This window comes from Cohnella sp. SGD-V74 (genome assembly GCF_003001675.1).
Lineage (GTDB): Bacteria > Bacillota > Bacilli > Paenibacillales > Paenibacillaceae > Cohnella.
The window spans coordinates 114,153-575,525 of record NZ_PVYW01000001.1; the positions used below are offsets into that span (position 1 = coordinate 114,153).

The following is a 461,373-nucleotide window of genomic DNA, read 5'->3' on the forward strand; positions in this document are numbered from 1 at the left end:
GGACGTTAAGCTTCCCCGCCCCACTTGTACGACATACGTAGAGCTTTTACAAATTCATCTGATCGGTCCGGCATTCTTTTGGGGATAGCGCAATAATTTTCATGACTGTTCGCATAAGATCTAACAATCGCCATCACTCCCCTTCCAGGAGGGAAATGACAATGAACAACAATTCCGAGGACGAACAACTCGCCAAGTTGAGAGACATTCAGATTGCCCGGCTCGCCTTTATCGGGGCATCCATTGCGACTATAGGAGACGGAATTTCGACGTATGCAGCCGCTCTGGCCTTGGAAGTGCTCGAAGAGGCTAACAATCAACGATCGCAGCCCTCAAGCAGCCACTTCAAAAACCTGGATATCGCCCAAAAACAATTAGATTATTACATTCAGCAGCTGCAGCATATGAGACAGTGGATTAAATAGGTCGACGATTGTTGTTCGGCTGCCGTTTACTTTGGAGCGGATTCTACACTTGTCCATTTCGTGCCGTAATAACGAAACATATACTAAGCCAATCCTATCTCACTGGAGGTGTAATCGCGATGGCTTTTAAGTTGCATAATTTGGGGAGGTCCGGGGGCTTCTCGGGAGGCGCCGCGGAACGCAGCGGCGGATCGGCCGGACGTTCCGAAGGCGTTAGCGCGCGCAGCCTGGGGTCGGCCGGACGCTCCGGCGGCTCGGCTGGACGCAGCGCAGGCTCGGCTGGACGTTCCGAAGGCGTCAATGCACGCAGCTTGGGATCCGCAGGACGCTCCGGCGGCTCTGCAGGGCGCTCCGAAGGTTCGAGCGGACGAAGCGGCGGTAACCGCTCGTAATTGGACTGCGGCCGTTTGCCTGTGCATACGCGGAAAATGTCGCAATCTGTGCGATAGTACTGTCCCTATATTCATCCCGTCATAAGCTATAGGGGTGATGAGCGATCATCACAATAATCATACGGCGGTGATAGTATGAGTTACCCTATAGCTGGCGGCGGTTCCGGGGCTGCGATCGCTCTTGTTCTTTTTGTCCTCCTGGTCATCATCTTGAGAGCCGGATTCTAATAACGGCTTCACGCCCCACTTTCCCCGCAGCGCTCTCAACGAGCCTGCGGGATTTTATTTGTCGTTATGCCGCCATTTTGCGAACGTCCCCGAACAAGTGCAACCTTTTCCAACGCATCGGCGTCTACAATACCAACTAGAAGTCATTCCATTACCAAACGGAGGGGACGAAGATGAAACCAAGATTTCGCAAGTCGATTTTTTTGCTCGCACTGATTGCCGTACTCAGCTTTACCACCGCCGGATCGGCTTTTGCAGGACAAGGAAGTTCGAAGGAAGCCGACAAAAAGGGGATCACCGTCGCCAAAGCGGTCAGCGCGATCGTCAAAGGGCTGGATCTGAACATCGATCATATCCGCTTCATCAAGGAGCCTAAGGCAAGCGATTATTACTCGAAAGTTAAAGATGACGCTCCTTATGCCAACGATTTTATTATCGCTCAGTTTAACGGTCTGGATCTGCCGAAAGACGTCAATCCTTCCGCCAAAGTCACTCGCGAGCAATTCGCCAAATGGCTCTATGGCGCCCTTAGCCAAAAAGGGGAATATGCCTGGATTGAAATCTTCATTAATATCTCCGACGCGAAGCTTATTTCGGACGGTAACATGGAGAGCATCCAGAAGCTGCTGATCGCCAAAATCTTCACACGAGACAGCAAGCAGCGTTTCCACCCTAAGAACGGGGTTACCCAAGCGCAGGCCGATATCCTCATCGCCAGAACGGTCAAGTTTATCCGCGATGCATTGCCTATCGAAGAACCGGCGCCGTCCATTTTCAACAACGCCACGCTTTCGACCGAGAAGGTTACAGACGATGTGGTTAAAGTTACCGTTACCGCGACCGCTCCACATCCAGGGTACGGCATCGAAATTACGGGCATTTCTTTCGTGAAAGGCGAAGCGATCATTCAGTATAGAGCGATTCTTCCCGATCCCGATAAAATGTACCCTCAAGTGCTAAGAGACATTTCCGTCTCCACGTATGTCTCGTCAGATCTCTCGCCTGTTTTGGGCGCAGAACAGCCTGCGGTTCCGTTTCCGGGGTAACTGAGAGGAGAGTAAGGCCGTCGGCTTGCCGGCGGTCTTTTGCGTTCCTAGCCTATGAACCGATAGGACATGATTACATTATAAGTACAGTTCCATAGGATCGTTGCATAGCGTATACCCGTTCCTTGAATAGAACTCCCTGCCCTCTTCGCTCGGCCAGACGATAATGAATTCATACTTGCTTGCCGCCGCCCACTCGCGAATCGTTTGCAGGAGTTGGCTGCCGATTCCTCTCGACCGATACTCCGGGTCCGTGTAGACGTTCGTCATGTAGGCAAAGGGATAAGTAATGCGACCAGGGCGCGGCACTTTATCGATGAGTTGCATGTACATATGAGACGCAATAACCCCGTCAACCTCTGCAATCCAAATATGCCAACGTTCGCCGCGTATCGCCTCTTCCAGAAAAGCTCGGCATTCCGTGGCAAAGAACTCGAAATCATCGCTCACTCCCGGCTGGTGCTCCAACGTGAACTCCCAGCGCATGAGAATGAGTGCATCAATGTCTCCCTCAGTGGCTTTTCGAATGTTCATGACTAGCCCTCCTGCGTATCGTCTCTGAAATGAAAATGCTCATGATCCACTCCGTCCATTCCAACCAACTTGCCGCTCTTTTTATGATAATAGGGAAACATTCGATTGACAGGCAGCTTTAGCAATTGATAATTCCTATCTCGCGGCAATGCTTTCAACTCCTCTACGGCTCTTTCACGGCAAGTGTGGAGTCCTATCGGATAGAAGTTCGGAAACACGTCCGCCTGCTCTGCCACGAAAATTGCCCAAACGCACTCATCTTCCACGTTATGTACCGTGCCATTCCCCAGCACCCGTGAAGCGTGCTCTAGAATCGTAAGGTCCCGAAGAAGCATAAACTTCGTAGAATAATCCTCGCAACGATCGATCAAATTACGAAGTTGCGCGACGGCCTCTTCGAGACTCATCCACTTCACTCGCATCCCCAACTGAGTTTCCTCTTCGGTCAAAGCAGTGTTTCCCGGTTGCTTTGTCGCTTTGGCCATGTAACAATAAGAACGCTGCATGAACTGATTTCTATTTTTGTGCTCGTCGATATATCCAATCGCTTCAATGATAACAGCATCATAACCCGTTTCTTCCTTAATCTCGCGCAAGAACGCCGCTGCCCTTTCTTCGCCCTCCTCTACGCCGCCTCCAGGCAGCTTGTAAAGACTTGCGCCCGACATCTCCATCATCGCGACCTTTAGCTCATCGTTGATCAGAACGCCCCTCGAAGCGTACCGAGACACAACTTCCATGAACTCAGGTTCTCCACCCACAAAATCGCTGTCCGTTATGGTCTTTAGCCATTGTAAATCGTAATCCCTCCCCCACCGCAGGATTTTAAGTCCTGTGCGTCTGTCAAATCCGTTAATCCAATAATCGCTCTCTCATCGAAACATCAACGATCTCACCAGCGTATTACATATTAAGGAGCTGATGAATATGGCCGTCTTCATTATTCTTTTCATCATACTGGCGATATTGAACATCGTCTATCCTTCCTTCGGATGGTATCTCCGATATGGTTGGGTGGTGAAAGGCGAGTCTGAGCCAAGCGAGGCTTACCTGATTATGAGCAGAGTCGGTGGAATTGTCGCACTTGTACTTTTGATTTTTGTTTTATTTTCAGGCGCTTTCACATATTAAAATGACTCGATAAGACTGGTGGACCCGCTGCCAATTTCTTGGATTCGAAGTCTCGTCCCCAATTCGTCCCCAACAGGAAGACGACGCTCAGCTTTCAGGATTCTGTCAGTCCGAAAAACTAATTTAACAATAGAGGAGGCCCATGCTTTGGCATGGGCCTCTCACAGAACCGTAGGTGCGAGTCATCGTATACGGCTCTTCCAGCGCTATCCCCTCTGGGAGTGTAGTTCACATTGTACAGATCAACAAGATTGCATAGTCTCATTTCATGGAACCAAGCATTTGGCATGGCATAGCTAATATGTGGGCTACGGGAACTTCGCCATGCATTCATCCTCAATCGCGGGAGCATTATAGAAAGCATGCTTTAGTGCGAGTTTTCGGACTTCGGTCTGTTGTGTTGTTTCCTTGGATTTCCGTCAATAATCTAAGGTTCATGATCATGAATGTGATCACGGATGTTAACTAGCATGCTTGGACATAATATTCTGATATAATGAACTAATAAGAATCGATGATCTATATCTTTGTGAACTCAACATCATGAGCTGATGTAAATTCAACTTTAATCATATCGCCTGGTTGAGCGTTAACATGCCGATACCAGCGTCCGAATAATTTAAGATCGCCGCTTCCTTGGAATTGTTTTGCGTACTTTGTAGTAATCCCAGTACTATTATTGCGTTTTTTGGCTGATCCAGAAGCTCTAACCTTAACATTAAAGAATCCATCCGTTGAACTGCCGTTGAATATGGTTCCTGGAAGGATAGTACAAGCTTCCGCATCTGATACTGGAATCTGAACGTAGGCTTCAAGAGGACTTCTTTGATTTACTTGTCTTGATGCACCTAAAGTTCCCCACCTTAGATGTGCATGTTTAAGTCTCACATAAAAGACATCGCCTGCTGTTGGCATTCGCATCACCTATCTTTCTATTCAAATGGGAATAATTACCCAAGCCATATAGCTTTATTTCGACAAAGAAAGCTGTTTTCCTTCAAGGTTTTAGCGAATTTTATCTCGTGTTGATTTTGTTTGGAGGGAACCATGGCAGATAACTTAATGCCAGCAGATAGAAAGAAAAATATGCAAGCAATACGCTCAACTGGCACTAAGCTAGAGGATAGGGTCAGTAACGAACTGTGGAAAAGGGGATATAGATTTCGTAGAAATCTAAGCGGACTCTTTGGAAAACCCGACATAGCTATTAAGAAGTATAAGTTGGTTATTTTTATTGATTCATGCTATTGGCATGGTTGCGACATCCACGGTAACATGCCAAAAAGCAATCAGGAATACTGGCTTAGAAAGCTAAATCGCAACAAAGAAAGGGATCAAGAAGTAACAGAATACTATCAGAATATGGGATGGGCTATAATAAGAATCTGGGAACATCAACTAAAGAAGGATTCGTTTGACTACACAATCAAGGAGCTTTGCTCCTCTATAGATCAAGCAAAAAGGCGAGGATTGGCCCCGCCTAATTAATCACCTTACAACATATTCTTCTGCTTCTTCCCTTACTCTGTTTTTAACCAATGTAATCTCTTCTTCTGTATTATCGAATGTCCACTGGGCCTCGATAGAATTGTACGGTACACCAGCAAACGTCTTTAGGATAGCTTCGACTATTACTTTTGCACCCATTGGCGGAACTGCCATCCCAATTTGTTTCCTCACCGCTTCTTTCCCGCCTAAAAACTCATAGTTATCAGGGAAAGTTTGAAGTCTAGCCCGTTCACGGTTTGTCAACGCTCGGGGAATTGCATAATGATACATATGTGTCCCACCGCCCCCGCTGCCAGTAACAGTATAGGCAGGCTTATCAGGGTGGAGGCGCTTATAAATCTGGCTGATCTTGGTCTTCTTAACATTCAATCTAAGATGTTCAGGCAACCCTTCATACCAAGCGTTTTCTCCTGGTGGAATATGTGAAAGCATTTCAATAACTTTACCTTGATGATTTGTGTACTCCTGATTTGTGGCTCTTGCTGGAATTAAAGGTTCCTCCAGTGCTTGTCTTGCAGTTCTATAATTATTAGGGCCATGGGTAGGTTCAGGTACTCTAAATCGCAACCCCAAATCCTTCCGAATTCCCACAATAATTATCCTTTGCCTTGCTTGTGGAACACCATATTCATGAAACTTATATAAATGCGGTGTTAAGTTGTAACCTGCCTGCTCTAAGTCTGATAGTATCTTAACAAAGGCTTCACCGTCATTAGCACTCTCAAGCCCTCCAACATTCTCGGCAATGAACCAAAGCGGTCTATGGATATTTAATACCTTAACTCCGTAGGAGTACAACGGTCCAAAATCACCATTAAACCCCTTTTTCTCACCAACACTGCTGTAATCATTACAAGGAAACCCAAAAGAAAAAGCGTTGATTCTTGGAAGGGCTTCAATATCCAGTGTCCTTACGTCACCTTCTATAACAGATTCGGGATTCTCAGGACAAATATTATGTCTAAAGGTCTCGCATGCTGCAGGATCATAATCATTTGCCCATGAATGCTGAACTCTGAATACCTCACCTGTTGGACTTATCACTTCAGCTAGCTGAGCACCTAAAGATAGACCGCCTGGTCCGCTAAATAGCTCTCCTTTATTAAAAATCATTATAATCAACTCCGTTTCTAACAAAATACAATACGAACATTGGTTCTATTATAAACTAGACTTACAAAAAAAGCAGCCCAATCAAAGAAAAGGTTTCTGGAAGTTTCTCGATTGTATCGGTTACTGCTTTCTCTTCCTAGGAGTCCGTGAGCTCTTAGGTTTCGTCGGGAGATTATTGTTATTGCCGTCTTGCGTGCTCTTTCTTGCACCGATGCTAATTAGCAACTCAGACAAGTTGTTTGCATCTGCAACTGCTCCGGTAATTTTGCTGTCGCCTGTAAAACATGGCACAAACACTCTGGATATAAAGTGTCCAAACGTCATGTTGGAATAACTAGCTAGTATGTTCGTTTTTATTTTCTCAGCGCCACTTACTTCTATTGCGGGTATTACATCAAATCCGTGAATTGAAGAAACCATTACATAAGAACTCGGTGAAAAGCTTAGCATATCACTTACTTGCTTTTTTAATAGAGCCGTATCCACTCTAACATCCATCTTGTTCTTCGTGGTGATAGTTGAATCAAGTTTGTGTTGAATAAGGATACCTTTTTCCACCCTGATCTCTGGCAAATCCATCTTAAGACTCACTATAAGATCAGCACCTATTGTAGATTCTTCTGTGCGTGGACTTAACAGCCTATGATTGAATTCAAAATCAATTCTAGTTTCTCCATCTTCAACTGGACCAAGCAGATACAGATCATTGAATAGCCCAAACCAATCAGCAACTACACCTGAACCATGTTCCTCTTTTGTTGCAAACGACTTGAAGTTCTTCTTATATCTTTTTATTGCTTGGTCAATGTGTTTTTCGATTTTAGCGATTAATGGATTGTCAGGGTTTAAGTTCATTACCTACACCTCAATAGCGTTCTAAACCATCAGCCCTTTAGAGTACAGTAAACATGAAGAAATTCTTACCGTCAGGGAATCTTAAGTTAGGAACCCAAAATGGTTGTCCATCCCAGCCTTCTTCAACCCTGCCATTAAATCTGTACATGGTTAACGTTGGGCCTGAAGGATCGAATCGATCTGAACCTCCAGAAAGCAAAGCACGATATCCTTTGCTAATGTTGGTACTCCTTACTTCTATAAAGCCGCGATTTCGGAACATTTCCTTCATATTCCTCATACACGTTCTTATCGCTTCATCGTCCCATGATCCTCCCCCAGACTCATCAGCCGCTGTGAGATTCAAGATATCAACAAGCATATCAATTGGAACTTGCATCACTTGGCCTGTACCCATGAATGGCATCAAAATTCTATCAAGCGTTTCTACATTTTTTACAAGAGGGGAGTATGGGAAGTATCTTTTCCCAGGCATGTAGAACGCAAGAGCATCAACATATACTACGCTCGTACGTGTTGCCCTGAGTAACGAGTGAGTAGTTCTCGATAATACAATAGCCTGCATTTCAGTCGGATCAATTTGACGAGCCATTGTCCAAAGCTGCTTATGTGAGTCATGTACACCCTTGAAAATCTCTAATAATGAACTTGAAATATAAAACCTCATTACATCCATATCATTCTTGCGATACCCATACATCCTTGAATGTTGCAGAATCGTGTCAACTTGCGGCGACTTACTGGTCCTTCCATAATAAGTTACCAGCAACCTTTTAATAGTGACCCCGCGACCTAGCCTGTTACCGCCAATTAGTATATTAAATGGGGAGCTGTAGGTTGCCGATCTAGAGCCTGAAATAAGCAACTGAATACTAGTACTATTAATACACTCCGCAATCTCTTGTATGACGTCCTGGAAAGAGGGAGGATTTGAATGTGTCAGCCTCATATCGTCGTATGCTTCCCTTAAATACTCAACAACGACCGTGCTATCTTGGTTTGAAGGATTCGACATAGCACGGGTAAGCCTTGTCACAAAGCTGTTTATAATACGTTCAATCCTTCTATGGGGATCTTGACGTTGACTGACATGGCAGACGAAAGAGAAAGCAGTACCTTCACCGTTTACTAGCTTAGAAGCGGCAACAACGAAAAACGAACATAATGCCTTTCTAAGTCCTGTCGGCACAGCTTCCCAAGTCTCTTCTGTATCTAAGATGTCAGTTGAAAGAATGTTATCCACTTCATTGTCTGGAAACAACCTCATTGGAGAAAGGTGCTGCTCAGCCTCAAAGAAAGCTTCACCGCCGACATATCCTTCTCCAGGATCAAAAGTCACAGTAAATTGAGGAGCAAAATCGCTCTCTGAATGTTGCAAGAACAGGGACTGTGGAGTCGCAGTAACTTGCACATATACATGTTTTTCAAAATATCCCCTAATGTTGACAATTGCCTCATTGACTCCACTCAAGTCGTCCGTGTCATTATTTAATAACGTGTTTAGACTGGCTTGATCGGCTTCATCATCAAAAATGATCGGACGAATCTCCTCTGAGCAATGCATCTCCAGAAAATCGATTAATGATTGAAGGATATGAGTATTCTTGGTAGCCATTAACACCAGACCACCTGTTTGCAGTGCCGTCTGTATTCGTTCTGGATGTGCCATCATCCATTGATCCTTACCCAAGGCTTGCATACCTGGCAGGGATTGATTGATTCTATCAAGTGTCTGATCATATAGCCAAACATTATCGGATGTAAGGATTATGAATAGTCGAAATCCGTTATCAGATGCTAGGGCAGTAGACATCAGCATATTGTTTGTCTTGCCGCTTTGAATTTGCCCAAAAAGCAGTCCATGGCAAGCCGGGTCATCAAGAGCCCCAACCTTATCAATTAACCTTACTGCATTACTCTTGATATTATTTACTTCGGTTTGGCTTAATCCATCATGCCTTAAAATTCTTGATAACCGAGCAACCTTCGAACCATCTATGATCATAACTGTCTCCTTCTCTGACTAAAGTCCATATAATATGTATCATCATTCATTTTATATATAGTTATCGAATCTCTTCCATAATGATAAAGGTGCGTATTCTCAACCTTCTCACCAAGCCGTACCCCTAGCCGTCTTCGGAAGTATTTGCCTAAGATGCTGTTATCATGGTTTGTATGGATGGCTTTCCTGCCCTGTTGGGCTACGGCACATACAAAACTCTCTCCATCATCAGTAATCATTGTAAACTCTACGGCTAGGTCTGGGAAAAAGTCAGGGTTACCCCTATGTATTTCACTAGCTATAGGAATGTAAGCTTGGTTAGGTTCCCTTCCATCCCTCTGTCCCCAGTTCAGAGCACTTCTACCGTGAACCTGATCATCTTTCTTTTGAGTAAGTCTTAGCACAACACTTGGACATCCACTAACTGCAGCACCAATTGCTGAGGTATCGATATCCCCAATTTCAGGCTCCCTTTGATATAGCATCTGGAAGTGTTCAAATATATCTTCGTCAGTACAATCCTTTAGGAAGTGTTCCTTTGGAAAAGCTTGTAATACTTCGGCGGGGTCTGCCGACACCATTAATTCCTGAAAGTCTCTGAATCCATGCCATGTTAGATTTGAAGACCCCGCGAATGCCATATCAGGCTCACTGTTTTCCCCTTGCCATAACACAGCCTTTGCGTGTATTGGAGGGGTACCATTATAGTAACGAACACGCAATCTGCCAGTATTACGAACCAGATTCACATATTCATTGTGGTCCCATATTGTAATTGGTTGTTGCTTTACCATTCCTAATACTACGTCAATCGAGATTCTATCGTATGTATATAAAAGATGATGAACAAAAGCAGACGATCCATATCCAGTAAGTACACGCAGATTCATTCTGCCTTCCTCATACGGATTCTTTATAATTTGAGTGTAGATATGCGGCCATTGCGGCATTACATTTTCCTCCCTGTAGAGCGTCAGAACACTGATATAATAGGTGGTCCTGTAAGTAAATATCAATGTTTTAATATTCGACATGGGCGGACGAATCCCCTTCTTATATAAAAATAAAAGCGCCGCGTGGGCGCTGTGGGCGCTATTACTGCCTTTTCATGGTTGTAGTGTTGAAATCCGATTCGTACGTCATAGTCTGCTACGCTTAAGAAAGAGAAGCTCTACAAAATCAAAACCGAGCAATATACGATGGCGCATATCAAATCGATCAGCTTCAGATACGTCATGGTCTACTACAACAGGCGGCGGATCTACACCACGAATCCAGGGGCTGGCCCCAACGATTTATCGCGAACGAATGCTGGCTCGCGGGTGGAAATCTCCTTCATCCAGGCTAAATGCTTCCTTGGACCTTATCCCACAGTCAAGGAATAGAAGGAATAGGGTATAGTCCCTTAATCCCGCGAACGTCTCTCGGTTCGGAAGAGCTATCAGACGAGCAAGCGTATCCTCATCAACACTGACATGCCTTCCCTCATCCTTGCGCTTCTTAAACCCAATCAACGGGTTATCGGAAATCATACCGTGCTCGACACACCAAATAAAGAATGTGCGGAGGTAGACCGATCGATTGTTATAGGTTGCAGGTTTTATCTCCTCCTGACTAAGGTGGGAAACCATAGCCTTCTCAAGCTGTTCAAATGAACTCCCCGCATCGGGATACCTCTTGGACAACAAATTAACATGAGTCGTGTAATCCAAGATCGTCTGATCGCTAATCCCATTTGCTTTCTTCCATGTAATAAACCGATCCAGTGCCTCTTCCATCGTCTCTGGTGCTCTTCTTACCTTATTCATTCTTACCGCCATAACCAAAAAATCCTCCTTCGCCATCATCTGTATTTTGCGGATACAGATAGTACGAAAAAGGATCTCACGCTGTGAGTCCTGTGTGTCTAGCAGAAGTAACTTCTACTGCACAGGATTCATCATAATTTATGGTTTTTAGGATTGCTACAAAAAAGGGAAAACCCCTTATGTATGTAGTGGTGCCGAGAACCGGGGTCGAACCGGTACGGTAGTCACCTACCGCAGGATTTTAAGTCCTGTGCGTCTGCCAATTCCGCCATCCCGGCATGCGAGTCTCTGGCAACCGAGAACGATCGGTCAACGAGCGCTGCCCCACGAACTCCGTGGTGGGCCTTGAGGGACTCGAACCCCCGACCAATCGGTTATGAGCCGACCGCTCTAACCAACTGAGCTAAAGGCCCCCGTAAAGGTCCAGAGAAAGGTGTTGGTTGCGGGGGCAGGATTTGAACCTGCGGCCTTCGGGTTATGAGCCCGACGAGCTACCGGGCTGCTCCACCCCGCGTCGTTAAAGCATTATAGAATTTATTGGCGACAAGTAATAATATACTATAGAAAATAGCCTGCAGTCAACACTTTTATTCACTTTTCTTTTCTTCCGTTTCCAGATGCTGCTTGTCCTCGCCCGTTTGCGCCTTCGCCATCTCGCCCAGCTTCTGCAGCAAAATATGCTGTGGCATGTGCATCAAATGCTCCAACGGCACCTTCATGTATTCGGCCAATTTAACGGCTGTTTCCGCGGATAACGGCATTCTTCGCATCGCTGCTTCCTCCTTCGTCCGATCCTTCCGGACACCAGCTTAGCACAAAAACCGTCCCTTTGCCAATATGCAGCAGCTCAACCTCCTGTACAAGCCGCTCAGGGCATGTAGCGAACGCCATACTTCCCTTTTTTCGAACGGAATACTTCGATCTCCTGCGGCGCCTCAAGGCCGAATACCCAGCTGTCGTGCTCCATGCGCTGAACGAGACATCCCGCTTGAAATTTGCTGTCGTACAATCTCGACCAGTATACCCATTTCATGCGTCTTCCCCCGCTTTTGTAGAGATGTGGATGCTCCTAGCATGCTCGGCTTTGGCGGATTTGAATCCGTCTCCCGGGAAATTTAAAGCAAACGCCCCATCCATATGAATGGGGCGCCTGAGAACTTCCTCGTTTAATCGATAATGACCGCTTCGCCGGCCGCTTCCATAATCGCTCTCTTATCGAGAGGAATAACTCCACCGCCACCGCCGTTGTCCGTATTGATTCCATCAAACGGATTTTCGATGTTGCCTTTCGGGTTCGTCTTGATCTTCTGAAGCAGATCGTTCCCCTTCTCCTGCCACAACGCCAGCGCGTCCTTGGCGGACTTGCTTCCCTGCATCACTTGCGAGAAGAGCATCGAGCCCATCTCGTTGATCAAGTTCAGATTCGGCTTTTCGCGGTACAACTCCTGTTCCTTGATCGAAGAGCCTTGCAGCGGAGCCGGCTTCATCTTCGTGAACGCATCGATGTTGTAGCTCATGCCGTCGCGCACTTTGACGAATTCTTTGCGCGCGGACAGCTCGTAAGTGCTGCGGGACTTCAGCTTCGCCCACTCTTTGCCGTTCATGAACTTGACGAATTCCCAAGCGTCGTCGGTATTTCTCGCGTTGGCGTTAATACCGGCCAGTTGGTTCAAATAGATATTGCCTCCGAACCCTTCCTTGCCGATATGGTACGGCACCGTGACGACGTCCCACTCCAGCTTCTCCATCTTCAGCTTATCGCTGTTGTCATTCATTTGCTGGATCTGGTTGATCATACCGTAGTCCCCGATCGTCATGGCCACTTTACCGTTGAGGAACAATTGGCCTTGGAACGGATTATAGCGGTAATTCTCTCCCTGAGGCTGCTCGTAGTTCATATCCTCCTGGCTTGGCGTTACGCGGTCTTTCTTCATCTGGGCTATTGTCTCCCAGAGGTTTTGCCATTGCGGAGTGTTGACCGTCATCGTCTCGCCCTTCTCGTCGAACATCCTGAGCTGAAGAGGCGCAGCGAACGATTGGAAATCCCAGAAGTTATCTCCTGCCCCCCACTGATTAAAGGTGAATCCGAAAATAGCGTCCTTGCCGCTTCCCGACTTCATCCTTTTCGCCAGGTTGAATACGTCGTCCCAGCTCATGCCGTCTTGAGGGAACTCGACTCCCTGCTTCGTAAACAGCTTCTTATTATAGTAGAGAGCGGATGATTGGAACGTCGGCGAGAGTGCGTACAGGAAGCCGTCTCCCTGCTCCTTGATCCCGTCGATGACCGTCGGCACGAACTCGCTGACGTCGATTTTGTCTTCGTTGATCATCGGGTCGAGCTGCTTCAGAAGATTGTCGTTCACGAGCTGCCCGAGCATGCTCATGTCATTGATGATCATGACGTCTACCGGGTTGCTTCCGGTCATGATTTCCTTGAGCTTCGCCATTTGGTCGACCGGTTCCTGTTGCTTCGAGTAGTCCTCGAACTGCATTTCCGAATAATCGATCGCGGGCACGACCTCGATGTCGATGTTCGAATGAGTGAACTCGAACATGTCCGTGAATTGCTGGCGGAACCAGCTCTCATCGGATTTGCTGCCGTACATCGTGCCGATGCGCAGCGTACGGCGATTATCCGGATCGTTCGCGCTGTCCCCCGAATTACACGCCGCGAGCATCGGGACTAGTAAAGATAGGCTCATTCCGGTGAGCACCCATTTTCGGGTTTTTCCTGCTTGTTTGTTCATGCTGTTTCGTCCTCCTCCAAGGATTTGGGTTTTGTAATGACAATCTTGTCTCCGTCGAACTCCATCGTTGCTTTGTCGCCGATCGCAAGAGCGGACAAGTATTCTTTCGGAATTTGCAAGCGGCCAACCCGGTCGACAACGACGAAAGCTTCGTGCGCTTCTTCCGGCGTCCGCCCGCCCGAGAGCGGCAAGGAATGATCCAGGTTGGGGTTCCTCTTGATAAACTCGGTGCTCGTCAGCCCGTCGCGGATCGCCACGACCCGGTCCACTTTGCTTGCTAGCGACAAATCGTGAGTAACGATTACGATCGTCAAGCCAAGCTCCCGATTAAACTTGCGGAAAATATCCATGATAATATCGGACGTTCGCGAATCTACCGAACCCGTCGGTTCGTCGGCCAGCAGCAGCTGCGGACGGTTCGCCAGCGAGATGGCGATCGCCACCCGCTGCTGCTCGCCCCCGGACAGCTGCTGCAGCTTGTTATGCATGCGATCCTTCAAGCCGACCCATTCGAGCAGTTGCTTGGCATAAGCCCGGTCCAGCTTGCCGGAAAACATCATCGGCATCTCTACGTTCTCAAGAGCGCTCAGGAACGGCAGCAGGTTGCGGGCGTTGTTCTGCCAGATAAAGCCGACCGTATCTCGCTTGTACTTCACGAGATCGTCGTCGTTGACCTTCAGCAGATTCCACGGCCCTACTTGCACCTGGCCGGCGGAAGGGCGGTCGAGCCCGCCGAGAATGTTCAGCAAGGTCGACTTCCCGCTTCCGCTGTTCCCGATAATCGCCATCATTTCTCCGGCTTTGACGGATAAGTTCAAGCCTTGAAGGGCGACGACCTCCAGATCGTCGGCCTTGTAAATTTTCACGAGACCTTCGCATGTAATCATGCTTGCTTACCGCTCCTCTCCCAGCTTGACGGCCTGATGAACCTTCAAGCGTCTAATGTGCGTGATGAGAAGCGCCACGCCGATCGTCATCATGACGCCGACAACGATATACAGCCTGTTCGTGTCGGTCGCTTCGAAAATGACGCGGAACGGAGGAACCTGATTCGTCGAATTGTCCGTCGTCTGCAGGAAAGGCAGGAACAGCAAGCTCGCAAGCTTACCGATGCCTATGCCGAGACCGATCGACAAGCCGGCGGTAAAGATTTGCTCGAGCAGCAGCATGCCCGTCAGTTGCTTACGAGAAAGCCCCATGGCGCGCAAAATACCGATCTGCACGACCCTACGCGACAAGTTAAAGAACCAGAACAGAATGTAGCCTGACAACGAAACGATAATCGTCACCAGGAAGCCCAGGCTGAGAATTCCGAATACGCCTCCCCTGGCCGGGTGCTTGCTCTGTGTCGTCAATTCGGATCTCATGCTGTTGATCGCCGCCAGCTCGACGCCTTTCTCCTGAAGCACCGGGATAATCTCCTGCACTTTAGCGTCCGGATCCATCTTGAGCCACACGTCATAAGGAATCAGCGGCGCTTGATCGTAGATATAGCCCAGATTCGCGATCAGGAACGGCGTTTGGTCCGGGTACAAGCTAGGCCAGTAAGGCAAAACATCCAAAATGATAAACTCGATCGTCTGCTCCTGAATGACCGTCTGGACCGTATCTCCCCGCTTCAAGTCGAACTTCTTGGCTACGTTGGAGGAGATGAAAGCTCCCTCCGGCACTTGCCCCATCCATTCGAGATATTTGTACGGATTGATCTGGTACATGTCTTTGCGAAGCCATCCGACGCGGGCGAAATCGACGTTGTCGATGCCCATGATGGTCGCTTGCCCCGCCGTCTTGCCGGAGATCGTCAAGCTGCTCTTCGTCTGCAGCACGCGCGCCGCGTGCTCGACGCCCGGCAGCGTGCGGAAAATCTCGAACGGAGGCTCATTGTAGTTAAACTTCGTCGGCGCAGGGCGATCTCCCTGACCTCCGCCACCGCCTCCGCCGTTGCCGCCGCCTTGCTGAGTCGGAGGCTTGAATTCCGGCGTGCCTTCCCATACGGTCTGGACGACGACGTCCGTTCCGTATTTGTACATGATCCTCTCTTCCGAGTTCAGCCCGATCGTCCGCGCTGCGGAGGAATTGTACACCCCAAGGCCCAGCGTCAAGATGAGCAAAATCATGAGCGGATAATACGATTTGGACGACCGCGACAACTGCGTAAGCGTCAAATAAAACGACACCGGCAAAATCTTTTTCCACATCAGATTAAACAGCTTGAGCAGGAGCGGGAACAGCCTGAGAAACACAAGTCCCGCGGCAAAAATGCTGAGCGCCGGAACGAAGAACAGAAACGGCTGCACGTTGAGCTGGTCCGTCGTCATTCCCGTCTTGAAAGTAACCATCTGCCGCTCGTTGAACAAATACCAGCCGTAACCGGCAACGCCGAGCAGCAGCACGTCGATAAACCATTTCTGCCAGAACGGCTTGCTGTCTCCCCTCGCCATCTGCCTCTTGTAATCGACGATGGACGTCCTCGTGAAGACGAGAGCCGGAATGACGGTCGCCGCGATCGCCACAATGACGGCCGCAACGCCGGCCAGCACGCCGTCGATCGAGAATCCGACCGGGATCGCCTTGCGGTCTACGAAATGCAGAAACCCGCTGGCCGATCCGATGCTCTTGGCCATGAACCAGCCAAATAACGGACCTATTACCAGCGCAACGATGCCTAGCAGGGTCCCTTCCAGAAGGAACAGCATAAAGATCTGTCTCGTGCTCGCCCCCCGGCTTCGCAGTACCGCGATGTCGGAGCGCTGCTTCTCAAGCGCCTGCTGCGTGTTCATCGTAATGAAGTAGAACACCATGGCGATCATCGGAGCTGCGAGGGTGAAGAGCATCGTTTGCAGTTGAATGCTGTCCCGGCGAAAATCGCTCAGCATCTCGGCGAAACTGAGTTCCAGGCGCGTGTCCTTCAGCTTCTTATACACTTCGATGTCGATGCGGTTCAGCTTGCTCGACAGCGGAGAGAGCTGGCTCGTTTGAATCTCTCTCAGATCGAATGCGGAATACCAGCTTGCGATCTGAATCGGAATGCCTCGTTTGGCCGATAGATCGTCAAGAAAGACCGGATCTGCCACGTACAAATAATTCATGAGTCCTTCCAAACCTTGATACCAATAAGAGCTCGTGTCGTCGACAGGTTTGAACGCTCCGACGATCTGAACTCGCAGCGTCTCCCCAGCAGCCGAGTACAGCAGGACGTCGCCTACGTGCAGGTCGTTGCGGAACAGCGCTTCCTCCATCATAACGGCCTGGATCGTGCCGTCCGCATCGGAACTGTCCGCGAACCACTTGCCTCCTGCCATCTCGACTTGTTCCTTTAATCCTTCCAGGGAAGCGATCGTCAGCTTCCTCGTACGGCTCGCATCCACCTTCGTCGGATCTTCGGGAGACACTTCCGAGCTGCGAATCGTCAAGCTCCGCTGGGAGACCTCCACCGGAAAACCGATGTCGGACCTGACGTCCTCGCGAATATACTGATCGACGTTACGGAAGCTTTCCAAATCCGTCTTGCCGTCCGTCGACTGGTAACGAATCAACATCGAACCCGCGGGCAACCCTTCGCTGTTGTCCTGCAGAGATTGCGAGACGACCCGCTTGAGCGCGCCGTCCGCGTACATCGGAATACTCGTCGTGAAAGCGACCGCGACGAACAATCCGGCAAGCGTGCTGAGCGTCATCCAGCGCGTGTTCCACATTTTGCGGAAGAGAAACCGAATCAGCGCGTTCATCGATTACCGACCTACGACTTTCTGTCCCGGTGTCAAGCCGTTCAAGATTTCCGCGTCGGTCGAAGTTTGTTGTCCGACTTCCACGTCGACCTCGCGCTTGCTTCCGTCCGCTTCCGCCACTTGAACGTAAGAACGCGCTCCGATCGTCCGCAGGGCAGCCAGAGGAATGACAACCGCGTTCTCCTTGCGGTTGATAATGACGGAGATGGACAGCGGAGTTCCGCGAGTGACCTCCTCAGGCAGCTTACCGACGTCGACCAGCAAATATTTGTTGATGCTGTCCGTTTTGCCGCCGTTGTTGCCGCCGTTCTGATTGTCCGTCGAAGGAATCGGCATCTGCTTGATCTTGCCCGGAAGCTGTCCGACGTTGTTAATGTCGACCCGCACTTCCATGCCGACGGCAACCTTCTCCAGATCGTCCTTGGACAGCTCCGCGGCGACGACGAGACTGCTCGGATTGGCGATTACGGCGACCGTGTCGTACGCTTTGACCATGTCGCCTTCTTGCACCGGCACCGATACGACCGTTCCGGAGAATGGAGAGGTCAATACCGCTTTACCGATATCCTCGCGCATATCGGCGAGTTGCTGACGCGCTTCCTCGAATTGCAGGGATTTCATCTCGAATTCGATCGGGTCCATCTCGTCTTTCTTGCGCAGCGTTTCCTTCATCTCAAGCTCGCGCTGCTTGAAGGAAAGCTCCTGCGAGCGAAGGCTCTTCTTTAATTCGTCGACGTCCAGCTCGGCCAGCGTCTCTCCTTCTTTGACGCTGCGGCCGGATTCTATGTAAAGCTTCTTAAGACGTTTTCCGTCCAACGTAAAATAGACCTGCTTCTCCTGGGAGGACAGTATTTTGCCGGAACCCGACACTTTCGTTTCCAGCGTTTTCGTTACTACGTCGTACTGCGGTTTTTCGGAAATTTTCGGAAGTTGGATCGCGGACAGATCTTCCTCCTCCGGTTCGTCGGGCAGCAAGCTGCACCCCGAGAGCGCCAAAGACAATGCCAGCGCGGCGATCACTCCGGCCCTCTTGCGGCTGCGGCGTCCGTGCGCCTGACGGTCAATTGGCGACGAATACGCCGTCCACCATTTCATAGACATGGTCTGCTACCTCCATAATCGTAGGATCGTGCGTCGTCATGCAGAGCGAGATGTTCTCGGCTGCGACGACTTCTTTGAACACCTGCATAATTTGCGCGGTCATCTGGCTGTCCAGCTCCGCCGTCGGTTCGTCCGCCAGAATGAGGCTCGGCTTGTGGGCGATCGCCTTGGCGATGGCCACCCGCTGTTGTTCTCCCCCGGAAAGCTCGAACGGACGGTGATGCATTCTCTTGGTGAGGCCGACCAGATCCAGACAGGCTATAATTCTCTCCTTCCATTCCGAGCGCGGGGTGTTCGCCATGCGAAGAGACAATTCGACGTTCTCGTAAGCGGACAATAAGGGCATCAAGGCGAACGCCTGGAAAATAAAGCCGATATCCTTGCGGCGCACGACGGTGCGCTTGTCGTCATCCCACTTGTGGAACGGACGGTCCTTGAAAAATATTTCTCCCTTCGTCGGCGTGTCCAGTCCGCCCATCAGATTCATCAGCGTCGTCTTACCCGAGCCCGAGCGACCTCTCAACATAACGAGCTGGGACGGATAGAGATTGAGATTGATTCCTTTGAGCACCTTGATTTTCTGGCTTCCGACGTCGAAGGATCGTTCCACGTTGCGCACGGACAAGATCGGTTCGTTCGCGACCAGGCGTTCACTTTTGGACGCTTCAGCTGCAGCCTCCGTATCCTTGGCCTGCGCCTTCTCGGACGGTTTCGTCAAATCTTCTCTCTGTTCGCCTGACTTCTCAGCCGTGGACCCCCGACTTAGCCATGACAGCATTCATCTTCCTCCCTTGCCAATCTCTTCAATGATTATAACGAGGCGTCTATCTGAAAAGTTACTGAAAAAATTAAATCTTTATCATTTTTTTAGGAGAAATATACCCGATCGTGCGTCCGCCCAATCGACGAGACCCGACATTTTTCCGTTTTTTCGCTTAGCCCTTTATAAGAAGCCGCCTTTTTGTGTATTATTAGAGGATATAACGATTTATTGCGAGGAAGGTTGGTCACCTTGGAAACTAAGACGTCGTCATCGAACTTTATTCGGAACATCGTATCCGAAGATATCGCTTCGGGAAAAGTGAAAGAGATCGTCACCCGGTTCCCTCCCGAGCCGAACGGTTATTTGCACATCGGTCACGCCAAATCGATCTGCCTGAACTTCGAGCTCGCCGACGAGTTCAAAGGAAGAACGAATCTGCGGTTCGACGACACGAATCCCGTCAAGGAAGACGTGGAATACGTAGAGTCGATCAAAAAGGATGTCGAGTGGCTCGGCTTCAAGTGGGACGGGTTGTTCTTCGCGTCGGACTATTTCGGAGAAATGTACGAGCGCGCCGCTCTCCTTATCCGCAAAGGCTTGGCCTACGTCGACGACCAGTCCGCGGATCAAATCCGCGAAGCTCGCGGAACGCTCACTTCTCCCGGAACCGAGAGCCCTTATCGGAACCGCTCTGTCGAGGAGAACCTCGACTTGTTCCGCCGCATGAAGGAAGGCGAGTTCGCCGACGGGGAAAAGGTGCTGCGCGCCAAGATCGACATGGCTTCCCCGAACGTCAACCTGCGCGATCCCGTGCTGTACCGGGTCGTGCATGCTCATCATCACAATACCGGCGACGCTTGGTGCATCTATCCGATGTATGCTTTCGCTCACCCGCTTGAAGACGCCATCGAAGGCGTGACGCACTCGATCTGCACGCTGGAGTTCGAGGATCAGCGCCCGTTCTACGATTGGGTCGTCCGCGAATGCGAAATGCCTTGGGTACCGCACCAATACGAATTCGCTCGTCTGAACATCACCAATACCGTCATGAGCAAAAGAAAGCTCAAGCTCCTCGTCGACGAGAAAAAAGTGGACGGCTGGGACGATCCCCGCATGCCGACGATTTCCGGCTTGCGCCGCAAAGGCTATACGCCGGAAGCGATCCGCGCTTTCTGCCGCGAGATCGGCGTCGCGAAGAGCTACGGCGTCGTGGACGAGCGGATGCTGGAGCATTTTATCCGTGAGGATTTGAAGCTCAAAGCGCTGCGGACGATGGCCGTTCTGGCCCCGCTGAAAGTCGTCATCACGAACTATCCCGAAGGCGAGACGGAATGGCTGGACGCCGAGAATAATCCCGAGAACCCGGAGATGGGTCACCGCAAAATTCCGTTCTCCAGAGAGATCTACATTGAACGGGACGATTACATGGATAACCCGCCTCCGAAATATTTCCGGCTGTTCCCGGGCAACGAAGTACGCCTCAAGCACGCGTATTTCATCAAATGCGAGGAAGTCATCCATGATTCGGAAGGCAACGTCGTCGAGCTTCGCTGCACGTATGATCCCGAGACGAAGAGCGGCTCCGGCTTTACCGGACGCAAAGTAAAAGGAACGCTCCATTGGGTGGACGCTTCGCATGCGGTGCCTGCCGAGTTCCGTCTGTACGAGCCGCTCATCTCCGACGAGTCCGAGGAAGAGGGGCAATCGTTCCTCGACCATCTGAATCCGAACTCCCTTCAAGTGCTGAAGGGCTTCGTGGAGCCGGATATGAAGGAAGCTTCCGGAGGGGACAAATTCCAATTTTTCCGTCACGGGTACTTTAACGTAGACCCTAAGGATTCCGCCCCGGATAAGCCCGTCTTTAACCGCATCGTGTCTTTGAAAAGCTCGTTCGAAGTGTAAAAATAGCAGAACTCCCGGCTTCCTTGTTCAGGAACCCCGGGAGTCTTTTGTTAAGGAGGATTCGTATCGATGAAAATCGCCATCTCCAACCGCGGAGTGTTGCTGGGAATTTGTTGTCTGCTTGCGATTCTGGTCGTCGGATGTTCGCGCGGCTCGGGCAATCCTGACGCTTCCCCTGCTCCCTCTGCTCCGACGGAACAGCAACCGCCTGCAGCGTCGTCGCCTTCCGGCAGCGCATCCCCGGAAACAACGCCGCCGGCGGAAGAAAATCCGGTCGAACTGTTGTTGGAACACATGACATTAGAGGAGAAAATCGGCCAGGTGATCGTTGCCGGCATCGATGGAACGAAGATCGATGAGAAGATGAAGAAGCTCATTGATGAGCAGCACGTCGGAGGCTTGATTTGGTACAAGGACAACTTCTCCGACTTGAGCGGCTCGGTCCAGCTCGTCAACGCTCTTAAGCAGGCGAACGGGGGCAATCCGCTCCCCCTCTTCATGAGCGTCGATCAGGAAGGCGGGAAAGTCAGCCGGCTGCCCAAAGATTTCACGGCTATGCCGGACGCGGTCAAAGTCGGACGCACCGGAAAGCCTGAATTGGCTCAGGAGATGGGCGCCTTGCTGTCCGACGAACTGCGATTAATGGGCTTCAACATGAACTTTGCACCCGTTCTCGACGTGAACAGCAACCCCGCCAACCCGGTCATCGGCAGTCGGGCGTTCGGCAGCGACGCCGATCTCGTCGCCAGCATGGGCGTCGCCGTCATGCAAGGGCTTCAGCAAGGCGGAACGGTTGCCGTCGTCAAGCATTTTCCCGGCCATGGGGATACGTCCGTCGACTCTCACCTGGAGCTTCCTTCCGTACACAAAACGACCGCGGACCTGGAAAAGCTTGAGTGGATTCCGTTCCAAGCGGCCATCAAGGAGGGGGCAGACGCGGTGATGATCGCGCATATCCTATTCCCTTCGATCGATCCCGACTCTCCGTCGTCGCTGTCCAAAACCGTCATCACCGACCTGCTGCGCGACCGGCTCGGCTACGACGGCGTCGTCATTACGGACGACATGACAATGGGCGCCATCGCCCGCAACTACGGCATCGAGGACGCCTCGCTCCAGTCGTTTCTGGCCGGCAGCGATCTCATCCTCGTCGCCCACGGCTACGACACGGCCCGCAAAGTATACGACAAGCTGCTCTCCGCGGCCAAATCCGGAGAAATTTCCGAATCCCGCCTCAATGAAAGCTTGCGTCGAATCATCGCCTTAAAACTGAAGTACAAGCTATCCGACGAATCAATCCCGATCCCGTCCGCTAACGATCTCCCCAACGACGAAATCAGCCAGTGGCTCAAACGTCTGCAGTAGCACGCTGCCTCGAATTGGGTCTGACGCTTTACGGTCTGCCCCATACGGTCTATCTCTTCCGCCACTTAACGGACCGGCGCTTAGGTCCGACGCCATAGGGTCTGCCATCACTTGAATAGCACGCAAGGTCTGCCGCTGCTGAACGGTATTTTCCCTCTCCGGTCGGCAGACCTCCTTTTTTCGTACCTATGGCCATTATCCCGTTCACTCAGAATAACCGGTCCGACAACCTCTCTCTATTTTGACGCTTACGACCACTATCCCTTTCACTCAGAAACAGGAGGTAAATGACTTCCTTCCTCTGTGTCTTCTGCCCATTATCCCGTTCGCTCAGAACAGTCCGGCAGAGAACTTCCTTCTTTCTGTACCTTATATCCATTATCCCATTCACTCAGAAATGGTATCGTCCGAAGTAGTCGCTATCCGCAACTCCATGTTTCTCTTTCCAATTCCATAGGCGTTTCTGCTCAAGGCTGATTTCCATTTTCTTCAGAAGGTAGCATAAACAAAAGAGTAAACGATCTTTGAATCTCGGAGACATTTCCCATAGCTACGCTAGTCAGAAAGTCAGATATTCATCAACAAAAAAACGAGTTCTGAGACATGGGGATAATGGCCATAGGAGCGCTGAGCTACCTGCAACGTGGGCGAGAGCCTGAGGCATGGGGATAATGGCCATAGGTGGGGAAATGGGGACAAAACAAGAAGAAAGGCCTGCAAGGACCAGATCGAGAAGCGCTTAAGATGCGCCGGCGATCGGGTCCCGCAAGCCTTGGTGAATGCCTGTAAGACTAGCGAACCTCTATTTTGGTTTTGCGGTAGATCAGTACGCCGAGGGCGAAGGCGACGATGCCCCATGCGCCGAGAATGCCGATGCCTGCCCAGAAGTCGGCGGAAGCGATGCCGCTGCCGTACACCATGCCGTCGCGAATGCCGTTGACGAAGTAAGTCAGCGGAAGCACCTGCGATACGGGAACGAGCCATTCCGGGAAGCCGCTCGTCGGGAAGAAAATACCGCTCAGGAACATCATCAGGAAGCTGGCGATGTTGGCCATCCCCATGTAAGCTTCGATCGATTTGCTGAAGGAAGAGAACAGATAACCGAGCGCGTTAAAGGCAAGAGCTCCGACGAGGAAGCCTACGATAAGCGTCGGGAAGTCCAAGTGGAGCTTGGCCCCGAACCCGAATACGCCGATCAGGGACAGAATGACGATCTGCACGATGCCCAGTATGAAACGCACCATCATGCCGCCCACTCCGAACAGCCCCATTTTCACCGGAGTGAGTCTCAGCCTTTTCAGCAAGCCTTTCCTTCTCATTTCTACCATATCCACCATGCCGAACAGTCCGCCCTGCGCCACCGCAAGCGCGATCATCCCCGTCAGCAGGAAGTCGACGTAGCTCAGATCCTCGCTGCCGCTCGATACGGCGGTCGTTTCTACCGAGAATGTCGGCGTTACGCCGGCCACTTGGTAGTTCGTCTGCTGCACGAACTTGTCCAGAATGCCCGCGATGGCTTGAGTCGTCGCGCTTCTCTCATTCTCCTTGTTAACGATGATTCCGAGCGTAGTCTCGTTCTCTCCAGGCAAAACGATGACGGCGTCGACATCTTTGTCCTTAACCCATTCGTCCGCTTCTTCCGCCGTGATCGGCTGCTCCGACTTCCATTCGAGAACCGGCACCTGGCGCAAGTAACCCTCCAGCATATCCGATGCTTCGGTTGCGCTCGGCTTCACGACTGCGATTTTCGCTTTGAAGTCGCTGCCGCCGCCCCCGCCGAAAATCACCATAAAAATGACCATCAAAATAATCGGGAAGAAGAGATTCCAAAACCAGACCTGCTTTTCCCGAAACATCATTTTAAGCTGCGCTCCGAACAATTTGCCGAGCTGTTTGCCGTTGCTCACCTTAGTCCCTCCACTCTTTGCCCGTAAAGGCGATGAATACGTCCTCGAGGCTCATCTCGCGAATGGAGACTTGCTCGACCCGATACCCTTTTTCCTTCGTGAAACCGAACACTCCGTACAGCGTTTCCTCCGGCCTCACCGACCAAAGCTTCAGCGAAGAGCCGTCCAGCTCCGTGCGAACGACCGTCGAATCGCCCTTGGCGACTTGTTCCGTCTCGGCAGCGGCCGATTCTCCGTCTTGGAAGTACAGTCGGACTTCCCGTTCCTTCGTCAAACTGTCGATCAGATTGGCGGGCGAGTCGAGGGTGACGACTCTGCCTTGATCGACGATGCAGACGCGGTCGCTCAGCTTCTCCGCTTCCTCCATGTAGTGGGTCGTCAAAATCGTCGTCTTGCCCAGTTCCTTCAGCTTCAGAACGATGTCCCATATGTTGCGGCGGGCCTGCGGGTCCAGACCAGTCGTCGGTTCGTCGAGAAAAATGATTTGCGGATCGCTGATCATCGCCAGTCCGATCGCCAGACGCTGACGCTGTCCGCCGGAGAGCGACTTGACGTTTTTGCGACGGTGATCGGTCAGATTGATCATCTCCAGCACCTCGGACGACTGCTTCGAGTGCGGATAGAACGAGCCGAACAGGTCCAGGTTCTCTTCCACGGTGAGCAGATCGAACAGGGCGCTCGATTGCGGTTGAACGCCGATGATCGTTTTGATGCGGTCGGCATCCTTATCCCACGTCATCCCGCTGATCGAGATCGTTCCTCTGTCGGGCGCCTGCATGCCTTCGATCATCTCCAGAGTCGTCGTCTTGCCTGCTCCGTTCGGACCGATGATCGTGAACACTTCCCCGTTCTCGACGGAGAAGCTGATTTCCTCTACGGCTTGCACGGATCCGAAAGCTTTGCGCAAGCCCTTCACTTCCAGAATGGCCACAATTGCACTCTCCTTTTTTTGCCAAACCTCTTAAGATAATCCCATTGTAACCGAAGAGAAGGAGCCGTTCGACGGTCCCGGGCACGCTTTTGACCTCGGTCTCGAGACCGAGTAATCGACAAAAAGGCGACCCTCCCACGGGAGAGCCGCCAGTCGCCGATCGTTATATCGCTTACTTGCCGAACGCTTGGGGGTTTTCGCGCCAAGATTTCAGCAGGCTGACGTCGGATTCGCTAATCGTGCCGCGTCTAAGCGCTTCGTCGACGAGCGCCGAATAGTTCGACAGCGTCTTCAGCTCGACGCCTTCTTCGCTGAAAGCTTGCTCGGCCAGAGCGAACTGGTAAGTGAAAATCGCCAGCACTCCCTGTACGTCTCCGCCTGCTTCCATGACGGCCAGCGCCGCTTTAAGCGAGCTGCCGCCGGTGGAGATCAAGTCCTCGATGACGACGACCTTCTGTCCGTCTTTGATCAAGCCTTCGATCTGATTTTGCTTGCCGTGGCCCTTCGCCTTGTCGCGAATGTAGGCCATCGGAAGGTTCAGCTTCTGCGCGACCCACGCGGCATGCGGAATGCCCGCGGTCGCCGTGCCGGCGATCACTTCGGTGTCCGGGTAATGCGTGCGAATGAGCGTCGCGAAGCCTTCGGCGATCGCGTCGCGGATGTCCGGATAGCTCATCGTGAGCCGATTGTCGCAATAGATCGGGGATATGATCCCGGAAGTCCAAGTGAACGGGTCGTTCGGACGCAGGGCGACCGCCCCGATGTCCAGCAGATTGCCCGCGATAACGGCCGGCAGCTGCTCTACGGAATATTGGCTCATGATTCGGTCATCTCCTTCAAAATGTTGTCCAGCGCTTCAGACGACGATTCGGCGGCCGTAATCGGCCGTCCGATGACGAGATAATCGGTGCCGCCTGCCACCGCGTCGCGAGGCGTCGTAATACGCGATTGGTCTCCTGCATCCGCTCCGCGCGGACGAATTCCCGGCGTCACGGTAATAAAGCCGTCTCCGCAAGCTTGCTTGATCGCTCGAACTTCCAACGGGGAGGCGACGACGCCCTGCAGGCCTGCTGCTTGCGCCAGCTTGGCATAATGGACGACGGCGTCCTCCAGCCCGCCGGGAATGCCGATCTCGTCGTTTAACACGCGCTGGCTCGTGCTCGTGAGCTGCGTCACCGCGATGACGAGCGGAGCGCGCTCGGCGTCGCCCGCCTCCAATGCATCCCGCACGCCTTCGGCAGCGGCGCTCATCATCGCCAGCCCTCCGGCTCCATGGACGTTAAACAAATCCACGCCAAGTCTGGCGATGCTTCTCGCTCCACCGCGAACGGTGTTCGGGATGTCGTGCATTTTCAGATCGAGGAAGATGCGGAAGCCTCTGCTCTTCAGTTCCCGGACGATCTCCGGTCCTGCCGCGTAGAACAGCTCCATGCCCACCTTCATCCAACAGCCGGAGCCTTGCAGTTGATCGGCCAGCTCCACGGCGGCTTTCGCGTCGGGCTTGTCGAGCGCGACCATGATTTTGCCTGCCGCCTCATTGCGGGATAGCAATGTCACTGTTATTCCTCCCTCTGATTGAAGTATTCATATAGAAGCCCGATCCCCTTAAGGCTCGGGGACCGGGCGGCCTGCTCGTATTAAGCTTGGAACGCCGGCATCGGCTCGCTGGAGAAGCGGAGCGCCTGCAGCATGTTCAGCAGCGCACGGACCGTGTCCAGCGATGTCAAGCAGACGACGCCGTTCTCGACCGCCTCGCGGCGGATGCGGAAGCCGTCTCGCTCAGGCGTCTTGCCCTTCGTCAGCGTGTTGACGACGAATTGCGCTTCGCCCGTGCGGATCAGATCCAGAATGTTCGGCGATCCGTCGGACAGCTTGTTGACGCGGCGGACTTTCAGTCCCGCGGCTTCCAAAGCATCGGCAGTTCCTCCCGTGGCCAGCAGCTTGTAGCCAAGGTTGTAGAAGCCTTTCAAAATCTGGATCGCTTCTTCTTTATCCTTGTCGGCGACCGTCGCGATAATCGCGCCGGAGTTCGGAATTTTCATGCCCGATCCGACCAGGCCTTTGAACAACGCTTTCGCATAGAAGCGATCACGGCCCATGACTTCGCCGGTCGACTTCATCTCAGGCGTCAGCGTCGGGTCGACGCGGCGCAGCTTGGCGAAGCTGAATACCGGTACTTTGACCGATACGAACTCGTCTTCCGGCCACAGTCCTTCCTGGTAACCGAGCTCGGTCAACTTTTTGCCAAGAATCGCCTGAGTGGCCAGGTTGGCCATCGGGATTTTCGTCACTTTGCTCAGGAACGGCACAGTACGGGACGAACGAGGGTTAACCTCGATGACGTACACTTTGTCCTGCCAGACGACGAACTGGATGTTGACGAGACCGATCGTCTTCAATTCCTTGGCGATCTTGATCGTGATGTCTATCGCTTGCTGCTTAATATCTTCGGACAGCGACTGCGGCGGATAGACCGCGATGGAGTCGCCGGAGTGAACGCCCGCGCGCTCGACATGCTCCATGATGCCCGGGATGAGCACCGTCTCGCCGTCGCAGATCGCGTCGATCTCGATTTCTTTGCCCAGCATGTAACGGTCGATCAGAACCGGATGCTCCGGATTGATTTTCACCGCGACTTCCATATAGGATAGCAGTTCATCGTCGGAGTACACGATTTCCATCGCGCGGCCGCCGAGAACATAAGACGGGCGCACAAGCACAGGATAACCGAGCTCTTGCGCGGCTCCTACCGCTTCTTCCACGGAAGTGACCGTCTTGCCTTTCGGCTGCGGTACGTTCAGTCTGCTCAGCAGCGCCTCGAACCGCTTGCGGTCTTCCGCTTCGTCGATGCTGTCCAGCGATGTGCCGAGAATGCGGACGCCGGCTTTGGCCAGCGGCGCAGCCAGATTGATCGCCGTCTGTCCGCCGAATTGCACGATGACGCCGACCGGCTTCTCCTGTTCGATGACGTTCATGACGTCTTCGAAGAAGAGCGGCTCGAAGTAGAGGCGGTCCGACGTGCTGAAGTCGGTGGATACTGTCTCCGGGTTGTTATTGATGATGACCGCTTCGTAACCCGCGTCGCGGATCGCCCATACGGCGTGCACGGTCGAATAGTCGAACTCGATGCCTTGCCCGATCCGGATCGGACCGGAGCCGAGCACGATGATCTTTTCTTTGTCACTCGGAAGAACTTCGTTCTCCGTCTCGTAAGTCGAGTAGTAATACGGCGTCGTCGCTTCGAATTCCGCGGCGCACGTGTCGACCATCTTGTATACCGGCGCAAGGCCTTGCTCAAGACGGTAAGTGCGGACGTCCGCTTCTTTCGTGTAAGCGCCGGACGGATGCCCTTCGCTTCTCAGCTCCGCGATCGCGCGGTCGGTCAAGCCGTTCCTCTTCGCCTTGTACAGCAGCTCCGGCGTAAGCGCAGGCGCTCTGCGGATCTCGTCTTCGAGTTGGACGATCCGCTCGATTTTGTCGAGGAACCACCAATCGATGTTCGACAGATCCTGAATGTGCTGCAGCGCCCAACCGCGGCGGAACGCTTCCGCGACGAGGAACAGCCGCTCGTCGTCCGCTTTGATCAGCCGGTTCGTCAACACTTCGTCGGACAGCTCGTTGGCGCCCTTCAAGTAGATACGGTGCACGCCGATCTCGAGCGAGCGTACCGCTTTATGAATCGATTCCTCGAACGTGCGGCCGATCGCCATAACCTCGCCGGTCGCCTTCATCTGCGTACCCAGCTTACGGTTAGCGGAAGTAAACTTATCGAATGGCCAGCGCGGAATTTTCGATACGATGTAGTCCAGAGTCGGCTCGAAGCAAGCGTACGTCTGGCCCGTAACCGGGTTGACGATCTCGTCGAGCGTGTAGCCGATAGCGATCTTGGCCGCCATCTTCGCGATCGGGTAACCGGTCGCTTTGGACGCGAGCGCCGAAGAACGGCTGACGCGAGGGTTAACCTCAATGACGTAGTATTGGTAGCTTTGCGGATCGAGCGCGAACTGTACGTTACAGCCGCCTTCGATGTTCAGCGCGCGAATGATTTTGAGCGACGCCGAGCGAAGCATTTGGTATTCGCGGTCGGACAGCGTCTGGCTCGGCGCGACAACGATGCTGTCTCCGGTATGAACGCCGACAGGGTCGAAGTTTTCCATGTTGCAGACGACGATACAGTTGTCGTTGGCGTCGCGCATAACTTCGTACTCGACTTCCTTCATGCCGGCGATCGATTTCTCGATCAAACATTGGCTGATCGGGCTGTAGCGAATGCCGTTGGCTACGATCTCGCGCAGCTCTTCTTCGTTAGGCGCGATCCCGCCGCCCGTGCCGCCGAGCGTGTAAGCCGGACGCACGATAACCGGGTAGCCGAGGCCGTTCGCGAATTCCACCGCGTCCTCGACCGTCGTGACGATCGAGCTTTCCGGAACCGGCTGCTCCAGCTCGCGCATCAGCTCGCGGAACAGGTCGCGGTCTTCGGCGCGCTCGATCGCGTCAAGCTGCGTGCCGAGCAGCTTGACATTCTCCTGCTGCAGCACGCCGGCGCGAGCCAGCTCGACCGCCATATTGAGGCCGGTCTGTCCGCCGAGCGTCGGCAGCAAGCCGTCCGGACGCTCCTGGCGGATAATTTGCGAGACGAACTCCAGGTTGATCGGTTCGATATAAACTTTGTCGGCGATGTTCGTATCGGTCATGATCGTCGCCGGGTTGCTGTTGATCAGAACGACTTCGATGCCTTCTTCTTTCAGCGCTTGACACGCCTGCGTGCCGGCGTAGTCGAATTCCGCTGCTTGTCCGATGACGATTGGGCCGGAGCCGATTACGAGAATTTTTTTGAGGTCATTATTTTTGGGCATACAGCAGTTCTCCTCTCAGCGTCTCCGACAGTTGCGCTTGGCGCGGGCGTTCCGGGTTGGCTTGCTTGTTGTCGCGAATCATTTGCAGGAAACGGTCGAACAAGTAGCTGTTGTCGTAAGGCCCCGGAGCCGCTTCCGGATGGTATTGAACCGTAAAGGCAGGGTAACGTTTATGCTTCAAGCCTTCGATCGTTTTGTCATTGTTGTTGATGTGCGTCACTTCCAGTTCGGTGCCGGCGATCGATTCTTCGACGACCGTATAGCCATGGTTCTGGGAAGTGATGAAGCAGCGGCCGGATTCGAGCTCCTTGACCGGATGGTTGCCGCCGCGGTGACCGAACTTCAGCTTGCCCGTATCCGCTCCGCAAGCGAGCGCGAACAGCTGGTGTCCGAGGCAGATGCCGAAAATCGGGTATTCGCCGAGAAGCTGACGAATCGTCTCGACCGCATGAGGCACGTCCTTCGGATCCCCAGGGCCGTTGGACAGCTGAATGCCGTCGGGGTGAAGGCGGCGAATCTCGTCCGCAGTCGTGTCCTGAGGCACGACGATGACGTCGCAGCCGCGCTTCGTCAGATCGCGCAGAATGCCGCTCTTCGCGCCGTAGTCGATCAGCACGATGCGCTCTTTCTCGCCCGGGCTGGAGAACACGTTCTTGGTCGACGTGCGGGCGACTTGATCGCGCATCAGAGGGGCAGCGCCCAAGCGCTCCATCAGCTCTTCGACGCGCTCGTTGCCCGTCGTAATGATGCCCTTCATCGTGCCATGCACGCGAAGGATTCTCGTCAGCATGCGGGTATCGATGTCGCTGATGCCCGGAATGCCGTACTCCTTGAGCAGTTGGTCAACCGTATATTGCGCCCTCCAGTTGCTCGGCACGTCCTCATGGCGACGAACGACGAAGCCGTGAACGTAGGGGCGGATGCTTTCGAAATCATCGCGGTTAATGCCGTAGTTGCCGATGAGCGGATAAGTCATCGTTACGATTTGTCCGCAGTAAGAAGGGTCGGACAGCACTTCCTGATAGCCCGTAATCCCCGTATTAAACACCACTTCGCCGACGGATCCGGCTTCGGCTCCGAAGCTCTGTCCCGTAAACAGCGTACCGTCTTCCAACAACAATCTAGCTTGCATTCCAATCACTCCTTAGCGGTTAATGCCGTTCTCTTCGGTCCAGACCACTTTGCCGCCGACCATCGTCATCGTCGGCCAGCCGTATAGTTTCCAACCCGTAAACGGGGTATTGCGGCCTTTCGTCAGGAACTTCGCGGGATCGACTTCCCGCTCGTTCTCCAGATCGATCAGGATCAGATCCGCGGGCGCTCCGGCGTCCATCGTGCCGTAAGGCAGGCGGAACACCTTCGCCGGATCGCTCGTCATCCTGCGCAGCAGGAAGTCGAGACTCCATCGCCCGGTGCGGACGAATTTCGTGTACAGCAGCGGGAATGCCGTCTCGAATCCGACGATTCCGAACGGAGCCCGTTCCATGCCCCGCGCCTTCTCTTCCTCACTGTGTGGAGCGTGGTCGGTCACGATAATGTCGATCGTCCCGTCCTCCAGCGCCTGGATGCACGCCTCGACGTCGCGCGGCGTTCTGAGCGGCGGATTCATTTTCCAGTTCGCGTCCATGTTGTCCGGAATATCTTCGTCCGACAGCAGCAGATGGTGCGGACATACTTCAGCGGTGACGTTCACGCCGACCGACTTGCCGAGCCGGATCAAGCGAACCGACTGCTCCGTGCTGACGTGGCAGACGTGGTAGTGTACGCCCGTCGCCTCGGACAGCAGAATGTCCCGGCCGACATGGATCGCTTCCGACTCGTTCGGAATGCCCTTAAGCCCGTGCTTGCGGGCGAACGCCCCGTCCGTGACCGCCGCGCCCTCTACCAGCGAGTCGTCCTCGCAGTGGGCGATAATCGGCATGTCGAGCGATTTGGCGAGCGCCATCGCGTTCTTCATCATCTGCGCGTTCTGCACGCCGACGCCGTCGTCCGTGAAACCGATCGCTCCGGCTTCCTTCAGCGCCGGGAAGTCCGTCAGCTCGCGGCCCAGCTCGTTCTTCGTGATCGCGGCATAAGGCAGCACGCGCACGACGCCTTCCGTCTTCGCCTTGTCGAGCACGAGCGAGATCGTCTCCGGCGTGTCCATGACCGGCCGCGTATTCGGCATCGGCGCGATGACTGTGAAGCCGCCCTTCGCCGCCGACTCCGTTCCGCTGGCGATCGTCTCCTTATATTCGAAGCCCGGTTCGCGCAAGTGAACGTGCATATCGATCAACCCCGGCGAGATTAGCTTGCCCCGAGCGTCGATCACTTCCGCTCCCGATGTATCGGGAGTCGCTTCTCCGGCGCGCCATTCCGCGATAATCCCTTCCTCGATGCGCACGTGCGCGACTTCGAGACCTCCGGTTTCCGCGCTCCATCTGCTAGCGTTAATGATCCATGTCGTCATCTGTTCCCTGGCGCCTCCTCTGCTGTGGTTAACTGCCATTACGTTTAAGTAGATAGTGGGTACTGTCCATTGGCGTCCGTTTATCGTCCGTTTATCGTCCGATTATCGATTACCGTCCAACTTCCGCCTCGCGCGGATGCAGGATCGTGACGCAGTCCGTCTCGTCGATCTCGCTGAGCGAGACGTCGATCTTCTCGTGCCGCGACGTCGGCACGTTCTTGCCGACGTAATCGGGGCGGATCGGCAGCTCGCGATGCCCTCTATCGACGAGAACCGCCAGCTGAATCGATTGCGGCCTCCCGCAATCCATCAGCGCGTCCAGCGCCGCGCGTATCGTGCGACCGGTGTAGAGCACGTCGTCGACGAGGATGATCCGCTTGTCGGTGACGAGCCTCTTCAGCTCTTCGCCCGGCCCCGCGGCGCTCGCTCTGGCCGCCGAAGGTCGGTCGTCGCGATAGCGGGTAATGTCCAGTTCCCCGACCGGAATCGGCTGCCCTTCGATGTCCAGAATTTTATCGGCGACTCGGTAGGCCAGATGCACGCCCCGGGTTCGTATTCCGATCAGCACGCAATCTTGAATGCCTTTGTTCTTCTCGACCATTTCGTGAGCGATTCGGGTAAGCGCCCGCCGAATGGCGGATTCGTCCATAATGACGCGCGAGTCCGACAAACCGATCCCTCCTTCACCCGGGATTTGCACATTAAAAAACCTCCTTGCGAGTTCGCAAGGAGGATTCAGCCAGAACAAAATATCGGCAGGCACACAGCACCAGCACCTGTTCACACTTCAGCCTAAGCAGAAGATGAGCATGTACGGTCGCATGTCCCGGGATATGTGTCAATTCTGCGCCACCTTGCCAGTCTCTCTGGACTGAATTAAAGGTACCCGTTTCATTAACAATGATTATCCCATGTTCGACATGAAGTGTCAAGGAATTCCGATGCTTAAAATTCGAATTGAACGTCGGTCAAACGACGCTTGATCTCGTCGATGACGCGCGCTTCTTCCGCCTCGCCCTGAGCGATGAAAGTAACGGAGAAACGGACGAACTTGCCGGCGTCATCCCAAGGCACGGTAGAGATCAGCTTCTCGCGAATCAGGAACTGCGAGAAATCTTCCGCGGATTCGAACCGCTGTCCGCCGACGATGCCTTTAGGCGCTTCGACGTACAGGAAGAAGGAGCCTTTCGGTTTCTCCGCGCGGAAGCCGATTTCGTTCAGCGCCGCGACGAGCATGTTGTGGCGGCGGGAATATTTCGCCGAGATCGCCTCGGTAATTTGCGGATTGGCCAGACCGTAAGCGGCCGCCTTCTGGATCGCGATGAATTGTCCGGAATCGTTATTGTCCTTCACGTCGCCGAAAGCCTTCACAATCAGCGGGTTGCCGGCGATGAAGCCGATCCGCCAGCCGGTCATGTTGTAAGACTTGGACAGGGAGTGAAGCTCCACGCCGACGTCTTTCGCGCCCGGAACGGACAGGAAGCTGAACGGCTTGACTCCGTCATAGGTCAGCGCCGCGTACGGAGCGTCGTGAACGACGACCACGTTGAACTTCTTCGCCCAAGCGACGACCTTCTCGAAAAACGCCACAGTCGCCGCGGCGCCCGTCGGATTGTTCGGATAGTTCAAGTACAGCAGCTTGGCGCGGCTTGCGATTTCTTCCGGAATCGCATCCAGATCCGGCAGGAAGTTGTTTTCCTTCGTCAGTTGGACGTTGTACACTTCGCCGCCGAGATATTTCGTATGCGTGCCCATAACCGGGTAGCCCGGAACGGTCATGATCGTCACGTCGCCCGGGTTGATGAACACCGTAGGCAGCATAGCCAGAGCCGGCTTGGCCCCGATCGTGTGCAGCACTTCCGTCTCCGGATCAATGCCGTCCACGGAGAACACTTCCTTCAAATACTTCGCAGCGGCTTCCTTAAACTCGGCGATGCCGTTGTCCGCGTACCCGCGGTTTTCCGACTTGGCCGCTTCCTCCGCCAGCTTGGCGACGATGCCCGCGTCCGCCATCTCATCCGGCTCGCCGACGCCCATGTCGATCAATTCAACGTCCGGGTGGGCTTGCCGCGCCGCGGCTTTCGCCCGCTTGATTTTCTCGAATTTATAAATGTTCGTATCTTTGCCGTAATTGGAACCGCCGATGCGATTCGCGAACTGCTCCTGAATGTAAGTCGACTGGTATTGTTCCACGCTCATTCGAGACACTCCTTGTATCGTTACATGTTAACATGCTTCACATTCAAACTATGAACGATACGCGGAAAGTCCGCCATGGATTATTGCGCCGATCATTTGCAGTTATCGCAGCGCCTGTCCCGAACGGCCCATTTCGTGCCTTTTACCTCGTCCTTAAAATGCCGAGCGAATGCTCCATATCCTCCGGAAGAGGCGCGGAAAACTCCATATATTCTCCCGTTCTCGGATGCTTGAAGCCGAGCGTTTCCGCGTGCAGCGCCTGTCCCGTCATGCCGAGCGTCCGGCCGCTCTTGCCGCCGTATACCGGATCGCCGACGAGCGGATAGCCGATGTACTTCATGTGCACCCGAATCTGGTGCGTCCGCCCCGTCTCCAGCTTCAGATCGAGCAGCGTATACTCGTCGAACCGTTCGTTCACGGAGAAATGGGTCACCGCATGCTTGCTGTTCTTGTCCGTGACGACGTACAGCTTGCGATCGTGGTTGGCACGGCCGATCGGCGCGTCCACCGTCCCTTTGTCATGCTGCATGACGCCGTGGACCAGCGCGCGATATTTGCGCGTTACGCTATGCTCCTTGAGCTGTTCCGCGAGCGATGCGTGCGCCAAGTCGTTCTTGGCGACCATGAGCAGCCCGGACGTATCCTTGTCGATCCGGTGCACGATGCCCGGTCTCATGACGCCGTTAATGCCGGACAAGTCCTTGCAATGGTACAGCAGCGCGTTCACTACCGTCCCGTTCGGATGACCGGCCGCAGGATGAACGACCATGCCCCGCGGTTTGTTGATGACGATAACGTCGGAATCCTCGTACGCGACTTCGAGCGGAATATTTTCCGGGTACGCCTCGACCGGCTCCGGTTCTGGAAGCACGATGCGGATGACGTCTCCGACCGCCAGCTTGGCGTTCGCTTTAATCTCCGCGCCGTTAACGGTTACCGCGCCCGTGCGTATCCACTCCTGAATCTGCGATCGCGAGAAGGATTCCCCTTGCTCCGCCAGCGCTTGAGCGATATGCTTGTCCGCCCGCTCACCGGCCTGGCCTTCCTCGATCGTCCATTCGAAATCGTCTTCAGACGGAGGGTTGTTCAGGGGACTGATCTTGGGATTGCTCTCCATTGCCATTCGATTTATTCTCCTGTTTCATAGTCAGCAGCGCGTCCAAAATAACCATTCCGACGCCTACGAATATTGCGGTATCCGCGAAATTGAAGATCGGGAACGTGTACGATCCGAAGTTAAACTGCAAGAAATCGACGACTTCGCCGTACAGCGCGCGATCGAGGAAGTTGCCGACGGCGCCTCCCAATATTGTAGCCAATGCGGAAAGAAGCAGTACGGTGCCCGTGCGGTAGGAACGGTGCAAATACCAGATTATGCCGATTACGACGATCGTCGTAATCACGATAAAAAACAGCCGCTGCTCCTGCAGCATCCCGAAAGCCGCGCCTCTATTGCGGATATGGGTAATCATGAAGAAATCCCCGATCACGGAAATTCTCTCCGTATCCAGCTCGACCGTGCGGCTGATAATCTTCTTGCTCGCGTAATCGATCAGAAAAGCGATAACCGCAATTCCGTAATAAACCCATATCGGCCAAATCCGACGTTGCATTGCCTTTTTCCGCCCTTCGTCTCATTCTCCTGCCTGTTGATTTTATCATACCGCGACAGGGAGCGTCCACGAAGCGCAAGTAAAAATCGACAAATCCCCCAGACAAGTCCGGCGGCCGTCCGCACGTAAAACCGGGCGCATCCGTGAAAACTACAATCGACCGAACCATTCGAATGCACCTCGTTAAAGGGAGTGGATGACGTTGCCGAAGCATCTGGATCAGGAAACATTCCAATCGTTAAAGCGCAGGCTGGTACAGGAAAGATGCGAGCTCGAGCGGCGCGTGAACGATAACGGGCATTTCGGCCTCGCCGCCTCATACCGCGATTCGACCGGCGAGCTTACCGGCATCGACAATCACCCGGCCGATGCGGGTACGGAGATGTTCGAACGAAGCAAGGATTTGGCCCTGCTGGAAAAGGAAGCGTTCCGGCTGGAGCGGGTGGACGCCGCCCTGGAACGGATGGATACGGGAGAATACGGACATTGTGCCGCGTGCGGGAAGTTTATTCCGGTCGACAGGCTCGAAGCGCTGCCGACGGCCATCTATTGCATCGAGCATGAACCCCGTCAGGAGCCTTCCAACGACCGTCCGGTCGAGGAGCCGTTCCTCGCTCCTCCGTTCGGACGAACCAGCTTGGACGACAGAGACGACCAGAACGGCTTCGACGGAGAGGACGCCTGGCAGATCGTCGAGTTCTGGGGCACCTCCAACACGCCGGCGATGGCCGAGGACAACAATGTGGAAGATTATAACCATATGGAGATCGAAGCCGACGAGAACGACGGATTCGTCGAGTCTTACGAAAGCTTCGTCGCCACCGATATTACCGGCACTCACGTCTCCATCGTTCGCAACCACGCTTACCACCGGTACATGGACGACAACGAAGGCGATCATCTGCTCGAGCCAAGCGAGCTTTCCGATTCTTATTAAACGGCGTTCCAACCCCGTTCGGCGGCAGCGACCCGTAAGCTCAATACGGATTGATCTCCAGCTGCCGCTGAACGATTCTTACGATGTCCGCGATGTAATCCCCCACGATCGGCAAATTCAGCGCCCCGAGCAGCTGCAGCAAATAAACGATCGTCGCGGCGAAAAACGTAAATCCGAGCGCGATACCGACCCCGCGCGCCGTTCCCGCGATAAAATTTTTGAAGATCAGCTGCCACGGACGATGCATCAGGTTGACGTATTCCTTGAGCTGCGCCTTCTCCATGTCGATGGACAGCCTCTCCAGCTTGTCGGACAGGAAGAGCAGCGTCCCCTTCAAATCCTTCGTCTCCTCCGCCAATCTCTCCGCCGGTTCATTCGGCTCTATCGGTTCATTCGGCTCTATCGGTTCATTCGGCTCTGTCGGCCGCCTGGAAGCCAGCTTGACCTGGATCGAATTCGGCTTTCCTTTGTTTTTCGAATTGCCGGCCATAGCCGCACTCCCCCTTTCGGACATCCTTTAACCGGTCATTACCCGGGGCTGCCGAACGCAAAACGAGCCCGGCCCGAGGCGGATGCCATCCGCCTCGGAACTCTGGAGCTCGTCTTATCGGTTACCCTATTATGTTTAGCTTACAGCCGCACGAATTATGCTTTCGACGCGATCGCTACGCCGATCGTTTTCTCCCCGGCTTGCACCGCTTCCGTCGCATCCGTCTTGCCGAACGAGACTTCGTTCACCAGCACGTTTTCCCTCAGCACATGATCGAACGCGCGCAGCGCCGCTTCCAGCTCGGCGTCGACGTCGAGCACGAGATCGATACGCCGCTCGATCGGCAGGTCGAGCTTCTTGCGCGTATCCTGCACGGCGCGGATCACTTCGCGCACCCAGCCCTCCTGCTCCAGCTCCGGCGTGATCTCCGTGTTGAGCGCCACGGTCAGGCCGCCGCCGGATGCGGAGGCGAAGCCCGTCTTCGCTTCCTTCTCGACGAGAATTTCCTCGAGCTCGACGGTCAGCGCTTCGTCGTCCGGCGATACGAACTCGAACTTGCCCGCTTGGACGACGCCGCGCGTCTCGTCGCTCGACATCGCCTTGAACGCCGCCTGGATCGGTCCGACGTTTTTGCCGTATTTCTTGCCCGCGACTTTCAGGTTCAGCTTCAGATTAAAGTTGACGAAGCCTCCGTCGTCGCTGACGATCGTAATCCGCTTGACGTTGATCTCGTCCTGCACGATCTCCTCGTAGCCCGACAGATCGAAGCTTTCGCTCAGCGACACGAGCAGCTCGGACAGCGGCTGGCGCGTCTTCAAGCCGGTCTCGTTGCGGATGTTCCGCGCCAGCTCGACGATGCCGCGCACCGCGGCCATCTCGCGCTCCAGCTCCGCGTCGATCGCCGTCGGGTCCGCCTGCGGATAGTCGGCGAGATGCACGCTGCCTTCTCCGCCCAAGTTGCCGTAAATATCCTCGGCGACGAACGGCGTATACGGCGCGATCAGCTTGGACAGCGTCAGCAGCACTTCGCCCAGCGTCTGATAGGCTGCCACCTTCGTCTCCGTCAAGCCGCTGCCCCAGAACCGATCGCGCGAACGACGCACGTACCAGTTCGACAGCTCGTCGACGAACGTCTCGATCGCCTTCGCCGGATTGAGGAAGTCGTTGGTGTCCAGCCCTTTCACAACTTCCTGGATCAGCGTATTCAGCCGGGACACAATCCAGCGGTCCAGCTTGTTGTCCGATTGGACCCGCGCATGTTCCGACGGAACGTATCCGTCGATGGAGGCATACAGCGCGTAGAAGGCGTGCGTGTTAACGAGCGTATCCACCACTTTGGACTTCGCTTCGCCGACGATGCCCCTGGAAAATCTCTTGCTGTTCCACGGCGCGCTGTCCGCCAGCAGAGACCAACGGAACGCATCCGTACCGAACTCGTCGATGATTTCCCAAGGATCGATGACGTTGCCCTTCGATTTGCTCATCTTCTGGCCGTTCTCGTCGAGCACGTGCCCGGTCGAGATGACCGACTTGTACGGCACCTGGCCGTTGTACAGCGTCGATACCGCCAGCAAGCTGAAGAACCAGCCGCGCGTCTGATCGATCCCCTCGCAGATGAAGTCCGCCGGATACTGCTCCTGGAACTTCTCCTCGTCCCCGTAAGGGTGGAAATATTGCGCGAACGGCATCGAGCCGCTGTCGAACCAGACGTCGATTACTTCGGACGCCCGGTTCATCTTGCCGCCGCATTCACAGCGCAGATGGATGTCGTCCACATAAGGCTTGTGCAGCTCGATCGTCTCCGGCACGTCTTCGATCGCCAGCGACCGCAGCTCGGCAATGCTGTGCGGCGCTTTCTCCTTGCCGCAGCTTTCGCACGTCCACACGTTAAGCGGAGTGCCCCAATAGCGGTTCCGGCTGATGTTCCAGTCGACCAGGTCTTCGAGGAACTTGCCGAAACGGCCGTCTCTCAGATGCTCCGGATACCATTGGATCTGCTTGTTGTTCTCGATCAGTTGGTCCTTGACCGCGGTCGTCTTGATGAACCAGCTCTCCGTCGCGTAATAGAGCAGCGGCGTTTTGCAGCGCCAGCAGAACGGGTAGCTGTGCTCCATTCTTTCCTTGTGGAACAGCAGGCCGCGCTCCGACAGCATCTTGACGATGTCGACGTCGCAGTCTTTGACGAAGCGGCCGGCCATGTCCGTCACTTCCGCGATATACTTGCCCTCGCCGTTGACGACCATCAGCATCGGAATGCCGTGTTGACGCGCTACCCGGTAATCGTCCTCCCCGTGAGCGGGAGAAATATGAACGATCCCTGTACCGCTGGCATCGGTAACGTACTCCGCGTCGATGACGCGATAAGCGTTGTCCACCGTCACGTAAGGGAACAGCGGCTCATACGTCAATCCGACGAGCTCGCGTCCTTTTACCGTGCCAAGCGTTTCGTACTCGCCCTTCAGCACCTTGTCGGCGAGCGCTGCCGCTACGACATACACTTCGCCGTTCTGCTTCGCCCGCACATAGTCGAGCTCCGGATGAACGGCCAGCGCCACGTTCGCCGGGAGCGTCCAAGGCGTCGTCGTCCAGGCGAGCACGTAGTCGCCGTTCTCCTTCAGCTTGAACTTGGCCGTCGCCGTCAAATCCTTGACGTCCTCGTAGCCTTGAGCGACCTCGTGCGAGCTGAGCGTCGTCTGGCAGCAAGGACAGTATGGGCTGACGCGATGGCCGCGGTACAGCAACCCTTTCTCATGGATCGTGGCCAGGATGTGCCATACGCTTTGGATATAGTTGTTGTCGAGCGTGATGTACGGATCATCTAGATCGGTCCAATACGCGATCGCTTCGGTCAGCTCGCGCCACTGGCGCTCGTACTCGAACACGCTCTCCTTGCACTTGATGATGAACGGCTCCACGCCGTACTTCTCGATCTCCTGCTTGCCCGAGATGCCGAGCTGCTTCTCTACGCCCAGCTCGACCGGCAGGCCGTGCGTATCCCAGCCGGCTTTGCGGATGACGCGGTAGCCGGCCATCGTCTTGTAGCGGCTGACGAAATCCTTGATGACGCGTCCGAGCACGTGGCCGATGTGCGGCTTTCCGTTCGCCGTAGGCGGCCCTTCGTAAAAGACGAAGTTCGGCTTGCCCTCCCGATTGGCGATCGAGCGGCGGAACGTATCCTCCTTCCTCCACTGTTCCAGAACGCGCTGCTCCCGGGCTCGCGCTTTTTCCTTGACGTCGACTCTTTGCATGGGTTTCATCCTTTCGATTGCTTCATTGCTGCTGCGACAAAAACAAAAAGACCCGCCCCCAAAAAAGGGACGAGTCGAACTCGCGGTACCACCCTTGTTCCACCCGCTCGCAAAAGTAGCGAAGAGACGGCAACTCAGCATCCGGTAACGGCGGACTTCCGGCCTCGCTTACTGATCGCGGCTGCATAACAGCAACGCGTCGTTCGGCAGGCGTCTCGGGGAGGATATTCGGCGCATCCTTCGCATTGGCTCGCACCTTCCGCCAACTCTCTGAGCTTGGGTATCGCGCTTACTCGTTCCCGTCTTCAACGTTGCAGTTCATTCATAATACCCTATTATACTTCCCCGTTTCGTTCCCCGCAACCGCTCAGGCTTCAATTCCCCGCGGCTCGCGCCCTTCAAGCGATTCCCAGCCGTCCTGCGACAGCAGCTCCATCTGGGATTCGATCAACGCGCGGAAACGCGCCCGGTAGATCGTCGCTTGCTTCTTCAGCTCTTCGACCTCGAGCGCGATTTTGCGGGATTTCGCCAGCGCGTCGTTGATGATGCGGTCGGCGTTCTTCTCCGCTTCCTTCACGATCAGATGCGCTTCCTTCTTCGCGTTGTTCCTCAGCTCGTCCGCCGCTTCTTGCGCAACGATGATCGTTTTGCTCAACGTCTCTTCGATGTTCGAGAAATGGCCCAGCTTATCCTGGGAAGCGGCGACCATATTTTGCAATTCCTTGTTCTCGCGGATCATCGCTTCGTAATCCTTGATAATCTGATCGAGAAACTCGTTGACTTGATCTTCGTCGTAACCGCGAAGGCGGCGGGCGAATTCTTTGTTATGGATGTCTAGTGGTGTCAGTGGCATCGGTGCACCTCCTCGGTTCCTGATTTCCAAGTAGCCTATTCACAACATCAATTCGACGAAAGCTGAAAAATTCCTTCTGCAATTCTACACAAATTTCCCGATGCGCACCCGGGTTCTGCCGCTTTTCGACACGCCCTCCACGTCGATGATCTTAAATCGGCCGAAGCCTTTCATCGACACGACGTCGCCGACTCTGAGCGGATGCGACGGATCCTCCACCGGCTTCCAGCTCACGCGGCATCTGCCCGCCTTGATCGGATCCACGATCTTCGCCCGGCTGAGCCGGAAAACGTCGCTCGCAATCCCGTCAAGCCGCATCGAAGCGACGGACAGCACCTGCTCCTGCAGCTCGACTTTGGCTTCGCGCAGCTCGAAGAGCGGCCTTACGGAGACACTGACGTCTACGCGGTGCGCCTGCTTCATATGCCCGACGAGAAAATCCCCGATTTCCTCCGCGATCAGCGCATGGCAGCCCGCCTCGCTGACGTGGAGATCGCCGATTTTGTCCCGCTTGATGCCAAGACCGAGCAAAGCGCCCAAGTAATCTCCGTGATCCAGATCGGCAATTTTCCGATCGTCCGAAGCGATGTCGAGGACGACGATTCCCATATCCTCGTCGTCCAGCACACGGTAGTCGGGAGCGACCAACGCCCGCTTCCTCTCGGAGTGCGGGCTTCCGCCGTCCAGCCGCACCTGGGCGTCCGGCTCCCGGTTCGCCAGCGTAAACAAAATATGCGCCTGGCGCGGATCGAGAAAATCCGTCCGCTTCGTCTCGTGACGTTCGGCGGCTCTCTCGACCCACTCCAAGGCGCGATCCACGAATGCTTTTTCATCGGGATGAAAATGCTCGTAAAGACTTGTACGCGACATAGGCGCTTACCCGAACAGGAATCTCAGCACGGCGATCAACCCTTGCGCGACGAAACCGAGCGCGAAGTAGGCGATGATCGGGGAGATGTCCAGCATGCCGCCGATCGGAGGAATCAGCTTGCGGAAAGGTCTCAAATACGGTTCCACCAATTTGCCGAGCAGCTCGCCGACGAAGCTCTCCTTCACGGCAGGCAGCCAAGACATGAGCACGTAAATGATGATCATGTATGAGTAGATGCGGTACACAATGCCAATATAAGTTTCTAATTGCTCCAACCTGGTGTCACCTCATTTTGGGATAGTCGACGGATTCCTCGGACAACATTTCCGTGATCGTTCCCGACACTTCCACCGAATCCGGCGTACAGAGGAAAATGTCCGATCCCAGCTTGGAGATATGGCCGCCGAGGGCGTACACGGTGCCGCTCAGAAAATCGACGATCCGAATCGCCTGATCTCTTCTGACGCGCTGCAGATTAACGACGACCGAGCGTCGCGACTTCAAGTGATCCGCGATTTCCTGCGCTTCATCGTAAGAACGGGGCTCCGTGAGAACGACGCGGGCGGCCTTCTGGGAATGAATGCTCACGACGTTGTTCTTACTCGAATGTCTACGCGTTTCGAACGCGGGGGTTTCAATTTCCTGCTCCTCGTTCTCGGCGGCGAAACGTTCGCGCTCCGCCTCCTGCTGTTCCTGTTCTTCCTGCAACCCCAAGTAATTAAGAAACCGATTCATGACACCCATGCCTATCCCTCCTCTATTTCTTCTTTCCCTACGAGCACCGTTCCCAAACGCACCCAAGTCGCGCCTTCTTCCACGGCCACCTCGAAATCGTTGGACATTCCCATCGACAGCTCCGTCAACGGCTCGTCTAGAGCGGAAGATGCGTTCAATTCATCCTTTAGCTGTCTTAACGCTCGGAAAACCGGCCTGGTCTCCTCGGGTTCGCTTTCGTACGGCGCCATCGTCATCAGGCCGATCGGCTTGATGCGATCGAACCTTCGCAGCTCCTCCAGAAAAGATTTGACCGCTCCCGGCTCCAGTCCGTGCTTGGACTGCTCGCCCGAAACATTCACCTGCAGGAGGCAGGGGACCGACAAGCCGAGCGTCTGCGCCCGCTTGTGGATCGCTTCGGCCAGCGAAGCGCGGTCCAACGAATGGACGTAGTCGAATTTGCCGATAACGTCTTTGACTTTATTCGTCTGCAAGGAACCTATGTAGTGGAAAACGGCTTGTCCCTTCAGCGCTTCCCATTTCGCCTTCGCGTCGGGCCAGCGGTTTTCTCCGATATGAGTCACGCCTTCACGCACGACGGCTTCCGCCGTGGCGGTCGATACGTACTTGGTGACCGCGATAATGCGCACATCCTCGCGTCGCCTGCCGCTCCTCGAACATGCCTGCTCCAGCCGGTTTTCCACGTCTCGCAGACGGCCTTCCAATGCCACGAAACGATCACCTCGATTTTCTGCCCAACCAGCTCATCATCCGCCCCGTCGCTCCCTTTTCTTTCCGATGGGAAAACAACAGGTCCGTGCGACAGCTCGTACACCATGAAGATATTTCGATGCGGCTCGGCAATATTCCTGCTTTTATCATAAGTTGTCGGTTCAAATGTTTCAAGTTAAGCTGTGCCCGATCGCCAATTTCGTTCGGTCTGACGATTTCTTCCGTCGAAGTATCCAATAAAGGCCGCACGTGTTTCAACACCGATTCATCCACTTCGTAGCAGCAATCGCCGATCGACGGTCCGATGGCCGCTCTCATGTTTTCCGGCCGGACTCCGTATATCTCGCGCATCTTCTCGACCGTCTTGACTGCAATTTCGGACACGGTTCCCTTCCAGCCGGCATGGGCCAGTCCCATCGCTCCCGTTACGGGATCGTGAAAATAAAGCGGAACGCAATCGGCGTAAAACATCGCAAGCAGCACGTCCGGCTTGTTCGTAATCATCGCGTCTGTGTCGGCAATAGCCGTCTCCCGGCTCGTTCGTCCCCGTCCGATATCCTCCGTCTTAACCACGTAAACGTCGTTTCCGTGCACCTGCTCCGCGCAAGTGAAGGCCGCAAAATCCCAGCCCAGCGACTCGGCCATCGTCTCCCGGTTCGAGACGACCGCCAGCGGGTCGTCCCCGACGTGCAGAGCCACGTTCCCGGCGCGTCTCGTCGTAAAACCCGCGGTCAGCCCGTCGTCCGTCCCGCACCAAATCTGCAGCATAAACAAAGACGAAGGCTGTCCCTTCTCTTCGCGCAATACAAAAGGCTCCAACCTATCGCACCTCCGACCCCAAGTGTACCATAGCCGCGGCGCAAGCGGAAGAAAAGCGCGCCCGCCGGCACGCTATCTCCCCGAGTGCGCATCCCCGTCCTCCAGCCGGTACACCTTCGCATCGTCCAGCCGGACCAGCACGACGTCGGTTCCGATCTTGACGATGTTCCGCCATGGAATAACGACGTCATTGCCCCCGCCAAACATCCCGAACAGCCTCGTCGAAGTCGGCACCACAATCGAATCGATGCGCCCCTGCCGCAAATCAAGCTCCAGATCGCTCACCTGCCCGAGCTTCTTCCCGTCGACGATGTTGATTACGTCCTTCGTCTGAAAATCCGATATTTTCATCCGTTCACGCCCCCAGTCCGCCCCGGGCACTCGTACCCTGCTATTAAATATATGATCCTCCTGGGAAAAATGTACGATGCCCCTTCATTCTCTCGCATTTTCTTGCCTTACAGCCATTATCCCGTTCGCTCAGTTAGCCAGCCCTATCGGCGGCGCCTTATTTCACTCGCCTGGCTCCTATCGCCATTATCCCGTTCCTTCAGGACACCACACTGCGGCGCAACTCATGAGCTCTTTTTTTCTCCTTACGGCCATTATCCCCTTGACTCAGTGAGAGAGCTTCTTAAGACTTTTCAGAGAAGTGCAGATAGATCCAGGAAAGCCTGGATAAATTCAAGCACATCCAAACGCACGCTCCCATACCAGAAAAAGCTGCAAGCAATTAACCATAGCTGGAGAAGTCCAGATACAACTAAATTCAGCTAATTGAATTGATTTTACCAGATTCACCAGATTCACAACTTCAACTAAGCTCCGCTAGATGCCCACTATCCCATCGGCTCAGAATCCTTATAAATCTCGAATAAAAGTTAAAATGCACTTGAAAAACTAGAAAAAATAGTATATTCTAAAACAAGAACAAACGTTCGCGAAAGGGGAGGGTTAGGGAATGGAAAACGGCGTAACTTTCGAGCAATTTTGCGACAAATTTAAGGATGAACAATCTTGCATCCAAGCCTTGTTTGCTGCGCGTTGGCCGCATGGATTCCGTTGTCCGCAATGCTCTCACCCGCATTTCTATGAGATTCGGACACGACGCCTGCCCTTATACGAGTGCCGTTCCTGTCGAGTGCAAACCTCGCTAATTACCGGCACAATCATGGAAGGCAGCCGCACACCTCTCCGCTTATGGTTCCAGGCTATCTTCCTTCATGCCCGCCCGCGGGGCATCAGCGCGTTAAGACTCGCCGAAATCATCGGGACAACTTATAAAACAGCCTGGCTTATCTGCCAAAAAATACGACAAGCCATGTCTACGGCCGATTCCAAGGAGCTTCTGGGCGGATTCGTGCGAATCAATTGCGGCGTTTACGGCCGCCCTTACAATCCGACCGTATTTCGCCATCCGCAGGAACAGCCTTTGCTTGCAGCGGCAACACTAGACGACAACGGGCAATTTTCTTACGTGAAAATCAAGCAGGTCCCCGACAACTATTTGATTCACGACCGGATTACGAACGGGGGCAAGCACCATTTTGTGGACCACCATGTCTCCCCCGATGCGAAAGACGTTCGCGCCGTTATTTTGAGATTCAGCGGCGATCGTTACTGGCCGCTAATTGAGCTGTGCAAGCGTGCAAGCAACTGGATCAATTATACGTTTAGCGGAATCGGACCCAAGCATCTGCAATCCTATCTTGACCAGTTCTGTTTCGGCGTGAACAATCTCGACAGGCCCTCCAGCCTGTTCCTCCATCTGCTTCAATGCGCCGTCTCATCAACCGCCGTGACCTACCCTCAGTTGACCAGCCGTATCGACCACTCCGACAAACACAAACTCATCTACAACAAGTTGCTTAAAGAAGCCGTTTAAACCTTCCTTTCTCTCTTCGAATTCTAACCATCACTTGTTCCGAGGGTGACTGGGTTTATTTCCTGCATTTATAGGTATGAGTTACCTTTCTGCTCCGCCAACCCTTTTGAAGAAAATGCTGAGCTCCTGAGCCAAGGGGATAATGGCTATAAGGGCCGAGATGAGCTACATGAGCCTGAGCGGCTAGATGGCCTGAGAGCCTGTGGGGCTTGAGGACTTGAGGACTTGAGGACTTGAGGAGTCTTGGGGACTCGAAGAGAGCTTAAAGACTGGATAGGCGGCAGGCTAGACGGGTTGGAAGGTTGGCGGACTGAAAGGGCTGGAGAACTGAGGGGATTCTGCCGATGTCGAGCGGTGCAGAAAATGTGCAGAGTACATGTAAAGTTAACGCGTAGTGATTGTAGAGTCGCTGCAGAGTAGATGCACAGTGGATGGAGGCAGATAGGATGAATGAAGGTGGAGAATGCAGAGAAGCTGCCTCAGGCGTTTTGTTCTGAGTCGACGGGATAATGGCTATAAGAGAGAAAAAAGAAGATGGCGCCATCAGGCATCCATCCTCTTCTTCGTGTGCTGCTAATTAAATTTTGATGTGCTTGCTCTTGGTAATCAGGTTTTGACGTGCTTCTGCATTTGTTGTATGGCCGACTTCTCGAGGCGGGAAACCTGGGCTTGCGAGATGCCGATCTCGTCGGCGACTTCCATCTGGGTTTTGCCTTCGAAGAACCTCATGGACAAGATCATTTTTTCGCGGTCGTTAAGCTTTCTCATCGCTTCGCGCAGAGCGATCTCCTCGATCCACTGAATGTCCTTGTTGCGTTCGTCGCTGATCTGATCCATCACGAAGATCGGGTCTCCTCCGTCGTGATAGATCGGCTCGAACAAAGACACGGGATCTTGGATGGCGTCCAAAGCGAACACGATGTCTTCCTTCGGTACGTTCAGCACTTCCGATATTTCCAGGATGGTCGGTTCCCTGGAGTGCTGATTCGTCAGTTGATCCCGGACCTGCAGCGCTTTGTAGGCAATATCTCTGAGGCTTCGGGATACGCGGATCGGGTTGTTATCCCTGAGATAGCGGCGGATCTCTCCGATGATCATCGGGACGGCGTAAGTGGAAAACCGGACGTTCTGGCTCAGATCGAAATTGTCGATCGCCTTCATCAGTCCGATGCAGCCGACCTGGAAAAGGTCGTCCACGAATTCTCCGCGATTGTTAAATCGCTGAATTACGCTGAGTACGAGCCGCAAGTTGCCATTCACTAATTTTTCCCTGGCGGAAATCTCTCCACGGGTTTGCAGAGCGAGAAACAACTCCCTCATTTCGGCATTGGTGAGGACAGGCAGCTTTGAGGTGTCCACTCCACAAATCTCCACTTTGTTACGGGTCAAAGGCAATTCCTCCCGGGGAGCAGCATTAATGTAAAGTATCTCCGGGAAGGGGGTTTTTATTCCCATGGACAAGAACCCCGAATTTTCTTACAATTTCTAAACCATCTTGTTGAACTCCTTGCGAAGACGCTTGATAATGCGCTTCTCCAGACGGGAAATGTACGATTGCGAAATGCCGAGCAAGTCCGCTACGTCCTTCTGCGTCTTCTCCTCACCGTCGGCCAGACCGAAACGGAGCTCCATAATCGTCCGCTCTCTCTCGCTCAGCTTATCGAGCGCTTTGTGCAGCAGCTTTCGGTCTACCTGCTCTTCGATGTTGCGGTAGATCGTATCGTTCTCCGTACCGAGCACGTCGGATAGCAGAAGTTCGTTGCCGTCCCAGTCGATGTTGAGCGGCTCGTCGAAGGAAACTTCGGTTCTCGTCTTGCTGTTTCTCCTCAAGTACATCAAAATTTCGTTTTCGATGCATCTCGAGGCGTAGGTGGCCAGCTTGATTTTTTTGTCCGGATCGAATGTGTTGACTGCCTTAATAAGCCCGATCGCGCCGATCGATACCAGATCCTCGATATGGATGCCGGTGTTCTCGAATTTGCGGGCGATGTAGACGACCAAGCGCAAGTTCCGCTCGATCAGCATGGCGCGAATGGCGGCGTCTCCCGTAGAAAGCCGCTCCAGCAAATACTCTTCTTCCTCGCGGCTGAGCGGCGGCGGCAACGCTTCGCTTCCGCCGATGTAGTACACTTCCTCGCTCTTCCAACCGAACCGGAACAACAGGCGATAAATCGACAATTGCGTCCTCAACTTCAAGTTCACGAACATTTCTGCTACCTCCTGTCACGCAGGTTGAGATGGAGCCGACGATACGGGGTCGGCTTGAACCATGTCCGGATGGACGATGGCGCGATAAGTTCCTTCGGATGACAAAGTGCCTCCATCTAAACCAATGAGCACCCGGTTCACTTGAAGAGGGGGCTGACCGTCCCGATGCAGCATGACGTGATCCGGCTTGACGGCCAGCATAAGCCGGCTGGATCCGTTCACGGCACGGTACGGGACCAGACGGAGCCTGCTCCCCCATGCGTAGTTCTCCGAAACTTGCGCGTCCAGCTCGGATATGAGCCGATCCGGAGATTCCTGTTTTAGCCGCTCGCTCCAGCCTGCCGGCAGCCGTTCTTTCCACACGTCGGCGTCCATGATCATGACGGGAATACGCGTAAGCGGATCGTACAGCCGATTGCCTGTGTCAAGCAGCGCTTTGAGCGTCCAGCTCTCGTCGTCGATTCGGATTTCCGTGTCCCATACGAGTTGATCCAGCTCCTGTCGTTTGCGGCTCGTCTCGGAGGCGCTGCGGAACATCCAGACGGACAATAAAAACGTGACGGCGAACAGTCCGAGCTGCATTTGCCATTCCAGAATCAACCCGCCGTCTGCCGTAAACTCCATTCCGCCCCAGGGAGAATCCGCGCTCCGCAGCAAAAAAGACAGCCCGATCACTCCGCCCAAAGTAGCGAAATTGACGACGTAGAAAGCGGCGAAGTTGCGAAGGAAACGCAGCGGACCGCCATAGCCGAACGAGAGCAGCACCATCACGACAGAGACGAATACTTTGGCTCCGAAGGAATACATGTAAGGAATATGAGCCAGGAACATCAGCGCCGCGTACAAAGCTCCAAGGCATGCGGCCGCGAACAGACGAGGACGGGACGGCTTAATGCGGCGCGCTCTGGCGGTCGCCATCAGCACCGCGCCGTCAACGGCCAAGTTGGTCAGAAACACAAGATCTACATAGACGGTCATACTGAGCCCCCATCCTTCATCGCCCGGTAAAGTCGCCAGCAAGCAGGCCGGGATGGATGAACCCAGTATAATCGCTTTCAAATCCGGTGTCTGTCTAATCTTGCCAGCCCAGCTTACCTTTTTTTGTCGAGAACGGAAGTATAGTCAGGTCGTTGATCCAAGCAAAAACGCCTTCGACGTCCTCTGGACGATGAATGTGTTTGGTCGGAGACGATTCAGATAAGGATAGCGGATTTTATCCTTTCTGAATCGTACATAAAAAAAAGCTCCCGTTCTACATAACGTAGAATGGGAGCTTGGTTTGCCGTAGAATGACAGCTTGATTGTTGCAATTGCGTTGAGCCGGTTAACGGTCTCCGCGAGGACGGTTCCGCAAAAACGCCGGAATGTCCAACTGGTCGTTCGACAAAGTTTGATTGCCGAAAGGACGCAAATTGTTCGTCTGGCGAGTTTCGTTGCCGTGGCTGACCGGATCCGGCTGCGCTTGAGACATTGCCGAAGAGGTGAACGATGGACGCTGTGTTGGACTTTTGTGCTCGAATCCCGTCGCGATGACGGTAACTTTGATTTCTTCCTTCAAGCTGTCGTCGATACTTGCGCCGAAAATCATATTGACTTCCGGATCGGAGGCGGCCATGACAATTTCAGCAGCTTCGTTGACTTCGTACAAGCTCAGGTTGGAACCGCCGGTAATGTTCATGATCACGCCGCGCGCACCTTCGATGGACGTTTCCAGCAGCGGACTCATAATCGCCTTGCGGGCAGCCTCCATCGCGCGGTTCTCCCCGGACGCTTGTCCGATGCCCATCAGCGCGGAGCCGCGCTCGGACATGATCGTCTTCACGTCGGCAAAGTCCAAGTTGATCAGGCCGGGAACGGCGATCAAATCGGAAATACCCTGAACCGCCTGACGAAGGACGTTATCCGCTTCGCGGAAAGCTTCCACCATCGGCGTTTTCTTGTCCACGATTTCGAGCAGCCGGTCGTTAGGAATCACGATCAGCGTGTCGACTTTGTCTTTCAAGGCTTCGATGCCCGCCTCGGCTTGCCTCGACCGCTTGGGGCCTTCGAACGTGAACGGCCGAGTTACGACCCCTACCGTTAACGCTCCGCTTTCCTTTGCCAGTTCAGCAATGACGGGAGCCGCGCCGGTACCGGTGCCGCCGCCCATTCCTGCCGTTACGAATACCATATCCGCCGAACGCAGCGAGTTGGTAATGAATTCGCGGGATTCCTCGGCCGCCTTCTTGCCAACCTCAGGGTTCGCGCCCGCGCCGAGTCCGCGAGTCAGCTTGTCCCCGATCTGAAGCTTCTGCTCGGACTTCGTCAGGTGCAGCGCTTGAGCGTCCGTATTCACCGTTACGAACTCGACGCCTTTTACGCCGGTCTCGATCATTCGGTTTACAGCGTTGCTGCCGCCGCCGCCGACCCCAATGACCTTAATTTTTGCAAGTGGTTCCATCTCAAAATCAAACTCCAACATATTAGTTAACTCCTCCTTGCTCCCATGAATGGTTCCTCATACGCGGCGGCTTAAATAAATTCCTTGAACATGTTTTTGAACCATTCAACAATGCCGGGTTTCGGCGCCGGTCCCGTGCTGCCTGCCGCCGCTTTGGCTTTCGGAGCGCGCTTCGGTCCGGCCGCGCCGCGCGTCCGAACGTATTTGGTCACGTACTGAATCATCCCGACACCGCTGCTGAAGGAAGGATCCCGCACGCCGATGTAATCAGGCACCGCAATTCTGACGTTGGATTCCAGTTCGAACTGGGCCAACGGAAGAACGCTCGGCAAAGAAACCGAACCGCCCGTTAGAACATAACCATTGATTTTGTCGTGATACCCGAGACGCTTTACTTCCTGCCGGATCATCTGGAAAATCTCCTGCATCCGAGGTTCGATAATGTTCGCGAGGTCGAACTGGGAAAATTCCTTCTCCATGTTGCTTCCGACTCTCATGACTTTGAACTTCTGATCCTCAGCGGCATCGTCGATACGGGCGCACCCGTATTTCAGCTTGATTTTCTCCGCATGTTCCGTCTGGGTCTTAAGCCCGTAACAGATATCGCTTGTCACGTAGTCTCCGCCGATCGGCAGGGTAGACACGGCCGCAAGGCTTCCGCCTTCGAAAATCGCCAGCGTCGTCGAACCCGCGCCGATATCCGCGAGAACGGTGCCCATCTGCTTCTCGTCCTTCGTTAAAGCCATCATTCCCGAAGCCAGCGACATCAAGATTAAACCGGATATTTTCAGACCCGCCTTCTCGACGCATCTCATCAGGTTATGTACGGCCGCTTTCGTTCCCGTAATAATCGTGCATTCGACTTCGAGCCGGACGCCGATCATGCCTCTCGGATCTTGAATGCCCGAAAGTCCGTCGACTAAAAACTGCTTCGGAACGAGTCCGATGATTTCCCGTTCGGGCGGCAGGGCAACCACTTTAGCCGCTTGCAGCACACGCTCGATATCTTCTTCGCCGATTTCCCTGTCTTCGTTGGAGACGGCTACGACTCCGTGATTGCTCTGCAATGCGATATGATTGCCGGTAATCCCGACGTAAACCTCGCTGATTCCTATTCCGACCATGCGCTCGGCATGATCGACAGCGTTGCGGATGGATTGAACGGTTTGGTCAATATCGACAATGGCGCCTTTACGGATTCCGTCCGAATCGGCGGAACCGACGCCAATGATGTTAATGGCCCCGTTGCTGATCTCCCCGATAATCACCCGGATTTTCGAAGTTCCGATATCCAGGCTGACGATGAGGTCATTGTTGCTCAACCGGTGGCACCTCCCGTAGATCGATGAAAATGGCTGCGAACAAGGGATGCTTCCTCTACATATTCCACATCCGCGAGGTTTTCCCTCTTTTTTCAACAATTTTTTTAGTTAATCCGGCAAGGCAGAAAACCGACTCTCCAGGCGGCTCCCGCTTTTGCCCATAAATGAAATTCTAGCATTCTTTTCGAGGATTGAGTAGAGTCCTTTTCCTTAAGTTTATCGGCCTCCGCGGTCTATTCTGTAACAATTTCCGTCGAATACGGAGAATAATAGTCCACATCCAACATCGTTATCTTTCCCGGCTCGCGGTTTTGCACGATATCGCTCAAATAAGCGATTTTATCTTTTAATAGGTCGATCGATGTCGTCACTTCGAACCGCGAACGGGTGAACAGCTTGATCCTTTTCGGATAAGAGACGGACGGATCCGGTTGAATCTCGGACAAGTCCGACAGCAGGTAGCCGGGCAAATCGCTGAGCGCCCTGCACAGCTCCGCCAAATTCGCGTCGTCGGCGCTCCATCCCGACAGAATCGGCTTGTCCGGCAGCTTCCCTTCGGGCATGGGCAGCACCAGCCCGTTCGATAGAATCGCCGACATGCCTCCGTCCGAAGAAAGCCGAACGGCCACATGCGGATACTCCTTCACTTCGACGCGCAACACTCCGGGGAAATTCTTGATGATCAGTACGCTCTCTATCGGTTCCAACTCTTCCGCGCGCTGCTTCAGCTTGCCGATGCCGGGAAAGAAGAATGAGTCTCCGGGCACTACGCCCAGCGCCTCTACGATCTCCTCGCGGCCGACGAACTCGTTGCCCGTCACTTGGATTTCGTCTATTTTCGACAAAGGGGAACGGAAGAAGAGCACGACGAGCAGGATGGCCGCCAGTGCGATCAACAGCCGAATCAGCTTTTTGCCGCGCTTGGAGCGCGGCGGCGCCGTCTCTTTCTTCAGCGCGGGAATTCTTTCGCTCACAATTGTCCCCCCTTCGCCCAACATGTCCTATGTCATCCAGCAAGAAACCCCGCAGCGGAAGTGAGCTTCTGCAGCGGGGCCCCGTCACTGTTAGCCGATTAGCTGTACACTTTGCTCCTGTGAACTTCGCGCTTGATATTGCCGCCGATGCGCCGGAACATCTCCTCGATCCGATCGTAGCCCCGGTCGATATGATGAACCTGCTCGACGACCGTGGTGCCCTGCGCCACCAGTCCGGCGACGACGAGAGCTGCTCCCGCGCGAAGATCGGTCGCTTCGACCGTCGTGCCGTACAGCTGCGGCACTCCTCGGATGAAGGCGTTATTCAGATCCACCCGGATATCGGCTCCCATGCGGCACAATTCGTCCACGTGCTTAAAGCGGCCCTCGAACACCGTCTCCTTCAGCACGCTCACCCCGTCGGCGAGCGCCAGCAGCGTCATGACCTGGGCTTGCATGTCGGTCGGGAACGCCGGATACGGAGAGGTGACGATCCGGTCAACGGCCGTAGGCCGTTTGAAGGCGCCGACTCTCATTATATCATTGCCTACCTCGATTTGAACACCGGCGCGGCGGAGAACGTGAATAAGAGAAGTCAGATGGCCCGGGTTCGTGTTTTCAAGCGTGACTTCGCCCCGGGTAGCCGCGGTAGCGACCATGACGGTTCCGGTGACGATCCGGTCGGGAATGACCTCGAAGTCGCAGCCGTGCAGGCTCTCGACCCCGTCGATCGTGATCGTATCCGTTCCGGCTCCGCTCACTTGCGCGCCCATTCGGTTAAGAAACTGCTGCAAATCCTGGATTTCCGGCTCTCTGGCCGCGCCGATAATCGTCGTCCGGCCGCGAGCCAGAACGGCCGCCATCATAATGTTTTCCGTCGCTCCGACGCTGGGAAAATCCAGACTGATCTCCGCGCCCTGCAGCCTGCGGGCCGAGCATACGATTCTGCTGCCTTTCTCTTCGATTCTCGCTCCCAGCGCGGCCAAGCCGCGCAAATGCAAATCGATCTTTCTCTCGCCGATCGCGCATCCCCCTGGCTGATAGAGCTGGGCTTCTCCGAATCTCGCAAGAAGCGGCCCCATCAAAAACACCGAGGAACGCATTTTGCGCATCAGCGTCTCCGGAATGTGCGAGGATGTCGCGACTGCCGTTTCGACCGTCACCACCGTATCCTGATGCCGGGCTTTACACCCGAGATCCCGCAAAATGTCCAGCATGACCTCGATATCGAGCAGCCGGGGAACATTGCGGATCGTCACTTCTCCTTCCGCGAGCAAGCTGGCGGCCAAAATCGGCAAAGCGGCATTTTTGGCTCCATGGATACGGATGGTGCCCGAAAGCGGGTTCCCGCCTTCAATCACCAAATTGTCCAAGGGATTCACCTCCGGGTTACCGCTCACCCATCATGCGAACCTCTGTCACGAGCGTTATTCCGTAGGTTTGTTCGACGATTTGCTGCACTTTTCCGATGAGGGTGAGGACGTCCTCGGCCTTAGCGCCTCCGTGGTTAACGATAAAGTTGGCGTGCACTTGGGACACTTCCGCGGCTCCTTGACGAAGCCCCTTCAGCCCGGCCGCCTCGATCAGCCTTGCGGCGTGATCGTTCGGCGGATTGCGAAAGACGCTGCCCGCGCTTGCCATCTGCAGCGGCTGGGTGCGGCGCCGGCGATCCTTGTACGTCGCCATGGCCGCCGCGATCTCCTTGCGGTCTCCGCTCGCCAAACGGAACTCCGCCCGGGTGATGACGCCCCGGCGTTCCTGCAGAACGGAATGGCGGTAGGAGAACTTCATCTCCGCGTTCCCGAGTACTTCCCTGCTTCCGTCTTCCCACACGATGCTGGCCGACTGTAAGATGCGTGAAATGTCCGACCCGTGGGCTCCGGCGTTCATATAGACGGCGCCGCCTACCGACCCTGGAATGCCTCCCGCGTATTCCAGTCCGGTAAGCCCTTCTTTGCCGGCCATGACCGACAGCTTGATGAACGAATACGATGCGCCCGCGGTAACCGTCTCGCCATCGAATCGCACCTCGTCAAAGCCGTCTCCCAGCTTGATGACCGCCCCTCGGACTCCTTTGTCGGATACCAGCGTATTGGACCCGCGTCCCAGCACGGTCCACGGAACTTCGCGGGCCGCGCACAGACGCAGGGCTGCTTCGAGCTCTTCGTCGCTCGCGGGAACGATCAGCACGTCCGCGGGTCCGCCGATTTTCCAGGTCGTATGCGAGGATAACGGCTCATTCATCCGAACCTGGCCGATTCCCGCCCGCTCCAGCTCGACAACCAATTGCTGCATGGTCAATCCTCCTTCCAGGTCCTTCCGGGCTCGCGTCGCCGCCGCGGCCTCGCCTGCCGATCAGACATTCACGATCACGCTGTATCTTATGACGGCTGGGCGGGGGTGGTGACAAACGCCCAATTGCCTGCCCGTCGAAGGACGCTTCTTTTATCTTTTGCGCTGCAATCTCGCGATTTGTTCGTAAATGATAGACGCCGATTCCGGCATGCCGAGACTCCGGGACGCCGAAGCCATCGCCTGTCGGCGCGCCTGGTCGCCCAGAATGCCGGAGATGCCCGCGAACAGCGTCTCGCCGCTCAGCTCCCGCTCCAGAATCATGTCCGCCGCTCCGGCGTTCATCAAGCTTCTGGCGTTCGCTTCCTGGTGATTGTTCGTCACGTTGGGCGACGGAACGAGCAGCGAAGGCAGCCCGAGCGAAGTAACCTCCGCAAGGAAGGACGCTCCGGCGCGGCCAACGTAAAGCGACGCCGCGGCCAGCACGTCGGGCATGTTGGCGATGTACGGCAGCACTTTGACGCGGCCCGCGGCCGCATGCGAACTGCCGGCTACGGCGCTCTCCGTCTCCTTGTAAAACCTCTCGCCGGTCACGAACACGAAGCGCACGTCCGGCAGCTTCCCGATGAGCGGAAGCATGCGGACGAACGCTTCGTTCAGCGCCCGCGCCCCGCCGCTGCCGCCGACGATCAGCGCGAACGGCGTGCCCGGGGCGAAGCCCAGCGAAGCGAAGCCGGCGCGGCCGTCCGCCTTCAGCACGCGCGTCGCGCACGGGTTGCCCGCATAGACGACGTCCGGACACTTGGCGAATTGCTTCTCCGATTCCTTAAAGCTGACCGCGACGCCGTCGACATAGCGGCTCAGAAATTTGTTCGTCAGCCCCGGCAGCACGTTCTGCTCGTGAATAAGCGTCGGGATGCCGAGCCTGGACGCCGCGTAAACGACGGGGCCGCAGACGTAGCCGCCCGTGCCGACGACGACGTCCGGTTTGAACTTCCTCAGCAGCTCCTTCGACCGGGATACGCCCTTCAGAAACCGCATGACGGTTTTCACGTTCTCCAGCGACAGCGAGCGCCGAAAGCCGGTGATCGTTATATTTTCGAACGCGATGCCCTGCTCCGGCACGATTCGGCCTTCCAATCCGCGGCTTGTGCCGATGTACAGCAGCGACGTGCCCGGATGTCTCTCCGATATTTCGCGGCCGATGGCCAGCGCGGGGTAGATATGCCCCCCGGTACCTCCTCCGGTCAACACGACACGCATTGTATTCACCTCGAATAACGGGATAAATTAAGCAAAATTCCGAGCGCCGTCAACAGCAGCGTCAGCGAAGAGCCTCCGTAGCTGACAAGCGGCAGCGTGACCCCGGTAATCGGGAGCAGGCCGATGACGACGCCGATGTTGATGAGCACCTGCACGGCGAAAATGCCGACGATGCCCGTCGCCAGCAGGCTGCCGAACGGATCGGTCAGCGTGATGGCCGTTCTCATGCCCCGCCAGATGAGCAGCAGGAACAATAAAATAAGCAGGGAGCCGCCGATGAAGCCGAGCTCCTCGGCCAAAATGGAAAAAATAAAGTCCGTCTGCGGCTCGGGCAAATAGTTGTATTTCTGGCGGCTCATTCCGAGTCCGAGTCCGACCAGGCCGCCCGGTCCGATCGCGTACAGCGACTGGATCGACTGGTAGCCGGCGCCTTGCGGATCCTGCCACGGATCGAGGAATGCGGTAATCCGCTGCAGCCGGTAAGGAGCCGCCAGGATCAGCCCCACCAGGCCGGCCACGCCGATCATGGCTAGCCCCGCCAGATGGGACAATCTCGCTCCGGCGACGTAGATCGCCAGCAGCGCGGCGCCGATCATGACGGTGCCCGTTCCGAGATCGGGCTGCAGCATAATGAGCGCGAACGCCGCCCCCAGTATGCCGAGGGGCGGCAGCAGCCCTTTGGTGAAATCGGTAATCTGATTTTGCCGTTCGGACAGCAGCTTGGAGATAAACAGAATCATCGCCAGCTTCATGAACTCGGACGGCTGGATGCCGAACGAGCCGATGCCGAGCCAGCTTCGCGCGCCCCCGCGCACGACGCCGACTCCCGGCACGAGCACGATGACGAGCAGCCCGAAGCAGATCAGCAGCGCGGGCACCGCCCACTTGCGCCAGAACGTATACTCCACGTTCATCGTTACGAACATGGAGGCGATTCCCAGCACGGCGAAGAGCAGCTGCCTTTTTACGTAATAATACGAATCCCCATAGTCATGAAAAGCCGCTACGGCGCTGGCGCTGTACACCATGACGACGCCGATGGCCAGTATGCCTAGCGTTGCGGCGATCATCCATACGTCTGGAACGGAGCGGGATTTGGCCATGAATCGGACACCTCACGTAAAGCAAGAGTGGAGACAAGCCCCCTCTTACAACGTATGCGCCGATTGCTTAAAAATGCGGCCTCGAACCTCATAGGACGGGAACATGTCCCAGCTCGCGCATGCCGGCGACAGGAGCACGATGTCTCCCGGCCCGGCCATGGCGGCGGCTTCCTGTACGGCTCTTCGGAGCGTCAGCTCGGCGTCCTCTACAGGTTCGACGATTTTCACGTCCGTTAAACCGGCCAGACCCGCGACGCGCGCAAGCTTCTCCCTCGTCTCGCCAAGAGCCGCCAATCCTTTCACCCGGTCGCGGAAAATCGGCAGCAGCTCCATATAATCTGAGCCGCGGTCCAGCCCTCCGGCGATCAGAATGAGCGGCGAAGGCAGCGACAAAATCGACATCGTCGTCGCCATCGGATTCGTCGCCTTCGAATCGTTATAGAACTTCACGCCGCCGAACGAGCCGACGTACTCGAGCCGGTGCTCGACGCCGCGGAACGCGCGCAGCGGCTCCGCGAGCCGCTCCGGGTCGGCCCCGGCCGCCAGCGCGATGGCGATCGCCGCCAGCGCGTTCGCCGCGTTGTGGCGGCCCGGAATGCCGAGCTCGTCGACCCGCAGAATGCGCCGCTCCGCTCCGTTGCCGTCCCGGCTGACGATCCAGCGCTCGGCTTCATCGTCGGCGGCGTCGGAATCGTCATCCGACGGACGAACGGCCGAGTACGGCGGATCGATCATGACGCCGGCCTCCAGCGTTCTCGTGACCGAGAACGGGAAGGCGCGGCCCTTGAACGATGCCGAGAGTCGACGGCAAGTTTCGTCATCCTCGTTGTAGACGGCGACATCGTCCGCGGTCTGGTTCTCGAACAATTTCGCCTTCGAGCCGACATAATCCTCCATAGAGCCGTGATAATCGAGATGCGTCTCGGCCACGTTCAGCAGGCAGGCGATGCGGGGGCGAAAATCCGCCGTCCCTTTCAGCTGGAAGCTGCTCAGCTCGGCCACGAGCCAGCCGTCCGGCTCCACCTCCAGCGCCGCTTCGCTGAGCGGCCTCCCGATGTTGCCGGCGACGAGCGGCTTCAAGCCCGCCTCTTCGAGCAGCACGCCGGTCAGCGTCGTTGTCGTCGTCTTGCCGTTGGAGCCGGTAATGCCGACGATCGGCGCCGGGGACAGCTGTCCCGCCACCTCCACCTCGCTCACCACCTCGACTCCGAGCCTGAGCGCTTCGACGATCGGAGGCGCGGAGTACGGGATGCCCGGATTTTTGACGAGCAGCGCCGTCTTCTCGGTCACCAGCCCGTCCGGATGATGCCCGCACACAACAGAAATGCCCAAAGCCGCCAGTTCGTCGGCTTCGGGGCATTGGTCCCGCTCCTTCTTGTCGTTGACGACGACGTCCGCGCCGGCGTCGTGGAACAGTTTGGCGGCGGCCACGCCGCTTCTTGCCAGACCGAGGACGACGACGTGCCGTCCGCGGTAATTAGTCAGCTGCATCATTCGCGTTAAAACTCCTTTAAGTCGCTTTGAACAACAGCAGTCCGGCGCCGGCCAGCAGCAGCCCGACGAACCAGAAGGTCGTCACGACGCGCCATTCGGACCAGCCCGACAGCTCGAAATGGTGATGGATCGGGCTCATTTTGAACACCCGTTTGCCGCGCGTCTTGAACGAGGCGACCTGGATGATGACGGACAGCATCTCGAGCACGAACACGCCGCCGATGACGACGAGCAGCAGCTCGGTTTTCGTCAAAATCGCGACCGCGGCGATGCCTCCGCCCAAGCCGAGCGATCCTGTGTCTCCCATGAAAATTTTGGCGGGATGCGCGTTATAGACGAGGAAGCCGAGCACCGCGCCGACGACGGCCGCGCTGAACACCGCCGAATGAGGCTGCGTCGCCTCCACGGCGACGACGGCGAACGCGCCGAATGCCAGGGCGCTTGTCCCGGCCAGCAGGCCGTCGAGCCCGTCGGTGAAATTAACGGCGTTGGTCGCCCCCAGGAACATGACGACTACCAATAAATAGTATACCCAACCGAGATCCAGCGACCAATCCGTCCCGGGAACGCCGACGACGGTACTGTGACCCATATCGATCAGAATCCAACAGAAAATGGCGGAAAACACAAGTTGGCCGAACAGCTTCTGCTTGGCGGTCAAGCCAAGCGAACGCTTAAACGCGATTTTGATATAATCGTCCAGAAAGCCGATCAGGCCGAAGCCCAGACATCCGACGATCAGCGCCCAATATTGCGGTCCGCGGTCGGCGAACCGGAGGAACGCGATCGTAAGCGCGACGAGAATGATGATGCCGCCCATCGTCGGCGTTCCGGATTTCTTCAGGTGGGACTCGGGTCCGTCGGTGCGGACCTGCTGTCCGAATTTCAATCTGCGCAGGAGCGGGATGAACAGGGGACCGATCAACACCGCCAAAACGAAGGATACGCCTAACGTCCACAATACCGATGTGTAGTCCATTCCGTCACTCCGCGCCCCCTCTCTGCAGAGTCGTTACGATTTGCTCCATTTTCATGCCCCTCGATGCTTTGACGAGCACCAGATCTTCCGGCGCAAGCTCGGCCAGCAGCAGCTCGGCCAGCGCCTTCTTGTCGTCGAAATGGCGTACGTCATCTTCTCCGTATGTCTTTCTCGCTTCTTCATAAGCCGCCTCGGACAGCGGCCCGTACAGCAGCACGCGATCGGCCTTCGAGCGGTCCAAATACCGCCCGATGCCTCCGTGCAGCTCCAGCTCGCCGTCGCCCAGCTCCAGCATGTCGCCGAGCACGACCCATTTGCGGCGGTAGCCGGTCAGCTCCGCCACCAGATCGATGGCCGCCCGGACCGACGTCGGGCTGGCGTTGTAGGCGTCGTTGAGAATCGCCGCCCCGTTCCAGGCCACGCTTCGCTCGATCCGCATGCCGGTCAGCTTCGCCTGCTTCAGGCCCGCGCCGATGACGTCCGGCGACAGGCCGAACGCCCTGCCCACCGCGACGGCCGCCAGCGCGTTCACGGCGTTGTGGCGCCCCGGCACCGGCAGCTCGAACGCCGCCTCCGTATCGCCCGCCGCCGTGAACCGCGTGCCTTCCGCGGTCACGCGAACGTAGCGCGCGACCCAATCGCCGCCCGCGTTCTCGCCGAACGTAACCAGCTTCGCCCCCGCCGCGGGCGGGTTCTCGCCCAGCGCTTCGGCGATCAGCGGCTCGTCGCCGCAATAGACGAGCGTGCCGCCCGGCTTCAGCCCCTCGGCGATCTCCAGCTTCGCCTTGGCGATGTTGCGCCGCGAGCCGAGCTGCAGCAGATGGGATTCGCCGATGTTCGTAATGACCGCGATATCCGGGCGGGCCAGCCGGGACAGCAGGGAGATTTCCCCGAAGCCGCTCATCCCCATCTCCAGCACAAGCGCCTCGGTCTCCTCCGGCGCGCTCAGGATCGTCAGCGGCAAACCGATATGATTATTGTAATTGCCTTCGGTTTTATGTACAAGAAACGATGTCTCCAGCACGGACGAAATCAGATCCTTGGTCGTCGTCTTGCCGTTGCTGCCGGTGATCCCCACCACCTTGGCGGCGGTCAATCGCTCGCTCAGGTAAGCCGCGGCCAGACGCTGCAGCCCCTCCAGCGTGTCCGCCACGAGAATAAGCGGAAGGTCCAAGCCTTCGGGCTGCGGAACCGAAGCGTCCCACAGCGCTGCCGCCGCGCCCGCGTCCTTCGCCGCCCGGATATAATCGTGTCCGTCGAACCGTTCTCCCCTTAGCGGAACGAACAGCTGCCCCGGACGAATATGGCGCGTGTCGGTCGATACGCCGGACAGGCGCAGCTCCCCGTCCGCGGCCTCCCCGCCGCCGACTTGCGCGCCGATCCAATCGGCCGTTTCCCGAACCGTTGCCTGCATCACCGCATTCGACTCCTTATCGCTTCTTTCGCCACAAGGCGATCGTCGAAATCGTGCGTTTCCCGTCCGATGATCTGATAGGTCTCATGGCCTTTCCCCGCAATCAATACTACATCGCCGGGGCTTGCCCGATCAACCGCTTTTTCGATCGCCGCGCGCCGATTGGGCTCCAGCTCGTAACGATCGGCCGATACGCCGGCCTCCGTCAGCCCCGCTTCGATGTCTTTCAGAATGCGCTCCGGGTCTTCCGTGCGCGGATTGTCGCTCGTCACGATGATGTCGTCGGCCAGCTCCGCCGCGATCCGCCCCATGATCGGACGCTTCTTCGCGTCGCGGTCGCCGCCGCAGCCGAACACGCAGATGACTTTGCCGGAGGCCAGTTCCTTCACCGTGTTCAGCACGTTCTCCAGCCCGTCCGGCGTATGCGCGTAATCGACGATGACGGCGTACGCCTGCCCGGCGTCGACCGGCTCCACGCGTCCGGGAACGCCGGGGATCTGCTCGAGGCTGCGAACGGCCTCGTCAAGGCCGATGCCCTCGCACAGCACCGCTCCCAGCGCGGCCAGCGCGTTGTATACGTTAAACTTGCCAACGAGCTTCAGGTTCACCTGCCGGTCGCCGAAGGGCGATTCGAGCCGGAAAGACGTGCCCGATGCCGTAATCGCGACATCAGAAGCGCGCAACACGGCATCGCTTGCGATGCCGTACGTCAGCACCTCGGCGGAGGTCAGCTTGGCGAACCGGGCCGAAGCCTCGTCGTCGGCGTTCAGCACCGCGTACTTGCGCTCCCGCGGATCGTCCGAATACGAGTTGCCGAGCCGCGAGAAAAACAAGCCCTTGGCCGCTTCGTAAGCTTCCATCGTGCCATGGTAATCGAGATGGTCCTGCGTCAGGTTCGTGAAGATCGCCGTCCGGAAATCGCAGCCCTTCACGCGGCCCTGATGCAGCGCGTGCGAGGACACTTCCATGACGCAGCGCTGCGTGCCCGCTTCGGCCATGCCGTGCAAAATCGTCTGCAGCTCCAGCACGTCCGGCGTCGTCCCCGACATCGGGAAGCTCTGCCCGGCATAGCGGGTTTCGATCGTGCCGATAACGCCGGCGGAGACGCCCGCGTCCGCCCAGATGCGTTCGATCAGGTAGGTCGTCGTCGTCTTGCCGTTCGTGCCCGTCACGCCGATCGGCTTCAGCTTATGCGAAGGCCTGCCGTAGAAATAATCGGCGATCAGCGCCAGCGCTTGCCGCGTGTCCGACACGACGAGTTGCGGAGCGGAGACCGGGAGCTCGCGCGATACGACGAGCGCAGCCGCTCCCTGGGCCAGCGCCTGCTCGGCGTAATCGTGTCCGTCCACCGTATGGCCGGGCAGACAGAAGAACAGGCAGCCCTGCCGGGCTTTGCGGGAATCGGCCTCCAGGCTCCGAACGTCGACGGCAGCGTCTCCGACGACCTGGGCCAGCAGCAATTGTTGAGAGAGTTCGAGAAGTTTCATCGTATAAAGGCCTCCTGACGACCTGATATGGCGCATCTGTTTTTCAGAAACAACGTACAATCATTATGGTCCAACGTACGGCCTTCATTCAAGAGGATGAGCAAAGTTTAATCCGCAGCGCCGAGATAGATGCGGATGACCGAGCCCTGCTCGACCCTCGCTCCGGCGGCCGGAGCTTGGCGCACGACCGTCGATCCGCTGCCCGAGGCCGACAGCTGGAAGTTCGAATTCATATCTTCATAGATGTCGGACACCGTCTTGCCGACGAGATTCGGCACGGTGACGGTACGCGGCTCGCCGTACTTGTATTCTTTCTCCACTTGAGTGCTGCGCGGCTGTACGCCGAGATAAGGGAGCGCGTCGGCCATAATATTGCGGACGATCGGCGCGGCGACGACGCCGCCGAACTGAATGCCCTGCGGGTTGTCGACGGCGACGTAGACGATGAGCTGCGGATCGTCCGCGGGAGCGAAGCCGATGAACGAGACGATGTGCTCGTTCTTCGAATAGCGTCCGTTCACGACCTTCTGCGCCGTTCCCGTCTTGCCGCCGACCCGGTAGCCGTTCAGGAACGCTTTCGCTCCCGTCCCTTGCGCGACGACTTTCTCCAGCGCGTCCCGCACCTTCTTCGACGTCTCCTCCGAGATCACCTGCCGGACGAGCTGCGGCTCGGTCTCCTCGAGCAGTATGCCGGTCTCCGGCTGAATCCACGACTTGGAGACGAACGGCTTGAACAGCTTGCCGCCGTTGATCGCCGCCGACACCGCCGTAATCTGCTGGATCGGCGTCACCGATACGCCTTGGCCGAACGAAGTCGTCGCCAGCTCGACCGGGCCGACCTGCTTCGGCTTGAACAGAATCCCGTTTTCTTCCCCTTGCAGGTCGATTCCCGTCTTTTTGCCAAAGCCGAAATTGTGAATGTACGAGAACAGCAACTCTTTGCCGAGACGGTTGCCCAGCGTCACGAAGCCGGGGTTGCAGGAGTTCTCGACGACTTCGAGGAACGTCTGGCTGCCGTGGCCGCCCGGCTTCCAGCATCTCAGCTTTGCGCCCGCCACTTCGATGTGGCCGGGATCGTAGAAGCGCTCGTTCTCCAGGTCGACCTTCTTCTCCTCGAGTGCGGCGGCCAGCGTGATGATCTTGAAGGTCGAACCGGGTTCGTAAGTCATCCAGATCGGCAAGTTGCGATTGTACACCTCGGAGGACACTTCCTGGTATTTGTCCGGTTCGAACGTCGGACGGCTGCCCATCGCGTAGATCTCCCCCGTATTCGGGTTCATCGCGATGGCGATGACGCCGTCCGGCTGATACTGCAGCACCGCCTGGTCCAGCTCGCGCTCGACGACCGACTGGATCGTCTGATCGATCGTCAGCTGCAGCGTAAGCCCGTCCTGCGGCGGCACGTACTGGTCGGAAGACTGCGGCATCTTCCGGCCCGCGGCGTCCGACAGGTAGGAGACGCTGCCTCTCAGCCCGGTCAGCCGCTGGTCGTATCTGAGCTCCAGCCCCGTCAGCCCTTGGTTGTAGCTGCCCGTAAACCCGAGCACGTGCGAAGCCATATTGCCGTAAGGGTAATAACGCTTGTTGTCTTCCGTCACCATGATGCCGGGCAGACCGAGATTGCGGATTTCCTGCGCCTTCTCCGTCGTGATTTTCCGCCCTCCCGGCTTCAACTCGACGCTCGAGGCCCGTGTGGACAGCTTCTTGAACAGCTGATCCTCGGACATGCCCAGATGCCCGGCCAATTGCTTGGCGGTTCCCCGCTTGTCCTTGATCTGCACCGGTACGGCATAGATCGTCGGAGAGCTGACGTTATAGGCAAGGCGAACGCCGTTGCGGTCCACGATCTCGCCGCGCTTCGCCTCGAACGGGATGTTCCGCCTCCAGGAATCCTCGGCCTTCTTCGTAATTTCGTCTCCGGCCCACAATTGCACGTAACCGAGTCTGATCACGAGCGCCCCAAAGGCGAACACGGCGAACACAAGCGCGATATACAGCCGTTTGCGAACCGTCACCTGCGATATTTTTTTCATGAGAAAACCCCCTTACCCGGGAACGTCTGCAAGGCTTTCGCCTTGTTCCAGACTATTCCGCGGACAAGAGGGTTAGAACAAGCCCCGTCAGTCGATGCCGGCATCCTCCGCGAGCGGATCCGCATCCTGCGAAGATCCGTCGTCCGTCTCCTCGCCCGCTTCCGCATCGTCGTCCGCATCCGGCGGAGCGGCTTGTCCTTGCGGGGCGAGCGTCAGGCTGAGCGTCCAGCGGTCGCCCTCCTTGACCGCCTTCTGCGAGACGACGTAGCCCTCTCCTTCGACCTTGGCGGTCACCTGAAGCAGCGAGCACATTTCCAGCGCATCGCGCAGCGACAGGCCGGTCAAGTCCGGAACGTTGCCGGGTTTCGTGTCGGTCAGCAAGTAAATGCGCTGGGAGGCCGGCATCACGCTGCCGCCCTTCGGCAGCTGCTGCAGCACCTTGCTCCCCTTGCCGAGCACGCCGTACGGGAACTTGCTCTGCCCCAGCCGCTCGCGCGCCTGGGCGACCGTCATTCCCGCTACGTCCGGCACGGTCGCCGTCAGCACCGCATTTTTGCCACCGGCATGCGACGCGGCGGCGTCGACGGGTTCCTGCTCCTGCTCGTCCAGCTTGGGCTCGATCCCCAGCTTCTGCAGCGACTTGATCATGATCTCTTTGAAAATCGGCCCCGCGACCGCGCCGCCGCCGGCGTTGTCGATCTGCGGCTCGTCGACGACGACGTACAGCACGACCTTCGGATTCTCGACCGGCGCATAACCGATAAACGATACGACGTATTTATTTTTGGCGTAGCCGCCGGCCTCTCCTCTCGAAACCTTCTGCGCTGTCCCCGTCTTGCCGGCGATCCGGTAGCCCGGCGTATAGACGATCCGTCCCGTCCCGATATCCTGGTCGCTGACGACCGACTCCAAGTACTCGCCGACTTTGCGCGACGTCTCGGGGGAGATGACCTGACGGATGAGCTTCGGTTCCGTCACCGTTTTCTCACCCGTATTCGGGTCGCTGATCGACTTCACGAGATGCGGCTGCAGCAATTTCCCGCCGTTGGCGACGGCCGCGACCGCGGCTACCTGCTGAATCGGCGTGACCAATACTTTCCCCTGACCGAAAGTCGCCGTGGCGACTTCGGACGGCCAGTCGAGGCTGTACGGCCGAGACACTTCGTTCGGCAGCTCGATGCCGGTCTTCTGCCCGAAGCCGAAGTCGTTAATATATTTGACCAGCCGCTCTTTGCCCAGCATCTGATAGCCCAGCTTGACGAACGCCACGTTACTGGAGTGCTTCAGTCCCTCCAAGTAAGTGATCATTTGGTTCTCGCCCCAGCCGACCCCGTTGTTGTGGTCCTTGATCGGCTTGTCCTTCTCGCTGTACTTGATCGAACCGGACTTATAGTACGCGTTCGGGTCGAACAGGCCTTCCTCCACCGCTCCGGCCAGCGTCACGATCTTGAACGTCGAGCCTGGCTCGTACAGAGACTGGATCGCATTATTGCGGAAAGCGGACAGATCCTGCGCTTTCTCCCAATACGTGTTCGGATTAAAATCGGGCAAGCTCGCCATGCCGAGAATTTCCATCGTGTTCGGATCGGCGGCGATGGCCGTAATGCTGATCGGCTTATACTTCTCGTATCCGACGCGCAGCGCTTCCTCGATATAGAACTGAATGTCCTCGTCGATCGTCAGCGTTACATTCTTGCCGTCGAGCGCCTGCTTGTACTCCACTTTCCCGTTCGGCAGCTGCATTCTCGCGCCGTCTTTCTGATACTTGATATAGCCTTCGGAGCCGCTCAGCTCCTCGTTCAGCTTCTTCTCCAATCCCAGAATCGCCACGCCTTCCTTGTCCTCGTAGCCGAGAATATGGGAAGCCAGCGTCTCCTTCGGATAATAGCGCTTTTTTTCCTCGAGAAAATAGAGTCCGACGTCCGTCTTGATGCCGGTGATTTTGCGCAATTCTTCGCGGAACGCTTCCAGTCTGTCCTTGACCCTCTTGTCGACCTTCCATCCGTCCGGCCGAATCTCGCGCTGATCGCGGTAATCGCCGTTATCCTTCTTGGACGTAATCATCTTGCGCAAATCTTCCTCGGACGTGCCCAGCACGTTGTGGAGCTTGGACACGATGCGGTCCGTCATCTTCCACTCCGGGTGCTCCTGCTCGAACTTGGCGATCAGCTTCGGATTGACCGCGATCGTGTACGCGGCGGCGTCGGCGGCCAGCACCTTGCCGTCGCGATCGAGAATCATGCCGCGCTCCTGCCGGATCGTCTCGCTCGCGTTCCACGTCTTCATCGCCTCTTCCGCCCAGAAATCGGCCTTGACCACCTGGACCCAATAGACCCGAACGACCAAACCGACAAAAAGGAGGGTGAAGATCCCTCCCGCCAGCAGCGTTCTCAATTTGATTCTTTTCGTCATTGCCATGCTCTTGTCCTCCGCGAACCGCTTAAGGCTTTATCGCAACCCCATTCCGATCGTTCTTGGAAGCTTCTATGCTCTCTCCCGTCACGGGAACGTAGCCCAGCTCCACAGCCTTCTTCCGGATCGCCCCAGGGTCGCTTAGTCGCTCTATTTCTCTCTGAAGCTCCTTCGTCTGTTCCGCCGTCTGGTTGTAAGTCTTGTTCGTCGTTTGCAGCTCGCCGTTGATCTGATAGATTTGCGCGTAGCGAAAAATAATCAATCCGGCTACGAAAGCGACCGCCGCTACCGTGAACAGATAGATCAGCTTCTCCCCGATCGGCAGCTGCCGGCGCCGGGGAGACCTCGACGGGGGAGTCTGGTGACGCGGACTTTGACTTGGCTTAACCTTCTGTTCTTCTACGCGCTCCGGACGAAGCGCCAAGTTACCGTAGTATGCCATGCAGTGTTGGTGCCCCTCTCAGAATAAAATAAACTTGCATATATACAGCCCGGTTATCCGAGCTTTTCGGCTACTCTTAGTTTGGAGGAACGGGCTCTCGGATTGGCTTCGAGCTCTTCCTCTGACGGCAGGATCGGCTTGCGCGGCGTCAGTCTGAGCCGCCCGTCGCCTCCTCCGCAGACGCACACCGGAAAATCCGGCGGACAGCTGCAGCTGGCGACTTCTTTCGTGAACGCCGTCTTGCAGATGCGGTCCTCCAACGAATGGAACGTAATGACCGCGATCCGGCCCGCGGGAGCAAGGCAATCGATCGATTGCGCAAGCGCCTCTTCGAAGGCGCCCAGTTCGTCGTTGACCGCGATGCGCAGCGCCTGGAAAGAACGCTTCGCCGGGTGCGGCCCCGTTCGCCGGGTCGCCGCCGGAATCGAGTTCTTCACGATTTCCGCCAGCTGCCCCGTCGTCTCGATCGGCGTCTTCTCCCGGATTTTCGCGATGTTGGCCGCGATCTTGCGGGCGAACTTCTCTTCGCCGTAATCCCGCAGGATGTCGGCGATCTCGCGTTCGCTCCACTCGTTCACGATCTCTCTGGCCGTGAGCGGCTGCTCCCGGTCCATCCGCATGTCCAGCTCCGCGTCATGGTTGTAGCTGAAGCCGCGGTCGGCTTCGTCGAGCTGCGGACTGGAGACGCCGAGGTCGAACAAAATGCCGTCGACCTGCGGCACGCCGTCCCGTTCGGGAACTCCGACGCGTCCCAGCTCCATCTTCAGGTGCCGGAAGTTGCTCTTCACCAACGTTACGATATCGCCGTAAGGGGCCAGCTTGTCCCGCGCGTTCGCGAGCGCGGCCTCGTCCTGATCGAACGCGATCAGCCGGCCCTGCGGGCCAAGCTGCGACGCGATCAGCGCGCTATGCCCGGCGCCGCCGAGCGTGCAGTCGACATAGATGCCGTCCTGCCGCACGTTTAATGCCTTCACGGATTCTTCTTTCAATACGGTAACATGGTGAAACATAGTCGCTGCCTCCCGGCGCCCTGCAAGGGAACCGTCTTTCTGTTTGTTTATGTATGGTTAAAGGTGTTGTCAACGGAGCTGCAGGTGTTCTACACGGATCAAAAATTAAAGTCGAAATCGACCAGCTTCTCCGCGATCTCGTTGAACGATTCGGCGGATTGACGCGAGTATTCTTCCCACGTCGCCTTGTCCCAAATCTCGACGCGGCTTGAGACGCCGATCACGGTGCATTCCTTGTCCAGCTTGGCGTATTCGCGCAGGTGGTTCGGTACGTTTACCCTGCCCTGTTTGTCCCATTCACATTCCGACGCGCCGGAGAACAACAGACGGGAGAACGCCCTGGCGTTCGCCGCCATGGACGGCAGGGTCTTGATCTTCTGCTCAAGCTGGGCCCATTCTTCGCGGGGATAGACGAACAGACAGTTGTCCAGTCCGCGGGTAATGATGAAGTCGGTGCCGAGAGCTTCGCGGAATTTCGCCGGGATGATGATTCTTCCCTTGTCGTCGATCGTATGCTGAAATTCCCCTAAAAACATAAGCTCTCCACACCTCCCCCATTCTCCACCACTTTTCACCACTTTGAACCACTTATGATGATTATTCGCGGCGTAAAATAAAAATCCTGCCCCGAAGGCAGGATTTTAATAAAAATTATTTTACGGGATTAACGACTCTCGTCCGGCGAGTTGGAATCTTTCTTTTCCTCCGGCGCTCCTTCCGGGACGTCCTCCGAGACTTCTTCGGAGTATTCTCTCGAATTCCCCTTCTCTCCGTCCGGCTCGCCGGACTCCCCGCGCTCCAGTCGTTCGCGATTCCATTGCTTGCGCTTCTCCTCGGAAGCTTGGCGTCTTGCCGCGCCTCGTTTACGGACGATGTAATATGCCGGAATCCCGAGCGCTCCGAGAACGATCAGCACCGGAAGCATGGCCGCCAGCACGACGAGCAGCCCTTCGCCGAACTGCCGAAGCACGTTCGCGCTGCCGAGCAGCGCATCCGAAATGCGGTCGCTGAAGCTCTTCTCTTCCTTCTCTTCTTCCTTCTTGGGCTCTTCGATCCCGGACGCTTGGTACAACCGCAGATTCACCGTCGAGAAGGCGACGTTCTGATCGAGATAGCGCATGCGCCCCTTGATCTGCTCGATCGTCCCCTGGACCTGCGCCAGCTCGTTCGCGAACCGCACCAGCTCGTCGGTCTTCGTCGCCTTGTTCATGAAGTCGAGATATCGGGCTTCGAGCGTTGTCTGCGTCTTCAGCCGGGCTTCGAGATCGACGAATTCCTCGGTGACGTCGCTGCCTTGCACTTCGCGTTCGAACTTCAGGTTCTCTATCTTCTGCAGCTTCTCCAGAAACGAAGAGAAGCCTTCGGAAGGCACCTTGATCACGTAGGTGGCTCCGACTTCGTTCGCGTTGCGGCTGTCGGAGAACTGCAGCACATAAGCACCGCTCAGATGAATATGATCGAACAGTTGCTCCTGCGCGATCTGGAATTTCTCCACCTTCATGACCAGATCGGCGCGATAGATGACTTTGCGCCCGTAGCCCGCGTTAGCGTCGGCGATCGGCCCGATGCCGCCGACCGCGGAAGACGACGTCCCCCCGGCCGGCGAAGCCGACGTCGTCTGTATGGACGCGGAAGCCGCGGGGGCGGCCGCTTCGGACATCTGCATCGCTTCCATCTCCGCCGGCGCCGCAGCTTGATCCGCCATGGACATCGCCGACTTGTTCGCCGTGGAATCCTCGTCCGACGCCCCACTGCATGCGGCAAGCCCCGCGGCCAGCAACACCGCCGCCATCGCCAGCAGCAAGCTTCGGCTCCATGCCCCGATTCGTTTCCCCTTCATCGAAATCTCCCCTTGTCATTTGTGTATGATACCGACTTCTAGATGGATAGACGTGAGCGAAAAGGAAAATGTTGCCGCGCGTTTTAAAATTAAAAAGAACCGCCCCGCAACTGCTGCGGAACGGCCCCGAAAGCCTGTATTATGCACGTTCAAAAGCCCGGTCTACGGCACCGGCTGAATGCAAGATTCGATGCCGAATCCGCTCCCCCGATATACTTCGTGATCAAAAGCGGACTTTTTGAACTACCTCTACAATGAAGGTTCAAAAAGTTCGGTTTTCAGCACCGAGAAGGTTGCATGAAGACCGGGTATGAGGAGCGGAGCGTAGTGGAAGCTACGTGAGCACCGGAAGAACCGGCTGAATGCAAGATTCGATGCCGAATCCGCTCCCCCGATATACTTCGTGATCAAAAGCGAACTTTTTGAACTACCTCTACAATGAAGGTTCAAAAAGTTCGGTTTTCAGCACCGAGAAGGTTGCATGAAGACCGGGTATGAGGAGCGGAGCGTAGTGAAAGCTACGTGAGCACCGGAAGAACCGGCTGAATGCAAGATTCGATGCCGAATCCGCTCCCCCGATATACTTCGTGATCAAAAGCGGACTTTTTGAACTACCTCTACTAGTGGGCGGTCCAGCTGTCCAGGTAAGCTTTCTGCTCTTCAGACAGCGTATCGATGCCGATGCCGAGCGACTCGAGCTTCGTGCGGGCGACCCGTTCGTCCAGCTCGTACGGTACGTTGATCACCTGGCTGCCGATTTTCTCGTAGTTCTCGTTCACGTAACGCAGCGCCATCGCTTGCAGAGCGAACGTCATATCCATGATCTCGGCCGGATGTCCGTCGCCCGCAGCCAGATTAACCAGACGGCCTTCGGCCAGCACGTAGATCTTGCGTCCGTCCTTCAGCTCGTATTCTTCGATGTTGCGGCGCACGACGCGCTTGGACACCGACAGCTCGGCGAGTTCCACCAAGTTGACTTCCACGTCGAAGTGGCCCGCGTTGGACAAGATCGCGCCGTCCTTCATGTTCGCGATATGCTCGCCGCGAATGACGTCCTTGTTGCCGGTCACGGTGACGAAGAAATCGCCGACCTTGGCCGCGTCCGCCATCGACAGAACCGCAAAGCCGTCCATATAGGCTTCGACCGCGCGAATCGCGTCCACTTCGGTGACGACAACGTTCGCGCCGAGCCCTTTGGCCCGCATCGCCACGCCTTTGCCGCACCAGCCGTAGCCGTTGACGACGACCGTCTTGCCGGCGACGACCAGATTGGTCGTCCGGTTGATGCCGTCCCAGACCGATTGTCCCGTTCCGTAACGGTTATCGAACAAATATTTGCAGTAAGCGTCGTTGACCGCGACCATCGGGAACTTGAGCGAGCCTTCCTTTTCCATCGCCTTCAGTCGCAGGATGCCGGTCGTCGTCTCCTCCGCTCCGCCGCGCACCTGCGCAAGCAGGTCCTGACGCTCCGAGTGAAGAATCGACACGAGATCGCCGCCGTCATCGATGATGAGATCCGGCTTCGTCTCCAGCGTCTTGACCATCAGATCCTTGTATTCCTGCGGATCGGGATTGTATTTCGCGTATACCGCGATGCCGTCCTCGACGAGCGCCGCGCACACGTCGTCCTGCGTCGACAGCGGGTTGCTGCCGGTGATGACGACTTCCGCGCCTCCGGCTTGCACGACTTTGGCGAGATAGGCCGTCTTCGCTTCGAGGTGAAGGGAAATCGCGACGCGCAGTCCTTTGAACGGCTGATCGCGTTCGAACTCCTCGCGAATCCGGTTCAATACCGGCATGTGGGCCTGCACCCAGTCGATCTTAAGCTTGCCTTCCGGCGCGAGCGAAGGATCGCGCACGATGCTTTTCAAGGCGGTTTTCATATACCAAATTCCTCCATCGTTCTATTAGTTAAACTTCTGCCAGCCGCCCACGAGCCGATGGCCTCCGACCGCTTCGAACGGAACGTCGTGCCATAAGGAAAGCCAGCCCGGACCGTAACGGTTCCAGAAATGAACCGTCCCGTATACCCTCTCCTGCGGCTTGGCGAGAGGAGAGAGCGACTGCCTGATCCTGTCCCACTGCCTGAGCGACGATTCGTGCCGCTTGGCGATGGCATCGGCGGAGCGCGATTCCAGATAGGCAATCTGCTCCAGGATGCGGTCCCGATTGCCGGACGCGAGCTGGGCCAAGCCCGGCTGCAGCCCGGATACCGTCTTCATGACCGGCTCGTATAACGCTTGAAACTGCTCCTTGACTTGGCGGAACTGCTCTTCCAGGTTCCACTCGTCCTGCTTGCCGAGCCATTCGGCGCGCAACGTCTCCCAATCTTCGATCGCCTGCCGGACGGTAAGCGAATATTTGTCCAGCAAGCTCGCCACCGCCGGTTCGATATACGTATACGATTGGCGGGGCAGCACGATCGGCATCTCCATGCCGAATTCCCGGAAAGCCGGGCCGAGGATGGCCCAATATGCGATCTCCGCCGGGCCCAGCACGGTCGCCAGCACGGGCAGCAAATAGTCCTGCATAAGCGGACGGGTAAGCGCGTTCGTGCTCAGCAGATCGGGACGATGGGCTGTCAGCTCCAGCATCTCCTCGCGGGAATGAGAGACGACTCCCCTCCGGTCGACGAACCGTCCGTCGTCTTTATGAAGCAGCAGCCTTCCCTGTTCATGATGAAGAAATAAGTTCGCGCTGCCCGGGGCGGTCTCCGCCTGCAGCCGGAAGCCCTGCGAGAGCACCTGCCCTTCGCCGTCCTTCAGCGACGCCTCGAGCTCATCGCTGCGCAAGATCAGCTCGCGGAACATCGGTCCTTCCAGAGCCCGGAGGTTCGGATCGTCGGCATCCAGCAGCAGCAGCCCCTGCTTGCCGAACCAGTCCGCCAGCAGCCGCGCGAACGCCAGACTGAGCGACGGGGCGTCCGCGACGTGACTTTGCAGCCGGTCCAGCACCTGGGGCTTGAACTCCGTATCCGGCAACTGGGCGGCAAGCTCCTGAAGCGCGGAAGACCACTGCTCCGCCGACAACGGCGTCCTGCTGACCGCAAGCCGAGGTCCGTCCGGACGTTCGATTCGCACGCGCCGCACTTCGCCTCCGGGCGACTGTACGTTCACATGGTTCGCCTCTTCGAAATCGTGATCCTCGCCGGCGATCCAGAAGACGGGCACGACCGGCCTGGACAGCCTGCGCTCCGCTTCCCGCGCCGCCTGAATGACGGACAGCGCCTTGTAATAAATGAGGAGCGCTCCCCCGAACAAGCCCGCTTGCTGCCCTCCGACGACGACAAGAGCGCCTTCGCGCTCCAGCTTCTCCAGCGATATTTCCGTCTCTGCGCTGGACGGAAGCTTCCGGTGATACGCCCTGACCGCTTCGGCCACGCGGGGAAGATCGGCTCTTCCGCCCGCCGTTTCGTCCAAATAGGTCGCCCTGTTTTCCCAAGCGCGCCCTTCCGCCGGATGACTTCCGAACAACTCCCGAACTTGCGAATCTTCTAATCTATAACGCTCCGCCAATGAAGAACGATTGGAATCGGTATAAGGTGTAATATTCAACGGGAAATGTCCCCCGATCTGTCGTTGTGCTATCAAAATCGATTGTACACAACCGCAGTCGGATCGTCAAAAGATTTGCAACGCCGGAGGCGGAATTCGCGCTGCACAGACTATGTATACACCTTCGGCGCCTTTCGCGTTCGGGCTCCCGTGCCCCGTCTTCATTGGCCTAGTCCGGCTTAACCGGAATGATGATCGCAAGAAACATCAGAAAGATATACAGGACGGAAAGACCGAAAAAGCTCAGCCTCCAGATGGCGCGCACCAACTTCCTGGGATCCACCTTGCCTCTGACCCGGTTTTGCGCGTTGCCGATCAAGCCGCCGCCGATCAGCATAACGAGAAGCAGGAAGAACGGTCCGAAGCTCGTACCCAACCGTTCGTTGAGCAAGTGGGCCACGACTCCGAGCAAAAAAACGGTCGTAATGTCCATCGACAGCTGGATCGCGTTTTTCTTGTCGTTGCCTCTGACCGTCATGATGACGTAAACGAGAATAAAAGGAATAACGGGCACCGTAGCTAAAAAGGCGTATGCTTGGACGAGTGCGTTCCAGATCGAGCTCATGCGTCACCTCTTATCCGTTGTTAATGTATCGCTTTTACGAGAGCGGTCACCGCGCGATTCCACGGCGCGTCCAGCCCTTGCTTCGCCGCCATGCGCGCGATCGCTCCGTTGATCGAATCGATCTCGGTCGTCCTGCCCGCTTCGACGTCCTGAAGCATGGAAGACCGATTGCCGGCCGTCGCCTCGCAAACTCGCAAAACCGCTTGCCACAAATCGGATTCTCCTTCGAGTCCGTGCGGACCGAGCACTTCGAACGTTTCCCGGAACAAAGCCTCGGCCAGCGCCAGCCTTTCGGGAGATTCCGCAATCCCGCCGTTCGGGATGCGCAAGATCGCCGTAATCGGATTGATGACCGCGTTGATCAGAAGCTTGCGCATCGTTTCTTTATCCAACTGTTTCGACAGAAATACGGAAAATCCTGCCTGCATCAGCATTCGTTCGACAGCAAACAGCCGCTCGGGCCGGCTCCGCCCGTCGTCTCCCAGCCGAATGTCGCCCGCTCCGGTATGCCTCACGCGGTTCGCGTCCATCCTCAGCGCGCCTTCGGTCGTCACCGCGACGACGATCTCCCTGCCGGGCAGCGCTTCCCGCAGCGCTTCGACATGTCCGACGCCGTTCTGGAACGGAACGATCGTCCCGCCCGGAGGCACGAGCTCGGCGAGGCGCTTCAGCAGCCGCTCCGTCAGCGCCGGCTGCTTGACAGCCAGCAGGACGATTCCGGCGGCAGGCGCGGCGTCCTCCCATGCGCAAGCGACAGCGGGCAGTCGCGAGGCGGATTCGCCGCCCCCCGCTTCCACAATCAGACCGTCTTCGTTCAGCCTTGCCGCCTGATCCCGCGTTCTCGTCCATACGACGCACTTCAGCCCCGCCGAGTACAGCTTTCCCGCCAGCAGCAGCCCCAGCGAACCGCCGCCCAGCACGACCGTTTTTTCGTCCATCGCTCTCTTCATCCCCATTCGTCCCGCGCTTCCCGTTCTCTTAAAGATACCAAAGCAAAACCCGCAGGGATAGCCCCGCGGGTTCGATCGCTCGCTGCCTATTCGATTCGTTCCAGATTGCCGTTGGCGTCCATCTTGAACTTCGCCCGTTCCTCTTCGGCTTCTTCCGTCAGGAACGCCAGCTTGCGCGCCCGGTCCATAATGCGGATCAGCGCCTTGTAATCGTCGTTGACAACCTGATAGTCCGTCTGCACTTCGTTGACTTCCTTGGACAGCCGTTCGTTCGTCTCGCTCAGCTCGGAGATTCTTTCTTCCTTATCCTTGAGTTCCTTCTCCAGCTGGCGAATCTGCTTGCTCATCTCTTGAACGGTATTCTTCCATTGGCGCAAATAGCGAATGATCGATTCAAGCGATAACGATTCTGCCGACAGCAGCTCTTGTTTACCGCTTTCACCTTCTTCTACGACCAGCCGCTCAGTTCCCGAAATAGAAATTCCCTGCTTTTTGAGATAATTCCGTTTCTGGCGCTGCTGCTTGGCTAGTCCGATCGCTTCGCTGTATCTTTTGCGCACGCAGCTATTCCAACGGAACCCGCACGCCGCGGAAGTCCGGGCGATTCGCTGCCCCACTTCTTCGAAAGCGGATAGCTGCGTACTGCCCTCGCGAATATGGCGCAGCGTAACCTCCGCCAGGATCAGGTCGTCATCCGGACTCCATGCGTCTTGTCTTGCAGCCGTCATGTTGCCCTTCCCTCCTTAAACTTCGCATATATTTTGCTGCTTTCTTCATTTCTATGCCCGTAGTAGAATTCATAGAATCTATCGGATACTCCTATTTATATCCACTTTTCCTGTCACTATACCTTTCGAAAAAGCAAAACGGTCCGATTTCGAAGCCGCGCATAACCCGGGCGGAACGGGGGAACGTTAAGGGAACGTTGAAAAAGTTTGCCGATTCGTCACGACTTGTTGGGTTTACACGCCTATGCGGAGCCGTTATAATATGCTTTAGAAATCGTCTTTGCGCGTATGAGAGGGGTATTGACACGATGGCACGAATGTTTAGGGTCCTTGGTTTCTGGACGCTGGCAATTGCCCTGATGGCGTTTGCGGGAGACATGTACGAGTTCGCCCTGCTGTTCTTCATCCAAACGGCCGTCTTCTTTTTGGTCGGTTACTTGAACTTTACCGAGCGGACGTACCTTCTTGTATTCTGGGGCTATATGGTTTTGGCCTTTCTCGGGTTTACGTACTGGTCCATCTTCGAGATGGGAATTCCCGTGTAACCTGCGGAACCGGATACATACGAAACATGAAGAAATGGCGATGCGAAGGGATTCCCCTTGCATCGCCATTTTTTTTACTTATCCGTATCGCCTCCGACGAAGCGGCTGTCCCATAAACAGAGCTGTTTGAGATGAGCGATGTATAAAGAAGGGGTATGTACCTCCTGGAGAAGCCTCATACGCTCCCGAAATCACCTTATCACGGGTTTACCCATTCAGATTTCGGGAGCGTATAGCATCGGAGGGAGGTACATACCCCTTGCCCCTTTATCATCGATTATCTTTCGCAGCAGCTTGGGTGGCTTATGGGACAGCCTCTTGTGCTTGGATCGCGAATACCTGCACCTTGAACAGCTCGCTCATGCCGTCCGACAGCAGCAGCTGGCGGATCGCCCGATTGCGTCGCGCGACGGGGTGGAACGGATCGGAATGACCGTGCGCAGTCAAGCGCTCCATAATGCCCGCCTCTATCAGAAATCGCTTTTGCGAGCCGTACCAAATCTCTTCGGCTCCTTGCCGCTCGACGCTGCGCCGGATGTGGCTGAAGTTCACGTGCGCGGTCATATCCTGCTGTCCGGGCCAGGCGTACGGGTCGTTATGCGCTCTATGCTCCTTGTAGCAGAGCAGCGTCCCGTCCATCCGGTGCGGCCCGGTCAGCTCCGCGGTTTCGTCGCCGTAATCGACGAAGACGAGCAGAGCGCGCTCGAACCGGGTCGCCACGGTCGCGGCCCAGTCGGCCCCGTCGAGATTCGCCTCGACGGTCTGCCCCTCGCGCAGCCGGATGCCTTCCTCGCGCAGCCATTCCGTCAACCGCGGATCGGTCGGTTCCATCAAACAAGGAACGAACCTCCCGTCTGCCGCGCAAGCGACTCCCCACTCGCGCAGCGCGCCGTCCTTCTTGACGAGCCGATGGACGGGGAAGGCGTCGAGCAGTTCGTTCGCCACGACGATAACCGGTCTGCCGGACGGAACGAGCTTCTCCCACCCTCGTTCGTCCGTTACCCTGGCTCGCCCCGAACGAATATAAGCCTCCAACTCCCGCTCCGCCTCGCGCCGGTGCGACGGATTCCCTTCGACTACGGTGACGGAGAACGAAAGCATTCCCGCTTCGCCCGAACCGCCTTCCTCCGAAGACGTCCACGCATCAAGCATTTGCCGGCTCAGCCGTCCCGTGCCGCCTCCCCAGTCGAGCACCTCGACCTCCCCGCCGCCAAAACGGGCGAGCGCGGCGTTGCGCAGCCAGCGCGCCAGGCTTTCGCCCATCGCGTCCCCGACATAGGCGCTTGTATAGAAATCGCCCTCCCTTCCGACTTTGGGAGAACCGGAACGATAATAGCCAAAATCGGGATGATAGAGGCACAGCGACATATAATGGTGAAAGGGGAGGGCGGACAACTCCGAGCCGTCCGCCGCGATTCCCCGCAGTCCTCCCGCTTCAATGCCGCCGACGATCGCAGCATGCAGGGAATAATGCCGACTTTGGGCAATATCCATTCTATCCGCACCTTTTCCAAGAGTTGTCGAAAGTTTATAATAGCATAGGATCGGACGCCGCAGGAAAGGAGTGACCCGATGCGTCGGATGTTGACGTTAGCGCTCGCGGTTTCTATGTTTCTACTGGGCGTCTCCAGAGGCGGGGCCTTGCTCCCCGTCTACGCCGAGCCTTATCCCGAAGAAACGAGAAAACTGCTGGAAAAAAGCTTGTCGGTCGTCGAACTGAACCGGGAGATCGACAGAATCTCCGGTCTGAAGAGCCAGACGCAGACCGACATCGAACAGAACGAACGGCGGCTCGCCGAACGGGAGATCGCCATCGCCGTTCAGCGGGAGAAGGCCGGGCGGGTACTTCGCTCCTATTATATGGGCTACAAGGATTTCTGGCTGTCGGCGCTGCTGAACGCGAACTCCTTGCCCAAGCTCATCCGCGTCTGGGACACGATGGACATCATCATCCAGTCGGATCATCGGACGATGAACGCTTACGCGGAAGAATACCGCCAGCTTAAAGCCGGGTACGCCAAGCTGAAGCAGGACAAGGACGATCTGCTGTCCGTCGAATCGGAACTGATCGCGCAGCGGGACCGCATCCAGGCGCTTCGCGGCAATCTGGACCGCGAGCTCGCTTCCAGCGGGGACGAGCAAATGCTTCGCCGCTTGATGGAGGAACTGCAAGCTTATTGGAGAAACGTCGGCCTGTACGAGGTTAAGCAGCATTTCAAGGCGCTTGCCGACGCTATGACTCATCTTCCCGATTATGTCAAGGACACGCCCGGCATCGTCCAGACGAGCGGCCTGAAGACGAAGCTGACTTTGTCCGATCAGCAGCTGAACGAATTTCTGCGGTCGCGGGACAGCCGCTTCGACGACTTCGCGTTCCGCTTCGACGACGGTCTGCTTACGATGGAAGGCGACAACGGCCGCCTGCAAGTGACCATTCAAGGCCGGTACACGATCGAAGAAGAACCGGAGAACGCCATCCGTTTTCACGTCGACACGCTTATTTTCAACGGGCTTGCGCTCCCCGACACGACGAGGAACGAGCTGGAGAGGGAATTCGACCTCGGCTTCTACCCTCAGAAACTCATTAAATACGTCAAAGCCCGCAGCGTGGAAATGGAAGACGGCCTGTTAACGGTAGAGCTCGGAATCGGAGGCTGACTTTGCTCAGCCTTCCGCCTCTCTCTCCCATTCCTCCATCCAGCCTTCCACATTTAATTCGCCGCCGGAGAACCGGCTCCACATTTCGCCGAGCTGTTCTAGAATCGTAGGCGTTTCCGGACCGTACAGAAGCGGAGCCTGGTTCGGAAACGATTGCCCCGCCCGTCCCGGAAGCAGATCGGACAATCTTCTGTCGGCATCGTAGAGCGACCGGAACACCGGAAGCTTGTCCTGCTCTTCCATGTGCAGCAACTGCGCCTGCTCTCCCGTCATGTCCGCGATCCAGACGCTTGCCGCCTCTTCGGCCTCCGTCCGCGCCGAGATGACGAAGCTGCTTCCGCGCGGCCATATGTAAGGCAGCCTCCAGGAACGAAGGTCGATCTCCGTGCGGAATTCCCCCTTCTCCGCGACGAATTCCTTCGCCTTCGAGTACGGCATGACGGCTGCCAGCGCGTTCCCTTCGCCGAGCGCCCGTATCGTCTCCCCCGTATCGCGCCCGAAGCGGACGTTCGCTCTTCTTTCTTCAAGCAGCGCCAGCGCTTGTCCTCGCGCGGTTCCCGCCCACGCTTGGCTCCCTTGCTCCCACAGCTCGTCGCTTCGCTCCTGCGCATAGCTTTCCAGCCACGCCAGAAGCGCCAGCGGGTCCTCTCCGTCGATTGCCAGCCAATACGCTTCGCTTCCCTGCTCCGCGCCCGAGCTCGCTTCCGCCGCCGCCAGCCACTCTTCCTCCGTCAGAAGGAGGTCCGCTTCCTCTCCGAACCATGCCTGCAGCAGATCCAAGTTCCAGACGAGCACGTACGGATCCATATCACGCGGAACGCCCCACAAATAAGCGTTCCACTTCAGCGGACCGGACAGCGCTTCGAACTGCTCTCCCAACGCCTTGCCTACAAACGCGGCGTCCGCGGGCAGCAGATAGCCGGACGAAGCGAATTCGGCCACCCACTCGTTGCGAAGCAGCATAATATCGGCGGCCTCCTGCAATTCCGAAGCCCTCCGGTAAGTGTCGTAAGCCTGCTCGGGGGTAATTCTCCGCAATTCGACCTCGATCTCGGGATGCCTGAACATAAAATCGTCGTTCAAGTTGGACAGAGCGCGAAACTCTTGTTCCTCGAGAGCGACCTCTATCGTAAGCCGCGAGATTTCCTCCGCTTCCTCGGGTTCCTGGACGATCTGCACTCCGCTCGCCGGAACGGAGACGGGAACCGAGGAAGGGGACGGTGCGTCCGCCCACGGCGACAACAACAAAGCCATGATGCACAGCAGCAGGAATACGAGCGCAAGCTTCCGACGCGCCACAACCTCACCTTATTTCGTCGTATCGTTAAACACGCTACTTTTATGATAACAGGACTGCTCCAACCTGTCTCCCCTTTTCCGAAAGCGCTTTAAGAGGAAGTTCAAAAAGTTCGATTTTGATCACGAAGCATCTCGGGAAGCGGATTCGGCGTCGAATCTTGCATTCAGCCGGTTCTTCCGGTGCTCACGTAGCTTCCACTACGCTCCGCTCCTCATCTCCGGTCTTCATCCAACATTCTCGGTGCTGAAAACCGAACTTTTTGAACCTTCATTTGCACGGTAGTTCAAAAAGTCCGATTTTGATCACGAAGCGGATTCGAGGAGCTACTCGACATCGAATCTTGGATTCAGCCGAAAAGGCCGCCCCGCGCCGGGAGCGGCCTGCTTCGAACTCACAGCTTCTCGGTAGCCAGTTGGGCGAGACGGGAGCGTTCTCCTTTCTCCAACGTGACGTGGCCGCTGATTCCTTCCTCCTTGAACCGTTCCACGAGATACGTCAGTCCGTTGCTCTGCGAATCCAGATAAGGATGGTCGATCTGCTCCGGATCGCCGAGCAGCACGATTTTGCTGTTCTCGCCGACGCGGGATACGATCGTTTTCACTTCGTGCTTGCTCAGGTTCTGCGCCTCGTCTATGATGATGAACTGCCCGGGTATCGACCGCCCGCGGATGTACGTGAGCGCTTCGACCTGGATGCTGCCCATGCCCATCAAAATTTTATCGAGATCCCCGGCCTTCTTCGTGTCGAACAAATACTCCAGATTGTCGTAGATCGGCTGCATCCAAGGGCGCAGCTTCTCCTCCTTCTCTCCCGGCAGATATCCGATGTCCTTGCCCATCGGCACGACCGGACGAGCGATCAGCAGCTTCTTGAATCGATGCTCGTCTTCGACCTTCATCAGTCCGGCTGCGAGAGTGAGCAGCGTCTTGCCCGTACCGGCCCGACCTGTCAGCGTAACGAGCGGAATGTCGTCGCTGAGCAGCAGCTCCAGCGCCATCCGCTGCTGGGCGTTGCGCGCCGTAATTCCCCATACCGGTTCGTTGCTCATGTGGAGCGGTTCCAGCCGCAAGCCGTCCGAAGTCACTTTAAGCAGCGCGGACTTGGACGTTCCAAGCTCATCCCGCAAAATGACGAATTCGTTCGGATGCAGCGTCGTCTTGAGCCCCAACGGCTTGATGCTTAGAGACCGCGTCGAATAAAATTCGTCGATGACCGACGGATGCACCTGGATCGTAAGATGCCCTGTGTACTGGTCCGTGTCCATGGCGATCCGGTCGGACAAGTAGTCCTGCGCCACGATTCCGAGCACGTCCGCCTTCACTCGCACGAGCACGTCCTTGCTGACGAGAACGACGGGGCGCGGATCGTCCGTCTCCTGCTCCTCCATATGATAATTCAGCGCCACCGCGAGGATCCGGTTATCGTTCGTCATCTCCCCGAACAATTCCTGGACCTTCACGAATCGGCGATGATTCATTTCCACTTTAAGCAACCCTCCGCCCGGCAGCGGCACGCCGGCGTGCAACGGTCCTTCCGTCCTCATGGCGTCAAGCTCCCGGGAGATGTTCCGGGCGTTGCGCCCGATCTCGTCGGCGAGCCTCTTCTTGGAGTCGATTTCTTCCAGGACGACGGAGGGAATAATGACTTCGTTGTCGTCGAAAGCGTACAGCGAGAGCGGGTCATGCAGAAGCACGTTCGTATCCAGCACATAAATTTTTCTCATGGGCGTTCCCTCCCGATTCGAGCATATTGGGGTTTCCTATCCAATAGATACCGTTTATTTCTCCACAGCTTCTTTACATAGCCATCGAACGACAGGGAACAATACGACGAGCAAGCATTTCCTGCGATCGGCTTCGCGGCCGATCCGGGCATCCCTCCAACCAGGGTGGTGTACAACGATGAAAACGGACAAAAAGATCGCTTGGACGGCTGCGGCGCTGCTTGCGGTTTTGCTCGTCCTCGGCTCCGCAGGCTGCGGGAACAGGCAGGCGAATCCGGAAGGAACGCCCCGCGCTCAAGCTTTGAACGACACGGCGAACGAATTGCAGCGCAATCCGAAGGAGGTATCCGCCCATCTCGAGGCGCTCGCCCGCGGCGTCGAAGGCGTACAGGATGCCAACTGCGTCGTCTTCGGCAAATACGCGATCGTCGGAATCGACGTAGACGAGAAAATGGAGCGCTCGCAGGTCGGGACGATCAAATACGCGGTGGCCGAAGCGTTCCGCAAAGATCCTTACGGCATCGACGCGCTCGTGACGGCGGACATCGACATGGGGCAGCGGATAAGGGAAATCCGCGCGGACATCCGCAACGGCCGGCCGATCTCCGGATTTACGGACGAGCTTGCCGATATCGTCGGACGGCTCATCCCGCAAATCCCGCGCAACATCATTCCTCCGAGAGAGCCGGAAAATCTCGGGACTCACCCGGCCGAACGGCCTCAGAAATGACAAAAAGCCCAGTGAAAATTCACTGGGCTTTCGTCATGGCTGCAGACGCACGGCTGACCGTGCGCTCGCAAGCGCCTTGTTGAACGATCCGATCGGTTAAGGAAGTAGGTCTCGCGTAGATCACCCGCAGCCCCCCTAACGGTTGTGCTGGTCTCATTATATCATATCCCCGGCCGGTTTCCAACGGACTTTCGTCGAGACGAGCCGCCTGCCGCCGAGCTAGAACTTAACATAGACAGCGCCGCTCGACCGGTCCACCTCCACCTCGTACGTATCGACGCAGCCTTCGTCGGGCTCCTGCACCTTCCCGCTTCGCAGATCGACTTTCCAATCGTGAAGCGGGCAGTGTACGACTTTGCCGCATACCATTCCTTCGGACAGCGTCCCGCCTTTATGCGGGCATCTATTCTCCACCGCGAGCACTTCTCCGTCCGACAGACGGAACAGCGCGATGTCTTTATCCTGAATTCGCAGGGTACGCGACCCTTTGACGTCAATATCGTCGATGCTGCCTACGAGAAGCTTGGTCATGTCCCATTCACCTGCCTTTTATTAATGAAAGGATTATACCGTTTGCGTTTCCGCCAGCGGTTCGAAGTTTTTGCGCAGAGAACCGTCCTCGACGATCTGCTTCCACGGGTCTGTCGTCAGATCGAGGGTTTTGCGGATTCGGGCGTACAGTTCCGCGCGCTCTTCCGGCTCGGCGAGGGCGTTCTTCACCGCTTCCAGGCCTACGCGCTCGACCCAGTTCGACGTCCTCTCGTTCCACTGCGCGTTCTCCCTGTAATATTGCAGGAACGCTCCCGCCCATTCGACGACTTCGTCCTCCGTCTTGACGACGCACAGCAGATCCGTGGCGCGGACGTGAACGCCGCCGTTGCCGCCGACGTGAAGCTCCCACCCGCCGTCTATCGCCACCACGCCGAAATCTTTGATCGTCGCCTCGGCGCAATTTCTCGGACAGCCCGACACCGCCAGCTTGACTTTGGCAGGCGTATTCAGCCGCTCGAACTCCTTCTCCAGTCGAATGCCCATCGCGATGGAATCCTGCGTGCCGAAACGGCAGAACGTCGAGCCTACGCACGTCTTGACCGTGCGCAGCGTCTTCCCGTACGCGTGGCCGGACGGCATACCGAGCTCCTCCCACATTTTCGGCAAATCCTCTTTCTTGACCCCGAGCAGGTCCAGCCGCTGGCCGCCGGTGAACTTCACCATCGGTACGTCGAACTTCTCCGCGACTTCCGCGATTTTCTTCAGCTCCGTCGGAGAAGTCACCCCGCCGTAAATTCGCGGAACGACCGAGAACGTGCCGTCCTTCTGAATGTTGGCATGGTATCTTTCGTTCGTGATTCTCGACTCTTTCTCGTCCTTGTATTCCTCCGGCCACAGCATGCCCAAGTAGTAGTTGAGCGAAGGGCGGCATTTCGAGCAGCCTTCGTGATTGCTCCATTCCAGCACGTTCATAACTTCCTTGACGTTCATCAGCCTCATCCGCTTGATCTCCGCAACGATCTCGTCCCGATCGAGCGTCGTGCAGCCGCAGATGCCTTCCTTGGCTTTGACGACGTTATCTCCGGCATAGATGGAGAGCAGACCTTCGACGAGCGGCTTGCAGCCGCCGCAGGAAGCCGAAGCCTTCGTGCAGGCTTTGATGTCTCCCAGACTCGCGCAGCCCTTGTTCAGAATGGCATCCGCGATCGCGCCCTTGGATACCCCGTTGCAACCGCAAATAATTTCGTCGTCCGGCAGCTGCTTCAGCCGCTCCGCCGGATCGGCGCCTTTCTGCCCCGGCGCGATGCCGAGCAGCAGTTCCTTCTCGCGGCCTTTGATCGATTCGCCGCTCTTCATGACGGAGAACAGCTTCGCCCCGTCGCCGGTATCCCCGAACAGCACCGCTCCGACCAGCTTGTCGTCCCGCAGCACGATTTTCTTGTACACGCCGTCGATCTCGTCCTGGTAGCGAAGCGCCCGCGATCCCGGAGGCTCGTCGTACTGCCCCGCCGAGAATACGTCCACGCCGGACACCTTCAGCTTCGTAGAGGTGACGGAGCCGGTATAGCCGGCCGTCTCGACTCCGGCAAGCCGCTTGGCGAGCACCGCCCCCTGCTCGTACAGCGGAGCCACCAGACCGTAGGCGATTCCCCGGTGCTCGGCGCACTCGCCTACCGAATAAATATCCGCCTCGCTCGTCTCCATCCAGTCGTTCACGACGATGCCGCGATTGACTTCGATTCCGGCGGATCTCGCCAATTCGACGTTCGGCCTGATCCCGACCGCCATGACGATCAGATCGGCTTCCACCTCGGTGCCGTCCGTGAACGCCAGACCGGTAACCCGTTTCCTGCCCAGAATGGCGCTGGAGTTTTTACGCAGCAGAAACTTCATTCCTTGTTGTTCGAGCTCGTTCTGCAGCATAAGCGCAGCCGTCTGGTCCAGCTGTCTCTCCATCAGAAAGCTGTTGATATGAACGACCGAGACGTCCATCCCGAGATGGAGCAGCCCTCGCGCCGCCTCCAGACCAAGCAGCCCTCCGCCGATGACGACTGCTTTTTTGTATTTTTTCGACGTTTCCATCATGATTTCGCAGTCTTTAATGTCCCGGAAGGCAATGACCCCTTGCTTATCCGCGCCCGGCAAAGGCAGCATAAACGGATTGGAACCGGTCGCCAGAATGAGCGAATCGTAATGCAGCGTCACGTCTTTATCCGTAACGATCTTCTTCGCCTTCGCGTCAATATTCGTTACACGGTGACCCGTAAGCAAGCGAATCCCATTTTCCTTGTACCAATCCCAGTCGTTGATGACGATCTCGCTCAGGCTTGCGCCGCCGGCGAGAACGGACGACAGCATGATCCGGTTGTAGTTGGGATGCGGCTCGGCTCCGATGATGGTCACCTCATAAAGGTGGGGAGCCAGCTTCAACACATGTTCGATCGTTCTCACGCCGGCCATCCCGTTGCCGACGAGCACCAGCTTTTTCTTCGTTTTGTCCATCCGATCTCTCTCCTCTCTCTGCCAAACCCCGTAAATGCACAAAAGCCCGCTTCGCATTCGCAGAGAACGTTGCGCGTTCCGCGAATCCGACAGCAGGCTTCATTGCCGCTTGAGAGAGTACCCCATTGTACCCCTCGAGATGAAATTATCGATGGCCTAACTATACTATATTTTTTCAGGATATGTCAACATACATGACATAAAATAATTTGTGTTTGAATCATAGACAGTAAGCCTGGTCATGTGATATAAATTTACGTGAGATTATATGACATAAGCTAATATTGGGTCAGATTCACAGAAATGGGGTGGTCGATCATGCGTACCTTGTTGGTTATTCACAACCGCACGCCAGCTTCCGAGAGAAGTTTATCGCCCTCGTCCAAGGCGCGCTCGCCCGAATTCGCCCTGCGCACGCACGGTTATTCCGTCTCCTCTACCTTGTCGCAAGACCAAGCGTCGCAGATGATCGCGAATGCGGATGCCGCGGTGCTGCAGCTCCCGATCGCCTCCATTAAAGAATGGAGCGCGCGCTTGCTGCAAGCGAAGCCCTTGCCGCTCCTCTGGTGGTGCGACGAAGACGCCGCGGCCGGGTCGCTGGAAGCCTGCGAAGACGATATCGCCATCGACGGGCTGTTGACGCCCTCGATGTCCGGCCCCGAGATTCATTGGGCGCTTCACATCGGGTCCAAGCAATTCGTGGAGCGGCGGCAGTGGCAGAGCGAACGGGAGCAGCTGCTCGGGCGAATAGAAGAGAGAAAGTGGATCGATATGGCGAAGAGCATCTTATGCGAGCTCAAAAACGTGACGGAATCCGAAGCCTACGATATTTTGCGGAAACAGGCGATGAACGAACGCAAGCGAATGGTCGACGTAGCCACCTCGATCGTGAAGGTGTATCAGCTTCTGCAGGAAAACAAAGAGAGAGGGGCGAAACGCCGATGATCGCGTGGTTAAAAGAAGTAGGAAGAGGCAAGCGGGGCGCCAGAGATTTGACTTACGAGGAATGCTTGCAGGCCGCGGAAGAAATTATGAGCCTGCGGGCGACTCCCGCGCAGATCGGCGCGTTCTTCATCGCCGAGCGGATCAAGATGGAGAGCGTCGAAGAGCTCGAAGCGTTCGTCGAAGCATGCCGGAAGACGGCCCATCGGGAAGCGCTGAATCCGGACGGCCTCGATTGCGCAGGGCCGTACGACGGGCGCAAAAAGACATTCTTCGCATCGTTCGCGTGCTCCTTCGTACTAGCCGCCGCCGGACTGCCGGTCACACTGCACGGAACGGATTCGCTCCCTCCCAAGTGGGGCGTCACCCTGCACGATATGCTGAAGCTCGTCGGCATTCGTCCCGAAGAGCTTCCGCGCGAGACGCTCGCCGCCGCGGCGAAGCGGACCGGACTGCTGTACGTGCCCGCGGAGCAATGGTGCCCGCCCCTTAAGCAGCTTCGTCCGATCCGGGAACAGCTCGGCATGAGAACGGTGCTGAACACGGCGGAGAAATTGATCGACTACGGCCATTCTCCGTATCTCGTATTCGGCGTATACCACAACACCGTATTCGATCGCCTGGCCCGTCTGATGACGAAGCTGAATTACCGCAAAGCCCTCATCGTGCAGGGAGCGGAAGGCTCCGAAGATTTGTTCGTCGACCGCCCTACCCGCACTTACCTGGTCGAGCAAGGCAACGCCAGTCTTCAGGTCGTCAGTCCGGAAGCCTGGGGGCTCGATACGCCCGTGCCGGAAGTCGAATGGACGGCCGCCTTGCAAATAGAAACGACCGAAGCCGTCCTGCGCGGCGATGCCGATATGGCGTTCATCAACCAAGTGTTGTTGAACGCGGCATATCGATTGCATCTCGCCGGCAGGGTCGGATCGGTCGAAGAGGGGCTGTACACGGGCAAAGCATTGCTGGAAAACCGTCAAGCCTGGAGCGTGTACGTCGAGTGGCGCGACCTGCTCGCGCAATCCTACGTCCATCGCTGATCGGAACAAAGCCATTTAATTCTTCGAATCGGACGCAGAGGTCTCAGAAGTTCCGGTGACCTCTGCCGCGCCGCCCCGTCCCGCCAGTTCGAGTTCCTCGTCCAGCGCCCGTTTCGCTTCCGCAAGCTTATCCTCGTCCAGATAGACGTACGGACTTTTCCACGTGCCGGTCAGCGGAATAAAGCGGATATCGGAACGATTGATGCCGAAGTAGGTGGCGATAATGTTCTCGATCTGGACCGCCGGAATGTCGGTGCGCAAGTTGTTGCCGACCGCGTCCAGCAGTCCGCCGACTTTGGTCACGCTGCCAAGCGACTTCATCCGGTCGACGATCGCGCCCAGCACCTGGTTTTGCCGTTCATTGCGGGCGAAATCGCTGGATTCGGCCGTCGGCTTGAAATCTTTATTCGTGTTCGACTTCCGGTAACGGACGAAGCCAAGCGCCTGTTCCCCGTCCAATGGCTGCTCGCCCTTCGTCAAGTTGATATTCGTTCCGTCCGCGGAATCGACGTAGCGCATATTTTGATCGACGTTGACCGTAATGCCCCCGAGCGCGTCCACGACGTCGACGAACCCCTGGAAGTCGATGACCGCCGTATAATCGATCGGAATATCGAAAAATCTCGACAGCAGCAATTTCGTCTCGTCCCGCGCGTAACCCGGCAGCTTTTCCTTTGCCAGCTTCTCGTTGTTTTTGCCGTACATGTAGAAAGCCGCGTAGTATCCGTTCGCCTTATGCTTCTTGTAGCCGTCCACGGCCAAAGAGCTGTCGCGCGGAATGGAGACGACCGTAGCGGTTTTCGACTGCGGATTAAACGCCGCCACCATCATGACGTCCGTGTTCATGCTGCCGGTCTCGCTTCGCGTATCGAGCCCGAGCAGGACGAGCGAGATCGGCTTGACCTTCGCGCTCTCTTCCTTGGGAATCGTAACCGGTACGCCGGTCCCGTCTTCCTGCTTGGCGATTTTGGCCAAGTTCGGCTTATACGAGCCGTAATACAAGTAAGCCACGTACCCTGCAAGCAGCACGATCGCGAGGCCCAAGATAATGAAAATAAACCTTCCCCAACGAAATCCTCCGCCGGTTCTCTTCTTCGGAGCTTTGGGAACGGAGGCGCGCCTGTTCGAACGCGACGGCAAAGGTGTGTTCTGGCTCAAGCCTGGTCCTCCTCGTCCTCTGTGTTGAAATCCGAACCGCAGCCCGAAGACTCGCCGAACATGTCCCGATTCAATTGCTCTACGGCTTCGCGGTCGAACCAGACCGTGCGGGAGGCGCCGTCATCGGCGACATAGGTTATGTATACTTTGCCTTCGTCCGTCGAACTGACATCGAACGACGTCAGCTTATGGTCTTCCGACAAAATTTGCGCGAAAAAGGCAAGCGTATCCTTGGCCGCTTCGTCGTCGGGCCGTTCGGAGACGATCCACTTCATTTGCAGCCAGTAAAATAAGGCATCCATCAGAGACACGGCGGTTTCCCCTCTCCCCTATGCAGCATTGCGCAGCGCTTTCGGATAACCGGCAACCGCGGACAGTTAACCTGCCCGCGGAGCCTCGCCGTTCTTGTTCTTCCGGTAATTTTTGCGTTTGTCGTACATTTGGCGCAGACGCAGCAGCAGCATCATAGCGACCGCGACGCCCATGCACTGGATGATCGGCAGCTTGTCTAACTGCAGGAGCAGCAGCACCAAGCAACCGATCGCCAGCACGACGTGGACGGCAATTTCCTTCAGAATCGGGAGCTTCCCAACTCTGAAGACGGTATTGAAAATATAGATCGTACAGGCGACGATGAGAAGGTAAGAAATGATCGGGTGATCGTGAAACCATTGCTGCATGGAAAATCCCCCTTTCGTTCGCTAACGACGCTTATACGCCAGCCTCGGCCATGCGGCGATGCTTCTCGGCTCTGTCCCGCTCGCTCTTGTTCAGCAGCTTCTTGCGGAGACGGATGCTCTTCGGCGTAATCTCGCACAGCTCGTCGTCGTTCAAATATTCCAGCGCCTCTTCGAGAGACATGAGGCGAGGAGACTTCAGCTTGACCGTCTCTTCTTTGTTGGCCGTACGAATGTTGTTGAGCGCCTTCTCTTTGCAGATGTTGACGATAATATCGTTATCGCGCGTATGCTCGCCGACGATCATGCCTTCGTATACGTCTTGGCCCGGCTCCAGGAACAGAATGCCGCGGTCTTCGACGGACAGCATGCCGTACATCGTCGACTTGCCCGTCTCGCTCGCGATCAGCACGCCCTGGTGTCTGCCGCCGACTTGGCCGCCGACCATCGGTCCGTAGCTGTCGAACGCATGGTTCATGACGCCGTATCCGCGGGTAAGCGTCAGGAAGTTCGTCCGGTAGCCGATCAGTCCGCGCGCGGGAATGAGGAACTCCAGGCGCACTTGGCCCGTGCCGTTGTTGATCATGTTGACCATTTCCGCCTTGCGCGTTCCGAGGCTCTCCATAACCGCGCCCATGCTCTCTTCCGGCACGTCGATCAGCAGACGCTCGATCGGCTCGCTCTTCACGCCGTCGATCACCTTCAGAATAACTTCCGGCTTGGACACTTGCAGCTCGAATCCTTCGCGGCGCATGTTCTCGATCAGAATGCCGAGATGCAGCTCGCCGCGTCCGCTGACGATAAATGCGTCAGGGCTGTCCGTCTCTTCGACTCTCAAGCTGACGTCCGTCTCGATCTCCTTGAACAGACGTTCGCGAAGCTTGCGGGAAGTGACCCATTTGCCTTCGCGTCCGACGAACGGGCTGTTGTTGACGAGGAAAGTCATCTGCAGCGTAGGCTCGTCGATAGCGAGCACGGGCAGAGCTTCCGGGTTGCTCGGATCGGCGATCGTCTCGCCGATGTTGATCTCCTTCAGCCCGGCGATGGCCACGATGTCGCCTGCGGCCGCCTCTTCCACTTCGATCCGCTTCAGACCCTGGAAGCCGAACAGCTTCTCGATGCGGGACTGCTTAACCGTTCCCTCGCGATCGATGACCGCCACGACTTGGCCTTGGCGAATTTGACCGCGATTGACGCGGCCGATGGCGATACGTCCCAAATATTCGTTGTAATCCAACAGCGTGACGAGAAATTGCAGAGGTTCTTCCGGGTTTTCTTTCGGCGACGGAATGTGCTCCAGAATCATTTCGTAGAGCGGCTCCATCGTCTCTTGCAGATCGTCCGGCGTGTTGCCGGCGATGCCGTTCAGGCCCGACGCGTACACGACCGGGAAGTCCAACTGCTCGTCGGAAGCTTCCAGCTCGATGAACAGCTCAAGCACTTCGTCGACGACTTCCGCGGGACGCGCAGCCGGACGGTCGATCTTGTTCAGGACGACGACAGGGGTCAGCCCTTGCTGAAGCGCTTTGCGCAGCACGAACTTCGTCTGCGGCATGCAGCCTTCGAAAGCGTCGACGACAAGCAGCACGCCGTCGACCATCTTCATGATCCGTTCAACTTCGCCTCCGAAGTCGGCGTGCCCCGGCGTATCGACGATGTTGATCAACGTATCCTTATAGTTGACGGCCGTGTTCTTGGCAAGGATCGTAATGCCGCGTTCGCGCTCCAGATCGTTGGAGTCCATGGCGCGCTCCTGCAGCTGTTCGTTATCACGGAAAGTTCCGGATTGACGCAGCAGTTGGTCTACCAGCGTCGTCTTGCCATGATCGACGTGGGCGATAATGGCGATGTTGCGAATTTTGTCTCTTGAATGCATAATTCCACTCCTTGTTGTTGTCTCTGTTTGCTCTCCGATAACCCGACGGCGTATCGCCCAGGCTCTCCCTGTACCCAAAAACAAAACGTCGACACGAGGCCGACGTTGATAACCTTTACCGGTACGATCGACACAGCGCAGCAGATGCTCGCTGGTCCTCATCCCTTATATTATACGCTACGTTCGCGGAAAAGCCAATCGATTTCTTGCAACGGCGTGTGATTTTTGTCACCACATTTTGGGACGGCGAACGACAAGCCATGCGCCCACGCCGATCAAGGCGATCGCGATCAAGTAAATCCCCCAGGTCCACAGCAGCGTCATAACGAAAAACAGCAGCGACAAACCTGCCAGTCCGATGGAAGCCATCCACAACTGCTTGGAACGGTCGTATCCAAAAATATAGTATTCGTACAGCCCTACGGCGATCGCGAACGGAAACAGCGGCCAAAGATACTTCAGCAGCCCCCATCCGAACCAGTTGCCGATCATTAACACGATCGAGACGACGGTAAGAATGCCCGCCGGGATCAAAGCGATCGACGGAACGATCCGGCCGAAATAGAGAACATGCAGCAGCACGCCCGGAATGAGCACGAACAACGGCCAGAATACGGCGCCGATGAACGCGAATACACCCAATTTACCTAGCAAGATGATTAATCCAACAGCCACGACTCCGATTCCGACTGCTGCGGACTGTCTGTTCACGATGGCTCCCCCACTTCATTCTCTGCAGCTCACGTTTCGGTGACGAAAGGTGACGGCTTTTTCTATTAGTTTAATGGAAGTCGGGGGAAAAAACTAGCTCATGAAAGCAAAATTTTCCCTAACGTACATGTTCGAAAAGTCCGGTATTCCGCACCGAAAAGGTTGGAATAAAGCGCAAAGTTTGGGAATAAACCCTGCAGCCAGGGCGTATAGGCATAGCAGATATTGACGCTGAGCGGGTTTGCATACGCGCGCTAGCCCGCATGCGGGGCTCTTCTCCGCATGAACAGCGCGACGACGAGCAGCGCGGCGACGGCCATGAGCGGAATCAGTTTATCCGAATCGGCGGGAAGCAGGTGGAGGTACGGCTTCCATCCCGGATCTCCCATCGCCATCTCCGCGGCGGTGTAGCCGAGCAGTCCGCCTCCCAAATAAACCAAGCCCGGCAGTTTGTCCAGCATGCGCATAATAAACGAGCTCCCCCAAATAATAATCGGGATACTCATCACGATGCCGATGATCAGCAGCGCCGTATCTCCGTCCGCGACCGCGGCAACGGCCAATACGTTGTCCAGACTCATGACGAAATCGGCCACGACGATCGTCCACACCGCGCCGGCGAGCGTGCTTGCCGCCTGCGTATGCGACGATTTGTCTTTATTGTCCATCAGCAGCTGATAAGCGATCGCGATCAGCAGCACCGCGCCGACCGTCCGCAGAAACGGAACGTTGAGCAGCGCGATCGCGCCGAGCGTCAGCACGCACCGAAGGAAGATCGCCGCCGCGGCTCCCCACCAGACGGCCCGCCTTCTCTGCTCGGGCGGCAGCCTGCGTCCGGCCATGGCGATGACGATCGCGTTATCGCCGCTCAGCAGCAAGTTGATCATCACGATTTCCAGAAATACGAGCACGGATTCCATCATACCCATCCGGCACACCCCCTCGTACCAGATTTATGTACAAGCCGAGGGGGATATGAATTGTAATTTTTTTGAATCGATGCCGCCGGTGCGCCGTATAACTGCTTGAAACGCAAGGGAGGAATCCATCATGGACATTTTTGGATGGGATGTGCTGAGCCTTGAGTTCTGGTCTCTCCTGCTGACGATCGTCTTCATCGATCTGCTGCTTGCGGGGGACAACGCCATCGTCATCGGGTTGGCGGCCAGAAGCCTGCCGAAGGATAAGCAGAAGATGGCCGTCATCTGGGGAACGTTCGGAGCCGTGTTGATTCGCATCATTGCCACCTTGCTCGTCGTAAGCTTGCTCAAAATTCCTTATCTTCTCGCCGTAGGCGGCGTACTGCTGCTATGGATCGCTTACAAGCTGCTCGTGCAGGAAAACTCGCACGAAGACGTCAAAGCCGGAGCGACGCTGTGGGCGGCGGTGCGCACGATCGTCATCGCGGACGCGGCGATGGGGCTGGACAACGTCATCGCCGTCGCCGGGGCGGCGCACGGAGATTATTTCCTCGTCGTGCTCGGGCTCCTGATCAGCATTCCGATCGTCGTATGGGGCAGCACTTTGTTTATTAGGCTGATCGGCAGATTTCCTTGGATTATCTATTTGGGTTCCGGCGTCCTTGCTTACACGGCCGCCAAAATGATTACGCACGAAGGCGAGTTCGCGGCATTCTTCGACCGCAATCCCGCCCTGTACTGGGTATTCGTCGTCGCGCTCGTCGTGGCGATTCTGCTCGCCGGCCTGTGGACGAACTCCGTCAAAGCCCGCAGGTCCGCGCGAAGCGAGAGCAAGAGCGGCCCTATGTTCGCAGCCAAAAAAAGCCGGGAATCGCATTAGCGCGATTCTCGGCTTGTTTCTGTCAGAACCAGGCGTCCTCTTGCCGTTCGCGGTCGGAAGCTTCGACATCCGCCCCGCCGTCCTTCAGCACGACGACTTCCGTGCCCTGGACGGCTTCGTCGATCAGCCGCTCAAGCTCGGCGCCCATTATCGCCTCGGCTCTCTCGACGATGTTCAAATTCGGATTGATTGCCGGGGATTTCGGCACAAACAGCGTGCAGCAGTCTTCGTAAGGCAGAATTGACGTATCGTACGTGCCGATCCGCTCCGCGCAGTCGATAATATCCTGCTTGTCCATCATGACGAGCGGCCTAAGCAGCGGCAGCGAACCGGCCCGGCCGATCACGTTCATGCTGCCGAGCGTCTGGCTCGCCACCTGCCCGAGGCTGTCTCCGGTCACGACAGCCAGAGCGTCGTTCTGCTCCGCCAGCCGCTCGGCGATCCGCAGCATGCTTCTACGCATCAGCGTAATGATCAGACTGTCGTGGCCGGACTGCGCCAGCTTCGTCTGCACTTCGGTGAACGGCACGAGATGCAGCTTGATTTTCCCTCCGTAATACGCCAATCTTCTCGCCAGCGCCACGACCTTGTCCTTCGCCTGCTCGCTCGTGAATGGGTAGCTATGGAAGTGGACCGCCTCTATCTTGAGCCCTTTGCGCATCGCCATCCATCCGGCCACAGGGCTGTCGATTCCTCCGGACAGCAGCAGCATCGCCTTGCCGTTCATGCCGAGCGGGAAACCGCCCGCCCCCTTGACGACTTCGCAGTAAATATAAGCCAAGTCCTTCTGGATGTCGACCTTCAACTCGACGTCGGGACGACGGACATCGACTTTCAAATCCGGCGTGTTGCGCAGGACATGGGACCCGACCAAGTGATTCATTTCGATGGAATTGTGGGGGTACTGCTTCCAGCCGCGGTTGACCGACACTTTGAACGTCTTCGGAGGGACGCTCAAGTTGCGGATCAATTGGAGCGAATTTTCCCGAATCTGCTCGAGCTCCAGCTCCGAGCCGATGACCGGGCTGAAGCTCATAATGCCGAAAATATCCTTCAGCCGCTCCGCGACCCGATCGTAGCTCTCTCCGTTCAGGCGGATATAGACTCTCGCGTAACTTCTGACGAATTCGAGCTTCTCGAACGGCTTTAATGCCATTCGGATCTGCGTCAGCAGCATCGTCTCGAAACGATTGCGGTTGCGCCCTTTAATGACGATCTCCCCAAATCGGACCAGCACCAGTTCGTAGTTCATTTTCCCGTCCTCTCCAGCGGCTTCAACCCGGCCACGACCGATCGCAGCTTGGCGCCAAGTACTTCGATATCCCGCATCCCGTGTTCATCTCCGAAGCTGATCCTTATGCTTCCCGACGATCGGTCCGCATTATGTCCCATTGCCATCAGTACGCGGCTAGGCTTCAAGCTCTTGGAAGAGCAAGCCGACTGGGTAGAGACGTAGATCCCTTCTCGTTCAAGCATATGGATGATCACTTCCGGCCGCATTCCGGGATAAGACAGGTTTACGACGTGCGGTGCGGTCTCCATGGCCTCGTCGACGGCGGATACCCCGTTCACGAGCAGCTCGGGAATGTCCGCGACGAGCTCCAGCAGCCTTTTTCTGAGCGCGTACATCGTTTCTCGCCTTGCGTCCATTTTTTCCATCGAGAGCCTTAAGGCCTGGGACATCGCGACGATGGCCGGGACGTTAAGCGTTCCCGAGCGCATGCCGTTCTCCTGACTGCCTCCGCTCAGCAAAGGCGCGAGTTCGATACCTTCCTTGGCGAGCAGGAAGCCGATCCCCTTGGGGCCGCCGAACTTGTGCGCCGATCCCGTATATAAGTCGATCCCCGAGCCGCTCCAGCGGAAAGGCACCTTGCCGATCGCCTGCACTCCGTCCACGTGGAACCGGACATGCGGATGCTTGCGGACGATGCGGGCGATTTCTTCGATCGGCTGGATCGCGCCCGTCTCGTTATTTACGTGCATGACGCTGACGATGGCCGTCTCCTTCCGGATCGCTGCGGCGACATCCTTAGGATCGACCTTGCCGGCGGAATCGACCGGAAGCACCGTCAATTCGATCGCGCCTTCGGCTTCCAGCTGCTTCGCGCATTCGTATACGGAAGCGTGCTCGACCGAGGATACGATTGCGTGCTTGGCCGATCTGGCCGTTTTGCCGAGCAGCCCCTTGATCGCCAAGTTGTTGCTCTCCGTTCCTCCGGACGTAAACAGCACTTCCTCAGGTTTGGCTCCCATTCTTTCGGCGACGCTGGCCCGGGCCCGATCGACCAGCTTCATCGCGTCCACGCCCGATTTATGAAGCGAAGACGGATTGGCGTAATGCAGCTTCATCAGCTCGCTCATCGTATCGATGACCGTCTGCGGCATCGGCGAAGACGCGCAGTGGTCGTAATAATAAGTGTTCATTGGCGTTCTCCATTCGAAAAGTTAAAAAGACGGGCAGCGGCCGCAGCCGTCCCGTCTTAATCCGTAAAGCCGACGTTGCCGTTCCGGATTGTCCCCAGTCCGGCCAAGTTAGGGTAGGTTAGACGCTCCACTGGACGGTCGCGTTCAGCACTTTGCGGATGTAGCCTTGGGTTTCCTCCGGCAGCAAATGCAGATTCGCCTCGACGTCCCGGTCATTCTCCAGACCCAACCGGTCTACGCGTCCCGGTCCCGCGTTATAAGCGGCCAGCGCCGTCGCGACGTTGCCGTCGTATTTGCGCAGCAGGTAAGACAGGAATCGCGTTCCTCCGTCGATATTTTGCGCCGGGTTGAAGGAATCGGCTACTCCGAGTCCTCTCGCCGTATCGTCCATCAATTGCATAAGCCCTTTGGCTCCGGCCGAGGAGACGGCATTCGGATTAAAGGAAGATTCGGATTGAATGACGCCTTTGATCAGTGCGGGGCTTACGCCGTACTTCTGTCCCGCGGCGACGATCAGATCGTCGAACGCCGAGGACGAGCCGCCGATGCCGGCCAACGCTCCTCCCAAGTACGCCGGATAGGCGGACAAGCTTCCGGATGCATCCAGCCGTTGCAGCGACAGCGCCTCCGAAGCGTTGGAGCCGAGCGAATCCGCCGTATATTGGTTGAGCAGCATATCGAATACGCCGGCGCTTTGCTCCGATGCGCCTTGAGCGATCTTGCCGCCGCCGAGCGGATTCGATTCCGTTATCCATTGGGTAAGCAGCATTTGCTTGAGCAGGCGAGGATCCGTCGTTATGTTCAAGTCGATTGGCTCCCGGTCGTCAGTTTTTGTAATCGAATGATTTCATTGTACAACAATCCCGGAAGCACGACCAGTCCCGACCGAGGGTCGCAAGCGCTACTCAAGACCTATTTTACGACTTCGGCTTAAACGTCAGGCAGCAGGTGACGGACGAATCCGCCGCTTTGTCGCGATGATCCTCGAATTCCTCGGCGAACTCTTCATTCCAACGCAGGTCGGAGTGCGCGTCCACCTCGATCTTGATTTCGCTGGCTCCGCAGGCGTTGCCTTCCTTCCAGAACGAACAGTTGCTTACGCTGCAAGCTACGCCTTTCGGCATAAATGATCACCCCCCTGACCTAGTGTTCTCCCGCTAAAGCGGGGTATACCGGTCAGGGGGGCGGAGGTTGCAGGCAGAATTGTTATTTGGATTGTCCTTGCATCCGGCGATGCGTCAAATAATCGCTTTCGTAATAGGACAGATCGTCGCGAAGCTCCTCGTAAACCCGGGAGATCGACAGAATGATGTCGCGCGCAGCGCGAACCGGCTTCATCCGGAAGCGGATGGCGTCTTGTCCCGTATAGGCGTAACGTCCATCCTCGGAGTAGCATTCGTTTTTCGGATAGAAGAACGAATTGACGCCGTTATGGTACACCTCGTACAGCGCTCGTTCGGCCAAGTCGTTGTCCAGATTGGGTCTTCTCAGCACGGCTCCGAGCTTCTCGTAGGCCACTTCGGAGAAGACGAGCAAGTGGCGCAAATCCGACAGCAGGCCGGAATAGAAAGCGACGCTGTCCGGATCGTCGTTCTGGACGAGCTGTTCAAGCGCGTGATTGTTCAAAAAGTGCTCGATCGGATCGATGGCCGCCTTTAGTTTCTCCCGGCTGGATTCGGCAAGCGCCTTAAGATTGGTGGATGGCATGGATAGATCCCCTTTCCATTTGTGCGAAAAGCATATCGTTATGGGAGCAGTTGGGTATCAAGCTAAATAGTCCCGCTTGTCGGTTGCGAAACTTTCATTATCGTACCATAAATCGTTAGCGAACGGTACTGGCAAGGACAAAAAGTGCCGTATATTTTTGTCTTTGTCCCTTCATCCTAACAAGATAATCGGCTCCGCTTCAGGAGCTTGAAGGAGAGGTGCGCCATGCGCCGTTACGCTTGGGCCGGCATCGCGCTGGGAATCGCCGCCGTTCTGCTCGCCATCCCGCTGCTGCCGTCCTCCACACATCGTGAAAATCGTGAATCCGCGCCGCTTCCGGGCGCGCAAACGCCCTCGCACGCCAAGGCCGAAGCTTCCTATAAACTGCAAACGGTGAAAAACGACATGGCAGCGACCGAACGGCTGTCGCGAGTCCAGGTGGCACGGGATATCCGCGCGTTCCTGGAGAAGCGTCGCCAAAGCTCGCCGTCGGGCGATGATCTGCGCGCCCTTCTGCACGCCCATCCCGAGGTCGTATACGCCGAATGGGCCGACCGCGGGGGCAAGAAGAGCGCAGGCACGCTGACGCCGGACACCCTGACCCGGGCTTTGCCTTATTTGGCCCGTGCGCGATCGGCCGCCCGCAAAAATGCCAGCTTCTCCACTCCGGTCTTCTCCGCAGGCGGCAAAAGCTATTTCGCGACGGCCGAGCGCATCGGCAATGCCGACGGACGCAGCGTCGTTGCGCTCGTCTCCGCGGAAGTCATCCAAGCGGTCGAGCGGCACCAGCGTCGCAATCTCCGCCTTATCCCGTACCCTCAGGAAGGCCGCTACCGAATCGAATCGGTCGTTCCCGGCACGAACGCGGAGACGACGGTGCGCAGCGGTGAAGACAACGGCAACGCCAGTCACTACTCCGTGGACGAGGTCGTCGTCAAATTCCGCAAGCCGCTGACGGAGAAGCAGTTGCTGCAGCTGCGCAAGGAGCTCAACCTGACCGTCGTCAAGCAGACGAGAAGCATCTATGTATTCCGCTCCAAGAAGCATAACACCGGCGAATTAAAAGCTTACTTCAAGCGCGAATGGAATCCCGTATTCGTCGAGCCGCATTATTTGTACTTGACCAACGGCGCTTCTCCGCGAGGAATGGGCTTGGACGCCGCGGCCGATGACGGCGAAGAAACGCTGGTTCCCAACGATACGCTGTATTCGGAATATCAATGGAACCTGCCCGAAATCATGACGGAGACCGGCTGGAAGGTCACCAAGGGCAGTCCGGACATCGTCGTCGCGGTGCTGGACACCGGCGTCCAGTCCGATCATCCCGACTTGAAGGGCCGTCTTGTTAAAGGCGTCAACATCGTCGATCCGTCAGCCGATCCAGAAGACGACGTCGGACACGGCACGCACGTAGCCGGCATTATCGCGGCTGAAGTCAATAATAACGAAGGCGTCGCCGGCATGACCTGGTATACGAAGATCATGCCGGTCAAAGTGCTCGACGACACGGGCGCAGGCTCTACTTATTCCGTCGCCGAAGGAATCATATGGGCGACGGACAACGGCGCGCACGTCATCAACATGAGCCTGGGCAACTATGCGCAGGCGGAGTTCCTTCACGATGCGATCAAGTATGCCCACGACAACGGCGTCGTGCTCGTTGCCGCCAGCGGCAACGACAATACGGAACGTCCGGGCTTTCCGGCGGCTTATCCCGAAGTGCTCGCCGTAGCGGCGACCGATCCCGACGAGAGCCGGGCCGAATATTCCAACTACGGCGATTACATCGACGTCGCGGCCCCCGGCACCTCCATTCCGAGCACGTATCCCGGAAGCCGCTACGCCGCTCTGTCGGGCACATCGATGGCTTGCCCGCACGTCGCCGCGCTCGTCTCGCTCGTCCGCGCGGCCAACCCCGGGCTGGACAACGAACAGGTGATGGATTTAATCCGCAATACGGCCAAAGATTTGGGTGTAACGGGCAGGGACGCCGAATTCGGCTTCGGCCAGATCGACGTCATGGCCGCCCTTCAATCTGCCCAAGGCTCCGAATCGTCGCTGCAACTGTTCCCTTCGCGAACGCGAGACAAACTGGAGCGCATGAGCGGGTTAAAGTGAGCATGCTTCCGTGGGTGTTGTCCGTTGGATCTCCGTAAATGGGCAGACTTTAAGCACGCGCGGCGGCACTATTGGCGGGATTCCGTAAACGGGTGGACTTTAAGCACGCGCGGCGGCACTATTGGCGGGATTCCGTAAACGGGTGGACTTTAAGCACGTGCGGCGGTACTATTAGCGGGATCTCCGTAAATGGGCGGACTTTAAGCACGCGCGGCGGCACTATTGGCGGGAGCTCTGTAGATGGGCGGACTTTAAGCACGTGCGGCGGTACTATTGGCGGGAGCTCTGTAGATGGGCGGACTTTAAGCACGCGCGGCGGTACTATTGGCGGGATTCCTGTAGATGGGTGGACTTTAAGCACGTGCGACGGTACTATCGGCGAAATCCACAGAAAAAAGGAGATGCGGGGCTGCGAAAGCCCTGTATCTCCTTTTGCTGTGAATTGGCTATAGCCGGAAAGCTTGTCGTAAGCCGGGTTCTGTACTTCTCGTGGTCAGAACGGATCGCGCCAAGGCGATCCTCCCACGGTTGAAGCGACAATCATCTTTCTAGGCCGCACATTGCTGTACGGCTCAAGCGACCAACCCGAACGCACCCCGGGCTAGGGCTGAAGCTCGAAGCTTCGGCGTTCTCCTCGGTCTTGCTCCAGATGGGGTTTACCAGGGACAAAGTCACCAGTGTCCCTCGTGGTCTCTTACACCACGGTTCCATCCTTGCCTGATCTGCCTAAGCAGCCATCGGCGGTCCATTTCTGTGGCACTATCCTTCAGCTCGCGCTGACTGGACGTTATCCAGCATCCTGCCCTGTGGAGCCCGGACTTTCCTCTCGCGGCGCGAAGCCGCCAGCGATTGTCTGTCAAACTTTCCGGTGTGTAACCTATAGTATATCGCCATTCCGCCGCCTTGGCAACGGAAATGAATGGAGAATGTGATTGCTGCCAGTACCTTAGTTTCAATCGATTCCGAGAAACGTCAGAGAAAACACACTAGCTGCCCAACCTCGCACCTCTTGTGGACCTTTATTCATTATCCTCGAAATGACTCATCCTGCTTACACCAAACTCCGACATTACTTTAGACACAAATTCATTAAACTTTTTGACCTCAGGAAAAAAAGAACCTACATACTCCCTGTCATGAAAAATTTCCGGACTGGAGTGCTACGATAAAGATGCAGTCGAAAAATACCCTCGTATGAAATAAAATGAAAACTAACGAGGGGACGGGAGATAATGAAACGGTACGACAAGGCATTCAAAGAAGAAGCAGTCAGATTAAGCGATGAGATTGGACTGCAAAAGGCTGCCGAGCAGTTAGGCGTAGCCTATTACACCCTGCAAGGATGGAGAAAGCAACGAACCCTGCATGGCGACGGCGCGCATATCGGGAGCGGACGGGCCTATGCATCCGCCGATAAGACGGCGCGGGAAATCGAACTGGAGAGAGAAAACAGTGAGCTGCGCCGCGCGAATGAAGTTCTCAAGGACGCACTCGGTTTTTTCGCAAAAGACCGGAAGCGGTAAAAGCATGCAAGCTCTATGCTTACATTCGTGAACGACGGGATCGATGGACCGTCAAGAAGATGTGCGAAGCGCTCGCAGTCAGCGAGTCAGGCTATTACCGTAGCCTAAGGCCTGCACCCATGCAGGAGAGACAGCAACGACTTCTGGTCAACATGAAAGCAATCATCAGTGAACATGAAGACAATCAAAATTACGGCGCTCGGCGCATGCTGCTGGCGCTGTCGCAAATAGACATCCACACCAGCTACAGCACCGTCTATCGCCTCATGAAGAAGCACGGGCTGCTGCAGAAAGCGAAGCGTCACCCGAACGGTATTACACGCGAGGATGCCGCAGCTCAAAAGAGCGAGAACCTGATCCAGAGAGACTTCAGCGCCTCGGCACCGAACCAGAAGTGGCTATCGGATATCACCGAAGTTCCTTGTTCAGATGGCAAGCTCTATCTGTCCGCGGTGCTGGATTGTTACAACGGAGAGATCGTCGGCCTTGCCATGGACGACAACATGCGCAAGGAGCTCTGCATCCAAGCCTTTGAGAACGCGTGCAAGGCAAGAAACGCGCGCGGCATGATTTATCACAGTGATCGCGGCAGCCAATTCACAAGTCAGGCATTCCGAGCGTGTCTGGCTAAACGCGATGCCAGTTCAACCGCAAATCGGGAGACGTTACTCGATTTCTTAGAACAATCCCCTCTTTTGAGCACCATGGAAAACGTTAAACGACTTTAGAACAACTCGCTTTGCGAAGAACTTCAATGTTGCGAGTCCATGTACGCGAATTGGTCAGCCGTAGAAAAAAAAACAATAGTACCCAAGAGGCTTAGTCCAATTTTACCACTCGGCCAACCAAATCCCTATCTGAGCCGGAAAGGTTCAGTGTCCACCTGCGACGCGATCACTTCCGTGGCGTAGCCCTTCTCCTTCAGGCGATCAGACAGCCACTTCGCGACGTTGGGCTTCATGATCTTCTCGGCATGGTGGCCCGGATCGACGATGGCGATGCCTGCCGCCAGCGCGTCCTGCGCGGAGTGGAAGTCGATGTCGCCCGTCACGAGCACGTCGGCACCGGCGAAGATCGCATGACGGATGTACCTCGCGCCTGCCCCGCCCAGAACGGCCACTTTGCGGATCAGCTTCGCTCCGTCGCCGACGACGCGGACGAACGGCACGTCCAGCGCCCGTTTCACGCGTTCGGCGAATTGATCCAGCGTCTCCGATTCTGCCAGCTTGCCGACTCTGCCGAGACCGAAAGACCGGCCTTTCAGATCGACGCGGTACAGATCGTAGGCGACCTCCTCGTACGGATGGGCTTTCAGCATCGCGGACACGACTTTTTTCCTCACGCTCATCGGCACGACCGTCTCCAGCCGGATTTCCTTCGCTTCCGTCAATTGCCCTTTTTTGCCGATAAACGGATCCGTTCCTTCCCGAGCCACGAATGTGCCGGTTCCTTCGATGTTAAAGCTGCAGTGGCTATAATTGCCGATCCAGCCGCCACCCGCCGCGAAAATCGCATTGCGAACTTGCTCGTGATGGGTTTCCGGCACGAACACGACCAGCTTGTAGAGCTGGTCCGTGTGCACCTCTTCGAGCACGTCGCGCCCGCTGAGCTCCAGCGCATCGGCCATCAAGTCGTTGATGCCGCCCTCCGCCGTATCGAGATTCGTATGCGAAATATAGACCGCGATATCGCTGCGCAGCAATTCCGCGGCCAAAGCGCCCGCAGGCGTATCCGTGCGAAGATGCGCAAGCGGACGATAGATGACCGCGTGATGCGCAATGATCAGCTCCGCGCCGAGTCCGGCCGCCTCCCGCACGACTTCCGGCGTCACGTCCAGCGTCACGAGCACGCGCTTCACTTCCTTGGCCGCCGTGCCGACCTGCAGACCGATCCTGTCGTCGGGAACGGCATAATGCTTGGGGGCAAGCTGCTCCATCAATTGGACGATCGTTTCTCCCCGCGCAAACATGCGAGCACCTCCCTGATTTCCTTGACGTCTTCTTCCCATTCGCGCGCCTTCTCGGCCGCTTCCGGAGCAACGGCATGATTAAGCTGCAGGATCACCCGCTCCCGCTTGGCGATCTCCTGCTCCCATTTCCGGAAAAAGTCTTCGCTCGGACTGCGCAGCAGAAGCGGCCCCATCTCGTACAGCAAAGCGCGCGAAACCCGTTCAAGCGACGGCGCCAGCACACGCTCGTCGTACAGACGGGCGTCGATCTCCCTCGCCTCTTCCACGGAAGGCACAAGTCTCGCTCTGATCAGCGTATAGATAATTCCGTCTTCCTCCAGCAGCAGCTCGTCGTCGATCGCATACCCGCGCTCGGACAGCCAGCGCCTTACCGCGTCTTCCGCAACATGCGGCGAGAGGATGAGCGTCTCCACGCCGTCCAAGCTCGCTCCGGCCTGCTCCAAAATGCGCGCCATCAGGCTTCCGCCCATGCCCGCGATCGCGACCGTATCCACTTCTCCCGGCCGCAAGACGGCCATTCCGTCGCCCTGGCGAACGGAAATCTTCTCCTGCAGGCCGGCCTCCGCTACTTGCCTTTTGGCCGCGTTAACCGGTCCCTCGTTAATGTCGCCGGCTACGGCGAAGACAATCTTGCCCTCAAGCGCCAAGTAAACCGGAAGCAGCGCATGGTCGGTCCCGATATCGGCGAACCGCGCCCCTTGGGGAACCCGCTCCGCCAACGCCGACAACCGGCGGGACAGGGACAGCTTCACTTCCGTCCCCGACTCTTTCTTATCCGTCATCTGTTATGCAACCCATTCCATCCATTGTTTTCGCAGGCGGAACATACCGATGCCCGCGATCAAAATTTTAATCAAAATTTCCATCTGAATCCACTCGGGACGAACTTCGTACAGAGCCGAATAGACTTCCGGCATAAACCAGAGAACAAGCGCCGCGGCGAACATGGCCGTTCCGGCCGAAGCAAGCCGAACGTGCAGAAACCAGCTCAGCCAGCAGAACAGCAGCGCCGCCGGAAGCCAGAAGATTTGCACCTCGAACACGGACGAGGCTGGGGCATACTCGGCCAGCAGCAAAGCGTACAAGGCAATGGCCGCCAACCAGCCGAGCCATTGCGGAAGCGCCAGCCTCAGCCATAATCCTCCGCCGATCCAGACGACGGCCAGCAGCCCGAGCAGCCACAAAACGCCGGAGCTTTCCCAGCCCCATTGCAGCCCTACGATCGCAAGCCCGGCTCCGAACAGGAACGCCATTCCCCCGCCGATCAGAGCATAGCCTCGCGCCGGCCTGTTGGCGCGCTGCCTCATTCCAGCGTAGACGAATCCTCCCGTAACGAGAAGCGCAATCGCTATTTGCAATAGCAGGGGAAACACGCTAAAATGAAGTACAACAAAACAAATCAAGGCAAAAATTCCAGAAGCAAGAAACCATTGCTTCCCGGACGCCTGACCGATTTTTTTCACGACCGCTCCGGTTACGCCGCGCGGACGATCTTCCAAATCTTCCAAATACAAATTTTGCAGAAAGTCGCAATACTGCTCCGGCAACAGCTTGCTTCGGCGCCAAGATTCGATTTCCTTCACGATGAGGTTGCGTTTCTCTTCATCATTAGCGGCCATGCCGACGAGCCTCCTCGTACCGTTTGAACAAAAAGACCTTCAACCATAACGGCCAAGGTCTCTGATCTGCAACGAATTGCCTTTATTCCAGAAAATCCTTCAATCTCTTGCTGCGGCTAGGATGACGCAGTTTGCGCAGCGCTTTGGCTTCGATCTGACGAATCCGCTCGCGCGTAACTCCGAACACCTTGCCGACCTCTTCCAACGTACGCGTGCGTCCGTCGTCCAGTCCGAACCGCAGGCGCAGCACGTTCTCTTCTCTCTCGGTCAGCGTATCCAGCACGTCTTCCAACTGCTCCTTGAGCAGCTCGTACGCGGCGGCGTCGGCCGGAGCAAGCGCCTCCTGGTCCTCGATAAAATCGCCCAGATGAGAGTCGTCCTCTTCGCCGATCGGCGTCTCCAGAGAAACCGGCTCCTGCGCGATCTTCATAATTTCCCGCACTTTATCGACGCTGAGTTCCATCTGCTCGGCAATTTCCTCCGGCGTAGGCTCGCGCCCCAATTCCTGAAGCAATTGACGGGATACCCGGATCAGCTTGTTGATCGTTTCCACCATGTGGACCGGAATCCGAATCGTTCTCGCCTGATCCGCGATCGCCCGGGTGATCGCCTGACGGATCCACCAAGTCGCATAGGTACTGAACTTAAAGCCTTTGTCGTAATCGAATTTCTCGACGGCTTTGAGCAGACCCATGTTGCCCTCCTGAATCAGATCCAGGAACAGCATTCCTCGCCCGACGTAACGCTTCGCGATGCTGACGACGAGACGAAGGTTGGCTTCGGCCAGCCTTTTCTTCGCTTCTTCTCCATCCGGACCGCCGATCTCGATCTTCTTGGCGAGCTCGACTTCGTCGTCCGCTCCGAGCAACGGCACACGGCCGATTTCCTTCAGATACATCCGAACGGGGTCGTTAATCTTGATGCCGGGCGGCAGGCTGAGATCGTCGTCGAAATTAAATTCGTCGCGCTCGTCCTCATCGCCTCCGTGACGCCCCATATCGTCGTGATCGTTGGATACCTCGATGCCGATATCCGCCAGCTGCTCGAAAAACTCGTCGATTTGCTCGGGGTCCTGATCGAACGGAGAAAGCTTTTCCATGATGTCTTTATAGGTCAAGGAAGATTTTTTCTTGCCTTGTTCGATAAGCTGAGCTTTGACCTGTTCCAGTGTCGATTCCGTTTCCAGTCCGGTGTGTTGATCGTTTGCCATTACCGACTCCCTCCTCCCCGGGAAACCGCGCGTCATGACATCTTGCGCTGCTTTTCCAGGGCGATAATCTCTATACCCAATTGTAGTACCCGCGCTTGGTCGCCTTCCCGCGACGCGCGCTTCAATTCCTCGGTCAGACGCTCGTACTCCCTCTCTAGCGAGGCGCGACCGATCGTTCGAATGCAGTCTTCCAACTCCCGTTCGCCGTACGGGACGTCTATCATAGCGATTACGCTGGCCATTCGTTCCAGGCGATCGTCTTGCAGCATCGCGACGAAACGGCCAACGTCAGGATCATTGTTCTGGGCGTAGAAAGCATATAAATAAGCAGCCAAGGCCGCGTGATCCTCCACGTGAAAACGGTCCCCCAGCTTTTGCTCGACGAGGAGAGCCGCTTCTTTGTCCTGCATCATCCAGGAGAGCAGTTGGCGTTCCGCGTTCACGTGCGCGGCACCCAGCGGCGGAGTCTTGGATGCGAAGTTATTTCCATTCCATACATTATTCCACGATCCGGCAGGAATATCCCTTGCGCTTTCCAATTTCTCCCGCTGCCTGATCTCGAGACTTTCCTGTTTCAGCGTATCGAGGGCGACTCCGAACTCCTGGGCCAGTTCCTTGAGCAACAGCTCCCGCTCCATCGGGGAATCCCGTCTGGCCACAACCCGGACGGCGTCGCGCAAATACCTAATCCTTCCATCTTCTTCTAGGAGTATATGGGATTTCCTCAAATATATAAGCTGAAATTTGACCGCTGAAACCGCTCCTTCGATGATTTCCCTGACGAACGCTTCCGGCCCGTAGGACGTGACGTATTCATCGGGATCCATCCGGTTCGGAAGCAGGCACACCCGCACCCGGAACCCGGCTTCTTCCAGCAGCGGAACGCTCTTGTGGGCCGCGGCTTGTCCGGCGTCGTCGCCGTCGTAGCAGAGCACCGCTTCCTCCGCGAATCTTCGCAGCACGGCCGCATGTTCGGCGGTCAAGGCGGTCCCCATCGTGGCGACGCCGTTGCGAACGCCGGCGAACCAGGCCTTGATCACGTCCATGTAGCCTTCGAACAGCACGACTTGGCCGGATTTGCGGATCGACGACCTCGCTTCGTGAAGCCGGTACAGCGTGCGGCTCTTGCTGAACAGCGGCGTCTCCGGCGTGTTCAAATACTTCGGTTGCCCGTCCGACAGCAGCCGTCCCCCGAAGGCGATCGTCTGCCCTCTTGCGTCGTGGATCGGAAACATGATCCGATCCCGGAACCGGTCGACGTAACCGTCCGACTCCTGACGCTTGGACAACAAGCCTCCCGCTTCCATCTCGCTCGCCGGAAATCCTTTGCGCTCCAGCGCCTGGGTCAACGTGTCCCATCTCGGCGGAGCGTAGCCGATCCCGAATTGCTCGATCAGCGTATCGCCCAGTCCGCGCGACTGCAAGTAGGCTTTGGCGGGCTTCGCCACCTCCAAGTTCTGCAGAAGATAGTGGTACAGCTTGGCGCTGTAGTCGTGGGCTTCCTGCAGAAGCCGCTTCTCCTTCTGCGCGGGAGAGGCTTCTTCGGCGGAATAGCTTGTCCAGGTGACGGGAATGCCGGCCTCCTCGGCCAGCATCTTGACGGCCTCGGGGAACGACTCTCCCTCCATCTCCATGACGAACTTGATCACGTTGCCGCCTTTCCCGCAGCCGTAACAATGGAAAATTTGTTTTTCCGGCGTTACCGTGAAGGAAGGCGTCTTCTCGGAATGAAAGGGACAGAGCCCCTTCAGATACTTGCCGTTTTTGGTCAGATGAACATATTTGCCCACCGTCTCCGAGATTTCATGACGGCGCAGCACTTCGTCGATAACCTCTTGAGGGATCATCCCGTAACTCATGAAACCACCTGATTTCTAGCACATAATACAATTCGCTATGTGTCGGGAATCTCCTGCATCCCCCTCAGCAGAGCTGTCAGTTTTTGTTGAAACCGATCGCGATCTTCGGCCGTGAACGAGCTCGGCCCTTTCGTGCGCACGCCTCCCCGGCGCAGCTTCGCCGAGAAATGGCGCTGTTCCAGCAAACCTTCGATGTCGGACTCCCGGATGATCTTGCCTCTGGGCGTCAATACGGAGGAACCTCTGGCCAGCCCCAGGGCGGCCAAGCCGTAATCGCCGGTGACGAGAATATCGCCGCGCTTCAGCACGTTGGCGATATACAGGTCCGCGGATTGATTCCCGGCGTCGACCGTCACAACTTCGACGGAAGGCTCGGGATTCAAGACGTGGGCATGACTGGACACGAGCAGAGCGGTCGCGCCGCATTGCCTGACGGTTGCGGCGATCTCGGCTTTGACGGGACAAGCGTCTCCGTCCACCACGACCCGACGGGTCGGGACAATCATCGACATCACCACGCGTTTCAGCCAAAGTTTGCCGTAATATTATATACGCTAACGGGAATCAAAATCCTGCAAAGCCCCATCATTTTTTATGCTTCCCAAAACTTCCATGAAGAAACTCCCCGGAAAGCGCGGGAAAACGGCAGCATTGAACAGTAATACGAAACTCGAAGTCGAAAAGTGGCAAGTTCGACACGTTTTCTCATTATTCGACTAAATCGGCAAAAGAGAACCTCGCGGTTCTCTTAGCTTCGAAAGCCCGGTATTCAGACTATGGCGTCCGGCGTTACCGTTGAAAATGTTCGAGAATGATGCTCGCCGTTTCTTCGACCGCTTTGTTCGAGACGTCGATGACGATGCATCCGATCTTGTCCATCACTTGGCGAGCATGGTCCAGCTCTTTCATAATGCGCTCGGAAGTCGCGTACGGAGCGGAGTCCGGCAGGCCGATCGCTTTCAGCCGCTCCTTGCGGATCGCGTTCAGGGAATCCGGATTGATCGTCAGTCCGATCACTTTTTTCGGAGAAGCCAGATACAGCTCCTTCGGCGGAACGAGCTCCGGAATAAGCGGAACGTTCGCCACCTTGAACATTTTGTGCGCGAGCACCATCGACAGCGGCGTCTTGGAAGTCCGGGACACGCCTACGAGGACGACGTCCGCCTTGAGAATGCCGGAGACGTCGCGAGCGTCGTCGTAACGAACCGCGAACTCTACGGCTTCCACCTTGCGGAAGTAATCTTCGTCGAGCACGTGGTTCAGACCCGGCTCGTGCCTGGACTCGTGGCCAAGCGCCCGTTCCAGATGATCGATGAGCGGTCCGAGCAGGTCGATCGCCGTCACTTTCATCCGGCCGGCTTGCTCAACCATGTGATCTCTGAGAAAAGGAATGACCAGCGTGTACAGCACGATGCTTTTATCCGCCTGGGCGGCCGCGAGCACGGAATCGATGCCTTCGCGCGACTGGATGAAAGCCGCCCGGCGAATGTTGACGGACAGCGGATGGAACTGGGCCGCGGCCGCCCGCACTGCAAGCTCGCCCGTGTCCCCCGCCGAATCGGATACGACATGGACGGTAACGTTCCTCTGAGGCACGTGGACCAGCTCCTTTCAACTTTTAATTTTATCCCGCCAGCTTGGAGAAATCGGCGAACTGCTTCACGTCGTCGGCGACAAGCGCCAGAATCGCCAGCCGGTTGCGGCGCAGCGCCTCGTCCTCGGCCATGACCATGACCGCTTCGAAGAAGGCCGTCACCGGTGCGCTCAGCGAGGACAGCGCCGACAGCGCTCCGCCCAAATCGGCTTCGGCCGTCGCCTTCACGAATTGCCCATGCGCCTGCTGCCAAGCTTCGTACAGCTTGCTCTCCGCGTCGTCCGCGAACAGGTTGGCGTCCACTTGCTTGGAGTCGGCTTTGGCCGCCAGGTTGCAGACGCGGTTGAACGCCTCGACCGCAGGGCGGAAGATCGCCTTCGCTTCGTCGGCGGTCGCCGCCTGCAGCGCGCTGGCGCGCAGCACGGTGCGGCGCACGTCGCCCGCTCCCGCTCCGAGCACCGCATCGACGACGTCGTAGCGGATCGCTTGCTCGGACAGAACGTTCTTCACGCGGAGTACGAAAAACTCCCGCATGTCCTTGGCCACGTCGTAAGCTTCGCGCTTCAGCCCTCTCTGCGCGTGAACGTCGAGCGCGATCCGGAACAATTCGTCCAGCGTAATCTCGAGCTCATGTGCAAGCAGCGTGTTCACGATGCCTGCCGCTTGACGGCGCAGCGCGTACGGGTCTTGAGAGCCGGTCGGAATGATGCCGATGGAGAAGCAGCCGGCGATCGTATCCAGCTTGTCGGCGATGCCGACGATCGCCCCGACGATCGAAGCGGCCGGCTTGTCGCCCGCGTTGCGCGGCGAATAGTGCTCGTTGATCGCGCGGGCGACGGTCTCCCGCTCTCCCGCAAGACGCGCGTAATCTTCGCCCATGATGCCTTGCAGCTCCGGAAATTCGTACACCATCTGGGAGACGAGGTCGAATTTGCAGATGTCGGCTGTGCGTGCGATATCCTCGGCCGCCGACGGCTCGAGCCGCAGATGCGCGGCGATCTTGTCGGCGACGACGCGCACGCGGCGAACCTTGTCCGCGACCGTGCCGAGCTCTTCGTGGTACACGATATTTTCAAGCTTGGCCAGCGCGTCCGCGATGACCAGCTTCTTGTCTTCTTCGTAGAAAAACTTGGCGTCGGACAACCGCGCCCTAAGCACCTTCTCATTGCCCTTGGCCACGACGTCGATCGAAGTCCGGTCGCCGTTGCGCACCGTTACGAAATGCGGAAGCAAGCGTCCCTCGCCGTCGAATACCGGGAAGTAGCGCTGATGCTCGCGCATCGACGTAATGAGCACTTCCTGCGGAATGTCAAGGAAGGAAGGATCGAACGAGCCGGACAGCGCGGAAGGCGTCTCGACGAGGAACAGCACCTCTTCGAGCAGGTCCTCCTTGATTCCGATCGTCCAGCCTCTTTCCGCCGCCAAGCTTTCGATTCCCGTCAGAATCGCCCGACGGCGTTCCTCCACGTCCACAATGACGTGCTCCGCGCGCAGAATCTCAACATAGGAGGACGGCTCCGCGATAACGGCTTCATGTCCGAGGAAACGGTGTCCGTGCGTCTCGTTGCCCGAAGCGACGCCGGCGATTTCGAACGGCACGACCTGGTCTCCGTGCAGCGCAACGAGCCAGCGGATCGGACGGACGTAGCGCAGCTCGTGGCTGCCCCATCTCATATTTTTAGGGAACGTAAGCGAGGTGACGAGCGCCGGGAGCGCTTCGGGAAGCAAGGAAGCAGTCTCCACTCCGAGGCTGCTCTTGGTCGCGAACACGTACTCTACTCCGCCGATCTCGCGCAGGAACAGGGAGTCCGGCTCTACGCCCTGGCTTCTCGCGAAGCCGAGCGCAGGCTTGCTCCACGCGCCGCTCTCGTCGTAGGCGATTTTGCGGGAAGGACCCTTCACGTCTTCGGATACGTCCTCTTGCTTGTCCGCCAGGCCGGAGACGAGCACCGCCAAGCGGCGAGGCGTCGCGTAAGCTTTTACTTCGCCGTAGGCAAGACGGCTGTCTTCCAGCCATTTGACCGTCTTCTCCTGCAATTGCTCCATCGCCGCGCGCACGAAGCGGGCGGGCACTTCTTCCATTCCGATCTCCAGCAGCAGGTCCTTAGCCATGGTTCGCCGCTCCTTTCTTCAGCAGCGGGAATTCGAGACGTTCCCGTTCCTGCAAGTACGTGGCCGCGACTTGACGGGCCAAATTCCGGACTCTCGTAATGTAGCCGGTCCGTTCCGTGACGCTGATCGCCCCGCGGGCGTCCAGCAAGTTAAAGGCGTGCGAGCATTTCAGCACGTAATCGTAGGCCGGGAACACGAGATTCTCTTCCATCGCGCGCTTCGCTTCAGCTTCGTAGGTCGAGAACAGCTGGAACAGCATCGCGGCGTCGGACACCTCGAACGTGTATTTCGAATGCTCGTACTCGGGCTGCTTGAATACGTCCCCGTACGTCACGCCGTCCACCCATTCCAGATCGAATACGTTCTCCTTGTTCTGGATGTACGAAGCGAGCCGCTCCATTCCATACGTAATCTCGACGGCCACCGGGTGGCAATCGATGCCGCCCACCTGCTGGAAGTACGTAAACTGGGTCACTTCCATTCCGTCCAGCCACACTTCCCAACCGAGTCCCCACGCGCCGAGCGTCGGAGCTTCCCAGTTGTCCTCGACGAACCGAATGTCGTGGTGCAGCGGGTCGATGCCGAGCCGCTTCAAGCTTTCCAGGTACAGCTCCTGGATGTTGTCCGGAGACGGCTTCATGATCACCTGGAACTGATGGTGCTGATACAGCCGGTTCGGGTTCTCGCCGTAACGGCCGTCGGCGGGCCTTCTGGACGGCTCGACGTATGCGACGTTCCACGGCTCGGGTCCGATCGAACGCAGGAAAGTCATCGGGTTCATCGTTCCCGCGCCCTTCTCCGTGTCATAAGGCTGCACGACGATACAGTTTTGTTCGCCCCAGAATTGCTGCAGCGTTAACGTCATTTGCTGAAAATTCATCCTTGTTCGCTCCTTTTGGCCAATCTGTTCAAGAACGAGCCGGACGACGGGAGCCTGCGCGAAACGCGCAAAAAAACTCCGGTCCCACGTCCGCCACGGCAGACATAGGGACGGGAGCTAACATTCCCGCGGTTCCACCCTACTTGGTTTCCGGACGACGCTTGGGCCGATGCCCGTCAAGCGCGCCGCGCGGATAACCCTCCTCTTGCAATCCGATCTCTCCAGAGTGCCTTTCGCCGATCCGCGTCTCCGGGCTTGCACCGTCCCCGGCTCGCTGCATGTGTCCGCAGTGTTCGGCTACTCTCTCCTTCGCAGAGAATATAAACTATGACAACATTCTAAACTACCGCGGAGCGACCTGTCAAACTGCGGTCAACCTGCGCCTTCTCCGGGAGCCGCCTCGTCTCCGGAATCTATGTCCGGCGCAGACGCAGGAGCGGCTGCTTCCGTCCTCTTCGCCGCAGGAGCCTGGCCGAGCAGCTCGCCGTACTTCTCCAACTGGTCGAGAAAACCCCGCGACTTCAAATTTACGTTCAAATGAGTATCCATCCATCTGCGCAGCGCAAGCTGGAGCTGCCGCTTCGAGCTGTCTTTGACCGCGATGGCGCCCAATCTGCGCATATCCAGCGCCAGGAATACGCGGAGCAGCTTCCATACCCCGTCCTGAAGCTCCATGGCGCCCGGATCTCTCGACTTGCACGACCGGCACAGCGCTCCGCCCCCGGCGGCGCTGAAGTAGAACGGCCCGTCCGTTCTGCCGCAGCTCACGCATTCGTCGAGCATCGGCGCGTAACCCGCCGCGGCGAACACCTTCATCTCGTAAGCTCTCGCGACGATCTGAGGGTCCTTCCCTTCCGCCAGCGCCGTCTGGCACGCTTTGAGCTGATGGAACAGGTGAGCGGCCGCTTCGTCGTCGTTGATCGCGCGATCGGTCAGCTCCGCCGCGTACGCGGCGTAGGCCGGCCCTTCCAAGCCCTGCCTCAGCTCCTGGAACGACTCGATGATCTCCCCGCTGTTCAGCGTGCCGAGCGTCCCGTTCCGGTAATACGAATAGTCTCCGTATGTAAACAGCTGCGCCAGCGCCCCGTAGCGGCTCTTCAGCTTCTTCGCTCCGCGCACGACAATGCCCTGCTTGCCGAACGTCGGCGTAAGCAGGGTAACGATTTTATTCCCTTCCCCGTAATCGGTGCTTCGAATGACAATCCCTTCGGCCCGATATAGCATCGGCTCTCATTCCTCGTCCGCGACGTCGACCTCGCCTTCGTCGAACCCGGCGCCCGCGCCGGGCTCGGAAGCTCCGAGATTGTGCATTTCTTTATAAAGCAAGTAAGCTTCGATATCGCCGGTTTGCGTAAACACGTGCCACGTGAAATCCCGCACAGCGCCTCATCCTCTCCGGGCGAATAATGAACTGCACCTTCGAGGATTAGGATGTCTCCGGAGTCCCGGCCATATGCCTGACACATTTATGCACCCGGCGCGAAAGGAGCTGCCGCCCTTAATCTTCCCTGTAACCGAGCGTCTTCAAGATCGACTCGCGGTTGCGCCAGTCTTTGTTGACCTTGACCCACAGCTCGAGAAAAATTTTCGATCCGAGCAGCCGTTCCATATCGAGACGGGCCAGCTTGCCCACCTCTTTCAGCAGGCCGCCGTTTTTGCCGATGATGATTCCTTTCTGGGAATCCCTCTCGACGTAGATGACCGCTCCGATGTTCACGAGACCGTTGTCCGCCACGCTCATGCTCTCGATCTCGACCGCGATCGAATGGGGCACTTCTTCCCGCGTCATCTGCAGCAGCTTCTCGCGAATGAGCTCGGCGCAGACGAATTGCTCCGGATGATCCGTAATCTGATCGGCCGGATAATACATCGGGCCTTCCTTCAAATACTTGGAGAGTTGCTCCAGAAGCGCGTTGACGTTGTTGCCGTTCAGAGCCGATACCGGCACGATCTCCGCGAAATCCATCTGCTTGCGGAACTTGGCGATGACCGGCAAAATCTCTTCCGGATGAATTTTGTCGATTTTGTTCAGCACAAGAAATACCGGCGTATCCTTGACCTTCTTGAGCTGTTCCATAATGTAGCGGTCACCGCCGCCGATCGGCTCGGTCACGTCGGTCAGGAACAGAATCGCTTCGACTTCGTTCAGCGCGCCCTCCGCCGCTTTGACCATATAGTTGCCCAGCTTGGAGTTCGGCTTATGAATGCCCGGCGTATCGAGGAAAACGATCTGAACATCGTCCGTCGTATAGACGCCGTGGATTTTGTTGCGCGTCGTCTGCGGTTTGTCCGACATGATCGCGATTTTCTGGCCGATCGCCTGGTTCATCAGCGTCGACTTGCCCACATTCGGACGTCCTACGATTGCGACGAAACCCGATTTGAAGCCTTTCTTCTGCATCTCTTAATCTCCTTCAGGTGCTTCTCGGTTGTTCAAGTCCCGCGGCGAGAACGCTCCGGGCAGCAGCTCGGATACCGTCGTCACGCGCGTCTCTCCCCGCAAGTTCGCCAGCACGACCGGCATGTCCGGCTCGCACAGCTCCGCCAGCACTTGCCGGCAGACGCCGCAAGGGGAGATCGGCTGGTCTGTATCGCCGATGACGGCGACGGCCCGGAACTCTCCCGCCCGACGCCCGTCGGCGATCGCGCGGAACAAAGCCGTCCTCTCCGCGCAGTTCGTCGGCCCGTAGGCCGCGTTCTCCACGTTGCAGCCATGGTGCAGATTGCCGTCCGCGTCGAGCGCGACGGCGCCGACCGCGAATCGCGAATACGGAACGTAGGCGTTCGCGCGCGCTTTAGCCGCTTCTTCCACGAGCCGCTCCAACGTTACGCCCAAATGTTGCAGCCCCATCTTTCTTTTCCTCCGATCGTCCGTCCGCGTTTTATTGAAATAAAGCCCGCCAGAGCGGGGGTCCCAGCACGATCAATCCTACTACGACCGCGAATATCGCCATGACGAGCACCGCCCCCGCGGCAGAATCCTTAGCCGTCTTCGCCAGCGGATGAACGTCCGTCGAGATCCGATCCACCGTCCGTTCGACGGCGGTATTGACCAGCTCGGCCGAGCAGACGCCGGCAATCGCCAGCAGCAGCCACAGCCAATCTTGACGGGAGACGTCCAGCCAGAGCGCCAGCAAGACGACGGCGACGGCCGCTGCCGCATGGAAACGCATATGACGTTCGTGTCGCAATGCCCCCGTCAGGCCTTCCCACGCACTGCGGAAAGCCCGGACTTCGCGCGAACGCCAGCCGCTCATCGGACGAGGCCCGCCTCCCGCAATACCTCTTCCTGCTTGGCGAACATTTCTTTCTCCTCGTTTTCGTCTCCATGGTCGTAGCCGAGCAGATGCAGGAATCCGTGCACGAACAGAAATCCGAGCTCGCGCTCGAAGCTGTGCCCGTACTCGGCGGCTTGCGCTTCGGCCCGCGGAACGGAGATCACGATGTCCCCGAGCAGGTCGGAGAACGGATCGCCGGCTTTGTCCTCGTCCGTCCAGCTGTCATCGCCTTCTTCGGAATCGGAAGACTCGTATTCGTCCTCGTAGCGGATGTCCGCTTGCTCGCCTTCGAGCAGCGAGAAGCTGAGCACGTCCGTCGGCTTGTCCAATCCGCGGTATTGGCGGTTCAGCTCCCGTATGCCTTCGTCGTCCGTCAACGTCAAGGTGACGATGCCCCGCTCGACATCCTCCTTGCGGCCGGCAACGACCAGCAGCTGCTCCAGCAAGTCGATCCATTTCTCTTCCCGTTCTCCGGCGCCGCCTTCCCGCTCGTCGATCCATTCCAGGCTTAATGTCATTCCGAATTCTCCTTCGCTTCTCTGGCGTCGTCCGTAGCTTCCTTCGCCTGCTTTAATTGTTTGTCGTCCGGATATTCGATCCGGGAGTGGAACATGCCGATGACCGCTTCCTTCAGCGTCTGGGCGATCTTGTCGAGTTCCTTCATCGTCAAGTCGCATTCGTTGAATTGATGGTCGTCCAGCCTGTCCTTGATGATCTTGGCGATCATCGCCTCGATCTGCTCCACCTTGGGATGGTTAAGCGACCGGACCGCCGCTTCCACGCAGTCGGCGATGCCGACGATGGCCGCTTCCTTCGACTGCGCTTTCGGCCCCGGATAGCGGTAGTCGTCCTCGGTGAAATCGATGTCCGTCCCTTGCTCCTGCGCCTGTTTTACCGCTTTATAATAGAAATATTTGAGGAAAGTCGAACCGTGATGCTGCTCGGCGATGTCGCGAATCGGCTTGGGCAGCTTATGGGCCTTCAGCATGTCCGCTCCATCCTTGGCATGGGCGATAATGATCGAGGCGCTCACTTTCGGGTCGAGCTTGTCGTGCGGATTGCCGGACGCGTTCTGGTTTTCGATAAAATAGAGCGGCCGCTTCGTCTTGCCGACGTCGTGATAGAACGAGCCGACGCGGCACAGCAGCCCGTTCGCTCCGACCGCCTCTGCGGCCGCCTCCGACAAATTGCCGACCATCAGGCTGTGATGATACGTTCCCGGCGTCTCGGTCAGCAGCTTGCGCAGCAGCGGATGGTTCGGATTGGACAGCTCCACGAGCTTGAGCGCGGACAGAATGCCGAACGTCACTTCGAAGAACGGCATCAATCCGATGACGAGCACAGCGGTCAGCAGACCGCTCGCGAGCACGAAGACGACCGATTGGATCAAATCCGCGCGGCTCGGCTCGGGATCTACAAGCATAAGCGCCAATACCGCGACCGAACCGAACAGGCTGACCATGATGCCCGCCTTCAATATCGATGATCGCTGGCTCGCTCTATGAATCGCCAGCACGGCCGTGAAGGACACGACGGCGGCGACGAAGCCGTAATGGAAGTCGAAGATGTGCTCCTGCTCGACGTTCAGAATGACGCTGGCCAGCAGCGTGAACAGGAACGAGCTGACTAGGCCGAGATGCATGTCGAGCAGCAGCGTCACGAGCATGCTGCCCATGGCAATCGGCGCCAGATAGCCGACGAACGGCCAATCCGAGCTGTGCGTCAGGGCGACCAAATGCATGAACAGTACGTTCAGCGCGAAGATCAGCAGCAGCATCACCCAATGCGCGTTCGTCTTCTTCAGAATCGACGAGGCCGCCGTCAGCTCGCCGTAGCCGTACAGCGCGAGCGTCAGAATGACGGCGAAGAGCAACACGCCGAGCTGCGGCAAATAGTTTTTGCGCTCCTGCAGCAGCCCCATTCCGTCCAGCTTCTCGTACAGCGCTTCGGTAATGACTTGTCCCTGCTTGACGACGATATCCCCTTGCTTGATGACGACCGGAGGCGTGTTCTGCTTGGCGTCCATTCTGGCCGTCTCGGTCGCCTTCTTGTCCAGGAACTTGTTCGGCATGATCGCCAACCGCGCCAGCTCCTGCACAATCTCCCGCTCCGTCTTGAGCGACAGGGAGCTCGCGTTCACCTGCTCCGCCACCTTCGCGCGAGCCGTCTCCGCGTTCGTGATCGGGTCGGTCGTCAACTTCCGCACGACGTCTCGCGCCACCGAACGCATCTCCTGAAGCTGCTCCGAAGACATGCGCGGGATCTTGTAGTAGGTTTCTTCGGGTATCGCATATTTCTGCGCGGCGACGACCCGCTGCATCTCCGCCAGCAGCTCGGCGGAATAGGCCTCGGACCCCCGGCTGGAAATGACGAAGCTGGCTACGTACTGGTCGACGCGGTCGGGAATGACGCGGCGAAAAATCTCGACGCGGTCGGCTTCCGTAATCTGATCGTCCATGTTCAGCTCTTCGATTCTCGCGAACAGCTCGTTGATGAGCACTTCGTTGCGCATCTGAACGGTCGTATACATATCGGGTACTTTGCTCGCCGCGTCCTCTTGCGCCTGCAACGTGGCCTTCTCGTCCACCTCTTGGCGCGGCGCGCGAATGTCTTGGTCCGCCTTGCCGTTCAGTGTAATATCGTACGTCTCCGGCACTAGCCGCGGAGCAAGGCTGAAATAAAACAAAAACACAAAAAGCAGAAGCAGGAGCCAGCGCATCGCCGCGCTGTTCTTCCATCCTGCCGCTGCCCCGGACAAGGTAAGCGGATTGCTTGGTTGGCCGCTATTGTTCCGACTCATCCGGCACTCCCCTCCCTTAAGGGTTTTATTGTTCGTTGTCCGCGTTGTAAGCCAGTATGATCTTCTGCACGAGCGCGTGCCTGACGACGTCCTGGTCGGTGAAATACACGATGCCGATCTCCTCGATGGCACGGAGAATGCGCTCCGCTTCCATCAATCCGGACTTCTTGCCTTTCGGCAGGTCGATCTGGGTCACGTCCCCGGTAATGACCATCCGCGAGCCGAACCCGAGCCTCGTCAGAAACATCTTCATCTGCTCCGGCGTCGTATTCTGCGCCTCGTCCAGGATGACGAACGAATCGTCCAGCGTCCGGCCTCTCATATAAGCCAGAGGAGCGACTTCGATCTGTCCGCGCTCCATCGCCTTGGCGACCCCTTCGACGCCGAGCGCGTCGTTAAGGGCGTCGTACAGAGGACGCAAATACGGATCTACCTTCTCTTGCAGATCCCCGGGCAGAAACCCGAGATTCTCTCCGGCTTCGACGGCCGGGCGGGTCAGCAGAATGCGCTTGACGCGGCCTTCCTTCAAGGCGGCGATGGCGCACATGACGGCGAGATACGTCTTGCCCGTACCGGCAGGGCCGATGCCGAACACGATGTCTTTCTTGCGGATCGTCGTGACGTAGTGGCGTTGGCCCAGCGTCTTCGGAATAATCGGCTTGCCCCGGAAAGTAAGCGTTATTTCTCCCTTGAACAAGGAGAGCAGTTCGTCCGCCTTCATCTCGCGCGACAGCTCCAGCGCGTAGCGAACGTCGCGTTCGCTGAGCTGCAAGCCGCCCTGGATAAGCTGGATCAGCGTCTCGAACAGCTGCTGCAGGGAACGGACTTCCTCTTCCGGTCCTTCGATATAGATTTCAGCGTCTCTGGATCGGATCAGCGACACGGTTTCCTTCTCGATCAGGCGCAAATACTTGTCCTGCGGGCCGAACAGAGCCAGCCCTTCCGCCGCGCTTTGGAGCGGGATCGTCGTCGATTGCTTCAGTTCCGTCAAAAAAACTCATTCCCCCTAAACCTATCCGCTACGGGATTGGACGTTCGACCTCGATAGATTGTTCCACTTCAAAAAGAACGGTTAACTTCACTTTACCATTCTCGGTTTGTTCATGCAAAATGTTTTCGGCTTTAATCGTCGCGTCTTTGCCCGCTTTCGCCAACAATTCGGCTCTTGCCTGCGCCAATCCGACCTCTTTCGCCTCGGCCGGAGTCATTTTTTTGCCGATTTCCACGACTTCCAGCTCATGCTCCTTCATCGTTCCGAAGGGCAGTTCCTTATTCCAGAGCCGGACCTTCTCGATTGTCGCGCGAATTTGCGATTGCCCGAACGGCTCGCCGCCGTAACCCGAAATTTGCAAAGCCCGGTTGCCGATGATCAGATAGTTTCGTTCCCGGGTTTCCCCGGTCAAATTTCTCGTTTTCGATTGGAGCGGCGACTCGATCCGGTATTCATGCCAGACGAGGCCCATCACCTTGCCTTTGGAGACGACGTGCTTGCTGTTTTTCTCGTCGCCGAGAATACCCGAGATCAGAATGTCGCCTTTGCGCACTCGGTCGTTGCGCTCGACCTTCGGCCGTCCGTTCTCCGCCACGATGCGGGTCACGACCGCGTCCGCCTTGGCGACGAGATGCCGCGGGCCTTCCAGCGCCTTGTCTTCCGGCTTCGTCGATTCGACGACGGTAATCGTAATGGACGTACCGCGCTTGTCCACGCCGACCCAGGCCGCCTCGGGCAATCGGAGCGCCAGCCGCTGCGACAGCGTGGCCGCGTCCCCGAGCCGGAACGACCACTGATAGCCGTAGATGCCTTCGGCTCTCGCCGCCTGGCGGATTTTCTCCTCCGGAATCGCCGAATTCCCCTCCACCTTCACGTCCCAGATCAACGTGGACAGCACGAACAGCGCAAGCACGAACGCGGCCATGCCTCCCGCGAACGTCTTGCGGCGCGCCAGCTTGGCCAGCCGGAAAGGCAGGCCGTGCCTGGAAATAATCCGCGTGCGGCAGCCGCTCTCCCTGAGCAGGGGACGCATTCGGAAAAAATCGGGAATCGAAACCCCGAAAGTCAGCTCTCGCGCCGGCGTAAACGAAATATGCCACAGATCGATTTTCTCTTTCGTCGCGGCGTTGACGAAGCGTTCGCTTCCTTCCCCGATCAGCTTGACCCATACGTAACCGCGCGCGTATGCGACCCAATTCCCCTTCATCCTTGCTCCCTCCCGGCTTAGGGCTCGTCCCGGCCCCGAGCGTCCGGACGCCGTCCCGCGCGCAATGGCGGGGACGCTCCGGACGCTCCGGCGGCCGCAAGGCGGCAAAGCGCGCCATCTCCGACGCTCAGCCCGACGTCTTCCCTTTCGAATGCAATTGGACGCCCAAGATTTCCCCTTCCACGAACACTTCCTCCGCCCCGATGTTGCGAATGACCAAATCCCGGCCCGTCACCTCCATCTCCCCGCCGTCCATCGCCAGCTTAAGGGTGTCCGGAGAGAAATGAACGATGCCGCGATGGTTTTCCACGGTCAATTGAAGGCCTCCGATCATCGTGATGCGCGGCAAGTCCAGCGCGACATCCTGCGGCAGATCGAGAATGGTCGCGGTCCATTTGCGCAGCTTCCGGCTTACACGCATCATTGAGCGGTCCTCCCTCCTATACGATAAACATATGCGCCGGCGCATCCCTTTATGTGGCCGTCCTGGCCGCGCCGGTTTCCGGACACGCCGAAAAGGGCCGACGCGCAAGCCGGAAGCCTGTTGCTTCCTGACTGCGAGTCGACCCTTGGCGGATTCGCTTATGAATGATGATCAAAATCGAACTTTTTGAACTGCCTCTCAGCGTCTGTGGGGCTTGCGGGCGCGCGGGCGGCCTAATATTTCCGACCAGAGCACGGCGCGCGCCAAATCCTCCCTGTCCAAGCCGACGCCGGTTTCCCGGCCCGAGGCTCGCCAATTCGTCCGTTTGGACACGGCGGCGCTTAGAACCGGGCTAACGAATTCTTCCGGCTCCTCCGACGAGGCCGTACTCGGTGATTCATCCGCGAAATACGCCCTTCTCGCCGGCTCCGGCTCCCGCTCGGGCCTTGCCGCCTGAGGCGGCGGCTGGACAGTCCGCTCGGGACGTCTGCGAGCCTCTCCCCCGAAGTCCGGCATCCGATTCGTGGACCGTTTCTCTAGCGGAGATTTGCGAAAGAACAAAAAGTACGCAATCCCGATAATGATGATCACAAACTGAAAATTAGAGGTCAGGAACGTAATGAGCTGCTCCAAGGCGCTCCCTCCTTCCTGCTTGGCGCGGACGAATTACGACTTCTTTGGTCCGTCTCCGCCGAGCAAATCGCTCTGACCGCCGATCGAGCCTCTCATCTGCGTATCCGCTTCGATATTTTTGAGGTTCATGTAATCCATGACGCCGAGATTGCCGGATTTCAGCGCGGCTGCCATCGCGAGAGGAACTTCCGATTCCGCTTCGACGACCTTCGCCTGCATCTCGACGACGCGCGCCTTCATCTCCTGCTCTTGAGCGACGGCCATTGCGCGGCGCTCCTCCGCCTTCGCCTGCGCGATGCGCTTGTCGGCTTCGGCCTGCTCGGTCTGCAGATGAGCGCCGATATTTTTGCCGACGTCCACATCGGAGATGTCGATGGACAAAATTTCAAATGCCGTTCCCGCATCCAAGCCTTTGCTCAGAACCGTCTTCGAGATCAGATCGGGGTGCTCTAGCACGTCCTTATGAGATTCCGACGCACCGTTCGTACTGACGATCCCTTCGGCAACACGGGCAAGCACAGTCTCTTCCCCGGCGCCGCCGACGAGGCGATCGATATTCGCTCGCACCGTAACTCTGGCGCGAACTTTGACTTCGATCCCATTTTTCGCTACGGCGGATACGACAGGGGTTTCAATGACTTTCGGGTTAACGCTCATCTGTACCGCTTGCAGCACGTCACGTCCGGCCAGGTCGATCGCTGCGGCCCGTTCGAACACAAGCGGAATATTGGCGCGTTGAGCCGCGATCAGCGCGTTGACGACGCGGTCAACGTTGCCCCCCGCAAGGTAGTGGCTTTCCAACTGATTGATGTGCAGGCCGAGTCCGGCTTTCGACGCTTTGATCAACGGATTGACAATCCGGCTCGGTACGACGCGCCGCAGCCGCATGGCCACGAGCGTGATGATGCTGATTCGAACTCCGGCGGCCAGCGCCGAAATCCACAGCATAAACGGGAAAAAGCTCATAAAGACCGATACTCCGATCACAACAAGGGCAATAATGACAAAAATCTGAATATCCGCACCGCTCATAACATACCTCCGACAGTTTATTTGTGAACCTTAACAAAAAGCCCGCTTTTGGCGTCAGACGTCTTTGTTTAAATTCGCCGGGCTTCCCGGAATTTCCTTTACGACGATGCGGGTTCCGTCCACCGCCGTCACCTGGACCGCTCTGCCCGACTCGACGAATTCCCCGGATGTAATGACGTCAAGCCTCTGGCCGCCGATTTCGGCGATTCCCGAGGGGCGCAGCAGCGATACGGCCGTACCGGTCTGCCCGACCCAATGCTCGCGCGACTCCTGAGGGACGAAGCCTTTGTCCGCAGTCAGCGAATCCTTCAGAATGAACCGGTTCCACACGCCCCGCCTGCGGAAAACGTACACGACGATGCCGACGACAACCGCCGCCACGAGGACCGCGATGCCGAGCGTCCGCAGCGCATTGCCCGTATCGTAAGCCCCCATCGTAATGCCGACGATAACGGATATAGTACCGAGTATGCCCAAAATTCCGAAGCTTGGAACGAAAATCTCGAGTACGAGCAGGCCGATGCCGAGCAGGAATACGACCAGCGATTCCATTCCGGCGAAGCCGGCGATCGATTGCCCGAAGAAATACAGCCCGAAGGCGATCAGCCCGGTAATGCCGGGAGCCCCGAAGCCGGGCACGAGCAATTCGATGGCGATGCCCGCAATCCCGATAACGAGCAGCAGCAAGCTGATGCCGGGAGAGGTGAGGAACTCCGACACGCGCTCCGCAAGCGACGGCTTGACTTCAACGATCGTTCGATCCGACAACCCTTTCCAAGCGACCACTTCTTCGACCGTGCTCGCCAGCTTGTCGGCGTACCCGACCTTAAACGCATTTTCCGCGCTAAGCGAAATAATCTGTCCTTGACTGCTCTTCTCCCCGATCTCCTCCATCTCGACGACCCGATTCGGATCGACCATGCCGATGGCGATGTTCGGATTGCGCCCGTTCATCTCGGCCGCCGAACGCATCTGCTCGCTCCAGAACGAGACGAGCTTCGGATTTTCGACCGCGTTGCCCGCTCCGTCCACGATCATGGCCGCGCCGATCGTCGAGCCCGGAGCCATCGCGATGCCTCCGGCGTTCAGGGACAGATAAGCGCCGGCGGATGCCGCCTTGCCCGTAACGAAGGCGACCGTCGGAACGGACGCTTCGCGAATGCGCTTGCCGATATCTTCGGCCGTATCCAGTCGGCCGCCGGGCGTGTCGACGTCGAGAATGACGAGGGACGCTTTCGCTTCTTCGGCTTCGTTAAGCGCCCGCTCGAGGAACGAGGCCAGTCCGCTCTGCACCGTCTGCTGGACGGGAATGACGTACACGGAGCCTGCCGAAGGCGTCTCTGCCGCCCGGGCAACGCCCGACGCGATCCCCAGCAGTTGGAAGACGCCCAGCAGCGCCAGCGCGGCAAGCCCGATCCGCGCTCTCCACGGCATTCGAGCCTTCCGTAATGTCGTAACGCCCATACTTTTCCATCCTCCTTATCTGAATCATCCCACATACTCTATATTACGATTCGACAACCGATACGTTTCATTCCTGCCAAAAGAGGTTGTTCAAAAAGTCCGCTTTTGATCACGAAGTATCTCGGGATGCGGATTCGACATCGAATCTTGAATTCAGCCGGTTCTTCCGGTACTCACGTAGATTTGACTACGCTAAGCGATCGCTTCCTCATAACCGGTCTTCATCCAACCTTCCAGGATGCATGGGCGAGCAGTTCGCCGTAAGGCGAACGACCAGCCTCGGTGCTGAAAACCGGACTTTTTGAACACGCACTAAAAGCAAAAAGCACCCCCATTGCGGGAGTGCCTGTCTGTCATGTCCGGATTATTGCAGAGATTGCTGGACGATTGCGTTGACGAGCTTGCCGTCTGCAACGCCTTTCACCTTGGGCATAAGCGCGCCCATCAATTTCCCGAGGTCGGCTTTAGAAGAAGCACCGGTTTCTTGCATGGTCTGTACAACGATTGCTTTGATTTCTTCTTCTGTAAGCTGTCGCGGTAGATATTCGGAGATGATCTCAATTTCTGCCCTGACATTGCTTACGAGATCTTCCCGGCCGCCCTTCTCGAAGTCCAGCAGGGAATCGCGTCGTTGCTTGAGTTCACGGCTCAATATATTAAGCGTCTCGTTATCGTCAAGCGGCCGGCGCAGCTCGATTTCATGATTTTTGATCGATGCCCGAACCATGCGAATCGTCTGGAGACGAAATTTCTCCCCAGCCTTCATCGCTTGCTTCATGTCATCATTCAATCGCTCCGCAAGATTCATGAGTGCGGATTCCTCCTAGTACTTCCGTTTACGCGCAGCTTCGGATTTCAGCTTCCGTTTCACGCTTGGCTTTTCGTAATGTTTACGTTTCTTCACTTCCGCGAGAACGCCATCTTTGGCAATGGAACGCTTGAAGCGGCGGAGTGCAGCGTCGATTGTTTCATTTTTTCGTACTTTTGTTTCGGCCACCTGTTTTCCCTCCCTCCGCAACAGACCCAACACGGTTATCAAACTATATTATATGTGATGAGGAAAGGCAGTGTCAACTTGGGCCGAGCAATAAATACGAAACGTTCGGCGCTAAGTTTTTCCTTCGCTCAAAACTCCGGATTATCGACTTTAACCTTGCCCCTGCGCGTTCAGCGGACCCAGCGTCTCGCCGCCGAGAATGTGCCAGTGGATATGGAACACCACCTGCCCGGAATCGCGTCCGCAGTTGTTGATCAGACGGTAGCCGGACTCCCCAAGGCCCGCTTCTTGGGCGATCGTCTTGGCGGACAGCAGCAAATGTCCGAGCAACGCTTGATCTTCCGGCTCGCAGTCGTTCATCGTCGCGATGTGCTTCTTGGGAATGACGAGCAGATGAACCGGAGCCTGCGGCTGAATGTCGTGAAAAGCGTAGACGAGATCGTCTTCGTACACTTTGCGGGAAGGAATCGTTCCTTCGACGATTTTGCAAAATAAACAATCCGACACTGGACGCACCCCTTAACGATTTGGCATATGCATCCATCATACCGCATCGGCCCCCTCCCCGTCCAATGGACAAGGACCTGCGGCTGTCGCCGCAGGCCCCTGCCGCTCGGGCTTGCCGTTTACCAGTAGTACGGCAACAGGGAGATCGCCGCCAAACCGGCCAGCGGCAAAATCAGCCTGTTGAACCTGCGCGGACGGTAAGGGTAGAACCCTCCTCCGAACGGCGGATAGAACGGCGGCGGGAAAAATCCGCGCATCGGCTCCACCGAGCCCGGAACGGCCAGACACAGCCACTCGTCGTCTACGTGCTCCACGATGCCGTCGTAACAGAACCCGTCCGCGGCCTGAACTTCGACATAACGGTGCATATGGGATTCGCACGTCTTTTTCGTCACGTTCTTGGCGACCGGCTTCGGCATAGGCATCGGATGGCTTCCGTGATGCCCTTTGGGCGCATGCTCCTGCGCGGGTTTCGGCGCAGGCTGCGGAGCCGGTTGCGGCGTCGGCTTTGCTTTTTCCATGAGCATTCTCTCCTTGGGCGCCTGTTTCCCCAACATCATATGCGAACATGGGCGAATGGCTACATGGAAACGCGCAAAATGGGCTCGGACGTCAACTCCGGCCGCTCAAGGCCGAAGCGAGCTCGCGAAGCTTGACGGACGCTTGGAGAGCGTGCGGCTTCCACTCGCCCAGCGTCGTCATCTGGCGGAACCCGGCTTCGCCCGAAGGGGCGCGGAACCCTTTCAGCGCTTCTTCGATGTCTGCCGCGCCGTCCCGGACGTCCGTCAGAAAAGCGATTTCCGCGTCCGTCAGCGGAGCGCCGCTCTCGCCGATCGTCGCCAGCGGGCTTTCCGCCCCGATGACGGCGTTCGCCGCCTCGAGAATCGGCTTGGACGCCTCCTCGCGGGATTGCCCCGACGCTGCGCTCTCGGCCTCGATAAATAGGGCGAGCGCTTCCGAGCCCGACAATCTGGCCTCGGCGAGCTGCTTGGCGGCGCGTATTCTCTCCGCTTCCGTCTTCGCGACGAGGAATCCTTCGGAGCCGTCGCGAAGACGTTCCGCGAACAGCTGCGCGTGCACGTACCGCTCGGCGAGGCGCTGTCCGCGGTCGGTTTTGAGCGACTGCTCCTCCAGCATGTATTTCGAATACCCCAGTATGACCAGCGTCATCAGAACGACGATCGCGATCAGCATCCCGCCTATCGTATACGAGATTTGCTTTTTGCTTTTGTTTTCGGCGTTGGCCGACATGGCTCATCCTCCTGCAACTTTTTTGTTTCGACGGTTCAGGTTACACGAACGACATGGCCTCCGTCGAAGAAGTAGACGTACGTTTCCTTGACCGGCATGCCCGCGATTCCGCTCGCCGCTTCGGCGTACCGCTCCACTTGGAACCGGTGCTTCTCCGCCGCTTCGTCGGCATTCCGCCCTTTCAGCGCGTCCGTCTTATAGTCGACGAGCACGAGTCCGTCTTCCTCTTCGAACAAGCAGTCGATAACCCCCTGTATGATTACGGTTTCCCCCGCTTCCGGTTTCAGCGCCCCGGGGTGGAGAGCGGCGGCGTCCAGCCCGTACGTGAACGGAACCTCGCGCCACACCCTGGCCGAACCGCGCATTCTTTCGTACAGAGAAGAGCCGCAGAACGCCGCCACGGAAGCCGCCTCGATGCCCGCTCTCTGCTCGGCCGACAAAATCCGCCTTTCAACAAGCCGGCCAAGCATCTCTTCGATTCGTCCGAGGGACGCGTCCCCGCCGAGCGGCAGATGCTGCATGACGAGATGGTACGCCGTTCCCCGTTCGGCCGGAGTCAGCTGCTTGGCGGACATGAACCGCGGACGGCGAAGCCGGAACGCGGCCGCGGACGGCTGCGGCTCCTCTTCTTCCGCCAGCCGCTCGCGCCATTCGTCGGGCACGCCCTCCGTCTCTGCCGCCGGAACGGGCGGAAAGGCCGGCAGCGCGGCTCCGTCGCGGCGAAGCTTCAGCGCCGTAATCGACGTTTTCGCCGCCACTTGAGATGCAGTCTCGTGCGGATAGCGCCAAGACAGCGCTCGATCGATCCGCTCGGCCAGACGGAAGGCTCCCGCTCCGACCGGCTCTCCGCTGACGACGGCGTTCCACAGCCGATCCTCGTCCGGAGCAGCCTCCTTCGCTTCGGACGTGCGCAGCGTATAAGCCGAAGACGGCTCGACGCGGAAGATCCATCTGTTCGAAGGATCGGCATGCCCGTCCGCCAGCATCGCAGCCGGACCGAGCCAGTCCAAATACTTGGCGGCTGCGGCGACCGCGTGCGGAGGCAGGCCGTCCTCGGCCATCGCGGCCGTTTCGGCCCATTGCTCCCGCATCTTGAACGCGTCCTTGCTCGTCCCGATCAGATACAGCTTCTCCTTCGGCCGGGTCAGCGTGACGTACAGCACGCGCATCTCTTCGGCCAACATCTCGGCCGCAAGCTTCCTGCGGATGGCCAGCTGCGGAAGCGTCGGATAGGTGACCCGGGTGTCGCGCTCGTACACCCGCGGACCGAAGCCGAGCTTCTTGTGCTTCAGGAACGCTCCGTTCAAGTCCCGGCGGTTGAAATTACGGCCGAGCCCCGCCGCGAACACGACGGGAAATTCAAGCCCTTTGCTCCGGTGGATCGAGACGATCCGGACGACGTTCTCGCTCTCGCCGAGCGCTCTTGCCGCCCCCAGATCCGCGCCGGTATCGCGCATCCGGCCGAGAAACCGCAGGAAGCGGAACAGCCCGCGGAACCGGGAGGAACGCTCGTACTGGACCGCGCGGTCCACGAGCGCCCGAAGGTTCGCCTGACGCTGCCCGCCCCCGGGCAAGCCGCCGACGAAGTCGTAGTAGCCGGTCTCCCGGTACAGCATCCACAGCAGATCGCCGAGCGGCTCCCTTCTGGCGAAATCGCGCCACTCCTCCAGCTTGCGCAGAAAATCCGCCAAGGCGCGGCGAACGTCCGGTCCCAGCAGCGCCGCGGCTTCCTCGCCGCCGCGAGCGGCCTCTGTCGCCGCCTCCCAGAACGGACTCCGCCTGCGCGCGAGTCGGATGCGCGCCAAGTCCTCGGCCGATAGGCCGCCGATCGGCGAGCGCAGCACGCCCGCGAGCGGAATGTCCTGGCGCGGATTGTCGATGACGGACAGCAGCGACAGCACGGTGTCCACTTCCGTCGCCGCGAAATATCCGGTCGCCAGATCCGCGTACGCCGGAATGCCGGCCGCCTTCAGCTCCTCGATGATCGTCGGAGCCAGCGCGGACACCGCCCGCAGCAAAATAACGATGTCCCGATACTGCACCGGCCGGTGCAGCTTCGCTTTGGCGTCGTATACCGCGAACGGCGGCCGCTGATCTTCCTCGCCGCCCGTTCCCATCAGCTTGCGGATCTCGTCCGCGATGCACCTCGCTTCGAGCTGCGCCGCTTCCAGGTCCTCCGTCTCCTCGGAGCCGCCTTCTTCGGCGCCCGCCTCGTCTTCCGGCGCGCTCCCGGCATCCGGCCCTGCCGGCTGCTGCGGGGCGTCCTCCCCGTCTTCGCTCGTCCTCGATGCGGCTCTGTCCAGCAAAATCATCTCGACGGCGTACGGATTCGGCCCCCCCGGTTCGACTTCGGGGTAGCCGTCGCTGTATTTCAGCTCCGCCTGCTCGTCGTAATCCATCTCCCCGACCGGCTCGCGCATGATGAGCCGGAAGACGTGGTTGGCCGCCGCGAGAATTTCCCTGCGGCTGCGGAAGTTGCGCGCCAGGTCGATGCGCAGCCCCGACTCGCCCTCCAGGCTTCCGGCATCCGTCATCTCCGGTCCGTAAGGCGCGTAAGTTTTGTACTTCTCCAGAAACAGCCCCGGCTCCGCCAGACGGAACCGATAGATGCTCTGCTTGACGTCTCCCACCATAAACACGTTGCCGGGATCTCGCCTGGCGATCAACGACACGATCGCTTCCTGAACCTCGTTCGTATCCTGGTATTCGTCGAGGTAGATTTCCGCGAACCGGTCGCGAAAGCCGAGCGCCGCAAGCGAAGGAGCGCTGTTGTCCGGGGTCGAGGAAGCGTCGCGCAAAATGCGCAGCGCGTAATGCTCCAGATCCCCGAAGTCCAGCAGCCCTTTCGCCCGCTTCGCCTGCTCGTAGCGCTCTCCGAACCGGATCGCCAGCTCGGCCAGGCTCTCCATCTCCGGAGCCAGCTCGCGCAGCTCCTCGGCGTATTGCTCCGGCGTGCGGACGAGCCACTCCTCGGCCAGCTTGCCGGCCGCTTTCTTCGCCGAATCCCGCAGCGATTTGACCCGCTCGATCAGCGCCGGGTCGTACTCGTCGCCTTTGCACGCCTTCAGCCTGCCGAACCGGATGCCGGCTACGGCGGCCTGCCACGCTTCCCACGAGCCTGACGCGAACGCCGCCGACGCTTGCTCCAGGCCGTCGATGTCGGCGAAGAGCGTCTCGATGTACGGCTCCGGCCCTCCCTGCTCATGGGCGACCCGAAGCGCGACGCGCAGCAGCTGCAGCGCGCCCTGAAGCAGCAGCGCCGCATCGTCGCGCAAGCTCTTGACCCAGAGCGAGCCGAGCAGCTCCTCTGCGTCCGCCGCTCGGAACCGCGCAGCCGTCTCGCGCAGCCAATGCTCCGGCCACGGGTGGCTTCCCGCGAATTCGTGCAGCTCGAGCACGAGCCGGTGAAGCGGCTCGTCGCTGCGCTCGCCGCCGAACCGGTCGGCAAGGGCGGCCATTTCGCCGTCCCCGCCCTCGGCCGCGTACCGCTCCTCGAACAACTCGTCGAGCGTATCCATCCGCAGCAGTCCCGCCTCGGTGTCGTTGGCCATCCGGAAGCCCGGATCGAGCTCGATGAGAGGCGCGTAGCGCTCCACCACTTCCAGGCAGAACGAATGCAGCGTCGTCACCGAAGCCCGCGGCAGCAGCGCGATCTGCCGTCGCAGATGCTTCGAGTCCGGATTCCGCTCCAGCGCGTCCTCGAGCGCATGGCGAATCCGCTCCTTCATTTCCGCAGCCGCCGCTTTCGTGAACGTCGCGACGAGCATCGCGTCCACGTCCAGCGGGCGGCTCTCGTCGGCGATGCGCGATATGATCCTTTCGACGAGCACCGCGGTTTTGCCGGAGCCTGCGGCGGCGGCCACGAGCAGATTCGAGCCTTCCGCCGCGATCGCCGCCCACTGCTCGTCCGTCCAACGGCTTTCCGCCGGTTTCTCCGGCCATTGTTGCCATTGCTTCACAGCGGTTCGTCCCTCCTTGCCTCAAGCGCCAGCCGTCTCCACAGTTGCTCGCGGTCGGCCGCCTTGCTTAAAGTCTGATACCCGTTGCCCTCGACCTGGCTGTCGAAATGGCATACGGGGCGATAGTCGCAGAACGCGCATGGGCTGCGCTTGTCCATCCGATAAGGCGCGATCGCCACGTCTCCGTCCGCGATCCGCTTGCCGATCCGGCGAATTTGCGAGCGGACCGAGCCCCGCAGCACTTCCCATTCGCTCTCGCTTGCCACTTGAGAGCGCGCCGAGAACGTGCCGTCCTTCTTGAACTCGACCGGAACGACGGCCGATTTGCCCGCATCGGCCAACGTTTCGTCCATCAGCTTGACCGACTCCCCGTTCGCCAACAGCAACCCCTGCATCCGGTACTGCTTGAACAAGGCGTTCCTAGCCTCCTCCGGAGACAGCCCGTTCGCCGTATTGAGCAGCGGATTTTGCACGTGAAAATAAAGCACGCCCGCCGGCTTCGCCGGACGGCCCAGCCAATGCGGGGCATGCGTCACGACGACGTCGAGATAGGTAAGCATCTGCAGCGACAGTCCGTGCGCCACCTCGTCCAGCTTCAGCTTCGTCGCGCTGGACTTGTAATCCAGAATGCGCAGCAAGAGGCCCGCCGACGATTCGGCCGCGTCCACGCGGTCGATCTTGCCGACGATGTCCATCCAGCGCGATGAATCCAACGGGAGCGACAGCGCGGGCAGCAGGCCGTCCGGTCCGAAGCTCAGCTCCAGCCCCACCGGCTTGAACGCTGACAACGCCGCATGCTCGCCCAGCATCGCGGACGCCTTCGTCACGATATCCCGCAGCTTGCGCGCCATCACTTGATGACGATGAGAGGACAGCAAAATTTGCGATTGCACGCGGGGCAGCAGCTTGTCCACCGCGGCGGCAGCCTCGAGCTGCCATCTGGACGCGTCCATTCCGGCCGGGCCTTCGGCGAACAGCTTCTCGGTTGTCTGCCGCAGCGCCGCATGAAACAGCTGCCCGATATCGGGCGATTCGACCCGGTACAGACGCCGCTCCTGCAAACGCAGTCCATGCACGGCGAAATGCTGGAACGGGCAGGCGATGAACCGCTCCATCCTCGACACGCTGGCCAGCAGCCGGTCCCCATACAGCAGACGGCTCGTCTCCGGCGACAGCGGCTTCTCTTCATTCGTATAGCTCAAGGAACCGATCAGCGAACGCAGCCTCGGCTTCCACTCTTCGCGTCCGAGCAGCCAGTCGTAGACCGCCCACCAGCCCGGCGCCATCGCCTCGCCCTGACGCCAGCTGCGCAGCCGGTTGAGCAGATGGGTCATCGCCCTTCCCGGTTGGGCGGCGTATGCGAGCTGTTCGTCCTCCGGCTGCGTTCCTTGCGGCTCGGCCGCGACAGTCTGCACCGGGATGCCCGGGAACCGCTTGCGCAGCTTGCCGATCCATTGCGACGGCAGCAGCGTCTGCCCTTCCTCGTTCGCGATCGGGTAGCTGATCCACAGGTGGCGCGACGGCGTCGTCAACGTCAAATAAGCCAGAAACTCCTCGTCAAGCAGCCGCCTTCGGGCCCCCGGAGCAAGCTTAAGCCCCGCCGACGCCAGCCTGTCCCGCTCTTCTTCCGCAAGCAGACCGTTCTCGGGAATGCGCATCGGCAGGACGCCGTCGCTGGCGCCGAGCAAGTAGACGATCCGAACGCGGTCCGATCTCGTCCGCTCGGGACTGCCGATCAGCACGCCGTCGAGCGACGGCGGCACGGCGCCCAGCTTCAACTCCTCCAGTCCGGAGTCGACCATGCCCGCGAACAGTTCCAGATCCGGCGGCTGCTCGCCCATCAGCTCGACCAACTGATCGAGCAAGTAGACGACGCCGTCCCACAGCGGACGATGAACCGCCATCCGGTCCGGACGTCCCGCAAGCTCGTCCTGCTTCGTCCAGCTCTCGAGGCGATCCGCCGCTCCCGTCTCTTCCAGAAACAGATAGACGGCTTCGCACAGCTCCCTGACCGAGCCCGACGCCTTCAGCCGCCCTTCGAGCGCCAGCAGCGGCTTCAGCAGGGCGTCGCGCACTTCCCGCAGCGCCCCCATCTCCCGCTCAGCCGCGGAACCGGGCTCCGATTCGTCCTCGATATCTCCGCCGTAAAGCGGAAACCACGCTTGTTCAGCATGCCAGCGCCAGCCGTCGATTCCCGCGGCCAGCGCGTAATTTTCCAGCCGGTCGACCTCGTCTCTCGTCACTCTTCGCTCCGGCGTGTCCAGCAGATCCGTCTTTGCGCAGCGGAACACCGCTTCCGCCTTCCAACCCCCGGTCACGCACTCGAGCGCCGAGCGCACGAATTCAACGAACGGGTGATGCGAGACGCCCGCCTTGCCGTCCAGGAAATGCGGAATGCCGTAATCGTTCAGTACCGCCTCCAGCAAGTCGGCGTAATCGTCAAGCTTGCGCGCGAAGACGGCCATATCCCGCCAGCGGCTGCCATCTTCCCGGACTCTGCGCAGCATGTCCCGGGCGACGGCTTCCGCCTCCGTCCGTCGATTGGCCGCCTCGCGCAGCGACAGCCCGCAGCTCGGGTGCTCCGGCCGCAGAATATCCGACTCTCCGCCCCAGCGCTTCCGATTCTCCCAGTTCCGCTCCAGGAAAGCGAGCATCGGGTTGTCGCGGAAACGCGGAGCTACTTCCGGCTCCAGCACGGTCGGCGCTTCCACGGCAACGCCAGAAGCCTGAGCCAGCTCGCACAGCTGAGCGGAAGTTTCCGCCGTCGGATGGAACAGATCCAGCTCGTCCGGCCTCTCTCCCGCCCCGTACGGGCGATCGACGCAGAGCGCGACGCTGACCCGCTCCGCCTTGGCCAGCAGCGCTTCGATGACCGCGAATTCGCCTGGCGTAAACCCATTAAATCCGTCCATCCAAATTTCGGCGCCCGACAGCAGCGCCGAATGCTCCGCCCCCCGGGCAAGCCACCCCAGCATGTCCTCTCCGTCCAGCCAATGCCCGGACAGCTCCCGCTCCATGTCGCCGTAGATCAGAGACAAGTCGTGCAGCTTGTCCGCGAGCATCTCGCCTTCCTTCGCTCCGCTCGCGCCGCGCGCCGCGGCTTCGGCGTGGTCCGCCAGCTTTGCGCCGTCGATGCCGTACCGCTTCATCTCCGTCAGCAGCTCGTTGATGCCGGCGATCAGCCCGGACTCCCCTTTGCCGCCGCGGAACAATCTCAAACTCTCTCTTCTTGCCTCGAGCACTTTATGTAGAAGCATCGCTTTGCCGTTATCGTGAATCGGCACGACCGCCGAGCCGCCCGTCTCCTGCATGACGCGGAACGCCAGCCTGCGGAAGCTGAGCACTTGCGCTCTCATAAACCCATTTAAGCCCGGCGTCGTCGCCATCGCGTATTCCGCCTGGAAGGTCGCCTGCTCGGGCACGAGCAATATGAGCGGCGCTCCAAGCGGAGCTTCCTTCAGCCTGCTCCTGATTTCGTCCAGGCACAGGCGGGTCTTGCCGCTCCCGGAGCGCCCCGTAATCAGCCGTAACGTCATGCGTTTCCCTCCGCTTTCTATTAAATCCGATTCATCCTCTATCTCGTTGAGTATTGTAACATATTTGAGAAAATGAAGAGCGGGCCTGCCATCCCCCAAATATTGCACAAATTATTGACGCCCCGTATTCTTACAAATTCCACTCCCCTTTTGGATAATCAACATTATACTTTTTGCACAATAGGTAAGGCGAACAATCCTTTATACTTTTATCACCGGCTGCGGCTAAACCGATCACCATATCTTTTTCTTTGTTGTATAAAGTTAAAAATATTCCCTGAGAAGGGCTGATGTTAACGATGGATTGGAACTCCGATAATGCAATATCACCCTCAATAGTTTTAGTAAGAACAACGAATAGACGTCCCGATTTCTTTGTTTCACTGAAACTTTCGTCTATATCAAGATGGTAGGGTAACTCCAGAGCATTTATTTTTTCAGCATAGTATTGCTGCAGTGCTTTCTGTTCTTTAACGGGAGGCATTGATCTTATTCTTTCATAGTTGTTTAAAATCCAAGGAGCCACAAAAATAAAAGCCATATAAAAGAGGATATTTACATAATAAAGCGGATTCCTCATTTTTCTGAATAACCATATACATGAGCCAACAAGGACTGCGAGTATTAACAGCAATAAGAACAGAGATCGCGTAAAAACAAAGGTGTCTTTGGTCGGCAGCCCTGCGTTGCTCGCTGTAAAAAGCATCGTGCCTAATAGGTAAAACGTAGAAAAACCCATCAAAGCGCTGATCGGCCAACATAAAATGGGGATGATATTTTTTAATAATTTTATTCCCAGCCCACTGACCGTCTTCATCGCTTTTTATCGCTCCACTTTTTCTCGTTTTCTCTTTTCAAATTTACCACTGATCTACTCTTGTGGATATAAATTCTATATGACAAGTTAGCAATAATGATCCAAATCTGAAGAATACCCATCTTTTATTCAAGCTGTCTCTAAAGATAATGATATGTTATTTGAAAAAAACTACGGCTGACCCATTCGCGGACATCCACTCGTAACATTGAAGTTCTTCACCAAGCGAGTTGCTCTAGAAAGTCGTGTAACGCCTCCTCTACGGTGCTCAAACGAGGGGGATTGTTCTAAGAAATCGAGTAACGTCACCCGATTGGCGGTCGAACGGAGGGCGTTGTTCTAAGAAATCGAGTAACGTCACCCGATTGGCGGTCGAACGGAGGGCGTTGTTCTAAAAAGTCGTGTAACGTCTCCCCCATAGTGCTCAAACAAAAAGCGTTGTTCTAAAAAAACGCACATCGGCACACCAGACTAGGCTCTGGCGAAGGCTGTATGTCAATTGAGCAGTGGTAGAAAAAATACTAAAAAACCAACAATCCACACGAGACCTGTCGCAGTCATGTGAATTGTTGGTTTATGATCTGGTTCCCCTTAACCAATCTCAAGTCCCTTCCGTCCGAGCTTCCTTCTTCTTGGCCCGCTCCAGGTCTTCGGCCAGCTCGTCCTTGATGCTCGTATCCGACAGCTTGACGCCGAAGCGGTAGGCGGAACGGACGATCAGATGGCCGGTCACGGGCGCCGTCAGGAAGACGAACACGATGCCCAGCAGCAGCCGTACGCTGAAGTAATTGTCGACGAACAGGAAATGAATGAACGTGCCGAGCAAAATAAACAAAATGCCGAGCGTTATGCTTTTCGTCGCGGCATGCGAGCGGTTGTAGACGTCGGGGAGCCGGATAAAGCCGAGCGAGCTGAGCGAGTTCATCAACGTTCCGATAATGACCATGACAAGCACGACCGCTTCAATGATTTCTTTTGCGCTCAATGACGACGCCCCTTTCCAAAAACTTGCACAACGCGACGGTGCTTAGAAATGCCAAAATGCCGATCAGCAAAATCGTTTCCAAATAAGCGTGCGAATTCAGCAGCATCGACAATACCGCTACGATCCCGATGACGTTGTAGCCGATCGAATCGAGCGCCAAAATGCGATCGGACAAGGACGGCCCCTTAATGACGCGATAAAGGGCGATGACGATGGACACCGTCAGCAGAAACATGGACAACTTGAGCAGCGTATCGAACATTAGCGCATCACCTCGATAATGACATCCTCCAGCTTGTTTTTCGTCTTAATGACCGACGGCTTGTTCCGCTTCACATCCATCGCATGAACGTACAGGATACCTTCCTCCGGAGCGATCTCCATGACGACGGAGCCCGGCGTCAGCGTCAGCAGGTTGACGAGCATCGCAAGCTCCCATTCCGTCTTCAGCTTCGTCTCCATCTTGAAGATGCCCGGCTGGATGTTCAGCCTCGGACGAATCACCTGACCGATTACGACGATGCTGGACATCATCAGATCGATCCCGAACAAGTAGATCAGTTTAAGGATGGCCCACAGCTTTCTTCCGTAGAAGGGGGTCGGAAAAAATCTTCTGAACGAATAGATAATGAAGAAGCCCAAAATAAAACCGATGGTGAACGTAAGCGTGTTCCATACGTCATGGAGCAGCATCCATACCATGGCGATCAGCAGATTAAGCAAAATTTGCATCGTCATCTCATATCACTTCCTTCTTCGGACCGCAACCGTCCGTATCCCTATGATAGTACCGCCTCGATATAGATGGACGGATCCACGAGCGGTTCGACGGCTTGACGAACGTAAGCCAAGATCTCCTCCGCGCCCAGACCGAAGCCGACAACGAGAGCGGCCAGAATCAAGCTCGGCAGCAGCGCTCCCTTGCCCGTCGACTTCTCCTCGCCTTCGCTCAGAAGCGTCTCTCCCCAGAAGCTGTTGATGAACACCTTCATGACCGAGTACAGCACGAGCAAGCTTGACAGCAGACCGAGGGCCACCAGGACGAACGCCTTCGCCTGCACGCCGCCTTGGAGAATCATCACTTTGCCTACGAAGCCGCTGAGCGGCGGAACCCCCGCAAGAGCCAGGGCGGACAGGAAGAACAGCCAGCCGAGTATCGGACGGAAGTGGATGAGACCGCTGATCTCGCGAAGCTTGTCGGTGCCTGCGATGCTGATGATCGCCCCCCCGAGAATAAAGATCAGCGCCTTGGCGATCATATCGTGGATCAAATAGTAGACGGCCCCGCTCAAGGCGGCTTCCGAAGCGACGCCTACGCCGAACAGGATAAAGCCGACCGACACGATGACGTTGTAAGCCAGAATCTGCTTGATCCGCCAGTAGGCGATGACGCCCAGCGCTCCGAGGAGCATCGTCAACCCTGCAAGCCACATCATGATTTCGTGCGTGATTTGAGGTTGATGGGGGAAAATCAGCGTAAATGTGCGTATGATGCTGTAAATGCCCACCTTGGTCAGCAGAGCGGCGAACAGAGCGGCGATCGGCGCCGGCGGCGCGCTGTACGATCCCGGAAGCCAGAAGAAGAGGAACAGCGCGGACTTCAGCCCGAATACGGTAAGGAACAGCAGCGAGACCGTCGTCGTGAGACCGTCCTGTCCGAGCTCGGCGATCCGCTGGGCGATGTGCGCCATGTTGAGCGTTCCGGTAATCGAATACAAATACGCGATGGCGATGACGAACAAGCTCGACGCGATAATGTTGATGACGATGTACTTGATTGTCTCCCGCAGCTGGATTCTGCCTCCGCCCAGGCTGAGCAAGACGTAGGAAGCCAGCAGCATCACTTCGAAGAAGACGAACAGATTAAAGATATCCCCGGTCAAAAACGAACCGTTAACTCCGCACAGCAAAATCATCATAAGCGGAAACGCGTAATTTCTTTTGCGCTCGTCGTCGAGCGCGTGAAAGGCGTAGAGCAGGCAGGCGAGCGTCACGACGGACGAAATGGTGACGAGAATGGCCGCCAGCATATCCGCGACGAGCGGAATGCCGTAAGGCGCTTCCCAGCCGCCCACGTGCAGCACCTGTATGCCGTCCTTGGACACGGTATGCGCGAGCAGCGCCGAGAAGATCAGCGTGGCGAGCGTCCCCGCGGTCGCCAGCCCCATCTGGAGCCGAATGCGGTAACGGACGAAAAATAGCAGCACGCCGAACAGCAACGGCGTGACGATCGGTAACACGGCCAGATTAGTCATTTTCTTGTCCCCTTAACTGCTCCACATCGTCCGTGCCATGCTCTTTGTAAGTGCGGTAAGCCAGCACGAGAGAAAATGCGGTAAGCGAAAAGCTGATCACGATGGAAGTCAGAATGAGCGCCTGCGGCACGGGGTCGGTGTAGCTCTCCGCTTCTTCCCCGAGCAGCGGGGCGGCGCCGCGTTTCAATCCGTTGATCGCCATGAGCATAATATGGACGCCGTGCGTAAACAACGACATCCCCATAATGATGCGCAGGAGGGTTTTGCTTAAGATCAGATAAGTGCCGACGGTGAACAGAACGCCTGCGGTAATCGTCATTAAAGTTTCCATATTACATATCCTCGCTAATGCTTCTAATAATCGTCATCGTCGTGCCGATAACGGCCAAGTAGACGCCAAGATCGAATACCAGAGCGCTGCCGAGGCCCGTCTTGCCCAGAAGTGGCAGATCGACGTACCGGTACACCTGGGTCAGGAACGGCACGTCCGCCACGATGGCCCCGATGCCGGTCAGCAGAGCCATCAGAACGCCGATCGCTCCGATCACCTTGAAGTCTACCGGAATGATTTCCTGGATCGTCTCCACGTCGAACGCCACGTAGAGCAGCATCAGCGCAGACGCGGTAATCAAGCCGCCGATGAATCCCCCTCCGGGGTTATGGTGCCCGGCAAACAAAATGTAGATCGAGAACGTCATGATGATAAATACGAGCACTTTGGCCGCCGTCTGCAAAATCAAATCCGAGAATTTCAACGCTTTTCCCTCCTCGACTTGCGGAGATTGATCAGCGTATAGACGCCTATGCCCGCGGTAAACAGAACGACGCTCTCCAGCATCGTATCGAAAGCGCGAAAGTCGACGAGAATCGAGTTGACCATATTGCGGGCTCCCGAAAGCTCATACGAATTCAGGAAGAAGTGCGAAATCGGCTTGAACGGATTCGTGCTTTGCGCCGAAATTCCGATCAGGGTAAACACCGTCCCGACGCCGATGGAGATGAGCAGGTTGGACACCTTCACGCGAATTCGGACGACTTCCGTCTTCAGCTTCGGAAGGAAGTAGAAGCACAGCAGGAACAGAGCGGTCGTGATCGTCTCCACGACGAGCTGCGTAAGAGCCAGATCCGGCGCCCGGAAAATGACGAACAGCAGCGATACCAGATAACCTACCGCGCCCACCCCGATGATCGACGTCAGCCTGGAGTTGACGAACAGGACAAATCCGGAAGATACTGCGATGGATACGGCCAGCAGGTACTCGTGCCATTCGATGACCGCGTTGGTGGACGGGTCGATGGCGAACGCCCGCTGAAGCAGGAACGAGCCCCCGACGACGATGATGACGAACGTGAAAATGTAACTGAGATAGCTGTGAAGAAAACCGTTCATATAGAAGTTCGTAACCCGGGCGGACAGCCGCTCCGCTCCCGTTAATCCCTTGTCGTACATATGGTTGAAATCGAACTTGCGCGGCAGGTTGTAGTAGATGTCCGACCACTTCTTGTACGTCTTGTACAGCAGCGACCCCATCACGACGATGCCGACGGTCATGAACAGCTCGGTATTGAAACCGTGCCAAGGTTTGATATCGACTTCGAAAACTTCTCCCGGCTGCAGCAGGCTCGGCAAGACGGAGCGCATCGCCGGCTCCAGAAGGGTGTAGGAAATCAGATTCGGGAAGAAGAAGATCACGAGCACGAGAGTCGCCAGCACGATCGGAGAAACCAGCATGCCGGCAGGCGCTTCGTGCGGCTTCTTGTCCAGACGCTCCGGACGGTAGGTGCCCGTAAACGTCTTGAACACGAACACGAGGCAGTACACGAAAGTAAATACGCTGGCGAGCCAGGCGACGATCGGCAGCAATACGACCCATTGATCGATATGCTGGTAGGCGGTAAGCACGCCTGTGAAGAACATTTCCTTGCTCAGGAAGCCGCTGAACGGCGGAAGACCCGCCATCGACAGGCCGCCGATGATGGTCAAGGAGAACGACACCGGCATGAGGCTCAGCAGACCGCCAAGCTTGCGGATATCGCGGGTTCCCGTCTCGTGGTCCAATATGCCGACGACCATGAAGAGGGAGCCTTTGAAGATGGAGTGATTAAACAGATGGAAGACGGCCGCCAAGATGGCGCCCGAGAACAGCATCGCCTGCGCTTCGTAATTCGTATGCAGCGCGAGCGATCCGATGCCCAGGAGCGACATGATCAGACCGAGCTGGCTGATCGTCGAGTAAGCCAGCAGCGCCTTCAAGTCGAACTGCCGGATCGCCATGAACGCGCCCCAGAACAAGGTTACGATCCCGATGATCGTAATGATCCAGAACCAGCTCATATGTCCTCCGAACACCGGGGTCATGCGCGCGACCAGGTACACTCCCGCTTTGACCATCGTCGCGGAGTGCAAATACGCGCTGATCGGCGTGGGAGCTTCCATCGCGTCCGGAAGCCAGATATGGAACGGAAATTGAGCGGATTTCGTAAACGCGCCGAGCAGCACCAGCAGCATCGCCGGAATGAACAGCGAATCGTTCACGATGACTTCCTTCATGGCGACGATCTCGCGAATGCTGAACGTCCCCGCCGCCGAACCCAGCATCAGGAAGCCGAGCAGCATGGCGAATCCGCCCGTCACGGTGATCAGCATCGCCTTTTGCGCGCCGTAGCGGGATCTTTTTCTCTGGAACCAATAAGCGATAAGCAGGAAAGACGAGACGCTCGTCGCCTCCCAGAACACATACAGCACCATGAGATTGTCGGACAATACGATTCCGAGCATCGCTCCCATAAATACGAGCAAATAGATATAAAAATTATGTAACGCTTCGCGCTCTTTGGACATGTAATATATGGAGTATACAATGACCAAAAATCCGATGCCGGTAATGATGAGAGCGAACAGCATCGATAGTCCGTCCAGGTGCAGATCGAAGCGGATGCCTAACGAGGGAATCCAGGATAAGGATTGGAACAAGGGGGCCGAGCCTGAACGAAGCGGAAATTGGGCGGCAAAATAAACAAACAGCAGCAACGGAACGATAAGGACGAACCAGCCCGTATGAACGCGGGGCAGCTTCTTGAAAAATAGAGGCACGAAGACGGTGTACAGAAAAGGAAGCAGCACAGCAAAATGCAACAGCGACAACTTGGAACCTCCTACTTGTACTGTGATTTATGCAGACTGCTCACGGAAACGCATGGCCGATCGGAAGAACCGGACGGGTCCCCTGAGCAATTTGTCTTATTATCCTCCCGATTTCATGATTGATTCACAGAAATACGGCTATCCTAGTAACAGTGACTGTAATAGTAACAGTATACACTAAACGCATTGACAGAACCAAACAAAAAATGTACGCTGTATTCAATGTCCGGATGCGACTCGACGTTCTGGATATCACCCGGCATTAAAAGTTCAGACGAGGTGAATCGTTAAATTGAAGAACGGAAGAATGGATGAGAGCATACTCGTATGCGTCTATTACGGCCCCAATGGAGAGCGATTGATTCGCAGAGGCGGTAAGCTTGCCAATATGCTGGACTGCCCTCTCTACGTGCTGACCATAGATCCGCTTCCAGAAGACGAGCTGGATATCGAGAAAATTCATTTTATCGAACAATGGAAAAAGCTAGCAAGCGAGCACGGCGCCGAACAATTCATCGTAAAATACAACGAGTCCCGACCGGTAGCCAAAGTCATCGGCGAAGTGGCCAGGAAAAACAATATTACGCAGCTCATCATCGGACAAACCGCCCAGAGCCGCTGGAAAGAGATTACCAAAGGATCTCTGATCAACGTATTGCTTAACGAGGTTCCTTTCGTCGATCTTCATATCATCTCCGTCTCGAGAGAACTCGCGAACCAGGACGGCTTTTTCGAGAAAGGCATTCGCGCCTATCTCAAGGAAGACCGCGAAGGATACAGGCTCTGCTTCAATCATACCCAGAGCGACGTTTACGAAGGCATCTTCTTCAAGGAAGTCGGCACCGACTTCAACAACGGCGTATTCAAGTTCATGATGAACAATTGCATGATCGAAGTGCAAGTCGTGGACGACTACGTCAAAGACTTCGAGAAACAGACCACGTCCCATGCCGGCGTGAAGGAATAAAAAAAAGGCCTTGTTCTCTCCGGGAGAACAAGGCCTTTTTTGCTTGCTTGCGCGATTACGAAATATTCATGTACCATTTCGTGCCGTCGTCGTATTTGAAAATCGCCGCGTCCGACCACAGCTCGATATAGCTGACGTGCTTCCAGCGGCGACGAAACTCCAGATCGTCGGCCATCGCCCGCATGCGCGTATTAAAACGGCTGCGGCTGCTCGACGTCTTTGCCCGATTCTCGAGCGGAACCGCCCGTTTGCCGAACAGGATCACTTCGTGCACCATGCTCAACCCTCCCGTTTCCTTGCCTCTGACACCATCATAAAACAGAGGCGTTAGGAATGTTCCCGAAACGGCTTGAGTTCATCCGGCAGTTTGCTAACATTTCCTTAACAATTCCGCAGGGGCGGCGGCAAGCTTTACAGCTCCTTGCGGCTGCGAACCTCGAAAATGCCGAACTTCAAATAATTGCCCTCATCCACCCCGGCGAGCTGCGGATGATCTTTGCCGGCCCCTCTCCACTCGACGCGACGAATGATTTTCCCCGCATCCTTGGCCGCCTCCTGGATCGTCTCCATGAACAGGTCGGGCCGGACGTGGTAGGAACAGCTGGCGGTGACCAGGTAGCCGCCTTCGTTCAGCAGCTTCATCGCATGCAGATTAATGTCTTTGTACCCGCGGCATGCGGCTTCGACCGCGCGCTTCGTCTTCGCGAAAGCCGGAGGATCGAGGATGATGACGTCCCACGTCCGCCCTTCCGAGACGAGCGGCTTGGACGTATCCACCTTCACACCGGCCGCCTTGGCGTTCGCCCTGGCTTGCCGCTCGTCGCGGCCTGCGACTTGCTGGCGCAAATATTCGAAGGCGTCGGCCGCGACGAACTCCACGCGATCGGAGAAGCCGTTGATCTCGACGTTGTGGCGGGCGGTCTGCAGCGCATGCTCCGAAATATCGAGGCAGGTCACCTTCTTCGCTCCGTAAGCGCACGCATGCAGCGTGAAGCTGCCCGTATGCGCGAAGCATTCCAACACCGTCGCGCCGTCCCAATACGGGAACGTGACGATATTGCCTTTCTCGTTCACCGGTTGCAGGCTTTTGACGCCGTCCTCGGACTCCGTCTCGGCCAGCTTGATGCCGCTGCGCGCGCCCCAGCCGAGCATAAGCGGCTTGACGGACGCCCGGTTTTCCCGTTGATCGAAGAAATAACCGGTTTTCTGGCCCTCTTCGATGTCCACCTGGACGCGAAGCCCGTTTTCCTCGATCTCCACGTGTCTCGGGCAGTCCCCGTACAGCACGCCCTTCCTTTCTTCCAGTCCCTCCAGTGTTCGTACTCCGACGTCGCTGCGCTCGTACACGCCTTGCGGCTTGAACACGTCGATCAGCGCGGGCAGCCACGCCTCCTTCGCCGTCTCCATGCCGAGCGACAGCACCTGAACGACCAGCACGCCGCCGAAGCGGTCCACGACGAGCCCGGGCAGGAAATCCGCCTCGCCGTACACGAGACGGCAGGATTGCTCCGCTCCGACGAAACGCCGGCGATGGGCAAGAGCGCGTTCGAACCTGTTCCGGAAAAACGCCTCGTCCATCCGCTCCAACGAACCGTAAGCGACCAGCCGAACCGTAATTTGCGATGCGGGGTTCCAGTAGCCGGTGCCGAGCAGCTGCCCGCGGTGATCCTTCACTTCCACCAGCTGTCCGGGCGTCGGCTCCCCTTCCGTCTTGGCGATCTCGTTCGCGTAAATCCACGGATGTCCCTCTTCCAGACGGGGCCTCCTGCTTTTATTTAACCATACTGACGCTTGACTACTCATTGGCCAACCACTCCTTGTCCGATCATAAACTTGTCCTCTTGCCGCATAGGGTTAATGGGAGGTGCGTAACATGTTTGCTCAACTGATCGTCCCGTCTTTGCTCGGGTTCGCGTTATTGCTGTCTGGCATGAAGGTTATGGAAGCTTCATTGGAGCGGTGGGCGGGCCACCGGCTCGTCTCCTGGGTATCCAGGTCCACCTCGACGCCGCTTAGAGGCTTCGCCGTAGGCACCGTCGCATCCGCGCTCTTGCAGAGCAGCACTGCCGTCACCGTACTCACCATCGGGTTCGTCAACGCGGGCTGGCTTACCCTTGCCCGCAGCTTCGGCATCATCCTCGGCACGAACGTCGGCACCTGTTTTACGACCGAGCTCATGAGCCTTCAGCTCCATAAATACGGCATTTACTTCCTGGCCTTCGGCGCCGCCGGCTGGATCGTCTCCTTCGCGGCCAACGAAATGCGGGACGCCTCTTCCGCTCCTCGCCGCATCGTGGGCCTGCGCTACGTGTCCGTTGCGGCAGGCGGCTTCGGATTGCTGCTGGTCGGCTTTAAACTGCTGCAAAGCATCGGGCCGGCTCTGCGGGACAACGGCTATTTCGAAGCTTTGATGCGCCATACGTACGACAATCTGATGTGGGGCGTCCTCGGCGGAGCCGTCATTACGGCGCTCGTCCATTCCAGCTCGGCGGTCATCGCCATGTGCATGGGGCTAGCGGCCGCCGGAGCGATCTCTCCCGAAGCCGGCATCGCCATCGTGCTCGGCGCCAACGTCGGCACCTGCTTCACCGGGCTTGTCGCTTCGCTCGGCGGAGGCCCCGGCGGCCGCTTCGTCGCCTTGTCGCAGCTTGCGCTTAACGTCGGCGGCGCCGCCCTGTTTTATCCGCTCATCGGCGCGCTTCACGGCGCGGCCGCCTGGATCGCTCCCGGAGATCCGTCCGCCCAGATCGCTCACGCCCAGACGATCTTTAACGTGCTATGTTCCATGATCGCCCTGCCGCTTGCTTACTTGCCCATCTGGAGACGCGGGGCTTCCGACCCGACTTCCGCTTAGGCGAGGAAGTCCCTGAATTACTCCTTCTCCGTCGTCCGCCCCTTCTCCTCTCCGTTTTCTCTCTTATGTATGCGAAAAAAAGATTTCACCGCAAGGCGGAAGCCGGCACGCCCGCCTGCCCTACGGTGAAATCTTCGGTTCCGACTTCGATTAAGCTTGCATAGCCACCGGCCTGGAGCCGGAGTCCAGCACTTCGAGCAGCTCGCCGCGGCATTCGTTCACGCCGGATTCCGTAACCCGAACGCGGCACAGCTTGCCGATGAGGGACGAATCTCCCGCGAACTCGACTTGCAAATAGTTGTCCGTATAGCCGGAGATCGTGCCGTTGTTGTCGCCTTTGGCGTTCCGCTCCGGAATAACCTCGAGCACCTTGCCGACCCACTCGCGGCCGTACTCGGCCTGCATGCGCTCAGACAAATCGATCAATTGGTGAACGCGTTCGTGCTTCTCGTCCTCGTCGACCTGATCGTCCATGCGCGCGGCCGGCGTTCCCGTCCGCTTCGAATACGGGAATACGTGCATTTCCGCGAACTTCATCTGTTCCATGAACCGGAAGCCGTTCTCGAATTGCTCCCGGGTCTCCCCCGGGAAGCCTACGATCACGTCGGTCGTGATGGCGACGCCCGGCATCGCTTTCTGGATCAGGCGGATTTTCTCGGCGTACTCGGCTGTCGTATATTTGCGGCGCATTCTTTTCAGAATTTCGTCGTCGCCAGCCTGCAGCGGGATATGCAGGTGACGGCACATTTTGCGCGAGCTGTTCAGAATGGCGATCATCTTCTCGTCGATCTGGCTCGCTTCGATCGAGCTGATGCGAATGCGCTCCAGACCGTCGATCTTGTCGAGATCAGCGAGCAGATTGGCCAGACGGTAGTTCTCCAGATCGTCTCCGTAGCCGCCGGTGTGAATGCCGGTCAGGACGACTTCCTTGTAGCCCGCGGCGACAAGCTGGCGCGCCTGCTCCAGCACGCTGTCCGGCTTGCGGCTGCGGGACAGGCCGCGGGACCACGGAATGATGCAGAACGTGCAGAAGTTGTTGCAGCCTTCCTGGATTTTCAGGAACGCGCGCGTCTTCTCCGTAAAGCTCGGCACGTCCAGCTCCTCGAACTCCCGCGTCTTCATAATGTTGCGAACGGCGTTCACCGGCTTGCGATCGTTCTGAATGTCCGAGATGAACGTCATCAGCTTCTCGCGATCCTGCGTCCCGATGACGAGATCTACGCCCGGAATCGCCATGATTTCCGCAGGGGAAGTCTGGGCGTAGCAGCCCGTTACCGCGATGACGGCGTCCGGATTGCGGCGCACGGCGCGGCGAATAATTTGGCGGCTCTTCTTGTCCCCCGTGTTCGTCACCGTACACGTATTGATCAAGTAGACGTCCGCCGTCTGCTCGAAGTCGACCTGCTCGTACCCTTCGTTCTTGAACAGCTGCCAGATCGCTTCGGTATCGTAAAAGTTGACTTTGCAGCCAAGGGTGTAAAATGCCACGCTAGGCATCGTTGTTTCCTCCTAACTCTCCGGACTCGTAAGCGAGGCAGGCCAGCGCGTACAGCGCCGCCGTCTCCGTCCGCAATATTCTTCTGCCCAGACCGACCGGTTTGGCTCCGGCGGCAAGCGCCGCTTCCGCCTCCTCCGGGGCGAAGCCGCCCTCGGGACCGACGACGACGAGCACGCTGGGCGACGCCGGATTACCCGGTTCTCGCTCCCGCCGGAAAGCAATCAGCGCATCCTTCAAGCCGATGCCGGAACGGCCTTCTTCCTCGTAGCAGAGCAGCACCAGGTCATACTCGGCGAACTTCTGCAGCAGAACCTTCCACGAGCTGACCGCCTCGATCCGCGGCACGACGCTGCGATGGCTCTGCTCCGCCGCTTCCTTGGCGATTTTCCGCCAACGCTCGATTCGCTTGGCCTCCTTGCGCTCGTCGTACTGCACAACGGTGCGCCGGGACAAGAACGGCAAGAAAGCAGCCGCCCCAGCTTCGGTTCCCTTCTGGATGACCGTCTCCAGCTTGTCTCCCTTCGGCAAGCTCTGGGCGACGTCAACCTTCCAGCTCATCTCCGCGGACACGGCCAGCTCTTCGATAATATCCGCTTGCACTTTATGTTTATCCACCGACGCAATCCGCGCCACGACATCGCGTCCGCTTCCGTTGCAGGCTACGAAACGGTCTCCCGGCTTCGCCCGCATAACGGCCGCCGCATGGCGCGCGTCGTCGCCTTCCAGCGTGACGGACCGTTCGTCCATCTGCGCCTCCGGCACGAAATAACGCTGCATTCCGCCTCTGCCTCCCGCTCGCTCCAAACTCCAACCTTCATCATACCGCTTTCGGGCTATTTTCGCCACCGTCAGATCCAGGCATTAGAACACGAGCCCGAGCAGCCACTGCATCCCTTGCACGATCGGCGATCTCAGCTGCATCAACTGCCCGATCGTCGCTTCGCGAAGCGGCGGAACAAAGACGACAATCAGGAACCCGAACGTAATCCACTGACTGTTCTCCTGAATGACCATTCTCGTCTTCAGAGGCAGGAACTCCTCCGCGATGCGATAGCCGTCAAGCGGGGGCACCGGGAGCAGATTGAACAGGAACAAGGCCAGATTGATGCTCAGCCAGTAATTCAGGAAAGTCAGTATATTGTTGAAAAAGTCCGGCGAGGCCTTATCGAAAACGTTCAACGCCCCGAGCAAATAAAAGACGAACAAAAGTAAAAAAGCAAGCAGCAAATTGCTGATCGGCCCCGCCGCCGTCACCATGATGTTCATCTGACGCGGGTTCTTGAACCTGCTTCGGCGAACCGGAACCGGCTTCGCCCAACCGAATCCGGCGATGACGAGAAACAGCATCCCGATCCAATCCAGATGGGCGATCGGATTCAAGGTCACCCGCCCTTCGCGGTAAGCCGTATCGTCCCCGAACTTCCACGCCGTCCAGGCGTGGGCGAATTCGTGCACGCTGAACGCGATCAGCATGATCAGGATGATGATCGGCAGATGCTCGATCGGAAACCAGAAAAAGTTCACTCAACCTCCCCCTTCGGCTTGCCGGCGACGAACGCCACCCAATCTTCCTGCCTTAGCACGTCGACGATTTCGAAGCCTGCGGCGAGCAAGCCGGCCTCGACGGCCTCTTCTTTATTTTTGAAAATGCCGGAAGCGATATACAGGCCTCCCGGTTTAAGCACGTCCATGACATCGGCAATGAACAGCAAAATGATCTCGGCGAGAATGTTGGCGACGACGAGATCTACCGGAGGCTTTACTCCGTCTGCCTGCCGCTGCTCCCCCTCGCTCTCCCTGAGCACGCCCAGCAGATCGCTGAGTCTCACCTCGACCTCGTTCTCGTAGCCGTTCAGCTCGATGTTTTCCTTCGCGCATTTGACCGCTACCGGGTCGAGATCGAGCGCCAGCACCTTGTCCGCGCCCAGCTTCATCGCCCCGATCGCCAGCACGCCGGAGCCGGTGCCGACGTCGATGATCCGCTCTCCTCCGTCGATCGCGCTTTCCAGCGCTTTCAGGCAGAGCGACGTCGTCGGATGCGTTCCGGTGCCGAAAGCCATTCCGGGATCCAGCTCGATGATGAGCTCGCCTTCCTTCGGCTCGTACTCCTCCCACGTCGGCTTGATGACGAGACGCTCGGTAACGGCTACCGGCTTGAAAAACTGCTTCCATGCATTCGCCCAATCGTCCTCGTGGACCGAACCGATATGCACCGTAAACTCCCCGGCGTCGTATCCGTATTCCGGCAGCCCTTCAAGCAGCGTCTTCAACTCGCCCGCAATCGGCTCCATCTCGTAATCTTCCGAAAAATAAGCCTTGTACAGCGCATACCCCGGCCGTATATCGTTCAGCGGCGTATCGTATACCTCGCCGTATTTCGTATCCCGCGGCTTATCCGGCGACCAGGCCTCTTCGACCGATACGCCCCCCGCCCCCAATTCCGTCAAATAGTGCGTCACCATTTCCTGGGACGATTCCGTCGCCAGAACGGTCAATTCATGCCAGCGCAAATCCGTTCCTCTCCTTATCGCAGCTCAATGAATCCCATTATACACGCACTGTTTTGCCGGATGCAAAACAATCTCCTCCCCTCTCCCTTTATCTCCGTTATCTCCGTTATCCCCTTCGCTCAGTCTTGCTCCTCGCCGCCGCCCTCCCTTTTCTCCCCGCTTTTGTCGATATCCCCTTCGATCAGTCGCGCTCCACGTCTCCTCCGCTTATGGCCACTATCCCCTCCGCTCAGTTGCCCTGCCGATCGATCCACCGCACTCTCTTCGTCCTCTCCTAGCATTCCTTTTCAAGCTGCCTTTTGCCGTTATCCCTTTTGTTCAGGACTCCTCCTTCCGCTCCTTCTCGTCTCGTCCCGTCCTCTCCTCTCCTCTCCTCGTCCCTATGTCCATTATCCCGCTCGCTCAGTTAACACTGACTTCTATCCATCCGCACCTCTCTCCGAACCTTGCAACTACTCTCTCAAGCCTCTTTTAGCCACTATCCCTTTCGTTCAGAAGCACATCTTATCCGCCTACTCCCTAACTATCATGATGAAAATAGGAGCCATTAAGAGCGATCCGACAAGTTCGACCATAACAGCGTGAGGTGATCTATTCCCCCACTGCCATTCTGAGTCGAGGGGATAATGGCCATAGACGCGCAGATCTGCATACTTTCGCATTGTCGTTCTGAGTGACGGAGATAATGGCCATAGCGGCGAAAATGGAGGTAGACATACTAACGTGTTGCTATTCTGAGCGAGAGGGATAGCGGCAAAAGGGGGGACGAGGAGGATGAGAAGGGCGCACACTGCTTAGCCGTGTACGCCCGGGGATCAATCAGTAGATTACACCGCCGGCTTGACGGATGACGGTGCGCGCTTGGTCGGCTGCAGCAGCAGGGACGATGGCGGACAGCGTGAATTCGGCATCTGCAGCGGAGGCGGCCGCGTCAGACGGTGTGGCGATGACGCCGAGATCCGACCCGACCTCGGCGCTCCACGCCTGGCCCCCGGAAGAAGCCGCAGCTCCCGCGTTCGCTCGCTCCAGCCGGAAGCGGTCGCTGCGAAGAGCGGACAGCTTGCGGATGACCGATTCCGCTTGGTCTTGAGTCTCGAATCTGGCTTGCAACGGTTCCATATCCACGCGGCTCACTCTCCTTGCTCTCCGGCAGCTCGCCGATCAGCCGCCTCAGCTCGCTCCTGCGCTTTTTTATCGTCTCCGTCAGCTAGCTCCTCCGAATATTCCACATCTTCCGCCTTGGCGACCGGCAAACGTTCGCGTTCTTTGGCCATAAATCAACATCCTCCTTATCGGTTGCTCCGCGGCAGCAATGCGCATCGCAATTACTCCAATAGGTTTTCCCGGGCCTTCGCACTTATACTATAAAAAACTGCGGCTGACCCATTCGCGTACAAGGACACGTAACATTGAAGTTCTTCGCAAAACGAGTTGTTCTAAAAAGTCGCGTATCGTCTCCCCCATGGTGCTCAAACGAGGGTATTGTTCTAAAAAGTCGAGTAACGTCTCCCGATTGGCGGTCGAACGGAGGGGGTTGATCTAAAGAATCGCGCATCGGCACTCCAGGCTAGGATCTGGCGAAGGCTGTGTGTCAATTGAGCAGTGGCAGAAAAAAAACGGCCGCCAGCGTCAGGCTGGTCGGCCGTCGTTGCTTTTATTCTCCAAGAATCGCGCGCTTCATCCGCTCGAAAATGTTTTTGCTCTGCTCGTGCGTAGACTCGCCGCTCTTGGACGCGAACTCCCGAAGTAGCTCCCGCTGGTCTTCGCTCAGGTTGGTCGGGGTGACGATCGTCACCTTCACCTGCTGATCCCCTTGCCCGTAACCGCGAAGCTTCGGAACACCCTTGCCCTTAAGCCGGAAATACGTGCCGGTCTGAGTGCCGGGAGGAATCTTCAACTTGACCTTCTCGGACAAGGTCGGAATTTCGATCTCGTCCCCGAGCGCCGCCTGCGTAAAGGTCAACGGAATTTCGCAGTAAATGTCGTCGCCTTCCCGTTCGAAGAAGTCGTGGGATTTCACGCGAAGAACGATGTAGAGATCCCCCGAAGGGCCTCCGCGCAACCCGCCTTCCCCTTCGCCGCTTACGCGCAGTTGGGCTCCATCGTCGACGCCAGCGGGAATTTTGACGTGGATTTTACGTTGTTTCTTGATTTGGCCGCTGCCGCCGCAAGTTCCGCAGCGATCTTTAATAATTTTGCCTCGTCCGGAACATGCGGTACATGCCCGACGATTCACGATGCGTCCGAACGGCGTATTCTGCGCCACTTCCTGCTGGCCGGAGCCGCGGCAGACGGAACACGTTTCCGGCTTCGTGCCGGGCTTGGCGCCATTTCCGTGACACGTGTCGCACGATTCGGTCCGCGGAATCGTGATGTCCATCTCTTTGCCGAACACCGCTTCCTTGAATTCGATCGTCATCGTGTATTGCAGGTCGTTGCCCCGCTGCGGCGCGTTCGGATCTCTCCGGCCTCCGCCGCCTCCGAAAAACATATCGAATATATCTCCGAAGCCCCCGCCGAAATCGGCTCCTCCCGCTCCTCCGAAACCGGCGTTCGGGTCCTGGTGGCCGAACTGGTCGTAACGCGCGCGCGCCTGATCGTCGCTCAGTACGTCGTACGCTTCTTTCACTTCTTTGAATTTCGTTTCGGCGTCGGGCGCCTTGTTGACGTCAGGGTGATACTGCCGAGCCAGCTTGCGATAAGCTTTCTTCACGTCGTCCGCGGAGGCGTTCTTGGAAAGCTCCAGAACTTCGTAATAGTCTCTTTTGTCCGCCACTTCTCTCCACCTCCTCATGAAGGAAAGTCAAAGCGATTCCGCATTGCTGGGGAATCGGCTTTGACTTTCCGTGTATGCGGCATCCGAATTATTTCTTGTCTTCGTCTACGACTTCATAGTCCGCATCGACGACGTTGTCTTTGGCCGGACCGGAACCGGCGGAGCCTGCGTCCCCTGCTTCTTGACCCGGCTGCGCCTGCTGCGCGGCCTGCTCGTAAAGCTTCACGGACAGCTGCTGCACGATTTCGGTCAGCTCTTCGGTCGCTTGATTGATCTGTTCAAGGTTATCGGATGCGACCGCGGTTGTCAACTTCTCTTTCGCTGCGTTCGCCTTCTCGATTTCGCCCGCGTCGACTTTGTCGCCGAGGTCCTTGATCGTCTTGTCGACGCTGTAGATCAGTTGGTCCGCGCTGTTCTTCGCTTCGACCAGCTCGCGGCGAGCTTTGTCCTCTTCCGCGTGCAGTTCCGCTTCCTTCTGCATGCGCTCGATGTCTTCTTTGCTCAAGCCGCCGGAAGAAGTGATCGTGATTTTCTGCGTTTTGCCGGTCCCCTTATCGAGAGCGGATACGTTAACGATACCGTTCGCATCGATATCGAACGTCACTTCGATTTGCGGCACGCCGCGAGGCGCTGGTGGAATTTCGCTCAGAACGAAGCGGCCGAGCGTCTTATTGTCCTTAGCCATCGCACGTTCGCCTTGCAGGACGTGAATTTCGACTTGCGTCTGCATGTCGGCGTAAGTCGAGAACACTTGCGATTTGCTCGTCGGGATCGTCGTGTTGCGATCGATCATTTTCGTCAAGACGCCGCCGGCCGTTTCAATGCCGAGGGACAGCGGAGTGACGTCGAGCAGCACGACGTCTTTGACTTCGCCCGTCAATACGCCCGCTTGAACGGCAGCGCCGAGAGCAACCACTTCATCCGGGTTAACGCCTTTGTGCGGCTCTTTGCCCGTCAGCTTTTTGATCGCCTCTTGGACGGCAGGAATACGCGTGGAACCGCCGACTAGAACGACTTTGTCGATGTCCGCAGGAGACATGCCGGCATCCGACAACGCTTGGCGGGTAGGCGACATCGTGCGTTCTACCAGACTAGCCGTAAGCTCGTCGAACTTCGAACGGCTCAGGTTAAGCTCCAAGTGCTGCGGCACTCCGTCTACAACCGTGATGAACGGCAGGGAGATCGTCGTGGAGACGACGCCGGACAGCTCCTTCTTCGCTTTCTCAGCCGCGTCCTTCAGACGTTGCACCGCCGCTTTGTCCTTCAGCAGGTCGATGCCGTGCTCTTTTTTGAATTCGCCGGACAGCCATTCCATGACCGCTTGGTCGAAATCGTCGCCGCCGAGGTGGTTGTCGCCGCTCGTCGCTTTAACTTCGAAGAAGCCGTCGCCGAGCTCCAGAATACTGACGTCGAACGTGCCTCCGCCGAGGTCGAATACGAGAATCGTTTGATCCTCTTGCTTCTCGAAGCCGTAAGCGAGCGCGGCAGCCGTAGGCTCGTTGACGATCCGCAGCACTTCGAGGCCCGCGATGTTGCCCGCGTCCTTCGTCGCTTGACGCTGGCTATCGTTAAAATATGCAGGAACGGTAATAACCGCTTGCGTGACCGGTTGGCCTAAGTATGCTTCTGCGTCGGCTTTGAGCTTCTGCAGGATAATCGCCGAAATCTCCGGCGCGGAGTATGCTTTTCCTTCGATCGTTTCCTTGTGGGTCGTTCCCATGTGGCGCTTAATGGAACTAACCGTGCGATCCGGATTCGTAATCGCTTGACGCTTCGCAGTCTCGCCTACGACGCGCTCTCCGTCTTTCTTGAAGCCGACGACGGAAGGGGTGGTGCGGTTGCCTTCCGCGTTAGGGATAACGACGGCTTCGCCGCCTTCCATGACCGCGACGCACGAGTTCGTCGTACCGAGGTCGATTCCGATTACTTTACTCATAGCTGGGTGTTCCTCCTTTGATATAAGTGCACGATCGACTTTCCTCTCTTGCGAAGGAAGCCGTGCTAACCGCTGACTTTCACCATTGCCGGACGGATGACTTTCTCCTTGAGCATATAGCCGGTCTGAACGACCTCGACGACGGTTCCTTCCTCATGCTCGTCGCTCTCCACACGCATGATCGCCTGATGCAATTCCGGATCGAACGGCTGCCCTACGGCATCCATCGGCTTAAGGCCTTCCGCTTCCAGCACCTGGGACAGTTGACGGAATATCATATCCACGCCCTTGGCGAAAGAATCGGTTCCGCCTGCCCCTTCGCCCGCTTGAAGCGCGCGTCCGAAGTTATCCAGAACGGGCAGCAGCTGCGTAATCAGCTTCATGGAAGCGTATTGCGCGAGCTCCTCTTTCTCCTTCTGCGTACGTCTGCGGAAGTTATCGAAATCGGCTTGCGCGCGCAAATAACGACTATGATGATCATCGGCCAAACGTTCTAGTTCGGCGATGCGTTCGCTTTCCCCGGTTGTCTGTTCCTCGGCTTGCGGCTCGTCGCCGGAAACGGCCGAATCGTTCGTTTCGATTACGTTGTCCTGTTCCAAAACCTCTTCCTGACGCTCATCCATGTTCGCAGACTCCTTCGTTTCGTTCGTACTCATGTACGATTCACCTCCTTACCGTGCCTCCCGATTTCGGGGGCTATGCAACCTTTATTTATGCCAGCGGGACATCAACTGGACGATATCCTTGGATAAATAATCAAGCAAGCCGATGACCTTCGCGTACTCCATGCGGGTCGGACCCAGAATGCCGATCGTGCCGAGCGACTGTCCGTCGAAGGAATACGTCGCGGTAATCAAACTGCAGTGATTGATGGCCTCGTGCGCGTTCTCCGTTCCGATCTTCACCTGGATGCCTCCCGGATTGGACTGGAACAGCTGCACGACGAGCGGAGTTGCCTCCAGCATGCCGAGAATCGACTTCGCCTTGTCGACGTCCTTGAACTCCGGTTGGGTCAACATGTTGGACGCGCCGCTCAAAAATACTTTCGGTTCCTGCTTCTCGTTGATCGTCTGTTCAAGCAGCGCCAGAATTTCCTCGAATCTCTCCACATAACGACTGAGCTCCTTGGCGATCTCGCTGTGCAGAACCGACTTGACCTTGTAGAACGGCACCCCGGCCAGCTTGTCGTTGAGCAGGTTCACGGTTTTCGTCATATCGTCCATCGTGATGCCTTCCGGAATGGAAATCGTCCGATGCTCGACGTGCCCCGTGTTCGTTACGATAATCGCGACCGCGGAATTGTCCGTCAGCGGAATCACCTGAAAATGCTTCAAAGCCGTATTGAACATCTCCGGACCGAGCACGATCGAGGTGTAATTCGTCATCTGGGACAAAACGGTCGCCGCATGCTCGATAATGCCTTCCCAATGCGTCATTTTCTCAGCGAAAAAAGAACGAATCATCCGCGCGTCCCGGTCCCCGATCTCGCCCAAGGTAACGAGATGATCCACGTAATAACGGTAGCCTTTAATAGAAGGGATTCGGCCCGCGGAAGTGTGCGGCTGCTCAAGCAGCCCCATCTCCTCCAGATCCGCCATCTCGTTGCGGATGGTCGCCGGACTGAAAGACACGTCTCCGCGCTTGGAGATGCTGCGGGAACCGACCGGCTCCGCAGAACGGATATAATCGTCGATAATCGCATTCAGGATCATGCGTTGGCGTTCGCTCAGCATCCGAATCTCCTCCTTGAATTGGCTTTCCCGTTATCGTTAGCACTCAATTACGACGAGTGCTAAAGGCTACTACAAAAATACCAAACCGAAGGCGGTCGTGTCAAGGACGTTCCCGCTCGATTTGGCATGTTCGCTTACATTTGGGCAAAACTTAAGCGCTCGTTCTCCTGCGCCGGTTCGATGATGCGAACGACGGCGATTTCGTCGCAGCATTGCTGCTTCGGACAGTTGACGCAATCCGTCCATACTTTCTCGGGAAAAATCTCCTTGTCGACGATCCGGAACCCGTTCTTCTGGAAAAACGCCGCTTCGTACGTGAGCGCCATGACCTTCGGGATTCCTTGCAGCTTGGCTTCCTCGATCAGCGCGTCCACGAGCTTGCTCCCGATGCCCTGGCCTTTGTAGCCGTCCGCGATGCCGAGCGAGCGAATCTCGACGAGATCGCTGCCGAGCCGGCATAGCGAACCGCATCCGATCAGCTGCTCCCCGTCCTGAGCCACGATAAACGTGTCGATATTGCGGGCAAGCGCCTCCCGGGATCTGGGCAGCATGATGCCTTTGGCGGCATAGCCTTGTATAAGTTCGTAAAGCCCCTCCACGTCTTCCGGGATCGCTGGGCGGCAGAGGACCGACATGACCATTCCTTCTCTCATCCAATGAATATGTATGAATAAATATACAACATCTCATCAGATCCCTCAAGAGACTTTTCGAACGAAACGAAAAAACCGTTTATCGTCCCGATCGCAAATCGAAATACCGCGTCAGACGAACGCCCCGAACACCTCGTTGCCGAGCAGCACGCCCCGCGAAGTTAAGCGGTAGCCCGGCTCCCCGTCCATCGTCCGTTCGAGCAAATCTTGCTCCACGAGGCGGGCCAACTCCTTGCCGTAAACCTCTTCCATGCTGGCTCCGCCGAACTGCTTGGCGAAGTCGGCTTGCTTTACGCCTTCTCTCAGTCGGAGGCCGACCATCATGAAGTCGCCCATCGCCTCCTCCGCGCTGACGTCGCTGCGCTCAAGCCGCGGCAGGCCGCGCCGGGCTGCGTCGATATACGGCTGCACGCCTTTAATGTTGATATGGCGCTGCCCAAGAGCGTAGCCGTGGGCGCCGGCTCCAAGCCCGTAATACGGCTGGTTGTGCCAATACACCGTATTGTGCCGGCTCTCGAAGCCCGGCTTGGCGAAGTTGCTGATCTCGTAATGGCGATAGCCCGCTCCGCTCAATCTCTCCATTAAATACTCGTACATCGCGACCTCTTCCTCTTCTTCGGGCAGAGGCAGTTCGTCCCGTTGGTACAGACGGTAGAACAGCGTATTTTCCTCCACCTTCAGTCCGTACAAGGAATAGTGCGGCAAGTCGAGCTCCAGCGCCTTGTTCACGCTGTCCTGAAGCTGCTCGAGCGTCTGGTTCGGCAAGCCGAACATCAGGTCGATCGACAAATTCGCAAATCCGGCCGCCTTGGCGTTGGCGATGCTCTGCACGACGTCCTGTGCGGCATGGATTCTCCCGATTCTCTCCAGCAGGCCGTTGTCGAACGTCTGCGCGCCGAAGCTGATCCGATTCACACCCCCTTCGCGCATCGCGGCAAGCTTCTCCATGTCCGTCGTACCCGGATTGGCTTCCATCGTAAACTCAGCGTCGGCCGCCAGCGGAAAATGCCGTCTCACCGCATCCAGAAAACGGCTCATCTGCGGCGGCGTCAGCACGGTTGGCGTTCCCCCGCCCACGAAAACGGTATCGATCGAGGCCGGCGGCAGCTCGGCAACGGTCAGCTCCATCTCGTTCTCCAGCGCGTCCAAATACGCGTCGATCGGCTGCCCCGCGGCGACGTAAGAGTTGAAATCGCAGTAAAAGCACTTGTTCGTGCAAAAAGGGATATGAATGTACAGCGCTCTCGGCGTCCATCGGTGCAGCGGCGGCACAAGCGTCGCCGCCCTCTCGGAATCGGTCATCATTAGTCGTTCACCTCGAATAGAGAAAAGCGGGCCGGCAGCCCGCTTCCCTCATCTTAATCCTCATCCAGCTTCAATACGGCCATGAACGCTTCCTGCGGCACTTCGACGTTGCCGACCTGCTTCATCCGCTTCTTGCCTTCCTTCTGCTTGTCGAGCAGCTTGCGCTTACGCGAGATGTCGCCGCCGTAGCATTTGGCAAGCACGTTTTTGCGCATTGCCTTGATCGTCTCGCGGGAGACGATCTTCTGCCCGACCGCCGCCTGGATCGGAACCTCGAACATCTGGCGCGGAATAAGATCCTTCAGCTTCTCGCAGATGACCCGCCCGCGGTTGTAGGCGCGGTCCCTGTGCACGATGAACGAAAGCGCGTCGACCTTCTCGGAGTTCAGCAAAATGTCCATCTTGACGAGCGAAGATTGCCGGTAGCCGATCAGCTCGTAGTCGAACGAAGCGTAGCCCTTCGTGCTCGATTTCAATTGGTCGAAGAAATCGTAGACAATCTCCGCCAGCGGCACATTGTATTGGATTGTAACGCGATCCGTGTCCAGATACTGCATGTCGATAAACTCGCCGCGTTTGCCCTGACACAGCTCCATAATCGCGCCTACGTAGTCGTTCGGAACGATAATCGACGCCTTGACGAAAGGCTCCTCGACGAAATCGATCTTGGCGGAATCCGGGTAATCGGCCGGGTTGGAAATTTCCTGCACTTCCCCACTCGTCAATGTTACCCGGTAAATAACGCTTGGAGCGGTCGTAATAAGCGGAATGTTGAACTCGCGCTCGATCCTCTCCTGAATGATCTCCATATGCAGCATCCCCAGGAAGCCGCAGCGATAACCGAAGCCAAGCGCCTGAGAGGACTCGGGCTCGTAACGCAGCGAAGCGTCGTTCAGCTCCAGCTTCTCCAGCGCGTCCCGCAGGTCGTTGTAGTCCGTCGAATCGATCGGATACATGCCGCAGAACACCATCGGGTTAATGCTTCGGTAGCCCTCAAGCGGCTCGGAGGTCGGATTTTTCGCGTCAGTGATCGTATCGCCGACTCGCGTATCCTTCACGTTCTTGATCGAAGCGCTGACAAAGCCTACGTCTCCAGGTCCAAGCTCGGCTACAGCCGTCGGTCGCGGCATGAATGTGCCGACCTCGACAACCTCGAACTGTGCTCCGGTGGCCATAAACTTCATTTTCGTGCCGGCCTTGATCGTGCCGTCGATGACGCGAATGGAGCAGACGACGCCTTTATATGCATCATAGTGGGAATCGAAAATAAGCGCCTTCAACGGCTTGTCGCGATCTCCTTGCGGAGGCGGAACCTGCTTGACGACCTGCTCCAAAATTTCTCTGATGCCGATTCCGTTCTTCGCGGAGGCGAGCACCGCATCGCTGGCGTCGAGTCCGATGACATCCTCGATCTCCTGCTTAACGCGATCGGGTTCGGCGCTCGGCAAGTCAATCTTGTTGATAACCGGAACGATCTCCAGATTGTTATCCAGCGCCAAGTAGACGTTGGCCAGCGTCTGGGCTTCAATGCCCTGCGCCGCGTCGACGACAAGAATTGCGCCTTCGCACGCTGCCAGGCTGCGAGATACTTCGTACGTAAAATCGACGTGTCCCGGCGTGTCGATCAGGTGGAGCAAATAGGTTTCGCCGTCGTCGGCCTTATACAACAGACGGACAGCCGTCATCTTGATCGTAATGCCGCGCTCGCGCTCCAGATCCATCGAGTCCAGCACCTGCTCCTGCATTTCCCGGGAAGTCAGTGCGCCCGTATATTCCAAAATGCGGTCGGCCAGCGTCGATTTGCCGTGGTCGATATGCGCGATAATGCAAAAATTGCGAATGTGACTTTGCTTGATAGACAGTTCTGCCATTCCAATGAGTACCTCCAGCCGGTTCCATAACGTCGAATGACGATCACTTCATTATAACAGCGTCCGCCGCTCTCATCAATGGAGGCCAACGTCCGACCCGGAGCTCCGCTCTCGCGTGCGAGAGACCGACCCGTTCGGAGCCGGGCCGTTCTCCTGCGCCATGAGGCGCCAACCAAAGCCGGCAGTGTCCCCGCGCGGCTACTCCTCCGAGGGACGCTCGATCGTCAGGCCGTCCACGTGCCGCTTGCCCATCAAATGGCGCTTCTTGCGGTTTTCCACCGAATCGAACACGATGTCCAAGTCGTAATCTTCTCCCGGATACAGATGTTTCTTGTCGATATATTTGCGGATCCGCTTGTGGTTAAGCTTGATCTTCTCCTTCTGCACCTGCACGATCAGGTTGCCCTTCTCGTCCGGCAGCCGATAGACGACGCCCGGCTTGCGCAGATGCGGGATGAATACGAGGTCTCCGACGGACCATCGGCCGGCAAGCTCCCGCTTCGTCTCCTCCGACTTCGCCCGCCCTTGCGAATGCCGCTCAGATTTGCGATTGTCCGCTCGGAAACCGGAATGCTTCGGCTCTTCCTTCGCCGGCGGGACGGCTGCGTCGCCCCGCCCTTCCTTCAACCGGTCTGCGATCGTACGCGCCCTCTCGATAATGCGCGGCGCAATGCCCAGCTTGGAGGCGATAACGAAGGCATAGCTATTGCCGGCCTCCCCCATGTCCAGGCGGTACAGCGGGCTGAGCGTCTCTTCGTCGAACGCCATCCGGGCGTTCCGGAAGCCTTCCGTCACCCGGGCGTATTCCTTGATCTCGTTAAAATGCGTCGTCGCCATGATCACGCAGCCGCGACGGTACAGCTCCTCCAGCACCGCGATCGACAGGCCGACCCCCTCCCCCGGATCGGTGCCGGTCGCGAGTTCGTCCAGCAGCACCAGCGTGGAAGGCCCGGCATGAGCGAGAATGTCGATCACGTTGCGCAGATGGGAGGAAAACGTGCTCAGCGACGATTCAAGGCTCTGGCCGTCCCCGATATCGACTTCGACCGATTGAAATACGGCGACGCGGCTTCCTTCGGCGGCGGGAATAAGCAGGCCAGACTGGGCCAGCAGCGTGAGCAGTCCGGCCGTCTTGAGCGCGACGGTCTTGCCGCCCGTATTCGGTCCCGTGATCAGCAGCGCCCGATAGCCGTCGCCGGCGCGAATGTCGAGCGGCACCGGCTTCGCCGCCAGAAACGGATGACGCGCCTCCTTGAGATCCAGCACGCGATCGCCGTTCAGCTCCGGAGCGATGCCCCCGATCGCCAGCCCCCACTTCGCCTTCGCGAACAGAAAATCGCAGTATCCGACCGCGTCCAGGTTGACGGACAGCTCCTGCGCATACGACTCCGCCTCGCCGGTCAGACGGGCGAGAATAAGCGTCTCCTCGCGGCTTTCCTGAAACCGCAGCTCGCTCAGTTCCATCTGCGGACCGGCCAGCTCCGACGGCTCGACGAACACGGTCTGGCCGCTCGACGATTCGTCCAGCACCGCTCCGGGTACGCGCTTGCGATATTCCCGCTTCACCGGCAGCACGAATCTGCCGTCTCTGCGGCTGACGATTCTCTCCTGCAGGCAATCCGCCAGCTTGGACATGAGGCTCTCCAGCCGCTTCTGCAGCTTCTCCTCCGTCGCGCGGATTTTCTTCCTCACCTTGTGCAAGTCCGGGCTCGCCGTATCCACGACGCGTCCCCGGTCGACGCAGGCTTCGATCGCTTCCCGCAGCGGCTTCAGATCGTACATCGACATGCCGTAGCCGGCCACCGACGGAAACTCGGTTTTCTTCGCGGCCATGTACTGCCGCAGCTGCTCGCAGCTTCGCGCGAACTGGGCGAGATGACCGAAATCCTGTTCGGTCAGAACGTACCCCGTTCCGAGCAGAGCCATCAGCGCCTCCATGCCCTCCAGCGAAGGAAGGGGCGGATGCGCGCCTCGGGCCAGCAGCCGGGAAGCCTCCTCCGTCTCCGCCAGCTTGCGCCGAATGATCGCGATATCCGCGATTGGCCGCAGTTGCTCGATTCTCTTTTTCCCCAAATATGTGACCGTGTAATTCAGGAGCGCGGATATCGCGCGAGGATATTCCAGTTTGTCGAGGGAATGCTGTCTCATCGTTCGTTCATGCCTCCTAAAATTGAAAATAAAAAAGCAGGCCGCGAGGACGTGCGCCATCGGCGCAAGCTCGCAGCCTGCCTGAAATCAGCCTCGAAGAGACGCGCGGCCGCTCGGGCGCAAACCCGAAAAATCGCGCAAAAAAACCGTACCCTGACGAGCACGGCAGATCTCCCCGATAGCTTCGCTTCGGTAGGGGCGGTCTTGTCCGGTTCCTCACTGGTTATTCCAGCCGCGACGAGCCCATCGGCAAACAAACCTGCGTACTTCGAGGTTCGTTGCTCCTTGCATGGATCGTTAGCGACTTATTGAATAATTCAGTTCAGAACCATGACCAACATTAAAATTTCCCCTTTGAAACGGAATTACTCCCATCATAGTCTACGGCCGGACCCGCGTCAAGCCGACCGGGCGCTGTCTCCTCCATCTTGCAACCCCGATTCGGACCGATCATGCCGCCGTTCGCTATCCGAGCACTTTGTCGAACAGGGAGACGACCATGCGAATGCCGTTGCGGGACAGATCGTGCAGCACTTCGGCCGTCTTGCCGGACATGCGATCGACGATCGGCTCGCGATCCGCCCTCGGAATGCCGAACTCTTCGTCTCCCTCTCCGGCGTTAAGCCCCTCCTCCTGCGCCTGGGATCGCGTCTCCTCCCGGGGCTTCGCGCCTTGCCGCGGGTCCTTCGCAGGCAGCGTCCAATCGTCGTCCGCCGCAGGCTGCTCGACCGTCGCGCCCTCCGTTTCCCACGGGCCTTTGACGTTCTCGATCCCTTTGGAGGACAGCTCCATCCCGTACAGAACAGCAAATCCGAGCAGTCCGGCAAAAATAAGCAATTTGAACGAATCTCTGCGCATTCGCGCACCTCCTTTCTATTTTTGCGGCGCAGCCGCCTCAATCGCCTTCTCGTCGTTCCAATAAATGTCCGAGATGACTTTCGCAAGCGCGTCCGCCGTCCGATAGCATTCCTCAAGCGTATTGTCGACGCCGCCGATCTCGATCAGCACGCTGCCGGGCGCAACGGATTGATTGTACTCCCCGTTGCCGTTGGCCGCCGTCTTGCCCCACACCCCTCTGGACAAGCCGGGATACTGCTTCTCCAGCCGCTCGTGGATGCGATTGGCGAAATCCTCGTTCTCGCGCCAGTTCGGATTGCGGTGCCCGATAATAAAGTACACTTGCGCATAGTCCTTGTCTTTGATCGTCGCCGTCGTCTTCGCGCGTCTCTGCGAATCCCTGTGAATGTCGAAGAACAATTTCAAGTCCTCGTTGTCGGCCATCGCCTGACGCACGGTCTGCAAAGAATATTTATACGAATAATTCCAATTATAGCCCTGAACCGACGTCGGATAATCCTTGGGCGAGTGCACGGCTCCGATTCCCCGTTTTTCAAGCTGTCCGGCAAGCCGCTTGCCGACCAGGGTGACGTTGATTTTGCTCGAATTCGGGTCCTTCGTTCCTTCTTTAAGCTCCGGATAATAGGACTCTCGGTTGTGAGAGTGGTAAATAAACGCGATTTTGCGCCCTTCCGTCGACGGCTCTTCGTCCGGGGAAGACTTATCCTCTCCGCCCGAAGGTTCGGGAGAAGCCGAAGGCTCGTTATCGGGCTCCGTCTCCGGAAAGCGGTCGGGGTCCTGCGACTCGGCCGGGTCCCCGTGATCCGCGGTCAGCCCCTCTTCGGTAAGCGGGCCGTGATCTTCGGGCGCTTCGGGCGCCCCCGTCCCCGGCCGAAGGAGCACGGAGCGGTCGCGGTCCATTCCCGGAAGCTCCAGCGACAGCAGGCTCTTCGGATTGTCGGGGTTCACGTCGGTCATAAACCAAAGCAGGAACGACGCCATTCGGCCCGTCTCGAAGGGCGAGTCGGCCGAAGCTTCCATATGCGGCATCTCCATCGCGAGCAGCGATTGAAAAAATTGACCCGACAGCGAAGCGGCCATCCCTTTCATCGATTGAACGGGCGATACGGACAGCTTGTTCTGCAGCAAGCCCCCGAGTCCGAGCAAGACGAACAGAGCCATTGAGCTTGCGCTGAGCAGGAAAAAGGCTCGTCCGGTAATCAGAATCTTGCGCCATTTCGCGCGCAGCAGCGGCCAATCCGTCGATGCGTTCATCCGTTTCATGTTGCTCTACCTCCCGGTGTCTTCGTCTTGCGAAGACGCCCTCTCTTTTTTTCCCAGGTATCTCATCCTATGAGACGGGCGGGAATGATAGAACCGGGAGGTTGCTAGAATGAGAGACGGAGCTGTCCCACAAGTAAAAAGGGACGTACAGATCGATTATCGATGGATGGATGGATGCATGCCCATGATGAAGCATCTATCTCCTTCCGATGCTATACGATCCTGAAATGGGAACGGTAAACCCGTGAATAGGTGATTTCAGGACCGTATGAGGCAGTCTCCAGGAGATAGATGCTCACTTTTTCTCATCGATAATCTTGTACGTCCCTACTTACGGGACAACCCCGACCACTTGAGGCTGCGCTAATGCGTATAGGCGGCCACGTTGTCCGTGTCGACCGCTTCGTGGAGAGCGGCGTTTAAGCCGCTGGCGATAACGTTGGCGATATCCTCGATGAACTTGTCGATCTCCTTGGGCGTGACGAGCAAGTCATGTCCGAGCGGATGAAGCACTTCCCGTACGAGCTGCAGCCGTTCATTGTCGGCCATTTTGCCGAAAATGCCGAACATCGGATCGGTGTTGTCCGTATGCTGCTTCATATGCTCGAACATCATGTCCATCGTGTTGTTCACGATCGTGGACGCGTACACGACGGTCGGGACGCCGATGCCGATGCAGGGCACGCCGAGAATTTCCTTGGTCAACCCTTTGCGCTTGTTGCCGATGCCCGATCCGGGGTGGATGCCCGTATCGGCGATCTGGATCGTCGTATTGACCCGTTCGAGGGACTTGGCGGCAAGAGCGTCGATGGCGATGATCAAATCCGGCTTCGCCTTCTCCACGATGCCCTGCACGATGTCGCTCGACTCGATGCCCGTCGTGCCCAGCACCCCCGGCGCAACCGCGCTGACCGCCCTGTAGCCCGGACTTACCTGGTCGGGCATCAGCTCGAAGAAGTGCCGCGTCACCATAATGTTCTCCACGACGATCGGCCCGAGCGCGTCCGGCGTTACGTTCCAGTTGCCCAGCCCGACGACGAGCACGCTGTGCTTGGGAGTCACTCCGACCCGCTGCAGGAACGCTTCGAACTCTTTCGCCATCGCCGTCGCCACTTTGTCCTGAAGCTCCGTGTCGCCCTGCCGCATGTCCGGCACTTCCAGCGTGACGTAGTGCCCGACCATTTTGCCAATCCGCTGCGCGGCCTGATCGTTCTGGATTTCCATGCGGGTGACGGTGATTCCGTCCTCGCTCGCCGTCTCCGACCACAGCCCCGGAATATCCGGCGTCTCATGCCCTTGCGAGGCGATCTCCTTTGCTTCCAGCGCCAGATCCGTGCGTATATCGTACATCGATAAATCTTTGTCCATCGGGTGAATTGAAGCCCCTTTCGCTTGCGGATTGAGGTGGGAAATCAGCCTTGCTTTTTACCCCCTTGCATGATAGAATGTTACAAGTTGTGTGGAGAAATACTTCTGTTTGATCTGGAGGTGAAAAGAATGCCAAACATCAAATCCGCCATTAAACGTACCAAAACGAACGAAGCTCGCCGCCTGCGCAACGCTTCGGCTAAATCCGCTCTTCGTACGGTTGTTAAACAAGCCGACGCAGCGGTAATTGGAACGGACGTGAACGCTGCTAAAGCAGCATACGGCGCGGCTCAGAAGAAGCTGGACAAAGCGGCAACCAAAGGCCTCATTCACAAAAATGCAGCCGCTCGCAAAAAGTCCCGTCTGGCCAAGAAACTCAACGCATTGTCCGCGCAAGCTTAAGGCTGCGCTTGACGAATATGCGGCCGGCCGCTTTACGGCGGCAGCCATGGAAGAGCCATCCCCGGCAGGATCGTCCTGCTTGTAGGATGGCTCTTTTGGTTGTTTTTCATGTTGCCGCGCGTCGGGACGAGGGCGGCTTCTCTCAGCTCGCTCCCCGGGAACCGGTTCGGAGCAGGAACAGCTCGAGTCCGAGCGCTTTGTCCACTCTCCCCGACTTCATCGCGTAATCCAGCTCCGCAAGCTCGCCGAGCAGCGAGGCCAGCCGTTCCAGGCTGAACTTGCGCGCCTGCTCGGCCGTAATTTTCACCGCGTACGGGTGCAGCCCGATCTGCGAAGCCATCTGCTGGGGAGAATAGCCTTGTCCTCCCAGCTCCTTGACGTAGAGCATGTTGCGGAATTGGCGGACGAGCAGCGCCATCAGCTTGATCGGCTCTTCCCGCTGCTTCAGCAGATCGTGGTACAGCGAGATCGCTTCCGCCGTGCGCAGCGCGGCCAGTTCCTCCGTCAGCTTAAATACGTTCTGCTCCGTCGCCATCGGCACGAGCGTCCGCACCGATTCGAGCGTGACCGCGCCTCCCTGCCCCGCGTGCAGGCACAGCTTGTCCGTCTCCGCGGCCAGCGCGTGCATATCGGTGCCTACGCGCCGCAGCAGCTCATCCGCGGCGTCGGCGCCCAGCGAGCGTCCCTGGCTGCCGGCGCGCTTGACGAGCCAGCGCAGCAGCTCATCCGGCTGCAGAGAAGCGAAAGAGACGACCCAATCTTTGGCTTTGGCCGCTTTCACCGTTTTCTTGCGTTCGTCCAGCTTCTCCTGGGGCACGATAAAGACGAGCACCGTCGATTCGAGGGGCTGATCCATATAGGCGAGAAGCCGTTCGGGACGGTGCTCGGTCTTGGCCGACTCCTTGCCCGAAGCGAACAGCACCTGATCTCGGACGAGCACGATTTTGCTCGGGACGAGAAACGGCAGCGTCTCCGCCTCGTCGACGACGGTATCGATCGGTGTCTCCCCCGTGTCGAAGCGGACGATCGCCATCTCCCTGTGCTCGGGCTGCACCAGCTTCTCCTGCAGCCGTTCGATGAATTCGTTCATCATATAGGACTCCGACCCGTAGATGACGTACACGGGCGAGACTTGACCTTGATTAATGGATCGAAAAGCTTGCTTGGCGTCCATGATGCCGCTCCTTGCTCTTATGTAGTTCGGTTTTCAGCACCGAGAAGTTATCTTTCATTGTACTACAAAGACCGGGGGAATCACACTCGAAATAGACGAAGGGGTCGCGCCTCTTGCGAGGCGCGACCCCTCCGTTCTCGGACATCTATATCAACGTCCGCCGGCCGGCCCATGGTACCGGCGCGAACGAGCGTGACGATAGTCCGGAGACGATCGTCGGCTTCTACCGTACACTATACGCGGCCGCACCCGAAAGGGTGACAGCCGCGAAGCCGATCATCATCTCTTCGTTTCCGCGAACGTCGTCATGTCAAGCTGCCACTGCGTCGCGTTGCCGTCGGCATCGGTAACCGTAAAGTTCAGCACAGTGCTGTCGGCGCTCCAAATCAGCAGGCCGATGCGGCCTTCCTTCGGCTCCGTATCGTACACCAATTCGTTGTTCTCGATCCCGTAAATCTGGAGCGTTCCGTTGCCTTCCACCGCGACGGCTCTCCACTTGTCATTCGGAGAATCCGCCGTCTCGGCCGGAATGGACAGTCCCGAAACCGCCGGATCCTCGCCGCCGCCCGTAAGCGTCGGATTCTGCGTGATTTCGACTTCCTCAGGCATCATGTTTCTTGCCTCGGCGGAACCTTCAGGAAGATCGGCCTCGCCCGAATCGGAAGTCGCAGATTTGTTTCTCAGCACGTCTCCGTACTGATCCTGGACCTGCGCGTCTTCTCCTGCGCCCGAGGCGGAGAACAGGCTGGCTTCCTGCTTCGCCATCGGAGCCGACGCCGGACTCGGCATCGCCGCGTCGTTGCTGCTTCCGCCGCGCTGCAGCCATTCTCCCGGATTGCTGAACAGAAGCAGACCGACGACAACCCCTGCGGCGACGACGCCGGAGATTTTGCGGAAGAGCTGCTGCCGGGCCGGCCGATTAGAACGAACCGGAGACGGCGATGGCGACGCAATGGCGGAATCGCCTGCGGCTTCGCCCGCCCCAATGGCCGTGCTGCCGGCCGCATGCAGACGTTCAAGCTCCGGAAGAATCGAGTCCACGATGCTGAACTTCGGCACGACCCGCGGCAACTGCTCGAGCTCGCTCGACAGCTTCCGAAGTCTGGCCAACATGGCGGCGCAATCCGAGCATCGATCGGCATGTTCCATCATGAGCGATGTTTCTTGTTGATCCAAGTCACCGTCAATGTAACGCTGCATGAGTTCCATCACCTCTTGGCACTTCATCCCCGGACACCACCTTTCTGATAATCGTGAAGTAAAGTTTGCAATTGTTGCCGGGCTCTAAATAAGTAGGATTTGACGGTGTTAAGCGGCAAATTCAAAGAATCGGCAATTTCGTTATAAGAGAAATCCTGGAGATACCGGAGAACGACAACGGTACGATGATGCTCGGGAAGCTTACCGATGGCTTCTCGTATTTCCTCCGCGGCGTACGCGGACAATACTTCGGTCTCCACGTTGTCCCCCGCCTGGAAAACCATCTCGTGCTCATCAATGGAGACGGACGGCTTTTTGCGCCGAAACTTGTCGATGCAGATGTTCGTGACGATTCGCTGCACCCAGGTGCGAAACTGCGCTTTTTCCTCGTAGGATCCGATTTTCGTATATATCCGAATGAGCGCATCCTGCGACGCGTCGAGCGCATCCTGCTCGTTGTTCAGCAAATAGTACGCGGTGCGGTACACTTGATTCTCGATTTCGCGGAGTAGCGTAACGAGAGCTTCCCGGTCGCCCGCTTGTGCGGCTTTGATCAGAGCCGGCTCCACCACAGAAGATCCTCCTCCCCTGCACCTTCACAGACGCATGCGTCCGAATAAAGGTTGCAATTCCCCCGTGGGAATTTTCGGTAACTAGTAATCCATACTCTCTAAGTCTAGCAAAAATGCGTGGAAAGTCACAATGTTTTATGTTGGATAAACGGAACCTGAGCGCGAATTGACCGGTCTAATAGGGTGGAGGTGATCTCGTGGAGCCCGATTATCTAAAGCACGTCGAATCGGTTGACGGCGCCGAGCTTAGGCAACTCATGGACCGATACGGCGACGATGTGTGGAAATACGCTTACGTTCTCACGAAAGACAGGGAGCAGGCCAAAGATATCTCCCAGGAAGTATTCATTAGAGCGCATTACAATATCCGCTCCTTCAGAGGGCAGTCCTCCTTGAAAACCTGGCTTCTCGCGATCGCCAGGAACCAGAGTCTGAACTACTTGTCTTCGAGTTATTTTCGGAAAATCGGGCTGCGGGAGACGGTACGCCCCAAGCAATCGGCACCGTCCGCCGAATCGGCGTACTTGGGGCGGCAATCGGCCGCGGAAATCTGGGACGTCATCTTCGGATTATCGAAAAAGCTCCGGGAGGCGCTCGTGCTGGACCTGGAGCACGAATTAACGGTGCAGGAAATCGCACAAGTGTTGAACCTGCCGGCAGGCACGGTGAAGTCGAGGCTTCATCGCGCCCGCAAAGAAGTCGAAAAGCGGCTGAAGGGGTGGGAACAATGAAGGAAACCAGACCGGATTGGTACTCGATCGCCAAAGGAGGACTCGGCGACTCCTTGTTCACCGAGGAGATGAAACGGGAAGTCGGGCGAATCGTCGAGCAGCCCCGCGCTCGGAGGCGAAGCGGACGCTGGATCGCCGGCACTGCGCTTGTCGCCCTGTGCGTCGCTGCCGTTCTGCTGATTATCCCGCTCGCCCGGCCCGACTCTCCCGCTCCTTCTCCGGCAGTGACGGACGAACCTTCCCCGGTTCCATCTCCGGATCAGCCGCTCCCGACACCTGAGAGCCCGGAGCCCGAGCCTTCGGAAACTCCACCGCCTCCCATCGCCGATTCGGAAGTCCGGCTCGCGTACGAGAGCCCGGAGAACCATTCGGGGGTTTATCCCGTGGAGACAGACCGCGTTGAAGGGAAACGAATCGACAAGGCGTCCGTCCGCATTCAACGAACCATCGAGGTCGAGGGAACGGGAAGCTTTGCGATCTACGTACGAGAGGAAGGCGACTCCCAGCTGTATGCCGGCATGGAGGCGAGCGGCGGGAGCGCTACCGGACACAGGGAGACTGACCATCTGTACGAAATCGGACCGATCGGCGAGCTCGTTTACGCTGACGATGTCTCCGTCACGCCAAGCAGCGCCTTCGGGCTGTCCGGTTTTCGAATCTTCGGCCCGTGCGGCGCCAACTGCGTCGTGAATGTCTGGATTCATTTCGAAGAGGAGACGCCCGGCGTTCCGATCAGCGACTTCCGGCTAAACGCGCACGCGCAGGAAGTCGATCTCGACGAGGACGGAATTCCCGAAGTCGTCGCGACGGAGACGTTCGCAACGGGCAAGGTGCAAATCTACAAAAAGTTCGAGGATCGGCTGTTGTTCGTCGACGTCAATGAGGCTTTGCGAGCCGAGGAACCGAGCGCGGTCGTCTACGAAGGTTCGCAGCGTATCTTTCTTGCGCTGCTGCCGGATCGGACCTTAACGTACCGTTACGGAATACGCGAAGACTTATTGAAGCTTACGGACGAGAGTTCCGTAGAGACCGATCTGGACCGTTTAATTGTCGAGAGAGCCTATGACGGCAGCAAAAGCCTGCGGCTCGAAGTCGACGGGGAAGCGTACGAATCCACTTGGTTTGCCAATGAAACATTCTCTGTCGGGACATATCTGCCCAATGACGGCGATAAAGTATTGCGCAAGATTGTGTTGACGGACGGGTTCACTTACACGACGGAGAACGGCTCGGCATCCCTGACGTTCAAGGCTGCGGGCGAAGAAGATCTTCCCGAGCTGCGCAAGGAAGACGATTTGGCCATTTACGGAGACTACATGGGAACGGAGTTTACGGGCAATGCACCCTACAATCGCCGCGATTATTTTATTTACGATCGGGATGCGAATCGTCCGATCTGCGTCGTGCTTCAATATGCCGGCGACAGCGCGAGCGTCGTTCGACCGCTGCTGTTGGCCATCGCGGCCAACATTCGCTATATCCCCGAAGCTTAATTCAGGTCCGGGCCGGCTGAGATCATCGTTCTGCGCTTCATCGCGCCGTCCGGCGCTATCCGATACTGGATTTCGCCGTCGGCGTCGGTCCTCCAGATCAGACTGCCCGCATTTTCGAGACGCTGGAGTACACCCGGATTCGGATGGCCGTAGAAGTTGTTGCGCCCGACGGAAATGACCGTTTCCGTCGGCTTCCAGAAATCGACCCACAAGCCGGTCGTCGACGTCTTGCTCCCGTGGTGACCGGCTTTTAGCACGTCGATGCTGAGGCGTTTGTTATTGACGTCTTCATCTGCGGCACTCCCCCTTATGGCGTGTTCCGCTTCCACGACCGCATGTTCTCCCCGAGTCTCCAAATCCCCGGGCAGCAGAAATCGCCGTCCGTACAACGTCGCCAGCAAAACGACGCTTCGGTCGTTCTGCTCCTCGCTCGACGTCACCGGTTCGTCGGACTCGTTGCCGGACGGCAACGGGTAGAGCACCCGGAAGGTCGCGGACGCATCGGCTTGCCATTCCAGCGGCGAATGCGCGGCATAGACGGGAATGCCTTTGTCCGCCACCGTCTGCATAAGCGCCAGCGCGCCGGGCGAATCCTTTAACGCGCCGTTAAACAGCAGCGCCCGCACAGGGATATTGTCCAGCACGGCCCGCGCGCCTCCGATATGGTCCGCGTCCATGTGGGTAAGCACGAGCGCGTCAAGCTTCCCGACTCCCCGGCTCAGCAGCAACGGAACGAGCAGCTTCCGTCCGACCTCGTACGGATCGCTTCTCTCCCTCCATTCGTCTCCCGGCTTGCGGAAGCTGACCGTCCCTCCGGCGTCGATCAGAATATGTTTGCCGTAGCCGGTCCGGATGAGGATGCTGTCTCCCTGCCCCACGTTCAGAAAAGAAACTTCGGCTTCGCGATCCAGCCAGGCCGGCTGCGCTCCCCATACGAGCCAACCGGAGAGGGCGGCACCGAACGCCGCGCGCCTGGCAAGCGAGCGAAACCTCTCGGCGCGAGTCGTTCCGGGAATGGTCAAATCGAGCGGCGCCGTAACTTCGGCATCCGCCAGCCCTGCCGCTTGCCCGCTCCACCATTCCCGCTCCCTAAGCCGGTTCGAGCGGCGCCTCAGTCCCGCAAGACCGATTCCCATCAGCCCGTACGCGCAGACGACCCAGGCCAAAGACGGCTGAGGCCATATCGTCCTCCAGCCCGAGAAGCCGCTTAGCCAGTCGACCGTCAGGAAGGTCAGGTCGTTGCCCATCGTCGCCAGCTTCGCCGGAACAATGCCGAGGGGGGACCATATCCCGCCGAGCACGAGGGAAGCCATGCCCAATGGCATCACGATGACGCTGATGAAAGGAACAAGCGCGAAGTTGGCCGGAAGGGACAACAGATGCATGGAGTGGAAGTAGTAGACCGATACCGGAAAAGATACGATCTGGGCGGTTACGGTAACCGCGATCGCCCCCTTCAGCCAATTCCATCTGATCGGAATCAGCTCCGACAACGCCGGCACGAACAGAATCAGCCCGGCGGTAACGATGAAGGAGAGCTGAAAGCTGACGTCTTCGATCAGCAGCGGATTCCAGATCAGCATAGCCATCGCTGCGGCGAACAGCAGATGCAGGCCGTCCTTCAACGCGTTGCGCCGGGCCAGGCTCAGCGCGATCATCGCCATCAGGCAGGCGCGAACCGCGGACGGCGACGCTCCCGTGACCATCATATAGACCGGCATCATCGCAATCGTCAGTTCGAGCGTTCGCTCGCGGGTCAGCCTGAGCCATCCGCCGATCTGCAGCAGCAAATAGACGATTACGGCCACATGCAGTCCCGAAATCGCGAGAATGTGCGTCAGCCCCAATCTCGCGAATTGATCGAACTGCACCGGATCGAGATCGGAGCGAATGCCGACGACCAGCCCCTTCATATATCCCGAGTCTCCGTTCGGGTACAGGCGATCCGCTAGCTCGCCAATCCGATCTCTCAAGTCGTCCAACAGTCTCAGCGGCTTCATCCACACAGGGGCCGGCTCCCGCTTGTACTCGATCGTATCCAGACCTTGGACGGAAAGCTGCCAGAAAACGCCTTGCTTCATTAAATAGCGGCGATAATCGAACGCTCCGAAATTGCCGGCCTCCCCGGGAAGCTCCAGCGTGCCGAACAGACGCACACGGTCTCCCCTCCTCCACTCCCCAGCCGTCTGCTGTTCGGATTGCTTGGCCAGCTTTACCCGAACGACGATATCATCCTTCGTAAGCCTCTCATCGAAATCGCCTAATCGTATCTTCTCCGCCTTCAGCCTGAACGTCACCAGATCTCCGTCCACTTCCGCTACGGAGTCAAGCCGGCCGCCAAGCTCGGCTATTCCGCCTCCCGCTTCCACCTCGGCCGCCTGAATATCCGATGATAAGCGCTGATCGACCCACGCCCTCTCTCCATGCGCGATTACCAGCGCGGCTGCGCACACAAGCGCCAGCTTCGGGGAAGTCGCGCCCGCGAACGCCAGTGCCAGCAGCACCGTCAGCAGTCCCGCGATCGCCCATATGGCGCCTTCCACCGAACACAAAGACAGCAGCGCGGTCCCCACGATCCAACAACAGCTTACGGCGACCAACGGCCTTCGATTCATTCCCTTTCCCTCCCTTTCAAACGCAAAAAAGCACCTCCCCGCAGAGCGTTAAGCTCGGCGAAGAGGTGCTTCCTCTTCCACTGTGTCGCTATTCCATAGCTACGAACCGTCCTGAACCTCAGTGTCCGCGGGAGGAACGTAGTTGTCCAGCTTGCGGAAAATGAGTCCCCGCTGCTCCATCAGGGCGGCGACTTTGGCGTAATCCTTCGGGTACGGCCTGAAGTAGACGATCTCCGCGATGCCGCTGTTGGCGAGCATGTTCGCACATGTCCAGCAGGGCTGGTCCGTCACGTAGACGACGGAGCCTTCGCGATCCACCCGATCGGTGAACAGCAGCAGGTTCTGCTCGGCGTGGATCGTCCGAATGCAGCGCTGCTTCTTGATCATCTCCGAGGAGCCGGCTGAGGCCGGCTCATACTCTTCCACGATCATACAGCCTGCCTCGGAGCAATCCTGCACGCCCATCGGAGCGCCGTTGTACGCCGTGCCGAGCAGCTTTTTCCCCTGAACGAGCACCGTCCCGACATGGCGCCGCGGACAGCGCGAACGGGTAGAAGCCATAAAAGCGATATCCATGAAATACGTGTCCCAGTCTTTGCGCAAGGCTGCCATCTCCCTACCTCCGCACCGGGGCTTGCCGAATTACTGTTGACTTGCCGCCAGCGCTTGTTCCAAATCGTTGATAATGTCTTTGATGCCTTCCGTTCCCACCGACAAGCGAATCATTCCCGGCTGCACGCCGGCCGCGATCTGCTCTTCCTCGCTCAGCTGCTGGTGGGTCGTGCTCGCCGGGTGGATGATCAGCGACTTGGAATCGCCGACGTTCGCCAAGTGCGAGAACAATTTCACCGCGTTGATCACTTTTTTGCCGGCCTCTACGCCGCCCTTGATTCCGAACGTCAGAATCGCGCCTTGGCCGTTAGGCAGATAACGCTTGGCCAGTTCGTGGGACGGGTGGCTTTCCAGCCCTGCATAGCTTACCCATTCCACCGCGGAATGCGCCTCGAGGAACTTCGCGACGGCAAGCGCGTTGCTGCTGTGGCGCTCCATGCGCAGATGCAACGTTTCCAAACCTTGCAGGAACATGAAGGAGTTGAACGGAGCCAGCGCCGCCCCCATGTCGCGCAGCAATTGCACGCGCATTTTAATGATGTACGCAATCGGACCTACCGCATCCGCATATACGACGCCATGATAGCTTGGGTCCGGCTCGGTTAGGCCGGGGAACTTGCCGCTGGCCTTCCAGTCGAACTTGCCTCCGTCGACGACGATGCCGCCGATCGAAGTTCCGTGGCCGCCGATAAACTTCGTGGCGGAGTGAATGACGATATCCGCGCCGTGATCCAGCGGACGGAGCAGGAACGGCGTCGTGAACGTGCTGTCGATAATGAGCGGAATGCCGTTATCGTGCGCGATCGAAGAGACCGCCGCAATGTCCAGTATGTCTCCTCTGGGGTTGCCGATCGTCTCCGCGAATACCGCTTTCGTCTTCGGCGTAATCGCCGCGCGGAAATTTTCCGGGTTGGACGGATCGACGAATTTGACGTTAATGCCCAGCTTCGGCAGCGTGATCGCGAACAGATTGTATGTACCCCCGTAGAGGCTGGCCGACGAGACGATCTCGTCTCCCGCTCCCGCGATGTTCAAGATGGAATACGTGATCGCCGCTTGTCCGGAGCTGACCGCCAGCGCGGCAGCGCCGCCTTCGAGGGCGGCGACCCGCTGCTCGAACACGTCCGAGGTCGGGTTCATGATCCGGGTGTAAATATTGCCGAACTCTTTCAACGCGAACAAGTTCGCGGCATGATCGGTATCTCGAAAACCGTAGGATGTCGTCTGATAAATCGGAACCGCGCGGGACATCGTGGACGGATCGATCTGCTGCCCTGCATGCACCGCAAGCGTTTCCAGAGAATACGATTCGTTGCTCATTCGGGTTGAACCTCCCAATAAAATTAATAGTTAGATAGATTTCCCTCCCATTCTCTCATAAAATATGGCCATTGTAAAAGCTATCCTCAGGTTTTTATTTCCTGGCCGCGACGTGGACGAGAGCGGATAGCCGTTCGAACACTTTAGGCCCGATTCCTTTGACGTCCAGCAGTTGATCCACGCGTCGGAAGCCGCCGATTTTGTCCCGGTGCGCCACGATGGCTTTCGCCTTCGAGGGGCCGATGCCGGGCAGCGCGTCCAGATCGGCTTCGGTCGCCTTGTTCAAGTCCAGCGTTCCGGCGGCGACGGCGGGCGAATCCTCTTCAGCGTCCTTAACAGGCTCTGCCGGGGGAGCCGGAGAGGCGTCTGGCGACTCTTCCGAAAGACCCGGAGGGCTGCCCGGCGCATCGGACGAGGAGCCGACACCGCTTGCTGACGCCGAAGTCTCGGCGGCAACATCGGGAGATGCGGGACTTGACGAATGGGTCGGCGGCTGGATCGGAGCTTGGGTCGGCAATGCGCTTGGCGTCAGAGGCGTCGACAGGAATGAGGCGTTCCCTTCTTCCGAAGTTAGCGCGTCGATCGCCTGCTTCAGCGAATCGTTGACGGGCGTCCAGCCGGCGATCGGATGCTGCCGCGACCCGCCGAATAAAGCGATGCAGAACACCGCCGCCCCGATGGCGAATAAAGCCGCGGCAATCGGCTTGCGCATGCGGAAAGTGTTATTTTTATTCATATTTCTGTATCCTCCGTTTCTTTTTTCGCATAAATATATGAAAAATCGTTCATGACGTCCAAGCACGTATTCATATATTGGAATGAATGAACGTCAAAGACGAGTGTTCTGTAGGAGGGACCAGGATGAAGATCGGCTTCATCGGTGCGGGTAGTATGGGAAGCTTATTGGTGGGGGCCTTCGTACGCGCCGGCGCGATGCAGCCGGACGACATCGTCGTCAGCTCCCGAACGCAAACCAGGCTGTCCGCTCTGGCCGAGCAGTATCCCGGCCTTCATATCGCCGCTTCGAACAGGGAAGCCGCGATCGGGGCCGATTATTTGTTTCTGTGCGTCAAACCGTTGGACTTCCGCAGGGTGCTGGACGAGATTGCGCCCGTATTAACCCCGGAGCAGATCGTCGTCTCGATTACGAGCCCCGTCAAAATCTCCTCGCTGGAGGAGCTGCTGTCCAGCAAAGTCGCGAAAATCATCCCCAGCGTCGTGAACGCCGTCGGCAGCGGAGCCTCGCTCGTCATGTGGGGAACCCGGCTTGCGGAAGAAGATAAGCGGGGGCTCTGGGAGCTGTTCGCCTCGATCAGCCGCCCGATCTGCGTCCCGGAGGAGGAAGTCCGGGTCGCCTCGGACTTGTCCAGCTGCGGTCCGGCTTTCATGGCGTTCCTGCTCGAGCAGTTCATTGACGCCGCGGTGCTGTCCGCTGGCATGGAGCGGGAGACGGCAACCGCACTGGCCTGCGAGATGATGCTGGGCACGGCGCGGCTGATGCTGGAACTCCCCTGCTCGCCCGCCGAGCTTCAAGCCCGGGTGTCGGTACCGGGCGGCATTACGGCCGCCGCCCTGGAGTCGCTGCGCAAGTCGACCCGCGGCGCGTTCCTGCAAGTGCTGTACACGACGCACGAGAAGTTCGCCGAAGACCTCGACCGCGTCGACTCCTCCCTCTTCCCCCGCGAGCGCACTTAGCCGCGGGGTAGAGCGGGTTTCGCCCACATAGGCCTCCCTCACGTCTGGCCGTTCATGCAGAACGGTTACAGTCCCTCCCTTTGCGCATTGAGTTCCGCCTGACGCTATCCCCCCCTTTCGTCCGATATACGAGGAAAAACAAAAACGCCGCCCGACCTCGTCCCTGAAGACGGAGTCAAGCGGCGCGTGCTTCGCGCTGCGATTATTGTATCGTTCCTGCGTTCCTTGCAGTTTCGCCATTGGGCGGCCGCTCCTATTTCGAGGCAGCGGGCCCGAGGCTCAAGTTAATTGGCGACGATGTTGACGAGCTTGCCCTTGACGGCGATCACTTTGCGAATCGTCTTGCCGGAGATCAGCTCCTGCACCTTCGCCGAGTCGAGCGCCTGGGCCTGCATGCCCGCTTCGTCCAGATCGGCGGCGATCTTCAGACGCTCGGCGATCTTGCCGTTCACCTGAACGACGATCTCGACTTCGGCGTCCACCGTAAGCGATACGTCGTACTCCGGCCACGGCGCGTAAGAGACGGACTCGGAATGGCCGAGCTTCTCCCACAGCTCTTCCGAAATATGCGGGGCGATCGGGGACAGCATCTGCACGAAGTCTTCCATCGCTTTTTTCGGCAGCACTTCCGTCTTGTAAGCCTCGTTGACGAAAATCATCATCTGGCTGATCGCCGTGTTAAAGCGCAAGCCTTCGTAGTCCTCGCCGACTTTCTTAAGGCTCTTGTGCCATACCCGACGGAACGCATCGTCTCCCGGAACGTCCTGGATTTTGCCGCTGAGGCTGCCGTTGTCGTCGACGAACAAGCGCCATACGCGGGCCAGGAAGCGGAATACGCCTTCCACGCCGTTCGTGTTCCAAGGTTTCGTCGCTTCCAGAGGTCCCATGAACATCTCGTACATCCGCAGCGTATCGGCGCCGAATTCGCCGACGATGTCGTCCGGGTTAATGACGTTGCCGCGGGATTTGGACATTTTCTCGTTGTTCGTGCCGAGAATCATGCCTTGGTTGACGAGCTTGTGGAACGGTTCCTTCGTGTTCACGACGCCGATGTCGTACAGCACCTTGTGCCAGAAGCGCGCGTAGAGCAAGTGCAGAACCGCATGCTCCGCGCCGCCGATGTACAGGTCGACCGGAAGCCACTCGCGCTGCTTCTCCGGCGAGCAGATTTCCTTGTCGTTCTTCGGATCGATGAACCGCAGGTAGTACCAGCAGCTTCCCGCCCACTGCGGCATCGTGTTCGTCTCGCGGCGGGCTTTGCGCCCGTTGCGCGGATCGACGACGTTCACCCATTCGGTCACGTTGGCAAGCGGAGACTCGCCCGTGCCGGAAGGCTGGATCGCGTCCACGTCCGGCAGCAGCAAAGGCAGCTCCTCTTCCGGAATCGTGTCCATCGTGCCGTCCTCGTAGTGCAGCACCGGAATCGGCTCGCCCCAGTAACGCTGACGGCTGAACAGCCAGTCGCGCAGACGGTACGTCACCTTGCCGTTGCCCTTGCCTTCCTTCTCCAGATGCGCGATCATCGCCTTGATCGCGTCCGCCGTTCCCAATCCGTTCAAGAACTCCGAATTGACCAGCTTGCCGTCGCCGGAATATGCCGCTTCCTCGACGTTGCCGCCGGCGACGACTTCCACGATCGGCAGGCCGAACTTCTTCGCGAACTCCCAGTCCCGCTCGTCGTGGCCCGGAACGGCCATGATTGCGCCCGTGCCGTAGCCGCCGAGCACGTAGTCGGCGATCCAGATCGGCACCTTCGCGCCGTTCACTGGATTAATCGCGTAAGCGCCCGTGAATACCCCGCTCTTGTCCTTCGCCAAATCCGTACGTTCAAGATCGCTCTTGCGCGCCGCCTGCTCGACGTACGCTTCGACGGCGGCTTTCTGATCGGCGGTCGTAATCGAGCCGACCAGCTCATGCTCGGGAGCGAGCACGCAGTACGTCGCGCCGAACAGCGTATCCGGCCGCGTCGTGAACACGGTCAGCGCAGCGTCGCGGCCGTCGATGGCGAACGTCACTTCCGCGCCGGTCGACTTGCCGATCCAGTTGCGCTGCATATCCTTGATGCTCTCCGACCAGTCGAGCTCCTCCAGGTCCTCCAGCAATCTTTCCGCGTACTCGGTAATCTTCAGCATCCATTGGCGCATCGGCTTGCGGATGACCGGATGTCCTCCGCGCTCGCTCAATCCGTCGATAACCTCTTCGTTGGCCAGAACCGTGCCGAGCGCCGGACACCAGTTCACCGGAACTTCCGCGACGTAGGCGAGCCCTTTTTTGTACAACTGAATAAAAATCCACTGCGTCCACTTGTAGTAGTCCGGGTCCGTCGTGCTGAACTCCCGGTCCCAGTCGTACGAGAAGCCCAAAGACTTGATCTGGCGGCGGAAGTTGTCGATGTTCTCGAACGTGATCTCGCGCGGATGGCGTCCCGTCTGCAGCGCGTACTGCTCGGCCGGCAGGCCGAACGCGTCCCAGCCCATCGGATGCAGCACGTTGAAGCCTTTCATTCTCTTGTAGCGGCTGACGATATCGGTCGCCGTATATCCTTCGGGATGGCCGACGTGAAGCCCCGCTCCCGAAGGATACGGGAACATGTCGAGCGCGTAGAACTTCGGCTTGCCCGCGTCCTCCGTCGTCTTGAACGTCTTGTTCTCGTCCCAATGTTTCTGCCATTTCGGTTCGATCTTCAGCGGCTGATAGCCTTGACCCTGTTCCTGTGCCATGTCGTTTAACTCCCTTTGTCAGTAAATAAAAAAGCTCCCGCCCCCAGCGTTGTCGCTAGGGACGAGAGCGTATCTCCCGTGGTACCACCCTAGTTGACGGCATCCTGCTTGGATGTCCGCCCACTCAGCCTCGTAACGAGAGGTAACGCCTTGCCTACCCGTCTTCGTCCGTTCGGCGTATCGAAAACGTTCGGCTCGGAGGCTCCAAGGCGAGTTCGTCGCATTCGTCAACCGGCTCGCACCAACCGCCGGCTCTCTGAAATAACGTCTTGCGAGTACTGATCCTTATCGCAGCCAAAGTATGCCATGATTATAGCCAATTCGCGCGATTCGTGTCAAGCCGACGCCAGGAGACGGAGGAAGCTCTCTTTACTTGCCCCCCGCCCCGTTCAAGAACAAATCCACGACGGCCGCTGCCAGCCGCTCGGGAGCAAACTCCTCTTCGCCGATCCGCTCCCGGCTGCCGATCATCAGAAGCGCGGAGAAAGCATGGGACAGCAGCATCGGATGCCCCGGCGGAATCTCTCCGCTCTCCATCGCCCTGGCGAATTCGGCGGCCAGCACCTCGTGAATGCGATGCTCCGCCCGGCGGATTTCGGCGCGCTGCTCCTCGCTCAGCGAAGGCAGAGCCTCCCGCATCAAGCTTTCGAACTCGACGTGGGCCTGCGACTTCGTCATTTTGGACAGGGCGATCTGCGCAAGACGTTCGCGCAAGCTTCCGTTTTCCCCGATGATCCGCTCGGTGACGGCGCTGATTCGCAGCATCATTTCCGTTACGGCGGCCGTGAACAGAATCGATTTGTTGGCGAAATAATAGTACACGGACGCCTTGGTGACTCCGGCGCGCTCCGCGATCATATTGATCGAGACCGGTTCGTAGCCCAGCTCCATAAAGAGGACCGATGCGGTCAGCAGCACCTTGTCCCTCATCGACGGACGGTTCGGTCCGCTCTTCGGTCTTCCGGGGGCGCGCTTGGAACGGGATGCGTTCATCGCCTTCCCCTCCTTCGTTCGAAATTTCGTCATTGCATAATTAACCTTCCGGTATATATAATTAATTTGCGATCCAAACCCATTATATCCGAAAATAGCAATACGATCAGCTTTCCTGAGGATCTCGTATCGAACGAAGGAGGATTACCCGCAATGAGCGACAAAGAATACCGCTTCGGAAACTGGGTTTCCGGCAAGCGAAGCAAGTGGATTACGCTTCTGGTCTGGATTGCCGCGGCCGGCCTGCTGAGCGCGCTGCTCCCGTCGGTGAACAGCCAGGAAATCAACAACGCTCCCAATCTGGATTCCGGCAAGCCTTCGGTACAGGCAGACGCCGTCGCTGCCAAAGAATTCCCCGGCGGGTCGGACATTCCGGCGCTTGTCGTCCTGCGCAAGGGAGCGGGACTCGCGGAGTCCGACCTGGAGGACGTCCGCAAGCTGACGGAGAAGCTGACCGCTTCCCCCGTCCCTTACCAGACGTCCGTCCCGCCTCTGCACGCGCTGCCGCCCCAGGCGCTGCTGGGCCAGCTGTCCGAGGACGGCAGCACGCTGGTCGTGCCCGTCCTGTTCGACAGGCAGGCGGACGCGGAACGGCTGAAGGAGGGAACCGGCGAGCTGAAGCGGGTGCTGACCGACATCGTCGGGTACGATCCTTTCGCCGAGTCCCGCGATTCCCAAGACAAGCTGAGCGCGCGCGTCACCGGCCCCGTCGGCATTCTGATCGACGCGACGGGCCTGTTCCAGAACGCCGACGTCAGCCTCCTCATCGGAACCGTTCTGCTCGTGCTCGTCCTGCTGCTGCTCATTTATCGTTCCCCGATTCTTGCGCTCCTGCCTCTCGTGGCGGTGGGCTTCGCTTACGGGGTCATCAGCCCGCTTCTCGGCTGGATGGCGAGCAATGGATGGATCGTCGTGGACGGCCAGGCGATCTCGATTATGACCGTTCTCCTGTTCGGGGCGGGAACGGACTACTGCCTGTTCCTCATTTCCAGATTCCGTCAGCTGCTGAAAACCGAACGAAGCAAAGCGAAAGCGCTGCTCGCCGCCATCACCGGCTCCTCGGGCGCAATCGCCATGAGCGGCTTGACGGTCGTCATTGCGCTGCTCGCGCTGCTGGCGGCGGAATTCGGGGCGTATCAGCGCTTCGCCGTTCCGTTCAGCCTGGCTATTCTGATCATGGGCATCGCGAGCTTGACGCTGGTCCCCGCGATGCTGGCCATCATCGGCCGGGCCTCCTTCTATCCGTTCGTGCCCAGAACGCCCGAAATGCAGCGGGAACGCGCCGTGCGCAAAGGCAAACCTGCCCCCGCCGCTCCCAAGGAGCCGCGCAACTGGGCCGGCAAGATCGTGACCGACAAACCGTGGACCGTGCTTGTCGTCTGCGTACTGCTTCTCGGAGGACTGGCGGCCGTTACGCCGCAAATTAAATTCACGTACGATCTTCTGTCGTCTTTTCCGAAGGATATGGAGTCCAGGGAAGGATTCGCCACCATCGGAGAGCAGTTCTCTCCGGGAGAGCTGGCGCCGGCGAAGATCATCGTCGACACGGAAGGACTGTCCGTCGATTTGTCCGCTAAGCTGGCCGCCCTGCCTTACGTCGACGTCGTATCCGAGCCCCAGGTGGGCCAATCGAACCCGAACATCGTCGCGTACGAGGTTCAATTCGATCTGAATCCGTATTCTATTGAAGCGATGAACCATATTCCGGAGCTGAGGACGGTCGCGGAACAGGCGCTGGCGGAAGCCGGGGTTCTCAGTTCGCAGGCCGGAATCTCGAGCCCGGAGACCCGCGTATGGATCGGCGGCCAGACTGCGGAGCAGTACGACAACAGGGCGACCGGGGAGCGGGACACGAGGCTCGTCATTCCGATCGTCATCGGGCTCATCTCCCTGCTTCTGCTTCTGTATCTGCGTTCCGTCGTTGCGACCGTCTATCTCGTGCTCACCGTCATCGTATCCTTTTTCTCCGCGCTGGGGCTCGGCTGGCTGATCGTTCATTACGGAATGGGGGCGGAGGCGATCCAGGGCGCGATTCCGCTGTACTCGTTCGTGTTCCTGGTCGCCCTGGGAGAGGACTACAACATCTTCATGATCTCGAGCATCTGGCAGAAGAGAAAGAGAATGCCGCTTAAGCAGGCGATCAAGGAAGGCGTCGGCGAGACGGGCGCCGTCATTACTTCCGCGGGGCTCATTCTCGCCGGAACGTTCGCCGTGCTGGCGACGCTGCCGATTCAAGTGCTCGTGCAATTCGGGACGATTACCGCAATCGGCGTGCTGCTCGACACGTTCGTCGTGCGGCCGTTCCTCGTGCCGGCGATTACGCTGCTGCTCGGGCGCCGGGCGTTCTGGCCGGGCAAGCTCGAGCCTGTCGGAGAGAAGGACGCTTCCTGAGTTAACCTACAACCGCCGTATTGTCTGGTTCCGATGAGGACCGACCGATACGGCGGTTATGTTTACGCCGATAGCCGACTCGATATAGGCAACGTAGCTTCTCGCTTCTTCGGGCAGCTCGGCGAACGTGCGGCAACCGGAGATGTCGCTCTTCCACCCCGGAAGCTTCCACAGCACCGGCTTCGCTCTTCGCAGCAGCGGCAAGGTCGGGAAATCGCCGCTGACCGTTCCGTCCGCCTCATACCCGACGCACAACGGAATTTCATCCAAGTAGCCGAGCACGTCGAGATTCGTCAGCGCGACCTCCGTCGCTCCTTGAATCATGCAGCCGTACCGGGTGGCGACCGTATCGAACCACCCTACGCGCCTTGGCCGGCCGGTGACGGCCCCGTATTCTCCGGCATCCCCTCCCCTGCGCCGCAGCTCTACGGCTTCTTCCCCGGCCAGCTCGGAGACGAACGGCCCCGCGCCGACGCAGGAGGAGTACGCTTTGACGACGGCCAGCACGCGGGTGATGGCGTACGGCGGCAAACCCGCACCGACCGCGCCGTGTCCGGCCAGCGTGGACGAGGACGTCGAATAGGGGTAGATGCCATGATCCGGGTCCCGCAGCGCGCCAAGCTGGCCTTCGAGCAGGATCGGCTCTCCGCTCGCCCAAGCCTGCCGGAGCAGCCTGGTCGTGTCGCATACGAAGGGAGCGAGCTTCCTTCCGAGCTCGACGAGCTGCCCGATCAAGCCGGCCGGATCCAAATCCGGTCTTCCGTACAGGTGCTCCAGCAGCACGTTTTTGGCCGCGTACGTCCGCTCCAGCTTGCTTCGCAAAATATCCTCGTGAAACAGATCCGCAACCTGGACGCCCAGCTTGGCGTATTTATCGGCGTAAAACGGCGCGATGCCGTTCTTCGTGGAACCGAAGCTTTGCGCGCCGAGTCTTGTCTCCTCCAGCTCATCGAGCAGCCGGTGCGCGGGAAGCACGACTTGGGCTCGCTCGGACAGCCTCACATTCGGTTTCGGAACTCCGCGCTCCTCCAGCCGCTCAAGCTCGGCCAACATCCGCTCCGCGTCCAGCGCGACTCCGGGACCGATGACGTTCACGGTCTGAGGATGAAACACGCCGGAAGGCAGCATGCGCAGGGCGAACTTCCCGTAATCGTTAATGATCGTATGCCCGGCGTTGCTTCCTCCTTGATACCTGACCACGTATGAAGCCTTCTCCGCGTACAGATCGGTCATTTTCCCCTTGCCTTCGTCTCCCCAATTCGCTCCTACGATCGCCGTAACCGTCATATTTCCCCGGCCTCCTCTTTCGTTTTGTCCATGCAAGGCTTATTATAGAGGCAGAGTTTTCATAAAAATAATTGATATTCCTAATACCCGATATAAATGGAGATTATGTCAATGGATACGAATACGGAGTGGTACCGCGTCTTCTACCGGACGGCGGTCTGCGGCAGCTTGTCCAAGGCGGCCGAAGCGCTGCACATTACGCAGCCGGCAGTCAGCCATACGATCAAGCAGTTGGAGCGCCAGCTCGGAACGCCGCTCTTCTTCCGGACGCCGAAGGGGGTGTTGCTGACCCACGAAGGGGAAGCGCTGTTCGCCTACGTCGAGCAAGCGTTCAGAATGATGGAAGCGGGAGAGAAGAAGCTGGCGGAAATGCGGGATCTCGAAAGCGGGGAAATCCATATCGGGGCGAGCGATACGCTGTGCAAGCACTATCTGCTGCCTTATTTGCGGAAGTACCGCGAAGCGCATCCGAAAGTGCGGATACACGTCACCAACCGGACGACCGACGAGACGCTCGGCCTGCTCAGGAACGGCCAGATCGATTTCGGCATCGTCAATCTTCCCGTCGACGACGGCAAAGTCGACATCCGGGAAAGCCTGGTCTTGCACGAATGCTTGATCGGAGCCCCCTCCAGCTTCCCGGATGCCGGAAAGCCTCTGCCTCTGTCGGAGCTGCACGCCTATCCGCTCATCCTGCTGGAGCCAGGGGGAAGCATCCGGCGATTCCTTGAGCGGTACGCCTCGTCCCATGGCGTCGCGCTGACGCCCGAGCTGGAGCTGGGCAGCATCGACCTGATCGTCCAATTCGTCCGCAGCGGGTTCGGACTCGCGTTCGCGGCGCGGGAATTCGTCGAGGAGGAGCTGGCGTCGGGACTCGTCGCCGAAATCCCGCTGCTCCCTCCTCCGCCGCCCAGACGGATCGGCATCGTCACGCTGAAGGGCACCCCGCTGTCCGCCGCCTCGAAGCGGTTTATCGCGCTGCTGCCTGCCGGGACGAAGTGAACCCGCGAGCGAATAAGTCCGTTGCATTCCGATAGAGACAAGCACGCGAAAGGGCTGCTTCCAAGTCCGACGGAATCGATGTTCCGTCCGTTTGACTTAGAAACAGCCCTTCTCTATTATTCCGGTTTGCGAGCGACGTAAAACAGCCTTTCCGATTCCGCGTTCGGCCTGTCCCACTTGAAGTCGGCGACCCGATGCAGCAGTTCGAAGCCGACCTGCTCCAACTCCCCGGCGATCCAGTCGGGATCGTACGCCCTCTGCACATGAGATTCCTCGAAGCGGCTGTACAGCGCGCCAGCCCCGGGAGCTGTCGCGTCTTCCCGGATGAAGAACGTCAGCGAATGCTCGATCTCCATCCGCTCCTCGTCGTAGTCGCTCGTCCACAAGTACGCCACATCCGGCTCGTCGTAGACGAACGGCTGCTCCTCCGCGTACCGCTCCAGCTGCCGCGGAGCGTGGACGTCGAACAGGAACAGCCCGCCGGGAGCGAGCCCCCGGTACGTCTGCCGGATCGTCGCCGAGACGTCCTCCGGCTCCGTCAAGTAGTTCAGGCAGTCGCAGAAGCTGATGACCGCGTCCGCCGGATGGGGCAGCTCCCAGTCCCGCATATCCTGCTGCAGCCAGCGTACCGTTCCCAGCTCGTCGCGATAGCCGCTGCGCGCCGGCGGTTCCTCCCACTTGCTGCGGGCGACCGAGAGCATCTCCGAGGAGATATCGATGCCGAACACGCCAAAGCCGGAGCGGGCGAGCGGAATCGACAGGTTGCCCGTGCCGCAGCCGAGGTCGACGACCGTCTGCGGTATGCCGTAACGATCCCAGCATTGACGAGCGAAGCTCAGCCATTCGGAGTACGGCATGTCCTCCATCAGACGGTCGTAGATGGCCGCAAATTGACGATATGTGCGCATGATTGCCGCAACTCCAGTCCGTAGGTTGAAATAGAAGCGGCCCAACGCATTGGGCCTGACCTCGCTGTGCCTGTTAGGTTAACCGATAGGGCAGTCCAGCCGGCGGGAATCAGGCGCTGCCGTCTTTCTCCGCCTCGTCGCCCGGCTCGTTCGCGGACTTCAGGTGCGTCCAGTTGCCCTTCTGCTCGATCAGCCCGTCCTTCAGCAGCTTGCCGAGCGCCCGCTTAAACGCGGATTTGCTGAGCTGGAACCGCCTCTGGATGTCCTCCGCGCTCGTCTGATCGGAGTAAGGCATCGCCCCGCCCGGACGTTCTTTCAGAAACGCCAAAATCCGGTCCGCGTCCTCCAGCCGGCCGACCTCCTTCGTCGCCTTGATGCTGAGCGACACCCGTCCGTCCTCGCGGACTTGCGTGACGCGGGCGCGGAATTTCTGACCGATGCGCAGCGGATGAACCATTGCGCCCTCGTTGATGTAGCCGAGCGCGCCGAAGCCGAGCACGCCTCCGTCGACGAGCGCGAATACGCCGTCGCGGAACACGTCCGTGACCCAGCCTTCCTGCCACTCGTTCTTCCAGGAGGAAGGCGCGCGGAACACGAGCGGCGCGAAATCGTCGATTTTGGCGAGCCGCGCCAGCATACGCCCTTCCTTATCGTGCTTCATGACGACGAACAACTCGTCCCCTGTCTGCGGCCATGCGTTTTTGCGCTCCGCGGGGAAAGACTTGACGGGCAGCAGAAGCTGCCGCCCTATGCCCATCTCCAGGAAAAAGCCGAAGCTGGGATGAAAGTCGGCCACCTTCAGCCGAGCCAGCTCTCCGAGCCGGATGAGCGGCTGGCGCAGCGTGGCGGTAATCCGCTCTTTGTCGTCGTGGAAGAGGAAAGCGTCGATGTCCGTCCCAACTTCCGGGCGATTCTCGACCGCCGCCTCGCCGTACGGAAGCAGCACTTCCGGCCCGTCCTCGGGACCGAAGCCGAGAAACCAGCCGTAGGGAGACACTTCTCTGCGAACGCGCAGGCTTTGCACCGTTCCGGCGGTCAGGTTCATACGATCTCCACAGCCTTCGCGTCGGACCACAGACGCTCCAGATGATAATACTCGCGCTCGTCCCGATGGAATATGTGGGCGACGACGTCTCCCATATCCACGAGCACCCAGCGCGCCGTGTCCAAGCCTTCGGTGCGCACGCGGTATCCGGCCAGCTCGGCGTTTTTGCGAATTTCCGTCGCGATCGACAGCACCTGCGTATCCGAGTTGCCGTGGCAAATGACGAAATAGTCCGCCACCAGCGAAATTCCTTGCAAATTCAGAGCGACGAGGTCGTGCGCCTTCTTCTCTTCCGCGGCGTGAATAACCGTCTTAAGCAATTGTTCCGAACTTCCTGCCATGTCTCAGCCTCCGTTATCTTTTTGTTTCATTTGCATGATCAGATCGTTGCGCGCCAGAACGGTGAGCGGAAATATCCGCTTGCCCCGTTCGATCAGCACTCCGATGGTGGAACCGAAAGCCGCCACAAGGGCTTCCTCCATACTATGTTCAGCCCGTTCGCGGATGATTTCGACTCCGGGATAGTTTCTTCCGGGCTCGATATAATCCGCCAAACAGACGATTTTGTCCAGCTTTGTCATGCCTTCGCGTCCCGACGTATGGTACCGGATCGCATCCAGCACTTCTTCATCGTCGATGCCGTGCTCGGCGCGAACCGCCCAGGCGCCGACGTGCGCGTGCCACAGCTCCTTGTCGTGCTCCAGCAGCTCGGCGGGCAATCCGTGCAGCCGAATGACGGCTTCCATCCGTTCGATCGCCCACGCCTTGGAATAGTCGTGCAGCAAGGCGGCCAGCTCGGCCTGTGCCGGATCTCCGCCGTAGCGCTTCGCCAGCTCGATCGCCGTATCCACGACGCCCAGCGTATGCCTCCACCTTTTGTCCGGCATCTGCGCGCGGGTCGCTTCCCTCAGCTTGTCAAGATTCATATAATCCATTCCTTCGGATGTAGTCGATCACCGCATCGGGCAGCATGTAGCGAACGGAACGCCCTTCCCGGATTCTGCGCCGGATATCGGTGGAGGAAATGCCCATCGGCGGCATCTTCGCACGGGTCAGCTTGCTCCGGACGTACTCCGGCAGCAGCGCGTCGTCGCTCGGCTGATCCGGCCTCTCCAGCCCGACGAAGACGACCGTCGCGGCCAATTCCTCGGCTCTGCGCCAATTCGGCAGATCGCGGATCATGTCCGAGCCGACGATCCAGTGAAACCGCGCGTCCGGATGTCTCCCGCGCAGCTCGGTTACGGTGTCGACCGTGTACGACGTTCCTTCCTTGCGCAGCTCGATATCCTCAACCCGGAACGCCGGATTGTCCACGATCGCCGCTTCCAGCATCTCGCGCCTGCGCGCCGCGTCCGTGCCCGGCTGAGGCTTGTGCGGCGGAGTCAAGGTCGGAACGAACCAGACTTCGTCCAGGCCCAGCGCGTCCCGCGCGGTCTCGGCGGCCAGCAGATGCCCATGGTGCACCGGATCGAACGTTCCTCCCAGCAAACCGACTTTACGCATGTCGCTCAGCCGCCTTCCTTATCGCTACCTGGGAAGCACGATTTCCTTGTGGTCGACGGATTCCTTGTACAGGACGATCGTCTTGCCGATCACCTGCACCAGCTCGCAGCCCGACTTCTCGGCAAGCTCTGCGCCGATCTCGCGCGGGTCCTCGTCGTTGTTGTTGAGCACGGATACCTTAATCAGCTCGCGCACTTCGATCGCTTCCTGGATGTGCCGAACGAGATTGTCGTTCGTCCCGCCCTTGCCGACCTGGAAGATCGGGGTAAGGTGATGGGCGAGCGAACGGAGATAACGTTTTTGTTTGCCTGTTAGCATTGGATTTCCCGCTTTCGTTAAGATTGCCCCGCTTGCCGAATCGTGAACGAAGCCAGCACGACTTCGCGCATGGCCGCGACCGGCGCCGGTTGGCCGGTCCAGTATTCGAAGGCGTAAGCGCCTTGGTAAATAAACATGCCGAGACCGCCATGGATGCGGCAGCCTCTCTCCTCGGCCCCGCTGAGAAAAGCGGTCTTGAGAGGATTGTAAATCAAGTCGCTGGCGACCGCGCCCGGCTTCATCCAGGACGGGTCCATCGGCAGCTCGTCGACGTTCGGCGACATGCCCACGGAGGTCGTGTTAATGACGACGTCCGCTTCCGCGGCGACGCTCCGCAGACCGCTCCACGGAACGGCCGATATTCCCAGCTCCGCCGGAAACGAAGCAGCCAGCTCGGCGGCTCTCGCTTCCGTGCGGTTCGCGACGAAGACGGCAGCCGGTCCTTCTTGCGCGAGCGCCCATAGAATACCCCTGGCCGCTCCCCCCGCTCCGAGCACGACGATCGTCTTGCCGGACAATTCGGGTTCGGCCTCTTCTTTCAGAGACCGGACGTAGCCGATGCCGTCGGTATTGTAGCCGATCAGCCGGCCGTTCTCGTTGACGATCGTATTGACCGCGCCGGCGGCCCGGGCGCCTTCGCTGATTTCGTCGAGATACTTCATCACTTCGACTTTATGCGGAATCGTCACGTTCAGGCCGCGGAAGCCGAGGCCCCGCACGCCCGCGATCGCCTGCTCCAGACGTTCGGGCACGACGTGAAAAGCGGCGTAAGCGCCGTTGATGCCGATTTCCCGGAACGCGCGGTTCAGCATGACCGGCGACTTCGAATGGCGAATCGGATCGCCGATCACTCCGAACATTAGCGTATGGCTGTCCATTGCTCGATCATTCCCCCTCTCCCGATGCAGCGGCCAGGGCGTGTATGCAACCTCCGAGGAAAGCAGCTGGTTTGCCTATACGCCCTAGGCCGTCCACGGGAATGAATCTCTCTCTACAATACGCTGTCACGCAGCATGACTTTAATCCCCTTGGGTGCATGAACATCGATGACGGCTCCGGTCGTGCCGTTCACCTGAATCCATCCCAGTCCCGAAATAAACACGTCCTGCTCCGCATTCCGCGGGACGCGCAGGCGGTGCCGGGTCCAGGCCGGGAACGAGTCCAAATCCTCTCGTCCGGGCGGGCTCAGCATCTCGCCCCGATGCTGGGCGTACAGCTCGTCGGCGCGCTCCAGCTTCGTCCGGTGAATCGTAAGCCCTCCGGACACCTGCGCCGTGAACGATTGACGTTCCCCCTCGATGAAGTCGAATCGGGCCAACGCGCCGAAGAACAGCGTCTGGCCGGGGTTAAGCTGATACGTCATCGGCTTAAGCGGCTTGTCCGGAAGCAGCGCCGCCAAATCCTTGCGCGGCACGATCTCCGACATTCGCCAATCGTAGACGATGCCCGGCGTGTCGATGATGCTCTTGCCGTCGTCCAGCGGAATGTGCACCGCGTCGAGCGTCGTGCCGGGATACCGGGATACGGTCAGTTCCCGCTTCAGATCGCTGTAGTCGGAGATAAGCCGGTTGATCAGCGTGCTCTTGCCGACGTTGGTCGCGCCGACGACGTAGACGTCGCGGCCTTGGCGATAAGTATTCACGGCGTCGACGACCCGGTCGAACCCGATGTTGCGGCGCGCGCTGCACAGCACGACGTCCGTCACCTTCAGCCCCTCTTCCCGCGCCTGCTTCTGCACCCAGTTGCGCAGCCGGTTCCAGTTCGTCACCGGAGGCAGCAGGTCGATCTTGTTCACGACGAGCAGCACCGGATTGTTGCCGACGAAGCGTTGCAGACCGGAGATCAGGCTGCCCTGGAAATCGAACAGGTCGACGATGTGGACGACGAGGCTGTCGGTGCCGGCGATGCCGCCGAGCAGCTTCAGGAACTCGTCCTGATCGACGGTAACGGAGGAAGCTTCATTATAATTTTTGATGCGGAAGCAGCGCTGGCATACGGCGCCTTCCTTGTTCAGCGAAGAGGCGGGCACGTACCCCGGCTTCTTCTGGTCTTCGCTTTGCAGCGCGATGCCGCAGCCCGTGCAGCGCGGAGGTCGATGCGGTTCACTTGCCATGCTGAGGTCCTCCCTTGTCCGGCCATAGCCCTTTCTTGCGAAGGCGGGCCAGCGCGATCTTCTCGATGCGGCGGTTGATCTGCGTCGCCCAGCCTTCTTCGGCCGGCGCGATCGGCGTTACCAATATCGTATGCAGCCCCGCGCGTCTTCCGCCGAGAACGTCGGTCAGCATCTGATCGCCGACGACGACCGCCTGTTCCGCGGGAAGCTCCATCAGCTTCAGGGCGCGCCTGAAAGCCGCTCCTGCTGGCTTGCGGGCTGCGGGAATATAAGGGATGCCGAGCGGCGCAGCGAACTTGCCGACGCGCGCGTCATTGTTGTTGGAAAGAATGACAACCCGAAATCCCCGCTCCTTGACGAGATCCAGCCAGCCGATCAGCTGCGGAGTCGCCAGCGGGGTTTTGGCGCTGACCAGCGTATTGTCAAGGTCCGTAATGATGCCGCGGATCCCTTGGGCGTGCAGTTCATTCAGATCGATCTCGTAAACGGTGTTCACGATCCGATCGGGAAGCAAACGCTTGAACATCTTGAATAATGGCTCCTGTCTGCTAGAGCGGGTTTGCATACACGCCCAAGCGGCTAATCTTCCTCAAAATATACCATACCCCATGCGGCCTTGCAAAAAAAACAACCTGCCTCGCGAGTCGCGGCCGATATGACCGAGATGACCGAGGCAGGCCGTTTCATCCATCGTTAGTCCGATTATAACGCTTTGCGGATTTTCTCCGATACTTCGTTAAAAGAGGTCAGAAGCTGGCCGTCGCCTTGGCCTTCCCCGTATCTGGCCTGCTCGAACAGCCTCACCGCGCCTTCGAATTCCGCGCTTAAGGACGAGAACTTGCGGCTCCACCGTCCGAACGTTTCGCGAATCGTCTCGTGCGACTCCCTGCGCAGCCCTTGGCGATGCAGGAAAGAGAGCAGCCGTTCCATCTCGCGCACGACTCGCTGATTCGGCGTCGTTCCGCGATGGCGAAGACGGCTCCATACGTTCCTCGCGCGGCGGCTCTTGACGACGAACAACGTTGCCGCCGCGGCGACCAGCAAGGCGCCGACAGAGACGCTGGTAATCAACAGCCAGTTGTTCTCCACGACGACAACTTCGGGTTCGACGGGAGACGCGTCAACCGGCGCGCTCGACTCGATCGGTTCCGGCGCGTTCGCCGGACGAGGCTGCGGCACCGAGAAGCCGGACGTCGGCTCGAACGGAATCCAGCCGTAGCCTTCGAAGTACACTTCCGCCCAGGAGTGGGCGTCGGCGTTCCGAACCGTGTACGTTCCAGCGCCGAGAGGATCGGGCTCCATGTCGGGTCCTCCGAAGCGAGCCCGCTCCATCGCGGCTTGATCGTATCCGGTCGCGTAGCCTTTCACCCATCGGGCGGGCAGCCCGATCGAACGAGCCATGACGACGAACGACGTCGAGAAATAATCGCAATAGCCTTCCTGAATCTCGAACAGGAACGAGTCGACGATATCCCCGTTCCGGTCGGATTGGCGGGACAGGTCCGGCGTGTTCGTGTACGGATACGTTTGTTTCAAATATTGCTCCAGCGTCTTGGCGCGGTCGTAGGCGTTCGAGGCACCGCTCGTCTGCTCCGCGGCCAGATCGCGGACTCTCTGCGGCAGATCGTCCGGCAGCTGCAAATACGGAGTCAGGTCGACGCTGCTCGGAGCGGAAGGATCGAGATTGCGCAGCGCCTCCTCGTCCAGCACCGCCACTTCGGACACGACCGAATACGTCTGCACGCGCGACGTCTTGCCCCAGCGCAGCTCCCATTCGGCAGGATCCCACCTGAGTCCGGCGTTGTTGTCGCTCTTGAGATCGGTCACCGCCGCGGCGGGTCCGGCAGTGAACAGGACGGGCAGCTTGTCTCTGCGCTCGATTTTCACGGTCTGAACGACCTCGATCGTCTCTACGCCCTCGGCTCGCGGCGGATCCAGCTCATAGCTTGGAACTTCGCTGCCGATCTGAGCCTGGACGAGGGCGGGATTTTTGAGATCTTCCCAGCCTTTGCCCGTATAGACTGATTTGCTCTCCCCGCGCCAGTAGCTGCGCTGGGAAGTCGTAACGGTCATCACGGGTGAATAGTCGAATTGGAACCCTCCGCCGATCTTGCGGTCGTCCCGGCTATAGCCGGACAAGGAGGAACCGCTGCTTCCCGGCGCGTTCGCTCGCTGCACGCCGCCTTCCCCGGAGAATACCGGAACCTCGCGTCCCTGGGCTTCCGTCCAGATCGTATAGGGGTCTTCCAGAATGATCGGAGCGCGCGGCATCACGATTCCGCTCACCAGAACGATCGTAATGATCAGAACGGCCGGGAACGCGATATCCAGCGGTCGTTCGGCCATCGCCTCCCAGCTGTCGGGATGACGGATTTGAAGCTGTCTGAGATGCAGAACGACGAGCCAGGCCAGGCCCGCGGTCACGATCCAGGCGATGTTGCGCCACAGCTCCAGCGGGAAGAACGAGTCGACGACCGCCATGACCATAATAGACAGCACGATGATCGCGATCGCCCCGTTTCTTCTGGAGCCGATCCAGCCCAGAACGTGAACCGCGAGCAGAACTCCCGCCGCCAACTCGAAGAACGGATGGAACTGGGCGAGATGGAACGACAGAAATCCGTCGATTTGTTCCCATGACCTCCAGCTTTCCGGCCACCCTCCCCATTCGATCGGTATTTTCCACACAATCATTCCGGCAATCGATCCGAGCTGCAAAATCAGTCTGACCCACAGCAGCCGGGTAAACAGCAACTCCGTAACCGCCGTTACGGCCAGCGCCCCGTAGATGACGGTGTACGTTTCTTCCCACCAATAATCGGAGAAGCACCGGATCAGCTGAAGCACGACGACAAGCGCCAAGAGTCGATGAAACCGCTCGAGCACGAGCCGTCTCCAGAACCGTCCGGACAACAGAAGCTTCTTCAAGCCGATGCACCCCCTAGAGCCTGGGGCAGCCTGTCCAACTCGTTCACCGAGATGAACTCCCACTGCTTGGCCTGGCACAGCAGCTGCCAGTTGCGAACTTTGGCGGCAGCCTCCGCGGGCAAATGCTTATGGCCGATATGGATAATGCTCGGAACCATTCTCTTGCTTTCCAGAGCGTTCATCGCCGCCGACAGCTGTTCGTCCGCCGCCGATCCGATGACGACGATATGAACGCCCGACTCGTAACGCTCCGCCACCTGGCACAGCAGCTGGCCGATCGGCAGGCTGCCGTCCGCTTCGACGTCGACCAAATGCTGGAACACCTCGTCCTTGGACACCGGCGTGCGTCCTTCCCCGTACCAGCGTTCGGTTTGCCCGGCCGACACGAAGCCGATCGGCATGCCCCGGGAAATCGTCAGCTCCAGCAAGGAAGCGGCAGCCGACACGGCCAGCTCGAACTGGTCCGCGTACGGGTAAGATTGGGCGTTCCGGTCCAGCACGAAGACGACCCGAGGCAGCGCCTCTCTCTCGAACTCCTTCGATTTCCATTGCCCCGTCTTCGCCGTCGCGTTCCAATGAATGCGCGACAGCCGATCTCCGTGAATGTACTCCCGGACCCCGTCGATCTGCGTCGTTTCCCTTGCCCACAAAGAAGTGAACGTATGATGGAACACGCCCCGCTGCGAACGGCGGAACAGCCGCCAGTCCTTCAGGGGAACGGTGCGGGGCAGCACTTGCACGTACAGCGGCTGATGAAACGAACCGCGATGCTCGAACAAGCCGAAGATGTCCCGCGTCGAGCAGTCGGTCTGCTGAAATTGATACCGGCCTCTGCGCAGCGGAGCAGTCTCGAACTGCACTTCGCCCCGCCGCTTGTAGTCCGGCACGAAAGACATCTCGTACAATTGCGCGTCGCCGCCGGTCGTGCGAACCAGCTTCTCCCGGACGATGACGTACGGGAGCGGCCAAAATCCCGGAATTTGCATGCGCAGCTTGACCTGCAGGCGCATGCCGGCGGTCAGCAGGGCGGATTGCCCGTCCCCGGCTTCCGTCAGCCGTACGCCCTGCACTCCGCCTATGCCGCTCCACCGTCCGAGCATCAAGTACACGCCAAGCGCGTTCAAGATCGTGAACAGCATAAGCGAAGTTTTGCCGCCTTGGAACAACAAATAACAGAGGGCGGTAACGTATAAGGCCGCGCTCAGCCACCAAGCGCGAGGCAGATGCAGGCGCGTCATGATCAGCGCTCCATCCCGACAGGCACGGGCAGCAAGCGAAGCACGTCCTGCAGCACCTGGGCGGTCGTAACGCCCTGCATGCGCGCCTCGGAGCGCAGGTGAATCCGATGCCCGAGCACGAGAGACGCCATCGCCTTCACGTCGTCCGGAAGGACGAAGGACCGGTGGTTGAGGAAGGCGTATGCCTTGGCCGCGCTCGTCAGCGCGACGGCCGCGCGCGGACTTGCGCCGAGCAGAACGGAAGAATGCTGACGAGTGCCCCGGATCAGAGCGATCAAGTAATCGGCGACCGTCGACTCCAGGTGGATCTCCTCGGCCAGCTTCTGCATGCGGGCGACGTCCTCGACTGTCGCCACCGCTTGCAGCGATTCGGCCGCCCGGCTCGCCCCCGGCTCCAGCACGAGCCTTTTCTCCGAGGCTTCGTCCGGATAACCCAGCTTGATTTTCATCAGAAAACGGTCCAATTGCGCTTCGGGCAAGCTGTATGTGCCTTCGAACTCGATCGGATTTTGCGTCGCGAACAGCATGAACGGGTGAGGAAGGTTATGGGTCTCTCCGTCTACGGACACCCTTCTCTCTTCCATCGCCTCCAGCAGGGCGGATTGGGTCTTCGTCGTCGCGCGGTTGATCTCGTCGGCGAGCAGCAGATTCGCCATGACCGGGCCGGGCCTGAACACGAATTGCTCCAGCTTCGGATGATAGATAGATACGCCGGTAATATCGGTAGGCAATAAGTCCGGATTGCATTGAATACGATGGAAAATCCCGCCGATCGACAAGGCCAGCGCCTTGACCATCTGCGTTTTGCCGGTTCCCGGCACGTCCTCGATCAGTACATGCCCTCCCGCGAGCATCGCAGTCAGCATGGAAGCGATTTCCTCTTTCTTGCCGTAAATACACGATTCCATATTATGTCTGATTTTATCCAGCAGTTGCATCGCGGCATGTTGATCCATTTCTCGTTCCTCCTATGGATTCTACTTCGATGTCCTTATTTTTTGGGGTCACTTTTCATTATACCGGAATTTGGATAGCATCGTAAATTTTAGTTTCTTCCAAAAATCCATATAAAAACAGCCAAACCCGGATCGGGTCTGGCTGTTGTTCGAACGCCCGCGGCGGCGTTGCCTGGCTTCAGCCTTTCGGCTTGACGACCAGCGCGGCAAGAAAAGAAAACACGATGGCGGCCGATATGCCCGCGCTCGTCACGCTGAAAATTCCCGTTATGACGCCGATCCATCCGACTTCCTGCAGCTCGGTCAGCGCTCCGTGAACCAGCGCGTTGCCGAAGCTCGTGATCGGCACGGTCGCTCCCGCTCCGGCGAAATCGACGAGCGGATCGTACCAGCCGACGGCGTCCATCACCGCGCCGGCGACGACGAGAAGCGACATCGTGTGCGCGGGGGTTAGCTTGGCGACGTCGAACAGCAGCTGGCCGACGACGCAGATGGCCCCTCCGACCACGAACGCCCATACGTAAGTCATCATCCGTTAGCACCTCCTTGTCCCGGATTGCCCGCTTCGATCGCGACGGCGTGAGCCACGCAAGGGATGCTCTCCCCTTGCTGGTAGGACAGCGGACTGAGCAGCGCGCCCGTGGCGACGACGAGAATCCGTTTCAGGTCCCCGCGGCGGATTCGCTTGAGCAGGTGCCCGTAGGCGACGACAGCCGAGCACGCGCAGCCGCTGCCGCCCGCCTGCACCTTCTGCTTCTCGACGTCGTAGATCATCAGTCCGCAATCGTTGAACGTCGTCCGGTCCATCGGCACTCCGTTGCGCTGCAGCATTTCGCTGGCGAGCGGATGGCCGACCCCGGCCAAATCGCCGGTCACGATCAGATCGTAGTAGCCGGGATCTCTGCCCGTCTCCTGGAAATGCCCCTGGATCGTATCGACGGCTGCCGGAGCCATCGCCGCTCCCATGTTAAACGGATCTTTAATGCCCAAATCCATAATCTTGCCGATCGTGGCGGCCGTGACGATCGGGCCGTCCCCGCTGCGAGCCAAGATCGAAGCCCCCGCTCCGGTTACCGTATATTGCGCTGTCGGCGGTTTCTGGGAGCCGTATTCCGTCGGGTAGCGGAACTGTTTCTCCACGGTGCAATTATGGCTGCACGTACCCGCCATGACGTATTCCGCCGCGCCGGTGCTGACGAGCAGCGAAGCGACGGCGAGGGATTCCATCGAAGTGGAGCAGGCGCCGAATACGCCGATATACGGCGCTTCGAGCTGCCTGACCGCGAAGGTCGTGCTGATGATCTGGTTCATCAAGTCTCCGCCGACGAAGAAATTCAGCTTGTCCTGGGGAAGCTTCGCATGCTGCAAGGCGATTTCCGTCGCCTGCTCCATGAGCACCTTCTCCGACTTCTCCCAGGTCGGCTGACCGATCTCCATATCGGGATGAACAAGATCGAAGTCGGCGGCCAGCGGGCCCTGGCCTTCATCCGGACCGACGACCGTGCCTGTGGCGATAATGACGGGCGGCTGCTCGAACACCCACGATCGTTTACCCTGTAACATCATGCCACGCCCCAATTCCGAACAGCCAGTACACGATGCCGACGACGAATGCGGCTACGACGCCGAATACGATGACCGAGCCGGCCAGCTTGAACATGTTCGCTCCCACGCCAAGCACGAGCCCTTCGGCGCGATGCTCGATGGCGGCCGAACACATCGAGTTGGCGAAGCCCGTGACGGGAACGGCGCTGCCTGCGCCCGCCCACTGCGCGATTTTATCGTATACGCCCATGCTCGTCAGAATAACGGCCAGCAAAATCATGACCGCCACGGTCGGATTTCCGGCATCCCTGGACGACATGTTGAACACGGTAATAAAAAATTGAGTCACCCCTTGACCGATCGTGCAGATGATTCCTCCTACCAGGAAAGCTTTCAGACAATTGGTCCATATGGACCGGGATGGCTCGCGCGCCTTGGCGAAGGCTTGATACTCCTTGGACGACATGGACACGGGCTTGTAAGCCCCGGGGCCGCGTCCGGCGCCTTTGACTGCCATTCGTAAAACACCTCCACGGGAAATCGCGATTAGTTTCGTCGCGTTCATTATTTCCCACTGCGGTGCAATGTCATTCGACAAAATGACTTTAATCCGGTGGAACAGGCACGGTTGGGCGGCTACCCACATACAATGATAATGCTTCTTTTTCCGCGAGCGATCCCACTTACGGAGGTGGCCATCCCGTGCCCGGTTTTATTACATCGATTGCTTTGTTTCTCAAACAGCTTTCCCTGCTTGTCTCCTACGTCAAAAACAATGCGTTCCCGCAGCCGCTTACCGACGACGAAGAGGCTTTGCACCTGAAACGGCTGGCCGAGGGGGATCCCGTATCCCGCAATTTGCTAATCGAACATAACTTGCGGCTTGTCGCGCACATCGTCAAGAAATTCGACAATACCGGAGAGGATTTGGAGGATTTGATCTCCATCGGAACGATCGGCCTGATCAAAGCGATCGAGAGCTTCCAGCCGAACAAAGGGACGAAACTCGCGACGTTCGCGGCCCGCTGCATCGAGAACGAGATACTTATGCATTTGCGATCGTTGAAGAAAACGAGGAAGGACGTGTCCCTGCACGATCCGATCGGAACCGACAAGGAAGGCAACGAAATTACTTTGCAGGATATTCTCGGAACGGAGCCGGACGAGGTTGTAGACAAGGTCGAGCTCAAGATTGAAAAAAGCAAAATTTACCGCAATCTCGACATTCTGGACGACCGGGAGCAGGAAGTGATCCGCGGCCGGTTCGGGCTGGACGGAGGCGGAGACGAACGAACGCAGAGGGAAATCGCCCGCGAGCTGGGCATCAGCCGGAGCTATGTATCGCGGATTGAAAAGCGGGCTCTGATGAAGCTTTATCATGAGTTCTACAAGGCAAAAAGATAAGGACGAAGAGCCCCTTCTTTTGGGGGCTTTTCTATATTTATGCGGTTATAAAAAAAATGCCCACGGCACACGTGAGCATTACAGTTCGGGTTATTGGTTAATAGAGTTCTGCCTTATACAGTCTTCACCATTAAATCGCCCTTTAACTGCCCGAAACTAATCGTAAAATTTCTTGCATTAAAGGCTTGCACGATCTTTTGGAGATGCCACCACCACTCATCCTCGGCCTGTTTCGAATGATGGAAGTCATAGATTGTTTTCATCTTTTCATAAAAAGCTTGGGCATTGGAAATAAGGATCAAATCATATCGCGTAACTTCATTCTTCTCATCGTCACTCAATTCATGAAAATATTGATGAATTTTACTTCTTAGATGCAGCATTTCGATCATCTCAAATGCGCTGGTATCCAGATCCCTAACATCCGCGCCATAATTTTGAATATCAGACTGTTTAACCATCTTCGAGCACCTCCTTAACTGTACCAAGGAAATGATAACCTAACTCAGCATCTAAATATTTTCTGTATGAATCCGGAGGGAAGATGGTCTCCATAATTCCATTTTCGCCAATAATGACAATCCAATAACCGCCATCTCCAAAAACGTAATAATCTTGTTCGAAGCCTTCTTTGAAATATACGTAGGTCTCGTGATCTGATGATGTACAGACTGCACGAATTAATTCGTGCAGTCTGCAACTTCAAAATCGAGTGAAAGATGACCTCTTCGCTTCCTTACGCAAAAAAGAGTCCTCGCTCCTCGGGGACTCTTTCGCGTTTTTTTGTTCCTCTTACCAACGCCATCTTGATTTCGATTCGCGCTTCTCCTCGCCTGCCTGTTCCTCCTCAAGCTGCTTCAAAATCTCGTTCACTTCATCCGGCGTAAAAGTCCCCTCGTCATCTGTATCCGGCAAAACTCGAAAATGATCTGCTGGCAACATCAAATCCCACTCCCTAACCGGTTCTTAAGACCCTGTATTCAACTTTTTCCTGAAACTATTGTACTACTTGGGTCTCAACAAATTCTGAACAAACAGGGGGTTCCACCCTGAAAAAGCAAAAAAATGCCCTCCGCCTCGTCGTAAAGACGAAACGAAAGGCATGGCGATGTGCGAATTACAGTCCGAAATCCGAAGGGTTCAAGTTGACCGCCCGGCAAATTTCGCGGACGACGTTCTTCTCCTGCTCGTCGAAATCCCCGTCCGCGGCGCCGATCGCGCAGCAGACGCTGACGACGATGCGGGCGATGTCCGGCTTGTCCTTGAACTTGATAATCGGCTTCATCGCCTCGGCTTTGCCGATCATCGCGTCGAAGTCGAAGTTGCCTGTATAGAAATTGAATCTCTCGATGACTTTGGCCGTTTCGAACACTTTCAGCTCCTCATTATGCTGAATGTAGCCGACCATCTTTTGCTTTTCCTCGCCGCTGATTTGGCCGTCGGCCGCGGCGACGATCGCGCAGCCCGCGACGACCGCGTCCATGAAATCCTTGTTCTTGAACTTGGTCACCTGGTCTTTCAATCCTTGCTTCATAGAAGCCAATCTCTGGGCAAACGTGCTCATCGCAATGATCCTCCCGAATGATATCAATATAGTAAACGAATAGCTTTATTGTAACGTAACGTCATCATTCGATCAAATTCGACTCCGCTCGTCGCAATTATTTTCCACACTGACAAATAGCCGGAGGAAGTCTATAATAACAGAGGTACGAAAATTCATTATCGGAACATTCTAGAGGTGCATGCAGTGATTATTATCGTCTACGACCTGGAAATGACCGTGCGGCGCAAGAAAGGGCAGATCGCCGAAATTATAGAGATCGGAGCGGCGAAGGTCGCGGCGGCGGACGGACAACCCCGAATCGTCGATACGTTCCAAGCGTTCGTCAAGCCGAGCGTCGTTCCCCAGCTGTCCGTCGATACGACCGAATTCACGGGCATCTCGCAGGAAAACGTCGACGCCGCGGGACTGTTGCCGCAAGTCGTTCGAGAGTTTATCGAATGGATGGGCCAGGAAGAATACTTCCTCTGCGCATGGGGCCCGGACGACCAGCGCCAGCTTGTCCAGGAATGCCGCCAGCACAGCATCTCGACGGACTGGATCGTCAATCATAACAATTTGCAGAAAATGCTGTCCAAAGTATACAAGCTCGAGAAGCATCAGCAGATGGGCCTGAAGCCGGCGTTGGAAATGCTGGAGATCCCGTTCAGCGGCTCCCATCACCGGGCGATGGACGACGCGGTCAATACGGCGCGCATCCTCGTCAAGCTGTACGACAAGTTCCAGTTCCGCCGCAACAAGCTCGGAGACGACACGAAGGTCGAGAGCGAAGTCGTCTATAAAACCGAGCATTACGAAAACTTGCCCTTCGCAGGACTCGCCAACCTGTTCTCCGATCCGGCCAAATAGAAAAAGCGGTCCCGGACCAACGCTAACGTTGACCAGGGACCGCTTTTTCATTTTCCTCCGCGCCGTTCATCCAGGCTTCCCGGATCAGCCTGAGGGGCGGCAAGCCGAGCAGCTCGCGCCTCACGCCATCCCAGGCGATCATGAGCAGCTTCTGCAGCTTCCATCCGGCGCGGCCCGCGGCCTGAACTGCGATTCCGCGCGAGGCCAGCCGGGCGACGCCCCAGACGACGCCGTCCGGCAGCAAGGCGTGCGCCCCGGCGATCGCCTCGCGCACCTTCTCCGCATGAGCCGCCGTAATCCGGTCAGAGAACGCCATAAACGATCCGATGTGCGTATACTCCCCGAAGCAGCCGGAATTCCTCAGGGGAAGCGACGAGGGCTCCCATTTCTGTCTCTGATAGTGAATGAGCTCCCCGCCGCAGCGTACGGTCAGCCGCGAATCGCAGCTGCCGAATGCGAACGCTTCTCCTCTGGACAATCTGCCCGGACAGAAAATATCGCTTATCATGCAGACCGCGCCTTCCGCCAAGTCGATCTCCGTCTCGCTCTTGAAGCGCGCGTCGCGAAACAGCATGACGGGCTCGGGAATCCATTCGAGCACGGCGCCGGCCTGCAGGTCGAATTTCTGTACGAGTTCGGCCGTTCCGCCGGATTCGCACGGATGGACGCGCGTATAGGATTGGTTCGTCGCGTAAAGGTGAACCCCGTCCGTTAACCGCCAGTCGAACAAATAACGGTCGCCTTCCAGCATGCCGGGCGAGCCGTCCATCTGCACGACGGCAAGCTGCCGGGCGTCGCCGGCACGAACCGAAAAGGCTTTGGCGATCTTCAGCGGCGACGAGTGATACCGGGAGAGCAGCGCCGGCCTGTCGCCGGACAGCCCCGCCACCGCCCTCAGCTCGGCCGTTCGGGCGACCGCGCTAGACGGCGGCCGCATGGCCCGTCTGCCGGGACACCCACTGCGCGACTTCGTCCAGCCCCTGTCCTCCGAACAGATTCGTGAAGAAGAACGGACGCTCTCCGCGCATCTGACGGGAGTCGCGTTCCATCACTTCCAGGCTTGCGCCGACGTAAGGGGCCAGATCGATCTTGTTGATGATCAGCAGATCGGACCTCATGATGCCGGGGCCGCCTTTGCGGGGAATTTTCTCTCCCTGGGCCACGTCGATAATGTAGATGAACCGATCGACCAGCTCCGGGCTGAACGCCGCGGCCAGATTATCCCCGCCGCTCTCGATCAGAATCAGATCCAAATCGGGGAACCGGCTCTCCAACTCCTCGACCGCGTCGAAGTTCATCGACGCGTCCTCCCGAATGGCCGTATGCGGGCAGCCGCCGGTCTCGACGCCGATAATCCGCTCTTCGGGGAGACATCCGGTATCCGACAGAATCCGGGCGTCTTCCTTCGTGTAAATATCGTTCGTAATGACCGCCAGATTGATTTTGTCCTTCAGCTCGAAGGCGATTCGCTCGACCAGCTTCGTCTTGCCGGAGCCTACCGGTCCGCCGATGCCGATGCGCATCGGGCGTCCGCTCTCCGCTTGCGGCGTCACCCAGCCGTCATGGTGATGGTGATGTCCGGGTCCTTTTCCTTGGCACATAGATAAATCCCTCCACAATCTATTGATTTAAGACATGAACAAACGGGAATACAGCGTCTCGTGTCGAATCATCGCCAGTTCGGCAAGCGGCATGGCGCCGTAAGCGTCGGCCGGGTCCATGTCCCGCACGGCCGACCACGCGGCGGCGACGGCCGGGAACAGCGCCGCCGTCAGGCGCTGGGCCTCGGTCTGACCCATCGAAATCAGCCGCAGCGCGGCGTTGACGCAGGTGACGACGGACGTGTACAAGTACCCCTCCGCCGCCCGGTCGAGCGGAATGCGCAGCGCCAGACAGATCGCCGCGTAGACGAGCGGATAAGTGCCATGGCATCGTCCGGCGCGGACGTCGTCGCGCAGCCTGCTCCAATCCTGCGCCGGGAACAATTCCGGAGCGAGCTTAAGCAATCTTCTGCCGATCTTCTCCAGGCCTTCGCGGGATTCCGGCGCGATTCTCTGAAAATGAACGAGCTTCTCGATACGGTAATCGTATCTCTCCCCAGCCTGACCGCCCGCGCCGGAGCCGCCGTCCCCCGCCGCGTACACGGCTTTTACAACCATCAAATCCCCGGTCGACCAGCTGTGACGAAGCATGGCCTCGATATAGGCTCGCAACTGCTCTGCGTTCTCCAGGCTGCCGTCCTGCACGAGCGTCTCCAATCCGAAGGAGTGAGCGAAGCTTCCGATCGGCAAAGCCGAATCGAGCAGCAATTGCAGCGACATCCAGGTTTCGGAGCGAGTCTCTTCCCCGCCCGCGGTCATCGATCCGCCTCCTTTCGCCAATCCAATACAGCCGGCCTCCCTTAGAACAGGAAGTACCTTTGCGCCATCGGCACTACGGTCGCGGGTTCGCACACGGCCGGCTCTCCGTCGATCGTCACCCTGTACGTGTCGGGATCGACTTCGATGACAGGCGTCGCATCGTTGCGGATCATGTTCTTCTTGCCGATGCCCCGGCAATTTCGAACCGGCTCTACTCGCTTCTGCAAGCGCAGCTCGCTCGCGATTCCCCGTTCGTAGGCCGCCTGCGACACGAAAGTAAGCGAGCTCTTGTACAGCGCTCTTCCGAACGCGGCGAACATCGGCCGGCCGAATACCGGCTGCGGCGTCGGGATGGATGCGTTCGGATCGCCCATCTGCGCGTAGGCGATGCTGCCGCCCTTCAGCACCAAATCCGGCTTGACGCCGAAAAATGCGGGGCTCCACACGACGAGATCCGCCCATTTGCCCGCTTCCACGGAGCCGACGATATGGGAGATGCCGTGAGCGATCGCCGGGTTGATCGTATATTTGGCCACGTAGCGCTTGATTCGCTCGTTATCCCCGCCGCCTTCGTCGCCGGCGAGCGGCCCGCGCTGCCCCTTCATTTTGTCCGCCGTCTGCCACGTGCGCGTAATGACTTCCCCGACCCGGCCCATCGCCTGGGAGTCCGAACTAATGATGCTGAACGCCCCCAGGTCGTGCAGGATGTCTTCCGCCGCGATCGTCTCCGGGCGAATGCGCGAATCGGCGAACGCCACGTCTTCGGGAATCGAGCTGTCCAGATGATGACATACCATCAGCATGTCTAGATGCTCCTCGATCGTGTTGACCGTAAACGGACGGGTCGGATTCGTCGAGGAAGGAATAACGTTCGGATGGCTCGCCGCCTTGATAATGTCCGGGGCATGACCGCCTCCGGCCCCCTCCGTATGGTACGTATGAATCGTGCGGCCTCCGATCGCGCGAAGCGTATCCTCGACGAAGCCCCCTTCGTTCAGCGTATCCGTATGGATCGCCACCTGAACGTCGAACAGATCGGCCACGCCCAGGCACGCGTCGATCGCCGCCGGCGTCGTCCCCCAGTCCTCGTGCAGCTTCAGCCCGATTGCCCCGGCCTCGATCTGCTCGATGAGCGGCTCCGAAGCCGAAGCGTTTCCTTTGCCGAGAAAACCGAGATTCATCGGGAAAGCTTCCGCCGCCTCCAGCATTCGCCGCAGATGCCAGGCGCCGGGCGTGCAGGTCGTCGCGTTCGTGCCCGTCGCCGGTCCCGTGCCGCCCCCGATCATCGTCGTCACTCCGGACGCCAGAGCCGTCTCGATCTGCTGCGGGCAGATGTAGTGGATATGCGTATCGATGCCTCCGGCCGTGACGATCTTGCCCTCGCCCGCAATGACTTCCGTGCTCGCCCCTACGACCATATCGGCCTGCACTCCGTCCATAATGTCCGGGTTGCCCGCCTTGCCGATGCCGACGATGACGCCGTCTTTGATGCCGATATCCCCTTTGACGACGCCCCAGTGATCGATGACGACCGCGTTCGTAATGAGCGTGTCCAGGACGCCGTCCGAGCGCACCGCGCCGCTGGACTGGCCCATGCCGTCCCGGATGACCTTGCCCCCTCCGAACTTGCATTCGTCGCCGTACACGGTGAAATCCCGCTCGATCTCGGCCCACAGCTCCGTATCCGCGAGCCGCACGCGGTCACCGGTCGTCGGACCGAACATGCCCGCGTAGCTTTCCCGATCCATCCGCATGATCTCCCGCTCCCTTTTTCCTCTTTATCTACGACTGCCCTTTTTTATCCCCAAGCTCGATCCAAGCTTTCAAGCGTTCGGCGACTTCCGGGGGGACGGCTCCTGCCGCTTCCCCTTGCGTGATGGCATTCAGCCCGAACGAGCGCTTGCGTCCGCCCAGCTCCGTCAACCGCACCGGCTTCTCTTCCCCCGGCTCGAACCGGACCGCCGTGCCTGCCGGAATATCCAGCCTCATCCCGAACGCCCGCTCTCTGTCGAACCGCAAAGCCCGATTCGTCTCGAAAAAGTGGTAATGGGAGCCGACCTGAATCGGTCTATCCCCCGTATTGCCGACGAGAACTTCCACCGTACGCCTTCCCTCGTTCAGTTCGATTTCTCCGGCCATTGCTCTAATCTCTCCCGGTATCATCGTCTTTCCCTCCCTTGGTGTACGTCAATCCGATCAAGTAATCGGGTTATGCACGGTCACCAGCTTCGTACCGTCCGGGAACGTCGCCTCCACCTGCACCTCCGCGATCATCTCCGGCACTCCCGCCATCACCTGGTCCCGGGTCAGCAGCGTCGTTCCGTAAGCCATCATTTCAGCCACGCTCTTGCCCTCTCTGGCCCCCTCCATGATCGCCGACGTAATGAGAGCGACGCATTCCGGGTAGTTCAGCTTGACTCCCTTAGCCAATCTGCGGTGCGCCAGATCGGCCGCCAGCGTGATGAGCAGTTTCTCCTTCTCGCGTTCCGTCAGATTCATTGCGCCCCTCCTTTTCTGAGCTTTCTTCCCATTATAGGGAATGCTCATTTTGTTGTAAATCTTTTACGTTAGATTATATAACATTAATTATTGAATTCATATGAGTTATTTGGAATTATTATGAATTTTCGTTGTTTAAATGTTATGTAAAATAACATTTCAGTAGTGGGAAGGCAGGTTTGTTGTGCGAGTATAAACCGAAACTTCCGACTCGCAGGGGATGACTGGAGAGGCGCAAGCCGTTCTGGTCAAGCTGTCGGCTTGTATGATAGAATCAATGGATAAGACATTCCGGTTTATCCGAAAGAGAGGGACTACAAGTTGGCTAACAAAAGAATGCGCTCCGACATGATCACCAAAGGCTTTGACCGCGCTCCGCACCGCAGCTTGCTTCGGGCAGCCGGCGTTAAGGAAGAGGATTTCGGCAAACCGTTCATTGCCGTCTGCAATTCTTATATCGATATCGTGCCCGGCCACGTGCACTTGCAAGAATTCGGCAAAATCGTCAAGGAAGCCATTCGCGAAGCGGGCGGCGTTCCGTTCGAATTCAATACGATCGGCGTCGACGACGGCATCGCCATGGGCCACATCGGCATGCGCTACTCCCTCGCCAGCCGCGAGATCATCGCCGACTCCGTCGAGACGGTCGTTAACGCTCACTGGTTCGACGGCATGGTCTGCATCCCGAACTGCGACAAAATCACGCCGGGGATGATGATGGCGGCGCTGCGCGTCAACATTCCGACGATCTTCGTCAGCGGCGGACCGATGAAAGCCGGACGCACCAGCGACGGCCGCGCCATCTCCCTGACGTCGGTATTCGAAGGCGTCGGCGCCTATATGACGGGCAAGATCGACGAGAAGAGCCTGACCGAGCTCGAGCAGTTCGGCTGTCCGACTTGCGGTTCCTGCTCCGGCATGTTCACCGCCAACTCGATGAACTGTCTGGCGGAAGTGCTCGGCCTCGCCCTTCCGGGCAACGGCACCATTCTCGCAGTCGCTCCGGAGCGCCGCGAGTTCGTCAAGCAATCGGCGAAGCAGCTGATGGAGCTGATCAAGCAAGACATCAAGCCGCGCGACATCGTCACCCTCGATTCCATCGACAACGCGTTCGCGCTCGACATGGCCATGGGCGGCTCGACGAATACCGTGCTGCACACGCTGGCGCTTGCCCATGAAGCCGGCATCGAATACCCGATCGAGCGGATCAACGAAGTGGCCAAGCGCGTTCCGTACTTGTCCAAGCTCGCTCCCGCTTCCGACCACCACATCGAAGACCTGCACAACGCGGGCGGCGTAAGCGCGATTATCCACGAGCTGTTCAAGAAAGAAGGCGCGCTGCAAGGGGACGTGCTGACCGTCTCCGCCAAAACGCTGCGCGAGAACGTCGAAGGCGCGGAAATTACCGATCACTCGGTCATCCGCCCGATCGACGATCCGCATTCCAAGGAAGGCGGCCTGTCCGTGCTGTTCGGCAACCTGGCTCCGGGCGGCTCCATCATCAAAGTCGGCGCGGTCGACAAATCCGTCGGCGGTTATCACCGCGGCCCTGCCATCTGCTTCGACTCGCAAGACGATGTGCTCAGAGGGCTCGCCGAAGGCAAAGTCAAGGAAGGCCACGTCGTCGTCATCCGCTACGAAGGACCTAAGGGCGGCCCCGGCATGCCGGAAATGCTTGCCCCGACTTCCCAGATCGTCGGCATGGGACTCGGCACGAAGGTCGGCCTGATCACGGACGGCCGCTTCTCGGGAGCCTCCCGCGGCATCGCCATCGGCCACATCTCCCCGGAAGCGGCGGAAGGCGGTCCGATCGCGTTCGTTCAAGACGGCGACATTATCGAGCTGGACATGAACAACCGCACGATCACGCTCGAAGTGAGCGACGAAGAGCTGGAACGCCGCCGTTCCGAATGGAAAGGCTTCGAACCGAAAATCAAACGCGGCTACTTGGCCCGCTATTCCGCGATGGTCACCAACGCCAGCCAGGGCGGCGTCATGAAAATGTAAACGAGACGGCACGGGGCTTGCGCCCCGTCCGCTTCATTGCCCCAACAAAAACAAGGCTTCCCTTCGTTATCCAGCGATAACGGAGGGAAGCCTTGTTTGACTTCACAGGTTATAAAGGAAAAAAGATTACACCAGCTTGCCTACCGTCTTCTCCTCGAATTCCCCGGAGGAACCTTCGGACGACTCCGCATCCGAATCCGCCGACCGTTTCCTGCCGCCCCCTTCGTCCGCTTTGACGGCGGCGCGCTCGCGGCCTACGCGGCGGACCGTCCGCGATTCGTCGGCCCACTTCAGCAGCGTATCGCGCTCCATGATCAGCATGCGCGGGTTCAACGACTCGCCGTGCTCGCGCACCCGCTTATTGCCGGAAGGATGAACGACCCGGATCATAAACCGCAAGTAAAGGTTCGTCGACCACGCGAACAACCCTTTCGGCAGATCGAACATTTCGAAGCCGAGACTCTCGCCTCCGCGGTGAATCATCGAGACTCCGTAGAGCGCTTTAACTTGGTCGCCATTTGGAACTGCCGCCAGCTCCCTCGCCATGTCCGGCAGCACCCGCTCGATCTCGCGGATGATCCTGATCGCCAGCTGCAGCGACGTCTTGGACTTCATCCCGCTCTCCACGAGCATACGGTTTTCGAAATGGATTTCCATAATCCGGTCTCCCGACTTAAGCGTCCGGCCGTTCTGAAGATTAAGCTCGGGACCCGAATATTTGCGAATGCGGTAATTGAAGAAACGGGCGTCTCCGATCTGATGAAGCCGGAATACGACATGGAACAGCTTCTCCCACAGCATCCACAGGCCGATGACGATCTTCTTGAACAGGCCAACCGAGGCGGCCCGTTCGGTCTTCGCGTCCACGGCCCGGCTTGCGCCCCTCCTCTTGGCGCCTTCGGTAACTTCGATCATCTCGTCGATGCCGATAAACCGGTAGCCTAGCTTGCGGCCGTCGTCCAATATTCTCCCCACAGCCTCGATCGTATTCTCCGGCGCGTCGCGATCGGCTCCGAACGTGCTTCCGCAATCGTGCAGCAGAAATACTTGTCCCGGCTTCAACTTCCGTCTCATCCGGCGGTACAGCTTGTCCGCCCCGATCCGCTTCTTCCAGTCCCCGAACAACGAAGTCCAGAGCACGATCTGAAGATGTCCGAGCCGCGAATAATCGAATACGTTCACGATCCCCCACGGAGGACGATAGTACTTCGGCTTCGATCCCGTAATCCGCTCGATGACGTCCGACGTCTGCCGAATTTGCCGCTTGACGGTGCTCGGGCGCATAAACCAGTTCATATGATGGACGTAGTTATGTATGCCCAGAACATGTCCCTCTTTGTGTATTCTCGCCACGATGTCCGGATACTTCTCCGCGTTCTCCCCGACAACGAAAAAAGTCCCCTTCGCTCCGTGGCGCTTCAGCAAGTCGAGCAGCTTGGGCGTATACTCGGGATCGGGACCGTCGTCGAACGTCAAGGAGATTCCGTCAGCCGACTTCCCGTTCATGAACACCTTGTAACCGAAAATCCGGCTGATCAAAGCCGGCAAAAAAGCGTAAAAAGTCAAAAAATAAAAACCGATCCATAGGATGATTTCCATGCTTTCCCCACCATCTTGATTGCCATATTAGTTGTGCGCGCGGTTATTAGCCTGCCTTATATTTTAACATATGCTCCGACAAAATAGGCATGCCAGTATGCATCTTTTTTGTTATCATGTACAATAGCAATAACTGGAATGGACAAGCTGCCCATAACGAACCGGAAAAGGAAGGCTGACAGATGCTCTCATTGTATCAAAAATACTGGAGGACCGCTTTTGATCTTGGCGTAATCGCGCTTACCGTATGGCTGACGATGTACGTATTCAGCTACTTGTACAATCTTGCGACGCCCGTATTTCTCTCCTTCCTCATCTTCTGGATCATCGAACCGCTGGCCAGACGGCTCAACCGCATCGGGTTGCCCAAATCGATCGCCACCGGCATCAGCATTCTGTTTTTCACGCTCGTCGTTCTCGCCGTTTTCTTCGGGCTTGGATACATATTCACGATCCAGATTACCCAGCTTGCGGACGATCTGCCGAAATACCAGAAATTGCTGCAGGGCCAAGTGACCTCCATCGCGGAGAGGCTGCAGAACGAAGCCGACGCGCTGCCTCCGGATGTCGCCCAGAAGCTGAGCAACGCCGCAGCATACGTGACCGACTTGGGCGCGAATTGGGCGGGCAAGTTCCTGAAATGGCTCGTCGGATTCCTGACTTCCTTCTCCTCGTTTATTCTGAACATTTCGATCGCCATCATTCTCGCTTATTTCTTGAGCCTGGAGATCGAAACCTGGAAGAAAGTCTCGACGGATCGAGCGCCCAAAACGCTCAAAATCGCCTTCGAATTTCTTCGCAACAACGTGTTCAAAGGAATCGGCGCTTATCTGAAAGCGCAAGGCAAGCTGATCAGCATCACGTTTCTCGTCATTTTCGTCGCCTTGCTCGCTCTGGGCGTAAACAACGCTTTCTCGATCGCCTTGCTTGCGGGCATCTTCGACGTGCTTCCGCTGCTCGGCGTCAACACGCTGTTCATCCCGTGGATCGTCTACTTGTTCATCGTAGGGGACACGACGCTCGCCATCTGGCTCACCGCGCTGCTGCTCGTCGTAACGCTGACCCGGCAATTTCTCGAACCTAGAATTACCGGACAGACCGTCGGCGTATCCGCCTTCACGATGCTTGCCTTTATGATGATCTCCCTGTCTCTGTTCGGCGTCGCCGGATTGATTCTGGCCCCGATTCTGATGATTTTGCTTAAAGCGTTGTACGATCAAGGCTACTTCCACAGATGGGTGCGGTTCCCGAACGACGAATTCAACGTGCATCCGCTTGCGCCGCAGCCCGCTGCCGCTACCGCTGGCGCCGAAGCTCCAGATGCCGAATCCCGTCCATAATGTTGCCGAACACCGTCGCGCCGCGGTTGCGCAGGCCCGCCGGCTGATCCTCGATCAGCACGGCGACCGCGTACCGCGGCTTTTCGCTTACGGGGCCGTAGCCGACGAACCAATGGTCGTTGCGGCCTTTTTGCTTGCCCGCAAGCTCCGCCGTGCCCGATTTGCCCGCAAGCGGCCACTCGGCCCCCCGCAAAGCGGCGGCGGCGGTCCCTTCCCTCACGACCGCAAGCATCCCTTTGCGCAGCGCCGCGGCCGTCTCCGGCTCGATTCGCCCGTACCTGGAAGGCGCGGACTGGACGTCGAGCGAAGCCATCAGTCCTCCGTCCGCATACCGAATCTCCTTCACGAGCCTCGGCGCGAACACGCGGCCGTCATGCACAATCGTCACAGCCATGTTCGCCGCCTGCAGCGGAGTGACCCGCACGTCCCGTTGGCCGATGCCCGATCCCGTTCTCGCTCCCCCGTCTTTGGCGATCCGCTTGTTCAAGAACACGGCTCCCGCTTCTTCCTCGCTAAGCAGCCTCAATGGATCGCCGTCGACGAACCGCTCGGCGTGCCAGCCCACTTGTCTCGCGAAGCCCAGCCGTTCCGCCGTAATTTGCAGCCAAGCCGGATCGAGCCGCTCGGCCAAAGTTGCAAAAGCGACGTTGCACGACTGCGCGTAAGCTTGCTCCAGCGTCAGATGACCGTGCCCGCCCTCCTTCCAGCACTTCAAGCCGTACTTGCCGTATTTTCCGTCGCAGTAAAACGTCTCGTGCCACCCCGTCTTGCCCGCCTCCAGCGCCGCCGCCAGCGTCACCGTCTTGAATACGGAGCCCGGCGGGACGGCGGTAACCGCATGATTGCGTTCGTCCGTGCCCTCGGCGCCGATATGGTAAGGGTCCAGCTGCGGAAGGGACACCATAGCAAGAATGTCGGCATTGGCCGCATCCAGCACGACGATCGCCCCTTTGCCGATTCCGTATTGCTTCAGTGCCGACTCGGCGATGCGTTGAATGTCCAGATCGAGCGTCGTCGTTACTTGAATCGGGAAATGGGGGTTGTCGTCCGCCGTTAATCGCAGCCCCAAGCCTTGCAGCGGTCTTCTCGTTGCATCCGTCACCTGCTTCACCGTCGTCTCGGATCTTCCCTGAAGAAGACGGTCCAACGATTTCTCCAACCCCGCGCCCCCAATCGCCGCCGTCGTCTTCATCCTTTTCCGGGAGATTCGATCCTCGTAAACAAGCCGAGCATACTCGGGATGCTGCGAGACGTAGCCGATCGCATGAAGAGGCGTTATGCCCGAGGGGTATCGATTAAGATAGGGCAGGACGGCTACGCCGAGCAGATTCGCCCGTTCGATCAAGCGTATCTGCTCGGCGGTCAGATCGGCCGCCACCCCGGAGCCCGGGCGGCGCCATACGGCCGGCTCCCGCAATCGGTCCAGCCATCCGTCCAGCACGTCCTCCTCCACGCCCAAGCTGGCCGCCAGCTCGCGAATGTCCCGCTCCGCTCCTCTTGGTTTTCCGTTGCCCGGAAAAGCCGCCAAGCCATGCACCGTTTGGCCGGTCAACAAGCGCCCCCGGCGATCGCGAAACTGCCCGCGTCCGCTGTCGAGCAGCAGAGCGTCGGAATGCTGCAGAACGGCGGATGCGCTCAGCGAGCCGCTCACGTTCTTCGCTCCGCCTCCCCCGATTTGCAGCCAGGCCAGTCTCGCCCCCAGCACGCCGAACAACGTCGCCAGCAGCAAGAGTATCCGAAACGCCCTCGTGGATGTTTCCCGCCTCATCTTTCGATTGCCCCTTTTTTCTTTTCTCCTCCCTAGGATTTCCATAATTCGCTCAAACAAGCAAGATCGCCGTTATGAAAAAGAGGCCTTCTCCACAAACGGGAGAAGACCTCTTGTCGACCAAAGGGTTAGGATACGGTGAACCGGCTCAGCGATTCGCGCAGCTTGCCCGACACCGCCTCCAGGTTGTTCGACAGTTGAACCAGGCCGTCGCTGATGCTCAACTGCTCGTTGCTCAAGGAAGCGACTTCCTCGGACGTAGCCGACGCTTCTTCCGCGACCGCGCTGACGTTGCTCATCGCAAGAGCAAGCGTGCTCTGCGCGCCTTCAAGCTGACGAACCGAATCCGTAGCCGAAGACAGCCTGTTGATGAATCCGCTCATATTGTCCTGCACCGTCACGAAGATCTGATTGGCTTCGCGAACCGAGTCGATCTGCTCCTGGAAGATCGGATACGCCTCGGACAGCACGCTGACCGTCTCGTCGATCTCGCGCGAGATGTTCTCGACGATGCCGCCAACGATGCCGATCGACTCGCGGGACTGATCGGCCAGCTTGCGGATTTCGTCGGCGACGACCATAAAGCCTTTGCCGGCCGCTCCGGCCCGCGCCGCTTCGATGGTGGCGTTCAAGGACAAAATGTTCGTCTGTTTGGTAATATTGCCGAGCACGTCGAGAATTTTGCGGATCGAACCGGTGCTCTCTTGCAGCTTGTCTACCTTCTCGACCATCGAACGGGTCATCTCTTCCGTCTGTCCGGTCTTCTGGATCAGGTTGTCCATATAGACCGAACCCGTGCGGCCGGCTTCCTCTACCTCATTGGCCGATTGCCCCATCTCGACGTTGGAGTCGATGACGGATTGAACCTGCGAGCCGATCTGCACGGTCAGATCCGAGCCCTTCTCCGCCTCTACCGCGAGATTCGTCGCGCCGTTGGCGATCTCTTCGGTCGCCACGGCGATTTCCTTGGCCGCTCCGGCCGTCTTGCGCGAAGCGTCGGACAGCGATGCCGCGGTCGCCAGCACCTCTTGCGCGGACTGATTCGTCTGGCGAACCAGTCCGGTAATTTCCTCCATCATCCGGTTAAAGCTCTCCGACACTTGACCGATCTCGTCCTTGCTCCGATTGGTGGAACGAACGGTCAGATTGCCGCGTTCGCCTTCGTTCATCAGCGTGCGCAGCTGCGCCAGCGGACGGCCGACCGTCAGCATGACGATCATGCCGATTCCGGCCGCGATGAGCGCCGCAATCAAGGACATCAGCCACGTCAGGTTGCTGATCGCTTTGGCATCCTTGACGAGGAAAGAAACCGGGATATTGCCGATCAGCTTCCAGCCGTTGTTTTCCAGAAATCCGGCGGACGACAGCACTTTCGTCCCGTCAACCGTAATCGTCGAGGATGAATCCTGCTCCGGCAGGTCGTATCCGTACGCCGAGCCCATCTTGTCCGCGCTCGGTCCGTACACGATCGTTTTGTCGCCGGAGACGATGTAAGCCGAGCTGCCTTCTCCGAAGTTGACCGTCTTCATCTCGTCTTCCAGCGTCTTGATCTTGATCTCCATCATCAGCAGATAAGGCTTCCCTTGATTCAGCAGGCGACCGAGCACGAAAGTCGGCGCCCCGCGCTTGTTGTCCAACCCTTTGGCCAACGTCGGAATCCAGACCGCCTTGCCGTTCGCTTCGGAGATCGTCTTCAGGAATGGCTGCTCGGAGACCGCTTCCCGGTCGAGCGACGTGCCCGTGGAGATGAATTGTCCGCCCTCGTACATCGGAATGAGGGAGATCGACTCGTAGCTCGAATCGGCCATCGCTACGCTGTTCAGCTTCTCCGTCAGCTGGCGGGCCGTATCGAACGTCTCATAATCGTCCTTCGTGACCGCCAATGTGCCCAGCAGGCTGATAAAGCTCGAATCGGTAATGAATTGCAGCGACTGACGCTCGAAGCCTCCGAGCATAAGCGCGATCTTGCCGGCCGTCTGCACGGCCGTCTGGCTGCTCGAATCGGCGACCTTCTGCTGAATGATCGAGCTCGACTTGGAATAAGAAAACCATCCCAGAATGAGGACGCAAGCGAGAATGCTGCAGAAAATAAGCAAAAATAGCTTCATCCCAACGGAACGTATCGGATTTTCGAATTTCGTTTCCTTCAGTTGCCCGCCCACACGTTTAGATAAACCGCTTACAGTTTTGGAAGCTTTCTTCCAATTCTCTGCTCCCATTTTCTCACGCCACGATTGTTTCATCTGCTATTACCCTCCAACTATGTAGTGACGACTGACTGGCGGCACGAAAAAAGACTTGCCTGAACACGACAAAGTATTTATCGGCCGCTTGGGTGGCTAAGTTTACCTTTGTGTGATAAATTCGACAAGTCTATTTCTTTTTCCTCTTGTTTCCCCGATAATCCAAAAAATAATTTACGCAGAGATAACGCTACAGTCTCTTGCGCATAATGTCCAATGGGGCTACGGGCCGATCGGTTTTGACGCGGATTTTTTGCAGCGGATGGCGGGCTACGGTGAGCGGATTGCCTTCTTCGTCGGTAAACTCGCCCAGACGCTGAACGAACTGCCGGCCTCCAGGGCCGAAAAATTCGACCTCCATCCCCGGGCGGAACGGGCTGCGCTGCTGAACGGTGGCGATGCCGGACGCTTCGTCGTAATCGGTTACGACAGCCGCGAAGTCATACGGAGCAGGCTTCTCCTCCGGCTCGTAAATATGCTCCTCCGCTCCCGGAGTCGAATAGAAGAACCCGGTATTAAGCGGACGGTTCGCCGCCTTGCCGATCTCGTCGACCCACTCCTGCCGCAGTTCGTATCGCTCGGGATCGGCCATGTAGGCGTCAATCGCCTGTCTGTAGGCGTTCACGACCGACGCGACGTAATGGATGCTCTTCATCCGGCCTTCGATCTTGAAGCTGTCGACTCCCGCATCGATCAGATCGGGAACATGCCGAATCATGCACAGGTCTTTGGACCCCATCGTGAACAGGTTCTCTCCCGGTTCCATGACCGATTGCTCGTCGGCATGCAAGTCGTACTTCCAGCGGCACGACTGGCAGCATCCGCCTCTGTTCGAGTCCCGGTCCGTAAAATGGTTGGACAGCACGCAGCGGCCCGACACGGACGAACACATCGCCCCATGGACGAACACTTCGAGTTCGATATCGACGCGCGTCTTCATCTCGGCGATCTCGTCCATCGTCGTCTCCCTCGCGAGCACGACGCGCGGCAGCCCTTCTTCCTTCCAGAATTGCACCGCCTGCCAGTTCATCGTCGACTGCTGCGTGCTCAGATGGACTTCCAGCTTGGGCGCGACCTTCTGCGCCGTTTCCACGATGGCGGGATCGGCGGCGATAATGGCGGCGATGCCGACGCTCTCAAGCTGACGCAAGTAGTCCGCCACTCCGTCCAAATCTTCCTGATGGGCGTATATATTCGTCGCCACGAATACTTTGGCCCCGTATTGCGCGGCGAACGCAACGCCTTCGCGCATCTCTTCGAAGCTGAAATTGTCGGCGTTGGACCTGAGGCCGTATTTCTGTCCGCCGATATAGACGGCGTCCGCCCCGTAGTGAACGGCGAACTTCAATTTCTCCAAGCTGCCGGCCGGGGCCAGCAGTTCGGGCTTGTCCAGACGCGTCCGCTTCCCCGCGTAACGCGGCTTGACGCGCGCTGCGACGTGATTCATCGTCATCCCTCCTGACGGATATATCAATAAACCTGCTCTTTGTACAAAAATCCGAAGCCCAGCTCCCTGTCCGGACTTTGCAGCCGCCGAATGTTCTCCAGCGCTTCCTCGTCGAAGGCATAGCCTTCGGGATCGCGATGCCAGCGGTCCAGCGCTTCGCGATAGCTCCTCAGCACCGTTTCGTTGTATTCGTCGGATTTGAGCAGCGGTTCGATATAGAAGCTGTCGACCCCAGCCCGTATCAACTCGGGCAGCGCTTCGAGCAGGCAGATGTCGTCGGGGCTCATCACATGGGTGCCGTTCTCGTCCTCGTACACCGGGAACTTCTCGTCCGGGCGTTCCGCTTCGACGAGGTACAGCCCTCTGTCCGGCCCTTTGCGAATGAGCGTCGCCTCCCGGCCGAGATGCTGCATGTAGCTCTCCAGCAAATTGCGATGGGAATGATAAATGTTCGTCATCCCGTGAACCTGAACTTGAACCTCCATCGCCGCCTTCGCTTTCAGGTCGACGATCTCCTCTTCGTTCAGCTCGCGGGCGATAACGGCCCGGGAAGCTCCCCGTCTTCCCCAATAGGAAGCGGAAGAGGAGTTTGTCCCCGTCATCTCGGCGTTCCAGAAAAGCGGCACATCGGGAGCGTGCTCGCGCGCGTTCAGCAGCACCGCGGGATCGCCGAAAACGACGGCGTCAACCTGGGCGGCCTTGACGGCGCGCAAATACGCCGGCAGCGCTTCAAGCTCATGGTTGCGGAACAGCTTGTTCATGTTGACGTACAGTTTGGCTCCGAGCCGATGGGCGGCCTCGGCCGCCTTCTCCAGCTCTTCCTGCGCGATGTCGGCCGGCTGTCTCATGCCGAACCGGGCTTCGCCGATCACAATCGCCGAAGCTCCGGCGCGAATATACCGCTCCATCTGACCGATGGAGCCGGCGGGAATGAGCAATTCGGGAATAGCTGTCGTAATGGAAATGCACCTCCGGGAAATCTTCGACCCGGCGAGCCGTCCCGGAGCATCTCTATGCTGCGGAACGGTTCGCCGGGTCGGCGCGCATTCGCGGGAATGCGGATGTTATTGTTCGACGTTCTTCTCGCTCAGCTTGATATTCTTCTGATGCTGGGCGTAAGTTTCGGCGAAGAGGTGGGTGTTCGTTCCATCCTTCTTCGTCACGTAGTACAGATATTCGGTCTGATCCGGGTACAGAGCGGCTTCGATCGACTTCAAGCTCGGCGTGGCGATCGGTCCCGGAGGCAGCCCTTGATTCAAGTACGTATTGTAAGGACTGTTCACCTTCAGATCCGCTTCGAGCAGCCGCTCCTTCTGCTTGTCGAGCAAGTATTGCACCGTCGCGTCGATCTGGAGCGGCATCTTCTTCTTAAGCCGATTCTGAATGACGCCGGAGACGATCGGCCGCTCCTCGTCCGCGACAACTTCGCGCTCCACCAAGGAAGCGATCGTCAGCAGTTGATGCACCGTCAACCCTCGTTCCTCCAAGACGCCCAGCCAATCCTCCGGCAGCTGGTCCAGCTTGCGATCCAGCTCGGCAAGCATGCGGTTGATGACTTCCGTCTCCGTGCTGCCCGCCTTCATCTCGTACGTTTCCGGGAACAGGTAGCCTTCCAGCGGATAGCGGAGGCTTCCGTCGCTCGGCAGTCCTTTCGTCCAGATGGACCCGGTCCACAGTTCCGGCTTGTTCGCTGCCTCCATGAACTTCTCCTTGTCTACGCCCGCCTTCTCCGCAAGCCGTTCCGAGATCTGCGACACGGTGAAGCCTTCGGGAATCGTAAACTTGATCGTCTCGGCGGCGACCGTATCCCCTTTGTTCAGCTTGGCCACGATTTCGTCGCGGGTCATTCCCGGCGTCAGCTCGTACTCTCCCGCCTGAAACCGCGAGCCTTCCCCTTCGACCTTCAACCAACTGCTAAAAAGAAAAGCGTTACGGATAAGTCCTTGTTCCTCCAGCAGTTCGGCGACCTTCTGGGCGCGCATGCCGGAAGTAATCGTGAATTTCACCGGAGCGGAAGCCGCCGGAGCCGGTCTCAGGCCGTTCCATGCATAAAAAAGAGTTCCGCCCACCATCGCCAGCACCAGGCTCAGCGCGATCAGGAACGACCAGAGCAGCACTTTCGGCTTACGCCGCCGCACAGCCGGAACGGAAGTCGTTCTTGCATTCGGCTCTTGCCGGGAAGGCTCGCCGTCGGCGGATCGATCCGCCCCGGCTCCCCAGCCCGGGCCCTCCGAACGCGAAGCCGCCGAACGGGACAACTGCGGCAACCTGCCGCTCTCTGTCGCCGCTGCCGTTTCCTTCCTGTCCTGCGGCCTATTGCCGTCGTCCGGCGTCTTGTCTCCGTATATGGATCTCCATCCCGTAGTCGGTTCATCGTCTCTATTCAAGCTATTTCCCCTCCAGCAAACCTGTCGTCACCGAGAAAAAGAGCGGTCGCCCGCTCTTCGATCGATGATCTCTACGGCCGTTCGTCGCTGCCGAACTGCGAATCGTCGAAGGCTTCGGCGACAAGCTCCCATTCATCCTCGTCCGCGACGGACTCAAGCTCGACCTCGCCGGCCGAATTGGCGACGATCTTGAACACTTCAATCTCGTCGTCCCGCTGCATCTCTTTCGTCTGCAGAATCGCATAGCGGCTGCCTCCGACGGACAATTCCGCGGCGATGCGATAAGTCAGAGTCTCGCCGTCGTCGGCGAGCAGTTCGACGCTGTCTCCGTAACGTTCGCTCAACCCCGCCGGAGACGGATCGCCGTCGCGAATATCAGGCATCGGCTTCTCCGAACTCCCCGATCAGCGTATTGAACGTCTCTTCGACCATATCCCATTCCGCCGGATCTTCGATCGGGTACAGCTTGATTTCGCCTTCGTTGTCCTCGTCGTAGCGGAAAGCGAACACTTCCTGCTCTTCGTCCCCGTTCTCCTCGGCCGGCACAACCATCATGTACTTGCGGTCCGTGCCGTCGTCAAGCTCGAAGCGCATGACGACTTCGAACGGCTCGTCGTTGCCTTCGTCGTCCGTAATGTAGATCAATTCCGCTTCTTCTTCATTATGATTGAAATCCGTCATGGAAGATCCCCTCGTTTCGATACCGAATCAAGATAGCTCTGCAGCAGGATCGCCGCCGCCATCTTGTCGATGACTTGTTTGCGCTTGTTCCGGCTTACGTCCGCTTCGAGCAGCGTCCGCTCCGCGGATACCGTTGTCAGCCTTTCATCCCATAGCCGTACCGGCAATTCTAGCTTTTGCCGAAGCCGTTCCGCGAATGCGATGCAATTTTCCCCACTCGGCCCGATCGTGCCGTTCATGTTCTTCGGCAATCCGACGACGATCTCCCCGACCTCGTATTGCCCGATCAGCTCCGCGATGCGCGCGTCCGAATCGGCGACGGCTTTCTTGTCGATCACTTCCAAGCCTTGCGCGGTCCAGCCGAACAGATCGCTCATCGCCACGCCGATCCGTCTTTCCCCGTAATCCAGCCCCATGATCCGCATCGTCAACGGTTTTGCTGAAGATAGAAGCGAACGAGCTCTTCGATCAGTTCGTCGCGCTCCTTCTTGCGAATCAGGCTGCGCGCGTTGTTGTGCCTCGGGATAAAGGCGGGATCTCCAGACAGCAGGTAACCGACGATCTGGTTGATCGGATTGTATTCCTTCTCCACCAAGGCGTCGTGCACGGTGAACAGGATGTCGCGCGACGAAACTTCGCGGGGATCGGCCACGACATCGAATTTCATCGTTTGATCGAAATGGTTTTTATCCGACGTGCTCATCTCCAGCACCTCGCTTTCAATGGCTAACTCCAAGCTCTTATTCTCATCATAACACAATCTCGGTTCGACAGGAAATTAGTGGCTTACGAAATCTGCGCCAGCACGAGACCTTCGGCCGCCTTCAGCGCATCGGACAGCTTCGACGGATCTTTGCCCCCGGCTTGGGCCAGCTCCGGCTTGCCGCCGCCGCCTCCTCCGCAGATCGCCGCGACTTCCTTGATCAGCTTGCCGGCGTGGAAGCCTTGCTTCACCAGATCTGGCGTCACCGCGACAATCAGGTTCACTTTCTCGCCTTCCACCGCTCCGAGCACCAGCACCGCAGAGCCCAGCTTCAGCTTCAATTCGTCCGCCACACCCCGAAGCGCATCCATGCCTCCGGCGTTCACTTGCGCGGCGAGCAGCGTGACTTCGCCCACCTTCTTGGCAGCGGAGACGAGCTCCGCCGCTTCCAGACGGCTCAGCTTGCCTTGCAGCGACTCGTTGTCGCGCTGCGCCTGGCGCAGCTCGCCCTGCAGCGCTTCGACACGTCTCGGCACGTCGGCGACGGAGCTCTTGAGCAGCGCGGCCGCGTCTTTCAGCAAGCCCAGCTGATCGTCGAGATACGCGTAAGCGTGGCGTCCGGTGACCGCTTCGATCCGGCGCACGCCGGAGCCGATGCCGCCTTCGCTGACGAGCTTGAACAGCCCGATCTGCGACGTGTTGCGCACGTGGCAGCCTCCGCACAGCTCCAGGCTGTAATCGCCGACGCGGACGACGCGGACGATGTCGCCGTACTTCTCGCCGAACAGCGCCATCGCGCCCATCGCCTTCGCTTCGGCGATCGGCTTCAGGCTGATGTCCAGCTCCGTGCCGATCCAGATCTGCTCGTTGACGCGGCGCTCGATCTCGGCCAGCTCTTCCGGCGTTACCGCGCCGAAGTGAGAGAAGTCGAAGCGCAGGCGCTCCGGCTCGACGAGCGAGCCCGCTTGATTGACATGCTCGCCGAGCACGTCCTTGAGCGCCCTGTGCAGCAAGTGCGTCGCCGTATGGTTGCGGATCGTATCCCCCCGGTCCGAAGCGTTGACCGACGCCGTGAGCGTGTCGCCCACTTTAAGGAAGCCGCCGGTTACGACGACCTGATGCACCGATTGGCCGTGAGGCGCCTTGCTCAGGCCGGTTACTTCGGCATTGACGCCGCTTCCGAACAGCGCGCCGCGGTCGCTCACCTGGCCGCCGCTCTCGGCGTAGAAAGGCGTGCGGTCGAGCACGACCAGCACCTTCTGGTCGACCCCGGCGACGTCGACGAATTCGTTATCCGCCACGATCGCCTGCACGCGGACTTCCGCGGACAAATTATCGTACCCGACGAACTCGCTCTTGTCCGTATAGTCCGCCAGCGGCCCGCCCTGCACCTTCATGCTGTCCGTCTCCTGACGGGCCGCACGGGCGCGGTCGCGCTGCTCCTGCATCGACTTGTCGAAGCCTTCGCGATCGACGGTCATCCCCTGCTCCGTCGCGTAGTCTTCCGTCAAGTCGAGCGGGAAGCCGTACGTGTCGTACAGCTTAAACGCGTCCGGACCGGTAATTTCGGAACGTCCTTCGGCGCGCGCTTTGGCGCACAGGTCGGCGAGAATCGCCAAGCCGTCGGACAGCGTCTCGTGGAACCGCTCCTCTTCGGTGCGAATCACCTTCTCGATAAATTCGCGCTTCTCCAGCACTTCCGGATAGTAGACGCCCATAATCTCGCCTACGGTCGGCGTCAGCTCCCACAGGAACGGACGGTCGATGCCGAGCACCTTGCCGTAACGGACGGCGCGGCGCAGCAAGCGGCGAATGATATAGCCGCGGCCTTCGTTCGACGGCAGCACGCCGTCGCCTACGGAGAACGCCACGGTGCGGATGTGGTCGGCAATGACTTTCAGCGCGACGTCATGCTCTTCGTTCGTCTTGTACTTCACGCCCGCAATCGCGCTCGTGCGCTCGATGATCGGCATGAACAGGTCGGTGTCGAAGTTCGAGTCGACGTCCTGAAGAATGGAAGCGAAGCGCTCGAGACCCGCTCCGGTATCGATGTTCTTGTTCGGCAGCGGCGTGTAGCTGCCGTCCTTATTGTGATTGAACTGCGAGAACACGAGGTTCCACACTTCGAGGAAGCGCTCGTTCTCGCCTCCCGGCGTGCAGTCGGGATCGGACAGATCGCCGTACTTGTCGCCGCGGTCGTAGAAGATTTCGGTGCAGGGGCCGCACGGGCCTTCCCCGATATCCCAGAAGTTGTCCTCCAGCTTGACGATCCGATCCGCCGGCAGGCCGATTTTCTCATGCCAGTAGCGATAAGCTTCCTCGTCCTCCGGGTAGACGGTGACGGACAGCCGCTCCGGATCGAAGCCGATCCACTCCGGGCTCGTCAGAAATTCCCATGCCCAGGTGATCACCTCTTCTTTGAAGTAGTCCCCGATGGAAAAATTGCCGAGCATCTCGAAAAACGTATGGTGACGGCGCGTCTTGCCCACGTTCTCGATATCGTTCGTGCGAATGCACTTCTGCGAGTTGGCGATGCGCGGATTTTCCGGGATCACCCGCCCGTCGAAGTATTGCTTAAGCGGAGCCATTCCGGCATTGATCCAGAGCAACGACGGATCGTTATGGGGAACGAGCGGAGAGCTCGGCTCGATCTTATGGCCCTTGCTGGCGAAGAAGTCCAGCCACTTGCTGCGTATTTCTGCTGCTGTCATCGGTTTCATGATTCGGTATTCCTCCTCGGCTCTGTCGAAAAAAATAAAAAAACGCCCCCAAAATCAGGGACGAATAGCTTCGCGGTACCACCCTGGTTATCGCTTCCGCGGAAGCGATCTCCTCTGACGGGATAACGGTCCTGGCCGGCGGATTTGCATCCGCACTCCGAAGCGAGCTTCCCGCGCCCTTCGCAACGAAGATTTTCCCAGCCATGCCTGCGGCGCTGCCGGCGGTATTCCGGCGTTCCGGGCAAGAAATCTTCTCTCTGGCGATGCGGACTGCGAGGTACTTATGCTTCGTCAACGTGTTGCGCGATATCGTGTCGTGTAGCCGTAATAGGGTATTACGCCTCATAAAATTATAGTCAACCCCGTTCGGCGCTGTCAAACGGTTTTTCGATGAATGTAGTAAGCGGACACGTGCTGCACGACCACCTTCATCGCCGCGTAGAACGGAACCGCCAATATCATGCCGACAATGCCCGCCAGCTCCCCACCGATCAAGAGCACGAGAATGATCGTGAGCGGGTGCATTTTCATCGATTTTCCGACGACCTGGGGACTGATGACGTTGCTCTCGAGGTTTTGGCAGATCATGTTGACGACGATGACCATCAGCACCATTTTCCACGAGATTGTCGTAGCCATGATGAGCGCGGGCAGCGCACCGAAAAACGGGCCGAGGTACGGAATAATATCGAACAAAGAGACGAATCCGGCCATCAGCAGCGGATAAGGCATGCCGATGATCAAGTAACCGATGTACGCGAGCACCCCGACGCAGACGGACACGATCAGTTGACCGCGAATGTAGCTGCCTAGCGCGGCGTCGATGTCCTTCAGCAGCCTTACTGCATGCTTGCGCCTCGCCCGAGGCACGTACTGCAAGGCGGCGCGTTCGAACACGTCCAGATCCTTCATCATATAGAAAGCGAGAAACGGCACGATCATCACGATAAACAGCACGTTAACGACGGAGTCGATATTGTTGAGAAAATTCGCGATCCACTGCTCAATCCGTTTCTCCAGCGTTCCGATCGACCGGTTGATGCCGTCCCTGACCGCTTCCGGCAGCACGTTGTTGTTGTTGAAATGGTCGACCAGCCCTTGCGCCCTCATCGTCAGCTCCGGCATATGCTCATTCAGCTCCTCCACCTGATTCATGAACATCGGAATGACGTTCATCAGGATGACGACGGACACGGAGAGGAAGACGGCATAGATGAGCAGCACCGCGGCCGTGCGCGGAACTTTGCGGTCATGCAGCATGTTGACGATCGGATTCAGCGTATAGGAAATGATCATGGCCACGAGAAAAGGCGCCAGCACCGCTTTGAGAAAGTCGTACACCGACATCAGCATCGGACGCACGAGCACGATCAGGAACATGACGACCAGCAGGAGGATCGTGTATACGAGCACGCGAAACAGGCGGCTCTTCGTGAACGTCTCCATCTCCGCACTCCCCCTTAAGACGGCCGCATCCGCAGGACGGGCATTCCCTTCCAGTATATGCACTTGTCCTCCGGCGTAAACCAGCCTCTGCACGGAGCCTTTCATCGCTTGGTGCAGACGGCCGGCCATAAAAAAAGCGCCCCGCCCCCGTTAGGGGCGGAGCGCTTTCGCTCTCGATTACATGCCGTTGGCATGAATGTGAGCCGGGATCGGCTCGTCGAAGAACAAATCGTCAAGCGAGCTCAGAGTGCCGTCCTCTTCCACCTGGTAGACCGACATCTTCTCTCCGTTGACCGTCAGCTCGATAAAGCAGCTCCAGCAATAAAATTGATGGGAACCGATTTTACCGATATCTTTGGAACTGCAATTCGGACATCTCATCATCCGTCTTCACCTGTCACTTTCCGCGTAGGCTCTCTCGTCAGAATCCGCTCGTACGATGCCGGCACCAATATCGCATCGTTGCCCAATGTCATCTTGTCCGGCGCTTCGGGCAGAATCAGCTTCCGCCTTCCTTCCAGCACGTCCGCGAGAAAACCGTCCGTCAACTCGTATCCTACTATTTGTGTACCCTCGGACGGCCTAAAATAAACATCCGAGACTTTGCCTAAATATTGTCCCTCAATCGTATAGACCGGCATATCCTTCAATCGGACGACCCCGGAATGGAACGTCCGCAGCAGCTCATTGCCGTTAATGGACGCGACAGCCGCACCGTTGCGAATCAACAAAGCGTCTTCGCCGAGATGAACGATATCTTTCCAGTAGACAATCTTGGACAATTTGCGGAACAGCCCGGATCGCGTATACCTGTCCAACACGATGCCGACCAGCCGCCAAAATTCGTCGAACCACAAATCCTTGATTTTCCCGACGCTCTTGCCGCTCTCGAGCAGCACCGGCAAACCTAGAATGCGCTCCACTTGAAACATGCGGGCTCCTGACTTCAGCGTCTTGTTATGTATTACGCATAACGCGCTGAAATAGTTGCAATAATTTTCGCCATTTTTTCGGCCTGATCTATAGTATTGCCCAAACCGAAGCTGAAACGTACCGCGGAACCGATTCTGTCGGAAGGAAGATTCATGGCCTCGAGCACATGGGAAGGTTTCAGGGAGCCCGAATTGCACGCGGAACCGCCGGAGGCGGCGATGCCCGCGAGATCCAGATTCATCAGCATGCTTTCGGAGGAAATGCCTGGAAAACTCACGTTCAGCACATGGGGAAGCCGGTCGTCCGGATGGCCGTTCACGACGAAACGTCCCGATCCGAGCTGCGCGGACAATTGCTTCAGAGCCTCGGTCCTCACGCTCTCGGCGTGTTCCCAGCGGCTCGCCCGTTCCTTGAGGGCGACGTCCGCCGCCGCGGCGAAAGCCGCAATGCCGGCGACATTCTCCGTTCCGGCTCTGCGGCTGCGCTCCTGGGAGCCCCCGTGAAGCAAAGGCAGCCAAGGCGTTCCTCTGCGCACGTATAACAGGCCTACGCCTTGCGGGCCGTTGATTTTGTGGGCGGATACGCTCAGCAGGTCGATCGGCAGCTCGCGCAGATTCAGCGGCAAGTAACCGAACGCCTGCACCGCGTCGACATGCATCAGCGCCTTGCGGCGGCGAGCGAGCTCTCCGATCTCGGCGATCGGCTGCAGCGCGCCGGTCTCGTTGTTGCCGGCCATGACGCTGACGACGGCGGTATCGTCTCCAATGGCCGCCTCGGCGTCCTCGAGACTTACCCGTCCGAACTCGTCCACGGGGAGCACCGTCAGCACGAAGCCTTCGGCCTCAAGCCGGCGGCAAGCGTTCAGCACCGCATGATGCTCGACCGCCGTCGTGACGATTCCGGTGCGCCCTCTCTCCCGCTGCGCGCGGGCGGCGCCGAACAGCGCCGAATTGTCGCTCTCGGTTCCGCTGCCCGTGAAGACGATCTCCGCCGGGGAGCAGCCCAGCAATTCCGCGATCGCATCCCGCGCCGCGGAGATTCGCTCTCTCGCCGCGCGGCCGGAAGCATGAAGGCTGGACGGATTGCTCGGTCCCGCGGACGCCGCTTCCACGTAAGCTTCGATCGCCGCGGGATGCATCGGCGTGGTCGCCGCATGGTCGAAATAAATAGAATTCATTTCTCAAACCTCATCCTAGATGTAGAACATATAGTTGTCGAGCTTGTCCTCGCCCTTGAACGTGATCAGATCGTGCAGCGTCGTCGAGTCGAGCACCTCGGCGATGCTGTCGCGAATTCGCAGCCACAGATCGCGCTTGGCCGGATCGTCTTCCTCGGTGAAATCCACCGGACTGATCGGCCCCTCGAGAATGCGGATGACGTCTCCTGACGAGATCGTCTCCGGATCCTTCGAAAGAATGTAGCCTCCGTACGCCCCGCGCACGCTTTTGACGAGGCCCGCGTTACGGAGCGGAGCGATCAGCTGCTCCAAATAATGCTCGGAAAGACCGTTTTTCTCCGCGATGCTTTTTAGTGAAATCGGCCCTTCGCCGAATTTGGCCGCAAGTTCCATCATGATTGTCAAGCCGTAGCGGCCTTTGGTCGAAATTTTCAATTCGAACACCTGCTTTCATGCCGTCAGCATAGTTTAAGTTGCCTGATACCCGATTGCGAAGACTCCGAACTTGATCACGGAATCGGAATGGAGGGTATCCCCATAATAAATATATGTTATCACAACTATTCTCTTTTTGGGCAAAAAAAACGTGACATATTCATGAAACGCCCGGACAATTGTGAGAAATAACGAGGTTTGTGCTAAAATAGATCGAAGCAGGTTGAAGCAAAAGCCGCCGGGAGGCCCGATCCGCAAACGGGTTGTCCGGAAGGCGGCAAGGAGATGATGCGGATGAACAATCTAGAAGCCTTAACGGCATCGCTGGAGACGCGGTTCCCGGACCCTTCCAAAGTACGCGTCGTCGTCGGCATGTCCGGAGGCGTAGACTCCTCGGTGACCGCGTTGCTGTTGAAAAAGCAAGGTTTCGACGTGGTCGGGGTATTTATGAAAAACTGGGACGATACCGACGAGTTCGGCGTCTGCACGGCGGAGGAAGACGCGGAAGACGTGCGGCGGGTGTGCAACCAGATCGGAATCCCTTATTATACCGTTAATTTCGAGAAGGAATATTACGATAAGGTGTTCGAATATTTTCTCGCGGAATACCGGGCGGGCAGAACGCCCAATCCGGACGTCATGTGCAACCGCGAGATCAAGTTCGGCGAATTTCTGCAGAAGGCGCTGGAGCTTGGAGCGGACGCGATCGCGACCGGGCACTACGCGAGGCTCGAGCAGCGGGACGGCAAATACGAGCTGCTCCGGGGCGTCGACTCGAACAAGGATCAGACTTACTTCCTGCATGCGCTGAATCAGGCGCAGCTGTCGCGGGCCATGTTCCCGATCGGCCATCTGCAGAAGCCGGACGTTCGCAGAATCGCCGAGGAATTCGGCCTCTACACGGCCAAGAAGAAGGACAGCACCGGCGTCTGCTTTATCGGCGAACGCAACTTCAAAGAATTTCTGAGCCAATACTTGCCCGCCAAGCCGGGCAATATGGTCGATATCGTCAGCGGAGAAACGAAGGGCCGTCACGACGGCCTGATGTATTACACGCTCGGCCAGCGGCAAGGGCTCGGCATCGGCGGCTCCGGCACGGGCGAACCGTGGTTCGTCGCGAGCAAGGACTTGGAGACGAACACGCTGTACGTCGTTCAAGGCGATGCCCATCACAGCCTCTACTCGGTTGGCTTGACAGCTGCCGGAGTCAACTGGATCAGCCCGGACGAGCCGTCCTCTCCGGTTCGCTGCACGGCCAAGTTCCGCTATCGTCAGCCCGATCAGGGCGTAACGCTGAAGCCGCTGGGCGACGGCACGTACGACGTCCAGTTCGACGCGCCCCAGAAGGCGATCACGCCCGGACAAGCGGTCGTCTTCTACGACGGCGAAGTCTGCCTCGGCGGCGGCACGATCGATAAGGTTCATATGCTGGAGCCTGCCGGAGCCAAATAACGGGCGGTTCCCCATAGGCATTCAGCAAAAAGAGGCCTCACGGCCTCTTTTGTTTTGCATGGCCGACCTGAAGTCCGGTTGGCCTGTTTTGCTGCGGGCTTGTCCCCTTCACGATTCACGCGCAAGCTTCGCGAGTCCGAATTAACCGATCCGGCTCATCTCGTCGTCGCTGATCTCGAAGTTGTGGTACACGTCCTGCACGTCGTCGTTATCCTCGAACGCGTCCATCATCTTCATCAGCTTCTCGGCGTTCTCGCCTTCCGCCGCCACCGTGTTTTGCGGAAGCCAGCGCACGCTCGCCGTCTCGAATTTGTAGCCGGCTTCTTCGAGCTTGTTCTTCACCGCTTCGTAATCTTCCGTCGTCGTCAGCACCTCGAAGCTCTCATCGCTGCTGACGACGTCTTCCGCTCCGGCTTCCAGCGCTTCCATCATAAAGCTGTCTTCGTCCGGAGAGTCTTCGTCCCGGGCGATAACGAGCAGTCCTTTATGATCGAACATATACGATACGCATCCCGATTCGCCCAAGTTGCCGCCGCGCTTGCCGAAAATCGCGCGAACGTCGGATGCGGTCCGGTTGCGGTTGTCGGTCAGGCATTTCACCATGATCGCCACGCCTCCGGGGCCGTACCCTTCGTACATGATTTCCTCGTAATCGTCGCCGTCTGCGGCTCCGGCGGCTTTCTTGATCGCTCTTTCAATATTGTCGGCCGGCATCTGGATCGCGCGAGCGCTGGCGATGGCGCTTCTGAGTCCGTAGTTGGATTCAGGATTCGGCCCGCCCCTGCGCGCTTGCACGTAGATTTCGCGCGCCAGCTTCACGAAACGATTGTTTTTAGCTTGGTCCGCCTTGCCTTTACGGTCGGCGAACAGCTTGAATTTTGGCATGACTTTGTACCCCCGGGGAACATAAGTATCGATAAAAATCACCAATAAGTTTACCACTTTAGCGGCCTTACGGTCAAAGGGGGAGCCGAGAAACCGTATTTGGGAGCGGGTCACGCCCACGACTATTCCCCGCGACGCTCCTTTCCGGCCGTCACAAGCATGCCGCGCAGAATAGACGGAGCCCGGCAGTCGACCATATAAAAACAGCAAAACCCCCGGTAGATCGTGGATCACCAGGGGTTTTGCCGCTGTTTCGTGATATGAGAAGTAAGTCCGCTCGCGGACTTACAGTTTAACCACGTTAGAAGCTTGAGGACCGCGATTGCCTTGCGTAATTTCGAATTCGACTTCTTGGCCTTCTTCCAAAGTTTTGAAGCCTTCGCCTTGGATTGCGGAGAAGTGAACGAATACGTCGTTGCCGTCTTCTACGGAGATAAAGCCGTATCCTTTTTCTGCGTTAAACCATTTTACTGTTCCTCTCAAATGAAAAACCTCCTAAAATCTCGCCGTCGATCGACGAATACGATGATTATAACCGAAATTACCCTTTTCTGCAAGATATTCAGGCCGCCTAAAACGGGTTCCGACCGAACGTCTCAGCCCGTCGGACCGGCCTTTTTCACCAGTTTCAGCAGAGGGCTGCGAATCGGCGTAAAGGGCAATCCGGCCGGGAGGAACTCATGGGAAGCGATCTCTTCCAGCTCTCCAAGAACTCGCTCCATATAAGGGTATTTTTCCCACTTCAATGTGACAAGCGGATATATTCTTAGCTCCCCTCCGGGACGAAGCACGCGGATGAGTTCCCGCAGCGCGGCCGCATGGAAGCGCTCGTCGAAGGTATCGGCGTACAGAAACAGAAAGTGGCTGCACAAGGCCAGTTCGAACGTATCGTCCGCGAAAGGCAGACTGGGAAGAGCGGCCGCGAAGTAACGGGCCCATGCGTCTTCCTTGCGGAAATCTTCAGCGAACAGCGCCATGGAGCGTTCCCGGATTTCGCGCTGGCGCTCCGGGGAGCCGTAATAGCTCCAATCGAAGCTTGCGGCCATCGCAGCGATCTTGGCCGAAGCGATCTCGATCTCCTTGTATCCCGTCGCAATGATCTCGTCCGTGAGTCCTTCGTAGAAAGGATCCGCAGCCATCGCCCGCACGCCCTTCGCGTGCAAATTCGCGGTGAAGGAGGAAGCTCCTCCCGCGACATCGAGCACAGGTCCCTTCAGATCCGCAGGCTTCAACTGGAACATGGCGCAATACTCGTCGAACGAACGGCAGGTCGAGGCGACACCCGTCTGCGGATACGCCGGCACAGCTTTTTCATTTGTCATTCGATTCTCTTCTCCTCTCGTCTCGTCAAACTCGTCTCAACTCGTCTAATTACTCCATCCGCCCTCGGCGGATTTCTATGTAGATTCCCACAGTCGGCCGCTTCTGTCAACCTTCGATTTTCCAGCGTTACATTGATTTCTCTGTAGAACTCTTCTATGATGAAAAAAACGGCATTAGCTGCCCTAGCCCAGGAGTGTCCTATGTTCACAAAACATACCGTCTATAAGCACGACAACTACAATATGCTGACTGTAGAAGTTCAGGGCAAAACGCTTGTCGTCCGCGAAATATCCGAGCAATGGGGCGAAACCTGCCACCGATTCCTCAGCCGTCCGGAGATGATGGATTGGGCCGGGAAGCGGTTTCTGCCCGAGGACTTCCCCGACGGCGAAGAAGGACTGCGCAACACGCTGGAGAAATTGAAATCGATCTGACCCGGTTCATTCCGAATAGTTACGATTGCAAAGGAGTCCGTCCCCGATGAATACCGAAGCCACTCTTATCTTTATTATCTCGTCATTCTCCTTAGCCGTCGTGCTGATCCTGACCCGCGACCGCCTTCCCGATCGAATGCGCCGGCCGATGGCCATCCTTTCGATCGTGCTCGTGCTGTTCGCCTTTTTCCTGATCGTGTATAACTTCTTCATTATCGGGTCTTAGCAAGGGCATACTACTCCGGAAACTTATTCCAACACCGGAGGCCCGCCATGAGGAAGTTCGTCCTGCCGCTGACCGCGTCGGTCGCGGTTCTGTCTTTGCTGTGCACCGCCGTCTCGGCCGATTACGATCCATCATTCAGGAGGTTGAATATGTCCATGAAACAAGTCGCCGTCAGATCCGAAGTGCCTCAGGAGCACCGCTGGAAGCTCGAGGACCTGTATACGAACGAGCAAGCCTGGGATGCAGAGTACAGTCAAGTCAAGAAGCTGATCGGCGAAATAGCCGGCTACCAGGGCAAGCTGAAGGACGCGGACGCCATCGCCCGCTGTTTTGCGCTCGACGACGAAATCTCCCTGCTGACCGAACGCCTCTACGTGTACGCGAACATGCGCCATCACGAAGACATGGCCGCTCCCAAGTATCAAGCGCTGTCCGACAAATCCAAGAAGCTCGGCGTGGAAGTCGGCGAAGCGACTTCGTTCATCACGCCCGAAATTCTCAGCCTGTCCGAGGGCCAGCTCACCGAGCTGATCGCCGATTCGTCGCTGGCCAAATACAAGCGCTCGCTGGAAGAGATGCTTCGTCAGAAGCCTCACACGCTCTCCAAGAACGAAGAAGCGCTGCTGGCCCAGGTGGGCAACGTATCGCAAGCGCCGGGCACGATCTTCGGCATGCTGAACAACGCGGATCTGAAATTCCCCAAGATCAAGAACGAGCAAGGCGAGGAAGTCGAGCTGACGCACGGCCGCTACATTCAGTTTCTGGAGAGCAAAAACCGGGACGTCAGACGGGAAGCCTTCCAAGCGATGTACGACACGTACGGCAAATGGCGCAACACGCTGGCCGCGACCTTGAACGCCAATGTGACGAAAAACCAGTTTTACGCCAAAGCCCGGAATTATCCTTCCGCCCTGGAAATGTCTCTGTTCGGGGACAACATCCCGCAATCGGTCTACGACAACCTGATCTCGACGATTCACGAGTTTTTGCCGCTGATGCACCGCTACATGGAGCTGCGCAAGAAGCTGCTTAAGCTGGACGAATTACATATGTACGATCTGTTCGCTCCGCTTGTCGAAGAGTTCGACCTGAACATCACCTACGAGGAAGCGAAGAAAACGGTGTACGACAGCCTTGCGCCGCTCGGCGACAACTATCGCCAAGTGCTGCAGGAAGGCTTCGACGGAGGCTGGATCGACATCTACGAGAACCAGGGCAAGCGCAGCGGCGCGTACAGCTGGGGCGCCTACGGCACGCACCCGTACGTTCTGCTCAACCATAACGACAACCTGAACAGCATGTTCACTTTGACTCACGAGATGGGTCACGCCCTCCACTCGTACTTCTCGGACGAGAGCAACGAGTACCGCGACGCGCAGTACACGATCTTCCTGGCCGAGGTCGCTTCCACGCTGAACGAAGCGCTGCTGATGGACTATCTGCTGGGCAAGTCGACCGATCCGAAGGAAAAAATGTACCTGCTCACCTACTATGCCGATCAATTCCGCACGACGGTGTTCCGTCAGACGATGTTCGCGGAGTTCGAGAAAATCATTCACGCGAAAGCGGAGCAGGGCGAAGCGCTGACGCCTCAAGAGCTCAGCTCGATCTACTACGATTTGAACGTGAAATACTACGGCGAGGGCATGGTCGTCGACAAGGATATCGAGATGGAATGGGCGCGCATTCCCCATTTCTACACGAGCTTCTACGTCTTCAAGTACGCGACCGGCTTCTCCGCGGCGACGAGCTTCGCGAAGCAGATTCTCGACGAAGGCCAGCCCGCGGTCGACCGTTACCTCGGCTTCCTGAGAAGCGGCGGCAAAGACTACTCGATCAACATTCTGAAGAAGGCCGGCGTCGACATGTCCTCGCCGGAGCCGATTCGCCAGGCGATGAGCGTATTCGAAGGCCTGATCGAGCAAATGGAGCAATTGACGAAATAACGAAGGGCCGATCTGTAGGCGGAGTTGCTTAAGATAATCGATATGTAAAGAGAGGGGTAAGTACCTCCTGGAGAATGCCTCATACGCTCCTGAAATCACCTTGTCACGGGTTTACCCATTCAGATTTCGGGAGCGTATAGCATCGGAAGGAGGTACTTACCCCTTGAACCTTTAGTATCGATCATCTTTCAGAGCAACTTGAGACGCCTACAGATCGGCCCTTTTCTCATATTTCCAACAGTCGCTTCCAAGCTTCCAGACGGTCTTCCAGCCCCCGATAATCCCGCGTCGGAATCGGGCTCGTAGACGGCAGCCGCAGCAGCTCCCGCTTGCGAACCTCGGGGTGTTCGCCGAAATGCTTGTTCAGTTCCGAGAACGACTTCGTGCCGTTGCAGACGATCGCGCGCACGTTCGGGTATGCGGCCAGCAGGCCCGGGATATCGTTCGGAATCGCCTCCCTGATCTCGCTGTCCAGGCTGCCCTTCCGCTCGCAGCTGGCGATCGTATCCCACAGAGCGACGCCGCTGCGGAGCGCGAATGCGATCCGACTGTCGTAGCTCTCGTCGGGCTCTCCCCCATCGCCGAACAATGCGTATAAAATCCGCCACATGTAATTGCGCGGATTCCAGTAGTACCGGTGAGCCTTGAGCGACGCGGCGCCCGGCATGCTGCCCAGAACGAGCATTGTGCAGCCTTCGTCGATGATCGGCGGGAACGAATGAACGATCACGGTCCGCCCTCCTTTTCTGTGCCGATATTCTCCCCTCATCATAAGCCGCATACGCCAAAAAGCGCAAATCCCCCGAGGAAGATTTGCGCCGGGTCCTGCCGCAGCCGAAGCCTGTCCGGCGTTTCGCAAGGAATCAGCCTTTGACGCTGCCTGCGGTCAGACCTTCGATGATGGTCCGCTGCAGGAACGCGTAGATCACGATGATCGGAGCCACGCTGATGACGACGCCCGTAAATACGAGCGGGTAACTCGTCTGGAATGCGTCGCGGAAACCGACCATCCCGGTAGGTAGCGTCTTGAGCGCGTCCTTGCTGATAAAGAAGTTCGCGAGTAAGTACTCGTTCCAGTTGCCGAGCAAGTTGATAATGAAGACGGTCACGAGAGCCGGCATCGTCAGCGGCAAAATTATCAGGATGAACGAGCGGATGACTCCGAGCCCGTCCACGATCGCCGCTTCTTCCATCTCGGACGGGATCGCCTTCATGAACGCGACGATCAGCAGTACGCTGAACGGAAGCGCGCCGGCCGTATAGGGCAAATACAGCGCCCAGTGCGTATCGAGCAGTCCCAGCTTCTGAATCAGAATGTATTGCGCGATGAACAAGACGTTCCCGGGAATCAGCATGCCCAGCAAAATGAACTGGTAGATCGCTTTGCTGACCTTGACGATTCTCATGCGGGCAAGGGCATAAGCCGTCGCAGCTGCGATAAGAATCGAAGATACCGCGGAGCCGACCGCCAAGTACGCGCTGTTGAAGAAGTACTTGCTGATTTTCGCCTGGCTCCAGGCGTCCGCGTAGTTGTCGAATGCCATCTGCACCGGGAACCCGAACGGAGCGTTGACGATCTGGTCGTTCGATTCCTTCAAGGACGAGAACACGACGAATACGAACGGGAACAAAATAACGAAGACGTAGACGAGCAGCACCAGATGGGGCAAGATCTTTTTGATGACTTTTGGCATTAGTACTCGATCCTTTCCTGCCGTCTGGCAAATACGATTTGGTAGATCGCCGTCAGCAACAAGGCAATCACGAAGATCATAATCGAAAGGGCAGTACCGTAACCGTATTGACCGTATCTAAGCGCTTTGTTAACCATATACGAGGCCATAACCTCGGTCGCACCCGCAGGTCCGCCGTTCGTCATGACGAGGACGATGTCGACGACGCGCATCGCGCCGGCGATCGAAAGCATAACCACTACAGATATAACGGGCATAATGAGCGGCGTCGTAATCCGGTAAGCTCTCTGGAATCCGGTAGCTCCGTCGATCTCCGCCGCTTCGTTGATTTCTTTCGGAATAGCCAGAATGGCCGCAAGCACCAGCACGATGTAGAAGCCCATCCATTGCCAGGCGTTAGTGACGAGAATGGACAGCATTGCCCATTTCGTATCCGACAGCCAGTAGATCGGCTCGAGGCCGAACCAGCCGAGGAAATTGTTGAACAATCCGATACTCGGATGATACATGAAACCCCACAAAATCCCGATAATCGAAGTCGATAGTATGGACGGAAGAAATACCGTTGTCTTATAAAATCCTTGGAGACGCTTGACCCCGCTGATGAGAAGAGAGAACAGAATAATCAGCGGCACTTGCACGAAGAGCGAAAACAAAATGAAGTACATATTGTTCTTGACGGAAATCCAGAAATCCTCGTCGTTAAAAGCTTTCACAAAGTTATCTAAACCGGTGTACTTGGCCGGCGTCAAGCCGTCCCAGTTCGTCAGCCCGTAGAAAACCGATTGAAGAACGGGATATACGAAAAACAGACCGTACAATCCGAGCGTCGGCAGGACGAAGAGCAGGTATACATATGGATTTCTCAGTGTTTTGTTCATGGTTCCCCCACCCTATGACGTGAGAGAGGCACCGCCCGCCCGGGCAGACGGCACCTCGTCGTCATCGCTATTCAGACTATTTCAATGCTGCCAGTTCCGCGTCCATCGCTTTTTGAATTTCTTCAGCCGCTTTTTCCGGAGTGGCTTTGCCGGCGATCAGGTTTTGGATTTGCTTTTCGAACTCGCCGTTAACCGTACCCGGTACGAGGGAATCGAAGTGCGGGAATACTTTGCCTGCCGCTGCATTGATCGCCAGAACTTGCTGCATGAGCGAATTGTCGGAAGTCAGCTTGGAAGCGTCGACCTTCATGGAAGGCAATACGCCGTCTTCCTGGAATCCGCGAACTTGATACTCTTCCGTGTACAGGTTTTTGATGAACGCTTTGACAGCCGCTTTTTCGTTGTCGTTCACATCGGCGGAGAATCCGTAGCCGTTGTTTTGGTTGTAGTTAACCGAAGTCGGATCGCCTTTGCCGCCTGGTACGGCAGGCATTGCGAAGTAGCCGACTTTGCCGTTCAGCGCGCCGCCTACGCCGTCCGCGTTAAACGTAGAAACTCTCCAAGTACCGTCGAACAGGAAGCCCGCTTTGCCGGCGACGAATTCGTTCGTTTGGCCCGTGTAATCGATGCCGAGCTCGCCCTTCGTGAAGTAGCCTTTGTCGACCCACTCTTTGTATTTCGCCAGAGCGGCTACGACTTCCGGCTCCGTCATTTTGCGGGAACCGTTAGCAACGCCAGCTTGAATGTCGTCGCCCGCATAGCGCGGAATGAGCGTGTTCAGCAGCATGAACGGTACCCATGCGGCTTGCGAACCCATCGCGATCGGCGTAACGCCTTTGCCTTTGAGCGTCTCGAACGCGGCTTCGAGCTCTTCGAGCGTCTGCGGAGCGGCGATTCCGTTGGCATCCAGAATTTCCTTATTGTAGAACCACCCCTCGGCGCTTGCGCCGATCGGCAGGCCGTACACTTTTTCGTCCACGATGAACGTGGAGAAGTCAGTGAACTTGTCTTTGATTCCGAGTTCGTCGAGAATCGGAGTCAGGTCGAGCAGTTTGTTCGCGCGAGCGAATTTCTGGCCGTCGCCCGGACCGCCGAACAAGTCGAAAATTTTCGGAGGGTTGCCTGCGGCCATTTCCGCAGGAAGCTTCGTCCAACGGTTAAAGCTGTCTTCTACCGCGTCCATTTCGAAGTTGGCGCCAGGAACTTCGGCTTCGGCTTTTTGCACGACTTCGTCCAGAATCGCTTTACGGAACTTTTGCAGTTCGCCGATTTGGATGTGACGCAGGGATACGTCGAATCTCTCGACAGGAGCCGGAGAAGCGGCTTCGCTCGGACTTGCGCTGGCGCTTGGACTTGCTGCCGGGGACGCCGACGGAGATGCGTTGTTTTCCTTGTTGCCGCTGCCGCATGCGCTCAATACCGAGGACAACACCAGAACCGAGGCCGTTACTGTAACCAGTTTCTTCTTCAATTTAGGACCCTCCCAAATGGAATGTGGTTTATTCTTACACCCTTATTGTAAGTTGATTTTTGTCCAAAGTAAGGGAGTCAAACTGCTAACATAGGGATAAGATCGTCTTGAGGCGTTTGTAGATATTTTCCCCCTTTTTCGACGTTTAGCTACTTGCATGCGGAATAGGTCAAAATACCCCCTTGATAAAAACTAATGATATTAGTTATAATACAATTAACATTAGTTTTAGGAGGAGAAAACACATATGAAAACAACGACATGGGGCAACGTGTCCCAACTCATTTTTATGCCTCGTCTTTTTCCGCTTAACGCCTACCTGGTCGAAGAAGAGAACGGCGTCACGCTGATCGACGCCTGCATGCCTTTCGTCGCCAAAAGAATACGATCCGCGATCGAGTCGACCGGCAAACCGCTCGCCCGCATTCTGCTCACGCACGCTCACGAGGACCATATTGGCGCCGTCCCTTATTTGAAGACGGCCTATCCGGATGCGCAGATCGGAATTTCCCGAAGGGACGCCGCGCTCCTGAGGGGGGATCGCAGCCTGCTGCCCGGCGAAGCGCGAACTCCGATCAAGGGAGGCGTGCCGAAGCGAGTGCCTTTCGAGCCCGACTTTCTGTTCGAAGACGGGGAGCGGATCGGTTCCCTTGTCGCGATCGCGACTCCGGGACATACGCCCGGACACTTCTCCTTCCTGGAAACCGGAAGCAATGCGCTGATCGCGGGAGACGCCTTCCAGACGAAGGGCGGCTTCGCCGTATCGGGCCGTCTGCAATGGGCGTTCCCCTTCCCGGCGATGGCGACTTGGCACGCTCAGACCGCCATCGAAAGCGCGCGCAAGGTGCTGGAGCTGCGCCCCAATGTGCTTGCCGTCGGACACGGTCCCGCCTTGCTTCAGCCGGCAGCCGCAATCGAGCAAGCGATCAAAGCCGCCGAATCCGCCGCGGCAAGGAGGAATGCCGGATGAGGGCCGGAATCAAACCCGAGACGGTCATCGCGGCCTCAGCCGACATCGCCGATCGCGACGGATGGGACCAAGTTACCCTTGCCAATGTGGCCGGGTACCTGGGCATAAGGACCCCCTCGCTCTACAACCATGTAGAGGGACTGCCGGATTTACGACAAAAGCTCGCCGTTCATGCCGTCGCTCAATTAAACGAACGGCTCCACGATGCAGCTATCGGATACTCGGGCAAACAGGCGTTTATCGAAGTGGGCCGCAGCTACGTGCAGTTCGTGCGGGAGCGCCCGGGTCTCTACGAGGCGATCAATCGCGTCTCCTCTCCGAAGCCGGAAGCATTCGAGCAAGCTTCCGACGCCGTGCTTCATCTGTTCTTCCGCCTGCTCCGTCCTCTCGGCATCCATGAAGAAGATACGGTTCACGCCGTGCGAGGCCTGCGCAGCATGGTTCACGGCTTCGCCTCTCTCGAATCGATGGGCGGCTTTCAGATGAAGGAAGACTTGATGGAAAGCCTGTCCAAAGCGATTACTTATTATATCGATGGAATTAGCTCGGGACGTAAATGACCTTATGTTCAATAGTTGAGAAAATGAGGGACATCTATCTCCTGTAGAGCGAAGCGACTACTCCATAAGTGGAGACGTACAAGATTATCGATGAAAAGGAAAGAGGCTGTCCCACCAGTCAGGCAACAAGTATTATCGAGTTAGAATAGGGGTATATATCTCCCGAAGAGCGAAGCGCCTGCCTCATACGGTCATGAAATTACCCTGTCACGGGTTAATCGATTCCAAATTTCATGGCCGTATAAGCAGCGTAGGGAGATATATACCCCGTTCTTGTTCATCGATAATACCAATTGTTGCTCTCTGACCTCTTTGGGATAGTCCTTCGTTTTTTTCGAGAACGGCAGGATTCGACATATATTTCACGAATATTGGAAAGGGGCGATTAAGGAGTGACGTCGCATGTATAAAAAAGAATTGAATTCCGACGATCTGTTGAAGATCATCTTCCACTATACCGCCAAAATCGCAAGCGAGCGGCAACTGAATGCCGTGCTCGTGCACATGGCCGATATGGGACGCGAACTGATTTTATCCGATAGATGCACGGTATGGCTGATCGACGAGGAAAGCAAGCAGCTGTACACGACGGTGGCGCACGGCGTCGACGAAATCCGCGTTCCCTACGGGACAGGTTTCGTAGGCAGCTCGATTGTGTCCGGGGAACCGATCATAATCGAAGACGCCTATTCGGACCCGCGGCATAATTCGGAGAACGACCGCAAGACCGGCTACCGCACCAAATCGATCATTACCGTTCCGTTCCGCAACAACGACGGCAACATTATCGGAGCCTACCAGGCCATCAACAAGCTGACCGAAGTCGACCACTTCACGCCGCGGGATCTGGAACTCCTCTCCCTGGCCGCCTCCTACGCCGGCAAATCGCTCGAGTCCGTGATGCTCCACCAGGAAATCTTCGACACGCAGCGGGAGATCATCGCCAAGATGGGCGAGGTCGGAGAAATCCGCTCCAAGGAGACCGCCAACCACGTCAAGCGCGTAGCTGAATATTCCTACGTTCTCGCAATCGCGCTCGGACTGAGCCCGACGGAAGCCGAGCTGCTTCGCACCGCTTCCCCTATGCACGACATCGGCAAGGTCGCGATTCCCGACGCCATCTTGAACAAGCCCGGCAAGCTGACGCCCGAAGAGTTCGAGACGATCAAATCGCACACCGACATCGGCTATCGGCTGCTGCACGGTTCCAGGCGCGAACTGCTGCGCGCCGCCGCCATCGTCGCCGGGCAGCATCACGAAAAGTGGGACGGCAGCGGGTACCCGGACGGACGACAAGGCGAGGACATCCATATTTTCGGACGGATTACGGCCGTGGCCGACGTCTTCGACGCGCTGAGCGCGGAGCGGGTGTACAAGAAGCCTTGGCCGATGGACCGAATCGAAAGCTTCTTCCGGGAGGAGCGGGGACGGCACTTCGATCCCCGGATCGTAGACGCCTTCTTCGCCCATCTTCCGCAGTTATTGGCCATCCGGGAACGATTGACCGACGACGAAGAAAGCGCAGAATAGAAAATAGAGGAGCCTCCCGGTTAACGTGCCGGCAGGCTCCTCTATTCCATTTTAATGATCTATTCTCGCGACGACGCTGCCGAGGCTCTCCCCGTTCCATCTCGCGTCGAGATGATCGCCGTCGGTCAGAGCGCCCACACCGGCGGGCGTCCCGGTAAACAACAGATCTCCCGGCCCCAGTCCGTAATGGCGGGCGACGAAATCGGCCAGCGTCTGCAGGTCGAACACCATGTCGCGGACGTTGCCTCTTTGGACTTCCCGCTCGTTGATCGATAGCGAGAATTCACGGGACTCGATCTCCGCGGAACCGGGATAAGCCAGCCAGCGTCCGAGCACCGCGGAATTGCGGAAGCCTTTGGCCGCAAGCCACGGATGCCCTTTCGCCTTCAGCTTGTCCTGAACGTCCCGCAGCGTCAGATCGAGCCCGACGGTAAACGCCGAGACCAACTCGTCGAAGCGGATTCCCGGCTCGTACGGCCTTCCGATTGCGAATACGAGCTCCGCTTCGTAATGGACGCTTCCTTGGGAACCGGGAAGGCGCAGCTCACCGCCCGTCATCGCCGCGACGGAATGAGTCGGCTTCGTGAAAATCATCGGGCTCGTCGGCACTTCGTTGCCCAGTTCGGCGGCATGCAGCCGATAGTTGCGGCCGACGCAATAGATGTTACGCAGATCCTCTGTTCGCAAGCCGGCAGTTTCACTCATGTTAGTCTTCTCCTTCTATGGCCGCAAGCCAGCGGTCGGGATAATTCGTGCACAGTTGGAACGCTTCCGGACGAGCCGCCAATCTGCGCAGGTCGGAGACGGAATTGACCGTCCACGCCATCACGTCTATCGACGCTTTGGCGGTTTGCTCGAGCAGCTTCGCATTCAGATGTCGGAACCCGATCGACAGGTAGGAGCAGCCGAGCGAGACGAGCCGGTCGACGAGATCGGCAGGGTTATCGTCAATAATGAGGCCGGTTCTCAGCGCGGGGGAGTGCTTGCGCACGGCCCGCAAAATCTCGGGCTCGAACGATGTAATGACGTGCTCGCCTTCCATTCCCCGCGAACGAATGACTTCTACCGCCCGGAGAGCAAGACGGTCGAAGTCGGAGTCGCCGCCCTTCAGCTCGATGTTCAGCCCGCACCTTCCGGCGATCAGATCGAGCACCTGCTCCAGCGCGGGAACGCCTTCAGAAGAGAAGGAGGCGTCCATCCAACTGCCCGCGTCCAGATTCGCCAGCTGCTCGGCGGTGTAATCAACCACCCTCGTCTTGCCTCCGCTTGTCGTACGCTCCAGCGTAGCGTCGTGAATGACGACAGGGATGTCGTCTTTGGACAGATGCACGTCCAGCTCCATCCACTCCACATGCGGACACTCCAACGCCAGCTTGAAGGCCGCCATCGTGTTCTCGGGAGCTTTGCCCGAAAAGCCGCGATGGGCGACGCACGGATGAAGCGACGCCTTCGACTGTTTGTTCATATTGCCCCTTCTCCCGTAAACGTGATATCTGAAGGGCAAATTGCGCAGCCCTTTGGCAAAGCTTTTAATTCCGTGCCACAATGGCGCCGTCCTCCTCTACCGCCGCGCGGATGGACAGCGACGACAGGCGGGCCAGAAGCGCCTTCCCTTCGGCGTCTTCCATCGGGGCCGGCTGCGAGCTCTTCGCGAACATCGGAGTAAACGACAGGTCGCAGCTGCCGTCCCGACGGCACTCGGCGTTCAGGATGCCGGTTTCCGACGAACGGACGCTGGTCGTCGAGAACACGAAGTTGCCAAGGCTGTACGCGATCCACTTCCCTTTGTAGCTCTCGAAGCCCTGCAGCACGTGGGGATGACTGCCGATGACGAGATCCGCTCCCGCGTCGACGAAACGATGGGCCAGATCGGTCTGATGGGCGACCGGCTGGTCCTTCCTTTCTTCTCCCCAATGGACCATCACGACGACGAGATCGGCGTTTTTCTTCGCTTCCTCGATGGCGGCGACCGCCCGTCCGGACGAATAGGCTTCCGCCACTCCCGGATGATTTTTGTCCGCCTTCCACTCCACGACCGGAACAACCCGCGTCACGCTGATGAACGCGACGGACATTCCCTTGACCTCTATGTAGGACGGCGCGAACGCTTCCTTGTCGTCGTTGCCCGAACCCGCGTGCTTCAAGCCGGCGTCGTCCAGGGCGTCCATCGTATCGCTCAAGCCCTGCCAGCCGTAATCCAGCGTATGGTTGTTGGCCAGCGACAGAAAATCGAAGCCGGCGCCCTTCACCGCCTCCAGCGCTTCGACCGTTCCGCGAAATACGTACTGCTTATCCTCCGCCGGAGTTCCGCGAACCGTAATCGGGGCTTCCAGGTTGCCGGCCGCGATGTCGGCCGCTTCCAGCAGCGCCTTCGACTCGCGGAACGGATAATCGTAGCCGTTGATTTTCATCAGCTCCAGCACCCTGGCCGCCGGCAGTATATCGCCTACGAGCGCAAGCGTTACCGTCTCTCCCTCTTCCGCATCCACCGGCTCTGCCGACGGTTCCGTCGACGGCGAGGAGGTCTCTTCTCCCCCCGAATCTCCTGTGGAGGCCGGTTCGGACGGCTCCCCGCCCGCAGCCTGCCCGGACGGCGCTTGAGTCGCGGCCGGCGGCGACGCTTCGTTCTCCCCGTCCTGTCCCGATTTCCAGATCACGAAAGCCGCAACGGCGATGCAGACGAGCAGAAATCCGTTGACGGCAAGCAGCAGCTTCGTCTTCCCGCGACGTCTCGCCTTCTTCTCGTGATGCGTCCTCGATCGCGAATAAGTAGTCACTTCATCCGTTCCCCCTTCCCTGCCCGTAATTATACAACATGGACAATAAAAAAACGATTTTTCCCGCCAAAGTCTGGGAGAAAAATCGTTTGGACCGTTCGTATGTCAGATCGAAATCCGCGCGTAATCGCCGATCGTTACCGGCTGCCGGGCTGTGGCCGGCAGCTCTCCGGACAGCACCCGCGCCAGCGCGGTCATCATCGCCGGTTTGTTCTCGTAGACGCACAGATAGACCGGGGCTTCCGGCACGATCTGAAGATCGTAAGGCGTACGTCCCGCCACCCAGACGAACGAGCCTTCTTCGCCCGAGCTCAGCTCGCGGATCAGCTCCGATTGCGTCTTGGAGAACGCCGCGTCGTACGATACGAAAATCACGCGCTCTCCTGAGCTAGCCGCGGCTTGGGCCGCCTCCGCCTCTTCCGCCGTCGGATCGGTGCCGACCCGAATCTCCTCCACGTCGTAGCCGGCGGCGCTCAGCGCCTTGCCCAGCGTCCAGTCCTGCGGAATGACCTCGATCACTTCCGTGCGGGAATGCGGCTCCGCCCAGACGACGACCGTCTTGCCTTCTTTGGAAAGCGGCAGATGCTGCCCTCCTTTGACGACTGTCACCGCCGCTTCGCTCAGCTCTCTCTGTACCTCTTCGGCTCTTGCCCGGTCCGTCTTCGGAAGCTCTCCGCCGAACAGGCCTTGCGTCTGCTTGAGGTTCCAGATCCGGCGGGCGGCTTCGTCGATGCGCTCCTCCGAGATCTCTCCCGTCATGACCGCTTCCATCACCGCTTCGAGGGCGGCCGTCTGCCGCGAGATGCGATGGCTGACGAGAATGAGGTCCGCGCCCGCCTTGATCGCCTCAACCGCTCCGCGCGCGACGCCGATCGTCTCGGAAATCGCGTTCATCTCCAGGCAATCCGTTACGATCACGCCTTCAAACCCAAGCTGCTTGCGAAGCAGTCCGGTCAATATACGCTCCGAACGCGTCGCCGGAATCGTATGATCGGATTCGAAAGCCGGAAATACGACGTGCGCCGTCATGATCGCGTCCGCTTTCCGCTCGATCGCGTAACGGAACGGGTACAGCTCCACTTCGTTCAGACGCTCGACGCCGTGAGGAACGACCGGCAGCGCATGATGCGAATCGACCGCCGTGTCGCCGTGTCCCGGAAAATGCTTGGCCACGGCCACGACGCCGCCCTCCTTGTAGCCCTGGATTGCCGCCAAGCCGAGAGTCGCCACCCGCCGCGGATCTTCTCCGTACGAACGGACTCCGATTACCGGGTTTTGCGGATTGTTGTTCACGTCCAGACAAGGCGCGAAGTTCATGTTGATGCCGATCTCGCGCAGTTCGGCGCCGGACAGCTTGGCAGCCTCATGCGTCAGCGCTTCGCTGGCTGCGGCACCTTGAGCCATTCCCCCCGGCATAACCGTTACGCCTTCTTCCAGGCGGACGACCATGCCGCCCTCTTGGTCGATCGCGATGAAGAGCGGATGCTCGGAAGCGTCCTGCAGCTTGGCCGACAGCTCGCGAACCTGCTCTGCGTCCCGGAGATTGCGGCGGAAGTAGATAATGCCTCCCAGCCCGTAATCCCGAATCAGATTGTCAATCTCCTTCGTCGGCTCGGTCCCCTCGAATCCGCACATGAACAGCTGTCCGATCTTCTGCTTAAGCGTGAGCTCCGCGAAACCCTTGTTTGTCGTCATGATTTTCTCTCCTCATCCGTCTTGATTCGTCCATGCCGGTTTGTCCGTTCCGGACTTGTTTTGCTGCTGCTCGCGGTACTCCGACGGCAGCATCCCCGTATACTTGCTGAATACGCGGGTGAAATAGCGGCGTTCCGCGTATCCGACCATCTGCCCGACCTGCGTGACGCTCTTGTCGCTGAGCGCGAGCAGCGATCTGGCCATCTCCATTCTTTGCTTCGTCACGTATTCGACGAACGTCTCCCCGAAATGCTGCTTGAACAGCAAGCTGAAATAACTGCCGCTGATGCCCAAATATTCGGCCAGCACGTCGATGCTGAGCTCCGCGGACAGGTTTCGTTCGATGTAGTCTTTGGCGGACAGCATCAGCACGTCGCTCGTCTTCTTCTTCATGACGCTTTCGAGCGATTGATCGACAAGCCGATTGACGACTTGCAGCGTCTCCCGGATGCCTTGGTGGCGATCGATCTGCCGCCAGATTTCCGTCTCCTCGTCCCGCGTGATCACCTCCATCTCCCGCATCTCCCGAAGCAGGTGAATGCACAGATAGTGGACGATCGGCGCGACGCGCTCGAACGAATTTTCCGGCAGCGACCGGAAGCTCTCGTTCAGCTCCCGCAGGGAGGTCTCGGTACGGCGGCGGTCGCAGCGCTTCAGCCCGGTTACCATCTCCTCGATCGTGTCCCACAGCTGCTGCGAAGTATCCAGGCTGCCGCGGGCCTTCTCCGAAACGATGACGCCCTCGTGAGCTGTCGACGACAAATACAGCGATCTTTGCAAACTCTTGTACGTCTTGGACAGCTGCTTGAGCGTCACCTCCGCCGGATGAAGCGCGACCCGGATGCTCAGCTTGAGGTAGCTCTGCACCGCCTGGCGCAGCGTCTCCGCCCAGGACAAGCATTGCGTCCGATCGTACAAATCCGGCGCGGAGCGTTCGATCAGCACGCACCATTCCCCGCTCCGCACCTGGATGACGGAATATTCGACGCCGAATGCCCCCAGGTTTTCCTGCAGAATGTTGTTGATGGCGAAGTTCCACAGCTTGCGCTCCTTGTCGTCCCAGAACCTCTCGCGCTTGGAATAGTCCTCGACGTCGACGAGCATCATGGCGAACGCCAGATGGTCGCCTTCCAGTTCGCCGAGCTTCAGGAACGGCCTGCTGGCCGAGCCGCCCAGATCGGTAATCTGATCGTACAGCACCTTCTCGTAGGCGAGATGGAACACTTGCTTCCATTCTTGCTGCATGGAACGCTGCTCAAGGCTTCTCTCGCGGATCGCGTCCGCCAGCCTCCGGATCGTCTCGACCAGTTCCTCGTAATCGATCGGCTTCAGAATGTAATCTTTCACTTCGTAGCGGATGACCGAACGAACGTAGCTGAAGTCCTGATATCCGGTCATCATGATGACTTCCGCTTCCGTGTCGAACTCCCGGAGCGCGCCCAGAAACTCGATCCCGTCCATGACGGGCATGCGGATATCGCACAGAATAAGCTGCGGCCGATGCTCCCTGGCCAGCTCCAGCGCCTGCTCGCCGTTGCGCGCCGTTCCGATCATTTCGATATTCAGCGCATCCCAAGGGATGACCGCCTGCAGATTTTTCAGAATGTTCACTTCATCGTCGATCAACAACGCTTTCAGTCTCATCGGTGTCTCTCCTTGCCTCTAGAGGTATCAGACATTTGATCGTCGTGCCGTGGCCCGGAGCGCTGCACAGCATCAGGCCGTACCGGCCGCCGTAGTGGATGCGCAGCCGATCCGCGACGTTGCCGATTCCGAGCCCGCGGCGTTCGCCCGTTTCGGGAGATTCCGCGTACATTTCCTGCAGCGTCGTAATGCCTCTCGTCGCGAAGCGCGCAAGCTGCTCTTCCGGTATGCCGATCCCGTTATCCTCGATATAGAAGGCGATATGACGATCTTCAAGCGCTGCTCTGACCTCTATTTTCCCCAAGTATTCGATGCCTTCGAAGCCGTGCTGGATGCTGTTCTCGACGAGCGGCTGCAAGGTCAGCTTCAGAATCGAGTAACCCATCAGCTCTTTCGGAACTTCGATGGAATATTCGAACAGCTCCTCGAAGCGGTACTTCTGGATTTCCAAATAACTCATCAGATGCTCGAGCTCCTGCTCGATCGTGATTTCTTCCTTCTGCTGAATGCTGATGCGGAAAATGTTCGCGAGCCGCTGAACCATTTTGCTCACTTTGCGTCCCTCGTTCTGCACCGCCAAAATATTGATCGATTCCAGCGCGTTAAACAGGAAATGCGGCTTGATCTGCGCCTGGAGCAGCATCATCTCCGCTTTGCGCTTGCGCGATTGCTCCTGCTTGACGTCGTCGAGCAGCTCGGACACTCTCTTCACGAGGCTGTTGAAGCCTCGCGACAGCGTTGTCGTCTCGTCGTTGCCGACGACCGGAACCTTCGTGGACAAGTCCCCACGCTCCACTTGTCTCATCGCGCGAACGACGCGAACGATCAGCGTCACCATTCTCCGAACGAAAATCAGGTTAAAAGCAAGAGCGAGCGCCAGCGAGATCGAGGTAATGACGACCGTCCAACGCAGTACGATTGCCATGTCTCCGGACAAATATTGCCAAGAGGTGACCATGACCAGCTTCCATTCCCCGACGCCGAGCCGTTGAAGCTGCAGATCCTGCACCGATACGAGACTTTTGTGCCCATCGAACTCAAGCGTCTTGCTTTGCGTCGTAACGCTGTTCATGTCGATGCCTTTGTCGGTATCCACGTAGTCGGTTATGCGGCGCTCTTCGGAATTTTTCTCGCTGTCGTACACGATGTTGCCGTTGCCCGCCACGATGAGAAAGCGTCGATCGATCTTGCCTTGACTGTTGTAGAAGGTAAAAATTTTATTCAGCTCATTCATCTGAAAGCGCGTGACGAGCACGCCCTTGCTCTTCAGCGTATCGACGTCGAGCAGCACGCGAATCTGCGTGAACAGATTGCTCTCCCCGGTCAGCCTCGTATCTTCGTTCGGACCGACCCAGACGGGAGCCCCGTTCTTCCGCAAAGCCTCTTGATAGATCGGATGGCTCTCCAAATCCTGCCTGGCGATCGGAGTGTCCTTGGAAGAAAAGTTAACGGTGACCTGCTTGTTGTCGTTGCGGTACAGCGTAACCGAGTTGATGCCGGGGTACGTCAGAAGCACGCGCTGCCGCAGCTTCTCCTTCTCCAGCAGCTGGTAATAGGAATCCGAGCTTCTGGACGATTCGCCGGTGCCGGGGTCGCCGCCGGTCGTTCCGGCATCGTCGATCGACTGCTCGACCACCTCGACGCTGTCCTCCATCGTCACCCAGAAATCCGAGAAGTAGTTGGCTTCCTTGATCATGTTGTTGATGTTGCGGCCGATGGCCTTGAGCGTAAGCTCGGTCTGCTCCGCGTATTTCTCCTCCGTCACCTTCTGCGATACCAGGTACGAGACGCTGCCCAGCACGAACAAAGGAACGATAATAAAAGCGAAAAAGGCGGCGAAAATGCGTTTGCTCAGACTCATCTTTCGATGTCCGTCCTCTCGGGTAGGTTGATCTCATTATAGCAGGAGGAGCAGCCGTTAGGCTTGCACGGCTCGAAAGTTTGTACTCTTACTTATTATAAAAAGCCGCAGGGCGGCCTATAAGTTGTCATTCCCACAATCGAGGGATAAAAATGAACAGTGCCGGCGTCTTGACGGATGGTTATTTCCTGTTTATATTATAACCAACGGTTAGTAACCATTGGTTATAATTGATTGACGTTGTGACAATTCGGATTGAAAGGGTGATCCCATGTTTGCAGGACATTTCGGAGTGGCGGCGGGAGTCAAGGCGAAGACGCCGGAGGTGCCGCTGTGGGCGCTTATGGTCGCGACGCAATGGCTTGATCTGCTCTTCCTTCCATTACTGCTCTTAGGCGTCGAGACGATCGACGACTCCCCCGGGGGCGGCTACGGCGATAACATCATTCACGCCGATTACACGCATTCCCTGCTGGGCGCCGCGGCCCTTGCCGTTGCGGCGGGCCTGTTGGCCGGGCGCCTGTGGGGGAAACGGGCAGGCTATGCGATAGGCGCGGTCGCGTTCAGCCACTGGCTGCTCGACCTGATCGTGCACCGCGCGGATATGCCCATACTGCCGGGCAACTGGGGAAGCCTGCCTTTGCTCGGCTTTGGAGCGTGGCATTACAAGGGACTGTCGATCGGTCTGGAAATCGCGCTGCTCGCGATCGGGTTCGCGTTGTACGTGTCTTCCGCGCTCAGGCGAAGCCGGGGCAAGAGCAGGAAATCGGCTTATTTGGCCTCCGGAGCTTTGGGACTGTTTCTGCTGGCAACGATTGCGATGGACGTCGTCAGTCTGCTCTGAATCGGACTGCCGGAAGACCGCCCTTGCCGAACACAAGGCAGATTTGACGCGCGGAAACGCGATAGCTACAATGTCCTTAGCATCGGAAAGGGCGGTCGAACGGTTCCTATGACGACGAAACAGAAGTTAAAGTCGGAAGAAACGAGAAAAAACATCGTGGAAGCGGCGGGAAAGCTGTTTGCGGGCAAAGGGTACGATTCGGTGACAATGCGCGAAATCGCGAAGGAAGCCGGATGCTCCCATACGGCGATTTATATTTATTTCAAGGACAAGGAAGCGCTGCTGACGCAGCTATCCATGCCGCCGCTGCAAGCCCTTCTGGACAAATTCGACGCGCTGCTCGGCGAAGATCGTCCTCCCGAACATCAATTGAAGGCGATCAGCCTGGCATTTATCGGCTTCTGCTTGACCAACCGCAATATGTACAATCTCTTCTTCGGCACCAAATCGGTTCGTGTGGACGACAGCTCTCCCGATATGGAGCTGAACCGGCTGCGCAACCACATGTTCGGCAAGTTGATCGAGGCGGTTCGGGCCTGTCTGGGCTTGGAGCCGGATGATCCTCGGGCGCTCGCTTTCTCGCGCATCTACATGTTTACGCTGAACGGGATCGCGTCGACCTACGCGGAATCCGAAGAATCGGCGGAGCAGTTGATGAACCGGCTGGAGCCGACCTTCGTGCTCGCGTCGGACGTGCTGCTCGCCGGATTCAGGCAGCAGCTGGCTTCAGCGCCGGAGCGACGCTGATTTCATTTCCTCCTCCTGCATGGAGCTGTCTCATAAGTAAACAGAGTCGTACCGAACGATTATCGATGGATGCAGGGTAATGGGCATCTATCTCCTTCCGATGCTATACGCTCCTAAAACCTGAATGGGTAAACCCGTGATAAGGTGGTTTTAGGACCGTATGAGGCAGTCTCCAGGAGATAGATGCCCTTCTTTTTCATCGATAATCTTGTACGCCCTTACTTATGAGACAGCTCCATTTCCATCTCAAAATAATGCTTGACAGCGCTTCCCACGCAATGGTAGTATCTTCTTCCTTTCGCTTTTATTCCATACAGGAGGAACAATACCTTGATTACCGTTAGCGGAATCAGCAAGAGCTTTAAGGTAGCCCGAAGGTCATCGGGCTTCGGAAGCGCGTTTAAGTCGCTGTTTCGAAGGGAGTACACGGAAGTGGCCGCGCTGAGCGACGTTACGTTCTCGATCGGCCCCGGGGAAATCGTCGGCTACATCGGACCGAACGGAGCGGGCAAATCGACGACGATCAAAGTAATGAGCGGCATTCTCGTCCCCGACGGCGGCACGTGCAGCATTATGGGGTACACGCCCTGGCTCGACCGGGTCCAATACGTGCGCAACATCGGCGTCGTGTTCGGCCAGCGCTCCCAGCTGTGGTGGGACGTGCCGGTCATCGACTCGTTCGAGCTGCTTCGCGATATTTACGACGTGACGGAAAAAGAGTACCGAAGCAATCTGGAGCTGCTCACGGACACGCTCGACCTGGGGGACCTGCTTCGGACACCTGTAAGACAGCTCAGCCTCGGCCAGCGCATGCGCTGCGAGATCGCCGCCTCCCTGCTGCACGGTCCCGGCATTCTGTTCCTGGACGAGCCGACGATCGGACTCGACGCCGTATCCAAAATCGCGGTCAGGAAGTTCATCTCCGCGATCAACAAGGAGAAAGGCGTCACCGTCATTTTGACGACGCACGACATGAGCGACATCGAGGCGCTGGCGCAGCGGATTTTGCTGATCGGCAAGGGCAAGCTGCTGTACGACGGAGACCTTGCCGCGATGCGCGCCAAATACGGAGCGGCCGAAGGCGGAGAAACGGGCGGAGGTTCTGCGATCGAAGAAGCGCTCGTCAACATGTACAAGGAGTACGAAATCTCATGAGGGCGTGCTACTCCGTATTCCGCCTGAAGCTCGCGACCGGCTTCCAATACCGTTCCGCCGCCCTCGCCGGCATCGCGACGCAATTTTTCTGGGGATTCATCATCATTATGGTGTATCAGGCTTTCTACAGCCAGCCTTTGGCCGATCCCCCGATCTCGCTGACGCAGATCGTCACCTACATTTGGCTGCAACAAGCTTTCCTCGCTTTTATCGCTCTCTGGTTCCGGGACAACGAGCTGTTCCAACTGATTACGACGGGCAACATCGCGTACGAGTTGTGCCGTCCGAGCGGCCTGTACGGCTTATGGTACGCCAAGCTGCTCGCGCAGCGCCTGTCGAGCGCCGTTCTTCGCTGTTTTCCGATTCTCGCCGTCGCCCTTCTGCTGCCTTCGCCTTACCGGCTGACTTTGCCGCCCGATCCGGCGACCGCGCTGCTGTTCCTGCTCGTTCTCATTCTCGGTCTATTCATCCTGGTGGCCGTTTCCATGCTGATCTACATTTCTACGTTTATTACGATGTCTGCCGCCGGCTCGCTGCTGATGTTCGGAGTCGCTGGTGAGTTTCTCGCAGGCATGATCGTACCGGTGCCTCTTATGCCTTCCTGGCTGCAAACCATCGTCTATGCGCTTCCGTTCCGGTTAGCGGCCGACTTTCCTTTCCGCGTATACTCCGGGCACATTCCGACGGACGAAGCTCTGGCTACGATCCCGATTCAGCTGCTGTGGCTGGCGGCGCTCGTGTGGATCGGTCGGTTCGCGATGGGCAAGGCGCTTAGACGAGTCGTCATCCAAGGAGGCTGAGGCGGAATGAGACTGTTCGGCAAATATTTGCTTATTTTATTTAAATCCCAGATGCAATATCGGACGTCGTTCTGGTTGCTGACGTTCGGGCAATTTTTTATCCCGTTTTCCGTATTCGCGGGGCTGTACATGCTGTTCGACCGGTTCGGACAAATCCAGGGCTGGGAGTTTTTCGAGGTCGCGCTCGTATTCGGCGTCATCCATATGGCGTTCGCCGTCTCCGAATGTCTGGCGCGAGGCTTCGACATGTTCTCCACCCTGATCGTTAACGGCGACTTCGACCGGCTGCTCGTCCGTCCCCGCAGTACGGTGCTTCAGGTGCTCGGCTCGAAGTTCGAATTCACCCGCTTCGGAAGACTGCTGCAAAGCCTGATCGTGCTCATATGGGCGCTAAGCAAGGTTGAGGCGGACTGGACGCTTATGAAAGGCGTTACGCTTCTGTTCATGATCGCCAGCGGAGTCATGATCTTCACCGGCATCTTCATCGTCATCGCGACGATGTGCTTCTGGACGGTACAGGGGCTTGAGATTGGCAACATTTTAACCGACGGGGGCCGGGAGATGGCGCAATATCCGCTGAACATCTACCACAAATGGATCACCCGCTTCTTCACCTACGTCATCCCGTTCGGGTGCGTCAACTACTTGCCGCTCCAATACATTCTCGGCAGAACGGAAGGAAGCGGCGTGCCGTACATGCTCGCTCCTCTGGCCGGCTGCCTGTTCATCGTCCCCTGCCTGCTGCTGTGGAACTTCGGCGTCCGGCGTTACCGGTCTACGGGGTCGTAGGAGTGGGTGAGGCGGGGCCCGCGGGGGCTTTCCTGGGGCTATCTTGGGCTATCCCCGTCAGTCAGGACCGAGGGAGGACGGGGCTGAGACCAAAGATGTGCCTTGGGGCATCCGGGTTGCGAAGCCAAGGCCATAAAAGTGCCTCCACATCATCAGGGCGGCACCCGGGAAGCGGAGCCGAGGCCAAAAAAGTACCCTGGCTGTTTCGGAGCCGCGAGGTCGAGGCCATAAAAGTGCCTCCACATCATCTGAGCGACACCGGGAGGCAGGGCCGAGGCCATAAAAGTGCCTTGGCGCATACCGCGCTTTATTCTATGACTGCCTCATTCGCATACCTGGATATACACACCCCATGGAGGAGCTTTCGCAAAGCGAGTTGCTCGAAAGAATCGTGTAATGTCTCTCGAATGACACCTAAACGGAGGGCGTTGTTCTAAGGAATCGAGTAATTCCTCCCAAACGGCGCTCAAACGGAGGACGTTGTTCTAAGGAATCGAGTAATTCCTCCCAAATGGCACCCAAACGGAGGGCGTTGTTCTAAGAAATCGAGTAATTCCTCCCAAATGGCACCCAAACGGAGGGCGTTGTTCTAAGAAATCGAGTAATTCCTCCCAAATGGCGCTCAAACGGGGGCGTTGTTCTAAGGAATCGAGTAATTCCTCCCAAATGGCGCTCAAACGGAGGTCGTTGTTCTAAGAAATCGAGTAATTCCTCCCAAATGGCGCTCAAACGGAGGGCGTTGTTCTAAGAAATCGAGTAATCCCCCTCCCAAACGGCACTCAAACGGGGACGTTGTTCTAAAAAAGCACATTGGCGCACGGATGAGGCCCTGACGAAAAAAGGTTAATCGATCTTTCAACTGATGAAAGTCAATTGGTCAGCCGTAGTTTCGTTTGGAGGCAGAGTCCCGTTAGCGCCTGTAGCGTGATGCAAGGATTTTGCCCCAACGGGATCATCCCGGGGATGCCATCGGCTCCAACAGCCCCATCTGCACGCAAATGTTGGCGGACAAGCGCTTCGTCTGCTCGCGGAACCGGATATCCAGGCTATCCCCGAGCGTCAGGACGATCTCTCCGTTTCCGAAGACGGTGTGCCGGACTTTAGCTCCGACGACGAGCAGCGACGGATCGCGGATCGCGTTCGGATTCGCCGGAGCGGACGGCCGCGGTCGCCCCTTCGCGCCCGCGACCGTCGGTTCCGGAGTTCTGAGCTGAAGCCGGCGAACATCTTCAACGAAGCGGGACAGCGTAACCGGCTCATCTTCCTTCCTCGCGTACGAGATCAATTCGAGGCGCCGCTTCGCCCTCGTCATGCCCACATAGAACAGTCTGGCCGCTTCCTCCATATCGTGGCCGTCCCCTTTCTCCCACTTGCGGACGTCATCCGTCGAAGGCAGCACGCCTTCAATCAAATCGACGATGTACACACGGGAGAACTCCAGCCCTTTGGCGCTGTGCAGCGTAGACAACGTCACTGCTTCTTCCTTTTTGCCGCCTTTCGACCGCTTCATTCGTTCCTCTAGAAACTTCAATCTGGCCGCAAACTGTTCCATCGTCTCCAGAGGCTCCGCAATCTCCTCCAGCGCATTCAAAATGCCGAGAAGCGCCTCCTTCCGATAGCCCATCCGCTCGCACGACTTGTCGATGGCCTTGTCGTAGCCGAGCTTGCCGCGAATCGTCCGGATCGCCGCCAGCGGCTTCGCTCCTTGCATACCGTGGAACGCCTGTTTACATGCCGCCAGCGCTTTCCCTTGGTAGTCTCGCAGCGGAATATGTTTGACCAGACGGTCGAACACGGAGTCATCCGGGTCCGCTTGAAGCTCCAGCAGCCGCTCCATCTGTTTTTTCGAAATGTAGCCGCCGAACTTCAAATGGATTTTCCCCAAAATGTCGGCACGCCGGTCGTTAAACGTCAGCCTCATAAAGTTCAGCACGTCCTCCACGATCCAATGGGAGAAAAACCGCGCATCCCCGTCCTTCATGTAGAAGGGAATGCCCGCCCGGTCGAGGGCGTTCATCAGCATGATGGACGAGCTGTTGTTCCGGTACAAAACCGCGGTGTCGCCAAGTTCGCCCTCGTCGACGATTTTCTCCGTCACGTATTTCGCCTGATAGCGATAGTCCGGCAGCGCCGTGACGACGATGTCTTCTCCGGCCGGATTGCCTGTGAACATGTTCTTGTCGTAACGGTCACGGTTGCGCTTGATGAAACGGTTCGCAACGTCCACGATGTTCGAGGTCGAACGGTAGTTTTGCTCCAACAGCAAGACTGCCGCTTTCGGGTGCTTCTCCTTGAAATCCAGCAAATATTTTGGCTCCGCGGCGCGCCAACCGTAGATGCTCTGGTCGTCGTCGGCGACGACCCACAGATTGCCGTGTTTGCGAATCAGCTTTTCCACGATCTCGTGCTGCACGAGCGACGTATCCTGGCTTTCGTCCGTCATCACGTAATCGAACCGGCCTTGGTACTTTGCAAGCAGGGAAGCATCCGTTCCCAGCGCCGCATCGGCTTCCGTCAGCATGTCGTCGAAGTCGATCAGCAACCGATCCTCGGCCATCCGCTTATAATGCTCGTACTCCCTGTAGATCGTCTCCGCCCTCGGAACGTCGCATTTGACCGACGACAGCCTGTCCGGCGGGATCAGCTTGTTTTTCGCAAAGCCGATATACCTCGTCAGCTCTTCCATCCGGTCGTCCGGCGGATAGTCTCCGTTAGCTCTGCGGTACAGCTCGCGGATGATTTTCGGTTTGTTCGGCCGTCCGTCGTCTTCGTCTCCGCCCCTGCCTTCGATGATCCGGTACGTAATGCCGCGCCTGCGAAAATGATCCCTGACGATCTCGAACGCCAGACTGTGAATGGTGGAAAAGTCGGGAGCGTTCGCCGCCAGCGCCGGGAACAGCTTGACGAACCGCGTCTTCATGTCCTCCGCCGACGCTTTGCTGAACGTCACCGCCTTGATCCGCTCCGCCGAGACTTTCTTCTCTTCTATTAAATAAGCGATCCGCATCAGCATCGTCGTCGTCTTGCCCGACCCCGGCGAAGCAAGCAGCAACAGCGGCCCCTCGGCATGAGACGCCGCTCGTCGCTGCTGCTCATTCAGGGCGACCCCGGCCTCTCTCGCCATTCGTTCAAAGAAATTCATTGGCTCTCTCCTGATTCCGTATCCTGTCCAGTACGGCCGCATAGGCCACTTCGGCGGTTACCTCCATATTGCCGGAGCCGTCTCGAAGCTTCATTTCGACTACGCCTTGACCGGCCTGCTTGCCAACGACGATGCGAATCGGCACGCCGATGAGATCGGAATCCTTGAACTTCACGCCGGCTCGCTCGTCGCGGTCGTCGATCAACGCATCGATCCCTGCGGACAAGAATCGTTCGTAGAGGATTTCGGCCAACTCCCTCTGTGCATCGTCCTGCATCGAGACCGGAACGAGATGAACGCGGAAAGGAGCGATGGACATCGGCCAGACGATACCCGCCTCGTCATTGTTCTGCTCGACCGCGGCGGCGAGCATGCGAGATACGCCTATCCCGTAACAGCCCATCACTAGCGGCCGCTTGCGGCCCTCCCCGTCCAAATACGCCGCGTTCAGACGTTCGCTGTATTTCGTACCGAGCTTAAACACATGACCGACCTCTATCCCCTTATGAAAACGATAAGTCCCTTCGCCGCACCTAATACAACGCTCCTCTTCCGCCGCATTGCGAAAATCGCCCGTCGCTTCAACGAGGAAGTCTCTACCCGGAGCCACGCCGCGCACATGGTAGTCCCTTTCGTTCGCTCCCGCGATCCAACCGCTTCCCTCCGCGATTTCCCGGTCGGCGAAAATCGGCGCGTTCAGGCCGATCGGACCGGCAAAGCCGACCGGCGCTCCAGTCGTCCGGACCACGGCGTCCGCGTCGGCGATGGCCAGCTCCGCAACCCCTAAAAACGCCTGAAACTTCGCCTCGTTCACCTCGCGATCTCCGCGGACCAGCACGGCGACGATCTTGCCGTCGGCTTCGTAGATCAACGTTTTCAGCAGACCGGAAGGCGGCACACTGAGAAAATTCGCCAGCTCTTCGATCGTCCTTACGTTCGGAGTGTGAAGCCGCTCCGGCATCGGCGCCGATTGTCCGGTCTTCGTCCCCGCAACCTCCGACACGCCAGCATCCGCCTTCTCTAGATTAGCCGCATACCCGCAATGCGAGCATGAGACGATCGTATCCTCGCCGATATCGGCGAGCGCCACGAATTCGTGCGTTCCTCCCTCTCCGCCGATCGTTCCGGCATCCGCTTCCACCGCTCGCACATCTAAGCCGCTCCGCGCGAAAATACGCTCATAGGCCGCGTACATCGCTCGGTAGCTTTGTTCCAGTCCCGCAAGGTCGGTATCGAACGAATAAGCGTCTTTCATCAGAAACTCCCGACCTCTCATCAGCCCAAAGCGCGGACGCCTCTCGTCCCGGAACTTCGTCTGAATCTGATAGACGGTCACGGGCAGCTTCCGATAAGAATGAATTTCCTCGCGGGCCAGCGCCGTAACGACCTCTTCATGGGTCGGTCCGAGCGCAAATTCCCTATCATGGCGGTCGCTTAACCGCATCAACTCCGGACCGTAAGCGGAATAACGTCCGGATTCCCGCCACAGCTCGGCGGGCTGCATCGCCGGCATCAGCAGTTCCTGCGCGCCGGCGCGGTCCATCTCTTCTCGAACGATCCCTTCCAACTTGCGCAGCACTCTGCGACCCAGAGGCAAATACGCGTACACTCCCGCCGCCAATTGCCGGATGAACCCGGCCCTCAGCAGCAGCCGGTGACTGACCGCATCCGCCTCTGCCGGCGCTTCCCGATACGTTTGGGCGAACAGTCGGCTTTGTCTCATGGTTTGACGACCTCCTTCAACTACAAACAAAAAAACACACTCGTCAAGGGACGAATGCGTTCGCGGTACCACCCTAATTCGAATGCCGTCCGGTCGCGCGTTCGGCATTCCTCTAACGGATAACGGGATTATCCCGGCAGCGGATACTTCGAGTTCACCGCTGCGGCTCGCAAGGTGGGGAGATGTCGTGCCGTCGGGAAGCTTCACAGCCTGGGGCTTCCTCTCTGCGCGGCGGCGTGCCGAATCTCATATCCTTGGTCTCAGCCATTCATCGTATATAGGTCAACATAGCTTCCCGATAATTTACACTATTCCTTCGAGACTTGTCAATTCTAATCCGGAGAATCGTACGATTCCGCGAAATCGCGCTCATACGGCGGTTCGGCATACGCTTCGCCCAAACGCTGCTCCCGCACGCTCCTGTCCGCTTCCTCCCGCTCTTCCCTCAATGATTCTCTGAGCTTCCGGATTTTCTGGCGGGACAGACCGGTAAGCTCGCGAATCGTCGCCGTCTCGAAGCCTTTCTCCAGCATCTTCAAGGCGATTTCCTGCTTGCTTTCCGTCTTCCCTTTGAGAATGCCTGCCTTAATCCCCTCTTCGCGGCCTTCCTGCCGTCCTTTTTTATCCCTTTGAGTTCCCAAGAAGTCATCCATTCCATCAACTTCCCCTCCTCTTCCAGGCGTTGTCGTTCTATCGTTGCCATCAGCCGCTGTTCCTCGGCTTCGGTTAATTGCATATACGATTCGAAAAATACAGCCAGCAGCTTCATCCGCGCCGGATCGAGCCGCATCCGGGCAATCATCCGCAAAAACTCGAGCTTCACCTGAACGCGTTCCTCTTTATTATAGTCCATACTGCTCAAAAGCGCAGCAGCGACCGGGTTATCCAGCTCGATAAACTCCCGCCAGTTTCTTCTCCGGAACTGCACCTTCAAATAGCGGAAAGTCATCACGTCGAGAAACGGAAACCGCCAGCCGAACTCGGAAGGCTCCTCCTGTTTGCGCCGATGGCCGATAATAGCGATGGGAAGGATTCGCCGGCGGTATTTCTCGTACAGCTTGCCGGAATAGAGAAACATTCTTTCCGGAAAAGTAAGCTGATAGTAAGATTGCGCCTCCAGATGAACGATAATGAGCCCCCGCTTCTTTTTGCTTGGCCGCAAAGGCCCTTCCTCCTCGATCAGCAGCGTCTCGATCAAAATATCGACTCTTCCCGTCGTTCCCCCGCACGACGTCCGAGAACACTTCCTCGGACAAAAACTTCACATGCGAATAATCGATGGAGCCGGAGATAGAAGGAAAAAACAGCTCCATAAACGAATTAAAAACTACGACAGCAAAATCAACTAGCAATGTAATTGATCCCACATTTTCTCTAATCCGCTGAGATAGGCATCAGGATCGCGATTGAACTGCTTGCGTTGAATCACGCCAGATAGTCGATTGTCCCATCGCTGCTTGCAGGCTTCATACGCTTCAAAGGAAACAGAACGCAAACGTGAAATGACATGTGGCTGGCGGAGTGCATCCTGTACCAGGACGATCATTTCTCCGTTGCGCATGATGTAGCTGTTCCAGTTTCGCAATCCTGTTCATTGTAGTCGGCGCCGCGTCCTTCCCCGGGCGTTGCAGCAAATGCCGACGCCGTAATACTTGTCGCTATCATCACAAATACTAGCAGACAAGCTACGAATTTTTGTAATTGAACAAAGTACCTCATCTCTTCCTTCCCTTCCATACAAAAAAGAAATTTAAGCCGCTTCCGCTCCCATGCTTGACCCCATTTGTGCGTTTCGTAGAGAAGTACCCGAACTTTTACCTTGAACCGTCAAGGAGTTATGTGTCGGGTACTTATCATTAACGGGAGTTACCCTGAAGCCGATAGTTCACAATCTTCAGGGTAACGCCCCCTTTATAACTTACTTGCTCTGCTGCGTCAGCATGTTCAGAATAACCGTTACGGCTTCCGCTCTGGTCAATAGACCCGTGGGATCGAACACGTTCGCGCCTTTACCACTGACGAGGCCTAGCTGCTTCAACGCGGCGACCGCGCCTCGGGCCCAAGGCGGAATATCCCGCTCGTCCGCAAAGTCGATACCGCCAGTGTTCTCATTTTCGGACAAGCCAAGCGACCTTGCGATCATAACCGCCATCTCGGAGCGCTTTATCTCCCCATTAGGACGGAAAGTACCGTCCTCGTACCCCGTAACAATACCTGCCTGCAATGCTTGCGCAACGGCGTTATGCGCCCAGGCTCCGATGCTGCTTGCGTCGGAAAACGCTAGCTCAGCACCATCCGTTTGCGGCTTCAACGCATTCATAAGCATCACGAGAAATTCCGCGCGCATGACGGACTTGTCCGGAGCGAATGAACCGTCTTCGTATCCGTTGACGATTTTCATACGTGCCGCCTGTCTAATTTGCTGCTCTGCCCAGTGTCCCTTCGTGTCATTATAAGTCGTCTCTTCTGAGTTGCGGGTAATGTTCACCGTATATATTCGAGTCGCGCCATTCTCCGCTTGAACTTGGATAAGCAGCTCGTTCTTGCCGACATTCAGATTGGCTTTCAAATCAGCTGGCACGGCTTGTCCGTTCAGCCGATACGTTGTCTTAGCCGCCCAGTGATCCGTAACTGTCCCGATTACAATCTGAGACGCATCCGTGTTGGCCTCGTAGGTTAACACATCCGCACGGTAAGCCGGCGATAACGTCAGCGTTTCTCCTTCGCCGTTCGATAACGTCAACGACTTCAGCTCCGCATTACTTGAAGCTATATAAGCCGGAGCTGCGGAAGGCGGCGAGTTCACCGTCAGCGTCGCGCCGTTTGACGTCGCATCCGGCAATGCCGAACCTTTGGCGATTACCCGGTAAACATAGCCGCTCATCCCTGCCGTTGCCCCGGTGATCGTCAATGTCGACGTTGTCGCTCCGCTGTATGGCGCTCCATTTGAAATATTCGTAAAGCCTGTGCCTGCATCCACCTGCCATTGGTAACCCGTTGCATCGGACGCCGTTACGGAGAAAGTCGTGGTTCCACCGGCAGCAATGCTAGCGCTGCTCGGGTGGCCCGTAATCGTCGGCGGCGAGTTCACCGTCAGCGTCGCGCCGTTTGACGTCGCATCCGGCAATGCCAACCCTCTGGCGATTACCCGGTAAACATAGCCGCTCATCCCTGCCGTTGCCCCGGTGATCGTCAATGTCGACGTTGTCGCTCCGCTGTATGGCGCTCCATTTGAAATATTCGTAAAGCCTGTGCCTGCATCCACCTGCCATTGGTAACCCGTTGCATCGGACGCCGTTACGGAGAAAGTCGTGGTTCCACCGGCAGCAATGCTAGCGCTGCTCGGGTGGCCCGTGATCGTCGGCGGCGAGTTCGCCGTCACCGTCAGAGTTGCACCGTTTGACGTCGCTTCAGGCAATGCCAACCCTCTGGCGATTACCCGGTAAACATAGCCGCTCATCTCTGCCGTTGCCCCGGTGATCGTCAACGTCGACCAAGTCGCTCCGCTGTACGGCGCTCCATTTGAAATATTCATAAACCCAGAACCTTCATCCACCTGCCATTGGTAACCCGTCGCATTCGATGCCGTCACAGAGAAAGTCGCGGTTCCCCCGGCAGCAATTACAGCGCTGCTCGGGTGGCCCGTGATCGTCGGCGGTGAGTGGATCGTGTAGGTGGCCCACACAGTTGCTTGGTCATTGTCCTGCACAGGATTGCCATCCAGCTTCCACTGGGCGATGGCTTTGTTTGTATAGCTGGTACTAGCAATAACTTCAGACACAATGACCAGTCGGATTGGGCCATTTACATCCCCTAGGGCGTACACACTGCCTGCGTCGGGGGTAATCGGCGTTTTGGTTGCGGACCAATCATTTGTCCCGTTATCCCATAACTGATAGGCGGCCGATTTGAAGGCAAGTCCACCCGGCAAAGCATCAGTAATGGTAAAACTTTTAAGGCCTTGCTTGTTATAATTCTTATTAACGTCAATTGTCCATGTAATGGTAGACGGATCCGTAGGATTCACCGGCTTGTTCAGCGTGCCGACATGCTGAATCCAGTCGGACTTTAGGGCAACGCGCCACGAATTCGAGAAATCCAGCTTTTGACCCGACGAATCCCTCAACTCTGCAGCATTTGCGATGGTCTGCCACCCAGCATCACCGGGGTTATACTCACGATAGTACTTCTCCTTGGGAATCCAAGTCTTGAAAGTAACAGTCGCCTTGCTGCCAATGCCTGGCGGGAAGGTATACGTCAGCGCATTCGCGGTGCTGCCTTCCGGGGTTGCCGCCTGACCGTTCACCTTGAAGGAGCCTTCCACATAAGGGCCCGCCTCGGTCAGATCAAGTGCGTCGTAGAACTTCAGCCCCTCCAGTGACAGCAGAATGCTGTCGTCAAAAGTATCCTTCGCAGCGATGTCCACCTGCCACTCGATCGCCCCCTCCGTATAACTCGTCTGATTCATAAAACCGTTCTCGGTAGAGTTGCTGGTAGCCTTCTTTGTGATGGTGTATACAGGCGTCGGCTGAGAATCTTCAAGCCGATTATTTTCTCCGAAAATACTGTTCGGCTTATTACCGCCATAATTTATGTCTGATTTATGGGCCTTCTCAGGTTCCGACGGTTCAGTCGCCTCCGGTGTTCCAGACTCGCTCACCTCTGCCGTCCCGGAATAGCCAAGTGCGCTTTCCGCATTTGCAGCAGCGGTGAACGTCATCGTCTGCAAGATCAGCAAAATCGCTAGGCAAAAAGACCGCAAAGATTGGGTTATTCTACATTTTTGTTTCATTGATTGAACGAAGTACCTCATCTCTTCCTTCCCTTCCTTTCGTAATTTACTTTTTTGCTTTATCATCCGTCTCCGGTATGAACGCGCTCGCAAACGCCATTGGTCTCTCGGATATACCAATCCAACTTGGTCATCCACTTCGCGCTATAGGGTGTCGCATAGTCGTTTTTCCATCCTTGAATCCTCGGGTTGAGCCAGTCCACATGTTCCTGGAACGAAATGTGTCGCATGTTCGGCGGTACAAACCGTTCCTTTACCACTTCCCGAATGTGCATTTCTGCTTTCTTACAGAGCCAGTAACGGTGAGATAACCCCGCCTTATGCAAAGAAGAATATTATGCAAAGTAAGGCCAATAAAGCCGCTAAACACAGCTCCGCATTGTAATCGGCACCGCGTCCTTCTCCTTGCGTTGTCGCGAATGCCGCTGTCGTAAAGCTCGTCGCCGCCATCGCGAACACTAACAAACAGGCGACGAATCTTTGAAATGGAATAACTAGCTTCATTTCCTTCTTTCCATGCGCAAATCAGCCGAAAGTTTACAACTCTTCGGCATCGGCTTCATTCTACGCCTCGGCTCTTCGAGTGCACAGAGAAGGAAGTCATATTTTTTGTCATATGACAAACTGGTATTAAATCCCAAATGTTGGCGAGCGGAACTATTAACGCGGGTTTTCCGCCTAAAAAATTTCCCGGACATTAACAACAAAAGAGACCGGCTCGCGCCGGTCCCCCTCCTCATTCCTATTACTCCGTCACACGAAGCATCAGACTGCAGCTCGGCTCGGAATCGCCGCCGATCATTACTTTGATCCGGCCGGCCTCCACAACGTTGGCCATGTCGACGTTCCAGACGCCAAGCTCCTTGGCCGTCAGTCGGAAGCTCAAAGTACGCTTCTCGCCCGGCTCAAGCCAGATCTTCCGGAAGCCTTTCAGCTCCTTCACGCGCCGTGTCACGCTGGCTTCCATGTCCTTAATGTACAGCTGCGCAACCTCCGCTCCGGCCATCGTCCCCGTGTTCTCCACATCGATCGCGATTTCGAAGCGCTCTCCGGCCGCCAGTTGCCTAAGAGTCCGTTCTGACGAGGCAGCTCTCATATTGGAATAAGCAAACTCAGTATAGCTAAGCCCGTACCCGAACGGATACAAGACCGGCCGCGGACAATCCGCGTATCTCGGCTCGTAGCCCTGGTCCTTGCGATTGTAGTACGCCGGTAGAGACATGGACGAATACGGAATCGTAACAGCCAGCTTCCCGCTTGGATTCACGGCGCCGAACAAAATTTCGCCAAGCGCCCTGCCGCCCTCCGGTCCGGGGTACCAGCCCGACAGGATGGCCTGGCAATCCGGGGCCACATCGGCAATGGCGTGCGGTCTGCCCTGAATCAGCACAAGCACGATCGGCGTTCCAGTTGCGGCAATTGCGCGAATCAGCTCCGACTGCACGCCGCCCAGTCGCAAATCGGCCAGATCGACGCCTTCGCCGCAATCCATGTCGGACGGCTGTCCGTCCTCCACGATCGCTGCGCCGTTAATATCGAACTTCAGCTCGAAATTGCGCGCACTGCTGCCGCCCATGACCAGTACGGCAACCTCGGACTGTCGCGCCAGTTCCACCGCTTCGGCGAAGCCGTCGCGCGAATCGCCGCGAACGGAGCAGCCCTTGGCATAGACCACCTTCGCATCTCCAGCCAACTCACGTATTCCTTCCAACACCGTCGTGCCGGAGTTCGGACGCTGAATGGCGGTATAGTCGCCTAGCTGATGATACAGGGCATCCGCATTCGGGCCGATCACGGCGATTTGACGCAAATCGGCGCCAAGAGGCAACAGCCGGTTTTCGTTTTTCAGCAGCACGACGCTTTCTCTGGCCAACTGCAAATTAATCTGACGCGCCGTCTCGTTGCCCACGATCTCCGCATCCGTTTCTTCTGCTGCATACGGAGTCTCGAACAAGCCCAGCTGGAATTTCAGCTGCAGCACGCGCCTGACGGCCCGGTCGATGAAGGACACTTGCACTTTCCCTTGCAGCACGGCCTGCTCCAACGTGCTGAACGCCTTGTCCCACAGACTGATATCGACGCCCGCAATTAAGGCCAAAGCTGCCGCGGACTCATAGTCGCCTGTCAAAGCGAGCAAACGATCGACCGCCGTACCGTCGGCCATGACAATCCCGTCAAAGCCCCATTCCTCGCGCAAAATGCCGGTCAACAGCTTGCGATTCGCATGGCAAGGAATGCCGTCAATTTCGTTGTAGGCCGCCATGCAGCCGAGCGCTCCGGCCTCTACGCCGGCTTCCATGCCAGGCAAATGAATTTCGCGCAGCTCGCGCTCGCCGATCGACGCCGGAAAAGCGTTCATCCCGCCTTCGCCCGCACCTTGCCCGCAAAAGTGCTTGAGCACCGCAACCACCTTGTTCGGCGCAAGCTTGTCTTGCTCCGCCCGATCTTGCCCGGCCGCTTCTCCCCCGGACTGTCGGCAACCCTGAAGCCCATGAACAGCTGCTTTTGTAAACTGCGCCGTCAAATGCGGGTCCTCGCTGAAGCATTCCTCGGAACGGCCCCAGCGCGGATCACGAAGCAGGTCAAGCGTGGACACCAAGCCCAGATGGGCGCCCCTCGCCCGGATTTCAGCGGCAACCTGCCCGTAGGCTTGCTCGGCGAGCTGCGGATTCCAGGTTGCCCCGATGCCGATATTGGTCGGCGTCAGCGTCCCGTCCAATGCTTGATGCCCATGGGGACATTCCTCCGAGAGCATTACCGGGATGCCTAACCTCGTATGCTCGATGAGATAGCGCTGAATCTGATTGGCGACCTTCGCACTGTCCGCCGCCGTAATTCCGTTCTCGTACGTCACCTTGGACCACGGGTCGGCGCGAAAGAGGCCGTAAAGCGCCCCCATCCCGCCGCCCGCAGCGACTTCCTCCATGAACGCTTCAGTCAACTCGAAGCCGTTCTCCGTTTTGCGATAGGCATTCCAGCCGTACATCCGCTGATTCAGCTGGCCGACCTTCTCCTTAAGAGTCATTCTGCCCAGCAAGTCCTCTACCCGCGCCTCAATAGAGGCCGCTTCTTCCCGATAAAGTTCCATCGCGATACTCCTCCAATTACTGCTTAGCCTGCAAAAAAACCTAGAACTGCTCGTTATATTTCTCCACCACTTTATCCAGTCCGGCAGCCTTCATTTTCTTCAAAGCGGCAGGGAACGCCGTCTCGTAATCGAGCAGTCCCAACTTAATCGGCAAAATGCTTGTATTAAACTCCGCCAGCGTATTCGTATATTCCACGCTTACCTCGGACGCATCGAAGTTAAACCCAAGCGTCACACTGTTGACGGCGTCCGTGCTCTGGCTCGCCCGGTATTTCAGAATCGTCGGATGCGTATTGGCCGCCCAGCGAATCATCTCCACATGTCCCAGCATTCAGGAGGCGACCTGATAAGCCGGAGCTCCGTTGCTGTCGAGCTTCAAATCCTCTTTTAACCCGTCTCCGATATTTTTCCAATATTCGCCTTCCGGTCCGTACAGAACAAGATCAAAGTTGTCCTGGCTGCTGAACACCCAGTTCGGAAACTGAACGGCCGCTTCCGGATGCGGCGACCTCGCGGAAGAAGGCAACGTCTTTCTTAAATTCCTCGCTCTCGATCCACGAGGAGACCTGGCCCTGCTGATCGATTCGAATCAGATTTTGAAATACGGTAAAAGGATACGTAACATACATAGGATGCAAGTAATAAGCCGGCTCGGTATTCAGCGTTCGAATGAACACATTTTTGTTCGCATCCGGCCAGCTTCAACAAATCGTCGGCCGATTTCGGCGCTGCAGCCCGTTTTGCTCCAATAAATCCTGACGAACCGTAACCATGCCGTCCGCATAAGCGCTGTCCAGCCAGTAGTTCGGCACAGAATAAATTTTACCCAAAATTTTGACCGTATCCCATATCCAATCCGGCAAGCTCTTCTTGAGTTCAGGACCGTACTCGTCCAAATATTCGTCGATCTGAATGATGCCGCCGTTGCTGGCTAGAACGTTCGGGCCCTTGTTGTCCTGCATAATGTGGATCAGCTCGAGCTCTTCGCCTGTCGACATCATCAGGTTCGTCTTTTGATCCCACACATCCCAAGAAATATAGATCGCCTCGTATTGGAGATTCAGTCCGTCTTCCTCCAGCTTCTTATTGATCGCCGCTTCGCCCGCCTTCTGATCCTGAGGCGCCGTTCCCGGCATGACATATCGGACCAGCTTCTTCTCGCCGTTGTTCTCTTGAGCGGCCTCCTTGCTTTCCGCGCTTCCCGTATCCCCCCGGCGGCATTGCCGTCCTCCGACGAGCTGCAAGCGGAAGTTACAGCGGATAAAGCGACCAGCAAGCCAACCATCGGTAACCAGACTTTTTTCATTCGGATACGCTCCCTTTTTTGTAATGATGGTCCTTTCGATGAAACCGTCCCCATCATAATCAAGGCGGCAAGCGCGGGTAAACTTCAAAAATTGCGAATCCCTTTAATTCTGCGATAGCCGCCGCTAGATTTAATTCGATTTCATTCACTTTATGAGAATGGCCTGCCATTCTCCGGGTTCCGCCTCCTGATTGCTGTGGAGGATCGCGTCGTTGCGATACTGCGCGGGCGACATGCCGTACTTCTTCCGGAACAGCGTAAAAAAGTAAGTCGTATTATGAACGCCGACCTTCTCGTTGATTGCCTGGACCGATTCCGTCGATTCCAGCAGCATTCGCTTCGCCAGCTCCAGTCGAACGTCCTTCAAATAATCGTTAACCGACTGCTGATACTGCGCTTTGAACAGCTTGCCCAAGTAGCCTGGCGTTAGACCGACATAATCGGCCAAAAAGTCGACGGAAATGTCCAGCTTCCAATAATTTTGGCGATATACGCTTTGATTGTGCTCATTTGGTCCGTGTTGCGGTTTTTCGTCTTGGCTTCCATCTGTTCGCAGATGCAGCGGCACAAGGCCGCCAAATCCGCCGCGAACGCCTCCAACGTTTCATAGGAAACGGCGTGAAACGCCATGCGCGCGAACAATTCCCGCTGCTCGCCGACTGCCGAGCCCATCAGATTATATTGCTTGTTCAACTCCGTCAGCAGCTGCTGCAGCATGTAGAGTGCATGATGATAGTCGGCTCCGTACAGCGAGGCGACAAACTGGTCTATGATCCGGACTGCCGCTTGCGCCTGATTCATCATTTCGGCCGGCTCGCCTGCTTCGTTCAACTGCGGCAAAATCCCGAGCACGACTACGTTAAAATAAGACCCCGCCAGCGGCTCGGAAAACCGGTCGGTCAGATCGGTCTGGCTGCCGGTCAAATACTTGAACAGACCGCTCTTGCGGGCAACCGCCACGGCTGGCTCCATCTCGGTCACTTTGCGGGCGATGCTGGAGTAAGTCTCGTCGATCATATAGAACTCGTTGATGCAAGTTACCTTTAACACGGTGCGGCTTAACGTATTGTTTATCGTCTTTAGTACGCTGTGTGCGCTGGTGCTGGCCATTCTGTTTAACTAGCTGAAGAACAAATGGCTTTCGAAAATTACGCAATCGACGATTCTTTTTCCAAACTTCCTGTCCTGGGTCATTATCGGCTATGTCATCTACAGCTTGTTTGCCACAAATTTCGGATTAGTGAACAAGGCGCTCGTCGTACTCGGATGGAGCCGGTGAATTGGTACTCTTCTCCGCAATATTGGGTGGCGATTCTGGTGGGGGCCGAACATATGGAAGGATGTCGGGATCTCGCTCGTCATTTACTTGGCGGCCATCACGGGAATCGACGGAACGCTGTACGAGGCCGCGCAAATTGACGGCGCCAACCGCTGGCAGCAAATCCGGCGCATTACGCTCCCTCTGCTCATGCCTACCGTGTCGATTCTGTCCCTGTTCGCGTTGGGAAAAGTGATGTACGGCAGCTTCGATATGATTTATGCCATCATTAAGGACAACGGCCTGCTGTACCCGACCGTCGACGTTATCGCTACTTATGTGTTCAGAGCTTTGCGTACGATCGGCAACCCTTTCCAAGCAATGGCTGTCGGCGTCTATCAATCCGTAGTCGGCTTCATTCTCGTGTTCGGCGTCAACTGGATCGTCCGTAAGAAAAACCCCTGACAATTCCTTATTTTTAATAGGAAGGAACACATCCAGCGGATTAGAGAAAATGTTGGATCAATTGCATTGCTAGTTAATTTTGCTGTCGTAGTTTAAAAAAATGCCGCAGCAATTCCTTATACAGACGGTCGTGCTCCATACGCTGCCCTCTCCCCTCACCATGAAAAATTCGTCGAGAAAACAGAAAAGCCGCCCTTCTCCGGCTGGAGAACGAGCGGCGTGTGCTTCACGACCGAACCTTATTATTGGCATTATCGTAACATGCCGGACGGGCCGGCGCAACTGCTTTTTACGATCGGAGAAAAGCGAGAAGCCGCTCCGACGAATCGGGGGCGGGGAGAACGAGGACGGGAATGCCCATAGCGGCCGCACGTTCCTCCACCGCGGGAAGCGGCTTGCGAAGCGCAATCGCGACGACGTTAGACAGTTGCAGCAAATCGGCGTCCCCGTCGTTCCGAATAAGCGCGACCTTCGGATAAGGCGCGGACTTGAAGCCTTCGATAATCAGGTCATCGAGATCACGCAGCCTCATCTGCGACACCAACTCCTCAATCGGCGTCGTCCGCTCCAGCACCCAGGCGGTTCGCGTCGGCGAAACGATCGCCGTCGCCGATGAGCCGGCCTCCCGGTGCTTCCACGTATCCGTGCCCGGCGGCTCCGGCTCGAACTGATGGGCGTCGTGCTTAAGCGTGCCGACTTTGCGGCCTTCGGCGGCGAAGGCTCGGATAAGCTCGCACGCCAACGTCGTTTTGCCCGATTTTTTGTATCCGACGATTTGAATAATGCGCATCGCTGTCCGTCTCCTCCCGGCTACCGGCTTATTTTCCACGCCTTCACGGGGTGTCCCCGCTTCAGCCCTTCCTTGAGCGGGGGAATTTCGATCAGACAGTCCGCCCCGACGATCGTCGTCATCAGACTCGATTTATCGTCCCCGGTCGGCGTTACCCATACTTGTCCGTCCCTGATCTCGGCGCTGGCCCGAATGTAGCGGCGATAGGCGTTTACTTTCGGGAAATCTTCGCCCAAGCATGCCGTAAACGAAGGATGGAGCGGCCGTTCCGTGCCAAGCATACGGCGCAGCGCCGGGACGGCGAACAGGTGGAAGCCGACGAAGCACGCTCCCGGATTGCCGGACAGCGCGAGCACCAGCTTGTCACCGAACAGCGCCGCGGATGTCGGACTTCCGGGCCGCATCGCGATTTTGTTGAACAGCAGCTTCACGTCCGGCTGCGCCAAAATATCGACCATGACGTCGTAATCGCCAACCGATACGCCGCCGGTCGTCAGCAGCAGATCGCATTCGGCCAGCGTCCCACGCACGAGCTTGCCGGCTGCCTCCGCATCGTCGGGCACCTTGCCGAGCAAAATCGGCTCCGCGCCGAACTCCCGTACGAGCGCGGCCAGCATCGGCGAGTTGCTGTTGCGAATTTTCGCGGGCGCGAGCGGCTCGTCCACTTCCAACAGCTCGCTTCCGGTGGACAGAATCGCCACGCGAGGGCGACGCGATACGGCAACGCGGGCGCAGCCGCAAGAAGCGAGCACGGCGCTCTCCCCCGCCCCGATCCGCTGTCCGGCGGGCAGCAGCTTTTCTCCTTCGCGAATCTCGCTGCCGATCTCGGAAATATTGGCGCCCCTCGAGACGAACTTGCCGATCTCCACGTATGCACGGCCCTCCCGATCCCCAGACGAAGTCATCTCCAGCATGACGACAGCGTCCGCCCCTTCGGGCACCATGCCGCCGGTCATGATCCGGGACGCTTGGCCGGGACCTATCGGATGCTTCGGCTCAGTTCCTCCGGGCAGATTCTCCAGCACGGCGAGCTCCGCCGGGCCGTCAAGCCGGGCATGCTCCAGATCCGCCGTGCGTACGGCGTAGCCGTCCATGCCCGATCTGCGGAAGGGCGGAAACGGATGCGGCGCGATCAGCGCCTCAGCCAAATGTCTGTCCCACGCCTCGTGCAAAGAAACAGTCTCGGCGCCGAGAACACGAATATGATCCAGTATCGTTTGCTGCGCTTCTTCCGGCTGAATCGCTTTGCGGCGAAACCGCTCGGGGGTGTCTGTCTGCTGCATAGTAGACACTAACTCCTTTGCTGCGTATGCTCCGCCCATCGGGCGTTCTCCTTGGCGAGCTGTTCCGGCGTATCGATATCCTCGGCCAAAGCAAGCGAATGCCCGCCGGCCTGCAATTCGTCTTCTCCGATCTCGCTCAGTTCCATTCGCTCCATCCAATCCCGCAATCGGCGCATTCCGGATTGCAACAGCTCTTCCGCGATCGTACCGGTTTCCTTGCGGTAGACGCCATGGAGAGGCTGAAGATTTCCTCCGATTACGGGAACCGCCGCTTGAGCCCGACCGCTCGTCAGCCGGCCGAGCAAGTAACCGGCAGCGGCCGCGCTCGGATACGGCTGATCGCAGCCCAGCAGCCAAATATACGGGAACGCGGCGGCCTGGAATCCGGCATGCACGCCGGCAAGCGGACCTTCTCCCGCGTAGACGTCGGACACGATCCGGACGGACGGCTCCGTCGCCCGCAACTTTTCGGCGAACGCCGGATCGTTGGCCACGACGACGATCTCGTCCGCCAGCTTCGCCGCTTCGCGAAGCTGGCGTTCGATGATCGTCTCCCGACCGATCGTCAGCAGCGCCTTATTGCGGCCGCCCATTCTCCTGCCTTCTCCGCCGGCCAAGATAACCGTCGTTACTTCCGCCTGCTTCACCGCTTCGCACCTCGCCGAATTTCTATGACTATTGCAGACTGACCCGCGAATAGAATGATTCAATGATGTTACTGTTTCTACCATTGTAGTCTTCTACCGACTAACGAAGCAAGCACATTGGTCACTATGTCTGCCCCCAAATCCAATTTCGCGTCAGCTTTTCCCCTCTCCAGCAACAAAGAAACCGCCGCGCGGCGATCACTCCTTCGAATGATCTCCGCACGACGGCTCATGCGCCCTTCCCTATCCGATGTTCCGTTCCAACTACGCCGGAAGCAGCGACACAAAGCTGAACTTGCCCGAACCGACCCGGAACACGGCGCATCCGTCCTCCCGGCCGACTTCGTTAACACCCGCAGCCAGTCGCGCAGGCGCATTCCCTTCCAACACCTCCGTGCCTTCCACGGACGGCACGCAGACAAGCGCGGTCGCGTTAGCCGGCACTTCCACGACGAGCAGCAGCTCTCCGTTCACGACCCGCCACTCCGTCGCAACCGGCCCGCGTACACTGTCGTAGCGGCAACGCGCGAACGTCAATCCGCCCAGCGGCCGCGGCCGAATGAGCAGCTCCCCAAAGCCGGCGCCCCCGCTCCCGATGCCGCCGACGTGCCGGAACAGCCATTCGCCGATCGAACCGAAGGCGTAATGGCACAGCGAATTCATGCCCGGATCCTGAAACCCCCGCTCCTCCGTCCAACCGTCCCAACGCTCCCAGATCGTCGTGGCGCCCTGTCGCACCGAGTACAGCCAGGACGGGTACTCCTCGCGCAACAGCAGACGGAACGCCAAGTCGGCATGCCCATCCCGCACGAGCGCGTCCATCAGAAACTTCGTGCCGAGGAAGCCCGTCGTCGCCATGTCTCCCAGCTCACGAATTTTGCCGACGAGTCTCGCGACCGCGGCCCCCCGCAGCCTCTCCGGCAACAGATCCATTTCCAGCGCCATCGCGTAAGCCGTCTGCGTATCTCCTTTGATCCGCCCTTCCTCGTCCACGAACCGATCGACGAACGCGCCGCGAATCTGTTCGAACCGCTCCCGGTAAGACCGGCAGTCCTCCTCTTCGCCCAGCGCTGCGGCAATGTCCGCCATCAGTCTGGCGCTGTACGCCATATAAGCCGTCGAGAAAATATCGTAGGGCGTTGTGGAATGGTGGCTGACCATGCGGCCGAATTCGGCGATCCGCTCCTCGAACGGGCGTTCGTTCACGGACAGCCAGTCCCCGTACTGAGGCACGTCGTCGCGAACCCCGTCGGGGAACTGCGCCCGATTGAACTCGACCCAGCGCTTCATCGAATCGTAATGCTTGCGAAGCGCGCGCCGATCCCCGTAGGTTTCGTACAGCAGCCACGCCACGATGAGCGGAGCGTCCGCCCATCCCGCCGAAGCCGTATGCGTGTAAGTAAAATCGTTGTCGAACTCGGTCTTCGGACCGAAAATAAACGGAGCGAAATCCGTATACGCCCCGGTCGGCCTCTGCGCATCCTCCAGGTCGACGAGCCACTTCGCGTAGAAAGACGAAACGTCCATATAATAAGCGGCCGTCCCGGAGAAAATCTGTCCGTCCCCCGTCCAGCCGTGGCGCTCGTCCCGCTGCGGACAATCCGTCGGCACGCTCATGAAGTTCGCCCGCTGCGTCCAGCGCACATTCTCGATCAGCCGATTAACGAGAGGATGCGAAGTTTCCAGTTCCCCCGTCTCCGGCAAATCCGAGTGAACGACGACGCCGACCGCATCGCCCAGCTCGAACGGTCCGTCCCCGCTTACCTCCACATAGCGGAAGCCGTGATACGTAAAAGTCGGCTCGAACGTCTCCTCGTCCCCGCCCCGGCATACGTATACATCGGTCTGCCGGGCGAAGCGCAGATTGTCCGTATACAACTCGCCGCTCGCGTCCAGCGCCTCTCCGAACCGGAACGTGATCCGGGTTCCTTCCGCTCCCCGCACGCTTGCGCGAATCCACCCCGCCATATTTTGTCCGAAGTCGATCAACACCCGCGCGTCCGGCGTCCATCGCAAGCTATGCGGCGTCCGCTCTCCCGTCTCCCGGATCGGCCGCGACATCTGCGCGACGATCCAGCCGCGGTAATCGTACATGACATCGACCGGACTCCAGGCCGCATCCGGGAAGCCCGGCGCGTTCCAGCCCGGCATCTCCATTCGCGCGTCGATCGTCTCCCCCATCTGCAAATCCGAGGAGACGACCGGGCCGAGCGACGCTGCCCATGATCCGTCGGTTGTCACTTTTTCCCGCGAGCCGTCTTCATATTCAAGGTTGAGCTGCATCAGAAAAGCCGGATCCATCCCATATTTCTGATACCCGAACATGCCGATATAGCCGGAATACCAGCCGTGCCCCAGCAGGACACCCGCTGCGTTATCCCCTTCCCTCAGCAAAGAGGTTACGTCGTACGCCTGATACTGAACGCGCACATGGTAGTCGGTCCATTCCGGCGAGAAGACGTCCCGTCCGACGCGCTGCCCGTTCAGCCACAAACGGTACAGCCCAAGCGCGGTCGCGTACACGGTCGCCCTGCGCACGCCGGCGCGCACGACGAAGCTCTTTCGCATGTACACGTTCGGCTTGGGCGCTTCCTTCGTCGGCTTGACGTCGTTTTTCCACCCGATCCATACGCCCTTCCATTCGTCCCTGCTCAGCAGCCCCATCGACCAGCAGGCGGTCTCGCTCCAGGGCCCCTCAACGCCATGTTCGTCCCAAGTCCGCACCTTCCAATACACCCGTTGCTCAGAGACGAGCTCGCGCCCCTCGTATTCCACCTGCTGCGTCGCCGCGCTCTCCACGATTCCGCTGTCCCACAAATCCCCTTCGTCCTCGTCCAGCAGTTCCGGGCTGGAGGCGACCAGCACCCGGTACGCGCTTTGCGCCGCTCCTCTTCTGCCGCACGCGACGACCCAGCCAAGACGGGGACGCCCGACGTCTATCCCAAGCGGATCGTCCAACTGTTCCGTACGAAGCCGCTGCGCTCTCAACGTTTCCATCTCTCTGCCTCCCAGCCTATCCGCGTCTCTCTACCCTTTAATACCGCCCGAAGCAACGCCTTCCAGCACCCTGCCGGAGAAAATAAAGAACAGAATCAGAATCGGCACGGTCGCCATGACCGAACCGGCCATCGCCAGGTCGATGTTGTACATCAGATTGTTCGTGAACTTCATGATCATAAGCGGAATCGTCTTCTTCGCTTCGCTCTGCAGCATAATCAGCGGAACGAAAAACTGGTTCCAGATTTGCACCGACATAATGATGCAGATGCTGAACACGACCGGGCTCGCCAGCGGGAACATGACCTTCGCGAACGTCGTCCATTCCCCGGCTCCGTCGATCTTCGCCGATTCATACAGGTCGGCCGGCAGCTTCTCGAAAAACGTCGTCAACAGAAACACCGGCATCGACAACCCCGACGCAAGCACGATCACGACGCCCCATTGCGAATTCATCAGCCCCATGTCGCGAATGAGCAGGAAAATCGGAACGATGCCGAGCTGCACCGGAAACATCAGGCCGATCAGAAAATAAACGAGCAGCCCGTTCTTGAACCGAAATCGGAACCGACCGATCCCGTAAGCGACCATAGACGACAGCGCGATCACGATCAGCAGAGTGGCGGCCAGAATCAAGACGCTGTTGAAGAAGTACCGGTGAAAGCCCGCTTCCGCGAACAGCTTGCCGAAGTTGGCGAAGTTGAATACTTCCGGCCAGCCGAACGTGTTCGACAGCAGCTCCTTCTTCGACCGGAACGCCTGGTAGGTCATATAACCGAGAACGAACAGCGTAAATGAGGAATACAGCCACAGGATCGCGGAGCTGGCGTACGTTCTGCGCGCTTTCAGATTCATGCTCCATCCTCCGTTCGGCGATAGGTAAGGACGACTTGAACGACGGCGACGACGAAGATAACGGAGAACATGACGCAGGCGATCGTTGTGCCCATCCCCATGGCGTTCACGTTCATCGTGCCTCCGACCGCGCTGTTGTCGCCGAAGGCGATCCGATAGAAGAACAGCGCCATGACGTCCACGCTGCGGTTGATGCCGCCCGATACGCCGCCCAGAATAAAGCTGAAGTCGAACATCGTCATCGCGAAAATGTACGTCAGGATGAGCATATTCAGCACCGTCGTCTTGATCTGAGGCAGCACGATGCTGAAAAATCTCCGCCAGTAGGACGCTCCTTCGAGCAGCGCGGCCTCCATCATTTCTACCGGAATCATCTTCATCGCCCCGAGAAAAAAGATCATGCCGACGCCGATGCCCGACCAAGCGACCATCATCCAGACGATATAGATGCCGAGCTCCGGCAGCCCGATCCACGGTCTCGTCCATTCGCCCAATCCGACCGCTTCCAGCAGCTTGTTAAAGACGCCGATATTGCCGTCGAAAATGAGCGTGCCCATGAACACGATCACAGGCGTGGCGATAAATTGAGGCGAGAAAATCATCGCCTGGAAGAAGCGATGTCCTTTGATTCGGCTGTACAGCAAATAGGCCATATAGAGCTGGCCCGGCAGCACGGCGAGCGTATTAAGCAGAAACAGCACGACGCTGTGCCGGAACGCTCCGGTCAGCTGCCCGAACAGTTCCTTGTTGCCGAACAGCTCGGCGTAATTGGCGAAGCCGACGAACGTCTTCGGCCCGATCCCGTCCCATCGGTTCAGGCTGATCTGGAACGCCGAGAAGATCGGATAGACGGTAAACAAGCTGTACAGCGCGAAGCCCGGCAAAATGAACCACAGAAATGGCCGTTTTCTAAACCAAGTCAACCGTAACACCCTCTCTGCCCGCGGCAAAGGGGCTGTCCCATACGCTAACAAAGCTTCTTGGCAAGATAATCGATAAACAAGGGGACAGGGGGATGTACCTCCCTCCGATGCTATACGCTCCTGAAATTTGAATAGGCAAACCCGTTGCAAGGTGATTTCAGGAGCGTATGAGGCAGTCTACGGGAGGTACATCCCCCTTCTTTGTCTATCGATCATCCCAAGCTTCTATCTACCGGGACAGCCCCTTTAACCGGATGATGTCTTCGTATTTACTGCGCCGGGTAAGCGGCCGCTTTGTCGAGAATTTCCGCGCCTTCGGCTCCGGTAATCGCGGACGTCATCAGCTTCGGAATGACGTCCTTCATCAGCACGTCTGCCGCATTGGACTCCTGCGACGACAGCGCGGTCAGCACGCTGTAGATGTTGACGCCCGCCTCGTCGAATACCGCCAGCTCCTTGACGCCTTCATCCTTCGCCACAATGTCCTTGAGCGTCGGCACGAGCCCTACCGCGTCTTCCAGAATTTGCTGCGCTTCGAGCGAATTCAGGAACTCGATGTATTTGACCGCCTGATCGGGATGTGCCGTCTTGGAAGACACCGCATACGTCATGAAGTTGCTGTAGCTGGACTGCACGACCTTCTTGCCTTCCTTGTTTGGAATCGAGAAGCGGCCCAGGTTGATGCCGGAATCGACGTAAGTCGCGTTAGCCCACGTTCCGTCGACGATCGCCGCCGCTTTGCCGTTCGTGAAGGCGAATTGGGCGGCCGCGTAGTCTTGGGCGAGGAAATCTTTGCCGAAGTAACCTTTGTCGATGAAGTCCCGGAACGCCTGCAGCGTCTCCGCGACGGCCGGATCGGTCAGCTTGCCTTGTCCGGCTTGGGCCGCCTTCAGCGCCGAGTTGGAGAAAGCCGGAGCGAAGGCGAAGATCGGCCAGGCGCGGTCCCACTCGCTCTTGCCGGCGAGCGCGATCGGCGTCAATCCGGCGGCCTTCAGCGCTTCCAGACCCTGGACGAATTCGTCCCACGTCGTCGGCGACTGCAGGCCGTTTTTCTCGTACAAGTCCTTGTTGTAGTACACGACGTTCGTATCGAAGAACGACGGCAGCGAGCAATAAATTTTGCCGTCCACCGTACAGTAAGTTACCTCGGATTCGGCATAACGAGACAGATCCAGGTTGTACGGAGTCAGATCCAGCAGGAAGCCGTTTTTGACCATTTCGCCCATCTTCGCCGTCTTGTCTCCCTGCACCCAGAACAGGTCGGGAAGCTCGTTCGCCTGCAGCGCAACGTTAAGGCTCTGGTCGTTTTGCGCGAAGTCGTACTCCAGCTTGATGTTCGGATACTTGGCCGCGAAGGCGGCGTTGATCTTCTTGAACGGCTCTTCCAGTACGGCTTGGTTGCCCAAGTCTCCCCACACCTTTAATGTGACGCTCTCTTCTTGAGGAGCTTGCGAGTTGGCCGCGGGCGCGCTGCCCGACGGGCTGGCCGACGGACTGGACGCGTCGTTTCCATTGTCCTTGCCGCCGCAGCCTTGCAGCACCGCGCCGGTCATGGCGAACAGCGCAAGCGCGGTAACGAGTCTTTTTCCCTTCAAATGAAACCCCTCCGATTTTCGTAGGAATGTAGGCAAGATCGCGATCTTCCTACAGTGTAAGCGATTGCACCTGAGCGCTCCATGCAGCAATCGCCTGAGAACGTTCCATCTCAATCGAAGAACGCGACCGTTCCCCGGGTGATGTTCCATATTTTACGATTCAGGTTCCATTTATCCGGAATTACCTTCTTTGCTTAAACTGCTTCACCGTCTGTCCGGTCGTGCGCTTGAACACTTTAATAAAATAATTCGGGTTCAAATAGCCGACCCGGGCGGCAATCTCCTCGGTGGACAGCTCCGTCTCGTTGTAGAGGCGGATCGCCTCGCGGATGCGGATACGCGTCAAATAGTCGGAGAACGCCTCCCCCGTCTCCTGGCGGAAGCGCTGGCTGAAGTGGCTCGGGCTGAAGCCGACGCGCTCGGCGGCGTCCTCCAGCCGGATCGGCTCTGCATAGCGGCTCTCCACGAACGCCTTCGCCTTGGCCAGCCAGCCCCGGCTCGCTTGCAGCGACGAAGCCGCATCTTTGGCCCGCGCCAGCATCTCCTCCAGAATGCGGACGAACTCCGCTTTCGTACCGGCCTTGCGGAACGCTGCATTCGTCCCGAACCGGCCGCGGAGGCTCTCCGGGTCCAATTCGTAGCGCTCGATCATCAGATTCATCAGATGGGTCGCGATCATCTCGCCGATCCTTCCCCATTCGGACGGCAGCAGCCGTTCCGCCGAGTCGGCCATACGGCGGCGAATCTCTTCCCCCAGCTCCTCGAAGTGAAGAAACTCGATTTTGTTTTTCGCCTGCCTGTACAGATCAAGCCATTCCTGCTCGCCCATTTCCCGCAATGCGGCGCTTTCTCCGAAGTAGATGCCCGCTCCCTCGTAGAAGCACATCCGGGCGGCGCGCTCCGCATCCGTTCGCGACTGCCCGAGCCGCTCGAACGGCAGGGAGGCTCCCGCTCCGGCGACGAGCGAGACGTTCAGGTTTTTCGCCCATGCCGCGGTCAGTTCCTCGGCGATCTGCCGCAGCCGAACTTCCCCGTCGGGATCGCTTGCTTCCAGCGCACAGGCGCCATGCAGCATGCCGTCCTGCTCTCCGAAGTATTCCAGGCCGTCCAGCCGGGAGAAGATCTCCTCCGTCTGCAGCGCCATCGCTTTGCGTTCCGTCTGCGAGTAGTCCGACTCTCTCGGCAGCGGCATCAGAACGAGCCAGCGCGCCGACCTGCCCAGCGCTTCCAGCCGCTTCAGCAGCGACGGGCAATGTCCGGACAGGAGGCCTTCCGGCTGCTCCTTCGTCCGCGCGAGCAGTCCGGCCTTCTCGTCGGCCAACGAGTCATCCGCTTCCGCCCCCCGGTCTCGAACGCGCTCTCCTCCCGAGCTCCCTTCCTCTCCGATCGTCAGAGCGTCCAGAACGCGCAGCAGCTCCTCGGGTTCCATCTCGTATTTGGAAATATAGTCGGTCACGCCGGCCTGAATCGCCTGGCGGGTATATTCGAAGTCGCTGTAGCTGCTCAAAATAATAAAACGAAGCCCCGGATCGAGCCGCTTCAGTTCGCGGATCAGCGCGAACCCGTCCATTCCCGGCATGCGGATGTCGGTCAGCACGATGTCGAACGCCTCTTCTTCCGCCGCGCGCAGAGCTTCCTCCCCGCTCTTGAATACACCGGCAATCCGGTAACCGCGGCTTTCCCATTCGATGATCGATTGCAGCCCGATCCGCACGAGCGCCTCGTCGTCGACGATCATCACTTTACGCATGCGAGCGCTCCCCCTTTTCCACCGTCGTTTCCCCTATTCTCAAAGGCACCTTTACCGTAACGGACGTGCCTGCCCCCGGTTCGCTCCGTATCGTCAAGCCGTAACTTTTTCCGTAATGAAGCTGGATTCTCTCATGAACGCTGCGCACGCCCAGCCGATCGGTCGGAGGAGCGAACAACCCGCTTACGAGCGCCTCTACCTTCTCCTTCTGCATGCCGACTCCGTTGTCCTCGACCGTCACGAACAGTTGATCTCCTTCCGACGCGGCGGACACCATAATTTCTCCGGGACGCTCCGACGGCGCCAAGCCGTGAATAAGCGCGTTCTCGATCAGCGGCTGCAGCAGAAACTTCAGCACCTCGACCCGCTCCAGCCCATCCGGAACATTCGTCGAGAACTCGAAGTGCTGATAGCGCACCTTCTGAATCGCGACGTAATTGCGCAGAATCGCGATCTCGTCCGCCAGAGACACGGGATCGCCCGACCCGCGAAGCGCATAGGTAAGCAAGGCGTTCAACGAATCGACCATCTCCTTGATGTTGTCCTGCTTCTGAATCATCGCCATCCACCGGATCGAATTGAGCGTGTTGTACAGAAAATGCGGCGACAATTGATTCTGCAGCACCCGGATTTCGGCGTCCTTCTTTTTCTTCTCCTGCTTGGCGACCTCGTCGATCAACTGTTCGATCTCGTACATGATGGAGATGAACGTATCGTTCATCTCGACGATTTCCACCGCTCCGCCGAATCGCTTCAGCTTGCCCGGACGGACGCCCTTGATGCCCATCTTCATATTCAGCGTCAGCCGGCGGATCGGAATGACGAGATCGAGCGCCAGCAGATGGGTGACGACGAGACCGAGCAGAATGCATCCGAACAAAATGAACAGCGCCTGCCTGACCGTATGGTAGATCGGCTCGTACAGCCGGTCGAGCTGCATCTGCACCGCCAGCGTCCAGCCGTTGCCCAACTGGCCGTCCGTGAACGACAGCAGCCGCTCGCTTCTGGCCTCGTCGATCGACACCTCGTTGTCGACGAGCGCTTCTCCGCGTTCGTCCAGCAGCTTAAGCGCCGTATCCTCCTGAAACTTCGTCTGCCGGAAAATATCGCCGATCGCCTCGACGCGAATGACGAGCGTCAACGTGCCCAGCTCGTTCAGCTTCTCGTCGCGGATCGTCCGTCCGAGCCGGAAGGCCCGGAACTTCGTGTAGCCGTCGTCGAACGTCTGCGGGGCGAACCACCTGGCTCCGCCTTTCATCTCCCCCACCGCCGCCCGGTAGGCCGGATCGCGCACGTTGTACTCATCTATGGCGTTTTTGCCGTACGTGTAGATGGCGCCCGGCGTCTCGATCTTGATCGAGCGGATATAGCTGTTCTGGTCCGCTCCCAGCCAGAGCACGTTCAGCTTCTCGTTAATCGCGCTCTCCACCTTGAACCTGTCATAGGCGGACTCGGGCTCCGTCTTCGCCAGCCTCAGCAGTTCTCCATCCGTCATGATCTGCTTGCTGAGCTGCTCGTAGCTTCTCATCCGGTCGTCGACTTTCTGCCCCATCAGGCCGAGCAGGTCGGTCGCGTATTCGGCGGCTGTCGCCTTGGAAGAGGACGTATAGCTTTCCGTCAAATAATAAATGCCCGCGAGCGCGGGAAGCAATATAAGCGGCGTGTAGACGAGCACCAGCTTGTAAGGCAGGCGGATACTGCGCCAACGCGTCGGAAGTTTGAACCGGCCGATCCTCATCCGTCTCCCCCTCTTGTATGCGCTTTCCCACCATTCTAGCACAGATGCCCGCAGCTTCGTCCGTAAACAAGCAAAAGGGGATTCCCCAAAGTCATAAAAGATGACTAGGGATATCCCCTGTTCTTATTTGCTTAAGAGTCGCTCCCGACGACCTGCAAGTTGGCCAGCAAAACTTCGGCAGCCTGCTTCCCTTGCGCGACGCAGTCCGGCAGGCCCACGGCTTCGAATGCCGCGCCGGCGGCGTATACGCCCGGCAGCCGCTGCGCGAGCTTCGCGCGGAAGTCGGCGATCGCTTCGACATGCCCGACCGGATATTGCGGCATCGAATGGCGCAGCCGCGTAATCTCGGCGAATTCCGGCGCCGCCTCCAGCCCCATCAAGTCGCGCAAATCTCCGCGCACCGCGGCGATCATCGCTTCGTCGTTCAGTTCCACGCCCTGCTCGTCGTTCGCGCGGCCGACGTAGCAGCGGATCAGCCGCTTGCCTTCGGGCGCGGTATGTTGCCATTTCGCCGAGGTCCACGTACTCGCCGTGATGAGGCGTTTCTCCCCGCGCGGCACGAGGAAGCCGGAGCCGTCCAAGTCGTGATCGAACCCTTCCGCCGCATCGTAGCCGAACACGACGTTGGCCACGGAGACGTAGCGGATCGCCGACAGTGCGGATACGTCCGTATGCGGTTCAAGCAGCTCGGCCGCGGCATAGGCAGGCAGCGTCACGATAACTTGATCGGCCTCGCAAAACGTTCCGTCGGACAAGCTCAGCCGGTATGACGGTTCCTCTTCCGAACCCGCCGTCTCTATCTCTCGAACCTTCGCCCCCAACCGGATATGTCCTCCGTCCGACCGGATTCGCTGCTCCATCGCTTCGATCACCGTCGACAGTCCGTTCTTGAACGTCAGGAAGACGCTGACCGGCAGCGCCGGCGAATCCGAGGAGCCTGCCGGCGCTCTCGCCTTCGAGGCGACAGCAGCAGCCTGAGCCGCCTGCGTTCCGGCGATCAGACTCCCGTGCTCCTCGACCATCCGTTTGAACTGCGGGAACGTCGCCTCCAGTCCCAGCTTGTACAAGTCGCCCGCATGAATGCCCGCCAGCAGCGGCTCGAAAACGCGCTCCACCATTTCCTTGCCCATCCGCCGTTCCAGGAACGTCCCGACCGACTCGTCTCCCGGCTTCGCGTCCTCGGGCAGCTCCGCTTCCTGCAGCGCCCGCAGCTTGCCCTGCTCGGACACAAGCTCCGTCTGCATGAACTTGTCGCGGTCGGAAGGAACGCCCATCACCAACCCTTGCGGCATCGGAACGAGCTTGCCGTCCCGGGAAATATACGTCATCTTCGCCTGCGGATTCGTGCCCGTCAATTCCTCGGCAAGCCCGAGCTCCTCGGCCAGCCTGATCATCGGCAGCTTGCGCGCGAGGAAGGAGTCGGGCCCCCGTTCGATGACGAACCCGTCCCTGCGCAGCGTGTTGATCCGCCCGCCGAGACGGTCGGAGCCTTCCAGCACCGTTACCTCGACCGTCTCTCCGCGCTCCTCGGCCAGCTTAAGCAAATAAAAGGCGGCGCTGAGGCCGGTAATCCCGCCGCCCAGCACCGCCACCCGGCGACTTCTATTCGTCATGGCCGTTTCCCCCGTTCGCCGCGCCGATAACCGAATCGGCGAGCGCGGCCATATATTGCGGATCGTCGTTCAGCATGCGGATCCGTTCGAGGCGAATTCCTTTTTCTTCGGCGAACTTCTTTGCTTCGATATCGATATCGTACAGCACTTCCAGATGGTCGGACACGAACCCGACCGGCGTCACGAGCACGGAACGGACGCCTTCCTCCGCCAGCTTCTCGAGCGTCTCGAGAATGTCCGGCCCGAGCCAAGGCTGGCCGGTCTGACCGGCGCTCTGCCAGGTGAACTGCCACTTGTCCACGCCCGCTTGCGCGGCCACGGCGGCCGAAGTCGCCAGCAGTTGATCCGCGTACGGGTCGTTCAGCTCCAAGATTTTAGCCGGAAGGCTATGGGCGCTGAACAGTACGAGCGCTTCGTCCCGATCGCCGAGCTTATCCAGACCTTCGTTCACGCGTTCGCTCAACGCTTCGATCAGCTGCGGGTGCAGATGGTACTCCTCGACGCCGCGGAAGCGAATGCCATGCTTCTCCGCTTCCTCCCGCGCCCGCTTCAAGTAGCCGCCTACGCTCATCGACGAATATTGCGGCGTCAGCACGATGCCGACCGCTTCGCGAACGCCGTCCGCCGCCATCGCCGCGATGCCGTCCTCGATGAACGGCGCCGCATGCTTCAAGCCTTGGTAGCAGGCGTAGACGCCCGCTCCGGCCAATTCGTCCAGCTTGCTCTGCAGAGCCGCGGCCTGACGGTTCGTGTTTTCGCGGAGCGGGAACACTCCCCCGACGATCGCCCGGTAGCGGGAAGTCAAATCTTCCAACTGCTCGGCCGTCGGCGGATGCCCCCTGCGGATGTGCGTATAGTAGGCCTCCACGCCCTCCAGACTTTCAGGCGTTCCGTAAGACATGACAAGCACGCCGATCGTTCTTTTGTCCGCGCTCATACTTTGGCCTCCTCTGTCAGCTTCCGCTCGCTGTAGCTATGAATAAAGTCCGTCAACTCTTTCAGCTTGTCGAGCGACGCCTCCGGGAACAGCCCGTGTCCCAGATTGAAAATGTAGCCGGGCTCGCGCATGCCCTCGTCGAGCAATCTGCGCGCGTGTTCGTGGATGACTTCGGACGGCGCAGTGAGCACGTAAGGATCGAGATTGCCCTGGATCGCGAAGCGGCCGCCCAGCCTGCGCCGGCCTTCCGCCAGCGGCACTCGCCAGTCGAGTCCGATGACGTTAGCCTGCAAGCCGGTCAAGTGCGGCAGAAGCTCGCCCGAGCTGACTCCCGGGAAGTAGATCTTCGGCACGTCCAAGTCCGACAGCGCCGCGAAAATGCTTTCGATATGCGGCAGCACGTACTCTCGGAAATCATGCGGAGCCAGAGAGCCGACCCAACTGTCGAACAGCTGCACCGCCTTCGCTCCCGACGCGATATGCGCGCGCAAATAAATCGCGGCCATGTCCGCAAGCTTGCCCATGAGAAGATGCCACGTTTGCGGATCTCCATACATCAGCGCTTTCGTGCGAATATACGATTTTGTCGGTCTTCCTTCTATTATATAGCTGGCCAGTGTGAAAGGAGCTCCGGCGAAAGTAATCAGCGGAACTTCAAGCTCGCGGTCCAAAATGCGAATCGTCTCCAAGACGTGCGACAGATCGGCCTCCACGTCGATCGGCTTCAGCCTCTTCACGTCGGCCGCGCCGCGCACCGGGTTATGAATGACGGGCCCTATATCCTTGACGATATCGAAATCGATGCCGATCGAAGCGACGGGATTCATGATGTCCGAATACAGAATAGCCGCATCGACGCCCAGCTTGCGAATCGGCATCAGCGTCACTTCGGCGGCCAGCTCCGGCTGCCGGCAAATTTCCAGAAGCGAATACTTCTCCTTGATTTTGCGGTAATCCGGATCGTAGCGTCCCGCCTGGCGCATATACCATACGGGTACGCGCTCCACCGCCTCCCCCTTGCACGCTCGCAAGAACACGTCGTTCTTCAACATAAGCTTCCAGCCTCATTTATGTACCGATTTGGTTTTCATTGCTTTCATTATGCCCCTTTTGCCTTGCGCGAACAACCTTTACTCCCCGATGGAGTATGACAATAGTTTGACAATGCGGTTTTTAACGGCTCGTTCGACTATGTTATACTGGCTATGCCTATGTCAGCTTAGAAGAAGGTGTACACCATGCAGCGTTGGAAAATCAATTTATACATATTAATGGTCGGCAACTTCCTCGTCATGGCCGGCATGACGATGATTATGCCTTTTTTGTCGCTCTATCTGCAGCACGATCTGGGCTTGACCGGCGAGCACGAGATCGGGGTGTGGGCGGGAATCATCTTCGCCGCGAATTTCGTAACGTCTTTCCTGTTCCAACCGCTGTGGGGCAAACTGGCGGAAAAGTACGGCCGCAAAATGATGCTGCTGCGATCCGGCTTCGGCATGTCGATTGTCATGCTGCTCATGGGATTCGCGACCGCGCCTTGGCATCTGCTTCTGCTGCGAATGCTTAACGGCGTCATCTCCGGATTTATGCCGGCCGCCGTCTCTCTCGTGTCGTCGACGACGCCGAAGGAACGGATGGGCTTCGCGATGGGCACGCTCCAGTCGGGAGGCACTGCGGGGGCCATTCTGGGTCCTTTTATCGGAGGATTGATGGCGGACAATTTCGGCTTTCGGCCGATTTTTTACATTACCGGCACTTTATTGTTTCTTGCTTCCGTCATTTCGTGGCTGCTCGTTCACGAGAAGTTCGACCGGGCCGCGGCCGCCAAGAAAGAGCAGGTCAGCGTCTTGAAAGGATTCCGCGAGCTCATGGTCATCCGACAGCTGCCGGTGCTGCTCACCGTCACGTTTCTCATTCAATTCGCCATGCTCAGCCCGATGCCGCTCATCCCGCTCTACGTACAGCATCTGCACGGCACTTCGGAAAATCTGGCTTTCTACGCCGGCTTCGTCGGCTCCGTCACCGGCATTTCCAACATGATCTGCTCACCCGTGCTCGGACGGCTGAGCGACCGGATCGGAGCGACGCGCATTCTGCTTTTTTGCTTGGCCGGCTCCGCCGTCATGACGATCCCGCAAGCGTTCGCGGACTCCGTCGGCATGCTGCTCGTCTTCCGCTTCCTGCTCGGCTGCTTTATGGGCGGGCTGATTCCGACCGTCAACGCTCTCGTGCGCCAATATACCCCGGACGGAAAAGAAAGCCGGGCGTTCGGCTTCAATACGAGCGCGCTCAGTCTCGGCAACATGATGGGACCGGTCGTCGGGGGAGCCTTGTCCGGCTGGATCGGCATCGAGGGGCTGTTCATTCTCGCGGGCGTGCTGCTGTTCCTGACTTGCATATGGGCCACCCGCGCCTTGCGGGCGCGTCAACAAGCAAGCGCCTAGAAGAAATAAGGGCCTGTCCCATAAGTAAAGAGAGACGTACCGAACAATTATCGATAGGTGAATGGGAATGGGCATCTATCTCCTTACGCTGCTATACGATCCTGAAATGGGAACGGGTAAACCCGTTAAGAGGTAATTTCAGGACCGTATGAGGCAGGCTCCAGGAGATAGATGCCCTTCTTTTTCATCGATAATCTTATACGCCCTTACGTATGGGACAGCCCCTTTACTTGACTTCGTTGAGACGCGCTTCGAGGCGATCCCACGTTTCCGTGATGCCTTCCAGCATGCCCATGTCCGTCACCGACTTGAGCGCTTCCGCCGATACATACTCGCTGGAGCTGACCAGCTTCGTCTTGCCGCCGAGATCGATAAACTCCATCGTAACTTCCGTTGCCGGCATCTCGGGATTCTCGTTGCCTTCCGCATCCGAGAAGTAATCGGTGTAGACGATTTTCTCCGGCTCTATAATTTCTTTATAGACGCCTTTGCCCCAAGACTCCATTCCGTAATACTCGCCTTGGCTCTCATCCGCGCACTTCATGCAGTAATGCCATACGCCGCCCGGACGAAAATCGATGTTGCATACGGGCAGCTCCCAGCCTTTCGGTCCCCACCAGTGCTTGAGATGATCGGCTTCCTTGAACATCGCGAATACGAGTTCGCGCGGCGCGTCGAATACGCGTTCCAATACGAGCACCTTTTCGTTTTCCACTCTCGAAACCATAGCGTTGCCAGACATTGCAATTCCTCCTCGTGATCATGAGTGATTTAGTTTTTTTCTTTATTCTGCAATTCGCGCAAATAGTCGTCCAGCTTGTCGAACCTCTCTTCCATAATGCGCCGGAACGATTGTACCCATGAATCCAGCGCCTGGAAGGGATCGGGCCGCAATTTGTAAATTCTGCGATTGGCCTCCGCCTGCACGTCCACGATTCCGCTCTCGCTAAGAACCTTCAGATGCTTCGAAGCTTGAGGTTGGCGGATCCCCAATTGATCGGCAATCTCCCCTACGGTCAGAGGGCCTTCTCTCAGCAGCTCGACGATCCTCTTGCGATTCGGCTCGGCCAATGCGTTCAGCATTGTCATGTCCATGTCCGGATCGTTTCCTGACATGTTGTTCACCTCGTTAACATAAGGTCTCCGGTGTCTCCCCAACCCCTTCATCACCGTTGTCGGTTTCCTTGTGAATTGAATATACCATACGCGGAATATTCCTGTAAAGGAATATTAAAAATAATTTTGCGGGAGACTCCGACTTTTCAATACAGCAACACCCTCGTAGTCCTCCAGACGAAGAATCGCGGACGAAAAGGAGCCGCCCCATAAGCAAGTTACTTATGGGGCGGCTCCCGCTATCGTTAATACGAGCTATTCAAACTTGACGAGGAAGTAGTTTTTCTTGCCTCTGCGGATGACCGCGTATTTGCCGTGCAGGCGATGCTCCCGTGTAACGACGAAGTCGAGCGCTTGCTCACGCTGCCCATTCAAGTAAACGGCGCCCTTCTCGATGTCCTCGCGCGCCTGGCGCTTCGAAGGCGCGGCCTTCGTCTCGATCAGAAGCTCGAGCAACGGCGTCTCCTCTTGGCCGCTGACGACCGTTGTCGGCATATCCTGCAGCGCTTCGACAAGCTCGGCTTCGCTCAGTTGGGTCACGTCGCCAGAGAACAATGCCTGCGTAATCTTCTCCGCGCTGACGACCGCTTCGTCGCCGTGCACCAGTCGCGTCACCTCGCGGGCGAGCTCGCGCTGCGCGGCGCGCTGCTCCGGACGCTCGGCCAGCTCCCGTTCGAGCTCGGCGATCCGTTCGCGTTCCAGGAACGTGAAGTACTTCAGGAACTTGATGACGTCGTTGTCGTCCGTGTTGATCCAGAACTGGTAGAACGCGTACACCGACGTTTTGCTCCGGTCGAGCCAGACGGCGCCGGATTCGGATTTGCCGAACTTCTTGCCGTCGCTCTTCGTGACGAGCGGCAGCGTCATGCCGTACGCTTCCCCGCCGCCCATTTTGCCGATCAGGTCGAGGCCCGCCGTAATGTTGCCCCACTGGTCGCTTCCTCCAACTTGCAGCGAGCAGCCATGGTCCGTCAGCAGCTTGTAGAAATCGTACGACTGCAGGATCATGTAGCTGAACTCGGTGAAGGAGATGCCGTTAGCCAGCCGGGAGTCTACGGAGTCCTTCGCCAGCATGTAATTGACGGTGAAGTTTTTGCCGATGTCCCGCAGGAACGTGATCAGATCGAGCTGGCCTAACCAGTCGTAGTTGCTGACGAGCTTGGCCGGGTTGTCGCCCTCGAAGTCGAGGAAGCGGGACAACTGGGCCTTCAGGCGCTCCGTCCAGAGCGCTACCGTATCGGCCGTATTCAGGGAACGCTCGGTCGAACGTCCGCTCGGATCGCCGATCATGCCCGTTCCGCCGCCGACAAGCGCGATCGGTCTGTGGCCGGCCTTCTGGAAATGGCGCAAAATCAAAATCGGCAGCAGGTGGCCGATGTGCAGGCTGTCCGCCGTCGGGTCGAAGCCGCAGTAGAGCACGATCGGCTCCTTGTTCAGTTTCTCCTGCAAGCCGTCACGGTTCGTCGACTGGTAGATCAGCCCTCTGTATTCAAGATTGTCCAACAAGCTTTGATCCAGGTTTGTCATTGCGGTGTCTCTCCTTCGGAATGTGTTCAAGGGGCGTCGCTGTGGCTAAAATCAAAAAAGACCCGTCCTGTCGTAAAGACAGGGACGAGTCATCGCGGTACCACCCTAGTTGAGCATGCGCCGGTACGCGCATCCTCCGCTCAAGCCCGATAACGGCTGGCAGCCGTCTTGTCCTTCCGCGCCGGCGCGGGTTCGGAACAAGATGCTCCGGGACGTAATTCGCCATTCGCTCGCGTACCGGCTTGCATCGACCGCCGGCTTTCTGGAACGCGCCATTCGAACGCTACTGATTCCCTTCATCGCTTTCGCTTATTGCTTTGTTTGCACCACTTTATAATAACCCTAAGCCGTTGTCAAGTCTCGGTTCGATAAACCTGTCCATGACTCTTATGGAATTTATTTGAACAATCCGGCAGATCGTGCTACTATAAAACTATAGATAAGCTCGGACGTGAAGCACACGCCGCTCATTCTCCTTAGGGGAATCGGGCGGCTTTTTGTTTATCCGGATTTCGAAATAGAAGGAGGACGTTTAATGAGCGTAGACCATGACCGCCTGTACAAGGAACTGCTGCAAACTTTTTTTAGAGAATTCATGGAATTATTCTTTCCCAAGATTTCATCAGCCATCGATTATTCCCATGTGAAATTTCTATCCGAAGAAGTATTTTCCGATCTGGCCGGCGGGACGACTGAACGAGTCGATTTAGTCATCGAAACCGTTCTTCTAGAGGATTGCGGATTGGGACACGGACCAGAGAGCAAGGCATTGATCATTGTGCATCTGGAGCCGCAATCCTACTATCAGGAAACGTTCCCGGAGCGGATGTTTCTCTATTCCAGCAAGCTGTTCGAGAAGTATCGCCGCCGTATTCTCCCGATTGCGATCTTCAGCCATTCGCGTCAGGCGTATGAGCCTTCCCGGTTCGGATGGATGTTTCCGTTTTTGAACGTGATGACCTTTAAGTATTTTTCCATTCAGCTTCGGAAGAAAAAATGGCGCCGCTTTATTCGAACGGATAACCCGGTGGCTGCTGCGCTTCTGAGCAGTATGGGATATAATAAAAAAGAACGAGTTGCGGTAAAGTTTGAATTTCTTCGCATGGTGACCCGACTGCAACTGGACCCTGCCAGAATGAAGCTGCTAACCGTTTTCTTCGAATCGTATTTGCAGCTGACTGCTGCCGAGAATGAACGATTGATCAAAAAAATAGATCGAACGAACCTTATAGAGGAGGCTGCGCTGATGGAATGGATGACCTCATGGGAGAAGAAAGGCCGGGAAGAGGGAATTAGAGAGGGCATTAGAGAAGGAATTAAAGAAGGCATCATGCTGACAGCCGCCAAAATGCTGCAAAAAGGAATGGATCTTGCGGATATCAAGGATGTAACCGGATTGACTCCGGAAGAGCTTCATAAGCTTCAGCAAGCGGAGAAGTAAGCACTTCCTGGGAACAGCCGCCGGTAATCCGAAAAAGACACTCTCGCCGCAATGAAATCGCCAAAATACAGCAGAGGCTGTCCCGAAGTCGTAATCGCGACTTTGGGACAGCCTCGTTTTGTTTACGCATAGTGACAAGAAGCGAAATGGTTCGGACGAGTCTCGCGGAAAGCGGGAACTTCCGCCGCGCATTTCTCCGTCGCCAGAGGGCAGCGGGTGCGGAACGGACATCCGCTCGGCGGACTGACCGGGCTCGGCAAGTCGCCTTTAAGCACGATGCGTTCCTTGTTTTCCTCCACGTCCGGATCCGGAACCGGAATCGCCGACAAGAGCGCCCTCGTATAAGGGTGCTGCGGGTTCGAGTACAGATCTTCGCTGCGCGCCATCTCGACGATTTTGCCCAAATACATGACGGCAACGCGGTCGCTCATGTACTTAACCATCGACAAGTCGTGCGCGATGAACAGATAGGTAAGCCCCATCTTCTTCTGCAGTTCGATCAGCAGGTTGATGATCTGCGCTTGGATCGAGACGTCGAGCGCGGAGATCGGCTCGTCGCAGATCATGAATTGCGGATTGACCGCAAGCGCTCGGGTAATGCCGATCCGCTGCCGCTGACCGCCGGAAAATTCGTGCGGGTAACGCGAAGCATGCTCGGCGTTCAGGCCGACCATCTCGAGCAGTTCCTCGACCTTGCGCTTTCTCTCGGATTTGCTGCCGGCCAGACCGTGAATGTCGAGCGCTTCGCCGACAATGTCCAGAATGGTCATTCTTGGGTTCAGAGAAGCGTAAGGATCTTGGAACACCATCTGCATCTGACTGCGGTAGGCTTTGAATTTGGATTTCGACAGCTTCGTAATATCCGTGCCGTCGATGGAGACGCTGCCGGCCGTCGGCTCGTACAAGCGAATAATCGTACGGCCTGCCGTCGATTTTCCGCAGCCGGATTCTCCTACGAGTCCGAGCGTCTCCCCCTTTTGGATCGAGAAGCTGATATCGTTAACGGCTTTTAAGATACGATGATTGCCAAGGTCGAAATGCTTGCGCAAGCCTTCGATCTCGATGAATGCCTTGCTCATACGCTAGCCTCCTTGCCGCCGGCCGAACCCGATTGCTTCGCATAAGGATGCTGCAACCAGCACCGAACCGACTGCGTGCCGCTGATGACCGTATAATCCGGAATTTCCGTTTCGCAGATGCGCATCGCCTCGTCGCACCGGCTGCAGAAACCGCAGCCTTGAGGAGGTTTGATCAGATCCGGCGGAGTTCCGAAAATCGGAATAAGCGGTTCGTCCTTCGCCTGATCCAGGCGAGGCAGAGATTTCAGCAGTCCTTTCGTATACGGATGCTGCGGATTGTTGAAAATCTCCCTTTTCGTCCCCGTCTCGATGACCTGTCCCGCATACATGACGATGACCCGGTCGCAAATGTCGGCAACGATGCCGAGATCGTGCGTGATCAGAATGATCGAGGTTTTCATTTTCTGCTGAAGCTCTTTCATCAAGCTCAAAATCTGCGCTTGAATCGTGACGTCGAGAGCGGTCGTCGGCTCGTCGGCGATGAGCAGGGAAGGGTTGCAAGCAAGCGCGATCGCGATGACGACCCGCTGGCGCATCCCCCCGGAAAATTGATGCGGATATTGATTAAGCCGGGTTTCCGGATTCGGAATGCCGACCATCCTCAACAGCTCAATGACGCGCTCTTTCGCCTCGTCGCGGCTAATCTTCTGGTGCTGCAGCAAACCTTCCATAATCTGTTTGCCGACCGTCATCGTCGGATTCAGCGAGGTCATCGGGTCCTGGAAGATCATTCCGATCTTGTTGCCCCGGACCTTCTGCATTTCTTTCTCCGAAAGGGACATCAGATCTTGACCGCCCAGAAGCACCTGTCCGCCCTTGATTCTGCCCGGGGGCATCTGAATCAGCCTCATAATCGTCTGGGCGGTTACGCTTTTGCCCGAACCCGATTCGCCTACGATGGCGACTGCTTCGCCCTCTTTAATATGAAAGCTGACGTCGCGCACCGCCTGCACTTCGCCGCCGTACACGTCGAACGAGACGCTCAGGTTTTTGACGTCCAGAATCGTTTTTCTTGTATCCGGATCGTTTTTCATAAAGCCTTGACCTCCTTTCCGCGACTACTTCATTATTTTTTCAGCTTCGGATCGAACGCATCGCGCATTCCGTCTCCGAATACGTTAAAGGCGAACATCGTCAAACTCAGGAAAAACGCCGGGAAGAACAATCTCCAAGGATAGATCGTCATCGATTTGACGCCGTCGTTGATCATTGTCCCCCAAGAAGCGACCGGAGACTGCACGCCAAGACCAAGGAAGCTGAGGAACGCTTCCGTGAAGATCGCTCCCGGAACGGTCAACGTCATCGTGACCAGAATTGGTCCCATCGCGTTCGGAATCAAGTGGCGGAAAATGATGCGCATGGCGCCGGCGCCGAGCGCCTTGGAAGCGAGCGCGTATTCCTGGTTCTTCAATTGCATGATCTGCCCGCGCACGATCCAGGCCATATTAATCCACCCGGTAATCGACATCGCGACGATGATGGTCGTCAGACTCGGCTCCATAACGACGAGGAGCAGGATAACGACGAGCAAATTCGGAATCGCGTACAAAATTTCCGCGAACCGGTTCATCGCTTCGTCCACTTTGCCGCCGTAATAACCCATGATGCCGCCGTAGATAATGCCGATGATCAAATCAATCAGCGCCGCAGCGAAACCTACGAACAACGAAATTTGCGCGCCCTTCCACGTTCTCTCGAACATGTCGCGTCCCAGATCGTCCGTGCCGAACCAGTGATCGGCGCTCGGCGGCATGTTCGTCTTGGTCAGATCGTTCGTGAAATGGTCATGCGGGTAAATAAGCGGAGCGATTACCGCGAACAGCAAGACGACGACCATAATCCAGAACCCCGTCATCGCCAGCTTGTTGCTGTACAGCCGCATGCGAATGTCCTGCCAGGCGGTCAGACGCTCGCGCTGGAACTTCTCTCCTTGTCCGGAGTCGCGCCGAAGCGGTTGGAACATTTCGGGGCGAATCGCGCCCGTCTTGGAATCTTTCTGCAACAAGGTTACTTCGCCCCCTTTCCGCCCGACATTCTAATGCGAGGATCTACCAGGACATAGGCAATATCCGCCAGCAAGCGGCTGACCATCAGAATAGCGGCATAGAAAATCGTAATCCCCATAATAAGCGGGTAATCCCGGTCGGATACGCTCTGCACAAAAAACTTGCCGAGTCCGGGAATCGCAAATATTTTCTCGATAACGACGGACCCCGTAATAACGTTGGCCATCAAGAAACCGAGGAAGGTGACAACCGGAAGCATCGAATTGCGCAGCGCGTGGCGCCATACGATCAGATGTCCGGCAAGTCCTTTGGCTTTCGCCGTTTTGATGAAATCGGCGTTTAATACTTCTATCATGGTTGAACGAATCAACCTTGCGATAAAGGCGATCGAAGTAGCCGACAGCGCGATCGTCGGGAGCACGTAGTCCATCGGTCCGTTCAAGCCCGCCACTTCGAACGCCTTAATTTTCACGGCGAAGACGTACTGCAATAATGGAGCCAATACCAAGCTCGGTATGGATAAGCCGATGACGGCAATGATCATAGCGAGATTGTCGAGAAATTTTCGGTGGTACATGGCTGCTATAATTCCCAGTACGCACCCGGCCACTACCGAAGTGACGACCGATACGAGGCCAAGCTTAAGTGAATACGAAAATGAATCGGAAATGATTTTGTCGACCGCTTGAAACTTCTTCTTCATGGAGATGCCCAAGTCGCCTTGGACGAGGTTTTTCAAATAAATGCCGTACTGCACGATAAGCGGCTTGTCCAAGCCGTAATAAGCTTCCAAATTTTTCTGGATTGTTTCGCTTGTCGCTTTTTCCGATTGCAACGGACTGCCCGGCACGGCGTTCATCAGAACGAACGTCGCCGTGACCAGGCAAAACAAAGACACAAGCATAAAACCGAATTTTTTCAATATATAACGAATCAAGCTTTATTCACCCGCCCGTTCTGCCCTTATTATGCAACTAAAAGGGTATATATAGGGATACTATATATACCCTTTCGAGTCGTGGATTTCAGCGATCCTTCAGTTGTTAGTTAGTCTTCTTGCCGAATGCCCAATCCAGGTGACCTGCATAATCGGAGACGACGTCTTCGAAGCCGTCTTTCTTCATCGTAACGGTCGTGTAGTAGTAGAGCGGCAGAATTGCCATATCGTCGGCAATTGCGGTTTTTTCCGCTTGCGCGATCAGATCCAGGCGGGCTTTCTCGTCGGTTGCAACGATCGCGTCGTCGAGCGCTTTGCCGACCGCTTGGTTGTCGTATTTGCCGTCGTTGTTCAAAGATTTCGGGTGAATCAAGTCATAAGAGAAGTTGATCGCGTGGTTGAAGTCTGCGCCCCATCCTGCGCGAGCGATACCGAATTGACCGGCGTCTCTCGTTTCGAGGAACGTGCCCCACTCTTGGTTGGACAGCTTCACTTCGACGCCGAGATTTTTGCGCCACATGTCGATGATCGCTTCCGCAATCGCTTTGTGGCCTTCGCTCGTGTTGTACAGCAGCGTTGTTTCCGGGAACTTGTCGAGTCCGCCTTCCGCCAAACCTTCGGCGAGCAGCTTCTTCGCTTCCTCTACGTTTTCCGAGAAGTAGTCGGAGTCCGGATACAGAACGCGGAAGTTCGTGCCGTCCAGGCCGCCGATGCTCGGAGGAATCAGACCGTATGCAGGCGTTTGGTTGGCTTTCGTGACGTTGTCAATGATCGCTTGACGGTCGATTGCCATCGACAGCGCTTTGCGGACTTTGACGTTGTCGAACGGTTTTTGCTTCGTGTTGAACAGATAGTAGTAGGTCGAAGCGATTTCTTTGACTTCGCCTTTGCCTTCGGACAATACTTTCGGTGTGACATCAAGAGGAACGACACCCGCTTGTGCGCCGATCCAGTCGATTTTGCCCGTCTCGAACAGATTGTATACCGTCGTTTCGTCCTCGACGAGGGAGATCGTGACCGTGTCGAAGTTCACGTTCGCTGCGTTGTAGTAGTCCGGGTTTTTCGTCAGGACGAGCTTGTCGCCGTGCGCCCATTCTTTCAGCAAGAAAGGACCGTTGGAGACGATCGTCTTGGCGTCGGCAGCCCACTCCGGCTTGCCGTCGACGGAAGCTTCGTGAACCGGCCAGTACGTATAGTGAGCGATCAAGCTGTTGAAGTACGGAGTAGCGGAGTTCAGCTTAACTTCCAGCGTCGTTGCGTCGATCGCTTTAACGCCGACTTCGTCGGCCGAGCCTTCGCCGCTGTTGTATTTCTCGCCGTTCTCAAGATAGAACAGCATGTATGCATATTCGGAAGCCGTTTCCGGATTCAAAGCGCGCTTCCAGGAGTATTCGAAGTCGTTAGCGGTAACCGGATCGCCGTTGCTCCACTTCGCGTCGTCGCGCAGTTTGAACGTGTACGTTTTGCCGTCGTCGGACATCGTCCATTCTTTGGCGATTGCCGGTTCCGGCACGCCTTCAGGGTTCAGACGAGTAAGTCCGTCGTACAGACCGGATGCGACGATCGACGATTGAGCGTCGGTCATGAGTGCAGGATCCAAGCTAGGCGGCTCGCTGGCCAGGGTAAAGCGGAATTCTTGCGGAGTTTTGTTCTCCTGGGATGCTTGACTTTCCGCAGGCGAGTTGGTCGCGCTGGCGGACGGCGAAGCCGTGTTATTGTTCTTGTCGTTGCTGCAAGCCGCCAGAAGCGAACCGGCAAGCGTGACTGCCATCGCAGTCGATAATACCTTCTTGTACTTCATGATTTTGCCTCCCCGTTTTATTGAATATGTTTTCTGAAGCGCTTCGTTTCTATGCGCTTCGTTCCTCCGCGAACTTTCGACAAAATCCGCAGAGTAAGCTCCCCAGTCCACTCTCCCGCAAATGAAATTTCGTTTCACTTACCGTCAGTTGTTGTGGAACAAAAGTCATCTTACTATGATTGTTCGTGTTCTGCAATGAGAGTTTATGGAATGGTTAGCAAAAGGAACCCCTCATGTGACATTATATTACACACAAATGACAGAAAACGCTTACTTTTATGATTAAACATTTATTGGTTCGTATAAACATTCATCGATATTGATATTAATGTAAATTAAGATCGGCTAATTCTGAAAAAATGTTCATTAAAATAGAAAATTATTGAATTTTTGTTTTCTAAATGGGGGTATTTTTAGCAAAATCCTAATTAAATTATTCGAATTGATTAAAAAAGTATTATACATCTGTAAAAAAGAGCCCTTTCATAGAGAAAAAGGGCTCAAAATTTTATGCCGTTTTAGCGGCTAAGCTTTAACGCGAACAAGCGCCAAACCGTCGTATGCGGGCAGATGAACGCCTTGAAAACGACTATCTCTGGCAATCGTCAAGTTAAATTGTCGAAGCGCGCGAACCGAAGGTCCTTGCTTCTTTTCGTCGATCGTCTTCCCTCTTAGCAGCGTATTGTCAGCCGCGATGATCGCCCCCGGATTCGCCAGCTCCAGACAAGCTTCCAAATAATAAGGATAGTTTTCCTTATCCGCGTCGATGAAGAAGAAATCGAACGTATCTCCTCGTTCCTTGAGCTTCACGAGGTTCGCCGAAGCTTCTCCGACGAGGTATTCCGCCTTGTCCCCCAACCCCGCCGCCGTCAGATTGGCCAGGGCCATCTCCGCGAACTCGCTTTTCAGCTCAAGCGAAACGAGCCGGCCGGACTCCGGCAGCCCCCGGGCAAGACATATCCCGCTGTATCCGCCCAGCGCGCCGATTTCAAGCGCCCGGGTCGCGCCGGACGCCGCTACCAGAAACGTAAGCAGCCTCCCGTAACCGGGCGCCACGGAAATATCCCGCATCCCCGCCTCGCGCAAGCGGTCGGCAACCCGATCGAGATCGGCGTCGCTCTCGTATAGACCGTCGAAATAAGCTTCCGGCGTCATATCCATCGTTAAATCTCCTCCAAGTGAATCCGCGGCCGCTCGGCGGCCGGCGGGAACTTTTTTAATGAACATTTTATCACAAAGTTTGTAAATCCCTTTCCAGAGAGCTATACTATTTTTTGCTTATGCTTATCATGAAATTCAATATTATGGGAATGGCGACATTAACGGTCGCCGCTTGCAGGAAAGGAAGTCATACTATGCTGTCAAAGATGCGATCCGCCGCCGGTGCAGGGCTGCGCCGGGGCCGGAACGCGCTGGGGTCGTGGCCGGTCTGGGGGATCGCGCTGCTCGTCGTGTCGATGCTATATAAATTAAACGAATTGGACCACCAATTCAACGTCGGCGGGATGAATCATTGGAAATGGGCAGTTAATCTCGGAGCGGTGCTGCTCGCTTCCTTCTGGACGATCTTCCTCGGAGTGCGGGCAAGGGCGGTTTCCTTGGCCGCTCTGGATCTGGCGCTGTCCGTCCTGATTTTCGCGGACCTGATTTATTTCCGTTATTTCAAGGACTTCATCTCCGTCCCCGTTCTGCTTCAGGCCGGCCAGGTCGGAGAACTGCAGGATAGCATCTGGAGCCTGATGCGGCCGGGAGACTGGATCTACTTCGCGGATCTTCCGATCGCCTTCGCGCTGGCCGTGTGGACGTTATGGAAGCATTCCGCCAAGAGAAATCTTGACGGACAGCGAAGCCCTCGAGCCTCCAGGTCCGGAATCAGCTTCCTCTGGCGCAAGCTGCTCCCGGCGGCGCTCGTATTCGTGATCGGCTGGTCTCTCGTCTACTATCCGGTAGAAGAGCAGAAAAACGGCTGGGCGCGCGGCTTGTTCGTCGGCAACTGGTGGAACGTGCCGATCTACAACGTGACGGGACTGCTCGGGTTTCACGGCTACGACGCCTATCGCTACGCCAAGGAGCATTGGTTCGGCCAAAAGCTGACCGAGGAACAAATCCTCGAAGCGCGATCCTGGTTCGAGGAAAGACGGCAGCTTCAGAGGCAGGCGGAATCCGAGCCGCCGTTCGGGCAATATGCCGGCAAGAACGTGCTGATCGTTCAGGCGGAAGCTTTCCAAACGTTCGTCATCGGTCAATCGATCGGCGGCGAAGAAATTACGCCTAACCTGAACCGGCTGATCGGGCAGAGCGTCTACTTCCCGAACTTCTATCATCAGACGGCGCAGGGCCGAACTTCCGACGCCGACTTCCTGACCAGTTGCTCGATGCACCCGCTGCCGACCGGCTCCGTATTTATCCGGTTCGCGGGCAACGAATTCGACTGCGCTCCCGGCATATTGAAGAGCCGCGGCTATGACGCGACGGTTCATCACGCCTACGACGGAAGCTTCTGGAACCGGAACAACATGTACCACAACATGGACTACGATCAGTTTTACAATATTAGGGATTACCGGATCGACGAGCCGATCGGATGGTCTCTCGGGGACGAATCGTTCTTCCGTCAGACGATCGAGCAATTGAAGGAACGCAACGGATCTCCTTTTTACGCGCTGTCCATTACCTTATCCAGCCACCACCCGTTCAAGCTTCCATACGTCAATCAGGAGCTGAACGTGGGCGAGCTCGGCGGAACGATCATGGGCGACTACATCCAGGCCGCTCATTACGTGGACGCCGCAGTAGGCAAGCTCATTCGGGACTTGCAGGACGAAGGCTTGTGGGACAACACCGTTCTGATGTTCTACGGAGATCATGACAACTCCGTATACGACTGGAGCCTGTACGAGAAGTTTCTCGGCAAGCCGGTCTCCGAGCTGGATAAAGATCGGATCGTCCGGCAAGTGCCGTTCTTGGTCCATCTTCCGGGCGATGAGCATGCCGGCGTCATCGAGAAAGCCGTCGGACAGATCGATACGGCGCCTACCCTCATGCACTTACTCGGCGTACCGGCGGAGGGCCGCTACATGATGGGAGTCAGCATGCTCTCCGAAGCGCGCAAATCGGTCGTGTTCCGCAACGGAGGTTTTACCGACGGACGCGTCTACTTCGTGCCGAACGCCGACGGTCTGATTGAGAATGGCAAATGCTACTCCCTGGAAGGCGAGGAAGCGGCCGAAACCGACGTCGCTGCCTGTACCGAAGGCGCCGAAGCGGCGAAACGAGATTTGAATGTATCGGACATGACGATCGAGAATGATCTGATTTCTCTGTTCCGCGAGGAAGACGGTCAGCCGTAAACGTGAATGAACAGAGCAATGGCGGTGCAGGGACAATTCCCGGCACCGCCATTTTGCTAGGGCGTGTATGCATACTCCGAAGATAGCAGATGTGGCCGAATTTTCGTTCCATGCAAGGAACTTTTGTGAAGGCGTACCGGAGGTACGTCAAGCAAAAGTGACGAAGCAGGGGGCGAAAAGGCGGTGATAGATGCCTCTGAGCGGGTTTGCATACACGCCCTAGGGCGTGTATGCATACTCGCCCTGGGCTTCTTCGACTGCGGATATTAGCTTTTTACATACTTGCTCGCTATTTCGATCGCTTCGTCTTCCGTAGGAGCCGTTACGTATCGTCCGTTGATGAAGACAAAAGCTTTCCGGGCGCACGGGCCGCAATAAGACTTGCACGCCACTTTGATCTCGGTTCCAGGGGCTATCTTCTGCAGCTTGGGCAGCATCGATTTGACCCGGATATGCTTGCACTTGTCGCAGATCCGGATATCGTTCCGGGATGCGACGCGTTCGCGATCAGTGGTCTCCATGGTTCCCCTTGCTTGGATTCGTAATGACGAATCCTTCTTCCGGAAAATAAAGATAGTCGATCTTCACGCCGTCAAGAAACTCTTCGCCCTTCGTCAAGATCACGTCTATGCCTTTATCCGTCGTTACGACCTCGTCCTTGTCGGTCGGCTTGCCCAGATCCATGCCGTAGTGCGCATGGTCTCCGTGACTGTGCGTAACGAACACTTTAAGCTTCAATTCGGCGTTCTCGGGCTTGTCCAATTCTTGGCGCAGCACCTTCGCCGCATTGCGGGTAATTTTGCAGTTCATTCGTCCTTCACTCCCGTCGGTTTCTCCGTTCTATTGTAAAGAGTTTACCGCAGGAAAACAAGAAGCTATCCTATAAGTAAACAGAGGCATAGTACATTGATTATCGATGGATGAAGGGTAATGAGCATCTATCTCCTTCCGATGCAAGATACCCCACAAAGTGACGTTAAGCTTCGAAGCTTATTCCGATTACTTTGCGGGGACCCCGAACCCTAATCCTAAAATTTGAAATGATAAACCCGTGAATAGGTGATTTCAGGACCGTATGAGGCAGTCTCCAGGAGATAGATGACCTTCTTTTATTCATCGACAATCTTGTACTACTCCCCTGCTTATGGAACAATTCCTGTCGCTGGACAAACGTCTTATGCGCGTCCTCCGTACGGCTGTTGTCCGTAACCTTGAGGAGCGCCGGCTTGCTGACCGTAGTACGCTTGCCCGTAGGCTTGCGGGGCATAGGCCGGATAACCGTACCCTTGAACAGGCTGCCCCGCTTGAACGGGAGGAGCGGCTTGAGCATGCTGGGCAGGCTGCGAGCCGATCCGCGCGGAATGGGCCGCGACCTGCTGACCCTTCTTGCAGTTCTTCGGAGGACCGATATACGCCGTCTCCTGGATCGGCGCGAATGTCGCCTTCACCTGCGCCTCGTCCAGGCAGTACGAATGCGCCCATACGCTGGCGGGGGTCAACCGCAAAATATCGGAGCCGAAGATCGCCTCCGGAATCGGAGCGTCGAAAATCGCCAGCAGATGCGTATTGTCCTCCGCAGCGATCTCATAATGCCACCAGCCTTGCGGAATGTTCGCGACCTGTCCGGGCTTGATCGGAAAATTCATCAGCTTCAGCGAGAACGGATTGATGAGAGAAACAACGGCGGAGCCCGAAATGCAGTAGACGAGCTCGGAAGCGTTCTGATGAATGTGCGGCTCGACTACGTTGCCCGTGGTCAAAAAGATATCCAGCAAGGAGTAATTGCCCAAAGTGTTCAGATCTTTGATCGACAACCGGTTGATATAATTGCGGTCATCCTTCTTGAAGAACAGATCGTTCTTAAGATCGAAGGTGAATTGCGCGTTCGGGGACGCGTAATCCATATACGAAATAGCCAACTTGCGCTCCGCCTCTCCATAGCAGGTTTGAAATCTATAGAGAGTATATGCAATCGCCCATATTCGGGTTCATATGCCGTACTTGCGCTCCATCGCCCGGGCGTACCATATGGCTGCGGCTGCGGTGAACGCCGCATCGTCGATCGGCAGCAGCGGCATGAAGTCCGGCAACACCCAATAGAGCAGCACCGGCACGACGAAGATCAGCTTATCCTTCAGCGTCACCTTGTCCGAGCGCAGAATGCGCCATACGCGCCCGGGAATACGCATCCACAGCGCCAATCCGGATTTACGGGCCATGAGGGATCGCTCCTTTCCGACAAGCGTTTTCCCTCATTGTACCCTACCGGCACGCCCGTCAGTCAAGCGGGCGCGCAGTCCAAAGCTTCCGCCAGCAGTCTTGCGATATCGTCGTACAATTCGTCGGCCGTCTCCGGAGGCAGCGGATTATGCCCCCATCCTGCCTCGACCGTAAATCCCGGCCTCCCGAACCGGGCAATGAACCAATCCTTGTACCCCGCATCGCTGCCCTCCAAGTAGACGGCGCGATAGCCTGCCGCTCTCGCCATCCGGTCCGCCCACTCCTGCGACTCCCTCGGCTCCCCGCCGCGATAATTCCAGTAGATCTCCTCACCCTGAGTATGAAGCGCCAGCACGGCATGGAAATCGCTTCTTTCAGTAAACTCGGCCAAAGCCGCGGCCTCCGGTTCGCTCAGAGGCTTCTCCCCGGAGTAGTCGCGAGGGGCCGGACCATCCACAGCCCGGCGGGTCCGCTCCTCTTCCCAAAACGCGGGAAACTGGTCGTTCAGATCGACGCCCCTCGCGTTCGCCTTCCAGCGCCGGAACTGACCGGAACCCCGGTTCCACCGAAGCAGCTCCCGATAGTAGGGGTGCTCCTCCGTCACCCCTCTCTGAACAAGCTCCACGCCGTCCGGGTTCAGCATCGGCACGATCCACAGGCTGCACCTCGCGAACAAATCGCTCGCGGACTTGCCCCAGAACGAAGCCCCCCGCGCATAGCTGTCCGCGTAATCCTCGGCGAATTTCATCAGCAGCAGCGACGTGATCCATTCGTTCGCATGGCAAGCGCCGTTGAAATGCCAGTGGAACGGTCCCGTGCCCAGCCGGAAAAACGGGATCGGCCGGCCCAGTGCGCTGCTGCCGATCGATCCCGCGGCGACGAAGGAATGCTTTCGGGTTAAAGCTTCAATATCCGCCTGCAGCCTCTTCGGCCCGTACTCCGAACCCTCGCGGCAAGTCTCTCCGACAGATTCGTCCGCCATCGCGATCCCTCCCGTTTCTTCGAGATGGTAATCATGTATGCGCGGCGAACCGGACTTATGAATGATCGGGGCGGATCGGCCGAAGAGCGAAGCGCTTCGAACTACGCCCGACCGGACAGCGAGGCGTTCTTCTCCTTCTCGATCCGGACCGTCGTCAACAGCTTGGAAGCGGAGGCGGAGGCGTTTTTACGGAACGGATTTTTGGCCGACTCGTAGAACAGGTGCGGGAAGCTCAAGTCGATCTGGACAAGCCTCATCTGCCCGCTGTTCAGCGGGTTCACTTCCGTATACCACTTGATGACGCTGTGATACAGAGCGCTGTCCCAACGCCCCTTCTCCACCATCCTCTTCAGGATCAGCTTGCGCAGATCCCGCGCCGGAAAATCGTACGTGACGCTGTCCAGGTCAAGCACCGCTCCCCCGCTGCCGCTGACCAGCACGTTGCCTTCGCTGTAATCCTGATGGCACAGGTTTCTCGGTTCGCTTGCCGACAGCCGGTCGTATCCGGAACGGGCCAGTCTGTCCTGCACTTGCTCCGCTTGACGGATCAGGCCTCCCCAGTACGGCTTCAAAACTCCGACCAGCGCGGGTTGAACCCCGGCGGTTTGCCATTCCTTCATATGAAGCTTCATCTTCTCGTACTGTCCGGGCCACTTGCCCAGCTTGGTCGACTCCCGGCAGGCGATCGGCGGACGGAAGCCGCTCGACGACCGGTGGAAGCGCGCGAGCAGCCGCACCGCCCGGCGCAAGTCGTTCGGATCGCCGAAATCCGGCTTCCGCCCCGTGATCCAGTCGAACAGAATAAACACCTGTCCGTTGTATTCCGCGTACAGCTTGCCCCGCTTCGTCTTCGTCAGGTGGGGAACGGGACCGCCGTGATCCTGGATATACTTCTGCGCCTGGATCGCGAAATGCATTTTCTCCAATCCGTAGTTCAACCGCTTTAGCACGTACGTCCGATCCCGGGTCGTCACCTTCCAGATCGCCTTCGTCTCCGTCGCCTGAACGAGCGAGACCGAACGCGGAACGATCGGAAATTCCGTCAACACCCGCTGAGCCAGCGGGAGCAGCTGCGATTGCGTCCTCATCGGTACCCGCTCCTCTGTCCAGATGCTCTTTGCACGATTTGATCCCAGCGGGCCAGCACTTGCAATTTGGAAGTTTCGGAGCGAATGTTCATCTTCAGCTTCTCGAGCGTCTTGCCTTCGTCCCACTCGAGCGCGGACCGGCGTTTGTAATACTTGCTGCAGATTCCGTAGTAGAGATGGGGGAACAGCAAGTCCGCGCGCAATACCCTGTATTCGTCCTCGCTCAGCGGATGAACGGATTGATAAGCCCGGAGCATCGTCACTGTGCGCTCGTAGTCCCAACCTTTTTTCTTCATCACCTTGTTAAAAATCTTCCGCAAATCCCGGGCCGGCAAATCGTAGGTCAGCGAGTCCATATCGATAATATACAGCCCGCGCGACGTACGGATCAGGTTGCCCGCGGCGAAGTCCTGATGGCACAGGTTCTTCTCCCGGTCGACCTTGCGAACCCAGCGGACGTAAGAGCTTCCCCGAACGACCTGCAGCGCTTCCTCGCCGTGGCGGATAAAGTCGTCCGCCGATCTCAGGAACAGCTTGGAGAAAGCCGAGCTGCTGCGCTGAGCTTGAGCTTTGAACGACTCCAAATCCTGCAGATGCCGAACGTAGGAGTCTTCCCAACTGCCGAGCAGCGACTGCTCGGCAGCTTCGCCCGAATGCCTGAAGCCGCGCGAAGCTTTATGGAACTTGCCCATCGCCGTCATGATTTCTTTCAAGTCTGACGCGGAATCGTAGCTGGGCGAGGAGCCCTGTACCGCATTGGACAGAACGTAGCACTCCCCGTCGATCTCGGCGACGTCGGAGCCTGAACGGGTTTCGATCAGCTTCGGAATCGGCGCTCCGTTGGCGCGCAAATATTGCACCGCCTGATTCAGAAACAGCTGCCGAGACTTCGCGGACGACGTTTTCTTCAGCACCTTCGTCCCCTGATCCGTCTGGACGGACCAAGCTCCCTTCTTCCCTTTCCAGGAGATCAGCGTCACTTTGCGAATTTTGATCGGATACTGCTTCAGGACTTCCGCCGGATTCCGCATCTGTTCCTCCCCTTTCGCCGCGATACCGTCGCCATTCCGTACGCTTCCTTATATACCTTCGTCAGCCTTCCTGCCACGTGACTGAACGTGAAGTCGGCTTTGACCATTTGACGCCCTTTCAGCGCCATCCTCTTCGCCTCTTCCGGATGGGAGAACATATAGTTGATCGCGTTCGCGAACGCGGTCGGACTCTGATAATCTTTCACGAGCAATCCGTTGACCCGATGATGGATCACCTCGGCATTGCCTCCCCGCTTCGTCGTCACGATCGGAATGCCGGACGCCATCGCTTCATAATGCACGCGCGCAAGAGGCTCCTGCCACTGGGAGCTGCAGACGAAGACGTCGCCCATGAGAAAATAATCCGGGATTTCGCTCGCCGGAACGAACTGAGTGAAGATGACGCGGTTGCCGTACGGCTTCGCTTCGGCATACAGCTGCCTGACGTAGTCGTTCATGGAGTTTTTGCTGAACCACTTGCCGCCGACGATGACGAGCGCCGCATTCCGGTGCTTGGCGAGCACCTGCTGAAGCGACCTGATCAAGACGTCCGGACCTTTCTTGTCGGTCAGACGGCCGACGAACAGAATGACTTTCTTCCCGGACAGGCCGTATTTTCGGCGCAGCCTCGCGCGGGTGCGGCTCCCTTCCTCCGACCAGACCGGCACGTAGCGGTTGGCGTCGAAACCGGAATAAACCGTGCGCACCTTCGATTTGGCCGAAGGATAACGCGCCGTTACCGTCGAGCCGATATAGTCGCTGACCGTCATGATTTTTTCCACGGAGCGGATCGTGCTGGCTCCTTCGGAATCGGTCAGCTTGTTGACGTCGAACATCTCGTTGTGGAGGCTGACGACGAATTTGCTGTGCGGCGCGGCAGACTTGTAATGCGGGACGTGTTTCGGACGGTTGAATACGTGTACGACGTCGTACCCTTCCCGGCTGAGCGAAGCGGCCACGTTTTCTACGTACGATTCCGCGGGAAACCGAATGTAGCGAATGCCGCTTCTTCTCTCGTACTGAGGCAAATCCGGATCGGTGATCGAATAGACCGTCACGTCGTTGTCCGCGGCCAGGAACGGAACCACGCCGTCGATCATGATCTGAATCGCTCCTCCGCGAATGGACGGAACCGGAAGCTTCTCCGTGCAGATCAATGCCAGTCTCATGGCTGCCCTCCTTCATCGTCGTTGATCATAGCGTTCCATTGCAGTCGCAGTCCGTCTTCCAAACGAACGGTCGGACGATACCCGAGCAGCTTGCGCGCTTTGGCGATATCCGCCCAAGTCGTCTTCGGCTCGCCGCGGGCAGCGCCGCCCGTCCGAATCGACGCTTTCTTCCCGGATATCCTCTCCAGCATGGCGATCGTCTCGAGCACCGTCGCCCTTTCCATTCCCCCGATGTTGATCGTCTCCCCGACGATGCCCGGCGCATCGAGCGCGGCGGCCGTCCCGGCGACGCAATCCTTCACGAACGTGAAGTCGCGGCTCTGCAGCCCGTCTCCGTTCACCTGGAGCGGCTTGCCGCGATGCAGCTGCCGGATGAATCGGTGGAAAGCCATATCTCCCCTCTGCCTCGGACCGTATACGGTAAAATAACGCAAGATGACGAAGGGGACTCCGAAGCTTTCTCCGTACACGCGGCAAAGATGCTCTCCCGTCAATTTGCTGACCCCGTAAGGAGACAGCGGCTCCGGTGGGCTGTCCTCGGCCACGCTGCCCGATTTCTGCCCGTACACGGATGACGTCGAAGAGAAAATAAGCCGCCCGGGCGGATGCTTGACGCAGGCTTCCAGCAGCCGCTGCGTTACCGCGATGTTATGGAGAACGTACTTGGAGAAATCCGCTCCCCAGCTGGAGCGGACGCCCGGCATGCCGGCCAGGTGAAAGACGGCATCCGTCTGGGGAAGAAGACTCTCCCACTCGACCTTCTGCAGCGCCGCTTCCACGAAAGCGAATCGCGGGTGAGGCAGCAGACGGCGCAAATTGCTCAGCTTCTCCGCCTTTAACCGCGGCTGCACGAATCCGTCGACGCCGGTTACCCGCAGCTCCGGATTTTCCAGCAGCTTCTCGCACAGATGGGAACCGATAAACCCTCCCGCTCCCGTTACCAGTACGTTCAGAATTGGCCACCTCCCGAGCCGATCGCTCCGATCCTTTAAATTTGACTCACCGCCTTTTGCAACAAAATATGTAAATCGCTACGAATGCACCACGTATAACTACCCATACCCTGGATATTTTTACGGGTTGCCTTTTTTTAAGCGGACAAGCTCCCTCCCCTCGGTCAAGCAATATAATATGGAAAGCAGAATTGGAGAAAAGAGGGAATCCCATGGTTGTTAAAGCGGTAATACCTGCAGCAGGCTACGGTACTCGGAACTTGCCCGTCTCCAAGGCCGTCCCCAAAGAAATGTTTCCGATCTGCGGCAAACCGGCGCTCCACTATATCGTCGATGAAGCCGTGGCGGCCGGCATACGCGAAATTCTGATCGTCGTCTCTCGAGGCAAAAACGCGATTCTCGACTACTTCGACCGGGCGCCGGAACTCGAACAGCATCTTCAGGCCCAGGGCAAGTCCGATGTCGCCGAGCAATTGGCGATGCCGGACGTTCACATCCAATACGTACGGCAGCCCGAAGCTCTCGGTCTGGGGATGGCGCTGAAGCTCGCGCAGCCGTTCGTCGGCCAAGATCCGTTCGCACTGCTGCTGCCCGACGACCTGCTTACCGACAACGCCGTCACTCTGAAAAGGATGATACGCGCTTTCAAAGTGTACAGGCGTCCCGTCATCGGAATTAAAACCGTCGAAGACGAAACCCTGCTTCGCAATTACGGAGTCATCCGCGGAACGCCGATTACGACCGGCATGACGAGAATCGAGGAAATCGTCGAAAAACCGGTAGACAAGCCCCCCTCGAATATGGCCGTCATCGGGAGGTATGTGCTTCCGGCGGAAATTTTCGCATTTATTCATAAGGATAAACGGGGCGCGGGAGGGGAAATCCAACTGACGGACGCGCTGCAGGAGTGGCTGGAGACGGCCGAGCTGTACGGAATGAATATTAAATCTCCAAGCTACGACATCAGCAAAATGGAAGATTATCTCGCTCTGCAAAACTACTATCTCAATCGCGAGGGGGGAATTCGTTAATTCGCGAATAGGGCGCGGCAAGCCGAATCCCCGGGGATTCTCGGCTTGCTCTCGCCCTGCCTTACACGCCGATATGCGGAAATTGCCATACGACGGGCGTCAGCCGGATTTGTTCGTCCAGCCATTCCCGGGCAATCTCCCTGAACTTCCAGGGGTCCCCGCTGCAGAAAAACCTGTGAATCGGCAACATGTCCTTGCCGGCAAGCTCGTTGCTCCGCTTCAGCACGTCGTAAATCTCTCTGGCGGTCTCCTCCGCCGAATTGATCAGGACGACTTCCGGTCCCATGACTCGGGAGATGCTGTCAGCCAGAAAAGGGTAGTGCGTGCAGCCGAGAATCAAACAGTCCATCTTCGAACCCCGAAGCGGGGACAACGCATCCGCGACGATCTCCAACGCGCGATCCGAGCGGAAGTTGCCGTCCTCTACCAGCGGGACGAACGCAGGACAGGCGCGGCTGACGACTTCCACCCGGGGAGACAGGCGCTTTAACGCGGCTTCGTACGCGCCGCTCCTTACCGTTCCTTCCGTGCCGATGACGCCGACGATTCCGGATCTCGTTCGCCCGAACGCCGCTCTCGCGCCGGGGTTAATGACGCCGATGACCGGAATCGCCACCCGCCGGCGAATATCCTCCAGCGCTACCGCGGTTGCCGTATTGCAGGCAATGACGATCATCTTCGGATTGAACTGAACGAGATAGTCGACGATCTCGCGCGTAAACTGCGCGACCTCTTCCGCTGCTCTGGGTCCGTAAGGAGTTCTCGCGGTGTCGCCGAAATACAAAATTTGCTCAGATGGAAGCTGACGCATCACTTCTTTGACGACGGTCAGCCCCCCCACTCCGGAGTCAAGAACAGCGATCGCTTGCTGCACAGAAACACCGCTTTCTTCATTGTTGTAGAGGTCGCTTCAGATTACATTATGAGGACGAAGACCAAATGGTTCCCTCCGCGAACGGCAAAGAGCCGCCCCGCGGGAGCGGACGGCTCGTGTGCATATGCGCGAAGGCCGACGATCTTATTACAATGCGGCCGCGCTTTCCTCTTCCTTCTCGGCGGGAGCCGCCTCGGCGTCTTCCTGGCTTCTGCGCGAACGAATATCCGTAATCAGGCCGGACGTGCGTTTCGCCAGCGACTGCACGGCGGTGCCGGCTTGACGGCCGATATCGGCCGTTTTCTCTCCGACCTTGTGCGCCGTGTCCGCGATATCGCCGCGAAGCTCGCGCCCTGATTTCGGTGCCAGCAGCAGAGCGGCGACCGCGCCCGTAACGGCTCCGGCCAACGCACCCCACAAGAACGATTTTACGACTTTCTTCTCTGCCATCTTGCTCACTCTCCCTCTGATAGATCCGCATTCGCCTCCGGGTTGCGGCGATCGGCGGCCGAGGCGCGGTCGCGGCCGAAGCGGCTCTTCCACAAGGACCATAGCATGCGCCCGAGCTCCGACAGCTCCGCTCCCTCTCCTGCCTTGCTTTCGCCGGACGCGGACTGGAACGGCGCGGACAGACAGTCGCGGTACAGCTCCGTCAAGCGCGCCGTCGTCTTGGCGGCGGCATGAACGGCTTCCCCCATCGCCCGCGCCCCCTCCGCGAGCGAAGCGAAGCCTTCCAGGCTTCTCCTGGACAGAGCAAGCGTCTCTCTGGCTTCTTCCGCCAAGCTGCCGCATTGCCGCAAGGAAACCTCCGCCTCCTTGCCGACGGCTTCCGCCGCGCGCTCAAGCCGCCTTACCGACCTCGACAGCGACGCCAACGCGAATACGATCGCCGCCGCGACAGCTACCGCCGCCGCCGCAATTCCGTAACCCGCCACCTGCCACGCCATCCGCATCCCCTCCGTCCGCCGCTTTCCCGGGCGAATGCCCATGCGGTTAATACAATATAAGTAGCAGCGGCTTGTCTTGACACAGCGGACGGGCATAAATATTCGCGCTGTCCCGCAACTCGAATACGGACATAACAAAAAAAAGCTGTCCCGCAAGAGGTCAGGGAGCAACAAATGGCATTATCGATGAACAAGAACGGGGTATGTATCTCCTTACACTGCTGATACGATCATGAAATTTGGAACGGATAAACCCGTGACAGGGTAATTTCATGACCGTATGAGGCAGGCGCTTCGCTCTCCAGGAGATACATCCCCCTTTTCTATCTCGATAATACCTGTTGCCTGACATAAGGGACAGCCTTATGCGTTTGCCGAATCCGTATTGTCTAGATCAGCTCTTTCTTCAAATAGGCCTCGACCTGGTCGGAGAAACCCATCAGCACTCTCGGAAGCTCCGGAGTAAGCGGATGAAGCTCCTTGCGCGGCCAGAGGTCGTATTCCTGCACGAGCGTCTTGCGCAGCAGCACGAGACGGCGCAGCGGCTCCGCCACTTCGGTCGTGACGACGCCTTCCTCGGAGATGATATCGATAATGTCCTCGTAGCTGCTCGCGTCTCTCATAATGAAGCCGTCGATCAGGGCATGTCCGACATCCGTCGCAATCTCCGCGGCCAGATGAAGCGCGCGCTCCTGGGCGAGTCCTTCCGTCAACGCCCCGGTCCACGACACGGTCGCGGCGGACAGCGCCTGCGCAAGCTCGGGAAGACAGGCCAGCCGACTGCGAATGTAAGTTACGTTAACGTCGTACATCGGACGTACTCCCCCTATCATTTCTTCTTGGCGCGTCCTCTGCGTTTCAGCCATACGATCATGATGACCGCGCTGATCAAAATAAGGATCGTGTACGTAGCCATCTGATACACGTCGCCCATATTGGACGGATCTTTCTCCGTCGCAAGCGTCAGCATTTGATCAGCTCTCATAATCGACCGCGACCGAAGCTTCGCGGACCTCCGTCATATGCTCGATGACCTTTTTGTGCACCGGATGCACCTGATAAGCGTTAAGCGCTTCGAGCGAATCGAACTTCGTCACCAGGGCGATATCGTAGGAACGCTCGGAATGAATCACGTCCTTGCCCACTTCCAAATGACGAAGCTCGTCGATTTTGCCTTCCATGTCGCGCAGCACTTGAGCGGTGCGTTCGACGCTCTCGGGGCTGCGGTCTTTCAGTTTGAACAATACGATATGAGTAATCATGTTTCCCATTCCTTTCTTATCATGAGGATATGTCGTCCCGCGCATACTAGGCCATAAACAGCGAAAGGGGCATGCACGCGATATGCGCTATCCCATTACCGCAATATGTACGCTTATCGGACTTGCGCTTTGCCTTTTTAACATGACCGGCTACGATCCCCACAATCTGTTCCTGATGATGTTCAGCGTGCCGATGTGGTTCGTCGAGCTGTTCACCGATCTTCACAGCGTCAGCGTATGGCTCATGTACGCGCTTACGGTGCTTAGCTGGGCCTTGATCGGATATTTGGCGGATTTCGGCGTCTCCCGAACCCGCTCCCGGGCAAGAAGCCGATCATAAGGTTGGAAAAAAGGAGCCTGACGGCTCCTTCTTCTTCTATTCGACGATCAGTTTGGAAATCATCGTGGCGTGACCTTGTCCGCACATGATCGAACAGTGCAGCTCGTAAGTGCCCGGCGTGTCGAAAGTCACTTCGGTCTCCGGATTGTCCTTGTCCAGTTCGATGCCCAATCCGACGAACTCGACGCCATGAGTGCCGAGCGTATTGGAGTATTTCACTTTGTAGTTGGTTCCGGCTTTAACTTTGTACTCCGCCTGGTCGAACTCGAAGTTCGTCGCTTTAATTCTGAGCATCTCCTGGCCTTCGGCCAAAGTTTCCTCTTTCGGTCTCTCCGGCAGCGCGGTCGCCAGCAAGTAGACCCCCATTGCGCACGCGATCGTCACCAATGCGGACATAATCCATTTGTGCATTGTCTGCTCCCCTGCTTCCTACAAAATGTCTAACTCATATTCTACCTAAAATCCGCGTTTGAACTCAAGCATTTGTCGCGTTTCTTCCCGCAAAACTTTTGACAAATTCATGAACAACTCCGCATTCGACCGAGAAAAGGCGACTAAAACCGCTCAGTCGAGGTTGCGAAAATCGCTCGGAACCTTGCGGGCGACCCCCGCATTGATCGCTTCCTGAATGACGGCGCGCCGAACGGCGGGCACGACTTTGTCGTTAAACACGCTGGGAATGATGTACTCCTCGTTCAGCTCTTCCGGCGTCACGATCGAGGCGATCGCGTGCGCGGCGGCCAGCTTCATCGACTCGCTGATCGTTCTCGCCCGGGCGTCCAGAGCGCCGCGGAAAATACCCGGGAAGGCGAGCACGTTGTTGAGCTGGTTCGGATAATCGGAACGTCCGGTCGCGAACACCCGCACGTCCGTACCGGCCTCCTCCGGCGTAATCTCCGGATCGGGATTGGCCATCGCGAACACGATCGGGTCCGAATTCATCTTTCGAACGTCTTCGTTATGTAACAGCTTGGGCCGCGACAGCCCGATAAATACATCCGCTCCCGCAATCACCTCGGACAAGCTTCCCTTCTCGTTGTCGGGATTGGTCAGCTTGGCAAACTCGTTCCAGGCTTCATTGTCGTACTGCTCGTCCTTATGAATGGCGCCGAACCTGTCGACCCCGATCAGCCGGGAGACGCCCGCGGCCAGCAGCATCCGGGAACAGGCGAAGCCCGCGGCGCCGATGCCGCAGACGACGACCTTAATGTCGGTAATGTTTTTGCCTACGATTTTCAACGCGTTGATCAAGCCCGCGAGCAGCACGACGGCCGTCCCGTGCTGGTCGTCGTGGAACACCGGAATGTCCAGCTCTTCCTTCAGCCTGCGTTCGATCTCGAAGCACCTCGGCGAGGAGATATCCTCCAGGTTGATGCCGCCGAACGTAGGCGCGATCGCCTTCACGATGGAGATGATCTCTTCCGTATCTTTCGTATTCAGGCAGATCGGAAACGCGTCCACGCCCGCCAGCTCTTTGAACAGCATCGCCTTTCCTTCCATGACGGGCATCGCCGCATGAGGCCCGATGTCGCCCAGTCCGAGCACCGCGGTCCCGTCCGATACGACCGCGACCGTATTGCGGCGGATCGTAAGCGAGTGGGACTTGTTGATATCGTCGCGAATCGCCAGACAGACGTTGGCCACTCCGGGCGTGTACACGCGGGACAGGTCGTCGCGGTTTTTGATCGGAACCTTCGAACGAACCTGGATTTTCCCTCCGAGATGCAGCAGGAACGTCCGGTCGGAGACGTTGACCAGATGAATGCCCTTCATCGCCCTGACGGCGTCCGACAGCGTGCCGATCTCGGACGGCTCGGCGACGCTGACCGTGAGATCCCGTATTTCCGTTTTCCTGCCGGGCTGAATGACGTCGATGGCGACGATATCCCCCCCTTGCTGGCCGATCAAAGACACGAGTTCGCCGAACGTCACCTTCTGCTTGTCCATCTCGACCCGAAAAATGACGCTCGTCCCGCTTTCCAGTCTCATCTTGAATCAACCTCCTGGCTAAATGGGGTTACTCATCCATTATAGCCATTCCGCCCGAAACAAAAAACGATTCGTTTAACTCGGATTTTTCGGTTCCCCGGCCCGGTCGCGCAGCACCTGAACGATGCGCTTCAGCCGGTCGGGCAGCGGAAGCCCCAAACGTCCGTAATTTTCGATGATGGACAGCAGTTCGTTGGCGATATAGAAAAATACGGCTCCGCCCATGATCAAATCCGCTCCGAGCAGGACGTCCAGCCGGTGCGTAATGATCATGACGAGCAGAATAAGCCCTTTCTTGAACAGCCCCCAGAAGCCGATGTTGCTGTTAAGCCCGCTGCCTTCCTTCAGCGCCGCCGCCACGCCGGTAATATAATCGACGGCCATCAGAACGAGCAAAAAGGTTAGAGACTCGTTCCAGATGCCGAACGAGAAAGTGACCGCCGCTCCCAGGAAGGCGCATACCGTCCCCGCGTACAGTTGCATGTACCGTTCCCCCTCAATGTTGCAGATGATAATCTAGCATATGAGCGGTGGGACAAGATTGGAACGGTGTTTTTCATGCGTACAATCTCCCGATTTTGAGAAAAGCGATTGGCGCTTACAACCAAAAAGGCTGTCCCATAAGTAAAAAGAGGCGTACTAAACGATTATCGATGGATGCAGGGTAATGGGCATCTATCTCCCTCCGTTGCTATACGCTCCTGAAACCTGAATGGGTAAACCGGTTTCAGGAGCGTATGAGGCAGTCTGCGGGAGATAGATGCCCATCCTTTTTTGCATCGATAATCTGGTACACCCTACTACTTACGGGACAACCCTTTGGTTAGCATTTATTTATTTTGCTCTAACGTTGCGGAGATTTCGTTGATGCCAGCTCTGATTTCCATTAATTGCTCAAAGATGAAGTAACGCTCTAGCTTGTCGCTGAATTCCATAATACGTTCCACGAGAGCACCTATTTTGTCATTGGACAGCCCGAGATCACTTTTGGAGAACTTTTCCAAATCCTCGAAACTCATATTCCCTTTGTAAAATACGCTGACCGTGAACTTGATCGATTTGAACGACTTGGCCACTTCCTCTTTGGTACTGCCATACTCCTCGGCCAGCCGACCCGCGGTGCGAAATTTTCGATCCGCGAACATGTCCTTAATGATCAAAAGCAATAATTTGTTAAAATCCTGAATATCCATATCGCGCAACTGCTTTGCGTCAAAGTATATATCCAGATTTTTATTAATCTGTTCAATGATCGCTTTTCTTAAAGTACCGTCGACAAGACCTTCCGATTTTAGGTAAGCTTCCGCTTCTTCTTCACTAACCGTTTTCAAGCGCTCAAACAGATCGCTCCACAGCCGCAAAAAACAATCAAGGATTTCCTTCTGTTGTTTACTTTGCATAAATTGAATGAGAAACTTGCGTCCCTTCTCAATCGATTCAAGAACATTCCTCTGCTCTTCTGAAGGCAAGCGCTCATACCAGTCGTTGACCTTGCTTACATATTTGCTCAGATCCATTTCATGATCACTCGCAATCCATAAATGATTAGAAGACGGTTCTCAAGAAAATCACCTAAATTCAACGATATCCCAGTATTCATCATCAATTCTTGAACGGGAGTATGAACCTGTGGACCTCTCGAAATCCAGTCTGTTCCTTTCGCTCTTACTCATTCTTTCGAGGAAAATCGTATCGTCTATCTTGGTGTCTTCAAGCAAAGGGCGATCCTCGCGGTTGATCTCTTGGATAGACTTTAACAGCAACTGCCCATACGGCGTCAACGCATACCATCTATATTTCCCGCTATTCTTATAGTACACGAGATTCAGGCTGCGCATTTTTTTTAATACATTGCTCATGTAACTCGTCTTAATCATCATTTTTTCAGCCAAATCGCTTTGAACGATCTCTTCGAATTCGTGTATAAGCCTCATAGCCCTCTTTTCCAATGCTGTCAACGCATTGACTTGAACGGCTATTTCGTACGGCCGGACGAGATTGTCGAGAATTTCTACGAGCGTGAACAATTTGCCCATAACAAAGCTTTGACGGTCGAAGACCGTATTTTCATCCAAGTTTGCAATCAGTTTCTGATTAATTTCCCGCAATAATCCAAACTCGCCGTTCAATAATAATTGAGAAATGTAATCTTCAATTTCGTAAAGATCGATTTCGGCTTTTTCGAAATTTTTGCTCTGTAAAGAAGCGGTCAATTTTGAATACGAAATCAGCTTAACCGTATCCATATTTCCACCTCATTTCTAACGAATAGTTCACAATCACTTCACACCCTTATTTTAGCGTAATTATTAGGGAATCACAATTTTTCATTCCGTCTTAGCGAGCATTTCCCCTATTGTCTCCACCAGTGCAGGTCTCTCCTTGCCTTGATATATTCCGTGACGGATCGGAAAATAAACGGTCGTTGTGACGCTTCCAAAAGCAGGATTATTGCATATGAAAACTGTTGTGCCCGATTTTTTGCCTAATTGTTTCATTTGAAGTTCAAATTGTCCTCCGGCAGGATTCCCGGTTAGTGCCATCACGATTAAAAGCTTCACGTCGTGATTCACTAACGTCTTCTCCACCTCGCCAATCAGTAAATCCACACAAATAATAATGGCCATATTGCCAATCGGTGTAGGAATAATCCGGAGTTTTCGCTTGATGTCTATTCTTTCAATACTGTCGCAACCGTTCAATACGGATAACTTTCCTTCGAAGCCTGTACCATTCTTCAGAATGAACGGATGTGTTTTGAATAATTTGCAACGATTCGCATTGCCCGTATAAATTTCCGAGTAGTTATAATAAAATTGACCTTCTTGGTCATCCGTTCCGCAATATTGCCCCTCTACGTGAAAGGAGCCTGGAATCACAACCATTGTCGGATCGACGTCTATTACTTGTTGAACAATACTTCTTTGAAGATCAATCGGCGCTGACAACTCAGGAAAAATAATCAAGTCGGGGCTCTTGTCCATTACCTCCGTCAAAAACGAATTGATTCGTTCTCTGTAGCCTTCGATTAGAATATCCTTCAACCGAAACAGATTCCCTTGTTCTGTCTCATAGATGTCCCATTCGAATTGATCCAGCGAAGACATTATTCCGGGAATAAAGGCAATCCTCATTTCTAATGGATTCGCCTTGTACCTTTCAATCTTTTCGCTGACCGCGCGCGAAAGCGAATGATATTCAACGGCGTAACCATGATCCCTGATCAAATAAATAGAAGTTACTTCATCCTTCAGTTCAATTTCAGGATCAAATACCATCGCTTCGTCTTCGAACAGGATATCACTTAAAGTGTTTAGGTTTTTCCTGAGCAACGTCCCTCGGAATGTCGGTTTTGGAAATACACTTTCCCTCTTCTTTGAGGAGGATTCGAGAAGTTGTCCGAAAAACTCATCCAGCACGAATAACCAATTCGTTACAGTGAGCAATAGCTCGTATTTGTCTCTGCAGCTCGCAAGGAATTGTTTTATTAAGTCCAATATATCCTGAGTATTGAAATCGGTATAAATCGAGAAGCTTTGGCAGCTCCCAACGATCGACCGTTCCAATTCCGCTCTGCATCTCTTTTTTATTTCTCGATCCAATGTCCCGTATTTATCCGGCTCCGAACGCTTTATGGAAACATAATCGGCATAGTTCGCTCCATCCAATATGAAATAAAGATGCGCAAATAAATCTGTAAGTTCTCCGAAACGAAGGCTAATATCACATGCACAATTATCGCTGCGACATTTTTTGACCAGATCACGAATATTTACCGATTGAATCTCGCTGCAAAATATTTCTTTTCCAGTAATCATTTTCTGTTCCATGAGTTCACCATCTCAAGAAGAGTTAGGCATCTTAAATATAAAAGTATTTTACCATGGAAAATATTACAATGATATTGTGATCCATTTATGTAAATTCCCAACCTCTTTCGGGACTTATCTCCCGACTGCAATATTTGTCCCGCTTACCGCAGCAAAGCCGCCGCGACCCAGCGCGACGGCTTCCTGACTCGTATGATCAATAAGCTTCGAATTCGGAAATTTGCGCCGCAGGCCAGCCCGTGTTGTCCGTGATCGTCAGCCTCACGAACTTCGCCTTCGTTCCGTCCAGCGCGATCTCTACCGCGTTGGCAGACGCCGGATCGAACGTATACGCCGCCTTGGCCAGCACGGACGCATACGATTGGCCGTCAGAGCTTACAAGCACCTCGATCTCCTGCTGCCTCGTCTCCCAGGCGTCCTGCGGAGGCAGCCGCACGATCAGCTTCGTCAACTCCCGCTCCTCGCCCAGATCAAGCGTCAGCGATTGCGGGAACTGCTTGGCCGTGCTCTCCCAGTACGTGTACGGATCTCCGTCCACCGTCAGCTCCGGCGGGAACGCGTCGGCCGTCAGCGATGTCGCCAGCGCCTTCTTCCCAAGCGCCACGTTCGTCATCGCCTTGACCTTCTCGAACGTCTCCGTCGCCTTGCTCGCCTCTGCCGAGCTTGCCAACTCGACGTAAGCGACCTTGCGCTCCTTAACGACGCCCACGTAGTCGAATTGAACGTAGTCTCCTTCTTCCCGGACGACCAGGTCGGCGACCTTCGTCCCGTTCGCCTCGTATGCGCTTGCGACCGCATGCTTCCAGCCGTCGCCCTTCTTGATCTTCAGCGTCGTATCGGAGCCGATCGGCTGGTACACCCGGATCGCGTCCTTCTCCCGCACTTCGACCAAGTGATGCTCGCCCGCGTCGAGTTCAAGCCCGTTCAGCCTCACATAGCTCCCGGCCCGTCGGCTTCCGTCGGCCGCGGCGGCCTCATATCCGCCAGGAGCCAGCTCCGTTTCCGCGTTTATCGCGTATCCGGCTTCTTTGCTCCAGTTCGCCCTCACCGCATAAGCGCCGAAGTCCGTGAGAGTCACGCCCGGAGCAACTTCCCCGAAGCTTTTCACCAGCGAATCCCCGTACTGCGACAAAATATTTTTCTGAAGAACGGCTACCGCGTCCACCCACGGGTTCGCCACCCCGTTGAAGAAGTCCGCCGCCAGATTGTAGCCCATCGCCAAGTTCCAACGCAGCATATCCGGATCGTCCGTCATCGTCTCCGCAGCCAGGTCGTGATGGTATTGCAGCACTTTGTCCCGCAGCAGCATGCCGGACATCGGATAATAGTCCGCGTAGCTGGCCGTGTTTTTGCGATAGCCGAGCAGGTCCCACAGATAGGTCGAGCCCATGAAGCCGACGGCCCCGTCCGCCAGCACGTCGGTTCCGTCCTCCATGTACAGCTTGTGGCCGACCGAGCCGACGTAATCGCGCAGCCCCTTGAAGTAGGCTGTCGACGGGTCCGTCCCTTCGGGAATCGTCGCGTTGAAAGCGTAAGGGGAATTGCGAATGCCCCATTGGTCCTCGAAAATGCCGTCGAACCCGCCCTCCAGCAGCTTCTTGTGCTCCTCCGCGATGCGGTGCCTGAAGAACGGATGGGCCGGATTGGCCACGTAGCCGCTGTGCGCTCCGTAATCTTCCTTCATAATCTGCTTGTTGTCCTTCATGATGATCAAGTCTTCCATCGTCGTTCCTTCGGGAAGCTTCGCCAGCGTCGGCGAATTGACGCCCCACCAGCTCATGTTCGTGTACGGAATGACGAGATTGCCTTTGTCCTTCGCCGCCTGCATGAACGCCGCGAACGCTTTCTGGCCGCCCCATTGCGGATCGGGCGGCATGAAATCCGGGTAGTTCTCGTCATGCCCGCCCTTCTGGAAGCCGACGAGATGGATGACGCCGTTATAGTTCATCTTGTCGATGAAATTCGTCGTCAAGTGGCTCCAGCCGCTGTCCTTGATCGCGGAAACGTCCGTCTTGTAGAACGGAAGCTCGAAGTACTTCGTCTTGTCGGCGCCCAGCTTGTCGGACAGCGACTTGTACTCCGCGATGCCGTTCAGCTCGCGGTAGCTGGCGATCGTCTTCTCGTAATCGCCGAATTCCAGCACAACCGTCGGACTGCTCCATTTCGTCCCGGCCCCGATCCATGTTTTGTAGTTATGGACGATGCCCGACTTGCCTTTGTCGTCTACCTGGTTTTTGAACCCCAGCTCCGTCATCGGCGCGATATCGCGGCTCAGGTCGTATACGGCCAGCTCCCCGCCTCCCGTGCGCAGAGCCAAATAAGAAGCGAACAGAACGCCCGGGTACTGATCCTGGAACGAATTGCTTTCCTTGAAAAAGGCGTCCCGCAGCTTAACTCCCGGCAGCATCGGCAGCAGCGCGTCCTTCACTTCGGCGGAATCGACTTTCAGCTCGTACGGGAACCGGAACGACTTGATCGCCTTCTCCGTTCGGTTGTCGACCTCCGCCCGCAGACGGATGCGGTCGTCCACGTCGAACGTCGCCGCGATCTCGACTTGAATCTGGCCGCCGTAGCTCAGCGTAAGCTCGCCCTTGCGCGAATTCCAGTCGTACGAGAAGCTGTCCGCCTTCTGACCGTTCACGGACGAGTCGTCTTCGAAGAAAGCCCACCACAGCGCGTTCTCCCGGTTGCCCATCGTCAAGACGCCGGCCGCTTCCTTGTTCTTGATATGAGCGATCGCCCCGTTGTCGGCCCGGAACGCAATCTCCGCGCCGGCGCGGCTGACGATCAGCAGTCCGTCCTTGTCCTTAAAGCCGGCCTTGGCGCCGAGCGGCGAGTACAGCAGCACGTAGGCCGCGGCCGCCAGCAGCGCGGCAAGCGCGCCGACCGATATCCATATCGTTTTCGATAGCCGAATTCGCTTCACCGAACCTGCCCTCCCGTTATGCGGATTGGCCGAGGAGCTCGTTCCTCGGATACTGTAGAGGGTTGCCCCTCGCAAACTTTCGTTCGCCCAAGGCAACCCTCTTCTCTTTCTATTCCACTTTAATGTTATCGAAGAATTGCTCTTGCACCGTCTTCGCCGCGGCGTCCAGCTGCGCTTTCAGATCCACGCCCTTCTTGGAGAACACTTCTTGAATGACGTTCGTCATCGCCGCGTAGTATTCTTGCGTGTTGAACTGCGCTTCCGGCTTGCCGTCGAGCAGCGACATCAGCTCGTCGCTGTATTGATAGACGTTGTCGTACTTCGCGTAGATGTCCTTCAGCTTCTGGCCGTATTCGGAATCTTGGCTGAAGTACTGGATGACCGGCGGCACGAAGTATTTGTTTTCCGCTTTACGGGATTGGATGTTCGCTTCCAGCGACTCCAGGCCTTTGTCCGTGAAGTAGTCGAACACGGCGTAGTGGAATGCCGCATATTGCTCTTCCGGCGTCGCGTTCGGGTTGATGACGAGGAAGTCGCCGCCGAGAACGCCCGTGTGCTTGCCGCCCGCCGTTGCCGCAGGCATCGGGTACACGACGATGTCTTCCGGTCTCAAGCCGCCTTGGTTCAAGCCTTGGTCGACCGGACCGTCCGGACCCGCGATGACCATCGCCGTTCTGCCTTGAGCGAACGCGCCTACCGCATCGCCCCATCCGAGCGCCCAGTCCGCCGGGATGACGTTCGCTTCCTTCAGCTTGCTATAGAATTCCAGCGCTTTCAGACCGGCTTCGGAATTGAATTTCGCCACGACCTTGCCGCCTTCGACCGCCTGGATCTCTCCGCCGGCTTCGAACAGGAAGTTCGTCCAGTTCCATCCGGCTTCGTTGCCTTTGCCCATCGGGGCGATGCCGGAGATGCCTTTGCCCGGATCCGCGACCCCTTGCGCCGTGCTCAGCACGTCGTCCCAAGTCCAGTTCAGCGGAGGAACAGCAACGCCTTTGTCCTCCAGCATCTTCTTGTTCACGACCGTTCCGACGACGTAGCCTTGCTGCGGAATGCCGAAGATTTTGCCGTTGATGTTGAATTGATTCAACAGAATCGGGTTCAGCTGGTCTTTCTTGTCGTACGCGTTGAACAGCTCGGTAATGTCGGCCGCCCAGCCTTTTTCCGCGAGGAATTTGCCCTCGGTCGCGTAAGTGTTGAACAGCGTCGGCGCTTCGTTCGCGCCCATCTTGATGCCGATTTCGTTCGGGTTGTATTGCCAGTCGCTCTTCACGACTTCGACGTTCGGGAACACTTCGTTAAAGCGCTTGATTCTGTCGTCTTCCAACGCGCGCTTCTCCACTTGGTCCGGAGTCGGATAGTAGATGCTGATCGTCGCTTTCAGCGTGGCGGGATCGAAGCCGCCGGAGCCGCTGCCGCTGTCCGACGGCGTGTCCGAAGGACTCGACGATTGGCTGGCCGAAGGCGATGCCGAGGAAGCGGACGGAGACGACGTATTGTTCTTGTCGTTGCCGCCGCACGCGGCCAGTACCAGACTGAACACGAGAAGACAAGCGATTACCGTTGAAATCTTGCGCATTGTGTTAATCCCCTTTTCGTTTTGGTTTTGCTTACACGCTCATCATAATGGAGGCGCAATTCTTAAAGCGATGTGTATTCCTATTTCGATCATGTGCAGATTTACGCATGCTGGAAATCGGGATTATCCTTTTACGCCCCCCATATGAAGACCTCTGACGATGTATTTCTGGAAAATCAGGAACACGATGACCGGCGGGAAAGTTATCATCGACAGGATGGCGAACCTGAGGTTCAAGTCCAGCCGTCTGACGTTGATGACGTACTTGTATATGGCCGTCGCCAGCGGGTATCGTTCATCGCTCGACAGAATGAGCGACGGCCAATACCAATCGTTCCAGGCCGACGAGAACACGAAGATCGCCAGCGTCGCGAAGATCGGAATCGACAGCGGGAACGCGATTTGGAAGTACAGGCGAGGCTCGGAAGCCCCGTCGATGCGTCCCGATTCGAACATTTCCATGTTGATGCCGTCGAAGAACGTCTTGAGCAGCAGCAGGAAGAACGCGTTGGCCCCCGCGGGCAGCCACAGCGCCCAGAACGTATTCATCAGCCCGAGATCGCGCAAGTTGACGAAGTTCGGAATGATGTACGTCGTCGGCGGAATGAACAGCGTCAGCAGGAAGAAATACTGGATGACTCTCTTGTAGGGTACGTCCATCCGCGAGAGACTGAACGCTGCGAACCCGACGACGATTACGGTCATTGCCATGTTGCCGGCGAAAATATACAGCGTATTTCTCGCAAATTGCGGCAGATTGATATAACCCCATGCCTTCTTGTAGTTCTCGAAATGCCACTCGCTGGGCAGGAACGTCGGAGGGAACGAATTGACCTCCGTATTGAGCTTGACGCCGTTGAAGAAGATGACGAGCATCGGGTACAGCATCGTGCACACCATGACGAGCACGACGAACATCATCAAGTAATAGAGCGCGCGCTTGCCCGGACTCTTCAAGTCGTAATCCGATATAATGCCTCTCTCGACCGCTTTCATGCGCTAGGCCTCCTTCCTGTTGGACATCCGGTATTGAAGTATGGCCAGCACGCTGAGCACGATGAACATCAGCACGCCGAGCGCCGAGGCCGAGCCGTAATCCTGCCTCGTGAACGCATATCGGATAACCAGCAAGGCGTAGGTCAGCGTCGCGTTGTTCGGCCCGCCGTCCAGAACCGCGTAATGCGTCTGGAAGTTCTGCGAAGTCGCGATCAACTGCAGCAGGAGCAGCAGCACGATTTGGTTTTTGATCGCCGGAAGCGTAATGTAGCGGATTCTCTGCCAGACGCCGGCGCCGTCGATCTCGGCCGCCTCGTACCAATCGCGCGGAATGCTTAGAATGGCGGCGATGTAGATGAGCAGCGCCGAGCCGAAGCTCTGCCACGTCTCCATGATGACGATGGAGATCATCGACCAGGCCTTGTCCGTCAAGAAGAGGACGGAATCGAAGCCGACTCTCGTCAGCACGGCGTTGATCGGACCTACCGGATCGTACAGCCATCTCCACAGGCCGTACAGCACGACGACCGGCACGACGTAGGGCAAATAGGCCGCGATCCGGGCGAAGCCCTGGAACTTCCTCATCTCGGAGATGGCGATGGCGAACAGGATCGGAACCCAGAAGCCGATGACCAGTCCGAGGAACATGTAGTACAGCGTATTTTTTACCGATACGAGCACGTCCGGGTCCTTCAGCACTTTGGCGTAATTGTCCCAGCCTACGAACGTATCCCCTTTGACGAAATCGATGTGGTAAAAGCTGAAGACGATTCCTTTGCCGATAGGCAGCCACAAGAACGTGAAGAAAATGCCGATCGCGGGAAGCAGGAACAGGTAGCCCCACAAATGCTTTTTCCACTTGGCGGGAGGTCGCTTGGGCGGAGCGTCCAAGGGACGGATCGGGACTGCGGTCGTTTGATTCATTAGGTCTCCCTCATTCCTTAAGCGATCGCCGCCGGAGCCTGACCAGGCTTCGGGGCTCGCGCTTAGAATATCTTATCGATAAACTTTATTGTAGGAAAAGGAACGAGGCGTGAACATGTGCGTATCTATGCGGATCATGGGCATTCTTACTTCTTCATTTCGCTGGGGCTCATTCCGAAATATTTTTTGAAAATTTTGCTGAAATGCTCGGGAGATTCGTACCCGACCCGCTCTGAAATTTCGTATCGGCGCAAGTCCGTCGTCAGAATGAGCCGCTTGCTCTCCTCCATGCGCAGCTTGATGACGTATTCCCACAGATTGGTGCCCGTATATTTCTTGAACAGGTAACTGAGATAGTTCGGGCTGACGTGGTTTCTCTGCGCCACCTCATTCAGCGTCAGTCCCTTCTGCGCGTAGTTGGCGAGCACGTACTCCTGCGCCTTCTCGACGATCAGGTTGTTCTGCGCGGCCAAGTCCTCTTCCGTCGGATCCTCGGACGGGAGCCCCCATTTGAAATCGCCGAAGAAGAACACGTGATGGTCCCGATGCTGGCGGTTCCAGACGATCGCCTTGCCTACCTGATCGTTCAGCTCGGGCAGAAATTCGTGCCCTTTCAGAATTTGACTGATGCCGACGACGCACTCGAAGCCCAAATATTTGCGAATGTTGAAGTGCAGGCTGCGCCCGATCATCTCGAGCTGATTGACTTTGTCCGAGCTGATATTGCCGTAGGCCGCCTCGTCCCATTGCACGATGATGCTGACGTCCCGGTTGGCGGAATAGAAAGAATGATGGCTCCAATCCTTGTCCAGAAGCTCGTTCACGATATTGAGCACAGCGTATTGCAGCAGCAGGACGTCCTTGTCGGCGATCGTCTTGCCTCCGCTCTCGAAATCGAGCCGGACTTTGAGCATGGCGAAGTAAGGGCCCCGAAGATCGACGCCCTGCTCCCTCGCCTGCCTCAGCAGCTCCCCCGAGGAGCCGGACTCGCTCACGAGACGGCTCAGAATGTCCATGCGCTGCGGCTGCGGCTGTTCCATGCGAAAATGCTCGCGCAAATCCGAGATCAGCTCCGCCTGATTCTGTTCGGGCCGGTCCATGTGCAGCAGCACGTGCCGGACGGAATTGAGCAGCTGCTCGCTGTTGATCGGCTTGATGAGATAGTCCCGGGCTCCGAGTCTCATCGCGAGCTGCGCATACTGGAACGTCTCGTGGGCGGAGATGACGATGACCTGCACCCAGGGCTTGACGATTTTCGCCTGCTGCATCAGCTCGATGCCGCTCATCGCGCCCATCTGGATGTCGGTCACGAGCAGGTCGATCGACTCCATTTTCAAATAATCCAAAGCTTCGTAGCCGTTGTGCGCGGTATAGATGTTCTCGATGTTCAGGCCGGAAGATTCCAGCAAATTCGCCAGCCCCCTGCAAATAAGCGGCTCGTCGTCTGCGATCAGAATGTTATACATTGGCGTTGCCTCCTCTGCCCTGATGTCGTTCTGCGGATTCGTCCTGCCGTTTCGGAATAACGGCTTCCACCTTCGTGCCTTCCGGTTGTCTCTCCTCGTAGCGCAGCCCGAACTCGCTGCCGAAATGCAGTTGAATTCTCTTATTGACGTTCTTGATTCCGTAGCCCGCTCCCGACTCCTCGTCGGAGATCAGCCGATTGATCGACGCGACGTCTACAGGCTTGTAGCCGTTGTCCTCGACAGTCAGTCGGATCAGATCGTCGTCCGAGCGGACGGAGACGACAATTTCTCCGTCCTCCCCCATATTGATCACGCCATGGATGATGGCGTTCTCGATCAGCGGCTGCAGAGTGATCTTCGGAATCAGGTAAGGCAGGGCGTCTTCCTCGACGTCCCAGCGGATCGAGAAACCGTATTCGTATCGCTTCTGCTGAAGACTCGTATAGGCCCGGGCGTGCTCCAGCTCCTCCTCGATCGAGATCAACTCCCTGCCCCGGCTTAAGCTGATCCGCATCAGCTTGGACAGTTCCTTGATCATCTCGGCGGAGTCGGCGTTGCCTTCCAGCGAGCTCTTCCAATAAATGCTTTCCAGCGTATTGTACAACAGATGCGGATTGATCTGCTGATAGAGAAGCTGCAGCTGCGATTCCTTCTGCTTGATCTCCATCGAATAATACTCGTGGATCATATCGTTGATCCGATTCGCCATATTGTGAACGGAATGAATGAGCACCCCGACCTCGTCGTTGCGCTCCCTCGACGGAGCGGACGAGAGCGGCTTGCCCGGCTCGTGGGACCTTGCGAACATCGCCAGCTTGCGCAGCGGATTCATGAGCGATCGCCAGAAATACATCATGACGATGATCGCGAACACGGAATAGACGATGGAGATCGTCTGAATGACCCGCTTCAGCGCGCTCTGCTGCTGCAGCAGCGATTGCGTCGGAATCGTATAGACGAGCTTCTGCTTCAGCGAGTATTTCGTATGGACGACGTAGATCGAATCGTCGGTCACTTCGCTGAGCGTCTCTTCCATCGCCTGGCCGGTTACCAGGCCGTCCGGAAACCGGAACGTCTCTCCCATCGTCGGGGTCGTGGCGGCCAGAATGCGGTCGGACCAGTCGGTCAAATAAAGCTCGCCGCCTTCGGGCAAGGATACGGTGCGGAACGCTTCTTCGATTTTCTTGTCCATCTTCGTCGCGACGAGCACGCCAACGACGCTTCTGCCGTTCGTGATGCTGTTGACCGCGCGAAGATACGCCAGCGTCCTCTGGTCTCCCCTCGGTCCGAAGTCGTCGATCAGCGCCAGCACGCCTTTGCCTTTCACCTCCAGCGCCGCCTCGATCCATGGCGTCTTCGTCTCGTCGGAATAGAAGAAGACCGAAGAACCGTTGTTTCTGCGGTTGATGTCCGGAATGGCCGGAGCGAACGGATAGCTGTTATTCGGATCGTAGACGAACAGGAAATAATAGATCGCTTCCCCGCCGAACAGGCCGACGGAATTGTTGCCGAGCAGCGTGTTCATGTCGCCGTACTTCACGACGCGATCGAACTCCGTATCCGTGTCTTTGCTGATCATGCTCTGCGTCACCGGGTTTTGGATGATCGTCGTCATGATGCGGCTGATCGTGTCGATATCCCGGTTGATCAGGAAGTGGTTCTGCTTGTTCAGCTCCTCGTAAGCGCTCGTGACATGCTCCTTCAAGATGTCCTCGGCTTTCGAGTTCGCGTACCAGTTCAACAAAATAACCGGACTGACCAGGATCAGGAACAGTAAAATGAGCTGCTGTCTGACGTTCATCCTCGTCAGAGGATTCGTTAACTTTAAGCGCACGGCTATCCCTCCAACGACTCTCGACAATATTATCGCACGCGATCCGTCGGTCGCGGCAGTGCAACTTCCCAACGTCGTACAAGCGCACCTAGTTTCCGTAGAATAACACATTATCAGGCTGGCGTAAGCCTTTACAATTAAGATTATGCATTCGAGTATTTCGTTTGCGGACTTAGGGCGTGTATGCAAATCCGCCCAGGCTGTCAACCCCGGAGGAGGCGTCTTCATGCGTATGCTGCGTTCGGTAGGAGCGAAATTGTTCATCCTGTTTTTTGTTTCGACGTTCCTATCCGTTCTCCTTGTCGGAATGATCTCGTATAACAAGTCCCAAGCCATTATCGAGGACAAAATGAAAACCCTCTCCCAGACGACCGTAAAAGAAGCGGGAGAGAAAATCGGCCTGATGCTCAAGCAGTTCGAGGATATGTCCCTGCAGTTTTCGACGAGCCGCGATCTGCAGCAGCAGCTGGAGGCCGTCTTCGACGAAGCCGCGGATCCCGCCGACCAGATGAGAGCGAAGATGTCGATTCAGGACACGCTCAATCAGATCGCCCGGACGAATTCGCATATCAAAGCCATCTCTTTGTTTAACTCCGCAGACGAGAACAAGACGATCTCGTCCGTCTCCACCGGTCTGATCCGGATAGACCGAAGTTCGGAATGGTACGGCAAGGTGACGGGCATGAAAGGAACGGCGCTCTGGCTGCCGATGACCGACGGCGGCTATACGGGCATGGCCAAAGGCAATCTGTTCGGGTTGTCCCGCATGATCGGCGGCTACCTCATTCTGTTCGAGATCGATGCCGCGCTGCTCTCGCAGACGCTGGAAGCGATCCGCTTCAGCGACAGCTCCAGCATGATGCTGACGGACGACGGCGGGACGATCCTGCTCTCCTCGCTGCCCGGGGAAGCCGGACAAATGTTCAATCCGGCCGCCGCGGAAGGCGATCTGCTCGTCGTCTCCGAACCGCTGAAGAGGAGCGGCTGGACGTTAACCGGCATCGCGCCGCTCAGCGAACTGGTCTCGGAGACGAAGTCGATCCGGGATCTGACGCTGCTGATGTGCGCCGCGGCCGGCGTCGCGGCGGTCGCGATCGGTTATCTGATGCTGCTGCATATCGGCAAGCCTCTGCTGCGGGTGCGAAGCATGTTAAACGAAGCCGCGGGCGGCAACCTGAGCGCAAGGCTCGGGCTGCGAAGAAGCGACGAGATTGGGGAAGTCGCGGCCAGCTTCGATACGATGATGGAGCGCATGAATCGACTGATCGACCAGACCCGGCAGTCCGCCGATCGGGTGCTGGGCACCGCGTCCGGGCTGCTGCAAGCGTCGCGCGACACGGCGACGGCTTCCGGCGAAATCTCCGCCTCCACGGAAGAGATCGCGCAGGGCTCCGCCCAGCTTGCCGCCGAAGCGGACCAATCCCATCGCATCGTCGCCTCGATGCAAGAGGACCTCGCCAGCGTCGTCGGCGCGACGAACGAGATCGGATTCGCTTCCGCGGAAGTGAAGATCGCCTGCTCCGAAGGCAACGTCTTCATGCGGGACATCGTGAGCTCCACGATGGAGTCGGAAGCTTCCATCGACAGACTCGTCAAGCGGGTTTCCAGCCTGGAAGCGAACGCGGGGGAAATGCGCAAATTCGTCGACCTCATGAACGAGATGGCCAAAAACACGAAAATCCTATCTTTGAACGCCGGCATCGAAGCGGCAAGAAGCGCCCAAGGGAGCGGCGGATTCAAAGTGATCGCCGGGGAGATGGGACGTCTGTCCGACCAGTCGCGGCTTTCCTTGACCCAGGTCGGGGAGATGGCGGAGGCGATTCGCGGCGAGATCGGACAGGCCGTCGAAGCGCTTAAGCTCGCCCTGCCGCTGCTGCAGCACCAGATTCGCTCGGTCAAGACGGCCGACGGCCTCTTCGCCAAGGTGCACGAGAAGTCGGAAGCGTTCATCGAGCGAGCCGAACGGATCAAGCAGGATGTCGCGCTGCTGGAACGCAAGCAGACGGAGCTGAGCGGCTCGATCTCGAACGTCGGCAGCTTCTCGCAGCAGGCTTCCGCCTCCTCCGAGCAGGTCGCGGCCCTTAGCGCCGGCCAGCTCGAATCGAGCCGCGAAGTCGTCGACGTCGCCAAGGAGCTGGAGACGCTGTCCGCGTCATTGCAGCATATGCTTCGCGAGTTCCGGACGAGCTGACGCTCGGCGGGAAACGGCGGAGCGGACAAGCTTTACGGAGGCTCTATCCCCTCGCACCTCATGCGGCCATTAAAAAACGCAAGCTTGAGGGAATCTCCCTCAAGCTTGCGTTTTTTCGTGCCTGCAGTCCGTTCCCTTACTCCGAATACATACGGCTGACCGCGCTCCAGCTCTGGCCCGGCTCCAGCCGGATCAATCCGGTCTGCTCCGCCGGCAAGTCGACGTTCGGCGCGTTCACCATGCCGGTCTGCGGTTCCGGACAGAAGAAGCTGCCGCTCGCCTCACCGTTATATACCATCCAATGCTTGTAGGCGTCGCCCGCCTCGTAGACGAAGCGCGCGCCCGCGCGGCGGTCATACAGCGTCATTGCGTTCATTCCATTCACATTCGCCGCTGTATAGTGATTGTCCATCGCCGCGAAGTACGGATTGCCCTTCCCGTCGCGAAGCTGCTGTTCGCCCTCGTTCAAAGGAAGCAGCTTCCCGGTCGGAAGCATCCGTTCGTTCAATTCCCAGCGTTCGCCGAAGGAGAAGCCGCACTCCAGATCTTCTGCCCGGCTTCCCGGCGCGAACGGCGCATTCACCGTCGTATGGAAGCCGAGCATGAACGGAATCGCCTTGTCGTCGTCGTTCGTCGCGTCGAACCGGAGCGACAGCCCGGCATCCGTCAGCGTAAACGTCTGCGACAGAGTGACCCGAAGCGGAAAATGCGCAAAGCCCGGTTCCTTCTCGTCGAACCGCAGCCGAACGGTCGCGAAGCTCTTCTCTTCCGAGCTGCCGTACTCGACAAGCTCCCACTTCGAGCTATAGACGAAGCCGTGAAGATGGTTGCCGGTCGACGGCTCGTTCACCGGAAACCGGTATGTACGTCCGTCAAATTCGAACGTTCCGGCATCGTAGCGGTTCGGCGGGTACAGAACCGGAATGCCGTGCACCCACGGACGTTCCACGAATCCCGCCCAAGCGTCTCCCTCGGGCTCGCGAACGAACTGGAATCCCCGGTCGTCGTCCCGGAAAGAAATCAAATTGCCGCCGATGCCCGGCAGCGCGATGGCTGAATATTTTCCGTATTTCAAAAAGACCGCTTGCTCGCTCTCGTATTGCCCCAGCTTTGCCTCATGCTGCGTCATGGCGCTTATCCCTCCGATATTGTCGTGCTGTAACGAGTATATAAGCGCCAAGCTTAAGCGTCAACTAACCGACCAGCTCATCCAATCCGCGCACAACCCGGTCCGCCGCGCCGAGAATGTCGGCGTGGCCGATTCCGACGACGCGCATCCCCGCGGCGAGCGCCGCTTGAACGCCCGCTTCGGCATCCTCGAACACGACGCAATCGGCCGGCTCCAGCCCAAGCTCCTTGCAGCCGACGACGAACACCTCCGGGTCGGGCTTGGCGCGGGACACCTTGGTCCCGTCGACGACCGCGTCGAACAGCCCCGCGATGCCTACCTTATCCAGAATAAACGCGGCGTTTTTGCTTGCCGAGCCGAGCGCGATCCGCACCCCCTGCGCCCTGAGCGCCTGCAAATATTCCTTCGCCCCCGGAAGCAGCTCGGATTCGTCCATCCGCCGAATGTACTGCAGGTATCTCTCGTTTTTCTCCTCCGCCAGCCTTAGCTTCTCTTCGTCCGTCAGCTCGACGCCTCCGACCTCCAGCACGATCTCCAGCGATCTCATCCGGCTGACGCCCTTCAGCCGCTCGTTGTCGGCTTCCGTGAATTCGAAGCCGAGCTGCTCGGCAAGCTGCTTCCAAGCGAGATAATGATACTTCGCCGTATCGACCAGCACCCCGTCCAAGTCGAACAATGCTCCTTTGAAATTATCCAGCAAGTCCGTCACCCCTCTCGGAATTCTCGCAGCGAAAAGTCAGCACGCTTCCCGGCAGCGCCGCGCGCTCTTCCTTTCCGACGCGAACATGCTGCGACGAACGGTTCGCGGCGTCGGAGCGGACGACGACTTCCGACGGCGTCACCGTAATGAGCAGACGCTGTCCCTTGACGTGCATCGGGAACGAGATCGACTCCCACCCTTGCGGAAGGGATGGCTTCACGACGATCGCGCCGCGGTGCAGCCGTACGCCGGCAAAGCCGAGCACGGCCGCCATCCAGGCGCCCCCGTTCGCGGCCGGATGCGTTCCGCCGATGTACAGCGTGCCGACGTACTGCTTCGATTCCCCGGTCAGGTCGATCGTCGCCGTCTTCATGAAGTAGCGGTACGCCCAATCCGGGGAACCGATGTCCGACGCGACGAGAGCGTAGATGCACGAGCTGAGGCTGGAGCCGTGCTCCGTCCTCGGCTCGTAATACTCCCAGTTCGCCCGCTTCACGTCCTGCGAATAGTCGTCCTTCAGCAGATGGAGCATGAGCACGACGTCCGCCTGCTTCAAAATTCGCGTCGTCGTCGCCAGCCCGCTGCCGCCGCCCAAATATTCGTTTTTGTTCAGTACTCGCGACTTTAACGTCGGCAAGTCGACATCCTCCAGCTTCGAATAGCCGTCGAACTGCTCGATCACTCCCGTCCGCGGGTCGGGGCTGGGCACGTACAGTTCGCTGTGCATTTTGCTCAGGTTGGCCAAATCCTCGGAATAGTTCAGCTTGCCGACCAACGCGCGGCAGGCTTCGGGATACTTCGATTCCAGCAGCTCCATCGTCGCCAGCGCGATTCCGATCGTCAGCTTGGCCATCGCGTTCGTGAACGCGTTGTTGCCGACCCGCTCGTGATATTCATCCGGTCCGGTAACGTCGAGCAGCTCGTAGCGTTTCTTGTCCTCTTTATAGTAGGAATACGAATAGAAGAATCGCGCGCATTCGAGAATCGCCTCCGCGCCGCCGTCCAGCAGCACGCTCTCGTCTCCGGTGTATTCGTAATACTGCCAGATGCCGTAGGCCGCGTCGGCGCTGATGTGGATTTGCTTGTCGCGGAAATACGTCCGCATCGGACGGTTCGTGAACACGTCGGTCACGTTAAACAGCGTGCAGGCGTCGTCTCCCGTCTCCTGGCTCTCCCAAGCGTAGAACGCGCCCCGATAGCCGTACTCGGCCGCTTTCCTGCGAGCGCCTTCCAGCGTATGCACGCGGTACATGACCAGATTTCTGGCGACGTCAGGCTGGCTGTACAGGAAAAACGGCAGCATAAACATCTCCGTATCCCAGAATACGGCCCCTTTATACACCTGACCGGACAGTCCGCGGGCGGGAATGGATACTTTCTCGGAATGCGTCGGCGCAATGATATGCAGTTGGTAGAGGCTGTAACGCAGCGCGAACTGGGCTTCCTCGTCCCCTTCGATCGCGACGTCCGATTCCTCCCACTTTTTCTCCCATTCCGCTTCGTGCTCCCGCAGATGGTCTTCGTAAGCCGATTCGGCCGCGCTCCGGGCCCGGCTTATCGCCTGCTCCAGAACGGATTGCCGCCCCTCCCCGTTAACCACCGCCGCGTATTTCGTGAAGGAATACGTCTCCCCCGCCTTGCACGTGAACGTCGCCCTTCTGTAGACCGACGAGCCCTCCCGTTCGATCGATTCGGCCGCCGGAGCGCTCCCCCAGCGGATGGCCTCGGCCACGCTTACCGTCTTGCGCAATTCATGCGTGATCGCCGATACGGCGACGATGCCGTCCGCCGCGAACGTTTCCCGCTCTTCCAAATGCGGTCCGTTAATGTCCCACACGTCGCCGTCGATGCCCGTAAGCACCGTGAACTCGCAATCCTCCGAGACGCGGAACTCCGCGTTCATCAGCAGCAGGTCGAGCCGCTTCATGCTGACGAAACGTCGGGAACGAATCTCGATTCGGTTGCTTGCCGGACCGGAAAACACGGTCTCCCGATGAAACGTCGCATTGCGAATATTCAGCGATTGTCGGTGCGACTCATAACTCGACGACAACAAGCCGAGCGGCTCGCCTCCGCAGCAATACCGCGTAGACAACCCGTTCGGCGCGTTCACCGGCTCCCTCCAACGGTCGCCGACTTTGTCGTACAGACCTGCCAGCGTGCAGGCCGTCAATTGCTCCTTCCCGAACTCCTCCAACGTCCCCCTGTATCCCATGGCTCCGTTGCCGAGCATGTACTTGTTTCCATTGATCGCAATCCGGTCCGGATCGAACCCGGTTTCCTCCACGATCCAACTCATAGCTGCTCCCTCGCCTTCGGCTTCGAATGTACCTTCCATTATGAAGCCGGAGGAGCGGAGCCAAAATGCGCGATCTTACCGAAATGATGTTTATTTCCATGCAGTTAGCCAGGCGACGATCGCATCGACGATCAGATCCAGGTTCGATTTCCCTTCCGCATTCAAGTAAGGAGCCCGGTCGCGAAAATAGTCCGCGTGCTTCCCGACGATCGGCACAGCGGACCGGGTTCCCGGAGCGTGCATGCTCTTCTGCCAGACGGGCAACGCCCTGCTCCTGCCCCAGCCTCCGTAGGAGCCGATGCGGGATACGAAGTCCGGCGACCTTCCGACGGCGTCCCCCCTCTTTCGTCCTTCCGCATGGATCGAGAGCACGCGATGTCTCATTCGCTCAGGAATGCGGCAGCGCGGCGAACCGACCTTGACGGCGAAGCAGGACGGACTTTCCCCGGCCGCCATCAGCATCGCCGCGGCATGGACGGCGGCGATGCCGCCTCCGCTGTGGCCGACGAGCAGCGTCGTTCCGACCTTTTCCGAATCGTCATTTTCTCCCCGTGCGCGCTTAATCGCTTCGAAGGTGCGACTGCCTCCGATCGATTTCTCCAATCCTCCGTCCTTCCTTCTCATGTCCGCGCGAATTTCCCAGATCTGGGCGAGCACGTTCCGGCTCCAATCGCCGTAAGGGTACAGAAGGCTTGACCGGATCACGACTCCAGCGTACATATCCGCTTGCCCGAGCCTCCGCTCCAGCGCCAGCCGTAAATTATCCATGAAGAGGGGAGCCGTCGCCAGCCCCGCCAGAAAATACAGTTCGATTTTATTGTCCGCGCGTCCGTTCGTAATTGTCCGCATATAAAATCCTTTCCATATCGGAAGGGTGGGTGTCCCTGAACCACTTGACGAGCAGCGGCGGATTGACGTCGCTCAGCGCGGCTACGGCCATCTTCTGATTCATCGTCACCGAGCCCTGCGCGCTTCCGATCAATTCGACCGCATACCGGTCGGCCGCCGTCTCCGCCTGCCTCGACACGTAGTTGGACAGCGGCAGCGCGGCGAAGGAGATCATCGAGACAATCATGAGCGCCAGCGGCAGCGCGTTCATGTCCGACAGCGACCGAATGCCCCAGCGAGTGCCTCGGTTGCGGATCGCCACCCGGTAAATCCAGCCCCCGACGGCAAGCAGCACGAATGAGGAACCGACCGCGCCCACCGCGCTCCATTCCAGATGATGCATGACGTAGTGTCCCATTTCGTGCGCCATGATCAGCAAAATTTCCGGCTCGTCCAGCCGCTGCAGCGTCGTATCCCACAGCACGATTCGCAGCGAGGAGCCGATGCCGTTGACGTACGCGTTCAAAGCATTCGTTTTCTCCGACATATCGACCTCGTATACGCGATGCGCGGGAATGTCCGCCTTCTCGGCAAGCTCCAAAATGGCCGCCTCCAGCTTAGGATCGGACAGCCGGGTAAAATCGCTGTACAGCGGATCGATCACAACCGGCTGCACGTACATCATGAATAAGGTGAACGGGACGGACAACAGCCACAGCTTCAGCCACCATCTCCCTCCCCTGGAGACGATCCAGAACGCCACGGCGGATACGACCAGCATCGTCGCGCAGCCGATCCCGAACGCGATCAGCTTGTCTCTGAGCCACCCCGACACCGGCTGCGTCGAGATGCCGTAAGCCTTCGACAGATTGTAGCCGATGACCCTCAGTGGAAAATAAAGCAGGTAAGCCGTCGCCTGAATCATCAGCACATAGAGGGGAAAGCGTATGTATATCGGAAGTCCGCGATCTTCAAGCTTGACTCTCCAACGGCGCGCAAGTCCGCTGGCCAGCATCATGAAATAGATCAGCCATTCCCACGGGCCGCTCATGAAGAAAATCCAGTTGCGGGCCGCATTCAGCCATTCGCTGTTCCGAAGCTGGTTCGAAGTAAAAAAAGTCGCAGGATCGGCGGCCGTGGCCCGATACGCTTCCGGCACCTGATTCGGCATCGTATACCAGGCGTAGAGAGCGACCGCTATCGCGTAACCGATAAAGAGCAGCGAGTACTTCAAAAACGTGGAATGTCTGCGAAAGCTCATCGTATCCCTCCTCATCCAACCGCTTATCGCTCCGATTACGATTGTCTTTCCATAATTATAACATTTCCAGCGGCTGGATAACCGCTCCCACGGGCAGATCCGAGACGGCCGCGGTCCGACCGTCTCGCGCTCGATGCTTATTTGGCGTGCTTGGAATCCAGCAGCTTCTTGTTATGCAGCACGTGAGGGTCCTGCGGCCGGTACTTTCGCGCTTCTTCGTTATGGCGGTAGGAAGAATCCATGTCCCCCATATAATAGTAACAAACGCACAGTTGCAGATGAGGATACCACGTGCGATAGGCCGGATAGCTGAAGCTCCACTGATCGTTGTTTTCCGGAACGGCTAGAGCCAGTTCGTACCAATAGGCTGCCGTCTTGTACGCTTTGCGGCGCTTGAAATGATCCCCGACCCGGCTTAGCGCCTCCGCCCTGGGAGCGTCGAACGCGAACGATTTGAACAGAGCCGCGAGCTCGTTGTCCTGATCGTTCAAATTGCGGTAACAGTCGGCCATATTGATGCAAGCGTAAATTTTGTCCTCGACCCAACCCGTTTTCAGCGCGATGTTTTTTTTGTAGCTCTCGATCGCTTCTTCATAATGGCGATTATCTCTCAACTCGTTCCCGTAGTAAAAATAATCCCTCGCGGTAAACGCGTCTCCCCGCTCCAGCTTCATTTTGTAGATGTTCAGGTTTCTGCTTACGGAATGTTTGATTTTGCGATGAGTGACCGCGATGTCGGAATTGACGATCCGTCCCGCGACCTCCAGGTAATTGTGGCAGTCTCCCCTCCATTGGAAGTTGCGGGACCGCTTGATCAGCCGATTGCGGCGGTACCTGAGCGTAACGTTGCCGAAGCTGTCCTCTCCCGCGTTGTAGAACATGGACACGGAATCGACCGCCGGGTCCAGCTCTGCTTTCAACTGCTTGAATTTGGCGCGGTCTTCGTCGAGAATCACGTCGTCGGCGTCCAGGTAGAGGATGTAATCCTTGGTCGCATGCGAGAATGAGGCGCCGCGGGCTTCCGCGAAGTTGCCGGTCCATTGGTGGAAAAAGACCCGATCCGTGTATCGGCGCGCAATGGCAACCGTCTGATCGGTCGACCCGGTATCCACGATGTTGATCTCGTCAACCAAGTCACTCACGGAATCGAGGCAGCGCGCCAGTACAGCTTCCTCGTTCTTGACAATCATGCACAAGCTGATGGATACCATGGATCGAATCTCTCCTTTGTTGTTCCCGTAAAGGTGTATCTGCAAAAAAGAGCAGAAGCGTCCATCCTTACGGATGAACGCCCGGCTCGTGGTGCCGTTAGACGAAGCGGATAACGTTCAGGTTGATTTCGGAGGCTTGAACGAGAATCGGATCTTCCGCCGTGTCGATATAGGACAGCCTGATTTCATAGTTCGTAAGTCCGGTCGTAGGCGCTGTGTCCACGTATGTGTAGGCCAGCGGTACAAAATACTGCGTTGCTTCGATCAAGCCGAGCTGATTGTACGTGAAGGTTTGAATTGTACCCCCTTCGCGGCGAAGTTCGACCGTCAAGTTGAAATCGGTAGGCTCTGCATCGGTAGTTATCGTTACTTCAAATGCATAGTCGATCTTAAGAAGGTCTCCCGCAGTCACGGGGATATCAATTACCGTCAATATGGTCTGCGGCGTTTCATCCGGTATAGTTGTCGGACCGATTTCATGATTAAAGTACAGCGCCGGTTGAGGCCCTGTCGGGCCAGTCGGACCTCTTGGTCCCGTTTCGCCTGTTTCACCGGTTTCTCCGGTCGGGCCTCTCGGTCCAGTTTCGCCAGTTTCGCCAGTTTCGCCGGTCGGACCTCTTGGTCCTGTTTCGCCTGTTGGACCTCTTGGTCCCGTTTCACCGATTTCACCGGTTTCGCCGGTCGGACCTCTCGGGCCTGTTTCGCCTGTTGGACCTGTTGCTCCCGTTGGGCCTGGATCTCCTGTTGGGCCAGTTGCTCCTGTTGGACCTGGATCTCCCGTTGGACCGGTCGCTCCCGTTGGACCTGGATCGCCTGTTGGGCCAGTTGCTCCGGTTGGACCTGGATCACCTGTTGGACCGGTCGCTCCCGTTGGACCTGGATCACCTGTCGGACCGGTTGCCCCCGTTGGACCTGGATCGCCTGTTGGGCCAGTCGCTCCGGTTGGACCTGGATCACCTGTTGGGCCAGTCGCTCCCGTTGGACCTGGATCGCCTGTTGGACCTGTTGCTCCCGTCGGGCCTGGATCTCCGGTTGGGCCAGTTGCTCCCGTCGGGCCTGGATCGCCTGTCGGACCGGTTGCCCCCGTTGGACCTGGATCACCTGTCGGACCGGTTGCCCCCGTCGGGCCTGGATCTCCGGTTGGGCCAGTTGCTCCTGTTGGACCTGGATCTCCTGTTGGACCTGTTGCTCCCGTCGGGCCTGGATCTCCGGTTGGGCCAGTTGCTCCCGTCGGGCCTGGATCGCCTGTCGGACCGGTTGCCCCCGTTGGACCTGGATCACCTGTCGGACCTGGATCTCCTGTTGGGCCAGTTGCTCCCGTCGGGCCTGGATCACCTGTTGGACCGGTTGCTCCCGTTGGACCTGCATCGCCCGTCGGACCGGTCGCTCCCGTCGGGCCTAGATCGCCTGTTGGGCCAGTCGCTCCGGTTGGACCTGGATCACCTGTTGGGCCAGTCGCTCCCGTTGGACCTGGATCGCCTGTTGGACCTGTTGCTCCCGTCGGGCCTGGATCTCCGGTTGGGCCAGTTGCTCCCGTCGGGCCTGGATCGCCTGTCGGACCGGTTGCCCCCGTTGGACCTGGATCACCTGTCGGACCGGTTGCCCCCGTCGGGCCTGGATCACCTGTTGGTCCGGTTGCTCCCGTCGGGCCTGGATCTCCTGTTGGGCCAGTCGCTCCTGTTGGGCCTGGATCGCCTGTCGGACCGGTTGCCCCCGTCGGGCCTGGATCGCCTGTCGGACCGGTTGCCCCCGTCGGGCCTGGATCACCTGTTGGTCCGGTTGCCCCCGTTGGACCTGGATCACCTGTCGGACCGGTTGCCCCAGTCGGGCCTGGATCTCCGGTTGGACCTGTTGCTCCCGTCGGGCCTGGATCTCCTGTTGGGCCAGTTGCTCCTGTTGCTCCGGTTGGACCTGTCGGGCCAGTCACGCCTGCTCCCGTCGGACCTGTAGCTCCTGTAGCCCCTGTTGCTCCGCTTGCTCCTGTCGGGCCTGTCGGACCAGTCACGCCTGCCCCCGTCGGTCCCGTAGCTCCCGTTGCTCCGGTTGCGCCTGTTGGACCTGTCGGGCCAGTCACGCCTGCTCCCGTCGGACCTGTAGCTCCTGTTGCTCCGGTAGCGCCCGTTGGACCTGTCGGGCCAGTCACGCCTGCTCCCGTTGGACCCGTAGCTCCTGTAGCCCCTGTTGCACCGGTTGCGCCTGTTGGACCTGCCGGGCCAGTCACGCCTGCTCCTGTCGGTCCCGTGACTCCCGTTGCTCCTGTTGCTCCCGTTACACCGGTTGCTCCTGTCGGGCCTGTAGCTCCTGTAGCTCCTGTAGCCCCTGTTGCACCGGTTGCGCCTGTCGGACCGGTCGGGCCAGTGACGCCTGCTCCCGTCGGACCTGTCGGACCGGTCGGTCCAGTGACACCTGCTCCCGTCGGGCCTGTAGCTCCTGTTGCGCCGGTTGCGCCTGTTGGACCTGTCGGGCCTGTCGGACCAGTCACGCCTGCTCCCGTCGGGCCCGTAGCTCCTGTTGCGCCGGTTGCGCCTGTTGGACCTGTCGGTCCAGTCACGCCTGCTCCCGTCGGACCTGTAGCTCCTGTTGCTCCCGTTGCTCCGGTAGCGCCCGTTGGACCTGTCGGGCCAGTCACGCCTGCTCCCGTCGGACCTGTAGCTCCTGTTGCTCCCGTTGCTCCGGTAGCGCCCGTTGGACCTGTCGGGCCAGTCACGCCTGCTCCCGTCGGACCTGTAGCTCCTGTTGCTCCCGTTGCTCCGGTAGCGCCCGTTGGACCTGTCGGGCCAGTCACGCCTGCTCCCGTTGGACCCGTAGCTCCTGTAGCCCCTGTTGCACCGGTTGCGCCTGTCGGACCTGTCGGACCAGTCACACCCGCTCCCGTCGGACCTGTAGCTCCTGTTGCACCGGTTGCGCCTGTTGGACCTGCCGGGCCTGTCGGGCCAGTCACGCCTGCTCCCGTCGGACCTGTAGCTCCTGTTGCTCCTGTTGCTCCTGTTGCTCCGGTAGCGCCCGTTGGACCTGTCGGGCCAGTCACGCCTGCTCCCGTCGGACCTGTAGCTCCTGTAGCCCCTGTTGCACCGGTTGCGCCTGTCGGGCCAGTCACGCCTGCTCCCGTCGGACCTGTAGCTCCTGTAGCCCCTGTTGCTCCGGTTGCGCCCGTCGGACCTGTCGGCCCCGTCGGTCCGCTTCCATCCGCGCCGGAGGCCGCCGCCAGCAGTGCCACGTCGTCTACGAACAAATCCGCGGTACCCGCAATCGGAAACGTCTGTATGGCAACGAGCGCTTGGGTGCCTCCGACCGGGACCGGAGCGGTCGTCTCGTAGATTTCCACCCAATCGCTTCCGCTTAAGCTCGTAATGCTATGCGGCACATAAGAAAACAGACCCGTTCCTATGAAGTTCAACGAATCATCGTAGTAGTTTATCCCAACTACCGCAATAGCGCCCACAGCGCCCGCTGTTCTGGAGAAAGCGGCATAAAATTCGAAAGTCTCTCCTTCCGAGACGGGAACGAATTGAAAGATTTGCGACAATGACGCTCCTCCGGCCAATCTCGCAGAGAAGAAGTCCAGGTGGCTTCTATCGCTCGTTACGACCGCTCCCACTCCGGTCCACGGGCCCAGCGCCCCCGACTCAAAACCGCCGTTGACGATTCGGTTCTCAATAGACAATGGATTCTCACCACCTTTGCGCCAATTCGACTTCGGACAAGTCCGGTGCGGCAATCGCCGCTCCGGGCATCTCCGAGAGGACTTGTCACGAAATCTAGTACAACTTATTAAAACTAGGGTTTGCCCGTTCTTTTATCCGCCTTTATTGGAGCGGATTTTTGCGGCCAAGCCCGATATTTCCGCCTCCGACACGATAAATGTGCGCTCCGTCCATTCCCGCCGTCGCATTCCTCGTGTCTACGACGCTACGCGAGACCGATACGATTCTCTCTATCGGCAGACCGGTATGATCCGCCATCACGACGACGCAATCCGCCTCCCGAAGCAATTGATCCGACAGTTCCGAACTGTCGAGCCGTCGTTCTCTAATCCGAATAGAGGCCACATGCGGATCGTGATAAACGACGGGAACCCCCTCTTCCAGTAACCGTCGGATCAGCTTGATCGCCGAGGATTCGCGAACATCGCCTACATCTTTTTTATAGGACACCCCGTAGATCACGACCAGAGACGGCCTACCTCCCGCTGCGTCAAGGATTCTGTCCAACAAGTAATCGACCATGGCGTGATTCAGCTTTTCCGCCAATTCGATGAACCCGCTCTTCACTCCGAATCCGCGAGCCCTCCATTGCAAATACAGCGGATCTACCGGAATACAGTGGCCGCCCGCACCGGGACCGGGATAAAACGCCGCATAACCGAACGATTTCGTCTTCGCCGCCTCGATAGCTTCCCACAGATCGATCCCCATCGCATCGCACAGCATGGCCATTTCGTTCATGAATGAAATATTGATCAAGCGATACGTGTTTTCGAGCAGTTTGGTCATCTCGGCAACTTCGGGCGAAGACACCTTCACGATTTGGCCGAACACTTGAGCGTACAGCGCCTCCGTCTTCCCCAGGCACGCCGGGGTCAAACCGCTGACGACCTTCGGTATGTCCCTCACCTTAAACGTTTGGTTTCCAGGGTCGATTCTCTCGGGAGAATACCCGACATGGAAGTCGTACCCGGCTCTAAGTCCGCTTTCCCGCTCCAGAGTCGGGACCATCTCCTCGGCCGTCGTTCCCGGATAGGTCGAGCTTTCCAGAACGACCAGTTGCCCCGGACGAAGCCGCTTTCCCGTCTCCTCGACAGCCGCGCGAAGATAGCTCATATCCGGTGTCTGCCGATCCGATAAGGGCGTAGGTACGCATAAAATGATCGCGTCGGCTTCTGCAGTGGCTCCGTAATCGGGAACCGCCCGAAACCGACCTGTCGCCGTTACCGCGATCAGTTCGTCGTCCGTCAAATCCTTTACGTAACTTCTTCCTTCCTTTAAATTGGATATTTTGCTTTCGTCCAAATCCACTCCCGTAACCGAAAAGCCCTGCTCTGCGAACAAAACGGCCAGCGGCAATCCGACGTATCCTAGACCGATAATTTGCACGTTGCGTTGTTCAGGTCCGAAACAGGGACGCTTCCGTACATTCGTCATCCGTTCTCCCTCCTTCCCGCGATCGGCCTTCCCGGGTTTCCGACGAACGTACAGCCCGGGGGGACATCGCGCGTAATGACCGCCCCCGCCCCGACGACGGCTTTCTCCCCGATCCGGACGCCCGGAAGCAGAGTTGCATTGTTGCCGATTTTAGCCCTGCGCCCGACTATCGGCCCTTGATGGACGAAGCTTCCGCTTCCCATATATTTGTCGTTGGAAGTCGAGCAGCAGGGGCCGATGAACGCCTCGTCCTCGATGAGCATATTGCTTGTAATATAGGAAGAAGTCTGAATCGTGACGAATCGGCCGATGATCGTATGCGGCTCGACGATGACGTTCCTTCCGACAATGCTGCTCTCTCCGACTTCGACAAGTTCGCGGATGCCAGCCAAGTCTCCCACCAGCACGTCCGCGCCCAAGGTAACCCCGAGATAGATCACGCAGTTGCTGCCGATTGACGACCCGTCCCCGATAATGAGCGGAGGCAGCCGTTCCGGCGGCTTAAGCACCTTTTTCTTATTGCCCGACGGCCTCTTGCCGAGTACCGTCAAATCTCCAATCACAACTCCGTTTCCGATCGACGTTCCGCTTCGAACGATCGTTCCGTATCCTATCGTGACGTGATCTCCGATCGTTACGCCGGACTCTATCACGGCATTCCGACCGACGACGACATTGCTGCCCAATCTAGCGGACGGATCTATCTCCATTCTCTCATCCTCCTGCTCTACCGTCGTACAAAGCGCTGCTGCGCGGATCGTCACTTTACATGATTTATGCAAGTCCAATCCGAATTGCTAGTGTGGTCGCGGAAGCAGGATGAATCCGTGATGCATAACTTGTACGATAAATCCAGAAGCAGGGAGCGCATGCGCATGATCGAATTAATGCCGGTAGCCCGGCAGTTTCGCTTGCTCAAAAGCGAGATTCTCGCAAAAATCTCCAACACGATAGAAGAAGGCAAATACATTCTAGGTCCCCAAGTCAAACAACTCGAAAGCCGGATCGCCGAATGGACCGGCGCCAGACATGCGGTCGCCGTGGCGAACGGAACGGACGCCCTCGTCCTGACCCTTGACGCTTGCGGAATCGGACCCGGCGACGAGGTCATTACGACCCCCTATACCTTCTTCGCCACCTCCGAAGCGATCTCGAGAGTCGGCGCGATTCCGGTATTCGTCGACATCGACCGCTTCTGGAACCTCGATGCGGAGCAAGTCGAACAGGCGATCACGTCCCGGACCAAAGCGATACTGCCCGTCCATCTGTTCGGCCAACCCGCCCGCATGGATGCCATCCGGGAGATTGCCGACCGCCGCGGGCTTCTCGTTATCGAGGATGCTTGCCAGGCTTTCGGAGCCAGATTCGTCGGCAAGCCTGTCGGTACGCTGGGCAAAGCGGGATGCTTCTCCTTTTTTCCAACCAAAAATCTCGGCACCCTCGGGGATGGAGGGCTTATTGTCACATCCGACGCCGCGCTGGCTGATAGGGTGCGCGAATTGCGGCAACACGGCAGTTCCAAGCGTTATTATCATGACGCGATCGGCTACAACAGCCGGTTGGATGAGCTTCATGCCGCCGTTCTGCTGGTCATGCTCGAAAAAATCGACGAGTGGAACGAAAAGAGACGAAAGATCGCGCAAATCTACGAGGAACGGCTCGCTCCGCTCAGACCGTTCATCGAGCTTCCGGTAACGGAGGACGGGAGACTGCACGCCTACAATGTCTACTGCGTGACCAGTCCGCATCGGGACTTCCTTCGAGAAGAACTTCTGGCGAGAAATATACAGACCGGGATCTACTATCCTCGCCCTTTGCATCTGCAACGCGCTTACCATTCTCTCGGATACAAGCCCGGGGACTTCCCCGTTGCAGAGCGGCTATCCGCGGAAGCGCTGGCGCTTCCGATAGGCCCTCTGCTTACAGAACAAGAGCAAAATCAGATTGTCTCCGCGCTGCGCGACGTGGCGGAAAGGATGTGACGGCATTGGTTCGCTTTGGTCTGATCGGTTGCGGAAGCATCGCGGCCAAACACATCGATTCGATCTCCGCCTGCGGGCAGGCGGAGCTGGTCGCGCTGGCCGATCCCGCAACAGACAGAATGGATCTGCTCGCCGGGCAATACGCTCAAGCCCGCTCCGTTCCGCCCTCTTCTGTCGCCCTGTATGCGAACCCGCGCGTGCTGCTTCAAGACGCTCGGGTAGATGCGGTCGTCATCGCCGTCCCTTCGTTCATGCACGCGCCCTGGACGATGTCCTCGCTTCGCGCCGGCAAGCATGTTCTGCTCGAGAAGCCGATCGCCCTGAACCTGCGCGATGCCGACGCCATTGCCGATCTGTCCGTTCGATACGGACTGCGCGTGCAGGTATGCCATCAACTTCGGTACCGTCCGCTGCTGCGGCTCGCAAAAAGCTGGATCGATCAAGGAGCGCTCGGGAAATTGCGGTCTGGATCGGTCTCGATCCTGTTGAACCGTTCGCGCGATTATTTCGCCGCGTCCGGCTGGAGAGGAACGTGGGAGAAAGACGGGGGAATGCTGCTTAACCAAGGCGTTCATCTTATCGATCTACTGCTCTGGCTAATGAACGAACGGGTCGAATCGGTGTACGGCGCGATCGGCTGGGGATCGTCCGCCGTGGAGACGGAGGAGACCGCGGCCGCCGTCATCCGGTTCGCAGGAGGCGCTATTGGGTCGGTCGAAGTGACGACGCTGTGCAAGCCGAACAACCTCGAGCAGTCGCTCACCTTGGTCGGAGACCGGGGAACGATCCGTATCGGGGGCGCCAAACTAACGGATGTTTATCGCTGGCATTCCGACGATCTCCCCGACCCCATGCTCCCGACCGCCGACATTAATGAGCATGCCTTGATGTATGAGCATTTTATCGCCGCTCTTCTCGGCGCGTCGCCGGATTCCGATGCCGACGTTTTGCCGCTCGAGGCCAGAACGTCGCTGGAAGTCGCCTTTGCGGTGTACGAATCGGCCCGGACAAACGAGCCTTTGCGCTTGCCGCTCGCTTCATTCGATACGAGCCGGATGGCCGGGACGAAGCCGAACGCGCAAGGAGAGCGATATCGATGAACGCATACCGACAAGTGTGGATGACCGGTTACTCTGGATTTCTCGGAAGCAATTTGTGGAACAAGCGGCTGCGGGAAGCCGCGGACAACCGAGCTTCGCTGCTCATAGGCCGCTCGCCTGCGCCCGATCGCAGCTGGCCGCAGATCCCTATGGACTTATCGCTTTCCGTGCCGTGCCGTTTTCCGTCCGCGCCTCGATCCGGCCGCATCCTGCTCGTTCACTTCGCTGCCCGGCTGCCGGGTGCCGATGAGCCGGATTTCGCGCGAATCGAGCGAAACGAGAAACGTTTTCTGGAAGATTGCGCGGCCCAAGGCGTGACGGATATCGTCTATGCTTCCACGGGAGCCGTGTACGGCTATCGGGAGCATAGCGTCTCGGAACACGATTCTCTCGACCCCGGAGAGGGGTATGCGGCTTATAAGCGCAGCATCGAGAGCTTTATTATGCGGCTGTGGCCTGAACGCTGTCTGATTCTGCGCTACTTTTTCCCTTACGGCCCTGGACAGATAACGCCTCGCCTCCTCCCGGACCTGATCAAGAAAATCGCGGCCCGACAACCGGTCTCCGTGTCGGGGACCGCGGCCGGCCTTCTCTTTAATCCCGTCTACCTCGATGACGCGACCGAAGCCGCCTGGTGGCTTATCCGCAACGAGGCGAAAGGCGTATTCAACGTTGCTGGACGTCAGGCTTTGACCTTCAAGGAAATGGCTTGTGCCGTGTCGAAGCGTCTATCCGTTCAGCCCCTGCTCTCATTCACGAACGACAAGGATCGCAAGCTGGTCGCCTCGACCGGCAAGCTGCTGAGTATGAACCGGCATCTTCTCGTTTCGTCGCTCGAACAGTCGCTGGATCTTACCGTCTCTGCCTATCTACACGCCGGCCTCCAACGGCGGCCCGGAGGAGGAAACGAATGATGAACACGACCAACGCCTTGACCGGCCGGCATCTATTCATTACCGGAGGGGCCGGCTTTATCGGATCTGCCGTCATCGGCAGGCTGATCGAGCATAACCAAGTGACGGTGTTCGATAATTTCGCCAGAGACTCGCTTAGCCGCAAGGCGTTCAGCCGGCATCCGAACTTGCGCATCGTGCACGGGGACGTGCTCGACGCCGCCGCGGTGAAGAAGGCTATCCGGGATGCCGATTATGTCGTTCATGCCGCCGGAATCGCGGGCATCGACACCGTCACTCGCAATCCGGTTCGGACAATGCGAGTGAATATGATCGGGTCGGCCAACGTGCTCGAAGCTGCCGCCTCGCTTGGGAAATGCCGCCGGATCGTCTGCTTCAGCTCGAGCGAAGTGTTCGGCCCGCGCGCTTTTCGCTCCGGCGAAACGGCAAGCGCCGTTCTCGGCGCCGTAGGCGAGCCCCGATGGACCTACGCGGTCAGCAAGCTGGCCGAAGAGCATCTTGCCTTCGCCTACTTCAAGGAATTCGGCCTGCCTACAGTGACGGTACGCCCGTTTAACGTATACGGCCCCGGACAAGTCGGCGAGGGCGCCGTCAAAACGATCGTGCAGCAGGCGCTTGCCAACCGGCCGATCGACATCCACGGAAACGGAACGCAAATTCGCGCTTGGTGTTACGTCGACGACATGGTGGACGCCGTCCTGCTCTGCCTGACCCGAGACGAAGCGATCGGAGAGTCGTTCAACATCGGCAACGAACGGGCCGTCGCGACCATTCGCGGATTGGCCGAAACCGTCGTTCGCCTCCTCGACTCCGGTTCGGTCATTCGATTCGCGGAAAGGAAAACGTCGGACATCGACCTCCGCATTCCGAAAGTCGACAAAGCGCGCTCCCTGCTCGGCTTCGAAGCGCGCATCGATCTGGAGGAAGGCATTCGCCGGACCGCCGAGGGCTACGCGGCGGAAGCACCCGGCATCTGACCATCCGAGCACCGCAAAGGAGCCGTTCCGCAGCTTGCCGGGACGGCTCCTCGTCATGATCAACCTATTAACCGTTCGATGTCCGCGTTGATTTCTTCTATTGCGGGATGATAGTCTCCCGCGTCCTCCGATGCCCGGCACAGCCTGAAATAATGGCGCATTCTCTCGGCGAGCGGCCGAAGGCAATCCGCCTTCTCCCGGTGGCCTAGATGACGCGTAAACCCGTTCGAATAGTATGAGCGGACCATAGCCCCGTATGTCCGGCCGATCTCGAAGTTCTTGAACGCTTCCTGCCCGTTCCGCTCGATTCGCTCTCTTGGCGCGCCAGGCAGATACGTTGCTGCGGGAAAATGATGAACGAGATATTCCATCACGACGATTAAAGATGAGATTCGCTTGCGGATATCGAAGGTGATGCTGCCCCGATGTCTGCGATAGCAAAGAACCGGCTTATCGACCAACTGGACGTTCCAGCCTCTCTTGAGGTTGATCAGGCAATTGAGCGTATCTCCCGCGTTCGGATTGTCCGGGTCGCTGACCCATTCCGCTTGCCCGTCGCGATAGTAAGACCGCTTGAACAGCCCGACCATCGGAATGACGCCGGAGCCCATTCTCCGGTAGATGCTCCTCACCGCTTCATCCGGAGCATACGCCCGGTAAGTCCATTGCCCGGTACGGTTCCCTTGCTCGTCGACGATCAGAAAGTGACCGTACGCGTAATCCAGGTCGTCCCGTTGGCGAAAGCACGCCATGTAATCCTCCAGCACCCCGTCATGGGGCAAATAATCGTCCGCGCTCAGAAGGAGGACGTATTGTCCCGAAGCTTCCCGGAAAATATCGCGGATCGCCGCATCGGACAAGCCGACGTTGCGTTCCCGGCGAATCACTCGAGTCGAAGGATCCAGCGTCCGGTATTGCTCGAGAATAGACACGGAATCGTCCGTAGAATGATCGTCGACGACAAGAATCTCTTTGTTCGGATAGTTTTGACAGATGACGGACTGCAGGCATTCGCCAAGAAAGCGGCCATAGTTGTAGTTAATGATGCCGATCGTGATCTTCGGCGCAGCCGCATCGACTTGCGGATAAGCCGGTCGCAGCAGCCCGCTAATCAACTCCCCGATCTTGCGAACGTTCCCCGCAAATGAATAACGGCTCTCCACGAACGAGCGATATTGCTCCGAATCGTACTCGTCCTCCGTCACCTTGTCGACCAACTCGCCGATCGTGTTCCATATCCACGCATCCGCATATACTTTTTTCGCCCCGTAGAACTGATGAACAAGCGGCTTGACTCCCGCGGCCATCGCTTCCATGATCGACATATGCTGACTCTCCAGCGGGCTCGTGGAAATAATGTAATGTTTGTCGCGCAAATAGGTGTTCAGATCCATCTGCCAGCCGTCGAATCGGACGCTCCCCGTCAACCCCATCTCCTCGATCATCTGATCGAAATAAAGCTTGTAACGCATATCCTGATACTTGCCGGCAATGAACAGCCTGTATCTGGAATCGCGGTCGTAAACCGCTTTGAAGGCATGCAGAAGCAGCATCGGACCTTTCTTGTAATTGATGTATCCGACGTACGCGATATTGAACCCTTTGGCGCGCTGCACGAGCGGGTATCGTTCCATCATGACCCCGTTCGGAATGACGGCGGTCTTCTCCTTCGGCAAAGCCGGCAGTTGACCCAGCACGTATTCTCGTATCGGTTCCCCGACGAAGACGAGCCGATCGACCGTTTTCCAGTTTACCTGATGGATATAGCTCGTGAACATTTCGTAGCTGTGCAGTCGGCACACGACGCGGCGATAGGATGCGACCGGCAATCGACTGGCGTGCGCGATCAGATCGTCGCACCACTCGAACCAGCAGACGTCCGCCCACTCCATGGCTTGCCCGATATCGTCGGTGCGTCGAATGACGAACTTACGGGTCTCGTACTCTCGTGAGAAATGGTCGATAATCGGCTGCAGGAAAGCGTCCAGACCGGGTTTTACGAAAAAGGCGATTTTAGCGCGAATGGGAATAACCCCCTATCTATCGGCTGTAGGCTGACAAGCTTCCGATAGTATATGAGACTATTCCCATTCCCGATTGTGTCGCAGCGGAAGGCTTACGCCAAATCCTGATCCGAAACGTCTGGCAGATAGCTTCGACTTAGGAAGAAGCAGAACGAGCGCTTTGCTGACGCACAAGGCGTGCGGTTTCCTCCACCCGCTCCTCCAGATAAGCATTTCCCGGACAAGCCGCGCTGGCTTTGAAATAATGTTCGAATGCGGTGTCGTACTCCATCAACTGCGCATAACAGTTGCCTAGATGCATGTGCGGCAGCCACGTCCGCGACACCTCGTTGCGGATCGCCCAGCGATTTTCCGGAATCGGCGCGTCCAGCGCTTCCTTGTACCAGTAAATCGCCTGAGCGTAACGTCCCTGCTCCATAAAATAATAACCGAGACGACAGCACGACTCCGGACGAGGGGTATCGTATTGAAAAGCCTGGAACGTCGCCAGCAGCTCCTTGTCGCGGTCGCCCAGATGGTAGTAGCAGTCGGCCTGCCTGATGCAGACGAAGATGTGCTCTTCCCCTTTCGTCGAGGGCAAGCTCCGGAATTTTGAGTAGATTTCGTGAGCCTCCGCATACCGGCGATGCTGATGCAATTCCATCCCGTAGTGCAACAGGTCGCGGGCGCCCATCGTCCCCCCGCTTTCCAATAACTTGGCGTAAATACGAAGATTGCGGCCCGAATCGGATCCTTCCTTCAGCTTGCCGTGCGTCACGACAATGTCGCCGTCTATACAAGCGCCGCTTATGATCAGATCCTCATGGACAACGCCTTCCCAACGGATATCCCGTGACCGCTTGACGAGGCGTGCTCGACGAACCGCCAGCGTTACATTTCCGGCACTGTCGAAATCGCAATGATACAGCATGGATACGGCATCCACGTTCGGATCGAGCGACTTCTTAAGCTGCAGCAGCGCTAGCCGGTCCTTCTCTAGCAGTCGATCGTCGGCATCCAACCAGAGAATGTGGGATTGCGTCGCATAAGCGAAGGATGCGTTCCTGGCCGCCGCGAAATCCTCGATCCAATCGAAATGATACACCGCATCTGTCCAACGTCTGGCAATCTCCACCGTCCGGTCCGTCGACCCCGTATCGACAATGACAATCTCATCGACCGCATCTCGAACCGATTCCAGGCAACGCTCCAGCACAGCTTCCTCGTTTTTTACAATCATGCACAGGCTGATCGTGATCAAGGCGGCTCTCCTCTCAGTGGGCTATCGCCCTCTTCGTTTACGGATTTATCGTAATTGCTCTCGGAGTTGCTCCTACAGTAATTGTTGCGATGACGGTGTCGGTATATCCGTCAATGACGGATACATTATTCGAGACCCTGTTATTGACGTACACTCTGCCCGTGGCAGGACTGACCGCTGCACCGGATGGACCGTCTCCCACAGTTATAGTTGCGATGACATTATTCGTAGTGCCGTCAATGACGCTGACATTATCCATAAAATCATTGGCGACGTATACGCGATTCAGCAACGGATTCACGGCAACTCCCAGAGGTCCGCTCCCTACTGTTACGGTCGCGATAACGGCGTTCGATACACCATCGATGACAGATACATTTGCAGACACATAGTTCGTTACATAAATTAAATTGAAGACCGGATGGACTGCAGCGGAAACGGGAGTCGAACCTACTGATACGGTTGCGGTAATCGTATCGGTAAACCCATCAAGAATGGAAACATTGTTAACTGTGGCATTCGCGACATACACGCGGCCTGTCGCCGCATTAACCGCCACCCCCATAGGATTCGTCCCAACCGTTACCGTCGCGATCACCGTGTTGCTCAAGGCGTCAATAACGGAAACGTCGTGAATACCGCCTCTTACAACATAGACCCGATTCAGCAAGGGGTTGACAGCCACACCTCCCGGGATATTGCCGACAATAATCGTTGTCGCCACTGAGTCGGTGTTTCCCGATATAAGCGACACACTGGCATCAAATTCATTGCTTACGTAGATGCCGTTCGTAGACGGATTAACGGCAATTCCTTCGGGAAAGCCCCCGATCGTAACCGTAGCCGCTACCGTATTCGTATCTCCGTCAATCACAGATACACTTCCGCCAATCCGATTCGCCACATAAATCCGATTTACAAGAGACGGGATAACCGGCCCAGCCGATCCTGTTGGTCCCGTCGGCCCGGCCGGGCCTGTTGCACCGGTTGCCCCCGTTGGACCCAGCGCTCCAGTCGGGCCTGTTGCACCGGTTGCTCCTGTCGGTCCAGTTGGACCGAAGACAGAACACTCCACAATCGCGACCATCGCAACGTCATCCACGAACAAATCCGCAGTCCCTGCAATCGGAAAAGTTTGAATAGCTACCAACGCCTGCGTCCCTCCGGCAGGAACAGGAGCAGTCGTCTGATAGATTTCCACCCAATCGCTGCCTTCAAGGCTGGTAATGCTGTGCGGGACGTACGAGAATAACCCGGTTCCCAGGAAATTCAACGAATCATCGTAATAGTTCAACCCGATCACCGCAATAACACCGATCGGCCCCGCCGTTCTGGAAAACGCTGCTTGAATCTCAAAACTCTCGCCTTCGGAAACCGGAACAAACTGATAGATTTGCGACAAAGCATCTCCACCAGTTAATCTCGCCGTGTAGAAGTCTAGATGACTTCTTTCATCCGTTACCGTCGCCCCTGTCCCGAGCCAAGGTCCCAACGAACCCGTTTCAAATCCGCCGTTTATAATTCGATTTTCAATAGACAATGGTGTCTCACCGTCCTTTAGTCACAACATCCGCTGCATCTGATTCTGACAAGCTTACGATAGTATATGGAAACTCCCCCTTCCCGGGTTGTATCATTGCGGATCGTGCCCACGCAAAAAAACCGGACCGCCCTTCATTTCTGAAGGAAGATCCGGCTCGACATAGGAGAACCGTTTCATATTCATTTGACTGTCAAAAAAACAACTTAAATTGCGCTGTCTCTCGTTACACCAACTCGTTCCTTCTGCGCAGATAGACGTACAGAACGATGCAGCTTGCGGAGCACAGCAGCGCCAGCAGGGCGATGAAGCCGTAGCCGGCTTGCAGTCCGAGAGTTAAGCTTTCCTTGGCCTCCATGCCGGCTCCGAACAGCTTCCGGGCTCCGTCGATAATGACGCCGATCAGCAGATTGCCGATGACGCACGCGATTCCCATCAGCGTCACGGTGAACGTAATCGCCGTTTCGGTGCCGCGGGGATAACGCTTGGCGAGAATGGCCATCACCGTCGGGTAGATCGGCGCGATGCCGATGCCGGCGACCGCGAACAGAATCGCGCCCGGCTCGCCGATCACAATAGCCGCGAGACTGCAAAGTCCGGAGAATGCCGACATGAGAATAATGGACAGCGTATACCCGATTTTGTCCGTTATTGGCCCGAGGAACAACCTCGCTCCCATGAAGAAGACGAAAAAGATCGACAGCATCCGGGAGGCGGCCCCGGTAGACCAATCGTACGCCTTCTCCAAGTAATTGACCAGCCAGCCGCCGACCGCCAGCTCGGAGACGACTCCCAGCGACAAGACGAGCACGATCAGCCAAGCGACCGGATCTTTGCTGACGTTCTTAAGCGTCAGGCGTTCGCCCGGCTCCTCCCCGTCGTCGCCGGGAAACTTGGCCATCAGCGAAGGAAGGATCGGCAGCAGCGACAGGGACAGCATGATCAGGTACATCCCCCGCCAGCCCAACTCGCCCCCGAACACATTCCATCCCATCATGGAAGCGGCAACGATCGGAGCGACCGCCGAGCTAAGCCCGTAGAAGAAGTGGGAGAGGTTCATCATTGCTCCCGTGTTTTTGGTGAAAATGCGGGCCGCCATGATCGCCAGACCGATCTCCAGCATGCCGTTGCCGATGTACATGAGAAAATAAGACGCCGACAGATGAACGTAGTTCGCGGACACATACATGAGTACGCCGGATACAGCCATCGAGGCGAATGCGATGATTCCCGTCCGCTTGATGCCGATTCTGCCCGACAGCGCGCCCGTGAACGAGCAGGCGACCAAGTAGCCGAGCGAATTGAAGGCCAGCAGCATGCCAAGCTGCGTTTCGTTTAAGCTGAAGTCGACTTGCATCCTCGGGATGGCCGGGCCTTTCACGTTCTCGGAAAAGCCGAAGACGAGAAAGCCTCCGAACACAACGAGCAGCAGCATCCAATAATTTCTTTTCATGTTGTTCGTCTTCAAGTCGAAGTTCCTCCGCGGGCCTCAAGTGCAGTCGAATGCGCCTTGGCATCCCGAATCGTAGCCGCCGCGTACACGATCAGCGCCGCCCAGATCAAGGTGAAGCTGATCAGCGTCACATGGCTGACCGTCTCTTCGAAGACGGTCACGCTCAGAATCAACGTCAGCGTAGGACCGATATATTGAATGAAGCCGAGCAGCGACAGCGGCAGCTTCTTGGCCGCCTTGGCGAACAGCAGCAACGGCAGCGCCGTGGCGGCTCCGGCAAGCAGCAACAGCACGAGCGAGGACGCGGGAAGCGTCCAGGCGGTGGCCGTATGCGACGCGCCGAGATAGCTCCAGTAGATGAGCGCCGCGGGAACGACGACCGCGGTTTCCGTCATCAGGCCGAGCGAAGAGTCGATCGTCACCCTCTTCTTGACGAGACCGTAGAGGCCGAAGCTGAGCGCCAAGGTGAGGGAGACCCAAGGCACGCTGCCGTAGTCGATCGTAACGAGGACGACGCCGGCTCCCGCCAGCGCGATCGCCAGCCATTGCCCTCCCGTCGGCTTCTCCCGCAGAAATCCGATCGCCAGAGCTACGTTGATCAGCGGCGTCAAATAATACCCGAGACTCGTCTCGACGACATGGCCGTTGTTGACCGCCCAGATGAAGACGAGCCAGTTGACCGTAATCAGCAAGCTGCTCGCGATAAGAGGCAGCAGCGTCGCGCGGTTTCTCAGCAGTCCGGCCAGTTCTCTCCAGCGCCGCTGCAGCGAGATCAATCCGGCCACGAAAATAAACGACCAGATGATTCTGTGCGACAAAATCTCTCCGGCCGGCATCGTTTCGAATTCCTTCCAATAAAGGGGCAGCAGTCCCCAAATCATATAAGCGAATATCGCGTTAAACAGTCCGCTTCTCATGATGCCTCGCTCCATTCCGTTCATTAAAACATGAAGGGAATTATATCACTAATCGGGCGGACTGAATATGAAAAAATCAGGCAAAACCAAGAGGCGGCGAGGTCTTATTCCGACCCGACCGCCTGTCTCTTTTTCCGACCGTTCAGAACGGCCCTTCTGACGCCCCAGACGACCCCGGCGACGACCGCAGCCGCAATCGCGAGCTTCCACGAATGATGCTCGATCGCGTGCAGCACGCCCTCCCATTGCGGACCGAAGACGTGACCCATGCCGACGAATAAGGCGCACCAGAACAGCGCCCCGCCGTAAGCGTACGCCGCGAACGTCCGAAACGACGAACCGATAATTCCGGCGAAATAGCCGGTCACATGTCTGACCCCAGGAATGAAATAGCCGATAAAGACGAGCAGGTTGCCGTACTTTTGATACCATTTCTTCGTCTTCTCCAGCTTGGACGGGCTGAGCAGCACCCACTTGCCATACTTCTCGACGAACGGCATTCCCGCCTTCAAGCCGATAAAATACGTGATCGTCATGCCGATCGTCGTACCGGCGAAAGCCCACGCGAACGCCTTCCACCCGTTCAAAATGCCCGCATAAGACAGATAGCCGGCATACAGCATCGTCGTCTCCCCGGGAAAAGGCAACGCGATGAATTCCAGCAGCAATCCCAGGAACAGCACCTCGTACCCGTACTGGTCGAACAGTTTCTCGATATTAAAGCTCATCGTTTCTCTCGTCCTTTTCTCTTTAGCGCTGCCCTCCTATTATACCTAATTTTAATAGAAAAGACGCCCATCCCGAGTCGGGGGCGTCTTAAGCCTGCCGAAAGGCGCGTTTCCTGTTTCTTCTGTCCTTTAGAGCCGTACCGGCGCCTATGACGTACAGCGCAAGCCGGAGTGCCGCCAGCGACAGCAGAACGGCCCCGTCCCAGAACGGGCCGTCCAGGGAACCTCTCGTCACTTGGCCGATGGCCTGCGTGATCGCGTAGTATCCCGCTGGAATGCTGTAGACGATGAACAGGCACGCCACCGTTCCGATTCCGGCGAAATACGCGGCGGCGAACCACCGGCCTGCCGTCCGTTCGCTGCGGGGCAAGCTCGCCCATCCGGCGCGCGCCGCTTCGTCCCTCTTCCACAGCTTGCGGAGAAACAGCCTGCCGCTTCCGGCGAGATCCGCGGAATGAGCGGCGTTGCCGATTACGTAATACACGTCCGTGCGAAGAAAGACCATGAACTGGGAGAGCAGCCCGAGCAGGAGCAGCAGCGCGACCAATCTCGCCATCGCATGGGCGAAGCCGCCCTCCGGCAAAACGTTCTGAGCCAGCATGGCCGCCAGCAGCACCGCGCTATCCCAAGCCATTCCCGCCAGATACGGGAAATACCGCGCGTTCTTCTCCTTTCCCCACAGCCCGGTCATATCGGTCTCCGCCACGACGAACACGAACCGGATATTCAACCTCATCCGGGCGCTGACTCCCGCGCCGTAGGCGGCCAGCAAGTGGGCGCATTCGTGAAGGAAGATCAGCAGGCAGGCCGTCGCCGAGACGAGCAGCGAATTTGTGCCGATCACGGGCAGAACGAACATATCCCGGTAGCTGGGAAACAGATCCGGATCGTTCAGCACCATTCCGATCAATGCCGCAAGCGCGAGCAGATACGCCCATTTCGCATGGGAGCGGAACAGCGCCGCGCCGATTCTGGTCGCCAGAAGCTCCCTCTTCCTGGGCCGCGGACGATCCGCATCGTGACTGCTCCGTCCCAGCAAGCCGAGCTCCGCCAGGTCGGACGCGAAATCCGCCACGTCCAGATCGAGGCCCTTCTCCTCCGCGATTCGCCGCTTGATCTCCGCGACTGTCCTCGTTCCGTCGGCCAGCTCGACGACGAATACAGCCGGCCCGGGCACCCGGATAAACCTGGGAATGCCCGGGTCGCCTATCGTATAATGCTCTCCGTCCCGCTGGACGGTCAGATGAGACAGATCGATCACTTCGTTCTCGTCCGCCTTCGGCATCCCTTATCCCTCCTTATCCGGCCGGAACGCCGGATTCTGCCAAGGCGAACAGCTTCTCCATCGGTACGGGCTCCGGGCCTTCCGGCGGCCTTCCCCGTCCGCAGCTCGGACAATCGTCCGCCTTCGGAATGTTCCGATGGGAGACGCTCATCCCTTGAAAATCGATCAGTCCGAACGGCATCGGGAACGGCTCCCCATAGCCCGTCAGCCGCTTGGCGATCTCGGAAGCGATCAGCGACGTAATGACGGCGACGTTCGGAGCGAAGCCGGGATTGCCGAAATCGGCGTCCGGCTCCGCCCGGTTCCACTTGCGCTTCGTCGTCTCCAGCAGCTCCGGCTCCGTGCGCATGATGTGCAGCAACCGGCAGTCGGTGCAGCCGCTCTCTGTCGGATCAACTCGATAATAGAAGCCGAGCTTGTTGCCGATCGACACGTAATAAGCGGGAATATTCAAATGCAGGCAAGCGGAATTGACGTATCGCGATCCGAGCAAGGGAGGCGTATCGATCGCTCCGACCACGAAATCCGCTCCGGATATCGCCTGCAGCAGCGAGGCCGCGCTGTCGACCTTGAGCTGCACGGCTTCCACACGGATATCCCCGTTAAGCTCCTCCAGACGGCGCTTCAGCGCGACCGTCTTATACTCTCCGACGTCCTTCTCCGTATAGAAAAATTGCCGGTTCAAATTGTTCAGTTCGACCCGGTCGCAGTCGACGCCGACAATCGTGCCGACGCCCATCGCCGCCAGCCATGCCGCGATGACGCTGCCTCCGCCGAGCCCGACGACCGCAACCTTGGCGTTCTTCAGCTTGACCTGACAGTCGTATCGGCTGTTCGTCAAGCTCTCGTGCAGAGAGAAGTAGGTCAAATTGTTTTTGTACCGGACCAACTCCCGCTCCGTAAGGGCCGACGGCTCGGTCGACTCGGCTTCGAGCAGCCGGTGCCTGTCGAGCAGTGCGACCGCGTCCTCCGTGTCCCCGAGCGTCAGGCCCGCCTCTTGGGACAGCTCGGCGATCGTCCGGGTTCCGTCGAGCAGCCGGACGAAGGCATGAACGGTCCCTTCGGGATCGGGAATTTCCAGCGACGCCCGTTCCATCTTGAACCGAATGACTCCGTCCCCGAGGCTCATCACGTGCCGGCAATACGGTTTCAATTTTGGCTTCATACTCGGTATGCTCCGCCTCCTGGTTAAGGGAAAGGCCGTACGCATGCGTACGGCCCCGCCGTTCATCGATTAAGCTCTGAAGTCGAGCAGTTCCGGGTCCGCATGGATCGCGGTCGGCGTCAGGTTTTCCACTTCGCGGATGACGATTTTCATTGCATTCACCTCCTCTTCACATCTCGGATTATAGGTCCGCCGGCGTGATCCGGGGAGGATGAAAATCAATCACCCCCAGGTCGGGAGCTTGTCGCGAATGCTCCTCATCTGCGTCTTGATCGTGTTCTCGGACTTGAACAGCCGGTCGGCGATCTGCCTTTTGCTGAAGCCTTTGCATTTCAGCCGGTAGACTTCCCTCTCCATCGGAGTCAGCGTCATCAGCTGCAATTCCTCGCGCACGATTTCAGCGGCATCCGGATGGATCGCCGATCGATTCGCATACGCATCCCGGATCGCCTTGGCGATGTCGCCGGTCTTCGACCGGTCCAGAGCGTTCACCGCACCGTTCAGAAAACCGTTCAAAATCGCCTCCCGGTCGGCGTTCGACACGAGCATGATCGTCTTCAGCCTGACCCTTCTCCTGATCCCCATCTCGCGCACGGCGCGCGCGCGTTGCTCCTCTCCGGCGGACACTCCCGCGTCCACCAGCACGATGTCCACCGCTTCGTCATTGACCTCCTTTATTGCTTCTTCCACCGTCGGGGCCGTCCCGATCACCTCGATATCCGACTCTCTCTCCAACTCCTCCGTCAGCTTCCGCCGCCATTGCCGATCCTCTTCCGCCAACGCCACCAGCAGAACTCTGATTTTCCGCAACGCATTTCCCTCCAATCCGTTGTCGGCTCTATCATAAATCAGTCCAATAATTTCCAACAAGTGACAAAAGGTCATCATTTGCTTCGGCAAGTCATATGACCTTTCTGAGGGGCCAGTCCGGTTGAAGCTTCCTTAAAACAAAGGTGTGCGCTTTATCCGTCCGAAATCCTCCAAAGCGCATACCGTCTCGTGTCGAATAAACTGCAAAAATGTCGAAAATGCCGGCAGACCGACGGAAGGGCGCCAGTGACGGTCATATATGACCCGTCAGGCTTGGCGATCAGATGCACGCACGACTTGTGCACGACCGTTTTTCCCCTCTCTCGGACAAAGACCCCAGAACGGCAAAAGCTCCGAACGGCAACAGACCGCGAATCGTCGCGTCCCTTTGCCATTAGGAGCTTTCTCTCGTCCGTCATTCCAAACGCCGCATCCAGTCTGCCATGTCGCTGCCGTTTTGACAATTCGGGACATGACGGTTGTGAAACCGGCTTGCAGTCGGAATCACTTGACGGCCGCGACTGTCCCGCCCGTCATCTCCACGAGTTGGGCCGGCGTCAGTTGGAACACGGCCTTCGGATGTCCCGCGGCGGCCCATAGCGTATCGAATTGCAGCAAGTCCTCGTCGATAATCGTCACGAGCGGCTCCGCATGCCCGATCGGCGCGACTCCGCCGATGACGAAGCCGGTTCGCCCGCGCACGAAGTCGGCGTCCGCCTTCTCCAGCTTGTCGCCGATCTCGGCTGCGAGCTTTTTCTCGTTCACGCGGTTGGTACCGCTGGCAACGACGAGCAAAGGCGCATCGGCCCGCTTGCGCCGGAAGACGATCGACTTGGCGATCTGCGCCGTGTCGCAGCCGATCGCGTCCGCCGCTTCCTGGGCGGTGCGAGTGCTGTCCGGCAGCTCCACTACCCGATTATCGTAACCCGACTCCGCCAACAACTCCTGAATGCGCTGCGCGCTTTCTTTTAACGGCATATCGTTTCCTCCAGTTCCATGCGGGAATGCTTCTATTCCTTGGCGTTGTCCAGCAAGATCGCGTTGACGGCGTTCAGGAACGCGTTGGCGCTCGCCTTCACGATATCGGTGTCCATCGCCCGGCCCGTGTACGTCTTGCCCTCGCAGGAGACGCGAAGGTTCACCCGTCCGACCGCCTCCTTGCCTCTGGACAGGCTGCTGATCTTATAATCGTTCAGCTCGACTTCCAAGCCGACGAGCGACTTGATGACGCCGTACAGCGCATCGATCGGGCCGTCTCCGACCGCGCTGCCCTTGACGATCTCCGCTCCTCGCTTCAATTGCACCGAAGCGGTCGGGAACGTATCGTTGCTGACGACCTGGAACGAATCGAGCGCGTACAGCTGCATCTCTCCGTTGTCGGCTTCGCGATGATCCGCCACCAGATAGAAGACGTCGTGGTCGTACACTTCCTTCTTCGCGTCGGCGAGCGCCAGGAACTTCGCGAACAGCGCTTCGAACGCCTCGCCTTCTCCCGGATCGAAGCCCATCTTCTCGACCGCGTTGCGGAACGCGTGGCGGCCGGACCTCGCGGTCAGAATCATCTCCATCTTCTCCGCGCCCACGTCCTCGGGAGACATAATCTCGTAGACGTTCTTATCCTTGAGCAAGCCGTCCTGGTGAATGCCGGAGGAATGCGCGAACGCGTTCTCGCCGGTGATCGCCTTGTTGACCTGCACGTCCAATCCCGTCAGATGGCTGACGAGACGGGAAGACTTGAGCAGTTCCTGCGTCCGGATGTCCGTGTAACCGCCGTAGAAGCTTTCCCGGACTTTAAGCGCCATGACGACCTCCTCCAGGGAAGTGTTGCCCGCGCGTTCGCCCAGGCCGTTGATCGTTACCTCGATTTTGTCGGCGCCGTTGCGGATCGCGCTCAGCGTGTTCGCCGTCGCCATCCCCAGGTCGTTATGGCAGTGAACGCTCAAGACGACGCGGTCGTCCAGGTTTTTGAGCCGATCGTTCAGCTTGCGGATCAACTCGCCGTATTCTTCGGGAACCGCGAAGCCGACCGTGTCGGGCACGTTGATCATCGTCGCCCCCGCCTTGACGACCGCTTCGATCGTCGACCACAAATACTCGAAGTCGGAGCGCGACGCGTCCTCCGTCGAATACTGCACGTTCGGCAGCAGCGTCTTCGCGTATTTCACCGCATCGACGCCCATCTGCAGCACCGCGTCCTTCGAGCGGTTGAACTTCTTCTCGACGTGTACGTTCGACGTGCCGAGCACGATATGGATAAGCGGATTTTGCGCCAGCTTGATGCTCTCGTAGACGGCGTCGATATCCTTCTGCACCGCTCGGGCGAGCGCCGTAATCGATACGGAATCGCCCACGGCGCGTACGATTTCCTGCACCGCATGAAAATCCCCCTGCGAAGACGCCGGGAACCCGGCCTCGATGATATCGACGTTCAGCCGCTTGAGCTGCTTGGCGATTTCCAGCTTCTGATATACGTTCAATTTGGCGCCCGGCACCTGTTCTCCGTCGCGCAAAGTCGTGTCCAGTACGATAATTTTTCTGCTCATATTCGTTTCCTCCCGTAAGTCGGTATTCGCGATCTATGTGAAGCGAGGCTGGACGGACCCGGAATCCGACCAACAAAAAAAACCCGTCTCTGCTATAGAGACGAGGTTGAACTCGCGGTACCACTCTAATTCGTTTTCCGCCTGCGGAAAACAATCTTGTTCGATGGCCATCACCATCTATCCCTGTAACGGTGGAATTCCGTCTTACCCTACGTTGTCGGGCAAGCTGTTCATAGACGAGTTCGGAATGGACGACGCTGCCGTTTCGCACCAACCAACGGCTCTCTGAAAGGTCATTTCATTCGTACTATTTCTAATCGCAACATTTGAGTATTGAAGTTATTGGCTATTATAGGCTGACAGACCGGAGATGTCAACACCGTTATTCTGCCGAATTTTAAAACTAAGCCTCTTTCGTCGCCGGCTTCTCGCGTCTTCTTCCGGAATGCGCTCCGGACCGAAACTGCACGGGCGTCACTCCGGCCCACTTCTTGAAGGCGTTCTGGAACGCGCTCGGCTCTGAATAATGCAGCAGATAGGCGATCTCCGACACCGAATGCTCCGAACGGCTCAAGTAGCCCTTGGCCAGCTCCATCCGTACGCTCGCGCACAGCCCGTTGAAGGAGGCGTTCTCCTCCTTGAGCTTCGCCTGCAGCGTTCTCGTGCTCATCCCGAAATGCAAGGCGGTCTGCCGCAGCGTCGGGAAGGCGACGGGCAGTCGCTGCATCAGCCATTGGAAGACGCCGTCCGACAATGTCTTGCCTCGCATCAGCCGCTCCATCGTCTCGACGGCGATCGCTTCGAACGACGACCTCAAGCGAGCGTCGGAGTATAAGATCGGGGCGTTCAGCACCTCCCTGTCCATTCGGAAAAACGTTTCCGCGCCGCCGAAGCGCGGCTCGATTCCGAAGACGGACACATAGGGAGCGACGTCGTACGACGCATCATGCGAAAAATGAAGCTCATGCAGCGGAACCGATCGATTAGCGAATTTGCATATAAGCTGGTAAAGCGAGCTCGCCATGTCCTCCATGCAGTGCCGGGACATCCGCGTCGCCGGATTCAGGGGGTACAAGCGAATCACAGCGTTCCGCCCTTCGTTCTCCCACGCGAGATTAAATCCGCTGCACAAAATAACGTTAAATCTCCGATAAGCGTCCAACGCATCCGCAATCGTCTCCGAGTGCATCATCACGTACCCGAGAATGCCCATATCGGCCACGTCGGTCATCTGCCCCTGGTTCAGACCGAAATAATCGTCGTCCGTGTACGCCGCGGCGGCGTTCATCAGCCGTTCCAGTTCCCGAGCGGAAATTCTCGCTTCCGGGTCCCGCAGCAGCGCCCCGTCGAAAGCCGCAGACTCGCAAAACCGCTCCGTATCGAAGCCTTTGCGAACGAGCGTCTTCATAATCGGATACACCATCGTCACGGCCATTCCCTGTTCGTTCACGCGCCGACCTCCCTTGCGCGATTCAGCAGATTTCCTGCGCGTCGCATCATAGGCGACTCGCGCGGTTCGTCGTATGCTGAATACAGTTCTTACCCGCTATCCTAACACAAATACAGGGAAAAAGAATCCTGCGAAGGTTTCCCTTCCCGATATGGAGGTCATCGCCATGAGCAAAAAAATTCTCGTCATTACCGGCCACCCGAACCCCGAAAGCTTCTGTTCCGCCCTGTCCCAAGCGTATGCCGAAGGCGCTTCCGGCTCACGGGCCAGCGTGCGGCTGATCGATCTCGGCCGAATTTCGTTCGATCAGAACCTGAGGCACGGTTATCGCCGAAGAACCGAGCTCGAGCCCGAGCTCGTCGAAGCCCAGGAAGCGATCCGCTGGGCCGATCACCTCGTCTTCGTCTATCCGACTTGGTGGGGCGCGATGCCGGCCGTCCTGAAGGGCTTCTTCGACCGCGTGTTCCTTCCCGGCTTCGCCTTCAAGTACAGGGAAAATTCCCCACTATGGGATAAGCTGCTCACGGGCAAAACGGCGCGCCTCATCGTCACGATGGACACGCCGTCCTGGTACAACCGTTTTATCTACAGACGGGCCGGACACGGCATCATGAAGCGCAACATCCTGCAGTTTTGCGGCATCAAGCCGGTTCGCGTGACCGAGATCACCCCGATCAAAGACTCCACCGACGCGCAGCGGGCGAAATGGCTGGAGCAAGCGAGAAAACTCGGCGCGGCCCAGGCCTAGACAAAGCGTTCCAAAAGTAAAATACGATTTCGCTCGAAGCCGGCGCAGTAGATTTACGGTCGAGACATTGGCCACTGTACTGTTCTAACCCGATATTCGGCATGCAGCCTCGTTGTACCATCGTTTGCTGCTGCAGCCCGACTGAGCAAGCTTATAGCACCGATATGCCACCGTTTGCTGCTGTAACCCGACCGAGCAAGCTTATAGCACCGATGTACCACAGTTTGCTGCTGCAGCCCGACTGAGCAAGCTTATAGCACCGATGTACCACAGTTTGCTGCTGCAGCCCGACTGAGCAAGCTTATAGCACCGATGTACCACAGTTTGCTGCTGCAGCCCGACTAAGCAAGCTTATAGCACCGATGTACCACAGTTTGCTGCTGTAACCCGACTCAATCGGCTTAGATTCTTCGACATCTTGGTTACGTTACTTCGGGATTACCCTGCTAGGGCGTGTATGCATACACGCCCTAGAACGGCTTGGCGATCATAAGCGCCAGAACGGCGATCGGCAGCAAGGTCGCGGCTGCTCCGAAGACGGCCCACAACCGCGATGCTCGCCGGTACTCCGCGATTAAGCTTCCTCCGGCGACCGATGCGGCGCTGTGACGGATCATCGCCCGCTGCAGCGGGATCAGCACCGCTCCCCAGATGAGGCCGGTCGCTCCGAAGACGGCGAGCGATACCGTCAGCCAATTGCTCTCGTTCATCGGAATGCCGGCTTTGTGAGCCATCGCGATGCCGGACACCGTAACGAGGACGATGCCAGGCAGCGTAAAGACGAAGTCGGCCAACATAACGCTCTTCGCGGCATCATGGACGACGACCGGATTCCCTCCGAGATCGGCCCGCACTTTCCAGAAAGCGGCCGTGACAATGTTGCCGACGAACAGAACGACTCCGACAATGTGAAGCGTTAGCCACAAATTCATCGGTTACCCTCTCCTTTTAACGTGTATGAGACTGAAGCAGGCTGCGAATGAGCCCGGTAAAATCCGAAGCGGCGAAGTCGGCGGATACGCCGGGAATGGAAGAGCGCACGCGCAGTCCGAGCGAGATCAGCACGAACAAATCGCCCATTTTTCCCGCGTCCACAGTGTCCGGAATGACGCCGTGCCGCTGCCCGGATTCGATCCATTGCCTGGAAAACCATGCAGTCTGCTCATAGTAGCGTCCCAGCGCTTCCCCGACGGCGGGGTCCTCTTCCTTGCCCAGCAAGTAGGCGAGCACCTTGTTCGTCACGTCCTGTCCGTCCTCCAGCGCGGCGAAGTCTTCGGCGATCTTGCTCAGCGGTCCTTCGAACGTCTTCACTTCGCGCTCCGTCTCCGCCGTAAACCGCTTGTCGGTCTCCTCCAGCCGTTCGTGCAGCACCCAGGCGAAGATCTCGTCCTTGCTTCTGACATGGTGAAAAATCGCTCCCTTGGACAGCTTCGACCGGTCCATGATGTCGTTCATCGTAATGGAGGCGCAGCCTTTTTCCCGAATGAGCTCCTTCGTCGCGTCGAGCAGCCGGCCGATCGTCATCTGCTTGCGTTCCTCTTGCTTCACGGACGTCTTCCCCCTCTCTCTTTGTTTTCATTTTACAAACAGACCATCGGTTTGTAAATAGAGAAATCCGACGACGACCCCCATATCGTCTGTCGGATTCGAACTGCTCAGCCGGTTTTTTGTACATAGAGCCCGCCGCCTTCCTGCCTGACGAAATAGGGCAGTGATTTTATACTTTCTGATATTGCGAAAAAACCCATCCCGCGCCTTCCGGAGCGAAGATGGGCTTCTCGATAGAGCTACAGGTTTACTGCTGCGATACGGATTTGAACCAATCGTTGACTTCCTGCGTCACCTGATCGCCGCCGTTGGCTTTCCAGCTGGCGACGAAGTCGTCGAAAGCGTCTACCGGAAGCTTGCCGTAGATGATTTTGTTGAACGTCTCCAGCTCGGATTGACGAAGCAGGTTCCATTTCGAGATCATCGTCGGCGTAGCCGCGCCGGTGAAGTAGTTCTGCTTGCGGATGTCCATCTGCGACATGACGACCTTCGCGGCGTACCAGTTTTCCGGCTTGCGGAACGTGGCGAGCTGCTTCTCGTAAGGCGTCTCCGGCGCGCCGCCGTCCGCGAGCTTGACGAGGGATTTCATGTACAGGTCCGGAATGCGCGCCGGTCCCGTAATGTATGGGAACTTGTCGAAGAAATCCTTGATCTTGTCCTTGTCGTTCGTCGGCTGTCCGTCGACGATATCCCAGTCGTAGCCTTGGGCGAAGCCGTACTCGTACGGGCTGCCGACTTGAGGGTTGGCCAGGTTGTCGAGCAAATAGTTGTAGTACAAAATAATCGCTTCAGGGTGCTTGGCGTCCTTGTTGATCATGAAGCTGCTGTTGACGCCGGAGTTTTGCCATTTCGTGCCCATATGGCCGTCCGGGCCGGCAGGCACCGGATACGCCTTGTATTTCGAGCCCGGAACGTTCTTCAGCAAATCCGGAGCCGGCCAGTCGGGAACCCAGTTCGCGCCCGGCAGTACGCCCGCGTTGCCCTTCGTCCAGATTTCGGCCGATTTGCCTTCGTCCCACAGCGCCGAGTCCGGATGAATATAGCCTTTGTCCATCCACTCCTGCAGCTTGGCGAGCGCCTGCTTCGCGCCCGGGTTGACGGAGCCGTATTCAAGATTGCCGCTCGCGTCTTTGTTCCATTGCTCCTGCACGGTGCCGTAAGCGCCGAACATCCAGTCGAGTCCGCCCATCCACGTGTTCGTGTTGTTCTTCAAGGAGATGGCCAGCGGATAGACGTCCTTCGGAGCCAGTCCGTCCGGATTCTCGTTCTTGAACTTGTCCATGATGATCTCCAGATCGGCGATCGTCTTCGGAGCTTCGAGCTGGAGCTTCTCCATCCAGTCTTCGCGGAGCCAGAGAATCGTGTCGTCGTTGTCCGTGTACTCCATGATCGGCAGATTCCATTTCTTGCCGTCCTTCGTGAACGGATACCACAGCTCGGGATGCTCCTGGGCATGGCCTTTCCAGAGGTCGTTCGCATACTTGTCGAACAGCTCGTCGATGGGCATGAACTGTCCGGAGTCGATCAATTGGTTCGTCAGAACGGCGTCCGTAGGCACCATGACGAAGTCGGGCAGCTTCTCTCCGGAAGTGAGCGCGAGTTGAAGCTGCTGCTTATACTGATCGCTGCCGGCCGGATACCACGTATCCTTGTGCTTGATGCCGAGCGTTTCGAGCATCCATCTGTCGTGGACGTTGTTTTCCTTCGTTTCGCCTTTCGTGTACTCCTTAGGCATAATAATCGTGCTGATCTCGATCGGCGGATCGTATTTGCCTCTTTCGAACGCGAGATCCGCTTCCGACTTCGATTCGGACGCCGATGCCGAAGCGCTGGGGCTTGCCGATCCGGTCGCGGCCGCGTTGCCGCCGTTGTCCGCGTTGTTGCTGCAAGCCGATACGACCAGCGTCGCGCCTACGAGCGGCAGCCACAGCTTTCTGAATTGACTCATGTTTGCTTATCCCCCTACGTTGTAAGATTGTCACATGAGTAACTGTACCAACGGCGCATGACGGTCATCTATAGGATTTTGTTAGTTTCGATAGGAGTCTGTCATGTTGTTGCTTTGCCGTCCCGATATTCCTGCGGCGTCACTCCGTACTGGCGCTTGAACACTTTGATAAAATAGGCCGGATCGAGGTAACCGATCTCCGAGCTGATCTCGTAAATCTTTTTGTCGGTCGTCTTCAGCCTGTGGCAGGCCGTTTCCATCCGCAGCCGGGAGACGTAGTCGCTCACGCCTTCCCCGGTCTCTATTTTGTAAAGTTTCGACAAATGCGTCGGATGAAGGTTGACGTGATCCGCCAGCGCCCGCAGCGAAACGTCCAGGTGCAGATTGCTCTCCACGAACTCCTGGATCTTCTTCACGTATACGGAGCGAATGTCCTTCACTTCGCTCGACACGCTTTCCTTCAGCTTGCCCAAGGCGCCGAGCGACCAATTGCGCAGCTTGCCGATCGAGGAGAAAGCTTCCCCGTTTTGCAGCGGCTCGATATCGTCGCCGATCAGCGAGGCGAGCGACTGGCCGTTGCGATGGGCGTAATGGGCGAACGAAGAAGCGACAACGTATCCCGCCTCCAGGCAATGCTCCCACGACTCGGAGCCCTTCTCGTCCAGCTCCGCGCAGATGTCGAGCAGCTTACGCTCGGCGGCGTCCCAGCGCCCGGCCTCCAGCAGGTTGCCGAGACCGGGCGGCGCATGCAGCACGTCCAGCGATTCCTGCGAGACGCCGCGCTGCAGGTCGCCGGCCCGCATGACGAATTCCCGTTCGTCGCCGACGATCTGCCGGAAGTAGGCCAGCGCGTGGCGATACCGCTCCGCGACCTTATCCGGGAATGCGAACGTCTCCGTCGTGACGATCGACAACGACCCCTTCAGAAATTGCTTCACCTTCGCCTGAAGCTGCATGGACAGCTTCTCCAGCAGCATGTCCGTCCCGATCTCGGACCCGTCCCCGAATTGCAGCAGGAAGGCGAGATAGCCGTGCTCCTCTTTCACTCCCCACACGTTCGCGTATTCGCCGAATATTTCCTCGGCAATGTTGATAATCGCGTACTCCAGCAGCTGCTGTCCGTTGTTCCACGTTCGGCCGAATTCTTCCTCCAGGCGGACGAGCAGCAGCGCGCATCCCCCCCGGCGAAACGGCAGACCGTAGTTCTCCAGCTTGCGGCTCCATTCCTCTTCCGACAGACGCTCGCCGCGAAGTGCGCTCAGCAGCAGTTGCCCCCGCAGCAGGGGAAGATTTTCGCGCAGCGTATATTCCGTGCGCTCGCGGGAGCTGACGCTTTCCCACTCCGCCTTGAGCTGGGAGACGGCGGCGCGCGCCGCCTCCATCAGCTCCGCATCGGTCGGCGGCTTGAGCAAATAGTCGACCGCCTGGTTGCGGAGCGCCTCCTGTGCGTATTCGAAGTCGGAATGGCCCGACAGAATAATGCACTTGATCCGCCTGTCGCGCTCGCGAATTTGCTCGATCAGCTCGATGCCCGTCATCTCGGGCATCAGAATGTCGGAGATGACGAGGTCGATCGGATAAGTCTCTATGATGCGCAGCGCCTCCTGCGCGGAATACGCCTTGTGCACCTGCTCGATGCCGAGCTCGTGCCACGGCTTGGTCGTCGATAGGTTGTCCACCCAATGGGCTTCGTCGTCAACGATGATCATTTGCATCTGTCCGGTCTCCTTCTTTGTGGTCTTTCGGACTTCGTTCCGCCGTCTGAACGGACTCCGGGATTTCCCATACGATTTCCGTCCGGAGCCCTCCCAGCTCCGACCCGGAAAAACGCAGTCCCGACTTCTCTCCGAATTGCGTCACGAGCCTCTGGCTCGTATTCCAGAATCCGTAGCCCATGTCGTCCTGCAGCGGCTCTTTCATTTTGCGGTTCAACGCCTCCAACTGCTCTTCGTTTAGTCCCGGTCCGTCGTCGTCCACGCAGATGCGGCACAGTCCGTCCTTCGTCTCCCCGACAATACGGATTTCTCCCGACGAATACGACTTACCGACGCCGTGAATGACGGCGTTCTCGACAATCGGCTGAAGCAGCAGTCGCGGCACTTGCTGCCGCTGCATCTCGTCGGGGATGTCGATCGAATAGTGAATCCGGCCGTTGCGAAGCTTCTGGATGTCCAGATAGTTGACGATCAACCGAATCTCGTCGCCCAGCGACGCCGTCGGCCGTTCCATGCGCGTGATATAGCGATAATACGCGCTCAAATTGTGTCCCATGGAGACGACGGCTTCCTCGTCCTTCATCTGGGCCATGTTAATCATATAGCCAATGCAGTTGTACAGAAAATGCGGATTGATCTGCGCCTGCAGCTGTTTTAACGTCGCTTCCCGCGCCCTCAGCTTCTCGTTCAGCACGTTCTCGATCAGGCTCTGGATCTGCCGCGACATGTCGTTGAAGCGATAGAACAGGAACGCGAACTCGTTGTTCGCATTGGCGTCGATGCGCACCGAGAAGTCCCCCCGCTGCACGCTCTGAAGTCCCCGGATCAGCTTGCGGATCGGACGCTGCACGTTGCGGTAGATAAGCACGGAAGCCGAGATGCCGACGACCGACAGCAGCACCATCGTCAAATAGAACATGTTGCGGCTGTACGAGATCGGACCGAGAATCTGATCGACCGGCACGGCGTCCACCAGATGCCAACCCAGCTGCGGCGACAGCACGGCGCTGATCAGGTAGCTCTTGCCCTGCAGCTTGACGACCTGCTGCATCGTCTCCTTCAGCTCCGTTCCGTCGAGGTAACGGACCAACTCGTCCGTAAGCTGCGCGGAAGCGCTCCGGTTCGCGATCGGCTTGTCGCCGCGGTGGTAGAAGATCGGATCGCCCCGGCCGCCTGCCTTGTACGAATCCAGCATGTTCTGAATGTTGTCGTGCTTAAATCGGGCCTCCACGACCAGGTTGCTTCCCATCAGCACGTTCTGCTGGCCGAAAGAATCGGTGTAAAACCAATGAAAAGCCGGCTGCTGTCCAGGCGCGGGCTCGGTGCCGTCCCCGTAGGACCATTTGCCGGTGACGTTGCGCTTCAAGTAATCCTCGTCGTAGGCCGCCCCGTCCTCGCTCGCGTTCGAGATCGCTTCCTGGTTAAGCTGCGAGTACACCGTGAACCGCACCGGCCAAATGTTCATGATCCCGGATTGCAGCGCCATTTTCTCCTGGATGACGTACCTCGTCTGCATTTTGTCGTAGCGGTCGTCCCAAATGTTCAAGCCGTTGAACTTGCGCACGTTCGGGTCGCGGGAGAACGTGACGACGAAGTCCATCGTCTGGTTGATGCGCGAATCGATCTGGCCGGACAGGAACGACAGCTGCCGGATGTTCGACGCCTTAAGCTCCTTGTCGACGACGTCCGTCGCCACCTGATTCGAATACGTATACAGCGCCAATATCGGGATGAACAGCAGCGCGATCAGTCCGTTCATTTTGGCGAACAGGCTTGATTTTTTCGTGACGTAATTCATGCTCTTGCCCAGCTTCATATCCGATCCCCCCGACTCATGACCCTAACAAAACCCTATCGATCCTAACATTGTCCTATAGTTCGATGCTTACACGCGTTGTTACTATGATATAGCAGGCCTTCGCCTGAACTACAATGGGATTTTATGGAACGGGAGAGAGCTATGAACGATACGACTATGCCGAATGCGAAACTGACTAAAGCCCCCGGAACGCGCAAGAGAAAAGGTTATCGTATTCCGTGGACGCTGCACCTGATGGTACTTCCGGCCGTCGTGCTCGTATTCGTTTTTTCCTACCTGCCGATGTCCGGCATTATTATCGCCTTCCAGGACTACAAAGCGGCGCTCGGCATTACCGGCTCCCCTTGGGTCGGCTTGAAGCACTTCAACTACATGTTCGAGAACGAGTACTTCGTGAAAATCATCGGCAACACGCTGCTGTTCGCCTGCTCCAAGGTCGTCCTGAACCTGATCATTCCGTTTACCTTCGCGCTGCTGCTGAACGAGATCCGGCATATGGGCTACAAGCGGGCGATCCAGACTCTCGTCTACTTGCCCCACTTTCTGTCGTGGGTCATTCTCTCCGGCATTCTGATCGACTTGCTGTCCCAGACCGGAATCGTGAACCAGTTCCTGATGAACCTGTTCGGCTTGGAAAAGCCGATCTTCTTCCTCGGAGACGGCACTTGGTTCCGGCTTACGATTATTTTCAGCGATGTGTGGAAGGAATTCGGCTTTAATACGATCATCTTCCTGGCCGCGCTCGCCGGCATCAATCCGTCGCTCTACGAAGCGGCCGAGGTGGACGGCGCCGGGCGCTTCAAGCAAACGATGTACGTGACAATTCCGTCGCTCATTCCGATCCTGATCGTCGTAGCGACGCTGGCGCTGGGCAACGTGCTGAACGCCAACTTCGACCAAGTATTCAACCTGTACAGCCCGATGATCTACCAGCAAGGCGATATCATCGACACGTTCGTGTACCGGGAAGGCCTTCTGAGCGGCCAATTCAGCTTCGCGACGGCCGTCAGCCTGTTCAAATCGGTGATCAGCTTGATCTTGATCGTCATTTCGTACCGATTGGCCTACAAGCTTGCCGGATACAGAATATTTTAGACAAGTTCAACGCATCCGGTTTTCAATGCCAGGCGGACTTGTTGAATAACCTTTTCAAAATGAAAGTTCAGCAAGTCCGGTTTTCAGCACCGAGAATGTTGGATGAAGACCGGCGATGAGGAGCGGAGCGTAGTGAAAGCTACGTGAGCACCGGAAGAACCGGCTGAATTCAAGATTCGACGTCGAATCCACTTCCTGGTATCACTTCGTGATCAAAATCGGACTTGTTGAACAACCTCTTCATAGGAAGGATGACATCGCTTGTATCATAAAACACTGCCTTACCGCATATTCAGCGTCTTCAACTATACCTTGCTCGGCGCGGTTTCTATTCTCTGCTTGCTGCCGATGTATCATTTGCTCATGGTGTCGCTCAGCTCGACGGCTCCCGCCAACGCGGGGCTCGTGTCGTTCTGGCCGATCGGCTTCACGCTGGAAGCCTACGCCCGAACGTTCGACAACGTCAACTTCCTGACTTCTCTATGGGTGTCCGTCAAAAGAACGGTATTCGGCACCGGGCTGGCTCTGGTCGTCAACGCCATCGCCGCTTACGCGCTGTCCAAGGACGCTCGCGTGTTCCGCGGACGGAACGTTTACCTGTGGTACTTCGTCGTCACGATGCTGTTCAGCGGCGGCTTGATTCCGAGCTACATTCTCATTCTGAAGCTCGGACTCATGAACAAGCTGATGGCGCTCATTCTGCCGGGTCTGGTGGCGGTGTACAACATCATTCTGATGCTGAACTTCTTCCGCACCGTCCCTCGCGAGTTGGAGGAAGCGGCGTTCATGGACGGCGCCGGCCACCTGCGGACGTTCTTCTCGGTGTACTTGCCGATCTCGCTGCCTTCGATCGCGACGATTGCCTTGTTCACGATGGTCGGACACTGGAACGCCTACTTCGACGGCTTGATCTATATGAAGGGAGCCGAAAATCTGCCGCTCGCCAGCTTCATGCAAACCGTCATCGTGCAGGGCAACATGACCAGCTTCGATCCCGATATGATCGCCAACATGTCCCAGCGCACGATCCGCGCCTCGCAAATCTTCATCGGCGCGCTGCCGATCCTGCTCGTCTACCCGTTCCTTCAGCGCTTCTTCGTCAAAGGAATCGTCATCGGCGCGGTCAAGGAATAGTTGCGCCGCCGGTCTAAGCGCCTCTTTGGGGGCGCTTTTTTGGCCTCCGCTCATCACACCCGCCGCCACTCGCCAGACCTCAGGGCACTTTCTTGGCCTTAGCCAATCGAGCACAGTCGCTGCGAAAGAGGGGCTGTCCCATACAGCGTATAGAACAGCCCTGACTTCATATTAGTTGGTCGTCTTTGCAGTTTGGCGCCCGAGATAACGGCCCAATTGGTCGTTTCTTCGCCAGACTCCCCGAATTTCCCTCATCAGCGATCCCTCAGACCGCTATTTCGCCGAACTCCCACGGACTTCCCGTATTAGCGGCCTCTCGGACGTTACCCGACGTTCCCCGGCTGGATCACTTGATCAGCCGGAAAGGAAGGGCGGAGTTAGTCTGGCTGTTGGGCCCTACGTAGGCGATGAATGCGCCGGCGTCGCTGCTGTGAGTCAGGTCGGAATGGTAGTAGCGAAGCTGCGGCTCCTCAAGCGCAAACTCGATCTCGCGGCTCTCGCCGGGCTGAAGCACGACTTTGCGGAACGCCTTCAGTTCCTTCACCGGACGCACGACTTCTCCAGACAGGTCGCGGACGTACAGTTGGACCGTTTCCTCTCCGGCGACGGCTCCCTTGTTGGTAACCGTAACGGAGATGCGCAGCGGACTGTCCGGCGTCATCTCATCCGACGATAGCCGCGCGCCGCCATACTCGAAATCCGAGTAGCTCAGACCGAAGCCGAATGGCAGCAGCGGCTCGTTCGGAATGTCCAAGTATTGAGATACGTACCGGACCTGCGCGTCCGGCGCGCCTTGCGGACGGCCCGTGTTGTAGGCGTTGTAATACACCGGCACTTGGCCGACGCTGTAAGGGAACGACATCGTCAGACGTCCCGACGGATTGGCGTCCCCGAACAGCAGATCGGCCACCGCATCCCCCGCTTCGGAGCCCGGGAACCACGCTTCCAGAATCGCGTCCGCTTCGTCGTACACGCCGTGCAAATCCAGCGGGCGGCCGTTGAACAGCACGACGACGGTCGGCTTGCCGAGCGAACGGATGCGGCGAACGAGCTCAAGCTGAACTTCGGGCAGCCGAATGTCGGCCCGGCAGCCCGCTTCCCCGCTCATGTCCGAATGTTCGCCGAGCGCCAGCACGATCGTGTCGGCTGCCTGCGCCGCGGTCAAAGCCGCTTGCCATTGCTCCGCCTCGGCCGTCTCGATGCCGCAGCCTTCCGCCACCAGCAGCTCCGTCTCGCCGTCAAGCTTGCTCCTCATGCCGTCGGCGAGCTTGATCGCGTCCTCCTTCGAGCCCGTCCAAGACCACGGCCCAAGCACGTCTCCACTCGTCGCGAACGGACCGATCAGGGCGATTATCCTGTTTTTGTCCAAGGGAAGCACGCCCTCGTTTTTCAGCAGTACGCACGACTTCACGGCCAATTCCCGGGATACGCGGCGATGCTCGTCGCAGAACACGACCTCTCGCTCCCGCTGCGGATCGGCCGCGCGGTACGGGTTATTGAACAAGCCGAGCTTCTTCTTGAGCGTCAAAATGCGCAGCACCGCTTCGTCAATCAGCGACTCTTCGATCTCCTTGCTTCCTACAAGCTCGGAGAGATGCTTCACATAGCAGGAGGTCATCATCTCGATGTCCACTCCCGCCTTCATCGCCTTCAGCGCCGCTTCCCGTTCGTCCGAGGCGATGCCGTGCGCGATCAACTCCTTCACTGCGCCCCAATCGGATATGAGCACGCCGTCGAAGCCCCACTCTTCCCGCAGCAGCTTGCGCATCAACTTGGCGTTGCCCGTCGCCGGAATGCCGTCGACCGTGTTGAACGAGGTCATGACCATCTCGCAGCCCTCGTCCAGAGCAGCTTTATACGCCGGCAAATAGAACTCTCGCATCTGTCGGTCCGACAAGTCGACCGTATTGTAATCGCGACCGGCCTCGGCCGCCCCGTACGCCGCGAAATGCTTGACGCAGGCCGCGACCCGATCCGTATCGACGGACAGATCTTCGCCTTGGAAGCCTCGTACGAACACTCGGGCAAATTCCGAATTCAGATAAGGGTCTTCCCCCGTCGACTCCATCACCCGGCCCCATCTCGGGTCGCGCACGAGATCGACCATCGGAGCGTAGGTGACGTGGACGCCCGAGACGGACGCTTCTTTGGCCGCAATCTCCGCGCTTCGCTCCGCCAGCTCCAAGTCCCATGAACAACCGATCGCCAGCGGAACCGGAAAAATTGTCTTAAACCCGTGCACGATATCGGCCATCATCAGCAGCGGAATGCCGTGGCGATTGTTTACCATGTGCGTTCGCTGCACGTTGATCACTTCCTGCGCTCCGGCCATACCGAGCACCGAGCCGGAATTGCGAACGGTCGTCTCGTCGATGCCGAGCGACGCCATCGGTCCGGTAATCAGCCCCTCATCCTTCGCACCTTCGTAAAAAGGAACCGCTAATTGAATCAACTGCGCGATTTTCTCGTCCAACGTCATTTGCCCTGCAAGCGCTTGTAAATCGTGTCTCTTATCGTTCCACTCCGCCATGTATTCGCAACCTCTCAGATGATATCGAAACGTTTCGATTCAGTTTCATTTCGATTATAAAACCGCACCAACCGCCCTGTCAAACACTCAATTCGCCCTATTGAATACGATTTCCATATCCGGTATAGTTATAATCGAAACGTTTCACCCGAAATCGAAGGAGAGAACCTTTTTGGCCAGCATTAAGGATATCGCGAAAAAAGCCGGCGTCTCCATCTCGACCGTCTCGTACGCCCTGAACGGCAGCGACAAGGTCACGAAGGAAACGGCCGCCAAAATATTGAAAATCGCCGAAGAGCTCCATTACGTTCCCCACGCCGCCGCGCGTTTGCTGAAGAAGCAGCAGTCCAATCTGATCGGCATCTTTCTGACCGATTTCAGCGGCAACTTCTACGGCGATCTGCTGCAAGGAGTCAAAGAGTATTTGAGCGGCAAAGGGTACGATCTGCTCGTCTGCAGCGGGGAGAAATCGCGACGTCTCATTCCCGAGCGGATGATCGACGGCGCGATTGTGCTTGACGTTACGTTCTCCGACAAGGAGCTGCTGCAATATGCGGAAAAAGGGCACAAAACGGTCGTGCTCGACCGCGAGCTGCTTCACCCGAACGTCAGTCAGGTGCTGCTGGACAACAAAGCCGGCGCGACGCTGGCGATGGAATATTTACTGGAGTTGGGACACGACAAAATCTACGCCGTGACCGGTCCCTCCGGCTCCTATGACGCCAACCAGCGCCTCCGCGCCGTCCGCCAGGCCGCCGAACGCGCCCCGCACGCCCAAGTGATCGAGCTTCAGGGCGATTTCGGCAGAGCGTCGGGAGAGGCGGCCGCCCGCGTGATCGCCGATGAGTACGAGCGGCCTGCCGCCGTATTTTGCCTGAACGACGAGATGGCCGTCGGCGCGTACCGCTGCTTTACGTCGTACACCGACTTGAAAATCGGCGAGCACATTCACCTGATCGGCTTCGACAATATCGAGCTGGCGCAATTCGCCATCCCCCGTCTGGCCACCATCGATTACTCGATGCGCAAATGGGGAGCGATCGCCTCCGAGCAACTGCTGAAAATGATCGCCGCCCAGCCCGTCGAAGCCGAAAGAATCTATGTCTCGCTAATCAAAGGCGAATCCGTCGGTCCCTCTCCCTCCGTCAAATAACCTTTCCGAATCGTTCAGAAGCGTCGGCCTTGAGCCGGCGTTTCCTTTTTATCGGTCAACCGATTTCCAACCCCATCCAAATTCCTCCTTTACAACGCCGCTTCTCTATGACATGATATGTATCAAGTGATATGTATCAATCGATTCGCAAGGAGCTGAACCATGCCTCCGAAAGCCAAGTTTTCCAAGGAAGCGATCGTCGAAGCCGCGCTCGCCATCGCCGACCGCGAAGGGCTGGATGCGATTACGATCCGCAAAATCGCCGACGAGCTGGGCAGCTCGATCGCGCCGATCTACGTCAACTTCAAAGATGTCGAAGAGCTGAAGGACGCGGTGCTGGTCCGAATCGTAGATTTGTCGGCAGAGATGGCGCGAACGCCGTACAGCCCCGATCCGTTCCTGAACATCGGCATCGCCAGCTTGAAGTTCGCGCGGGAGCATCCCGCATTGTTCCGGGAGCTCGCCGTCAACAACCATCCCCGCCTGAAGGACGTCCAGACGTCCGTCCAAGACTTGCTCGCGCAGATGAAGCGCAAGCCGGAGCTCGCTCTTTTCTCGGATGAAGAGTTGATGGGGATCCTGTTCAAAATGCGCGTCTTCCAGCTCGGGCTGTCCGTCATGGACATTAACGGCGCGCTGCCGGGAGCAAGCGAAGAAGCGCTCGCAGAGCTGCTCCGGCAGACGGGCGAAGATCTGATCGCCGCCGAGCTGGCGCGAAAGCAAGCCAAATGATGAAGCGGCCGCAAAGGCAAAGGGGCGATTATCCATGAATCGTAACGAAGCGCAATCGCATATCGCGGAGCTGTTCGGGCGCACGGTCGACCGTGACCCGCTTATCCGCAACGCTTATTTTCTCGTGGATTCCGAACGTCTCGGCATTCGGATGAAACTTGCGGGAGGCTCGGTTCCCGCGCACGAAGACCAGCCCTATTACGTCGCCAGCGTCAGCAAGCTGTTCGCTTCGGCGCTCTGCGGCACGCTCGTCGAGAACGGGATACTCGATTTCGACGATCCGATCTCGGCCCACCTCGACCCCGAGCTGCTCCAGGGGCTCCACCTTTACAAAGGCCGGGACTACGGGAGCGACATTCGCATCAAACATTTGCTGAACCATGCGTCGGGGTTAAACGACTTTTTCGAGGATAAACCGAAGGGCGAGGCGTCGATGCTCGATCTCGTATTCGGGGACGCGCAGCGCGATTGGTCGCCGAGAGCGGTGGTGGAATGGACGAAGACAAGGCTGAAAAACCGCTTTCCGCCGGGCGGAGGCTTTCACTACTCGGATACGGGCTACCACCTGCTCGGCCTGGCGATGGAGCAAGCGGCGGGCCAGCCGTACCATGAGCTGCTGCGGCAGTATCTGTTCGAGCCGCTTGGCATGACGCACACCTGGTTCTCGCGTTATTCGGAACCGAGCGAGCCGAGCAGCCATCCGCTCGCGCGACTGTTCCATCGCAACAGGGACGTGACCGAGCACGGCGGCTTAAGCTTCATGTACGCCGGCGGAGGCGTCGTATCCACGACCGAGGATCAGCTCAAGCTGATGAAGGCGCTGGTTGGACGCAGTATCTTAAGCGAGAAGACAGTAGAGAAAATGCAAAACGACAGGGGACGGTTTTTTCCCGGCATCGATTACGGTTACGGATTGATGATGATCAAGCCGGCGTTTCTGCTCATGCCCGGCAGGTACAGCTCGTGGGGCAATATGGGGACGTCCGGCTCGTGGCTGTTCTATCACCCGAAGACGGACGCTTATCTGATCGGCAGCCTGAACCAGTTCCGCTACAACCGGAAAGGGCTGAGGCTGATGTTCAGGGCGATCGATATTTTGCTTCGCTGCGACGCGCGCGGGTAATCCGGCGCCGCGGATTGCGCCCGGCCGAATCGGCAGGGCGCATCGTCGTTTATCGCGTATACTCGAACAAGTAGCTGCCGCTGCCGATCTCGGCGACGATTCCGTCCTCCGTCTGGCGGGCGGAGATCAGCCCTTCCGCCAGGCGGAGCGCCTTGCCGCCTTCGCGGGCCTCGGACAGATTCGCTCCCGGCAGATGCACGACCGCCGTCGCGTTCGGCGGCACCGTCACGATCTGCGTCGCCGCCGCGCCGTCCAGACGCCACTCGGATACAATCGTTCCGAGCACCGACTCGTACCGCGCTCCCACCCAGGTCAGCCCGCAGTCGAAGGCCGGCTTGACGACGATGCGGCCATATCCGGCCTCGCCCTTGTCCAGCCCGGCAATGCGCCGGTACAGCCAGTCGCCGATGCAGCCGAACGCGTAATGGTTGTACGAGACGTTCGTGACTTTACCGCTGGGCATAATCGCCTGCCACGCTTCCCAGATCGTCGTCGCGCCCTTCTCGACCTCGTACAGCCAGGAAGGGCACTCCGTCTGATACAGCAGGCGATAGGCGACGTCGCTTCGGCCGTTGTCGCAGAGCACGTCCAGCAGATAAGGCACCGACAGGAAGCCGGTGTCGAGGCGATTGCCGTTGTCCTCGATCAGGCCGACCAGTTGGTTCAGCACTTTGCCCCTGGCCTCGTCCGGAATCATCTTCATCCGCAGCGCCAGTACGTAGATGCCCTGGAAATGGGCCTTCAGCCGGCCATCCTCGTTCATATACTCCTCGGCGAACGCCCGCCGCACGTTGCGGTTAAGCTCGGCGTACCGGCTCGCGTCCTCCTCCTTGCCCAACAGCTTGGCAATCCGCGACAGCAGCTCGGCCGAATAGGCGAAGAAGCAGGTCGAGACCAGCTCCTTCGTGGCGAAAGCGCTCTGCATCATATCGACCGTCTGCCCGTCCTTGCTGACGCTCATGCTCGGAATGAGCCAATCCCCGAAGTGGAAGCCGGTATTCCACAAATACTTTTTCCGCTCGGCGACCGAATCTCTTGAATCTCCTGAACCTGCTAAATGTCCCGCATCTCCCAAAGCCCCCGCACCTTCGGAAGCCGATCTCTCGATATAATCGAGCCAGCGAACCATCATCCCGTAATGCTCGGCCAGCACGCCGGTATCCCCGTAATTTTCGTACAAAGTCCACGGCACGATCATGCAGGCGTCGCCCCAACCGGCGGAAGAGTGAGTCCCCATCGGCGGGAAAATAATGTTCTCGTAGCCTTTCAAATACGGCACGACGATCGGAACTTGGCCGTCCTCCCGCTGCTCCGCCGCCATGTTGCGCAGCCAGCGGGAGAGGAACGGGTTCACGTCCATATTAAAGCAAGCCGTCGGAGCGAACACCTGAATGTCGCCGGTCCACCCCGCCCGCTCCCGCTGCGGACAGTCCGTCGGAATCGACAGCAGATTGCCCCGCTGGCTCCAGACGATATTCGCCTGCAGCCGGTTGATCCGCTCGTCCGAGCAGCTGAAATCCCCAGTTACGCGCAGATCGGAGGACAGGACGACCGCCTCGAAGTCGCCGGCCCGCGGCTCTCCCGGATACCCGGTCACCCTGACGTAACGAAAGCCGTGGAACGTAAACTTCGGCTCGTACGTCTCTCCCGCCTCGTCTCCGCGCAGCACGTAGACGTCCCTCTGATCCTTGAACCTGCCGCGAATGTTGTTCAAATAATTGCCCCGCTCGTCCAGCACCTCGCTGTGCTCCAGCACGACCTCCGCTCCGGCCTCTCCCTGCACGCGCATGCGGACTCTTCCGGCGCCGACCTGGCCGAAATCGACCACCGTCTCGCCCAGCGGCGTGCGAATAATGCGTTCGGCGGCAAGCGTAAGGACGGCCCGCACCGGCTCGCCGTACGCCGCGACCAGAACGCCGCGATCCCGCTCGACTTCGCGGACGGCGCTCCAATCCCGGTCGTCGTAGCCGGCCGTGCTCCAGCCCGGCTTCTCCAGCCGGGCGTCGTACCTCTCCCCGATGAACAGGTCGGAGTAGACGTAAGGTCCGAACGAGCTTCTGAAGCCGTCGTCCGACACGACCGTCTGCCGCGAACCGTCCTCGTATTCGATTTCGAGCTGGAGCAGCAGAGCCAACCGGTTGCCGTATTGGCAGTTGTCGCCCATCAGACCGACGCGTCCCGCGTACCAGCCGTCCGCAAGCGTCGCCCCGAGCGCATTCGCTCCTTCTTCCACCAACTCCGTCACGTCGTATGTCTGCACCTGCAAATAGCGGTCGTAGGACGTCATCTCCGGAGCCAGCTCCTGATCGCCGACCCGCCGGCCGTTCAGCTCCAGCTCGTAGATGCCGTGAGCCGTCGCATAGATGCGCGCCCGCCGGACGGCTCCCTTCGCCTCGAACCGCCTGCGCAGCAGCGGGCAAGGCAGCAGCCGGCCGTAATCGGTCGGCGGCAGCTTCTTCGTCCGGTCGTAGAAGTCGAGCGGCGGCTCCTCGGCCACCGTCGTCTGCTCCGGCTCGATCCACTTCGCCGACCAATCCTCCGGCCCGAGCAGCCCCATCTCCCACCAGGCCGTCCCGCTCCATTCGGACGCTTCGCCGCGCTCGTCCCACACCATGACCTGCCACTCGTATCGGCGCCGCGCGCGCAGCTTGGTCCCTTCGTAAGTATGGCCCGACGAGCTGCCGGACGCCGTCTTCCCCGTATCCCACACGACCGTATCGCCGTCCGTCACCCGAATCCGGTACGCGGTCTGGCGCACTCCCCTTCTTGCGGCGCGCAGCTCCCAGCTTAATCTGGGCGCCTCGATGCCAAGACCGAGCGGATCGACCATGTATTCGCATCTTAAGCCGCTTACGCGAACATTTTCCGGCATATCCGATTCCCCCTATCCTTTAACCGCTCCGCTGGCGATCCCCTGAATAAAATGCTTCTGCAGCGCCAGGAACAGCGCAATCAGCGGCAGCGATCCGATCACGACGGCGGCGAAAATGAGCACCCAGTTGTTCGTATACTCGCTCGTGAACGAGTAGAGCGACAGCGGAATATTGCGCATCGCCTTGCTTTGCAGGAACAGCAGCGGAATGAAGAAGTCGTTCCAAATAAACAGGCTCTTGATGATGACTACGGTCGACGTGATCGGCTTGACGAGCGGGAACAGAATTTTCCAGAACGTCCGAAACGGACCGCTGCCGTCGATCTGCGCCGACTCCTCCAGCTCGCGGGGCACCGTCTTGAAGAACGAGACGTACAGGAACACCGCGAACGGAATTCCCGTGGCGATGTACACCGCGATCGCTCCGGGATATTTTCCGATCAGATTCAAGCCGTTAAGCAGCTTGTACAGCGGAATCATCGCGAGTTGGAACGGCACCATGATGCCCGCCAGAAAATAGACGTAGAGAGCGCCCGACCATCTGTCCGTTCGCCGCGCCAGCGGGTAGGCCGCCATCGAGCTGAAGACGACGATGAGAATAAGAGAAACTCCGGTAATCAAAATGCTGTTCAGAAACGCCTGCCCCATATTCGCCTGCTGCCAGGCGGTCCAATAGTTGGAGAACTTCAGCGTCTCCGGCCACTTCAGCGGTCCGTATTGCAAATCCGCAGGCGACTTGAGCGACATGGTCACGACCAGGTAAAAAGGGATCGCCACGATCATCGCCCAGAAAGCGAGGCCAAGAGGCGTTAGCAAGCGTCGCAAAATCATCTCAGTATTCCACCTCTCTTCTGCGCAGCAAGGCGATCTGAACGAGAGAGAAGACGAGAATCATCGCAAACATTAGCAGCGCGATCGCGTTCGCGTACCCCATCCGGTTCAAGGCGAACGCCTGCCGGTACAGCATAACCGCGAGATTTTCCGTCGATCCTCCCGGACCGCCGTTGGTCATAATGAAGATGATGTCGAAAAGCTTAAGCCCCACGATCATCGTCACGACGATGTTCACCGTAAAAGCGGGAGCGACGAGCGGGAACGTAATGTTCTTGAAACGGCTGAACGCCCCGGCCCCGTCGATGTCGGCCGCCTCGTACATATCGCGCGGAATCGACTGCAGCCCCGCGACGTAAATGATCATGCTGAACGCCACCCACTGCCACAGATTCGCAGCAATGACGCTGTAGATCGCCAATCTGCGGTCGCCCAGCCAATCCTGCGCCCAGCCCGACAGACCGACAAACTCCAAAATCGTATTGATAACCCCGAACTGCGGATTGTACATATAGCTCCAAATGTATCCGATCGCAAGCGGACTGAGCAGAGCCGGCAGCAGATACCAGGCGCGAAGCAGGCGCTGGACGAACCCGGTTTTCTGCAGGCCGAGGGCGAGCAGCAGGCCGATAACGTTCTGCAGCACGGTGACGAGCAGCGCGATGACCAGCGTGTTTTGCAGCCCTTTCCAGACGTCCTTGTCGTGCGCGAGCTTGCGGAAATTGTCCAAGCCGATAAAGTCGATCGTCGGGCTCAGCCCGTTCCAATCCGTCATGCTGTAATAGAAGCTGCTGAGCACCGGATACGCCAGAAAAATCGTAAAGACCAGAAATGCAGGCAGCAGGAAGACTCCGTCGATGCCAGTCCGTCTCATAGTGTCCCCCCCTGTGTTCATCGCGACTGCGCGCGTCAAGCGATTGCGGTTTGCGCCGTCCTTGGGTCCGGCGAGTCAACGTCCATAATTCATATTATTTAGATGAAAATAGTTGGTTTATGTCCCGCGCCGTTACTCAACCCGGGCGCAAACCGGATGATTCGCGCCCGCAGTCAATCTAATCTACTTGTTGCCTTCCTTGTACGCCTCGTCCATCTTCGCGAGCATGTCGTTTACGCTTCCGCCGGCGAATACGCCCTGGATGCCGACGAACATTTGCGGCTGCACGGCGGCGGGCCAGTTCTGGTCGAGGAACGCGTACGTTCCGACCTTCAGACTCGGCTCGATCTCCATCAGCGCCGCGTCCAGGCTCGGCGTCACGTCGTCGACGATGGAGAACGACTGGGTGGCGTCGAGAATCGTCTTCATGCTCTCGGGAGAAGCGACGAAATCGAGATACTTTCTGACCGCCTCCGGATGCTTCGTCTTGGCGTACGCTCCGGCGAACAGCGCCGGGCCGGTCGATACCCAGATCGGCTCGCCCGCTTCCACGTACGGCAGAGGGAACATGCCCCACTCCAGCTCGGGATTGGCCGCCTTCAGCGCCGGTACGACCGCATTCAGGCTGACCGTCATCGCCACCTTGCCAGAGCTCATCAGCTGCAGCACTTGATCGTTGGCCGTGCCGAGAACGCCTTTGTTCGTCAAGCCTTGCTTTTCCAGATCGACGTAGTCCGCCATCATCTTCTCCCAGGCGGAGCCGACGAACGTCGCCTTGCCTTCGGCCATCTGTCCGTCGAATTCGGGATTGTCGCGGTAGATCGCCGAAGCGGCCATCGCGTAAGGAATCAGTTGGGTGACGAACTGGTCCTTCAATCCGAGCCCGATCGGCGTTACGCCCGAATCCTTGATCTTATGCGCGGCATCCAGGAACGACTGCCAATCCGTCGGAACGGCAAGGCCGAGGTCCTTGAAAATTTTCTTGTTGTAGATGACGCCGATAACGTTCTGGCTGCGCGGCAATCCGTATATTTTGCCGTCCTTGCTCGCCGAGCGAATCGCCCCCGGGGTGAGCCGCTGCACCCAAGGCTCGTCGCTGAGGTCCAGCAAGTATCCGGCGTTGACGAACGGGTCCTTCTTCGTGCCGGCGAATACGGTGAAAATGTCCGGCGCGTCCCCGGAGGCGAGCTTTGTCTTGATAACGGTTTCAAATTGGTCGACCGGAGCGCCCTCGTAATCGAGCCGGATGTTCGGATATTTCTCCTCGAACTTCCGATGGACCTCCTCCAGGTTCAGGTTCGCATTGTTGACCAGATACAGCTTCAGCGTAACGTTCTCTTCCTTGGGCTGCGAAGAGGAGCCGCTCGCTCCCGCTTCGGGAGCGTTCTGCCCCCCGCCCCCGCATCCCGCCACCAGCAGCGACAAAGTCAGACACAGCGCGGCGAAGCCCGCTTTCGTGCGTTTGCGCATCTCTTGATGACCTCCCATTTGTTTTTGCTTGCCTGTGTCCCATTATAGGGAACGGGAGCGCGGCAGGCTTCCGGTTGTTTTGCTCAATTGGGGGGGACGATTTTGCGCGATTTTTGAAATTCCGAGGGCGTCATGCCGGTATGCTTCTTGAAAAGCTGGCTGAAATATTTGCTGTCCTCGTAGCCGACGCGCGAACCGACCTCGATGACGCTGAGCGTCTCCGAAGCCAGCAGCAGCTTCGCCTGCTCCATGCGCACGTCGATCAGATAGTCCGAGAAGTTGACCCCGGCCTCCTTCTTGAACAAGCGGGACAGATGGCTGACGCTGATATGATGCTCCTTGGCGAAGCTGTGCAGAGAGTCGATTCGGTCGTAAGAGCGGCGGATGTCGCCCATCAGCTTGCGCACAAGCGCTCTCGGCTCCTTGCCTCCGCCTCCCTGCTCCTCCAGCCAGTCGGTCAGCCGCTCTTCCAGCCAGTCGGACAGTTGGACGTATTCGACGGCCGTCTCGGTAATGTGCGCGATCGCTTCGGCTTCGGCGATCGCCGCGATTTTTCCGGGGAACAGCTTGAACTGCAGCGCCGTAAACATGTCGCTTAGCAGCTGCGCCAGCGCCTTGGCCGGAAGCCGCAGCGTTCTCGCCTGCGAGACGATCCGGTCGACGGACGGCCGAATTTGCTTGAAATCCCGTTTGGCCAGATGGGCCTCCAGCACCCGGATCGCATTCCATACGGTCGTCATGTCCGAGGCGCGTTCTCCGTCGACGCCCGGAGAGGATAACGTGCTCGTCTCCAGTCGAACCTGCCGCTCCAGCAGCCCGATCGCCCGGCGGTAAGCGTCCTCCGGGCGCTCGGCTCCCTCCTTGGCGAAGACGATCGTATGCACGGGCAGCTTCGTCCGTCTGTACGTCTCTTGCAGCGACTCGATCGCTTCCCGGGCGGCCTGCTCCTCGCGGCTGCTGCCGCAAGAGAACAGCAGGCATTGCAGGTTGGGCTCGGGATATAAAATGCGCGGGTCGGCAGGACATGCGGCGATCGCCTGACACACCGACTCTTCGTGCCGCTCCCAGGCATGCCCCGACTTCCAGTTGCCGAGCAGCGAGATCGCCAGCAGCAGGGGGCCGGCCAGCTCCTCCCGTCCGTTCGCCGACCGGCCCTCCAGCGTGCGCACGAGCCGCCACTGCTCCTCGTCCCGGTCGAGCCGCCTTTTCTCCGTTAAGGTTTCCAGAACCGCGCCGACCGCATGCATAAGCTCCCGCCTCTTCACCGGCTTGACGAGAAAATCCTTCACTCCGAGCTGCAGTCCGGTGCGCGCGTAAGCAAAATCGTCATAACCGCTAACGAGGATCGCTTCCGCGCCGGGACAGACGAGCTTGAACCGGCGAATGAACTCCAGCCCGTCCATTCCCGGCATACGTATGTCCGTTACGACAAGATCGGGACGAACCCGCTCGGCCAGCGCCAGCCCCTCCACTCCGTTCGGGGCGGAGAACACCGCATGCTCCGGTTCGTACTCCTTCAGCAGCAGCTCAAGCTCCTCCAGCGCGATCGGCTCGTCTTCGAGAACCAAGATGTTCATGATTGTCTACTCCTTCTCCCTGCCGGCTTGCGCATCGTTCGGCAGCCTTATCGTCACCTTCGTGCCGCCCTCCGGCGCGCTCTCGATTCGCAGGCCGCAGGGCGATCCGAACAGCAGCCGGATTCGCTTGTGAATATTCATTAACCCGATGCCGGACTTCCCTTCCCGCGTCAGCTCCCGCTCCAGCTCCGCCACGCTGTCGTCCTGACGGAATGCCCGGTTGAATCGGACGACGAGCTCCTCCGGCATGCCCGGCCCCGTATCCGTAACCGCAATCTCCACGTCCATCGCCGTCACGTTCTCCCGGTATGCCCCGCCTATGCCGGTCTCCGTCGCCGCGCTTTCCGCAGATTCATCTGTCTCCGTCGTTCCGCCTTCCGCAGTTCCGCCTGTCTCCGTCTTCCCGTTTTCCGCAATTCTGCCTGTCCGCGTCGCCGCGCCTCCCGCGCCTCCGCTTGTCTCGCTTTGCCCGCTTCCCGAAACCAATCGAGCTTCCAGCCGCACCGTGCCGCCCTCGATCTTTTTCTCGATCCCGTGGAAGATCGCGTTCTCGACAAGAGGCTGCAGCGACAGCTTGGCCATCCGCAGCCGCAGCAGCGAATCCGGCACGTCCGCTTCGAACGCGAACCGGTCCTTGTAACGCATCTCCTGAATCCGGACGTAATGCCGCACATTCTCCAATTCCTTCTCCAGCGTCGTCGGCTCGTTCCAGCCCCTCATGCTGTAGCGGAACAAATCCGCCAAGTTTTCCGCCATATCCGCCACGTCATGAACGCCTTGCTTGCGGCTGAGCGCCTTCATAATATTAAGCGTGTTGAACAGCATATGAGGATTGATCTGGGCCTGAAGCGCCATCAGCTTGGCGTCCTTCTCCCTGAGCTCCAGCAGAAAAACTTGGTGGATCAGCCGGTCCACGCTTTCAAGCATCAGGTTGAACCCTCTGGACAGCCGTCCGGTCTCGTCCCGGTAGCTGCGTTCTTTCGCGCGCACCTTGAAGTCGCCCGTCTCCACCCGCTTCATGTTCTGCGCCAGGGCGGCAAGCGGACGACTGATGCCGGAGGCGAGCACGTACGAGGCCGCTCCGACGACGCCGATCGCCAGCGCGATCGCGACTAGAATGAGGCCGCGGATGCTGTCCGATTGCTTCACGACGTCCGCGTGCGGCGCAAGCGCCACAATCGTCCACCCGCTGTAATCGGAACAGTTGCCCGAGAACAGATACCGCGTGCCCGCCCAATCCGCGCTCCCTTCCGGCTCCGTCGCCGCCGCGGCCAGTTCGTCCGGCATCGTCCGCCCCGTCCATTCGTCCCCGCTGTCGTACAGAACGTTTCTACCTTCGTCCACCAGCATATAGCGCAGAGGCAGCGCGTCTTCCGCCTTGTCGACGCCGAGCAGGAGCGATTTCAGCGCCAATACGCTCATATCGATCTTCATATACCCCAGCCGCTGCCCGGGAAGCGAATACTGGAAGTCGTTGATCGGACGAATCAGCGAGAAGACGAGCTGCGGATCTCTCAGCGCCATCGTCTCCGGTCCCGTCGGCCAGAAAAACATCGAAGGCTCGACCTCGTCCCCCAGCTGCGCGAACCACGGCTCCTGCCTGACCGAATATTCGTTGGACGGCGCTCCGCCCTTCGACAGATTGAACAGCCGTCCGTCCTCCGCGAACAAATAAACGCCCTGAATATACGGCCAAGGGGCCGTCAGTTGGACAAGCCGATGCGCAATCTCGTTATTGTCGTACTGAACGCCGTAATCCGACGTCGGCTGGCGCATAATGCGCTGAATGATCGGATCGCCGAAGATGGCAAGAGAGAGCCTGTCCATATCCTTGGCGTACAAGTCCAGCGTAATCGTCATCTGCGCCAGCGACGTGTCCACGAGGTCGAGCGTCCGCTCCGTATAATCCCTTTTCATATGAAAATAAGTCAGTCCGCCCAAGACGGCCACGGCCACGACGAACAAACTCGTAAACGTAACCGCCATCTTCGTGCGCAGCCGCCAATCGTTCCACCGCATGGCCGAAGTCCCCCCTTGCCGTCCTGTCCATGCCGTTCTTTCTTTGATTTATTGTAGTGCAAGCGATGTCAAAAAAATAGACCGCCAGCGGGAAGGTCCGTTACGAGTCTCCCTGCTGGCTGGCGAAGTTTCAGAAGAGAAGCGGCGGAGAAAATAAACCGAAGGGTACCGAGAGGCTAGAGGAACAAAGGGGAATGCCGACAACGCGGAGTATTATCCGACAAAGCGCTTTACGAGACTTTTGGGGGCGACCTGCATCCAAGCGCCTGCGAGCAGCGCGCGAAGCTCGTCCCGTTCGATCCGGTCGAGGCGGACGAAGACATAGGCAAGCTTGGCGTACTTCTCCGGAACTTTGAAAACGTCGGGAGCGGCCGAGACGCTGATCTCCCTCTCCTCCAAGGACATTTTCAACAGGGCCGTCACGCCGTCCGGCTGCTCGACGGCGAAGATTTTGCCCCGCACCCGGTAAGAGAGCTTATCCCAGTGAGCGTGCTCCTCCGCCTCCGGCAGCTCCAGCGCCAACCGGCGCAGCTCATCCGTAGTAACCACGGTCGCCTCCCGTAAACGTCGCGATGTACCAGTGGTTGCCCTGCGGGTCCTCGACTCCGGCGCTTCTTTCCCCGTACGGCATATCCGCCGGTTCATACAGCGATGCCGCGCCGGCCGTCAGAGCCCGAGCATAGCAATCGTCCGTATCCGGAACGAATACGTGCAGCGTGTTCGCGCGAGGCGGATATCGGTCGCTGCCTGTAGAAAGTTCGACGACCGTTTCGCCGATTTTCACCTCGGCATGCCCGACGGTTCCATCCTCTCTCCCGGACCGATTCAGCACCTCGGCGCCGAAAACCCGCTGCAGAAATTCAATTTGCTTGTCCGCGTCCGCCACCGTGAAATACGGCGTGACGGTCTGGTACCCCCGGGGTGCGTATCCGTTGCTTGCCATGTTTCCCGCCTCCTTGTCATGATCGCCTGCCCTTCCATCCTTCCAAGTCCGTCCTATGCTGCATGGCAAACGTCCTGTCTCTCTATCTTCGACATGTCCGTTCCGAATTACTGCCGCCGCCTGCGGAAAATTACGCCCGCTTCAGCTCGGCGCCGCGAAGCCCCCTCATCCGCGCCAGCACGAGACCCGCCAAGTCGGCGACGCGGCAGGCATACCCGCTCTCGTTGTCGTACCAGGCCAGCAGCTTGACGTACCCGTCGGAGACGCTGACCGTCAGGGCGTCGATAACCGCCGATTGCTCGTTGCCGATAAAATCGGCGGACACGAGCGGCGCGTCCGTATATCCGACGTACGGGGATAGCGCTCCCTCGGCTTCGGCGCGGAAAGCTTCGAGCACTTCCCGGGTATCGACCGGCCGCGACAGCTTGGCCGTCAGATCGATCAGCGACACGTCCTGTGTAGGTACGCGGATCGAGCTGCCTTCAATGCGCTGCGCCAGATGGGGAAGCACGCCCATCAGCGCTTTGCCGACGCCGGTCGTCGTAGGCACGATCGACTGCCCGCACGCCCGCGCCCTCCGCAAGTCCTTGTGCGGATTATCCAGATGGTTCTGGTCCGACGTATACGAGTGAACCGTCGTCATCCATCCGCGCTCCACGCCGAAGGCGCGGTCGAGCACGAGCAGGACGGGCGACAGACAGTTCGTCGTGCAGGACGCCGCAGACAGCAGATGGTGCTTGCCCGGATCGTACAGATGATCGTTCACGCCCATGACGACGGTCAGATCCATCCGTTCCCCCGGCGCCGTAATGATCACTTTCCGCGCCCCTCCGGCCATATGCTTCCGAGCGCCGGTTCCGTCGTTGAACTTTCCCGTCGCGTCGATGACGATGTCCGCCCCGAGCGAACGCCACGGAATGCGCTCCGGATCTCTCTCGTACGTCATCCCAATGGAATAACCGTCGATGACCAGATTTCCGTCCCGCACGCCGACATCCGCCGTCCAAGTCCCGTGCACCGTATCGTATTTCAGCAGATGGGCGATCGTCTCGACCGGATACGCGCTGTTTATCGCTCTCAGATCGCCCGGTCGTCTTGCCATCCACTTTCTAACCAACAGCCGTCCGATTCTCCCCATTCCGCTAATTCCGATACCTTGGCTCATATTGTCCCCCTATTGGTTAACCAGTTAATTATTACACATTAAATATACATTTATTCGAAATAATACTCAATATAAACACCAACAAAACTTATTTATGACTCATTATAAAATATATATGACACAAATATAATTGTTCATTCATCTCCTGATGAGCATTCGTCCTCTCCCGAGCGCCTAATCAACGTTGCAGCAAATAGACCACACAGTTACTCCTGCATCGTCTCCCTCCCGAACGCGAATGAACAGAGTTACAGCTCGACGGTGCCGGCCTAGAGCGTGCAAACATCGAAATTTCGAGCTGCAGCCCGACAGCGTCGGCCTAGAGCGTGCAAACATCGAAATTTCGAGCTGCAGCCCGACGGCGTCGGCTTGGAGCGTGCAAACATCGAAATTTCGAGCTGTAACCCGACGGTGCCGGCCTAGAGCGTGCAACATCGAAATTTCGAGCTGTAACCCGACAGCGTCGGCTTGGAGCGTGCAAACATCGGAATTTCGAGCTGTAACCCGACGGTGTCGGCCTAGAGCGTGCAAACATCGGAATTTCGAGCTGTAACCCGACGGTGTCGGCCTAGAGCGTGCAAACATCGGAATTTCGAGCTGCAGCCCGACAGCGTCGGCCTAGAGCGTGCAAACATCGGAATTTCGAGCTGTAACCCGACGGCGTCGGCCTAGAGCGTGCAAACATCGAAATTTCGAGCTGTAACCCGACGGTGTCGGCTTGGAGCTGCAACATCGGAATTTCGAGCTGTAACCCGACGGCGTCGGCTTGGAGCGTGCAAACATCGGAATTTCGAGCTGCAGCCCGACAGCGTCGGCTTGGAGCGTGCAAACATCGGAATTTCGAGCTGTAACCCGACGGTGTCGGCTTGGAGCGTGCAACATCGGAATTTCGAGCTGCAGCCCGACGGTGCCGGCTTGGAGCGTGCAACATCGGAATTTCGAGCTGTAACCCGACGGCGTCGGCCTAGAGCGTGCAAACATCGGAATTTCGAGCTGCAGCCCGACAGCGTCGGCTTGGAGCGTGCAAACATCGAAATTTCGAGCTGTAACCCGACGGCGTCGGCCTAGAGCGTGCAAACATCGGAATTTCGAGCTGTAACCCGACGGTGTCGGCTTGGAGCGTGCAAACATCGGAATTTCGAGCTGTAACCCGACGGCGTCGGCCTAGAGCGGGTTACCGTTATGCGAGCGTATTGCCTGCCTCAGGACAATCGCTAATGAAACATGTTAGTCGATATCGTTCATCGGGCTAAGTCACATCCCCCATGCAAAGAAGCCCTCCCCCAGCCATACAACCAGGGGGAAGGGCTTCTCCATCCGAACCTCTTACTCCTGAAGCCACTCGTCAATCTGCTTGGCCAGCTGCTCCAGACCGATTTCGACCGGGACGCGGCCGTGCAGCATTCGCTCGAACATCTCGTTAAACGCCGTGTCGATCTTCGCCCAGCTCGCCACCGGAGGACGGAGGAACGACGCGTCGAGGCTTTCCACGTACGGCCTGATCGTCGGGCTGTAAGTCTCCTCCGATTCGCTCGCTTCGGCGTTCGTCGGCAGCAGCCCGGCTTTGAACATAAGCCGCTGCGCCTCCACGCCCGCCATCCACTTCACGAACGTCCAGGCCGCCTGCTTATTCCGGGAGCTTTCCATCAGCACCAGATTTTCTCCGCCGATGATCGAGCCTTTCGTCCCCGGATTATGCGGGAACGGAGCCGGCACCGTATTGTCCCGCAGCTTCTCGTCATCGTAGCCTTCCACATTCGATAGAATCGTGTAGTACCACGGTCCTTCGTCCATCATGAGCAGCTTGCCGTCCGGCACCGCCTGCCAGCGCTCCAGCCTGCCGGACAGCACGTCGGCGCTGACGAGGTTCGATTCGACCAGGCGCTTCAGCGTATGAACGGCCTGAATGCTGTCCGGACTGTCCAAATACCCGCTCGCCCGCGTATAATCCTCGTTCGTCAGCCGTCCGCCCAGCCCGACGAAATAAGGCAGCACCGCCCACGTATTGATGCCGTTGACACCGAGCTGGTAGCCGGTCCGCTCGCTGAGCGCCACCAATTCGTCCATCGTCTCCGGCGGTTTGTCCAGACCGGCTTTGCGCAGCAGCTCTCGGCTGTAAATAGCGACCTTCGTATTGATGTTCAGCGGCAGCCCGTAGTACCGGCCCTCGTATTTGCCGGACTCGAGCGCCGACTCCAACAGCAGCTTCGTGACGCGAGGCAGCTCGGGATAGGCGTCGATCGGCTCGATCAGCCCCAGCCGGGCGAATTCCGGCAGCCAGGCGATATCCATGCGCACGACGTCCGGCCCGGTGCCCGAAGTCGTCTCGGCGATCAGCGAGCCTTTGAAATACTCGTACAGATGCTTGACCGATACGACGCGAATATCCGGGTGCTGTGCCTCGAAAGCCGGAATGACCTCGTCCTCGAATACTTTCATCTCTACGTCGCTGTACGTATGCCAGACCGTGATCACTTCGGCGGCCTCCGGCTCCATTACCAGCTCGACCTCGTCCCTGCCGATGATGCTTTCCGCGCCGCAGCCCGTCAGCAGGACGACGACCAGCGCCTGACGCAGGGCGGCAAGCGAACGGCGGCGAAGCTTACCACCAATCGTCCTCACAAGTTTCGTCACCGTCGTCCCTCCCCTTATTCGCGTCTCGGCAGACGTTCGCGATATTCGACCGGAGACGCTCCGGTCGTCTTTTTGAACAGCTTGCTGAAGTATTTGACGTCGTTGAAGCCCGATCTCTGCGCCACCTCGTATATTTTCAGGCTCGGGTCCCCCAGCAGTTCCTTCGCTTTGCCGATGCGCAGGCGAATCAAATAATCGATAAAGTTAAAACCCGTATGATGCTTGAATTGGAGACAGAAATAGTTTTTGCTCATATGGACGTAATCGGCAAGCTGCTGCAGCGTGATTTCGCCCGTATAGTGCTGCGCGATGTACGCGATCGCCTTATCGATCAGCTGTTTGTTGCCCTTGTACGTATGCGATCCGGCGGCGAACGACTTTCGGTAGCCCCGAATCTGCGCCTGCAGCAGGTCGGTCAGCTCTCCGAACGTTTCGCTGCGCTTAAGCTCCTCGAAGCCTTCGAGCAGCACGATCATCTCCTGCTCGTTCATGAACAGCGCCGTCACGATCTCGAACGCTTCCTTGCGCACCGCATCGGGATCGGGCCGCATCGTCTCCCAGCGTCCGATCCATGCGCGCACGATCGCGTCGGCGCTCTCCGCATCCCGGGTCTGCGCGCTCGTCTTCAGCTCCTGCAGCAGTTGAGCGGAAGTCGGATACTCCGAGGACGGCTCCTGCCCCTGCGCCTGTCCGGCCCCGGACGGACCGTACAGCCCGCCGCCTTCGAAAAAACGGCGCTCCGCCGCCGAACCGCTCGCCTGGAAGACGTCTCTCAGCTCTTCCGCGCTCCCTCCGAACGCGCAGCCGATCGTTACCCTGACGCCGAGTCTTTCTGCCCACCGCTCCGCAACGGAGCCGAGAACCGGCTGCGGCAGCACTCCGCCGCCTGCTCCCGCAGGAACGATCAGCACGAGCGTTCGCGTTCCGACCAGGAACGCGACGCCTTCCTCCGCCGTCTCGTAGAACAGCTCCTGCATCTCCTCCAGCAAAATGGCGGCATGAAGCTGGCCGAACCTCTCCTCCGTCTCTCTCAGCCCGTCGATCAGCACGGTGCAGATCGCATAGCCGCGCTTCATCCATTCGGGCGCCGCATCCGCGGACAGACCTCCGTCGTCGTGGGCCAGCGCACGCTTGACGTCCGATTCCAGCCGCTTGCGGCCGGAGGCCAGCTTCGTCATCCATACGAGCTGTCTGTCCCGGTCCTGCCGCCTCTCTTCCTCGATCTGCCCCAGACATTTGCGGACGAGCTCCAGCAGTCCCTCGGGCTCCAGCGTCGGCTTCAGCAAATAATCGACGACGCCCAGCTTCAGCCCCTGGCGGACGTATTCGAAATCGTTGTAGCTGCTGACGAAAATCACCTTCGTCCGCGGATGGCGCTCCAGCGTCCGTCTCGTCAGCTCGAGGCCGTCCATGACGGGCATCTTGATGTCGGTGATCAGAATATCGACCGGCTCGCTTTCGAGCGACCGCCAGGCTTCTTCTCCGTTGGCGAAATCGCCGATAAGCCCGACGTTCTCCCGTCCCCAGTCGACCGACGCCTTGATCCCGAACCGGATGACCGGCTCGTCGTCCACGATCGCTACCCGGTACATGCTCATCCCTCCTCGCGCTGCTCGCGCTCGCCCTTCGGCTTGATCAGCTTCATGTGCACGACCGTTCCTCCCGCCTCGCCGCCGCTGCCGATTCGCATTTCCGAGCCGGGAGGGTAATAGAGCCGAATCCATTCGCGAACGTGCATCAGCCCGATTCCCGTCATTCCGGCCGGCTCCGCGCCTTGCGGAACGCCGCCCAGCTTCTGCAGATCGTCCGGCGAGATCCCGCGGCCGTTGTCGCGGATCGCAATGGCGATCGCCTCCTCCGTCGCGCTCGCCTCGATCCGTATGTCGCCTCCTCCGCCAAGCGGCACGAGCCCGTGGAACACGGCGTTCTCCACGATCGGCTGAACGAGCATCCGCGGCACCGGGAACGTCTCCGCCTCGGGCGCGATGTCAAGCTGCAGCCGGAATTCCGTATCGTAACGGATTTGCAGGATGGACAAATATTTCGCGACGATGTCCAACTCCTCCGCAAGCGTGACGAAGCTGCCCTTCTTGCCCATGTTGGCCTCCAGCAGCAGCACGAGCGACGACAGCGCGTCGTACGCTTTGGAGCTCTGGTTGTAGCGGACGAGCCACTTGATCGTGCTGAGCGTATTGAACAGGAAATGCGGATTGATGCGGTGCATGACCGCCCTCAGCTCCGCTTGGCGCTTGCTCTCCTGCACCTCCCGCACTTCGCGCACGAGCTCGTCGATTCGCTTGATCATTTTGTTGAACTGCCGGCTGAGCAGCCCGATCTCGTCCTTGGTCCGAACTTCCGTACGCGCCGTGAAGTCGCCGCCTTCCGCCACCTTCATCTGCGAAGTCAGCTGCTGGATCGGCTTCGTCACCTGGCGAGCCAGGACGAGACCGATCGCCACGGCGAGCAGCGCGAATCCGACGGCCGACGTCCAGATCATGCGGCGCATGCTCGTCAGTTGATCGGTTATTTCGTGGATCGGCACCGAGCCGACGACGCTCCAGCCGTTCGTCAGCGTCTGCTTGATATGGTAGAAGCGAACGCCGTCCTCCTCGTGCTCGAACTCGGCGGCGTTGCCGGACGCCGCCCATTCCCTCAGCTCCGGATCGGACAGAGGCTGCCCGAGACGGTCCAGTCGGCGGTCGATCACAATCGTCCCAGACTCGTCGACGACGAAAAATCCGCCGGTATCCCCGAGACGGATTTGTCCGATCCGATCCAATATTTTGTTGCCGTCCAGGTTAACGAGCAAATAGCCGATGTCGTCGAGCGACTCGAAATCTTTAATGACGCGGGTGACGGGCAGCACCAGATCGTTGATGTCCCCGATGCCGCTGTACGGATCGTAAGCCAGCTTTCCCCAAGCCGGCTTCCCGTCCTTCAGCCTGGCCATCCTGGCCCACTCCAGGTCGTCCAGCGATTGCACGTAGATTTTCGACAGCTTAAACGAACCGCTCCCCCAGCTTGTGCCTTCCTCTCTGAGCACGTACAGCGTTTTCACGAAGGAATTGGAGCCCACGTAGTTGTTCAGCAGATTGGACACGTACGTTTTGTAGGCTTCCTCCTCTTCCGGCGTCGGACTCGCATTGCGCGCGGCCTGCTGCAGCTTGACGTCGCTGTACAGAATGTTGGAGGCGTCCGTGCCGGCAAGCATGATCGCGGACAGAGCGTCGGCGGCCTGCCGGACGAGTTGAAGCGAGGAGACGCGGACGTTTTTCTTGACGAGCTTCGACGAAGCGTTGTAGAACAGCACGCTCGTCAGCGTCGGAATGAGAATGACGACGAGCAGGGCCAGGATCATTTTCGTCGCGAACCTTCTGCTCCCTCGAAGCCTCTGGGCCGCGCCCCATACGAGTTGATTCATTCCCGCTCTCCTCCCGTACGCCTATTGTACACCGCCGGGAGGACTCTATGAAAGCACTTTCAACATGGTGTCTCATATTCCGGAATTCCGTCCCCCGTCACCCTTTTACCGCCCCTTCGTTAAAGCCCGACTGCACGAATTTCTTCTGGAAGGCGATATAGATCAGAATGACCGGCAGCAGCGCGATGATCGAAGCGGCGAAAATTTGCCCGTAGTTGGTCGCGTACTTGTCGTTGAACATCAGAATGGCGATCGGCAGCGTGCGCAGCGCCTCGCTCTTGATGATCGTCAGCGCCAGGAAGTATTCCTCCCATGTCGCCTGGAACACGAAGATCGCGAGCGTTCCCATCGCGGGCAGCGACAAGGGCAGGTAGATGTTCCAATAGATGCGCCAGTTCCCCCCGCCGTCGATCAGCACCGACTCCTCCAGCTCCCGCGGAATGCTCTCGAAGAACCCCCGGAGAAAAAACATGTTGCCCACGACGCCGGTTGCGATGTAGACGAGCCATAATCCCGCGTACGTGTTCACCAGCCCCATATTTTTGATGATGATGAATTGCGGAATGATGTTGATGACCGACGGGATCATCATCGTGAGCAGGAACAAGCGGAATACGCCCTCCTTGCCGGGAAAAGAAAACCGCGCAAACCCGTATGCGGTCAACGAACTGACGAGCAGCGCTCCCAGCATCGCCACCGACGTGAGCAGCATGCTGTTGCCGAAGTATTGCGCGAAATGGTTTTTGCCCCACACCACCTGATAGTTGATGAAGTTGGGCGTGACGCTGAACACTTCCTCCGGCCTCGGCAGCGAGAACGTGGCGGTGAAGAAGGAAGTGAGAATCATATAAATGAACGGAAAAACGAACAGCAGCGCTCCGGCCACGAGAATGGCATATACGGCGAGCTTCGTCATCCATGGCGTTCGCATAGTCGGGTCTCCTCCAATCGTCGTCAGAACAAGCGTTGCTTGCCGATCTTGGTCATCTGGTAATACGTGACGGCAAATACGAGCAGCCCCATCATGACGCCCATCGCCGCCGCTTCCCCGAAGTGGAAGTGCTTGAACGCCTCCATGTAGATCAGGCTCGGAATGACCTGCGTCTGGTTCATCGGACCGCCGGCCGTAATGAAGTACACCTGCGGGAAAAAGCCGAACGCCCCGTTGACCAGATTGATCAGCACGAACACCGTAATCGGGCGCAGCATCGGCAGCGTCACGCGGAAAAACTTCCCCGTCGCCGAAGCGCCGTCCATGTCCGCCGCCTCGTACAAGTCGCGCGGGATGCCCTGGAGGGCGGCCAGATAGATGACAATGCCCCAGCCGACCGTCTTCCAAATATGGAACAGCCAGATCATGATCATCGCCGACCAGTAATGGCTCTTCCAGGCGATCGGCTCGGACAGGATGCCGACGTTCAGCAGCACGTAGTTGACGAAGCCGCCCGATCCGTCGGCGAACAAATATTTGAACAGCAGCGCAACGACGATCCACGACGTCACAATCGGCAAGTAGTACAGCGTGCGGAACGCGACCTTCATTTTCACGAATCGGGTATTGATGACGACAGCGAAAAACACCGCGAGAAACCAGTTGATCGGCACGGTGACCGCTACGTTGAGGAACGTGTTCTTGAGCGCGATCATGAACTTGTCGTTCGGATCGTCGAATACGGAGCGGTAGTTGTCCCACCCGACCCACGGACTGTTCTGTCCGGGTAAAATATTGAATTCCTGAAAGCTCACCTTGACGTTCTGGATCATCGGGTAGACGACGAAGACGAGAACGCCGACGAGCCCGACGGCGACGAACGGAAGAGCGTTCAGCCATTGCGTCAGACCGGTTCGGAACCGGGATTTGCGGGGCAGCGTCGCTTGCGTCACGGCTATGGCCTCCTTCTATGGGATAGCGACGGCCGCGCCGCGAGTGCTTCGCCGGCGCAGCCGTCTTCGTGGTAAAGCTACTTGGCCAGAATGGCGTTAATCTGCTTCACCGCTTCGTTCAGCGCGTCCGCCGCCGTCTGATCGCCGCGGATCGCTTTCTCCAGGCTCAGGTTGAAGATCGTCTCCATCTCGCCCCATTGCGGGATCGGCGTGCGCGGCAGCGCCGTGTTGAGCTGCTCGATGAACGTGCCGATGTACGGATTCTGGCCCGGATCGATCGCCTGCGCGGCCTCGCGGTTCGTCGGCACCATCCCGGCTTCGACCATGATCTGCTGCGGCTCCTTGCCGAGCATCCACTTCATGAACGTCCAAGCTTCCTCCGGATGCTTGGAATTGGCGAACGATACGAGGTTCTCTCCGCCGACAACCGAGATGCTGCCGCCGGGACCGGCCGGGAGCTGCGCGCGAACCGTTTTGTCCAGCGGGTTAAACGTGTTCTCCGCATCGCCGAGCAGAATGCTGAAAAACCACGGACCGTCGTCGATCATCATATACTGGCCGGACTTCAGGCCGTCCCACGAGCCCGGTTCTCCGCCGAGCAGCGCCGGAATGACGAGCCCTTCGTTGTTCCAGCTCACGATCGTCTCCAGCGCCTCGATGCTGGCCGGGCTGTTCAGATAACCGTCCACCTGCGTATAGTCGTCGTTCGTCACTTTGCCGCCGAGGCTCCAGAAGTAAGGCAGCACGCCCCACGCCCCGATGCTCGATACGCCGATGCCCTGCTTGCCTTGGGATTTCAGGTTGCGGGCGGCTTGCACGAGTTCGTCCATTGTCGCCGGCGCCTGATCCAGCCCCGCTTCCTTCAGCGTATCAGCGTTGTAGATGGCGACTTTCGTGTTCGTGTTAAGCGGCACGCCGTAATATTCGCCCTTGAAAATGTTCGTCTGCATCGGACTGTCGAATACGGCGCTCTTCACGTCGTCGAAGCCGGGCAGATCGCTCAGCTTCTTCAGCGCTCCCTTCGAGGCGAGCTCGGGCACCCAGATGATGTCCATCCGCATCAGATCGGGAGCCGCGTCGCCGGCCACCGCCGCGATCACCTGGTCCTTCAGCCCCTCGTACGGCATGCGGGTCAGCTTCAGCTCGATGTTCGGATGCTCGGTCTCGAACTTCGGCTTGATCTTCTCGAGCAGCACCTTCTCCTCGGAGTCCGAATACGTGTGCCAATATTCGATCGTGACCTTTTCCGCCGGTTTCGCGGAGCTCTCGGACGCCTTGCTCGGGCTGGCGCTTCCGCTCGGCGCCCCTTCGTTATTTCCCCCGCCGCATGCGGCCAATACGAACGTCAGCGCGAACGCCAGCACAACGGATAAGCTTTTTTTCATCGCCTGATCTCCCCCATTAACGTGATTTACATCTGACTCCGGGCAACCCCTTCGGCTGACCCGGAGGTTGGATGTCGTTGCTCGTTTAGTATGCGAGAATTCGGCCGGATTCGGAAACCGCTTACATTACGCTTTAGGGGGACTGCGTTCCGTAGTTTGACGAGGCTTGGACCGCACGCGCAGCAAAAAAGGTGTCGAACGTTCCGATTGCAATCGGAATGCCCGACACCTTATTGGGGTAATATTTCTTATTCCGCTTCGACCGCAACCGCAGCCCGGGCCGTGTTCGCCCGCACGACCGCTTCGAGAAGCAGTTGATTGCGATAGCCGTCCTCCAGCCCGGCGAATTCCGGGCTGGCCGGACTCTCGCCGCGGATGCGTTCGGCGAACTCCGCCCACGGGTTCAGCCCTTCGTTCTCCGCGACGTCGATCTTCTGGGTCGCCGTCTCCCTGCCGTCCTCCGTCGGATACGTCCAGACGAGCTGCCGGTCGTTCAGCGTGCTGACGCGCAGCGTCCCCTTCTCCCCGTACAGCGCGATCTCGTGCTGGTTGCCTGAGCCGAGCGCGTTGCGCGACGTCTGGAACACCCCGACTGCGCCGTCCGCGAAGCGGGCGTTAAAGCAGGCGAAGTCGTCGACCTTGACCGGTACGGACTCCCCCGTCCGCGGATGAGGGCGCTCCGGCACGATCGTCGTTAGCATTGCCTGAAGCTCGGCCATGCGTCCCCCGGTCAAATATTCCGCGATGTCGATCATATGCGAGCCGAGGTCTCCGAGCGTCCCCGTTCCCGTCACCGCCTCGTCGAAGCGCCACAGGAACGGCGTGTTTTTCACCGTCGAGCCCCAGTCCTGCAAATATTGCACGAACAGATGGTTGATGCGGCCCAGCTTGCCTTCGGCGACGAACTTCCGCGCATATTGGAAAGCCGGTCCGTTGCGGTACGAGAAATTGATCAGCAGCGGAATCGGGCGGCGGCGGTACGCCTCCAGCACCTCGCGCGCCTCGTCCAGCGTCCGCGTCAGCGGCTTCTCCGCGAAGAGCGGCTTGCCCGCCGCGATGCATGCCAGCAGAATCGCCGCATGCGAATCGTTCGGCGTCACGGAGACGACGCCTTCCACCCCCGCATCGGCGATGAGCGCATCCGCATCGCGATAGCGCCGCTCCTCCGGCACGCCCAGATTGCCGCCCACCTCCGCCAGCGCTTCCTCGCTGACGTCGCACAGCGCGACGATCTTCACGCCCTCCACCTTGCCCAACTGCTCGATATGATATCTTGCCATTCCGCCCAATCCGATAACTCCGATGCTGACTTGCCTGCTCACAGAGATCGCCTTCTTTCGCATGAAGAGGTTCAACCCTCATCATAAGGGTATCGCCTTATCGATTCGCAGCGCGCGGCGAAATTCCTGCAAGCCGCGGCATCTTCCGAATATAAAACACGGAATCGGAACGGGCGACTCCTTCTTGGCGGCAATGAACAGCGAAAAGCCCTCCGACCCGCAGCTGCGGAATCGAAAGGCTTCTCTCTCGCACGTATAGGTACATGGCTCAGGGAGCCAGGCTTTCCAGCACGTCCTCGACGATTTGCCGGTTGGCGATAATTCCGGTATACAGCCAGCTGGAATTGGCCGGATATTCGTGGACGTTGCCGTTTTTGACCGCTTTGACGCTCTGCCAGATCGGGTCCTTGAGCGCCTCCGACCCGGTGGCGGCGTCGCTGTTGATCAGGAAAATATGGTCGGCGTCCAGCTCGGTCAGCGCCTCCAGCGAGACGGATTTCCAGATGCCGCCCTCGCCCTTGGAGATGCGCTCGACAAGCTCCGGCACGGCCAATCCGAGATCGCGGTACAGCACGTCGCCGCTGGACTGGTTGTCGCTGACCATCCAGAACGTTTTGGACACGAGCCAGATGGCCGTGGCGGAAGGACGCTTGCCTTCGTACGCCGCGTCGATCTTCTCGCGGGCGACCCGCAATTCCTCATCGTACGAGTCCAGCACCGACTGGGCTTCCTCTCCCTTGCCGAGCACCTCGCCGATCTTGAGCAGCGCCTTGCGCCAGTCCGTATTCACTTCCTGGCCGAGGGCGTAGGTCGGGGCGATTTTGGCGTACGTATCGTATTTGCCGTCGGCGATCAGCGCCTCGTCCCCGATCAGAATCAAGTCCGGAGCGAGGCTGGTCACCGCTTCGAACGGAAGGTCGTGCGGAACCGTCTGAACGTCCGCCAGCTCCTCCTGCAAATATCCCATAGGCGAACCGCCGACCGACCACTGGGCTACCGGCTCGACGCCGAGCGCCACCAAGTAGTCTTCCAGATAAGACCCCAGCACGCGCTGGGGCTTGGCGGGCACAACCACCTCATGTCCGAGCGGATCGACCAGCGTCCGCTCCGTCTGCTCGTCCTCCTGAGGCTCGGCTTCCGGAGAAGCGGCCTCCTGCTCTTGCGAAGGAGCCGCCTGACCTGTACCGGCCGGTTCGGTCGCTCCGGCGTCCCCCGCTTTATCGTTATTGCCGCCGCAAGCCGCAAGCAGCATCACCGTCATCGCTGCGGCGACCAACGCATACAGCAATCTGTTTCTTCTTTTCCAACCCATCCTTCGTAACTCCTCCCGATTCCATAAACTGCCCCACTTAGATGAGATCGATTCTCATTATCATCGGACAATCTTATTTTATCAGGATGAATGCGGCCGTCTATGGATTAAAGTCATTCCTTTCATGCACAAAGACGCACGGGCCGCCGCCTGCCCTTCCGTGCTTCAGCAGCAGCTCTCTTTGCAGCTCCAACTGCTTGATCATCGACAGCATGTCCGCGGAATGGAACAGCTGCCGGTCGACAAAGTAAATACGATTGTTGCGATACGCCTCGATCGAGCTCCAAACCGGGTGACGCATCATACGAGCGACCCACGCCTCGCTGTCGGAGGTGAACGGATAGCAGACGAACATATGGTCCGCCGCATACTCCGGCAACTGTTCCATCCGCAGTTCGGTAATCATCCCCTTGCCCATGACGTGACGGCGAACGCTGTCCGGGGGCTCCAGCTCCATCGCCCGATACAGGTTGTACCCCCCGCGTCCGTGAAACTCGCTGAATACCCAGATGCTGTCGGGACTGAGCTCGTAGAGGCCGACCGTCTCGCCAGGAATGATAATATCGGCGATCTCCTCCCGAATCCTCTTCCCCCGCTCCATATAACGCGACACGCAGGCTTCCGCCTCCGCCCGCTTGCCGAGAGCGTCCGCCAGACGGCGCAAGCGCTCGACCGGGTCTCCGTACGGAACGACCATCGTCGGCGCGACCGCCTGCAGCTTGCCGATCAGCTCCGCGCCGAGCCATAGCGGCGCGACGATCAATTCCGGGTCCAGATCGATAACCGGCTGCACAGACGTCCGCCCCACGTCGACCAGATCCCGCACTTCCTCCCTCAGCAGAAAATGTTTGCCCAGCCCGCCGAAGTAGGAAGCTCCGACCGGCTTTACGCCGAGCGCGAGCAGGCTGCCGATCCAATCGTAGATGACGACCCGCTTCGGCTCGCTCAAGTAAGCCTTCGGCGAGAAGCCGGTCGCCTGCTTAAACTTGCGGCTCAAATACAGGCCGTTCGAGTAACCGACATTGCGGGCGATCTCGTCCAGATTGTCGCGGGTAAGCAGAAGCTGCTCCTTCGCCTTGCGAATGCGGATGCCGGCCAAATAGTCGGCGAAGCCGATGCCCGTCTCCTGTTTGAACAGGCCGGAGAAGACGCGCGGATGGAAGCCGGCCAGCGCCGCCATCGCATCCCTCGTAATCTCTTCGTTGTAATGCTGCTGCAAATACGAGGTCACCATGTGGATCGCCGTTCGGTGATCCGGAGCCGCGGCAGGACTGCCGGCTGCCGGGCTTTGCTCCCTCAACCGCAGCAGCAGCTCGTACAGCAGCATCTCCCTGCGCATGAGCTTAATGTCGTCGGTATCCGTCGAAGCGGCCAGAATGTCCCGAACAAGCTCCGCCGTCCGATAGGAAGCGCCGGTCTCGATCTCGCCGTCCGGCAGCCAGCGGTTCGTCCGTTCCCGGTAGACGCCTTCTTCGCCCGCCGCTTCGCTGCGGCGGACGATGGAGAAGCGCACGCAAGCGACTTCCAGATGGCGTTTATCGGCCGCCTGCATTTCCGCGAACCGGTCCGGATTGCAGAAGACGATCGTTCCCGGCGTCATCATCCATTGCTCCCCGTCGATCGCAAGCCGGCCTTGGCCTCCAAGGGCGGCGAACAGACAGTAGCCGTCCGTCCAGCGTCTGTCCGCCCCGTCCGCCGCTTGCAGCACGGTCCGCCATGCGCCCGTGCACGTATATAATTCATCCATAGGTCAGCGTATCCGTCCTTCGGCTAATCATTGTCGCGATGTACTTTCAGTGTACACGCATGACGGCCGTCGGACAATCGCTCGGCCCCGGACACCCGCCCGCTTTTACGACTTCGCTTTCTCTCTCCGCATAAGCAAATACAGGAAAAACGGCGCTCCGATCCCGGCCGTAAACACGCCTGCGGGAATGTCGAGAGGCTGGAACAGCGTTCTGCCGGCCAGATCGGACAACAGCAGCAGATTGGCGCCGATCAGCGCGGATACCGGAATGATTACCGCATGCGATCGTCCGGCGATTCTCCTCGCCATATGAGGCGCCAGCAGCCCAATAAAGGAAAGCGTGCCGGCTATGCCTACAGCCGCTCCCGCCAAGGCGACGCTGATTCCGATAAGGATGATGCGATGAAGCTGAAGCCGGCTTCCCAGACCGATGGCCGCGGCGTCGCCGAGCGACTGCACGTTCAATTCCTTGGCATAGAGCAGCGAGAGCGGCAAAAATAACGCAACCCACGGCCATAGCGCCTGAATGTACGTCCAGTTGGTGCCGTAGACGCTTCCCGTCATCCAGTTCAGCACCTGAGCCGCGAGATAAGCCGGGCCGCTGATCAGCAGGAACATCGTGATTGCGCCGGCCGCCGTGGAGATGCCGATTCCGATCAGCACGAGCCTCATCGGCGATACGCCCTTGCTCCAAGCCAGCACGTAGTTGATCGCGGCCGCGACGAAAGCGCCGGCAATCGCGACGACCGGAATCCAGTGAACGCTGTATCCCTGGAACAGCGTCATGAAGGCGACTGCGGCGACCGAAGCGCCTCCCGTCACCCCCATCAGATCGGGCGAAGCGAGCGGATTGCGAACGACGCCCTGGAGCAGCGCCCCGGACACCGCCAGCGCCGCTCCAACCAGCAGAGCCGCCATGATTCTTGGCATCCGGAGCTTCATGACGATCAGGTCGCTGCCCTGGTCGTTCCTTCCGATCAGAGACAGGACGACCTCCTTGAGGGGAACTCCCACTCCTCCTATCGACAGACAGACAAGCGCGGTCAACGCCGTTACAACGGTTAACGACAACAGCAGGTACATCGTCCTGCGCGAATTCCGCCTACTCATGCTTCCTCCTTCTCGCGACGCGGATCAGAAACGGAACGCCGATCAGCGCCGTCGCGACCCCTACGGGAACTTCCTTCGGCATCAGGACGAATCGCGAGGCGAGATCGGCCGTAACCAGAAGAATGGCGCCCGTTATCGCGCAATAAGGAATGAGCCAGCGGTGGTCGTTGCCGACGAGCGCCCTGCACAGGTGCGGCACGACGAGGCCAACGAACGCGATCGGACCGGCGATGGCGACGGAGCTGCCCGCGAGGAGCACGACGGCGACCGCCGCCGCGGCCCGGGAGATCAACAGTCTCTGACCGAGGCTCTTGGCGTTGTCGTCGCCGAGCGCCATGACGTTCAGCGATCCCGACAGCAGCATCGCCAGCGCCAGTCCCGCCAGCATGTAGGGAAGAACGTCCGCCAGGTGCTCCAGCTTCCTGCCCGAGACGGAGCCGATCATCCAGAACAAGGCGGATTCCAGCGATTGCTTGTGGAGAAGCATGAGCCCCGACGTAGCCGACGACGCGAAAGCCGCGATCGCGGCTCCGGCCAAGGTCAGCCTGACCGGCTCGAAGCCTCCCCGTTCGCGGGCGCCGATCGCATAGACGAACGCTGCCGCCGCGAGCGCGCCCGCGAACGCGATCCAGATCATGCCGCCGAGCGTCAGCGAAGAGCCGAAGGCGATCAGCCCAACCACGACGAACAGCGACGCGCCCGAGTTAATGCCCAGCACCGACGGCGACGCCAGCGGATTTTTCGTGACGACCTGCATGACCGCTCCCGCAACGGCAAGGCTGGCTCCCGTCGCAAGCGCCACGAGCGCCCGGGGCACCCGGGTCGTCGTCAGGATCAGATGGTCGTTGGAACCGTCGAAATGGCGGTAGGATTGCCACAGATCCGCGATTCCGTAATTGTGAAGACCGAGCAATATGCTCAATAAGACGCTTGCCAGCAGCAGAACTGCGCCGACGAACAAGCCGGCCGCCCTCTGCCTGCGGTTATGCAAACGAAACGCGTTTTCCTGCGATTGCTTCAACTGTCTCACCCGTCGCCCAAAAGCTCAACAAGCCGACGCGTCAGGGGCGTCAGCTTGCCGGCATGCCATTTCTTATTTCACTTCGAAGTATGCCACCAGCTCGTCCAGCAGCAGGTTCGCCGCTTCATAGCCTCCGGCCGTATTCCAGATCGCTTCGTCCACCTGGATCACCTTGTTGTTCTTGGCTACGCTCAAGTTTTTGAACAGCGGATCGTTCATCCACTCTTCCACCACTTTGGACGCGTCCGTAGAGCCCGGATTTTCCGATACGAAGTAGAACATGACGTCCCCGTCCATATTCGGAATGTTTTCCTTGGTCATAATTTCGATGAACGCGTCTTTGTCCTGCGCCTCAGGCCGGGCGATTCCAAGCTGGTTCAGCAGCACTCCGGCGAACGTTTGCTTCTGATAGATTCGCACCTGAGCGGCGGAGAAACGGACCAGGGACACTTTCGTCGCCGCCTTGTCGCCGAGCTTGGCCTTCACTTCCTCAACGCGCTTGTCGAAGTCGGCCATCGCCTTCTCGCCTTCCGCTTTTTTGTTGACCGCTTCGGAGTACAGCTCGAAGTTTTCCTTCCAGTTGCCGCCCAGATCGGCCGCGAATACGGTCGGCGCGATCGCCTTTAATTGCTCGTAGATTTTTTCCTGTCTGACTTTGTTGCCGATAATCAAATCCGGTTCGAGGCTGGCGATCAGCTCGACGTTGGGCTGAAGCTCGTCCCCTACCGCCGTTACGCCTTCCATTTCGTCCTTGATATGGTCGTACCACGGATCTCCGATCCAGGATTGCACCGCCCCGACCGGCTTGATGCCAACCGCCAGAAGCGCCTCCGTTCCTTCGTTGGTCAGAATGACGACGCGCTTCGGCGTGCCGACCAGCGTCTCTTCTCCCATCGCATGCTTGACGACGCGCGGCGCCTCGCTCGCGGATGCTTGCGGCGAGGACGCGGACGGCGACGCGACGCTGCCGGACGATGGCGACGGGCTTCCGGTGGCGGAACTATTGTTTGCCGCTCCGCACGCGCCGAGCAGCAAGGACAGACCTAGCAATAAAGTGGCGAACGTAAGAGCTCTCGATTTGACTTGCCATTGCATGTGTATGACTCCCTCTCTACCCAGTTGATAATGATTCTCATGTTCATTAACAATATAGCCGGATGAGCCGATCTTCGCAATGGAGGATCCGGACAAGCGAAATGGATTATGGCGACGCCCCTGAACGCTGCCGCCCATATCCTTGAAGCGAATCGGCGAAACCCCCTCCGTTTTCTTGAACAATCGGCCGAAATAGTAGCTGTCCGCGTAGCCTACCCCTTCCGCGATGTCTTTAAGGGTGAAATCCGTCGTCAGCAGCAGCTCCTTCGCCTTGTCCATGCGCACGCGAATGAGATAGTCGATCGGGCTCGTGCCCGTTCTGCTCTTGAACAGCCGCTGCAAGTGCCGCGGATGGCAGTCGAGCAGTCCGGCGAGAGATTCGAGCGTAATCGGCTCCTTATAGTTCTCGTGGAGGTAGCGAACCGCCTGCGCGACCGGGTCGGGCTTAAGCGCCGCCACTCCCTGATCGCCGAATTGCCGCAGCATTTCGTGCACGAAGCGATAAAATAAAGCTTTCGCATACAGCTTGTCCTCCGGCCTCTCCGGCCGCCAGCTTCCTTCCATCCGAACGAGCAGATCGAACAGGGCGAGCGGTTCCCCCGGCTTGAAGTCGTATTGCAGGCCGAACGGCCTCTCCTTCTCCAGCAGATTTACGAGCTCTTGGCGGCAAGGCGGCGATAAATTCGCCTTGTACAGGATGAGATAATACTCGAGCGGATCCTGCGCCTCGATATCGAGGCGAGTTCCTTTGCCCCCGTGCAGCACGTGAAACCGCTCCACAGATTTGCTCTCCCCGTCCAAACCGACGATCGCGCTTCCCCGAACGATATAGATAAAAGCGCTGGACGGCAGCCGATAAGCCCGCAGAGCCGTCCCCCGCTCCATATGCGTATGACGCAGGTCCATCACCTGGACGAACGCTTGGTTCCACAACAAGACATGGTCTCGATAATTCACTCGACGCTCCTCCCAACTTCCTTGCTCTCTGCCAAATTATAATTGAAAATCATTCTCAATAACAGGATTGTTTTGGATGGGAGGGGCGATTAAATCGAAAAATATTATTGTTGCCACTAAACTGTATACATAATATACTGTTTACAAAACATACAGTTTTATAAAGGACGAAAGGGGAACAAGGATGAAACAGCTCGCTATAGAAACGAAGGGTTTGAAGAAACGCTTCGGCAAGCAAGTCGTTCTGGACGGGGTCGATCTGTCCGTGCCATCCGGCATCATCTATGCGCTGCTCGGACCGAACGGCGCGGGCAAGACGACGCTGATCAATATTCTGTCTACTTTGACGGCCGCCGATGCGGGAGAGGCGAGGGTAGCGGGGTACGACGTTGCGGCGGAGAAAACGAAAGTGAAAATGTCCATCAGCTTGACCGGACAGTTCGCGGCCGTGGACGAAATGCTGACCGGGGAAGAAAATGTGCGGATGATCTGCCGTCTGTCCGGATTATCCCCGTCGGAGTCGAAGACACGTACGGCGGAGCTGCTGCAGCGGTTCGAGCTCCAGTCGGCAGCAGGCAAGCGGGTGAAGTCGTATTCGGGCGGCATGCGCAGAAGGCTTGATCTCGCCGTCAGCCTTGTCGTCGATCGTCCGGTGCTGTTTCTGGACGAACCGACGACCGGCCTGGATACGATAAGCCGGCAGACGCTATGGAAGATCATCCTCCAGTTGAAAGAACGCGGCATTACCGTCTTCCTGACGACGCAATACTTGGAGGAGGCCGACCAATTGGCCGATACGATCTCGGTCATCGACGGCGGACGGATCGTCGCGACCGGAACGCCCGCAGAGCTGAAAGCCAGAGTCGGCGAGGAAGTGATCGAGCTGCGCGACCGCAACGAGGCGCTGCTGCGGACGGTGTCCACGTCCGGCACGATCGCCGACGTCCGTCAGGCGCTGTCCGAGCTTGCTCCCCTGCTCCCGCCGGACGCGCGCGTAAGCCTGCGCAAGCCGAGCATGGACGATGTGTTCCTGGCTCTTACATCCCAACCGCGTTTGGAGGAATCGATCTCATGAATCTCTCTTCCCGTTCGGCGCCCGCTTCGGCTTCCTTCCTCGTCGCCAACGCCGTCTTCATCGGCCGCAGCATTCGCCTCAGCCTGCGAAACGTCGAGGCTCTGCTCATGGCCGTTATGCTTCCAGTGATGCTTATGCTGCTGTTCACCTATGTATTCGGCGGCGCGCTCGATCCGAGCGGCAACTATGTCAACTACGTCGTTCCGGGCATCATCCTGCTGTGCGCCGGCTTCGGATCTTCCAGCACAGCCGTCGACGTCTCCATGGACATGACGAACGGCATCATCGACCGCTTCCGCACGATGCCGATTCACAGCATGGGCGTCGTGACCGGTCATGTCGCCGCCAGCCTCGCCCGCAATCTGCTCGCCACCGCGATCGTCATCGGCGTCGCCTTCCTCGTCGGCTTTCGCCCCAATGCCGGCCTGACGGAGTGGCTGGCCGCGCTCGGCGTCATCGTGCTGTTCATTCTCGCCTTCACGTGGCTGTTCGCCGCGATCGGACTCGTCGCGGGCAGCCCATCGGCGGCCAGCGGCTACGGCTTCGCCCTGCTGTTCCTCCCCTACCTGTCCAGCGCGTTCGTGCAGACGGAGACGATGCCGGGCTGGCTGCAAGGCGTCGCCAACCACCAGCCGATTACGCCGGTCATCGAGACGATCCGCGGCCTGCTGACCGGCACGCCGATCGGCGATCAGGCCTGGCTGGCCGTCGGCTGGTGCGCGCTGCTCATCGCAGTCGCCATCGCGTGGTGCGGCATCTCGTTCCGCCGCCGCGCCGGACGCAGATAAACCGATAAGCTCGCCTCTCGAGCTCGACCAGGGCCGGACCCGGCTGCGAGAGTTAAGCGCGCCTCATGAACTTATTGACCGAGGCCGGGCCCAGGCGCCTTCCGAGTATCCAAATAATGCTGAACGCCGTCCAGAATGCGCTCCAGGCCGAAATCGAAGTCGTCGCCGACCGTGCTCGTCTGTTCGTTCTCCCCTGCGTAGGTGCCCGACATGACGATCGGATACAAGTGAGGATAGCTGTCCGGCTTGACGAGCTGCTTCAGCGCCGCGCTGTACTCCAACCCGTTGAACGTATCCGGATTGGCCCCCGCCTTAAGCGCCTGGCCGAAATCGCGGTTGATCAATCCGACGGAGCGGCTGTAGCTGCTCAGAAGCAGCAGGATCGACATCTTCTCATGCTCGTTCAGCGGAAAAGTGCGCATCGTCCCCAACATCCAATCGATGATTTTCAGCGTGTTCGGCATGATCGGGATCGAGGTCACCGGAATATCGCCAAACCAGGGATGCTTGACGAACACCTCCACACACGCCCACACGTACGCCCGCATCTCGGCCCGCCAATCTCCGTCCTTTCTCTCCGGGAGCTCCAGCTCGCTTACGGAATCGTACATCAGCATCAGAAGATCGTCTTTGCTCGCGATATATCGATACAGCGACATCGTCGTAAAACCAAGAGACGCCGCGACCCGGCTCATCGATACGGCGGCAAGGCCGTCCCGGTCGGCCAGCGCGACTGCCGCGTCGACGATTTTCTTGACGCTCAGCTCTCCTTTCGGTCCCCGCGTCGAAGGCTTCACCAGCCCCCACCCGAGCTTCGCTCCGTTCGGCAGCTTCTCCAGCGCCTCTTCGTTTAATCCGTCCCCATTGTTTCCGTCGCGCATCTGTTCCATCGTTCTCTCCTTGAAGTGTTCGCGAGCCCCCGCCAAGGAACTGCGCAAAAAGTGTATACGATGTAAACAGTATACCACAATCGCCGGAGGGAAAATTGAACCGCTCACCGAGAATGGCCGGGAGTCCCGCTCCCGGCCATTCCGATTTTCGCTTATCGAACCGCGTACTTCTCTCGCAGGAACTGTCCGGTATGCGACGCTTCGACCGCGGCGACCTCTTCAGGCGCCCCTTCGGCGACGACGCGCCCTCCGCCCGCACCGCCCTCCGGACCGATATCGACGACCCAATCCGACTGCCAGACGAGGTCCATATTGTGCTCCACCAGCACGACCGTGTGGCCGGCCTCGACCAGCTTCGAGAGCAGCACCTGAAGCTGCCGCACGTCTCCCGGGTGAAGCCCCGTCGACGGCTCATCCAGCAAGTACAGCGTGCGCTGCTTCGTCTTCTTGCCCAGCTCCTTCGCCAGCTTGAGGCGCTGCCCCTCGCCGCCCGACAGCGTGCGAACCGATTGCCCCCACTTCAAGTAACCGAGGCCGACCTCGCACAGCAGCTCGGTCGTCTCCGCGATTTTCGGCCTGCCGGCAAGAAAGGACAAGCTCTCCTGAACCGTCATATCGAGAATGTCGGAGATCGTGCGCCCTTCGTACTGGACGCTCAGCACCTCCTCTTTGAACCTTCTGCCGCGGCAGGCGGGACAGCGCACCTCCAGCTCGGGCAGGAAATGCATATGAACGGATACGACGCCGAGTCCCTCGCAATGCTCGCAGCGTCCTCCCGGCGTATTGAACGAGAAATGCTTGGCCGTCAGCTTGGCTTGCTTCGCTTGCGGCAGGCCGGCGAACCAGTTCCGCATATGCGTATACACGTCGGAGTAAGTGGCGACGTTCGAGCGCTGCATCCGCGACAGAGGCGTCTGGTCGACCGTGATCAGTTCGGGAACCGCCTCCCATCCGTCTATGCCCGCGCAGCCGGGGAACGGACCGCCCGATCTCCCCGACGCGGCCAGCAGGTCGAACAGCAGCGTCGACTTGCCCGAACCGGACACTCCGGTGACGGAGATCTGGCAGCCGAGCGGCAGCGACACGGTAATGCCCTGCAGATTGCGCAAGTTTGCGCCGCGAATCGTCAGCCGCTCCCCGCTCCCTTTCCGTCTCGGCGGAGCCGCCTGCACGCCTTCGTCCCTGAAGATCGCCCCGGTCACCGAGCGCGGGTCCGCGATCAGCTCCTCCAATCGTCCCTGTCCGACGACGGTTCCTCCGAAGCTCCCGGCTCCCGGACCGATGTCGATAATATGGTCCGCTGCCCGCATCACTTCCTCGTCGTGCTCGATGACGAGAACGGTATTGCCCAAGTCCCGAAGCTGCTTCAATACCCGGATCAGCCCTCTCGTATCCCGGGGATGCAGCCCGGCGGTCGGCTCGTCCAGAATGTACAGCACGCCGGTCAGCCCCGAGCCGAGAATGGACGCCAGCCGCAGCCGCTGCGCCTCGCCTCCGGACAGCGTAACCACCTGCCGGTTCAGCGACATATAGCCGAGTCCGACGTCGACGATGCGCTTCATCCGGACGATCATATCGTGCAGCAGCGCCTCGGTGATGTCCGATTGTCCGGGCGTCAGTCCGCTTCTGAGCGTCTGCGTCCAGTCCAGCGCGTCCGCGATTGCCCGGGAAGAGATCTCGCCAATGGAAGCGCCGTTCACCTTCACCTGAAGGCTCGACTTCTTCAGCTTCTCTCCGCCGCATTCCGTACAGGTCCGCTCGATGAACAGCTCCGCTCCTCCGCCCTCGCTGCCCTTCTCCCGATATTTTCTCCAGATTCCCGTAACGACGCCTTCGAACTTGCCTTGGCCGACCGCCTTCGGCGGCTTGACGTCGGGGAAGCGGCTGGAGAACCGCTCGCTCTCGACGCCGTAGAACAGCAGGTCCCGCTGCGCTTCCCCAAGCGTCTTGATCGGGGCATGCTCGTCGAACTCGAAGCCGTAATGGTTGGCCGCCGCCTTCAAAATACTCAAGCTGTATTCGACGATAAAGTCGTACCAGATCCGCACGCCCCCTCCGCGAACGCTGAGTTCCTCGTCGAAGACGGCCGTCAGATCGAGCGACGCGACATGGCCGAGCCCGCTGCAGCCTTCGCATGCCCCTTCCGGCTTGTTGAACGAGAAGTGCGTCATCGTCAGCTTCTCGAGGGCATGGCCGCATCTCGGACAGGGTTCGCTCAGGCGCATGTCCGCTTCCTCGTCTTCGTCCGGAATCCCGTAGCCTCCCGCTCCGTCCGGAGCGGAGACGACCGTCGTCCCGCATCGGGGGCACGGTCGTTCTCCCAGCTTGGAGAATACGATTCTGAGCAGCGTGTAGACGTCCGTCACCGTGCCGATCGTCGAACGCGGATTGCGATTGGTCGCATGCTGGCCGACTCCGATCGACGGCGACAGCCCTTCGATGGAATCGACCTTCGGCTTGGCCACCGAATCCGACACCATGCCCATCGACTCCATGTACTGCCGCTGGCACTCCCTCTGCAGCGTGTCCATCGCGAGCGTCGACTTGCCTGAGCCCGACGGTCCGGTCACGACGACCAGCTTGTGCTTCGGAATGTCGAGAGAGATGTTTTTCAGATTGTTCTCCCGCGCTCCCTTGATCCGAATCGTTCCTTGCATCTTCATTCCTCCTCGCAGGGATGCTTAGCCTAGATTAACAACTCTATGCTACAACATTCATGCAAGTCTTAAAGTTCGACGCCCTCCCCTTGCGCAGCATCGGTTAGCGAACGCTTCAAGACCGTCATGGTGATTGAAGCTTTTACGGCAAGGTACAACGGCTTTTCACCCCGAACTCATACTTTTTTAACAGATTCAAATAAAAGTTCGGCAAGAAATCTAATAGATTTGTGAGAAAATAGCCTCAAATGACAACAGGAAAAAGATACCAATAGACGAAATCGCAGTCAGGAGAGGTGACCCATGACGCCCTATAAAGTGATCATCGTGGACGACTCCAGCTTGGTGCGCAGCATTTTGACCAAGCTGTTTGCCAAGGACGAAAGCTTTATGATAGTTGGAGAAGCAAGAGACGGGTTGGAGGCAATCGAGATGATCGTCTCGAAGCGCCCCGATCTCGTCACGATGGATATCGAGATGCCGGTCATGGACGGATTGACGGCATTAAAACAGATCATGCACGACTGCCCCGTTCCCGTCATTATGGTCAGCAGCTACACGGACGAAGGGTCCGACTACGCGATGGAATCGATCGACAGCGGGGCGTCCGACTTCTTTTTCAAGGATTTGCTGCTGCAGCCGTCCGGCGACGGACTTCACGAGGACAATTTCCTGCTCCGCTGCAAAGTCGCGCTGAAACAGAAGGACTCGCTTATGTCCGACCAACTGTTCAAAATTCAGGAGCAGAACCACCAGTTGATTTTGGAGTCTTTCTCCCACTTGGTGAAAATCGAGGAAGATTTGGCGATCGTGCACGAAGAACTGCGGGGGACGCTGCGGGGGCAACGAGGTCTTATCCTGAAACTGTGCCGTAAGGACGGCAAATACATATGCATGTACGGGGAAGGCGAGCTGCTGCATTTGTTCGGAATGCCCGCGTCCCATCTGGTCGGCAAAGACAGCGTCGAATTGTTTTCCCATGAGCCCGCTTGTTATCAAGAGCCCTTCTACAATCAAGCCTGGAACGGGGAGAAGCTCGTCAGCTATGAGATGCAATGGAAGGGGCTGTATTTGCTCACCCATCTTCGGCCCGTCTTCCGCGGCGGAGAAATCATGAGCATCCTGATGATCAGCTTCGACATCAGCCCGCAGCGCCAGATGGAGCAGCGGGTCGTCTTCCTGCGGGACAACGACGCGCTGACCAAGCTGCCCAACCGCGCTTCTCTCGTGCGCTGGCTGGACGATACGATTCGCCAGCCCTACTCGTCTCTGACGATCGCCTCGATCGACCTGGATCACTTCAAAGTCGTCAATGAAGTATTCGGCCGCAATGTAGGCGACCGCATTCTGCAAATCGTCGCCAGGCGTATCGAAAACTGCGGGCTCTACGAGAAACAGTTCTATACCGCGCGCGTCGGCGGAGACGAATTCATATGCGCCTATACGTCAAGCAACGAGAAGTCCAGCCGTCTGCTGGCCGAAGCGATCTTCCAAAGCCTGATGAAGCCGATCTCGCTGGACGATCAGCAGCTGCCGGTGCGGATCAGCATGGGCATATTTTCGAGAGAAACGAGCGGATTCGGCGCCTACGAGCTGCTGGCCAACGCGGAGAACGCGATGTATTTCGCCCGCAAGCAGGGCGGCCATCAGATGAAGTTCTGGGAGCCTTCGCTGAACGAGCAGATCAAGCGCCGGGTCCAGATCGAGCTGCAGCTCAAAAGGGCGATAGAGCGACGGGAGTTCCGGCTCGTCTATCAGCCCCAATACGATCGCAAGAACGGAAGAGTCATCGGCTTCGAAAGCCTTATTCGCTGGAACAACCCGATTCTCGGCCAAGTGCCACCGGTCGAATTCATCCCGATCGCCGAGGAATCGGATTGCATTATCGAGATCGGCGAATGGGTGCTGCAGCAGGCTTGCCTCTTCGGCAAGAAGCTGCACGCGGAGACTTGCGCGCCTATTAAAATCGCCGTCAATCTGTCCTCCAAGCAATTCGCGGACGATCGTCTGTGCGATATCGTCAAACATATTTTGGCGAATACGGGGCTGAACCCCGGCTGCCTGGAGCTCGAAATTACCGAAAGCATGACGATGGACGTCCAGTCGACGCTCGCAACGATGCGCGAACTGAAGCAAATCGGCGTCAAGCTCGCCATGGACGACTTCGGCACCGGCTACAGCTCGCTCCGATGGATCAAGGAATTTCCGCTCGACTGCCTGAAGATCGACCGCTCCTTCATTATGGACATCTGCTCCAACGTGTACAATCACTCCATCGTCCGAACGATCACGGCCATGTCGGACAGCCTGCAGCTGGAGATGATCGCCGAGGGCGTCGAAGACGAGGACACCGCGCAGATCCTGGACGGATTCGGCTGCACGATGCATCAGGGCTATTATTACAGCAAACCCGTCGAGGAGCACGAGGTGTTGGACGCCTACCTGTCTTTGACGAGGAACGATTACAGTTGAACCGCAGACACGGCGAAGAGCGGCCTCACGAGCTCGTAGATTCGCCGCCGTCCACATGCAGCACCTGACCGGTCACGAACCGGGAATCGTCGGACGCCAGGTAGACGAAAGTAGGCGCCATCTCGAACGGTTGGGCCGCCCGTTCCATCGGGTTGAACGCCCCGAACACCGCCACCTGGTCCGACGAGAAGCTCGCCGGAATGAGCGGCGTCCACGTGCGCCCGGGCGCCACGGCGTTGACGCGGATGCCCCGCTTGACTACGCTCATGGCCAACGCCCGGGTAAATCCGACGATCGCGCCCTTGGTCGCGGTGTAATCGATCAATTGCTCCTCGCCGACATACGGGACGACGGAAGCCGTTCCGATGATGGAGCTTCCGGGCTTTAAATGCGGGAGCGCGGCTCTTGTCGTGTAGAAATGGGAGTAGATGTTCACTTTGAACGTGTCGTCGAATTGCTCGTCCGTAATGTCGCACAGGCTCTGTTGTTGAAATTGGATGCCGACGTTGTTGCACAGAATGTCGAGCCTTCCGAATACGGCGACGGTCTGCTCCACGATCGCCGCGCACACCCTCTTGTCTCTCACATCTCCGGGCAGCAGCAGACAGCGCTGCCCCAGCTCTTCGATTCTCCGCTTCGTCCGGTTCGCGTCCTCGTGTTCGTCCAGATAAGAGATCGCCACGTCGGCGCCCTCCTTCGCGAACGCGATCGCCGCGGCCGCGCCTATGCCGCTGTCCCCTCCGGTTATCAGAGCGACCTTCCCGGTCAGCTTGCAGCTTCCCTTATAATGAGGATTTTCGTTGATCGGCCTCGGAACCATCACGCTCTCGATGCCCGGCTGCCTAAGTTGGCGCTGCTCCGGCATGTTGATCGGGATATCCTGATATCTCGTGATTTGCCCGTAATTGGGATAGAGAGGATAAGGCTCCTTCGCCTTGTTCGCGTCGAACCATTGCTGCGCCTCTTCGATCTGCTTGAGCTTCAGCCGTTCCGATTCGGCCGGATTTTGCGGGTTCGGATTCATAATCGGACCTCCTTGTCGCTTTCCGTTCAGCATATGAACAGTAGGCATTCGCCGTGCCGGTCTTCCCGGAAATAAAGACTGGCTCGCCGCGTCCGTTCGGCGAATAGGCTAATGGGTAAATCCATTTTCGGAGGGTCCGCCTATGATTTTCGAATTCGATCCTTGCGTCCGCCTGCTTCTCGTCAACGGCTCGAATGCCCGCGTCCAGATGCGCTACGCGTCCAATCCGTATACGTGGTCCATGCCCGAGATCGGGCCTCGCCCGCCCTTCTACGCCAATCCCCGCTACGGCGCGAATTATCCGATCCTCTGATTTCCGCCCGCGGCCAAGCCGAGCTACCGCTCCGCGTTCGGCCGAACCTCGAGAAGCTTGCTCGCGGGAACGTCGTAGACGTATTCCCCGGAGTAGGTCTCGTCGTCCGCTCCGGTCCATTGGAACGATACGCGCAATCTGCGGTTGTCCAGCCACTCCTCGGACCGGAAGAGCGGATCGGGGCGCTCTTCGTGCACCGTCGTCTCCCCTTCCCATTGCTTGCGCAGCGATTCCAGATCGGGCAGCGCGATCTCCGAACCGTCGCGCGCGTCGACCGCGACCGTTCCGCCCCAGATGCGAGCCTCATAGGAGACGGCTGCATAGCGGCTGTTGGGCGACCAGACGAAGGAATGGCTGTAGTAGCCCATCGTCGACCACAGCTCCTTGCCGGTGCTTATCTGCACGAGCCGGATCCCTTCCGCGGGATACAGTCCGCCTGCCGTCACCCCTTTGTTAACGCCGTAGGCTTCGGCCAAGTACTTGCCGTCCGGCGACTCCGCCGACTCGTTGTTGACTCCCGGCTCCGCCAATGCGCCCGTTGCCGGGGAAGAGGCCTCAGCCTCTGCCGCTTGCTCGTCCTCTTCGAAGCGGAATGCCGTCAACGCGTACTTCCCATCTCTATAGTTCACGTCCGCGATCAGTTCTCCGATGTAGTCCGGCATCGGATCGTCCTGCGTCACGGTTCCGGCGCCGATCGACATCCTCAGTCCGGCCTCGGTCTTCTCGTACGAAATCCAGTTGCCGAAAGAGATTTTCTGGTCCGCATACCGAGCCGGAATGGCGGAACTGCTCTTCAGCCCGGCGATCGCTTGATCGACCTGGGGCCGATATTCCTCCTCCAGCAACGGGTAATCTCGAAGATCGTCGAGCTCGACGACGTGCAGCTCATCTACGGATACTCCCGTCCCCGATCCGATGTACAGAATGACGGCCAGCTCGTCCTTCCCGTCGCCGTCGAAGTCCGCCACGTGCAGCACAGGCTCTATTCCCTGCGGAGTCATGTAGCCCCAGGCGTATTCCCGCGACAGATCGCCCGCATGCAGCGTAACGCCGTTCTCTTCGGCGAACAGGTAAATGCGCTGCTCGGGAACCGAGGCCAGCAAGTAGGAGCGGAAGGGCTCGTCGGAGCCGGACGCCGGCTGTTCCGCCTGAATCGCAAGCGCGGCCGCGCTCCCTTCTGCCGTCTCTTCAGGCCCGCTCATCTTCGTATTTGCGCCGGAACAGGACGCCGACAGCGCAGCCCCGAGCGCCAGGATGACTAACGCGAACGCCTTTTTCTTGCCAACATAGATCGACACGCTGGAGCCCCTTTCGCCAATTAAAGATATCTCCTAATTTAACGTAAGATAATGGTAAAAGGTTTAAATATTTTTCCAGATACGCCAAAAGAGCCGCCCCGGGATACGTCCGCGAAATCCCCAAGGCGGCCCTTCCTTGCCCTAGATCGACGCTTCGATCCAGTTCACGACAGCTTGCGCCAGCCGTTCTCTCTTCTCCTGCACATCGTTCATGTCCCCCAGCTTGACTGTCGCCCGGTCGGCGGCGGCCCACGCCATAAGCCCCGTGTCGTCCCGGAATTCGAAGCCGTCTTGCTTGGCTTTGGCGCCCCGATGGAAGACGAGCAGGAAGCTATCCCTGCCCCGCAGGTTCATCGTAATGCGGTCTTCCCCGTCGACGCAGAAGCTCGGCGCATTCCATTTGACGTGCTCGGTCAGACGGTCGTCCGCGGCCAACACGATGCGCCGCACTTCCTCGATCTCCGCCTTCAGCGGATGCTCTAGCTTGCTCAAGTACTGTTCCACTTGCTCCGTTCCCGCTTGCGGCATCTCTCCAGCCCCTTTCTTGTCCGCGCCCTTACAGGCTACAAGCCTAGGTTCGCCAGCCAACCGGCCAGATCCTCTTCCCTCGCCTTGACGTCGCCTTTTCCCTTCCTGTACTTGCCCAGATTCCGCTCGGCGACGAGACTGCCGTCCAGCATGAACAGAATGCGCTCCGTCTTCGCCGCGACCTTGACGTCGTGCGTCACGAGCAGAATCGTCGTTCCGGCCTCGTTGATATCCGCGAGCAGATCCATGATCTCTCCCGCGGATTTGGAATTAAGCGCGCCGGTCGGCTCGTCGCCGAACACGATCTCCGGCTGATTGATCAGCGCCCTGCAGATCGCCACCCGCTGCAGCTGCCCTCCCGAAGCCTGCGTAATGCTCTTGCCCGCCAGCTCGTCGATGCCCGACTTCCGCATGTATTCGAGCGCTCTCGCATTGATGCTCTTGCGGCTGCTACGCTTGGCCAGGTAAGCAGACAGGACGATATTGTCGAGGAGACTCAAGTTTTTCAAGAGATGGATGTGTTGAAAAATAAACCCCATCTTCGTCAGTCGCAGCTCGGACAGCCGCTTCTCTGAGAATGAGCAGATGTCCTCGCCGCCGAACGTTACGCTGCCGGAGCTGGCCCGATCCATCCCGCTCAGGTTAAAGAGCAGCGTCGACTTGCCCGAGCCGGACGGCCCCATCACCGCTATGAATTCGCCTTTGCGAATTTGCAGATTCACCTTCTTCAATACCTGCTGCCCGTCGTTCGGGCCGCTTGCGTACGATTTGCTCAATTCCTTCGCTTCCAGCAGCACTCCCACCGCAATTCCTCCCTCTTAGGTCGCGTTCATCTCGGACATTTTCACTTTGCGGATCGATGCCAGGCTGACGAGAGCCGTGACAGTTACGGCGGCCAGCAGCAAAGCGGGATACAGCACGTAAGCCTGAAGCGGATCAATCGCGAACTTGATGCGGGCGGCGCCCATGAAGGACATCGCGACCCCCGCGGCGCTCGGCCCCGCCGTATTGGACAGGACGGTTCCGACGGCGATGCCGGCGACGAGCACGAGCAGCGCCTTCGTCACGTACTGAATGCGAACGTGCAGCATGGAGAAGCCGATGCTCTTCATGATCGCGATCTGACCGGCGTCCTTGGCTACGGCCATCTTCACGAACAGCGCCGTAATGAGCGCCGATACGAGCAGAGCGACGACCGTGGCGACTCTCGTCACCAGCTTGAGCTGTTCGAGCGTATTGCCGAACGTCTGCGCCATATAGCCGGCCAGATCGGTCACCTTCGCCGGATGCATCGCTTGCGCGTACCGGTCCCTCTTGTCCGCGACGTCGGCCCCGGGCTTCAAGTCGACGGCGATTTCGTAACGAAGCACCGTGTCCAGCCGGACGGGCAGCGCCGCCTTGGCCGTGCGGCCTCCGTTCGTCACGTCCTGGTAGATGCCGCTCACCTTAAGCGTTATCTCCCGCCCGTCCACAATCAGCCGCACCGGATCGCCTACCTTCTTCTCCATTTCCTTGCCGTTTAAGTAGGAGAGCGCAATCTCGTCGGCCCGCGATGGAGCCGATCCCTGCATGTACTCCAGCGGGAACGCCGCGAAGTCGCCGACTTCGACGGTCATATTTTCAAGAGTTCCGTCGTCGCCAACCGTCTTGAACGAGCTGACGAGCACTGCGGCGTATTTCTCCACGTCGTTATCGTTCTCCAGCTGCGCGACAATGCTCCGATAGTCGTCCCCGGCGGAGCCGGCATGCTGCAGGTCGATGCGCAGATCGCTTCTCTCGATGCCCATGTAATTGTTGAATCCGGGAGATTGAACCGTATGGAAAAAGTTGACCGGCACGAGCATGATGAACGAGCTGATGATGAAGACGAGCAGCAGCATCCGGTACATCTTGAAGCGGCCGACGATGTCCTTGACCGCCAGGAATACGGGAACGCTGAGCGTCCGGTTTCGGTGCAGCGCCGGTTTCGTGCCGGGCGGACGCCCCTCTCCCGCCGCGCCGGAGCGAAGCGCCTCCACCGCGGAAATCCGGTCGAACCGTCTTAGCGTCAGCATGCAGAACGCGATCACGATCGCGAACGTGAACGCGGCGGCCGCGACCGGAACGAGCTGCAGGACCAGCCCTTTCGGCGCCTTCCCGATATAGAGCATAATATTGCGCGTAAACAGCGGATGAAGCAGCAGGGACGCCGCATAGCCGATAACCGAAGCGACGGCGGCCGTCAGCACGTATTTCGCCAGATAGAGCTTGCGGATATGCTTGGAGGAGATTCCGATCGCCTTCATCACGCCGATCTCGCGATAATCCTCCTCGATTGCCGCCAAAATCGTGAATCTCAGGCAGAGCAGCGCGATCGTCCCGATCAGGAAGCTGACCAGCAGAATAACGGCCGCCAGCAGCCCGTCCGTCAATGCGTTCAGCGTCCGGAACAGCGTATGGTCGATGGCCGGTCCCAGCTTGGGCAGGTTCGACGCCTCGTAAGCGGTTCTGAATTCGCCGAGCTTGCCTGGATCGGTCAGCTGGAATTCGAGCAAATATTCCCGCTCCCCGGCACCGCTGCCGCTCAACCGGGCGAAGTCGGCGTCGTAGACGACGAATCTCTTCGAATGAATGATGGAAGGATTCATCTGCGCGTCCCGAACGAAGTCGGCGATCCGAAGCTCCATCGCGAAGCCCGGAGCGGCGATCCGAATCTTATCGCCGATCTCCAGACCGTCCCTCTGCTTATAATAGACCGGCACCGCGATTTCCCCCCGCTTCACTTGGACGGGTTGGCTGTCCAGGTCGAGCAGCAGGTCGAAGGACCGATTCTGCTTAACGAAATAATGGTCCATGATGCCGCCGCTTCCGGGTGCGGCTCCATCGCCGAGCACGAGATGGGCATCCTCGACCTTGATCATCTCGGCCGCCTGATGACGCCGGACCAGCTCGTTGCCCTGAGCCCACCGGTCGATGGCCGCGCGGTCGACTTCTCCGGCATGCATCTGCACGTAATGGGGAACGCCGGATTTGGCGAACAGCGCGCCGAGCGAACTCGACAGCTCCGCGATCATATTCGCGCCGCTGGACGCCAGCAGCGCGGACAGAGAAATAAAAACAAGCAGAGCCGCGGAAATGCTTTTGTTTCTAAGCCAATCCTTTCTCAGCATGCGCATGAGCATCTTCTTCCCGTCAGCTCCCTTCCTTGGACCCTGTCGTATTATCCGTCTCTTTAGCGACTACGCCCAGCATATAAGCGAAGCTGCCGCGCTCTGCCCCGAGCGTCGTTTCCATAATGGAAGCAAAAGCCGCCGCCTTCTTCGCCAGCTCCTCCGGCTTCCATTGGAAAATGCCTTCGTCGAACAAAAATTGCGAGGACACAAGCAGAAACTCCACCGTCTCCCGCGGGTAATCCGTACGGAACTCGCCTTCTTCGATTCCCTGTTCGATGACTTCCGTCAACACGGGCGTAAGGCGCAAGATCGTCTCGACGAGACTCTTCTGGTGCATCTCCGCGTTGTCGACCTGATGCAGTTGCTCGATCATCTGTTCCTTCCCGTCCGATTCCGCGCCGCTGCCCGTGACGATCCGGAACATCTTCTCATGGGCGCTCAGCGCCGGATCGGCGGCAACCGCCTTGGCGGCCTCCACTCCGGATTCGATATACCGCATGACGATGGCGTCCATCACCTCCTCCTTCGACTGGAAGTGATAGTAGAACGTGCCTTTGGCGATCCCGACCTCGCTTAGAATATCGTTGATCGTCGCGCGCGAGTACCCCTTGGTCGCGAACAGCCTTTCGGCGGCGTCCAATATTTCGCTTTTCCTCTCTTCGGGCTTCTTGGAGATTCTCATGACCGTACCCTCCGCATTGCTTTATCTTCCATTCGACCGACCGTCGGTCTATAAACAACAGTAACATTTTTCTATTTTGGCAGTCAAGCTGCAAAATAAAGAGCCGCCCCCTCGCATCCGTTGGATGGGGGAGCGGCTCGCGTCCGAATTAGTTACCCAGGAATCCTTTTTTGAAGATGTCCAGCAAATATTCGAGCGTAGTCGGATCGCTGTACGACGACGCTTCCGTGTCGATCTCGATCACTTGGTTGTTTTTGACCGCGGGAATGTTCTTCCAAGTTTCCGAATCCAGGAAGGCGCCGTTGCCTTCCTTGTTCTTGCTCAGCACGATGAAGTCGCCGGCGTATTCGGGAACCACTTCCTGGGACAGCGTGTAGTAGCCCGGCTCCAGCGCGTCCTGTTCGACTTTGGCCGGCATTTTCAGCCCCATCGCCTGATACAGAATCTCGGTGCCGCGCGCCCAGTTGTTGCCGAATACGTAGACGTCCTTCAGGTCGTATTCGAAGACGGATACGGTCACGTTCTCGCCGTACTTCGCTTTGATCTCGTCGCCGGCCGCTTTGGCCCTGCTCGTGAAATCGTCGATCCAAGCTTGCGTCTCCGTTTCCTTGCTCAGCAGCTTGCCGATCTCGAGCTGCTGGGCCAGATAGTCCAGCTTGCCCCATGTGTATACGATGGTCGGAGCGATCTCGCTCATCTTGTCGAGGTTGTTCATCCAGGAACCGGCAATGATCAGATCGGGATCGAGCTCGATGATCTTCTCCAGATCGGCGTCGGATACGGTTTCCACGTTGGCCGTTTTGTCGGCGAACAGAGGGTTTTTCTTCGTCCACTCGTCTACTCCGATCAGCTTGCCGTCCAAGGAAATAATATTAGGAGCGTTCGTCAGACCGATAATGCGCTGCGGGTTGGCCGGAATTTCCACCGGACCGTTCTCGGATTCGTAGATGACGGTTCCGGCAGACGCTTCCTGGCTCGGAGCTTCGCTGCTGGCTGGAGCGCTGCTCTCCGGAGCGGCGCTGCCCGACGGGCTGCTCGATTGTTCCTGCTTGTTGCCGCCGCATGCGCTAACGATCAGAACGAGCAGCAGTACGACGGGTAGAAATGCTTTTTTCATGTTGATGTCCCCTCTATCCCTATGTCTTGTATAGTCGACGATAATGAGAATCATTGTCGTTTCGCACATTATTATCATATAGATTATTGGGGAATTGTCAAGCTCCAATTGCGATATTCCCGCGTCCCGAGCGCTCTCCCGCCTTTCTTCGCCGCGCTTCGGAATACCGAAAGAGCCTTCTCGTCCGCCGCGAAAGTCGGGAAGAACGAGAAGGCTCTCGATAAATAACAGTTAGAATAATTGCGGCCGTCGGCGGGGTGATTACCAGGCGCTCGCTTCGTCTTTGCTCTTGCGGGGGCTCTTGTGCTTCTTGATCAGCTTGGGCAAGTGCTTGATGCCCCGCACCATGCCGCCTTTGCACATCGGGCATTCCGGCGAAGCGGACGAGGCCAGTTCCTCCCGGACCCATACTTTGCATTCCGCATTTCGGCAGCGCCAGATCGGCACCGGCGACAATTCGGGCTTAACGGATTCCATATTCGTGCTCCACCTCCGCGGATGTAAGATACCCGTATTCATCCGGTTCCATGCTATTCAATTTCGTTCCCATAACGCCTATTGAAGCCCATGCTCCTCCCGGATCTTGTACAGGCCTTGCAGCAGCATATCGGCCGGATCACGATTCAGAAGCAAGTGCGTAAACAGCAGATGGAGGGGAATCGCGCATACATTGTTTCCGTCCCGTACGGCCGGAAATCCGGTTTCGAAGACGGGGCCGTGCTCTTGGTTCCAAGCCAGTCCGGCATGCACCTGTTCCGGCGCGAACTCTTCGGTGACCGCTTTAATGCATTGGGGAACGAGCACGTTGTCGATCAGCCCTCTCGCTTCCGCTTCGTTCGCGGGAGGTTTCGGAAACGGTTTGCCCCCTTTGTCTTTCATCAGATCGACGAAAAACGACGCCATCCATTCCGAGGGATTGCCTTCTCCCTGAAACTTGGCAACCAGCTCGCGAAGGAAAAATCCGCATTCATAGCCGTCGTTCGCTTCGTCCTTGACCTGAAAGACGAAAACCGGACCATAGATGTCCTGGTTCAACACTTGCCCTTCCACATGCTCGAAGTGCATTCTTAGCGCGACAAGGCCGTTATGGTGGACCGCCTTGACCAGCTCGGCAAATTTCTCGTCCTTGTTCGGCGCTTGGCCGTCGTTTGCCGTGTTCGTTGTCTCATTATTAGTCATTGTCTGCTCACCCGCTTCCCATCATACCACGAAATGAGAAGTTGTCCTACTCGGAGAGCGGCATCCAAATCCTTCTTTTTCGCAGCGCGTACGCCGTTCAGATCAGCATGCCGCCGGAAGCTTCCACTCTCTGCGCGTTGACCCAGCCCATGTCGGCCGTGCAGAGGGAAGCGATCACCCCGCCGATGTCGTCGGGCTCGCCGACTCTGCCCAGCGCGATCATCGATCCGATGCGCTCCCTCGCCGCCGGATTGTCCCTTGTCACGCCTCCGCCGAAGTCCGTCGCAATCGCCCCGGGAGCGATCGTGTTCACCCGGATGCCTCTGCCGCCCCATTCCTTGGCCATGTACTTCGTCAAAATTTCGACCGCGCCTTTCATCGCCGCGTACGCGCCGTAGCCTTCCAGCGAAAAGCGGGTCAGACCCGTCGAAACGTTGATGACGCTCCCGTTGTCGGCAATGCGGGGCAGCAGCTTCTGCGTCAAGAATAACACGCCCTTCACGTGCACGTTCATCAAGCTGTCGAACTGCTCTTCCGTCGTGCTGGCCAGAGGCGCGTTGATCCCGAAGCCGGCGTTGTTGGTCAGAAAATCGAACTGCTCCCTCCCCCATTTCTCCCGCAGCAGATCGGCCAGCCGGGATTCGAACGCGCCGAAGGACGCCGTGTCTCCCGCGTCAAGCTGCAAGGCCGCGGCCCGGCCGCCGGTCCGTTCGATCTCCCGGACGACCGCTTCGGCCTCCTCGTTCCGGGTATGATAAGTGACGATGACGTCGATGTTTTTGCGGGAAAGCGCGAGCGCGGCGTTCTTGCCGAGTCCGCGGCTTCCTCCGGTAACCAGTGCGATTTTACGGAAGTCGTTCATATTCGATCCTTCTCCTTTTGTCATGAAATGACCTCTTGATCCGCCTTGATTCGCGGTCTATAGTGAAGATATCACTTAGAGTTCACTCGAAGTCAACCTATGGAGATGAAGAAAATGAACTATACCATTAACGAGGCGGCCCGACAGTTCGGTCTGACCGCTCACACGCTGCGTTACTACGACAAGGAGGGACTTCTTCCCTTCATCGGAAGAGGCAAGTCCGGCAACCGCACGTTCAGCGAGCAGGACCTGCAATGGCTTGCGCTGATCTGCTGCTTGAAGGATACCGGCATGCCGATCAAGGAAATCAAGACGTACAGCGACCTGTGCGTCGAAGGCGGCGCAACGGCGGAAACCCGTAAAACGATCCTGCAGTCGCACCGTGCCGAAGTGGCGAGACAGATCGACGAGCTGCAAAAAAATCTCGGGCTCATCGACGCGAAAATCGCTTCGTACGACGATCCCGAGAGGCTTAAAATGATGGAAGAGCATGCGCGCATGAGCAAAGAACGGACGGAATAAGCTAATCTGCGCGTCCGGCAGCAGGTATTATCGAGATACATCCCCGTTCTTGTTCATCGATAATGCCATCTGTTCCCAATCGCTCCGGGGCTCCGTTACGTCCGGCGCATATACGCCCGCACCGTGATCGGAGCGAAGATCGCCACGATGACGGCGGCCCCGAGCAGGGAAATGCCGAGATCCCAGCCTGCCGTTCCGGAGTTGGCCAGCTCGCGGACAGCCGTTACGAGATGCGAGACCGGATTGATGTTGACGAACCATTGCAGCCACTTCGGCATCGTCTCTACCGGCACGAAGGCGTTGGACAGAAACGTGAGCGGGAACAGCACGATCATTGAAATCCCCTGCACGCTCGAGGCGGTGCGGGCGATGACGCCGAAGAAAGCGAAAATCCAGCTGATCGCCCACGAGCAGAAAATGACCAGCACCGCCGCAAGGGCGACATGCTCCAGGCCTCCGTCCGGACGATAGCCCATCAAATAGCCCATGGTAAAGGTAAGCACGGTGGCGATCGTATAGCGGATTGTGTCGGCCAGCAAAGCCCCGGCCAGCGGCGCGATTCGCGCGATCGGCAGCGACTTGAACCGGTCGAACACGCCTTTGTCCATATCCTCGCGCAATTGCACGCCGGTCACGATCGAGGTCGTAATGACGGTCTGAACGAGGATGCCCGGAATAATGACGGGCAAGTAGCTGACGACGTCGCCGGAGATCGCCCCGCCGAAAATGTAAGTAAACATCAGCGTGAACAAAATCGGCTGCAGCGTAACGTCGAACAGCTGCTCCGGCGTGCGCCGGATTTTCAGCAGCCCCCGGTAAGCCATCGTTAACGAATGGCGCAGCGACTGCCCGAAGCTCGTATGGTTTTTCAATTGGCGGGCGACTCCCGCTTTGACGGATGCGGTTCTCATGCGCTTGCCTCCTCTTTGTTCTTGGCGCCTTCGCCTGTAATCGTGAGGAAAACCTCGTCAAGCGTCGGCTTCTGCACGCTCATCTCGGCCAGACGAATGCCTTTCGCGCGGAGCGCGACGAGCAAATCCGTCACCAGATCCGCATTCGCCATCGGCGCGGTAATGACGCCGGCTTCCGACGATACGCCGGATACGGCATGGAGCACCTGCTCGATTGTGCGGCGAGTTTCCGGAACGTCCGACGCCTGCTCCACTCGCAAATGCAGCGACGAGGTTCCTACGGACGTCTTCAATTCGTCCACGGTTCCCTCGGCGACGACGCGGCCGCGGTCGATGACCGCGATCCGGTCGGCCAACTGGTCCGCTTCGTCGAGATACTGCGTCGTCAGCAGAACGGTGGAGCCCGTCTTCACCAGCCTGCGGATCGTCTCCCACATCTGCGCGCGGGTGCGGGGGTCCAGACCGGTCGTCGGTTCGTCGAGGAAGATGAGCGGCGGCTGGGCGATCAGGCTCGCCGCGAGGTCCAGACGGCGGCGCATCCCGCCGGAGAAGTTCTTGAGCGGACGCTTCGCCGCTTCCGTCAAGCCGAATTCCTCCAGCAGCTCCTCCGCCTTGGCTTTCGCCTCCGCCCTTCCCAGCCCGAGCAGCCGGGAGAAGATCACCAAATTTTCGGTCGCGCTGAGCGATTCGTCCACCGAGGCGTATTGCCCCGTCACCCCGATCAACTGGCGGACGATCTGCGATTCCTTGACCGCGTCGTAGCCGAAGACGCGCGCCGAACCGGCATCCGGCCGCAGCAGCGTCGCCAGCATCCGGATCGTCGTCGTCTTGCCCGCTCCGTTCGGGCCGAGCACGCCGTATATCGAACCTGCCCGCACCTTCAAGTCCACTCCGTCTACCGCCCGATTATCGCCGAACACTTTGACAAGCCCGTGCGCTTCGACGGCCCATTCGTTGTTTTTATACATCGTAATTCCTCCCTTAATGGCTCAACACTTAGAAAAATAACTCACGTTTATGAACTGAGTATGAACGGTTCCGTCGCTCTGGCCGGTTTCTTTTTCTATTGTAAGAAGAGAGGGGCCGCCGTTAAACCTGCCGAAGAACGGTTTGAATTCATTCCCGGGAATGAGGCCGGCGTCGTTCCGAAGAAGGGAGATTGTCATGCGTCGCCGGGAGAATCGTGATACAATTCAATTTTAGAGCGACTAGTATTCAGGAGGCGATTTACCGAATGACAACCCGAACGTTTGCCTTTATCGGCTCTTATGCGGAAGAGAGCAGCCCTGGCCTGTACGCCTGCTCCTACGACGAGCGGACCGGCCGGTTAACGCTGCTCGACCGGGCGGACGGCCTGCCCAATCCGACGTTCCTCGTTCCGGACGAAGAGAGGAAGACGATCTACGCCATTACCGAGAGCAAGGACGAGGAAGGCCGCCGAGTGGGCGCCGCCGCCTCGTACCGATTCGATCCGGAGGCGGGGAAGCTGCAGCGGCTGAACGTGGAAGCGACGACTCCCGCGACGACGTGTCATATCGAGCTGGATCGCACGCGGCGCCTCGCGATCACGTCAAGCTATCATGGCGGCCTGCTCGGCGTCTCGCCCATTCTCGACGACGGCCGCATCGGTCCGGCGGTCCAAGTTCATCGGCATGAAGGCTCAAGCGCGCTGCCGGTGCAATCCCAAGCGAGAGTCCATTCGGCCGTCGTCGACCGGAACAATCGTTACGCCGTCGTCTCCGACCTCGGGCTGGACAAGGTGTTCGTCTACGAGATCGATGCCGCCGGCGAATCGTTATCCCTTCGCAGCGAGACAAGCGTCGCCCCGGGCTCTGGCCCGCGCCACTTCGTCTTCCATCCCGAGCTGCCTTACGGCTACGGCATTAACGAGCTGAACGGCACGATCACCGTCTACGCGTTCGACGCAGATGCGGGGACGCTGAGCGTTGCGCAGACGATCTCCACGCTGCCTGACGGCTACGAGGGAGACAACGCCTGCGCGGACATCCACCTGTCCCCCGACGGCCGATTCCTGTACGGCTCCAACCGCGGGCACGACAGCATCGCGGTATACCAAGTCGATGCCGCGGACGGCAGCTTGACGCTGGTCGAGCACGCGCCGACGCTCGGCGGTCACCCGCGCAACTTCGCCGTCTCTCCGGACGGACGGTTCGTGCTCGTCGCCAATCGCGACGGCAACCATATCGTGACGTTCGCCCGCGACGCCGAGAGCGGCAAGCTTCAGCCGGCCGGCATCGAGCTCGAAGCGTCCAAGCCGGTCTGCGTGCGCTTCGCGCAATATTGATAGAAGAAATGGCGACATAGGGATGACCTCCCTATGTCGCCATTTCTCGATTTCAGTCTACTGTAGCTTTCTTTAGCAAGTTGTGGGCAAGCGCAAGTCATCAAGGACTGCGTCAGGTTTATTTTCTCCGGATTTCTTTACGGTTCCAGACTCGCGACCAACTCGTCATAGGTTTTCTTGTAGTAGTCGAACACTTCGGCCGCGCCTTTGGAAGAGTATGCGTCCAGGAAGTCCTGCTTGGCCTTCTCGTAAGCGTCATCCGTCTTCTGGTAAATGATTTTGGCGATATTGGCAACCAGATAAGCATCCAGCTGCTCCTTCTTCGCCTGAATGTCGGAGCCTGCCTCCGGGTTGACCGCGCTCATGAGAGACGTATCGAATTTGTAATTCGGAATGTTCGTGAACGCTTCGTTAACCGAATCGTATCCGTAGTGCTCCATAAAATCCAGCTGCACGGGAAGCGCCATCTTCTTCAACGTCTCCGGAACATTCGTAAAGTTGACGGGATCGCCTTGCGGATCCTCGTGAGGCGTAAAGCGCGCCAGGTGAATATACTTGCCGACTCCCGTCTTCAGGTAATGGTTCGGATCGTTCTGGATGGCTTCGATTTCGGAATCCTTCAATAAAGGTACGCCGTCCGCCACATCGTACTGTTTTCCTTCCACGCCGTTTTGCAACAGCTTGGCTCCCTCGTAGGTGTACAAGTAATTAATGAATTTCATGGCCGCTTCCGGATTTTTGCTGCTCTTGGGAATGAACATCTGGTATTGGTCGCCGCTGGCGAACGCCTGAACGATGTAGATGTTCTCTTCGTTGTGATCGACCAGGAAAGGCGCGAAGCCCTTCTCGGATTGTCCGTCGGCAATAAACTGGTTGTCCGCGCCCGCCAGCGACCAATAGGCGGTAGCGGCGAAATATCTGCCCGTCTTGTATTTCTCGGATATCGCGTTAAACTTCAATGTAGCCGATTCCGGATCGAGAATGCCTCTCTGATACGCTTTGTTATAAAACTTCATCGACTCCCAGAAAATCCCTTCGGGGTCGGAGACGCGCGGCACGATTTGCTGCTTGCTCATGTCATAGTACCAATCATTGTAGTTGGCTTGGACCATTCCGCGCATATTGGCAGTGGCCTTGTCGATCATTAAGTGGCCCCAGTCGTCCGATAAATTCAAGCCCAATCCGTAATTCTTTTTGTCGAATTTGTTGACCGGTTCCAGCTTCATCATGTCCTCAAGCACATCAAGCAAGTCGTCCAGCGTGTCCAGCTTAGGATGGTTCAACTGCTTGTACAGATCCCACCGCAAGTTCCAGGCGTTCTGGTTGACTAGCGGCGAGTAGTCGTCCCCGCCGACCTTGCCGGGCAAGTAGTACAGGCTGTGCGACTCGTCCGAGTTCATCTGCTTGTACAACGCCAGGGCTTCTCCCGCGTTCTTCTGGATGTCCTGCCCATATTGCGCCACCAAATCGTCGAGCGGCATCGCCTGACCGGAATTGTACACCTTATCGCGATCGGTAAGCGCGTTGAAGACGACGATATCGGGCAGATCCTTCCCAGCCAGCATGACGGCGAGCTTCTGAGAGGCGTCCGTCACGTTTAACGTCGGCGTGAAATCCAATTTCACGTTCGTCCGTTTCTCCAGCTCCGCCATCACGTCATCGTTCTGGAACGGCCCCTGAAGAGCCCCGTTGTTGACCAGTCCCCCGAATATCGTTAAGGTGACGGGTTCCCCCGCTTCGTTCGAGGAAGCGCTCGGACGGTTCGAGCCCTCGCTCCCTCCTTCGTTCACTTTGCCGCTGCAGCCGAGCGCGAGTCCTGTCAACAGAACGAGCGCGAGCATCGATAGCAAGCTCCTTTTCATATGAACCCTCCTAATTATCGTCTATATATCAGGGACTTGCGCCCCGAGATACCGCCGCTGCCGATTCGAGAATCAGCCTTTTACCGCGCCGAGCATAATGCCTTTCAGAAAAAATCTTTGCATAAAGGGATAGACCAGCAGAATAGGCAGCGTCGCCACGAACGTAATCGTCATCTGCACCGAAGTCGGCGTCAGAACGACCGCATGCTGCGACATGCTCGCGCTGGTCACCATCGATAATGCCGCATTTTGTTGATTGACATAGGTATAGAGCAGAAGTTGAAGCGTCTGCAGCTCCGGCTTGGGAGCCAAATACAGGTTGTCCACCCAAGTGTTCCATTGATTGACGGCGTTAAAGATGGCCACCGTGGCTAGAACGGGCATGCATAACGGCAGAATCACCTTCCACAATATGGTGTACGCGCTCGCCCCGTCGACCATGGCGGACTCCTCCATCTCCTTGGGGATATCCTCCATATACGTTTTGATCAGAATCACGAAGAAGGCAACGACAACGCCCGGCAGGATGTAAACCAGGAAGTTATTGTATAAGCCGTAGGTTTTCATGGTCAAGTATACCGGAATGATCCCCGGACTGATGTACATCGTCACGATGACCGCCCCGTACATCCACTTGCGGAACGGCAGGAACGGCTTGCTGATGCCGTACGAAAATATCGTGCAGCCGATGAGCGTTGCGATCGTCCCGAGCACGGTCCTCGATACGGAGATGAAGAACGCCCACAAAATATTCTGTTCCTGGAACAGCTGCCGGTAATTGTCCAGACTGAATCCCCGCGGCAACAAATAAACTCCCCTTAAAGCCTCCGTCGGATCGCTGATGGAATAGATGAAGATATAATAGAACGGATACAGCGTCACGATTCCGAATAAAGTCAGAACGATCAGATTCAGCAGATCGAACGCCTTCTCCTTGGGTGCCAGCCGAATACTCTTCATAACGGTTACTCTCCTTTCTTACATGATGGAATGTCCGGTCGTCATTCTGGAGAAGCGGTTCGCTGCGAACAGCAGGGCCACGCTGACGAAGGACTTGAACATTCCCGCGGCGGTCGCATAGGAAAAGTTCAGTTGCGTAATTCCGATTCGATAAGTGTACGTATCGATAACCTCGATCCTCTCATGGACCAACGCGTTATGAAAGACATAGTATTGGTCGAACCCGATGTTCAGCATATTGCCGATATTGATCAGCAGAAGAATGATGAATGTCGGCATAATGCCCGGAACGGTAATGTGGATCGCTTGCTGCCATCGATTGGCGCCGTCTACTTCCGCCGCCTGATATTGCTCCTGATCGATGCCGGCTATGGCCGCGATGAAGATGATGGCCGTCCATCCGGCCGTCTTCCATAGCGTGGCGAAAGTCATCAACCACCACGAATATTTCGGTTCGGCCAAAATATTGGAAGGCTCGTCGAGCCAATGAAGCGTGCTGTACAGCAGCTTGTTCAGCGCCCCGTCGTCGATGGAGAAAAAAGCGAAGAACACCGAGTAGACGATAATCCAGGACGTAAAGTGAGGAAACGAGGTCACGGTCTGGATAACTCTGGAGTACCATCGTTTGCGCACGTTCGTAATCATAATGGCCAATGCTACCGGCAGAGGGGTCAACAGCAGCTGCAGAAAGCTAAGCACAACCGTATTGCGCAGCACTAATCCGAAGTCCGAAGTCTTGTCGAACAGCTGCCGGAAATACTTCAGTCCGGCAAACGGAGAGTCGGCTATGCTTCTGCCCGGCGTATAATCCACGAATGCGAGCACCCATCCCCATAAGGGAACGAAGTTAAACAACAGAATCAGAATGAAGAAAGGGACGGTCATCAGCAGGTAGGGCGTGTAGTGTTTTCTGGCCATTCGAATTTCCTTTCCTCGCCGCGGCGGGCGACTCCATCTCATAACAAAATTATAAGATCGATCGCGTCGCGAAACATTCCACGCAATATAGATAGGCATTGGATAAATTATAGACAAAAAAAACTTCCCCGCAGGCACTGCGGCCGCGGAGAAGTTTGTACATTCGCTGTGTTCAGGTTTCCCGATACTTGCCCGGAGTCAACCCCTTTAATTGCTTGAAATGACGGTAAAAATGATCGACGTACTTATACCCGACCTTCTCCGAAATTTCGGCTGCGGTAAAGTCGGTCTGCTCCAACAGCTTGCAGGCTTGCTCGATGCGGACTTGATTCATGTAGTCGTTAAAGTATAATCCGGTCTCCTTCCTGAACAATTGGCCGAAGTAGACCGCGTTATAATGAAACAACCTGGACATTTCCTTGAGATTCAGGTCATTCATGTAATGAAATCCGACATAGTCGATAGCGGCCCGAATTCTGTTTTCCGTGTCGGTCGAAGCGTTCTTGCCGGTATCCATCATCTTGAGGGCGGTGACGTACGATTCCTGAATCTGTTCGATGCCCTGGACAACCGAACCGACTCCGAGAGTAACCGTCTCTTTCAAGCAGCGATGAATCGTATCCGGAATCTGCTCCGCCAGCCGGCAGACACCGCGATCCCCGTCATAGCCCTCTTCCCGTTCGGCCACCAAACATCCGTAATATCGGTCCGAAATTTCGAACAAATAGCCTTGATCCCCGAGCAGCTCCTCAACGACGTTCTCGATCGCAAACCTCTTGAGAGCGATCTCGTCCCCCGAAACGGCCACGATTTCATCGTATCGGTCGAGAGAGAAAACGATCATGCGATAATGGGCCTCGCTACGCACGTCGACCCCTAAAGCCGCAGCCTCACCGTAATGCTTGGAAGACGATTCGCCGCGAACCCACTTGCCGAGCAAGGCGGTTCTCATCGTCTTCGCAGCCTTCGCGCTTTCCAGCTTGTGCCGAACGGAACTCGCCAGCTTCTCCCGAAGCTCGCCCAGCGCGCTCGCAAGTTCGACCGGATCGACCGGCTTCAAAAGATAATCGACGACGCCGTGCTTCATTGCTTCCTTCGCGTAAGAGAACTGATTGTAGCCGCTTAAGATCAGGACGACGGTGTCCGGATACCGTTCGCGGATGAGCTTGGACAGCTCGATGCCGTCTTTTCGCGGCATTTTCACATCCGTGACGACAAGATCCGGCGGTTCCCGCTGTATCAAGCTTAACGCTTCTTCTCCGTCCGCGGCTTCGCCCACAAGGGCAAAGCCCGCAGCCTCCCAGGAAATAATCGTTCGCAATCCTTTGCGAATTTGCGGTTCGTCATCGACGATTATAGCTTTGAACAGTTCGATCACCTCATTCCTTTGGCATCATAAATGATCGGAAGCGTTACCTTGACGCGAGTTCCGCCGGGATCACTCTCGATCCGGATTCCGTACCGTTCGCCGAAATGCAGCACCAACCGGTCTTGAACGTTTTTCAAACCGATGCTGCCGCTCTTCTTCATATCCTGCGAGAGCAGCTCCTCCTGAATTCGGAGAAGCTTCTCCTCGGCAATTCCGGCGCCATTGTCTGCAATGGTAATTTCCATCGCTCCGAAGCCTTCGTCGGTTACGGCAACCTCGACCCACCCGTCCCTGGATATTGCTTCAATTCCATGCACGACCGCATTCTCGACGATCGGCTGCAAGGTCAGCTTCGGAATCAATGCTTTATTCAACTGTTCCGGCAACGATGTAACATAATTAAGCCTGTCCGCAAACCGATACTTCTGGATGCTTAAATACTTATTGGCCAACTCTATCTCTTCGCCCAGCGTAATAAACTCGCCCTGCCAGTCCAGCATGCTGCGGAACAGCTTCGCCAGGTTCAGCACGATTACCGAAGTCTCGGCATCCCCTTTGTTATGCAGACCCATGCGGATTGATTCCAGCGTATTGAACAGAAAATGCGGATTGATCTGACTTTGCAGCGCATACAATTCCGCTTCCTGCTTCTTGATCGTAATGTCCTTCAGCTTGAGATTCACTTCGTAATTTTCATAATGCGACTGCTGCAGGCTCTCGATCATCGCGTTAAAGCTTTTGGTCAGCGCCCCGACCTCGTCCGTGGAACCTCTGTCCTCCAGTTTGGACAAATTCCCGGTTTTGACGACCTGCATCTGCTTCACCAACGCTTTGATCCTCGAAGTGATCCGATCCAGCGACAGCATGGAAATCCCGAACGAGAGCAGCAATCCGGCCGCGATGACGAGCAGCCCCGCATTTCGGATTTGCCGCTCCTCGTCAATGAGTCGATCGAGGGGAATAAGCGTATACAACCGCCAATCCGGGTACGATTTTCCGTCCCCGATTTTCTCCGCGAGCACTTTATACGATCTGCCCGTAGCTTGGTCTTTAATATCGAAGGCGTTCTCCGTTTCGGGTCGAGAGAATAGCCGGACATCCGTCGCGAGCTCGTCGTAATCCGCCGTATTGGCCGTAACGACGCGGCCTTCGGAATCGGTAATGAAGCTCCTGTTCTCGCCGCGCTCCATAATCAACGTGTGCAGCCGATTTTCCAGCACCTGAACCGAGATGACCGCCGACAACTCCCCGTTCCTGTTGAATATGCTCCTCGACACATAGATGAATTTGTCTTTGATCCCCCACACGGGCTCTCCGTTACCGGCAACGGCGTTCCGGAACACTTCCGTCTCCCGGATGTCCGAATCGGCGAAAATAAAGGTTTCCAGATCCTGGAGCAATGTGGTGTTCAAAAAATAAATGCGCAACTGGGCGGATGTATCTTTGTAGTTAAAGTCATAAAAGGTAACGGGTTTCAAATAAAGAGAGTAGGCATCGATGCTCTCCAACTCGTCCTCGTATATCCGATCCGGATTCAAGTAATTGTTCAACGTCTGATCGAAACTGAGTCGATTGACGATATCCATGTATTCGTTCAACAAGATCTGGATATTCGTCGCCGTCTGTCGGGAACTTTCCTTCGTAATATTCGTCGTCTGTTCGATAATCTTGCTCCCGGACACCGACAATAGAATTTGACCTATCGCCACCAACGGTATGAAAATCGTTAGAAAGTAGAGCAGGATCAGCTTCGTCTTCAGCTTAAATGCAAATCTCCCCCTGCGGCGCATGCGTCAGTACCTCCTTCAGCTCTATTGTATACCGACGCCTGCGCCTTTGGGCAAACTTAGAGAATCAAAGTCCCTTTGCCTTCGCCCAAGCTAATTTCAATGGCGGCGCAGTTCGCTTCGTCGTACACGAACACCCTGCCTCCGGCCCCGCTTTCGTAGGAAATCCGCAGACCGCCCCCGCGCATCTCTTCTTCGTAAGCCTGTACGCGGTCATCCGCATAGATGACTTGCTTGGGCTTATCGTTCCTCCTCTGAATCCAATAGGCTCTCACGCCGGCATGACGGATTCGGTCATCGACTTCCAGTCCACGGGATCGCAAGACCGCCCCCTCGAACAAGCCGATAAAACCGTATTGAAATGCGCCGTCGTCGCCCAAGGTTACGTCCTGCACCAAGTAGGCATCCGCATCGCCTAACCATCTGATCGGAATCCGCAAGCCCGGGAAGCCGGCGGTTCGTTCATCCAGAACGATCAGCAGCGCCTGCGATCCGTCGCGGCTTCGGAACATCCAGGGCAGGATGCCGCCGCCCTCCTCTCCGTCGCATGGAACGGGAAGCGCGATTTCGTTCAGCAACGCTCGGATTCTTCCGTTGCCGCGCCATTCGTTGAATCGCTTCAAGACGGCGCGCGCCGAAGCTTCGAATCCGCACGGATCGTCGTAAAGGCTAACATGCCTGGCCGCCAGGAACGAGTAGAACTGGGCGACCGTTCCTCTCCAAGTTTGCGTATTCCAGAAATCCAACATGCCCTCGGAAGGAAATAAACCGAAATAACCGAACAAATTCCGGATCGGATGGTAATGATCGTAATCTTTGTTCTCCGACTGATACGCGCGGATTCCGCCCCAGAACAGCCCTGCGATCCCGTTGTCCGCCAGATGCATCAGACCGATAGACTGGTCCGTTACGATCGGATTTTCCAATTCGCAAGTCGTTTGCATCACGAACTCCGGGTAATCGTGCGAGATTCGGTTCATGAAAGCCCTGACTCCGAGCCATTTGCGATAGACCGAATCCGATGGATCGCTGTATTCCGTGGGCGCGTCCGACAGCCACAGCTCTCCCAGATCTATCTGTTGCCAACTGCTTAAATAGCGCTTAATCAGCACCTCCTCGACTTGCCATCTCTTGAATTCGATCTGCGCGGAATCGGCCAAATCCCTGCCGAGTCCCCATTCGTCGCCCGTCAACGCGAACCAATAACCGATTCCCAGACCTTGTTCCCGAATCCATGCGGCAAGCGCGGGAAGGTCTTCCGTAAAGCTCGGCTCGACCTCGACGTCGTCTCGGGTCGGGGTATTCCATAAGTCGTCGATGAGAAGCTTGTCGAAGCCCATTTCGACCAATGCGGGGACGAGCGAGTTCCGATAATACGATTCCGTGCGCCGATCCCGGAAAAACCAGTCGTTCACGCTCAGGATTGTGGACGGGTCGCGGAACTTGTATCTTTGACGCAAGTGTTTGGCCGCGGCGAGACGCCCGTCCCACGCGTCTCCCCGGAACACCTCGACGTTTACGGCGAAGTATTCGAGCTCCTCTTTGGGGCGAATGACGGCCTGTACGGCGACGGAATCGGTAGACACTTTAACGCTCTCGCCGTCCGGCCACAAGTCGATGTTCAGGAACGGATGCTCGGAAGTGCCTTGATAGGCTCCCGGTTCCAGGGAGGTGCTGTAATTGCTTTCCGGCGTCAGCACCCAGCCGTCTCCCGTATCGTAGACGACAACCGCGTTTCGTTTGCCCCCGCGGAGCCGGTCTCTCGTTTGGTTCCAGGACAAGCTGTTTTCCGCGTAATGAATGTCGCATGCGCGCTTGATCAGCTTCCATCCCGTCAGATCGGAATGGTCGATTCGTTTGCAGTCGTCTTCCAAATTCGTAATCCAGTATTGCACGCGCATTCCCGCATCTTCGTCGTACATTTGCATCGAGACTTTGATCTGCATGCGGCGCCCTTGCGTTCTCGCCACAGTCAAGAGGAGCTCTCTGCCCCAGGTTCGGTCGTACAGATCGATGCTGCGCTCGGTTGCTTCCTTCACGGTCCAGAAGCCGTCGTTCGAATACACGTCCGTGCCGTCGTAACGAAAATAAAACAGATATCCGGGATCTCCCGGCTGGACGTATTCGGCGTTAACGAGAGTGTTGACCAGACTCGTTAGACGGATCGAACCGTTCTCGAACGTCAAGACGGCCTTCATGACGCCGTTCTCCAGCACCCAGCAATCTTCGCCTCCGGCAATGCTCGCTCGTATGCTTTTAGAGTTCATCTTCGATTGCATCCCCTTCCAGCAGGCTTTGCCCGTTTATCCTCATGCTTAGAGGCCCGTCCTTCGCCTCATTGCCGGTAATCCGAACATTCCGGACTTTTCTAAGCTCGATCGCGCGTTTCATAAAATGATGCCGGGGATAGCTGCCGCTCGCGCTAATTTTGTTGTTTCTGAAAATAAAACCGTCAATGGAATGCCCGTGTACGAGCCCCGTATCGAACGTGCGAAATTCGTTGTTCTCGATGCGAATGTTGCGATGGTAATATTCCTCGCCGGCTTCCGGATTTTCGATCTCCGGATCGATGTCGATCACGGCCCGTCCCCAATCCGGGCAGCAGTAGTTGCAGTCCAGAAACGTATTGCCGCGAATCGTCACGTCCCGCACCGCTCCCGATTCATACCATGAATTCGCGTCTCCCGAAATTTTGATTCCGGCGCCCGGCGCGCTGATCGTATTGTTTTCCAGCAGCACCTCTCCGGCAGTCGTGATCAGAAATCCCCTCGCCCGATTCGCTCTGACCTCGCAATGGCGAACCTCGAGATCGGGAATCCAGGTCATATTTTCAATGACGTCGCCGACTTTTAACCCGTCAGGAAGATCGTCGAGGGAGAGGAGGAAATAATCCCCGCTGATCCGTTCCGTCTTCCTTGCGCGCGCCTTCGCATAGCCGATCAGGGAATCATGGCGCGCGAACCGGATCGCATCGCCGGCCGCGACGATTTCCACGCCTTTCTGCATCTCGTGGACAAGCTTGACCAACACCGTATCCTCCGAGATCAATTCCGTAATCTGTCCGTAGATGCCGTGGACATTGCAAGGATCATCCAGTTGATTTTCGAAGAGGCAGTGCGACAGCTCGATCAAGCCGCGGCAATTCGCGAAATGGGTCGCGTCCGCCGTTGCCGTCACGAGGCGATTCGTTCCGGCCCTAAGCTTGACGTCGAAGGCATGCAGCCGAATATCCGTACAACGCTGCGCAACCAGCCCCATCCCCGGCGCATGATGAATCGCGACCCGCTCAATCCGCGTCGAAGAGCAATCTTTCAGCATAATTCCGGGATTTTCTCTTCTCCCGAACCGCATCGCAAGGACGTTGCCCACGGTTGGCCTATGACGCAAAGGTCCCTCCGCACGGATTCGCCCCGGCCCGATTTCGCTTAGCTTTAATTCCTTGAAGGCATCCCAACTGATCCGATCGCCGCTCTGATACGCGTGCGCGCGCGTTGCCGGATCGATTTCGTCGAACCCCCATACCTCCTCTTGCCGATGCCCGAAAGCAAAAACAAGCCGATCCCGGATAAACCGATAATCTACATCGGACGGCATTTGAATATCGAAGAAATCCGCCCCTGCTTCCACCACTGCTCCCTGTTCGAACATTGGTCTTTCCCAGTCTATCGTCAGGTTCTTTAAGGTTAATCTTTCGGCGTACTCCAGCATAAACGGAATCATCGGCCCGTGAAAAATAAACTCCGATCCTTGCCCGTCTATCGTAAGATCGTGCATATCGAAGATCGGGAAAGCGATCCGCCGAAGACCTCCCTCGTCGTGATTCGAAATATAAACATGTCTTTCCAGCGCTTTGTCCGGCCAAAAATGGTACGTGGACTTCGGAAACAACAAAGCAGTGCAGTTATCCGCCCTGCACTGCTTCAATGCTTGATATACGGCAAAAGTCGTATCCCCGCCCTTGTCCCGATCGTGCAGAAATTGTCCGATGCTAAACCTCAACCTGATCGCCTTCCTTCTATAGCCTTATCCGACTCGGATCTATTATAGGAAGAAGCGCGAATGCGCGCATTCCACAAATTTAATAAGCGCATTAGTAAAAATAAAGACAGCGCTGCCGCATGCCGCCGTCTCTTCGATAAATATGGATTTTCGGTATAAATGCACATAAAATGCTTAACGATAAACCTTCGATCCGCGCTCCGTTTCCTCTAATCTTGTCAGTGTATGGGATTCCCAAGCACACAAAGGAGTGGATCGGAGTGGCAAAAGTAGCGGATAAGTACCTCGTCGTGGACACGTGGAAGGTGATCGAGGAAGGCTTTGACCCGGCCAGGAACCGCGTCTCGGAATCGATATTTTCCCTGGGCAACGAATACATGGGGGTGCGCGCGTATCCGGAGGAAGGCTACAGCGGGGACTCGTTGATCGGCAGCTATTTTAACGGACTATTCGAAGAGAGCAAGGTCGCCGCTCATTACAAAGGCATCATCCGCTTCCTTCGGTTCATGGTCAGCGCGGTAGACTGGCTGTACGCGAGAATCAGCGTAAACGGCGAACAGCTCGATCTGGCGACGAGCAAGTTCAGCGATTTCACAAGGGAGCTCGACTTCAAGCGGGGCAAGTACGTTCGCAGCTTCGTCTGGCATTTGTCGGACGGCAAGCAGCTTCGGCTAACCTTCGAGAGGTTCGTCAGCATGAACGTATCGAACCTCGGCTGCCAGCGCATCGTCTTCGAGCCGCTTAACTTCTCCGGACAGGTCGACGTCCGAACGGGCCTTGATTTCTCCGTCGTGCATGAGGATCAGGGGCGCTGCTTCTGGCAGAGCGTCCGTCACGGCCATGAGGGAGGCGTAACGGCGATGCTCGGCGAGACGATCCAGACGAAAAACCGCCTGTACTCCGGATTCTCGCTCGACGTGCCGAACGCTCTGCACGCGGATTCGGTCGAGGACGACCGCTTCATCGGACAGGACGTGGCGATCAAGCTGACGCAAGGCGAAGCGTCCACCTTCGATAAATTCGTCTACAACTATGCGGAAAAAGATCGCTCGACGACGAACGATCAACTGTGGAGCCTGGGGCTGCGGCAAGCGAAGGCATACGTGGGCGCGAGTTATGCGGAGCTGGAGAAGCAGCAGGCGGAATACTGGGCGAACGTGTGGAAGGAGTCGGACATCGTCATCGAGGGCGATCCCGACAACCAGCAGGGCATCCGCTTCTGCATTTTCAACTTGTACCAGACGTACCACGGCGACAATCCGGGCTTTAACATCGGCGCCAAAGGACTGACGGGCGAAGCGTACAGAGGGCTCGCCTTCTGGGATACCGAGTCCTATTGCTTGCCTTTCTATATTTTCAACAATCCGAAAGCCGCCAAGAGTCTGCTCGAATTCCGTTACAAATCTTTGCCTCACGCGCTGGAACGCGCGAAGGATCTGGACTGCGCCGGCGCCTTCTACCCGATCGCGACGATCGACGGCACGGAGAGCTGCGATCTCTGGCAGCACTCGAACCTGCAGCTGCATGTCGGAACGGCCGTTGCATACGGCATTCGCCACTACGTGAACATTACGGACGACGTCGAATTCCTGTACGGGAAAGGGCTGGAGATGCTCATCGAGATCAGCCGTTTCTATGCGACCCGCGGCCAATGGGGGCAGAAGACCGGCCTGTACGGATACTTCGGCGTCATGGGACCCGACGAATTCCAGCTCATGGTCAACAACAACTGCTACCTCAACCTGATGGCCAAGAAGCTGTTCGAGTACACGCTGGAAACGATCGCCCGCATGTCCGCAGAAGCCGGGGAAGCGTTCCATGAGTTGGCCGGACGGCTCGGCCTGACCGAAGAGGAGCAAGCCGACTGGAAGCGCAAGGCGGAGCTGATGAAAATTCCGCAGGATCCCGAGACCGGCATCTACGAGGAGCACGACGGCTTCTTCGATATGCCTCATCTCGATATTCACTCGATTCCGGTTACGGAATTCCCGCTGTATTCGCATTGGTCGTACGACCGCCTGTACCGTTACGACATGATCAAGCAGCCGGACGTGCTCATGTTCATGTTCCTGTACAGCGGAGATTACCCGTTGGCCGAGAAGATCGCCAACTACGAGTACTACGAGTCGCGCTGTATCCACGAATCCTCGCTCTCCCCTTCCATTCACTCCATTCTCGCCGCGGAGATCGGGAAGGATGAGGAGGCGTACCGGTTTTTCGAATTCGCGACCCGTCTGGATCTGGACAACTACAACCGCAATACGCGCGAAGGGCTGCATACGACCTCCATCGCCGCCGCTTGGATGAACATCGTCTACGGCTTCGGCGGCATGCGGTCCGACGGCGACCATCTCGTCCTGCGGCCGACGATTCCCGCGCGCTGGGACAGCTACAGCTTCCCGATCTCGTACAAGGAATCGAAGCTGCTCATCGAAGTCGACAAGCGGCAAGCATCCATCAAGGTCGTCTCCGGCAGCCCTGTCGACATTACGATCTACGGGCAAGCCCGCAGCGTCGGCTCGGGCGGCGTGACATTCGAGCTTCAGCAGCTTGTCGGTCAATAAAGCCTGAAAGACCTTTCGGAAATGCAACGGGGCTGTCCCATAAATAAAAGAGACGTACCGAACAATTATCGATGAATGGATGTTTAGGGGCATCTATCTCCTTCCGCTGCTATACGATCCTGAAATGGGAATGATAAACCCGTTGCAATGTGATTTCAGGACCGTATGAGGCAGTCTCCAGGAGATAGATGCCTTCTTTTTTTCATCAATAATTTTGTACGTCCCTACTTATGGGACAACCCCGTTTGTCTGCTTCCCGTTATTTGAGCGTTACCGAGATCGTCAGCTTCGCCGAATCGACTTTGACCGTTCCGCCGAGCTGCTTCGCCAGCCAATCGGCAGAGACCAGCCACGTTGCGGGAACCGCAGACGCGAGTTTGACGGTTTTGCCGTTCACGGTCGCTTGAGCGCTTCCCTTCTTCAGCACGATCTTCGATTTGCCCCGTGTGACGGTCGCCGTCGTCTTGTTTTTGTCGTAGGCGACTTTCGCTCCGAACGCCTTCGCGGCGTCGGCCAGAGACAGCGTCACGGCCGTTCCCTTCACGACGGGACTGGCGGCAAGCGCCACTTCCTTGCCGTTCACGACAAGCTTGTACTTCGCCGGAAGATCGGGCTTAACCGGCACGCTTCCGAACCCGCCGATGGCGACGGGAGTCTTCCGCGTTACGGTTGTGCCGTCGCCGAGCTGGCCGTAATCGTTCCTCCCCCACGCCCAGACGCTGCCGTCCTTCCCGACGGCCAGATTCGAGCCGAAGGCGCCCTTCACGGTCGAGCTTTGCGGCAAACCCGCAACCTGTCCCCACGAATAACGCTCGGCAACGCCGGAGACGCCGAGCTGGCCGAGGGCATTATCGCCGAACGTCCATACGGTGCCGTCCGTCTTCAAGCCGAGGAGCGAAGGCTTCACGAGCAGATTCGTCGTGTTCCGGATTTCGCTGAAGCCTTGCAGCGCAGGTGTAACCGTTGGCTGCAGATGATGCGGCATTTGGCCGTAGTGCGCCGGGTCCGTCCGATTCAAGCCCTTCGTCTCCAGCAGACTGACGCCCCACTCGAACACCTTGCCGTCCCGTTGGAACGCAAGGACAGTCGCTCCGTCCGTCATTACCCGTTCGACGTTCGCTATTCCCTCTACTTGGATGGTACCGATGCGGCCCGACTCGTCTCTCTTGCCGTCGCCGAGCTGCCCGAAGGTGTTCCAGCCCTGCGTCCACACCGTACCGTCCTTGTCGACCGTCGTCAACAAGCCGTTTCCTGCCGACACGAAGACGACCGATCCTACGGCATCATTTTTCTGAGGAGAAAGCCGTTCCTTCAAGATCGTGCCGGAGACTCTGGCATTCCCCCATTGCCACATTTCCCCCGCCGCATTCCATGCGGTGCCTCCCGCACTCGTCGCCGCGATGCCGACAATGTCGGCCAGGCCAGGCACTTGCTGCGGAACGTAACCGCTGCGGTCGATGCTGATTCTGCTTGCCCCGCTGCTATCGGGCTCGCCGTATTCCGTATACGTCCCGTCTCCCAATTCGCCTTGCACGTTAAAGCCCCACGTCCATACGGTGCCGTCGGCTTTGAGCGCCATTGCATGATTGACGCCCGCCGAGACAGCAACGATACGATTTACGCCCTGCACCTTAACCGGAGATGAGGCAGACGCTGCGGATTTGCCAAGGCCAAGCTTTCCGCCCCCGTTGCTTCCCCAGCTCCAGAGCGTGCCATCCTTGGCAACTGCCAGCGTAAAGCCGTTGCCCAGCGCAACGTCCACGATCTGCTTGCTGTCGTCGTCCGCCGCCGCTGCCGCCGACCTGAAATCGCCGCCTACCCCTCCGAAAATAACAAGCGCAGCAAGCGCGAAAGTCAAGCTTTTCGCCGCCAGGCGGTGCGTTAACGCTTGTAACCGAGTCGGTACGTTCTGTCTATGCATATCCGAATTCCTCCTGCCAATTGATGGAACTTAAAATGCCTCCTATCATTATCGGCAGATGCTGTCGTCGATTTGATCAGAATTTTGCCCCTTCAACCTGTCCATCCCCAGGACACACGTTTTCCGGTCCTTGAACTCAAGCTCAGAGGTCGAGCCGGACCAGGGCCGTCACCGCCTCTGCCCTCGTCGTCGGAGCATACGGGTCAAACCGGTTGTCCGGGCGGCCAACCAATACCCCCTGACGTACCGCCGATTGAACGTAGTCCTTCGCCCAGGCCGGCCATTCGCCTTCGTCCGCGAACGCGGTACGGCTTTCATCGGGCTCCCATTTCATCGCTTTGGCGAGCATCGCGGCCATTTCGGCTCTGTTGATCGCCTGCCTCGGCCGAATGCTTCCGTCCGTATACCCGTTCAGCAGGCCGCGCTCGACAGCGGCTCTCACGTAGCCTCTTGCCCAGGCCGGAATGTCGCCGTCGTCGACGAACGACAGGGAGTTCGCGGATACGGCTGGAGACAGCCCAAGGGCTCGCGCCAGCATAACCGCGAATTCCACTCTCGTCACCTGTCCCTCGGGACGGAATGCCGAGAGAGAGTCTCCTTCGATGATCCCTTTAGCGGCAGCCTCGCAGATCGGTCCTTTTGCCCAATGGTCCGAGATATCGGCGAACGTGCAGGAAGGACGCTGCGGCAGCTGCGGTTGCTCCGGTTGAGCCGACCGCCGATGAACGAGGAACGTAAACGATCGGGTCGTACCGTCTTCGGCTTTGACCGTAAGCTCAAGCGTGTTCTCCCCTTCCTGCAGCTCGACGGTTACGACTCCTTTAACCGCTTGACCGTTCAAGATCACCGTGGAAGAAGAATGCTCGGCGTCAAAACGGAGCTCCAGCCGATCCGCCTCGGTCTCGGCCTCGTAATGCAGGACCGTTTGGTCGAAGGTCGGGGTGAGCGGGAGCTCTTGCCCGTCGGCCAGTGTCAGGGAAAATGACTTCAGCGCGTTGTTGCTGGACAGGCTCGTTCCTCCCCCGCCACCCCCTCCGGAGGAGGCGCGCGTCACGTCGATCCGATACGTCTTCGTCGTTGTGCCGTCCTCCGCCGTTACGCGAATATCAATGGCGTTGGCGCCGACCCTCAGCGGCAACAGAACGCTGGGAACTCCGCTGGCGACGGGCGCATACGCTCCCCCATTCACCGCGACTTCGATCTCTGCGCCGCCATCGACCGCCGTCGGCGTCACCGTCAGCGATGCCGTCCCGTTCGCCACGCTCGCCGAATAACTCGTCGTCGCCGCCGCAAACGCGGGACTCAGTGCGGAACTGCTCAGCTCCAGGCCGCCTAAGTTCGCATTCGTCGACAAGGCATCGTTCTCTTGAATCGTAACGATCGCGCTCGTGACCGCGCCTAATATCGCCCCGTTCGTAGCATTTGAGATTTCGACGCTGAACGAGCGATCCGAAGCGACGACGGCGTCATCGAAGATCGGAATCGCGTACGTCTTCGTCGTTTCGCCGGGATGGAAGACGATCGTCTCATCCACTGCCGCATAATCGGCGCCGGCGATTGCCGTTCCATCCGCCGTCCGAATGCGCAGCTTGGTCTGTCCATATGAGCCCCCGTTACGCTGTACGGTAACAGACGCGGTGCCGGCATCCTCCGGCACCAGATATTCGCTTTCGCTGAACGCCATCTCTCCCTCAGCTTTGCTGATCCGCAACTGAACGTTACCGAGGCTGAAAATCGCCAGATCCGTCAGTCCGTCATCGTTCGCATCTCCCGCGCTAATGTTGCCGCCGAACGGAAGTACATCCACGATGCTAAATGTGCCGGTACCGTCGCCGGATAAAAATTCCGTCTGATTGTTCACAATCACGGCCAGATCCAGGTGGCCGTCATCGTCGAAGTCGCCCATCGCGATATCCGACGAGATGGACAAGTTGCCGTAATGGGCGGCCGATTCGAAGCTGCCGTCCCCGTTGCCCAGAAGCACGGCAACGCTGCCCATCGAAGGGCTGTTCTCCGCCACGGCCAAATCCGCGTTGCCGTCTTCGTTGAAATCCCCGGACACCAGTTCGGCCGGAGTCCCGATGCCGGCACCGACCCGTACTCCGCCGAGAAACAGGCTCCCGCCGCCGGCCCCGGCGTTCAGCAGGATGCTGATGTCGGAGCCCCCGTCGTTAGAGACGGCGACGTCCGGCAAGGAATCGCCATTGAAGTCCGCGATCGTAAGATAGCTCGGATAAGCTCCGACGGAATACGAGACAGGAGCCCCGAACGTTCCGTCTCCATTGCCGTACAGGGCGACAAGAGCGGACCGGTCGTTCGCCGCGACCGCCAGATCCGTAAAGCCGTCGCCGTCCAGATCGGCCGCGACAATTCCGTCCGGCCCGCTTGCGGCTCCTAAATAGAGGTCCGGCTGCTGCACGAGATCGTCTCCGCTGCCGAGAAATACGGTAACGACATGTGCGGAATAGTTCGTCGTCGCGACATCGCCGATTCCGTCCCGATTGAAATCGGCGATCGCCACTTTGCGCGGGCTTCCACCAAGTGGATATTCGGCAGTTGCCGTCGACGGAAACGTCCCGTCCCCGTTGCCGTGCAGGACGATGACGCGATCGCTCATCAGCAGCACGGCGTCCGAATTCCCGTCCGCGTTCACGTCGCCGAACGCGACATCGCGAACGAATCCTGTAAACGAGTAGCTCGGGTTAAAGCTTTGAAACATCGGAGAGCCCGCCTGCACGCCGAGCGGAAAGAGCGTCAACGCGGCGGTCAGCGCATAGCAGAGGCAAGTCCAAATCTTTTGTCCTGGTCCATTCAAGGCAAGGACCTCCTTTACGACTAGAAATATTTCGGAAGGCCGCCTTAGAATGCCTCGGCTCTCGAAGCCGTTCGCGAATTGGCAAACGGCTCTTACGATAAAGCAAAAAAAGACACTACCCCGGAGGCAGTGTCTCGTTACTCAGAAAAAAAAGGGCAGCGCGCGATCGCGTCCTTTCGGCATTCGACCGGCGGCTAATCTTCCTGTCTTTCGAGCAATCCAGCTATTTTCCTGTTTATTCCTCACGGATAGGTGCATTATACCATACGTGTAAAATGGGCGATACTGAAATATTTAATTCCTCATTGCCGACTGCGACGCCGATCTGGATATATGTGTCGCCGCTTGTGATGGCTTTGGACAACTCTTCGTTGTTGAGTTTGAGAAGCTGGGTTGAACTCGGTCCCTGTCGCTGCATGGCCTTCAATCTTGAAAATCGGCGTTCACGGAAGTATTTGAAACGCACAGAAACGTTGTGGTGGAAAAAATGGCCATCGACCACGCAGCAACAGCCGTTCAAACGCAAAATAACTGCGTATGGCTGGAGGAAGAGTAAGAGCAGTTTAAAACAAAAAAAACGACATTTCTGCCGTTTCGTTCTTAAATATGCTGGTGGGTTCTCAGGGGCTCGAACCCTGGACCTGATGATTAAGAGTCACCTGCTCTGCCAACTGAGCTAAGAACCCTTGCAATATTGGTGGACCCTAGCGGGATCGAACCGCTGACCTCTTCGCTGCCAGCGAAGCGCTCTCCCAGCTGAGCTAAGGGCCCGTATCATTTGGCGACAAAAATGAGTTTATCACAGGCTCGGGAGGGTTGTCAACGTCTTTTGCAACAAAAATTTGTACCTTGCGGCGACCGTTCATTGGAACGAAAAGAGGCGGCCAGCTCCCGATCGGAAGCCGGCCGCGCCAGCGGTTTCGAACTGTTCGCCCTAACGTCCCCGCCCTACTCTTCGTCTTCCGGAATAACGCGCACGGACACCTCCACCCGCTTCGGTCCCGCGTTGTCGGCTTCAGCGGTAACCGGGCTCGGGATGACGATCTCTTCATCCGTATCCGGCGTATCGAACGGAAACCGGCCTCTTAACGTCGCGCCGATCGGGAAGCGCACAACTCGCACTCTCAGACTCAACAGAGAAGCGAAAACTCTGAAGTTGATCAGATCCGCGTTGCCGACATTGGTCGTCTGAATCGTAAAATGAACGCGCGTCTGAGGAGGCACCACCGGCTTGTCGACCGTCTCCGAGAGCGTGAAATCGGCGTTCACGACCGGAATGACCGAAGCGGGCGCTTGCTGGAACGGCGTTTCCAGCGAGAAGGCCGAAGCCGTCTCCACGAACACCATGCCGCTGATCGCGTCCGTGGGCACGACGAACGGAACGACGAACGCGCGGCTTTCCCCCGGCAGAAGCACGGGAATGATCGTCTCGAATCCGGTGATCTCCCCGAACACGCGCACGTCGTGCAAAATGAAGGGCGACTGGTTCGTCACCGTAAACGTAAAATGAACGGTAGTGCCTGGCGGCACGACAGGTTTATCGACGACGTTGGTCAAATGCAGCAGGTGGTGCGGTACTCCGACCCTTACGCTCGCTTCGGCCGACGCCGGGTTCGTCTGCGGCGAGGTCGCGACGACCCGATTCGTGACGATCGGGCTGCCGGGCAGCGAATCAGGAATGGCGTAGAAGAACACGACCGTTTCCGATGCGCCCGGAGCAAGGAACGGGATGAAGGCCGCGGTTCCCGTCAGCGAATCCCTGACGTCGATGTTCGTCGCCGCCCCGGCTCCGACGTTCGTGACCGTCACGGTATATTCGATCAGGCTGCCGAGCGGAGCGAGATTGGCGCTTGCCGACTTCGTCACGCGAAGCGCGGCGTCGGTAAGCTCGCGCTGAACGAGCACCTTCGCTTCCGTGCTCTGTACGCCCGACTGGTCGGACGCGCTGGAGAAGACGTTCGGCAGAACCGTTCCTTCCGGCACGTCCGGCAAGACGAACGGACCGTTCCTCACGATCGACTGGCCCGGCCCCAACACCGGCACAGTTTCGTTCAGTCCGAGCAATGTGTCCGTCAGAACGACGTTCGTCTGCGCGACGTTAAGCAAGTTCGTTACCGTCAGCGTATACGTCACAATCTCTCCGGGAGCCCCGAACGCCGGGGATACAGTCTTCGCTATGCTCAGTCCGGTTCCGACGACCGTAATGGTCGCAGTCGCTTCCACGGTGCCCGTCGCGGAATTGGAAGCCGTCGCGCGGTTGACGATCCGGCTTCCGATGACGGCGGTCGACGGAACCGTATAGCTGAATTCGCGGGTCCAGATTTCCCCGATCTCCAGCCCCTCGATCTGCAGATCGACGCCCAGCACTTCGTCCGTCAGCCGAATGCCGACCAGCGGAACGTTGCCGAAGTTGGCGACCTGGATCGTATATTGAACCGCTTCTCCGTGCGAGGCGGTCGGCCGATCGACGACTTTGCGTATGCCGAGAGCCGGCTGCGCGAGCACTTCGACTTGTTCCGTGGCCGTCACCGGCGTCGTCTGATCGGAAGTCGCCGTTACCGTATTCGTATACACAGTCGGCGGCGTCTCAAGCGGAACGTTAAACGGCTGCGGAATGACGACGCTCTCCCCCGGGAGCAGGCTCGGAATCGTCGTATCCAGCGCGAGCGTCGGGTCGGAGACGCGAACGTTCGTGAGCGGCATGCTGCCCGTATTCGTCACCGTCAGCGTGAACTGGATCGTCGTCCCCGGAGCCGTCTGCTTGCGATCGACCGTCTTCGTCAGAGACAATCGAGGCTGCGCGAGCACCTCGACGGAAACGGCTGCCGTAAGCGGAGGCAGCTCCGCGGTCGTCAGTACGGCGACGTTGACGATCGTCGAGCCGATCGCGGCGTCGTCCGGGATGACGTAGGGCAGATCCGCGGAAAGGGTCGCCCCTGCGGCAATGGACTCGATCGTCGTCGAGATGCCCAGAAGTTCGTCTACGAATCGTGCGTTCTCAATCGGAACGTTCCCGTTGTTCGTTACCGTGATCGTGAAAACGACCGTCTCGCCCGGCCTCGCCTGACGCTTGTCGACCGACTTGGTCAGCACCAGCGACGGGGATTCGGAGACGTTGACGACGGCGGACGCGTTCAGCGGATCGGGGAACAGCTCGTTCGAAGCGAACACCGTGTTGACAAGCGCTCCCGGAGGCGTTCCGGGCGGGATCGTATACGCGACCGACTCGGTATACGATGTCAGCGGTTCGATGGCCGGAATCGTGAAGTCCAGTCCGAGCCGGGCATCGGTTACGTGGACGTTGACGAGCCGCAAGGTGCCGGTATTGTGGACGATGATCGTATAGTTGACCCGATCTCCCGGGGCGGCGGAAGTGCGGTCCACGAACTTCTCCACGCTCAAGCCCGGCGTCGGAGCGCACGAGCAGGCGACGATCGGCGTATGGAACAACAGGTTGCGAACCGGAGCCGAGTAATCGATCGCGGACGTGGACGCCTCGAGATGATTGGGCTCGGTGAACGCCGCGTAAGTCTGATCGTCCGTATTCGTATGCAGATGATCGCCGTTGGCCAGCCGGTTGGATTCGATCTCATACGTAATCGTAACCGACGTTCGGCTATCCTGGGTCAGCAGACCAAGCGGCATCGTCCCCAGATCGAGGACGAAGCCCCCGTCGACGAATGTATTGTCGTCCACGTCGGGCAGCAGCGGAGCTTTCGGATAGACCGTATAATTCGGATCGCTCGGGTCGATGATGTCGGGTTGATTGGGAGATTTGAGCAGAAGCCCGTCTCTGACGCCCGAGATGCGAATCGACCCCGGAACGTACCGGAACAAAGCCGTGTTGATACGGTCGTGAACGACCAGCCGGCTGCCTGCGGACAATTGAAAAATATCCTGAACGAGTCTGGCCAGCGTCTCCGCGATTTGCGAATCCGGGTCGGACGTATTGGATTCCCGGAAAAACGACGGCGCGCTCACCCAGCTCCTCATCAAATCGAGCACGTTCTGCCTGGTGTACGGTCCCGGATTTTGCGCGTTGATGTCGATGCCCAGCCCGAACAGCAGCGTATTGCCGTCGCCCGGCGCTTTAAGCTTGTTGGAAATCTCCTGTCCCCTCTGCGAGGCCAGAATGATTTCCTCGAACGTCGCGGACCGGTTCGACACTTCCCCGACCAGCGTCGGCATCGTCTGCTTCAAATAAAGAAAATACTTCCACGGATCCCCCCCGACGTCGGGAAAAAACTGCGCGTCCGTATCTCCCGGGGCGGCGTACACTCCCGGATATTGCGGGTTGTCGGAGCGATTCGCCTGACCGTCCGTAATCAGCAGCACGACGCGCCGATAAATATCGTCGGACTGCGCGAATCCCGGCGTCTTGAACAAGTCGTAGGCGGCCTTCAGACCGGCCTCGGTGTTCGTATCCTCCCCGTAAGGAATCGACCAGATCGCGTTTTGCAAAATCGTGTTGTTCTCGAAATCCGGATTCACGCTGTAGGTCGCTTCTTGGGGCGTGAGGGGCGTTCCCGCCGCCACCTTGACCAACTGATTGTTGACGTAAGCCGCCGGATTCGGCGTGAATACGTTGGCGATGTATGTGCTCAGCACCGTATCGGGCAGAGGATTGCCCGAGGCGTCATAAACGTCGCTGTATCTGATCTTGTAGAAATTATAAAAGCTGTACAGGCTGAGCTCCACGCTGGCGGCAAGCGGCTGCGACTGCGCTTCGAAGGTGTTCAGAGCCGTGGCGCTTACGAACGATTGATTGCGATAGCCTAAAATTTGCCCAATGTAGTAACTGGCAGGGCCGGGCGCAGAACTGCGCTTCCAGGAAAACAACGTGCCCAAGTAGTCGTATCCAAAGCCGGTTGCGGGCGCGGGATTCGGCACGAAAGCGTCTCGGGCATAAGGGATAATCGTCACCGTCGTGTCGCGATTGGACGCCCAGAACTTGTTGATCGTGTCGACCATCGCCCGCTTCGCCTGAACGAATTTGGTGCTGCCCGACGTCATCATGCTCGAAGTGACATCGAGAACGATCACGACGTCGAGCGAATGCGGCGGGAAGTACTGGAACGTGGCGGGCTTGGCCTCCAGATCGAGCGTCACCGTCACGTGGCAGTCGCACTCCTCCGCCGAGTTCAGCGCCGCGCCTTTGGAAATCCGCGCCAAATCCTCGTAAACGACCGTTCCGCCCGTTCCTTCATTTAACCCCGCATCGAATAAAATCGACTGTCCCGAGCCGATCCAGTAGCCGTCCTGCTGCTTATCTTCCGTCGGGCGGAACAGGTCGTACCCTCCGACGTTAACCGGATTTTGCTTGCCGGGTCCTTGAAATGGACAAGGTTCCATTCTCTCCCTCCTACAAACTCATTATTCCATTGTATGAGCGATCGATCGCGTGCATTCGACTACGATTCGGAACGCAGCCGCAGACCGGACCGCCAATCCGATATAAACTGTGGATTTTCCTCCGCCGATCATGCACAATGGGGAAAACGGCAACAAACTTTCGGAGTGGAGAGGGTTCGCATGCACAACGGCTTTCGGTCCAGACTTGCCCGCTTGCTCGGCGTGGACGACCCCGTCGGGCGATTAAGCCGGCGGCTTTCCGCGTCGGATTTGAATTCGCTGCTGCTCGACGTATTCCGGGAGAAAGCGAACTCATCCTCCCCAGCGGACTTGCTCAGGAGATACGAGGCCAACCGCTTCGTTCAGCCTGCCGCGGTTGACGCCATTCGGTTGAAACAGCTTGAGCTGGATACGCTGACCGTCGCCCGCGGCTTGGATTACGAGCCCGTTCAGCTATCCCCTCTCACTCCTCTCGGCAGTTGCTCCATCGTGGCCTCGTCGGATCAGAATAAAGTCGTCTCGGCCCTGCGGGGAACGGAAGTAACGGCGGACGCGACCAATTCGCTTGCACTGCATATCGCCGGCGGGTTACAAGCCGGAATGCTCGACAACCGGGAACATTTCGTCCGGTACAGCACCACCCACCGTCATGTACGAGCCCAGCGCTTCGAACAAGCCCCCGGCATGCTCGCTCATTTCAGTCTCTTCGCGCTGGCCGCATCCGGTCGGGACAGAGGGTCTTATGATTTCGTCTATTACAAAGGTTTTCAGTTCACCGTTATCGCCCGCATCGGCGAATCGACCCTGCCGATCGGAGACGGCGGACTGGTCGACTGGACCCAGCAGCTGCTGGGTAGCCGGAAAGAGCGAATGATGATCAGCGCCATCGGGCTGGAGCGACTGGCAGCCATAGAAGGGAGCGAACCCGGATGAGCAAATACGCGATTCACGAAGATTTCAAAAAGCTTGAGAAAAATACGCTTCCTTTCTATCCGATTGTGCTGCCGCTCCTGAACAAACTTATGCAGAGAAGCAACAGCCGTTTAAAGCTCCCGGACGGCATCGTCGTTACGAAAAAACAGATCAAGGGCTACCGGAACGGCCTGATCGATCTGTTCCTCTACGAGCCAGCGAACCTGCAAGAAAACGCGCCTTGCCTCGTTTATTTTCATGGCGGCGCTTTTGCTTTGAAGGAAGCGCACTACCACATTCGGCTGGTTTGCGATTACGCTCTGAGAACGCCTTGCAAAGTCGTGTTCGTCGATTACAGATTGCTCCGAAGCATGTTTTCCCCGTCGGCGCGGAAGACGGCTATGCCGCGTTCGAATGGACGCTTGCTAACGCGGACTCGCTCGGCATCGATCCCCGCAAGATCGCCGTAGGAGGGGACAGCGCTGGAGGAGCGATCGCCGCCGGCGTTACGTTAATGGCAAGGGACAAAGGAGTTGTTCCCGGCATTTGCTATCAACTGCTCGTCTATCCGGTCACGGATGCCCGGCAGACGACGGAGTCGATGCGGCAATATACGGATACGCCGATGTGGAACGCCAAGCTGAACAAAAAGATGTGGGATCTTTATTTGAAAAACGGCGTGGAGGGCCCGAGGGAGTATGCTTCTCCAATGGAGGCGGCTTCGCTGGACGGTCTGCCGGACGCTTATCTCGAAGTGGCGGAATACGACTGCTTGCGGGACGAAGGCATCCAATACGCGGAAGCGCTGCGCCGAAGCGGCGTAGGCGTCGAGCTTCATCGGACGGAGGGCACCGTTCACGGGTACGATTTGGAGGAAAAAAGCGGCATTACGCTGGAAAGCAAATCCCGAAGAATAGAAGCTTTAAGGAAAGCCTTTTACGGTCATGAGAAATAAAAGCCGCTATCCCTTACTTGAACCGTCTTCGACAAAACCGCCTTCGGCGTCCTAAGGATGCCGAAGGCGGTTTTGCTTGTATATTCGGGAATTCGGACGCCGCTAAATCCCGTGTTTGCTCATCAGCGTGTTCAGCTCTTTGAAGAACATGTTGATATCCTTGAACTGGCGGTATACCGACGCGAATCGGACGTATGCCACCTCGTCGACGGGGTAAATATGCTCCATCAACAGCTCGCCGATAATCCGGCTCTCGACTTCCGCCGATGCCGTATTGCGAATTTCCCGCTCCACGTCGGAGACGATGACTTCGAGCTGCCCGACGGATACCGGCCGTTTCTCGCAAGCCCGCAGCAGCCCTCTAAGCACCTTGTCCCTGCTGAACTCCTCGCGGCTCCCGTCCTTCTTGATCACCATCAGCGGCGTTTCCTCGACCGTCTCGAAAGTCGTAAACCGACGGCTGCACTTCTCGCACTCCCGACGGCGGCGAATCGATTTGTTATCGTTGGCCGGACGGGAGTCCAACACTTTCGTTCCGCTGTAATCGCAATAAGGGCATTTCATGTCGCCGATCTCGCCTCCTTCGAATACGAATGATTTTCCAAGCCTTCCCTTACATGAACGGTAGAATAAAGCACATAATACAGTTACCAACCGCAAGGAGGTGAACATTCATGGCACAGAACAACAGCAGCAATACATTGCTCGTTCCCCAAGCGACAGCGGGTCTGAACCAACTGAAATACGAAGCGGCTCAAGAGCTTGGCATCGCCATCCCGCAAGATGGTTACCAAGGTAACATGACGACGAAGGACAACGGTTCCATCGGGGGTAACATTACCCGCCGTTTGGTGCAAATCGCCGAGCAACAGCTGGCGGGCCGTTAATCCGAACGAATGATCGACAGTGGCAAGCACTAAATACCGGGAAGCTTTGAAGCGAACGCTTCAAGGCTTCCTTTTGCGCTATCCCAATGAATTATAATGTCTCGTAAATATCCTGGTACTTCTTATAATAATACAACACACGCTGCACGTAATGTCTAGTCTCCCCGTAAGGAATATCGCTAATCGTCCGCTCTTCGCCGTCCCATACTCCTTTTTCCAGCCAAGATCTGACCTTCCCGGGACCGGCGTTGTAGGCGGCAAGCGATTTGATCAGATCGCCTTTGAACTGCCGGTTCAGCTCTTTCACGTACCAGGAGCCGAGAGCGATGCCTGCGTGAGCTTGAGATCCCGCATCCTTAACCGTAATATCGCCGAAATCGCCCTGCTTCAAAATCCACTCCGCCGTATCGGGCATAATCTGCATGATGCCGACCGCTCCCTTCCGGGAGACCGCCGTCAGCCTATAGTTCGATTCGACGCGGATGATCGCGGCGATCAGAAGCGGATCCAGTTCGTAATGCTGCGCGTTCCTCTTGATTTCATCTTGATAAGAAATCGGATAAATTCGCTTCCCCAGCCAATCCGACCGGATGAACAGCGCCCCAAGGACGATAACGACCAACATCAGGATGAAGCGCTTGCGCCTGACCCTTCTCTTCATCCTAGCCCCTTTTCCCGCCAGAAGCGCTCAATCTGCCGGTCCGTCTCCTCGGTCGTTCCGCTATTGTCGATAAGCGCGTCCGCCCGTCGCTTCTTCTCCTCGATGTCCATCTGCGCGGCGAGTCTCTTCCCGGCTTCCTCCGGCGTCAGGCCGTCTCGTTCGATGAGCCGGCGAAGCTGCGTCTCCCGGGGAACGTATACGACCATGACCTGCTCGAAGTAGCTTTCGAGCTTCGATTCGTACAGAAGCGGAACGTCAACGACGACCGGCCTGTCCGGCTCTTCCGTCTCGTAACGCGCCATCCGTTCCTTCATGACGGCGCGAATGGCCGGATGCGTAATCGCTTCGAGCGCCTTGCGCTCCTCCGGATCGGAGAAGACGACGGCGCCGAGCTTCTTGCGGTCCAGCGAACCGTCCGGCTTGAGCACGGCTTGTCCGAACCGCTCGGCGATCGCGAGCAAAGCTGGCTGCCCGGGCTCGACGACCTCCCGGGCGACTTTGTCCAGATCGATCAGGTTCGCCCCGCGCTCCGTGAGCAGCTTGGCGACCGTGCTTTTGCCGGTGGCGATGCCTCCCGTTAATCCTATGTTCATAAGCCCTCTTCCTTACATCTGAGTAAAGTGGTTCAAAAAGTCCGATCGCTGAGAACCGAACTCTTTGAACCCGGCCTTACCTCCGTCTTATACAAACAGCTTGAAAATTCCCATCGTGATCAAAATGATGCCCGGCAGCATGGACAGCTGCTTAACCCAGCGCCAGCGCGACGCCCACAGTCCGAACTTCGTGCCGGACCAGAGGAACAATCCGCTCGAAGCGGCGATCAGAATCGCCGTCAGCATGGGCGGAAAGCCGACCAGGGCCGCGCCGATGCCCGCCCCGAAGGCGTCCAGCGACAGCGCCGTCCCGAGCAGGAACGCTTCTCCCGCGCTGATCGTGCCCGACCGGTCCATGTCGGCCGCCGACGGCGTGCGAAGAATTTGAATGATGAATCCGAATATTTTAAGCTCCATCTTAAGCACAGGAGCGTCCGCCGCCGCGCCTGCTTCCGCGCCCCCGCGGCCTCCGGCGTCACGTTCGTCCCGTTCGCCGCTGCGGATAAATTGAATGAGCGCCCACATGCCGATGCCGATCAGAATGACCGCCCCTATGGCCGATGCCCCTTGCGGGGGAATCCATCGCGTGATCGCGACCCCGACCATCATCGAGAGCAGAATGATCAGACCGGAACAAACCGAAATAATCGCTACGGAAGATACGGGAATTTTGATTTTCCGGACGCCGTAAGTCATTCCGACGCCGAAACCGTCCAAACTTACCGCGAAAGACAATAACAGAAGCGACGCGACAGGTGCCATCATAACGCATTTCCCCCTGCATGGATGCGATCCCTCGCTTCCCGTTCCGGAAGCCGGGTACCTTCCATCCTATGCAGGCGGCGGCGACAATGCCCCGCTTAATGCGCTTCTATCGCTCCGCCCCGTCCAGCCTCCGCTTCACGGCATGGGTTCGCGGCCGCTTCGATGCAGGCGCGGCGTCGTCCGTTGACGTCGGCGATTTCCCGCCGCGAGGCGGCTTCTGGCATTTCGGACACACGTGCGTGCCTCGTCCGCCGACGACCGACTTCTCGATCGGCGTTCCGCATTCGGGGCAAGGTTCGCCTGTTCTGCCGTACGCCCTTAAGCTGAACTGGAACATCCCCATTTCGCCCTGGCCGTTCACGTACGATTTGATGGAGGAGCCTCCCGCATCCACGGCGGCCGAGAGCGTAGCGACGATCGCGCCGTGCAGCTTCTCCTGCTCCTTCCGCTTCAGCTCGCTTGCGGGCGTCTCCGGGTGAATGCCGGCGGCATGCAGCGCTTCGTCCACGTAGATGTTGCCCAGCCCGACGACGATCTCCTGATTAAGCAGCAGTGGCTTAATCTTCGTCGTCCTGCGGACAAGCGCTCGACGGAACTCGTCCAACGTAAAGCTCTCGTCCAGCGGCTCTAATCCCAGTTTATTCAGCGGAGCGGCGGTCCATTCGTCCCCCGGCGCGAACAGATGCATCGTTCCGAATTGGCGAACGTCCTTGTAGCGCAGCTCCGTGCCGTCCGTGAAGGAAAACCGGACGTGCGTGTGGAGTTCGACGGGATCGTCTTTCCCGTACAGGCCGTAGCGGCCTTCCATCCGCAGATGGGAGATCAGCACCAGCCCGTCCAGGACGAGACGCAGAAACTTCCCCCGCCGTTCCACCGATTGAAACGTCCTTCCCTCCAGCATGGCGGCGAACGCCTGCGGATCGTCCGGCTTCTGCAAAATGCGCGGCAAGCTGACCGTCACGAGCTCGATCGTCTTCCCGGCGATCAATTGATTCAAGGTGCGCCGCACCGTTTCTACCTCGGGCAATTCCGGCATTTCTCTTCACTTCCTTCCAACATATAAGCCGAACCCCTTAAGCGGGAAGCCCATTGCATTCCGAAAGGGATGGGTTCGGCTTATCTTGCTCCCGTTACTTCGCTTCGTACCAGTTCGAGCCTACGCTGACTTCTGCCAGCAGCGGCACGTCGAGCTTCAGCGCGTTTTTCATCGTCTCCGGCACGAGGCTCTTCATCGTCTCCAATTCATCCTCCGGCACCTCGAACACCAATTCGTCATGAACCTGCAGCAGCATGCGGCTGCGCAATCCGCGAGCGGACAGCTCCTCGCTCATCCGCATCATCGCC

At 57.7% G+C, this 461,373-nt stretch carries 401 protein-coding genes, 5 tRNA genes, 1 other RNA gene, 2 pseudogenes and 4 other annotated features (1 of these 413 cut by a window edge); of the genes and pseudogenes, 69 read left to right on the top strand and 340 right to left on the bottom strand.

Annotated features, from left to right (window positions below; translation table 11 throughout):
* Positions 1-161: 161 nt before the first annotated feature.
* From B0G52_RS00555 to B0G52_RS00570, 3 genes are all read left to right on the top strand, one after another.
* Entirely contained in the window at positions 162-425 is a 264-nt protein-coding gene (locus tag B0G52_RS00555) for a hypothetical protein (protein WP_094041568.1), read from the top strand.
* Between the two features lie 119 nt (positions 426-544).
* A complete protein-coding gene (locus B0G52_RS00560; RefSeq protein WP_094041569.1) occupies positions 545-817 on the top strand; it encodes a hypothetical protein in 273 nt (90 codons plus the stop codon).
* Positions 818-1,248: 431 nt separating this feature from the next.
* On the top strand, positions 1,249-2,091 hold the full coding sequence (locus tag B0G52_RS00570) for an S-layer homology domain-containing protein (RefSeq protein ID WP_143762484.1): 843 nt from the start codon (positions 1,249-1,251) through the stop codon (positions 2,089-2,091).
* A gap of 78 nt (positions 2,092-2,169) precedes the next feature.
* On the opposite strand, the gene B0G52_RS00575 is transcribed toward B0G52_RS00570, so the two are convergent.
* Entirely contained in the window at positions 2,170-2,625 is a 456-nt protein-coding gene (locus tag B0G52_RS00575; RefSeq protein WP_094041571.1) for a GNAT family N-acetyltransferase, read from the bottom strand.
* A 2-nt stretch (positions 2,626-2,627) separates the two neighbouring features.
* Positions 2,628-3,365 carry an NUDIX hydrolase gene (locus B0G52_RS00580; RefSeq protein ID WP_094041572.1) on the bottom strand — a complete coding sequence of 246 codons (738 nt, stop codon included), beginning with the start codon at positions 3,363-3,365 and terminating at the stop codon, positions 2,628-2,630.
* A 187-nt stretch (positions 3,366-3,552) separates the two neighbouring features.
* Here B0G52_RS00580 and B0G52_RS00585 point away from each other — a divergent pair, with 187 nt between their 5' ends.
* Positions 3,553-3,756 (top strand): DUF6199 family natural product biosynthesis protein, encoded by a 204-nt coding sequence (locus B0G52_RS00585; protein WP_094041573.1) that lies wholly within the window; start codon positions 3,553-3,555, stop codon positions 3,754-3,756.
* 519 nt (positions 3,757-4,275) lie between these two features.
* Here B0G52_RS00585 and B0G52_RS35190 read toward each other — a convergent pair.
* A complete protein-coding gene (locus B0G52_RS35190) occupies positions 4,276-4,671 on the bottom strand; it encodes a hypothetical protein (RefSeq protein ID WP_143762486.1) in 396 nt (131 codons plus the stop codon).
* 132 nt (positions 4,672-4,803) lie between these two features.
* Between B0G52_RS35190 and B0G52_RS00595 the strand changes: the two genes are divergently transcribed.
* Positions 4,804-5,244, top strand: coding sequence for a very short patch repair endonuclease (locus B0G52_RS00595; RefSeq protein ID WP_094041575.1), 441 nt, complete (start codon positions 4,804-4,806; stop codon positions 5,242-5,244).
* On the opposite strand, the gene B0G52_RS00600 is transcribed toward B0G52_RS00595, so the two are convergent.
* The 15 genes from B0G52_RS00600 to B0G52_RS00665 form a co-directional block, all read right to left on the bottom strand.
* The gene (locus tag B0G52_RS00600; RefSeq protein ID WP_094041576.1) at positions 5,245-6,378 is read right to left on the bottom strand and encodes a DNA cytosine methyltransferase; all 1,134 of its coding nucleotides are present in this window, start codon (positions 6,376-6,378) and stop codon (positions 5,245-5,247) included. It abuts the gene before it with no gap.
* A gap of 120 nt (positions 6,379-6,498) precedes the next feature.
* Positions 6,499-7,233: a hypothetical protein gene (locus B0G52_RS00605; RefSeq protein ID WP_094041577.1), complete on the bottom strand. Its 735-nt coding sequence runs from the start codon at positions 7,231-7,233 to the stop codon at positions 6,499-6,501.
* Positions 7,234-7,270: 37 nt separating this feature from the next.
* Positions 7,271-9,238 carry a Z1 domain-containing protein gene (locus tag B0G52_RS00610; protein ID WP_094041578.1) on the bottom strand — a complete coding sequence of 656 codons (1,968 nt, stop codon included), beginning with the start codon at positions 9,236-9,238 and terminating at the stop codon, positions 7,271-7,273.
* A complete protein-coding gene (locus B0G52_RS00615) occupies positions 9,235-10,272 on the bottom strand; it encodes a restriction endonuclease PLD domain-containing protein (RefSeq protein WP_094041579.1) in 1,038 nt (345 codons plus the stop codon). Before B0G52_RS00615 ends, B0G52_RS00610 begins: the two co-directional genes overlap by 4 nt.
* A gap of 261 nt (positions 10,273-10,533) precedes the next feature.
* Complete coding sequence (locus tag B0G52_RS35195) at positions 10,534-11,058, bottom strand: tyrosine-type recombinase/integrase (RefSeq protein ID WP_143762489.1); 525 nt, start codon at positions 11,056-11,058, stop codon at positions 10,534-10,536.
* 177 nt (positions 11,059-11,235) lie between these two features.
* A tRNA-Leu gene (locus B0G52_RS00625) sits at positions 11,236-11,324 on the bottom strand.
* Positions 11,325-11,382: 58 nt separating this feature from the next.
* Positions 11,383-11,459 (bottom strand) — tRNA-Ile (locus B0G52_RS00630).
* A gap of 24 nt (positions 11,460-11,483) precedes the next feature.
* Positions 11,484-11,560: transfer RNA gene (locus tag B0G52_RS00635), tRNA-Met, on the bottom strand.
* A gap of 73 nt (positions 11,561-11,633) precedes the next feature.
* Positions 11,634-11,816, bottom strand: coding sequence for a YycC family protein (locus B0G52_RS00640; protein ID WP_094041581.1), 183 nt, complete (start codon positions 11,814-11,816; stop codon positions 11,634-11,636).
* A 98-nt stretch (positions 11,817-11,914) separates the two neighbouring features.
* Positions 11,915-12,079 (bottom strand): hypothetical protein, encoded by a 165-nt coding sequence (locus B0G52_RS35810; protein WP_198960563.1) that lies wholly within the window; start codon positions 12,077-12,079, stop codon positions 11,915-11,917.
* A gap of 133 nt (positions 12,080-12,212) precedes the next feature.
* Positions 12,213-13,793, bottom strand: coding sequence for an ABC transporter substrate-binding protein (locus B0G52_RS00645; RefSeq protein WP_094041582.1), 1,581 nt, complete (start codon positions 13,791-13,793; stop codon positions 12,213-12,215).
* A complete protein-coding gene (locus B0G52_RS00650; protein WP_094041583.1) occupies positions 13,790-14,680 on the bottom strand; it encodes an ABC transporter ATP-binding protein in 891 nt (296 codons plus the stop codon). The genes B0G52_RS00645 and B0G52_RS00650 overlap by 4 nt, the downstream gene beginning before the upstream one ends.
* A gap of 6 nt (positions 14,681-14,686) precedes the next feature.
* Positions 14,687-17,521, bottom strand: coding sequence for an ABC transporter permease (locus B0G52_RS00655; protein ID WP_094041584.1), 2,835 nt, complete (start codon positions 17,519-17,521; stop codon positions 14,687-14,689).
* Between the two features lie 3 nt (positions 17,522-17,524).
* Positions 17,525-18,622: an efflux RND transporter periplasmic adaptor subunit gene (locus B0G52_RS00660; protein ID WP_198960564.1), complete on the bottom strand. Its 1,098-nt coding sequence runs from the start codon at positions 18,620-18,622 to the stop codon at positions 17,525-17,527.
* Positions 18,582-19,400 carry an ABC transporter ATP-binding protein gene (locus B0G52_RS00665; RefSeq protein WP_094041586.1) on the bottom strand — a complete coding sequence of 273 codons (819 nt, stop codon included), beginning with the start codon at positions 19,398-19,400 and terminating at the stop codon, positions 18,582-18,584. The genes B0G52_RS00660 and B0G52_RS00665 overlap by 41 nt, the downstream gene beginning before the upstream one ends.
* 234 nt (positions 19,401-19,634) lie before the next feature.
* On the opposite strand from B0G52_RS00665, the gene B0G52_RS00670 reads away from it, so the two are divergent.
* On the top strand, positions 19,635-21,287 hold the full coding sequence (locus B0G52_RS00670; protein WP_094041587.1) for a glutamine--tRNA ligase/YqeY domain fusion protein: 1,653 nt from the start codon (positions 19,635-19,637) through the stop codon (positions 21,285-21,287).
* 69 nt (positions 21,288-21,356) lie between these two features.
* Complete coding sequence (nagZ, locus tag B0G52_RS00675; protein ID WP_094041588.1) at positions 21,357-22,652, top strand: beta-N-acetylhexosaminidase; 1,296 nt, start codon at positions 21,357-21,359, stop codon at positions 22,650-22,652.
* A gap of 791 nt (positions 22,653-23,443) precedes the next feature.
* Here the strand turns inward: nagZ (B0G52_RS00675) and B0G52_RS00680 are convergent.
* The 11 genes from B0G52_RS00680 to lspA form a co-directional block, all read right to left on the bottom strand.
* On the bottom strand, positions 23,444-24,559 hold the full coding sequence (locus tag B0G52_RS00680; RefSeq protein ID WP_233162230.1) for an ABC transporter permease: 1,116 nt from the start codon (positions 24,557-24,559) through the stop codon (positions 23,444-23,446).
* A gap of 1 nt (position 24,560) precedes the next feature.
* The gene (locus tag B0G52_RS00685; protein ID WP_094041589.1) at positions 24,561-25,490 is read right to left on the bottom strand and encodes an ABC transporter ATP-binding protein; all 930 of its coding nucleotides are present in this window, start codon (positions 25,488-25,490) and stop codon (positions 24,561-24,563) included.
* Between the two features lie 172 nt (positions 25,491-25,662).
* Positions 25,663-26,310: an orotate phosphoribosyltransferase gene (pyrE, locus tag B0G52_RS00690; RefSeq protein ID WP_094041590.1), complete on the bottom strand. Its 648-nt coding sequence runs from the start codon at positions 26,308-26,310 to the stop codon at positions 25,663-25,665.
* The gene (pyrF, locus tag B0G52_RS00695) at positions 26,307-27,008 is read right to left on the bottom strand and encodes an orotidine-5'-phosphate decarboxylase (protein ID WP_094041980.1); all 702 of its coding nucleotides are present in this window, start codon (positions 27,006-27,008) and stop codon (positions 26,307-26,309) included. Before pyrF ends, pyrE begins: the two co-directional genes overlap by 4 nt.
* 119 nt (positions 27,009-27,127) lie before the next feature.
* Positions 27,128-30,346 carry a carbamoyl-phosphate synthase large subunit gene (carB, locus tag B0G52_RS00700; RefSeq protein WP_094041591.1) on the bottom strand — a complete coding sequence of 1,073 codons (3,219 nt, stop codon included), beginning with the start codon at positions 30,344-30,346 and terminating at the stop codon, positions 27,128-27,130.
* Entirely contained in the window at positions 30,333-31,478 is a 1,146-nt protein-coding gene (locus tag B0G52_RS00705) for a carbamoyl phosphate synthase small subunit (protein WP_094041592.1), read from the bottom strand. The genes carB and B0G52_RS00705 overlap by 14 nt, the downstream gene beginning before the upstream one ends.
* 12 nt (positions 31,479-31,490) lie before the next feature.
* Positions 31,491-32,795, bottom strand: a complete 1,305-nt coding sequence (locus B0G52_RS00710) for a dihydroorotase (RefSeq protein WP_094041593.1) — start codon at positions 32,793-32,795, stop codon at positions 31,491-31,493.
* 109 nt (positions 32,796-32,904) lie between these two features.
* Positions 32,905-33,444, bottom strand: coding sequence for a bifunctional pyr operon transcriptional regulator/uracil phosphoribosyltransferase PyrR (gene pyrR, locus B0G52_RS00715; RefSeq protein WP_094041981.1), 540 nt, complete (start codon positions 33,442-33,444; stop codon positions 32,905-32,907).
* Between the two features lie 296 nt (positions 33,445-33,740).
* Positions 33,741-34,994, bottom strand: coding sequence for an LL-diaminopimelate aminotransferase (locus B0G52_RS00720; RefSeq protein WP_094041594.1), 1,254 nt, complete (start codon positions 34,992-34,994; stop codon positions 33,741-33,743).
* A 142-nt stretch (positions 34,995-35,136) separates the two neighbouring features.
* Entirely contained in the window at positions 35,137-36,111 is a 975-nt protein-coding gene (locus tag B0G52_RS00725) for an RluA family pseudouridine synthase (protein ID WP_233162292.1), read from the bottom strand.
* The gene (gene lspA / locus B0G52_RS00730) at positions 36,065-36,607 is read right to left on the bottom strand and encodes a signal peptidase II (protein WP_094041596.1); all 543 of its coding nucleotides are present in this window, start codon (positions 36,605-36,607) and stop codon (positions 36,065-36,067) included. Before lspA ends, B0G52_RS00725 begins: the two co-directional genes overlap by 47 nt.
* 196 nt (positions 36,608-36,803) lie before the next feature.
* Here lspA and B0G52_RS00735 point away from each other — a divergent pair, with 196 nt between their 5' ends.
* The gene (locus B0G52_RS00735; RefSeq protein ID WP_094041597.1) at positions 36,804-37,544 is read left to right on the top strand and encodes a TraR/DksA C4-type zinc finger protein; all 741 of its coding nucleotides are present in this window, start codon (positions 36,804-36,806) and stop codon (positions 37,542-37,544) included.
* A gap of 40 nt (positions 37,545-37,584) precedes the next feature.
* Here the strand turns inward: B0G52_RS00735 and B0G52_RS00740 are convergent, their stop codons facing one another.
* The 9 genes from B0G52_RS00740 to B0G52_RS00780 all read right to left on the bottom strand — a co-directional run bounded on the left by B0G52_RS00740 (position 37,585) and on the right by B0G52_RS00780 (position 45,622).
* Positions 37,585-37,848, bottom strand: a complete 264-nt coding sequence (locus B0G52_RS00740; RefSeq protein WP_369826999.1) for a DUF5665 domain-containing protein — start codon at positions 37,846-37,848, stop codon at positions 37,585-37,587.
* A gap of 341 nt (positions 37,849-38,189) precedes the next feature.
* On the bottom strand, positions 38,190-41,282 hold the full coding sequence (ileS, locus tag B0G52_RS00745; RefSeq protein WP_094041598.1) for an isoleucine--tRNA ligase: 3,093 nt from the start codon (positions 41,280-41,282) through the stop codon (positions 38,190-38,192).
* A gap of 62 nt (positions 41,283-41,344) precedes the next feature.
* Positions 41,345-41,597, bottom strand: a binding site (T-box leader).
* A gap of 52 nt (positions 41,598-41,649) precedes the next feature.
* Positions 41,650-42,135: a DivIVA domain-containing protein gene (locus B0G52_RS00750; RefSeq protein ID WP_094041599.1), complete on the bottom strand. Its 486-nt coding sequence runs from the start codon at positions 42,133-42,135 to the stop codon at positions 41,650-41,652.
* A gap of 84 nt (positions 42,136-42,219) precedes the next feature.
* Complete coding sequence (locus B0G52_RS00755; protein ID WP_094041600.1) at positions 42,220-43,005, bottom strand: YlmH family RNA-binding protein; 786 nt, start codon at positions 43,003-43,005, stop codon at positions 42,220-42,222.
* Between the two features lie 6 nt (positions 43,006-43,011).
* Complete coding sequence (locus B0G52_RS00760) at positions 43,012-43,281, bottom strand: YggT family protein (protein ID WP_094041601.1); 270 nt, start codon at positions 43,279-43,281, stop codon at positions 43,012-43,014.
* A gap of 7 nt (positions 43,282-43,288) precedes the next feature.
* Positions 43,289-43,750: a cell division protein SepF gene (locus B0G52_RS00765; RefSeq protein ID WP_094041602.1), complete on the bottom strand. Its 462-nt coding sequence runs from the start codon at positions 43,748-43,750 to the stop codon at positions 43,289-43,291.
* A 2-nt stretch (positions 43,751-43,752) separates the two neighbouring features.
* Entirely contained in the window at positions 43,753-44,451 is a 699-nt protein-coding gene (locus tag B0G52_RS00770; RefSeq protein WP_094041603.1) for a YggS family pyridoxal phosphate-dependent enzyme, read from the bottom strand.
* A gap of 7 nt (positions 44,452-44,458) precedes the next feature.
* Complete coding sequence (gene pgeF / locus B0G52_RS00775; protein ID WP_094041604.1) at positions 44,459-45,271, bottom strand: peptidoglycan editing factor PgeF; 813 nt, start codon at positions 45,269-45,271, stop codon at positions 44,459-44,461.
* A gap of 72 nt (positions 45,272-45,343) precedes the next feature.
* Positions 45,344-45,622: a YlmC/YmxH family sporulation protein gene (locus B0G52_RS00780; protein ID WP_094041605.1), complete on the bottom strand. Its 279-nt coding sequence runs from the start codon at positions 45,620-45,622 to the stop codon at positions 45,344-45,346.
* Between the two features lie 610 nt (positions 45,623-46,232).
* Between B0G52_RS00780 and B0G52_RS00785 the strand changes: the two genes are divergently transcribed.
* Entirely contained in the window at positions 46,233-47,156 is a 924-nt protein-coding gene (locus tag B0G52_RS00785; RefSeq protein ID WP_094041606.1) for a transposase, read from the top strand.
* A 606-nt stretch (positions 47,157-47,762) separates the two neighbouring features.
* Here the strand turns inward: B0G52_RS00785 and sigG are convergent.
* The 25 genes from sigG to B0G52_RS00905 all read right to left on the bottom strand — a co-directional run bounded on the left by sigG (position 47,763) and on the right by B0G52_RS00905 (position 77,666).
* Entirely contained in the window at positions 47,763-48,545 is a 783-nt protein-coding gene (gene sigG / locus B0G52_RS35815) for an RNA polymerase sporulation sigma factor SigG (protein ID WP_198960566.1), read from the bottom strand.
* Positions 48,546-48,641: 96 nt separating this feature from the next.
* Positions 48,642-49,364, bottom strand: coding sequence for an RNA polymerase sporulation sigma factor SigE (sigE, locus tag B0G52_RS35820; protein WP_198960567.1), 723 nt, complete (start codon positions 49,362-49,364; stop codon positions 48,642-48,644).
* Positions 49,365-49,379: 15 nt separating this feature from the next.
* Positions 49,380-50,342, bottom strand: a complete 963-nt coding sequence (gene spoIIGA / locus B0G52_RS00795; RefSeq protein WP_094041607.1) for a sigma-E processing peptidase SpoIIGA — start codon at positions 50,340-50,342, stop codon at positions 49,380-49,382.
* 346 nt (positions 50,343-50,688) lie between these two features.
* Positions 50,689-51,825 carry a cell division protein FtsZ gene (gene ftsZ / locus B0G52_RS00800; RefSeq protein ID WP_094041608.1) on the bottom strand — a complete coding sequence of 379 codons (1,137 nt, stop codon included), beginning with the start codon at positions 51,823-51,825 and terminating at the stop codon, positions 50,689-50,691.
* A 50-nt stretch (positions 51,826-51,875) separates the two neighbouring features.
* On the bottom strand, positions 51,876-53,126 hold the full coding sequence (gene ftsA / locus B0G52_RS00805) for a cell division protein FtsA (protein WP_094041609.1): 1,251 nt from the start codon (positions 53,124-53,126) through the stop codon (positions 51,876-51,878).
* 233 nt (positions 53,127-53,359) lie between these two features.
* Complete coding sequence (locus B0G52_RS00810) at positions 53,360-54,100, bottom strand: cell division protein FtsQ/DivIB (protein ID WP_158223524.1); 741 nt, start codon at positions 54,098-54,100, stop codon at positions 53,360-53,362.
* A gap of 98 nt (positions 54,101-54,198) precedes the next feature.
* A complete protein-coding gene (murA, locus tag B0G52_RS00815) occupies positions 54,199-55,473 on the bottom strand; it encodes a UDP-N-acetylglucosamine 1-carboxyvinyltransferase (RefSeq protein WP_094041611.1) in 1,275 nt (424 codons plus the stop codon).
* 16 nt (positions 55,474-55,489) lie between these two features.
* Complete coding sequence (gene murB, locus B0G52_RS00820; protein ID WP_094041612.1) at positions 55,490-56,395, bottom strand: UDP-N-acetylmuramate dehydrogenase; 906 nt, start codon at positions 56,393-56,395, stop codon at positions 55,490-55,492.
* A 150-nt stretch (positions 56,396-56,545) separates the two neighbouring features.
* Positions 56,546-57,655, bottom strand: a complete 1,110-nt coding sequence (murG, locus tag B0G52_RS00825; protein WP_094041613.1) for an undecaprenyldiphospho-muramoylpentapeptide beta-N-acetylglucosaminyltransferase — start codon at positions 57,653-57,655, stop codon at positions 56,546-56,548.
* 5 nt (positions 57,656-57,660) lie between these two features.
* The gene (gene spoVE / locus B0G52_RS00830; protein ID WP_094041614.1) at positions 57,661-58,758 is read right to left on the bottom strand and encodes a stage V sporulation protein E; all 1,098 of its coding nucleotides are present in this window, start codon (positions 58,756-58,758) and stop codon (positions 57,661-57,663) included.
* Between the two features lie 45 nt (positions 58,759-58,803).
* Positions 58,804-60,252: a UDP-N-acetylmuramoyl-L-alanine--D-glutamate ligase gene (murD, locus tag B0G52_RS00835; RefSeq protein WP_094041615.1), complete on the bottom strand. Its 1,449-nt coding sequence runs from the start codon at positions 60,250-60,252 to the stop codon at positions 58,804-58,806.
* Positions 60,253-60,268: 16 nt separating this feature from the next.
* On the bottom strand, positions 60,269-61,231 hold the full coding sequence (gene mraY / locus B0G52_RS00840) for a phospho-N-acetylmuramoyl-pentapeptide-transferase (RefSeq protein ID WP_094041616.1): 963 nt from the start codon (positions 61,229-61,231) through the stop codon (positions 60,269-60,271).
* A gap of 4 nt (positions 61,232-61,235) precedes the next feature.
* Positions 61,236-62,645, bottom strand: a complete 1,410-nt coding sequence (locus B0G52_RS00845; RefSeq protein ID WP_094041617.1) for a UDP-N-acetylmuramoyl-tripeptide--D-alanyl-D-alanine ligase — start codon at positions 62,643-62,645, stop codon at positions 61,236-61,238.
* A complete protein-coding gene (locus tag B0G52_RS00850) occupies positions 62,645-64,132 on the bottom strand; it encodes a UDP-N-acetylmuramoyl-L-alanyl-D-glutamate--2,6-diaminopimelate ligase (protein ID WP_094041618.1) in 1,488 nt (495 codons plus the stop codon). The genes B0G52_RS00845 and B0G52_RS00850 overlap by 1 nt, the downstream gene beginning before the upstream one ends.
* A 107-nt stretch (positions 64,133-64,239) precedes the next feature.
* The gene (locus B0G52_RS00855; RefSeq protein ID WP_094041619.1) at positions 64,240-66,165 is read right to left on the bottom strand and encodes a stage V sporulation protein D; all 1,926 of its coding nucleotides are present in this window, start codon (positions 66,163-66,165) and stop codon (positions 64,240-64,242) included.
* Positions 66,166-66,252: 87 nt separating this feature from the next.
* A complete protein-coding gene (locus tag B0G52_RS00860) occupies positions 66,253-68,583 on the bottom strand; it encodes a PASTA domain-containing penicillin-binding protein (RefSeq protein WP_233162234.1) in 2,331 nt (776 codons plus the stop codon).
* 22 nt (positions 68,584-68,605) lie between these two features.
* A complete protein-coding gene (gene ftsL2, locus B0G52_RS00865; RefSeq protein WP_094041620.1) occupies positions 68,606-69,019 on the bottom strand; it encodes a cell division protein FtsL in 414 nt (137 codons plus the stop codon).
* A gap of 53 nt (positions 69,020-69,072) precedes the next feature.
* A complete protein-coding gene (gene rsmH, locus B0G52_RS00870) occupies positions 69,073-70,029 on the bottom strand; it encodes a 16S rRNA (cytosine(1402)-N(4))-methyltransferase RsmH (protein ID WP_094041621.1) in 957 nt (318 codons plus the stop codon).
* A 98-nt stretch (positions 70,030-70,127) separates the two neighbouring features.
* Positions 70,128-70,565 (bottom strand): division/cell wall cluster transcriptional repressor MraZ, encoded by a 438-nt coding sequence (gene mraZ / locus B0G52_RS00875; protein ID WP_094041622.1) that lies wholly within the window; start codon positions 70,563-70,565, stop codon positions 70,128-70,130.
* Positions 70,566-70,693: 128 nt separating this feature from the next.
* Positions 70,694-71,869, bottom strand: coding sequence for a DUF4349 domain-containing protein (locus tag B0G52_RS00880; protein ID WP_094041623.1), 1,176 nt, complete (start codon positions 71,867-71,869; stop codon positions 70,694-70,696).
* 620 nt (positions 71,870-72,489) lie between these two features.
* On the bottom strand, positions 72,490-73,752 hold the full coding sequence (locus B0G52_RS00885) for an adenosylhomocysteinase (RefSeq protein ID WP_094041624.1): 1,263 nt from the start codon (positions 73,750-73,752) through the stop codon (positions 72,490-72,492).
* A 24-nt stretch (positions 73,753-73,776) separates the two neighbouring features.
* Positions 73,777-75,423, bottom strand: a complete 1,647-nt coding sequence (gene bshC / locus B0G52_RS00890; RefSeq protein WP_158223525.1) for a bacillithiol biosynthesis cysteine-adding enzyme BshC — start codon at positions 75,421-75,423, stop codon at positions 73,777-73,779.
* A gap of 169 nt (positions 75,424-75,592) precedes the next feature.
* Complete coding sequence (locus tag B0G52_RS00895) at positions 75,593-75,988, bottom strand: DUF3397 domain-containing protein (RefSeq protein ID WP_094041626.1); 396 nt, start codon at positions 75,986-75,988, stop codon at positions 75,593-75,595.
* A 20-nt stretch (positions 75,989-76,008) separates the two neighbouring features.
* Complete coding sequence (locus B0G52_RS00900; protein WP_158223526.1) at positions 76,009-76,926, bottom strand: ketopantoate reductase family protein; 918 nt, start codon at positions 76,924-76,926, stop codon at positions 76,009-76,011.
* Positions 76,927-77,024: 98 nt separating this feature from the next.
* On the bottom strand, positions 77,025-77,666 hold the full coding sequence (locus B0G52_RS00905; RefSeq protein WP_094041628.1) for an RsfA family transcriptional regulator: 642 nt from the start codon (positions 77,664-77,666) through the stop codon (positions 77,025-77,027).
* 308 nt (positions 77,667-77,974) lie between these two features.
* Here B0G52_RS00905 and B0G52_RS00910 point away from each other — a divergent pair, with 308 nt between their 5' ends.
* Positions 77,975-78,211 (top strand): DUF2626 family protein, encoded by a 237-nt coding sequence (locus B0G52_RS00910; protein WP_094041629.1) that lies wholly within the window; start codon positions 77,975-77,977, stop codon positions 78,209-78,211.
* 303 nt (positions 78,212-78,514) lie between these two features.
* Here B0G52_RS00910 and B0G52_RS00915 read toward each other — a convergent pair whose 3' ends face one another.
* Positions 78,515-79,705 carry a class I SAM-dependent methyltransferase gene (locus B0G52_RS00915; protein WP_094041630.1) on the bottom strand — a complete coding sequence of 397 codons (1,191 nt, stop codon included), beginning with the start codon at positions 79,703-79,705 and terminating at the stop codon, positions 78,515-78,517.
* 78 nt (positions 79,706-79,783) lie between these two features.
* Between B0G52_RS00915 and B0G52_RS00920 the strand changes: the two genes are divergently transcribed.
* The gene (locus B0G52_RS00920; RefSeq protein WP_094041631.1) at positions 79,784-80,869 is read left to right on the top strand and encodes a coiled-coil domain-containing protein; all 1,086 of its coding nucleotides are present in this window, start codon (positions 79,784-79,786) and stop codon (positions 80,867-80,869) included.
* Positions 80,870-80,875: 6 nt separating this feature from the next.
* On the opposite strand, the gene B0G52_RS00925 is transcribed toward B0G52_RS00920, so the two are convergent.
* Together B0G52_RS00925 and B0G52_RS00930 are read right to left on the bottom strand one after the other, a co-directional pair.
* Positions 80,876-82,168 (bottom strand): extracellular solute-binding protein, encoded by a 1,293-nt coding sequence (locus B0G52_RS00925; RefSeq protein WP_094041632.1) that lies wholly within the window; start codon positions 82,166-82,168, stop codon positions 80,876-80,878.
* A gap of 392 nt (positions 82,169-82,560) precedes the next feature.
* A complete protein-coding gene (locus tag B0G52_RS00930; RefSeq protein WP_094041633.1) occupies positions 82,561-83,892 on the bottom strand; it encodes a PhoH family protein in 1,332 nt (443 codons plus the stop codon).
* A gap of 178 nt (positions 83,893-84,070) precedes the next feature.
* Between B0G52_RS00930 and B0G52_RS00935 the strand changes: the two genes are divergently transcribed.
* Positions 84,071-84,622, top strand: coding sequence for a YhcN/YlaJ family sporulation lipoprotein (locus tag B0G52_RS00935; protein WP_094041634.1), 552 nt, complete (start codon positions 84,071-84,073; stop codon positions 84,620-84,622).
* A gap of 19 nt (positions 84,623-84,641) precedes the next feature.
* Here B0G52_RS00935 and B0G52_RS35485 read toward each other — a convergent pair whose 3' ends face one another.
* The 3 genes from B0G52_RS35485 to nirB all read right to left on the bottom strand — a co-directional run bounded on the left by B0G52_RS35485 (position 84,642) and on the right by nirB (position 87,616).
* The gene (locus B0G52_RS35485; RefSeq protein WP_158223527.1) at positions 84,642-84,779 is read right to left on the bottom strand and encodes a hypothetical protein; all 138 of its coding nucleotides are present in this window, start codon (positions 84,777-84,779) and stop codon (positions 84,642-84,644) included.
* Between the two features lie 62 nt (positions 84,780-84,841).
* Positions 84,842-85,153: a nitrite reductase small subunit NirD gene (nirD, locus tag B0G52_RS00940; RefSeq protein ID WP_094041635.1), complete on the bottom strand. Its 312-nt coding sequence runs from the start codon at positions 85,151-85,153 to the stop codon at positions 84,842-84,844.
* A 33-nt stretch (positions 85,154-85,186) separates the two neighbouring features.
* The gene (gene nirB / locus B0G52_RS00945) at positions 85,187-87,616 is read right to left on the bottom strand and encodes a nitrite reductase large subunit NirB (RefSeq protein ID WP_094041636.1); all 2,430 of its coding nucleotides are present in this window, start codon (positions 87,614-87,616) and stop codon (positions 85,187-85,189) included.
* A 318-nt stretch (positions 87,617-87,934) separates the two neighbouring features.
* Between nirB and B0G52_RS00950 the strand changes: the two genes are divergently transcribed.
* Complete coding sequence (locus tag B0G52_RS00950; protein ID WP_094041637.1) at positions 87,935-88,561, top strand: ANTAR domain-containing response regulator; 627 nt, start codon at positions 87,935-87,937, stop codon at positions 88,559-88,561.
* Positions 88,558-89,595, top strand: coding sequence for an anthranilate phosphoribosyltransferase (locus B0G52_RS00955; RefSeq protein WP_094041638.1), 1,038 nt, complete (start codon positions 88,558-88,560; stop codon positions 89,593-89,595). The genes B0G52_RS00950 and B0G52_RS00955 overlap by 4 nt, the downstream gene beginning before the upstream one ends.
* A 15-nt stretch (positions 89,596-89,610) precedes the next feature.
* On the opposite strand, the gene B0G52_RS00960 is transcribed toward B0G52_RS00955, so the two are convergent.
* The 6 genes from B0G52_RS00960 to B0G52_RS00985 form a co-directional block, all read right to left on the bottom strand.
* On the bottom strand, positions 89,611-90,753 hold the full coding sequence (locus B0G52_RS00960; RefSeq protein WP_198960568.1) for an LCP family protein: 1,143 nt from the start codon (positions 90,751-90,753) through the stop codon (positions 89,611-89,613).
* Positions 90,750-91,064 (bottom strand): hypothetical protein, encoded by a 315-nt coding sequence (locus B0G52_RS00965; protein WP_094041639.1) that lies wholly within the window; start codon positions 91,062-91,064, stop codon positions 90,750-90,752. The genes B0G52_RS00960 and B0G52_RS00965 overlap by 4 nt, the downstream gene beginning before the upstream one ends.
* Positions 91,065-91,130: 66 nt before the next feature.
* Positions 91,131-91,433 carry a YlaH-like family protein gene (locus tag B0G52_RS00970; protein WP_094041640.1) on the bottom strand — a complete coding sequence of 101 codons (303 nt, stop codon included), beginning with the start codon at positions 91,431-91,433 and terminating at the stop codon, positions 91,131-91,133.
* A 31-nt stretch (positions 91,434-91,464) separates the two neighbouring features.
* Positions 91,465-93,306 (bottom strand): translational GTPase TypA, encoded by a 1,842-nt coding sequence (gene typA / locus B0G52_RS00975; RefSeq protein WP_094041641.1) that lies wholly within the window; start codon positions 93,304-93,306, stop codon positions 91,465-91,467.
* Positions 93,307-93,534: 228 nt separating this feature from the next.
* Positions 93,535-94,017, bottom strand: coding sequence for a hypothetical protein (locus B0G52_RS00980; RefSeq protein WP_094041642.1), 483 nt, complete (start codon positions 94,015-94,017; stop codon positions 93,535-93,537).
* A 254-nt stretch (positions 94,018-94,271) separates the two neighbouring features.
* Complete coding sequence (locus tag B0G52_RS00985; protein ID WP_233162236.1) at positions 94,272-94,946, bottom strand: TerC family protein; 675 nt, start codon at positions 94,944-94,946, stop codon at positions 94,272-94,274.
* 121 nt (positions 94,947-95,067) lie between these two features.
* Between B0G52_RS00985 and B0G52_RS00990 the strand changes: the two genes are divergently transcribed.
* Entirely contained in the window at positions 95,068-95,817 is a 750-nt protein-coding gene (locus tag B0G52_RS00990) for a TerC family protein (RefSeq protein ID WP_198960569.1), read from the top strand.
* Positions 95,818-95,839: 22 nt separating this feature from the next.
* Here the strand turns inward: B0G52_RS00990 and thiI are convergent, their stop codons facing one another.
* The 5 genes from thiI to B0G52_RS01015 form a co-directional block, all read right to left on the bottom strand.
* Positions 95,840-97,069, bottom strand: coding sequence for a tRNA uracil 4-sulfurtransferase ThiI (gene thiI, locus B0G52_RS00995; protein ID WP_094041643.1), 1,230 nt, complete (start codon positions 97,067-97,069; stop codon positions 95,840-95,842).
* Complete coding sequence (locus tag B0G52_RS01000) at positions 97,066-98,241, bottom strand: cysteine desulfurase family protein (protein WP_094041644.1); 1,176 nt, start codon at positions 98,239-98,241, stop codon at positions 97,066-97,068. The genes thiI and B0G52_RS01000 overlap by 4 nt, the downstream gene beginning before the upstream one ends.
* A 118-nt stretch (positions 98,242-98,359) precedes the next feature.
* Positions 98,360-99,046: a lytic transglycosylase domain-containing protein gene (locus B0G52_RS01005; protein WP_233162239.1), complete on the bottom strand. Its 687-nt coding sequence runs from the start codon at positions 99,044-99,046 to the stop codon at positions 98,360-98,362.
* 112 nt (positions 99,047-99,158) lie between these two features.
* A complete protein-coding gene (locus B0G52_RS01010) occupies positions 99,159-99,365 on the bottom strand; it encodes a DUF1540 domain-containing protein (RefSeq protein ID WP_094041645.1) in 207 nt (68 codons plus the stop codon).
* An 82-nt stretch (positions 99,366-99,447) separates the two neighbouring features.
* Entirely contained in the window at positions 99,448-99,948 is a 501-nt protein-coding gene (locus B0G52_RS01015) for a YpuI family protein (protein WP_094041646.1), read from the bottom strand.
* 225 nt (positions 99,949-100,173) lie between these two features.
* On the opposite strand from B0G52_RS01015, the gene B0G52_RS01020 reads away from it, so the two are divergent.
* Positions 100,174-102,066: a S8 family peptidase gene (locus B0G52_RS01020; protein WP_094041647.1), complete on the top strand. Its 1,893-nt coding sequence runs from the start codon at positions 100,174-100,176 to the stop codon at positions 102,064-102,066.
* Positions 102,067-102,518: 452 nt separating this feature from the next.
* Here B0G52_RS01020 and rnpB read toward each other — a convergent pair.
* An RNA gene (gene rnpB, locus B0G52_RS01025) (RNase P RNA component class A) lies at positions 102,519-102,931 on the bottom strand.
* Between the two features lie 367 nt (positions 102,932-103,298).
* Between rnpB and B0G52_RS01030 the strand changes: the two genes are divergently transcribed.
* Positions 103,299-103,589, top strand: coding sequence for a transposase (locus tag B0G52_RS01030; RefSeq protein WP_094041648.1), 291 nt, complete (start codon positions 103,299-103,301; stop codon positions 103,587-103,589).
* 11 nt (positions 103,590-103,600) lie between these two features.
* A pseudogene (locus tag B0G52_RS01035) lies at positions 103,601-104,317 on the top strand (IS3 family transposase); the annotation flags it as partial.
* Positions 104,318-104,442: 125 nt separating this feature from the next.
* Here the strand turns inward: B0G52_RS01035 and B0G52_RS01040 are convergent.
* The 37 genes from B0G52_RS01040 to B0G52_RS01220 all read right to left on the bottom strand — a co-directional run bounded on the left by B0G52_RS01040 (position 104,443) and on the right by B0G52_RS01220 (position 144,113).
* Positions 104,443-105,558, bottom strand: a complete 1,116-nt coding sequence (locus tag B0G52_RS01040) for a Nif3-like dinuclear metal center hexameric protein (RefSeq protein WP_094041650.1) — start codon at positions 105,556-105,558, stop codon at positions 104,443-104,445.
* Positions 105,525-106,340 (bottom strand): tRNA (adenine(22)-N(1))-methyltransferase, encoded by an 816-nt coding sequence (locus B0G52_RS01045; protein ID WP_094041651.1) that lies wholly within the window; start codon positions 106,338-106,340, stop codon positions 105,525-105,527. Before B0G52_RS01045 ends, B0G52_RS01040 begins: the two co-directional genes overlap by 34 nt.
* Before the next feature lie 3 nt (positions 106,341-106,343).
* Positions 106,344-107,177, bottom strand: a complete 834-nt coding sequence (locus B0G52_RS01050; protein ID WP_094041652.1) for a hypothetical protein — start codon at positions 107,175-107,177, stop codon at positions 106,344-106,346.
* An 82-nt stretch (positions 107,178-107,259) separates the two neighbouring features.
* The gene (rpoD, locus tag B0G52_RS01055; protein WP_094041653.1) at positions 107,260-108,387 is read right to left on the bottom strand and encodes an RNA polymerase sigma factor RpoD; all 1,128 of its coding nucleotides are present in this window, start codon (positions 108,385-108,387) and stop codon (positions 107,260-107,262) included.
* Positions 108,388-108,419: 32 nt separating this feature from the next.
* Positions 108,420-110,246: a DNA primase gene (gene dnaG, locus B0G52_RS01060; protein WP_094041654.1), complete on the bottom strand. Its 1,827-nt coding sequence runs from the start codon at positions 110,244-110,246 to the stop codon at positions 108,420-108,422.
* A 35-nt stretch (positions 110,247-110,281) separates the two neighbouring features.
* On the bottom strand, positions 110,282-110,758 hold the full coding sequence (locus tag B0G52_RS01065; RefSeq protein WP_094041655.1) for a YaiI/YqxD family protein: 477 nt from the start codon (positions 110,756-110,758) through the stop codon (positions 110,282-110,284).
* A 277-nt stretch (positions 110,759-111,035) separates the two neighbouring features.
* The gene (locus B0G52_RS01070) at positions 111,036-111,851 is read right to left on the bottom strand and encodes a pyruvate, water dikinase regulatory protein (RefSeq protein ID WP_369827000.1); all 816 of its coding nucleotides are present in this window, start codon (positions 111,849-111,851) and stop codon (positions 111,036-111,038) included.
* A gap of 19 nt (positions 111,852-111,870) precedes the next feature.
* Positions 111,871-113,952: a glycine--tRNA ligase subunit beta gene (glyS, locus tag B0G52_RS01075; RefSeq protein ID WP_094041657.1), complete on the bottom strand. Its 2,082-nt coding sequence runs from the start codon at positions 113,950-113,952 to the stop codon at positions 111,871-111,873.
* Positions 113,945-114,832, bottom strand: a complete 888-nt coding sequence (gene glyQ / locus B0G52_RS01080; RefSeq protein WP_094041658.1) for a glycine--tRNA ligase subunit alpha — start codon at positions 114,830-114,832, stop codon at positions 113,945-113,947. The genes glyS and glyQ overlap by 8 nt, the downstream gene beginning before the upstream one ends.
* Positions 114,833-115,204: 372 nt before the next feature.
* Positions 115,205-116,056, bottom strand: coding sequence for a DNA repair protein RecO (gene recO, locus B0G52_RS01085; protein ID WP_094041659.1), 852 nt, complete (start codon positions 116,054-116,056; stop codon positions 115,205-115,207).
* Between the two features lie 6 nt (positions 116,057-116,062).
* A complete protein-coding gene (locus tag B0G52_RS01090) occupies positions 116,063-116,212 on the bottom strand; it encodes a YqzL family protein (RefSeq protein WP_094041660.1) in 150 nt (49 codons plus the stop codon).
* A gap of 118 nt (positions 116,213-116,330) precedes the next feature.
* Positions 116,331-117,233 (bottom strand): GTPase Era, encoded by a 903-nt coding sequence (gene era / locus B0G52_RS01095; protein WP_094041661.1) that lies wholly within the window; start codon positions 117,231-117,233, stop codon positions 116,331-116,333.
* Positions 117,234-117,236: 3 nt separating this feature from the next.
* Positions 117,237-117,683 (bottom strand): cytidine deaminase, encoded by a 447-nt coding sequence (locus B0G52_RS01100; RefSeq protein WP_094041662.1) that lies wholly within the window; start codon positions 117,681-117,683, stop codon positions 117,237-117,239.
* Positions 117,684-117,714: 31 nt separating this feature from the next.
* Entirely contained in the window at positions 117,715-118,089 is a 375-nt protein-coding gene (locus B0G52_RS01105) for a diacylglycerol kinase family protein (RefSeq protein ID WP_094041663.1), read from the bottom strand.
* Positions 118,086-118,628 carry an rRNA maturation RNase YbeY gene (gene ybeY, locus B0G52_RS01110; RefSeq protein ID WP_094041664.1) on the bottom strand — a complete coding sequence of 181 codons (543 nt, stop codon included), beginning with the start codon at positions 118,626-118,628 and terminating at the stop codon, positions 118,086-118,088. The genes B0G52_RS01105 and ybeY overlap by 4 nt, the downstream gene beginning before the upstream one ends.
* Positions 118,625-120,910 carry an HD family phosphohydrolase gene (locus tag B0G52_RS01115; protein WP_094041665.1) on the bottom strand — a complete coding sequence of 762 codons (2,286 nt, stop codon included), beginning with the start codon at positions 120,908-120,910 and terminating at the stop codon, positions 118,625-118,627. The genes ybeY and B0G52_RS01115 overlap by 4 nt, the downstream gene beginning before the upstream one ends.
* A 25-nt stretch (positions 120,911-120,935) precedes the next feature.
* On the bottom strand, positions 120,936-121,892 hold the full coding sequence (locus B0G52_RS01120) for a PhoH family protein (protein ID WP_369827001.1): 957 nt from the start codon (positions 121,890-121,892) through the stop codon (positions 120,936-120,938).
* 37 nt (positions 121,893-121,929) lie between these two features.
* Entirely contained in the window at positions 121,930-123,108 is a 1,179-nt protein-coding gene (yqfD, locus tag B0G52_RS01125) for a sporulation protein YqfD (protein ID WP_094041667.1), read from the bottom strand.
* A 127-nt stretch (positions 123,109-123,235) separates the two neighbouring features.
* On the bottom strand, positions 123,236-123,532 hold the full coding sequence (gene yqfC, locus B0G52_RS01130) for a sporulation protein YqfC (protein ID WP_094041668.1): 297 nt from the start codon (positions 123,530-123,532) through the stop codon (positions 123,236-123,238).
* A 198-nt stretch (positions 123,533-123,730) separates the two neighbouring features.
* On the bottom strand, positions 123,731-124,165 hold the full coding sequence (locus B0G52_RS01135; RefSeq protein WP_094041669.1) for a hypothetical protein: 435 nt from the start codon (positions 124,163-124,165) through the stop codon (positions 123,731-123,733).
* A gap of 33 nt (positions 124,166-124,198) precedes the next feature.
* Positions 124,199-125,197: a flotillin-like protein FloA gene (gene floA, locus B0G52_RS01140; protein ID WP_094041670.1), complete on the bottom strand. Its 999-nt coding sequence runs from the start codon at positions 125,195-125,197 to the stop codon at positions 124,199-124,201.
* 54 nt (positions 125,198-125,251) lie between these two features.
* Positions 125,252-126,661 (bottom strand): NfeD family protein, encoded by a 1,410-nt coding sequence (locus tag B0G52_RS01145; protein ID WP_094041671.1) that lies wholly within the window; start codon positions 126,659-126,661, stop codon positions 125,252-125,254.
* A 364-nt stretch (positions 126,662-127,025) separates the two neighbouring features.
* A complete protein-coding gene (locus B0G52_RS01150) occupies positions 127,026-127,469 on the bottom strand; it encodes a GatB/YqeY domain-containing protein (protein ID WP_094041672.1) in 444 nt (147 codons plus the stop codon).
* 15 nt (positions 127,470-127,484) lie between these two features.
* On the bottom strand, positions 127,485-127,658 hold the full coding sequence (gene rpsU, locus B0G52_RS01155) for a 30S ribosomal protein S21 (RefSeq protein ID WP_094041673.1): 174 nt from the start codon (positions 127,656-127,658) through the stop codon (positions 127,485-127,487).
* Between the two features lie 150 nt (positions 127,659-127,808).
* Positions 127,809-128,165 carry a histidine triad nucleotide-binding protein gene (locus tag B0G52_RS01160; protein WP_094041674.1) on the bottom strand — a complete coding sequence of 119 codons (357 nt, stop codon included), beginning with the start codon at positions 128,163-128,165 and terminating at the stop codon, positions 127,809-127,811.
* A gap of 119 nt (positions 128,166-128,284) precedes the next feature.
* The gene (locus tag B0G52_RS01165; protein ID WP_369826961.1) at positions 128,285-128,686 is read right to left on the bottom strand and encodes a hypothetical protein; all 402 of its coding nucleotides are present in this window, start codon (positions 128,684-128,686) and stop codon (positions 128,285-128,287) included.
* 91 nt (positions 128,687-128,777) lie between these two features.
* On the bottom strand, positions 128,778-129,416 hold the full coding sequence (locus B0G52_RS01170) for a hypothetical protein (RefSeq protein WP_094041675.1): 639 nt from the start codon (positions 129,414-129,416) through the stop codon (positions 128,778-128,780).
* A gap of 35 nt (positions 129,417-129,451) precedes the next feature.
* Positions 129,452-133,375, bottom strand: coding sequence for a UvrD-helicase domain-containing protein (locus tag B0G52_RS01175; protein ID WP_094041676.1), 3,924 nt, complete (start codon positions 133,373-133,375; stop codon positions 129,452-129,454).
* Positions 133,372-136,911, bottom strand: a complete 3,540-nt coding sequence (addB, locus tag B0G52_RS01180; RefSeq protein ID WP_094041677.1) for a helicase-exonuclease AddAB subunit AddB — start codon at positions 136,909-136,911, stop codon at positions 133,372-133,374. Before addB ends, B0G52_RS01175 begins: the two co-directional genes overlap by 4 nt.
* Positions 136,912-137,041: 130 nt before the next feature.
* Entirely contained in the window at positions 137,042-137,728 is a 687-nt protein-coding gene (locus B0G52_RS01185; RefSeq protein ID WP_094041678.1) for a hypothetical protein, read from the bottom strand.
* A gap of 601 nt (positions 137,729-138,329) precedes the next feature.
* Positions 138,330-138,713, bottom strand: a complete 384-nt coding sequence (mnhG, locus tag B0G52_RS01190) for a monovalent cation/H(+) antiporter subunit G (protein ID WP_094041679.1) — start codon at positions 138,711-138,713, stop codon at positions 138,330-138,332.
* Positions 138,691-138,975 carry a Na(+)/H(+) antiporter subunit F1 gene (locus B0G52_RS01195; RefSeq protein ID WP_094041680.1) on the bottom strand — a complete coding sequence of 95 codons (285 nt, stop codon included), beginning with the start codon at positions 138,973-138,975 and terminating at the stop codon, positions 138,691-138,693. The genes mnhG and B0G52_RS01195 overlap by 23 nt, the downstream gene beginning before the upstream one ends.
* Positions 138,975-139,451 (bottom strand): Na+/H+ antiporter subunit E, encoded by a 477-nt coding sequence (locus B0G52_RS01200; protein WP_094041681.1) that lies wholly within the window; start codon positions 139,449-139,451, stop codon positions 138,975-138,977. Before B0G52_RS01200 ends, B0G52_RS01195 begins: the two co-directional genes overlap by 1 nt.
* A 41-nt stretch (positions 139,452-139,492) precedes the next feature.
* Positions 139,493-140,968, bottom strand: a complete 1,476-nt coding sequence (locus B0G52_RS01205; protein WP_094041682.1) for a Na+/H+ antiporter subunit D — start codon at positions 140,966-140,968, stop codon at positions 139,493-139,495.
* Complete coding sequence (locus tag B0G52_RS01210) at positions 140,961-141,299, bottom strand: Na(+)/H(+) antiporter subunit C (protein WP_094041683.1); 339 nt, start codon at positions 141,297-141,299, stop codon at positions 140,961-140,963. The genes B0G52_RS01205 and B0G52_RS01210 overlap by 8 nt, the downstream gene beginning before the upstream one ends.
* A gap of 1 nt (position 141,300) precedes the next feature.
* On the bottom strand, positions 141,301-141,723 hold the full coding sequence (locus tag B0G52_RS01215) for a Na(+)/H(+) antiporter subunit B (RefSeq protein WP_094041684.1): 423 nt from the start codon (positions 141,721-141,723) through the stop codon (positions 141,301-141,303).
* A complete protein-coding gene (locus B0G52_RS01220; RefSeq protein WP_094041685.1) occupies positions 141,720-144,113 on the bottom strand; it encodes a Na+/H+ antiporter subunit A in 2,394 nt (797 codons plus the stop codon). The genes B0G52_RS01215 and B0G52_RS01220 overlap by 4 nt, the downstream gene beginning before the upstream one ends.
* Positions 144,114-144,420: 307 nt before the next feature.
* Here B0G52_RS01220 and B0G52_RS01225 point away from each other — a divergent pair, with 307 nt between their 5' ends.
* On the top strand, positions 144,421-145,080 hold the full coding sequence (locus tag B0G52_RS01225) for a universal stress protein (RefSeq protein WP_094041989.1): 660 nt from the start codon (positions 144,421-144,423) through the stop codon (positions 145,078-145,080).
* Positions 145,081-145,135: 55 nt separating this feature from the next.
* Here the strand turns inward: B0G52_RS01225 and B0G52_RS01230 are convergent, their stop codons facing one another.
* Entirely contained in the window at positions 145,136-145,357 is a 222-nt protein-coding gene (locus tag B0G52_RS01230; RefSeq protein ID WP_094041686.1) for a hypothetical protein, read from the bottom strand.
* A gap of 134 nt (positions 145,358-145,491) precedes the next feature.
* On the bottom strand, positions 145,492-146,883 hold the full coding sequence (locus B0G52_RS01235; RefSeq protein ID WP_094041687.1) for a class I SAM-dependent rRNA methyltransferase: 1,392 nt from the start codon (positions 146,881-146,883) through the stop codon (positions 145,492-145,494).
* A 70-nt stretch (positions 146,884-146,953) separates the two neighbouring features.
* Between B0G52_RS01235 and B0G52_RS01240 the strand changes: the two genes are divergently transcribed.
* Complete coding sequence (locus B0G52_RS01240; protein WP_094041688.1) at positions 146,954-147,934, top strand: Na/Pi cotransporter family protein; 981 nt, start codon at positions 146,954-146,956, stop codon at positions 147,932-147,934.
* Positions 147,935-148,084: 150 nt separating this feature from the next.
* Here the strand turns inward: B0G52_RS01240 and mtaB are convergent, their stop codons facing one another.
* From mtaB to gpr, 17 genes are all read right to left on the bottom strand, one after another.
* Positions 148,085-149,431, bottom strand: coding sequence for a tRNA (N(6)-L-threonylcarbamoyladenosine(37)-C(2))-methylthiotransferase MtaB (gene mtaB, locus B0G52_RS01245; protein ID WP_094041689.1), 1,347 nt, complete (start codon positions 149,429-149,431; stop codon positions 148,085-148,087).
* Positions 149,424-150,209, bottom strand: coding sequence for a 16S rRNA (uracil(1498)-N(3))-methyltransferase (locus tag B0G52_RS01250; protein WP_094041690.1), 786 nt, complete (start codon positions 150,207-150,209; stop codon positions 149,424-149,426). The genes mtaB and B0G52_RS01250 overlap by 8 nt, the downstream gene beginning before the upstream one ends.
* Before the next feature lie 84 nt (positions 150,210-150,293).
* Positions 150,294-150,956, bottom strand: a complete 663-nt coding sequence (locus B0G52_RS01255; protein ID WP_094041691.1) for a site-2 protease family protein — start codon at positions 150,954-150,956, stop codon at positions 150,294-150,296.
* A complete protein-coding gene (prmA, locus tag B0G52_RS01260; protein WP_094041692.1) occupies positions 150,953-151,942 on the bottom strand; it encodes a 50S ribosomal protein L11 methyltransferase in 990 nt (329 codons plus the stop codon). The genes B0G52_RS01255 and prmA overlap by 4 nt, the downstream gene beginning before the upstream one ends.
* Positions 151,943-152,761: 819 nt before the next feature.
* Positions 152,762-153,067, bottom strand: a complete 306-nt coding sequence (locus tag B0G52_RS01265) for a hypothetical protein (protein ID WP_094041693.1) — start codon at positions 153,065-153,067, stop codon at positions 152,762-152,764.
* A 5-nt stretch (positions 153,068-153,072) separates the two neighbouring features.
* Positions 153,073-153,216: a YfhD family protein gene (locus B0G52_RS01270; RefSeq protein ID WP_094041694.1), complete on the bottom strand. Its 144-nt coding sequence runs from the start codon at positions 153,214-153,216 to the stop codon at positions 153,073-153,075.
* A 380-nt stretch (positions 153,217-153,596) separates the two neighbouring features.
* Positions 153,597-154,718: a molecular chaperone DnaJ gene (gene dnaJ, locus B0G52_RS01275; protein ID WP_094041695.1), complete on the bottom strand. Its 1,122-nt coding sequence runs from the start codon at positions 154,716-154,718 to the stop codon at positions 153,597-153,599.
* Positions 154,719-154,806: 88 nt separating this feature from the next.
* Positions 154,807-156,654 carry a molecular chaperone DnaK gene (gene dnaK / locus B0G52_RS01280; RefSeq protein WP_094041696.1) on the bottom strand — a complete coding sequence of 616 codons (1,848 nt, stop codon included), beginning with the start codon at positions 156,652-156,654 and terminating at the stop codon, positions 154,807-154,809.
* A 65-nt stretch (positions 156,655-156,719) separates the two neighbouring features.
* Positions 156,720-157,310 carry a nucleotide exchange factor GrpE gene (gene grpE / locus B0G52_RS01285; protein ID WP_094041697.1) on the bottom strand — a complete coding sequence of 197 codons (591 nt, stop codon included), beginning with the start codon at positions 157,308-157,310 and terminating at the stop codon, positions 156,720-156,722.
* Between the two features lie 51 nt (positions 157,311-157,361).
* A complete protein-coding gene (gene hrcA / locus B0G52_RS01290) occupies positions 157,362-158,387 on the bottom strand; it encodes a heat-inducible transcriptional repressor HrcA (RefSeq protein WP_094041698.1) in 1,026 nt (341 codons plus the stop codon).
* A 134-nt stretch (positions 158,388-158,521) separates the two neighbouring features.
* Positions 158,522-159,028, bottom strand: a complete 507-nt coding sequence (locus B0G52_RS01295; protein ID WP_094041699.1) for an N-acetyltransferase — start codon at positions 159,026-159,028, stop codon at positions 158,522-158,524.
* A gap of 123 nt (positions 159,029-159,151) precedes the next feature.
* Complete coding sequence (gene hemW, locus B0G52_RS01300) at positions 159,152-160,342, bottom strand: radical SAM family heme chaperone HemW (RefSeq protein WP_094041990.1); 1,191 nt, start codon at positions 160,340-160,342, stop codon at positions 159,152-159,154.
* A 56-nt stretch (positions 160,343-160,398) separates the two neighbouring features.
* Complete coding sequence (lepA, locus tag B0G52_RS01305; RefSeq protein ID WP_094041700.1) at positions 160,399-162,216, bottom strand: translation elongation factor 4; 1,818 nt, start codon at positions 162,214-162,216, stop codon at positions 160,399-160,401.
* Between the two features lie 198 nt (positions 162,217-162,414).
* Positions 162,415-164,364 (bottom strand): endonuclease MutS2, encoded by a 1,950-nt coding sequence (locus B0G52_RS01310; protein WP_094041701.1) that lies wholly within the window; start codon positions 164,362-164,364, stop codon positions 162,415-162,417.
* Positions 164,365-164,829: 465 nt separating this feature from the next.
* Positions 164,830-165,222, bottom strand: a complete 393-nt coding sequence (locus B0G52_RS01315; protein WP_094041702.1) for a hypothetical protein — start codon at positions 165,220-165,222, stop codon at positions 164,830-164,832.
* Positions 165,223-165,237: 15 nt separating this feature from the next.
* Positions 165,238-166,485 (bottom strand): stage II sporulation protein P, encoded by a 1,248-nt coding sequence (spoIIP, locus tag B0G52_RS01320; RefSeq protein WP_094041703.1) that lies wholly within the window; start codon positions 166,483-166,485, stop codon positions 165,238-165,240.
* 363 nt (positions 166,486-166,848) lie between these two features.
* On the bottom strand, positions 166,849-167,853 hold the full coding sequence (gpr, locus tag B0G52_RS01325; protein ID WP_094041704.1) for a GPR endopeptidase: 1,005 nt from the start codon (positions 167,851-167,853) through the stop codon (positions 166,849-166,851).
* Positions 167,854-167,982: 129 nt separating this feature from the next.
* Between gpr and rpsT the strand changes: the two genes are divergently transcribed.
* Positions 167,983-168,255, top strand: a complete 273-nt coding sequence (gene rpsT / locus B0G52_RS01330; protein WP_094041705.1) for a 30S ribosomal protein S20 — start codon at positions 167,983-167,985, stop codon at positions 168,253-168,255.
* Positions 168,256-168,397: 142 nt separating this feature from the next.
* Here rpsT and holA read toward each other — a convergent pair whose 3' ends face one another.
* From holA to B0G52_RS01345, 3 genes are all read right to left on the bottom strand, one after another.
* Positions 168,398-169,429, bottom strand: a complete 1,032-nt coding sequence (gene holA, locus B0G52_RS01335) for a DNA polymerase III subunit delta (protein WP_094041706.1) — start codon at positions 169,427-169,429, stop codon at positions 168,398-168,400.
* 279 nt (positions 169,430-169,708) lie between these two features.
* On the bottom strand, positions 169,709-170,656 hold the full coding sequence (locus B0G52_RS01340) for an anti-sigma factor family protein (protein ID WP_094041707.1): 948 nt from the start codon (positions 170,654-170,656) through the stop codon (positions 169,709-169,711).
* On the bottom strand, positions 170,653-171,201 hold the full coding sequence (locus B0G52_RS01345; protein ID WP_094041708.1) for an RNA polymerase sigma factor: 549 nt from the start codon (positions 171,199-171,201) through the stop codon (positions 170,653-170,655). Before B0G52_RS01345 ends, B0G52_RS01340 begins: the two co-directional genes overlap by 4 nt.
* Positions 171,202-171,398: 197 nt before the next feature.
* Here B0G52_RS01345 and B0G52_RS01350 point away from each other — a divergent pair, with 197 nt between their 5' ends.
* The gene (locus tag B0G52_RS01350) at positions 171,399-171,932 is read left to right on the top strand and encodes an RNA polymerase sigma factor (RefSeq protein WP_094041709.1); all 534 of its coding nucleotides are present in this window, start codon (positions 171,399-171,401) and stop codon (positions 171,930-171,932) included.
* Entirely contained in the window at positions 171,929-173,425 is a 1,497-nt protein-coding gene (locus B0G52_RS01355; RefSeq protein WP_094041710.1) for a hypothetical protein, read from the top strand. Before B0G52_RS01350 ends, B0G52_RS01355 begins: the two co-directional genes overlap by 4 nt.
* Here B0G52_RS01355 and B0G52_RS01360 read toward each other — a convergent pair.
* The 4 genes from B0G52_RS01360 to B0G52_RS01375 form a co-directional block, all read right to left on the bottom strand.
* Positions 173,422-176,040 (bottom strand): DNA internalization-related competence protein ComEC/Rec2, encoded by a 2,619-nt coding sequence (locus B0G52_RS01360; RefSeq protein WP_094041711.1) that lies wholly within the window; start codon positions 176,038-176,040, stop codon positions 173,422-173,424. The genes B0G52_RS01355 and B0G52_RS01360 overlap by 4 nt on opposite strands.
* 99 nt (positions 176,041-176,139) lie before the next feature.
* The gene (locus tag B0G52_RS01365) at positions 176,140-176,652 is read right to left on the bottom strand and encodes a deoxycytidylate deaminase (RefSeq protein ID WP_094041712.1); all 513 of its coding nucleotides are present in this window, start codon (positions 176,650-176,652) and stop codon (positions 176,140-176,142) included.
* 30 nt (positions 176,653-176,682) lie between these two features.
* Positions 176,683-177,972 (bottom strand): homocysteine synthase, encoded by a 1,290-nt coding sequence (locus tag B0G52_RS01370; protein WP_094041713.1) that lies wholly within the window; start codon positions 177,970-177,972, stop codon positions 176,683-176,685.
* Positions 177,973-178,066: 94 nt separating this feature from the next.
* The gene (locus B0G52_RS01375; RefSeq protein WP_094041714.1) at positions 178,067-178,708 is read right to left on the bottom strand and encodes a ComEA family DNA-binding protein; all 642 of its coding nucleotides are present in this window, start codon (positions 178,706-178,708) and stop codon (positions 178,067-178,069) included.
* 125 nt (positions 178,709-178,833) lie between these two features.
* On the opposite strand from B0G52_RS01375, the gene comER reads away from it, so the two are divergent.
* Entirely contained in the window at positions 178,834-179,667 is an 834-nt protein-coding gene (comER, locus tag B0G52_RS01380; RefSeq protein WP_094041715.1) for a late competence protein ComER, read from the top strand.
* Positions 179,668-179,951: 284 nt separating this feature from the next.
* Here comER and leuS read toward each other — a convergent pair whose 3' ends face one another.
* Together leuS and B0G52_RS01390 are read right to left on the bottom strand one after the other, a co-directional pair.
* Positions 179,952-182,387, bottom strand: coding sequence for a leucine--tRNA ligase (gene leuS, locus B0G52_RS01385; RefSeq protein WP_094041716.1), 2,436 nt, complete (start codon positions 182,385-182,387; stop codon positions 179,952-179,954).
* Positions 182,388-182,441: 54 nt separating this feature from the next.
* Positions 182,442-182,688 (bottom strand) — a binding site (T-box leader).
* 68 nt (positions 182,689-182,756) lie between these two features.
* Positions 182,757-183,380, bottom strand: a complete 624-nt coding sequence (locus B0G52_RS01390) for a TetR/AcrR family transcriptional regulator (RefSeq protein ID WP_158223529.1) — start codon at positions 183,378-183,380, stop codon at positions 182,757-182,759.
* A 153-nt stretch (positions 183,381-183,533) separates the two neighbouring features.
* Between B0G52_RS01390 and B0G52_RS01395 the strand changes: the two genes are divergently transcribed.
* Positions 183,534-185,771: an MMPL family transporter gene (locus tag B0G52_RS01395; protein WP_094041718.1), complete on the top strand. Its 2,238-nt coding sequence runs from the start codon at positions 183,534-183,536 to the stop codon at positions 185,769-185,771.
* Between the two features lie 6 nt (positions 185,772-185,777).
* On the opposite strand, the gene B0G52_RS01400 is transcribed toward B0G52_RS01395, so the two are convergent.
* Positions 185,778-187,058 (bottom strand): adenylosuccinate synthase, encoded by a 1,281-nt coding sequence (locus B0G52_RS01400; protein ID WP_094041719.1) that lies wholly within the window; start codon positions 187,056-187,058, stop codon positions 185,778-185,780.
* 111 nt (positions 187,059-187,169) lie between these two features.
* Between B0G52_RS01400 and B0G52_RS01405 the strand changes: the two genes are divergently transcribed.
* Complete coding sequence (locus B0G52_RS01405; protein ID WP_094041720.1) at positions 187,170-188,060, top strand: LysR family transcriptional regulator; 891 nt, start codon at positions 187,170-187,172, stop codon at positions 188,058-188,060.
* 116 nt (positions 188,061-188,176) lie between these two features.
* Here B0G52_RS01405 and B0G52_RS01410 read toward each other — a convergent pair whose 3' ends face one another.
* From B0G52_RS01410 to spoVAC, 15 genes are all read right to left on the bottom strand, one after another.
* Positions 188,177-188,968 carry a class I SAM-dependent DNA methyltransferase gene (locus tag B0G52_RS01410; RefSeq protein WP_094041721.1) on the bottom strand — a complete coding sequence of 264 codons (792 nt, stop codon included), beginning with the start codon at positions 188,966-188,968 and terminating at the stop codon, positions 188,177-188,179.
* 109 nt (positions 188,969-189,077) lie between these two features.
* The gene (locus B0G52_RS01415; protein ID WP_094041722.1) at positions 189,078-190,013 is read right to left on the bottom strand and encodes a CvfB family protein; all 936 of its coding nucleotides are present in this window, start codon (positions 190,011-190,013) and stop codon (positions 189,078-189,080) included.
* Positions 190,010-190,354 (bottom strand): ribosome silencing factor, encoded by a 345-nt coding sequence (gene rsfS, locus B0G52_RS01420; RefSeq protein WP_094041723.1) that lies wholly within the window; start codon positions 190,352-190,354, stop codon positions 190,010-190,012. The genes B0G52_RS01415 and rsfS overlap by 4 nt, the downstream gene beginning before the upstream one ends.
* 3 nt (positions 190,355-190,357) lie before the next feature.
* Entirely contained in the window at positions 190,358-190,939 is a 582-nt protein-coding gene (gene yqeK / locus B0G52_RS01425) for a bis(5'-nucleosyl)-tetraphosphatase (symmetrical) YqeK (protein ID WP_094041724.1), read from the bottom strand.
* Positions 190,929-191,516 (bottom strand): nicotinate-nucleotide adenylyltransferase, encoded by a 588-nt coding sequence (gene nadD / locus B0G52_RS01430; RefSeq protein ID WP_094041725.1) that lies wholly within the window; start codon positions 191,514-191,516, stop codon positions 190,929-190,931. The genes yqeK and nadD overlap by 11 nt, the downstream gene beginning before the upstream one ends.
* A 24-nt stretch (positions 191,517-191,540) precedes the next feature.
* Positions 191,541-191,834 (bottom strand): ribosome assembly RNA-binding protein YhbY, encoded by a 294-nt coding sequence (gene yhbY, locus B0G52_RS01435; protein WP_094041726.1) that lies wholly within the window; start codon positions 191,832-191,834, stop codon positions 191,541-191,543.
* A gap of 17 nt (positions 191,835-191,851) precedes the next feature.
* Entirely contained in the window at positions 191,852-192,712 is an 861-nt protein-coding gene (gene aroE, locus B0G52_RS01440) for a shikimate dehydrogenase (RefSeq protein WP_094041727.1), read from the bottom strand.
* Between the two features lie 113 nt (positions 192,713-192,825).
* Positions 192,826-193,947 (bottom strand): ribosome biogenesis GTPase YqeH, encoded by a 1,122-nt coding sequence (gene yqeH / locus B0G52_RS01445; protein ID WP_094041728.1) that lies wholly within the window; start codon positions 193,945-193,947, stop codon positions 192,826-192,828.
* The gene (locus B0G52_RS01450; protein WP_094041729.1) at positions 193,937-194,473 is read right to left on the bottom strand and encodes a YqeG family HAD IIIA-type phosphatase; all 537 of its coding nucleotides are present in this window, start codon (positions 194,471-194,473) and stop codon (positions 193,937-193,939) included. Before B0G52_RS01450 ends, yqeH begins: the two co-directional genes overlap by 11 nt.
* A gap of 176 nt (positions 194,474-194,649) precedes the next feature.
* Complete coding sequence (locus B0G52_RS01455) at positions 194,650-196,875, bottom strand: transglutaminase TgpA family protein (RefSeq protein WP_094041730.1); 2,226 nt, start codon at positions 196,873-196,875, stop codon at positions 194,650-194,652.
* A complete protein-coding gene (locus B0G52_RS01460) occupies positions 196,872-198,113 on the bottom strand; it encodes a DUF58 domain-containing protein (RefSeq protein ID WP_094041731.1) in 1,242 nt (413 codons plus the stop codon). The genes B0G52_RS01455 and B0G52_RS01460 overlap by 4 nt, the downstream gene beginning before the upstream one ends.
* A 2-nt stretch (positions 198,114-198,115) precedes the next feature.
* On the bottom strand, positions 198,116-199,069 hold the full coding sequence (locus tag B0G52_RS01465; RefSeq protein WP_094041732.1) for an AAA family ATPase: 954 nt from the start codon (positions 199,067-199,069) through the stop codon (positions 198,116-198,118).
* A gap of 178 nt (positions 199,070-199,247) precedes the next feature.
* A complete protein-coding gene (gene spoVAE / locus B0G52_RS01470) occupies positions 199,248-199,598 on the bottom strand; it encodes a stage V sporulation protein AE (protein WP_094041991.1) in 351 nt (116 codons plus the stop codon).
* Positions 199,598-200,632, bottom strand: a complete 1,035-nt coding sequence (gene spoVAD / locus B0G52_RS01475) for a stage V sporulation protein AD (protein ID WP_198960571.1) — start codon at positions 200,630-200,632, stop codon at positions 199,598-199,600. The genes spoVAE and spoVAD overlap by 1 nt, the downstream gene beginning before the upstream one ends.
* A complete protein-coding gene (spoVAC, locus tag B0G52_RS01480) occupies positions 200,619-201,131 on the bottom strand; it encodes a stage V sporulation protein AC (protein WP_094041734.1) in 513 nt (170 codons plus the stop codon). The genes spoVAD and spoVAC overlap by 14 nt, the downstream gene beginning before the upstream one ends.
* A gap of 185 nt (positions 201,132-201,316) precedes the next feature.
* Between spoVAC and sigK the strand changes: the two genes are divergently transcribed.
* Positions 201,317-202,018, top strand: a complete 702-nt coding sequence (sigK, locus tag B0G52_RS01485) for an RNA polymerase sporulation sigma factor SigK (RefSeq protein ID WP_094041735.1) — start codon at positions 201,317-201,319, stop codon at positions 202,016-202,018.
* Between the two features lie 113 nt (positions 202,019-202,131).
* Here sigK and B0G52_RS01490 read toward each other — a convergent pair whose 3' ends face one another.
* From B0G52_RS01490 to B0G52_RS01495, 3 genes are all read right to left on the bottom strand, one after another.
* Positions 202,132-202,479 (bottom strand): hypothetical protein, encoded by a 348-nt coding sequence (locus B0G52_RS01490; RefSeq protein WP_094041736.1) that lies wholly within the window; start codon positions 202,477-202,479, stop codon positions 202,132-202,134.
* Between the two features lie 331 nt (positions 202,480-202,810).
* On the bottom strand, positions 202,811-202,960 hold the full coding sequence (locus tag B0G52_RS35490; protein WP_158223530.1) for a hypothetical protein: 150 nt from the start codon (positions 202,958-202,960) through the stop codon (positions 202,811-202,813).
* Between the two features lie 175 nt (positions 202,961-203,135).
* Positions 203,136-203,582, bottom strand: a complete 447-nt coding sequence (locus B0G52_RS01495; RefSeq protein ID WP_094041737.1) for a tellurite resistance TerB family protein — start codon at positions 203,580-203,582, stop codon at positions 203,136-203,138.
* A gap of 186 nt (positions 203,583-203,768) precedes the next feature.
* Here B0G52_RS01495 and B0G52_RS01500 point away from each other — a divergent pair, with 186 nt between their 5' ends.
* Positions 203,769-204,431, top strand: coding sequence for a 3'-5' exonuclease (locus tag B0G52_RS01500; RefSeq protein ID WP_094041738.1), 663 nt, complete (start codon positions 203,769-203,771; stop codon positions 204,429-204,431).
* Between the two features lie 22 nt (positions 204,432-204,453).
* Here B0G52_RS01500 and B0G52_RS01505 read toward each other — a convergent pair whose 3' ends face one another.
* The 6 genes from B0G52_RS01505 to B0G52_RS01530 are packed head-to-tail and all read right to left on the bottom strand — an operon-like array spanning position 204,454 to position 209,290.
* Positions 204,454-205,368, bottom strand: coding sequence for an urease accessory protein UreD (locus B0G52_RS01505; RefSeq protein ID WP_094041739.1), 915 nt, complete (start codon positions 205,366-205,368; stop codon positions 204,454-204,456).
* On the bottom strand, positions 205,352-206,032 hold the full coding sequence (gene ureG, locus B0G52_RS01510; protein WP_094041740.1) for an urease accessory protein UreG: 681 nt from the start codon (positions 206,030-206,032) through the stop codon (positions 205,352-205,354). Before ureG ends, B0G52_RS01505 begins: the two co-directional genes overlap by 17 nt.
* Positions 206,033-206,059: 27 nt before the next feature.
* Positions 206,060-206,791, bottom strand: a complete 732-nt coding sequence (locus tag B0G52_RS01515; protein WP_094041741.1) for an urease accessory protein UreF — start codon at positions 206,789-206,791, stop codon at positions 206,060-206,062.
* Between the two features lie 41 nt (positions 206,792-206,832).
* Positions 206,833-208,548, bottom strand: coding sequence for an urease subunit alpha (ureC, locus tag B0G52_RS01520; RefSeq protein WP_094041742.1), 1,716 nt, complete (start codon positions 208,546-208,548; stop codon positions 206,833-206,835).
* Between the two features lie 25 nt (positions 208,549-208,573).
* A complete protein-coding gene (gene ureB / locus B0G52_RS01525; protein ID WP_094041743.1) occupies positions 208,574-208,954 on the bottom strand; it encodes an urease subunit beta in 381 nt (126 codons plus the stop codon).
* 33 nt (positions 208,955-208,987) lie between these two features.
* Positions 208,988-209,290 carry an urease subunit gamma gene (locus B0G52_RS01530; RefSeq protein ID WP_094041744.1) on the bottom strand — a complete coding sequence of 101 codons (303 nt, stop codon included), beginning with the start codon at positions 209,288-209,290 and terminating at the stop codon, positions 208,988-208,990.
* 336 nt (positions 209,291-209,626) lie between these two features.
* On the opposite strand from B0G52_RS01530, the gene ilvD reads away from it, so the two are divergent.
* Positions 209,627-211,297 (top strand): dihydroxy-acid dehydratase, encoded by a 1,671-nt coding sequence (gene ilvD / locus B0G52_RS01535; RefSeq protein ID WP_094041992.1) that lies wholly within the window; start codon positions 209,627-209,629, stop codon positions 211,295-211,297.
* Between the two features lie 126 nt (positions 211,298-211,423).
* Here ilvD and B0G52_RS01540 read toward each other — a convergent pair whose 3' ends face one another.
* Complete coding sequence (locus B0G52_RS01540) at positions 211,424-212,896, bottom strand: polysaccharide deacetylase family protein (protein ID WP_094041745.1); 1,473 nt, start codon at positions 212,894-212,896, stop codon at positions 211,424-211,426.
* Between the two features lie 182 nt (positions 212,897-213,078).
* Between B0G52_RS01540 and B0G52_RS01545 the strand changes: the two genes are divergently transcribed.
* Positions 213,079-214,236, top strand: a complete 1,158-nt coding sequence (locus tag B0G52_RS01545) for an AI-2E family transporter (RefSeq protein WP_094041746.1) — start codon at positions 213,079-213,081, stop codon at positions 214,234-214,236.
* On the opposite strand, the gene B0G52_RS01550 is transcribed toward B0G52_RS01545, so the two are convergent.
* The 15 genes from B0G52_RS01550 to cymR all read right to left on the bottom strand — a co-directional run bounded on the left by B0G52_RS01550 (position 214,193) and on the right by cymR (position 230,176).
* On the bottom strand, positions 214,193-216,004 hold the full coding sequence (locus B0G52_RS01550) for a peptidoglycan D,D-transpeptidase FtsI family protein (RefSeq protein ID WP_158223531.1): 1,812 nt from the start codon (positions 216,002-216,004) through the stop codon (positions 214,193-214,195). The two genes, B0G52_RS01545 and B0G52_RS01550, sit on opposite strands and share 44 nt — an antisense overlap.
* A gap of 128 nt (positions 216,005-216,132) precedes the next feature.
* Positions 216,133-218,112: a methyl-accepting chemotaxis protein gene (locus B0G52_RS01555; protein ID WP_233162246.1), complete on the bottom strand. Its 1,980-nt coding sequence runs from the start codon at positions 218,110-218,112 to the stop codon at positions 216,133-216,135.
* A gap of 325 nt (positions 218,113-218,437) precedes the next feature.
* Positions 218,438-219,694: a peptidase U32 family protein gene (locus tag B0G52_RS01560; RefSeq protein WP_094041749.1), complete on the bottom strand. Its 1,257-nt coding sequence runs from the start codon at positions 219,692-219,694 to the stop codon at positions 218,438-218,440.
* A gap of 23 nt (positions 219,695-219,717) precedes the next feature.
* Positions 219,718-220,632: a peptidase U32 family protein gene (locus B0G52_RS01565; protein WP_233162248.1), complete on the bottom strand. Its 915-nt coding sequence runs from the start codon at positions 220,630-220,632 to the stop codon at positions 219,718-219,720.
* Between the two features lie 126 nt (positions 220,633-220,758).
* Positions 220,759-222,081 (bottom strand): endolytic transglycosylase MltG, encoded by a 1,323-nt coding sequence (gene mltG, locus B0G52_RS01570; RefSeq protein ID WP_233162250.1) that lies wholly within the window; start codon positions 222,079-222,081, stop codon positions 220,759-220,761.
* Positions 222,082-222,152: 71 nt separating this feature from the next.
* Positions 222,153-222,464 (bottom strand): DUF1292 domain-containing protein, encoded by a 312-nt coding sequence (locus B0G52_RS01575; RefSeq protein WP_094041750.1) that lies wholly within the window; start codon positions 222,462-222,464, stop codon positions 222,153-222,155.
* Positions 222,457-222,762 (bottom strand): DUF1292 domain-containing protein, encoded by a 306-nt coding sequence (locus B0G52_RS01580; RefSeq protein WP_094041751.1) that lies wholly within the window; start codon positions 222,760-222,762, stop codon positions 222,457-222,459. Before B0G52_RS01580 ends, B0G52_RS01575 begins: the two co-directional genes overlap by 8 nt.
* Positions 222,759-223,187: a Holliday junction resolvase RuvX gene (ruvX, locus tag B0G52_RS01585; RefSeq protein WP_094041752.1), complete on the bottom strand. Its 429-nt coding sequence runs from the start codon at positions 223,185-223,187 to the stop codon at positions 222,759-222,761. Before ruvX ends, B0G52_RS01580 begins: the two co-directional genes overlap by 4 nt.
* A gap of 2 nt (positions 223,188-223,189) precedes the next feature.
* Positions 223,190-223,465, bottom strand: coding sequence for an IreB family regulatory phosphoprotein (locus B0G52_RS01590; RefSeq protein ID WP_094041995.1), 276 nt, complete (start codon positions 223,463-223,465; stop codon positions 223,190-223,192).
* Positions 223,466-223,548: 83 nt separating this feature from the next.
* Entirely contained in the window at positions 223,549-226,176 is a 2,628-nt protein-coding gene (gene alaS, locus B0G52_RS01595) for an alanine--tRNA ligase (RefSeq protein WP_094041996.1), read from the bottom strand.
* Positions 226,177-226,560: 384 nt separating this feature from the next.
* Entirely contained in the window at positions 226,561-227,631 is a 1,071-nt protein-coding gene (locus B0G52_RS01600; protein ID WP_094041997.1) for an AI-2E family transporter, read from the bottom strand.
* Between the two features lie 177 nt (positions 227,632-227,808).
* Positions 227,809-228,015: a hypothetical protein gene (locus B0G52_RS01605; RefSeq protein WP_094041753.1), complete on the bottom strand. Its 207-nt coding sequence runs from the start codon at positions 228,013-228,015 to the stop codon at positions 227,809-227,811.
* Positions 228,012-228,563 carry a PRC-barrel domain-containing protein gene (locus tag B0G52_RS01610; protein ID WP_094041754.1) on the bottom strand — a complete coding sequence of 184 codons (552 nt, stop codon included), beginning with the start codon at positions 228,561-228,563 and terminating at the stop codon, positions 228,012-228,014. Before B0G52_RS01610 ends, B0G52_RS01605 begins: the two co-directional genes overlap by 4 nt.
* Positions 228,564-228,595: 32 nt before the next feature.
* Positions 228,596-229,741, bottom strand: a complete 1,146-nt coding sequence (locus B0G52_RS01615; protein WP_094041755.1) for a cysteine desulfurase family protein — start codon at positions 229,739-229,741, stop codon at positions 228,596-228,598.
* A 15-nt stretch (positions 229,742-229,756) separates the two neighbouring features.
* Positions 229,757-230,176, bottom strand: a complete 420-nt coding sequence (gene cymR / locus B0G52_RS01620) for a cysteine metabolism transcriptional regulator CymR (RefSeq protein ID WP_094041756.1) — start codon at positions 230,174-230,176, stop codon at positions 229,757-229,759.
* A gap of 294 nt (positions 230,177-230,470) precedes the next feature.
* On the opposite strand from cymR, the gene mnmA reads away from it, so the two are divergent.
* On the top strand, positions 230,471-231,628 hold the full coding sequence (gene mnmA, locus B0G52_RS01625) for a tRNA 2-thiouridine(34) synthase MnmA (RefSeq protein ID WP_094041757.1): 1,158 nt from the start codon (positions 230,471-230,473) through the stop codon (positions 231,626-231,628).
* Between the two features lie 141 nt (positions 231,629-231,769).
* On the opposite strand, the gene B0G52_RS01630 is transcribed toward mnmA, so the two are convergent.
* The 3 genes from B0G52_RS01630 to B0G52_RS01640 form a co-directional block, all read right to left on the bottom strand.
* Complete coding sequence (locus tag B0G52_RS01630; protein WP_094041758.1) at positions 231,770-232,513, bottom strand: YebC/PmpR family DNA-binding transcriptional regulator; 744 nt, start codon at positions 232,511-232,513, stop codon at positions 231,770-231,772.
* 285 nt (positions 232,514-232,798) lie between these two features.
* A complete protein-coding gene (locus B0G52_RS01635; RefSeq protein ID WP_094041759.1) occupies positions 232,799-232,996 on the bottom strand; it encodes a cold shock domain-containing protein in 198 nt (65 codons plus the stop codon).
* Between the two features lie 113 nt (positions 232,997-233,109).
* Entirely contained in the window at positions 233,110-233,835 is a 726-nt protein-coding gene (locus B0G52_RS01640; RefSeq protein ID WP_094041760.1) for a class I SAM-dependent methyltransferase, read from the bottom strand.
* A gap of 201 nt (positions 233,836-234,036) precedes the next feature.
* On the opposite strand from B0G52_RS01640, the gene B0G52_RS01645 reads away from it, so the two are divergent.
* From B0G52_RS01645 to pepF, 3 genes are all read left to right on the top strand, one after another.
* A complete protein-coding gene (locus B0G52_RS01645; protein WP_094041761.1) occupies positions 234,037-234,270 on the top strand; it encodes a hypothetical protein in 234 nt (77 codons plus the stop codon).
* A 46-nt stretch (positions 234,271-234,316) separates the two neighbouring features.
* On the top strand, positions 234,317-234,496 hold the full coding sequence (locus B0G52_RS01650) for a hypothetical protein (RefSeq protein WP_094041762.1): 180 nt from the start codon (positions 234,317-234,319) through the stop codon (positions 234,494-234,496).
* A 155-nt stretch (positions 234,497-234,651) separates the two neighbouring features.
* Positions 234,652-236,442 carry an oligoendopeptidase F gene (gene pepF, locus B0G52_RS01655; protein ID WP_233162300.1) on the top strand — a complete coding sequence of 597 codons (1,791 nt, stop codon included), beginning with the start codon at positions 234,652-234,654 and terminating at the stop codon, positions 236,440-236,442.
* A 226-nt stretch (positions 236,443-236,668) separates the two neighbouring features.
* Here pepF and B0G52_RS01660 read toward each other — a convergent pair whose 3' ends face one another.
* The 4 genes from B0G52_RS01660 to B0G52_RS01675 form a co-directional block, all read right to left on the bottom strand.
* Positions 236,669-237,172 (bottom strand): DNA-deoxyinosine glycosylase, encoded by a 504-nt coding sequence (locus tag B0G52_RS01660; RefSeq protein WP_233162252.1) that lies wholly within the window; start codon positions 237,170-237,172, stop codon positions 236,669-236,671.
* A 133-nt stretch (positions 237,173-237,305) separates the two neighbouring features.
* Positions 237,306-238,136 (bottom strand): carbohydrate ABC transporter permease, encoded by an 831-nt coding sequence (locus tag B0G52_RS01665; protein WP_094041764.1) that lies wholly within the window; start codon positions 238,134-238,136, stop codon positions 237,306-237,308.
* Complete coding sequence (locus B0G52_RS01670) at positions 238,136-239,017, bottom strand: carbohydrate ABC transporter permease (RefSeq protein ID WP_094041765.1); 882 nt, start codon at positions 239,015-239,017, stop codon at positions 238,136-238,138. Before B0G52_RS01670 ends, B0G52_RS01665 begins: the two co-directional genes overlap by 1 nt.
* 76 nt (positions 239,018-239,093) lie before the next feature.
* Positions 239,094-240,488, bottom strand: coding sequence for an extracellular solute-binding protein (locus B0G52_RS01675; RefSeq protein ID WP_094041766.1), 1,395 nt, complete (start codon positions 240,486-240,488; stop codon positions 239,094-239,096).
* A 247-nt stretch (positions 240,489-240,735) separates the two neighbouring features.
* Between B0G52_RS01675 and B0G52_RS01680 the strand changes: the two genes are divergently transcribed.
* The 3 genes from B0G52_RS01680 (at position 240,736) to B0G52_RS01690 (ending at position 243,548) form a co-directional block, all read left to right on the top strand.
* Entirely contained in the window at positions 240,736-241,458 is a 723-nt protein-coding gene (locus B0G52_RS01680) for an MBL fold metallo-hydrolase (protein WP_094041767.1), read from the top strand.
* Entirely contained in the window at positions 241,455-242,018 is a 564-nt protein-coding gene (locus B0G52_RS01685) for a TetR-like C-terminal domain-containing protein (RefSeq protein ID WP_094041768.1), read from the top strand. The genes B0G52_RS01680 and B0G52_RS01685 overlap by 4 nt, the downstream gene beginning before the upstream one ends.
* A gap of 402 nt (positions 242,019-242,420) precedes the next feature.
* Entirely contained in the window at positions 242,421-243,548 is a 1,128-nt protein-coding gene (locus B0G52_RS01690) for an HD domain-containing phosphohydrolase (protein WP_094041769.1), read from the top strand.
* Positions 243,549-243,599: 51 nt separating this feature from the next.
* Here B0G52_RS01690 and B0G52_RS01695 read toward each other — a convergent pair whose 3' ends face one another.
* The 6 genes from B0G52_RS01695 to B0G52_RS01720 form a co-directional block, all read right to left on the bottom strand.
* Positions 243,600-244,253: a fumarylacetoacetate hydrolase family protein gene (locus B0G52_RS01695; protein ID WP_094041770.1), complete on the bottom strand. Its 654-nt coding sequence runs from the start codon at positions 244,251-244,253 to the stop codon at positions 243,600-243,602.
* Between the two features lies 1 nt (position 244,254).
* Positions 244,255-245,013 (bottom strand): glycerophosphodiester phosphodiesterase, encoded by a 759-nt coding sequence (locus tag B0G52_RS01700; RefSeq protein WP_094041999.1) that lies wholly within the window; start codon positions 245,011-245,013, stop codon positions 244,255-244,257.
* 64 nt (positions 245,014-245,077) lie between these two features.
* A complete protein-coding gene (locus tag B0G52_RS01705; RefSeq protein WP_233162253.1) occupies positions 245,078-246,325 on the bottom strand; it encodes a CapA family protein in 1,248 nt (415 codons plus the stop codon).
* Positions 246,326-246,430: 105 nt separating this feature from the next.
* Entirely contained in the window at positions 246,431-248,020 is a 1,590-nt protein-coding gene (nagZ, locus tag B0G52_RS01710; protein ID WP_094041771.1) for a beta-N-acetylhexosaminidase, read from the bottom strand.
* Between the two features lie 12 nt (positions 248,021-248,032).
* Positions 248,033-249,664 (bottom strand): response regulator, encoded by a 1,632-nt coding sequence (locus tag B0G52_RS01715; RefSeq protein WP_094041772.1) that lies wholly within the window; start codon positions 249,662-249,664, stop codon positions 248,033-248,035.
* Positions 249,633-251,525, bottom strand: a complete 1,893-nt coding sequence (locus tag B0G52_RS01720; protein WP_094041773.1) for a cache domain-containing sensor histidine kinase — start codon at positions 251,523-251,525, stop codon at positions 249,633-249,635. Before B0G52_RS01720 ends, B0G52_RS01715 begins: the two co-directional genes overlap by 32 nt.
* A gap of 271 nt (positions 251,526-251,796) precedes the next feature.
* Between B0G52_RS01720 and B0G52_RS01725 the strand changes: the two genes are divergently transcribed.
* The 5 genes from B0G52_RS01725 (at position 251,797) to B0G52_RS01745 (ending at position 255,860) form a co-directional block, all read left to right on the top strand.
* Complete coding sequence (locus tag B0G52_RS01725; RefSeq protein WP_094041774.1) at positions 251,797-252,369, top strand: permease; 573 nt, start codon at positions 251,797-251,799, stop codon at positions 252,367-252,369.
* Between the two features lie 108 nt (positions 252,370-252,477).
* Positions 252,478-253,116 (top strand): TetR/AcrR family transcriptional regulator, encoded by a 639-nt coding sequence (locus B0G52_RS01730; RefSeq protein WP_094041775.1) that lies wholly within the window; start codon positions 252,478-252,480, stop codon positions 253,114-253,116.
* 330 nt (positions 253,117-253,446) lie between these two features.
* Positions 253,447-254,271: an ABC transporter ATP-binding protein gene (locus tag B0G52_RS01735; protein WP_094041776.1), complete on the top strand. Its 825-nt coding sequence runs from the start codon at positions 253,447-253,449 to the stop codon at positions 254,269-254,271.
* The gene (locus tag B0G52_RS01740) at positions 254,268-255,071 is read left to right on the top strand and encodes an ABC transporter permease (protein ID WP_094041777.1); all 804 of its coding nucleotides are present in this window, start codon (positions 254,268-254,270) and stop codon (positions 255,069-255,071) included. Before B0G52_RS01735 ends, B0G52_RS01740 begins: the two co-directional genes overlap by 4 nt.
* Positions 255,072-255,077: 6 nt before the next feature.
* The gene (locus tag B0G52_RS01745) at positions 255,078-255,860 is read left to right on the top strand and encodes an ABC transporter permease (protein WP_094041778.1); all 783 of its coding nucleotides are present in this window, start codon (positions 255,078-255,080) and stop codon (positions 255,858-255,860) included.
* A gap of 952 nt (positions 255,861-256,812) precedes the next feature.
* Here the strand turns inward: B0G52_RS01745 and B0G52_RS01750 are convergent.
* The 12 genes from B0G52_RS01750 to B0G52_RS35495 form a co-directional block, all read right to left on the bottom strand.
* On the bottom strand, positions 256,813-259,002 hold the full coding sequence (locus tag B0G52_RS01750; RefSeq protein ID WP_094041779.1) for an ATP-dependent helicase: 2,190 nt from the start codon (positions 259,000-259,002) through the stop codon (positions 256,813-256,815).
* Positions 258,989-260,725, bottom strand: coding sequence for a proline--tRNA ligase (locus B0G52_RS01755; protein WP_094041780.1), 1,737 nt, complete (start codon positions 260,723-260,725; stop codon positions 258,989-258,991). Before B0G52_RS01755 ends, B0G52_RS01750 begins: the two co-directional genes overlap by 14 nt.
* Positions 260,726-261,057: 332 nt before the next feature.
* Positions 261,058-261,264: a hypothetical protein gene (locus B0G52_RS36045; RefSeq protein WP_143762493.1), complete on the bottom strand. Its 207-nt coding sequence runs from the start codon at positions 261,262-261,264 to the stop codon at positions 261,058-261,060.
* Positions 261,261-261,923: an RpnC/YadD family protein gene (locus B0G52_RS01765; protein WP_094041782.1), complete on the bottom strand. Its 663-nt coding sequence runs from the start codon at positions 261,921-261,923 to the stop codon at positions 261,261-261,263. Before B0G52_RS01765 ends, B0G52_RS36045 begins: the two co-directional genes overlap by 4 nt.
* A gap of 147 nt (positions 261,924-262,070) precedes the next feature.
* Positions 262,071-262,286, bottom strand: a complete 216-nt coding sequence (locus B0G52_RS35200; protein WP_143762495.1) for a hypothetical protein — start codon at positions 262,284-262,286, stop codon at positions 262,071-262,073.
* A gap of 357 nt (positions 262,287-262,643) precedes the next feature.
* The gene (locus B0G52_RS01770; RefSeq protein ID WP_158223532.1) at positions 262,644-265,538 is read right to left on the bottom strand and encodes an S-layer homology domain-containing protein; all 2,895 of its coding nucleotides are present in this window, start codon (positions 265,536-265,538) and stop codon (positions 262,644-262,646) included.
* Between the two features lie 724 nt (positions 265,539-266,262).
* The gene (locus B0G52_RS01785; protein ID WP_094041786.1) at positions 266,263-268,605 is read right to left on the bottom strand and encodes a glycoside hydrolase family 3 N-terminal domain-containing protein; all 2,343 of its coding nucleotides are present in this window, start codon (positions 268,603-268,605) and stop codon (positions 266,263-266,265) included.
* 40 nt (positions 268,606-268,645) lie between these two features.
* Positions 268,646-268,936 (bottom strand): DUF3502 domain-containing protein, encoded by a 291-nt coding sequence (locus tag B0G52_RS36050; RefSeq protein ID WP_233162254.1) that lies wholly within the window; start codon positions 268,934-268,936, stop codon positions 268,646-268,648.
* Positions 268,937-269,131 (bottom strand): hypothetical protein, encoded by a 195-nt coding sequence (locus B0G52_RS36055; protein WP_233162256.1) that lies wholly within the window; start codon positions 269,129-269,131, stop codon positions 268,937-268,939.
* A gap of 175 nt (positions 269,132-269,306) precedes the next feature.
* Positions 269,307-269,849 (bottom strand): type 2 periplasmic-binding domain-containing protein, encoded by a 543-nt coding sequence (locus B0G52_RS36060; RefSeq protein ID WP_233162258.1) that lies wholly within the window; start codon positions 269,847-269,849, stop codon positions 269,307-269,309.
* Between the two features lie 207 nt (positions 269,850-270,056).
* On the bottom strand, positions 270,057-270,359 hold the full coding sequence (locus B0G52_RS01795; protein WP_158223533.1) for a helix-turn-helix transcriptional regulator: 303 nt from the start codon (positions 270,357-270,359) through the stop codon (positions 270,057-270,059).
* Complete coding sequence (locus B0G52_RS35495) at positions 270,338-270,928, bottom strand: hypothetical protein (protein ID WP_158223534.1); 591 nt, start codon at positions 270,926-270,928, stop codon at positions 270,338-270,340. The genes B0G52_RS01795 and B0G52_RS35495 overlap by 22 nt, the downstream gene beginning before the upstream one ends.
* A 349-nt stretch (positions 270,929-271,277) precedes the next feature.
* Between B0G52_RS35495 and B0G52_RS36065 the strand changes: the two genes are divergently transcribed.
* Complete coding sequence (locus B0G52_RS36065) at positions 271,278-271,634, top strand: ABC transporter permease subunit (protein ID WP_233162260.1); 357 nt, start codon at positions 271,278-271,280, stop codon at positions 271,632-271,634.
* Positions 271,635-271,923: 289 nt separating this feature from the next.
* Here the strand turns inward: B0G52_RS36065 and mobB are convergent, their stop codons facing one another.
* From mobB to hemE, 12 genes are all read right to left on the bottom strand, one after another.
* Positions 271,924-272,424, bottom strand: coding sequence for a molybdopterin-guanine dinucleotide biosynthesis protein B (gene mobB / locus B0G52_RS01805; RefSeq protein WP_094041788.1), 501 nt, complete (start codon positions 272,422-272,424; stop codon positions 271,924-271,926).
* Between the two features lie 20 nt (positions 272,425-272,444).
* The gene (locus B0G52_RS01810) at positions 272,445-273,707 is read right to left on the bottom strand and encodes a molybdopterin molybdotransferase MoeA (RefSeq protein WP_094041789.1); all 1,263 of its coding nucleotides are present in this window, start codon (positions 273,705-273,707) and stop codon (positions 272,445-272,447) included.
* Positions 273,708-273,715: 8 nt separating this feature from the next.
* A complete protein-coding gene (gene mobA / locus B0G52_RS01815; RefSeq protein ID WP_158223535.1) occupies positions 273,716-274,354 on the bottom strand; it encodes a molybdenum cofactor guanylyltransferase in 639 nt (212 codons plus the stop codon).
* A 264-nt stretch (positions 274,355-274,618) separates the two neighbouring features.
* Positions 274,619-277,351, bottom strand: coding sequence for an alpha-L-rhamnosidase (locus B0G52_RS01820; protein ID WP_094041791.1), 2,733 nt, complete (start codon positions 277,349-277,351; stop codon positions 274,619-274,621).
* A 30-nt stretch (positions 277,352-277,381) separates the two neighbouring features.
* On the bottom strand, positions 277,382-278,206 hold the full coding sequence (locus B0G52_RS01825; RefSeq protein ID WP_094041792.1) for a carbohydrate ABC transporter permease: 825 nt from the start codon (positions 278,204-278,206) through the stop codon (positions 277,382-277,384).
* Entirely contained in the window at positions 278,203-279,129 is a 927-nt protein-coding gene (locus B0G52_RS01830; protein ID WP_094041793.1) for a carbohydrate ABC transporter permease, read from the bottom strand. The genes B0G52_RS01825 and B0G52_RS01830 overlap by 4 nt, the downstream gene beginning before the upstream one ends.
* 269 nt (positions 279,130-279,398) lie before the next feature.
* Positions 279,399-280,724 (bottom strand): ABC transporter substrate-binding protein, encoded by a 1,326-nt coding sequence (locus B0G52_RS01835; protein ID WP_158223536.1) that lies wholly within the window; start codon positions 280,722-280,724, stop codon positions 279,399-279,401.
* A gap of 181 nt (positions 280,725-280,905) precedes the next feature.
* Positions 280,906-282,474 (bottom strand): response regulator, encoded by a 1,569-nt coding sequence (locus B0G52_RS01840; RefSeq protein ID WP_094041795.1) that lies wholly within the window; start codon positions 282,472-282,474, stop codon positions 280,906-280,908.
* Positions 282,467-284,212, bottom strand: coding sequence for a cache domain-containing sensor histidine kinase (locus B0G52_RS01845; protein ID WP_094041796.1), 1,746 nt, complete (start codon positions 284,210-284,212; stop codon positions 282,467-282,469). The genes B0G52_RS01840 and B0G52_RS01845 overlap by 8 nt, the downstream gene beginning before the upstream one ends.
* A gap of 131 nt (positions 284,213-284,343) precedes the next feature.
* On the bottom strand, positions 284,344-285,825 hold the full coding sequence (gene hemG, locus B0G52_RS01850) for a protoporphyrinogen oxidase (protein WP_094041797.1): 1,482 nt from the start codon (positions 285,823-285,825) through the stop codon (positions 284,344-284,346).
* Positions 285,815-286,762 (bottom strand): ferrochelatase, encoded by a 948-nt coding sequence (gene hemH / locus B0G52_RS01855; RefSeq protein WP_094041798.1) that lies wholly within the window; start codon positions 286,760-286,762, stop codon positions 285,815-285,817. Before hemH ends, hemG begins: the two co-directional genes overlap by 11 nt.
* Entirely contained in the window at positions 286,759-287,814 is a 1,056-nt protein-coding gene (hemE, locus tag B0G52_RS01860; protein WP_094041799.1) for a uroporphyrinogen decarboxylase, read from the bottom strand. Before hemE ends, hemH begins: the two co-directional genes overlap by 4 nt.
* A gap of 186 nt (positions 287,815-288,000) precedes the next feature.
* On the opposite strand from hemE, the gene B0G52_RS01865 reads away from it, so the two are divergent.
* Positions 288,001-289,206 carry an MFS transporter gene (locus B0G52_RS01865; RefSeq protein WP_094041800.1) on the top strand — a complete coding sequence of 402 codons (1,206 nt, stop codon included), beginning with the start codon at positions 288,001-288,003 and terminating at the stop codon, positions 289,204-289,206.
* A 226-nt stretch (positions 289,207-289,432) separates the two neighbouring features.
* Here B0G52_RS01865 and B0G52_RS01870 read toward each other — a convergent pair whose 3' ends face one another.
* The 3 genes from B0G52_RS01870 to tyrS all read right to left on the bottom strand — a co-directional run bounded on the left by B0G52_RS01870 (position 289,433) and on the right by tyrS (position 291,849).
* On the bottom strand, positions 289,433-289,948 hold the full coding sequence (locus B0G52_RS01870; protein ID WP_094041801.1) for an SRPBCC domain-containing protein: 516 nt from the start codon (positions 289,946-289,948) through the stop codon (positions 289,433-289,435).
* A 29-nt stretch (positions 289,949-289,977) separates the two neighbouring features.
* Complete coding sequence (locus B0G52_RS01875; RefSeq protein ID WP_094041802.1) at positions 289,978-290,322, bottom strand: ArsR/SmtB family transcription factor; 345 nt, start codon at positions 290,320-290,322, stop codon at positions 289,978-289,980.
* A 255-nt stretch (positions 290,323-290,577) separates the two neighbouring features.
* Entirely contained in the window at positions 290,578-291,849 is a 1,272-nt protein-coding gene (gene tyrS / locus B0G52_RS01880; protein ID WP_094041803.1) for a tyrosine--tRNA ligase, read from the bottom strand.
* A gap of 77 nt (positions 291,850-291,926) precedes the next feature.
* Positions 291,927-292,158, bottom strand: a binding site (T-box leader).
* 142 nt (positions 292,159-292,300) lie between these two features.
* Here tyrS and B0G52_RS01885 point away from each other — a divergent pair.
* Complete coding sequence (locus B0G52_RS01885) at positions 292,301-293,290, top strand: RpnC/YadD family protein (RefSeq protein WP_369826985.1); 990 nt, start codon at positions 292,301-292,303, stop codon at positions 293,288-293,290.
* Between the two features lie 122 nt (positions 293,291-293,412).
* Here the strand turns inward: B0G52_RS01885 and B0G52_RS01890 are convergent, their stop codons facing one another.
* The 6 genes from B0G52_RS01890 to B0G52_RS01915 form a co-directional block, all read right to left on the bottom strand.
* A complete protein-coding gene (locus B0G52_RS01890) occupies positions 293,413-294,369 on the bottom strand; it encodes an ABC transporter ATP-binding protein (protein WP_094041805.1) in 957 nt (318 codons plus the stop codon).
* Positions 294,366-295,403 (bottom strand): ABC transporter ATP-binding protein, encoded by a 1,038-nt coding sequence (locus B0G52_RS01895; protein ID WP_094041806.1) that lies wholly within the window; start codon positions 295,401-295,403, stop codon positions 294,366-294,368. The genes B0G52_RS01890 and B0G52_RS01895 overlap by 4 nt, the downstream gene beginning before the upstream one ends.
* A 32-nt stretch (positions 295,404-295,435) precedes the next feature.
* On the bottom strand, positions 295,436-296,332 hold the full coding sequence (locus B0G52_RS01900; RefSeq protein ID WP_094042001.1) for an ABC transporter permease: 897 nt from the start codon (positions 296,330-296,332) through the stop codon (positions 295,436-295,438).
* Between the two features lie 44 nt (positions 296,333-296,376).
* Positions 296,377-297,312, bottom strand: coding sequence for an ABC transporter permease (locus B0G52_RS01905; RefSeq protein WP_094041807.1), 936 nt, complete (start codon positions 297,310-297,312; stop codon positions 296,377-296,379).
* Positions 297,313-297,418: 106 nt separating this feature from the next.
* A complete protein-coding gene (locus B0G52_RS01910) occupies positions 297,419-299,113 on the bottom strand; it encodes a peptide ABC transporter substrate-binding protein (RefSeq protein WP_233162263.1) in 1,695 nt (564 codons plus the stop codon).
* 525 nt (positions 299,114-299,638) lie between these two features.
* Complete coding sequence (locus B0G52_RS01915; protein ID WP_094041808.1) at positions 299,639-300,274, bottom strand: O-methyltransferase; 636 nt, start codon at positions 300,272-300,274, stop codon at positions 299,639-299,641.
* A 194-nt stretch (positions 300,275-300,468) separates the two neighbouring features.
* On the opposite strand from B0G52_RS01915, the gene B0G52_RS01920 reads away from it, so the two are divergent.
* Positions 300,469-302,463 carry an LTA synthase family protein gene (locus tag B0G52_RS01920; RefSeq protein WP_158223537.1) on the top strand — a complete coding sequence of 665 codons (1,995 nt, stop codon included), beginning with the start codon at positions 300,469-300,471 and terminating at the stop codon, positions 302,461-302,463.
* A 266-nt stretch (positions 302,464-302,729) separates the two neighbouring features.
* Here B0G52_RS01920 and B0G52_RS01925 read toward each other — a convergent pair whose 3' ends face one another.
* The 9 genes from B0G52_RS01925 to B0G52_RS01965 form a co-directional block, all read right to left on the bottom strand.
* Positions 302,730-302,984, bottom strand: coding sequence for a YuzB family protein (locus B0G52_RS01925; RefSeq protein ID WP_094041810.1), 255 nt, complete (start codon positions 302,982-302,984; stop codon positions 302,730-302,732).
* Positions 302,971-303,273, bottom strand: coding sequence for a heme biosynthesis protein HemY (locus tag B0G52_RS01930; protein ID WP_094041811.1), 303 nt, complete (start codon positions 303,271-303,273; stop codon positions 302,971-302,973). Before B0G52_RS01930 ends, B0G52_RS01925 begins: the two co-directional genes overlap by 14 nt.
* Positions 303,274-303,638: 365 nt before the next feature.
* Complete coding sequence (locus tag B0G52_RS01935; RefSeq protein WP_094041812.1) at positions 303,639-304,382, bottom strand: cupin domain-containing protein; 744 nt, start codon at positions 304,380-304,382, stop codon at positions 303,639-303,641.
* Between the two features lie 69 nt (positions 304,383-304,451).
* Positions 304,452-304,682: a hypothetical protein gene (locus B0G52_RS01940; RefSeq protein ID WP_094041813.1), complete on the bottom strand. Its 231-nt coding sequence runs from the start codon at positions 304,680-304,682 to the stop codon at positions 304,452-304,454.
* A gap of 62 nt (positions 304,683-304,744) precedes the next feature.
* Positions 304,745-305,665 carry a M14 family metallopeptidase gene (locus B0G52_RS01945; protein WP_094041814.1) on the bottom strand — a complete coding sequence of 307 codons (921 nt, stop codon included), beginning with the start codon at positions 305,663-305,665 and terminating at the stop codon, positions 304,745-304,747.
* A gap of 101 nt (positions 305,666-305,766) precedes the next feature.
* Complete coding sequence (locus B0G52_RS01950; protein WP_094041815.1) at positions 305,767-306,753, bottom strand: CotS family spore coat protein; 987 nt, start codon at positions 306,751-306,753, stop codon at positions 305,767-305,769.
* Positions 306,750-307,784 (bottom strand): CotS family spore coat protein, encoded by a 1,035-nt coding sequence (locus tag B0G52_RS01955; protein WP_094041816.1) that lies wholly within the window; start codon positions 307,782-307,784, stop codon positions 306,750-306,752. Before B0G52_RS01955 ends, B0G52_RS01950 begins: the two co-directional genes overlap by 4 nt.
* The gene (locus B0G52_RS01960; protein WP_094041817.1) at positions 307,760-308,953 is read right to left on the bottom strand and encodes a glycosyltransferase family 4 protein; all 1,194 of its coding nucleotides are present in this window, start codon (positions 308,951-308,953) and stop codon (positions 307,760-307,762) included. Before B0G52_RS01960 ends, B0G52_RS01955 begins: the two co-directional genes overlap by 25 nt.
* Complete coding sequence (locus B0G52_RS01965; protein WP_094041818.1) at positions 308,950-309,906, bottom strand: NAD-dependent epimerase/dehydratase family protein; 957 nt, start codon at positions 309,904-309,906, stop codon at positions 308,950-308,952. The genes B0G52_RS01960 and B0G52_RS01965 overlap by 4 nt, the downstream gene beginning before the upstream one ends.
* Before the next feature lie 212 nt (positions 309,907-310,118).
* Between B0G52_RS01965 and B0G52_RS01970 the strand changes: the two genes are divergently transcribed.
* Positions 310,119-310,937 carry a UTP--glucose-1-phosphate uridylyltransferase gene (locus B0G52_RS01970; RefSeq protein WP_094041819.1) on the top strand — a complete coding sequence of 273 codons (819 nt, stop codon included), beginning with the start codon at positions 310,119-310,121 and terminating at the stop codon, positions 310,935-310,937.
* Positions 310,938-310,998: 61 nt separating this feature from the next.
* Here the strand turns inward: B0G52_RS01970 and racE are convergent, their stop codons facing one another.
* From racE to B0G52_RS01995, 6 genes are all read right to left on the bottom strand, one after another.
* A complete protein-coding gene (gene racE, locus B0G52_RS01975) occupies positions 310,999-311,811 on the bottom strand; it encodes a glutamate racemase (protein WP_094041820.1) in 813 nt (270 codons plus the stop codon).
* A 147-nt stretch (positions 311,812-311,958) separates the two neighbouring features.
* Positions 311,959-312,261 (bottom strand): YtxH domain-containing protein, encoded by a 303-nt coding sequence (locus B0G52_RS01980; protein WP_094041821.1) that lies wholly within the window; start codon positions 312,259-312,261, stop codon positions 311,959-311,961.
* Positions 312,262-312,266: 5 nt separating this feature from the next.
* A complete protein-coding gene (locus B0G52_RS01985) occupies positions 312,267-312,758 on the bottom strand; it encodes a hypothetical protein (RefSeq protein ID WP_094041822.1) in 492 nt (163 codons plus the stop codon).
* A gap of 389 nt (positions 312,759-313,147) precedes the next feature.
* Entirely contained in the window at positions 313,148-313,570 is a 423-nt protein-coding gene (locus B0G52_RS01990) for a DUF86 domain-containing protein (protein WP_094041823.1), read from the bottom strand.
* Between the two features lie 17 nt (positions 313,571-313,587).
* Positions 313,588-313,743, bottom strand: coding sequence for a hypothetical protein (locus tag B0G52_RS35500; protein WP_233162264.1), 156 nt, complete (start codon positions 313,741-313,743; stop codon positions 313,588-313,590).
* Positions 313,733-314,020, bottom strand: a complete 288-nt coding sequence (locus B0G52_RS01995) for a Dabb family protein (protein WP_094041824.1) — start codon at positions 314,018-314,020, stop codon at positions 313,733-313,735. Before B0G52_RS01995 ends, B0G52_RS35500 begins: the two co-directional genes overlap by 11 nt.
* 82 nt (positions 314,021-314,102) lie before the next feature.
* On the opposite strand from B0G52_RS01995, the gene B0G52_RS02000 reads away from it, so the two are divergent.
* Positions 314,103-314,360 carry a hypothetical protein gene (locus B0G52_RS02000; protein ID WP_094041825.1) on the top strand — a complete coding sequence of 86 codons (258 nt, stop codon included), beginning with the start codon at positions 314,103-314,105 and terminating at the stop codon, positions 314,358-314,360.
* Positions 314,361-314,396: 36 nt separating this feature from the next.
* Here the strand turns inward: B0G52_RS02000 and B0G52_RS02005 are convergent, their stop codons facing one another.
* The 12 genes from B0G52_RS02005 to B0G52_RS02060 form a co-directional block, all read right to left on the bottom strand.
* Positions 314,397-314,771 carry a cupredoxin domain-containing protein gene (locus B0G52_RS02005; protein ID WP_094041826.1) on the bottom strand — a complete coding sequence of 125 codons (375 nt, stop codon included), beginning with the start codon at positions 314,769-314,771 and terminating at the stop codon, positions 314,397-314,399.
* Positions 314,772-314,924: 153 nt separating this feature from the next.
* Positions 314,925-316,349 carry an NAD-dependent malic enzyme gene (locus B0G52_RS02010; protein WP_094041827.1) on the bottom strand — a complete coding sequence of 475 codons (1,425 nt, stop codon included), beginning with the start codon at positions 316,347-316,349 and terminating at the stop codon, positions 314,925-314,927.
* A 75-nt stretch (positions 316,350-316,424) separates the two neighbouring features.
* Positions 316,425-316,832, bottom strand: coding sequence for a phage holin family protein (locus B0G52_RS02015; protein ID WP_094041828.1), 408 nt, complete (start codon positions 316,830-316,832; stop codon positions 316,425-316,427).
* A gap of 347 nt (positions 316,833-317,179) precedes the next feature.
* Positions 317,180-317,866 (bottom strand): hypothetical protein, encoded by a 687-nt coding sequence (locus B0G52_RS02020; RefSeq protein ID WP_094041829.1) that lies wholly within the window; start codon positions 317,864-317,866, stop codon positions 317,180-317,182.
* A 51-nt stretch (positions 317,867-317,917) separates the two neighbouring features.
* Positions 317,918-318,595: a MarR family transcriptional regulator gene (locus tag B0G52_RS02025; RefSeq protein WP_094041830.1), complete on the bottom strand. Its 678-nt coding sequence runs from the start codon at positions 318,593-318,595 to the stop codon at positions 317,918-317,920.
* An 81-nt stretch (positions 318,596-318,676) separates the two neighbouring features.
* Positions 318,677-320,179 (bottom strand): hypothetical protein, encoded by a 1,503-nt coding sequence (locus tag B0G52_RS02030; protein WP_094041831.1) that lies wholly within the window; start codon positions 320,177-320,179, stop codon positions 318,677-318,679.
* Between the two features lie 196 nt (positions 320,180-320,375).
* Positions 320,376-323,105, bottom strand: coding sequence for a discoidin domain-containing protein (locus B0G52_RS02035; RefSeq protein ID WP_094041832.1), 2,730 nt, complete (start codon positions 323,103-323,105; stop codon positions 320,376-320,378).
* A gap of 109 nt (positions 323,106-323,214) precedes the next feature.
* Positions 323,215-324,684 (bottom strand): ABC transporter substrate-binding protein, encoded by a 1,470-nt coding sequence (locus B0G52_RS02040; RefSeq protein ID WP_094041833.1) that lies wholly within the window; start codon positions 324,682-324,684, stop codon positions 323,215-323,217.
* Between the two features lie 123 nt (positions 324,685-324,807).
* A complete protein-coding gene (locus B0G52_RS02045; RefSeq protein WP_094041834.1) occupies positions 324,808-325,680 on the bottom strand; it encodes a carbohydrate ABC transporter permease in 873 nt (290 codons plus the stop codon).
* A gap of 3 nt (positions 325,681-325,683) precedes the next feature.
* Complete coding sequence (locus tag B0G52_RS02050; protein WP_094041835.1) at positions 325,684-326,604, bottom strand: carbohydrate ABC transporter permease; 921 nt, start codon at positions 326,602-326,604, stop codon at positions 325,684-325,686.
* Between the two features lie 146 nt (positions 326,605-326,750).
* Positions 326,751-328,070 carry a response regulator transcription factor gene (locus B0G52_RS02055; protein ID WP_094041836.1) on the bottom strand — a complete coding sequence of 440 codons (1,320 nt, stop codon included), beginning with the start codon at positions 328,068-328,070 and terminating at the stop codon, positions 326,751-326,753.
* Positions 328,063-329,904 (bottom strand): cache domain-containing sensor histidine kinase, encoded by a 1,842-nt coding sequence (locus B0G52_RS02060; protein WP_094041837.1) that lies wholly within the window; start codon positions 329,902-329,904, stop codon positions 328,063-328,065. Before B0G52_RS02060 ends, B0G52_RS02055 begins: the two co-directional genes overlap by 8 nt.
* A gap of 226 nt (positions 329,905-330,130) precedes the next feature.
* On the opposite strand from B0G52_RS02060, the gene B0G52_RS02065 reads away from it, so the two are divergent.
* Positions 330,131-332,095, top strand: a complete 1,965-nt coding sequence (locus B0G52_RS02065) for a methyl-accepting chemotaxis protein (RefSeq protein ID WP_158223539.1) — start codon at positions 330,131-330,133, stop codon at positions 332,093-332,095.
* Positions 332,096-332,231: 136 nt separating this feature from the next.
* Here the strand turns inward: B0G52_RS02065 and B0G52_RS02070 are convergent, their stop codons facing one another.
* From B0G52_RS02070 to B0G52_RS02110, 9 genes are all read right to left on the bottom strand, one after another.
* Positions 332,232-333,224 (bottom strand): aldose 1-epimerase, encoded by a 993-nt coding sequence (locus B0G52_RS02070; RefSeq protein ID WP_094041839.1) that lies wholly within the window; start codon positions 333,222-333,224, stop codon positions 332,232-332,234.
* Positions 333,225-333,288: 64 nt separating this feature from the next.
* The gene (gene pgmB, locus B0G52_RS02075; RefSeq protein ID WP_369827002.1) at positions 333,289-333,921 is read right to left on the bottom strand and encodes a beta-phosphoglucomutase; all 633 of its coding nucleotides are present in this window, start codon (positions 333,919-333,921) and stop codon (positions 333,289-333,291) included.
* Entirely contained in the window at positions 333,914-336,223 is a 2,310-nt protein-coding gene (locus tag B0G52_RS02080) for a glycosyl hydrolase family 65 domain-containing protein (RefSeq protein WP_094041841.1), read from the bottom strand. Before B0G52_RS02080 ends, pgmB begins: the two co-directional genes overlap by 8 nt.
* Positions 336,224-336,313: 90 nt before the next feature.
* On the bottom strand, positions 336,314-337,072 hold the full coding sequence (locus B0G52_RS02085; protein ID WP_094041842.1) for a hypothetical protein: 759 nt from the start codon (positions 337,070-337,072) through the stop codon (positions 336,314-336,316).
* Positions 337,038-338,312, bottom strand: coding sequence for a M48 family metallopeptidase (locus tag B0G52_RS02090; protein WP_094041843.1), 1,275 nt, complete (start codon positions 338,310-338,312; stop codon positions 337,038-337,040). Before B0G52_RS02090 ends, B0G52_RS02085 begins: the two co-directional genes overlap by 35 nt.
* Positions 338,313-338,449: 137 nt before the next feature.
* Positions 338,450-339,523 carry a glycosyltransferase family 2 protein gene (locus B0G52_RS02095; RefSeq protein ID WP_094041844.1) on the bottom strand — a complete coding sequence of 358 codons (1,074 nt, stop codon included), beginning with the start codon at positions 339,521-339,523 and terminating at the stop codon, positions 338,450-338,452.
* Between the two features lie 97 nt (positions 339,524-339,620).
* On the bottom strand, positions 339,621-343,187 hold the full coding sequence (locus B0G52_RS02100; protein ID WP_094042003.1) for an NTTRR-F1 domain: 3,567 nt from the start codon (positions 343,185-343,187) through the stop codon (positions 339,621-339,623).
* A 142-nt stretch (positions 343,188-343,329) separates the two neighbouring features.
* On the bottom strand, positions 343,330-344,664 hold the full coding sequence (locus B0G52_RS02105; RefSeq protein ID WP_094041845.1) for a nucleotide sugar dehydrogenase: 1,335 nt from the start codon (positions 344,662-344,664) through the stop codon (positions 343,330-343,332).
* Positions 344,661-345,374, bottom strand: a complete 714-nt coding sequence (locus B0G52_RS02110) for an acyltransferase (RefSeq protein ID WP_094041846.1) — start codon at positions 345,372-345,374, stop codon at positions 344,661-344,663. Before B0G52_RS02110 ends, B0G52_RS02105 begins: the two co-directional genes overlap by 4 nt.
* Before the next feature lie 165 nt (positions 345,375-345,539).
* Here B0G52_RS02110 and B0G52_RS02115 point away from each other — a divergent pair, with 165 nt between their 5' ends.
* The 4 genes from B0G52_RS02115 to B0G52_RS02135 are packed head-to-tail and all read left to right on the top strand — an operon-like array spanning position 345,540 to position 349,637.
* On the top strand, positions 345,540-346,646 hold the full coding sequence (locus tag B0G52_RS02115) for a DegT/DnrJ/EryC1/StrS family aminotransferase (RefSeq protein ID WP_094042004.1): 1,107 nt from the start codon (positions 345,540-345,542) through the stop codon (positions 346,644-346,646).
* A 5-nt stretch (positions 346,647-346,651) separates the two neighbouring features.
* Positions 346,652-347,746, top strand: a complete 1,095-nt coding sequence (locus B0G52_RS35205) for a Gfo/Idh/MocA family protein (RefSeq protein WP_158223540.1) — start codon at positions 346,652-346,654, stop codon at positions 347,744-347,746.
* The gene (locus B0G52_RS02130) at positions 347,743-348,660 is read left to right on the top strand and encodes an NAD-dependent epimerase/dehydratase family protein (protein ID WP_094041848.1); all 918 of its coding nucleotides are present in this window, start codon (positions 347,743-347,745) and stop codon (positions 348,658-348,660) included. The genes B0G52_RS35205 and B0G52_RS02130 overlap by 4 nt, the downstream gene beginning before the upstream one ends.
* A complete protein-coding gene (locus tag B0G52_RS02135; protein WP_233162266.1) occupies positions 348,657-349,637 on the top strand; it encodes an NAD-dependent epimerase/dehydratase family protein in 981 nt (326 codons plus the stop codon). The genes B0G52_RS02130 and B0G52_RS02135 overlap by 4 nt, the downstream gene beginning before the upstream one ends.
* Positions 349,638-349,696: 59 nt before the next feature.
* On the opposite strand, the gene B0G52_RS02140 is transcribed toward B0G52_RS02135, so the two are convergent.
* The 12 genes from B0G52_RS02140 to B0G52_RS02195 all read right to left on the bottom strand — a co-directional run bounded on the left by B0G52_RS02140 (position 349,697) and on the right by B0G52_RS02195 (position 364,792).
* On the bottom strand, positions 349,697-351,529 hold the full coding sequence (locus B0G52_RS02140; protein ID WP_094041850.1) for a glycosyltransferase: 1,833 nt from the start codon (positions 351,527-351,529) through the stop codon (positions 349,697-349,699).
* A 268-nt stretch (positions 351,530-351,797) separates the two neighbouring features.
* Positions 351,798-352,901, bottom strand: a complete 1,104-nt coding sequence (locus B0G52_RS02145; protein ID WP_094041851.1) for a glycosyltransferase — start codon at positions 352,899-352,901, stop codon at positions 351,798-351,800.
* A 37-nt stretch (positions 352,902-352,938) separates the two neighbouring features.
* The gene (locus B0G52_RS02150; RefSeq protein WP_143762499.1) at positions 352,939-354,441 is read right to left on the bottom strand and encodes an NTTRR-F1 domain; all 1,503 of its coding nucleotides are present in this window, start codon (positions 354,439-354,441) and stop codon (positions 352,939-352,941) included.
* 226 nt (positions 354,442-354,667) lie between these two features.
* Positions 354,668-355,894: an MFS transporter gene (locus B0G52_RS02155; RefSeq protein ID WP_094042005.1), complete on the bottom strand. Its 1,227-nt coding sequence runs from the start codon at positions 355,892-355,894 to the stop codon at positions 354,668-354,670.
* An 11-nt stretch (positions 355,895-355,905) separates the two neighbouring features.
* Positions 355,906-356,811, bottom strand: a complete 906-nt coding sequence (gene rarD / locus B0G52_RS02160) for an EamA family transporter RarD (protein ID WP_094041853.1) — start codon at positions 356,809-356,811, stop codon at positions 355,906-355,908.
* 104 nt (positions 356,812-356,915) lie between these two features.
* Positions 356,916-357,539 carry a DedA family protein gene (locus B0G52_RS02165; protein WP_094041854.1) on the bottom strand — a complete coding sequence of 208 codons (624 nt, stop codon included), beginning with the start codon at positions 357,537-357,539 and terminating at the stop codon, positions 356,916-356,918.
* An 88-nt stretch (positions 357,540-357,627) separates the two neighbouring features.
* Entirely contained in the window at positions 357,628-358,824 is a 1,197-nt protein-coding gene (locus B0G52_RS02170) for a PqqD family protein (RefSeq protein WP_094041855.1), read from the bottom strand.
* Positions 358,825-358,837: 13 nt separating this feature from the next.
* A complete protein-coding gene (locus tag B0G52_RS02175) occupies positions 358,838-359,989 on the bottom strand; it encodes a HesA/MoeB/ThiF family protein (protein ID WP_158223541.1) in 1,152 nt (383 codons plus the stop codon).
* A 222-nt stretch (positions 359,990-360,211) separates the two neighbouring features.
* The gene (locus B0G52_RS02180; RefSeq protein WP_158223542.1) at positions 360,212-360,799 is read right to left on the bottom strand and encodes a response regulator transcription factor; all 588 of its coding nucleotides are present in this window, start codon (positions 360,797-360,799) and stop codon (positions 360,212-360,214) included.
* Between the two features lie 504 nt (positions 360,800-361,303).
* On the bottom strand, positions 361,304-361,777 hold the full coding sequence (locus B0G52_RS02185; protein WP_094041858.1) for a YbaK/EbsC family protein: 474 nt from the start codon (positions 361,775-361,777) through the stop codon (positions 361,304-361,306).
* Positions 361,778-361,809: 32 nt separating this feature from the next.
* Positions 361,810-363,342 (bottom strand): 2-isopropylmalate synthase, encoded by a 1,533-nt coding sequence (locus B0G52_RS02190; RefSeq protein ID WP_094041859.1) that lies wholly within the window; start codon positions 363,340-363,342, stop codon positions 361,810-361,812.
* Positions 363,343-363,435: 93 nt separating this feature from the next.
* Positions 363,436-363,672, bottom strand: a binding site (T-box leader).
* Positions 363,673-363,745: 73 nt separating this feature from the next.
* Entirely contained in the window at positions 363,746-364,792 is a 1,047-nt protein-coding gene (locus B0G52_RS02195; RefSeq protein ID WP_094041860.1) for an AraC family transcriptional regulator, read from the bottom strand.
* 166 nt (positions 364,793-364,958) lie between these two features.
* Between B0G52_RS02195 and B0G52_RS02200 the strand changes: the two genes are divergently transcribed.
* Positions 364,959-365,540 (top strand): NAD(P)H-dependent oxidoreductase, encoded by a 582-nt coding sequence (locus B0G52_RS02200; protein ID WP_094041861.1) that lies wholly within the window; start codon positions 364,959-364,961, stop codon positions 365,538-365,540.
* A gap of 470 nt (positions 365,541-366,010) precedes the next feature.
* Here the strand turns inward: B0G52_RS02200 and B0G52_RS02205 are convergent, their stop codons facing one another.
* The 5 genes from B0G52_RS02205 to B0G52_RS02225 all read right to left on the bottom strand — a co-directional run bounded on the left by B0G52_RS02205 (position 366,011) and on the right by B0G52_RS02225 (position 372,567).
* A complete protein-coding gene (locus B0G52_RS02205; RefSeq protein WP_094041862.1) occupies positions 366,011-366,472 on the bottom strand; it encodes a DUF2269 family protein in 462 nt (153 codons plus the stop codon).
* 16 nt (positions 366,473-366,488) lie between these two features.
* Entirely contained in the window at positions 366,489-367,088 is a 600-nt protein-coding gene (locus B0G52_RS02210; protein WP_094041863.1) for a TetR/AcrR family transcriptional regulator, read from the bottom strand.
* A 247-nt stretch (positions 367,089-367,335) separates the two neighbouring features.
* A complete protein-coding gene (locus tag B0G52_RS02215) occupies positions 367,336-369,036 on the bottom strand; it encodes a type 2 periplasmic-binding domain-containing protein (protein ID WP_094041864.1) in 1,701 nt (566 codons plus the stop codon).
* A gap of 101 nt (positions 369,037-369,137) precedes the next feature.
* Positions 369,138-370,751, bottom strand: a complete 1,614-nt coding sequence (locus B0G52_RS02220; RefSeq protein ID WP_094041865.1) for a response regulator transcription factor — start codon at positions 370,749-370,751, stop codon at positions 369,138-369,140.
* Positions 370,732-372,567 carry a sensor histidine kinase gene (locus B0G52_RS02225; RefSeq protein ID WP_233162269.1) on the bottom strand — a complete coding sequence of 612 codons (1,836 nt, stop codon included), beginning with the start codon at positions 372,565-372,567 and terminating at the stop codon, positions 370,732-370,734. Before B0G52_RS02225 ends, B0G52_RS02220 begins: the two co-directional genes overlap by 20 nt.
* Positions 372,568-372,711: 144 nt before the next feature.
* Between B0G52_RS02225 and B0G52_RS02230 the strand changes: the two genes are divergently transcribed.
* The gene (locus B0G52_RS02230) at positions 372,712-373,665 is read left to right on the top strand and encodes an ABC transporter permease (protein WP_094041866.1); all 954 of its coding nucleotides are present in this window, start codon (positions 372,712-372,714) and stop codon (positions 373,663-373,665) included.
* 261 nt (positions 373,666-373,926) lie between these two features.
* A complete protein-coding gene (locus B0G52_RS02235) occupies positions 373,927-374,799 on the top strand; it encodes a carbohydrate ABC transporter permease (RefSeq protein WP_094041867.1) in 873 nt (290 codons plus the stop codon).
* 346 nt (positions 374,800-375,145) lie between these two features.
* On the opposite strand, the gene bglX is transcribed toward B0G52_RS02235, so the two are convergent.
* Positions 375,146-377,329 carry a beta-glucosidase BglX gene (gene bglX, locus B0G52_RS02240; protein WP_094041868.1) on the bottom strand — a complete coding sequence of 728 codons (2,184 nt, stop codon included), beginning with the start codon at positions 377,327-377,329 and terminating at the stop codon, positions 375,146-375,148.
* A gap of 172 nt (positions 377,330-377,501) precedes the next feature.
* Between bglX and B0G52_RS02245 the strand changes: the two genes are divergently transcribed.
* From B0G52_RS02245 to B0G52_RS02255, 3 genes are all read left to right on the top strand, one after another.
* Positions 377,502-378,482 (top strand): LacI family DNA-binding transcriptional regulator, encoded by a 981-nt coding sequence (locus B0G52_RS02245; protein ID WP_094041869.1) that lies wholly within the window; start codon positions 377,502-377,504, stop codon positions 378,480-378,482.
* 162 nt (positions 378,483-378,644) lie between these two features.
* A complete protein-coding gene (locus B0G52_RS02250) occupies positions 378,645-379,214 on the top strand; it encodes a TetR/AcrR family transcriptional regulator (RefSeq protein WP_094041870.1) in 570 nt (189 codons plus the stop codon).
* 34 nt (positions 379,215-379,248) lie between these two features.
* Positions 379,249-380,337: a serine hydrolase domain-containing protein gene (locus B0G52_RS02255; protein WP_094041871.1), complete on the top strand. Its 1,089-nt coding sequence runs from the start codon at positions 379,249-379,251 to the stop codon at positions 380,335-380,337.
* Positions 380,338-380,386: 49 nt separating this feature from the next.
* Here B0G52_RS02255 and B0G52_RS02260 read toward each other — a convergent pair whose 3' ends face one another.
* From B0G52_RS02260 to B0G52_RS02360, 21 genes are all read right to left on the bottom strand, one after another.
* Positions 380,387-383,209 carry an alpha-L-rhamnosidase gene (locus B0G52_RS02260; protein ID WP_094041872.1) on the bottom strand — a complete coding sequence of 941 codons (2,823 nt, stop codon included), beginning with the start codon at positions 383,207-383,209 and terminating at the stop codon, positions 380,387-380,389.
* 12 nt (positions 383,210-383,221) lie between these two features.
* A complete protein-coding gene (locus B0G52_RS02265) occupies positions 383,222-384,040 on the bottom strand; it encodes a carbohydrate ABC transporter permease (protein ID WP_094041873.1) in 819 nt (272 codons plus the stop codon).
* 1 nt (position 384,041) lies between these two features.
* Positions 384,042-384,914, bottom strand: coding sequence for a carbohydrate ABC transporter permease (locus B0G52_RS02270; RefSeq protein ID WP_158223543.1), 873 nt, complete (start codon positions 384,912-384,914; stop codon positions 384,042-384,044).
* Between the two features lie 183 nt (positions 384,915-385,097).
* On the bottom strand, positions 385,098-386,384 hold the full coding sequence (locus B0G52_RS02275) for an ABC transporter substrate-binding protein (protein WP_158223544.1): 1,287 nt from the start codon (positions 386,382-386,384) through the stop codon (positions 385,098-385,100).
* An 83-nt stretch (positions 386,385-386,467) separates the two neighbouring features.
* The gene (locus B0G52_RS02280) at positions 386,468-387,961 is read right to left on the bottom strand and encodes a response regulator (protein WP_094041876.1); all 1,494 of its coding nucleotides are present in this window, start codon (positions 387,959-387,961) and stop codon (positions 386,468-386,470) included.
* A 6-nt stretch (positions 387,962-387,967) separates the two neighbouring features.
* Positions 387,968-389,980, bottom strand: coding sequence for a sensor histidine kinase (locus tag B0G52_RS02285; protein WP_094041877.1), 2,013 nt, complete (start codon positions 389,978-389,980; stop codon positions 387,968-387,970).
* Between the two features lie 213 nt (positions 389,981-390,193).
* Positions 390,194-390,529, bottom strand: a complete 336-nt coding sequence (locus tag B0G52_RS02290) for an MmcQ/YjbR family DNA-binding protein (protein WP_158223545.1) — start codon at positions 390,527-390,529, stop codon at positions 390,194-390,196.
* Positions 390,513-390,923: a VOC family protein gene (locus B0G52_RS02295; RefSeq protein ID WP_094041879.1), complete on the bottom strand. Its 411-nt coding sequence runs from the start codon at positions 390,921-390,923 to the stop codon at positions 390,513-390,515. The genes B0G52_RS02290 and B0G52_RS02295 overlap by 17 nt, the downstream gene beginning before the upstream one ends.
* A 130-nt stretch (positions 390,924-391,053) precedes the next feature.
* On the bottom strand, positions 391,054-392,088 hold the full coding sequence (gene gap / locus B0G52_RS02300; protein WP_094041880.1) for a type I glyceraldehyde-3-phosphate dehydrogenase: 1,035 nt from the start codon (positions 392,086-392,088) through the stop codon (positions 391,054-391,056).
* Between the two features lie 1,326 nt (positions 392,089-393,414).
* Positions 393,415-394,722: an extracellular solute-binding protein gene (locus B0G52_RS02305; protein ID WP_094041881.1), complete on the bottom strand. Its 1,308-nt coding sequence runs from the start codon at positions 394,720-394,722 to the stop codon at positions 393,415-393,417.
* A gap of 14 nt (positions 394,723-394,736) precedes the next feature.
* Complete coding sequence (locus tag B0G52_RS02310) at positions 394,737-396,314, bottom strand: response regulator (protein WP_158223546.1); 1,578 nt, start codon at positions 396,312-396,314, stop codon at positions 394,737-394,739.
* A 2-nt stretch (positions 396,315-396,316) separates the two neighbouring features.
* Positions 396,317-398,143: a cache domain-containing sensor histidine kinase gene (locus tag B0G52_RS02315; RefSeq protein ID WP_094041883.1), complete on the bottom strand. Its 1,827-nt coding sequence runs from the start codon at positions 398,141-398,143 to the stop codon at positions 396,317-396,319.
* A gap of 97 nt (positions 398,144-398,240) precedes the next feature.
* Positions 398,241-399,074, bottom strand: coding sequence for a carbohydrate ABC transporter permease (locus tag B0G52_RS02320; RefSeq protein WP_233162271.1), 834 nt, complete (start codon positions 399,072-399,074; stop codon positions 398,241-398,243).
* Positions 399,075-399,097: 23 nt separating this feature from the next.
* Complete coding sequence (locus B0G52_RS02325) at positions 399,098-400,027, bottom strand: carbohydrate ABC transporter permease (protein ID WP_094041884.1); 930 nt, start codon at positions 400,025-400,027, stop codon at positions 399,098-399,100.
* 77 nt (positions 400,028-400,104) lie between these two features.
* Positions 400,105-401,412 (bottom strand): extracellular solute-binding protein, encoded by a 1,308-nt coding sequence (locus B0G52_RS02330; RefSeq protein ID WP_094041885.1) that lies wholly within the window; start codon positions 401,410-401,412, stop codon positions 400,105-400,107.
* Between the two features lie 248 nt (positions 401,413-401,660).
* Complete coding sequence (locus B0G52_RS02335) at positions 401,661-402,734, bottom strand: Gfo/Idh/MocA family protein (protein WP_233162272.1); 1,074 nt, start codon at positions 402,732-402,734, stop codon at positions 401,661-401,663.
* Between the two features lie 226 nt (positions 402,735-402,960).
* Entirely contained in the window at positions 402,961-404,004 is a 1,044-nt protein-coding gene (locus B0G52_RS02340; protein WP_094041887.1) for an ABC transporter substrate-binding protein, read from the bottom strand.
* A 100-nt stretch (positions 404,005-404,104) separates the two neighbouring features.
* Positions 404,105-405,751 carry an AraC family transcriptional regulator gene (locus tag B0G52_RS02345; RefSeq protein ID WP_094041888.1) on the bottom strand — a complete coding sequence of 549 codons (1,647 nt, stop codon included), beginning with the start codon at positions 405,749-405,751 and terminating at the stop codon, positions 404,105-404,107.
* Positions 405,752-405,856: 105 nt separating this feature from the next.
* Positions 405,857-406,861, bottom strand: coding sequence for a FecCD family ABC transporter permease (locus B0G52_RS02350; RefSeq protein WP_094041889.1), 1,005 nt, complete (start codon positions 406,859-406,861; stop codon positions 405,857-405,859).
* A complete protein-coding gene (locus B0G52_RS02355) occupies positions 406,854-407,882 on the bottom strand; it encodes a FecCD family ABC transporter permease (RefSeq protein WP_233162275.1) in 1,029 nt (342 codons plus the stop codon). The genes B0G52_RS02350 and B0G52_RS02355 overlap by 8 nt, the downstream gene beginning before the upstream one ends.
* Positions 407,883-407,954: 72 nt before the next feature.
* Positions 407,955-409,934: an AraC family transcriptional regulator gene (locus tag B0G52_RS02360; protein WP_233162277.1), complete on the bottom strand. Its 1,980-nt coding sequence runs from the start codon at positions 409,932-409,934 to the stop codon at positions 407,955-407,957.
* A gap of 184 nt (positions 409,935-410,118) precedes the next feature.
* On the opposite strand from B0G52_RS02360, the gene B0G52_RS02365 reads away from it, so the two are divergent.
* Together B0G52_RS02365 and B0G52_RS02370 are read left to right on the top strand one after the other, a co-directional pair.
* Positions 410,119-411,009, top strand: coding sequence for an ATP-binding cassette domain-containing protein (locus B0G52_RS02365; RefSeq protein ID WP_094041890.1), 891 nt, complete (start codon positions 410,119-410,121; stop codon positions 411,007-411,009).
* Positions 411,006-411,797, top strand: a complete 792-nt coding sequence (locus B0G52_RS02370) for an ABC transporter permease (RefSeq protein WP_094041891.1) — start codon at positions 411,006-411,008, stop codon at positions 411,795-411,797. Before B0G52_RS02365 ends, B0G52_RS02370 begins: the two co-directional genes overlap by 4 nt.
* Positions 411,798-411,868: 71 nt before the next feature.
* Here the strand turns inward: B0G52_RS02370 and B0G52_RS02375 are convergent, their stop codons facing one another.
* Both B0G52_RS02375 and uvrA read right to left on the bottom strand, forming a co-directional pair.
* Positions 411,869-412,687: a TetR/AcrR family transcriptional regulator gene (locus B0G52_RS02375; protein WP_233162279.1), complete on the bottom strand. Its 819-nt coding sequence runs from the start codon at positions 412,685-412,687 to the stop codon at positions 411,869-411,871.
* 152 nt (positions 412,688-412,839) lie between these two features.
* The gene (gene uvrA / locus B0G52_RS02380; RefSeq protein ID WP_094041892.1) at positions 412,840-415,344 is read right to left on the bottom strand and encodes an excinuclease ABC subunit UvrA; all 2,505 of its coding nucleotides are present in this window, start codon (positions 415,342-415,344) and stop codon (positions 412,840-412,842) included.
* 303 nt (positions 415,345-415,647) lie between these two features.
* On the opposite strand from uvrA, the gene B0G52_RS02385 reads away from it, so the two are divergent.
* Entirely contained in the window at positions 415,648-417,816 is a 2,169-nt protein-coding gene (locus B0G52_RS02385; RefSeq protein ID WP_094041893.1) for an EAL domain-containing protein, read from the top strand.
* 25 nt (positions 417,817-417,841) lie between these two features.
* On the opposite strand, the gene B0G52_RS02390 is transcribed toward B0G52_RS02385, so the two are convergent.
* Positions 417,842-418,840: an SDR family oxidoreductase gene (locus B0G52_RS02390; protein ID WP_094041894.1), complete on the bottom strand. Its 999-nt coding sequence runs from the start codon at positions 418,838-418,840 to the stop codon at positions 417,842-417,844.
* Between the two features lie 142 nt (positions 418,841-418,982).
* On the opposite strand from B0G52_RS02390, the gene B0G52_RS35825 reads away from it, so the two are divergent.
* The gene (locus B0G52_RS35825; RefSeq protein ID WP_198960574.1) at positions 418,983-419,153 is read left to right on the top strand and encodes a hypothetical protein; all 171 of its coding nucleotides are present in this window, start codon (positions 418,983-418,985) and stop codon (positions 419,151-419,153) included.
* A gap of 23 nt (positions 419,154-419,176) precedes the next feature.
* On the opposite strand, the gene B0G52_RS02395 is transcribed toward B0G52_RS35825, so the two are convergent.
* The 9 genes from B0G52_RS02395 to B0G52_RS02435 form a co-directional block, all read right to left on the bottom strand.
* Positions 419,177-420,451, bottom strand: a complete 1,275-nt coding sequence (locus tag B0G52_RS02395) for a hypothetical protein (protein WP_094041895.1) — start codon at positions 420,449-420,451, stop codon at positions 419,177-419,179.
* A 141-nt stretch (positions 420,452-420,592) separates the two neighbouring features.
* On the bottom strand, positions 420,593-420,979 hold the full coding sequence (locus tag B0G52_RS02400; RefSeq protein WP_094041896.1) for a DUF1801 domain-containing protein: 387 nt from the start codon (positions 420,977-420,979) through the stop codon (positions 420,593-420,595).
* Between the two features lie 35 nt (positions 420,980-421,014).
* Entirely contained in the window at positions 421,015-421,782 is a 768-nt protein-coding gene (locus tag B0G52_RS02405) for an ABC transporter ATP-binding protein (RefSeq protein ID WP_094041897.1), read from the bottom strand.
* A gap of 15 nt (positions 421,783-421,797) precedes the next feature.
* On the bottom strand, positions 421,798-424,134 hold the full coding sequence (locus B0G52_RS02410) for an ABC transporter permease (RefSeq protein WP_233162281.1): 2,337 nt from the start codon (positions 424,132-424,134) through the stop codon (positions 421,798-421,800).
* A 16-nt stretch (positions 424,135-424,150) separates the two neighbouring features.
* Positions 424,151-424,813, bottom strand: a complete 663-nt coding sequence (locus tag B0G52_RS02415) for a TetR/AcrR family transcriptional regulator (protein WP_094041899.1) — start codon at positions 424,811-424,813, stop codon at positions 424,151-424,153.
* Between the two features lie 148 nt (positions 424,814-424,961).
* A complete protein-coding gene (locus B0G52_RS02420) occupies positions 424,962-425,930 on the bottom strand; it encodes an iron-hydroxamate ABC transporter substrate-binding protein (protein WP_094041900.1) in 969 nt (322 codons plus the stop codon).
* Positions 425,931-426,191: 261 nt separating this feature from the next.
* Positions 426,192-426,407, bottom strand: coding sequence for a cold-inducible protein YdjO-related protein (locus B0G52_RS02425; protein ID WP_094041901.1), 216 nt, complete (start codon positions 426,405-426,407; stop codon positions 426,192-426,194).
* Positions 426,408-426,485: 78 nt separating this feature from the next.
* A complete protein-coding gene (locus B0G52_RS02430; RefSeq protein ID WP_094041902.1) occupies positions 426,486-427,109 on the bottom strand; it encodes a hypothetical protein in 624 nt (207 codons plus the stop codon).
* Between the two features lie 97 nt (positions 427,110-427,206).
* The gene (locus tag B0G52_RS02435) at positions 427,207-427,995 is read right to left on the bottom strand and encodes an SDR family NAD(P)-dependent oxidoreductase (protein ID WP_369826998.1); all 789 of its coding nucleotides are present in this window, start codon (positions 427,993-427,995) and stop codon (positions 427,207-427,209) included.
* A gap of 90 nt (positions 427,996-428,085) precedes the next feature.
* On the opposite strand from B0G52_RS02435, the gene B0G52_RS02440 reads away from it, so the two are divergent.
* A complete protein-coding gene (locus B0G52_RS02440) occupies positions 428,086-428,493 on the top strand; it encodes a MerR family transcriptional regulator (RefSeq protein ID WP_094041903.1) in 408 nt (135 codons plus the stop codon).
* 95 nt (positions 428,494-428,588) lie between these two features.
* Here B0G52_RS02440 and B0G52_RS02445 read toward each other — a convergent pair whose 3' ends face one another.
* A complete protein-coding gene (locus B0G52_RS02445; RefSeq protein ID WP_094041904.1) occupies positions 428,589-429,404 on the bottom strand; it encodes an ABC transporter permease in 816 nt (271 codons plus the stop codon).
* Entirely contained in the window at positions 429,401-430,372 is a 972-nt protein-coding gene (locus B0G52_RS02450) for an ATP-binding cassette domain-containing protein (protein ID WP_094041905.1), read from the bottom strand. The genes B0G52_RS02445 and B0G52_RS02450 overlap by 4 nt, the downstream gene beginning before the upstream one ends.
* A 266-nt stretch (positions 430,373-430,638) precedes the next feature.
* Between B0G52_RS02450 and B0G52_RS02455 the strand changes: the two genes are divergently transcribed.
* Positions 430,639-431,709 carry a lactonase family protein gene (locus B0G52_RS02455; protein ID WP_094041906.1) on the top strand — a complete coding sequence of 357 codons (1,071 nt, stop codon included), beginning with the start codon at positions 430,639-430,641 and terminating at the stop codon, positions 431,707-431,709.
* Between the two features lie 137 nt (positions 431,710-431,846).
* Here the strand turns inward: B0G52_RS02455 and B0G52_RS02460 are convergent, their stop codons facing one another.
* The 7 genes from B0G52_RS02460 to B0G52_RS02490 form a co-directional block, all read right to left on the bottom strand.
* A complete protein-coding gene (locus tag B0G52_RS02460; RefSeq protein WP_094041907.1) occupies positions 431,847-433,571 on the bottom strand; it encodes an extracellular solute-binding protein in 1,725 nt (574 codons plus the stop codon).
* Between the two features lie 72 nt (positions 433,572-433,643).
* Complete coding sequence (locus B0G52_RS02465) at positions 433,644-434,531, bottom strand: carbohydrate ABC transporter permease (protein ID WP_094041908.1); 888 nt, start codon at positions 434,529-434,531, stop codon at positions 433,644-433,646.
* 18 nt (positions 434,532-434,549) lie between these two features.
* Positions 434,550-435,449, bottom strand: coding sequence for an ABC transporter permease (locus tag B0G52_RS02470; protein ID WP_158223547.1), 900 nt, complete (start codon positions 435,447-435,449; stop codon positions 434,550-434,552).
* Positions 435,450-435,621: 172 nt separating this feature from the next.
* Complete coding sequence (locus B0G52_RS02475; RefSeq protein ID WP_094041910.1) at positions 435,622-436,827, bottom strand: response regulator; 1,206 nt, start codon at positions 436,825-436,827, stop codon at positions 435,622-435,624.
* The gene (locus B0G52_RS02480) at positions 436,824-438,608 is read right to left on the bottom strand and encodes a sensor histidine kinase (RefSeq protein ID WP_094041911.1); all 1,785 of its coding nucleotides are present in this window, start codon (positions 438,606-438,608) and stop codon (positions 436,824-436,826) included. Before B0G52_RS02480 ends, B0G52_RS02475 begins: the two co-directional genes overlap by 4 nt.
* Before the next feature lie 56 nt (positions 438,609-438,664).
* The gene (locus tag B0G52_RS02485) at positions 438,665-440,872 is read right to left on the bottom strand and encodes a hypothetical protein (protein ID WP_094041912.1); all 2,208 of its coding nucleotides are present in this window, start codon (positions 440,870-440,872) and stop codon (positions 438,665-438,667) included.
* Entirely contained in the window at positions 440,862-442,604 is a 1,743-nt protein-coding gene (locus B0G52_RS02490) for an alpha-1,3-galactosidase-related protein (protein ID WP_094041913.1), read from the bottom strand. The genes B0G52_RS02485 and B0G52_RS02490 overlap by 11 nt, the downstream gene beginning before the upstream one ends.
* A 260-nt stretch (positions 442,605-442,864) precedes the next feature.
* On the opposite strand from B0G52_RS02490, the gene B0G52_RS02495 reads away from it, so the two are divergent.
* The gene (locus B0G52_RS02495; protein WP_094041914.1) at positions 442,865-445,168 is read left to right on the top strand and encodes a glycoside hydrolase family 65 protein; all 2,304 of its coding nucleotides are present in this window, start codon (positions 442,865-442,867) and stop codon (positions 445,166-445,168) included.
* Between the two features lie 259 nt (positions 445,169-445,427).
* Here the strand turns inward: B0G52_RS02495 and B0G52_RS02500 are convergent, their stop codons facing one another.
* The 5 genes from B0G52_RS02500 to B0G52_RS02520 form a co-directional block, all read right to left on the bottom strand.
* Positions 445,428-447,089, bottom strand: a complete 1,662-nt coding sequence (locus B0G52_RS02500) for a stalk domain-containing protein (protein WP_094041915.1) — start codon at positions 447,087-447,089, stop codon at positions 445,428-445,430.
* A 142-nt stretch (positions 447,090-447,231) separates the two neighbouring features.
* Complete coding sequence (locus B0G52_RS02505; RefSeq protein WP_094041916.1) at positions 447,232-449,904, bottom strand: FG-GAP-like repeat-containing protein; 2,673 nt, start codon at positions 449,902-449,904, stop codon at positions 447,232-447,234.
* A gap of 610 nt (positions 449,905-450,514) precedes the next feature.
* Positions 450,515-450,590, bottom strand: a tRNA-Lys gene (locus tag B0G52_RS02510).
* 9 nt (positions 450,591-450,599) lie between these two features.
* Positions 450,600-450,675, bottom strand: a tRNA-Ala gene (locus B0G52_RS02515).
* A gap of 177 nt (positions 450,676-450,852) precedes the next feature.
* Entirely contained in the window at positions 450,853-455,256 is a 4,404-nt protein-coding gene (locus tag B0G52_RS02520; RefSeq protein WP_094041917.1) for a DUF7507 domain-containing protein, read from the bottom strand.
* Between the two features lie 180 nt (positions 455,257-455,436).
* Here B0G52_RS02520 and B0G52_RS02525 point away from each other — a divergent pair, with 180 nt between their 5' ends.
* On the top strand, positions 455,437-456,189 hold the full coding sequence (locus B0G52_RS02525) for a hypothetical protein (protein WP_094041918.1): 753 nt from the start codon (positions 455,437-455,439) through the stop codon (positions 456,187-456,189).
* Between the two features lie 89 nt (positions 456,190-456,278).
* A pseudogene (locus B0G52_RS36070) lies at positions 456,279-457,123 on the top strand (alpha/beta hydrolase).
* Between the two features lie 102 nt (positions 457,124-457,225).
* Here B0G52_RS36070 and nrdR read toward each other — a convergent pair.
* Positions 457,226-457,687, bottom strand: coding sequence for a transcriptional regulator NrdR (gene nrdR / locus B0G52_RS02535; RefSeq protein ID WP_094041919.1), 462 nt, complete (start codon positions 457,685-457,687; stop codon positions 457,226-457,228).
* Between the two features lie 110 nt (positions 457,688-457,797).
* On the opposite strand from nrdR, the gene B0G52_RS02540 reads away from it, so the two are divergent.
* On the top strand, positions 457,798-458,010 hold the full coding sequence (locus B0G52_RS02540; RefSeq protein ID WP_094041920.1) for an alpha/beta-type small acid-soluble spore protein: 213 nt from the start codon (positions 457,798-457,800) through the stop codon (positions 458,008-458,010).
* Positions 458,011-458,101: 91 nt separating this feature from the next.
* Here B0G52_RS02540 and B0G52_RS02545 read toward each other — a convergent pair whose 3' ends face one another.
* The 5 genes from B0G52_RS02545 to polA all read right to left on the bottom strand — a co-directional run.
* Positions 458,102-458,671, bottom strand: a complete 570-nt coding sequence (locus tag B0G52_RS02545; RefSeq protein ID WP_094041921.1) for a lytic transglycosylase domain-containing protein — start codon at positions 458,669-458,671, stop codon at positions 458,102-458,104.
* On the bottom strand, positions 458,668-459,264 hold the full coding sequence (gene coaE, locus B0G52_RS02550; RefSeq protein ID WP_094041922.1) for a dephospho-CoA kinase: 597 nt from the start codon (positions 459,262-459,264) through the stop codon (positions 458,668-458,670). The genes B0G52_RS02545 and coaE overlap by 4 nt, the downstream gene beginning before the upstream one ends.
* An 87-nt stretch (positions 459,265-459,351) precedes the next feature.
* Positions 459,352-460,026: a sporulation membrane protein YtaF gene (ytaF, locus tag B0G52_RS02555; RefSeq protein WP_094042012.1), complete on the bottom strand. Its 675-nt coding sequence runs from the start codon at positions 460,024-460,026 to the stop codon at positions 459,352-459,354.
* 109 nt (positions 460,027-460,135) lie between these two features.
* Positions 460,136-461,065: a DNA-formamidopyrimidine glycosylase gene (mutM, locus tag B0G52_RS02560; RefSeq protein WP_094041923.1), complete on the bottom strand. Its 930-nt coding sequence runs from the start codon at positions 461,063-461,065 to the stop codon at positions 460,136-460,138.
* 94 nt (positions 461,066-461,159) lie between these two features.
* Positions 461,160-461,373, bottom strand: the 3' portion of a protein-coding gene (polA, locus tag B0G52_RS02565; protein WP_094041924.1) for a DNA polymerase I. 2,459 nt of this gene lie beyond the right edge of the window; 214 of the gene's 2,673 nt are visible here — the last part of the coding sequence; the start codon falls outside the window, past its right edge — the gene reads right to left on this strand; it ends in the stop codon at positions 461,160-461,162.

Excerpts from the sequence above, each read along its gene's own strand:
- B0G52_RS00555 (WP_094041568.1), top strand. The coding sequence starts at position 162 with ATGAACAACAATTCCGAGGACGAACAACTCGCCAAGTTGAGAGACATT.
- B0G52_RS00560 (WP_094041569.1), top strand. The coding sequence starts at position 545 with ATGGCTTTTAAGTTGCATAATTTGGGGAGGTCCGGGGGCTTCTCGGGA.
- B0G52_RS00575 (WP_094041571.1), bottom strand. The coding sequence starts at position 2,625 with ATGAACATTCGAAAAGCCACTGAGGGAGACATTGATGCACTCATTCTC.
- B0G52_RS00580 (WP_094041572.1), bottom strand. The coding sequence starts at position 3,365 with ATGGAAGTTGTGTCTCGGTACGCTTCGAGGGGCGTTCTGATCAACGAT.
- B0G52_RS00585 (WP_094041573.1), top strand. The coding sequence starts at position 3,553 with ATGGCCGTCTTCATTATTCTTTTCATCATACTGGCGATATTGAACATC.
- B0G52_RS35190 (WP_143762486.1), bottom strand. The coding sequence starts at position 4,671 with ATGCCAACAGCAGGCGATGTCTTTTATGTGAGACTTAAACATGCACAT.
- B0G52_RS00595 (WP_094041575.1), top strand. The coding sequence starts at position 4,804 with ATGGCAGATAACTTAATGCCAGCAGATAGAAAGAAAAATATGCAAGCA.
- B0G52_RS00600 (WP_094041576.1), bottom strand. The coding sequence starts at position 6,378 with ATGATTTTTAATAAAGGAGAGCTATTTAGCGGACCAGGCGGTCTATCT.
- B0G52_RS00605 (WP_094041577.1), bottom strand. The coding sequence starts at position 7,233 with ATGAACTTAAACCCTGACAATCCATTAATCGCTAAAATCGAAAAACAC.
- B0G52_RS00610 (WP_094041578.1), bottom strand. The coding sequence starts at position 9,238 with ATGATCATAGATGGTTCGAAGGTTGCTCGGTTATCAAGAATTTTAAGG.
- B0G52_RS00615 (WP_094041579.1), bottom strand. The coding sequence starts at position 10,272 with ATGTCGAATATTAAAACATTGATATTTACTTACAGGACCACCTATTAT.
- B0G52_RS35195 (WP_143762489.1), bottom strand. The coding sequence starts at position 11,058 with ATGGCGGTAAGAATGAATAAGGTAAGAAGAGCACCAGAGACGATGGAA.
- B0G52_RS00640 (WP_094041581.1), bottom strand. The coding sequence starts at position 11,816 with ATGCGAAGAATGCCGTTATCCGCGGAAACAGCCGTTAAATTGGCCGAA.
- B0G52_RS35810 (WP_198960563.1), bottom strand. The coding sequence starts at position 12,079 with ATGAAATGGGTATACTGGTCGAGATTGTACGACAGCAAATTTCAAGCG.
- B0G52_RS00645 (WP_094041582.1), bottom strand. The coding sequence starts at position 13,793 with ATGAACAAACAAGCAGGAAAAACCCGAAAATGGGTGCTCACCGGAATG.
- B0G52_RS00650 (WP_094041583.1), bottom strand. The coding sequence starts at position 14,680 with ATGATTACATGCGAAGGTCTCGTGAAAATTTACAAGGCCGACGATCTG.
- B0G52_RS00655 (WP_094041584.1), bottom strand. The coding sequence starts at position 17,521 with ATGAACGCGCTGATTCGGTTTCTCTTCCGCAAAATGTGGAACACGCGC.
- B0G52_RS00660 (WP_198960564.1), bottom strand. The coding sequence starts at position 18,622 with ATGTCTATGAAATGGTGGACGGCGTATTCGTCGCCAATTGACCGTCAG.
- B0G52_RS00665 (WP_094041586.1), bottom strand. The coding sequence starts at position 19,400 with ATGCTGTCATGGCTAAGTCGGGGGTCCACGGCTGAGAAGTCAGGCGAA.
- nagZ (WP_094041588.1), top strand. The coding sequence starts at position 21,357 with ATGAAAATCGCCATCTCCAACCGCGGAGTGTTGCTGGGAATTTGTTGT.
- pyrE (WP_094041590.1), bottom strand. The coding sequence starts at position 26,310 with ATGAGCCAATATTCCGTAGAGCAGCTGCCGGCCGTTATCGCGGGCAAT.
- pyrF (WP_094041980.1), bottom strand. The coding sequence starts at position 27,008 with ATGGTCGCGCTCGACAAGCCCGACGCGAAAGCCGCCGTGGAGCTGGCC.
- carB (WP_094041591.1), bottom strand. The coding sequence starts at position 30,346 with ATGCCCAAAAATAATGACCTCAAAAAAATTCTCGTAATCGGCTCCGGC.
- B0G52_RS00705 (WP_094041592.1), bottom strand. The coding sequence starts at position 31,478 with ATGCAAGCTAGATTGTTGTTGGAAGACGGTACGCTGTTTACGGGACAG.
- B0G52_RS00710 (WP_094041593.1), bottom strand. The coding sequence starts at position 32,795 with ATGACGACATGGATCATTAACGCTAGCAGATGGAGCGCGGAAACCGGA.
- pyrR (WP_094041981.1), bottom strand. The coding sequence starts at position 33,444 with ATGGACGAATCCGCCATTCGGCGGGCGCTTACCCGAATCGCTCACGAA.
- B0G52_RS00720 (WP_094041594.1), bottom strand. The coding sequence starts at position 34,994 with ATGAGCGTGGAACAATACCAGTCGACTTACATTCAGGAGCAGTTCGCG.
- B0G52_RS00725 (WP_233162292.1), bottom strand. The coding sequence starts at position 36,111 with ATGGAGAGCAATCCCAAGATCAGTCCCCTGAACAACCCTCCGTCTGAA.
- lspA (WP_094041596.1), bottom strand. The coding sequence starts at position 36,607 with ATGCAACGTCGGATTTGGCCGATATGGGTTTATTACGGAATTGCGGTT.
- B0G52_RS00735 (WP_094041597.1), top strand. The coding sequence starts at position 36,804 with ATGACGTTGCCGAAGCATCTGGATCAGGAAACATTCCAATCGTTAAAG.
- ileS (WP_094041598.1), bottom strand. The coding sequence starts at position 41,282 with ATGCAAAGAGTCGACGTCAAGGAAAAAGCGCGAGCCCGGGAGCAGCGC.
- B0G52_RS00750 (WP_094041599.1), bottom strand. The coding sequence starts at position 42,135 with ATGCCACTGACACCACTAGACATCCATAACAAAGAATTCGCCCGCCGC.
- B0G52_RS00755 (WP_094041600.1), bottom strand. The coding sequence starts at position 43,005 with ATGTCGCGTACAAGTCTTTACGAGCATTTTCATCCCGATGAAAAAGCA.
- B0G52_RS00765 (WP_094041602.1), bottom strand. The coding sequence starts at position 43,750 with ATGGGTGTCATGAATCGGTTTCTTAATTACTTGGGGTTGCAGGAAGAA.
- B0G52_RS00780 (WP_094041605.1), bottom strand. The coding sequence starts at position 45,622 with ATGAAAATATCGGATTTTCAGACGAAGGACGTAATCAACATCGTCGAC.
- B0G52_RS00785 (WP_094041606.1), top strand. The coding sequence starts at position 46,233 with ATGGAAAACGGCGTAACTTTCGAGCAATTTTGCGACAAATTTAAGGAT.
- sigE (WP_198960567.1), bottom strand. The coding sequence starts at position 49,364 with ATGTTCGTGAACTTGAAGTTGAGGACGCAATTGTCGATTTATCGCCTG.
- spoIIGA (WP_094041607.1), bottom strand. The coding sequence starts at position 50,342 with ATGACCGTCTATGTAGATCTTGTGTTTCTGACCAACTTGGCCGTTGAC.
- ftsZ (WP_094041608.1), bottom strand. The coding sequence starts at position 51,825 with ATGTTGGAGTTTGATTTTGAGATGGAACCACTTGCAAAAATTAAGGTC.
- murB (WP_094041612.1), bottom strand. The coding sequence starts at position 56,395 with ATGCAGCAATTGGTTGTCGAGCTGGAGCGGGCGGGAATCGGCCAGGTT.
- murG (WP_094041613.1), bottom strand. The coding sequence starts at position 57,655 with ATGCGTGTCGTGTTGACCGGAGGAGGTACCGGGGGGCATATCTACCCC.
- spoVE (WP_094041614.1), bottom strand. The coding sequence starts at position 58,758 with ATGGCCAAATCCCGCTCCGTTCCAGACGTATGGATGATCGCCGCAACG.
- murD (WP_094041615.1), bottom strand. The coding sequence starts at position 60,252 with ATGATGCAGCTGACTAATTACCGCGGACGGCACGTCGTCGTCCTCGGT.
- mraY (WP_094041616.1), bottom strand. The coding sequence starts at position 61,231 with ATGGACTACACATCGGTATTGTGGACGTTAGGCGTATCCTTCGTTTTG.
- B0G52_RS00845 (WP_094041617.1), bottom strand. The coding sequence starts at position 62,645 with ATGCAGGCAACGGTTCGGGAAACGGCCGATTGGATCGGCGCGCAAGTC.
- B0G52_RS00850 (WP_094041618.1), bottom strand. The coding sequence starts at position 64,132 with ATGAAACTTCTCGAACTCTCTCAACAATTGCTGCTGGCCCAGGTCGTC.
- B0G52_RS00855 (WP_094041619.1), bottom strand. The coding sequence starts at position 66,165 with ATGAAAAAAATATCGCAGGTGACGGTTCGCAAACGGCTGTATATCGCG.
- B0G52_RS00860 (WP_233162234.1), bottom strand. The coding sequence starts at position 68,583 with ATGGCAATGACGAAAAGAATCAAATTGAGAACGCTGCTGGCGGGAGGG.
- ftsL2 (WP_094041620.1), bottom strand. The coding sequence starts at position 69,019 with ATGGCATACTACGGTAACTTGGCGCTTCGTCCGGAGCGCGTAGAAGAA.
- rsmH (WP_094041621.1), bottom strand. The coding sequence starts at position 70,029 with ATGTTTCACCATGTTACCGTATTGAAAGAAGAATCCGTGAAGGCATTA.
- mraZ (WP_094041622.1), bottom strand. The coding sequence starts at position 70,565 with ATGTTTTTAGGGGAATTTCAGCATACGATCGACGACAAGGGAAGAATC.
- B0G52_RS00880 (WP_094041623.1), bottom strand. The coding sequence starts at position 71,869 with ATGAAGGGGAAACGAATCGGGGCATGGAGCCGAAGCTTGCTGCTGGCG.
- B0G52_RS00885 (WP_094041624.1), bottom strand. The coding sequence starts at position 73,752 with ATGAAAACCGCCTTGAAAAGCATCGTGCGCGATCCTTCGCTCGCGCCG.
- B0G52_RS00895 (WP_094041626.1), bottom strand. The coding sequence starts at position 75,988 with ATGAGCTCGATCTGGAACGCACTCGTCCAAGCATACGCCTTTTTAGCT.
- B0G52_RS00900 (WP_158223526.1), bottom strand. The coding sequence starts at position 76,926 with ATGGACGAAAAAACGGTCGTGCTGGGCGGCGGTTCGCTGGGGCTGCTG.
- B0G52_RS00905 (WP_094041628.1), bottom strand. The coding sequence starts at position 77,666 with ATGACGGCTGCAAGACAAGACGCATGGAGTCCGGATGACGACCTGATC.
- B0G52_RS00910 (WP_094041629.1), top strand. The coding sequence starts at position 77,975 with ATGGCACGAATGTTTAGGGTCCTTGGTTTCTGGACGCTGGCAATTGCC.
- B0G52_RS00915 (WP_094041630.1), bottom strand. The coding sequence starts at position 79,705 with ATGGATATTGCCCAAAGTCGGCATTATTCCCTGCATGCTGCGATCGTC.
- B0G52_RS00920 (WP_094041631.1), top strand. The coding sequence starts at position 79,784 with ATGCGTCGGATGTTGACGTTAGCGCTCGCGGTTTCTATGTTTCTACTG.
- B0G52_RS00930 (WP_094041633.1), bottom strand. The coding sequence starts at position 83,892 with ATGAGAAAAATTTATGTGCTGGATACGAACGTGCTTCTGCATGACCCG.
- B0G52_RS00935 (WP_094041634.1), top strand. The coding sequence starts at position 84,071 with ATGAAAACGGACAAAAAGATCGCTTGGACGGCTGCGGCGCTGCTTGCG.
- B0G52_RS35485 (WP_158223527.1), bottom strand. The coding sequence starts at position 84,779 with ATGAGACCAGCACAACCGTTAGGGGGGCTGCGGGTGATCTACGCGAGA.
- nirD (WP_094041635.1), bottom strand. The coding sequence starts at position 85,153 with ATGACCAAGCTTCTCGTAGGCAGCATCGACGATATTGACGTCAAAGGG.
- nirB (WP_094041636.1), bottom strand. The coding sequence starts at position 87,616 with ATGGACAAAACGAAGAAAAAGCTGGTGCTCGTCGGCAACGGGATGGCC.
- B0G52_RS00950 (WP_094041637.1), top strand. The coding sequence starts at position 87,935 with ATGCGTACCTTGTTGGTTATTCACAACCGCACGCCAGCTTCCGAGAGA.
- B0G52_RS00955 (WP_094041638.1), top strand. The coding sequence starts at position 88,558 with ATGATCGCGTGGTTAAAAGAAGTAGGAAGAGGCAAGCGGGGCGCCAGA.
- B0G52_RS00970 (WP_094041640.1), bottom strand. The coding sequence starts at position 91,433 with ATGCAGCAATGGTTTCACGATCACCCGATCATTTCTTACCTTCTCATC.
- typA (WP_094041641.1), bottom strand. The coding sequence starts at position 93,306 with ATGCATTCAAGAGACAAAATTCGCAACATCGCCATTATCGCCCACGTC.
- B0G52_RS00985 (WP_233162236.1), bottom strand. The coding sequence starts at position 94,946 with ATGGGTATGATGGAATCCGTGCTCGTATTTCTGGAAATCGTGATGATC.
- B0G52_RS00990 (WP_198960569.1), top strand. The coding sequence starts at position 95,068 with ATGGACATTTTTGGATGGGATGTGCTGAGCCTTGAGTTCTGGTCTCTC.
- thiI (WP_094041643.1), bottom strand. The coding sequence starts at position 97,069 with ATGAACTACGAACTGGTGCTGGTCCGATTTGGGGAGATCGTCATTAAA.
- B0G52_RS01000 (WP_094041644.1), bottom strand. The coding sequence starts at position 98,241 with ATGAACACTTATTATTACGACCACTGCGCGTCTTCGCCGATGCCGCAG.
- B0G52_RS01010 (WP_094041645.1), bottom strand. The coding sequence starts at position 99,365 with ATGCCGAAAGGCGTAGCTTGCAGCGTAAGCAACTGTTCGTTCTGGAAG.
- B0G52_RS01015 (WP_094041646.1), bottom strand. The coding sequence starts at position 99,948 with ATGCCATCCACCAATCTTAAGGCGCTTGCCGAATCCAGCCGGGAGAAA.
- B0G52_RS01020 (WP_094041647.1), top strand. The coding sequence starts at position 100,174 with ATGCGCCGTTACGCTTGGGCCGGCATCGCGCTGGGAATCGCCGCCGTT.
- B0G52_RS01030 (WP_094041648.1), top strand. The coding sequence starts at position 103,299 with ATGAAACGGTACGACAAGGCATTCAAAGAAGAAGCAGTCAGATTAAGC.
- B0G52_RS01040 (WP_094041650.1), bottom strand. The coding sequence starts at position 105,558 with ATGTTTGCGCGGGGAGAAACGATCGTCCAATTGATGGAGCAGCTTGCC.
- B0G52_RS01045 (WP_094041651.1), bottom strand. The coding sequence starts at position 106,340 with ATGACGGATAAGAAAGAGTCGGGGACGGAAGTGAAGCTGTCCCTGTCC.
- B0G52_RS01050 (WP_094041652.1), bottom strand. The coding sequence starts at position 107,177 with ATGGCCGCTAATGATGAAGAGAAACGCAACCTCATCGTGAAGGAAATC.
- rpoD (WP_094041653.1), bottom strand. The coding sequence starts at position 108,387 with ATGGCAAACGATCAACACACCGGACTGGAAACGGAATCGACACTGGAA.
- dnaG (WP_094041654.1), bottom strand. The coding sequence starts at position 110,246 with ATGAGTTACGGGATGATCCCTCAAGAGGTTATCGACGAAGTGCTGCGC.
- B0G52_RS01065 (WP_094041655.1), bottom strand. The coding sequence starts at position 110,758 with ATGTCGATGATTGTCCCGACCCGTCGGGTCGTGGTGGACGGAGACGCT.
- glyS (WP_094041657.1), bottom strand. The coding sequence starts at position 113,952 with ATGGCTAAGGACCTGCTGCTGGAGATCGGAATGGAAGAAGTGCCCGCC.
- glyQ (WP_094041658.1), bottom strand. The coding sequence starts at position 114,832 with ATGAATTTTCAGCAAATGACGTTAACGCTGCAGCAATTCTGGGGCGAA.
- recO (WP_094041659.1), bottom strand. The coding sequence starts at position 116,056 with ATGCTATATCGGGCCGAAGGGATTGTCATTCGAAGCACCGATTACGGG.
- era (WP_094041661.1), bottom strand. The coding sequence starts at position 117,233 with ATGCAGAAGAAAGGCTTCAAATCGGGTTTCGTCGCAATCGTAGGACGT.
- B0G52_RS01100 (WP_094041662.1), bottom strand. The coding sequence starts at position 117,683 with ATGGGGCTGCAACATTTGGGCGTAACGTTGGAGCGGCTCGTGGAAGAA.
- B0G52_RS01105 (WP_094041663.1), bottom strand. The coding sequence starts at position 118,089 with ATGAGCGGCTGGCGTTCGCGCGAAGTCCGGGCTTTCCGCAGTGCGTGG.
- ybeY (WP_094041664.1), bottom strand. The coding sequence starts at position 118,628 with ATGACATTAAGCCTGGAATGGATCGACGAGCGGGAAGGCGGCGCCGGA.
- B0G52_RS01115 (WP_094041665.1), bottom strand. The coding sequence starts at position 120,910 with ATGAGTCGGAACAATAGCGGCCAACCAAGCAATCCGCTTACCTTGTCC.
- yqfD (WP_094041667.1), bottom strand. The coding sequence starts at position 123,108 with ATGAAGGGGAATTGGGTCGCATACGCGCGCGGTTACGTATGGGTCAAG.
- yqfC (WP_094041668.1), bottom strand. The coding sequence starts at position 123,532 with ATGATGCGTGTAAGCCGGAAGCTGCGCAAATGGACCGCGACCATTCTC.
- floA (WP_094041670.1), bottom strand. The coding sequence starts at position 125,197 with ATGAGCGGTGCGGATATTCAGATTTTTGTCATTATTGCCCTTGTTGTG.
- B0G52_RS01145 (WP_094041671.1), bottom strand. The coding sequence starts at position 126,661 with ATGGGCGTTACGACATTACGGAAGGCTCGAATGCCGTGGAGAGCGCGG.
- B0G52_RS01150 (WP_094041672.1), bottom strand. The coding sequence starts at position 127,469 with ATGAATCTTGCGGAGCGATTGAATGATGACATGAAGCAAGCGATGAAG.
- B0G52_RS01165 (WP_369826961.1), bottom strand. The coding sequence starts at position 128,686 with ATGGAAAAAGCAAAGCCGACGCCGCAACCGGCTCCGCAGCCTGCGCCG.
- B0G52_RS01170 (WP_094041675.1), bottom strand. The coding sequence starts at position 129,416 with ATGTCGGCCAACGCCGAAAACAAAAGCAAAAAGCAAATCTCGTATACG.
- addB (WP_094041677.1), bottom strand. The coding sequence starts at position 136,911 with ATGACGTTACGGCTGATTACGGGGCGCTCCGGGAGCGGCAAGACCCGC.
- B0G52_RS01185 (WP_094041678.1), bottom strand. The coding sequence starts at position 137,728 with ATGAAGACGGTCAGTGGGCTGGGAATAAAATTATTAAAAAATATCATC.
- B0G52_RS01195 (WP_094041680.1), bottom strand. The coding sequence starts at position 138,975 with ATGTTCGATACGCTGCTCAAGTTGTCCATGTTTCTGCTGACGGTGTCC.
- B0G52_RS01200 (WP_094041681.1), bottom strand. The coding sequence starts at position 139,451 with ATGACGATGCAAATTTTGCTTAATCTGCTGATCGCCATGGTATGGATG.
- B0G52_RS01205 (WP_094041682.1), bottom strand. The coding sequence starts at position 140,968 with ATGACTAATCTGGCCGTGTTACCGATCGTCACGCCGTTGCTGTTCGGC.
- B0G52_RS01210 (WP_094041683.1), bottom strand. The coding sequence starts at position 141,299 with ATGGAAACTTTAATGACGATTACCGCAGGCGTTCTGTTCACCGTCGGC.
- B0G52_RS01225 (WP_094041989.1), top strand. The coding sequence starts at position 144,421 with ATGGATGAGAGCATACTCGTATGCGTCTATTACGGCCCCAATGGAGAG.
- B0G52_RS01230 (WP_094041686.1), bottom strand. The coding sequence starts at position 145,357 with ATGGTGCACGAAGTGATCCTGTTCGGCAAACGGGCGGTTCCGCTCGAG.
- B0G52_RS01235 (WP_094041687.1), bottom strand. The coding sequence starts at position 146,883 with ATGAGTAGTCAAGCGTCAGTATGGTTAAATAAAAGCAGGAGGCCCCGT.
- B0G52_RS01240 (WP_094041688.1), top strand. The coding sequence starts at position 146,954 with ATGTTTGCTCAACTGATCGTCCCGTCTTTGCTCGGGTTCGCGTTATTG.
- mtaB (WP_094041689.1), bottom strand. The coding sequence starts at position 149,431 with ATGCCTAGCGTGGCATTTTACACCCTTGGCTGCAAAGTCAACTTTTAC.
- B0G52_RS01250 (WP_094041690.1), bottom strand. The coding sequence starts at position 150,209 with ATGCAGCGTTATTTCGTGCCGGAGGCGCAGATGGACGAACGGTCCGTC.
- B0G52_RS01270 (WP_094041694.1), bottom strand. The coding sequence starts at position 153,216 with ATGGCCAAAGAACGCGAACGTTTGCCGGTCGCCAAGGCGGAAGATGTG.
- dnaK (WP_094041696.1), bottom strand. The coding sequence starts at position 156,654 with ATGAGTAAAGTAATCGGAATCGACCTCGGTACGACGAACTCGTGCGTC.
- grpE (WP_094041697.1), bottom strand. The coding sequence starts at position 157,310 with ATGAGTACGAACGAAACGAAGGAGTCTGCGAACATGGATGAGCGTCAG.
- hrcA (WP_094041698.1), bottom strand. The coding sequence starts at position 158,387 with ATGCTGAGCGAACGCCAACGCATGATCCTGAATGCGATTATCGACGAT.
- B0G52_RS01295 (WP_094041699.1), bottom strand. The coding sequence starts at position 159,028 with ATGGTCATGTCGGTCCTCTGCCGCCCAGCGATCCCGGAAGACGTGGAG.
- hemW (WP_094041990.1), bottom strand. The coding sequence starts at position 160,342 with ATGACCGATTCCGAGAGGGCGGCGACGCTTGTGCCGCCGCTGCACCGA.
- lepA (WP_094041700.1), bottom strand. The coding sequence starts at position 162,216 with ATGGCAGAACTGTCTATCAAGCAAAGTCACATTCGCAATTTTTGCATT.
- B0G52_RS01310 (WP_094041701.1), bottom strand. The coding sequence starts at position 164,364 with ATGAGACAGCATTCCCTCGACAAACTGGAATATCCTCGCGCGATATCC.
- B0G52_RS01315 (WP_094041702.1), bottom strand. The coding sequence starts at position 165,222 with ATGCGCAGAGATTCGTTCAAATTGCTTATTTTTGCCGGACTGCTCGGA.
- spoIIP (WP_094041703.1), bottom strand. The coding sequence starts at position 166,485 with ATGAAACGGATGAACGCATCGACGGATTGGCCGCTGCTGCGCGCGAAA.
- gpr (WP_094041704.1), bottom strand. The coding sequence starts at position 167,853 with ATGGACAAAGATTTATCGATGTACGATATACGCACGGATCTGGCGCTG.
- rpsT (WP_094041705.1), top strand. The coding sequence starts at position 167,983 with ATGCCAAACATCAAATCCGCCATTAAACGTACCAAAACGAACGAAGCT.
- holA (WP_094041706.1), bottom strand. The coding sequence starts at position 169,429 with ATGGACGCCAAGCAAGCTTTTCGATCCATTAATCAAGGTCAAGTCTCG.
- B0G52_RS01340 (WP_094041707.1), bottom strand. The coding sequence starts at position 170,656 with ATGAAGTGCCAAGAGGTGATGGAACTCATGCAGCGTTACATTGACGGT.
- B0G52_RS01355 (WP_094041710.1), top strand. The coding sequence starts at position 171,929 with ATGAAGGAAACCAGACCGGATTGGTACTCGATCGCCAAAGGAGGACTC.
- B0G52_RS01360 (WP_094041711.1), bottom strand. The coding sequence starts at position 176,040 with ATGAATCGAAGGCCGTTGGTCGCCGTAAGCTGTTGTTGGATCGTGGGG.
- B0G52_RS01365 (WP_094041712.1), bottom strand. The coding sequence starts at position 176,652 with ATGGCAGCCTTGCGCAAAGACTGGGACACGTATTTCATGGATATCGCT.
- B0G52_RS01370 (WP_094041713.1), bottom strand. The coding sequence starts at position 177,972 with ATGAGCAACGAATCGTATTCTCTGGAAACGCTTGCGGTGCATGCAGGG.
- B0G52_RS01375 (WP_094041714.1), bottom strand. The coding sequence starts at position 178,708 with ATGAATAAAAATAACACTTTCCGCATGCGCAAGCCGATTGCCGCGGCT.
- comER (WP_094041715.1), top strand. The coding sequence starts at position 178,834 with ATGAAGATCGGCTTCATCGGTGCGGGTAGTATGGGAAGCTTATTGGTG.
- leuS (WP_094041716.1), bottom strand. The coding sequence starts at position 182,387 with ATGGCACAGGAACAGGGTCAAGGCTATCAGCCGCTGAAGATCGAACCG.
- B0G52_RS01390 (WP_158223529.1), bottom strand. The coding sequence starts at position 183,380 with ATGAACGCATCCCGTTCCAAGCGCGCCCCCGGAAGACCGAAGAGCGGA.
- B0G52_RS01395 (WP_094041718.1), top strand. The coding sequence starts at position 183,534 with ATGAGCGACAAAGAATACCGCTTCGGAAACTGGGTTTCCGGCAAGCGA.
- B0G52_RS01400 (WP_094041719.1), bottom strand. The coding sequence starts at position 187,058 with ATGACGGTTACGGCGATCGTAGGAGCGAATTGGGGAGACGAAGGCAAG.
- B0G52_RS01405 (WP_094041720.1), top strand. The coding sequence starts at position 187,170 with ATGGATACGAATACGGAGTGGTACCGCGTCTTCTACCGGACGGCGGTC.
- B0G52_RS01410 (WP_094041721.1), bottom strand. The coding sequence starts at position 188,968 with ATGCGCACATATCGTCAATTTGCGGCCATCTACGACCGTCTGATGGAG.
- B0G52_RS01415 (WP_094041722.1), bottom strand. The coding sequence starts at position 190,013 with ATGAACCTGACCGCCGGAACGGTGCAAAGCCTGCGCGTTCGCAGAGAA.
- rsfS (WP_094041723.1), bottom strand. The coding sequence starts at position 190,354 with ATGGCAGGAAGTTCGGAACAATTGCTTAAGACGGTTATTCACGCCGCG.
- yqeK (WP_094041724.1), bottom strand. The coding sequence starts at position 190,939 with ATGAATCTTGACAAGCTGAGGGAAGCGACCCGCGCGCAGATGCCGGAC.
- nadD (WP_094041725.1), bottom strand. The coding sequence starts at position 191,516 with ATGCGTAAAGTCGGTTTGCTGGGAGGAACGTTCGATCCGGTGCACCAT.
- yhbY (WP_094041726.1), bottom strand. The coding sequence starts at position 191,834 with ATGCTAACAGGCAAACAAAAACGTTATCTCCGTTCGCTCGCCCATCAC.
- aroE (WP_094041727.1), bottom strand. The coding sequence starts at position 192,712 with ATGGACAGCCATACGCTAATGTTCGGAGTGATCGGCGATCCGATTCGC.
- yqeH (WP_094041728.1), bottom strand. The coding sequence starts at position 193,947 with ATGGCAAGTGAACCGCATCGACCTCCGCGCTGCACGGGCTGCGGCATC.
- B0G52_RS01450 (WP_094041729.1), bottom strand. The coding sequence starts at position 194,473 with ATGTTCAAGCGTTTGCTTCCCGATCGGATCGTGAACACCGTTTACGAG.
- B0G52_RS01460 (WP_094041731.1), bottom strand. The coding sequence starts at position 198,113 with ATGACGCGCCTGCATCTGCCTCGCGCTTGGTGGCTGAGCGCGGCCTTA.
- B0G52_RS01465 (WP_094041732.1), bottom strand. The coding sequence starts at position 199,069 with ATGGATCAACATGCCGCGATGCAACTGCTGGATAAAATCAGACATAAT.
- spoVAE (WP_094041991.1), bottom strand. The coding sequence starts at position 199,598 with ATGACTTACGTATGGGCGTTCGTGGTCGGAGGGGCCATCTGCGTCGTC.
- spoVAD (WP_198960571.1), bottom strand. The coding sequence starts at position 200,632 with ATGTTACAGGGTAAACGATCGTGGGTGTTCGAGCAGCCGCCCGTCATT.
- spoVAC (WP_094041734.1), bottom strand. The coding sequence starts at position 201,131 with ATGGCAGTCAAAGGCGCCGGACGCGGCCCCGGGGCTTACAAGCCCGTG.
- B0G52_RS01490 (WP_094041736.1), bottom strand. The coding sequence starts at position 202,479 with ATGGTTAAACAGTCTGATATTCAAAATTATGGCGCGGATGTTAGGGAT.
- B0G52_RS35490 (WP_158223530.1), bottom strand. The coding sequence starts at position 202,960 with ATGTTGCCAGCAGATCATTTTCGAGTTTTGCCGGATACAGATGACGAG.
- B0G52_RS01495 (WP_094041737.1), bottom strand. The coding sequence starts at position 203,582 with ATGAGCACGTTTGCCCAGAGATTGGCTTCTATGAAGCAAGGATTGAAA.
- B0G52_RS01505 (WP_094041739.1), bottom strand. The coding sequence starts at position 205,368 with ATGCGGCCGCCGTCTAGCGCGGTCGCCCGAACGGCCGAGCTGAGGGCG.
- ureG (WP_094041740.1), bottom strand. The coding sequence starts at position 206,032 with ATGTGCCAAGGAAAAGGACCCGGACATCACCATCACCATGACGGCTGG.
- B0G52_RS01515 (WP_094041741.1), bottom strand. The coding sequence starts at position 206,791 with ATGACCGCGGGCGGGGAAGAGACTCGCTCCGAAACCTGGATGTCGCTG.
- ureB (WP_094041743.1), bottom strand. The coding sequence starts at position 208,954 with ATGATACCGGGAGAGATTAGAGCAATGGCCGGAGAAATCGAACTGAAC.
- B0G52_RS01530 (WP_094041744.1), bottom strand. The coding sequence starts at position 209,290 with ATGAATCTGACGGAACGCGAGAAGGAGAAACTGCTCATCACGCTGGCG.
- ilvD (WP_094041992.1), top strand. The coding sequence starts at position 209,627 with ATGCGCTCCGACATGATCACCAAAGGCTTTGACCGCGCTCCGCACCGC.
- B0G52_RS01540 (WP_094041745.1), bottom strand. The coding sequence starts at position 212,896 with ATGGAAATCATCCTATGGATCGGTTTTTATTTTTTGACTTTTTACGCT.
- B0G52_RS01545 (WP_094041746.1), top strand. The coding sequence starts at position 213,079 with ATGCTCTCATTGTATCAAAAATACTGGAGGACCGCTTTTGATCTTGGC.
- B0G52_RS01550 (WP_158223531.1), bottom strand. The coding sequence starts at position 216,004 with ATGAGGCGGGAAACATCCACGAGGGCGTTTCGGATACTCTTGCTGCTG.
- B0G52_RS01555 (WP_233162246.1), bottom strand. The coding sequence starts at position 218,112 with ATGAAGCTATTTTTGCTTATTTTCTGCAGCATTCTCGCTTGCGTCCTC.
- B0G52_RS01560 (WP_094041749.1), bottom strand. The coding sequence starts at position 219,694 with ATGAATCACGTCGCAGCGCGCGTCAAGCCGCGTTACGCGGGGAAGCGG.
- B0G52_RS01575 (WP_094041750.1), bottom strand. The coding sequence starts at position 222,464 with ATGCCTGATATTCGCGACGGCGATCCGTCTCCGGCGGGGTTGAGCGAA.
- B0G52_RS01580 (WP_094041751.1), bottom strand. The coding sequence starts at position 222,762 with ATGACGGATTTCAATCATAATGAAGAAGAAGCGGAATTGATCTACATT.
- ruvX (WP_094041752.1), bottom strand. The coding sequence starts at position 223,187 with ATGCGGATCATGGGGCTGGATTACGGGGAAAGACGGATCGGCGTGGCG.
- B0G52_RS01590 (WP_094041995.1), bottom strand. The coding sequence starts at position 223,465 with ATGAGCACGTCGGATAAAAACCATTTCGATCAAACGATGAAATTCGAT.
- alaS (WP_094041996.1), bottom strand. The coding sequence starts at position 226,176 with ATGACAGCAGCAGAAATACGCAGCAAGTGGCTGGACTTCTTCGCCAGC.
- B0G52_RS01600 (WP_094041997.1), bottom strand. The coding sequence starts at position 227,631 with ATGGAGACGTTCACGAAGAGCCGCCTGTTTCGCGTGCTCGTATACACG.
- B0G52_RS01605 (WP_094041753.1), bottom strand. The coding sequence starts at position 228,015 with ATGATGAGATGTCCGAATTGCAGTTCCAAAGATATCGGTAAAATCGGT.
- B0G52_RS01610 (WP_094041754.1), bottom strand. The coding sequence starts at position 228,563 with ATGTTTCAAGTGGAGCGCATTCTAGGTTTGCCGGTGCTGCTCGAGAGC.
- B0G52_RS01615 (WP_094041755.1), bottom strand. The coding sequence starts at position 229,741 with ATGAATTCTATTTATTTCGACCATGCGGCGACCACGCCGATGCATCCC.
- mnmA (WP_094041757.1), top strand. The coding sequence starts at position 230,471 with ATGAACAATCTAGAAGCCTTAACGGCATCGCTGGAGACGCGGTTCCCG.
- B0G52_RS01630 (WP_094041758.1), bottom strand. The coding sequence starts at position 232,513 with ATGCCAAAATTCAAGCTGTTCGCCGACCGTAAAGGCAAGGCGGACCAA.
- B0G52_RS01640 (WP_094041760.1), bottom strand. The coding sequence starts at position 233,835 with ATGACAAATGAAAAAGCTGTGCCGGCGTATCCGCAGACGGGTGTCGCC.
- B0G52_RS01645 (WP_094041761.1), top strand. The coding sequence starts at position 234,037 with ATGTTCACAAAACATACCGTCTATAAGCACGACAACTACAATATGCTG.
- B0G52_RS01650 (WP_094041762.1), top strand. The coding sequence starts at position 234,317 with ATGAATACCGAAGCCACTCTTATCTTTATTATCTCGTCATTCTCCTTA.
- pepF (WP_233162300.1), top strand. The coding sequence starts at position 234,652 with ATGAAACAAGTCGCCGTCAGATCCGAAGTGCCTCAGGAGCACCGCTGG.
- B0G52_RS01665 (WP_094041764.1), bottom strand. The coding sequence starts at position 238,136 with ATGCCAAAAGTCATCAAAAAGATCTTGCCCCATCTGGTGCTGCTCGTC.
- B0G52_RS01670 (WP_094041765.1), bottom strand. The coding sequence starts at position 239,017 with ATGAACAAAACACTGAGAAATCCATATGTATACCTGCTCTTCGTCCTG.
- B0G52_RS01680 (WP_094041767.1), top strand. The coding sequence starts at position 240,736 with ATGAAAACAACGACATGGGGCAACGTGTCCCAACTCATTTTTATGCCT.
- B0G52_RS01685 (WP_094041768.1), top strand. The coding sequence starts at position 241,455 with ATGAGGGCCGGAATCAAACCCGAGACGGTCATCGCGGCCTCAGCCGAC.
- B0G52_RS01690 (WP_094041769.1), top strand. The coding sequence starts at position 242,421 with ATGTATAAAAAAGAATTGAATTCCGACGATCTGTTGAAGATCATCTTC.
- B0G52_RS01695 (WP_094041770.1), bottom strand. The coding sequence starts at position 244,253 with ATGAGTGAAACTGCCGGCTTGCGAACAGAGGATCTGCGTAACATCTAT.
- B0G52_RS01700 (WP_094041999.1), bottom strand. The coding sequence starts at position 245,013 with ATGAACAAACAGTCGAAGGCGTCGCTTCATCCGTGCGTCGCCCATCGC.
- nagZ (WP_094041771.1), bottom strand. The coding sequence starts at position 248,020 with ATGACGACAAACAAGGGTTTCGCGGAGCTCACGCTTAAGCAGAAGATC.
- B0G52_RS01715 (WP_094041772.1), bottom strand. The coding sequence starts at position 249,664 with ATGAGACTGAAAGCGTTGTTGATCGACGATGAAGTGAACATTCTGAAA.
- B0G52_RS01720 (WP_094041773.1), bottom strand. The coding sequence starts at position 251,525 with ATGAGTCTGAGCAAACGCATTTTCGCCGCCTTTTTCGCTTTTATTATC.
- B0G52_RS01725 (WP_094041774.1), top strand. The coding sequence starts at position 251,797 with ATGTTTGCAGGACATTTCGGAGTGGCGGCGGGAGTCAAGGCGAAGACG.
- B0G52_RS01730 (WP_094041775.1), top strand. The coding sequence starts at position 252,478 with ATGACGACGAAACAGAAGTTAAAGTCGGAAGAAACGAGAAAAAACATC.
- B0G52_RS01740 (WP_094041777.1), top strand. The coding sequence starts at position 254,268 with ATGAGGGCGTGCTACTCCGTATTCCGCCTGAAGCTCGCGACCGGCTTC.
- B0G52_RS01745 (WP_094041778.1), top strand. The coding sequence starts at position 255,078 with ATGAGACTGTTCGGCAAATATTTGCTTATTTTATTTAAATCCCAGATG.
- B0G52_RS01750 (WP_094041779.1), bottom strand. The coding sequence starts at position 259,002 with ATGAATTTCTTTGAACGAATGGCGAGAGAGGCCGGGGTCGCCCTGAAT.
- B0G52_RS01755 (WP_094041780.1), bottom strand. The coding sequence starts at position 260,725 with ATGAGACAAAGCCGACTGTTCGCCCAAACGTATCGGGAAGCGCCGGCA.
- B0G52_RS35200 (WP_143762495.1), bottom strand. The coding sequence starts at position 262,286 with ATGCGCAACGGAGAAATGATCGTCCTGGTACAGGATGCACTCCGCCAG.
- B0G52_RS01770 (WP_158223532.1), bottom strand. The coding sequence starts at position 265,538 with ATGAGGTACTTCGTTCAATCAATGAAACAAAAATGTAGAATAACCCAA.
- B0G52_RS01785 (WP_094041786.1), bottom strand. The coding sequence starts at position 268,605 with ATGGAACTTTATCGGGAAGAAGCGGCCTCTATTGAGGCGCGGGTAGAG.
- B0G52_RS36050 (WP_233162254.1), bottom strand. The coding sequence starts at position 268,936 with ATGCTGGGACATGTGGAGATGATTCGCTGGGCGGCCAATACGCATCCG.
- B0G52_RS35495 (WP_158223534.1), bottom strand. The coding sequence starts at position 270,928 with ATGATCGACGAGACTTACTCCAGCATCGCCCGCAAAGTGACCGAGATG.
- mobB (WP_094041788.1), bottom strand. The coding sequence starts at position 272,424 with ATGCGCATTATTCAAATCGTCGGATACAAAAAATCGGGCAAAACGACG.
- B0G52_RS01810 (WP_094041789.1), bottom strand. The coding sequence starts at position 273,707 with ATGCAGCAGACAGACACCCCCGAGCGGTTTCGCCGCAAAGCGATTCAG.
- B0G52_RS01820 (WP_094041791.1), bottom strand. The coding sequence starts at position 277,351 with ATGGAAACGTTGAGAGCGCAGCGGCTTCGTACGGAACAGTTGGACGAT.
- B0G52_RS01825 (WP_094041792.1), bottom strand. The coding sequence starts at position 278,206 with ATGAATCTGAAAGCGCGCAGAACGTACGCCAGCTCCGCGATCCTGTGG.
- B0G52_RS01840 (WP_094041795.1), bottom strand. The coding sequence starts at position 282,474 with ATGCGTAAAGTGATGATCGTCGACGACGAGGCGCTCGTGCGGATCGGG.
- B0G52_RS01845 (WP_094041796.1), bottom strand. The coding sequence starts at position 284,212 with ATGAGGATCGGCCGGTTCAAACTTCCGACGCGTTGGCGCAGTATCCGC.
- hemG (WP_094041797.1), bottom strand. The coding sequence starts at position 285,825 with ATGACGAATAGAAGTCGCCGGGTGGCGGTGCTGGGCGGCGGGATTACC.
- hemH (WP_094041798.1), bottom strand. The coding sequence starts at position 286,762 with ATGAGCGCGGACAAAAGAACGATCGGCGTGCTTGTCATGTCTTACGGA.
- hemE (WP_094041799.1), bottom strand. The coding sequence starts at position 287,814 with ATGTTGAAGAACGACGTGTTCTTGCGAGCGTGCAAGGGGGAGGCGGTG.
- B0G52_RS01865 (WP_094041800.1), top strand. The coding sequence starts at position 288,001 with ATGCAGCGTTGGAAAATCAATTTATACATATTAATGGTCGGCAACTTC.
- B0G52_RS01870 (WP_094041801.1), bottom strand. The coding sequence starts at position 289,948 with ATGTCTGGCAACGCTATGGTTTCGAGAGTGGAAAACGAAAAGGTGCTC.
- B0G52_RS01875 (WP_094041802.1), bottom strand. The coding sequence starts at position 290,322 with ATGTCAGGAAACGATCCGGACATGGACATGACAATGCTGAACGCATTG.
- tyrS (WP_094041803.1), bottom strand. The coding sequence starts at position 291,849 with ATGACAAACCTGGATCAAAGCTTGTTGGACAATCTTGAATACAGAGGG.
- B0G52_RS01890 (WP_094041805.1), bottom strand. The coding sequence starts at position 294,369 with ATGAGCAAGGCATTCATCGAGATCGAAGGCTTGCGCAAGCATTTCGAC.
- B0G52_RS01895 (WP_094041806.1), bottom strand. The coding sequence starts at position 295,403 with ATGAAAAACGATCCGGATACAAGAAAAACGATTCTGGACGTCAAAAAC.
- B0G52_RS01900 (WP_094042001.1), bottom strand. The coding sequence starts at position 296,332 with ATGTTCCAACCGCTTCGGCGCGACTCCGGACAAGGAGAGAAGTTCCAG.
- B0G52_RS01910 (WP_233162263.1), bottom strand. The coding sequence starts at position 299,113 with ATGAAGTACAAGAAGGTATTATCGACTGCGATGGCAGTCACGCTTGCC.
- B0G52_RS01915 (WP_094041808.1), bottom strand. The coding sequence starts at position 300,274 with ATGGATATGACGCCGGAAGCTTATTTCGACGGTCTATACGAGAGCGAC.
- B0G52_RS01920 (WP_158223537.1), top strand. The coding sequence starts at position 300,469 with ATGCTGTCAAAGATGCGATCCGCCGCCGGTGCAGGGCTGCGCCGGGGC.
- B0G52_RS01925 (WP_094041810.1), bottom strand. The coding sequence starts at position 302,984 with ATGGAGACCACTGATCGCGAACGCGTCGCATCCCGGAACGATATCCGG.
- B0G52_RS01930 (WP_094041811.1), bottom strand. The coding sequence starts at position 303,273 with ATGAACTGCAAAATTACCCGCAATGCGGCGAAGGTGCTGCGCCAAGAA.
- B0G52_RS01940 (WP_094041813.1), bottom strand. The coding sequence starts at position 304,682 with ATGGCCCGTAAATCCGGATTGGCGCTGTGGATGCGTATTCCCGGGCGC.
- B0G52_RS01945 (WP_094041814.1), bottom strand. The coding sequence starts at position 305,665 with ATGGCGGACGAATCTGTCGGAGAGACTTGCCGCGAGGGTTCGGAGTAC.
- B0G52_RS01950 (WP_094041815.1), bottom strand. The coding sequence starts at position 306,753 with ATGAGGACGCAATCGCAGCTGCTCCCGCTGGCTCAGCGGGTGTTGACG.
- B0G52_RS01955 (WP_094041816.1), bottom strand. The coding sequence starts at position 307,784 with ATGCGGAATCCGGCGGAAGTCCTGAAGCAGTATCCGATCAAAATTCGC.
- B0G52_RS01960 (WP_094041817.1), bottom strand. The coding sequence starts at position 308,953 with ATGAGACTGGCATTGATCTGCACGGAGAAGCTTCCGGTTCCGTCCATT.
- B0G52_RS01970 (WP_094041819.1), top strand. The coding sequence starts at position 310,119 with ATGGTTGTTAAAGCGGTAATACCTGCAGCAGGCTACGGTACTCGGAAC.
- B0G52_RS01980 (WP_094041821.1), bottom strand. The coding sequence starts at position 312,261 with ATGGCAGAGAAGAAAGTCGTAAAATCGTTCTTGTGGGGTGCGTTGGCC.
- B0G52_RS01985 (WP_094041822.1), bottom strand. The coding sequence starts at position 312,758 with ATGGCGTGGCAGGTGGCGGGTTACGGAATTGCGGCGGCGGCGGTAGCT.
- B0G52_RS01990 (WP_094041823.1), bottom strand. The coding sequence starts at position 313,570 with ATGTACGACGTTAACGTAACTTACATTCGCAGTCGGCTGGCCTGTCTT.
- B0G52_RS35500 (WP_233162264.1), bottom strand. The coding sequence starts at position 313,743 with ATGAGAGCTGATCAAATGCTGACGCTTGCGACGGAGAAAGATCCGTCC.
- B0G52_RS01995 (WP_094041824.1), bottom strand. The coding sequence starts at position 314,020 with ATGATTACTCATATCGTATTGTTCAAACTGAAAGACCGCAGCCCCGAG.
- B0G52_RS02000 (WP_094041825.1), top strand. The coding sequence starts at position 314,103 with ATGCGCTATCCCATTACCGCAATATGTACGCTTATCGGACTTGCGCTT.
- B0G52_RS02005 (WP_094041826.1), bottom strand. The coding sequence starts at position 314,771 with ATGCACAAATGGATTATGTCCGCATTGGTGACGATCGCGTGCGCAATG.
- B0G52_RS02010 (WP_094041827.1), bottom strand. The coding sequence starts at position 316,349 with ATGAGACTGGAAAGCGGGACGAGCGTCATTTTTCGGGTCGAGATGGAC.
- B0G52_RS02015 (WP_094041828.1), bottom strand. The coding sequence starts at position 316,832 with ATGCAACTGTACGCGGGGACGGTATGCGCCTTCCTGGGAGCGGCGGTC.
- B0G52_RS02020 (WP_094041829.1), bottom strand. The coding sequence starts at position 317,866 with ATGGATCTGAGCAAATATGTAAGCAAGGTCAACGACTGGTATGAGCGC.
- B0G52_RS02025 (WP_094041830.1), bottom strand. The coding sequence starts at position 318,595 with ATGGATACGGTTAAGCTGATTTCGTATTCAAAATTGACCGCTTCTTTA.
- B0G52_RS02030 (WP_094041831.1), bottom strand. The coding sequence starts at position 320,179 with ATGGAACAGAAAATGATTACTGGAAAAGAAATATTTTGCAGCGAGATT.
- B0G52_RS02040 (WP_094041833.1), bottom strand. The coding sequence starts at position 324,684 with ATGCGCAAGATTTCAACGGTAATCGCTTGTCTTCTCGTGTTCAGTCTG.
- B0G52_RS02045 (WP_094041834.1), bottom strand. The coding sequence starts at position 325,680 with ATGAAAGCGGTCGAGAGAGGCATTATATCGGATTACGACTTGAAGAGT.
- B0G52_RS02050 (WP_094041835.1), bottom strand. The coding sequence starts at position 326,604 with ATGAATCAAACGACCGCAGTCCCGATCCGTCCCTTGGACGCTCCGCCC.
- B0G52_RS02055 (WP_094041836.1), bottom strand. The coding sequence starts at position 328,070 with ATGTATAACATTCTGATCGCAGACGACGAGCCGCTTATTTGCAGGGGG.
- B0G52_RS02065 (WP_158223539.1), top strand. The coding sequence starts at position 330,131 with ATGCGTATGCTGCGTTCGGTAGGAGCGAAATTGTTCATCCTGTTTTTT.
- B0G52_RS02070 (WP_094041839.1), bottom strand. The coding sequence starts at position 333,224 with ATGACGCAGCATGAGGCAAAGCTGGGGCAATACGAGAGCGAGCAAGCG.
- B0G52_RS02080 (WP_094041841.1), bottom strand. The coding sequence starts at position 336,223 with ATGAGTTGGATCGTGGAGGAAACCGGGTTCGATCCGGACCGGATTGCG.
- B0G52_RS02085 (WP_094041842.1), bottom strand. The coding sequence starts at position 337,072 with ATGCGGACAATTACGAACGGACGCGCGGACAATAAAATCGAACTGTAT.
- B0G52_RS02090 (WP_094041843.1), bottom strand. The coding sequence starts at position 338,312 with ATGAGCTTTCGCAGACATTCCACGTTTTTGAAGTACTCGCTGCTCTTT.
- B0G52_RS02095 (WP_094041844.1), bottom strand. The coding sequence starts at position 339,523 with ATGGTATCCATCAGCTTGTGCATGATTGTCAAGAACGAGGAAGCTGTA.
- B0G52_RS02105 (WP_094041845.1), bottom strand. The coding sequence starts at position 344,664 with ATGACGAATGTACGGAAGCGTCCCTGTTTCGGACCTGAACAACGCAAC.
- B0G52_RS02110 (WP_094041846.1), bottom strand. The coding sequence starts at position 345,374 with ATGGAGATAGATCCGTCCGCTAGATTGGGCAGCAATGTCGTCGTCGGT.
- B0G52_RS02115 (WP_094042004.1), top strand. The coding sequence starts at position 345,540 with ATGATCGAATTAATGCCGGTAGCCCGGCAGTTTCGCTTGCTCAAAAGC.
- B0G52_RS02130 (WP_094041848.1), top strand. The coding sequence starts at position 347,743 with ATGAACGCATACCGACAAGTGTGGATGACCGGTTACTCTGGATTTCTC.
- B0G52_RS02135 (WP_233162266.1), top strand. The coding sequence starts at position 348,657 with ATGATGAACACGACCAACGCCTTGACCGGCCGGCATCTATTCATTACC.
- B0G52_RS02140 (WP_094041850.1), bottom strand. The coding sequence starts at position 351,529 with ATGGAGTGGGCGGACGTCTGCTGGTTCGAGTGGTGCGACGATCTGATC.
- B0G52_RS02155 (WP_094042005.1), bottom strand. The coding sequence starts at position 355,894 with ATGAAAAGAAATTATTGGATGCTGCTGCTCGTTGTGTTCGGAGGCTTT.
- rarD (WP_094041853.1), bottom strand. The coding sequence starts at position 356,811 with ATGAGAAGCGGACTGTTTAACGCGATATTCGCTTATATGATTTGGGGA.
- B0G52_RS02165 (WP_094041854.1), bottom strand. The coding sequence starts at position 357,539 with ATGAGCTTTAATATCGAGAAACTGTTCGACCAGTACGGGTACGAGGTG.
- B0G52_RS02170 (WP_094041855.1), bottom strand. The coding sequence starts at position 358,824 with ATGCCGAAGGCGGACGAGAACGAAGTGATCGATCTGTCTCATCTGACC.
- B0G52_RS02175 (WP_158223541.1), bottom strand. The coding sequence starts at position 359,989 with ATGAAGCCAAAATTGAAACCGTATTGCCGGCACGTGATGAGCCTCGGG.
- B0G52_RS02185 (WP_094041858.1), bottom strand. The coding sequence starts at position 361,777 with ATGCCGTTAAAAGAAAGCGCGCAGCGCATTCAGGAGTTGTTGGCGGAG.
- B0G52_RS02190 (WP_094041859.1), bottom strand. The coding sequence starts at position 363,342 with ATGAGCAGAAAAATTATCGTACTGGACACGACTTTGCGCGACGGAGAA.
- B0G52_RS02200 (WP_094041861.1), top strand. The coding sequence starts at position 364,959 with ATGAGCAAAAAAATTCTCGTCATTACCGGCCACCCGAACCCCGAAAGC.
- B0G52_RS02205 (WP_094041862.1), bottom strand. The coding sequence starts at position 366,472 with ATGAATTTGTGGCTAACGCTTCACATTGTCGGAGTCGTTCTGTTCGTC.
- B0G52_RS02215 (WP_094041864.1), bottom strand. The coding sequence starts at position 369,036 with ATGAGTCAATTCAGAAAGCTGTGGCTGCCGCTCGTAGGCGCGACGCTG.
- B0G52_RS02220 (WP_094041865.1), bottom strand. The coding sequence starts at position 370,751 with ATGCAAATGATCATCGTTGACGACGAAGCCCATTGGGTGGACAACCTA.
- B0G52_RS02225 (WP_233162269.1), bottom strand. The coding sequence starts at position 372,567 with ATGAAGCTGGGCAAGAGCATGAATTACGTCACGAAAAAATCAAGCCTG.
- B0G52_RS02230 (WP_094041866.1), top strand. The coding sequence starts at position 372,712 with ATGAACGATACGACTATGCCGAATGCGAAACTGACTAAAGCCCCCGGA.
- bglX (WP_094041868.1), bottom strand. The coding sequence starts at position 377,329 with ATGGCGGAGTGGAACGATAAGAGACACGATTTACAAGCGCTTGCAGGG.
- B0G52_RS02250 (WP_094041870.1), top strand. The coding sequence starts at position 378,645 with ATGCCTCCGAAAGCCAAGTTTTCCAAGGAAGCGATCGTCGAAGCCGCG.
- B0G52_RS02255 (WP_094041871.1), top strand. The coding sequence starts at position 379,249 with ATGAATCGTAACGAAGCGCAATCGCATATCGCGGAGCTGTTCGGGCGC.
- B0G52_RS02260 (WP_094041872.1), bottom strand. The coding sequence starts at position 383,209 with ATGCCGGAAAATGTTCGCGTAAGCGGCTTAAGATGCGAATACATGGTC.
- B0G52_RS02265 (WP_094041873.1), bottom strand. The coding sequence starts at position 384,040 with ATGATTTTGCGACGCTTGCTAACGCCTCTTGGCCTCGCTTTCTGGGCG.
- B0G52_RS02270 (WP_158223543.1), bottom strand. The coding sequence starts at position 384,914 with ATGAGACGGACTGGCATCGACGGAGTCTTCCTGCTGCCTGCATTTCTG.
- B0G52_RS02275 (WP_158223544.1), bottom strand. The coding sequence starts at position 386,384 with ATGCGCAAACGCACGAAAGCGGGCTTCGCCGCGCTGTGTCTGACTTTG.
- B0G52_RS02280 (WP_094041876.1), bottom strand. The coding sequence starts at position 387,961 with ATGAACATCTTGGTTCTCGAAGACGAGCCGATCGCGCTGGAGGAGCTT.
- B0G52_RS02285 (WP_094041877.1), bottom strand. The coding sequence starts at position 389,980 with ATGCGGTGGAACGATTGGCGGCTGCGCACGAAGATGGCGGTTACGTTT.
- B0G52_RS02295 (WP_094041879.1), bottom strand. The coding sequence starts at position 390,923 with ATGGCAAGCAACGGATACGCACCCCGGGGGTACCAGACCGTCACGCCG.
- gap (WP_094041880.1), bottom strand. The coding sequence starts at position 392,088 with ATGAGCCAAGGTATCGGAATTAGCGGAATGGGGAGAATCGGACGGCTG.
- B0G52_RS02310 (WP_158223546.1), bottom strand. The coding sequence starts at position 396,314 with ATGTACCGGGTAGCGATCGTGGACGACGAGCCGGTCATCCGGTTCGGG.
- B0G52_RS02315 (WP_094041883.1), bottom strand. The coding sequence starts at position 398,143 with ATGAATCAACTCGTATGGGGCGCGGCCCAGAGGCTTCGAGGGAGCAGA.
- B0G52_RS02320 (WP_233162271.1), bottom strand. The coding sequence starts at position 399,074 with ATGCGAACGCCATGGATGACGAAGCTCGCCGTATATGCCATTCTCGTG.
- B0G52_RS02330 (WP_094041885.1), bottom strand. The coding sequence starts at position 401,412 with ATGAAAAAAAGCTTATCCGTTGTGCTGGCGTTCGCGCTGACGTTCGTA.
- B0G52_RS02340 (WP_094041887.1), bottom strand. The coding sequence starts at position 404,004 with ATGGGTTGGAAAAGAAGAAACAGATTGCTGTATGCGTTGGTCGCCGCA.
- B0G52_RS02345 (WP_094041888.1), bottom strand. The coding sequence starts at position 405,751 with ATGGATGAATTATATACGTGCACGGGCGCATGGCGGACCGTGCTGCAA.
- B0G52_RS02350 (WP_094041889.1), bottom strand. The coding sequence starts at position 406,861 with ATGAGTAGGCGGAATTCGCGCAGGACGATGTACCTGCTGTTGTCGTTA.
- B0G52_RS02365 (WP_094041890.1), top strand. The coding sequence starts at position 410,119 with ATGAAACAGCTCGCTATAGAAACGAAGGGTTTGAAGAAACGCTTCGGC.
- B0G52_RS02370 (WP_094041891.1), top strand. The coding sequence starts at position 411,006 with ATGAATCTCTCTTCCCGTTCGGCGCCCGCTTCGGCTTCCTTCCTCGTC.
- B0G52_RS02375 (WP_233162279.1), bottom strand. The coding sequence starts at position 412,687 with ATGGAACAGATGCGCGACGGAAACAATGGGGACGGATTAAACGAAGAG.
- uvrA (WP_094041892.1), bottom strand. The coding sequence starts at position 415,344 with ATGCAAGGAACGATTCGGATCAAGGGAGCGCGGGAGAACAATCTGAAA.
- B0G52_RS02385 (WP_094041893.1), top strand. The coding sequence starts at position 415,648 with ATGACGCCCTATAAAGTGATCATCGTGGACGACTCCAGCTTGGTGCGC.
- B0G52_RS02390 (WP_094041894.1), bottom strand. The coding sequence starts at position 418,840 with ATGAATCCGAACCCGCAAAATCCGGCCGAATCGGAACGGCTGAAGCTC.
- B0G52_RS35825 (WP_198960574.1), top strand. The coding sequence starts at position 418,983 with ATGATTTTCGAATTCGATCCTTGCGTCCGCCTGCTTCTCGTCAACGGC.
- B0G52_RS02400 (WP_094041896.1), bottom strand. The coding sequence starts at position 420,979 with ATGCCGCAAGCGGGAACGGAGCAAGTGGAACAGTACTTGAGCAAGCTA.
- B0G52_RS02410 (WP_233162281.1), bottom strand. The coding sequence starts at position 424,134 with ATGCGCATGCTGAGAAAGGATTGGCTTAGAAACAAAAGCATTTCCGCG.
- B0G52_RS02415 (WP_094041899.1), bottom strand. The coding sequence starts at position 424,813 with ATGAGAATCTCCAAGAAGCCCGAAGAGAGGAAAAGCGAAATATTGGAC.
- B0G52_RS02420 (WP_094041900.1), bottom strand. The coding sequence starts at position 425,930 with ATGAAAAAAGCATTTCTACCCGTCGTACTGCTGCTCGTTCTGATCGTT.
- B0G52_RS02425 (WP_094041901.1), bottom strand. The coding sequence starts at position 426,407 with ATGGAATCCGTTAAGCCCGAATTGTCGCCGGTGCCGATCTGGCGCTGC.
- B0G52_RS02430 (WP_094041902.1), bottom strand. The coding sequence starts at position 427,109 with ATGACTAATAATGAGACAACGAACACGGCAAACGACGGCCAAGCGCCG.
- B0G52_RS02435 (WP_369826998.1), bottom strand. The coding sequence starts at position 427,995 with ATGACAAAAGGAGAAGGATCGAATATGAACGACTTCCGTAAAATCGCA.
- B0G52_RS02440 (WP_094041903.1), top strand. The coding sequence starts at position 428,086 with ATGAACTATACCATTAACGAGGCGGCCCGACAGTTCGGTCTGACCGCT.
- B0G52_RS02445 (WP_094041904.1), bottom strand. The coding sequence starts at position 429,404 with ATGAGAACCGCATCCGTCAAAGCGGGAGTCGCCCGCCAATTGAAAAAC.
- B0G52_RS02450 (WP_094041905.1), bottom strand. The coding sequence starts at position 430,372 with ATGTATAAAAACAACGAATGGGCCGTCGAAGCGCACGGGCTTGTCAAA.
- B0G52_RS02455 (WP_094041906.1), top strand. The coding sequence starts at position 430,639 with ATGACAACCCGAACGTTTGCCTTTATCGGCTCTTATGCGGAAGAGAGC.
- B0G52_RS02460 (WP_094041907.1), bottom strand. The coding sequence starts at position 433,571 with ATGAAAAGGAGCTTGCTATCGATGCTCGCGCTCGTTCTGTTGACAGGA.
- B0G52_RS02465 (WP_094041908.1), bottom strand. The coding sequence starts at position 434,531 with ATGAAGAGTATTCGGCTGGCACCCAAGGAGAAGGCGTTCGATCTGCTG.
- B0G52_RS02470 (WP_158223547.1), bottom strand. The coding sequence starts at position 435,449 with ATGGCCAGAAAACACTACACGCCCTACCTGCTGATGACCGTCCCTTTC.
- B0G52_RS02480 (WP_094041911.1), bottom strand. The coding sequence starts at position 438,608 with ATGCGCCGCAGGGGGAGATTTGCATTTAAGCTGAAGACGAAGCTGATC.
- B0G52_RS02485 (WP_094041912.1), bottom strand. The coding sequence starts at position 440,872 with ATGAACTCTAAAAGCATACGAGCGAGCATTGCCGGAGGCGAAGATTGC.
- B0G52_RS02500 (WP_094041915.1), bottom strand. The coding sequence starts at position 447,089 with ATGCATAGACAGAACGTACCGACTCGGTTACAAGCGTTAACGCACCGC.
- B0G52_RS02520 (WP_094041917.1), bottom strand. The coding sequence starts at position 455,256 with ATGGAACCTTGTCCATTTCAAGGACCCGGCAAGCAAAATCCGGTTAAC.
- B0G52_RS02525 (WP_094041918.1), top strand. The coding sequence starts at position 455,437 with ATGCACAACGGCTTTCGGTCCAGACTTGCCCGCTTGCTCGGCGTGGAC.
- nrdR (WP_094041919.1), bottom strand. The coding sequence starts at position 457,687 with ATGAAATGCCCTTATTGCGATTACAGCGGAACGAAAGTGTTGGACTCC.
- B0G52_RS02540 (WP_094041920.1), top strand. The coding sequence starts at position 457,798 with ATGGCACAGAACAACAGCAGCAATACATTGCTCGTTCCCCAAGCGACA.
- B0G52_RS02545 (WP_094041921.1), bottom strand. The coding sequence starts at position 458,671 with ATGAAGAGAAGGGTCAGGCGCAAGCGCTTCATCCTGATGTTGGTCGTT.
- coaE (WP_094041922.1), bottom strand. The coding sequence starts at position 459,264 with ATGAACATAGGATTAACGGGAGGCATCGCCACCGGCAAAAGCACGGTC.
- ytaF (WP_094042012.1), bottom strand. The coding sequence starts at position 460,026 with ATGGCACCTGTCGCGTCGCTTCTGTTATTGTCTTTCGCGGTAAGTTTG.
- mutM (WP_094041923.1), bottom strand. The coding sequence starts at position 461,065 with ATGCCGGAATTGCCCGAGGTAGAAACGGTGCGGCGCACCTTGAATCAA.